Consider the following 455,186-nt stretch of genomic DNA (forward strand, 5'->3'; position numbering starts at 1 on the left):
GTCGGCCAGGGCCGGCAGCCGCCACGCCGCCTTGCGGAACACGTGGCTGTCCATCATCCCGCCGTGCGTCGGCAGCGGGTGCAGGCAGACGAGGGTGCCCACCGGCGCACGATCCAGCGGCCGGGCCAGCTCGCCGACGAGCCGCAGACCGTCCGCGGTGTGCAGCTCGATGTCCTCGCGGTGCCCGGGCAGGATGGAGGACGCGCGGATCGGTGTGCTCACCCCACCAGTCTCGCCGGTGCGGCCGGGAACCGCCGGGCGGGGCGGAAACAGCGTGATCCAGATCGCTCAGCCGTAGCGGGGAGCGCCGCGACCGCGCTGGACGGCGGGACCGCGCCGGTCCCGGGCCCGCCAGCACCCGCTGTGCCAGTGCCGCCGGTCGGTCAGGTCGCCCCGCCCGTCCGCCGGCCACGCCACCAGGTGCGCCACCCCGGGCCGGATCTCCTGGTCACAGCCCGGGCAGCGGTACGTCTTGGTGGAGGCGCCGCCACCGATCCCGCGTACCTGCCAGTCGCCGTCGCGCCACTGCTGCACCGAGGCGACGCCCTGGCGGACCCGGTCGGAGTCGAGGTGCGCGGCGTCATCGCGGCGGGGTCGGTTGCGACGGGGGCTCACGCTTGCCAAGCGTACGTGCCGGCGGCGGGGCCGGCCCGGGGCGGGCGGGCCAGTCCCCGGCTCCGGTCAAGACCAGGTTCGCGGGTCGGTGAGGTCCGGGGCGACCTGCGCCCCGCCCAGCACGACGGCGGCGTCCGCCTCGGTGAAGCCCTGGCTCGGCCAGCCGAAGCGGGCCGTCAGGTGCGCCTTCGGGAAGCCGAGCAGCTCCAGCTCGTCCCCCTTCGGGTAGAGGTAGGCCGCCCGGTCGCCGATCGTCCGGTTCCCGGTGCTGCGGTCCGCCTCGATGGAGCGCGCGTACTGGAACGAGACCGCCATCCGCTGCCCGTCTGCCCCCGCCACCTCGATCGACGCGGTCACCGCCTCGGGAAGTGCGGCGACCTCGACGCTGCAGCCGCTCACCCGCGCCCCGGCGGGCAGGGTGGTCAGCCGCACCGGCGTGGCGCAGCGGCGCGCCTCACGCAGGCGGAGGGCCTCGACGGCGTCGTCGATCCCCCGGGCGGTCGTGGCGGTCACGGCGGCCCGGGCGTACAGGCCGGGGACGGGCTGCCAGAGCCGGATCCAGGTCGTCGTCGTCCGTCCCGCCTCCCGGTGCGGTCGGTCCGTGCCGTCGAAGGCCTCCTCGACGGTCAGTCCGTCGGCCGGGCCACTCGGTCCGTCGACTCCACGCCGCAGCCCGGCGGCAGAGGCCGACAGCTGGACGGCCACCGGCGGGCCCGTGCCGACGTCGACCTGGACGCTCTCGACCCCCGATCCGACCCCCCAACGCAGGTGGCGGACCCGCGCCGGATCGACCCCGAAGTGCAGCACCCAGGGGTCCGTGCCGACCAGGTCCGGCTGGGCCGCGGCCCCGGGGACGCCGTCGGCGGGCGGCGGCGACACGGTGGCGGCGACCGGCGCGGCGGGGTCCGGTGGGCGTACCCGCTCCGGCAGGCCGGTGGCGACGCCGAGGCCGAGCACCGTCGCCAGTCCCAGCGCGGCACCTGCGCCGGCCCGACGGCGACGGCGGCGGGCCCGTCCCCCGGCGACGGCACGGGCGGCGAGCCGGTCGGTGTCGACCGTTCCCTCGGCACGTTCCCGCAGCGTCCGTACGATCCGTTCGTCGAGGTCGGTCACGGTCGGCTCCCGTTCGTCGCCGGGAGGCCGTGGCGCTCCCGGAGGTGGTTGAGCGCCCGCATGGCGTGGGTGCGGACGGTGACCGGCGAGCAGCCGAGGATCTGGGCGATGGTCGCGTCGTCGAGGTCCTCGTAGTAGCGCAGCACGAGCACCGCCCGCTGGCGCTCCGGCAGCCCGAGGATGAGCCGCCACATGGCGTCCCGGTCGGCCGTCTCGCCGCCGAGGTCGCCGTGCTGCGGCCGTTCCGCGAAGTCGGCGGTGGCCAGTTCGCGGTTCGTACGCCGGCGCCACCAGGAGTTGTTGGCGTTGACCAGCATGCGGCGCACGTACACGTCCGGCCGGTCCGCCCGGGCGATCCTCCGCCAGTGCACGTAGGCGCGGGCCAGGACGTCCTGGGTGAGGTCCTCGGCCCGGTGCTCGTCCCCCGTCAGCAGCCGGGCCAGCCGCATCAGGGCGGGGCCTCGGCTGCTGACGTACTCCTCGAAGGTCACACCCTGCAGACGCCGTCACCGGCCCGCGGCGTTGACCCCCGTCAGCGGCGGGTGTGGTCGCGGAAGCCGCGGCCGCTCTTGCGGCCCAGGTAGCCGGCCGTGACGAGGTGCTCCAGCAGCGGCGCGGGCGCGAAGCCCGGCTCGCGCAGCTCCAGGTAGAGCTCGCGCTGGATGGCCAGCGCGACGTCCAGGCCGACCACGTCGAGCAGCTCGAACGGGCCCATCGGGTAGCCGCAGCCCAGCTTCATCGCGTGGTCGATGTCGTCGGCGGTGGAGTAGCTCGCCTCCAGCATCTTCACCGCGTCGTTGAGGTACGGGAAGAGCAGCGCGTTGACGATGAAGCCGGACCGGTCGCCGCAGACCACGCCCGTCTTGCCCAGCGCGGCACAGACCGCGCGGGCGGTGGCGGTGGTCTCCGCCGAGGTGCGGATGGTCTCCACGACCTCGACCAGCGGCATGACCGGCGCCGGGTTGAAGAAGTGCAGCCCGACCACGTCGGCGGGCCGCTGGGTGGCCATCGCGACGTCGATCACCGGCAGCGAGGAGGTGGTGGTGGCGAGCACGACGCCCGGCTTGCAGATCTCGTCGAGGCTGGCGAAGAGGGCCTTCTTGACGCTCAGTTCCTCGACCACGGCCTCGACGACGAGGTCGACGTCGGCGAGGTGGTCCAGGGTGGCCGACCAGTTGATCCGGCCGAGCGCGGCGTCCCGGTCGGCCTCGCCGAGCTTGCCGCGCACCACGCCCTTGTTGAGCGAGGTCTTGACCGCCTCGAAGACCTTGGCGGACTTCTCCGCGCCCCGGGTCACCGAGACGACCTCGTAGCCGGCCTTCGCGAAGACCTCGATGATGCCGGTGGCCATCGTCCCGGACCCGACGACGCCGACCTTCGCGATCGCGGCGGCCCCGCCGAGCGCGGCCTCCGACGCCACCGGCGTCTGCTCGTCGGGTACGACGACCGGGGAGCCCGGCCGCTCGTAGGTGTAGAAGCCCCGGCCGGACTTGCGGCCGAGGAGCCCGGCGGTGACCATCTGCTTGATCAGCGGCACCGGGGCGTGCCGGCGGTCGCGCCCGCCCCGCCGGTACATGGTGTCCAGGATCTCGTACGCGGTGTCCAGGCCGATCAGGTCCATCAGCGCCAGCGGGCCCATCGGCAGGCCGCAGCCGAGCTTCATGGCCGCGTCGATGTCCTCGCGGGTGGCGTAGTGCGACTCGAACATGCCGACGGCGTGGTTGAGGTAGCCGAAGAGCAGCGCGTTGGCGATGAAGCCGGCCCGGTCGCTGATGGTGACGTCGACCTTGCCCAGCCGCTTGCAGAGCGCCTCCACGTCGGCGACCACGTCGGCGGAGGTGACCACCGTCCGGACCACCTCGACCAGCCTCATCACCGGGGCCGGGTTGAAGAAGTGGATGCCGATCACCTGGTTGGGCCGGCTGGTGGCGACGGAGATTTCGGTGACGCTGAGCGACGAGGTGTTGGTGGCCAGGATCGCCTCGGGCTTGCAGACCCGGTCCAGCTCGGCGAAGATCCGCTGCTTGAGGTCCAGGTGCTCGGGCACCGCCTCGATGACCAGGTCCACCGAGTGCAGCGCGTCCAGCCCGACGGCGAACCGTACGCGGCTCAGCAGCGCGTCCCGGTCGGCCTCGGCGAGCTTGCCCTTGGCCACGGCCCGGTCCGTCGACCCGGTGAGGATGGCCCGGCCGCGTTCCAGCGCGTCCTCGGAGATTTCCACCGCGACGACGTCGACCCCGTTGCGCGCGAATACCTCGACGATGCCGGCACCCATGGTGCCCAGACCCACAACGCCCACGCTGGTGAAATCACGCGCCACGACCAGCCTCCTCAATGCTCCGCACGGCCGCGTTAACGACCATTAAGGTTATGCGCGCGAGTCTGCCACGTGACGCTGAGTTGTCGAGGCGCCGTGGGAAATTTCACGAGCCCAGCGGGGCTGCGCGCGCCGTCCGGCGGGCCGGTCGGCTCACCCTCGGTCGGCTCGCCGCACCGGTCGGGCTCGCCCGCCGATCAGCCCGCCGCGTCGGTCGGCCTCAGCAGCCCCGCCGCGTCGGTCGGGCTCAGCAGTTCGCCGCGTCGGTCAGCCTCAGCAGTTCGGCGACGAACTCGGCCGGCCGCTCCAGGTGCGGGCTGTGCCCGCAGCCGGGCAGCAGCACCTCGCGGTACGCCCCGCCGGCCGCCGCGTAACGCTCCAGCACCGCCCGGGTCTGCGCCACCATCGGCTGCGCGGGGCAGGCCGCCTCCCCCGGCCAGCCGGGCACCACGCCCAGCGAGCCCAGGTGGGCCAGGTCCATCATCGCGGTGTCCGAGACGATCACGTCGGCGTCCCCGTGGACCCAGGTGACCGGCGGCTTCCCGGCCACGGCGACCAGTTCGTCGGCGACCCGGAAGTGCGCCGGGGAGAGGGCGTTGAGCACGCCGCGCCGCCCCGGGGCGGTGCCGGGCCAGTTCGCCGAGGCCACCGCCGTACCGGGGTAGTTGTCGTCACCGATCGCGGTGGAGAGGAGGCTGTCCAGCAGCAGCTCCTCGTCGTCGCCGAGCGAGGCCGGGTCCGCCACGTAGGTGGCCCGCAGCACGGCGCGCGGGCTGGTCGGGCTGTCCGCGCCCCGGTCGCCGGCGGCCAGCCGCTCGACGAAGTCCCTGTTGGCGGTGCCGCCGCCGGTACCGGCGAAGTCGGGGGTGGTCGGCGTCCCCGTCAGGTCCCGGGTGCCGCCGTAGCCGTACGGCGAGACCGGCGCGGCGAGCAGCAGCGCACCCACCCGGTCGGGGTGGTCGACGAGCAGTCGCATGGCCACCCCGCCGCCGAGCGAGTGGCCGACCACCACCGGCCGCGCGCCGGGGGCGAAGAGGGACGGCTCGTCGAGCAGCGCGGCGACGTCGTCGGCGAAGTCGCGCAGCCCCCGGGTCGCGTCCACTCCGACGGTGTCGGTCAGCCCGTAGCCGCGCAGGTCGGGCGCGACCACCCGGAGGGTGGCCGGCAGTCGTCGCAGCAGCGGCTCCCAGAAGGCCGCCGACGAGCAGTTGCCGTGGATCAGCAGTACGGGAACGCCGTCCGGCGGCCCGGCCACCCGTACCGCCTGGGTGATCCCGTTCGCCGACACCTGCCGCTGTCCGGTCTCCATCCGCCGGATGCTGCCACGGGGCGCCGGACGCGTCCATGGGCCGGCCCGCCACCTTCCACCACCGGGAGGTGTGCGCCGGCATCCGCCGTCGGCCCCGGTCAGGACGGCGCGGACAACACCGCCGGAACCGCCACCGGAGGCACCGCGTCGACGCCCGGCGCGGACAACACCGCCGGTACCGGCACCGCGCCGACGCCCGGTGCGGCCGGGGCCGCGATCGGCAACGGCAGGGTCGGGCGGCGGTCCCGGCGCGGCCCGTTGAAGCTGAAGCCCACCGGGTCGGTACGGGCCACGCCCGGGTCGTAGACGCGCAGCTCGGTGCGACCGAGCCGGATCACGTCGCCGTCGGCCAGCCGCTCCACGCCGGTGATCCGCCGGTCGTTCAGCCAGGTGCCGTTGGTGGAACCCAGATCCGCCAGGGCAGCGCCCTCGCCCGTCAGCCAGACCTCGGCGTGCCGACGGCTCAGGTGGGCGTCGTGCACCACGATGTCGGCGGTCGGCGCCCGGCCGATGACCTGCCGCCCAGGGCCCACCCGGACACTCAGCCCCCGCATCGCCCCACCGGCCACCGTCAACAACGGTCTCAGTTCCGGATGTTCCTCCATGGAAAGTCAGCCTCCACCCCGCGCGGTCACCCCACGCGTCAGCCTGCCATCACACGGTAGTCGCCCTCCACCGCCGCGTGGTCACCTGCGCGCCCCCGGCCGGACACTTCGCGTTCGGCGGTTCGGCGCGCTCCGGCGGAAGAATCATCACAAGTCCGGCCGACCCTCGTCCACCCCGTCCCACCGTCACCCGGGCGGTCCGGCGGGCGGGACCGGGCCATCGCGGCCCTACCGGCGAGTAATTCTCGGGTCTAGACTTCCGCCATGACGGCTGTGCGTGTCCCGGGTACCCCGGTCATCGAGGACGGTCGGCTGGTGTCGACGAGCCCGGCGACCGGCGCGGAGGCCGGACGCCTGCCGGTCGCCACCGCGGAGGACGTGGGGCGGGCCGTCGACCGGGCCCGAGCGGCCGGACAGTGGTGGGCCGGGCTCGGCTTCGGCGGGCGCAGAGAGCGGCTGCTGCGCTGGCGCAGCCTCCTCGCCCGACGGATCGAGGAGATCGCCGAGCTGGTGCACGTCGAGGGCGGCAAGCCGGTCGCCGACGCCGTCGTCGAACTCGTCACCGCCGTCGAGCACGTCGACTGGGCGGCCCGCAACGCCGGCCGGGTGCTGGGCCCCCGCCGGGTCCGCTCGCGGCTCGTCCTGGCCGAGTTCTCCGCCCACCTCGAATACCAGCCGTACGGCGTCGTCGGCGTGATCGGCCCGTGGAACTACCCCGTCTTCACCCCGATCGGCTCCGCCGCGTACGCGCTGGCGGCGGGGAACGCGGTGGTGCTGAAGCCCAGCGAGTACACCCCCGTGGTCGGGCAGTGGCTGGTCGACACGTTCGCCGAGGTGGTGCCGGAGCAGCCGGTGTTCACCGCGGTGCACGGGCTCGGCGACGTCGGGGCGGCGCTCTGCCGCTCCGGAGTGGACAAGGTGGCCTTCACCGGCTCGTCCGCCACCGCGCGGAAGGTGATGGCGGCCTGCGCCGAGTCGCTGACGCCGGTGCTGCTGGAGGCGGGCGGCAAGGACGCGATGATCGTCGACGCCGACGCCGACCTGGACGCCGCCGCCGAGGCGTGCGTCTGGGGCGCGCTGACCAACGCCGGCCAGACCTGCATCGGCATCGAACGGGTCTACGCGGTCGAGCCGGTCTTCGACGCCTTCGTCGGCAAGGTCGTCGAGCGTGCCGGCCGGTTGACCGTCGGCCCGGACGACGCGGACATCGGGCCGATCACCATGCCGAGCCAGGTCGACGTGATCCGCCGGCACATCGACGACGCGCTGGCCCGGGGCGGCCGGGCGGTGCTCGGCGGGGCCGACGCGGTGCAGCCGCCGTACGTACGGCCGACCGTGCTGGTGGACGTCCCGGAGGACTCCGCCGCCGTACGCGAGGAGACGTTCGGGCCGACCCTGACCATCAACCGGGTCCGCGACGCCGACGAGGCCGTCGCCCGGGCCAACGCCCTGTCGTACGGCCTGGGGGGCTCGGTCTTCGGCCGGCGGCGCGCGGTGGCGATCGCCCGGCGGCTGCGCTCGGGCATGGCGTCGGTGAACTCGGCGCTGACCTTCGCCGGGATGTCCACCCTGCCGTTCGGCGGCGTCGGCGACTCCGGCTTCGGGCGCATCCACGGCGAGGACGGGCTGCGCGAGTTCAGCCGCGCCAAGGCCATCACCCGGCGGCGGGCCCGGTCGCTGCTGCCCTCGACGACCTTCGAGCGGACGCCGGCCGACGTCGCCCGGCTCGTGAAGGCCATCAAGGTCATGTACGGCAGGTGACTGTCGGATAACCGATCATGAACGCCCTCGCGTGTGTCCAACGTGGTGGGAGCGGTACATTGCGTTAAATGCGCCCCCATCGATTGCGCTTCCACCTCGTCGACAGTGACCGGTCCTGGAGTGCCCGGCAGCGCCGTCGCCGCGCCGACTGGCTGGCCCGGACCTTCCCCGACCTGGAGAAGATGCACATCATCGACCTGGGTGGCCGGCTCGGCACCTGGACCCGGGCCGACGTGCGGCCGGCACGCGTACACGTGGTCAACCTGGAGCGACCGCCCACGGACGTGCCGGAGTGGGCGGAGGTCGACCGGGCCGACGCCTGCGACCTGCCGGCCCGGATCACCGGGCGCCGCTACGACCTGGTCTTCTCCAACTCCGTGCTGGAGCACGTGGGCGGGCACGAGCGGCGGCTGCGCTTCGCCGACGCCGTGCGCAGTCTCGGCGACCGGCACTGGGTGCAGACGCCCTACCGCTACTTCCCCATCGAGCCGCACTGGATCGCGCCGGGGATGCAGTTCCTTCCCGTGCGGCTGCGGACCGCGTTCGCCCGCCGCTGGCCGCTCGGGCACAAGCCGACCCGCAGCCACGAGGCCGCCCTGCACCAGGTGCTCTGGACGGAACTGCTGGACCGCTCGCAGATGCGGCACTACTTCCCCGACTCGCGGATCCTCGTCGAGCGGGTGGCCGGCCTGCCCAAGTCGCTGATCGCCGTCCGCGCGGACGGCCAGCCTTAGCCGCCCCGCTGACCTGCGGCGGCCCCGGCCGCCGGCGACGGGCCTTGCTTCCGGCGGCGGGCGGCCGGGCGGCAGGCACTCGGGCCCGCGCGCCCGGCAACGGCCGCAGCATCCCACGGTGCCGGAGCGCCGACCGACCGGCCCGTCAACGCTGGGCGGGAGCCGGTCGCCAGGCGGGCGCCGGAGCGCCGGGCCGGCGGCCCGTCAGAAGAGGGTGAGCTCGTCGCGCTCGATGCCGCGCAGCTTGTCGTAGTTCACGACCACGCAGCGGATGCCCCGGTCCGTGGCGAGCACCCGGGCCTGCGGCTTGATCTCCTGCGCGGCGAAGACCCCGGCGACCGGGGCGAGCAGCGGGTCGCGGTTGAGCAGTTCGAGGTACCGGGTCAGCTGCTCCACGCCGTCGATCTCGCCCCGCCGCTTCACCTCGACGGCGACGGTGCCGGACGCGGCGTCCCGGCAGAGCAGGTCGACCGGACCGATCGCCGTCATGTACTCCCGGCGGATCAGTGTGAACCCCTCACCGAGGGTCTCGGGGTTGGCCGCCAGCAACTCCTGGAGGTGCGCCTCCACACCGTCCTTGCGCAGGCCCGGATCGACGCCCAGCTCGTACGAGGTGTCCTGGAAGATCTCCTCCAGGGTGATCCGCAGTTCCTCGCCCGCCTTGTTGACGACCCGCCAGACGCCGGGGGCCTCCTCCAACCGGCAGGGCGGGCTCATCCAGTTCAACGGCTTGTACGCACGGTCGTCGGCGTGGATCGACACCGACCCGTCCGCCTTCACCATGAGCAACCGGGTGGCCGGCGGCAGGTGGGCCGAGAGCCGTCCGACGTAGTCCACAGAGCACTTCGCAATGACCAACCGCACCCGACGAGGGTAGCCGAGACCCCGGCCCGCGCCACCGAGCGGCACTGGCGCGCCGGTGCGATGCTGAGACGGTGCTCGAAGTTCTCACCGGTACCGGTCTCGCCGCCTCGGCGGGGCTGAACGCGTACGTCCCCCTGCTCACCATGGGCCTGCTGGCCCGCTACACCAGCCTGATCGACCTGCCCGGCGGGTGGCAGTGGCTGGGCAACGGCTGGGTGATCGCGATCCTGGCGGTGCTGCTGGTCGTCGAGGTCGTCGCCGACAAGGTCCCGGTGGTCGACCACGTCAACGACGTCGTGCAGACCGTGGTCCGGCCGACCGCCGGCGGCCTGGCGTTCGGCGCGGGATCGTCGTCGGAGACGGTGACGGTGAGCGACCCGGGCAGCTTCTTCTCGTCCAACCAGTGGGTCCCCGTGGTGACCGGGGTGGTGATCGCCCTCGGCGTGCATCTGCTGAAGTCCGCCGCCCGACCGGTCATCAACGCGACCACGGCCGGCGTCGGCGCACCCGTGGCCAGCACCGCCGAGGACGCCACCAGCGTGGCCATGTCGGTGGTGGCGATCATCCTGCCGGTGCTGGTGCTGGCGTTCCTGCTCGGGTTTGTCGTCTTCGTCTTCTGGTTCATCCGACGCCGCTCCGACCGCCGCCGGGAGCGCCAGGCGGCGCGGGCCGCCGGCTTCCGCGTCTGACGACTCCGGACATGCGGCTGGCCGGCACCCCGGGGTGGGGTGCCGGCCAGCGGCGTTTCGTTCACTGTTGTCAGCTGTTCCAGTGCTCGGCGACGAGGTCGGCGGCCTGCTGCTCCCACTGGGCGTAGTGGTCGGGGTACGCCGACACCTGCACCGTCTGCGCCGCCTTGGTCAGGGGCATGTCCTGCCACCCGTCGACCTGCTTGAGGCCCTTGAGGAACGCCGTGGTCGAGTACTCGGGGTCGGTGATCTGCTCGACCGTGCCCCACCCGCTGGAGGGGCGCTGCTGGAACAGGCCCTGCGAGTCGTGGTCGTTGCGGTCACCCAGGTGTCCCAGGTTCTCCAGCTTCGACTCCTGCAGCGCGGTCGCGATCGAGACCACGGCGGCGCGCTCGTTCATGCCGGCCTTCTTCGTCGCGGCGATGATGGCCTTGACGTTGGCGACCTGCTCGTCGGACAGGTCGATACGCGACTGCGCACCCTGCACACCATGCGGCACCAGCGTGCCCATGTCCGGCTTGTCCGCCGCCACCGCCACGGCGGTGATCGGAGCCGCCGACTGCACCGACGTTGCCGCCTGGGCAGTCGCGGGACCGGCGAACACGCCACCGGCAAACGCCAGACCCGCAACACCAAGAACGCTCTTACGCAGAATCGTGTTCATCGAAGATGCTCCATTCGGGGGTTGGCACCCACACCGAGGGGGATCGGCTACGCGGATGCAAGCACCGTCCGGCGCCCATGAACTCAAAGGGAATCTCCAGCAGGACTGGAGGGGATCTCCGGCGAATCAGGCGAAGGAAAGATCAGATCCCGGCCGGCTGTCCGAGCCGTAGAGGCCGGCACCGGGGCTGTCTCGCGGGGGCGGGGGTTGCCCTCACGTCGGCCGGACCATGTGTAACGACCGCCGGCCCGCCATCATTCCGGGCCCCACCACACCATCCCATCGGGCGGCGCGGCCTTGCCTTGCTCGGTCGTACGCAGGGTGTAACGACCCCACCCCCGCCACGATTCCGCCCCCACGATGCCCCCGATCACCCCCCGAAACCGGACACGCGCCTCATTACACGCGCCCAAGGCGATCAACCACCGACACCCCACCGAACAACAACCCCGAAACGGGACAATCAGCGCCGGGACCGCCCGCCCATCCGAGATCTTGGTAGGAAACGGCCCCTCAAAGGGCCCCTACCTACCAAGATCTCCCGAGCACCCCGAGCACCCCGAGCACCCGGGCGGGCGTCGATCATGCAGTTGTGGCGCCCCACATAAGGCGCAATCCAGGGCACGACGCCCACCACAACTCCATGATCGACCCGGCGACGGCGGGCACGTCGAGCCACGCTCGTCAAGCCGCGCCGCAGGTCCCGCAGCGGGCGGGCACGAGAGTGGGCACCGACGGGGTGTGGCCCGCCGTGCCCGGCGCAGGGATCAAGCCTGACCGCCCGGAGCCGGGCACGGCGGGCCATACCCCCACCACGACGCACCGCACCCGCCCCACGGCGGCGCCACACCCCACCCCACGGCCACCCACACCCCCACCACGACGCACCGCACCCACCCCACGGCGGGCACACAGGAACCCCCGGGCGCTGACATCATCTCCCCGTGCACGTGAAGATCCCCCGCGTTCCGCTCGTCGCGACCCTCGCCGCCGTGGTCGCCGCCGCGGCCCTCCTCGCCGCCCCGGCGCCGGTGCGCAGGCCGGCCAGCGCCGGCATCGTCCGCATCGCGGCAGGGGGCCGAGCCCCGCAGACCTCGCCCGCCCCGCAGCCAACGGCTACGGACCCCACCGCCCCGCAGCCGACGACCACGGACCCCACCACGCCCGCGGCGACGGTCCCCGGCGCGACCCCGGTCGGGATCAGGCCGCCCGTCGTCGACCACGGGCCGCGTACGGGGAACAAGGTGGCGCTCACCTTCGACGCCGACATGACGGACGCGATGCGGTACCAACTGCGCAGCGGCGCGGTGCGGTCGTACGCGAACCTGAAGATCATCGACCTGCTGGAACGGGAGCGGGTGCCGGCCACCTTCTTCCTCACCGGCAAGTGGGTCGAGCAGTACCCGGACGTGACCCGCCGGCTCGCCGCGAACCCGCGCTTCGAGCTGGCCAACCACACGTACGGGCACCTGGCCTTCACCCCGGACTGCTACGGCCTGCCCCGCATCGCGGAGCGGGAGATGACCGCCGACGTCGCCCGGACGTTCGACGTGGTGGCCGCGTACGGGGGGCGGCAGACCCGGTACTTCCGCTTCCCCGGGCTGTGCCACGACCGTAAAGCGCTGGCCGCGCTGGCCCCGCTGGGGGTGACCGTGGTGGACGGCGACGTGGTCAGCGGCGACCCGTTCGCGAAGTCCTGGCGGCCGGTGGTGCGCGCCTCGCTGGACGGGGTGCGTCCCGGCTCGGTGATCGTCCTGCACGTGACGGAGGCGAACGCGCCGATGACGGACGAGGCTCTGCCGCACATCCTGGCCGGGCTGGCGGAGCGCGGTCTTGAGCCGGCCCCGCTCTCGGAGGTTCTCGGAGTGGACTGAACCAGGCTCGGCAAAACCCGCAAAAGCCTAAAATCGGGGCACGACTCTATAGGAGGTCACCATGACCGCAGCAGTGGAGATGCCCCGCGTCCAGGAATGTGTCGTGGCGGCGTGCTCGTACAACCACACCAACGACTGCCACGCCTTCGCCATCACCATCGGCAGCCCCGACCACGCGCACTGCCACACCTTCGTGGAGATGCCGGCGGTCCGTGGCGGGGTGGACGGCGGCATGACCGCGCAGGTCGGTGCCTGTCAGCGCGCGGACTGCCAGCACAACGAGCAGTTGGAGTGCCACGCGCCGTCGATCAGGGTCGGCCCCGACAACGACATGGCCGACTGCATGACCTACGTCAGCCGCTGACCGCGCCCGGGGCGCGCGTACCCCGGGCGAGGCCGCACCGCTCGACGGACAGGGCCCCTGGCGACGCACGTCCTCGCCGGGGGCCTTCCTTCAGCGCAGGCCGTTGGCCTCCCGCACCACGGTGACCAGTTCGTCGATGATCCCGGTCAGGGCGAAGTCCTTCGGCGTGAAGACCCGGGCCACCCCGGCGGCGCGGAGCTGCTCCGCGTCGCCGGCGGGGATGATCCCGCCGACCACCACCGGCAGGTCCGGCCGGCCGGCGGCGCGCAGACCGTCCAGCACCGCCGGCACCGCCGCCAGGTGCGAGCCGGAGAGCACCGAGAGGCCGACCAGGTCCACGTCCTCCTCCACGGCGGCGGCGACGATCTGCCCGGCGGTCAGCCGGATGCCCTGGTAGACCACCTCGAAGCCGGCGTCGCGGGCGCGTACCGCGATCTGCTCCGCGCCGTTGGAGTGCCCGTCGAGGCCGGGCTTGCCGACGAGCAGCCGCAGCCGGCCGCTGCCCAGCTCGCGGGCCGTGGCGGCGACGCGCACCCGGACGGCGGCCAGGGTGGCGTCGCCGCCGGCCCCGGCGGCGCCGGTCAGGCCGGTGGGCGCCCGGTACTCGCCGAAGACCCGGCGCAGCGCGCCGGCCCACTCACCGGTGGTCACCCCGGCCCGCACGCACTCCAGCGTCGCCGGCATCAGGTTCGTCGTGGTCGCGGCGTCCGCGCGCAGCCGGGCCAGCGCCGCGTCCACCGCCGCGTCGTCCCGACCGGCCCGCCACCGGCGTACGGAGGCCGTGGCCGCCGCCTCGACGGCCGGGTCGACCTGCTCGACCGACTCGGCGCCGGCGGCGGTCAGCGGCGACGGCTCGGTCTCGGTGAACCGGTTGACGCCGACCACCACGTCGGCGCCGGACTCCATCCGGCGGCGGCGCTCGGCCAGCGAGGCGACCAGCGCGCTCTTGAGGTAGCCGGTCTCGACGGCCGCGACGACGCCGCCCATCTCCAGCACCTTCTCCAGCTCGACCCGGGCCCCGGTGACGATCTCCTCGACCAGCGCGGTCATCACGTGCGAGCCGGCGAAGAGGTCCGGGTACTCCAGCAGGTCCGACTCGTACGCGAGCACCTGCTGCATCCGCAGCGACCACTGCTGGTCCCACGGCCGGGGCAGCCCGAGCGCCTCGTTCCAGGCGGGCAGTTGGACGGCGCGGGCCCGGGCGTCCCGGGAGAGGGTCACGCCGAGCATCTCCAGCACGATGCGCTGGATGTTGTTCTCCGGCTGCGCCTCGGTCAGGCCCAGCGAGTTGACCTGCACGCCGTAGCGGAACCGCCGCTGCTTCGGGTTCTGCACCCCGTAGCGCTCGCGGGTGATCTCGTCCCAGAGCGCCCCGAAGGCGCGCATCTTGGCGATCTCCTCGACGAAGCGCACCCCGGCGTTGACGAAGAAGGAGATCCGCTGCACGACGTCGCCCATCCGCTCGGCGGGCACCTGCCCCGAGTCGCGGACCGCGTCGAGCACCGCGACGGCGGTGGAGAGCGCGAAGCCGACCTCCTGCACCGGCGTCGCGCCGGCCTCCTGGAGGTGGTACGAGCAGATGTTCACCGGGTTCCAGCGCGGCATCTCGCGCAGCGCGTACGCGACGACGTCGGCGGTCAGCCGCAGCGACGCCGCCGGCGGGAAGATGTGGGTGCCCCGGGAGAGGTACTCCTTGATGATGTCGTTCTGCGTGGTGCCGGCGCAGCGGGACAGCTCCGCGCCCTGCTCCTCGCCGACGGTGCCGTAGAGGGCGAGCAGCCACATCGCCGGCGCGTTGATGGTCATGGACGTGTTCATGTCGGCCAGCGGGATGCCGTCGAAGAGGGCCCGCATGTCGCCGAGGTGCGCCACCGGTACGCCCACCCGGCCCACCTCGCCGGCGGCGAGTTCGTGGTCGGGGTCGTAGCCGGTCTGCGTCGGCAGGTCGAAGGCGACCGACAGCCCGGTCTGCCCCTTCGCCAGGTTGCGGCGGAAGAGCGCGTTGGTCGCCGCGGCCGAGCTGTGCCCGGCGTAGGTGCGCATCACCCAGGGGCGGTCGCGCTCGGGCAGCCGGCCGGGGAGAGCCTTCTCGTCCATGGCGGGAGTCTAAGTTACCGTTCAGTCACCAGAGCTGTGGAAAACCACACAGCTCCATGGAGCGGAAACCCGGGTGCGAAGCGCCCGACATGGGCGCGACCACCACACCCCGGCCGGCCCGCCGCGGTGGCCAGGTCGCACACTTGACACATGCATGACGAGCTGGCGATCTCCGTGCGGGGGCTGCGCAAGGCGTACGGGGACAACGTCGCCGTGGCGGGCGTGGATCTCGACGTCCACCGCGGCGAGGTCTTCGCCCTCCTCGGCCCCAACGGCGCCGGCAAGACGACCACCGTGGAGATCCTGGAGGGCTACCGGCGGCGCGACGCCGGCGATGTCGACGTCCTCGGCAGCGACCCGGCGCGTCCGGCCCCGGACTGGCGGTCGCGGGTGGGCATCGTGCTCCAGGGCACCGGCGAGTTCGACGAGCTGACGGTCGCCGAGGTGGTGCGCCACTTCGCCGGCTTCTACGCCGACGCCGACGACCCTGACAAGGTCGTCGAGCGGGTGGGGCTGGCCGGCAAGGCGAAGGCGCGTACGCACACCCTCTCCGGCGGGCAGAAGCGCCGGCTCGACGTGGCGCTCGGCATCGTCGGCCGCCCCGAGCTGCTCTTCCTCGACGAGCCGACCACCGGTTTCGACCCGGAGGCGCGCCGGGAGTTCTGGGACCTGATCCGTGACCTGGCCGCCGCCGGCACCACCATCGTGCTCACCACCCACTACCTCGACGAGGCCGAGGCCCTCGCCGACCGGGTCGGCGTGATCGCGGGCGGCCGGGTGGTCGAGGTGGCCACCCCCGACCAGCTGGGCAACCGGCGGGAGGCGCTGGCGACGGTCTCCTGGCGTACGCCGGAGGGGGCGCGGGAGACGGCGGAGAGCGCGACGCCGACGGCGCTGGTGGCGGAGCTGGCCGCGCGCTTCGGCGGCGAGGTCCCGGGCCTGACGGTGACCCGGCCGACCCTGGAGGACATCTACCTGCGGATGATCGGACACCGATGACCACCACGACGAAGCCGGCCGCGCCGGCCACCACGGCACCGGCCCGGCGGCCCGGTCCGGTCGCCCTCAGCCTGCGGCAGAGCCGGCTGGAGATCACCCAGTTCCTGCGCAGCCGGGAGTCCGTCGTCTTCACGATGGGCTTCCCGGTCATCATGATCCTGATCTTCGCGGCGATCTTCGACGACGAGATCGCCCCCGGGGTCAGCTACACCCAGTACTTCATCACCGGCATGATCGCCACGGGCCTGATGACGGTGAGCTTCCAGAACCTGGGCATCTGGATCCCGATCGAGCGGGACCGGGGGGTGCTCAAGCGCTACCGGGGCACGCCGATGCCGAAGTGGGTCTGGTTCGCCGGCAAGGTGATCATGGTGGTGGCGATCGGCATCGCCGAGACGGTGCTGCTGCTCGCGGTCTCGGTGGCGCTGTTCGACCTGAAGCTGCCCGGCACCGCCGCGAAGTGGCTGACCTTCGGCTGGGTGTCGGTGCTCGGCGTCACCGCCTGCACGCTCTGCGGCATCGCCATCTCGTCGCTGGCCCGCACCGCCCGCAGCGGCTCGGCGGTGGTCACCCCGGTCGCGCTGGTGCTCCAGTTCATCTCCGGCGTGTTCTTCGTCTTCACCGAGCTGCCGGCCTGGATGCAGCAGGTGGCGGCGCTCTTCCCGCTGAAGTGGATGTGCCAGGGCCTGCGCTCGGTCTTCCTGCCGGAGGCCTTCGGCGCCCGCGAGCCCGGCGGCTCGTTCGAGCTGGACCGGGTCGCCCTGGTCCTCGTCGCGTGGTGCGTGATCGGCCTGGTGCTCTGCCTGACCACGTTCCGCTGGACGACCAAGCGCGACGGCTGACCCGGACGGGCGGCCCGCACCGCCGGCGGCCGGGCGACCCCGCTCACCCGCCGGCGGTGAGCGCGTCGCCGAGCGGCGTACGCCAGTAGAGCACCTCGCGCCCGGACCGCCGCTTGCCGACGGCGCCCGCGTCCAGCAGCACCCGCAGGTGGCCGCCCACCGTGCCGAGGGACAGCCCGGTCACCACCCCGAGCTGCGAGGTGCTCAGCGGCGGGCTGCGGCGGACCGCCCCCGCGCCGGTGGAGGCGGTCCGCTGAGCGGCCGGGGGACGTCGCGCCCCCGGCTGCCCGTCAGTACGTGTAGAAGCCCTTGCCGCTCTTGCGGCCGAGGTCGCCCGCGGTGACCATGCGCTGGAGCAGCTCCGGCGGGAAGAACTTCTCGTCCGCCGTGTCGGTGTAGATGTTCTTCGAGGCGTGCAGCAGCACGTCCACACCGGTCAGGTCCGTGGTGGCCAGCGGGCCCATGGCGTGGCCGAAGCCGAGCCGGCAGGCGGTGTCCAGGTCCTCGGCCGACACCACGCCCGACTCGACGAGCTTGACCGCCTCGACGACCAGGGCCGCGATCAGCCGGGTGGTGACGAAGCCCGCGATGTCCCGGTTGACCACCACGACGGTCTTGCCGATCTCCTCGGCGAACGACTTCGCCGTGGCCAGGGTCTCGTCGCTGGTCTTGTAGCCGCGCACCAGCTCACAGAGCTTCATCATCGGCACCGGCGAGAAGAAGTGGGTGCCGACGACCGCCTCCGGGCGCTCGGTCACCGCGGCGATCTGCGTCACCGGGATGGCCGAGGTGTTGGTCGCGAGCACCGCGTCGGCCTTGCAGATCTTGTCCAGCGCGCGGAACACCTCGTGCTTGATCTCCAGCCGCTCGAAGACCGCCTCGACCACGATGTCCGCGTCGGCCGCCGCCTCCAGGTCGGTGGTCGGGGTGATCCGACCCAGCGCCGCCTCGACCTCGGACGCCTCGATCCTGCCCTTCTCGGCGAACTTGGTCAGCGACTTCCGGATGCCGTCCATGCCCCGCCCGGTGGCCGCGTCGTCCAGGTCCCGCAGCGTCACCTGCCAGCCCGCCTGCGCCGCCACCTGGGCGATGCCCGAGCCCATCAGCCCGGCCCCGACGACCGCGAGTCGACCCGCCATCTGCTTCTCCCTCGCCTGATTGAGTGTCTGCCAGCACCCTAGTCGGCGAGCCTGAACGGATGCTAAGGCGTGTGGCCGAAGGTGACGGCCCGGGCGGGGTCCTGCGTCCTCGGGAGACGAGGTGTCGGTCGGGCGCGGCGCGCTCAGATGGTGAGGTCCGGCTCCTCCGGTGCGGTGCCCCGCTCCACCTCGACCCCGAGCGCGCGCAGGTCGGCCGCGAAATCCGGGTAGCCCCGGTCCACGTGGTGCACGTGGGAGACCTCGGTGACCCCCTCGGCGCAGAGCCCGGCGATGATCAGCCCGGCTCCGGCCCGGATGTCGGTGGCGCGGACGGGTGCGCCGGAGAGCCGGTCCCGGCCCCGGACCACCGCGTGGTGGCCGTCGGTCTTGATGTCCGCGCCCAGCCGCATCATCTCGTTGGCGAACATGAACCGGCCGTCGAAGATGTTCTCGGTGATCAGGGAGGCCCCGTCGCTGACCGCGGCCAGCCCGATCGCCATCGGCAGCAGGTCGGTGGCGAAGCCCGGGTACGGCAGCGTGACGACGTCCACGGCCTTCGGCCGGTCGTCCATCCGGATCCGGAACGCGTCGCCCCGGGTCTCGACCAGGCCCCCGGCGGAGACCAGCTTGTCGAGCGCGACCTCCAGGAACGCCGGCTCGACCCCGGTCACGGTGACGTCCCCCCGGGTCATCGCCGCGCCGAACGCCCAGGTGCCGGCGACGATCCGGTCCCCCACCGTGGCGTGCCGCACCGGCCGCAGCCCCGGCACCCCCTCGATGTGCAGGGTGGAGGTGCCGGCGCCGGAGATCCGCGCACCCATCTGGTTGAGCAGCGTGCAGATGTCGACGATCTCCGGCTCCCGGGCGGCGTTGTCGATGACGCTCGGCCCCCGGGCCAGCACCGCCGCCATGACCAGGTTCTCGGTCGCCCCGACGCTGGGGAAGTCGAGCACGATCTCCGCGCCGTGCAGCCCGTGCGGCGCCGACGCGATCACGAAGCCGTGCTCCCCGGAGATCTCGGCGCCCATCCGGGTCAACCCGGAGACGTGCATGTCCAGGCCCCGCGAGCCGATGGCGTCGCCGCCCGGGTGGGCCACCCGCACGTGCCCCCGGCGGGCCAGCAGCGGGCCCAGCACGCAGATCGAGGCGCGCAGCCGGCGTACGAGGTCGTAGTCCGCCTCGGCGCCGGGCTGCTCGGGCACGTCGATGACGACCGACCGGGACCGGGCCACCCCGCCGTACGCGACCATCGGGTCGACCGGATCGTCGACGTCGAACCGGACGCCGCAGCCGAGCCGGCGGAGCACCTCGCCCATGATCGCGATGTCGGTGATCCGGGGCACGTTGGTGATGACGCTGCGGCCCGGCGCGAGCAGCGCGGCGGCCATCAACTTCAGCGCCGAGTTCTTGGCGCCCACGACGTGCACCGAGCCGGCCAGGCGCGCGTCGCCGCGCACCCGGATGACGTCGAGGTCATGGACCGCCGGGTCACCGGCGTCGCCGGGCCCCACCCCCGCCGTCCGGACGGCGGTGCCGCCCGGACGCTCCGGGATCGTCAGGTCCGGTATCCGTAGGCTGTGCGTCATGGCCGTCCACCTCACGCGCATCTACACCAAGGCCGGCGATGCCGGCATGACCAGGCTGAGCAACAACGAGCAGGTGCCGAAGACCGATCCGCGCATCTCCGCGTACGCGGACGTCGACGAGTGCAACGCCGCGATCGGCGTGGCGCTCGCCCTGGGGCAGCTCGACGACGAGCTGCGGGCCGTCCTGGCGTCGGTCCAGAACGACATGTTCGACGTGGGCGCCGACCTGGCCACCCCGGTCGAACCCGATCCGAAGTACCCGCCGCTGCGGGTCACCGAGGCGTACGTCGAGCGTCTGGAGGGCTGGTGCGACGAGTACAACGCACGCCTGAGCAAGCTCGACTCCTTCATCCTCCCCGGCGGCACCGCGGGTGCGGCGCTGCTGCACGTGGCGCGGACGGTCGCCCGACGCGCCGAGCGGGCGGCGTGGGTCCTGGTCGCGCACGACCCCGAGCGGACCAGCTCGCTCCCGGCAAAGTATCTCAACCGGCTTTCCGATCTGCTCTTTATCCTGTCAAGAACGGCAAATCCGGACGGAGATGTGCTATGGGTGCCGGGCGGTAACCGCTGACCACGCGGCCCGCGTGCCCACCGGCGACCCCGGTGGGCACGCCGCACCACGTCGAGGTCTGGGTGCCCGATCTGAGCGCCGCTACACGCGGCTGGGGCTGACCGCCGGACAGCCGGCGTCACGAGGTCGAACTCGTGGCCGCGGAGGACCGAGAGGGTTCCCTGGAAACACCCGCCGCGAGGCGCGAGTCAGGCGGCGGGCCAGTCCTGGGAGGCCAGACGCGGCGAGACCGCCCCCGGAGGGGCGGCCTCGAGCCAGGAGAGGAATCCGGTGACGGTGGACCGGGCCATGGCGATCTCCACCGGGGCGTGGTCACTCGTACAGCGGAGGATGACCCAGTCGGCGGGCATCGAGAGGCGCTCCTGCCCCTCGGGCAGCCGCCGCCGCTCGACGGCCAGCTCCTTGCGGGAGAGCACCCGGGTGGGTCGGATGGCGAAGCTGAACAGCCGGTACCAGCGGAGTTCGTCGCCGACGAAGCGGCCGAAGCCGGGAGACCAGCCTCGGCCGTCGAGCATCGTGGAGGTCCGGACGCCGAGCCGGATGATGCCACCGCTACGGGTGACGACGGCCCGCCGGGCGAAGAGGATCAGGAGTGCGCCGAGGATGACGGCGACGCCGATTCCGATCCCTTCGACGATCTCCATCGGCGTTTCGGCTCAGCGGCTCTGCGCGGCGGAGACCGGGGTGGCGCTCTCGGCCAGGACGGTGACGCCCTCGCCGGTCACCGACAGGAAGCCACCTGCCACCTCGTAGGAGACCTGCTCGCCGCCGGGAAGCTTGATGCGCACCTGGCCGGGCTCGGCAAGCTGGCCGAGCAGGGGCGCGTGCCCCGCCAGCACACCCAGCTCGCCCTCGGTCGTGCGGGCGACGACCATCTCGGCCTCGCCGGACCAGACCTTCTCCTCGACGGCTACGAGCTCGACGTGAAGCTGCTTTGCCACGCTGTCTCCTTGCTGCGGCGGCGGATTGTCGAAAGTCTAGTCGTGCCGCCGACCCGTCCCCAACGCGGGTGGCGAGACCTGCGCCACGGCTACTTCGCCTTGTTCTGGAAGTCGGGGTGCTCCAGCAGGAACGCGTCGAGCTGCCCCTTCTGCAGGGCGGCGAAGAAGTCGTCCACGGCGGGCTGGAACTTCTCGCCCCGGTAGGCCCCGTTCTCGGTGACCGAGCCGCCCGGCAGCTTGATCATCTGAATCGTCTCCGGACGGATGTTCTTGAGGGCCAGGCCGAAGTCGACCACGCTGTTGCCCCGGCCGCTGAAGATGAGCGACTGCCCGGCCGCCCGCAGCACCCGGTCCAGCTTGACCGGGTTGGTCACCACGTCGGCGCTGAACGCCTGGCCGGCCATGGCCTTGACGAACTGCTGCTGGTGCCGCTGCCGCCCGTAGTCGCCGTCGGGGACGCCGTTCTTCGGGTAGCGCTGGCGGACGTAGTCGAGCGCCTGCCACCCGCTGAGGTGCTGGTTGCCCTTCTTGTAGACCGCCTGCGGGCCGACGTAGCCCTCGCCGTTCGGGTTGCCCTTGCGGTGCTTGCCGTCCGGCTCGCGGTGCTCGGAGCGCACCTCGCGCTCGATGTACATGTCGACGCCGCCCATAGCGTCGACGATCTTCTTGAAGCCGTTGAAGTTGATGATCGCGCCGGCGTCGAAGCGCGTGATGCCGGTGACGTTCTGCACCGTCGTCGCCAGCAGCTCGAAGCCGCGGGCCGCGTCCGGGTTGCCGCCGGGCACCCGGCTGCCGTACGACATCGCCGCGTTGAGCCGGTCGGTGCCGCCCTTGAACTCCGCCCGGCTGAACTCGGGGATCTCCACGATGAGGTCACGCGGCATCGAGAAGAGGTAGGCCCGGTCCATCTCCGCCGGCACGTGCAGCACCATCACCGAGTCGGCCAGCGGCGGCATCTCCGGGTTGCGCGGGTCGATGCCCACCAGCAGGATGTTGAGCGGGCCCTTGATGTCGCTCTTGCGCTCCTTCGCCCCGGCGGCCTGGTCGCCGAAGAGGTCGGCCTTGCCGACGGCCCCCTCGTAACGGGCCATCAGCGCCTCGGCGCCGACCAGCACGGCCCCGCTGAGCAGCATCAGGACGGCACCGAACACGGTGCAGACCCGGGCCCAGCGCGGCACCCCCGACCACCTGGACGGCTTGCCGCCGCCCTTGTCGGCCTTACCCACGATCATCTCCGTTCGTCACGCCCACGATCAGGAGACGGGCGCATGCAGCCGATTCGTTGCGGATCGACGCCCACGTGGTGAGTGGGCGGATCGACGGTACCTCGCGTCCGGCATGATCGCCGACCACGCGGAACCGGGCGGCGGCGATCACCCGGTCCGAAGACGGACGAAAGGCCGCCCCGGCAGTGCCGGGGCGGCCTTTCGTCAGGACCGACAGGTCAGCCCTTCATCAGCTCCGCCGCCTTGCGCTCCAGGTCCTCCAGACCACCGCACATGAAGAAGGCCTGCTCGGGGAAGTGGTCGTACTCGCCCTCGCTGATCTTCTTGAAGGCCTCGATGGTCTCCTCGATCGGGACCGTCGAGCCCGGCACGCCGGTGAACTGCTCCGCCGCGTAGGTGTTCTGCGACAGGAAGCGCTCGATGCGCCGCGCGCGCTGCACGGTGATCTTGTCTTCCTCGGAGAGCTCCTCGATACCGAGGATGGCGATGATGTCCTGCAGGTCCTTGTACTTCTGCAGGATCCGCTTAACCTCGGTCGCCACCGCGAAGTGCTCGGCGCCGACGAACTCCGGGGCGAGGATCCGGGACGAGGACGCCAGCGGGTCCACGGCCGGGTAGATGCCCTTGTCGGAGATCGACCGCTCCAGGTTGGTGGTCGCGTCGAGGTGGGCGAACGTGGTGGCCGGGGCGGGGTCGGTGTAGTCGTCCGCCGGCACGTAGATCGCCTGCATCGAGGTGATGGCCTGGCCCCGGACGGAGGTGATCCGCTCCTGGAGCTCGCCCATCTCGTCGGCCAGGGTCGGCTGGTAGCCCACCGCGCTCGGCATGCGGCCGAGCAGGGTGGAGACCTCCGAACCCGCCTGGGTGAAGCGGAAGATGTTGTCGATGAAGAGCAGCACCTCCTGCTTCTTGACGTCGCGGAAGTACTCCGCCATGGTCAGCGCGGAGAGGGCGACCCGCAGCCGGGTGCCCGGCGGCTCGTCCATCTGGCCGTAGACCAGCGCGGTCTTGTCGATGACGCCGGACTCGGTCATCTCGGCGATGAGGTCGTTGCCCTCGCGGGTGCGCTCACCCACGCCGGCGAAGACCGAGGTACCACCGAAGTTCCGGGCGACACGGGTGATCATCTCCTGGATGAGCACCGTCTTGCCCACGCCGGCACCGCCGAACAGGCCGATCTTGCCGCCCTTGACGTACGGGGCGAGCAGGTCGATGACCTTGATGCCGGTCTCCAGCATCTCGGTCTTCGGCTCCAGGTCCGCGAAGGCCGGGGCCTTGCGGTGGATGCCCCAGTGGTCGTCGGGCTGGAGCGTCTCGCCCTCGGTCAGGTTGAGGCACTCGCCGATCGCGTTGAACACGTGGCCCTTGACCGTGTCGCCCACCGGAACGGTGATCGGCGAGCCGGTGTCGCGCACCTCGGTGCCACGGACCAGGCCGTCGGTCGGCTGCATCGAGATGGCGCGGACCATGTTGTCACCCAGGTGCTGGGCGACCTCCAGGGTCAGCGTCTTCTCGCCGCCGGAGAGCGTCACGTCCACGTGCAGGGCGTTGAACAGGGCCGGCATGACGTCGCGCGGGAACTCGGCGTCGACGACCGGGCCGATGACCCGGACCACGCGACCCGTGGCCGTCTTGGTCTCTACTGGGGCAGTCATCACACTTCACTTCCCGACGCGGCGAGCGCGTTCGCGCCGCCGACGATCTCGCTGATCTCCTGGGTGATCCCGGCCTGGCGGGCCGAGTTCATCTCACGCGTGTACTTCTCGATCATCTCTTCGGCGTTGTCGGTGGCGCTCTTCATCGCCCGCCGACGGGCCGCCGACTCGCTGGCCGCCGACTCCAGCAACGCCGCGTAGATCCGCGTGTTGATGTACTTCGGCAGCAGCGCGTCGAGCAGCGCCTCCGCGTCCGGCTCGAACTCGTAGGACGGCAGCGCGCCCTCGGCGCGCGGCCGGTCCTCCACCTGCATCGGGCCGATGACCTTGGTGACCGGGGTCTGGGTCATCAGGGAGTGGAACTCGGTGTAGACGATGTGCAACTCGTCGATCCCGAGCACCCCGTCCGCCCCGGCGCTGCCGTCGACGTCGTCCGCACCGGCGGTGAACGCCTTGATCAGCGTCTCGCCCACGGTGCGGGCGTCGGCGAAGGTCGGCTGCTCCGAGAACCCGGTCCAGTTGGCCTCGATCGGCCGGTCACGGAACCGGAAGAACCCGACACCCTTGCGTCCGATGACGTAGAGCACCGGCTCCTTGCCGTCGGCCCGCAGCCGGGCGATCAGCGACTCGGCCATCTTGATGGCGTTGGAGCTGTAGCCGCCGGCGAGGCCACGATCGGAGGTGACCAGCAGGACACCCGCCCGCCGCACCTTCGGACGCGGGGTGAGCAGCGGGTGGTCGATCCGCGCGTTGGACGCCAGTGCCGTGAGCACACCGGTGACCGCCCGGGCGTACGGCAGGGACGCCTCCACCCGGGCCTGGGCCTTGGCGATCCGGCTCGTCGCCACGAGCTCCATCGCCTTGGTGATCTTCTTCATCCCCTTCGCCGAGCGGATCCGTTGACGAAGAACGCGTACCTGGGCCGCCATGGATCAGCCCTTACTGGTTCTCGGCCGGGCGGTCGCCCGCGCCGTCCCGGTAGCGGGTCACCGTCTCGCGGTTCTCGTCGCCCTCCAGCGGCGAGGCCGGGGCCTCGTTGATCCGCCGCTCGTCGGCCTTGCCGAGGAAGACCTGCTTGAAGTCGGCGATGGCGGCGTCGAGCGAGCCGATGATGTCGTCGTTCCACTGGTGGTCGGCGATGCTGGCCAGCACACTCTCGTGCTTGTGGCGCAGGTACTGGAGGAACTCCGACTCGAAGCGGCGGATCTCCCCGACCGGGATGTCGTCCAGCTTGCCCTCGGTGCCGGCCCAGACCGAGACGACCTGCTCCTGCACCGGGAACGGCGAGTAGTTCGACTGCTTGAGCAGCTCGACCAGGCGGGCGCCGCGGTCCAGCTGGGCGCGGGAGGTCTTGTCCAGGTCGGAGGCGAAGGCGGCGAACGCCTCCAGCTCGCGGAACTGGGCCAGGTTGAGCCGCAGCGAGCCGGCGACCTTCTTCATCGGCTTCACCTGCGCGGCGCCACCGACCCGGGAGACCGAGGTGCCGACGTTGATGGCCGGCCGGACGCCCTGGTTGAACAGGTCGGTCTCCAGGAAGATCTGGCCGTCGGTGATGGAGATGACGTTGGTCGGGATGAAGGCCGAGATGTCGTTGGCCTTCGTCTCGATGATCGGCAGGCCGGTCATCGAGCCGCCGCCCAGCTCGTCGGAGAGCTTCGCGCAGCGCTCCAGCAGGCGGGAGTGCAGGTAGAAGACGTCACCCGGGTACGCCTCACGGCCCGGCGGGCGACGCAGCAGCAGGGACACGGCGCGGTACGCCTCGGCCTGCTTGCTCAGGTCGTCGAAGACGATCAGGACGTGCTTGCCGCCGTACATCCAGTGCTGCCCGATGGACGAGCCGGTGTAGGGGGCGAGGTACTTGAAGCCGGCCGGGTCGGAGGCCGGGGAGGCGACGATGGTGGTGTACTCCATCGCGCCCGCCTCCTCCAGGACGCCCTTGATCGAGGCGATCGTGGAGGCCTTCTGGCCGATGGCGACGTAGATGCAGCGGACCTGCTTCTTCGGGTCGCCGGAGCGCCAGTTGTCCCGCTGGTTGAGGATGGTGTCCAGCGCGACGGTGGTCTTGCCCGTCTTCCGGTCGCCGATGATCAGCTGACGCTGACCGCGACCGATCGGGGTCATGGCGTCGACCGCCTTGAGACCGGTCTGCAGCGGCTCGTCGACGGACTGCCGGGCCATCACGTTGGGGGCCTGGAGCTCCAGCTCGCGGAAGCCCTCGTTGGCGATGTCGCCGAGCCCGTCGATCGGCTGGCCGAGCGCGTTGACCACGCGGCCGAGGAAGGCGTCGCCGACCGGCACGGAGAGCACCCGGCCGGTGCGCTTGACGCGCTGGCCCTCTTCGAGCTTGGCGGAGTCACCGAGAACGACGACACCGATCTCCCGGACGTCGAGGTTCAGCGCCACACCCAGGGTGCCGTCCTCGAACTCCAGGAGCTCGTTGGTCATGGTCGAGGGAAGACCCTCGACGTGGGCGATGCCGTCGCCGGTGTCGGCGACGGTGCCGACCTCCTCGCGGGAGAGTTCGGACGAGTAGGAGGAGACGTAGCGCTCCAGGGCGCCGCGGATCTCCTCCGTCGAGATGGTCAGCTCGGCCATCCTCTGCTTCCTTAAGTATCAGGGGCCCGGGATACCTAGTACCGACCGGTCCGAATGGCGTCTATGTCACAGGCACTGGGCGGCGCTGCCGCCTCAGCGCTTCGCGAGCGCGTTGCGGCTCTCGTTGAGGCGGCGCAGAACGGTGCCGTCGTACAGGTCGGAGCCGACCCGTACGCTCACGCCACCGAGAACCGAGGGGTCCACCGTCTGCTTGACGGAAACCTCTCGACCGTATATCGCGGAGAGGCTCGCGCCCAGCCGGCGCTCCTCCTCTTCACTCAACGGGGCCGCGGCGGTCACGTACGCCACCTGCCGGTCCCGCCGCTCGGCGGCCAGCTCGACCAGCCGGCTGAGCGCACCGGAGAGGTTGCGTCCACCGAAACCGGCGAGCGCGACCCCGATGAGGTAGCCGGTGATCGGCCGCGCCTTGCCGACGAGCAACTGGTCGACCAGCGTGGCCCGCCGCTCGGCGGGGACTGCCGAGTCGGAGAGCGCGCTGGACAGCTGCGGCGAACCGGCGACGACCTGCCCGAAGCGGAACAGCTCGTCCTCGACCTCGCCCAGCTCGCCGGCGGAGTCGGCACTCGCCAGGAGCGCGTCGATGCCCAACTGCTCGGTGGCGCTGAGCAGTTCCGACGGCACCGACCAGCGGCCGGCGACCAGGGAGGCGACCAAGTCCAGCGCCTCGGCGCCGACCTTGCCGCGCAGCAGCTCGCCGAGCAGCCCGGCACGGTCGGCCCCGGAGCGGGCCGGGTCGGAGAGCGCGCGCCGCAGCCGCGGTTCGCGCCGCAGCAGGTCGGCGACGGAGAGGATGTCGCCGGCGGTGGTGGCCACCGCCGACGGCTCCGCGCCGCGGACGTACGCGTCGAGGTGCTCGACCGCGACCTTGTACGACTCCCGGCTGGCGGCCTGCATCAGCGGGCCCCCGCGCTCTCGAGGTTGCTCAGGAACCGGTCGACGGTGCCCTTGCGACGCGCCTCGTCGGCGAGGGACTCCCCGACGATCTTGCTGGCCAGGTCGACCGCGAGCGTGCCGACCTCCGTGCGCAGCTCGCGCACGATGGTGGCCCGCTCGGCGGCGAGCTGCTCCTTGCCGGCGGCGATGATCCGGTCGGACTCCTCCCGCGCCTTGGCGAGGATGTCCTGGCGGATGCCCTCGGCGTCGGCGCGGGCGTCGTCCCGGATCCGCGCCGCCTCGGTACGCACCTCGGCGAGTTGGGCCCGGTACTGCTCCAGCACCTGGTTCGCCTCGGCCTGGGCGGCCTCGGCCCGCTTGAGGCCACCCTCGATCGCGTCGACCCGCGCCTGGTACATCGCCTCCATGCGGGGCATGACGAACTTCAGCAGGACGAAGCAGAGCAGGGCGAAGGCGATGGTCCCGATGACCATCTCCTGCCAGATGGGCAGGATCGGGTTGTGCTCCACACCTTCTGCGGCGATGAACATGTCAGACCTCCGGGTCGGGAGAGAGCTCTCGTCAGCCCTGGACGGCGAAGGCGAGCACCAGGCCGAAGAGTGCGAGCGCCTCGACCAGGGCGAAGCCCAGGACCAGCCAGGTGCGGTTGTAGCCGGCGGACTCCGGCTGACGCGCGCTCGACTGGATGTAGGCCGCGAAGACCAGGGCGACACCGATACCGGGGCCGATGGCGGCGAGGCCGTAGCCGATGGTGTTGACGCTGCCGCCGATTTCGGCAAGAACAGTCATTGCGGGTATTCCTCCTGTTCGACGCGTGAGTTCTCACGCGTACGCGGGTCGGTACCAGAAGCTTGGTCGGGCCGGGCGGCCCGCCGAGCCCGATCAGTGCTCGTCGGCGAGCGAACTTCCGATGTAGTTCGCGCTCAGCGTGACGAAGACGTAGGCCTGCAGCACGGCGACCAGGACCTCGAAGAAGGCCATCACGATCGCCATCAGGAAGGAGAAGACCGAGGTCACCTGGATGAACAGGCTGCTCGAGTTCAGCATCACGAAGCCGCCGACGGTGAAGACCAGCAGCAGCAGGTGGCCGGCGAACAGGTTGGCGAAGAGCCGCAGGGCCAGCGTGACCGGTCGGACGATGAACGTCTGCAGGAACTCGATCGGGATCAGCAGGATGTGCATGGGCCACGGCACGCCCGGGATGATCAGGCTCATCTTGAGGTACTTGCCGAGGCCGTGCTTGCGGGCGCCGATGTAGAGGTACATCACGTAGGAGATCAGCGCGAGCACGATCGGGAAGGCGATGTGCGAGTTGGGCGAGATCTGCAGGCCGGGCACGATGGCGAAGAAGTTGGTCAGCACGATGAAGCTGAACAGCACCGTGAAGTAGGGCGCGAAACGGATGCCCGCGTTGCCCATCTGCTCGCGGGCGATGTTGTCCCGGACCAGGCCGTAGACCGACTCCGCGTACCACTGGGCCTTACCGGGGACCAGCTTGGGCTTCCGGTAGGCGAGCATGAAGAAGATGATCAGCAACGCGACCGCGAGCCAGATCATGATCCCGAACTTGGTGACCCAGGGGCCAGCCACGTCCGGCGGGTAGAAATCTCCGACGCTGGGGGGCCAGGGAAGCCCCTCGGCGGCGACGAGCTGTCCACTCACCGTGTCATCCTCCGCACTCGACAGACCCGCGCGTGCTGGCACTCAAGCACTGAGCCTCTTCATGATCAGGTAAATCGCTCCGGCCGCGCCGAAGATCATGCCGACGGCGGCCCCGACGCCGGTGGGCAGATCGAGAAGTCGCTCCGCCAACCACCCGAGGAAGCCCCACACCACGATGCCGGCGAGGAGGTAGCCCAGAACGGCCCCTGCCACGCCTTCCGACGAGTGCTCGTCGGACCTGCGGGGGTGTGGGTCTTCGGCCATGACGTGGCGAACAATATCAGCAGGGACGCGCGGGAGTGTGCGGCACCCCCCACACTGCGGACAGCGTGCGGGCCGTGGTGCGGGCGCGAAAGTCGTTGGTCAGGTTACTCCCGTGCGGCCCGCCGCGGCAGCCCGAAATGCCGGACGCAGATCCGACAGAACGCTCACTCACCGCGTCGCTCGAATGTGGGCAGCGGCGTACGCAGGGCCCACGTCAGGTGGGCGCCCGTCCAGACCACCACGGCCGCGATGATCGCCACTCCCATGTCCGGCAGGCCGGGCCAGCCGGTGGCCGCCACGGCGGCCATCACCACCCCGAGCACCACGATCTTCGTGGCGTAGGTGACCAGCCCGACCGACATGATCATCCGGGGGTTGACGGCGTCGGCCCAGGCCACCGAGACGCCGGAGACCAGGTAGCTGGCGATGACCAGCGCGATCCCGGCGGCCACCCCGGCCGCGCCCGTGGCGCCCCGCAGCACCGCCGCGGTCGGGACCGCCACCAGCGCGAGGACCGCGCAGGCCAGCAACGGCAGGCGAAGGTGCGGCAGCCGGGCCCGGATGGCGCCCGGCTCGCCCGCGCGCGGCGCGCTCATCGGGGGTACGCCGGGAAGGCGGCGACCAGCTCGGCGACCTCGCCGGCGATCCCGGCGAGGGTGTCGGCGCCCCCGGGGGCGGCGGGATCGGTGCGCACGGCGCGGGCGATCAGCGAGGCGACCTGGCGCATCTCCGGCTCGCGCATGCCCTGCGTGGTGACGCTCGGGGTGCCCACCCGGATGCCCGAGGCGACCATCGGCTTCTGCGGGTCGTACGGGATCGCGTTCTTGTTCAGGGTGATGGTGGCGGCGTCGCAGCGCGCCTCGGCGTCCGCGCCCGTCACCCCGACCTCGCGCAGGTCGATCAGGGCGAGGTGGGTGTCGGTGCCCCCGGAGACCGGGCGCATCCCCTCGTCGGCCAGCCCGGCGGCGAGCGCCCGCGCGTTGGCCACCACCCGGTCGGCGTAGGCCCGGAACTCGGGCTGGGCGGCCTCCCGCAGCGCGACCGCCTTGGCGGCGACGACGTGCATCAGCGGGCCGCCCTGGGTGAACGGGAAGACCGCCTTGTCGATGCGCTGGGCCAGCGACTCCCGGCACAGGATCATGCCGCCGCGCGGGCCGCGCAGCACCTTGTGCGTGGTGAGGCAGACGACGTCGGCGTGCGGCACCGGCGACGGGACGGCCTTACCGGCGACCAGCCCGATGAAGTGTGCGGCGTCGACCATCAGATAGGCCCCGACCTCGTCGGCGATCTCGCGGAACCGGGCGAAGTCGATCAACCGCGGGTAAGCCGTCGCGCCACAGATGATCATCTTGGGCCGGTGCGCGAGGGCCAGGTCGCGCACCTCGTCGTAGTCGATCAGCTCGGTGTCGCGGCGGACGGTGTAGCCGACCGTGTGGAACCACTTGCCGGAGAAGTTGACCCGGCTGCCGTGCGTGAGGTGGCCGCCGTGCGGCAGGTCCATGGCGAGCACCGTGTCCCCCGGCTGGACCAGCGCGGCGTACGCGGCCAGGTTGGCGCTCGCCCCCGAGTGCGGCTGGAGGTTGGCGTGCTCGGCGCCGAAGAGTTCCTTCGCCCGCGCGATGCCGATCTCCTCGGCCCGGTCGACCTCGGCGCAGCCGCCGTAGTAGCGCCGGCCCGGGTAGCCCTCGGCGTACTTGTTGGTCAGGGTCGAGCCGAGCGCGGCCAGCACCGCCGGCGAGGTGAGGTTCTCGCTGGCGATCAGTTGCAGTCCGCCCCGGAGCCGGTCCAGCTCGCCGAGCACCACCCCGGCGATCTCCGGGTCGGTCGCACGGAGCTGGTCGAAGTCCGGCCCCCAGAAGGTGCTCGTCTCAGTAGCCACAGCGCCAGAGTCTATTGGGCCGCACACTGGAGACCGTGAGATGCCTGGTCACCGGAGCGACGGGTTACATCGGCGGGCGCCTCGCGCCCCGGCTGCTGGCCGAGGGACACACGGTGCGCTGCCTCGCCCGCAAGGCGGGACGGCTGCGGGACGTGCCGTGGGCGGCGCGGACCGAGATCGTCGAGGGCGACCTGCGCCGGCCGGAGACGCTGCCGGCCGCGTTCGCGGGCGTGGACGTCGCCTACTACCTGGTGCACTCGCTCGGCCAGGCCGGCTTCGAGGCCGCCGACCGGGAGGCCGCCACCCGGTTCGCCGAGGCCGCGCGGGCCGCGGGCGTACGCCGGATCGTCTACCTGGGCGGGCCGGAGCCGGCGGCGGACTCGGAGGTCCCGTCGGCGCACCTGCGCTCCCGGGCCGAGGTGGGGCGGATCCTGCTCGACAGCGGGGTGCCGACGGCGGTGCTGCGGGCGGCGGTGATCATCGGTTCCGGGTCGGCCTCGTTCGAGATGCTGCGTTACCTGACCGAGCGGCTGCCGGCCATGGTCACCCCCCGCTGGGTCCGCAACCGGATCCAGCCCATCGCCGTCCGGGACGTGCTGCGCTACCTGGCCGGCTGCGCGAGCCTGCCGCCGGAGGTCAACCGCGCCTTCGACATCGGCGGGCCGGACATCCTCACCTTCCAGGACATGATGCAGCGGTACGCGCGGGTGGCCGGGCTGCGCCGGCGGACCATCGTGCCGGTGCGACCGCTGACGCCGTCGCTCTCCTCGCACTGGGTCGGGCTCGTCACGCCGGTGCCCAACGCGATCGCCCGGCCGCTGGTGGAGAGCCTGGTCCACGAGGCCGTCGCCCACGAGCGCGACATCGCCGCGTACGTGCCCGACCCGCCGGAGGGGCTGACCGGCTTCGACCAGGCGGTCGCGGCGGCCCTGACGAAGGTCCGCGACGGCGAGGTGGAGACCCGCTGGTCGACCGCGAGCGGGCCCGACGCGCCGGCCGAACCGCTGCCCAGCGACCCGGAGTGGTCCGGCGGGACCGCCTACACCGACGTCCGCGAACGGGCCGTGCACGCCCCGCCGGAGGAGCTGTGGCGGGTCGTCGAGGGCGTCGGCGGCGAGCACGGCTGGTACTCGTTCCCGCTGGCCTGGTCCGTGCGGGGCTGGCTGGACCGGCTGATCGGCGGCGTCGGGCTGCGCCGCGGCCGGCGCGACCCGCACCACCTCCAGGTGGGCGAGGCGCTGGACTTCTGGCGGGTGGAGGAGATCGTGCCCGGCGAACTGCTGCGGCTGCGCGCCGAGATGCGCCTGCCGGGCCGGGCCTGGCTGGAGATGCGCGTGGTGCGGGTGGACGGGGAGAGCAGCCGCTACCAGCAGCGGGCGGTGTTCCTGCCGCGCGGGCTGCCCGGGCACGCGTACTGGGGCGCGGTGGCGCCCTTCCACGCGGTGGTCTTCGGCGGGATGGCCCGCAACATCGCCCGCCAGGCGGAGCAGTCGGCCCGCCGGCCCGCCGCCCCGTTCCTGCGCCGCTGAGCCGCCGCGCGCGCCGGTCACGGGCCCAGTCGCCGGCGGCGCGGGCTCAGTTGCCGGCGCGGGAGCCGGTGAGCTGGAAGGCGGTCGCCTCGCTGGGCGGCACGAAGTCGCGCACCGGCTCGTCGCGCAGCGCGAAGGCGAGCACCTCCCCCACCGCCTCGACCAGTTGCCGCTGCACCCGCTGGCCCACCGCGTCGCGCGGGTCGTCGGGGTTCGCGGCGATCGAGGCGACCGCCAACTGCGGGGTGAAGGCGACCACGGTCTCCGTCGCGTACCCGTCCGAGCTGCCCGTCTTGCCCGCCACCGGCCGGCCGAGCTGCCGGCGCAGCCCTTCCGCGGTGCCGCCGTCGCACTCCCGGTACATCGACTGGTCGCCGACCGCACAGCGGGCCGCGTCGGCCGCCGCGCGGGCCACGTCCGCGTCCACCGCCTGCCGGCAGTGCGGCCGCGCGGCGGCCACCGGCCGGCCGGCCGCGTCGGCGATCGAGACGACCGGCAGCGGCGCGCACCACGAGCCCTCGGCCGCCACGGCGGCGTACGCGCCGGCCAGGTCGAGGGGGGTGGTGGCGGAGACGCCGAGGGTGAACGGCCCCCACTCGCGCGCGCCGTGGCGGGCCAGCCGCGCGTCGTCCTCGGAGCGGAAGGCGATGCCGAGCCGCTCGGCCATCTCCACCACCCGGTCCGCGCCGACCCGCTCGGTCAGCCAGGCGAAGTACGTGTTGACCGACTCGCCGAAGGCGGTCCACATGGTGTGCGGGCCGTCCATGGAGGCGCTGGCGTTGCGCGGGCACCAGTACCCGTCGCAGCTCGCCGCCCCGCTCGCCGAGTAGTCGGTCACGATCCGCTCCGGCGCGTCGAACTCCGTGCTCAGCGGCAGCCCGGACTCCAGCGCGGCCAGCATCGTGAAGACCTTGAACGTGGAGCCGGCCTGGTAGCCCTCGATCGCCCCGCCCCCGGCGACCAGCTGGTTGACCGTGTTCGGGTGGTTCTTCTGCCCGGCCGGGTTGGCGGCCACGCCGTAGTTCCGGTTCACCGCCATCGCGAGGACCCGGCCCGTGCCGGGCTGGACCACCGCCGTCGGCGCCGCCCGGCGGTCGTCCACCGAGTAGATCCGGCGGACCTGCTCGGTGGTGGCGCGCTGCACCGCCGGGTCGAGCGAGGAGACGATGGAGAACCCGCCCCGGCGCAGCGTTCGCTGCCGCTCGTCGACCGTCGCGCCGAACGCCGGCTGGGCGTTCCACCAGCGGGTGAACCAGTCGCAGAAGAAGCCCCAGTCGTTGTGCTCCGCCGGCACCGCCGTGCAGTCGTTCGGCGTCTGGCTGGGGCGCAGCTTCAACTGCTCGGCCCTGGCCCGGTCCGCCGCCTCGGCCGGGACCTGCCCGGACTCCACCAGCCGGTCCAGCACGTACGCCCGGCGGGCGAGCGCGGCGTCCGCGTCGCCGTTGATCGGGTCGTCGGTGTGCGGGGAGCGGACCAGGCCGGCCAGCAGCGCCGCCTCGGCCAGGGTGAGCTCCGCCGGCGGCTTCGAGAAGTAGCGGCGGCTCGCGGCGGCCACCCCGTACGCGCCCGCTCCGAAGTAGGCGATGTTGAGGTAGCGGGCGAGGATCTCGTCCTTGGTCAGCTCCCGCTCCAGGGCCAGCGCGTACCGCATCTCCTGGATCTTGCGCGCGGTGGTCATCTCGGTGGCGGCGGCGCGCTGCCGCTCGCTCAGCCGGGGGTCGTTGCTGAGCACGTTGCGGACGTACTGCATGGTCAGCGTGGACGCGCCCTGTCGGGTCTCCCCGGTCCCCTGGTTGACGGTGAAGGCCCGCACCACGCCGCGCAGGTCGACCCCGCTGTGCTCGTGGAACCGGGTGTCCTCGGCGGCGATGACCGCCTGCCGCATCACCGGCGCCACGTCGGCCAGCGGCACGTCCACCCGGTCCTCCTGGTAGAAGGAGGTGATCAGCGTGGTGCCGTCGTTGGCGTAGAGGTTCGAGCGCTGGGGCGTGGGCGGCGTGCGCAGCGTGTTCGGCAGTTCCGAGTACGGCGCGGCGAGCGCCGAGAACCCGATGCCGAACACCAGCGCGGCCGGGAGGGCCGCCACCGCGAGCGCCAGCCCGGCCAGCACGCCGGCGATCAGTACGGTGAACAGTTTGTCGAGGCGTGCCCGGGTCATCAGCTCTCCCCGCAGGAGCCGGTCAGGACCCACCCAGAATGACCCGAAAGTCCCTCTTGACCGCCCCTTTCCCCCAAACCCGCAGGAAACTCACGCGGGCGGGTACCTCGGGAGGGTCACGGCAGGAGCACGGCGGCGAGGGGGTGCACGCTCTCCTCGATCTCGTCGGCGACCCGGCTGAAGCACTGGTCGCCGCGCCCCCACGGATCGTCGAGATCGTCGGTGGGCAGCGAGGTGGTGCCCAGGCGGGCGGCGTGGGCGGCCTCCACCAGGGCCACGCCGCGCGCGTACACCGCGTCGGGGGTCGCCTCGGCCGCCGGCAGCGCGGCGGCGTCCACCCCGGCGAGCAGCCGGCCGAACTCGCCCAGCACGAACGTGCGCGACGCGGCGTCGGGCCGCAGCGCCACCACGTACTCCTGCTGGTCGGCGGTGGCGGTGAGGACGAGGTCGGCGGCGTCGATGTGGTCCGACCGCAGCTTGCGCGCGGCGAAGCCGGCGACGCTGCCGCCCCGGGACGTCACCTGGCGCGACGCCGGCGGGTTCATCTCCTCGCCGGCGTGCCAGCCACCGGTGCCGGCGCTGTGGCTGTGCAGCAGCTCGTCGGCGCGGTCCGGGTCGACCTCGCGGCGGGCCAGCCGTCCCCGGACGGCGAGGGCCAGCAGCCGCTCGGCCATCGGGGACCGGCAGATGTTGCCCATGCAGACGTGCAGCACGGTGAACGGAGGCACTCAGACCCCCTGGCCGGCGAGGATGTCGGGCACCACGTCGCGGAGCTTCTCCAGCCCGACGGCGCCCTGGCGGAGGACCTGCGGCACCTCGCCGGTGAGGTCCACGATCGTGCTCGGCACCGGATCCGGGCAGGGCCCGGCCTCCAGGTAGGCCCGCACCGAGTAGGAGAGCTGGTCGCGGGCCTCCTCGGCGGTGAGGGCGGCCGGCTGGCCGGTCTTGTTGGCCGAGGCGACCGCCATCGGGCCGGTCTCGCGCAGCACCTCCAGCGCCACCGGGTGCAGCGGCATCCGCACCGCCACCGTCCCGGAGGAGTCGCCGAGATCCCAGCGCAGGCTGGGCGAGTGCGCCACGATGATGGTCAGCGCCCCGGGCCAGAACGCCTCGACGAGGTCCCGGGCCGCCTGGGGCAGCGAGTAGACCAGGCCGTCGAGGGTGTGCCGGGAGCCGATCAGCACGGGCGGCGGCACCTGACGGCCGCCCTTGGCGTCGAGCAGGGCCTTGACCGCGTACGGGGTGAACGCGTCCGCGCCGATCCCGTAGACCGTGTCGGTCGGCAGGACGACCAGCTCGCCGTTCTTGACCGCCTCGATGGCAGCGGCGATGCCGCGGTCCCGGTCGGCGGGCGACCGGCAGTCGTAGAGCATCACGAGGAGTCAGTCTGCCACGTCGCGTCGGCGGCGGCGTGCTGGCCGTCCGTCCGCCGGGACGCGGTCGCGAAGCGGGGCCGTCCGGTCAGGTCCGGGTGGTCGGCGACCGCCTCGAACCGGCCGTCCGCGGCGAGCAGGTCGGGCACCGCCGTGCCGTGCGTGTCGTCGTGCTCCACGCCGAGCACCCCGCCCGGGCGCAGCAGCGCCGCCGCCCGGGCGATCACCGGGCGGATCACCGCCAGGCCGTCCGCGCCGCCGAAGACCGCGTTCGCCGGATCGTGCCGCCCCACCTCCGGGGGTACGGCCACGCCCGACGGCACGTACGGCGGGTTGCAGAGCAGCACGTCGACCCGGCCCACCAGGTCGGCGAGCAGGTCGGCGGCGGTGACGTCCGCCGCCACCACCTCGATCGGCCGGTCCCCCGCGGCGGCCCGGGCCGTCGCGTTGCGCCGCAGCCAGGGCAGCGCCGCCGCCGACCGTTCCACCGCCACCACCCGGGCCGCCGGCAGCTCCTGGGCCACCGAGAGGGCGATCGCCCCCGAGCCGCTGCACAGGTCCACCACCAGCGCGGCATCCAGGCGTCGGCCCTGCGCGATCCCCCAGCCGGCGAGCAGCTCGGTCTCCGGCCGGGGCACGAAGACGCCCGGCCCGACGGCCAGCTCCAGGTGCCGGAAGCCGGCGCTGCCCGTGAGATGCTGCAACGGTTCCCGCCCGGCCCGCCGCGCGACCAGCTCGTCGAACCGGTCGAGCTGGTCGGCCGTGAAGTCGTCGGCCAGCGCCAGCCGCCCGCGGGGCACCGCCAGCACGTACGCGGCCAGCTGCTCCGCCTCGGCGCGGGCCGAGGCGACACCGGCGTCGGCGAGGGCCCGGGACGCCCGGGCCAACGCCACGGAAGGGCGCTGCCGTCTCGTCCCTTCGGACGGGTGTTGCGGCACGGTGGTCACGAGATAATCATGGGGCGTCGCGCTGGACATCACGAGCGGATGCGTCCGGACGCACACCGACAGGAGGTCGCGGTGGGTTGGCTCGACCGGGTCACCGACCAGGTTGACGCCCTGTCGCGCGCGCGGGCCCTGCAGGAGTCCAGCCAGTCCGCCGAGGCGTACGCGATCCTCGACCGGGTCGCCGCCACCACCACCGACCCGTACGCGCGGGCCGACGCCCTGGTGCAGCGCCTCTCCGCGGTGATCAACCTCGGGCGGACGGCGGAGTACACCCGGGCCGTCGAGGAGGCTTCCACCGCCGTCCGCGACCTCGCCGAGCCCTACCTGCTCGGGCACCTCAACGCGCTGGCCGCGCTCGCCGCGCACCACCAGGGCGCGCTGGACCGCTGCGTCACCCACCTGGTGAAGGCCGCGCGGGCGCTGGGCGCGGTGGAGGACCCCGACCGGGACACCGCGTGGGGCTGGCACGACCTGGCGATGGCCTACTCGTACCTCAGCTTCCACGGCTACGCCCTCGGCGCGATCGAACGGGCCCGGCAGCTCGGCAGCGCCGCCGAGATTCCGGAGGAGACCTTCGCCGCCCCCGGGATCCGGCTGCGCAACGCCGTGGCGCTGGACCACAACGGCGACAGCGACGGCTGCCTGCGGGTGCTGCGCGACGTCGCCGCCGACCTGGACCGGTTCCGGCGCAGCGGGCGGGCCGGGAAGCTGCGCCCGAGCAGCCTGGCCGCGTACGGCTACGCCGCCGCCCGGCGGGCGGCCCTCGGCGACCGGTGGGACGTCGACACGGAGACCGCCCCGGGCCGGCTGCTCGGCCACGGCGGCGACAGCGCCCGGGCCCGCGACATGCGCCAGCTCGGCCAGGTCTGCCTGGCCGTCGCCGAGGGACGGCCGATCGAGGCCGTCACCCGGCTGGACACCGTCCAGGTCTCCACCGAGACGCTGGGCGCGGCCGAACCGGCCCGGCTGCGCAGCATCGCCCTGGCCCGCGCCGGCGACCACGCGGGCGCGCACCGGGCCGACCGGCTGGCGTTCCGGCTGGCCGCCCAGCGCAACGACCGGCTCCGGGACGTCTACATCGACGGCATCGCCGCGCGCATCGACCACGAGGAGATGCGCCGCGAGGCGGCCCGCTTCGAGGGCGAGGCGTTGACCGACCCGCTGACCGGGCTGCCCAACCGGCGGCGGCTGGAGCGCTACATCGCCACCCTGGTCGCCCACGGCGACCGGGTGGTGATCGGCGTCTGCGACCTGGACGGCTTCAAGGCCGTCAACACCCGGCACGGGCACCACTCCGGCGACCTGGTGCTCCAGCGCATCGCCGGGGTGATCAACCGGGTGATGCGCCGGGGCGACTTCGTGGCCCGCTACGGCGGGGACGAGTTCGTGGTGGTGCTGCCCGGCGCCGGGATGACCGAGGCGGCCGAGGTGGGCCGCCGGATCGACGCCGCGGTGCGCACGGAGGACTGGGAGTCGCTGGTGCCCGGCACACCGGTCGGGGTCAGCGTCGGCTTCGCCGAGGTGGGCGCCACCGGTCCGGGCCTGCGCGACGCCCTCGGCACCGCGTTCGAGGCCGCCGACCGCGCGATGCTGGCGGCGAAGACCCGCCCCCGCGCCTCCTGACCCCGGGCGCCGGGCCGCGACGTCAGCGGCGGGTCAGCTCGGTGTCACCGGCGAGGCGGGCGGCGCGGTCGGCCTCGACGAGGGCGTCGAGGACCCCGTCCAGGTCGCCGGCGAGCGCCAGGTCCAGGTTGTACGCGGTGTAGCCGATCCGGTGGTCGGTGATCCGGTTCTGCGGGAAGTTGTAGGTGCGGATCCGCTCGGAGCGGTCCACGGTGCGCACCTGCGCCTTGCGGGCGTCCGAGGCGGCCGCGTCGGCCTGCTCCTGGGCCGCCGCCAGCAGCCGGGCGCGCAGGATCCGCATCGCCTGCTCCCGGTTCTGCAACTGGGACTTCTCGTTCTGGCAGGAGACCACGATGCCGGTCGGCACGTGCGTGATCCGCACCGCCGAGTCGGTGGTGTTCACCGACTGGCCGCCGGGCCCCGACGAGCGGAACACGTCGATCCGCAGGTCGTTCGGGTCGATGGTGACGTCGACGTCCTCGGCCTCCGGCAGCACCAGCACCCCGGCGGCGCTCGTGTGGATGCGGCCCTGCGACTCGGTGACCGGTACGCGCTGCACCCGGTGCACGCCGCCCTCCCACTTGAGCCGGGACCAGACGCCGTTGCCGCCCTCGGGCACGCCCTTGGTCTTGATCGCCAGCGAGACGTCCTTCACCCCGCCCAGGTCCGAGTCCTGCGCGTCGAGCACCTCGGTGAGCCAGCCGCGCCGCTCGGCGTAGCGGGTGTACATCCGCAGCAGGTCGCCGGCGAAGAGCGCGGACTCCTCGCCGCCCTCGCCCGCCTTGATCTCGACGATCACGTCCTTGGCGTCGTGCGGGTCGCGCGGGATCAGCAACTCCGCCAGCCGCTGCTCCAGCGCCGGCAGGCTCTCCGCGATCGACTCGGCCTCGGCGGCGAAGGACGCGTCCTCGGCGACCAGCTCCCGTGCGGCGGCGAGGTCGGCGCGGGCCTGCTCCAGCTCCCCGGCCGCCTTGTGCAGCGGGACCAGTTCGGCGTACCGACGGCCGACCCGGCGGGCGGTGCCCTGGTCGGCGTGGATGGCCGGGTCCGCCAGCCGCTTCTCCAGCTCGGCGTACTCGTCGAGGAGGGCGGCCAGACGCTCGCTGCTCATGCGGGGGAGGCTCCTTCGACGACGAGGACGGGACCAGGGGGAATACGGACGGCGCCCGCGTCCGGCACGAAACCGGGCGCGGGCGCCGAACGAGGAGCTACTTGGCCTTCTTGGCCTGAACCTTGGCGTACTTCTGCTGGAACTTGGCCACCCGGCCCGCGGTGTCCAGGACGCGCTGCTTGCCGGTGTAGAACGGGTGGCAGGCGCTGCAGGTCTCGACGTGGATCGAGCCGCCCTTGGCGGTGCTGCGGGTGGTGAACGTGTTGCCGCAGGAGCAGCTGACCTCGGTGGTCACGTACTCCGGGTGGATGTTGGACTTCATCTCGCCTCGGTCCTCTCGTGGATGGTCGCCGGGTCGCCGTCGGTGTCCGTCGCGGCGCGCGACGGGCTCGGGCGTGAACCGGAACCGGTGGCCGATTGACCAGTGTGCCATGGGCGTACGCCGACCCGGCAATCGGGCCGCACGGCTGGTCCGGCATCGACAACGCACGCCCCACCTCCCGCATTCCCGACGCCTGGCCGGGCATTCATCCCGGCACGCCGCCGTCGGCGTCGTGCCCCGCCCGGGGCACGCGCCGGGGGCGGCGGGACCGCCCGACGACGTACGACACGGAGGACCTGATGGCCCGCCTGATCGCCACCCGGGGACTGCCCGCCTCCGGCAAGACCACGTTCGCCCGGACGCTCCAGCCGTCCGTGGTCCGGGTCAACCGGGACGACCTGCGCCGGATGCTGCACGGCGAGCGGCTGTTCACCCAGTGGGCGGAGTGGCAGGTCACCGTCGTGCAGCGGGCGCAGGTCGAGGCGCTGCTGCGGGCCCGCGCCGACGTCTGCGTCGACGACACCAACCTGCGGTCGCGGACCCTGCGCGACTGGGCCGACCTGGCCGCCCGGCACGGCGCCGAGTTCGAGGTGCACGACTTCACCGACGTGCCGCTCGCGGAGTGCCTGCGCCGCGACGCCGCCCGCCCCGAGGCCGACCGGGTCGGCGAGGCGTGGATCCGCCGGCTGCACGAGCGCTACCTGGAGGGTCGTACGCTGCCGCTGCCCGTGCCGCAGGCCCGGACGGGGCGGCCCGCCACGGTGCACGCCCCGTCGACCGAGCCGCCGGAGATTGTCCTGGTCGACATCGACGGCACGGTCGCGCTGAACGTCTCGCGCAGCCCGTACGACATGACCCGCGTCGCCGAGGACGAGCCCAACCCGGCCGTGATCGCGGCGGTCCGGGCGATGCACGCCGCCGGGTACGGGGTGGTGTTCTGCTCGGGCCGGGACGCCACCGCCCGCACCGCCACGGAGGCGTGGCTGGCCCGGCACGTCCGGGTCCCCTACCTCGGGCTGCACCTGCGTGCCGTCGGCGACAGCCGGAAGGACTCCGTGGTCAAGCGGGAGATCTACGAGCGCGAGATCGCCGACCGCTACCGGGTGGTCGGCGTCTTCGACGACCGCCAGCAGGTGGTGCGGATGTGGCGCACCCTCGGCCTCACCGTTTTCCAGGTCGCCGAGGGCGACTTCTGAGGCCCGCACCGGTCACCGGCGCGGGCCTCGGAGCACCGGTGCGGTCTCACACAGGCGTCGGAAAGGGCCCCTCCCCCCACGCGCCGAGCGTCGGGGAAGGGGCCCTTTCTCACCTACCGCTAGGCGGCGGGGGCCACGGCGGCGGCCGTCAGGGTGACGGTCGCCTCGGCGCGTGCGCCGTTGACGTCGACGACCAGCTTGACCTGCGCGCCGGGGCGCAGGGCGGTGAGCTTGCCGGTGGCCGGGTCGAGGCGGGCCACGTGCCAGGGCTTCAGCCCGAGGATCGAGCCGACGTGCACGTTCGGCGAGGCGGACCAGTCCGCGCTCACCGGCGCCGCCACCGGCACCGTACGCCCGCCGGGCTGGGTCACCGTGGCGGTGACCGTCGCCGGGGCGCCGACCGCGACGCTGGCCGGGGCGGCCAACGCGAGCGCGTCGGCGTGCGCGTGGAACTCGGCGGCGACCCAGCGCGGGCCCTCGACGAGCGGGTTGCGCCGGGCCCGGTCGGCTTCGGCCGGGCTCACCGGGTCCACCCCGAACTCCGTCCACCCGGTGAAGCCGCCCTGGTCGGCCGGGGTGGAGGGGTTCTTGCCCGAGTTGCCGTTGATCAGGTACGGCACCCCGTCGACCCGGTCGGCGTGGAAGGTGCCGACGTGCCCGCCGACGAAGGCCGCGCCCTTGCCGGTGCGGTGCTGGAAGTCGGCCAGCCACTGCTCCAGCAGCGCCGCCTCCTTCCGGTCGCCGAGCTGGCTGGCCTTGGCCGGGCTCGGGTCGCGCGGCGGGTGGTGGTGCAGCACGACCACCGACCCGACGGCCGGGTCACCGGCCGCCGAGTCGAGCGCCTCGCGCAGCATCCGCACCTGGTCGAAGCCGCCGCCGCGCAGCGAGCCGGTCGACGAGTTCAGGGTGACGAACCGGGTGCCCTTGTGGTCGAAGGTCCGCTCGGTGTCGCCGAAGGCGGCCCGGAAGTTGGCGATCGGGGCGCCCATGATCTCGTGGTTGCCGGGCACGTAGTAGTACGGCAGTTCCCCGCCGAGTTCCTCGTCCAGCAGCCGCTTGGCCAGCGCGAAGTCCGCCGGGTAGGCGGTGTCCACGAAGTCACCGTTGATCACCAGGAAGTCCGGCTTCGCGGCCTTGACCTCGCGGAGCGTACGGCGGGCCTGGGCGACCAGGTCGCTGTCCGGGTTCGCCGCGACGAACTGCGCGTCGGACATGACGGCGAAGCGCCAGGGCGCCCCGTCCACCGTGCCGTCACGCAGCACCACCCGGTCGGTACGCGGCTTCTCGGCCGGCGCGTCGACCGTCGGCGGCACCTTCGCCACCAGGTCGTCGATGACCACCTCGCTGCGGTACTGCGCGGCGGCGTTGGTCTCCGCCACGTAGAACCGGCGGACCCGCACCGGGTACTGCACCCCGGCGGGCACGGCGAACTCGACGTACTTCCAGCCCGTCCAGGTGATCAGCGGGCCGCGCAGCACGTGCTGGGTGTCCTGCGCGTCGTGCAGGTGCAGGCTGGGCCACTCCCCCGTGCCGTTGCCGTGGATCCACATGCCGAACGCCTGCGGCTGGCCGGCGACCTCGATCCAGGCCGGCGGGTCCGCGTACGCGGCCCGGGTGCCGGTGGACTGGCTGAAGTCGTACGTCATCTTCAGGCCCGTGCCGGTGCGGCCCGGCGCGGGCGCGACCGCGCCGCTGGCCCGGGCCTGGCTGAACTTCCAGGCCGCCGCGTCGTCGAAGCCGGCGACCGGCACGTCGGTGAGCCCGACGGTGACCGGTAGGACGGTGCTGCTCCGGCCGACGTGGACGGTGACGAGCGCCGAGCCGGTGTCCCGCAGGGCGGTGACGGCGAGGTTGCCGTCGGCGGTCGGGGCGATCTTCAGCAGTTCCTTGTCGTAGTCGAGCTTCAGGTCGGCCGGCTCGATGGGGGCGGTGTTGCCCTCGGCGTCGTAGCCGACGACGCCGAACAGCGCGCTGCCCTGCGCGCCGGTCAGGCCGACCCGGTCCACCGTGGAGTCGATCCGGGCCAGCGGCCCGAGCACGGTCAGGTCGAGGGTGCCACGGGCCCCGCCCCGCGAGGCGGTGACCGTGGTGCTGCCGGGCAGGAGGGCCCGGAAGCGGCCCTTGCCGTCGACGACGCCGTGCACCGCCGGGTTGGCCCGCCACGTCGGCGCGCCGGCCGCCGGGCCGTACGTCTCGTCGTGGCCGGCGGCGGTGAGTTGCCTGGTCAGGCCGGGGAAGACACGGTCGGGCCGACCGCCGCGCACCGGCGCTACGCCGGGGGCGGTGGTCGGGTCGCTGGCGGTCTCCAGCCAGTACCCGGTGAGCCGGCCGCTGCCCTTGGGCGCGTAGATGGCCAGGCCGTTGGGCACGGCGCGCTCGCTGCCGTCGGACGGGCTGTTCTCCACCTGCACGGCCGCCGCACCCGGTTCCCGGGCGAGCAGCGTCGAGGAGCCGCCGCCGTCGAGGTTGAGCGCGTGGTGCGCGCCGAGTTCGGCCATCATGCGGCCCATCTCGGTCTGGGTGACGCCGCGGCTGTCGACCTGCCGGCCGTCCACGGTCAGCATGATCATGCGGCGACCGTCGGCGGAGAAGCCGACGGACGTGCGCGGGGCCAGCGACGCGTCGGCGATGCTCTGCACCACTCCGTCGCGGACCAGCACGTTGCCGCCGCCGACGGCCGCGTGCAGGGTGCTGCCGTCCGCCGGCTTGGGCTGGTAGGCGACGGTCACCGGGTCGCCGGGGCGCAGCCCGGCGAGGGCGTCCGCACCGGCGTCACGGCCGAGCAGCACGGTGGTGCCGGCCGGGACCGCCCCGCTTCCGGCCGTGCCGCCGACGGTGGCGACGCGGCCGTCGATCACCGTGACCTCCGTGACGCGGGCGGCGCCCTCGACCGCGCGTTGCCGGGTGTACGACCCCCAGAGCGCGGTGAAGACGCCGATCCCGTTCGCCTGGATCATGTTGTTGAACTGGGTCAGCGTCACCGGACCGGTGGGCAGGGTCGCGGTGCCGTCGAAGTTCACCTCGATGACCCGGCCGAGCCCTTCGGTGGTGATCGCGACGGCGTTGCGGTGCCCGTTGACCGCGGACTGGACCAGCTGGCCGTCGCGGACGCCGACGCCCTGGGCGGCACCGGAGTTGTTGATGTCGAAGAAGTCACCGTTGACGGCGGCGACCGCACGGGCCGCGTCGACGGCGCCGCGCAGCGGCTCGGCCCGGCTGACCGCGCCGGAGTTGACGTAGTCCACGGTCAGGCCGCCGGTGAGGTCGGCGGTCAGCGCGTCCGCGCGCAGCCAGCCGTCGGCGTCGTACCGGTCGAAGGAGGTCAGTTTGAGGCCCGGGGCGACCGGGCGGGTGGTCTTCGCGGTCTCCAGCCCGCCGGCCGGCTCCACGCCGGTCGGGGCCGCGGCGGCCGACATGCTCGCGGCCGGGTCGCTGGCGAGCGTCACGGAGCCCGTGGAGTACGAGGAGGCACGCGGTGCGTCCTCGGCCGCGGTGAGGGACGGGTCGGTGGCCGGAGCCGGCGCACCGGCGTTCGCCGGCACGGTGCCGGCCAGGGTGAGCAGCGGCGTCAGCAGCAGGACGCCTGCGAGCCGGGCGGATCGTCTGCGGGTACGCATGGGCGACAGTCAACCGGACGGTGAATAGAAGTTTCAATAGCTGCCGGCCAAAGCGAAGGAAAACTCCACCCTTCCGGCTGCCGTCCTCGCCGCTACGGCACCGCCCCGCAGACGGCGGCACCCGCGCCACGCTTCCTGGGCCGCGCAGGCAGGGCCGCTTCCGGCACGGCGGACCGCACCACCACACCCGCGCGCCGCACCGCCGCGCACGCCGCACCCGCACGCCGCACCCGCACGCCGCACGCCCCGCACACCCGCACGCCGCACGGTAGCGGGCGCTCGCGACCGCGGTCACCCGCCTTCAGCCACGGAGAGTGATTGGCCCTGAGCCCCGCCCACCCTCGCTCCGTCCCCTTTGCTCTGCAGCCATATCCGCACCGGACACCGAGCGTAAGCGTTGCGTATGTGGATGCAGAGCAAAGGGGGCGTGGGGGATGGTGCGGCAGGATCGGGCCTCGGGACAGAGTGCCTGGTCAGGAAGCCGCAGCGGTGGCGGCCGTGCAGGAAAGCTCTCCGTGCGACCGCATTCGGACACGAAGAGTCACGTCGGAGCCCGTTCTAGGCGAATGTCACCGATCGTCACCGACCCGGGCCGGCAAGGTAGATCGCTCCGGGCCGGTCCGTCCGCGGACGCGGCACCGGAGCGGACGCGGCACCGGAGCACTGAACGGAACCGGAGACAGGGACGCGAGAAGGGCACGGCCTCGTGGCCGTGCCCTTCTCGCTGTCTCACCCGGGAAGGGTCACTCCCCCGGCGTCGACTTGGCGATCTGCATCAGGAACTCGATGTTGGTGCGGGTCTGCTTGAGCTTGTCCAGCAGCAGGTCCAGCGCCGCCTGCGAGTCCAGCGAGTGCAGGACCTTCCGGAGCTTGTGGATGATGGCCAGCTCCTCCGGCGCGAGCAGGATCTCCTCCTTGCGCGTACCGGACGGGTGGATGTCGATGGCCGGGAAGATGCGCTTGTCGGCGATCTTCCGGTCCAGCTTCAGCTCCGCGTTGCCGGTGCCCTTGAACTCCTCGAAGATGACCGTGTCCGCCATGGACCCGGTCTCCACCAGCGCGGTGGCGAGGATGGTCAGCGAGCCGCCGTTCTCGATGTTGCGGGCCGCACCCAGGAAGCGCTTCGGCGGGTAGAGCGCGGTGGAGTCGATACCACCCGACATGATCCGGCCGCTGGCCGGCGCCGCCAGGTTGTACGACCGACCGAGGCGGGTCACCGAGTCGAGCAGCACGACCACGTCGTGGCCCAGCTCGACCAGGCGCTTCGCCCGCTCGATCGCCAGCTCGGCCACCGTGGTGTGGTCCTGCGGCGGACGGTCGAACGTCGCCGCGATGACCTCACCCTTCACCGACCGCTGCATGTCGGTGACCTCTTCGGGCCGCTCGTCCACCAGCACCACCATCAGGTGGCACTCCGGGTTGTTGTGCGTGATCGCGTTCGCGATGGCCTGGAGCACCATCGTCTTACCCGCCTTCGGCGGCGACACGATCAGCGCGCGCTGGCCCTTGCCGAGCGGCATGACCAGGTCGATGACCCGGGTGGTGAGGATGTGCGGCTCGGTCTCCAGCCGCAGGCGCTCCTGCGGGTAGAGCGGGGTGAGCTTGTAGAACTCCGGCCGGCGCCTCGCCTCGTCCGGCTCCATCCCGTTGATGGTGTCCAGCCGCACCAGCGGGTTGTACTTGTCCCGCCGCTGCTCGCCGTCGCGCGAGGCGCGCACCGCACCGGTGATGGCGTCGCCGCGCCGCAGGCCGTACTTCTTGATCTGCGACATGGAGACGTAGACGTCGTTCGGGCCGGCCAGGTAGCCGGTGGTCCGCACGAACGCGTAGTTGTCGAGCACGTCGATGATGCCGGCCACCGGAACGAGCACGTCGTCCTCGCCGACCTGCGGCTCGCGCCCGCCCTCGCGTCCACCGTCGCCGCCGCCCTCGGGCCGCTCACCGCGGCCACGGCGGCGGTCCCGGAACCGGCTGCGCCGGCCACGCCGGCCACCGCTCTCGTCGTCGTCGTCGTTGTCACGCTCGACGCGCTGGCCCCGGTCACCGCGCTCGTTGCGGTCGCGGTCGCCCCGCTCGGCACGCTCGCCCCGCTCGTTGCGGTCGCCGCGCTCCGCACGCTCGCCGCGGTCACCCCGCTCGTTGCGCTCACCCCGCTCGGCACGGTCACCGCGCTCCGCACGGTCACCCCGCTCGGCACGGTCACCGCGCTCCGCACGCTCGCCCCGCTCGGCACGGTCACCCCGCTCCGCACGCTCGCCACGCTCGGCACGGTCACCCCGCTCCGCACGCTCGCCACGCTCCGCACGCTCGCCCCGCTCGGCACGGTCACCGCGCTCGGCACGGTCACCGCGCTCGGCACGGTCACCCCGCTCGGCACGCTCGCCGCGCTCACGGCCACGGTCGGCACGCTCGCCGGCCTCGGCCTCCGCCGGACGGGTCTCGGCCGGACGGGCCGCCTCAGCTGGACGGGCCGCCTCCGCCGGACGAACCTCCGCCGGACGGGCCTCCGCGGCCCGTGCCTCGGAGGTGGCGGCCCGGCTGCGCCGGGTCCGGCCACGGGGCTCGGTCTCGGCCGCCGCGGGCTCCGCCGGAGCCTGCGCCGCGGTGCGCCGCCCGGCCGCCGGCCGCTCGGTGGTCTCGCGGACCTCGGCATGGGCCTCTTCACGGGCGGGAGCGGCAGCGGCAGCGGCCTCGGCCCGCGGTCGAGGGGTCCCGGCGGCGGCGCCGCCCTGCCGCTCGGAGATCGCGCTGATCAGCTCGCCCTTGCGCATCCGGGCCGTGCCCGAGATGCCGAGCGACGCGGCCAGGCTCTGCAGCTCCGGCAGCAGCATCGCCGACAGGCCGGTGCCGCTGCGCCGACGACGGGCGGGGGCGGCGGCGGTGGTGGCATCGCCAGCGACGTTGGAAACATCCGACGTCACGTCGGTGGTGTCGCTCAATGGATTCCTTCCCTCGATAGGCCGGGACTGCCCGGAGTCGAAAAGCAAGGTGGCCGGGCGGCCTCGGTGCACCCGCCTCGCAAGGACGCGTCGCGGGAGTCTGTAGCACAGCAGCCGGTCGGTTTCCCGACTCACCGAACGTCGGTGAGCAGGTCTCGCCGTCTGCGGCGACCTGTGAAGACTGCGGTGCGGCGTGGGCCTAGGCAGGGGTGACGGGCTGACCGCCGAAAGCTTCGGGGGTGCGCCGACCCGCAGGGAGATCGCATGCTTCGCGGCTGTGCTAAGTCTAGAGCGTAATCAACTCTTCCGACCTGCGGCAACAGGGTCCCGCTCTGCGTGTCCCAGTCTACCCCGGGCAACCTGTGCTCCGCGCCCGTCTGGATCCAACCGCCAGACCTCCCAACCTGTTCCCGGGTCGAAGCCCTCGGGCGGGGCGGTCAGGGCCAGGACGGTCGGGCCCGCACCACTGATCACGGCGGCCACACCGGCCTCACGCAGCACTTTCACCAGGGCGGCACTGCCCGGCATGCCGTCGGCGCGGTAGTCCTGGTGCAGCCGGTCGACCGTGGCCGGCAGCAGCAGACCCGGGTCGGCGGTCAGCGCGTGCACCAGCAGCGCGGCGCGGCCGGCGTTCAGCGCCGCGTCGCCGTGGGGCACGGTGGCCGGCAGCGCGGCCCGCGCGGTCGCCGTCAGGCCGCGCTCCGCCGGCACGAAGACCGTCGGTCGTACGCCGTCGGCGACCGGCAGCGACACCGCCCGGGCACCGGAGGGCTCCGTCCAGGCCAGGGTGAAGCCGCCGAGCAGGCACGGCGCCACGTTGTCCGGATGGCCCTCGATCTCGGCGGCGAGGCGCAGCGCGGCGTCGTCGTCGAGCCGGGCCTCGCCGTCGGTGACCAGCGCGCGGGCCAGCAGCACGCCGGCGACGATCGCCGCGGACGAGGACCCCAGCCCACGGGCCTGCGGGATGCGGTTCACGCACTCCACGGCCAGCCCGGGCGGCTGCCCGCCGAGCCCGTCGAAGGCCGCCCGCATGGCCCGGACGACCAGGTGCCGGTCGTCGGTCGGCAGCTCCCCGGCGCCCTGCCCGGCCACGGTCACCGTGACGCCTCCCGCCGTCACCTCGGCGGCCACGTCGTCGTGCAGCGCCAGGGCGAGCCCCAGGGCGTCGAACCCCGGCCCCAGGTTGGCGCTGGTGGCGGGGACCCGGACCCGGACCGGGCCGGAGATGAAGTTCGTCGGCACGGGCTCATGGTAGGGCCGCGTACCGACGGGGCGGTTGTCCGCCCGCCGGATGGGACCGGGCCGGACGGCCTCGTCACCGGGCGGTGGTGGCACCGCCGGTCCGTTAGCCTGGCCCGACCGACGGCGGCTGGAGGCAGGGATGCGCGAACTCGGGTACATGGCGACGGCGGTCGTCTTCGAGGCGCCCACGGTGCTGGTGCTGCTGGCCGGCCTCGTACTGGCCGCGACGGCCGGGCAGCGACTGCCCCGCAAGCCCCGGCTGCTGGCGCTGTCCGGGCTCGGTGTGCTGCTGGCCATCGCCCTGCTCAACGTGGCCTGGTCCCTGCTGCTGCCCCGCGCGTTCAGCTTCGACTGGGGGTACTCGAACTTCCGGCTGATGACCCTGGTCTACGGCGGGGTGCAGGCCCTGGCGTACGCGATCGGGACGGGTCTGCTGATCGCGGCGGTGCTGGTCGGGCGACGGGCGGGCGGCGCGGAGGCCGGTCCGTTCGGCGGACGACCGCTCGCCGACGGCGACCCGGTGCCGGCCATCGCGCCGGCGCCCGCCGCCCAACCGGTGCCGCCGACCGGCCCGGGGTGGACCGTGGCGGGCGACGCCGACGTGCCGGCGCAGTGGGGCGGCCGGTCCCGGCCGGACGCGCCGACGGGCGCCGGCACGGACCGACCCTGACCGCCGAACGGGTCAGCGGGGGCCCTTGCGGGCGCGCGGCGCTCGGGGCAGGCTGCGCGGCCGGGTCAGCGCGCGGCGCTCGGGGCCGGCTGCGCGGCCGGGTCCGTGAGCGAGAGCCGGCGGGTGGCGATCCGCCAGCCGATCGCGTAGACCACCGTGACCAGGCCGCAGCTGGCCAGCACCACCCGCTCGTCCACGGTGTCCACCACGGCGGCCACGGCGAGCTGGCTGACCGAGACGGCGAGGGTCGCCAGCATCATGTCGGTGGCGAAGACCCGGCCCCGCAGCCGATCCGGCACCTCGCCCTGGAGGGCGAAGTTCGACATCACCCAGTTGCTGCCGCCCGCGAAGTGGGCGACGAAGACCAGGGCCAGCACCAGCGGGAACCAGTTGGCGACCGAGGTGCCGAGGTAGGCCAGGCCGTAGAGGGACATCGACAGCGCCAGCCCGGGCAGCAGCCAGGCCCGGTTGGTCAGCACCCGGCGCATCAGGATCGGCCCGACCAGCGCCCCCGCCCCGCGGACCGCGAAGAGCAGCCCGGTGCCGACGGGGCCCACGCCATACACCGCCGCGAGCAGCGGAAACACCGTCAGCACGCCGTTGCCGAGGCCGACCGCCGACTTCACGGTGACCAGCGCCAGCACCCTCGGCCGGTGTCCGATGTAGCCCAGCGCCTCCCGGATCGCCGGCCAGGTCCGCTGCGCCGGCAGGGCCGCGTCGCGGGGCGCCTGCAACGGCCGGCGGATCAGCGTGGCCAGGCCCGCGGCGACCACCAGGCCCACCGCCGCCACCCAGAAGCAGGCGTACGGGCCGACGGCGGCGCTGAGCACGCCACCCAGGGAGGCGCCGACGACGGTCATGGTGCCCCAGGCCGATCCCGCGACGGCGTTGCCGGCGGCCAGGTCGTCCGGGTCGAGCACGTTGGGCAGGGCCGCCTGGGCCGCCGGGGAGTAGAACGCCTTGGCGACCGCCACCACACCGATCCCGGCCATCGCCAGCCAGGCGGTCCCGGCGCTGCGCACCCCGAGCAGCAGCAGCACGCCGAGCAGGGCCGCCACGTTCGAGATGATCATGATCTTGCGCCGGTCGAACCGGTCGGCGATCGTGCCCGTGTACGGCAGCAGCAACGCCACGATCCCGGTGTCGACGGCGAGCACCAGCGCGCCCCACACGCCGCTGCCGGTCAGGTCCGGCAGCAGCACGAGCAGCGGCACCATGACGAACCAGTCGGCACCGAAAACCACCAGCTCCGCGAGGAAGAGATTGCGGAAGTTCCGGTTGCGGGTGAGGACCGAGACGGTGGACGGCACGTCCGGATACCCTACCGGGCCCCGGCCGGTGGGCCGGGCGTCCTGCGGGTACCTGACCGAACGCGAACGCCCCCGGCGGGCGGGACCCGTCGGGGGCGTTCGCAGAGTTACCGCTACTCGGTCGGCGGCAGCGGGGACGTGCGGCTCTTCGGCAGCCGCAGCACCTCGAACTGGTCGGTGCCGTCCACCAGCGCGCCCGACGGCTTCGGCCGGGACGCCGGGGCGTCGGCGGCCTCCGCGCCGGCGGTGGACGGGACACCCGTGGCGGGCACCGGGACCGGCTCGGCGGCGGGCGCCCCGCCGTCGTCGCCGGCCGGGTCGCCGTCGCCCGTGCCGGTGGCCGGGGCCATCCCGCCGGAGCGGCGGGCCCGCCGGGAACGGAACGACTCCTTGGTGTTCTCCGCCATGGCGTAGAGCGTCGGCACCAGGATCAGGGTGAGCAGCGTCGAGCTGAGCAACCCGCCGATCACCACGATCGCCAGCGGCTTGGAGATGAAGCCACCCTCCCCCGTGAGGCCGAGCGCCATCGGCAGCAGCGCGAAGATGGTGGCGACCGCGGTCATCAGGATCGGTCGCAGCCGGCGCCGGCCGCCCTCGACCACCGCCTCCTGGACCCCCATGCCCTGCGCCCGGTACTGGTTGACCAGGTCCAGCAGCACGATCGCGTTTGTCACCACGATGCCGACCAGCATGAGCACGCCGATCAGCGCCGGCACGCCCAGCGGGGTACCGGTGGCGAGCAGCAGGCCGATCGCGCCGGTCGCCGCGAACGGGATGGAGATCAGCAGGATCAGCGCCTGGACCAGGCTCCGGAACGTCGCCACCATGATCAGGAAGACGAGCGCGATGGCGGCGAGCACGGCCAGGCCCAGGTCGGCGAAGGCCTCCTCCTGGTCGGCGCTGACGCCGCCGATGGCGAAGGTCGCCCCCGGCACGTCGATCCCGTCCAGCTTCTTCTGCAGCTCCTGCGTGATGGCGCCGAGGTTCGAGCCGGTGGCCGTACCGGTGACGGAGACGCTGCGCTCGCCGTCGATCCGGCTCACCTGCTGCGGGCCCTCGGTCTGGGTGACGTCGGCGATGTCGTCGAGCTTCACCGGCCCGACCGGCATTGCGCGCAGCTCCTCCACCGTGGTCGGCGGCTTGCCCGCGAACCGCAGCACCACGTCCCGCTGCCCGTCGTCGAGCGTGACCTGCCCCAGGGGCGAGCCCCGGAAGGCCTGGGCCACCACCTGGCCGACGGCGGCCTCGGTGAGCCCGACCCGACCGGCGGCGACCCGGTCGACCGTGACGTCGACGCGCGGCACCCGCGTGGCGAGGCTGGTGGAGACGTCCTCGACGCCCGCCAGCCCGGCCATCGCCGACCGGACCTCCTCGGCGGCCCGGGTCAGCGCCTCCGGGTCGGCGCCCTGGACGACCACCTCGATCTGGTTGGCCGCCGCCCCGCCCTGACCGGCGCCGAAGCTGACCTCACCGACGGCCGGGCCCAGCGCGTCGAACTCCCGGCGCAGCTTCTCCCGCATCTGCTGGGCGTCGGTGCCGTCGCCGAGCGCCAGCGACCAGTTGGCGACGTTGTTGCCGCCGCCGCCGAACGGGTTGTCCCCGCCGCCGGCCGTGACCTGGTACGTCTCGACGTCCTCGGTGCGCTCCAGCACCGCCTCGATCTGCTTGGCCGCCGCGTCGGTGCCCACCAGGCCGGTGCCCGCCGGCAGTTCCTGGGTGATGCTCAGGGTGTCCTGGCCGGAGTCGTCGATGAAGTTGGTCTCCAGTTGCCGGGACAGGCCGAAGGTGCCGAACAGCACGAGCACGCCCAGCCCCAGCGTGATCCACCGGGTGGCCCGCTTGCGGGTGGCGAACCCGATCACCGGCAGGTACGCCCGCTGCAACGGGTTACGCAGCTCCTTCTCCTCGGCGGCCCGGCGCACCGCGGCGTCGTCCGCCGTGCCACTCGGAGGCTTCAGGAACCAGTACGCGAGCACCGGGATGACGGTCAGCGAGACCAGCAGCGAGGCGAGCAGGGCCACCGTGACGGTGATCGCGAACGGCGCGAAGAGCTGCCCGACGAAGCCGCCCACCAGCGCGATCGGCGCGAAGACGGCGACCGTGGTGAGGGTGGACGCGGTCACCGCGCCGGACACCTCGCGGACGGCGGCGAGGATCGCCTGCCGCTTCGGTTCGCCGTACTCCAGGTGTCTCTTGATGTTCTCCAGCACGACGATCGAGTCGTCGACCACCCGGCCGACCGCGATGGTGAGCGCGCCGAGGGTGAGCAGGTTGAGCGAGTAGTCGCCGATCCAGAGGGCGATCAGGGCGACCACCACCGAGAGCGGGATGGAGACCGCGGTGACCACGGTGGAGCGGACCGACAGCAGGAAGACCAGGATGACCACGACGGCCATCACCAGGCCCAGCAGGCCCTCGGTGGTCAGGCTCTCGATCGACTTCTCGACGAAGGGCGCCTGGTCGAAGACGACGGTCAGCTCGGCGCCGGACGCCTCCCGCAGCTCGGCGAGCCGGTCCCGGATCTCGTGGGAGATCTCCACCGCGTTGCCGTCCGGGGAGGCGGTGACCGCGATGCCCAGGCTGTCCTTGCCGTTGGTGCGGGTGATCGCGGTGGCCGGGGCGAGCTGCTGCTCGACGGTGGCCACGTCGCCGAGGCGGACCGGGGCCGCCCGGCCCGTCGCCGGCGCGACCACGACGCCCCGCAGGTCGTCCAGCGTGGCGAGCCGGGTACCGACCTGCACCGGGAGCGCGCGGGTGCCGTCGGTCACGGCACCGGCCGGCACCGTCACGCCGTTGGTCTTCAACGCCGCGCCGAGCGCGGTCGGTTGGAGCTTCGCCGCCGCCAGCTTGGCCGGGTCCGGGGTGACCACGACGACGTCGTCGCGGGCGCCGGTCAGGTCGACCGTCCGCACCCCCTCGATCGCCTCCAGCTCGGGCACCACCGTGGCGCGCAGCTTCTCCGCGAGGACGCGCTGGTCGTCGCCGCCGGAGGCGGCGAGCACCACCGCGGGCAGGTCGTCGGTGCTGCCGGCGATGACCTGCGGGTCGACCCCCTCGGGCAGCTGGGCGTCGATCCGGTTGAGCGCGGTCTGCATCTTGTTGACCACGTCGTCCAGGTCGGTGCCGAACTCGTACTGGACCTGGACGGTCGTGGAGCCCTCGCGGGAGGTCGAGGTGACCTGGTCCAGCCCCGGGATGCCCTGGAGGGCGTTCTCGATCGGCTCGGTGACCTGCGACTCGACGACCTCGGGCCCGGCGCCGGGGTAGACCGCCACGATGAAGGCCGCCGGGAACTCCAGCGACGGCAGGAGCTGCTGCTTCAGTGACGGTACGGCGAACGCCCCGAACAGCGTGGTCACCACCGCGATGAGGGCGATCAGCCCTCGGTTGGCGAGGCTGAATCTGGCGAGCAGCGACATCGGCGTGACTCACTCCTGGAAAAGGCGATTGGCGGGGGTACGGATTCTCCCCCACCCGGCCGGACCGGCCCCGGTCGGCCCCGCCCCAGTCCGATGCACAGGACTCGCCTACGCCGCGCCGGTTTCCTCCCGTCGACCTCGGCCAGCGCCGATCCGTTGGCGGCTCAGGCGAGGTCGAGGCAGCGGGCGGCGGCCAGGGGGTCGTTGGCGATGGTGGTGGGCACGGGCGCGGTGGAGATGGCCCACTCCGGGTCCTTCAGGCCGTGGCCGGTGACCGTGCAGACCACCGTCGAGCCGGCCGGGACCCGACCGGCGGCGGCCTGCTGGAGCAGCCCGGCCACGCTGGCCGCGCTGCCCAGCTCGACGAAGACCCCGACCTCGCGGGCCAGCAGCCGGTACGCGGCCAGGATCTCCCGGTCGGTGACGGCGGCGATCAGCCCGCCCGAGGAGTCCCGGGCGTCGAGCGCCCTCGTCCAGCTCGCCGGGTTGCCGATCCGGATGGCGGTGGCGATCGTGGACGGCTCGCGGACCACCTGCCCGGTGACGATCGGGGCGGCGCCGGCCGCCTGGAAGCCGTACATCTTCGGGGCCCGGGTGGCGTTGCCGTCCCGCTGCTCCTCCGAGTAGCCCATCCAGTAGGCGGAGACGTTGCCGGCGTTGCCGACCGGCAGGCAGTGGATGTCGGGGGCGTCGCCCAACGCCTCGACGATCTCGAACGCGGCCGTCTTCTGACCGTGCAGCCGGTCGATGTTGACCGAGTTGACCAGGGCGACCGGGTAGTCCTGGGCGAGCTTGGCGGCCAGCGACAGGCAGTCGTCGAAGTTGCCGGTGACCTGGAGCAGCCTCGCCCCGTGCACGAGCGCCTGGGCCAGCTTGCCCAGCGCGATCTTGCCCTGCGGCACGAGCACCGCGCAGGTCAGGCCGGCGCGGGCCGCGTACGCCGCCGCGGAGGCGCTGGTGTTGCCGGTGGAGGCGCAGATGATCGCCTTGTTGCCGGCCTCGACCGCCTTGGAGACCGCGAGCGTCATGCCCCGGTCCTTGAACGAGCCGGTCGGGTTGGCGCCCTCCACCTTCAGGTACACGTCGCAGCCGAGCCGGGCGGAGAGCACCGGCGCGGGCAGCAGCGGGGTGTTCCCCTCGTGCAGGGTCACGACCGGGGTGGCGTCGGTGACCGGCAGCCGGTCCCGGTACGCGTCGATCAGACCCCGCCACATGTCGTTCTCCCTCGCCTCTACCGCCCCGCCGAGTCGGGTACGCCTCCAGCCTGGACCAGTCTCGCCGCGTGCCCGCCGGCGCACCCGCAGTTAACCATCAGGCGAGACGCGGAGGCGTCCGCCCCGCCGGGGCCGCACCACGGCCCCGGCACCGCCCGGCGCGTGCCGCGCAGCGGCCCCGGCACCGCCCGGCGCCCGACGCCGGCGGTCGAGGGCCGACCCGCTCCCGCGAGCGGACCGCTCAGAGCCCGCCCTCGACCCGCAGCACGCTCGCCACCGAGCGGACGATGTCCAGCCCACGCAGCTCCCGCACGGTGGCGGCGAGCGCCGCGTCCGGCGCCACGTGGGTGACGATGACCAGGTCGGCGTCCTCGCCGCGGCCCGCCGCGCCGCCGCCCGCCGGGCCCTGCCGCACGGTGGCGATCGACACGTCGTGCCGGGCGAACACCCCGGCCACCGCCGCCAGCACACCCGGCCGGTCGGCCACGTCGAGGCTGATGTGGTAGCGGGTCAGCGCCTCCCCCATCGGCCGCACCGGCAGGTCGGCGTACGCGCTCTCGCTGGCCGACCGCACGCCGGCGAGCCGGTTGCGGGAGACCGCCACCACGTCGCCCAGCACCGCGCTGGCGGTGGGCGCGCCGCCCGCGCCCCGACCGTAGAACATCAGCGGCCCGGCCGCCTGGGCCTCGACGAAGACCGCGTTGAACGCGTCGCCGACGCTGGCCAGCGGGTGGCCCAGCGGGATCATCGCCGGGTGCACCCGCACGCTGACCGTCTCCCGGCCGGCGGCGTCGGCGCCCCGGGCGGCGATGCAGAGCAGCTTGATGGTGCACCCCATCGCCTTGGCGCTGGCCACGTCGGCGGCGGTGACCTCGGTGATGCCCTCCCGGTGCACGTCGGCCGCGCCGACCCGGGTGTGGAACGCCAGCGAGGCGAGGATGGCCGCCTTGGCCGCCGCGTCGAAGCCCTCCACGTCGGCGGTGGGGTCGGCCTCGGCGTAGCCCAGCTCGGTGGCCTCCTCCAGCGCCTCCGCGAAGCCGGCGCCGGTGGCGTCCATGGCGGAGAGGATGAAGTTGGTGGTGCCGTTGACGATGCCGGTGACCCGGTTGATCCGGTCGCCGTGCAGCGACTCGCGCAGCGGACGCAGCAGCGGGATCGCCCCCGCCACGGACGCCTCGTAGTAGAGGTCGCCGCCGCCCTCGGCCGCCGCGTCGTGCAGGGCGGCGCCGTCCTCGGCGAGCAGCGCCTTGTTGGCCGTGACCACGCTCTTGCCGGCCCGCAGCGCCTCCACCAGCCAGCCCCGCGCCGGCTCGATGCCGCCGACCACCTCGACGACCACGTCCACGTCGTCGCGCTTGATCAGGCCGAGCGCGTCGGTGGTGAACAGGGTCGGGTCGACGGGCAGGTCGCCCCGGTCGCGGCCGAGACGGCGTACGGCGATGCCGGCGATCTCCAGCGGGGCGCCGATCCGGGCGGCGAGGTCGGCCGCCTGCTCGTGCAGCAGCCGGACCACCTCGCTACCGACCGTGCCGCAGCCGAGCAGTGCCAGGCGCACAGGTGACGTCATCCCACATCCAATGCCAGCAGGTCCTCTTCGGTCTCCCGCCGGACGATCAGGCGCGCCTGGCCGTCCCGCACCGCGACCACCGGGGGGCGGGGCACGTGGTTGTAGTTGCTGGCCATGCTCCGGCAGTAGGCGCCGGTGCCCGGCACCGCGACAAGATCTCCGGGCTGCACGTCGGCGGGCAGGAATTCATCCTTCACCACGATGTCCCCGGACTCACAGTGCTTTCCCACCACGCGGGCGAGCAGCGGCTCGGCGGCCGACGCCCGGGACGCCAGCGTCGCGGAGTAGGAGGCGTCGTAGAGCGCGGTACGGATGTTGTCGCTCATCCCGCCGTCGACGCTCACGTACGTCCGGATCCCGTCGACGTCCTTGACCGTGCCGACCTCGTAGAGGGTGAACACGGCCGGCCCGACGATCGCCCGGCCCGGCTCGATGGACAGGTGCGGCACCGCCAGCCGCTCGGCGGCGCACTCGGCCTCGACGATCCGGCGCAGCCGCTTCGCCAGGTCCTGCGGGGCGGCCGGGTCGTCCTGGGTCGTGTACGCGATGCCGAAGCCGCCGCCGAGGTCAAGCTCGGGCAGCTCCACCCCGCGCGCGTCGCGGATCTGCGCCTGGAGGCCGAGCACCCGGCGGGCGGAGACCTCGAAGCCGCTGGCGTCGAAGATCTGCGAACCGATGTGCGAGTGCAGGCCACGCAGCTCCAGCACGCCCTCGTCGAGCACCCGGAAGGCCGCCTCGGCCGCCGCCCCGCCCGCGAGGGAGAAGCCGAACTTCTGGTCCTCGTGCGCGGTGGCGATGAACTCGTGGGTGTGCGCCTCGACGCCGACCGTGACCCGGATCATCACCCGGGGGCGGACGCCCCGCTCGCGAGCCAGCGCGGTGAGCCGGCCGATCTCGTCGAACGAGTCGAGGATGATCCGGCCGACCCCGGCGTCCAGCGCCCGGCTCAGCTCGGTCACCGACTTGTTGTTGCCGTGGAAGCCGATCCGCTCGGGCGGCATCCCGGCCGACAGCGCGGTGGCCAGCTCGCCCCCGGTGCACACGTCGAGGTGCAGGCCCTCCTCGGCGATCATCCGGACCACGGCGCGGCAGAGGAACGCCTTGCCGGCGTAGTAGACGTCGACGCCGTCGAAGACGGTGCGGAAGTCCCGCGCGCGCGACCGCAGGTCGTCCTCGTCGAGGACGTACACCGGGGTGCCGAACTCGGCCGCGATGTCGCGGACGCCGAGGCCGGCCACGGCGAGCACGCCGTCGCCGCCGCGCGTGACGTTGCGCGGCCACAGCTGCGGCACCAGGGCGTTGACGTCGGCCGGCGGGCGCAGCCACGCCGGCCCCCGGACGCCGATGTCACCGTGCAGCGCACCGGCCTCGTGAGCACGCATCTCAGCTGTCCCCGCTTCGCGGCTGCGGGGCTCGCAAGCTCACTCCTCGCGCTCGCACGGCGCTCACATCCTCTCCGGGGCCGAGACGCCCAGCAGGCGCAGGCCGTTGGCGATCACGGTGCGGGTGGCGTCGTTGAGCCAGAGCCGGGCCCGGTGCAGGTCGGTGGTCTCCTCGTCGCCGCGCGGCAGGATCCGGCACTCGTCGTAGAACCGGTGGTAGGCCCCGGACAGCTCCTCCAGGTAGCGGGCCACCCGGTGCGGGCCGCGCAGCTCCGCCGCCGTGGCGACCACGGCGGGGAACTCGGCGAGCGCCTTGAGCAGCTCGTTCTCCTTCTCGTGCCCGAGCAGCTCCGGCCGGAACGCCTCGGCGTCGCCCCGGGTCAGCCCCACCTCGGCCGCGTTGCGGCCCACGCTGGCGGTCCGGGCCGCCACGTACTGCACGTAGTAGACCGGGTTGTCGCGGGTGGCCCGGGTCCACAGCTCGACGTCGATGTCGATCGGGGAGTCGCTGGAGTAGCGGGCCAGCGCGTACCGGGAGGCGTCCACGCCGATGGCGTCGACCAGGTCCTCCAGGGTCACCACCGTGCCGGCCCGCTTGCTCATCCGGACCGGTGCGCCGTCGCGGACCAGGTTGACCATCTGGCCGATCAGGATCTCCAGGCTGCGCTCCGGGTCGTCGCCGAAGCAGGCGGCCATCGCCTTCATCCGGCCGATGTAGCCGTGGTGGTCGGCGCCCAGCATGATCACGACCCGCTCGAAGCCGCGCTCCCGCTTGTCCAGGTAGTAGGCGCAGTCGGCGGCGAAGTAGGTCCACTCGCCGTTGGACTTGCGCAGCACCCGGTCCTTGTCGTCGCCGAAGTCGGTGGTGCGCAGCCAGGTCGCCCCGTCGGACTCGAACACCCGGCCCTGCTCGCGCAGCCGATCGAGGGCCAGGTCCAGCTCGCCCCGGTCGTGCAGGTCCTTCTCGTTGAAGTAGGTGTCGAACTCGACCCCGAAGCCGCGCAGCGAGGACTTGATCTCGGCGAACATGAGCTGCACGCCCTCGACCCGGAAGACCTCCTGGGCGGCGGCGTCGTCCAGCTCCAGCACGTCGGGGCGGACACCCCGGACGGCCTCGGCGATCTCGGTGATGTAGGCCCCGGCGTACCCGTCCTCGGGGGCGGGCTCGCCCTTCGCGGCGGCGAGCAGCGACCGGGCGAACCGGTCGATCTGGGAGCCCGCGTCGTTGAAGTAGTACTCCGTGCCGACCTCGGCGCCGGTGGCGCGCAGGAGCCGGCTCAGCGCGTCGCCGACGGCCGCCCAGCGGACGCCGCCGATGTGCACCGGGCCGGTCGGGTTCGCCGAGACGAACTCCAGGTTCATCTTCTGCCCGGCGAGCCGGTCGCTGCGCCCGTACGCCTCGCCCGCCTCGACGATCACCCGGGCGAGCTGCCCGGCGGCGGCCGCGTCGAGCCGGATGTTGAGGAAGCCCGGGCCGGCGATCTCCACCGACTTGACCCCCGGGGCCCGGCCGAGTTGCTCGGCGAGGGCCGTGGCCAGCTCGCGCGGCGGGACGCCCACCTTCTTGCTGAGCTGGAGGGCCAGCGTGGAGGCGTAGTCGCCGTGCTCGGGGCTGCGGGGTCGCTCGACCGCCGTCCGCTCCGGCAGGGCGGAGCGGTCGAGGCCACGCTCGGTGAAGACGGCGTGGGCTGCGGAGAGGACGACCTCGGCGAGTTCTGCGGGAGTCACCGATCCATGTTATCGGGGGTAGACTCGGCACCCGCGGCGGCGACCCAGTGTGTGAGACCGGCCCGCCGGATCCCCTGACCGACCGACCTGACGAGGCACGATGAGCATCAGCACACCGGGTGGCGGCCCCGAGCGGCGCCCGAACGTGGTCAGCACCGGCAAGAAGCCGGCAGCGGGCCGGCCGGCCGCCGGCGCCAAGACCGGGTCCGGCGGCGCGAAGACCGGCTCCGGCGCCAAGACCGGGTCCGGCAAGCCGACCGGCACCCGCCCCGGCGCGGGAGGCAAGGGCCGCAAGCCCATCGCCCCGGTGAAGGTGAGCCAGGGCCGCTCCTGGGGCCCGATCGCGCTCTTCGTCGCCGTGGGTGTGCTGGCCGTGGCGATCATCGGCTACGGCGCCTGGGCGACGTTCCAGGGCGCCAAGCCCTGGGAGGACCGGGCGGACGCGATCGACGGCATCGTCAACTACCGCGAGAAGGACAAGGACCTCGTGGCCGGCGGCAACCACAAGACGGGGCCCATCACCTACACGGTGCTGCCGCCCGTGGCCGGCCCGCACAACGCCGCCTGGCAGAACTGCATGGGCGACGTCTACCCGGCCCAGATCGCCAACGAGCACGCGGTGCACAGCCTGGAGCACGGCACGGTGTGGATCACCTACCGCCCCGACCTGCCCGCCGACCAGGTGACGAAGCTCGCCGACAAGGTGCGGGGCAAGGAGAAGCTGATGCTCAGCCCGTTCGAGGGGCTGGACAAGCCGATCTCGCTCCAGGCGTGGGGCTACCAGCTCAAGGTCGACAACGCCGACGACGGCCGGATCGACGAGTTCATCAAGACGCTGAAGGTCAACGCCTCGGTGGAGGGCCCGACCGCGCTGTGCAGCCAGGGCATCACCGCCACCGGCACCACGCCGCGTGACGACGCCCAGCAGATGCCGCAGGGCTGAGGAGAGCGATGAGCATCCCGACCATGACCGAGACCAGCGAGCCGGCCAGCCCGGCTCCGGAGGAGCGGCGGTCGCCGGCCCGCTGGGGCACGGCCGCGCTGGCCCTGGCCGTCGTGGTCGGGCTGCTCCTCGGGTACGCGGGCGGCATGCTGACGCCCCGGCTCACCCGGCCGGGCGACGCCTCGCCCGAGGCGGGCTTCGCCCGGGACATGCTGACCCACCACGCGCAGGCGGTGGAGATGGGTCTGGTCGCCTTCGACAAGGGCAGCGACCCGGAGGTCCGCAGCATCGGCGGCGACATCGCCACCGCCCAGCAGGGCGAGATCGGCACCATGCACACGTGGCTGCGTTCGTGGGGGCTCGACCCGGCGGGCAGCGAGCCGTCGATGTCCTGGATGTCCGACGGCGCGGGCCTGGTCAGGAACGGGTTGATGCCGGGCATGGCCACTCCCGAGGAGATGGCGAAGCTGCACGCGGCGGAGGGCCGGGAGCTGGACGTCCTCTTCCTGCAACTGATGATCAAGCACCACCTGGGCGGCATCCACATGATCGACGGGATCCTCGAGGTCAGCGACGAGACCGACGTGGTCAGGACCGCGCAGACCATGAAGAACACCCAGCGCAACGACCTCACCAATCTCCAGAACGCGCTGAAGCGGCTGGGCGGCTGACCCCGCGCCACCGCACCGCTGTCCGTCGAGAGGTCCGCGTCGCCGCCGGTTCGCCCCGGCCGCCGCGGGCCTCTCGCCGTTCCGCCCCGAGGCCGAAGCGGGCCGGCTCGAACGTCCGGCCCGTGCGGGGCGGCGCCGGAAGCGATCTCGCCCGTGTCCGTTTTAAGGACTAAGCGACCCCTCGTGCGATCCGACCGATTACGACACTAAGAGAGTTTTCTCCACACATATCGTGACCAGTTGCGATTCGGGCTCGTTGCGCAGGACGTGGGGGTTGCACTGAGAGACGCACGGCGTTCGGTCACCAGCTGGTGCCGGCGCCACACCATCGGCGGTGACGGGGCGGTGGCAGCCGTCCGTCGCGGACAGCGGCAGGGCGAGCCGGGAACGCTCAGCCGCGAACAGGAGCTCGAACTCATCGACGTCCTGCGGGGCGTCTACCCCGACGAGCTGGGCCTGGACGAGGAGCTGTGGACGCGGCAGAGCCTGCACGCCCTCATCCAGCACCGCTTCGCGGCGCCCATGGACGCCGGGGCGGTCGGGGCGTACCTGCGGGCCTGGGGGCTGGGCCCGCGCGAGCCCCGGGAGCGGGCCTGCGGTCTCTGCGTCGGCGCGGTGGAGCGCTGGGTACGCAGCGAGTACCCGACCATCACCCGGGCGGCGCAGGAGCACCTCGCCGAGGTCTACTGGATCGGCCGCGTACGCCTGCGCGGCACGATGCCGGCGGCGGACGTCATCTCCGCCGTCTCCTCCCGCGGCCGGGTGCGCTTCATGATCACCACACCGTCGGTCGACCCGCCGCTCCCCCGCGACTTCGTGCTGCGGCTCAGCGGCGAGGAGCAGCGGACCGTGCACCTGATCGTGGACGGCTCCTGGCCCCGCAACGAGTGGCCCCGGCGCCTGCCCCGCCGCATCGTGCTGCACCCGCTGCCCAGCTGCGGCCGCGTCGTCGCCGCCTGACCACCCACAGCGCCGGCGCCCGCACCGTACGCCCGACATCGGGTGCGACGGCCCGCGCCGGGGCCGGCCCGCCCCGGCGCGACGGCCGAAGTGGCCGGGCGGGCAACGACGAGTGGAACGCCATGGCCGCATCGGACGACGGGACACAACCGTGAGGTTTCACTCGTGCCGCCCCGAGGGCGTCCGCCCTCCCCCTGGAGCGGCGTGCGGCGCAGGCGGCACCGGGCAGGGCGACACGAGGGCGGGCACCGGATACCGATTCGGCGTTCCGGGGAGGCGTTTGCTAGTCTTCTCGAGTCGCTGAGCCCCCGTAGCTCAGGGGATAGAGCACCGCCCTCCGGAGGCGGGGGCGCAGGTTCGAATCCTGCCGGGGGCACCACGATGAGCACGATCAAGGCCGCTGACCAGGGCAAGCCCAGGCAGCGGCCTTTGTCGTACGTCCGGCCGCGTTCGGCTCTCAGCGGCCCGTGACGGGCGCCTGCACCCGATGCGTGCCGAAGTTGAACCCGGCCGTCGCCTGGCGTGGCTGAGCCGGATCATCAGGCGGGCGGCCGCGGAGCAGGTGCGGCGCATGCGGAAGCCATCGCAGCCACTGCACATCTGTTGGAGACTCCAGCCTCACCCGACAAGCTGGTCTTCCACGAAACGCATCCGCTTGACGATCTTCCCTTCCTTGCTTTTCTCATAACTGGAGTATTCTTTCTGCGGGTCTGCGTCCGACCAATCTACCGCCGCAATGAGATCGTTCTTGTGGTGCTCCATCCGATCCGTGCTCAGGTAGCCCTCGTCCGGCTGCCAGTCCCTCGGCAGGTCGGCGCTCTCCCGGTAGAAGTACATGTGGAAGAAGCGGGTCTTTCCCGCCGCCGCTTCGATCTTCCCCTCGACTGGGTGCTCCTTGCCGTACTTCTCGACCAGCTCCTTCAGTTCCGTCAGATCCTCGGGTGGGTTCAGGATCATGTAATGCTTCCTGACGGTCACGTGGTCTTCGTCCTTCTTGCCGAAGACCTCCTCCGTGTTCTCGATCTCGAAGATCCTGGTCTCCCCCGAATCCTCATTTCTTGCGCATCCGGCCAGGATCAACGGAACGAGAAGCACGCCGACAATCAAGGCCAGGGTCTTCGCATGGGCTCTGATCACCAGATCCTCCTCAGAGCTGGACTGGCCGCAGCACGGGTGGCGGCGGGGCGGGCCCGCAGCGGCGCGGGCTCGCCATGAACGCGAGGCGAGGGCAGCGCGATCATGAGCGGGAGACTACCTACTGGATCATGGTCGCCAGCAGAGGCCGCCGACCAGGTTGGCTGGTCGACGACCTCTCCCGTGCTCCGGCCGCCGCCCGGTCGGGGCGGGCGGAAGGCGTCCGTCAGGTCCGAGGGGCGGTCGCGCGGGCCCAGCGCAGCAGCGCGGTGAACGCCAGCGCGGCCGTCACCGCCCCGCCCACCAGCCGCACCCGGTGCCCGGCGACGAACTCGGCCGCGACCTGACGCAGGTACTCCGGGGAGTGCGTGCCGACCGGGTCGACGAACATGATCTCGTTGCGCGGCCAGAAGAAGAAGACCGAGAACAGGAACTCGCAGGCGACGAAGACCACGGCCGCGCCGGCGACCCACCAGCGCAGCCGGCGGTCGCGCCAGGTGAGCACCGCCGCCGCGAGGCAGGCGAGCACGACGGTCGCGCCGAGCGGCGGGAAGTAGTCACTCGGGCCGCCCGCCACCAGGAACTCGCGGGCCCGGTCCAGGGACGCCGGGGGGTCGCCGAAGATGTTGGGGTAGAGCATCACGGTCTCGGCGGCGACGCCGCCGAACGACATCATGGCCGTCCACACCAGGGCGATGAGCACCGTCCAGGTCAGCCTGTCGCGGGTCATGGGTCCTCCTGCCGATCCAGTCGACGCCGTGCCGGCGCCGTCCGCTGGGGTCGTCGTCGACGCTAGGTCGGCCGCCGCCGCCCGTCTGCCGCCCGACGGCGCGAACGCGGGGTCGACTCCGGACGTACGGCGGCACGGACCGGTCGCCCGCCCGCGCGGTCGGGCGTCGCTTCCCGACGTAGCCGGGGTGGCCGACGGGCATGGTCGAGGGGCGACCCACGGCAGGCGACGGAGGGCCGACAGGCGACAGGCCGACGGGTGGCCGGCGACAGGCGACGGAGGGGGCCGAGGGCGGTGGGCGTACGTCAGCCGGCGGCGCGGCGGGCGCGGGCCCGGCGCTTGCCCTCGTGCATGGCCTGCACGCGGGCGACCGGGATGGTGTGCCCCTCGGCGACCAGGTCCGCCGGGAGCCGCTGCGGCGCCGGCAGCCGCTCGGCCCAGGGGTCGCGCCCGGCGATCAGCGCCGGAGCGGTGCGGATGGTGAAGTCCGCCGGGGTCACGTCGCCCAGGTCGGCCCAGTCGACCGGGAAGGAGACCGGCACGCCCGGCCGCAGCCGCGGACTGTAGGTGGCCACCACGGTCGCCCCGCCGGCCCGGGTCGAGTCGACGAACACCTTGCCGCCCCGGTCCTCGCGGATGAAGGCCGTGGTGGCCAGCGCCGGGTCCAGCCGTTCGGCGCGGGCCGCCACCGCCCGGGTCGCGGCGGCCATGTCCTCCACCGTGGCGCCCTCCGCGACCGGCACGAAGACGTGCACGCCCTTGGCCCCGCTGGTCTTGACCGCACCGGCGAGCCCCGCGTCGGCGAGCGCCTGCCGGACCAGCCGTGCGGCGGCGACCGCCAGCGCGAAGGAGTCTCCCTCCGGCGGATCGAGGTCCAGCACCAGGTGGGTGGGGCGGTGCAGGTCGTCGACCGTGGCCAGGGTGGGGTGGTACTCCACCGCGCGCTGGTTGGCGAACCAGAGCAGGGTGCGCCGGTCGTCGCAGAGCGCGTACGAGATCTCGCGGTGCGACGCCTCCGCCCAGACCGGCGTGCGGGGCACCCAGTCCGGGGTGTACTTCGGCAGGTTCTTCTGCATGAACGGCGGCTGCCCCGGCCGGACCCGGATCACCGACAGCGGCCGGCCCCGCAGCTGCGGCAGGATCCGCTCGTGCACCGCGTCGAGGTAGTCGACCAGGTCCCGCTTGGTCGCGTCGGCACCGTCGAACAACGGCTGGTCGAGGTTGGTCAGCGACACCCCGTCCCGGGTCTCGTCAGCGCCACTCATCCGACCACCTTCGCGGCCCGGGGGCCGGCGGTCAACCGGACGCGGCGGGGCGAACCGCGGCGAACGGGTCGCCGCCGGCCCGGACGACGTCGAGCAGCCGCTGCGTGTGCCCGTGGGCGGCGGCGTACAGGCCCCCGCCGTAGCTGACCCGGGCCACCCCGAGCGCGGCCAGCTCCGACACCGTCGGGGCGCCGGGGCGGGCGAGCGCGTTCACCGCCCCGGGCACGGCCGCCACCAGCTCGGACAGGACCGCCGGGTCGGCGAGCAGGATCGGGTAGACGCAGTCCGCGCCGGCGGCGAGGTAGCGGGTGGCCCGGCGGACCGCCTCCGGGAGCCGGGCGGCGGGGTCGCCGCCCGCGGCGAGGAAGACGTCGATCCGGGCGTTGAGCACCACCGGCACCCCGGCCGCGTCGGCCGCCGCCCGGACCTCGGCCAGCAGGTCGGCCTGCGCCCCGGCGTCGACCAACCGGCCGGTACGCGGGTCGGAGTCCTCCAGGTTGAGCCCGACCGCCCCGGCGTCGAGCAGGCGTTCCACCAGCTCGGCGGGGCGCAGCCCGTACCCCCGCTCCAGGTCGGCGGTGACGGGAACGGCGACGGCGCGGGCGACGCGGGCCACGGCGGCGAACATCTCGCCGGGCGGGGTGGCCTCGCCGTCGGCGTGGCCGAGCGATTCGGCCACGGCGCTGCTGCTGGTGGCCACGGCCGGGAAGCCGGCGGCGGCGACCAGGCGGGCAGAGCCAGCATCCCAGGCGTTGGGCAGGATGAGCGGGTCACCGGGCCGGTGCAGCGTGCGCAGCGTCGCCGCCCGGTCGGCGATATCGTCGGTCATACGCCGATTCTCGACGGGCCGGGGCCCGGCTCTAAGCTCCAATCCCGCACCGATGGACTGGCCGCTCCCGGCGCCGACCCGCGTCTCGAGCGGGCGCCTCGGCCGACCCCCGGGCGGATCCCTCGGCCGACCGCCGGGCAGGCTGGAACGGGCGCCGGAGGGCTGGGGCGGGCGCCGCGCGACGCGGTCCGGGACGGGCCGCCTCGCCTTTCGCCGAGGGGCGGCGGAGCGTGAGGAGGCACTGCGTGTCCCAGGGGAACAACGATGTCACCGACGGGCGGGAGTCCCCGGCGTGCGGGGCGGTCGACGAGCCCTCCGCCCCCGGTCAGGCCGAGGCGTGCACGGTCCGCGAGGTGCTCGACCGGGTGGGCGGCAAGTGGAGCGTCGGCATCCTCGTGGCCGCCTGCCAGGGCCCGGTGCGCTTCACGGAGCTGGAGCGCCGCGTGGCGGGGATCAGCCGCCGGATGCTCACCCTGACCCTGCGCAACCTGGAACGCGACGGGCTGCTGCACCGGAGGGTCCATCCGACCGTCCCGCCGAAGGTGGAGTACACCGCCACCCCGATCGCGCTGGAGCTCCACGGGTCGCTGGTGGCCCTGACGGACTGGGCGGAGCGGCACCGCAGCGCGATCGCCGAGGCCCGGGCCGCGTACGACCGGGCGCACGGCGCGGCCGACGACGCGCTCCCGCACGCCCCGGAGGGGTAAACCTCGACCGGGTGTGGGGAACGCCACGCCCTCGATCTGACCGATCGGTCAGGGTCTGACCGATCGGTCAGGCATGCTGGTCGGGGAGGTGGACCGGCATGGCGCGGATGGTTCCGGAGACGCACGACGAGATCCTTTCGGCGGCGGCCCGACGCTTCGCGACGACCGGCTACCGGGGCACCTCGTTGCAGGACATCGCGCGCGAGGTCGGCTGCTCCAAGGCGGCGGTGCTCTACCACTTCGCCAACAAGGAGGCCATCCTCACCGAGCTGATGGCCCCGGCGATCGACGTCCTCCAGGCGCTCGACGAGCGGATCTCCGCGCATCGCGGCGCGGACGCCCAGCGGGTCGCCGCCGAGGGCTTCGTCGACCTCGCGGTCCGTTTCCGTCGCGAGATCGCCCTGCTCCGGGGCGAGTTCCCGGAGCTGCTCAAGCAGCCCGCCTTCGCGCACATCCAGCGGATGTCCGAGCGACTGGTCGACGCGCTCGCCGGACACCCGGCACGCCCGTCCGCCCGGATCGCGGCGCTGGTGCTGCTCGCCGGCATCTCCGAGACCTGCGGGGAGTTCGCCGACGTACCCGACGAGGAGCTGCGCACCGCCCTGCTGGCACTCGCCCGGCGGGCACTGGAGCCCGTCGACTGATCCGTACCCAACCATCCACGACCGAGGACAAGGAACTCATGGCCACCCTGCTCTACCGGCTCGGCCGGGGCTCGATGCGCCGGCGGCGACTCGTCGCGGCGATCTGGCTCGTCGTACTCGTCGGTCTCGGCCTCGCCGCCGCGACCCTGCGCGGCCCGATAGCCGACAACTTCACCATGCCCGGCACCGAGTCGCAGCGCGCCCTGGACCTGCTCGCCGAGCAGTTCCCGGCGGCGAGCGGCGCGACCGGCACGATCGCGGTCAAGGCGCCGGCCGACGGCGCGCTCGCCGGCCCGCAGGGGCAGGCCGTGGTGAAGGAACTCACCCAGGAGGCCGCCACGCTGCCCGGCGTCGTCGGCGCCGTCGACCCGTTCCAGGTGGGAGCGGTCTCCCCGGACGGCCGGTACGCGCTGGTCCAGGTCCAGTTCGCCACGGGCGCCGACGAGGTGACCGACGCCCAGCGCGACGCGTACGAGAAGGTCGGCGAGCGGGCCGAGGCCCAGGGCTGGGAGGTCGCGCCCGGCGGCGAGGTGCTCAGCAGCGTGCCGGAGGTCGGCTCGACCGAGGCGATCGGTGTGGCGGTCGCCGCGATCGTCCTGGTGGTCACCTTCGGTTCGCTGGTGGCGGCCGGGATGACGATGCTCAACGCGCTGATCGGCGTGGGCGTCGGCATGGCGGGTCTGTTCGCGATCAGCAGCGTGGTCGACCTGAGCAGCACCGCGCCGATCCTCGCCCTGATGCTCGGCCTCGCGGTCGGCATCGACTACTCGCTCTTCATCACCTCCCGCTACCGGCAGAACCTCATGGAGGGGCTGCCACCGGACGAGGCGGTGGGCCGCGCGGTCGGCACCGCCGGCTCGGCCGTGGTCTTCGCCGGCGCCACCGTGGTCATCGCGCTGGCCGGGCTTGCCGTGGTGAACATCCCGTTCCTGACGGTGATGGGTCTGGCCGCCGCCGGCACGGTCACCATCGCGGTGCTGGTCGCGATCACGCTCCAGCCGGCGCTGCTCGGCTTCGCCGGCCGCCGGGTGCTGCCCCGCAAGCTGCGCACCACCGTGCCGGCCGGGGATCGGGCGGCCGACGCCGTCGACGCGGGCACCCCGCCGGGCGAGGACCGGTCGGGCTTCGGGTTCCGCTGGGCGCATTTCGTCACCCGGTTCCGGATTCCGGTCATCCTGGTCGGGCTGATCGGGCTGGGGCTGCTCGCGCTGCCCGCGCCCGACATGCGGCTCGCGCTGCCCGACGCGGGCACCGCGCCGGTCGGCTCGGCCGCCCGGGAGTCGAACGACGTGATCACCGAGGGCTTCGGTCCGGGCTTCACCGGCCGGCTCGCGGTGGTGGTCGCCGGGGACACCCCGGAGGCGACCTCGGCCGCCATCCCGCAGGTCACCGCGCTGGTCCAGCGCACCGAGAACGTCCTCGCGGTGGCCCCGCCGCAGCTCAGCCCGGACGGCCGCACCGCGCTGCTCGGGGTGGTGCCGAAGACCGGCCCGACCGAGGAGGCCACCGAGACCCTGGTCAACGACGTCCGCGCGGCGGTGGGCGAGTTCCGCGACGTCGACGTGCTGCTGACCGGGGCGACCGCGATCGGCATCGACGTCTCCGAGAAGCTCTCCGACGCCCTGCCGGTCTACCTGCTGCTGGTGGTGGGGCTCTCGGTGCTGCTGCTGATGCTGGTCTTCCGCTCGCTGCTGGTGCCGGTCAAGGCCGCGCTGGGCTTCCTGCTCACCGTCGCCGCCACCTTCGGCATCACCGTGGCGGTGTTCCAGCAGGGGCACCTCGCCGACCTCGTCGGCCTGGACACGCCCGGCCCGCTGGTCAGCTTCCTGCCGATCCTGCTGATCGGCATCCTGTTCGGCCTGGCGATGGACTACGAGGTCTTCCTGGTCTCCCGGATGCGGGAGGACTTCGTGCACGGCGACACCGCGCACCAGGCGACCATCAACGGGATGGGGCACGGCGCCCGGGTGGTGACCGCCGCCGCGCTGATCATGATCTCGGTGTTCGGCGGCTTCGTCTTCCTCGACGACCCGGTCATCAAGTCGATGGGCTTCGCGCTCGCCATCGGCGTCGCCATCGACGCGTTCGTGGTCCGGATGACCATCGTGCCGGCCGTGATGTCGTTGCTCGGCAGGCGGGCCTGGTGGCTCCCCCGTTGGCTGGACAAGATCCTGCCCAACGTCGACATCGAGGGCGAGGGCCTGCGCGCCCACCTGGACGACAGGTCCCCCGCCCACACCTGACCCGCCCGACCGCTCGGTCGATCATGCAGTCGTGGTGCCCCGCACAACCGGCGAAACCGGTCGGAGCGGGCACCACGACTGCATGATCAGCGGGATCGGAGCGGGGGCGCGGGTCAGACGCCGGCCGGGTAGGTCTCCATCTCGCCCGGGGTGGTCAGGGCCGGGAGGGGGTGCAGGGCCGTCGTCTCGTCGCACCAGACGAAGGCGTCGTAGCGCTCCCCCAGCCGGGTCGGCACGTAGTTGCCCCACGACTCGAAGGACGGGTCGTAGACCACCCCGATCGCCCGGTGGTCGGCGGTCCCGGTGACCCAGCCGGGCTGGTCGTCGCCGCCGAAGACCAGCACGGCCCGCTCGGGCATCAGCTCGTGCAGCCGGTGCTCGACCGAGCCGGGGCGGGCCGGCGGCACCACCATCGCCTCGGCCGGCGAGCCCCAGCGGGGCGCGGCGATCACCGTGCCCCGGTAGCCGCCGAAGCCGACCAGGACCACCTCGTCGGCGCCGTGCCGCTCGCGGGCCAGCTGGCCGATGTTGACCATCCCGTCGCCGGCCATGTCGGTGGCCCGGGCGTCGCCGACGTGCGTGTTGTGCGCCCAGACGACGCCCCGCGCGCCGGGGCCGTAGCGTTCCAGCAGCCGGTCCAGGGTGTCCGCCATGTGCGTGTCCCGGATGTTCCACGACTCCGGCCCGCCGCGCACCATCGACCGGTAGTAGCGCTCCGCGCCGGCCACCACCTCCGCGTTCTGCCAGGCCGAGAAGCTGTCCGGGCCGTCCCCGGCGGCCTGTTCGCGGGTACGCGCCAGCAGCCGCACGACCTCCTCCTCGCAGCGGGCGGAGACGAACCGGCTCGCCATCCCGTACTCCTCAACCCGCTTGCCGTACGGCTCGAAGCAGCGGTACGCGTCCTGCGCCGCCTCCAGCGATCCCGGGTCCTCCTCGCCGAGGTAGTCGAAGATCGCCTGCATGGACTCCCACAGGCTGTAGACGTCCAGGCCGTGGAAGCCGGCCCGCGCGTCCTGGGGCCGCTCCACGTTCCACGCCCGCAACCAGGAGCAGAAGCGGGCCACCTCGGCGTTCGCCCACATCCAGGTCGGCCAGCGCTCGAAGCGCTCCAGCGCGACGCGCGGGTCGGCGGCCCCGCCCGGTGCGGCGGTCACCGAGCGGTGCACCCGGTCGCAGTCGGGCCAGTCCCCCTCCACGGCCACGAAGGAGAACCCGCACTCGGCGATCAGCCGGCGGGTGAGCTGTTCGCGCAGCCGGTAGTAGTCGTGGTTGCCGTGCGTCGCCTCACCGATCATCACGATCCGGGCGTCCCGGACGCGCTCCAGCAACGGGTCGAAGTCGCTCGGCGCGCCGAGCCGCTGAACCAGCATGCCGGCGGCTACCCGGCGCGCCGCCGGGGCAAACCGCCGATCGTCGATCGGCGGGCGTGTGCCGGCGGGCTGAGCGGGTAGCCCGCCGGCATGACCGTCACCGGCGTGCAGTTGCAGGAGTACCTGGCCGGGCTCGACTACCCGGTCTCCCGGGAGGACCTCATCCGCTGGGGCCAGGAGAACGGCGTCAGCACGGCGACGCTCCAGACGCTCCGGGCCCTGCCGGCGGAGGAGTTCGACTCCCCCGCCGAGCTGAGCGAGGCCCTGAACACGCTGGCCTGACCGCTCAGCGGGCGTGCAGCAGCCGGAACAGCACCAGCCACTGCTCGGGCCAGACGTGCCCGACCGGGGTGGCCGGGTCGAGCCGGGTCGCCCGCAGCGCCGCCGCCAACCGCGCCCGCGGGTGGTGCCGGGCCAGCGAGGCCGCGAGCGAGCCGCCGACCCCGTCGAAGCCGGTCTCCACCATCCGGCGGTACGCGGGCAGCGCCGACGCGGCCAGCAGCGGCTCCGGCCGCCGCTCGACGCGCAGGATGCCGGCGTCCACCCTCGGCACGGGGCGGAACGCGGTGCGGGGCACCCGCCCGGCGAGCCGCCAGCCGAACTCCGGCCAGGTCAGCACGGTCAGCCTGGTCCACCGGCCGTAGTCGCCGCTACGCCGGCGGGCGTACTCCAACTGGGTGAGCAGGGTGGCGGCGCGCAGACCGGGCGCGGCCAGGCACCACCGCACCACGGCCGAGGTCAGCGACCAGGGGATGTTGCCCACCACGTCGAACTCCTCCGGCGGCGGGGTGACGGTGAGGAAGTCGACCTGCCGGTGCGTCACGTTCGGCAGGGCCGCGCAGACCCTGGCCAGCTCGGCTCCGGCGGCCGGGTCCACCTCGTACGCCGTCAGGTGCCGGCAGCGGGCCGCGAGCGGCCGGGTGAGCTGGCCCCGGCCGGCGCCCACCTCCAGCAGGAGCCGGTCGGGCCCGGGGCGGGCGGCGTGCACCATCCGGGCGATGGCGGCCGGGTCGGCGAGGAAGTTCTGGGAGAGTACGCGACGGGACCGGTCGCGTTCGGTTGCTCGGGTACGGCGAGGCGCCACGGGTCGTCGTCCTGTCTGTCGCCGGGCGGCGACGGAGCGGACAGGCAGCCGCGAGCGGGGCCTGTCCGAATGGTCCGGGGACTCGGACGGCCCTGTGCGGGACGCGGAACGCGGGATCGGCGGCGCACGGCGTGGCGCCACGTCGGGGGCGACCACCGGGGTGGCGCCGACGGGCGGCACTCAGCCCCGGGACGGCAACCGGAGGCGTGGCGGGGGCGGCGTCGCGCCCGGGAATGCCGGGGCGGGGACGCCGGGTGTGCGATGCGGGTCAGTCGCGGGTCGCGCCGGCCAGGGCCGGACGCCGGACTCGCAGGCGGGCCGCCAGTAGCGACCCGAGGACGGCCGGCGTACCGACCCCCTCGATCAGAGCGTGCGCGGACATGCGGCGACCCTAGCCGCGCCCGTCCCGGGAGGCGACCGCTTTTCCGCCTCCGCGGTGCGCCCTCAGCTCGGCAGGTCGACGGTGCGGCCCTCGGCGCGGGCGGTCTCGGCGGCGGCGAGCACGGCGACGACCTCGCGGCCGAAGCGCACGTCGCAGCGGTGATCCCGGGTGCCCGAGCCGATCTCCTCCAGCAACTGGTCGATCGCCACCCCGAACGCGGTCGCCGAGTCGCCCTCGCCGGCCGGTACGGTCTCGACGCCGTTCTCGCCGTAGAAGACGAACTCCCGGCTCACCGCCTCCTGCGGGGCGTCCAGGGTCAGCGACACCGTGCTGGTCGCGCCGCCGTCGTGGCTGAGGAGCAGGTGGACGAGCCCACGCGGCCCGTCCATGGCGGCGACGCGGGTGACCCGGCCGAGCACCGGCAGGATGAGCGACAGCGCGTGCGGGCCGATGTCCCACAGCGCGCCGTGCTCCCGGCGCCAGGGCGAGGCCCCGTAGGGGCTGCCGGGCTGGAAGATGGAGCCGAACCGGATCGCCTTGGCGGTGTGCCACCCGCCGACGGCCGCCGTCGAGGCGAGGAAACCGGCGACGTCCGGCTGGTAGCGCCCGGTGAAGAAGACCACCGAGGCGACGCCCGCCGCCTGCGCGGCGTCGACCACCCGGTCGGCGTCGGCGACGCTCAACGCGAGCGGCTTGTCCAGCAGCAGGTGCCGGCCGGCGGTGGCCGCGCGGACCGCGATGCCGGCCTGGACGTCCGGCGGAAGGGCCACGGCGACCGCGTCGCAGGCGTCGATCAGCGCGTCGGCGTCGTCGAACGTCGGCACCCCGTAGCGCTCGGCCAGGGCGGCGGCCTTGCGCGGGTCCCGGCCCCACACGCCGGCGAACGCGACCCCCGGGTGGGCGTGCAGCGCCGCAGCGTGCGTCTCCGCCGCCCAGTGACCGGTGCCGAACAACCCGAACCGCACCACGAGCACCTCCACCGTCGTCGTCACACCACGGTACCCGCGGCCACGAGCCGCGCCGGGCCCTGTGCCGGATGTCGCCGGTGCCTCCGTCCTTCCGGGATCGGCCATCGGGGTCGCGGCTGGGTCCGACCTCCCGCCTCCCCGCCCCGATGCTGCCCGGCCGGCACGTGCCCGCTCACCTTCGTCCGCTGGTCGTCGCGGACGATCCGGCGGTGACCGGGTGCTCAGGCCCGCAGGGTGGCGGTCAACCGCTCCGCGGCGGCCTGGGCGCCGTCGGTGCTGATGGCGGCGGCGAACGCGCGGGCGCGGCCGGCCGTCTCGGGCCGCAACGCGGCGCTGAGAGCCGCGGTCAGCGACTCGACGGTCGGCACCGCGCCGGGGTGTGCGCCGCCGATGCCGAGCGCGGAGACGCGTCGCGCGAAGTAGTGCTGGTCGTAGACCTGCGGGATGACGACCTGCGGGGTCCCGGCCCGCGCGGCCGTGGTCGTGGTGCCCGAGCCGCCGTGGTGGACCACCGCGGCCACCTCCTTGAACAGTGCCTGCTGGTTCACCTCGCCGACGACCAGGCAGTCGGGTGCCCGGCCGGCCATCGAGAGGGGTGCCCAGCCCCGGGAGACGACCAGGCGGCAGCCGACCGCGCGCACCGCCTGGATGGCCGTCTCCAGCACGCCCGGGGGTGCGGCGACACTGCCGAATCCGACGTAGACGCACGGCTGGTCGCTGGCGTTCAGGAAGGTCGTCAGCTCGGCCGGCAGGGCCCGCTCGTCCGGCAGGAGCCAGGCGCCCGGTTGGTAGACGGCCGGGTCGGCGGTGTCCGGCCAGGGCGCCAGCGTCCGGTCGGCCGCCAGCCACGGCTGGTCGGTGTGGATGTGGTCGCTGACGTCGTCGACCGGGACCAGTCCCATCGTCGCCCGGAGCGCGTTGAGCGGCGCGCCGAAGGTGTCGTTGACGTGCCGCTGGTTGGCGGCCCACAGCTCGCGGTTGTCGGCCGACGCGGGCGCGGGCACCTCCCCGAGGGCCGGCAGCGGGAGCGGCGGGTGGTGCGGTGAGGGAAGGGCCGCCGGGCAGAACGCCGTGAAGACGTACGGTATGCCCCGCTTCTCCGCCACGGTGCGGGCGGCGATCTGGAGGCCGGTCGACGCCACGACGGCGTCACAGTCCCGGGCCGCCTTCGACAGCACCTCGAACTGGATGCCGACCGAGGACTCGGCCAGCTGACGCACCTGCGCCGGCGAGGGGCGGGGCACGGCGGCCCGCGGCCTGGGCGCCGCCGACCTGCGCCAGGGCGGGCCGACGGGCACGAAGGGGATCTTGAAGGTGGCCACCCACCGGGCGAAGTCCGGTGGGGCGCAGAGGCGAACCTGCAGACCGAGAGCCTTCAACCGCGATGCCAGCGCCACCAGTGGTTGGACGTCGCCGCGCGACCCGAGGGTCGACAACAGTACGCGCATGATGCTCGCCTTTCCGTCTGTAGCGGCGGATCCGGGCGCGGTGGAGCGAGCCGGGACCCAGCACGTCGGGTCCGGCCGCACCGTCGATCTGCTAGCCCGTCGGAGGGCGGCCCGGCGCCATTGCCGTGGGTCGCGCCCTGGTGGTCACCTGGCCGGGCACCCGGCGCGCGGCGCCGGTCACGGGCTGGCGGGCCCGTAGCGTCAACACGTCGCCGAGCCCCTCGACCGCGCGCAGCTCGGCCGCGTACTCGGCGGCCTGTGCCTGGCGCAGGTAGTCGAGCGTCTGCGGGTCGGCGGCGCACATCCCCGGCGTCGCGTCGGCGGTGGCGACCAGGTGGACCTCGCCGGCCAGCTGCACCGAGGCGGAGATGAACTGGCAGAGCTCCGGCCACAGCAGGTACCGCCAGAAGTCGACGCTGACCACCGCGTCCAGGCTGCCCGCCGGCATGGGCGGGGCGACGCCGAGCAGGTGGAAGTTGGTCGGGCCGATGGGTGCGGAGTAGTCGAAGGTGAGCGCCGTGGCGGGCAGCCTCGCCTCGGCGCGGCCGGTGCCGATCCAGAGCGCCCTGGGTCCCCGCAACTTGCCCGCGAGGCGCGCGGCGGCGGGCCCGATGGCGCAGGCCGACCGCTCGACGCACTCGTCGACGAGCGACCGGTAGTACAGGATCCGCCGGACCGCCTCGTATCCCATGACCGCGGTGAGGAACTCCCACTCCAGGCAGGGGTACAACCTCGCGGCCTGCTGGAAGTTGGCCTTCATCTCCATCCAGTTGCGGGTGATGTTCTTGTGGTGCGGCAGGTGGACGACCCGGGCCTCGTCGTCGTAGCCGAAGTTGACGCCGTCCGGCAGGCTCTGGTCCACGCGGTAGAACAGCTCGACGTCCTCCACGCCGTAGCTGAGACCGAACGCCTCGCGGTAGCCGCCGACCTTCGCGAAGAGCGAGGTGGAGAGCGAGATGTTGTGCGTGTAGGCGATCACCCAGCCGGCCCTCAGCCAGTCGCCGCCGTCGTCCGGGAGTCCCGTCGCGAACCGCAGGTCGCCACCGTGCGGGAAGCTGCGCGCGATCGTGTCCGACTCCCCGGACAGCACGGCGGGGAGGTCCGCGAGACCGATCTCGTCCCGCCGGCCGATCAGCACCGCCGCGTTGCCGGGCGTGCTGTGCCACGTCAGGTGCCTCTCCAGCAGGTCGGGCACGGCCCACGAGTCGGCGTCGAGGAAGACGAGCAGAGGTGCGGTGGCGTGCCGCGCCCCTTCGTTGCGGGCGACGGAGCGGCCCTTGCGCCGGGGGAGTTCCACCACCCGCAGGCGGAGACCGGCGCCTTCGGCGAGAGCCTCGGCGTACCTGTCGGACGAACCACCGTCCCGGACCACGATCACTTCGAAGCGTTCCGGCGGCAGCGTCTGCCGGGTCAGCGCCCGGAGGGTCAGCGCGAGGCACTGCGGATCCTGGTACGTCGGCATCACCACGCTCAGCGCCGGGGGGATGGTGGGCAAGGACATGGGGATCCTCTCCGTCAGACGAACGTGCCGTCGGAGGTGGCGACGATGACGAGAGAATAACGTTCCGCAACGTTCTGCTTACCGGCGAGTAGGGGTTGATAGGGGTACCCCACTGTCCTCTGACGACATTCGTCGCCGCCTTGGCCGGACTCGCTCCCACGCCCGCCGGTCCGACGCCGTCGGACCCCCGGGAGCCGGGCCGGGCGGGCGGCGGCCCCCTGAGGAGGGGGCGGCGGGTGATGGGGTGTACTACGCGGGTTAGTAGGCTGTGCCGGTGACCGAACCACGCCCCGGACGGCCCCGATGACCAGCGCAGCGTCGGCGGGTTCGCCGGTGGACGGGCTCCTCGCGACCGCCTCGATCGTGCTGTCGCTCCTCGTCGCCGCCTGGGCGCTGGTGGCGACGCTGCGGCACCGCGCGCCGGACCGGGCGCAGTTCGCCGGCCTGGCCGTGCTGGAGGTGGCGCTGCTCGTGCTGACCGCGGTGGCGCTGGTCGCCCTCGGTGACGGCGAGCGGCCGGACGAGCCGGGCGCCTTCTTCGGCTACCTCGCGACGGTGGTCTGCCTGCCGCCGCTGGCCTGGGTGCTGGCCCGGATGGAGCCGACGCGCTGGGGCTCGGCGATCGTCTGCGCGGTCTGCCTGGTCACCCCGGTGGTCGTCGTACGGCTCCAGCAGACCTGGGAGGTGCTGGGTGGCTGACGTACGCGCCCCGGAGGTGAAGCGGACCAACGCCGGCCCGGGGCGGCTGCTGATCGCGGTCTACCTGCTCTTCGCGATCGCCGCGACGAGCCGCGCCGGCCTCCAGATCGCCACGAAGTTCGACGAGGCGCCCGTGGCGTACCTGCTCTCGGCCCTCGCCGCGGCCATCTACATCGTCGCGGCGGTGGGGCTGGCCCGCGCCGGGGCCGCCGGCCGCCGCGTGGCGCTCGCGTGCTGCGCCGTGGAGCTGGCCGGGGTGCTCGGCGTCGGGGCCCTCAGCCTCGCCGACCCGGAGCTCTTCCCCGACGAGACGGTCTGGTCGCAGTTCGGCAGCGGGTACGGCTACATCCCGCTGGTCCTGCCGGTGCTCGGCCTGCTCTGGCTCTGGCGCACCCGCCCCACCAACCCCTGACCCCACCCACCCACCCGCGCTCCCGCCCCGCCCCGGAGCGGGCGCGATCATGGCAGACGGGCTCGCGGGGAGGGGTGGGAAGGGGGAGGGGGTCAGGACTTGGGGCCGCCGGCCACGTAGATGACCTGGCCGGAAACGAACGAGGCGCCCTCGCTGGCCAGGAACGAGATGGTGTGCGCGACGTCCTCGGGGCGGCCGACCCGGCGTACCGCGATCTCCGACTCGGCGTGCTTCTGGAGCGCCTCGAAGTCGACCTTCATCCGGGCGGCGGTGGCGGCGGTCATGTCGGTGACGATGAAGCCGGGCGCGACCGCGTTGACGGTCACCCCGAACGGGCCCAGCTCGATGGCGAGGGTCTTGGTGAAGCCCTGGAGGCCGGCCTTCGCCGCGGCGTAGTTCGCCTGGCCCCGGTTGCCCAGCGCCGAGGTGCTGGACAGGTTGACGATCCGGCCCCACTTCGCCTCGACCATGTGCTTCTGGGCGGCCTGGCTGAACAGGAACGCGCCGCGCAGGTGCACCCCCATGACAGTGTCCCAGTCGGTGTCGGTCATCTTGAACAGCAGGTTGTCGCGGAGCACGCCGGCGTTGTTGACCAGCACCGTCGGGGCGCCCAGCTCGGCGGCGACCCGCTCCACGGCCGCCTCGACCTGGGCCCGGTCGGACACGTCCGCGCCGACGCCGAGCGCCCGGCCGCCGGCCGCCGCGACGGCGTCCACGGTCTCCTTCGTCGCCGACTCCTCGATGTCGACCACGGCGACCGCGAGGCCGTCGGCCGCCAGCCGCCGGGCGGTGGCCGCCCCGATCCCCCGCGCCGCGCCCGTGACGATGGCGACCCGCTGCTCCTCCGACATGCCTACCTCCCGGTAACTTACGCTCGATCGAAGGAGCTTAACCCAGCCGTACGCCGACGCCGGCCCCGCGCGGGACGCCGCTCACGAGCATCGCCCGGCTACTCTCGCCGCCGTGAAGGCAGTGGAGATCGAAGCACCCGTCGTCGGTGTCACCGTCTACCCGGACCGCGCCCGGGTCACCCGCCGGGGCAGCACCCGGTTGACCGCCGGTGAGCACCGCGTACGCGTCGCACCGTTGCCGATGGGCCTGCGGCGGGACTCGCTGCGGGTCGGCGGCCGGGGTGCCGCCACCGTGCTCGGCGTGGACGTCACGACGTGGCGGCAGGCGCGCAGCACCGACGGGCAGGTCCACGAGCTGGAGCAGCGGAGCCTTGAGCTGGCCGACGAGCTGGCCGAGATCGACGACGCGGGCGAGGTCGAGACGCAGCGGGGGCAGTTCCTCACCCGGCTGGCCGACCGGGCCGGCGGCACGTACGCCCGCGCGCTGGCCTCCGGTGACGCCGCCCCGACCGACGTGGCCACCTTCGCCGACTCGGTCGCCGGCCAGCTCGCCGACTCCCAGCGCCGCCGTCGCGCGCTGGCCCGGCGGCGTACCGACCTGACCGAGGAGCTGGCGGCCGTCGAGCGGCAACTGGACGCCACGCGCGGCAAGCGGAGACCGGACCAGCTGGTCGCCGAGGTGACCGTGTCGGTGGACGCCGACGACGACGAGCTGGACCTGGAGCTGAGCTACCTGATCGACGGGGCCCGCTGGCAGCCCTCCTACGACCTGCGGCTGGTCGACGACACCATGACCGTCACCTGGTTCGGGCTGGTCAGCCAGGACACCGGCGAGGACTGGCCGGAGTGCGTGCTCGAACTCTCGACGGCCCGGCCGGCGGCGGCGACCCGCGTACCCGAGCTGACGCCCTGGTATCTCGACCGGCTCCGGCCGGTGCAGCCGCCGATGCCGAGGGCGGCCAGCTTCGGCGCGATGCCGGCCCCCGCGGCGCCCGGCGGTCCGCCCGCCGGGGCCGTGGCCCGATCCGGCGCGCCGCGCCCGGAGGTGCGGGAGAGCGTGGCCACCGTCGAGCAGGGGGTCACGGCGGCCACCTACCGGCCGGCCCGTCCGGTCGCGGTGCCGGCGGACGGCAGCGCCCACCGGGCCACCATCGCCGTGCTGGAGCTGCCGGCCCGGCTGGACCACGTGACCGTGCCGGTCCGCGCGGCCGAGGCGCACCTGCGTGCGACGGTCCGCAACACCTCGTCGCACACGCTGCTCCCCGGCCCGGCGGCGGTCTTCCACGGCGCCGACTTCGTCGCGGCCACCCGGCTGCCGGTGTGGGCGCCCGGCGAGGAGACCGAGCTGGCGCTCGGGGTGGACGACCGGGTACGGGTGGAGCGGAAGCTGGGCCGGCGCGCCGACACCCGGGCCACGCTCGGCTCGACCCGGCGGCGGGACGTGGAGTACCGGATCAGCGTGGCCAACCACACGCCCCGCCCGGCGAGCGTGGAGGTGCGCGACCAGCTGCCGGTGTCCCGGGACGAGGCGGTGGTCGTGCGGGAGTCCACCCTCGTCCCGCCCCCGGCCGAGCGCACCGAGCTGGGCGAGCTGACCTGGCGGCTGCGGCTCGGGCCGGGGGAGAGTGGCGAGATCACCCTGGGCTTCCGGGTGGAGCTGGCCAAGGGGGTCGAACTGGCCGGCTGGCGGGAGTGACCGGTCAGAGGCCGCGACCCCGGCAGAGGCGGATCCACCGGTAGCCGTAGCCGGCGACCTTCAGGCGGTCCAGCTTGCCGACCTCGCCGTAGTTGCGGTCGGCGAGGACGTCGATGGGCAGGTCCGCCTCCGGCTCCACCAGGCTGAGATCCACCTCGGCGTCGGTGGTGCCGAGGTTGTGCACGAAGACCATCGTGCCGGTCCGCCCGTCGGCCCGGTGCGCCAGCACGCCCGGCGGCATCGCCACGTCGATGTGGGTGGTCGAGCCCGAGCCCACCTCGGGGGCCTCGCGGAGCGTACGGATCATCCGCTCGAACCAGGCGAGCAGCGACTTCTGGTCGCTGCGCTGGGCGGTCACGTTGACCTTCTCGTACGAGTAGTCGCCCTTGTCGATCACCGGGCGGACGAGCTTCTCCGGGTCGGCGGTGGAGAATCCGGCGTTCGGCTGGAACGACCACTGCATCGGGGTGCGGATCGCCTCCCGGCCGGGCAGCGACAGGTCCTCCCCCATGCCGATCTCCTCGCCGTAGCGCAGCACCGGCGTGCCGCGCAGCGAGAACTGCAACGCGTACGCCAGCTCGATGCGGCGGCGGTCGTTGCCGAGCATCGGGGCGAGCCGGCGGCGGATGCCCCGGTCGTAGATGCGCATGTTCTCGTCGGGGCCGAACTCCGCGTACACCTGGTTGCGCTGCTCGGCGGTGAGCCGGGAAAGGTCGATCTCGTCGTGGTTGCGCAGGAAGGTGGCCCACTGCCCGCCCTCGGGCAGCGCCGGGGTGTCCCGCAGCGCCTCGATGATCGGCTCCGGGTCCTGCCGGGCCAGGGCCAGCATCAGCCGCCCGTTGAGCATGAAGTCGAAGAGCATGTGCAGGCGGTTGCCCGAGCCGCCGCTGTCGGCGAAGAAGGTCGGCAGCTGGTCGGGCTCGACGTTGGCCTCGGCGAGCAGGACGGCGTCGCCCCGGCGCCACTGCACGTGCTGGCGCAGCTCGGTGAGGAACTCGAAGTCCTTCGGCGAGTTCGGGTTGCCCGGCTCGGTCAGCTCGATGATGAACGGCACCGCGTCCATCCGGAAGCCGGAGACGCCGAGCTGGAGCCAGAACGAGACGATCTTCTTGATCTCCTCGCGGACCGCCGGGTTCGTGAAGTTCAGGTCCGGCTGGAACTTGTAGAAGCGGTGGTAGTACCAGGCCTTGGCGGTGCGGTCGTAGCTCCACGTCTCGTGCTGCTCGCCGGGGAAGACCATGCCCTGGTGCCGGTCGGCCGGCTCGTGGTCGGACCAGACGTACCAGTCCCGGTACGGCGAGTCGGGCGAGGAGCGGGCGGACTGGAACCACGGGTGCTCGTTCGAGGTGTGGTTCACGACCAGGTCGATGATCACCCGGATGCCGCGGTTCTGCGCCTGGTGCAGCAGCTCCGCGAAGTCGCCGAGGGTGCCGAAGCGCGGGTCGATGTTGTAGAAGTCCGTCGCGTCGTAGCCGTCGTCCCGGTTGGGTGACGGGTGGATGGGGTGCAGCCAGAGGCAGGTCACGCCCAGCCGGGCCAGGTAGTCCAGCCGGCCGATGAGCCCCCGGATGTCACCGACCCCGTCGCCGTCGGAGTCCGCGTACGTGTCGATGTCGAGGCAGTAGACGACCGCCTCCGAGTACCACCTGTCAGCCATGCCTGGCTAATGTCTCCGATCCCGGCTTCCCGCAAACCCCGGGCCCGGCGCTCCGAGTTCCTGGGTGGCCCGGCAGGTGGGCCGACAGCGCGACGGCCGGGCGGTACGGGCACGACCTCGCCCGCACCGCCCGGCCGGCGGGCGCGGCCCGTCAGGTGGCGATGTCGACGTCGCCGACCTGCCCGCCGCCGGCCATCGTCAGCCACCCGGCGTGGACGCCCTGTTTGGCGAAGAAGTTCCCGCCGCCGATGAACGCGAACCAGTCGTCGCCGCCCACCGCGACGTCGCTGACCTGCCCGCCCTCGGCCATGGTGAGCCAACCGCCCTGGATGCCGTCCTTGGCGTAGAAGTTGCCGCCCTGCACCCAACCGATCCGGTTACCGGAGAGCACCACCCTCGTCGCCCCACCCGAGTTCACCGCCTGCCACGACGAGTACGCGCCATCCTTCGCGTACAACACCCCCGCCGAATTCACGAACGCGAACCGGTCGGGAGCGGCCCCGGCCGGCGTCAGGTCCGGGAACGGAAGGTTGATCGGCGCGCCCTTGGTCACCGTGGCGCCGCAGGCGTACGCCGGGGCGATGTTGTGGACCGCGCCGTTGCGGCGGATCTCGAAGTGCAGGTGCGGGCCGGTCGAGTTGCCGGTGCTGCCGACGTACCCGAGCACCTGCCCCTGCCCGACCTGCTGCCCGGGCGCGACCGAGGCCGGCTGCACCATGTGCAGGTAGCGGGTCTGGTAGCCGCCGGCGTGCGAGAGCGTCACCGAGTTGCCCCCGCCGGAGGTCCAACCGGCGAACGCGACCGTGCCCGGATAGGCGGCCCCGATCGCCATCCCGGCGTTGCCCGCGACGTCCACCCCGTAGTGGTCGCTGTCGGTGGTCCCGCACCTGTTTGACAACACCCCCGTGACCCGCCCGCCCACCGGCTGGATCATGGCCCCGGTCTGCGCGGCCGCCGGCTGCGCCGGCACGAGCGCAAGTCCGCACAGGACCGCCGCGGCCACCGTCAGCGCCCGCAGCCGCCTACCCGCTGTCTCCTTGCCCACGCCAGGCCTCGCGATCTCATTGGCATCGATACAACTGGGGAGACAAGATAGACGAGGCAGTCGCCGGCGTCCTCCCCGCGCCCGTGCTGTGGCGGCGAAGACGTTCGGGCCGGGGCCGTCAGGTGTTGACCGGACGGCGGTGCGCGCAGGGGTGGTGGCATCGGCCGGCAGCGTATTGCGAGCCCTCGGCGGAGAACGGGGACCGCCCACGGACCGGCCCGCCGCTACATTGGAGACATCAGCAGTCAACGATCTGGGCGCAGCCCGTCCGGAGCCGGCTCCGCGTCGCGTAGCCCGGACTGGGCCGCGGTGGGCGCGATCGCCGGTGTGGTGGCCACCGTGCTCACCCTGCTCACGTACGTGCTGCCACGGGAGCCCTCCGCGCCGCCGCCGGTCCCGGGAGCCGGAGCGGGGCCGTCAGCAGGGCCCGACCCGACCACGCCCGCCCAGGCCAGGCCCGACCGGACCCCGCCGGTGCAGACGATGACGCCCACGGCGGACGCCACGAAGGACCACCCCGTCACCAGAACGCCGCGGCCGCCCGCCCCGGGTCCACTGCCGTCGCTGGTGCCGCTGCAACCGGCCGGCTGTGAGGAGGCGCTCGCCGTCGTCGACCGGTTCTACCGGACCGCGGGTTCGACCAGGCAGAGCCGGCAGGCCGCCGCCACGACCGCGTACCAGGGCATGATGGGCGCGAGCCTCCAGGCCGAGAGCGGCGTCCACCAGGCCACGGTGGCCCTGTCGCAGGACTTCTCCGAGCTGCGCTTCATCCTGTCCGGCATGGTCGCGAGCGACTACGAGGTGGTGCAGGCCAGGACGGACCGCGACGCCCAGCACCTGCGGGACGTGTGTGACGCCGGCTGACGGCACCGCCACGCGACACCGGACGGTCATCCCGGCCGGCAGCCACCCGACGCGACCGGGCCCGTGCCGGCATCCGGGCGGGCCACGGCGGTACGGTCGCCGGCATGGGTGACGCGGAGCGGCCGGTCGACTGGGCCGAGGGTGAGTGGTGCAACGAGCCGGTGCGGGCCGAGACCGGGCCGGCGGGCGAGCTGCTGGTGCAGCCGGCCGAGGGCAGCGACCTGTGGCGGCACACGTCCTACGGCTTCGTCCACGACGACGCCCCGGCGCTGCTCGCGCCGCTGCCCGTCGGCGAGGCGGTGGAGGTGGCCTTCGTCCTCGACTACGGCGAGCAGTTCGACCAGGCCGGCGTGCTGGTGCGGGTGGACGAGCGGAACTGGGTCAAGGCCGGGGTGGAGGTCAGCGACGGCCAGCCGCAGGTCGGTGCTGTGGTGACCCGGGAGGTCTCCGACTGGTCGGTAGCCCCCGTGCCGATGTGGGCCGGGCGGGAGGTGACCGTCCGGGTCAGCCGCGACCGGGACGCGCTCACCGTACGGGCCCGGTCCGACGACGAGCCGTGGCGGCTGGTCCGGCTCGCCCCGCTGGCCCAGGAGGCGGTGGCGGCGGCCGGGCCGTACTGCTGCTCCCCCACCCGGGCGGGCCTGCGGGTCCGGTTCACCGGCTGGCGGCGGGGGCCCGCCGACGCGGCGCTGCACCCGGAGGGCTGAACCGGGTGGCCCGACTCACGGGCAGGTGTGGCGGCCGGGGCAAGGGGTAGAGAAATCTGATCCGGACCCGGCCGAAAGGATCGCGATGGCACTCGCCGAGAACGTCGACCCGACCGAACTCGGCGGCCTGACCGGATGGGTGGCGGGGGTGATCGACGCCGCCGGCGCCGTCGGGGTGGCCCTGCTGGTCGCCCTGGAGAGCATCATCCCGCCCATCCCGAGCGAGATCGTCCTGGCGATGGCCGGCTACCTGGCCAGCGAGGGACGGTTCAACGTCGTGCTGGTGGGGCTCGCCGCCACCGCCGGTTCCCTGGGCGGGGCGCTCGTCCTCTACTGGCTGGGCGCGGCTGCCGGCGAGGACCGGCTCAAGCGCTGGCTCGACCGGCTGCCCCTGGTCGACCTCGACGACCTGGAGAAGGCCGACCGCTGGTTCGAGCGGCACGGCCGGTGGGCGGTGCTCTTCGGCCGGATGATGCCGGTGGTACGCAGCCTGATCTCCATTCCCGCCGGGGCCAACCGGATGCCGCTGCCGGAGTTCATCGCGTTCACCACGCTGGGCAGCGGCATCTGGAACGCGCTCTTCGTCGGCCTGGGATACGCGCTCGGCTCCCGCTGGCAGCAGATCGAGCAGTACAGCAAGTGGTTCGACTACGGCATCATCGCCGTCTTCGTCGTGATGATCGCCTGGTGGGTGATCAAGAAGACCCGTCGCCGCCGCGCCCACGCCGACGCCACCCCCTGACTCCCCCTCCCCACCACCCATCCCGTCGATCATGCAGTTGTGGTGCCGGTTTCGACCGCGTACGCGGCTTCTGCGGACCACCACAACTGCATGATCGACCCTGGTCTCGTGGGTCAGGGGAGGGTGTCGAGGTGGGGGGCAACCGTGCGGGCGAAGGTGTTGCCGTTGCTCACGTCCCAGTTGACCGACCAGGTCATCGCGCCGCGGATGCCCGGGTAGGTGCGCGGCGGGCGGAAGCTGCCGCAGTTGGTGCCGCGGGCCAGGCAGTCCAGCGCCGCGTTCACCACGCTGGGCGCGACGATGCCGCCGCCGGCCGCGCCGGGACCGGCCGGCAGGCCGAGACCGACCTGGTCCGGGCGGAGCCCGGCCTCCAGTTGGATGCAGGCCAGCGCGACGATGAAGTTCACCGTCCCCTGGGCGTACGCGGCGTTGCGGTCGCAGCCGAGCATCGCCCCGGAGTTGTAGAACTGGGTGTTCACGACGGTGAGGATGTCCTTGATGTCGAGCGCCAGCTTGAAGTAGCTGCTCTGCGGGGACTGCATGTCGATCGTCTGCGGGGCCATCGCGATGATCAGCCCGGAGCCCACCTTGGCCCGCAGCGAGCGCAGCGCCTGGGCCATGTAGGTCGGGTTGAGTCCGTTCTCCAGGTCGATGTCGACGCCGTCGAAGCCGTACCGCTGGATCAGCGCGTGGACGCTGTCGCTGAACGCGGCGGCGGAGGCGGCGTCGTTGACCGCGACCCGGCCCGTCTCGCCGCCGACCGAGATGATCACCTTCTTGCCCCGGGACTGGAGGGTGCGCACGTCGGCGGAGAAGTCCGCGTCGGTGTAGCCGCCGAGCGCGGTCGACAGGCCGGGGTCGATGGCGAAGGTGACCTGGCCGGGGGTGGCGGTGGCCTCGGCGAAGGCGACCGCGACGACGTCGTACTCGGCCGGGACGTCGCGCAGCCGCAGCTCGACCGCCGGGTTGTCGAAGTTGTGCCAGTACCCGGTGAGGATGTGCTTCGGCAGGCCGGTGTTCGGCGGCGGGCTCGTCGGCGGCGGCGTGGTCGGGGGCGGCGTGGTGGGGGGTGCGGTCGTCGGGGGTGCGGTGGTGGGCGGCGCGGTGGTGGGGTTGGCGCCGCCGCCGCACGCCGTGCCGTTGAGCTGGCAGTTGGTGGGCGCGCCCGGCCCGGAGCCGAGGAAGCCGAACGAGACCGAGGCGCCCGGGGCGAGGCGGCCGTTCCAGGACCGGTTGGTGAAGGTGTGCCGCTGGCCCGACGAGGTCAGCAGCGCGTCCCAGTAGCTGCCGAGGGTGGTGCCGGCCGGCAGGTCGAAGGCGACGGTCCAGCCGTCGACGGTGGATCCGCCACCGTTCGTGATCGTGTACTTCCCCTCCCAGCCCGAGCCCCAGTCGGACGTCTTGACGAAGCTGGCGGTCACCCCGGCGGCGAACGCGGGCATCGCCACCCACACCGCGCCGAGTGCCGCCACGACAGCTGTGACCAGCGAGAACACCAGAGATCTGGATCGTTTCACGACACCCTCCACACCCGGACGCCATCCATCGGCATCGACATTGACGCCCATTATTAGGAGTGTTAACTGTTTCTGTCCAGGGCGGGCCGGCGGGAGCCCCCGGCGAGGCCGGGGGCTCCACGGGACCCGGAGCCCGAAGAGGGCTCAGGGCTCAGCGGCGGAAGGTGAACCAGTTGACGTTGACGAAGTCCGCGGGCTGCCCGCTGCTGAAGGTCAGGTAGACCGTCCGGCGGCCGGTCGGGCCGGCGACGTTGCCGGGAACCGAGCGCCAGCTCTGCCAGCCGCCGGTGTTCCCGATCGCGAAGCTGCCGATCGGCGGGCCGGTCGGGCTGTCCAGCCGCACCTCCACCAGCCCGCTGGCCCCGCCCGCCGCGCCGGAGGCGACGCGGGCGACGAAGTCGCGTGGCGGGGTGGCCCCGAACTCGACGTTGTCGAACCGCACCCAGTCGCCGTCGCGCAGCGCGCCGATGTTCTGCCCGCCCTCGGCGCACGCCTCGACGAGCACCCCGTTCTGCGCGTTGAACGACTCCGCCTGGATCGTCGCGTACGCGTCCCGCACCCCGCCGGGCGGCGGGGTCGTCGGCGGCGGGGTCGTGGGCGGAGGCGTGCTGCCGCCGCCCCGGCTGTAGACCGCCACGTAGTCGACCAGCATCGGCCGGCCGGGGACGGTGGCGGCGGTCGGCGTGGCGCCACCGGCCACCCCGTTCGGGAAGGCCCCGCCCATCGCCACGTTGAGCAGCAGGAAGTAGCCGGCGTGGCTGGTCATCTGGGACCAGTACGGCTCGCCGACCCGGGACTGGCTGACGGAGTGGTAGAGCTGGCCGTCGACGTACCAGCGCAGCTGCTGCGGGCTGGCCGAGGCGTCCCACTCGAACCGGTAGGTGTGGAAGGCCGACTGGCAGGTGCTGCCGGGGCAGGCCCGGGACGCGCCGATGCCGTTGAACTCGTCGCACGGCCCGCCCGGGGCCACGCCGCAGTGCAGCACGCCCCAGACCGAGTTGAGGCCGTTGACGTTCTCCATCACGTCGAACTCGCCGATGCCCGGCCAGTTCTGGTAGTTGCCCCGGTACGGCGAGCCGAGCGCCCAGAACGCCGGCCAGTAGCCGGACGCCTGGGCCCCGGTGACGTTGGGCATCTGGATGCGACCCTCGATGGCCAGCACGCCGCCGGACGGGGGCTTGAAGTTGCTGCGTACGGTCTCGATCCGGGCCGAGGTCCAGCGGCCCGAGGCGTCGCGCAGCGGGGTGATCCGCAGGTTGCCGCCTCCGTCGTGACTGACGTTGGCGGTGCTGTTGGTGTACGTCTGGATCTCCCCGGTGCCCCAGTTCGGCGGGCCGCCGGGATAGCTGGTGCCGGTGTCGATGATCCAGTTGCCGGCGGACGGCAGCGTGCCGGCCGCGCCGGTGAAGTCGTCGCTCCACACCAGGCTCCAGCCGGGCGCGGGCGCCGGGACGGCGGCGTTCGCGGTCACGGTCGTGCCGACCAGTGCGGTCGCGGCGGCGGTGAGGAGGGTCAACGCCAGGGTCAGCCGGCGTCGCGGGGGCGGGGCGGCGGGCGCCGCCGGGGCAGGTGTCATTGACGTGCCTCTCTACGGGGACGGTCGAGAGAGCGCTCTCTCACGAGTTGTACGTGCCGCTTCCGCAGATGTCAACGCCCATCGATGCGAGCCGGTTCGGGCCGCGGGCGGCGCAGCACCGCCTGCTCCCCCGCCGACCAGGCGGTGGTGGTGACCAGGTAGATCACCGCGGCCAGCGGCAGCACCAGCGCCACCAGCACCGTCGTGTACGGCAGCAGCGGCAGCAGCCGGCCGAGCACCGCCGCGCCGGGCCCCTCGGTCGGCGTACCGGCCACCGTTCCGCTCGCCGCCGCCGCGCGACGCATCCGCCGCGACGTCCACCAGGCGAGCGCGAGCAGGGCCGCCAGCAGGGCGCCGAACAGCGGCAACGCGCCGCCGACCGCCCCGTCGCCGAGATGGTGCCCCAGCGGCACACCGGCCAGGCGCTCGGTCAACAGCCCCGTGCCGCCCTCGGCGGTGGTGAAGAGCCGGTACATCACCAGCAGGAACGGGGCCTGGAGCAGCAGCGGCAGGCAGCCGGACACCGGGCTGGCGCCGTTGGCCCGGTAGAGCGCGAACAGTTCGCCCTGCAACCGGCCGGGATCGTCCGCGTACCGCCGCTGGAGCTCGCGGACCTCGGGGGCGAGCGCCACGCGGCGCCGCTCGCCACGGACCTGCGCGAGGGTCAGCGGCGAGATCAGCAACCGGACGACGACGGTGAGGACGACGATGGCGGCGGCCGTGGCCGCGTCGCCGGCCAGCGGTTCGAGCAGGGTGGTGAACCAGGCGAGCGCGCGGCCGGCGACGCCGACGGCGTCGTGCAGAGGTGCGAAGGCGAGCATGGGTGACCCCTCGGTCCGATTCCGGGTGCCGGTCCGGCGGGAAGGCGGTCGCCGGACGGGCGGATGGCGGCGGAATCGGCCGCGCGGCGGTGCTACGCGGCCGAGGGTCGCGGCCCGGGCGCACGGGGACGGGGACGCCCGGCGGCGTCCGGGTCGACCTGCCGGGGCACCCGGCGGCGGCGGGCCCGCGCGCGCAGGGCGGCGGCGCGGCCGGCCCGGGGCGCGTCGACGACGCCGGCCGCGTGCGCCGCGACCGCGACGGCGAGCAGCGCCACCGCGGCGAGCGCGGCCCCGGCGAGCAGCCCGGCCGGGCGGTCGGCGAGCAGGATCAGGTGTACGAGGGCGTACGCCCACGTCCCCAGCACGATCCCCAGCGGCCCCGGCACGCCGACCAGCCTAGGACCCGTTGTCACGCCATCCGGCCCATTCGCGCGACAAGCCCGCCGCACCCGCCCTGACCTGCGCTTATACGACAGGTCCGGGGTGGACGGAGGCGCGGCGGAGGTGGTACGACTTGGTGCGTCGACAGCCAACGTCGGTGTGTCGTCCTCTTCGGTCGCCGGTGTGCCTCCGCGTCGTCGGGCATGCCGCGCCGACCCGGGCGATGGGAGCGGGCCCCTCCCGGTACACCGTCGGCACCGGGCGCCCGCCCCGGCCGACGGGCCGCCTCGACGAGTGGCGGGCCATCGTAAGGAGCCGCCGTGCCCCACAACCGAATCCGCTCCAGGCACCAGCCCTTCGAGATCGCCATCATGGCGACCGCCCCGGTGTGCGGGGTCCTCCTGATCGTCCTCGACGTCCGGCCGCAGTCGGTGGAGGTGGCGATGCCGGGGCCCATCCAGGCGGGGTGGGAGTCGGGCCTCATCGTGGCCGGCGTCGCCGGGCTGCTGGGCGTGCTCTGGCCGGGCCGGCTCTCCACCGGCCTCGGGATCGAACTCGCGTCGGTGCTCATGCTGGGCACGATCACCGGCATGTACGCCGTCGCCCTGGCGGTGGTCACCGGCCCGCAGGGGGTCGCGGCGACGTCGTTCGTCGTCGCGGTGGCCGCCGGCTCCGGGTGGCGTGCCGTCCAGATCGCGCTCGACCTGCGCCGGCTCACCCGGGCCGGCCAGGCCGCCCAGCTCGCCGGGGTGGCCGTCGGTGGCACCTTCTCCGCCAGGGGTGGGACGTGAACACCTCGGCACCGTCCGCCCCGCATTGGGTGCAGGTCCTGCTCTCCGTCCTCGGCGTGCTCGGGGGCACCGGCGGTCTCGCCGTCATCGCCACCGTCATCGTGCAGCGGGGCAAGTTCAAGGCGGACGCCGCCGACACCCTCACCGACGCCGCCCTCACGCTGGTGCAGCCGCTGCGCACCCGGGTCGCCGAGCTGGAGGAGGCCGCGCTGCTCGCCCGGGCGCAGCTCGACTCGGCCCGCGAGCAGGAACGGCAGCTGCGGGCCACGGTCTGGGACCTGCGCCGGACGCTGGAGCGGTGGCGGGAGGCCATCCTCGCCCCGGACGCCACGCTGCGCCGCATCCGCGCCCTGGTGCGGGACGGCGAGAACCGCGGGCCGCGGTGACCTGCGGGTCCCGCGCGGCGTGATCCCCCCTGCCGGTGCGCGACGGGCGACACGCCGGGGCCGCGTTTCTCCCCCTCCGCACGGTGGGTAACCACTGACCGACCCGGCGCGGACGGACCGCTACCGGGCGTGAACGGACGGTGGTGGCGATGACCGGCCAGGTGGCGGAGGCTCCGAGCGGGTCGGCCGAGGGGACCGACCTGCTCACGGTGGGTGTCGAGGAGGAGTTCCTGCTCGTCGACCCGCACACGGGGGCCGCGGTGCCCGCTGTCGACCTCGTCATGGAGCAGGTGCCGCCCGAGCTGCGCGGTCAGGTGGAGCGGGAGTTCCAGACCAGCCAGATCGAGATCGGCAGCCCGCCCGGCCTGGAACTCTCCTCGATCCGGCACTCCCTCGGCGTGCTGCGGGCCGCGCTCGCCGACGCGGCCGAGCGGGCCGGCGTACGGCTGCTCGCCATCGGCACCGGGCCGGTCGACGGTCCGGTGCCCCCGGTGGTCGACAAGCCCCGCTTCGACCGGATGATCGAACGGTTCCGCCTGCTGGTCCCCGGCCCCGGCAACAACGGCATGCACGTGCACGTCGGGGTGCCCGACCCGGAGACCGGCGTGCAGGTGCTCAACCACGTCCGGCCCTGGCTGCCGGTGCTGCAAGCGGTCACCACCAACTCCCCCTTCGCCAGGGGCGAGGACACCGGGTACGCGAGCTGGCGGTCGGTGGAGTGGGAGCGCTGGCCGTCGGTGGCGCCCACCCCGTACCTGGAGTCGCACGAGCACTACGAGCGGCTGATCCGGCAGCTGATCGCCAGCGGCGTGATGCTCGACGAGGGGATGCTCTACTGGTACGCCCGCCTGTCGGCCAAGTACCCGACGGTGGAGATCCGCATCGGCGACGTCTGCCCGTCGGTGGACGACGCGGTGCTCGTCGCCGCGCTGGTCCGGGCCATGGTGGCGACCGCGATGGACGACATGGCGGCCGGTCGGCCCGCCCTGCGCACCGATCACCACCTGCTGGTCGCCGCGCACTGGCGGGCGGCCCACGACGGGTTGGAGGGCGACGGCGTCGACCTGACCGACGGCGAACTGCGGCCGGTTTGGGAGCTGTTCGACCAGCTGATCGAGCGGCTGCGCCCGGCGCTGGAACGGCACGGCGACCTCGACGAGGTGACCGACCTCGTCGCCGGGCTGCGCCGGCACGGCAGCGGGGCGGCCCGGCAGCGCGCCGTCTTCGCGCGTACCGGCAAGCTCGTGGACGTGGTGGAGGACGTCGCGCGGCAGACCCGTGGCGCGAGCCGGTCGTGACAGGATGGTGACCGTGGCGCAACGGCTGATCGTCATCGGTGGGGACGCCGCGGGGATGGCGGCGGCGTCCCAGGCTCGACGCCGGCGGGACCGCGGCGACCTGGAGATCGTCGCCTTCGAGCGGGGGCACTTCACGTCGTACTCGGCGTGCGGCATCCCGTACTGGATCAGCGGGCTGGTGCCCGAGCGGGACCAGTTGATCGCCCGCGACCCGGAGACGTTCCGGGAGAAGTTCGACATCGACGTCCGGCTCCGGCACGAGGTGACCGCCATCGACCTCGACCGGCGCGAGGTCACCGCGCGGGACCTCGACGGCGGCGGCGAGGTCCGGGAGCGCTTCGACACCCTGATGTACGCCACCGGGGCGGTGCCCAAGAAGCCCGGCTGGGCGGACACCGCCGCCGGCGGGGTCTTCGGGATGCAGACCCTCGACGACGGCGCCGCGCTGCGCGACTGGCTGGACGCCGAGCCCCGGCCGCGCCGGGCGGTGGTGATCGGCGGCGGTTACATCGGCGTGGAGATGGCCGAGGCGCTGATCCAGCGCGGGCTCGCCGTCACCCTGGTCGAGCAGGCCGAGCAGCCGATGGCCACCGTGGACCCGGACATGGCCGAGCTGGTCACGGACGCGATGCGGGGCATCGGCGTCACCATCCGCACCGGCCTCGGGGTGACCGGGCTGGAGGAGACCGATGGCCGGGTGTCCGCGGTGGTCACCGCCGAGGGGCCCATCCCCGCCGACGTGGTCGTCCTCGGCCTTGGCGTACGCCCCAACACCGCGCTCGCGGAGGCCGCCGGCCTGCCGCTGGGCACCACCGGCGGGATCCGGGTGGACCGCCGGATGCGGGTGCAGGGGGTGCCGGACGTCTGGGCCGCCGGCGACTGCGTGGAGACGGTGCACCGGGTCACCGGGCTGCCGGTGCACGTGCCGCTGGGCACCCACGCCAACAAGCAGGGCCGGGTCGCCGGCATCAACATCGGCGGCGGGTACGCGACATTCGCCGGGGTGATCGGCACGGCCGTCACCAAGGTCTGCGAGCTGGAGGTCGGGCGCACCGGGCTGCGCGAGAAGGACGCCGCGGCGGCGGGGTTCGAGTTCGTCTCGGTGATCGCCGAGTCGACCAACCGCGCCGGCTACTACCCGGGCGCCCGGCAGATGACGGTGAAGCTGATCGCGGAGAAGCCCAGCGGGCGGCTGCTCGGTGCGCAGATCGTGGGCTGGTCCGAGGCGGCCAAGCGGATCGACACCCTCGCGGTGGCCCTGTGGAACGGCATGACGGTGGACGACATGACCGCGCTCGACCTGGGCTACGCCCCGCCGTACGCCCCGGTCTGGGACCCGGTGCTGATCGCCGCCCGCAAGGCCGTCGACGCCCTGGCCGCCGTCGGCCGGTAGCCCTTACCGCGGCGCCGACCTGGTCGGGTGACGGCCGCACACCTCCGGTGGGCTTTGTCGGGGGCGGGGGTTAGCGTGTGCCCGCTGCCGCCGCGCCGGCCACGTCAGGCCGGTCGCTGACCCCCTCGGAGGGCCCCCATGTCGCAGGAGACGACCTACCTCGAACTGTCCGAAGCGGACGGTGCGCACAAGTTCTACGAGGTCGTCGTCGACGACTCCGCGCTGACCGTCCGCTACGGCCGGATCGGCGACCAGGGCCAGGTCAAGACCACGGCCTTCGCCGACAACGCCAAGGCCCGCGCGGCGGCGGCGAAGAAGATCGGCGAGAAGGTCCGCAAGGGGTACGCCCCGGCGGTGCGCGGCGTGCGGCAGAAGCGCGCCGTCTCCCGGCGGCAGATCGTCAGCACCCGCTCCACCGCCCGCACCGCCCCGGTGCTCTGGCGCTACGACTCGGGCGCCCCGGCCTTCGGCATCTTCGTCGACGGGCAGAGCTGCATGGTCGGCAACGAGCACGGGGTCATCACCACGCTCGGCCACGACGCCCGGGTGCTCAACCAGGTCCGCCTCCCCGAGGGGGTGAAGTGCATCGTCGCCGACGACGCCTGGATCTACGCGGGCTGCGACGACGGCAACGTCTACGACCTGTCCGGCAAGGTGCCCCGGGTGGCCTACGAGATCGCGCCGGAGATCGACATCTACTGGCTGGACATCCACGACGGGGTGCTGGGCGTCTCCGACGCCGGTGGCGGCATCGTCGCCGTCGACCACGAGGACGAGTTCCTCTGGCGCCGGCAGGGCCGCGGCCGGTCGGCGTGGATGGTGCGCTGCGACGCCGACGCGCTCTACCACGGCCACTCGCAGGGCGTGACCGGCTACGACTGGCGGACCGGCCAGGAGCTGTGGCACACCCGTACCGGCTCGGTGCTCTTCGGCTGGCAGGAGCCCGGCGCGGTGTTCGCGGGCACCGCCACCCGGGAGGTGGTGCGCCTGGCGAAGGACGGCCGCGCCGAGCGCACCTACCGCTGCGACGCCCCGGTCTTCTCCTGCGCCACGGCCGAGGGCGGCCGGTACGTCTTCGCCGGGGACAGCCAGTCCTCGATCTACTGCTTCGACGCGGCCGGCAACCGGCTGTGGAAGCTCGGCACCGGCTGCGGCTCGGCCTACTCGATGCAGTACCACGAGGATCGGCTCTACGTGGTCACCACCGGTGGCCACCTGGCCTGCATCGACGCCAGCGAGCCGGCGATCCGGGCGGCGGAGGCCGGCGACGTGCCGGAGGTGGTCGACGTCAAGGCTCCGCCCCGGATGCCGGAGCCGGCGGCCTGGACGACGGTCGAGGTGACCAGCGACGTCGACGGCGGCGTGGTCGTGCAGTGCGTCGAGGACCGGGGCCGGCTGCGGGTGCACGTGGTCTCCCCCGGCTACCACCGGGACTGGTCCGTGCAGTTCCCCAAGGGCATCCGCGAGCCGGGCGCGCGCTACCTGGTCACCCAGGTCCGCGAGTCCGGCCGGGGCGGCTTCTACCGCGCCCACGGCGACATCCGCCGCCTTCGCTGACCGCGCTCCCCACCCCCACCCCCACCTCCCTCCCCCGTCCCCGGGCGCGGTGATCAAGAGGTTTGCGTCCGGTTCGATCTCCGTGGTGGACTCGAACCTCTTGATCACCGCCACCGGCGGGGGCGGGGGAATCGATGGTGCGGGGTGGGCGGGCGCTGGTCCAGGATGGCCGGATGGATTCCGGACTGCTGATCCCCGAAGGGCTGGGCTGGGTGCGGGACGTGCCGGCCGGGCGGGAGTGGCTGGCCGCCCTGCCGGAGCGCCTGGCCGCCTGCACCGCGCGCTGGTCGCTGCGGCTCGGGCCGCCCTTCCCGTACGCCTTCGCGTCGCTGGCCCTGCCGGCGGAACTGCCCGACGGCACCCCGGCGGTGCTCAAGCTCCAGTACCCGGACCCCGACAGCGTGCACGAGGCGACGGCACTGGAGCACTGGGCCGGGGCGGGGGCGGCCCGGCTGCTCGGGCACGATCCGCAGCGGCGGGCGCTGCTGGTCGAGCGGTGCGCGCCCGGCACGCCGCTGCACGCCCTGCCCGCCGACGCGGCGCTGGACGTGGCGGTCGGACTGCTGCCCCGGCTGTGGCGCCCGGCCGGCCCGCCGTTCACCCCGCTCGCCGACGAGGCTGCCGGCTGGCTGGAGCGGCTGCCGGTGAACTGGGAGCGGGCCGGCCGGCCGTACGAGCGGCGGCTGCTCGACGCCGCGCTGGGGCTGCTGACGGACCTGGCCGGCAGCCAGGGCGAGCAGGTGCTGGTCAACCAGGACCTGCACGCCGGCAACGTGCTGCGGGCGACCCGGGAGCCGTGGCTGCTCATCGACCCGAAGCCGCTGACCGGCGAGCGCGAGTTCGGCGTGGTGCCGCTGGTGCGCGGCCCGGAGCTGGGGCACTCGCCGGAGGCCGTCCGGCACCGGCTGGACCGGCTCAGCGCGGAGCTGGGGCTCGACCGGGAGCGGGTACGCGGCTGGACGATCGGGCAGACGCTGGCCTGGAGCATCGGCGAGGGGAAGGTCTTCCCCCACCAGGTGGAGGTGGTCCGCTGGTTGCTCGCGGCCGGTTGACCCCTGCGGCGGCGGAGCCTGCTCCGCGCGGCGGGCTGAGAACGGCGCGGGATCCGCGCGGCGGCGGGGACGCGCTCAGCGCGGCGGGCGCAGGCCGGCGCGGAATCGGTGCGGCGCGGCCGGGGAGGGGTCAGCTCCGCTGGCAGGTGGGGCACCAGTAGAGGTTGCGGCCGGCCAGCCCGCCCCGGCTCACCGGCGTGGCGCAGACGTGGCAGGGCTCGCCGGGGCGGCGGTAGACGTACACCTCGCCGCCGTGCCGGTCGACGCGGGCGGGGCGGCCCATCGCCCCGGGCAGGTGCGCGTCGCGGACGGTGTCGATGCGGCCGCGTACGACGGCGAGCCGCATCAGCGCCACCAGGTCGGCCCAGAGCGCGTCCCAGCCGGCGCGGGTCAGCCGCCGGCCGGGGAGCGTGGGCGGCAGCCCGGCCCGGAACAGCGCCTCGGTGACGAAGATCAGCCCGGTGCCGGCCACCACCGACTGGTCCAGCAGCAGCGCGGCCAGCGGCGTCGGGCTGCGGGAGATCCGGGCGTACGCCCGGTCGGGGTCGGCGTCGGCGCGCAGCGGATCGGGGCCGAGCCGGGCGCGCAGCGCCGCCACCTCGGGCGGGGTGAGCAGCTCGCAGGCGGTGGGGCCGCGCAGGTCGAGCCAGTGCCGGTCGCTGGTCAGCCGCAGTCGCACCTGGCCGACCGGTTCCGGCGGCTCCCCGGCGCCGTCGGCGAATTTGCCGTAGAGCCCGAGGTGCACGTGCAGGGTCAGCTCGTCGGCGTGGTGGTGCAGCAGGTGCTTGCCGTACGCCTCGGTGGCCTCCAGGACGGTGCCGGAGAGGCGGGCCGCGCCCTCGGCGAAGCGGCCCTGCGGGCTGGCGGCGTGCAGCTTGTCCCCGCCGAACAGCTCGGCGTGCCGCGCCGCCAGGCGGTGGATGGTGTGTCCCTCTGGCACGGGTGCCAAGGATAACCAGCGCGCCGGGGGCGGAGGTCGGCGCGGGACGGGGCGGGTCCCTGCTGCCGCGCACACCCGCCACGCCGGCAGACAGTCGGACGGATTCATTGACTTCTATTACGAAGGAATATTGACTGGGTCTCGCGGAGGTTCGGACAGGTCCGGGCAATCCGTGACATCAACGCGCCCGCTACCGGCCGGTTCGTGCACGTTCGCACATCGCCACCACCGCCGCGCGAGAGGAAAACACCCGATGTCCACCACCCCCGTACCCGCCACGGCCGGTCACCGCCGGCGAGCCCGGCGCCGAGTCGCGTCCGCAGGTCTGCTCGCGCTCTGCACCGCCGTGGCCGCCGCCACGGTCACGCTCCCGGCGCCGGCGTCCGCCGCCAACGAGCCGGTGAACGTCTGGCTGACCACCACCACGGACCCCGGTGGCCGCCAGGTCAGCCGGGGCCTCCAGCAGCAGGCCCCGCTCGCCTTCGCCCCCTCCAGCGGCGGCGCGACGCACACCATCACCGTCAACGAGAACACCCGCTACCAGCAGTTCGAGGGCGGCGGCGCGTCGATCACGGACACCACCGCGTACCTGTTCCGGGGCGGGCCGATCAGCGCGGCCACCCGCGACGCCGTGATGCGCAGGCTCTTCTCCCCGACCGACGGCATCGGGCTCTCCTTCGTCCGCAACCCCATCGGCGCCTCGGATCTCTCCCGCCCGGGCAACGTCTCCCTCGACGACACCTGCTGCGACCTCGACGACTTCTACAGCAACGGCTACGACACCAACGTGCGGCTGCTCACCGCCCAGGCCCGGTCGCTCAACCCGGAGCTGCGGGTGAAGGGGGTGCCGTGGAGCGCCCCCGGCTGGATGAAGGACAACGGCCGGATGGACCAGATGGGCTGGCTCAAGTGGGAGTACTACCCGATGTACGCCCAGTACCTGGTCAGGTACGTGCAGACCTACCAGGCCGCCGGCATCCCGGTGAACTACCTGTCCGTGCAGAACGAGCCGAACTGCTGCAAGCCCGCCGCGCCGACCGAGATGAACTACCCGGGCATGAGCTGGAACGGGTCGGGGCTTGTCGAGTTCACCAAGAACCACCTCTATCCCGCGCTGCGCGCCGCCGGCCTCAGCACCAAGGTCCTCGTGCACGACTGGAACTACGGCGACTACTCCGGCTTCGGGGCGGTGCTGCTGGCCGACCCGGGCATCCGCAACGACCCGCTCTTCGGCGGCATCGCCTGGCACGGCTACTTCGGTGAGCCGTCCGTGGGCACCCAGGTGCGCAACCAGTACCCGTCGGTGCGCCAGTTCAGCACCGAGCACTCGGGCGGCACCTGGATCGGCAACCAGCACAACGAGGACCTGGCCGACATCGTCAACTACGCCCGCAACTACAGCAGCAGCCTGGTCAAGTGGAGCCTCGCCCTCAACCAGAACATGGGCCCGCACAACGGCGGCTGCGACGTCTGCACCGGCCTGGTCACCGTCCAGGAGGGCGGCCCCCGGGCCGGCCAGGTCGACTACACCGTCGAGTACTACACCACCGGGCACCTGACGAAGTTCGTCCGACCCGGCGCGTACCGGATCGACTCGACCGCCAACGGCACGGTGCAGAACGTGGCGTACGTGAACCCGGACGGGTCCAAGGCGCTCATCGCGCACAACGGCGGCGCCGGCAGCCAGTCGGTCAAGGTGGTGTGGGGCGGGCAGTCCTTCACGTACTCGCTGCCGGCCCGGACCACCGCCACGTTCACCTGGTCGGGCAGCCAGTCCGGCGGCGGCGGGCGGACCGGCCCGATCGTCGGCCTGGCCGGCAAGTGCCTCGACGTCGCCGGGGCCGACAGCGCCGACGGCACCGCCGTCCAGCTGTACGACTGCAACGGCAGCGCCGCGCAGCAGTGGACGCTCGGCGGCGACGGCACCGTACGGGCCCTGGGCAAGTGCCTGGACGTGCGGGACAACGCCACCGCCGACGGCACCCGGACCCAGCTGTGGACCTGCACCGGCGCGGCGAACCAGCGGTGGACCGCGACGGCGGCCCGCGATCTGGTCAGCGCCAGCGCGAACAAGTGCCTGGACGTGCTGGACAACAGCTCGGCCAACGCGACACCGACCCAGATCTGGACGTGCACCGGTGGCGCGAACCAGAAGTGGACGGTGCCCGCCTGACGCGCCTCGACCCAGCGTGGGGTGCTGCCCGGCTGCCGGGCAGCACCCCCTCGTTTCGGTCGACCCGCTGCCGGGAAGAGGTCGGGGCAGGCCGACACAGGGAGGCACCACGATGGATCACCGCACCCCCCGGCGCCCCGCCACCAGACTGCGGCGATCCACCGCCCTCGGTGTGTCGTTGCTCGGTGCCATCGGCCTCGGTGGTGGCTGCACCGCCCCGGCCGACGATCAGGGTCAGAGCGCGGCACCCACCCCGTCGGCGACCGTGCCGGCGTCCACCGCGACGGCTCCGCCACCCTCGCCCACCGGAAAGGCGCCGGTGACCATTCCCACCTCGGCCTTCCTCGAACTGCCGCCGGAACATCGGAAGTCGCCCCGGACGACGACTCCCGTCGCGAACGCCCTGCCCAAGCTGTGCGGCGAGGAGTTCGGCACCGGCGGTCGGGCGGTGACCGCGAGCGCCTCGATGATGAACGTCTACAAGCAGATCGAGGACCCGCCCGAGAACGTGCCGTACGGCACGGTCACGCAGACCATCTTCATCTTCCAGGGCGAGGGCGCCTCGGACTACCTGCGACGGGTGCGCGCCTCGCTCGACTCGTGCCAGTCCTTCCGCCGGTCGGGGGCCACCGTCGAGGTCCGGACCCGCCCGCTGCCCGGCGTCGGCGACGAGGCCCTGCTCGTGACCCAGACCTGGCCGCAGACGGATTTGCAGGGCAGCCGCACCGGCGGCGACGCGGTCAGCCAGATCGCCGTGATCCGCGCCGACGACGTCACGACGGTGCTCCACGACCAGGGCTGGGAAGGCACCAGCGGCAGCCCGGACCTCATGGACGACTTCGCCCGCGCCGCCGCCCGCGCCCTCGACACGTGGCAGCGGTAGGACGCCGCGCCCGGTCGGCAGCTGCTCGCCGCAGACCCGGCACCGACGCCCACGCGTAGACCGGCACGCCGGCTGCACGCGTGGACCGGAACGTCTTCCGCACCGAACCGGCCCACCGCCGCGCACACCCCGGTGTCGCGGAACGACCGCCTGGGTATTGCAGAGGCGTACCGCGTGGGCGGCGTCGTTGCATCGGCCACCACGCATTCATGAGGAGGTGTGTGGTGGTGAAGATTCCCTCGCTGTCCCGCCGGTCGGAAGAGGCGCCGACACGGGACGAGAACCTCGACGGCCGCGACGCTGCCGCCGGCCGGGACGACGCGACGCGGGCCGACGCCGACGGCGGCAACGGGCCCAGCCGTCCGGTGGTCACCGACCGGGACGGCGAGCAGACGACCTACCGCAGCGGCGCCGCGCCCGACGGCGCCGGGCGGGACGCCGCCGCCGAGCGGCGGGCGGCCGAGCGGGCGGCCGTCGCCCGGGCGGCCACGGCCCGACCCATCGACGACGACCACCGACGCGCCCCCCGGACCACCGAGCCCGACCCAACGCTCGAACGGACCCTCGACGGTCGGACGACCGATCTGGACCGGAACGCGGCGCTGGGCGCCCGGACGGACCGCGCCGGGGAGCGCCCGCTCGACGGGGACACCGTGGAGCGGCCCGTCGACCGGGACCGCACCGTGGAGCGGCCCGTCGACCGCGACGGCGACGGCGTCCCCGACCGCGAGCCGGAGCGGCCGGTGGTCGCCGGCCCGAAGCCCCGGGCCAGCATCCTCGCCACGCTGGGTCTGATCGTCGGCGTCGCCGGGGCGCTCTTCGTGCTCACCGGCACCCTCGCCGGGTACGGCATCGGACTCGGCGCCCTCGGCGCGGTCCTCGCGGTGCTGGGCCTGATGGCCACCCGCCGCCGGCACATCGCCGGCAAGACCGACGCGCTGCTCGGCGTCGCCCTGGGCCTCGGCGCGGTGGTGCTCGGCGTGCTGGCGATGACCGGCCAGTTCGACTGGCCGACCACCGACGGGGACTGGGTGCAGCGGTTCCGCGAGTGGCTTGACTCACAGTTTGTGGACCGCTTCTAGCGGGCACTGTTCGGCTCGCCGGCGGTGCGCCGGCAGCGCCGGTGGTTCACCGGCGACGCCCGACCAGCCTGGTGGTTCACCAGCCGGGCAACCCTTTTTCGGGGGCGGCGGTTCGCCGCCCCCGAAGTGTTTCCCCAGGTGGCCGGCCCTGCTCACGGTGGCGCTGCCGCCGGTCGGCACGACGGCATCCGGCGCTCAACTGACGCTCGCCCGGTCACCGGGCGCGATCCGGCGGGCCGGGGCCGGCTCAGAGTTCCGGGGCGCCGAGGGTCACGCCCTCCCGCGCGTCGAGCAACTCGTCCCAGTGCCGGCGGGTCCACTCGCACGCCACGTCCATCGGTCCGAGCAGACTGCGCCCGAGCGGGGTCAGCGCGTACTCGACCCGCCGGACCGGCCCGGTGTGGACGGTGCGCCCGACCAGACCGTCCTCCTCCAGGGTCCGCAGCGACCGGGTGAGCACCTTCGCGGTGATGCCGCGCAGCGGCACACGCAGCTCCGAGAAGCGCCGGGGACCGGCCTCCAGGCAACGAATGATCATGCCCGCCCACTTGTCGCGGAACCGGATCGGGGACAGGTCCGACGGGCAGACCGGGTCGAACATCTCCGGGTCGAGCGACGTGGCCATGCCCGCCACAGTAGTTGGTATCCCATCGGTAACCACCGTGCCGACTAGCGTCCGTCGCGGTTCCGGCGACCGGCCGGGACGACGGGCGCGAGGGGTACGACGATGGGCAGGATCATTGTCTTCGGAGCCGGTGGGCGGGCCGGCCGGGCAGCGGTGCGGGAGGCGCGGGCCCGGGGGCACCAGGTCACCGCGGTCGTCCGGGACCCGGGCCGGCATCCCGATCTGGCCTCGACCAACGCCGTGCGGGTGGCGGGCGGCGACGTCACCGACGCCGGCCGCGTCGGCGCACTGGCCGTCGGACACGACGCCGCCATCCACGCCGCCGCCGACCTGGCCGCGCCGCCGGACGTCTTCTTCCCCGCCGCCGCCCGGGCGCTGGCCGCCGGGCTGGCGTCGGCCGGGACCCGCCGGCTGCTGGCCGTCGGGCTGGCCTCGGTGCTGCCGACGGCGGGCGGTGACCTGCTCATGGACACGACGGGCTATCCGCAGGAGTACCGGTCCTTCTACCTGGGACACGCGGCCGGGACGGAGACGCTGCGCCACGCCGGGCCGGAACTCGACTGGCTGGTGCTCAGCCCGGCCGGCGACTTCGACCACGACGGCACCGGCGTCGGCCGCTACCGGTGGGCGACGGCCGACGCGGCGAGCCGGATCCCGTACGCCGACTTCGCCGTCGCGCTGCTGGACGAGATCGAGACGCCCCGGCACCGGCAGGCCCACCTCGGGGTGGAGCAGGGCTGAAGCAGCGCATCGCCGCCGTCCGGGCACCGTGCCGCAACATATCGCCCTCCCTGGGTTCGGATACGCAACGATCAGCCGTTCGACGCAAGCATCGCCGGTGGATTGTGTCGCCCCCGGCCGCATAACGTTGAGCAACGGCGCCAGCCCGTGGGCCGAAGGTGGCCGGGCGCGCCCGACCCCTGGGAGCAGGACAATGACGATGGACGCCACCAGCCAGCGCTTCCTGATGTGCCGGCCGACGTACTTCGCCGTCGACTACGCCATCAACCCGTGGATGGACCCGACCGCGCCGGTCGACGTCGACCTCGCCGTCCGGCAGTGGGAGCAGTTGCGCCAGATTTACCGGGACCTGGGCCACACCGTCGAGGAGATCGCTCCGGTGCCCGGCCTGCCCGACATGGTGTTCGCCGCCAACGGCGGCACGGTGATCGACGGCAAGGCGATGGCCGTGCAGTTCCGCGACCCGCAGCGCGCCGACGAGGCCCCCGCCTACCGCGCCTGGTTCGAGGCCGCCGGCTTCGGGATGTACGACCCGAAGCACGTCAACGAGGGCGAGGGCGACATCCTGCTGGCCGGCGACTTCCTGCTGGCCGGCACCGGCTTCCGCACCGCGCACGCCTCGCACGCGCAGCTCCAGGAGGTCTTCGGCTACCCGGTGGTGACCATGCAGCTGGTCGACCCGCGCTTCTACCACCTGGACACCGCGCTCACCGTGCTCGACGAGCGGACGGTGGCGTACCTGCCGGAGGCGTTCTCGCCGGGCAGCCGGGCGGTGCTGCGCCGGCTCTTCCCCGACGCGGTGCACGCCACCCTCGCCGACGCCGAGGTCTTCGGGCTGAACGCGGTCAGCGACGGCCGGCACGTGGTGCTGCCGGCGCAGGCCACCGGCCTGGCCGCGAAGCTGCGCGACCGGGGCTACGAGACGATCGGTGTCGACCTCTCCGAGCTGCGCAAGGCCGGCGGCGGACCGAAGTGCTGCACGTTGCGACTCCGTCAGGGAAAGGCGAGCCAGTGATCGACGACATGCTGCGGACGCCGGAGGCGATCCGCGACGCGGAGCGGTGGACCGCGCACAACTACCACCCGCTGCCGGTGGTCGTCTCCTCCGCCGAGGGCTCCTGGCTGACCGACGTGGACGGCCGCCGCTACCTCGACTGCCTGGCCGGCTACTCGGCGCTGAACTTCGGCCACCGCCACCCGACGCTGATCGCCGCCGCGCACGCGCAGCTCGACCGGCTGACCCTCACCAGCCGGGCGTTCGTCCACGACCAGTTCGCCGACTTCTGCCGCGAGCTGGCCGAGCTGTGCCGCAAGGACCTCGTGCTGCCGATGAACACCGGCGCCGAGGCCGTGGAGACCGGCATCAAGGTCGCCCGCAAGTGGGGCTACCAGGTCAAGGGCGTCGCGCCGGGGCAGGCCAACATCGTGGTGGCCGAGGGGAACTTCCACGGCCGGACGACCACCATCGTCAGCTTCTCCACCGACGAGGACGCGCGGGCCGACTTCGGGCCGTTCACCCCGGGATTCACGGTCGTCCCCTACGGCGACCTGGCGGCGCTGACCGCCGCCGTCGACGAGAACACCGTCGCGGTGCTGCTCGAACCGATCCAGGGCGAGCAGGGCGTCGTCGTGCCGCCGGAGGGCTACCTGCCGGGCGTACGCCGGGTCTGCACCGAGCGGAACGTGCTCTTCATCGCCGACGAGATCCAGTCCGGCCTCGGCCGGACCGGGGACACCTTCGCCTGCGACCACGAAGGCGTCACGCCCGACATGTACCTGCTGGGCAAGGCGCTCGGCGGCGGCATCGTGCCGGTCTCCGCGGTGGCCGCGAACGCCGACGTGCTCGGTGTGCTCAGGCCGGGCCAGCACGGCTCCACGTTCGGCGGCAACCCGCTGGCCTGCGCCGTCGCGACCGAGGTCGTCCGGCTGCTGGCCACCGGCGAGTTCCAGCGCCGCTCGACCGAGCTGGGCGCCCGGCTGCACGCCGGTCTCCGCTCGCTGGTCGGCAGGGGCCTCGTCGCGGTGCGGGGCCGAGGCCTGTGGGCCGGCCTCGACATCGACCCGAGCCTGATGAGCGGCCGGGAGGCGTGCGAGCGGCTCGCCGAGCGCGGGGTGCTCGCCAAGGACACCCACGGCGCCACCATCCGGCTCGCCCCGCCGCTGGTGATCACCGAGGAGGAGATCGACCACGCGGTCGCCCAGCTCGCCGCCGTGCTGGCCGGCTGAGCCCCGTACGACACGGGCGGGCGTCGCGGGACCACGGTCCCGGCGCCCGCCGTCGTCTCCCGGCGGATCAGCGGGGCAGGCGCATCGCCATCGTGGGGGCCTCGGCCATGACCGACGTCGGCGTGTAGGGGGCGCCGGTGGGAAGCTCGTCGGGCCGGCCGATCTGCACCCCCGGGTAGAGCTCCACCATGTCGCCCTCGGCCAGCACCCGGGACTGCTGCGGCGCCAGCGGGACCCGGTCGGCCTCCGCCATCGACCCGCCCGGGCGGATGCCCGAGCCGTTGGTGCTCACGTCGGTCACGATGACCTCGCCGACCCGCAGCTCGAACCGGACGTGGCTGCGGCTGATCCAGCGGCGCGCCTCGTCGTTGAGCCACTGCCCGAGCGTGATCCCGCCGGCCTGGTCGGGCGCGCGGCCGACCACCGCCGGCTCCTCCTCGGTGAGCACGAAGCGGCGGCGGATCAGCCCGCCCACCCGCACGGCCAGGACGGCGCTGCGCGGTCGCGGACCGGCGTCGCCGAGCCGGGTGCCGTGGCGGGGGCAGGTCGGCGCGCCGCCGCGCAGCGTGGGCGGCGGCTGGCCGGCCGGGCTGCGCTCCACCACCCGGGACAGGTCGGCGAAGGCCCCGCCACCCCCGCCGCCGCCGCCGAAGAGCGCGCAGCCGGGCTCCGCGCAGCGCCACCGCCGGGTGAGCAGCTTCACGCCGGCCGGTGACCGGTCACCGGCGACGGGCGTGTGCCCGCCGCCGACGTGGGCGATGAAGGCCGGCCCGCCGGCGCCGGGCACCGGGGCGAGCACCCGGCCGGCCTGCTCGACCAGCCACGGGTAGCGCCCGCGCAGGCCGTCGGCCCGCACCCGGGTGAGCACGGGCAGCCCGAGCAGGTCCGCCACCTCCAGCATCCGGTCGCCCGGGTTGTCGAGCACCTCGACCAGCCCGTCGTCGGCCCACCGGCGGACCACCATGCGCTCGTTGGAGGTGAGGTCGGCGTCGGAGAGCAGGGCCCGGTGGACCACCGCGTAGACCGGGACGCTGTCCTCCTCCAACTCGCGGGCGAGGGCGTCGATCACCATGCCGAGGCGGAGCAGGCTCGCCGGCCGGCCGCCGTCGAGGTCCTGGTAGCGGATCACCTCGGCCAGGTCGACGACGGCCCGGGCCAGCGACGGGTCGGTGCTGACCCGGCCCTCGATGGCGTCCAGCACCTTGCTGATCTCGAATCTCATCCGACGCTCCCCACGATCTCGTCGATCCGCCGAGCCAGTTCCAGGTCACGCCGCGTGACCCCGCCCGCCGAGTGCGTGACGCACCGGAAGGTCAGGGCCCGCCAGCGGATGTCGATGTCGGGGTGGTGGTCCAGCTCCTCCGCCGTCACGGCGACCCGGTCGACCACCGCGATGGCCTCCGGGAAGCTGGCCAGCTCCACGGTGCGGGTGATCCCTGCGGGGTCTCCCGACCAGCCCGCCAGCCCACCCAGCTCGTCTCGCACCGCCTCGGCGGTGAGCACGTCTGCCATGGGGAGACCCTACCGGGACCGGGCGCGACGACGCCGACCAGCGGCGGGAGGTGTGGCCGACCCGGCGGCACGGCGGCCCCGGCGACCGCCAGGGCATAGATGGGCGGCTGTGGACCGGCGGGGTTAGGCTGACCGGCGGCCCGGCCGGGGCCCGCGAACGCGTCGCCCCGGTCCACCCTGCGTGAGGAGATTTCCACCATGAACACTCGACGGCTGGCGACCACGGGGGTCGCGCTCGTCGCCGCGCTCGCCCTCGGTCTGACCGGGTGCGGCACGGACGCGGACGCTCCGGCCGGCAACGGTGGCGCCACCACCGGCGCGGCACCGGCCAGCAGCGCCCCCGCCGACGCCCGCGCCGAGCTGACCGCCGCCGCGCAGAAGCTGAACCAGCAGAGCGTCAAGATGCAGCTCACGTCGCCGGTCATCAACGGCAGCGGCGTGATGGACCCGGCCACCAAGACCGGCGACATGACGCTGAAGATGGGCGCGGAGGGCACCTTCCGGATCCTGATGCTCGGCAACGACGTCTACCTGAAGGTCACCGGCATGCAGGGGATGCCGAAGAAGTGGATGCACATGGACGCCACCAAGCTCGGCAAGAGCGGCCAGCTCAACCTGATGCCCGACGGCGACCCGGGCGGCGCGAAGCAGATGGTCGACAGCGTGGTGGACGTCGAGAGCACCGCCCCGGGCAGCTACTCCGGCACCCTCGACTACACCCGTACGAAGCCCGACGACAAGGCCATCCAGGCCCTCGGTGACAAGGCCAAGGCCGTCCCGTTCACCGCCAGGGTCGACGACCAGGGCCGGCTCGTCGAGTTCGCCATCGACACCCAGGTGCTGCACGAGTCGCTGGGCACCATGATCACCAACTACTCGAACTTCGGCGCGCCGGTCTCGGTGAAGAAGCCCGCCGCGAGCGACACGCAGGAGGCCCCGCAGGAGCTGATCGAGTCCATGGGCTCCTGAGCCCGACCGCACGCGAAGACGGGGGCGGCGCCGGTCGGCGCCGCCCCCGTTCGCGCGTCTCAGCCGCGCAGCGGCCGGCCCACCTCGTGCAGGTGCGCGAGCGCCTGGCGGTACGACTCGACCAGCCCGGTCTCGGCGTACGGGATGCCCTGCTCGGCGCAGTAGGCGCGGACGATCGGCCGGGCCCGGCGCAGGTTGGCCCGGGGCATGTTCGGGAACAGGTGGTGCTCGATCTGGTAGTTGAGCCCGCCCAGGGCGACGTCGACGAGCCGGCCGCCCCGCACGTTGCGCGCGGTGAGCACCTGCTTACGTAGGAAGTCCAGGTCGTCGTCGGCGGTGGGCATCGGCATGCCCTTGTGATTCGGGGCGAACGAGCAGCCCATGTAGAAGCCCCACAGTCCCTGGTGGACGGCGACGAAGAGCAGCGCCTTCACCGGCGACATCACCAGCAGCAGCGCACCGAGGTAGCCCACGGCGTGCAGGACCAGCAGCAGCGCCTCGACCCGCCGGTGCCGCATCGGGGTGCGGAACCGGCCGTCGGAGTCCCGACCCACGATCGCCTGCACGCTCGCCACGTGCAGGGCGATCCCCTCCAGCAGCAGCAACGGGAAGAACAGCCACGCCTGCCGGCGGGCCAGCCGGCGGCCCAACCCGAGCGTCGCGGCGGCCTGCTCGTACGTCCAGACCAGCGCGCCGGCCCCGACGTCGGGGTCCTCGTCGGTGTGGTTGGGGTTGGCGTGGTGCCGGTTGTGCTTGTCGACCCACCAGCCGTAGCTGAGCCCGACCGCCAGGTTGCCGGTGAGCAGGCCGATGGCCTCGCTCGGCCCGCGCCGCCGGAACATCTGCCGGTGGCCGGCGTCGTGGCCGAGGAACGCGACCTGGGTGGTGGCGACGGCGAGGATGACGGCGACCAGGAGCTGCGCCCACGAGTCGCCGACCAGGCCGACGGCCGCCCAGCCCGCCGCGAAGACGCCCAGCGTGAGCACGATCCGGGTCACGTACCGTCCCGGGCGTCGCTCCAGCAGGCCCGCCCCGCTGATCCGCCGGGACAACTGCGCGTAGTCACTGCCCCGCCGTACCGGCGGGTCCGTCACCGCTCCGAGCACCATTGCGGCTCCCGTTCCTCGATCCCGGGGCACGCCGGTCGGCGCGTCCCCCTCCCAGTCTCCGGCGAACGGTTGCGCTGAGTAACCCTGCCCACCCCCGGGTCGGGGGTAGGGCGAGCCCTACCCCCGACGCCCGTGACCGGGACCGGTCAGCCCATCCGCCCGACGGCGGCCCGCAGGCGGGCCAGGTCCCGGCGGCGTCGCTCGTAGGTCGTGGCGAGCCCGATCAGCGCGAACCCGCCGACGGCCAGGAAGATCCACCGGGGCAGCAGGTCCCAGCCGCGGACCAGCTCATGCAGCGCGAGCAGCGCCAGGGTCACCCCGCCCAGCAGCACGGGCGCCTGCCAACGGCGGGTCGCACCGGCGAGCACCGCGCCGAGCGCGGCGACGCCCAACAGCAGTCGCCGCCACGGCTGGGGGTCCGGAGCCACCAGCACCGACACCAGGCTCGGCAGCAACCCGGCCGCGAGCCCCGGGCCCAGCGCCAGCCAACTGTTCAGCCCGGGCCGGGTACGCAGCGCCACCACGCCCGCCACGAGAGCCAGCGCCGCCGCCGGCACCGTGTACGCCTCCAGCACCGCCACGTCCCCGGCGGCCAGCAGCAGCCAGCCGCCGAGCAGCTCACTGCCGCCGGCGATGCCCGCGAAGACCCACCGCCGGCCCGCCGACTCGCCCCGGCGCAGCACCCGCAGCGCGACGGCGGCGCCCCACAGCACGCAGACCGCCGCGGCGTGGCGGAGCGAGCCCACCGCGAGCAGCAGCGCGACCAGCGCCACCGCCTGGGCCGCCGCGTCCAACGCCGCCGCCGTGACCCGCCCCCGGCGGACCGGACCGGCCGCCGCCCCGGCGGCCAGGGTGAGCACCGCGACGGCGAGCACGCTGAACGCGGCCGTCCGCACCGGCAGCCCGCCGGCCAGCGGCGCGACGACGGCGAGGCCGGTCGCGGCGGCCACCGCGACCAGGGCGCCGCCGAGGCGGGCGTCGTCCCGGCGGGCCGCCACCCCGACCACCGTCGCCGCGACCACGAGCACGCCGAGGCCGACAACCGTGCCCGTCCGGGTGGCCAGCAGCCCGAGCAGCCCGGACGCCACCAGCACCAGGCCCACCGGCAACCCGACCGGGGCGAGCAGCGGGCGTGGTGCGGCCAGCGCGGCGAGCAGCACCAGCGCCACCCCGCCGAGCAGCGTGCCGACCGGCAGCACCGGCCACGGCACGCCTGCGGCCACCAGCAGCACGGGCAGCGCGGTCGCGGCGAACGGCACCGCGACCAGCGTGGCCCGCCACCAGCCGGCGCCCGCCGACGGGACGGCGTCCGCGCCGGTGGTGCCGGTCCGCACGGCACCCCGGTCCTGCCGGCCGGCCAGCACCCCGGCCACCGCCAGCACGGCCAACGCCAGGCCCACCGGAAGCGCCCCCGGATCGGCCCGGACCGTCGGCGCCCCGGACCAGGGCGACACCCCGCCGTACGGGGCGACGAGCGCCGTCAGCGTCACCGGCACGGCGGTGGCGACCGAGACCACGAGCAGCCCGATGCCGGCCACCCGCAGGACGACGTCGGAGCGCGCCGCCCCGCCCAGCGTCGCCAGCAGGACCGCCACGGCGGCGTAGAGCGTCACCGGTTCGTCGGCCCGTACGGCCACCGGCGCCAACCCGACCGCCGTGACCGCCACGGCGACCCCGACGGAGGCGTACGCCCGCAGGTCGGGCCAGTGCCGGCGGACCGCGAGCAGCCCGACGGGCAGCAGCGCGACGGCGGCGAGCGCCGCCCGCGCCTGCCACCAGGCCGGCGCACCGGCGGCGAGGAGGGCGACGACCGCGCCGGCCGGCACCGCGAGCGGCACGACGGCCAGCGCCGCCCCGGCCACCCGGCGCTGCGCGGCCGTGCCGCGCCGGCCGACCAGCGCCACGGCGGTCCCGGCGACCAGCACCACGGCGAGCGCCGCACCCGCACCCGCCGGCGCGGCGAACCCGACGACCAGTCCGTGCCCGAGCAGGACGGTCCCGGCCACCCCCGCGGCCAGGACCGTCCAGGACCGGACGCCCGGGCGCCCCACCGCGACGGCCAGCAGACCCACCGCCGCCACCAGGTCCAGGGCCACCACCGCGGGCCAGGGCGACGGCCAGCCGGCCGGCACCGCCAGCACGACGGCCGCCGCACCGATCGCGGCCAACGCCGGCCGGGCGGCCCTCGGCAGCAACAGCCCGAGGGCGGCCACGGTCAGCGCGATCACCACCGGCGACTGCCACCCCTGGTCGAGGTCGGGCCCGGCGGCGGCCCCCTGCCACGGCGGCAGCGACCGGCCGGCGGTGGCGCCGGCGAACGCGACGGCCAGCAGCACGGCGACCTGCGCCGTCCCGCCGGCCACCAGCAGCGCGCCGGCCCGGGGACCGGTCCGCCATCCGGCGGGCAGCAGCCGCACCCCGCCGGCCAGCGCCACCACGACCAGCGCCGAGAGCAGCGGCGCCAGGCCCAGCTCCGCGATCGGGCGGACCACCGCGCCGGCCAGCACCGGCACCAGCAGCGCGGCGGCCACGGCGCGGAACACCGCCCCGCCGGTGAGCAGCGCGGTGCCGAGCAGCGTCAGCGCCACCAGCAGCAGCGGCGCCCCGGCCAGCAGCGGAACGCCGGCGGCCTGGCCGAGGGCCAGCGGTACGAGCGCGCAGAACGCGGCCACGAAGAGCGCGCCCGCGTGCCCCACCCAGGCGAGGACGCGCCCGGCGAGGACCGCCGGACGCGCGCCGGACGTCCCGGGGGCCGCACCGGCCGGGGCCACGGCACCGGCGACCCCACCGGCGGTCGGACCACCGACGGTCGGACCACCGACGGTCGGGCCGCCGGTCGTCGGAACCCCGACGGCCTCGGCAACGGTCGCCGGGGCGCCCCGGCGGCGCAGCGCGACCAGCACCGCCAGGTCGAGCAGTGCCACCCCCAGGAAGGCCATCGCCCAGCCGGCGGCTTCCGGCCGGGCGTCGGCGACGAGCAGGGGCAGCACCGGCTGCGCGGTCACCAGGGCCGCGAACCACGGCACGGTCAGTCCGCTGAGCCGGCCGTACCCGGCGGCGACCGCCGCGCCGGCCCCCCCGACCAGCGCGGCGTACCGGGTGGCGGGCCAGTCCGCCACCCCGACCAGGTCCACCGACCAGGCGGCGTACCCGTCGAGGAGCACCAGCAGCAGCCCGACGGCGGCGAAGGTCTCCGCGGTGCCGCGCAGCCCGCGCCGCACCGCCACCAGCGGCGCGGCCAGGGCGAGCGCGGTGAACGCGAACAGGATCAGGGCCCGACCGGCGACCCCCACCGCCGCCCAGGCGACCGCCGTGAAGACCACCGCGGCGGTGCCCAGCAGCAGCCCGCCGAGGACGAAGAGCAGGCCCTGCACCGTACGGGTGGAGGTCTCCGCCCCGCCGACGCCCGCACCCGCCGGAGCGGGGACCGGAGCCACCGGCCACCGGCCCGGCCACGCCGGCGTCACGGCCGGCGGCGGGGTCACGCCCGGGCGGGCCGGCGCCGGGGGCACGGCGGCCGCGGGGCGCACCGGCGCCGGGGTCGCGGAAGCCGCCGGGCGCGGCACGGGGAACTCCGCCCGTACCGTGGCGGCCAGCGCCGCCCGACGTCGCCGGGCCGCGCCCAGCCGGTCGGCGAGCCCCTGGTACGCCGCCCGGGCCCGCTCGACCTCGCCGCCGAGCGCGACGATCTCCCGGTCGAGCCGGACCACCTCGGCGGCGGCCGGGTGCGGCGGCCGGCCGCAGCCGGAGCAGCCGGAGCCGAGGTCGGCCGGCGCGCCGCAGGCGGGACAGGGATAGCCGGTGTTCTGCACCCGGCCATCATGGTGGCCGGGAGATCACCTGACCAGAGTGCGGGTACTCAGGGTCGGCTGTGTTCGTGCACCCAGGCGGCGTAGGCGGGGTCGCCGCTGTCCACCAGGGTCACCAGGATCTCCGGCACCTCGTACGGGTGGCTGGCCCGGATCTGCTCCACCAGCGCGGCGGCCCGGTCCGGCGCCGTCTTGAACTGCACCGACCACTCGGTGCTGGTCTCGACCCCGGAACGCCACCAGTAGGTGCTGTCCACCTGGCCGCCCACCTGCGCACAGGCCGCGAGCCGACCGGCGACGGCCGCGGCCGCCAGCACGTCAGCGACCGAGCGAGCGTCCACCACCGTCGTCACCACGCAGATCTGGTCCACCAGCGCACCCTACGCGGCACCGTCCCGATTGGCCGCGATCCACTCGTCGATCCGGGCCCACCAGTCGAAGAGCCAGTCGATCCGCTCCTGCCGACCGGTCGGCACCTCCTCCGGCGGCACCGACCAGAAGCGCATGGTGATCCGCTTGTCCATCGGCAGTTCCCGCCACACGTCGCCGACGCTGAGCAGCCGGTCCAGGCCGGTGTGCGCCACGAAGATCACCCCGGCGTCTGGCGCGGCGTCCAGCGCCGCGAGCAGCCCGCCCGGTTGCGGGGCGAGCACGTGCCGCATCCGCTCCGCGCGCCGCGCCATCCGTTCGAGGCCGAGGCCGCGCAGCTTCTCGATGGCCCGCAGCCGGCGGCCGGGGGTGAAGTTGCCGCCCTCCGGGAAGATCACGAACGCGTCGTCGTCGTCCAGGCCCTGGGCCAGGTGCCCGATCTGCTCGGTCACCGACCCCCGGCCCTCCGGGCCCGGCGCGAGGAAGCGGTTCGGCAGCCGGTTGAGCAGCACGTCGACCGCCGGGTCCCACTGGAGGCTGTCCTTCAGCACGATCCGCGGCTCCCGGTTGAACCAGTTGACCAGGGCGTGGATCAGGATGAACGAGTCGCCCGGCCCGGCGTGCCGGCAGAGCACCAGCTCGGGCCGGCCGGGCAGGGCGGTGTCGGGGTCGGTGCCCACCACGTCGATGCTCAGGTGCAGCGCCCAGCGGGCGTGCCAGAAGAGTGCCCGCAGGAACCAGCCGGCGAGCACGTAGTGCGCCCGCTGGAAGCCGGGCGAGCGAACCCGCCAGCCGAAGCCGGAGGCGACCCAGAGCACGAAGAGCGCGAGCAGCGCCGTCGCGTCCCAGACCAGGTAGACGCAGCCGAGCCAGAGCAGGCGCAGCGGCCGCAGCCGGCCCGGGACCAGCGGCGAGGCGGCCGCCGCGAGCAGCGCCCAGACCGGCAGGGTCGTCACCACCAGGAAGGCGAGCAGCACCACGCCAGGGGCCAGGAGCAGCCGGCGTACCCACCGCGGCGGCAGGGGCATCAGTGCTCCAACTGCGTCGCCAGGTAGCGCCGGGAGGCCGTGTAGGCGCGGCTGATCCGCCGCCCCACCGCCGCCATGTCCCGGTACGCCCACGGCGTGTCGTCGCGCGGCTCCAGCCCGCCGGTGGGCAGCACGTGCACCTCCACCCCGTCGGGCAGGGCCGCCATCTCCCGGGCGAACCGGTGCCGCCGGGCGATCTCGAACGCGACCTGGGCGATCTCCCAGGGCCGCCGGGGCGGGGTCAGGGCCCGCTCGATCCGACCCACCTGGAGTACGAAGATCCGCGTGGCGCCCACGGCGACCGCCTCGCCGATCGGGATGGAGTTCACGATCCCGCCGTCGATGTAGTGCTGGTCGTCGATGCGGGCCGGCGGCAGCAGCCCCGGCACCGAGGCGGAGGCGAGCACGGCCGGCACCAGTGGTCCGCTGTCGAACCAGTACTCGGCGGCCCGCTCGATGTTGGCCGCGCAGCAGCGGAAGGGCACCTGGAGGTCGGCGAAGGTGGTCTCCGCACCCAGCTCGGCCTCCAGCAGCTTGCGCAGCGGGCGGGGCGAGTGCAGGTGGGTACGGGCGGCGAAGCGGCGCAGTTGGCGGGCCACCGAGTCGCCGTACACCTCGCTCGCCTCGGGCGAGGCCCAGAGCCGGACCAGCCGGTCGGTGACCGCCTCGGACGGTTCGGCGGCGACCAGCGCGCCGTTGACCGCCCCGATCGAGGTGCCGAGCACCACGTCGGGCCGGATGCCGGCCCGGAACAGCGCCCGCAGCATGCCCACCTCGACCGCGCCGAGGACTCCCCCGCCTCCGAGCACGAACGCCACCGGTCCCCGCGACATGGGTTCATCCTGGCACGGGCGGGAAAGTGGCCGTCCGGTGCCGGCCCGTGGGCGGCGGGCACGGGTCCGGCCGACGCGGTCCGGTCCCGGAAGGTAGCCGACCGTTGACAGGCCCGTCACATTCGCGCAACCTGATAGCGCTCCCACAGCGAGGCAGGTGCGTTCCGTGAAGCCAGCACTGCACCCCGGCCGGTTGCTGGCCCGCCGGTACCGGCTCGTCGACCAGATCGGCGCCGGCGGCATGTCGGTGATCTGGCGGGCCCGCGACGAGGTGCTCGACCGGGTCGTGGCGCTGAAGGTGCTCGCCCCGTCGCTCGCCGCCGACGCCCGCTTCCGCGACATGGTGCGCGAGGAGGCCCGCGCCGCCGCCCAGCTCGTCCACCCGCACGTCACCTCGGTGCACGACTACGGCGAGACCGTCGCGCCCGACGGGTCGATCACGTCGTTCGTGGTGATGGAGCTGCTGGCCGGCGAGGAGCTGGAGGTCCGGCTCACCGAAGGGCCGCTGCCGTGGGCCGAGGCGGTCGAGGTCGGCGCCCAGGTGGCGGACGCGCTCGCCGCCGCGCACCGGCTCGGCATCGTGCACCGGGACATCACCCCGGCCAACGTGATGATGACCCGGGCCGGGGTCAAGGTGCTCGACTTCGGCATCGCCACCCGGATCGGCGCGCCGGACGACGACGAGGACGGGGGCACCTTCGGCACGCCCGCGTACGTGGCGCCGGAACGGCTCGACGGGGCGCCCGCGCAGCCGGCCACCGACGTGTACTCCCTCGGCGTGCTGCTCTACGAGGCGCTGACCGGTCGGGTGCCGTACCCGGCGGACACCTGGGAGCAGCTCAGCGAGGCGCTCGCCGGGGAGGGCCCGCCCCCGCTGGCCGACATGCCGGGCCTGCCGCCCGAGGTGGCCCGCACCTGCCTGCGCTGCCTGGAGCGGGACCCGCTGGCGCGGCCCACCGCCCGCCAGGTCGCCACCCTCCTGCGCGACCAGCTGCTACCCGCCGACCCGCAGGCCGCCACCATGCTCGCGCCGACGGTCACCCTCCCGACCCTGCCCGCTGAGGCGGGCGGGGCGGCAGGACCGGCCGGGGCGGAGCCGGGCGGCGGGATCGAGCCACGCGGTGCCCGCCACGCCAAGGAGCGCCGTCGGCGCCGCCTGCCGCGCCCGGTGCTGATCGTGCCGGTCGTACTGCTGGTGGGGGTGGCCCTGGCCGTGCCCGCGATCCGTCAGGAGGAGCCGAGCCCGCCCCGGTCGCTGCCCACCACGGGCCCGTCCGACCCGCCGCCCTCCCCCACGCCGACGGTCACCGCACCGCCCCCGGCGGCCTCCCCGACCCCGACGTCCGCCCCGCCGGTCGCGCCCCGGCCGACCCCGACGCCCCCGGAGCGCGGCGACCTCATCGAGGCGGCCAACCGGGTCGACGGGCTGATCAACGCCGGTCTCGACGACGGGGGGATCCGACCCGACGTCGGCCTCGACTTCCGCAACGAGCTGCGCAACCTGACCGACGCGGCCCGCGCCCGGTCGGGCGACCTGGGCGAGCGGATCGCCCGGCTCCGCGAGAAGGTCGCGATCCGCCGCGGCGAGGGCGCCCTCACCGACGCGTACGCCCGCCGGCTGGACAGCGCGATCACCGCGCTCGGGGCGGCGCGGGTCTGACCGGCGGCGGTCAGCGGGCCGGGGCCCGGACCGGCTCCCGGGCCGCCTCGGGCAGGGCCGCCTCCGCGATGAAGCGGCGGTACACCTCCTCGTAGCCGGCGGCCATCCGCTCGGTGGAGAAGTTCTTCGCCACGTGCGCCACGCAGGCCGCCGGGTCGAGGCCCGTCGCCGCCCGCAACGCGCCGGGCAGCTCGTCCACGTGCTCGCAGATCAGGCCGGTCCGCCCCGGCCGGACCAGTTCCGGCACCGCCCCCCGGTCCAGCGCCACCACCGGCGTCCCGGTCGCCATCGCCTCCACCATCACCATGCCGAACGGTTCGTCCCACTGGATCGGCATGATCAGGCACCGGGCCTCGACCAGCAGCCGCAGCGCCTCGGCCCGGTCGGCGTCGAGCACCACCCGGACGTCCTCGCCGAGCAGGGGCCGGACCACCTGGTCGTAGTAGCGGCGCTCGGCCGGCTCGTTGCACTTGCCGGCCAGCACCAGCGGCAGGCCGGCGGCCCGGCAGGCCCGGATGGCGACGTCCGGGCCCTTGTCGGGGCTGAACCGGGCCAGCCAGAGCACCGGTCCCCGCCCGGGGGCGGTCTTGTGCGGCACGCCCCCGACGTCCATCGCGTTGTGCACCGTGCCGACCCAGCGCAGCGGCGGATTGAGTCGGCGCTGGGCATGCGAGATGGCCACCAGCCCGACCCCCCGGTCGGTCTCGCTGAGCACGTCGCCGTACTCGCCCACGGGATTGCCGTGCACGGTGGCCACGGTGGGCACGGCTCGGTGGCCGGCGATCAGCGGGCCGATCGTGGTGTGGTCGTGGACGACGTCGAAGTCCCCCGCGTGGACCCGGTGGTTGACCCGGGCCAGGTGGGCCAGCTCGGGCAGCGCCTCGCCGAGCCGGTCGAACTGGAGTTCGGGCACCGTGGAGACGAACGCCGCCGCCGTCCCGTGCTCCCGGCCGGCCCCGAACACGGTGACCGCGTGGCCCCGGTCGACAAGCGTCTCCACCAGGCCGGTCACCACCTGTTCCAGCCCGCCGTAGCCGGGCGGCGGCACCGACAACCACGGCGGCACCACCATCGCGATCCGCAACGGCCGCGTTTCCGGTCGGTCGGGCGACGGATGGTTCACGGCCACGGAATCCTCCCCCTCGGTCACTGCTGTGGCATCACCGGACCGGGCCGCACCGCGACCGGTCCCCGCTGGGCGGGCGGGATCGACGACGGTTTCCCGGGGGCGGCGCCACTAAACGGGACGATCCGGGCGGTCACCCGCCCACGAGGAGCCGTTCCCGCACCGCCCGCACCCCCTCGGCGGACCAGGCCACCCGCTCCGCCTCGTCCCGTTCCCACCAGGAGCGCACGACCCCGGTGAGCACGACCGTGTCCCCGTCCACCTCGACGGTCACCCGCTCCGTGCCGATGCCGCGCCTCAGCGCCCGCTGGAGGTCGCGCCGGGTCCGCTCGCTGTCGGGACGGATGGCGGGCCGCACCTCGACGAGGTTGGTCACCCCGCGTACGCCCCGCAGCCGGCGCAGCTCCCGCTCGGCGGTGCGCCGCTGCCAGCCGAACTCCACCTCGCCGCGGAGCATCACCCAGCCGTTGGCCACGGTGACGTCCAGCCGCTCCGCGGGCACGAAGCTGTCCCACTCCAGCGCCCGGCCCGCCGCGACGGCGATCTCGGCGTCCGTACGCCCCGGCTCGCCGGGCAGGCGCACCTCGACGTCGTCGGCGACCGCCCGCACCCCCCGTACGCGCTGCGCACAGCGCTGCGCCGCCCACTTCCGCGCGTATCCGTCGACCCAGCCGGTCAGGGTGACCACGCCCTCGCGGACGGTCACCCCGATCTCGTTCGGCTGCACCTGGGCGTCCCACGCCAGTTCGTCGAGCACGTCCCGCTGGATCCGCTCGTCCGTCCGAACGGCCGCTGCCGTGGTCATCGCACCCCTCCGTACGCCTCGCCGGTCCTGACTGCCGACGATCCCGGCGCGACGGGTGACGGCGGTTCACCCGCACCGGGTGAACCGCCGTCGGAGGGAGCGACGGGTGACGGAGCCAACCCCCTTGGCCCCGCCACCCGCCGCCCGGAGGGAGGAGGAATGTCTTCGGTTGCCGACTACGACGTCTCGGCGAGCGTCACGGTCGCCCTGGATTCGGTGCCGTTGCGCTTGTAGGTCACCTCGACCCGGTCGCCGACCTTGCCGGCCTGCACGGCACCGACCAGGTCGTCCGAGTCGTTGACCACCTTGTCGCCGAACCGGGTGACCACGTCGCCGCGCTGCAACCCGGCCTTCTCGGCGGGGCTGCCCGGGGTGACGGCGGCGACCAGTGCCCCGCCGCCCTCGGCGGCCGTCACGCTGACCCCGAGCGACGGGTGGCTGACCTTCTCGCCACGCTGGAGCTTGCCGGCCACGTCCTTGGCCTTGTTGCTGGGGATCGCGAAGCCGACGCCGATGTTGCCGCTGCTGCCCTGCCCGGCGGTGGCGATGGCGGTGTTGATGCCGATCACCTCGCCCCGGGTGTTGACCAGGGCGCCGCCGGAGTTGCCCGGGTTGATCGGCGCGTCGGTCTGGAGCAGCCCCGCGATCGAGCTGGCCCCCTGCGCCGGGTCCTGCCGCTGCTGCCCACTGCCCGCCTGGATGGTGCGGTCCCGGGCGCTGAGGATGCCGGCGGTGACCGAGCCCTGGAGGCCCAGCGGGCTGCCGAGGGCGAGCACCTGGTCGCCGACCTGCATCGCGTCGCTGTCGCCGAAGGTGGCCGCCTTGAGGCCGCTGACGCCGTTGGCCTTGACCACCGCGAGGTCGGTCTTCGGGTCGGTGCCGACGATCTTGGCCTCGGCGGTCTTGCCGTCGGCGAAGGTCACCACGGCCTTGCCGTCGGTGGCGGAGGCGACCACGTGGTTGTTGGTGAGCACGAAGCCGTCGGCGGTGAGGATCACGCCGGAGCCCTCGCCGTTGTCCGTGCCGATCGAGACGACGCTGGGCTGCACGGCCGCGGCGATCCGGGGCAGGTCGGCGCCGTTGATGACCGGCGCGGCGGAGTAGGTGCGGGTGATGCCCGAGTCGCCGTCGACGGCGAGCGCGAGCGCCCCGCCGGCGACGCCCGAGCCGAGCATCAGCGCGAAGACCGCCACCCCGGCGCCGGCGAACTTGGCGATCCGGCTGGGCCGGGGGCCCGCCGTCTGCGGGGCCGCCCAGGGCGGGACGGGCTGGCCGGAGGGGTGCGGCTGGTGACCGTACGGCTGTCCCGGCTGTCCCCCGCCGCTCCAGCCGGACTGCTGGCCGTACCAGGGCGCGCCGGGGTGGCCGGCGGCCTGCGCGTGACCGGGCTGCGGGTAGCCGGACTGACCCGCGGCCTGCGGGTAGCCGGGCTGACCCGCCGCGTGCGGGTGACCGGGCTGGCCGGCGGTGTGCGGATGCTGGGGCTGGCCGGCGACCGGGTACTGCGTTACGGCCGGGGCGGGCGCGAAGGGGCCGGGCGGGATGGGCCGGTCGACCGGACCGGCACCCTCGGGGACGCGGGCCGGCTCGGCGGCACGCGGGCCACCGTCGCCGGCCGGGCCCGACTCAGCGGTACGCGACGCCTCGCCGCCCACCGGGGCGGCGCCACCGGCGGCCGGGGCGGAGTCGCCGCCGGGCACAGGGGCGAAGCCGACGGTCGGGGCGGATTCACCGGAAGCCGGGGCGGGGTCGCCGCCGGGGGCCGTGCTGAACCCGACGGTCGGGGCGGAGTCACCGGCGGGGGCGGAGTCGGACTGCGCGCGCTCGGCGCGCGGCAGCTCGGCGGTGGGGTGCGACGGCTCGGCGTCGGGGTGGGCCGGCCGGCGCTGCGGGTCGGACTCGTGCTCGGTCATGCGTCCACCTTGACGCGCGGCACTGCGATCCGCCTGGAACGCACCTGAATGTTGGCTGAAAGTCACTCGCCATCGCCCTCGTCGTCCGGCACGAGCGGGAGCCGGACCCGGAAGGTCGCTCCCCCGCCGGGGGTCTCGGCCACCTCGACGGTGCCGTGGTGGGCGCGCACCAGCGCCGCGACGATGGCCAGGCCGAGGCCGGTGCCGGTGTTGCCGCCGGCCCGCCGGGTACGCGCCGCGTCCACCCGGTAGAAGCGCTCGAAGACCCGCTCCGCCTGCTCCGGGGTGAGCCCGGGACCGGTGTCCGCCACCTCGACCACGGCCAGGTTCCCGGGCTCGGCGCGCAGCCGCAGGGTCACCGAGGCCTCCGGCGGGGTGTGCGTGAGCGAGTTGGTCATCAGGTTGCCGATGATCTGGCGCAGCCGGGCGTCGTCGCCGTAGACGACCAGCGGACCGGCGCCGGGGGTGACCTCCAGCTCGATCCGGCGCTCCGGCGCCACCGCCCGGGCGGCCTCGACCGCCTCGCTGGCCAGCACGGGCAGCTCCACCGGGGCGAGGGAGAGCGGTCGCTCCCGGTCCAGCCGGGCGAGCAGCAGCAGGTCCTCCACCAGCAGCCCCATCCGGGCCGCCTCCTGCTCGATGCGGCGCAGCAGGTCGGCGGTCTGCTCCGGCGCGCTCGCCGCGCCCTGCCGGTACAGCTCGGCGAAGCCCCGGATAGTGGTCAGCGGCGTCCGCAGCTCGTGCGAGGCGTCCGCGACGAACTGCCGCATCCGCTCCTCGGAGCGGCGGGCCCGCGCCTCGGAGGCCCGCGCCGAGCCGGCCGCCTCCCGGGCGGCGGCCTCGGCGGACCGGGCGGCCAGCTCCGAGGCGGCCCGCGCGGTGAAGGCGACCTCGATCTGGTTCAGCATGGCGTTCAACGCCCGGGATAGCCGCCCCAGCTCGGACGTGGGGACGGGCTGCCCCTGCTCCGGGTCGGGCACCCGCCGGGTGAGGTCGCCACCGGCGATGGCGGCGGCCGTACGTTCTATCTCCACCAGCGGCTTCAGGCTGGTCCGGACGATCGCCGCGCCGATGGAGGCGAGCAGGATCAGCACCGCGCCGCCGACCAGCAGGTCTATCCAGACCAGCTGCTTCACGGCACGATCCACCTGGGTGAGGGGCTGACCCACGGCCAGCACCGAGCCGTCCTTCTGTCCCGCGTAGACCACTCGCCAGCGGGTGCGACCGTCCTGGGACACGACGGTGCGGGGCTCGCCCTCCAGCGCGATGAAGCCGCTCCGGTCGCTGGGAAAACTGGGCAGTTGCTCGGGGTTGAGGCTGATGTCGTCGTAGACCGGCCTGTACACCTGATTCTCGTCGGCGACCGAAACGACGTAGCTGCTGGGCAGCATCGCCTCGACCCTGCCGCTGCGGAGCCCGGGCAGCAGTTGCCCGAGCCCCTGGCTGGCCGACTCGATCTGGCCGTCCACCTGGCCGACCAGGTAGTTGCGGAGAAAGAAGGCGGTCAGTGAGCTGATCACCAGGAGCGCGGCGGCGACCAGTGCCAGCACCGCGGCGACCAGCTTGACCCGCAGCGGGACGCTGCGCAGCCGCGCCTTGCCCTGGTCGAGTGGTTTCACGCCGCCGGCTTGCGGAGGACGTAGCCGACGCCTCGGAGGGTGTGAATCAGCCGGGGCTGGGTGTTGTCCACCTTGCGGCGCAGGTAGGAGATGTAGGACTCGACGATGTTGTCGTCGCCCCGGAAGTCGTAGTTCCACACGTGGTCGAGGATCTGCGCCTTGGACAGCACCCGGTTGGCGTTCAGCATCAGGTAGCGCAGCAGCTTGAACTCGGTGGGCGAGAGCTGCACCCGCTGGCCGGCCCGGTGCACCTCGTGGGTCTCCTCGTCCAGCTCCAGGTCGGCGAAGGTGAGCCGGGAGGGCGCCTGCTCGCCGCTGCTGGTCCGCCGCAGCACCGCCCGGATCCGGGCGGTCAACTCCTCCAGGCTGAACGGCTTGGTGACGTAGTCGTCCCCGCCCAGGGTCAGCCCGCGGATCTTGTCGTCGGTCGCGTCGCGGGCGGTGAGGAAGACCACCGGCGTACGGGTGCCGCCCTCGCGCAGCATCCGGATGACCTCGAAGCCGTCCAGGTCGGGCAGCATCACGTCGAGCACCACCAGGTCGGGCCGGTGGTCCTTGGCGGCGTTGAGGGCGGCGCTGCCGCTCGTCGCGGTGGCCACGTCGAAGCCCGCGAAGCGCAGGCTCGCGGAGAGCAGTTCGAGGATGTTGGGATCGTCCTCGACGACGAGCAGTCGCGCCTCGGTCTGGGTAGCGGCCATGCCGCCCATCATCCGTGCTCTCGCTGCGTCCGCGCTGGGCACTCGCTGGAAAGAACCTGTGAGGCGACCGTCGCGCTCAGCGCAGCAGTCGACGCAGCCCGTCCAGCGCGCCGTCGAGCAGCCGGATGGCCGTACGCAGCTGCGAGTCGCTGAGCCGGCGGGCCCGGACCAGGGCGCCCACCTCCCCGGCGAAGGTCGCCAGCCGCTGGTCGAACTCGGCCAGCGTGGCGGTGGACGCGGACGCCGGCCCAGCTTCCGACGGCGCGTTGGACGCGGAAGTCGGGCCGGCGGGGGGTGCGGGCGACGGGCCGGGGGCGGGAGCGGGGGTCGGGCCGGAGCCGGGGGGCGCCCAGCGGGGACGACGGGTCTGCCGGGCCGCCTCGCGCAGCTCGCGCTTCAGGTCGCGGACGGAGCCGCGTACCTCGTTGTGGATCTCTCCGGCCAGGGCTGACAGGTCCTCCACCGAGGCGGCGATGTCCGACTCCAGGGCGGTCAGCTCGCCGGCCCGCTGCCGCAGCTCGGCCCGGCCCGCCTCGGTGATCTCGTAGACCTTGCGGCCACCGACGGCGGTGTGGGTGACCAGCCCGTCGGCCTCCAGCCGCTGCAACCGGGGATAGATGGTGCCGGCGCTGGGCGCGTAGAGGCCGAGGAAGCGCTCCTCCAGCAGGCGGATCAGCTCGTAGCCGTGCTTCGGGCCGTCGTCGAGGAGCTTGAGCAGGTAGAGCCGGAGCCGCCCGTGACTGAACACGGCGGTCACGGCAGCTCCTCCTCGTCGTGGCCCACCGGCCGGGCGAGCAGCGCGATGCTGCCCGATGTGGCGGACGCGGAGAGCCTACCCTCACCCGCGCCGAGCACGCCCTCGCTGTCCACCACGGACCCCGGGACGGCGCTACCCCGCACCTCGGGGAAGCCGCTGGTGATCCGGCCCGACGTGGTGTGCAGGCGGACGGCCAGGTCGCTGTCCGCGCGGACCCGGACGGTGATGCTGCCGGAGATCGTGCTGAGCCGGATGTCGCTGCGCCGAGGATTGTCCAGGTCGCACGTGATGGCCCCGGAGACGGTCTGCGCGCGAACCCGCCCGGCCGCGCTGTCGGCGAGGATCACCTCTCCCGAGACGGTCTCCAGGTCCAGGTCGCCGGCCACCCCCAACGCCTCGACCGGGCCCGCCATGGTCTTCGCCGACGTCCGGCCGTGAAGGCCCATCAGGGCGATCCGGCCGGAGGTCACCTCCACCCGGGTCTCGCCGCGCAGGCCCGACGCGACCAGCGGGCCCTCCACCAGTTCCAGGTCGGCCAGCACGTCGGGCGGGACCGCGACGGAGACGTCGACCCGGGGCAACCGGGACAGCGGACCCAGCCAGAAGACGTGGTCCGAGAGCCGCCAGCGTCGCTGCTGGCGTACGGAGAGCCGGCCGTCGCGGTGCTTCACCAGGACCGGCCGGCGCCCGACCCGGGTGATGTCGACCCGGGGCGGGCCGTCGGTGGCCACCACGTTGAGCCGGCCGCTGAGCAGGTGGACGTCGAGTCGGGTGACCGTCCCGTCCAGGGTGATCTGCTGCGGGGTGTGCACGGTCCAGTCGGTCATCGGTCCTCCCTCGGCGACGCGCCGCGTCGTCGGCGCGTCGGATGGCAGGACAGTAACGCGATACATCGCGATACGACAAGCGCGGACGTGACAACCTCACGGCACCGGTTCCACGAGCGGCCGGCGGTACGGTCCCCAGGCCACGAAGCGGTCGAACATGGCCCGAGGGCTGGGACCGCCGCGCGGGTCGAGGTGGTAGAGGTCGCGCATCGCCTCGTACATCAGGCCCGCCAGGTAGATCGACAGGCTCTGCTGCGCGCCCTCGTACTCGGCCTTCAGCAAGAGTCGCGCGGTCGCGCAGGGCCACGGCTGGCCGCACGAGCGACAACCCCAGTGCGGTCGCAGCGGCGTGTGCGGCGGCCGGCCCTCGATGCGGTGGCGGGGGCGCCCGGGGCGCGGTCCGGGGCCGGGCTGCGGGAGCCGGGTGGAGAGCAGGGGCCTCACCAGCGCCCCCCGTTCAACCGGCGCGCCCGCCCGGCGGCGGCCAGATCGGCCGCGCCGTACCACAGGATCTCGGTCGCGTCGTTCGCCCTCGGCCCGACCGGAGGCGGCACGAAGGGTCCGATCGGGCCGGGGATGTACGGAGCCGGCCTGCTCGGCGGGGGTGGCGGGTTCGGTGCCGGAGCGGGCTTCGGCCGCGCGCCCCGAACCTCCGGAGCGGGCTTCGGCCGCCGGCTCCGGATCTCCCGCCGCTCCGCGCAGTTCGGGCACGCGCAGTGCCGTCCGCACCGACTCCGGTGCCAGCCTCCACGGTGACCCACTTCTCCCCCACCCCGCTGTCGAGGTGGGGCCGCCCCGCCACGGGGGAGCAGGGCGGCCCCGGCAGGACCCGCCCACGTCCTCGACGACGGCGAACGGGCCCGCGTGGTGACAGTCTGGTGAGGACACCACTACGGTCGACACATGCTCGCCGCATCCGCGCAGGTCAACGCGCCGGCCGAGCGGGCACGGGAGACACGCCGACGGGACCGAGCAGAATCTGGGGAATCGATGGGCACCGCCACCAACTACGTGCTGGGTGAGCTACGCACGTTCCGCGCTCAGCTCGGCCTGAGCCAGGACGACTTCGGCAGGACGATCGGCTACTCCGGGTCGCACGTCAGCTCCGTCGAGACGGGCGGTCGCCCGCCGACGCGGGAGTACATGAAGGCGATCGACGACCAGCACGACACGGGCGAGCGGTTCGGCCGGATGCTCCGCGAGCTGGCCCGGCTGGACGCCACGCCGGCCTGGCTGCGGGAGTGGATCGAGTTCGAGCGGGAGGCGGCGACGCTGCGCTGGTTCGAGCTGGCATACGTGCCGGGCCTGCTCCAGACCGAACGCTACGCCCGTGCCACGCTGGCCGGGGGCCGGTTCACGGCCGACGAGGTCGAGCGGATCGTCGCGTCCAGGCTGGAGCGTCAGGCGATCCTCGGCCGGGATCGGCCGCCCCAGCTCATCGCCGTCGTCGACGAGGCCGTGCTGCGCCGGCCGGTGCTCGACCAGCCGGGGCTCATGGCCGAGCAGCTCGACCACCTGGTGGCCGTCGCGACGCAGGAACACGTGCAGCTCCACGTCGTCCCGGTCGACGCCGGCATGTATCTCGGGCTGGCGGGCCAGTTCATCATCGCCGAGCTGCCGGACGGCACCCGGGTGGCCCATGCGGACAACCAGCTCAGCGCGCAGATCGTCGACGCATCCACCGACATTGCTAGGCTGGCCAGGACGTGGGAGATCGTGCGGAACGAGGCCCTCCCCCGCCGGCAGTCGACCGTGCTGATCAAGGAGGTGGCGAAGTCATGGACGTGACGACCCCGCAGTGGCGGAAGTCGACGAGGTCCGGCGGCAACGGCGGTTCCTGCGTCGAGGTCGCCGACAACGTGCCGGGCGTCGTGCTGGTGCGCGACACCAAGGACCGCGAGGGCGGCACCCTCCACTTCGACTCCCGGGCGTGGCAGTCGTTCGTCGGCCTGGCCAAGCGGATCGGCCCGGTCGGCTGACCCGCTTCTCCCCCCGTCCTCACGCCGCGTATCCGGCCGGCGCCCGCCCGACGGCGGCAGCGGGGACGTGCACGACCGACTCGGCCGCCAGGGCGAGCAGGCGCCGGTCGGCGTCCCGGGCAGGATGCAGGGCGGCGGAGACGCTCACCCGCACCTCCAGGCCCCGGGCGGCGAGCACCCGGCCCGCCGAGCGCAGCAGGTCGTCGTCCCCGACGAATGCGGCGGCCGTGGTCGGCACGCCGGTCGCGGCCCACCGGTAGCCGATCCGCAGCGGCACCACCGGCGCCCCGGCGTCGATCGCCGCCTGGAACAGCGCCGGACGAAAGCCCCGGCCGGGGCGGCAGGCGACCGAATCGGCGGTGCCGCACCAGGTCGTACCCTCCGGAAAGACCGCCACCGGGCTGCCGGCGCGCAGCGCGGCGGTGACCCGGGCGACCGTCGCGGGCAGGGCGCGGGGGCGGGCCCGGTCGACCAGGACCGTGCCGGCCGCCGCCGCGAGCAGCCCGACCAGCGGCCAGGACCGGACCTCCCGCTTGGCCACCATCCGGGCCGGCGCGACGGCCAGCAGCGCGAGCACGTCCAGCCAGGAGGCGTGGTTGGCGACCAGCAGCGCCGCCCGCCGGGGCGGCCGGCCGCGCACCACGAGGCGCACGCCGAACGCGCGCAGCGTCCACCGGGCCCAACCGCGCAGGGCCGCCGCCCGGTCTCCGGCCGGCAGCACCGGCAGCAGCAGCGCCAGCGCCGTGCCCGCCGACAGCATCCCGAGGACGGCGAGGGTCCGGCCCGCCCGCCGCGCGGGCGACACGGCCGGCACCTCGCCGGCCGCCGGGAGGCAGGTCGGCCCGCACCCCGAGGCGGGCAGCCAGAGGCGTCCGGCGGTGCTCACCGCCCGGCCCCGCCGAGGAAGTGCCGCAGGTAACGGGGGTTCATCCGGTCCAGGGAGAAGAGCACGTAGAAGTCGGCCACCCCGAAGTCCGGGTCGTACGCCGGCTCGCCGCACACCCAGGCCCCGAGGCGCAGGTAGCCGCGCAGCAGCGGCGGGACCGTGGCCCGCGCCGTCGGGCCGTCGGCCGCCGCCGGCCCGACGATCCTGTCCGACTCGGCGAACCAGGGGCGCCTCGGCCGTACGCGCAGCCGCGGCGGGGCCAGGTGCCGGGCCGCGACCTCGTCCCACACCCGCGCGACGGTCCCGCCCCCGTCGGCCACCGGCACCGACGCGCAGCCGCCGAGCCAACGCGACCCGCGCAGGTGCAGGTAGCGGACGATGCCGGCCCACATCAGGTTGATCACCGCGCCGGAGCGGTGGTCGGGGTGCACGCAGGACCGGCCGGCCTCGACCAGGTCGTCACGGAGCGGGTCGAGCCCGGTGAGGTCGAACTCGGTCGCGGCGTACCGCCGGTCGGTGCGGCCCGGCGGGAGCAGCCGGTACGTGCCGACCACCTCGCCGGTGCCCTCCTGCCGGACGATCAGGTGGTCGCAGTACGCGTCGAGGTCGTCGACGTCGAGCCCGGCGGCCCCCGGGCGCAGGGTGGCGCCGAGTTCGGTGGCGAACACCTCGTGACGGAGGCGTTGCGCGGCCGCGACCTCGCTCGGGTCGTCGGCGATCAGCAGGGTGTAACCGCTGGTCGTCAGGGGTGCGCCAGCGGCGTGCAGAACGGCCATGGGATCTGTGTAGGCGGCGCGGGTTGCCGGCCGGCGGGGTGAGGGATGTCGATGAGGTGAACGGCCCGTGCCGGGGTCGCGGTGGCGGGGTCGCGGTGGCGGGGCCGGCGCTCGTCTCAGCGGGTGGCGCGCAGGTCCCGGGCGAGGTGCGAGCGCCGGAACCCCACCGTGACCAGACGCCGCAGGTCGGCCCGGTTGTCGTGCATGAGCTGGACGTGGAAGTAGTTGACGTATTCCAGCGCGGCGAAGAGGCCGAAGGCCAGCCCCGGGTACGACCGCACGCCGGGTGCCCCCACGGCGGCCACGGCGCAGGCGCCGATCACGGCGGCCAGGAGGAACGGCAGGGCGGCGCGCGCGGTGACGAAGTGACGCCGGCCGGGCAGGCGCGCCTCCCCGCGGCGCAGTTGTCGCAGCTTGAGCGCCCAGTAGGCCGTACCCACCACGAGCAGGGCCGCGAACGCCCCGAAGCCGGCGAGGTTCGCCGCCGTCGGCGGCAGGCCCACCAGCTGGAACCACACCCACGCCTGCAGGGGAACGTTGAGCAGCTCCCAGCCGGCGAGGGAACGGAGCCGACGCCGGGCCGCCTCGCGGGTCGGGCCGGCCGGCAGGTGGGTCCTGGGCACGGCCCCAACAGTGGCACAGGCCGGACGGCCACCGGCGTGCGCCGGCTCCCCGGAAGGACGCTCGTTCCGGCCGGTCGCGGGCGACCGGATGTCGATCTCAGCCCCCGGTCACGGCGGCGACGCCCGCGCGGAGTCCGAGGGGCCGGACAGCAGCAGGGTGGCCGCTCGTCGTACGGCCTCGACGTCGTCCTCGCCGGGAGTGCCGTTGTCGCGCATGGCGCGGCGGGCGACCGCGTAGGGCAGGTCGACCACGGCCAGCACGACGTCAGCCGGGCGGTGCCCGGTGGCGTGGGCCATCGCGGTGAGGGCATCGCCGAGGGCGCGGTGGTGGGCCTGCGCCTGCTGGGCGAGCGCGGGTGAGGTGTCGCCGCGCAGCAGGTCGCGCAGGGCGTGGCGCAGGAGGAGGGCGGCGTCCTCGGGGTGGGCACGACACCAGGTCAGGACAGCGACCGCGGCGCGGACGCCGGCCTGCGCGTCGGCCGGGCCGAGGGCCTCCAGGTAGACACGGAGGAAGCGGTCCTGCGCGCGCAGCCAGGCGGCGGCGACGAGGTCGTCGCGGCGCGGGAAGCGGTGGTAGACCGAGCCGCTGGAGGCACCGGTGGCCAGGCAGACGGCACGGGCGGAGGCGGCGGCAGGCCCACCCGAGAGCACCAGGGTGCGGACGGCGTCGAGCATCGCATCGGTCGAGTGCTTGACCGGCTGCGGCATGACGTAGAGACTACCCTCTACTTGAACTAGCGAATGCTCTCTAGGGGAGTCATGATCCACAACACCCACGAGCGGCAGCTCGCGGCACCTCCCGCAGCCGTGGGCGCGTTGATCGACTCCCTGGCCACCCCGGACGACCGGCTGTGGCCGCGTGGACAGTGGCCGGCCATGCGGTTCGACCGCCCGCTCGGCGTGGGCGCCTGCGGCGGGCACGGGCCGATCGGCTACACCGTCGTCGCGTACCAGCCCGGGGCACGGATCCGGTTCGAGTTCTCCGCGCCGGCCGGCTTCCGCGGCCATCACGAGTACGAGGTCCTACCGGTCACCGACCAACGCTGCCTGCTGCGTCACTCACTCGTCATGACCACGAGGTGGCCGGCGTGGGTGAGCTGGCCGGCGGTCTACCGCCCGCTGCACGACGCCCTGATCGAGGACAGTCTGGACACGGCGGCTCATTACCTGGGACTGGCGGCGCCTCCGTCGCACCGCTGGACACGGCGGGTCCGCGCCCTCCGGTCGCTGCTCCGCTGACGGCGGCGCCCGTGCCGGGGCCGGGCCGACGGCGTGCGAGGCTGCCGGGGGCACGCGCCGGCGACGGGGCCGGGCGCCCTCGCCGGAGGTGAATGATGATCATCGAGTCGCGCTTCAACGGACCACCCGGCTCGGGCAACGGCGGCTGGAGCGCCGGGGTCTTCGCCGCCGCATCCGGCGCCCCGGGGGCGGTCGAGGTGACGTTGCGTCGCCCACCCCCGCTGGAGACCCCGCTCACTCTCGCCGACGGGGAGGTCCGCGACCCGCAGGGCCTGGCCGTCGCCCAGGTCCGTCCCACGGAGGACCCCCGGGCGGTGGTGCCGCCGGTGGACCTGCCGGCCGCGCGGGCCGCCTCGGCGGCGTACCCCGGGCTGGTCGACCACCCCTTCCCGGGCTGCTACGTCTGCGGCCCGGACCGCGCCGACGGGCTGCGGATCTTTCCGGGGCGGCTGCCGGACGGCCGTACCGCCGCGCCGTTCCGGGTGCCCGGGTCGGTCACGACCGCCACCGTCTGGGCGGCGCTGGACTGCCCCGGCGGCTGGGCGGTGATCGCCCCCGGCCGGCCGTACGTCCTCGGCCGGATCGCGGCGGTGGTCGCGGCGCTGCCGGAGCCGGGCGACGAGTGCGTGGTGACCGGCGTCATGGTCGGCGGCGAGGGCCGCAAGGCGCTCGTGCACACCAGCCTGTACGCCCCCGACGGCGCCCTCCTGGCCTGGGCCCGGGCAACCTGGATCGCCGTGGCCGACGACGCCCGATAATCGTTCCTGGGGATGAGGGCCTCCTGCCTGAGGCGGAGGTGGATCTCGGAAGTGCGCCTGATTGACCTGGTTGCGCCCGCCCGCCACGCTGTGTCACGGCGTACCCCGACGCCACCGCACGAAGGAGAGCAATGACTGACGGGCAGAGAAGCCCCACCGGTGACGGTCAGATCGTGGTGTCCGGTCTGACGAAGCAGTACAAGAACGTCCGGGCCGTCAACGACCTGTCGTTCACCGTTCAACCGGGGCGGGTGACCGGCTTCCTCGGCCCCAACGGCGCCGGCAAGACCACCACGCTGCGGATGCTGCTGAACCTGGTCACGCCGACCAGCGGGACGGCGACCATCGGCGGGCGGCGGTACGCCGACCTGACCGACCCGCTGCGGCACGTCGGCGCCGTGCTGGAGGCCTCCAGCGCGCACAAGGGCCGCACCGGCATCAACCACCTGCGGGTCATCGCCGCGGCGGCCGGGCTGCCGAAGCAGCGGGCCGACGAGGCGCTGGCGCAGGTCGGGCTCACCCCGGCGGCGAAGCGCAAGTTCAAGGGCTACTCGCTCGGCATGAAGCAGCGGCTCGGCATCGCCGCCGGGATGCTCGGCGACCCCCGGGTGCTGATCCTCGACGAGCCCGCCAACGGGCTCGACCCGGAGGGCATCCGGTGGATGCGCGGGTTCCTCAAGAACCTCGCACACGAGGGCCGCACGGTGCTGGTCTCCAGCCACCTGCTGTCGGAGATGCAGCTGCTCGCCGACGACGTGGTGATCATCGCGGCCGGGCAGCTGGTCCGGCAGGGCACGGTCGAGCAGGTGATCGGCTCGATGGCGCAGGGCGTCCGGGTCCGGGTGCGCACCCCGCAGGCCGACGCGCTGACCGCCGCCCTGAAGGAGGGGCCGGCCACCGTCGACGTCGACGAGCACGGCGTGCTGCTGGTGGGCGGCGTGGACGCCCCGACCGTGGGGCGGGTCGCCCTGACGGCGGGCGTCGAACTGCACGAACTGACCACGGAACGGCCCGACCTGGAACGGGTCTTCCTGGAGCTGACGGCCGGAAAGGCGGGCATCCGATGAACCTCGTCCGGTCCGAGCTTCTCAAGATCCGTACCACCAGCACGTGGTGGTGGCTGGCCATCGCCGCGTTCCTGTCGATCGCGCTGGCCTTCGCCTTCAACGCCTGGGTCGCCAACGAGACGTTGAACGGCAACGCCGAGGAGCTGGGCGTCACGGGCGACCAGGCCTCCGCGGCGGCGCAGGCCGCCAACCTCTACACCTCCGGGCAGTACCTGGGCCTGATGTTCGTGATGCTCATCGGCATCCTGATGGTCACCAACGAGTTCTTCCACCAGACGGCGACCACGACGTTCCTGGCCACGCCGCGGCGCACGTCGGTGATCCTCAGCAAGCTGGTCGCGGCCAGCCTGCTGGGCTTCGCGTTCTGGCTGGTGACCACGCTGATCGACCTGGCCGCCGGTGCGGTGTTCCTGTCGGCCAACGGCCACGGCACCCAGCTCGGCGAGTGGGCGGTGCAGCGGGCGCTGCTGCTCAACCTGCTGGCGTACGCGATCTGGACGGTCCTCGGCATCGGCATCGGCACGCTGATCACGAACCAGCTCGGCGCGGTGATCACCGCGGCGGTGCTCTACCTGGTCGGCACGCAGGTCGTCGGGCTGCTCTTCGTGCTGCTGTCGAACCTGCTGAACAGCGAGGCCGTGGTCAAGTGGCAGGTGATCTGGCCGGCCGTCGCCTCGACCGTCATGGTCAGTGAGGGCCAGACCGACTTCACCCCCGCGTGGTGGGTCGGCGCGCTCGTGCTGATCGGCTACGCGGTGGTGAGCGGCGTCGCCGGCGTCCTCATCACCCGGCGGCGCGACATCTCCTGACGCGTCCGGGCGATGGCGGCGGGGGTGGTGCCGGGCACCACCCCCGCCGCCGTGCGACGTGGGGCTCACCGCCACATCGGGCCCTACCAGCAGCCGACCACACCCGCAGCGTTTGGTGAACTTCTGGCATCTTCTGTGAAACGGGCCACGGGTCGGAGGCGGAAATGCCTGTGGCATCCGCACGGCGTAGCCTGGGAGCCGTCTCGTGCGCGCTGTGAAGGCAGGGCGGACACCGGACACCGCGTGACACACAAACCCGCGTGAAAGAGGCGATTACCGGCCGTGTCGACCCAGCAGACTTCGCAGGAGAACCCACTGGCGGGTTTCGGTCCGAACGAGTGGATCGTCGAGGAGATGTACCAGCGCTACCTCGCCGACCCCACCAGCGTCGATTCGGCCTGGCACGACTTCTTCGCGGACTACCGCCCGGCGCCCGGCGCCGGGAAGCCGCGCGGAGCTGAGCAGGCCCCGAAGCCGGCCGCCAAGCCGGAGCCCGCCGGCCAGCAGGAGGCGGCCGCCGCGGTCGCGCAGCCGGCGGAGAAGAAGCCGGCCGAGAAGAAGCCGGAGCCCAAGCCGGAGAAGCCCGCCGCCAAGGCCGCCCCGGCCAAGCCGGCGCCCGAGAAGGCGGCTCCCGCCAAGCCCGCGGCGACCAAGCCCACCGCCACCGGGCCGCAGACCACCCCGCTGCGCGGCGTGGCCGCGAAGATCGTCCAGAACATGGACGCCTCGCTGGCCGTGCCGACCGCCACCAGCGTGCGCGCCGTCCCGGCCAAGCTGCTGGTCGACAACCGCATCGTGATCAACAACCACCTCACCCGTGGGCGCGGTGGCAAGGTCAGCTTCACCCACCTCATCGGGTACGCGATGGTCCGCGCCCTGGTCGCCCACCCGGAGATGAACAACTCCTTCGCCGAGGTCGACGGCAAGCCGGTCATGGTCCGGCCGGAGCACGTCAACCTGGGCATCGCGATCGACCTGACCAAGCCGGACGGCAGCCGCAACCTGGTGGTCCCCTCCATCAAGGCCTGCGAGCAGATGGACTTCCGGCAGTTCTGGCAGGCGTACGAGGACGTGGTCCGGCGCGCCCGCCGCAACGAGCTGACCATGGACGACTACTCCGGCACCACGATCTCGCTGACCAACCCGGGCGGCATCGGCACCGTGCACTCGATGCCGCGCCTCATGCAGGGGCAGAGCGCGATCATCGGCGTCGGCGCGATGGAGTACCCGGCCCCCTACCAGGGCATGTCCGAGGCCACCCTCGCCGAGCTGGCCGTCAGCAAGGTCATCACCCTCACCAGCACGTACGACCACCGGATCATCCAGGGCGCCCAGTCCGGCGAGTTCCTGAAGGTCATGCACGAGCTGCTGCTCGGCGAGCACGGCTTCTACGACCAGATCTTCACCTCGCTGCGCATCCCGTACGAGCCGGTGCGCTGGATGCGCGACGTCGCGGTCAACAACGAGGGCCAGATCAACAAGACCGCCCGGGTGCACGAGCTGATCCACGCGTACCGCGTGCGCGGGCACCTGATGGCCGACACCGACCCGCTCGAGTTCAAGATCCGCAAGCACCCCGACCTGGACGTGCTCCAGCACGGGCTGACCCTCTGGGACCTCGACCGCGAATTCCCGGTCAACGGCTTCGCGGGCAAGCAGCGGATGAAGCTGCGCGACATCCTCGGCGTGCTGCGCGACTCGTACTGCCGGCGCGTCGGCATCGAGTACATGCACATCCAGGACCCGGAGGAGCGGCGCTGGATCCAGGAGCGGATCGAGCGCAAGTACGAGAAGCCGTCGGCCGACGAGCAGAAGCACGTGCTCAACCGGCTCAACGCCGCCGAGGCGTTCGAGACCTTCCTCCAGACCAAGTACGTCGGGCAGAAGCGCTTCTCGCTGGAGGGCGGCGAGTCGCTGATCCCGCTGCTCGGCGAGGTGCTGGAGGCCTCCGCCGAGGGCGGGCTGGACGAGGTCGTCATCGGCATGGCCCACCGTGGCCGGCTCAACGTGCTGGCCAACATCGTCGGCAAGCCGTACGAGAAGATCTTCTCGGAGTTCGAGGGGCACCTGGACCCGCGCTCCACCCAGGGCTCCGGCGACGTGAAGTACCACCTGGGCCAGAACGGCAAGTTCACCACCCCCGACGGCGACCACGCGGTCAAGGTCTCGGTGGTGGCGAACCCGTCGCACCTGGAGGCCGTCGACCCGGTGCTGGAGGGCATCGTCCGGGCCAAGCAGGACCGGATAGACCTCAAGCTGGAGGGCTACACCGTGCTGCCGCTGGCGGTGCACGGTGACGCCGCCTTCGCCGGCCAGGGCGTGGTCGCCGAGACCCTCAACCTCTCCCAGCTGCGCGGCTACCGCACCGGCGGCACCGTCCACGTGGTGGTCAACAACCAGGTCGGCTTCACCACCGCCCCGGAGTACAGCCGCTCCAGCCTCTACAGCACGGACGTCGCCCGGATGATCCAGGCGCCGATCTTCCACGTCAACGGCGACGACCCCGAGGCCGTGGTCCGGGTCGCCCGGCTGGCCTTCGAGTACCGGCAGGCGTTCAACAAGGACGTCGTCATCGACATGGTCTGCTACCGCCGGCGCGGGCACAACGAGGGCGACGACCCGTCGATGTCCAACCCCCAGATGTACAAGATCATCGACTCGAAGCGGTCCGTCCGGAAGCTCTACACCGAGGAGCTGATCGGGCGCGGCGACATCACCGTGGAGGACGCGGAGGAGCTGCTGCGCGACTACCAGTCGCAGCTGGAGCGGGTCTTCAAGGCCACCCGCGACGCGGCCACCACGCCGCGGCAGCTCAGCCGCCCCAAGCGGGAGGACGAGCCGGAGCCGCAGGTGGAGACCGCCACCGACGCGGCCGTCGTCAGGGCCGTCGGCGAGGCGCACGTCAACCTGCCGGAGGGCTTCACCCCGCACAAGCGGATCCAGCAGCTGCTCGACCGGCGGGCCAAGATGTCCGTCGAGGGCAACATCGACTGGGGCTTCGGCGAGATCATCGCGTTCGGCGCGCTGCTGCACGACGGGGTCACCGTCCGGCTCGCCGGGCAGGACTCCCGCCGGGGCACCTTCGTGCAGCGGCACGCCTCCGTGGTCGACTCCCGGACCGGCAACGACTACCTGCCGTTGCAGTCGCTCACCGGCGACGGCGAGCGGTCCCGGTTCTTCGTGCACGACTCCCTGCTCAGCGAGTACGCGGCGATGGGCTTCGAGTACGGCTACTCGGTGGAGAACATCGACGCGCTGGTGTGCTGGGAGGCGCAGTTCGGCGACTTCGTCAACGGTGCCCAGTCGGTGATCGACGAGTTCATCTCCTCCGGCGAGGTGAAGTGGGGCCAGCGCTCCGCGGTCACGCTGCTGCTGCCGCACGGCCACGAGGGCCAGGGCCCGGACCACACCTCCGGCCGCCCGGAGCGGTTCCTGCAGATGTGCGCCGAGGACAACATGCGGGTGTCCATCCCGACCACCCCGGCGAACTACTTCCACCTGCTGCGCCGCCAGGCGCTCTCGCCGAAGCGCAAGCCGCTGGTGGTGTTCACGCCGAAGTCGCTGCTGCGGCACAAGCTCTGCGTCTCCTCGGTGGAGGACTTCACCTCCGGCACCTTCCAGCCGGTGCTGCCCGACTCGGGCGCTCCGGTGCCGGAGCAGGTGAAGCGGGTGCTGCTCTGCTCGGGCAAGGTCTACTACGACCTGTTCCAGGCCCGCGCCGAGCGCGGTGTCACCGACACCGCGATCATCCGGATCGAGCAGCTCTACCCGATGCCGGTCGAGGAGATCCGGGCCGCCCTCGCGGCGTACCCGAACGCCGAGGACTTCGCCTGGGTGCAGGAGGAGCCGGCCAACCAGGGTGCCTGGTCGTTCGTCGCGCTCAACCTGCTGGAGCACCTGACGGACGTCCGGCTGCGCCGGATCTCCCGCCCGGCCGCCGCCGCGCCCGCCGTCGGCTCCGCCAAGATGCACGAGGTCGAGCAGACCGCGCTGATCGAGGCGGCCCTGCCCCGCCCGTGACCTGACGCACCACCCTGCGCACGGGGCAGAGCCGTCGACACGACGGCTCTGCCCCGCTCGCCGTCCCGCCCGGCCCGCCCGGCCCGCATGCGACGGCACCTGTCCGCACCGGCGCGAGAACCCGGCGGCGCCTGGCCACAACGGCACAAGCCCGACGGGGCCCGGCCACACCGGCGCGAGGATCCGGCGGGCCTGGCCCCACCGGCGCGAGGGTCCGGCGGGGTCGGCCCGCGTGGAGCGCCGGGACGCACACCGACCACGAGGAGGCAACGGAAAGCATGTACTTCACCGATCGAGGCATCGAGGAACTGGTCCAGCGCCGGGGCGACGAGCAGGTCAGCATGGAGTGGCTCGGCGAGCGCCTGCGCGACTTCGTCGACCTCAACCCCGAGTTCGAGACCCCGATCGAGCGCTTCGCCACCTGGCTGGCACGCCTCGACGACCCCGACGACGAGTAGCTCTACCCGAGTCGACAGGCGCGGCGTTACAGTGACGTCGGTCTGTCCGCTCGACGGGTCGGGGTACGGCATGGAGACGCCCAGCGGCGCCACGGTCGCGTCGGCCTGCGGCGCCCACCGCCGTCCCGCCCGCGCGCAGGCCCCGGAGCGGGCGGGGCGCCGGGGCGACCGGCAGAGGGCCCCGGAGCGGGCGGAAGCGCCGGAGCGACCGGCAGAGGCGCCGTGACCGACGCCTGGGCGGACGTCGCCGAGGTTCCCGGCGCGCGAAGGACGCTGGAACGACAGGGTCGCGTCCTGCGCGAGGAAATCCTCGGGGTCGCCGCCCACCTCGCCCCCGGGCAGAGGCTCCCCGTCCCGATGTCCCGGGAGCCGGAGGAGGACCTCTGGCACGAACCACTCTGGTACGCCCGCCGGGCGACGCTCCGTCTCACCACCGACTTCGGCTCGGCCGAGGTCGTCCAGCACATCGCGCACCGGCTCGCGGCGCAGGGCTGGCACACGAGTCTCGACGCCTCCTCGACGGCGGTCGCCACCGCGTCGGCCACCCGCGACGGCTTCTTCCTCTGGCTCATGGCGTTCCCCGGCTTGTCCCGGGCCGACCTCGGCGGCAGCACCCCGCCCGTCCTGCTCTACGCGGATCCAGCCGGCACCGCCATCGGCCCCCCTCCCCCTCCCGCGCCGCCGAAGCGGTTCGTACCGCCCGAGCCGGTCGTCACCGAAGCCACCCGCAAGCCCGGTCACGTGCTCTGCCTCGACTGCGACGGGATCGGCTGGTGCCCGGAGTGCCTCACCCGGGGATACCTCCTCGACGACAGCGGCGAAAAGCGGCGGTGCTTCGTCTGTTTCGGCTCGAAGATCTGCCAGATCTGCGGCGGCTTCGGCCAGAAGCGCCTCGCCGACATGCCCTCCTGGATGCGCCGCCAATACCCCCCACCGACCCCACCCAGCGGCACCCAGCGCCGTTGATCATGGCGTTGCCGGCAGCCGGTCCCGGCGTGTCGTGACGGCAACATCATGATCAACGAAAGGGGGGCGAAGGACCCGAGCCGGGAGTCCGAAGATCTCCTAGGGTGGGTGGGTGGCGCGGAGTGTGTACCTGACCAGCGTGGGGTCCGGCGGCGGAAAGTCGACCATCGCCCTCGGCCTGGCCGAGCTGTTGTCCCGGCAGGTCGAGCGGATCGGCGCGTTCCGGCCGCTGGTGCGCGGGGACGGTCCCGACCCGATCCTCGCCCTGCTCAGTGACCGCTACCGGATCGAGCTTCCGCTGGCCGACCTGAGCGGCACCAGCTACGCCGAGGCGACCGCGCTGGTCGCCGACGGGCGGCGGGAACAGCTCGTCGCCGGCATCGTCGAGCGGTACCGGGAAGTCGAACGGCGCTGCCCCGCCGTGGTCGTGGTCGGCAGCGACTTCGCCGACGGCGGCGACGGGGCCGGCCCCCGCGAGCTGGCCTTCAACGCCCGGCTGGCCACCGAATTCGGCAGCGTGGTGGTGCCCGTCGTCGACGGCTTCGGGCAGGAGCCGGCGGCGATCGCGGCCGCCGCACGCGGGGCGTACCACGATCTGGCGGACCTCGGGGCGACGGTGCTGGCGGTGATCGCCAACCGGGTTTCCGGCCCGATGACGCTGCCCGAGCTGCCCGTGCCCACGTACGCCATCCCGGAGGTGCCGACCGTGTCGGCGCCGACGGTGGCCGAGGTGGCGGCGGCGCTCGGCGCCACCCTGCTCGCCGGGGACGACGACGCGCTCAGCCGCGACGTGCTCGACTACGTGGTCGGCGCGGCGCACGTGCCGACGCTGCTGGACCACCTGACCGAGGGCGCTCTGGTGATCACCCCCGGCGACCGGGCCGACCTGCTGGTGGCGGCGAGCGCCGCGCACGTGGCCGGGCAGGTCTCCGTCTCGGGGCTCGTGCTGACCCTCGGCGAGCAGCCCGACCCGCGGGCGATGCGGCTGGTCGAGGGGCTCAACACCGGGCTCGCGGTGCTCTCCGTGCCCAGCGACAGCTACGACACCGTCGCCGCGTCCAGCCGGATCGAGGGGCGACCCAGCGCCGCCAACCCGCGCAAGGTGGAGGCCGCGCTCGGCGCGTTCGAGCGCTGCGTGGACACCGACGACCTGGCCCGCCGGCTGCGGGTCAGCCGCTCCGCGCGGGTCACCCCGCTGATGTTCGAGTACGACCTGATCGACCGCGCCCGGGCCCGCCGCCGGCACCTCGTGCTGCCCGAGGGGGCGGAGGAACGGATCCTGCGCGCGACGGAGATCCTGCTGCGCCGGGGCGTCGCCGACATCACCCTGCTCGGCCGCCCGGACGACATCGCGCGACGCACCCGCGAACTGGGCATCGACATCACCGGCGCGCAGGTGGTCGACCCCGTCACCAGCGAGTGGCGCGACGAGTTCGCCGCCACGTACGCCAAGCTGCGCGCGCACCGGGGCGTGACCCTCGACCTGGCCCACGACGTCGTCGCCCAGGCGAACTACTTCGGCACCCTGATGGTGCAGACGGGGCACGCCGACGGGATGGTCTCCGGCGCGACCCACACCACCGCCGCCACCATCCGGCCCGCCTTCGAGATCATCCGGAACGTGCCGGGCGTCTCGGTCGCCTCCAGCGTCTTCTTCATGCTGCTCGCCGACCGGGTGCTGGTCTACGGCGACTGCGCGGTCAACCCCGACCCGGACGCCGCCCAGCTCGCCGACATCGCCATCTCCTCGGCCGACACCGCCGCCCGGTTCGGCATCGAGCCACGGATCGCGATGCTCTCCTACTCCACCGGCAGCTCCGGGGCGGGCGCCGACGTGGAGAAGGTCGCGGCGGCCACCAAGCTGGTCCGCGAGCGCCGGCCCGACCTGCTCGTCGAGGGGCCCATCCAGTACGACGCGGCCATCGACCCGGCGGTGGCGGCGACGAAGCTGCCCGGCAGCGAGGTCGCCGGCCGGGCCACGGTCTTCATCTTCCCGGACCTGAACACCGGCAACAACACGTACAAGGCGGTGCAGCGTTCCGCCGGGGCGGTGGCCGTCGGTCCGGTGATGCAGGGCCTGCGCCGGCCGGTCAACGACCTGTCCCGGGGCGCCACCGTGCCGGACATCGTGAACACCGTGGCGATCACCGCCATCCAGGCCGCCGCCACCGAGGAGTCGTCATGAACGGTCCCGCCGCCCCGCAGCCCCGCCCGGCGGGTCGCGTCCTCGTCCTCAACTGCGGGTCGTCGTCGGTGAAGTTCCGGCTCTTCGACGGCGACCGGGTGGTCGACAAGGGCACCGTGGAGCGGGTCGGCGAGGCCGGCGGCGGACCGGCCGACCACGAGACGGCCGTCCGGGGCATCCTCGACGGGCTGGACCTGACCGGGTTGGCCGCCGTCGGGCACCGGGTGGTGCACGGCGGGAAGCGGTTCGGCGAGCCGGTGCTGATCGACGACGCGGTGCTGGCCGCGATCCGCGACCTGGTCCCGCTCGCGCCGCTGCACAACCCCGGCAACCTGACCGGCATCGAGGTCGCCCGGGCGGCGCTGCCGGAGGTGCCGCAGGTCGCCGTCTTCGACACCGCGTTCCACCACACCCTGCCCGAGGCCGCCGCGACCTACGCGATCGAGCGGGACACCGCCGAGCGGTACGGCATCCGGCGCTACGGGTTCCACGGCACCTCGCACGCGTACGTGTCGCGGCGCACCGCCGAGCTGCTCGGCCGCCCGTACGCCGAGGTGAACACGATCACCCTGCACCTCGGCAACGGCGCGAGCGCCTGCGCGGTGGCCGGCGGCCGGAGCGTGGCGACCTCGATGGGGATGTCCCCGCTGGAGGGCCTGGTGATGGGCACCCGCAGCGGCGACCTGGACCCGACCGTGATCTTCCACCTGCGCCGCGAGGGCGGGCTCTCCGTCGACGAGATCGACGACCTGCTCAACCACCGCAGCGGCCTGCTCGGGCTGACCGGCGCCAACGACATGCGCGAGGTGCTCGCCCGCCGGGCGGACGGCGACCCGGCGGCGGCGCTCGCCTTCGACGTCTACTGCCGGCGGATCACCGGCTATGTCGGGGCGTACTACGCCCTGCTCGGCCGGGTCGACGCGGTCACCTTCACCGCCGGCGTCGGCGAGCACGCCGCGCCGGTCCGCGCCGCCGCCCTGGCCGGCCTGGAGCGGCTCGGCATCGCGGTGGACCCCGGGCGCAACGCCGCCTCCGGCGACCGGGTCATCTCACCGGAGGGCGCCGAGGTGACCGTCTGCGTCGTGGGCACCGACGAGGAGCGCGAGATCGCCCTCCAGACCCGGGCCGTGGTCGAGGCCGCCGGCTGACGCGTACCCGGGCGTGCCCGCCCCCGGTGGCTCCACGCCGCTCAGCCCAGCGCGAGCCAGGCGAGCAGGGCGACCAGCACGACCGCGACCGCCGCCGCGCCGACGAGCAGCGGCGTCCGGGACGCGCCGGCCGGCGCCTCGGGCTCGGGGGTGTGGGCGTAGGCGCGGAACGCCTCGGTGTTGCCGCTCGGGTCGGCGCGGTTCTCAGGCATGGCGGTGACCCTAGCCAAGCCGGTCCCGTGCCGCCGTCCTCCACGCCCGCGTCGGGGTCAGGTCGAGCCGGCCGGTGGAGGCGATCCGGCCGGGTGGCGGGGGCGTCCGGTCCGGACGGCGGGGCCGCTGCGGGCCGCCGGGCACCTACCGTGAAACGGTGGGGATCAAGCGGCTGGTCGCCGTACTGATGACGACGCTGCTGGCCGGTTGCGCCCCGGCGGGAGCCGCCGCGCCCGGCGCACCGCCGCCGGCCCGTCCGGCGCCCGTGGCCGCCTACGCCGTCGGCGTACGCACGTTCACCGTCGACCCGACCTCGGCGCGCCCCCTGCCGGTGACCGTCTGGTACCCGGCCGACGGCGGCGCGGTGGCCCCCGGGCGCTTCCCCGTGGTGGTCTACAGCCACGGGCTGCACAGCCTGCCCGAGCTGCACGCCGGGTTGACCGCGCGCTGGGCCGCCGCCGGGTTCGTGGTGGCCGCCCCGGCCTACCCGCACACCCGGCGCGGCGCCGCCCGGTTCAGCCGTGCCGACGTACGCCACCAGCCCGCCGACGGCTGGCGGCTGATCCGGCACCTGGTGCGGCTCGACACCCGGGCCGGGGACCCGCTCGCCGGGCACCTCGACGTCGCCCGGGTCGCCGCCGCCGGCCACTCGGCGGGCGGCTTCACCACGGCCGGCATGTTCACCTCCGGGCGCTCGGGGCGGCTGCGCGCCGGCATCGTGATCGCCGGTGGCGGAACGGCCGGCAGCTTCGCCGGGCCGGCGGTCCCGCTGCTCTTCGTGCACGGCACGGCGGACAGGATCGTGCCGGTGACGGTCGGCCGCGCCGCGTACCACCGCACGGCTGGCCCGACCGCCTTCCTGAGCCTGCTCGGGCAGGGCCACGGCGAATACCTCACCCCGGGACTGCCCGGCTTCGACCAGGTCCTGGCCACCACCACGGATTTCCTCCGCTGGACGCTCTACGGCGACCCGGCCGCCGGCCGCCGCCTACCTGGCGACGCCCGCCGCCCCGGCGTGACGGCGTTCGAGACCCACCCCGCCCGCTGACCCCCCGCGCCGGCCCGGAACCGCGGGCCGAGCGTGCGAAGGCGCGTACGCGGGGAGGACCGTCCGGCTAGGGTGCCGCCGTGGACGATCTCGCGGGGCGGCAACTGGACGGCATCGCGGAACTGGCCGGGCTGGCGTCGGCGGCCGGCATCGAGGTGTGGCTGCGGGGCGGCTGGGCGACGGACTTCCACCTGGGTGAGATCACTCGGCCGCATGTCGACGTCGACTGGTACTGCTGGCGCGCCGACGCCGACCGGCTGACCGGCCTGCTGCGCGGGCACGGCTGGCGGCCCGACCCCCGGATGCCCGTCGACGTGCAGCTCGACCTCGTCCGCGAGGACGTCGAGATGAGCGTCGCGTACCTGGCGCGGGACGCGACGGGGCAGGTGGTGGTGGGTGCCGGGCCCTGGGCGGGCACGGCGCTGCCGGACGGGATGCTGGCCGGCCCGCCCGGTCGCATCGGCGCGCTGACCGTCCCGGTGATCTCCGTGGCCGCCCAGATCGAGTTCAAGGAGATGTTCCCCGTCTGGATGCCGGACCGGCCCCGGCGGGACAAGGACGCCGCCGACCTGACCCGCCTCCGCGCCACCACCCGCCACCGACCACCACCCATGATCGGCTGACGCTCCCGTCCCCTCCCCGGCCCCATTCCGGCAACGGGCCCCTGAGGAGGCACCGCCGGACGAACCAGCGGTGATCAGGACGCCATGTACCTCAAACGGGCCGGGATACGTCCATGCCGTCCTGATCACCGGGTGCCACGAGGTGGCTGCGGGCGCTCCGGGGTGTTTCGGGCTGCAAGCGGGCGCTACAGGGTGAAGGCCGAGAAGGTCGGGCGCGACGGGAAAGGTGGGCGCGACGGGGTAAGCGGCGGTGCGGGTGCAGAGCGCCGGGGTGGCGGCGGTGCGGGTGTGTGGGGCGGGGTTGGGTGGCGATCGTTGGGGGGCGGGGGCGAGTCGCGAGGCACAATCGGTCCATGCCGCGTCGTGTCACCCCCGCCCTGCTCGCCTCCGCACTGCTCACCGCCGGTCTGGTCGGCTGCTCCGACGACGCCGGGCCGGCCCCGCAGGCGGCGGCTCCGCAGGTGACGGCCCCGGCGCCGCCCGTGCAGGCGGCCGCCCCCACCCCGCAGGTGCCCGCCGGCACCGCGCCCGACAAGGCCTTCGCCGTCGGCGTACGCCAACTGAAGCTGAACCGCGACGGGAAGCGACCGCTGCCGGTGACCGTCTGGTACCCGGCGGCCGGGAAGCCCGGTGGGCAGCCGGAGCGGTCGGCGGACGCCGCCACGGGCAGGTTCCCCGTCGTCATGTTCAGCCACGGGTTGAACGGGCGGCCGGCCGACTACGAGACGCTGCTCACCCGCTGGACGGCGGCCGGGTTCGTGGTGGCCGCGCCGACCTTCCCGCACACCGCCCGGGGTGGCGACGGCAACGTGCTCGACGTGCTCAACCAGCCGGCCGACGTGTCGTACGTGCTGACCCAGGTGCTCGCCCTCGACGCCCGCGCTGGCGACCCGCTGCGCGGCCGGCTGGCCACGGACCGGGTGGCGGCGGCCGGGCACTCGGGCGGCGGGGTGACCACCATCGGCCTGTTCACCGCCGGCCGGGACGAGCGGCTGGACGCCGGGGTCGTCTTCGCCGGCACGGCGCTCGGCGTCGGTACCGCCTTCGCGGGCGCCGCCGCCCCGCAGCTCTTCGTGCACGGCGAGGCCGACGAGGTGGTCGAGTACGCCGCAGGCAAGGCCGCCTACGACAGGGTGCCCTGGCCGAAGGCGATGCTGAGCCTGCCGAAGGGCGACCACGGCCGGGCGCTGCTCAGCGACGGCGCCGCGCTGCGGGTGGTCTCGGACACCACTGTCGAGTTCCTGCGCTGGTCGCTCTACGGCGACCCGGCCGCCAAGGGCCGCATCCCCACCGACGCCGCCCGCGACGACATCGCCACCCTCGACAACCGCCTCTGACCCCGGCGGAGGGACACCGCGCACGCCGGCCAACCGGGCGTCGATGACGCGGGCACCGACCACCCGCGCACGCCGGCCACCCGGGCACCGACCGTCGAAGCCCCCACGACCGCCCGGGCACCCGCTGTCGGAGCGCGACGACCGCCCGGGCACCGACCGTCGGAGCGCGCGACAACCGCCCCGGGCACGACGACACCCGGCCCGGGCGGCCAGCCGCTGCGCCGGTCAGGCGGTGTGGTCGACGACGACCTTGCCGAAGACGTCGCCGGAGTGCAGGCGGGCGAAGGCGTCGGCGACGTCGCTGAACGGGACCACGGTGTCCACCACCGGGCGCACGCCGCGCTCGGCGCAGAACGCGAGCAGGGCGGCCAGCTCGTCGGGGGTGCCCATCGAGGTGCCCAGGATCTCCAGCTGCATGGCGAAGACCCGGCGCAGGTTGACCTTCGGCTCGTGCCCGGCGGTGGCGCCGGAGACCACGATCCGGGCCATCGGCGCGGCGGACTTCAGCGAGTGGTCGAAGGTGGCCGCGCCGACCGTCTCGACGACCACGTCGACCCGCTCCGGCAGCCGGGCGCCGGGCTCGACGGCGGTCGCGCCCAGCTCGGCGATCCGCTCCCGCTTGACGGCGTCGCGGCTGGTCGCGTACACCCGCTTGCCCATCGCGGCGGCGAGCGCGACGGCCGCGGTGGCCACGCCCCCGCCGGCGCCCTGCACCAGCACGGCGTCCGCGTCGTCGACCCGGCCCACGGTGGTCAGCATCCGCCAGGCGGTCAGCCAGGCGGTCGGCAGGCAGGCCGCGTCCGCAGCCGCCAGGCCCGCCGGCAGGGCCAGCAGGTTCGACCGGGGTACGGCGACCCGCTCGGCCAGCGTGCCGGGGAAGTGCTCCGAGAGGATGGAGACACCGCGCGGGTCGCCGGGGGTGGGGATCACCGGGTAGACGACGACCTCGTTGCCGTCCGGGTCCGCCCCGACGGCGTCGCAGCCGAGGATCATGGGGAGCTGCTCGGCGCGCAGCCCCACCCCCCGCAGGGACCAGAGGTCGTGGTGGTTGAGGGAGCTGGCCCGCACCTGCACGGTCACCCAGTCGTCGGCCGGGTGGGTCGGCTCGGGCTGCTCGCCGACGGCGAGCGCGGCGAGCGGGTTGGCGTCGTCGAAGCGGGAGACGTAGGCGGCACGCATGATCGGCACGGTAACAAGCCGGGCCCCCGACAAGAAGGGCACCGACGCGAGGAAGGGCCCTTTCCCGCCGCCGGGCGACGGGGAAGGGCCCTTCTCACATCGTCAGCGGGTGACGCCGTCGCGGCGGGCGGCCTCGGCCACCGCCTCGGCCACCGCGGGGGCGACCCGGGGGTCGAGCGGGGACGGGACGATCGCCTCGGCGGTGAGCGACTCGGCCACCACGCCGGCGATGGCGTCGGCGGCGGCGACCTTCATCCCCTCGGTGATCCGGGTGGCGCGGGCGTCCAGCGCGCCCCGGAACACGCCCGGGAAGGCCAGCACGTTGTTGATCTGGTTGGGGTAGTCGCTGCGGCCGGTGGCGACGACCGCCACGTGCCGGGCGGCCACCTCCGGGTGCACCTCGGGCGTCGGGTTGGCCAGCGCGAAGACGATGCCGCCGGGGGCCATGCCGGCGACCGCCGCCTCCGGGATCTGCCCGCCCGAGACGCCGATCAGCACGTCCGCGTCGCGCAGCGCCTCGGTGACGTCGCCCTCGCGACCGCCGGCGTTGGTGCCCGCCGCCAGTTCGGCCTTGGTGCCGGTCAGTTCGGAGCGGTGCCGGCCGATGATCCCCTTGGAGTCGCAGACCACCACCTGGTCGGGGTTCACGCCGCCGGCGATCAGCATCTTGGTGACCGCGACCCCCGCCGCGCCGGCGCCGCTGACCGTCACCCGCAGGTCGCCGAGCTTGCGGTCGAGCAGCCTGGCGGCGTTGCGCAGGGCGGCGAGCACGACGATCGCGGTGCCGTGCTGGTCGTCGTGGAAGACCGGGATGTCCAGGGCCTCGTCGAGGCGGCGCTCCACCTCGAAGCAGCGCGGGGCGCTGATGTCCTCCAGGTTGATCCCGCCGAACGACGGGGCCAGCGCGCGCACCACGGCCACGATCTCGTCGACGTCCTGGGTGTCCAGGCAGACCGGCACCGCGTCGACCCCGGCGAACTGCTTGAACAGCACCGCCTTGCCCTCCATCACCGGCAGCGCCGCGCGCGGGCCGATGTTGCCGAGCCCGAGTACGGCCGAGCCGTCGGTGACAACCGCGACGGTGTGCGCCGCCCAGGTGTAGTCGTCGGCGAGCCTCGGGTCGGCGGCGATCGCCTCGCAGACCCGGGCCACGCCCGGGGTGTACGCGAGGGAGAGGTCCTCGCGGCTGGTCAGCGGGACGGTCGAGGCGACGGCCATCTTGCCGCCCCGGTGCAGCCGGAAGACGGGATCAGCGGGGTCCACGGTGGACGATGACATGGTGACTCCAGGATCTGTCGAGCAGACGGGGCGGCCGGCGCGGACGCGAGGTGAGGCGTCGAGCGGCGGCACGCGGTGCGGGGGTCACCCGGGCACGTCTGGAGCATAGTGTCGCCACCGTCACACCGGTGTGAGCGGGGTCATATCCGACGCGGGCGCACCCGCGCGGGCCGGGGCCAGTAGCGAGCCACCACGCGGCCCCGCACGTCGGCCACCCCGTACGCCCGGGAATCGTCGGTGACCAGGTCGTTGTCGCCGCGCAGCCACCAGCCGCCGTCCTGGGCGCGCACCGCGCGCTTGACCACGAGCAGGTCGGGACGGCTACGGAAGACCGCGACCACGACGTCGCCGGGGCGCACCGCCCGGCCGCCGGGGCGGACCAGCACCGCGTCGCCGTGCCGCAGCGTGGGCGACATGGACGGACCGGTCACCAGGACGGCGGTCAGCGGCCACCGCAACCGGGGGCCCACCGCCGGGTAATCGGTCCCCATCGGTTTCCCCTCCACCCGGCCTCCCCGGAGCGCGTCCAGGAGTAATGTCGTCTTGGATCATCGCAAACTTCCCATGGAGGATCCTGATGCGACTTCCGCGCATCCTTACGCCCCGCGTTACCGCCAGCGCCCACTGCGACCTGCCCTGCGGCGTCTACGACCCGGCCCAGGCCCGGATCGAGGCCGAGTCGGTGAAGGCGATCTGCGAGAAGTACCAGGCCAACACCGACCCCGAGTTCCGCACCCGCGCCATCCTGATCAAGGAGCAGCGCGCCGACCTGGTGAAGCACCACCTGTGGGTGCTGTGGACCGACTACTTCAAGCCGGCCCACTTCGAGAAGTACCCGCACCTGCACCAGCTGTTCAACGAGGCCACCAAGCTGGCCGGCGCCGCCGGCGCGAAGGGCGGCACCGACCCGTCCAAGGCCGACGAGCTGCTCCAGAAGATCGACGAGATCTCCAAGATCTTCTGGGAGACCAAGAAGGCGTGACCCTCACCGGTCCGCCGACGATCCGGCCGGCACGTCCCGAGGACGTGCCGGCCGTCGTCGCCATGGTGCACGAGCTGGCGGAGTACGAACGCGCCGCCGACCAGTGCCACCTCACCGAGGAGCAGCTCACCGCCGCCCTGTTCGGGACCGCGCCACGCGGCGCGGCGTCGGACGCGCCGGGCCGGAGCAGTCGCGGCCCGGCCCCGGCGCTGCACGGCCACGTGGCGGTGGACGGCCGGGACCAGCCGATCGGGTTCGCGCTCTGGTTCCTCAACTTCTCCACCTGGGCCGGCGTGCACGGCATCTACCTGGAGGATCTCTACGTCCGCCCGGCCGCGCGCGGCACCGGGGCGGGTCGTTCGCTGCTGGCCGCCCTGGCCGCGATCTGCGTGGAGCGGGGCTACCAGCGGCTGGAGTGGTGGATGATCGACTGGAACCCGGCCGCCAGCTTCTACGCCTCGATCGGCGCGCAGCCGATGAAGGAGTGGGTCCCCTACCGGCTCAGCGGGGACGCCCTGACCGCCCTCGCCGCACAGGGACGTGGCGGTCCCCACACGTCCGGACGACCGAGCGGGTAGAGTCCCCGACCGGGGGGATGAGTGGTGACTCAACTGACCGGGCAGCCGACGACCGACGACGACGTCGTGCACCTCACCGTGCCCGCGGACGGGGGCTACCTCGGGGTGCTACGTACCGCCACCGCGGGGCTCGCGGCGCGACTGCAGTTCGCCCTCGACGAGATCGAGGACCTGCGCATCGCCGTCGACGAGGCGTGCGCGATGCTGCTCGCCATCGCCACCCGCGACGCGGAGCTCGACTGCCGCTTCGCGGTCACGGACGACGCGCTCACCGTGGAGGTGACCGTGCCGACCGTCCGTGGCGCCACGCTTCCCGCCGAGTCGTCCTTCGCCTGGAAGGTGCTCACCGCGCTGACCACCTCGGCGGCCGCGACGGCCGCCGACGGCCGCGCCACCATCTCGCTGCTCACCCGCCGCGCCTCCGGCTACTGACCGCCCGCCCGACGCCGCGCCCACGCGGCCCGGCGGGGTCACTCGAAGCCGAGGGCCCGGGTGGTGGGGGTGCTGACCAGCAGAGCGGTCATGCCGAGGCCGAGCGCCATCAGCGGTACGCCGAGCCACGCCATCCCGCCCTGGACCATGAACCAGCCGATCGGCAGCAGCATCAGCTGGAGCACGATCGCCGGGGCCCGGGCTCCCGCCCTCCGGCGCGTCAGCGCGCCGCCCAGCGCCCAGAGGGCCGCCGCCGCGCCGATGGCGAACGCGGTCACCAGCAACGCCGACGTGAGGTCGGTGGTGGTGGCGGTGAGATCGGCCCAGAGCAGCCACGCGGCGACCAGTCCCACGGCGACCGCCTCGGCCCGCAGCAACCGGACCGCCCAGCGGAGGGTGACGGGGATCGGGTCGGAGTCGATGGTCACGCGCGCCACGATACCCGTGGTGGCGCGCGGTACAGTGCCGCCCATGCGGGCCGTCCTGGTGGTCAATCCGAAGGCCACCACCACCAGCGAGCGCAGCCGGGACGTCCTGGTCCGGGCACTGCGCAGCGAAGTCGACCTCTCCGTGCGCTACACCCGGCGACGGGGGCACGCGACCGACCTGGCGCGCGAGGCGGCCGAGGAGGGCGTCGACGTCGTCGTCACGTTGGGTGGCGACGGCACGGTGAACGAGGTCGTGAACGGGTTGATGACGGCGCAGCCGCCGACCCTGCCCAACGGCGCCACGCCGGCCGAGCGGCTGCCCGCCCTGGCGACCGTGCCGGGAGGCTCGACGAACGTCTTCGCGCGGGCGCTGGGCCTGCCCCGGGACTGGCCGGACGGGACCAGCATGATCCTGGAGGGCCTGCGGCTGGGCCGGTACCGGACGATCGGGCTCGGCCGGGCCGACGACCGCTACTTCACCTTCTGCGCGGGCTTCGGCGTCGACGCGGCGGTCATCCACCGGGTGGAGCAGGCCCGCCGGCGGGGCCGGGTCTCGACCCCCTCCCTCTACTTCCGGTCCACCGTGGCCCAGTACTTCCTCAACTCCGACCGCCGCCATCCGGCGATCAGCCTGGAGCGCCCGGGCGAGCCGGCGGAGGGCGAGCTGGCGACGGTCATCATCCAGAACACCGCGCCTTGGACGTACCTGGGCGACCGCGAGGTCAACCCGAACCCGGAGGCGTCGTTCGATCTGGGCCTGGACGTGCTCGCCCTGCGACAGCTCCGGGTGGCCAGCACGACACGCACAGTGACGCAGTTCTTCTCCCGGACGCCGGATCCGCACGGCCGCCAGGTGCTGCGGCTGCACGATGTCGCGGAGTTCACCCTGGTCTCGGCCCGTCCGCAGGCGTTCCAGCTCGACGGCGACTACCTTGGCGAGCGGGAGAAAGTCAGATTCACATCCATTCCCGCCGCACTGAGAGTAATCTGCTAGGTCTCGGGTACTGCCGTAGGTCGACGCGGTCGCGACACCGGACCGATGCGACGGCCGCCACACCGAGGGGCAGGTGCCGGAAATGTCAGCAATGTCACGCGGACTGTACTATATTGATCCTCGACAGTGGTACGCCGGGTAACCAGGAAGGCGCTGGAATCCGGACAAAGGGGTTGTGGGCTTGCTCACCGCCCGGAGTTTTTCCGAGCGTCACCCTTGACATCCCGGGCGTTCGTGAAAGTATTCACAAGCGAACTTGAGTTGCCGGGACATTGCCTGGATATGCTCGTCAGGTTGAGCTGTTCCAGCAGGTCCGCGGGGCCGACACAGCCTGCTCACGCACTGCCGAATAGGCGTACGCGAACCGTCACCATTCGGCGCTGCGGATGCATATAGGAAAAGCAACAGAAGCAATATCTGCCACCCACCCAGAATGAGGAGTGTTGCCGCCATGGACTGGCGTCACCATGCTGTCTGCCGCGACGAGGACCCGGAGCTGTTCTTCCCGATCGGGACGTCCGGGCCGGCTCTCCTGCAGGTCGAGCAGGCCAAGGCCGTCTGCCGGCGCTGCTCCGTGACCGACCAGTGCCTGCAGTGGGCGCTGGAGTCCGGTCAGGACGCCGGCGTCTGGGGCGGGATGAGCGAGGAGGAACGGCGGGCTGTGAAGCGCCGCGGTGGCCTCCGGGTGCTGCGCGCTCACTCCGCCTGATCCCCACGCACCAGCAGTACGCCCCGGCCGGGTACGCCCGCCGGGGCGTACTGCTGTCCACATGCCGTCTGCATACCCGGCGGAGTCGACCTCCGATCATGGGCCGGCCGTGAGCCCGGCCACCCGGCTCACGGCGTCCACGCGCCGCAGGACCAGATCGGCCAGCTCCGGCGCGTCGGTCAGCGGGGCGGACACCGCCACCGCACCGGCGCCCCGGGCAGCCGTGGCGACGGCGTCGTGGAACAGGCCCGGAGCCAGGAAGTACGCCGACACCGCCACCCGCCCGGCGCCCCGGGCCCGCAGCCGCGCCACCGCCGCCGCGACGGCCGGCGGGGCCGCCGAGGCGTACGACACGCGGGTGGGCACGCCGAGACCGGCGCTCAGCGCGGCGGCCACCCGGCCCACCGACCCGCGCGCCCGGGCGTCCCTGGTGCCCGCCGCGGCCAGCACCAGCCCGTCGAAACGCCCCGGCCCCGCCTCACCCAGCCGCCGGCGCAGACCCGCCAGGAGACCGGCGTCCACCTCCCCGTCGGCTGGGCCGAGCACGTCGGTCACCCGTACCGCGATCGGTGGCCCCGCCTCCCGGGCGGCCGCGACCGCCGCCGGGACGTCCACCCGCCGGTGGTACGCCGCCGTGAGCAGCAGCGGCACCAGCACGGCCCGCGGGTGCCCGGCGGCGGCCAGGTTCCGCAGCACGGTCGCCGGTCCCGGCTCGGTGTGGTCCAGCCAGCTCGCCAGCACCGGCGTGCCCGGCCGGGCGGCCGACACGGCCCGGGCCAGCGCCCGGGTCGCCTCGGCGGCCCTCGGGTCCCGGCTGCCGTGGGCGACCAGGACCACCGGGTCGGCCACCCCCGGCGACCCGGCCACCCCCGGCGACCCGGGCGGTCGCGGCAGCCCGACCGGTCCCCACGGCCCGGGCGCCCCCGGCGCGGGAGAGCCCGGGACCGGCCCGGTCAGACGTGCAGTCCGCACTCGGTCTTCTCGAACATGGCCCAGCGGCCGGCCCGGGGGTCCTCCCCCGCCTTCGTGCGGCGGGTGCAGGGCCAGCAGCCGATCGAGCCGTAGCCCTGCTTGAACAGCTCGTTGACCGGCACGTTCCAGCGGGCGACGTAGGCGTCCACGTCGGCCTGCCGCCAGGCCGCGATCGGGTTGACCTTGACCTTGCCCCGGCGCGCGTCGAAGGTCACCACCGGAGTGTTCGCCCTGGTCGGCGACTCGTCCCGGCGGAGCCCGGCGGCCCAGGCGTCGTAGCCGGCGAGCGCCCGCTCCAGCGGCTCCACCTTGCGCAGCTGGCAGCAGTCGTCCGGGGCCTTGTTGAACAGGCGCGGGCCGTACTGGCCGTCCTGCTGGCCCACGGTCAGGCGCGGCCGGATCGACCGCACGTTCACCGGCAGCGTCCGGGCCACCTCGTCGCGGACCCGGAGCGTCTCCGGGAAGTGCAGGCCGGTGTCGAGGAAGACCACGTCCACGCCCGGGGCGACCCGGGAGACCAGGTGGGCCAGCACGGCGTCGGCCATCGAGCTGGTGACGCAGAACCGGTCGCCGAAGGTCTCGGCCGCCCAGCGCGCGATCTCCAGCGCGGGCGCGCCCTCCAGCTCCCGGCCGGCCCGCTCGGCCAGCGCGCGCAGCTCGTCGGGGTCGCGCCGGGCCGCGTCGGCCGGTGCCGGGGCGCCCAGGCCGACCAGGCCCAGGCCCGCCGCCGAGACGAGGCCGGGCCGCTCGCCCGTGCCCCCGCTCACCGGGCCACCGCCCGGCCGAGCAGGCCGGTGAACTTCACCGTGAACACCCGGGCGCACGCGTGGCACTCCCAGGCGCCGTGGCCGGCCTCGCTCGGCCGCAGGTCCTCCTCGCCGCAGTACGGGCAGTACAGCGGCGCGGAACGGGTTTCGCTCATCGCGTCACCTCGCTTCGCTCGGCGCCGCGACGAGGCCCCACGGCACCGCTGATTCGCTCGCTTCGATCGCTCATCGGAGTTCCTCCTCGTCGACCCTGATCACCCAGTTGGCGAACGTCTCGCCCGCCTCCCGGCCCGCCAGGTAACGCCGGGCCAGCCGCTCCACGTACGCCGGAAGCTCATCGGCGGTGGTCTTCAGACCACGCAGCTTGCGGCCGAACCCGGCCGTCTGTCCCTCGGCCATGCCGAGCCCGCCGCCGAGGTGGACCTGGAAGCCCTCCACCTGGCGGCCGTCCGGGCCGACCACCAGCTGACCCTTGAGGCCGATGTCGGCGACCTGGGTGCGGGCGCAGGCGTTGGGGCAGCCGTTGAGGTGGATGGAGATGTCGGCGTCGAAGTCGCGCAGCCGCTCCTCCAGCCGGGCCACCAGTTCCTCGCCGCGCGCCTTGGTCTCGACGATGGCCAGCTTGCAGTACTCGATGCCGGTGCAGGCCATCGTGCCGCGCCGCCAGGCCGACGGCTGCGCCTCCAGGCCGATCCCGCGCAGCTCGCGCACCAGCGAGTCGGTCCGCTCCGGCGCCACGTCCAGCACCAGCAGCTTCTGGTACGGGGTGAGCCGCACCCGCCCGCTGCCGTGCGCCTCGACCACGTCGGCCAGGCGGGCGAGCTGCCCGCCGGAGACCCGGCCCACCACGGGGGCGGCGCCCACCCAGTGGCGGCCGTCGCGCTGCGGGTGCACCCCGATGTGGTCCACCGGCCGGTCGGGCAGCTGCGGGGCCGGGCCGTCGAGCAGCGCCCGCCCCAGGTACTCCTTCTCCAGCACCTCGCGGAACTTCTCCACGCCCCAGTCGGCGACCAGGAACTTCAGCCGGGCCCGGTTGCGCAGCCGGCGGTAGCCGTAGTCGCGGAAGATGCCGACCACGCCCGCCCAGACGTCCGGCACCTCGTCCAGCGACACCCAGACGCCGAGCCGCTGGGCCAGCATCGGGTTCGTGGACAGGCCGCCGCCGACCCAGACGTCGAAGCCGGGCCCGTGGTCCGGGTGGTCCACGCCGAGGAAGGAGATGTCGTTCGCCTCGTACGGGGTGTCGACCAGCCAGGAGATGGAGGTCTTGAACTTGCGCGGCAGGTTCGAGTACGCCTTGTCGCCCACGTACCGGCGGACGATCTCGTCGACCGCCGGCGTCGGGTCGAGCAGTTCGTCGCGGGCCACCCCGGCGACCGGGCTGCCCAGCACCACCCGGGGGCAGTCGCCGCACGCCTCGGTGGTCTGCAGGCCGACGGACTCCAGGCGACGCCAGATCTCCGGCATGTCCTCGACCCGGATCCAGTGGTACTGGATGTTCTGCCGGTCGGTGATGTCGGCCGTGTCCCGGGCGAACTCGCGGGAGATGTCCGCGACCACCCGCAGCTGCGCCAGGTTCAGCTCGCCCCCGTCCACCCGGACCCGGAGCATGAAGAACTCGTCCTCCAGCTCGTGCGGCTCCAGCACGGCCGTACGGCCGCCGTCGATGCCCGCCTTGCGCTGGGTGTAGAGGCCCCACCAGCGGAACCGACCCCGGAGATCCTGCGGGTCGATCGAGGCGAACCCGTGGTGGGCGTAGATGTTCTCGATCCGGGCCCGTACGTTCAGCGGGTCGTCGTCCTTCTTGATCCGCTCGTTGGGGTTGAGCGGCTCGCGGTGACCGAGCGCCCACTGACCTTCACCTCGGGGCCGGCGGGGGGTCCGGGCCGGTCGGGGGGACGTCGGGTCCCCGGCCCGGGCCGGGATGCTGCTGACCGCCATGGCGGCGTCCTCCGTTGTCTGCGGTGCCTCGGGGACACGCAAGGCGCACGGCCGGCCCGTCGGAACGGGCTGGCGACAACGGTGTCGAAACAGCCGGCGCGAGGCGCGCCCGAGACAGAGTGGTCGGGCGTCGTCAGTGGGCCGGACAGATCGCGCTGCGCACGCGGCCGTAGTCGACGTGGCGACGGGCCACGAAGCGGCGGACGACAGCGGCGGTCATGGAAGTCATGCTGCCACACCCGGTGGGGGCCGGCCAAAGACCACGTGCCGGATCCCACATCACGGGCCACGCCACGGGGACGCGGCGAGACCGGTCGGGGGCCCGGTCCCACCGGCCGGTGCCACCCTTCTCGCGGCCGGGTGGCCGGTCGCCTTGCGGATCAGCGTGAGCCGGCGGGAGGCACGGGTCGCGGTCGAGGGCTGACGCCGGCGCGCGATCGGCGGATCGGCGCACCCGGCGGCCGGACTGTGTGACGCTGCGGTATGTGACCGGTTCCGCTGACCCGCCCGGCGAGCGCGTCCCGCCGGTGCGCGAGGCGGTGGGCGGGCCGGATCGCACGGGCCGGCTGATCTGGATCGCGCCGACACTGGCCACCCTGGCCGTCGTGCTGACCGGGATCGACCACGCGCAGCCGTGGCGCGACGAGTTGGCCACCTGGAGCGCGGCGAGCAGGTCGCCCGGGGAGCTCGTCCGCCTCGCCGGCACCATCGACGCCGCCACCAGCCCCTACTACCTGTTCATGCACGCCTGGGTGGCCGTCCTCGGCGACTCGGTGACCGCGCTGCGGCTGCCCGCCGCACTGGCCATGGCCGCCACGTCCGGGCTGACCGCGCTCCTCGGGCAGCGCCTGCTCGGTGCCCGGGCCGGGCTGCTCGCCGGGCTGCTCCTCGCGGTGCTCCCGGGCACCTCGCGGTACGGCCAGGAGGCCCGCCCGTACGCGCTGGCCACCTTCCTGGCGGTGCTGGCGACCCTGCTGCTGGTCGAGGCGACGGCCCGGCCCCGGTGGGCGCGCTGGGCCGGGTACGCCGCCGCCGTGGCCGCGCTCGGGCTCACCCACCTGGTCGCGCTCACCCTGCTCGCCGCGCACGCGGTGGCGGTGCTCGCCGGCCGCCGTACGGGGCCGCCGAACCGCCCGTTGCGCTGGGCGCTCGCCCTGCTGCCCACCGTGCTGCTGCTGGCACCGCTGGTGCTGCTCGCCAGGGAACAGCGTTCCCGACAGCTCGGCTGGGTGGCGACCGCCCGTCCCGACGACCTGGCCGCCCTCGCGGGCGGGGTGGCGCAGAGCGGCGTGGTGGGCGGGGTGCTGGTGGGCCTCGCGGCGCTCGGCGCGGCACGGCTGGGCCGGCGCGCCCTGCTGCCCGGGCTCGCCGTGCTGCTGCCCGTGCTGCTGCTCTTCGCCGCGGGGCTGGTCGTACCGCTCTGGGTGCCCCGGTACCTCGTCTTCGTGGTGCCCTTCGGCTGCCTGCTCGCCGGGGCGGCGCTGGCGACGGTGCCACTGCCGCCCGCGCTGGCCGTCGTCGCTCTGACCGGGCTCCTCGGGCTGCCCGACCAGGCGGCGCTGCGGCGTACCCACGAGTGGCCGCGCAGCGCGACGGTGGACTACCGGGGCGCGGCCCGGATCGTCGCCGACGGTCAGCGGCCGGGCGACGCGGTCGTCTACTCCCCCCGCCAGAGCTGGCTCTTCCTCGACCTGGGTCTCGCGTACCACCTGGGCGACCGTCGGCCCCGCGACGTGCTGGTGACGGAGGACCAGGCACGCCGGGGCGACCTGTGGGCCGCCGAGTGCGCCCGCCCGGCCGGGTGCCTGGCCGGCGCGGAGCGGGTCTGGCTGGTCGTGGCCGGTCGCCGCGACGACCCGCTGGCCGCCGTCGCCGGCCCCAAGGGCGACGCGCTGCGCGCCGACTACACCGTCGTACGGGTCTGGCCGCGCCCCGGACTGACCGTCGCCCTGCTCACCCGCTGACCCACACCCCGCCGGTGGCGCAGGCTCTGGCTCCCCTTCCCGGCTCGATCGTTGGACGGTGAGCCGGTGTCGCGGGCGCTCCCAGGCCGGTTTCCCAGCAACTGATCATGGCGGCAGCGGCGACGGCGGCGACGGCGCGCACCAGCGGCAGCGGTGCCCCGGGTCAGCCGGCGGGGCGGCCCTCAGGGGCGTTGCGCACCAGCGGGACGACGAGCGTCGCCTCGGTGCCGCCCTTCGCGCCGTCGCGCAGCTCGATGGTGCCGCGCAGCTCGCCGGTGACCAGCGCCCGGACGATCTGCAGCCCGAGGTTGCCGCCCCGCTCGGCGTCGAAGTCCGGCGGCAGCCCGCGCCCGTTGTCGGTGACCGAGACGTGCAGCATCTTGCGGAACCGGTGCGCCGACAACACCACCTCCGGGGCGGGCCGGGCGGGTGGCTCGGCCGCGGCCTGCGTATCCGGGGCGGGGGTTCCGGGCCCGGCCGGGCCGGCGGGAGTCTCGGCGGGCGGCGGGAAGCCGTGCTCGACGGCGTTGAGCAGCAGCTCGTTGAGCACCATCACCAGCGACGTGGCGACCTCGGCGGGAAGTACGCCGAAGCTGCCCTCGCGCCGCATGCCGACCGTGGCCTCCGTCGCGGCCACCTCCGTCGCGGCGCTGGCCACCCGGTCGACGATGCCGTCGAACTCGACCGCCTCGTCGCTGGACATGGAGAGGGTCTCGTGCACCAGCGCGATGGAGGCGACCCGGCGTACCGACTCCTCCAGGGCGACGCGGGCCTCCGGCATGGACACCCGGCGGGCCTGGAGCCGCAGCAGGGCGGCGACGGTCTGGAGGTTGTTCTTCACCCGGTGGTGGATCTCCCGGATGGTGGCGTCCTTGGTGATCAGGGCGCGGTCGCGGCGGCGCACCTCGGTGATGTCGCGGACCAGCACCAGCGCGCCGATCGGCACCCCGGCGGGCATCAGCGGCAGCGCCCGGGTGAGCATCGTCGCGCCGCGCGCGTCGATCTCCCGGCGGGGCGGCGCCTCGCCGCGCAGCGCGGCGAGGATGCCGTTCGCCGCGTCCGTGCCCTCCAGCGGGTCGCCCGCCAGCCGGCGGTGCAGCGCCGCCAGGTCCTCGCCCACCAGGTGGGAGGCGTAGCCCAACCGCCGGTACGCCGACTGCGCGTTCGGGCTCGCGTAGGTGACCTTGCCGCCGGCGTCGAGCCGGACCAGCCCGTCGCCGACGCGCGGGGCCGACGTGGTCTCCCCGGGATGCCGCGGCGGTGGGAAGGTCCCGTCGGCGATCATCTGGGCCAGGTCGTCGGCGGTGGTGAGGTAGTTCAGCTCCAGTTGGCTCGGGGTGCGCGCGGTGGAGAGGTTGGTGTCCCGCCCCACCACGGCGATCACCTCGCCGGCCTCCCCGTCGGTGGTGCGCAGCCGGACCGGGATCGCCTCGTGCCGGGCGGGCACGTCGCCGTACCAGACCGGGTCGCCCTCCCGCCAGATCCGGCCCTGCCGGTGGGCCACCTCCAGGTGCGCCACCTCGGGCCCGCCGACGATCCGTCCCACCTGGTCGTCCAGGTACGCGGTGGGCGCGGTCGTCGGCCGGACCTGGGCGACGCAGAGGAACGCCCCGTCACCGTCCACGGGCACCCAGAGCAGCAGGTCGGCGAAAGACAGATCGGACAGCAACTGCCAGTCGCCGGCGATCCGGTGCAGGTGGTCGATATCGGCCGGACGGAGGCGGGTGTGCTCCTCGGCGAGGTTGCGCAGCGTGGACACGTCGACCAGCGTGCCACGACGGGCGTCACATCGTCGCGGTGACCTTCTTCAGCCCGCGCGGCGCGTCCGGGTCCTCGCCCCGGGCGAGCGCCAGCGCCAGCGCCAGGCGCTGCAACGGCAGGATGTCCAACAGCGGCGCGTACCGCTCGTCGACCTCGGGGACGGCCATCCGGGTGGCGCCCTCGACGTCGGCGGAGCCGACCACCACCACGTCGGCGCGGCGCTCGCCGAGGCGGGGCAGCACCTCGCCCATCGACCGGCCGCCCGGCCCGGAGCCGACCACGGCGAGCACCGGCACGTCCGGGTCGGTCATGGCGAGAGGGCCGTGCAGCAGGTCTGCGCCGGAGAACGCGAGCGCCGGCAGGTAGGAGGTCTCCATCAGCTTCAGCGCGGCCTCGCGGGCGGTCGGGTACGCGTACCCGCGACCGGTGGTGACGAGCTGGCCGGCGAACCGGTAGCGGGGCGCGAGCTGGCTTGGGGTGGGGTCTTCCAGGGTGCGCGCGGCCAGCTCGGGCAGGGCGGCGAGCGCCTCGCGTTCGGCGGCGGGCAGCGCGCCGTCGCCGGCCCGGATGCCCTCGACGAGCATCAGCAGGGCGAGCAGCTCGGCGGTGTAGGTCTTGGTGGCGGCCACCGCGCGCTCGTGCCCGGCGGCGATGTCGACGCTGAGCTCGGCGACGCCGGTCAGCCGGGAGTCGGGCGCGTTGGTGACCGCGAGGGTCAGCGCGCCGGAGGCGCGGGCGGTCCGCAGCACCTCGGCGAGGTCGGGCGAGCCGCCGCTCTGGCTGACGCCGACGACCAGCGCGTCGGAGAGGTCCGGCCGGGCGCCGTAGAGGGTGACGACGCTGGGCGAGGCGAGGCCGGCCGGCAGGCCGAGGCGGATCTCGGTCAGGTACGCCCCGTAGAGGGCCGCGTGGTCGGAGGTGCCCCGGGCGGTGAAGACCACGTGCCGCGGGCGGCGTTCCGCGATGACCGCCGCCACCCGGGCGATCGCCCCGGCGTGCTCGGCGGAGAGCAGCCGCTCGTAGCCCGCCGGCTGCTCGTCGATGTCGGCCGCCATGCCAGCCCCTGCACGCGTCACGGAAACTCCTCCCACTGCGCGATTGCCGCGCGTTTCCTGCTCAGTCTTGCACGTTTGAGTCGTCCCGAGCAATTGAACGAGCAGTAGTGCGCAGATGATCACCATCTCGGCGCAACATCACCTAGGCTTGCCCGACCCCACCGACCGACCAGCGAGAGGACGACGTGCCCGAGGACGACCGGTCGCTGTCCGCGGCGGAGGAACTTGCCCTGGCCCGTCTCGCCATGGACGACGGCGACCTGGCACACGCGGCCGGTCACGTCGCCGCCGCGCTGGCCCAGGCCCCGACCCTGCCCGAGGTGCACGAGACCCTCGCCCGGCTCGCCGCCGCCGACGGGGCGGGCGGCGTCGACCTCTTCCCGCTCCAGGGCCACGCCTTCGTCGGCGCCGTCGTGGCCCGCGCGCACCTGCTCGCCGCCGTCGGCCGGCCCGCCGAAGGGCTGGACCTGCTGGTCGCGGCGACCGGCCACGCGCCGGGGACGGACTGGGCCGGGGTGCCGTGGGTGACCACCCCGGAACTCGCCGAGCGCCTCGAACCGGACCGGGCCGCCCGGATCCTGATGCAGGTCTGCGCCGCCGTGGCCGACCCGGTGCCCCGGACCGGCCGGGCCGCCCTGTCCCCCTACCTGGCGCTGGCCCGCAACGCGGTCACCGTCCACCCCGAGCACGGCCTGCTGCTGGGCGCGGCGTCCGCGCTGGCCCGGCGGCTCGGCGAGGTCGACCTGGCAATCCGCTGGGCCGCCCGGGGCGTACGCGCGGAGCCGTCGAAGATCGGCGAGGTGTGGCTCGGGTACGCGTACCGCAGCGCCGGGCGCACCCGGGAGGCGCTGGCGGCACTCGGGCGCGCCGTCGCGCACGACCCCGACGACCTCACCGTCTACGCCGACATCGCCGGCACGCTCGCCGACAACGGGCGGCTCGACGAGGCGCTCGACTGGATAGACCGGGCGCTGGCCCGGGACCCCTCCTTCGAGTGCGCCGTGCACACCGCGCACCGCCTGCGGCACCAGCGCGACGGCGACGTGGCGCACCTGGTCGCGCTCGCCGACTTCGTCCGGGACCATCCCGACGACACGCACGAGCACGGCGACCTGGCCGAGAGCTGCCGGGGCCGGCCCTGGCTGGGGCAGGTCACCCCGGCGACCGGGCCGGTGGTGGACGCGCTGCGCCAGGCCGTCACCGACGAGCGCGTCGGCCTCGGCGCCGTACGGCTGGACTCGCCCGCGCCGCCCAGCGCGCTGCGTACCGCCGCGACGGCCGCCCCCGGGCTGCGCATCGAGGTGGCCGGCGTGCCCGACCCGGACCCGCGCGAGCCCCGGCGGGCGACCGCCCGGCAGCTCTGGCGCCACGACGGGACGACGGTCGTGCCCGCCGTGCCGGCGCCCTCGGCGGAGGCGGCGGCGCGGCTGCGGCAGCTCGCCCACCCGGCGTGGCCGCACCCGCCGGCGGCGTACGACGCGGCGGTGGGCCTGGCCACCCTGGAACTGGCCGACCTGCTCGGCCTGCTGGCGCACCCGCCGGAGGCGCCGCCGACCGCGCTGGGCCGGGTGCTCGGGCAGGACCCCTCGCTCTGGGTGCGCTGCGTCCAGGTGTGGGCGTGCCTGGGCCTGCTGCACCACCGCACCGACGAGCCGTGGGCGGAGTCGACCCGGCGCCGGGTCCTGCTGGACCTCGTCTGGGGGGTCGAGGACTGGGTCACCGAGGCGGCCCTGTTCGCCCTGGTCACCGCCGCCTGGGTCGACCCGGCGGTACGCCCCGACGTGGCCCGGGTGGTGAGCGAGCGGTTGACCGACGTGGCGGCGGTCGCCCGGACCCGCCCGGTGCCGATCGCGCCGTCGCTGGCGCACCTGTCCCTGGCGAGCCCGGCCCTGGACCCGGAGACGGCGGCCCTGGCCACCGCGCTGACGGCCACCGCCCCGGTCCCCCGGCCGCGCCCCCGCCTGCGCCGCCTCTGGGAGCGCCTCAGGCGCCGGTGAACCGTCGTCGCCGGCGGTTGCGGCGCCTCAGGCGCCGGTCAGTTCCAGCCGGAGGCCGAGCAGTCGCACCCCGTCCAGGGGCTCCCAGTCCAGCTCGGGCGTCCGTACGAAGCCGCGACGTCGGTAGAGCCGCTGGGCGGAGTCGGCGAAGCCGCTGCGGACGCAGATGACCACGGCGGAACAGCCCAGCTCGGTCGCCCGCGACACGCAGGCCTCGACCAGCGCCGCGCCGACGCCCCGCCCCTGCGCGGCCGGGTCCACCGCCAGCATCCGGAACTCCGCCTCACCCGCCCGGGACAGCTCGGCGTAGCGGGTGCCGGGCAGGACGAAGGTCACCGAGCCGAGCAGCTCGTCGGTGGCGTCGTCGACGGCGACGAGCACCTCGCCGTCCCGGGCCCGGGACGCCACGTCGGCGAGCACGGCGGCGTAGCCGTGTTCGTCCTTGAGCTGGCCGTCCGCCTCGTACGCGGCGACCGTCAGCCGGGCCACCGCCGCGAAGTCGGCCGGCCCGGCCCGGCGGACCGAGAGGCCGGTCAATCGATCACCGCGATCAGGTCACCGTCCTGCACGACGTCGCCCTCGTTGACCGCGAGCTGCTTGACGACACCGTCGGACTCGGCCACGACCGGGATCTCCATCTTCATCGACTCCAGGATCACCAGCGTGTCCCCCTCGGACACGGTGTCCCCGGCCGACGCGACGACCTTCCAGACGTTCGCCACCATCTCGGCGCGGATCTCCTCGGCCATCTTCAGGGCCCTCCCTCTCGCGGTTGCCTGCCGACGTATCCAATCATGCGGGCGACCTCCGGCGGGCGTGGAGCGGCCCGGGCCGGGTGATGATCGACTCCGGTCCGGGCCCGCCCCGGCGCCCCGGCCGGTGGCGGATCCGGCGGGGCGGGTGGCGGTCCTCCGGCGTGTCGCGCGGCGTGGCGTACGGCGGCGGCCCCGGCGGACGACGGCGGGTGCCGGCCGCACTAGCATCAGCGGGTCGGACCCCGGCGCCGGGAGGACCGGTGCGTGCACCGGCGCCGAGATCGCGCGCAGGCGGGATCCGACCATCACGAGGAGGTCACCATGGCGAAGAAGGCCCGCAAGAAGAAGGCCCGCAAGAAGAGCGGCGCGAACCACGGCAAGCGCCCCAACTCCTGACCGGCGGCCGGGCCCCACGGCCCGGCCTCGACCAGTCAGCGCGGACGCCGGTGGCCCGGGTCGTCACGACCCGGGCCACCGGCGTTTGATGTCTGCGGGGGCAACCGACCCGGTCGGCTGCCGCATCCGTCCGACCTCAGTCGGCCAGCTCCTTCGATTCGGTGCTCTCGAAGACGACCAGCTCGGTGAGGCGCAGCCGCAGCCGCTCCCGCAGCTGGTCGGGCGCGGTCTCGTTGCCGCAGCAGCGGGCGACCAGCGCCCGCACCTCCTGCTCGATGCCGTACTCGCGCAGGCACGGCCCACACTCGTCGAGGTGGTGCCGGATCAGCGTGCGCCGCTCCTCGGCGCACTCCAGATCCAGGTAGAGGTAGACCTCCGCGATGACCTCGCGGCAATCCGTCTCGTGCGGATCTCCACAGCTCATGTCAGACCTCCCGGCCGGCGGAAGCGGTCGAGCCCTTCTTCGACGCCGCGGCGCTGAAGCCCCGCTCGGCGGCGTACTGCTCGAGCAGCTTGCGCAGATTACGTCGGCCGCGGTGCAGACGCGACATGACCGTGCCGATCGGCGTGCCCATGATGTCGGCGACCTCCTTGTAGGAGAAGCCCTCGACGTCGGTGAGGTAGACGGCCAGGCGGAACTCCTCCGGCAGTTGCTGGAGGGCCTCCTTGACGTCGCTGTCCGGCAGCCGGTCCAGCGCCTCGGTCTCGGCCGAGCGCAGCCCGCTGGAGGTGTGCGACTCGGCCTCGGCGAGCTGCCAGTCGGTGATCTCGTCGGTCGGCGCCTGGATGGGCTGGCGCTGCCGCTTGCGGTAGGAGTTGATGTAGGTGTTGGTCAGGATCCGGTAGAGCCAGGCCTTCAGGTTCGTGCCCTGCTCGAACTGGTGGAAGGCGGCGTACGCCTTCAGGTAGGTCTCCTGGACCAGGTCCTCGGCATCCGCCGGGTTGCGGGTCATCCGCAGCCCGGCAGCGTAGAGCTGATCGACGAATGGCATCGCGTCCCGCTCGAAGCGGGCCCTGCGCTCGTCCGTCTTCTCGGTGGTCAACCGCACATCCCCTCGCGTCGGATGCTGTCCCGCCGAGGATACGCGTACGGACGTGCCCGCAGATTCACTTCCGGCGGGTGTGCTCGTACTCACCGCGGCCGGGCCGACCGGCGGCACCACCGCGGGCCAGTCCGGGCCGCCCAGCAGCCGTCGCAGCTGCCGTGCTCCCCGCTCGTCCCGTTCCCGGACCCGCGTCTCGGTCGGCACCGGTCTCCCCCCTCGCCAGAAATGTCGTCCCGGGGGGTGCAACGCCCCCAACGGGGCGGGACATTCCGCTGACCTCCCCGTTCCTGGTCCCGGCGCCGGCGCGGGCCGACGCTGGGACCAGGAAGGGCCTGGGAGGACCGGCGCCGCCCGCCCGAACCGGGCGTCCGGCGCCATCCGATGCAACGACCCGCCGCGGCAGGCGGACACGGCCCGCCGCGCGCCTCAGCGGCGCGCCCAGCCCCGCCCGCGCAGCCAGTCGCGCACCACGGCTGCCGTACCGGCCGGGTCCCCCCGCAGGTCGTGCCGCTCCCCCGGGCGGGTCACCACGTGCACCCCCGGCCCCGGCTCCGGCACCCCGAACGGGTCGCGGTCGCCGTTGACCACGAGGGTCGGCAGGCCGGTCGCCAGCTCCGCCGCGCGCGAGCGCTCCGGGCGGCCCGGCGGGTGCAGCGGGAACGCGAGTGCGACGACCCCGGCGGCGCCCACCGCCGGCGCGGTGCGGCACGCCACCCGCGCGCCGCTGGACCGGCCACCCACCAGCAGGGGTACGCCGGGATGCCGCTGCCGCAGCACGGCGAGCACGGCGGTCCACGCCTCGTCGAGGTGCCCCGCCGGCGCCGGCGCACGCCGTCCGGCGACGCGGTACGGCTGGGTCACCCGGGCCACCACCAGCCCGGCGCCGACCGCCGCGTCCCGGAGCGCACGCAGGTCGGGGGCGTCGACGTCACCGCCCGCGCCGTGGCCGAGCACCAGCAGGGCGCTCGGCGCACCCGCCGGTAGGTCGGTGTCGACCCGGGCGGGCCCGCGCGGGGTGGAAAGGTCGTCGTCCTGGGGCATCGGCCCATTCTGCGGCGTCCGGAGCACGACGGGCAGCCGGCCCGCCGAGGTGGCGGGCCGGCTGTGACCGGTTCAGTCGACGGTCAGCTCAGCGGCACCAGGGTGAGCAGCCGGTCCCGGACCGGCGGGCCCGCCTCGCGGGCGGCGTCCGGATCCGGTTGCACCTCGTCGCGCCAGGCGACAAGCATCGCCCGCCGCTCGCGCGGTGTGGTGCCGCCCCAGACGCCGTGGCAGTCACCCACGTCCAGCGCCCAGGCCAGGCAGGAGCCCTGCACGTCACAGCTGCGGCAGAGCGCGACGGCCGCGTCGGCTGGTTCGTTCGGCGCCGGAAAGAACGTTTCCGGGTCGACGTTCTGGCAGGTTCCCCTGGTGCGCCACGCCTCGTCCTGTCGCCGCTCCCGCAACGCCCGCAGCAGCCGCGGATCCCGTCGTGCCGTGGCCACCTCGTGCGGCCGGGGCATGCGTGCCCGTGTCATCCACCCACCTCCCCCGTGGGACCGGCAAGATCGGTGTGCGTCGTCCGCCCCGTGCGAGTCGCGCCCACTACCGGCGCTGTGTTGTATCGCACTTCCGGACACCGGGACAAGACTTCACGGCGAATATGGGTGAACGCCGGGGCGACGTTTCGCCCGCAACTCTGGCAAATCACGCCCGACAATGTGTCGGACTGTCAGAAGAGCGTCATTTCCCCCGGCGCGGCGGCCCGGGCAGGCGGCACCCTCTCGGTCAACTGCGGCCCGTCGTTGCGCACGTCGCCAACCGCCGTGCCCACCGGGCGGATCTCCAGCGTCGCGAGCCAGTCGGGCGGGGGTGGCGCGAGCAGGCCCTCCGGCGCGTCGGTCGAGGCCAGCCAGGCGGCCCAGCGTTCGCGGGGCAGCAGCAGCGGCATCCGGTCGTGCACCTCGGCCAGCTCGCCCAGCGCGGCGGTGGTGAGCACACTGAAGGTCAGCAACGGACCGCCGGAGCCGTCCCAGACCGACCAGATGCCGGCGAAGGCGAGCACCGAGCCGTCCGACGGGGTCATGTAGTAGGGCTGCTTGCGCCCGTCCGCCGAGCGGACCCACTCGTACCAGCCGTCGGCGGGGACGAGGCAGCGGCGGCGGGCGAAGGCCCCGGCGTACGCCCGGCTGGTGGCGACCGTCTCGGCGCGGGCGTTGATCATGCGGGCGGCGCCCTTGGGCGACCGGGACCAGGACGGGACCAGCCCCCAGCGGCCGACCGACAGCGCGCGGTGCCCCTCCGGGCTGACCCGCACGAGCGGCACCGGGTCGGTGGGCGCGACGTTGTGGTCGGGGTCGACCCCGCCGCCGGTCTCGTCCTGGGACTCGAACAGCGCGCTCAGGTCGCCCGCGCTCCGGGTCGTCGCGTACCTCCCGCACATGCCGCACACGCTAACCCGCCGCGCGCCGCCCGGCTGTCCCGCTGACCGGGAGGACGCGTGCCGGCCGGCGTCACCCGCCGGCGGACGCGGCAGAATGTAACCGTGGGAAACCTGATCGCGACCCGGCCGCCGCAGCCGTGGACCGCTCCGACCGCCTCCGACCCGGTCGCGGCGACGCTGCGCCTGCCCGGGTCCAAGTCGATGACCGCGCGCGCCCTGGTGCTGAGCGCGCTGGCCGGCGGACCGTCGACCCTGGCCGGGCCGCTGCGCGCGCGGGACACCGAGCTGATGGCCGCCGGGCTGCGCGCGATGGGCGCGCACATGTCGATCAGCGACGACGAACGCTGGCTGGTCCGCCCCCACCCGCTGGTCGGCCCCGCGCACGTCGACGTCGGCCTGGCCGGCACCGTGATGCGTTTCGTCCCGCCGGTGGCAGGCCTGGCCGACGGGCGGATCACGTTCGACGGCGACCCGCAGGCCCGCACCCGGCCCCTCGGCCCGCTGATCGGGGCGCTGCGCTCCCTCGGCGCGCGCGTGGACGCCCCCGCCACCGGCAGCCTGCCGCTGACCGTGCTCGGCGCCGGGCGGGTGGCCGGCGGCGAGGTGGTGATCGACGCCTCCGCCTCCAGCCAACTGGTCTCCGGGCTGCTGCTGGCCGCGCCGCGCTTCGACCGGGGCGTGGTCGTCCGGCACGTGGGCCCGCCCGTGCCCTCCGCGCCGCACCTGCGGATGACGGTGCAGATGCTCCGGGCCGCCGGCGCGGCGGTCGACGACGGCACCCCCGACGTGTGGGTGGTCGAGCCGGGCCCGCTGACGGGGCGCGGCTGGCAGATCGAGCCCGACCTGTCGGGCGCCGTGCCGTTCTTCGCCGCCGCCCTGGTCACCGGCGGCGAGGTGACCCTCCAGGGCTGGCCGCGCAGCAGCGCCCAGCCCGTCGAGCAGCTCCGCACGCTGCTCCAGCGGATGGGCGGCGAGGTGACCCTCTCCACCGCCGGGCTGACGGTCCGGGGCACCGGCGTGGTGCACGGCCTGGACGCCGACCTCTCCGACGTCAGCGAGCTGACCCCGGCGCTCACCGCGCTGGCCATGCTCGCCGACTCGCCGTCGGTGTTCACCGGCGTCGGCCACATCCGTGGCCACGAGACCGACCGGCTGACCGCGCTGGCGCGGGAGTTCGCCTCGCTGGGCGCCGACATCACCGAGTCCTCCGACGGGCTCGAGATCCGGCCCCGGCCGCTGCACGGCGGCGTGTTCGAGACCTACCACGACCACCGGATGGCGCACGCCGCCGCCGTGGCCGGCCTGGCCGTGCCGGGCATCGAGTTGAGCGACGTGGCGTGCACCTCGAAGACCATGCCCGAGTTTCCGGCACTATGGTCGGCGATGGTGACCGGCAAGAGCTGACACGAGAGGGGCGGGTCCTGGCGACCAAGCGGCGGGAGTACGACGAGGACGACGTCCGGATCCGTCCCGGCAAATCGTCGCGCCCGCGTACCCGCACGCGCCCCCTGCACTCCGACGCGGTGGACGGCTTCGTGATCGCCGTCGACCGGGGCCGCTACACGTGCGTGCCGCCCGACGCCGGGCCGGACGCGCCCCTGGTCACCGCGATGCGGGCCCGGGAGCTGGGACGCAAGTCGGTGGTGGTCGGCGACCGCGTCGGCCTGGTCGGGGACACCTCCGGCGCGGCCGGGGCGCTGGCCCGGATCGTCCGGATCGCCGAGCGGACGTCGGTGCTGCGGCGCACCGCCGACGACGACGAGACGACCGCCGAGGGGCGGCTGGAGCGGGTGGTCGTCGCCAACGCCGACCAGCTGGTCATCGTCAGCGCGCTGGCCGACCCGCCGCCGCGCACCGGGTTCATCGACCGGTGCCTGGTGGCCGCGTACGACGCCGGCATCGAGCCGCTGCTCTGCCTCACCAAGGCCGACCTGGCCGGCCCCGAGGCGGTGCTCGACTACTACGCCGAGCTGGAGCTGCCGTACGTGCTGATCCGCCCGGAGTCCGACCTCGACGCCCTGCACAGCCTGCTCGCCGGGCGGATCTCGGTCATGGTGGGGCACTCCGGGGTGGGCAAGTCGACGCTGGTCAACCGCCTCGTGCCGGACGCCGCCCGGGCGGTCGGCACGGTCAGCGCGATCGGTCGGGGCCGGCACACCTCCACGAGCGCGGTGGCGCTGCGACTGCCCCGGCTGCCCGGCGACTCACCGGGCGGCGGAGCCGCCGCCGGCTGGATCGTCGACACCCCGGGGGTGCGCAGTTTCGGGCTCGCGCACGTCTCCGCCGACAGCCTGCTGCACGGCTTCCCCGACCTGGTCGAGGGGACGGTCGACTGCCCCGCCAACTGCCCGCACACGCCGGACGAGACCGCCTGCGGGCTGGACGCCTGGGTCGCCGCCGGCAAGGCCGACGCGCGGCGGTTGGCCTCGTACCGCCGGCTGCTGGCCTCCCGGTCGGGTGAGGGCGACGCGCGGGAGCCCGACCAGCGGAATCCGGGCGACCCGCTCGCCGGGTCCTGAAGCCGGCGCCGCTACCGTCTAGGCATGCCCGGGTACGCCGACGACATCGCCCTCGCCCACCTGCTCGCCGACGCCGCCGACGCCGTCTCGACGGCCCGGTTCCGCGCGCTCGACCTGCGGGTCGAGGCGAAACCCGACCTGACCCCGGTCTCCGACGCGGACACCGCGGTGGAGCGGGAGATCCGGGCGCTGCTGGCCGCGCACCGGCCGGGCGACGGTCTGCTGGGCGAGGAGTACGGCGAGGAGCCCGCCAGCGGCCCGGACGGCCGCCGCTGGGTGGTCGACCCGATCGACGGCACGAAGAACTTCATCCGCGGCGTGCCCGTGTGGGCCACCCTGATCGCGCTGATGGAGTCCGACCGCCCGGTCGTCGGGCTGGTCTCCGCGCCGGCGCTCGGCCGCCGCTGGTGGGGCGCGCTCGGCGAGGGCGCGTACGCCGGGCCGGACGCCGCCGGTGGCGTGCCGATCCGGGTCTCCGCGGTACGGGACCTCGCGGACGCGAGCTTCTGCTACTCGTCGCTGACGGCGTGGGAGTCCGCCGGGCGGCTGGACGCGATGCTCCAGCTCATGCGGGACACCTGGCGCAGCCGGGCGTACGGCGACTTCTACGGCTACATGCTGCTGGCCGAGGGCGCGCTGGACGTGATGGTGGAGCCGGAACTGTCGCTGTGGGACGTCGCCGCGCTGGTGCCGATCGTCACCGAGGCGGGCGGGACGTTCACCGATCTGGCCGGTCGGCCCGCCCCCTCGGGCAACGCCGGGACCGAGAGCAGCGCCGTGGCCAGCAACGGCGCGCTGCACGCCGACATCCTCGCCCGGCTGGGTCGGCCAACCGAGCACTGACCTCCGGCAGCCTCTATCCTCGCCAGGTGGTCTCCTCCGGTTGGTGCTTCCTCGCGGCCATGATCGTCGCGTACGGCGTCGCCAACCTGCTCCAGTCGGTGGCCGCCGCCCGCACCACCGTGCACCACACCTTCGACCCGGGGCTGCTGCTGCGGCTGGCGGGGCACCGCACCTACCTGGTCGGGCTCGGCTGCCAGGTGGCCGGGTTCGTGCTGGCCCTGCTCGCCCGCCGGGACCTGCCGCTCTTCCTGGTCCAGTCCAGCGTCGCCGCCGGGCTCGGGGTCACCGCCCTGCTCGGCGTGCTGGTGCTGAAGTGGCGGTTGCCGGCCGCCGAGGTGGCCCTGCTGGTGCTGCTGTTCGCCGGGATCACCGCGTTGGTGCTCTCCGCCGAGCCCGCGCCGGCCAAGCCGCTCGGCACCGCCGGCATGATCGCCCTGGCGGCGACGCTCGGCGTGATCGCCGTGATCGGCTTCTTCGCCGTACGCCTGCACGGGGCACCCGGCTCGGTGGCGCTCGGCGCGCTGGCCGGGCTGGCGTTCTCCGCCGCCGCGGTGGCCGCCCGGCCCCTCGCCTCCGCCCCGACGCCGGAGGCGTTCGTCCAGGATCCGCTGCTCTATCTGCTGATCGTCCACTCGATCGTCGGTCAGCTGCTGCTCGGCCTGGCCATGCAGCGCGGCTCGACCACGGCCGCCGTGGCGGCGATGGACGCCGCCGGGGCGGTGCCCGCCGCGATCGTCGGCCTGCTGCTGCTCAACGACAAGATCTGGCCCGGGCGGGAGTGGCTCGCCGCGGTCGGGTTCCTGGTCACCCTCGCGGCGGTCATCGGTCTCACCCGGTACGCCGAACCCCAGCACCACCACGCGGTCGCCGGGGAACGGGACCGGGGCATGGTGGGCGCCGGAGCGCCCGGTCGCCCGCTCTGAGCCACGGGCGGGGGTCGGCCGACCCGGGTCAGGCCGCCTCGACCGGCTTGCGGCGGCTCACCACCCGCTCGTAGAGGCGCTCCAGCGCGCCCGCCGTCCGCTCCCAGGTGTAGCTGCACCGCACCCGGTCCACGGCGGCGTGCCCGTACGCGAACCGCCCGGCGTTGTCGGCGAGCAGCCGGCGCAGCGTCACGCCCAGCGCGCGGACGTCGCCCGGCGGCACCAACCGGCCGGTGACCTCGTCGACCACCGCGTCGGCGATCCCGCCCATGGAGTAGCCGACCACCGGCACCCCGCAGGCCATCGCCTCCAGCGACACCCGGCCGGCGGAGGAGTAGTGCGGGGTGCAGGCGACCACGTCCGCCGAGCGGTACCAGGTGGCCATCTGTTCGTGCGGCACCGCGCCCACCAGTTTCACCTGGTCGGCCACCCCGCTCCGTTCGGCCAGCTCGCGCAGCCGCCGGGCCTCGGCATGGTTGCCGAGCTGCCCGACGGGTGGGCCGCCGGCGATCACCAGTTCGGCGTCGCCGACCAGTCGCATGGCCCGGATCAGGTCCTCCTGACCGTGCCCGGGCGAGAGCCCGCCGACGGAGAGGATCCGGGCCCGCTGGTCGCGGGGGGCGGCCTCGCCGTCGGGGTGGAACTGCGCGGTGTCGACGCCGGCCGGCACCATCGCCACGGAGGCGCGTTGCAGCCCCATCCGGGTCAGCTCGTCGACCTCGTCGTTGCACTGGGCGACCGCGATGTCCACCGCCCGGGTCAGCGCCCGCTCCAGCGGGATCCGCTCCCCCGGCCCGTCGTACTGCCGGCCGAGGTGGCGCAGCTGCTCGACGCCGAGGGAGTGGAACGTCTGCACCACCGGGATGTCCGTCTCGCGGACCGCGTGCGCGGCGGCCAGCCCGCCGACCCAGTAGTGCCCGTGCACCACCTCGGGACGCCAGTCGCCCGTCCACCGGTCGGCCAGCCAGGCGCCGAACGCGGACACGTGCGGCACCAGTTCGGCGGTGGGCAGCGGGGCGGCCGGGCCGATCGGCACCCGCTCCACCCGGTAGCCGTCGACCGTCGCCGTCTCCGGCAGACCGGGGTCGTCGCGGCGTTCGTACACCCGGACGTCGTGGCCCCGCGTGGCGAGTTCGGCGGCGACCCGGGCGATGTGCTGGTGGGTGCCGACGGTCAGGCCGTCGGTGCCCCTGGGTGGGCCGGCGTGCGCGCAGACGAGGCCGACGCGCATGGGTCACCTCCATGCGATCTTCTCAAGCGGTGGTCCTCGGTCAGAGGGTCCCATTAACCGAACCCCCGGGAGCCGAAACCTGGCAGATCGGGAAGAGCCCGGCGGGTGCTTGCGCGACGGCAACTTTCGCGGGACGCCGACACCCCGTGCCCCGGGCCAGGACTATCCGACCGCCGTCGGCCGCATGACCCCCGCCGACGGGGGTACGGGCGAGGAATGCCTCTGACCCGCAGCCTCGCCGACGCCACCGTCGTGCTCACCGGTGCCTCCAGCGGCATCGGCACGGCCACCGCGTACGCCCTCGCCCGGCGCGGCACCGCCGTGGTGCTGGCCGCCCGCAGCGAAACGGCGCTGGAGGAGGTCGCCGTACGGTGCCGGGAGCTGGGCGGGCGGGCGCTGGTGGTGCCGACCGACGTGACCGACCCGGCGGCCGTCGAGCGGCTCGCCGCCCGCGCGGTCGCCGAGTTCGGCCGGATCGACGGCTGGATCAACAACGCCGCGGTCGGCGCGGTCGGGCTCTTCGACGAGATCCCGGTGGAGGAGTTCCGCCGGGTGCTGGAGGTGAACCTGCTCGGTGCCGCGTACGGCATCCGGGCCGCCCTGCCCCAGCTGAGCGCGGCGGGTGGCGGGGTGCTGGTCAACAACGCCTCGGTGCTGGCCGAGGTGGCGATGCCCTACCAGTCGGCGTACAACGCCGCGAAGCACGGCATCCGCGGGCTGGCCGACACGGTCCGTCAGGAGATGCGGGTAACCGGGCGGGGCGACATCTCCATCTGCACGGTGCTGCCGGCCACCATCGACACCCCGTTCTTCCGGCACGCCGCCAACCACAGCGGCCAGGAGCTGGTGCCGCCACCCCCGGTCTACCCGCCGGAGGTGGTGGCCGAGACGATCGTCCGGCTGCTGCGCCGCCCGAGACGCGAGGCGTACGCCGGCGGGGCCGCCCGGCTGATCGGCCTCCAGTGGCGGCTCGCCCCGGCGTTCGCCGAGCGGGTCCTCGGCTGGTACGCGCACCGCACCCAGTTCGGGCCCGCCCCACGGCCCGAGAGCACCGGCAACGTCTTCCACGCCGACGCGGCGGCGCGGCGCGAGGGCGGCTGGCACGGCCGGCGACGGCACCTGGTGCGGATGACCGCCGCCTTCGGGCTGGCGGCGGCGGGGACGGCCGTCGGGACGGTGGCCGCGATGACCCGCCGCGCGCGAACGGACCGCTGATGTCGGGGGTCGAGCGGTCGGGTGCGCGGTCCGGGCAGGCGGTGCACAATGAGGCGATCATGGCGACCGACGCGCGCTGCCGGGTGGACGGGGACGAGACATCCGGGGTGCTCCGGCTCACCGGGACACTCGACCGCTCCGGTGTCGACGTGGTGCGCGACGGCCTGCTCGCCCGGTTCTGCGGCCGGCCCGGCCCGGTGGTCGCCGACCTCACCGCCCTGCGGGTGGCGGATCCGGCGGCCCGGGACGTCTTCGCCGAGGTGCGCCGGGAGGTGCGCGACTGGCCCGCCGCCGACCTGCTGCTCTGCGATCCGACCGGCGACGTCGAGGGGGTGCCGGCATGGCCGACCCTGGCCGGGGTGCTGGCCGGGCTGGCCGCCGCGCCGCCGGCCGCGGCGGTCGAGACCTACCTTCCCCCCGTCGTCGGGGCGGCCCGGCAGGCCCGGCGGCTCGTCGCGGAGGGGTGCGGGCGGTAGGGCCTGTCCGAGCTGATCGAGCCGGCCTGCATCGCGGTCACCGAGTTGGTGAACAACGTGGTCGCCCACGCGCACACTCCGATGACGGTCCGCCTGGCCCCGCGCGACGGCGCGCTGCACCTGGCGGTACGCGACCACTCGCCACGGCAGCCGGCGTTCACCGGGCAGGCGCCGCTGGACACCGCGGGCGGGCGCGGCCTGCTGCTGATCGACACCGTCGCCCGCAGCTGGGGCAGCAGCCGGGTGCCGGGCGGCAAGGTCGTCTGGTGCGTGCTGCACGCCGACGACGAGACCCCCGCCCAGCACGGCTGACCGCCGCCCCGATTCCGCCCCGCCGTCCCCCGACGTGCCGCTTCCGCCCGGATGGCCACGGGCGGCACCGGTTATGCCGGGAGGGCAGTGGGTAGTGATCAGCCATGCGCGACGACGAGTACCCGACCCCCGTGTCCGACCCCGAGGCGGAGGGCCTGCCCGACACCGCCGACGACGACTCGACCGCCAACGACGACGTCCTGACCGGGCGCGAGGCGGACGGCCCGGACCCCGCCCAGCTGCCGGGCGACCGGACGCCGGTCGCGGTGGACCGGTACGGGAACACCGCCGAGGAGCAGCTGGACGGCGAGTCGCTGGACTACAAGCTCGACCGGGAGCAGTACGAACGCCCGGCCGACGACCCGCTCGCCGGCCCCGTCGACCCGGACATCGCCGCCGAGGCCGACAGCGAGGAGGCGGCGGCGCAGGCCCAGCTCGACGCGGACGTGATCGACCCCGGCCCCACCTCCGACCCGGACTCGCCGGTGTCCCTCTACGACCACGGCAAGCTCGGCGGCGTCAGCGACGGCCAGGTCGGCCGGCTCGTCGAACCGGACGAGGGGGCGCACACCGACCAGGAGACCGACTCGGTGGCGTACGACGCCGGTTCGGCCGGCGGCGGCGCGAGCGCCGAGGAGCTGGCCATCCACGAGACGCGACCGCCGCACTCGGTCTGAGCCGGCCCCGGGTCAGTCGTCGAGGCCCCGCTCGATCGCGTACCGGGTCAGCTCGACCCGGTTGTGCAGCTGGAGCTTGCCGAGCGTGTTCTGCACGTGGTTCTGCACGGTGCGGTGGGCCAACCCGAGCCGCTCGGCGATCTGCTTGTAGGACATGCCCTTGGCGACCAGGCGCAGCACCTCGGTCTCCCGGTCGGTGAGCCGGGGTGCCGGGCCGGCGCCCCGGGCTTCGGGTCCGGCGGCGTGGTCGGCGCCGCCCGGGTCGGCCGCGAGCCGGCGGTACTCGCCGAGGACGAGCCCGGCCAGGCCGGGCGTGAAGACCGGCTCCCCCGCCGCCGTCCGGCGCACCGCCTCCAGGAACTCCGCCGGGGCGGCCGACTTGACCAGGTAGCCGGTGGCGCCCGCCTTCACCGCGTCGAGCACGCTCTGCTGCTCGCCGCTGGCCGAGAGCATCAGCACCCGCACCTCCGGCAGCACGGCGCGCAGCCCGCGGACCACCTCCACCCCCGAGACGTCCGGCAGTTGCAGGTCGAGGACCACCACGTCCGGCCGGGCGGCGGCGGCGACCCGCAGCGCCTGCCGGCCCTCCCCGCTGGCGGCGACGACGACGTGGCCGGCCTCGGTGAGGTCCCGGGCCACCCCCTCCCGCCACATCGGGTGGTCATCCACCACCATCACCCGTACGCCTGTCACGGCTGTGCCTCCCTCGTTCGCGACTGCGGGGCTCGCAAACCCGGCTCACTCCTCGCGCTCACGTGAGCCCCTTTCTCGAAACGGTCAGTTCCAGCTCGGTGCCGACGCCCGGCGCCGAGGTGATCCGCACCGTACCGCCGAGGTCGGCGAGGCGGCCCCGGATCGACCGGGCGACGCCGAGCCGGCCCTCGGCGGCGGCCTCCTCCAGCCGGCCGTCCGGAAACCCCGGCCCCTCGTCGCGGATCGACACGGTCACCGTCGCCCCCTCGTCCTCGACGAGCACCCAGGCCCGCCCGTCGGTGTGCCGGGCCACGTTGTCGAGGGCGGCGGCGGTCGCGGCGGCCAGCTCGTGGGCGACCCGCCCGGGCAGGGGCACCGGGGTGGCCGGCGCGGACAGCGATACCGTCGCCGAGGCGTACCGGCCGAGCAGCCCACGCAGGTCCACGGACCCGCCGTGCGCGGTGGGCCCGACCGGCGCGGCGCCGCCAATCAGGGCGCGCAGCGCGGCCTCCTGCTCCCCGGCGAGCCGGGCCAGTTCCCCGGCCTCGCCGTCCAGGTGGGCGCCGCGCCGCTGCACCAGCGCGAGCACCTGGAGCACGGAGTCGTGGATGTCCCGGGCCAGCCGCTCCCGCTCCCGGGTGGCGGCCTCCAGCTCCACGGCCCGGTGCAGCCGCTCCTCGGCGGTCACCGCCAGCCGGGCGACGTGCCCGACCACCACGCCGGCGAGCAGCAGCAGGATCGCCCCGGTGAGCGACGACTGGCCGATCCGTTCGCGGGTGGCGAGGTCCGCCGCGCCGAGCACCAGCGCGGCGACCGTGCCCCGGCGCCGGCCGCCGGAGACCGCCCAGGCCAGCACCGGTCCGGCCAGCCAGGCCACCGCGAGGCTGGGCACGCCGGCGGCGAGCGCCGTCCGCCCGATCACCCACGGGGTGGCCAGCATGATGCCGACGACGACCCCCAGGTCCGCCAGGAGCAGCGGCCAGCCCCGGCGGGCCGGATCGGCGTAGCCGACGGCGGTCACGCCGGTCCAGGCCGCCATCAGCAGGACCAGGCCGCCGGCCGCGAGCGGGTGGGCGTACCGGTCGGCGTCCCGGACCGCCAGCACGCAGACGTACGCCAGGGAGGCCACCCGGAACACGGCGATGGCCCGCCAGAGCGGGACCTCGAAACCACCGGGCGGCATCGACACGCCCGTCACGATGCCACAACCGTCAGGACGGCCCCGTGGGCCGCCGGATGCGCTCAGAGAAACCCTGACGTACGGTGGAAAAGCCGCGAAACATCAACGATCCGCTGTCGGGACGGGGCCATGACGAATGCGGAACCCGGAGCACAGCGTACGGTTGTGCCCATCGAACCTTCCCTCCTCATTGCCGAGGCCTTCGACCAGGCCCAGGTGACCGAGCTTCGCCACTCGGTCACCTCCTGCGCGCACGCGGCGGGGCTGAGCGGGCAGCGCCTGGACGACTTCGTGCTGGCGGTCAACGAGTTGATCACCAACGCGGTCCGGCACGGCGGCGGGCGGGGCTGGCTGCGGCTGTGGCGGCAGTCGGGCCGACTGTTCTGCGAGGTCTCCGACCACGGGCAGGGAATCAGCACGCAGCGGCTGGGCGACCGGAGCCGCCCCGCCGCCGACACCGCCGGCGGGTGGGGCCTCTGGCTGGCCCGGGAACTGAGCGACAGCATGGACGTGGAGACCGGCGCGCGCGGCACGACGGTCCGCATCAGCGCCGCCGCCGTGGCCCCCCAGCACACCGGCCGCCACCGCCGCGACTGACCTCCCGCGCGGACTCACGCGGGGGCCTGCCGCCCGGGACCGGTCAGGCGAAGAGGGCGCTGACCGATTCGCCGTTGTGGATCCGGCGCATCGCCTCGGCCAGGGCCGGCGCCACGGACAGGATCTCCAGCTTCGGCACCCGCTTGTCGGCGGGGATCGGCACGGTGTTGGTGCAGACGATCTCCAGCACGCCCTCCTGCTCGCTCAGCCGCCGCAACGCGCCGCTGGAGAAGAGGCCGTGCGTGCAGGCCAGCCGGATCGAGCGGACCTTCAGCTCGCGCAGGTGCTCCATCAGCTCGATCACCGTGCTGCCCTTGGCGATCTCGTCGTCCAGCACGATCACGTCCCGGCCGGTCACGTCGCCGATCACCGCGCTGATCTTGACCCGGTCGTCGCTGAACCGCTGCTTCGCCCCGGCGGCCACCGGGGTGCCGAGCCGCCGGGCGAACGCCGCCGCCTCCTTGGCGTTGCCGAGGTCCGGCGAGACCACCACCGTGTTGCTCAGGTCGTAGCGGGTGAAGTGGTCGGCCAGCTCGCGCAGCGCGTGCAGGTGGTCGACCGGCACGCTGAAGAAGCCGTGCACCTGGGGCGAGTGCAGGGTCATCGCCAGCACCCGGTCCGCGCCCGCCGAGGTGAGCAGGTCGGCGACGAGCCGCCCGCCGATCGAGATGCGCGGCGCGTCCTTCTTGTCGGACCGGGCGTACGCGTAGTGCGGCAGCACCACGGTGATCCGGCCGGCCGACGCGCCCCGGGCCGCGTCGATCATGAGCAGCAGCTCGACCAGGTTCTCCTGCACGGGCGGTACCAACGGCTGGATCAGGAAGACGTCCCGCTCCCGGCAGTTGGCCTGCAACTGCACTTCCAGGCAGTCGTTGGCGAACCGGGAGACCCGCACCGGGTGCAGCGGCACATCGAGGTGGGCACAGATCTCGGCGGCGAGTTCGGGGTGGGCGGTACCACTGAAGACGGCGATGTCACGCACGTCCGCACATCGTACGGACGGGAACGGGACCTGTTCCCCGCCGGGGCCCGCCGCCGGCCGGCGAAGAGCGGCCGGGCCGGGTACGGTGCTGCCGTGACCCCCCAGTACGTCGCCGCCATCGACCAGGGCACCACCTCCTCGCGGTGCATCGTCTTCGACCGGGCCGGGGAGATCGTCTCCGTGGCCCAGCGGGAGCACCGGCAGATCTTCCCCCGGCCGGGCTGGGTGGAGCACGACGCCGAGGAGATCTGGGACAACGTCCAGCGGGTGGTCCGGGAGGCGCTGCACGCCGCCGGCACCGACGCCGCCGGGCTCGCCGCCGTGGGCATCACCAACCAGCGGGAGACCACGCTCGTCTGGGACCGGGCCACCGGCCGGCCGGTGGCCAACGCCGTCGTCTGGCAGGACACCCGCACCGCGCCGCTGCTGCGCGAGCTGGATCAGGCGTACGGCGAGGAGCGGTTCCGCTCCCGCACCGGGCTGCCGCTGGCCACCTACTTCGCCGGGCCGAAGCTGCGGTGGCTGCTGGAGCACGTCGACGGGCTGCGCGGGCGCGCCGAGGCAGGCGAGGTGCTCTTCGGCACGATGGACAGCTGGCTGATCTGGAAGCTGACCGGCCGGCACGTCACCGATGTCACCAACGCCAGCCGCACCCTGCTGATGGACCTGACCACCCTCGACTGGGACCCGGAGCTGCTCGACGCGATGGGTGTGCCGGCCGCGATGCTGCCGGAGATCCGCAGCTCCGCCGAGGTCTACGGGGAGGCTACCGGCGTCCTGGCCGGGGTGCCGGTGGCCAGCGCGCTCGGCGACCAGCAGGCCGCCCTGTTCGGGCAGACCTGCTTCCAGCCGGGCGAGGCCAAGTGCACCTACGGCACCGGCAGCTTCCTGTTGCTCAACACCGGCGCCAGCCCGGTCCCCTCCACCCACGGCCTGCTCACCACGGTCGCCTACCGCATCCACGGCCAGCCCGCCGCGTACGCGCTCGAGGGGGCGATCGCGGTCACCGGCTCGCTGGTGCAGTGGCTGCGCGACAACCTCGGGCTGATCTCCACCGCGCCCGAGGTGGAGGAGCTGGCCCGCACCGTCGACGACAACGGCGGCTGCTACGTCGTGCCGGCCTTCTCCGGGCTGTTCGCCCCGCACTGGCGCAGCGACGCGCGCGGGGTGGTCGCCGGGCTGACCGGTTACATCACCAAGGGGCACCTGGCCCGGGCGGCGCTGGAGGCGTCCGCCTGGCAGACCCGCGAGGTGGTCGACGCGATGAACGCCGACTCCGACGTGGCGCTGCGCCGGCTGCGGGTCGACGGCGGGATGACCGCCAACGGGCTGCTGATGCAGTTCCTCGCCGACGTGCTCGACGTGCCGGTGGTCCGGTCCCGGATCACCGAGACCACCTGCCTCGGCGCGGCGTACGCGGCCGGCCTGGCGGTCGGCTTCTGGCCGGACCTGGCGACGCTGCGCGCCCAGTGGCGCTCCGACGCGCAGTGGGAGTCGACGATGGAACCGGCGCACCGGGAGCGGGAGCTGCGCAACTGGCGCAAGGCCGTCCAGCGCACCCTCGACTGGGTGGACTGACCGCCGCGTCGCCCGGCCGCGAACTCGTCGCAACCCTGGTGACGGCCCGGGGTCAGTCCCAGGGGTTGCCGGTGAGCTTCTCGTAGACGTCGACGTAGCGGGCCCGGGTCGCCTCGACCACCTCGGCCGGCACCTCGGGCGCCGGGGCCTGCTTGTCCCAGCCGCTCTCCACCGCCCAGTCCCGGACGTACTGCTTGTCGTAGGAGAACTGCGCCCGGCCCGGCTGGTACGACTCCGCCGGCCAGAACCGCGACGAGTCGGAGGTGAGCAGCTCGTCGCCGACGGTCAGCGTGCCGTCCGGCGCCCAGCCCAGCTCGATCTTGGTGTCGGCGATCAGGATGCCCCGGTCGGCGGCCAGCTCGGCCCCCCGGCGGTAGACGTCGAGCGTGATCCGGCGCAGCCGCTCGGCGGTCTCGGCGCCGACCTTGTCCACCACCTCGGCGAAGGTGATCGGCTCGTCGTGCTCCCCCACCGGCGCCTTGGTCGACGGGGTGAAGATCGGCTCGGGCAGGATGGACGCCTCGACCAGCCCGCGCGGCAGCTCGACGCCGGAGACCGCGCCGGTGCGCTGGTACTCCTTCAGGCCGCCGCCGGTCAGGTAGCCCCGGGCGACGCACTCCACCGCGACCATCTCCAGCCGCCGGCAGCGGATCGCCCGACCGGCGAACTCCGCCGGCACGTCGGTGGCGGAGATGACGTGGTTCGGCACCAGGTCGGCCAGCTGCTCGAACCACCACAGCGAGAGCGCGGTGAGCAGCTTGCCCTTGTCGGGGATCGGCGTCGGCAGCACCACGTCGTAGATCGAGATGCGGTCGGAGGCGACCAGGATCAGGTCCTCGCCATCGGCGTAGACGTCCCTGACCTTGCCCGAGTGCAGAAGTTCCACGCGCCCTAGTACACCATGCGGGCCGCGTACGGCCTCCGCCGGTGGCTGCGGGCATCGATGCGTACGCCTGGGGTGTGCTGGTGTGGCCGGACGTACGTTGACACCCTTCCGTGCGCCTGCGTGAATGATCCGGCCGCCCACCCCACCGGTCCGCCAGGAGTTCTTCGTGCCCGTCGCCCGATCCCCGCTGTCCCGCGCCGGAGCGGACCCGGGCCGGCGTCGGGTGCTCGCCGCGATGCTGGGTGCGCCGGTGCTCGCGACGGGCGGGCTCACCGGGTGCACCGAGGGCCGGGCGGCCCCGGTGGAGACCGGGCCGGTCGAGCTGTCGGTGTTCTGGTACGGCGGGGCGAAGCGGGCCGAACTCACCGAACGGGTGCTGCGGCTCTACACCGACCGCAATCCGCGCGTCAGTTTCCGGGTCACCTGGCAGGGCGCCGGCGGCTACTACGACCGGCTGGCCACCCAGGCCGCGGGCGGCAACGTGCCCGACCTGATCCAGCTCGACGACAGCATGCTCACCGAGTACGCCCGCCGCGAGATCGTCCTGGACCTCAGCGGGTACGTCGCCGACCATCGCCTCGACCTGCGCACCCTGCCTCCGGGCCTGGTCCGGTACGGGCAGGTCGACGGCCGTACGGTCGGCGTCGCCGCGGCACAGACCGCCGCCGCCGTGGTCTACGACCGCACGCTGCTGCGCCGGCTGCGGCTGCCCGAGCCGAGCACGGGAATGTCCTGGGCGGAGTACGTCGCCTGGGCGCGGCGGGTCACCCGGGTGAGCGAGGGCCGGGTGGCCGGCACGATGGACCCGTCCGGCGACTCCCGGGCGTTCTGGCTCTGGCTACGCGGCCAGGGCGGTGAGTTCTACCGCGGTCGACAGCTCGGCTTCGACGCCGACGCGTTGATCGAGTGGTTCGAGCTGTGGCGGCGGGCCCGGTCCGGCCGGGCGACCCCGAGCGCAGCACTGGTGGAGCAGGCCGACGGCGGCGAGCCGACCCGGCAGCTCGTGGTCACCGGCGCCACGGCCGCCTCGTTCGCCTGGTCGCACCAGTTGCCGGAACTCCAGCGCCTCACCGACGCCGAACTCGGCCTGGCCGCCATGCCGGGTCCCCCGGAGGCGCAGTGGCACCGGGCGTCGATGTACTGGGCGGCCTTCCGGGGCACCCGGCACCCCGCCCTGGTCGCGGACGTGATCAACTTCCTGACCGGCAACGGCGAGGCGGGGAGCGTGCTCGGGCACGAGCGCGGGCTCAGCCCCAGCCTCGCCGTACGCAGCTACGTCGAGGGCAGCATCACCGATCCGGTGCAGCGGCGCGCGGCGGCCCTCGGCACCGCGCTGGCCGCCCGGCTGGGTCCCGCGCCCAGCCCACCGCCGCAGGGCCATACCCGGGTGCGGGCGCTGCTGCTGGAGGCCGCCGAGGGCATTCGCGGCGGCGAAACCGGCCCCCGGGCGGCGACGGCCCGCTTCATGGCCCAGGCGAACGCGGCGCTGGCCGGCTAGGGCCGGTCACCGCGAGGCTGTCCCGACAGGAACGCCGGGTCCGATGCTCCGCCTCGACCGAGGCGGGACACCTTCACGCAGGCGCCCCCCTCAGCGCGGCGGGGCCACCGTCGCGCCGGCGGGCCGCGTCAGCGCGGCGGACCGCCCCGGCGGTTGCGCATCATGCGCATCAGGAGGAAGACGACGCCGGCGACCACGACCAGGCAGCAGAGCAGGCCGATGAAGCCGAAGCCGCCACCGCGGCGGCGCCGTGCGGCCTCCACCACGAGTTCACCCGTGCCGGTGGACGCCCAGGCCGCGACGGGCACGAACACCGACAGCACGACCGCACCGAGGACGGCGGTCAACCGGCCCCACCACTTACCGAAGAAAGACATGCCCACATCTTCGCCGACAACCGCAACCTCGGCACGTCGGTCGACGAGGAATCCGCGCCGCGCCCAGGCGCGCCCGGAGCGTTCCTCCGGCCAGCCCGGGCCTGGAGCCGTTCGCCGGCCGGTCCGCCCCCGGCATCGTTCCGCCGGCCGGTCCGCGCCCGGCGCCGCAAGCACCTGGAGCACGGAGTCCTGGATGTCCCGGGCCAGCCGCTCTTACCGACCGGCCCGCCCCGCCCCAGGCGGGCCCGGTTGGCCTTGCCCGGGACGATCTCCAGCTCGATCAGCCGGCACCGTTGCACCGGCCGGCCCGCGTCCGGTGGCACAGCGACGGGGCGCGTCGACCGGTGCGACACGTCGACGCCGACGCCGGAGGCCGAGATGCGGAGAGGCCCCGGAGACAATCTCCGGGGCCTCTCCGACGTGGTAGCGGGGACAGGATTTGAACCTGCGACCTCTGGGTTATGAGCCCAGCGAGCTACCGAGCTGCTCCACCCCGCGTCGGCTCGTTAACTCTAGCGCACTTGGCGCCAGGATGATCAGCGGACCCCCGATCCCGCGGTGGAACCTGCCCTGACCAGCGCAAACCGGCGCCGGAGGCCGGCGCGAGGCGCCCGACCCCCGACACCCGACGCCCCAGCCCGGCTCCCGCCGCGACCGACCGCGGTGGCTGTGAGGGAACATCTCGGCCCGCTTCCGAGCCACCTCCGTTGGCGCGAGCGCGTCGCCTTCTCTCGCGCGAACGAACGGTGATCAGGACGTCATGGACCTTATCCAGGCGTTTTGAGGTCCATCACGTCCTGATCACCGTTCGCTGGACCGGCGCACTTGGTTGTGGCGGAGATGCGCCACACCTCAGACGTCCACCGCGCCAGTGATCGGGCGCAGTGACCGGCGTCACGTGATCCGTCCGGCCCGCAGCGAGCGGAAGCGGCACCGGCGGCGAGAACCGCGACCGGTCACGCCGGGACGCGAACGGCCACCACGGCGACGAACGCGCGGCCGAGCGGCGGACGCACAACCCAGTGGCGCACGATCCGGGACGCCTGCGGCGGTCCGAGCCCAGCGGTGGACGGCAAGCGGCCAGGAGCTCGGAGCCAGCGCCAGCGCCGGGACCGGGAGCCAGAACCAGAACCAGAACCAGAACCAGAACCAGCCGGAGGATCGTCGGGCAGTGGGTGGCCCGGAAATGCGGAACGGCCCCGGATTGAGGTCCGGGGCCGTTCCGACGTGGTAGCGGGGACAGGATTTGAACCTGCGACCTCTGGGTTATGAGCCCAGCGAGCTACCGAGCTGCTCCACCCCGCGTCGGTTCGTACACCGTATCCCACCGACCCCCGTCGCCGCAAAACGACCCCGGGACCCTCACCCGGGCCCGCGTTTCGCCGGCCGGACGGGTTCGGGGTCCGGCAGGCCCGGGCGGGCGTACGCCTCAGCGCAGCCAGCCCTCGATCGCGTCCACCGCCCGCCGGCTGTCGGCGTCGACCTGCGACCGCGTCGAGGAGGTGCCCTCCCAGCCCTGCTCCCAGAGCACGGTCACCACGTCGCCGACCCGGATCGCCCGGACCAGCCGGACCTCGTCGCCGCCCGTGGGGTTGCCGTCGACGTCCCGGGCCGGCGTGCGGATCTCGAACAGCACCGACCCGTCGCCGAAGCCGTCGTCGGCCAGCAGCCGCAGTCGGGAGGTCGACACGTTGCCGCCGCCCACCCCGGGTTGCGCGGGGCAGTCCCGGACCGCCGCCCGCAGCTCGCGGAGGAAGTCGTCGGCCCGGCCCGGCCGGTAGAGGGTGACGGTATGCGCGTAGCTGCCGTCCGGGACGTACCCCTGCGGGGTCTGCGGCAGCTTGTAGGCCAGGTTGCGGGTGCGGCGCTGCACGATCCTGGCGTCGCTGCGGTAGCGGGCGTCGCAGAGCGCCGGCAGCGCGTCGGTGTCCCGGAAGACCGGTTCCATGCCCGTCCGGTTCGCGGCCGCCTGGACGAAGAACGCCCGGTCCGGGACGTTGCCGGGCGCTCGGGGCGGCGCGGCGCCGGTGCGTCCCGGCGTGGCCGCCGGCGTACGCGTAGCGCTCGGCGCGGGGGTGGCGGTCGGCGGGGCGGACGCGGTCGGTGAGGCCGGTACGGTCGCCGGCGGCGGGGCGGCGGCGGGCGGCGGCAGGGGGTCGCGCTCCTCGGCGAGCACCAGCCCGGTGCCGGTTGCCAGCCCTCCGACCAGCAGGGCCGTCCCGAGCGCGGCGCCGGTGATCCGGAGCCGCGCCCGCCGGTCGGCGCGCCTGCGCAGGTCCTCGGGGACGGCCAGGGTGCGGCCGTCGGCGTCCTCGGCGAGCGACCGGTAGAGATCGGACAGTTCACGCGACATCGTTCGCCTCCAACTCCTCGGCGGGCAGGCCGGGCAGCAGCGTGGCCAGCCGCGCCCGCCCCCGCGACAACCACGACTTGACGGTTCCTGCGGGCACCCGCGTCTCGCGGGCGATGTCCTGCACCGACATGTCGAGGAGGTAGTGCAGGGCGAGCGCCTGCCGCTGGGCGGCCGGCAGCCGACGCAGCGCGCCCGCCAGCAGCACGGCGTCCTCGTTCGGCGGCGGCACCGGCTCGGGCGGCCCGGTGCGGCTCAGCGCCGCGCGCCAACCCTGCAACCGGCGCCACCGGTCGGTGGCCAGCCGGGCCACCACCAGCCGCAGCCACGCCTCCGGCGCCGGGTGGGCGGCCAGTCCGGCCCACTGCCGCCAGGCCCGGGCGTACGCCTCCTGCACCAGGTCCTGTGCCTCGGTGTGGTCACCGGCCACGGCGTAGCCGTAGCGGAGCATCCGTCGGGAGGTGCTCCGGTAGAACTCGTCGAAGCTCGTCGCGTCTCTCATGTCTCCGACCCACGCTTCCCGGTCGAACCCGCATCTTGCAGGAGAGACGGCGCCACGGGGCGGCGGGTTGCGGCCGCCCGGCCGGTGGTCGCGAACGCGACAGCGCCCCCGGCGTCGGGACCGGATCGGTCCGTCGGCCGGGGGCGCCGCGAGGGTGGTGGTGCGGGTCAGCCGCCCGGGGTGGGTGTGGCGCTGCCGCCCGGTGCCGGGGAGACCGGGGCGCTGGCGCCGGGCGTCGGGGAGGCCGGGGTGGCACCGGTGGCGGCCCGCTGGGCCTGCTGGAAGGCGGTGAGCGCCTCGTCGAGCGCCTTCAACGCGCGCCCGTACCGCTCGAAGTCGCCCGAGGTCTGCGCGGCCCGGACCTCCGCGATGGCGGTCTGGACGCGGTTCGCCGCCTCAACCAGCTCACCGGTCAGCGGAGGTGCGGTCCCACCCGGCGGCGTGCCCCCGGCCGGCGGCGGGGTACCACCGGCGGGCGGCGGGGCGCCCGGGGCGGCGGCCTGCTTGCCCTGCTCGACGAGCTGCTTGATGCCGTCGGCCACGCTGTTGGCCAGCACCACGTAGGAGCCGCCGTCGCCGTAGGACATCAGCACCCGCTGCAACAGCGGCGGCGCGTTCTGCGCGGCGGTCTTCACGTAGACCGGCTCGATGTAGAGCATGCCGTCGCCGAACGGCAGGGAGAGCAGGTTGCCGTACTGCACCTGAGCCTGCTGGGACTGGAGCAGGTTGAGCTGCTGCCGGATGTTCGCGTTGTTGGTCATCGACTGGTGCACCTGCACCGGGCCGGAGACCCGGGTCTGGTCGGGCAGGTCGAGCACCTCCAGCCTCGGCTGCCCGTCCACGTACGACCCGGAGATCAGCGCGGCGAGGTTCTCCCGGCCGTTCGGGGTGACCGCCGAGGTGAGCTGGAAGCGTGCCGACTCCTGGCCGGGGAACTGCGTGAAGAGGTAGTAGGGCGGCTGCTTCTGGCCGGTGTCGGGGGCGTCCGGCACGTTCGGCACCTGCCAGAAGTCCGTCTCGGAGTAGAAGGCGCCGGGATCGGTCACGTGGAACCGGGTCAGCAGGTTGCGCTGCACCTTGAACAGGTCGGCCGGGTAGCGGAAGTGCTCGGCCAGCTCGGCCGGGATCTCCGCCTTCGGCACCACCAGGTCGCCGCCGAACGCCTTGTTCCACGCCTTGAGCACCGGGTCGGTCTCGTCGAACTCGTAGAGTCGGACCGTGCCGTCGTACGCGTCGACGGTGGCCTTCACGGAGTTGCGGATGTAATTGACGTTCTCGCGGGCGAGCTGGAAGGTGCCCCGCCCGGTCAGCTCGTCGGCCGTCTGCTCCTGGAGGTTGACGCGCTCGGCGTACGGGTAGGTCGCCGCCGTGGTGTAGCCGTCGATGATCCACTGGATCCGGCCGTCGACCACCGCCGGGTACGGGTCGCCGTCGAGGGTGAGGAACGGGGCGACCTTCTCCACCCGGTCGCGGGGGTTACGCACGTAGAGCAGCTTCGAGTTGTCGTTGACCGCGTCGGAGAGCAGGAAGTTCGACTCCTGCTCTTTGATCGCGTAGAGCAGCCGCCGGGTGAACGAGCCGATCTCGACGCCGCCCTCACCGGTGTAGGTGTAGGACTCGCCGCCCTCGCCGACCGGGCGGTCGAACTCCGCCTTCCGCGCCGGGTCGGTCTGGCCGACGATCGCGTAGTCGCTGGCGTCCATCCGCTCGCCGTAGTAGACGCGGGGCTGCTTCGCGGCGATCTGCTCGGTCTGCGAGGCGCACTGCTCGGTCGTCTGCTGGCCCTGCTCCTTCTGCTGCTCCTGCGGGTCGCCGAGGAAGCCGGAGACGAAGAAGGGCTGGCCGCCGCAGACCACCCGGTTGCCGGGCGCCGCCACCAGCCCGTAGCCGTGGGTGTAGACGGTGTGCCGGTTGATCCAGGTGTTCTGCTGGGTGGTCAGCTGCCGGTAGTTGACCTCGCGGAGGCCCACCACGTAGTCCTGCACCTTGCCGTTGACCCCGTACCGGTCGACGTCCAGCTTCTCGCCGAAGTCGTAGAACTGCCGGACCTGCTGGCGCTGGGTGTACGTCTCGGAGACCAGTTGCGGGTCGAGTAGCCGGATGTTCGGCACCACGGAGGTGTCCGTGGCGAGGGTCGCCGGCGGCGTCAGGTTGCTCGCCGCGTACGGCGTGGTGGTGGCCGCCTCCAGGCCGAACGCCGAGCGGGTGGCCTTGATGCTCCGCTCGATGTACGGCGCCTCCTTCTCCTTCGCGCTGGGCTTGACCTCGAAGGTCTGCACCGCCCAGGGGTAGATGCCGCCGATGGCGACGGCGGAGACGCCCAGCAGGGCGAGCGAGATGCCCGGCCAGACCAGGTTCCGCATCCAGGCGTTGGAGAAGACGATGATCGCGATCGCCACGACGATGGAGATGTAGGCGAGGATCTCCTTGGCCGGCAGCAGCGCGTTGACGTCGGCGTAGCCGGCGCCGTAGACGGGGCCGTTGCCGTACTCCAGCAGCATCGCGCGCCGGTCCAGCACGTACGCGAGCGCCTTCAGCAGGACGAAGACCGCGACGAGCGTGCTCAGGTGGGCCCGGGCGGCGTTGGTCATCCGGTCGCCGACGCCCTGGAGGCGGACTCCGCCGAAGACGTAGTGCACGGCGAGCGCGCCGATCACGGAGAGCACCACCGCGGTGAAGCCCACCCCGAGCAGGTAGCGCAGGAACGGCAGCTGGAAGACGTAGAAGCCGACGTCGATGCCGAACTCCGGGTCCTTCACGCCGAAGTCCCCGCCGTTGCGGAAGAGCAGCCACTGGTTCCACCGGCTCTGTGCCGACAGCCCGGCGAAGAGGCCGACCACGGCGGCGACCAGCGCGATCCACAGGCCGAGCCGGGGGCTCAGCAGCATCCGGTAACGCTCCAGGGTGGCCTGCTCCGGCGAGTGCGGGCGCATCCGGGGGCGCAGCCGCTGGGCCAGCCAGAGGTTGCCGCCGACGAACAACGCCATGCCCAGGCCGACGACGAAGAAGAGCAGCAGCCGGGTCGTCAGCACCCCCGTGAAGACCCCGGTGTAGCGGACCTCGTCGAACCACAGCCAGTCCGTCCACGCCTGGACACCCCAGCCGAGCAGGGTGAAGAGCACGAACACCCCGACCAGGACACCGATCGTGACGCGTCCGCGTCGGCTCATCCTCGGCAGGGGGCTGCTGCTCTTCATGACCACTGTTGGCTCCGCACGCTCGATGTGATCGGCTCCGACCAGGCACCTAGAGTACGGGGTGTTCCTGAACGTGTCGGTCCAAGGTCACACGGCGTCGCGCCGCGCGGCGGAGGCGTCGACGGACGGGCGGCCGGTGCGGGCCCGTCACGTACGCCGGAAACGCCCGCGCCCATGGTCAGCAGCGGGTCGGCTGACCCCCGGCGCGCAGCGTCTCCAGCGTGGTCAGTGCCTCGTCCAGCGAGCCGACCTTCAGCAGCGGCAGCCCGGGCTGCGGGTTGCGTACGGCCTCGGCGCAGTTCGCCGCCGGCACCAGGAACGCCACCGCGCCGGCCTCCTTCGCGCCCACCAGCTTCTGGGCGATGCCGCCGATCGGGCCGACCCGGCCGGCGTCGTCGATCGTGCCGGTGCCGGCGATGACCTTCCCGCCGGTCAGGTCCTCCGGGGTCAGCTTGTCCACGATGCCGAGGGCGAACATCAGGCCGGCGCTCGGCCCGCCGATGTCCTCCAGGTCGATGCTCAGGGTGAACGGGTGCGGCTGCTGCTGCTCGATCTCGACGCCGATGCGGGGCCGCCCGTCCTGCTCCCGGCTGGTGACCCTCGCCGTCGCGGCGGCGCCGTCGCGGGTGTAGCCGAGCTCCAGCGCGGTCCCGGCCGGCTTCGCCCTGATCAGCTCCGTGAGGCGCGCGGCCAACGGGACCGGCTCCCCGTCGACCGAGGTCAGCACGTCGCCGGGCTTGAGTACGCCGGCCGCCGGGCCGTCGGCGGCGACGGTCTTGACCACCACCTGCACCGGGTACCCCAGCTCGCGCAGCGCCGCGGTCTCCGCGCTGGTCTGCGAGACCTTGAAGTCCTCCGCGTTGCGTTCCTCGACCTCCTTGCGGGTCTCCCCGGGCGGGTACACCAGCTCGCGCGGCACCACCGCCTCGTCGTCGGAGAACCAGCCCTGGATCGCCGAGCGCAGCTTGACCGAGGGCTGCACCCCGACCGTGGTCAGCCGGAGCTGGCCGGCGGAGGTGGACGTCTCACGGCCGGTGACCTGGATGACCTCCTTGCCGTTCTCCTTGCCGAGCGTGTTGACGGTCGGCCCCGGGCCGAGCACCACGTACGGGATGGGCGCGCCGAGCACGCCGATGCTGAGCAGAGCGGTGAGCAGAGCACCGAGCAGGACGGTCACGCCGCGACGTCTCATGCGGCAGAGCGTACCGACCGGGATCGGGGCCTCCGGCGGGTGAATCGCGACTTCGCCCTCAGCGCAACGCCAGCGGCAGCTACCTGGGGCGCGGCGCGCGTACCGTAGACGTCGTGCCTGATATTCCGTTCGGTTTCGCGCTCCCGGGTGGGCAACCACCAGACCCCAACGATCCCGCGCAGATGCAGCAGTTCATGTCGCAGTTGCAGCACCTGCTCTCCGCGTCGGGCAGCGGGCCGGTCAACTGGGACCTGGCCCGGCAGGTGGCCGCCAGCCAACTCGCCGCCGCGGGCGACCCGGCGGTGTCGCCCTTCGAGCGCAACGCGGTGGAGGAGGCGTTGCGGCTCGCCGACCTGTGGCTGGAGCCGGCGTCCGCCCTGCCCTCGGGCATCCAGACCTCGCTGGCCTGGAACCGCAACGAGTGGATCTACAAGACGCTCGACGTCTGGCGCAAGCTCTGCGACCCGGTCGCCAGCCGGATGGTCGGCGCGATGGGCGACCTGGTGCCGCCGGAGGCGCGCGCCCAGCTCGGCCCGATGCAGTCGATGGTCGCCACCCTCGGTGGCGCGCTCTTCGGCGGCCAGCTCGGCCAGGCGCTCGGCTCGCTCGCCGCGGAGGTGCTCTCCGCCGGCGACATCGGGCTGCCGCTCGGCCCGGCCGGCACGGCCGCGCTGATCCCGGCCAACATCCGGGCGTACGGCGAGGGCCTGGAGCTGCCCGAGGACGAGGTGCGCCTCTACGTCGCCCTGCGTGAGGCCGCCCACCAGCGGCTCTTCCAGCACGTGCCGTGGCTGCGCGGGCACGTGCTCAACGCCGTGGAGATGTACGCCGCCGGCATCCGGGTCAACCGGGAGGCGATCGAGGAGGCGATGGGGCGGGTCGACCCGACCGACCCGGAGTCGATGCAGGCGATCGCGCTGGAGGGCATCTTCACGCCGGAGGACAGCCCGGCGCAGAAGGCGTCGCTGGCCCGGCTCGAGACCGCCCTGGCCCTGGTCGAGGGCTGGGTGTGCCACGTGGTCGACAGCGCGGCGAGCGGCCGGTTGCCCAACGTGGTGAGCCTCGGCGAGGCGTTCCGCCGCCGCCGGGCCGCCGGTGGCCCGGCCGAGCAGACCTTCGCGGCGCTGGTCGGCCTGGAGCTGCGTCCGCGCCGGCTGCGCGAGGCGGCGGCGCTCTGGGCGGCGCTGACCGAGCACCGGGGCATCTCCGGCCGGGACGCCCTGTGGGGCCACCCCGACCTGCTCCCCTCCGACGACGACTTCGCCGACCCGGTCGCCTTCGCGATGTCCGAGTGGGACCTCGGCGAGTTGGAGAGCTTCGACTTCAGCGCGCCGGGCGGCCCGGAGGAGAAGGCCCCGGGCGAGCCGGAGCAGCGGCGCCCGGACGACGAGCCCGAGGACGGCGACACCCGCCCCTGACCTGCCCGAGGACGGCGACGCCCGCCCTGACCTGTCCGCCGGCAGGGGCCGCCCGACCCGCCCGGGTCAGGCGGCCCCTGCCGGCGATCGACGGGGGTCGTGACCGGGGTGCCCGGCCAGGTCCCGGGGGGCGCGGGCTGCTTCCGGTGCGCGGTCGGCCGCCACGACCGTGTCGCCGTCGGCCACGACCGGGTCGCCGTCGACGTCGCGCCGGGACCGCCGGGTTGGCCGTCCGCAGCAGCTCAGCGGGGCTGTGCGGTGCCGGAGAGCAGGGCGCGGGTGGTCTCCCAGCCCTCCACCGCCGGGTCGAGGAAGGCCAGGTCGTCCGGCCCACGCAGGCGTCGCCAGGCCGGGGTCACCGCCAGGTCGCCGGGTCGCGGCGCCGCCGCGCGCACGGCCGCGGGCCGCGCGGTGTCCAGGTCCAGCGCAGGCAGCCACGCCGGTACGGGCAGCCGCGTGGCCACGCCGAGCAGCCCCGGTCCACCGCCCTCGACCGGGGCGACCGCGACCGGCCGGGTGGTGAGCGGGCGCAGCAGCTTGCCGATGGTCAGGCCCGGCACGTCCGGCGCGTCGCCGGCGATCACGGCCGCCTGGTCGTAGCCGGTGTCGGCGAGGGCGGCGAAGACGGCATTCGGGGTCGCCTCGGGGACCTCGTACACGGCCGTGTCCGGCCAGACCACGGCGTCGGCCAGCCCCCGATCCGCCGGGGTGACGGCGACGGCCGTCTCCACCTCGTTGAGCGTGGCGAGCAGGTCGACCACGTCCTCGGCGAGCGCGGCCCGCCAGTCCACCGGGTCGGTACCGGGCGGCGCCCAGGTCACCGGTCCGAGCAACGCCACCACCACACGTCGGCCCACCCCACGACCCTAACCGGACGCGCCACGAGCCACGAGCGACGGGCGCGGGAGGCGGCGTCGAGATCTTGGCAGGAACGAGCCCCTGGAGGGGCCGCTTCGTACCAAGGTCTTGCCGGCAGCGCCGGCAGGAGGCGCTGGGGTCAGTCCGTCAGCGGGGTGCCGGAGGCCGCCGCGACGCCCTCCAGGTAGCCGCGCGCCCGCTCGGACTTCGGGTAGCGCGCGACGAGGGCCCAGAACCGGGCGTTGTGGCTGGGCACGATGAGGTGCGCGAGCTCGTGCATGAGCACGTAGTCGATGACCCAGTCGGGCATGTCCCGGATGCGGTGCGAGATGCGGATCGTGCCGTCGTCGGGGGTGCAGGACCCCCATCGGCCGTTCTGGTTGGTGACCCAGCGGACGCTCGTCGGTACGGCCTGCGTGCCGTGGTCGGCGAGGTAGAGCTTGATCAGGCGGGTGGCCCGGGCGAGCAGCTCGGCGTCGGACCGGGCGAGGCGCCCCTCCCGGGCGGCGAGCCGGGCGAGCATCCGGTCGACCCACTCGCTCTCCTCGGCCCGGGAGAACTGGTCCGGGATGAGGACGACGACCCGTTCACCGTCGCGGTACGCGGACACCGTGCGTCGCCGACGCTGGCTGCGCCGCACCTCGACGACCGGCTTCCGCACCCCTGCCATCAGCGGGCCGCGCAGCCTCGGATTCCTGTCACGAAGGAAAGCTAATGCGTACTGACCAGGGGTCCGCAAGGGTCAACACCCCGACACTCGCCCGGAAAATGGTGATTGGTCGGCAGGAGTCCCAAAAAATCTTTGCCGAGCCACGGTGATTCGTCGCCGTCACCCTTCGTGGCGGCCGTCCGCGGGTGCGGAGGGCGTGGCACCGGTGGCCTCCGTCGGATGCGGCGGGGCGCCCCCTCCACGTTAGGTGATCTCCGTTGCGGGTGCAGCTTGGGGTGCCCCGCACGGGGCATCTGACCGGGTTCGGTCGGCGTGTCCGCGCCAAACTGACTTATCCGACGTAATTCGCCATGCACACTCTCGACGTCGACTTGCTCACAGTGACGAAGCACAGCTGACATGGAACCGCCCGCACCTGGGTAGGGTCCGCGGACCAGCGGTCACGAGCGTGGCCGTGGGAGAACGACCCCAGCGCCGGTGCCCGAGTGGCCCGCCGCCGGGAACCCCCGCCGGGACGGCATCGGCCGGCGGACGAGACGAGGAGGGCACCGTGGCCGACCAGGCCCAGACCTACAACGGTTACTGCGTCAAGTGCAAGGAGAAGCGGGATTTCGAGGGCCGCGTCGAGGTCTCGAAGACCGGGATGAACATGGCCAAGGGCAAGTGTCCGGTCTGCGGCACAACAGTGAACCGCATCCTGGGCAAGGCGAAGGTCTGACCCGTACGGATGCACCGGAGGGGGCGGCCGTCGGCCGCCCCCTCCGGCATCACCACATCCGATCCGCCCGCGTACCCGGTCGCGCACTGTCGGCTCGCCGACATGGTTACCGGCGAGTTGTGGATATCCCAGAATTTCCTGTGGACAACCCTGGACAGGGCACGGCGCACCTGTGGACAACGACCGACGGTGAGCACGGACACGGTCACGATCGGTGTCATGCGCCGTGCCACCCTGCCCCGTCCCACCCTGCTGCCGGGTCTCACCAGACTCTGGCGGGACCGCCACACCCTCCAACTCGGCGTCGAACCGGGCCGCGCCGTACTGCTGGAGATCGCCGATCCCCGGGCCGCCCGCCTGCTCGACCTGCTCGACGGCACCCGTAGCGAACGGCTGGTCCTGGCGCACGCCGTCGCCGCCGAGGTGGCCCCCGACGAGGCCCGCGCCCTGCTCGACGCCCTGCGGGCCGCGGGCCTGGTCGTGCCTGCGCACACCCTGCTGCCGAAGGACCTGGCCGGCCCGCCCCGGGCCCGGCTCACCGCCGAGGCGGGGGCGCTCGCCCTGGCCGCGGCGCGGCTGCCCGGCACGCCCGCCCAGGTGCTGCGCCGGCGGCTGGCCGCCCGGGTGGTGGTCAACGGCACCGGCCGCCTCGGCGCCCCGGTCGCCCTGGCGCTGGCCCAGGCCGGGGTGGGGCACGTGCACCCGGACCTGGCCGGCCCGGTGCGGCCGGCGGACCTGGTCGGCACGGGCATCCCGGCCGCCGCACTCGGCCGTCCGCTCGCCCGGGCGGTACGCGACGCCGTCGAGCGGGCCGCCCCCGGCACGGGCACGGGCCCTCTCCGGCGGGGCCGGGTCGACCTGGTCGTCCAGCTCGGCACGGACCGGCCGGCCGCCCTGCTCGCCGCCGGTCACGCCCAGCGCCGCCAGCCGCACCTGCTGCTCGGCCTCCGGGAGGGCGTGCCCGTGGTCGGCCCGCTCGTCCGCCCGCCCGTCGGCCCCTGCCTGAACTGCCTCGACCTGCACCGGGCGGACCGGGACCCGGACTGGCCGGCGCTGGCCGCCCAGCTCGCCACGGGCGCCGGCGAGCAGGCGTGTGCCACCGCGACCCTGCTGGCGGCCGGGGCGTACGCGGCGGCCGAGGCGCTGGCCCAGCTCGACGGGGGCACCCCGGAGACCCTGGGCTGTGCGGTGGAGATCACCGGGGCGGGGCGGCTCCGCCGCCGGATGTGGCCGCCGCACCCCTCCTGCGGATGTTCGCGACGACGCCGGTGACGCCCCCGAAGGCGGGGACGGGCACCCAGCCCGGCGGCAGAGCAGCCGCGGGCCCCCGGAGTCGGTAACAATGGCCGGGTGACCGACATCCCGCGCCGGGCCGTGTCCCGGACCGCCAAGCTCGCCGCTCTGCCGCTCGGCTTCGCCGGTCGGACCGTCCTCGGCATGGGTAAGCGCGTCACGGGGCTCGCCTCCGACGTGATCTCCGCGGAGATCCAGCAACGCACCGCCGAGCAGCTCTTCAGCGTGTTGGGGCAGCTCAAGGGCGGTGCGATGAAGTTCGGCCAGGCGCTGTCGGTCTTCGAGGCCGCCCTGCCCGAGGAGATCGCCGCCCCCTACCGGCAGGCCCTCACCAAGCTCCAGGAGGCGGCGCCGCCGCTGCCGGCGGCCAGCGTGCACAAGGTGCTCGCCGAGCAGCTCGGCCCGGACTGGCGGGACCGGTTCGTGGAGTTCGACGACACCCCCGCCGCCGCGGCCAGCATCGGCCAGGTGCACCGGGCGGTGTGGCGGGAGCCGGGCTACGGGCCTTCCGGCGCGCCGCAGTCCCGCGACGTGGCTGTCAAGATCCAGTACCCGGGCGCCGGTGACGCCCTGCTCGCCGACCTCAAGCAGCTCTCCCGCCTCGGTGGGATGTTCCGGGCGATCCAGCCCGGGCTGGACGTCAAGCCGCTCCTGGCGGAGCTGCGGGAACGGATCACCGAGGAACTCGACTACGAGTTGGAGGCCGAGTCGCAGCGCGCCTTCGCCGCCGCGTACGCGGACGATCCGGAGATCCACATCCCGGCGGTGGTCTCGGCGTCGCCCCGGGTCCTGGTCACCGAGTGGGTGGAGGGCACCCCGCTGGCGGAGATCATCCGCGAGGGCACGGAGGAGCAGCGCGACGAGGCCGGCCGGCTCATGGCGATCCTGCACCTGTCCGCGCCGCAGCGGGCCGGGCTGCTGCACGCCGACCCGCACCCGGGCAACTTCCGGCTGCTGGCGGACGGCCGGCTCGGCGTGATCGACTTCGGCGCGGTGGCCCGGATGCCGGAGGGCACGCCCGAGCCGATCGGCCGCATCGCCGCGCTGGCGTTGCGGGGCGACGCCGACGAGGTGGTGGCGGGCCTGCGCTCGGAGGGCTTCATCGGCCCCACCGAGGAGATCGACGCCGAGGCGGTGCTCGACTTCCTGCGTCCGATGCTGGAGCCCATCGCCGCCGAGGAGTTCCGGTTCACCCGGGCCTGGCTGCGCACGGAGGCGACCCGGTTGGCCAGCCCCCGCTCCCCCGCGTACCAGTTGAGCCGGCAGCTCAACCTGCCGCCGTCGTACCTGCTCATCCACCGGGTGACGCTCGGCTCGATCGGCGTGCTCTGCCAGCTGGAGGCGAAGGCGCCCTACCGGGGCATCCTGGAGCGCTGGCTGCCCGGTTTCGCCCCGTCGGCCGGGCGGCCCCCCGCGGGCGGCTGAGCGGCCGGGCCGACTGAGCGGCCGGCCGGCCGGCGCGGTGGCGCGGTGGCGCGGTGGCGCGGTGGCGCGGTGGCGCGGTGGCGCGGAACGCGTCGAGGGGCGGTGGCCGGAATCCGGCCACCGCCCCTCGACAATCGGTGGGGTACTAGAGAACGCCCAGGTCGCGCGCCGCTCGGTTGCGGCTGTTCATGGCGACGGTACGGGCGGAAAGGGTTGCCTCAGTGCTCGTGGTGGTACGACCGGCCTGAGGCCGGCGCATTCGAGCCCGGGACAACGCTTCGTGAAGTAGTTGCATCTCGGCGACTCCGTCAAGAACGTTCAGCATGGTGGTCAGCTCTCTCGTCGCCGGCGTGACACCGGCGTGGGTGGGTTGGATCGGGTGCATGTCAGGCCGCCAGCCGGACCGTGGTGCGCGACTCGGACAGCCCACTGGCCGCCAGTCGTGCCTCGGCCTCGACCCGGAGCGCCGCGTCGCGGGCGAGGTCCTCCTTGCGCGGACGGCCACGGGGCCGCTTGCGCGGGACGACCGCGCCACGCTCGAAGATCTCGCCGCCCCAGACGCCCCAGGGCTCGGCCCGCTCCACCGCCCCGGCCAGGCACTCGACGCGCAGCGGGCAGTCCCCGCAGAGCGACTTGGCCAGCTCGAGCTCGGCGGGCGAGTCGGAGAACCACAGGTCGGGGTCGAACTTCCGGCAGGGCAGGTTCGCCTCCACCTCGACGCTCACGTCGAGCGGGGCCAACGCCAGACTCATCGCCCGGTCACCTCTCTCTCACTTCGATCTCGTGGATCGCATTTCCGACGTACTTGGCGGGCAAAAAACTGAGGCCGCGGATCCCGGTAGCGGGTTCCGCGGCCTCGAGGTGAGCCGTTGGTCTGAGGATCAGACCGGTCTACCTCGAGGTGGAACTCCGCGGACGTCCATGTGACGCTTGACAGCATCGACGCCCTTGCCCGTGAAGCCACTGGTCCCCTGGATTCCGTTCGGCGCGGTGGCGAGAATCAGCTCGGCCTGAGTCTCGACCCGGTGCACCTGGGAAACCGACGGTCGCGCAGCGGCGAGGGCCACCCGGACAGCCGACAGCGGAGCGACGGCAGCGGGCAGCGCCGCCGGACGCTCGCAGATGTAGATGCTCTCCATTGGGGCCACCTCCTCTGACGTTCACTCGTGCCGATACGGTCTCTACCCCTCGTGAGCAGCCCGAATGGCGCCGCTCGCGAGGTGTGTCATGAGGCTATTCCTCGCCACGGGGCGAGGGCAAACGAATTTACGGCGAGATTTCGAAAGTTTCCTCCGGGCAGACGTCGTCGACCGCCGCGCCCGCCACCAGCGCCAGCACCGCCTCCCCGTAGAGGCCGAGTTTCCGGGGCCCGATGCCGGCGATCGCGATCAGCTCCTCCGCCCGGCCGGGGCGCCGCTCCGCGAGCGCGACCAGGGTGGCGTCGGTGAAGACCACATAGGCCGGTACCCGCTGCCCGCCGGCCACCCGCTGGCGCCACTCGCGCAGGCGTTCGTGCAGCTCCTCGTCGATGTCCGAGGGGCAGGTGGGGCAGCGACCGAGCTTGCGGTCCGGCCCGGCGAGCAGGGTGGCGCCGCAGATCCGGCAGGAGACGATCTGGGTCCGGCGGCGCTCCGGCCGGCGCGCCGCCGGCGTGGCCCCGGCCCGCTCCGCACCGCCGGAGCGGTCGAGCTGCGGCAGGAACCGCGAGGGCCGCCGGGCCCGCCCGCCCGGGGATCGCGCCGAGGCGTACGACAGCCAGAGCCACTCCCTGGCCCGGGTGACGCCGACGTAGAGCAGCCGGCGCTCCTCCTCAACCTGTTCGACGGTCTTGGCGTACGTGGTGGGCAGGGTGCCCTCGGAGAGGCCGACCAGGAAGACCGCGTCCCACTCCAGGCCCTTTGCGGAGTGCAGCGAGGCCAGGGTCACCCCGTCGACCGTCGGCACGTGCTGTGCGGCGGCCCGGCGGGCCAGTTCGTCGTTGAAGTCGGCCAGGGTGACCGGGCGCTCGACCGAGGCGGCGGGCCCGATCGGCAGCACCTGCGGCGTGGCGGCGTACTCCTCGGCGAGTTGCACCAGCGCGGCGAGCGCCTCCCACCGCTCGCGGGCGGCGCCGCCGGCCGGGGCGGCGTCGGGGGCCCAGCCGACCGCGGTGAGCGCCTCCACCACGGCGGCGGGCAGTGGGGTCTCCCCGGGGATCGACCGCGTGGCGGCCCGCAGGGCGACCATCGCCTGCCGGACCTCGGCCCGCTCGAAGAACCGCTCCGCCCCCTGCACCACGTACGGCACCTGCGCCTCGGTCAGCGCCTTCTCGTACGCCTCGGACTGCGCGTTGGTCCGGAACAGCACGGCGATCTCCTTCGCCGGGGTGCCGGCGTCGACCAGGGCGCGGCAGCGCGCGGCCACCGCGTTGGCCTCGGCCGGCTCGTCGGTGAAGATCCGCAGCTCCGGTTCGGGGCCGGGCGGGCGCTGGCCGACCAGTTCCAGGCGCAGCCGGGCCTCGGCGCCCCGCGCCTGGGAGATCACCGCGTTGGCCAGCCCGACGACCTGCGGGGTGGAACGGTAGTCGCGGACCAGCCGGACCACCGTCGCGCCCCGGTACCGGCGCGGGAAGTCGACCAGGTACGACGAGGTGGCGCCGGTGAACGAGTAGATCGTCTGGCTGGCGTCGCCGACCACGGTCAGGTCGTCCCGCCCGCCCAGCCACGCCTGGAGCAGCCGCTGCTGGAGGGGGTTGACGTCCTGGTACTCGTCGACGACGAAGTGCCGGTACTGGGCGCGGACCTGCTCGGCGACGTCCCGGTGCTCCTCGATGCCCCAGACCGCGGCGCGCAGCATGTCCTCGAAGTCGATCACCCCGTTGGACCGCTTGAGCCGCTCGTACGCCGCGAAGACCTCGGCGACGCGGCCCGGCTCGTGCGGGGTGTCCCGCATCGCCTTCGCCGCCGCGACGACGTACTCCCCCGGTTCCACCAGCGACGACTTCGCCCACTCGATCTCGCCGGCGAGGTCCCGGGCGGCCGCCCGGTCGGTACGCAGGCCGGCCTTGGCCGCGGCGAGGGTGACCAGCCGGACCTTGCTGTCCAGCAGCTCGGGCATGGCCCGCCCCTGGAGCAGCCGGGGTGCGAAGTAGCGCACCTGGCGCAGGGCCGCCGCGTGGAAGGTGCGCGCCTGGACGCCGCCCACCCCGAGCGCGGTGAGCCGGGCGCGCATCTCGGCGGCGGCGCGGGCCGTGAAGGTCACCGCGAGCACGTGCCGGGCGGAGATCTCCCCGGAGAGCGCCCGGTGGGCGATCCGGGAGGTGACCGCGCGGGTCTTGCCGGTGCCGGCGCCGGCCAGGATGCAGACCGGTCCGGCGGGGGCGGTCACCGCCGACCGCTGCTCCGGGTCGAGCCCGGCGAGCACGCGTTCGGATGCTGAGTGAACCACCACAGCGAGGAATTGTCTCAGCTCCGCCGGACGTTGCAGCGGTTAGCCTGGGCTTGATCGGCAAGCCGCCACGCGGACCGTTGGAGGATCTGACCATGCTGACGATGTATTCGACCCCCTGGTGCGGCTACTGCCACCGGCTGAAGTCGCAGCTCGACCGGGAGGGCATCGGCTACGAGGTGGTCGACATCGAGCAGGACACGAAGGCCGCGGAGTTCGTGATGAGCGTCAACGGCGGCAACCAGACCGTCCCGACGCTGCGTTTCGCCGACGGCAGCGCCCTGACCAACCCCTCGATCACCCAGGTCAAGCAGCACCTGGCCACGATCGACGCCTGACCCGACACACCATTGCCGACGAGCGGCCACCCACCCATCCGGGCCGGCCGCTCGTCGCGTTCTTCGCGACGGCGTTGCGGCAGGGCCACCCGACGCGCCGACCGGCGCGGGCACGCCAGAGAGTGCTGCCGGCGGCTCGGCCCTCAGCGCGCCGGGCCGGGTGGGATCGTGCCGACCACCTCCTGGTTCGCCGCGTCGACCGGGTCGACGGCGGCGGGCACCCCGGCGGGCCGGCGTTGGGCGGGGATCCGGACGGGCGGCGGTGGGCTGAGCGTGCGGCCGTGCCAGAGGAAGCCGCCGGCGAGCAGGGTGGCCACCCCGATCAGGGCGAACAGGACGCGGTAGTCCAGCACCCCGACGAGCAGCGCCCCCGCGCCGATCGAGAGCGCCTGCGGGCCGCTGACCACGGCCTCCGAGGCCGCGGCGACCCGGCCGAGCAGCCCCTGCGGGGTGCGCCGCTGGATCAGCGTGTGCAGCCCGACCATGGTCAGCGGCAGCGACACCCCGGCCAGCAGCACCGCGACGAAGCCCAGCCAGAGGTTCGGGTACACCAGCGCCAGCGAGGCCGGCCCGAAGAACGCGACCCCGGCGGCGAGGGTGCCCACCTCGCCGGCGCGGCGCACCACGGCCGGGGAGAGCAGGCCGCCGACCAGTCCGCCGATGCCCTGCACGGTGACCAGCACGCCGACGAACGCGGCGTCCCGGCGCAGCCCCTGGTCGACGTACGCGAAGATCAACGACTCGCTGAAGCCCATCGCCAGCGACCCCAGCCCGTAGCCGAGCAGCGCCCGGCGCAGCGCCGGCTCCCCGGCCAGGTGCCGCAGCCCGGCGCTCACCTCGGCCCGCCAGCGCAGCCCGGGCCCGGTGGGCGGCGTCTCCGTCGTGCGGATCAGGCCCACCACGACGGCCGCCGACAGGAAGCCGACCATCCCGATCACGGCCAGCATCCAGCCGCCGACGGCGGCGTAGAGCCCGGCGCCGGCCAGCGGGCCGATCAGCCGCAGCCCCTGGCGCACGGTCTGGAGCACGCCGTTCGCCTCGGCCAGCAGCTCCACCGGCACGAGCTGGCGGATCAGGCCGCTGAGCACCGCGCTGAGGGTGATGTACGACAGCCCGTACAGGGCCGCCACCACGTAGATGATCCACACGTCGGCCCGGTCCTGCACCACGAGGAGCGGGGTGAGCAGCACGGCCGTCACCAGGTTCGCCGCCACGAAGAACGGGCGCCGGGGGTAGCGGTCGACGATCCACCCCACCAGCGGGGCCAGGGTCATCGGGGCGATGACCGCGAAGATGGTGGCGCCGGCCAGCCCGTCCGACCCGGTCAGGTCCTTCACCCAGATGGCGAGGGCCAGCAGCAGGATCGACTCGGCGGCCATGCTGGCGAGCAGGCCGCCGAAGAGCAGGCGGAAATCCGGGCGGCGCAGGACGGTGCGCATGGGGTCCCTCCGGCGGGGGTGGTGCGCGGCGTGGCGCGGTCTGGGGTGGCGCGGTCTGGGGTGGCGCGGTCGGGCCGACGGCGTCGTACCGCACGCCGCGCCCTTCCACGGTCCTCTTTTCTTCGAGACACGCCCCCGCCGGGACCTCCGGCGGGAGGCGCGCCGTCCATACTGACCGTGGGGGGCGAATTTCATACAGTTACCGTCGCGTCTGCGGCGGTCCACGGGAAAAGAGGACGTCGTGCCTCCTGCCTCACCCAGCCCGATCCTGCGCCGCCGCAGGTTGGGCACCGAGCTGCGCCGGCTGCGCGAGGCCGCGGGTCTCACGGGAGACCAGGTCATCGAGCGGATCGGCTGGGCGTCCGCGTCCAAGTTGTCCCGGCTGGAGAACGGCCGCAGCCGCCCGGACCCGGAGGACGTCCACGTACTGCTGGACCTCTACGGCGTCGACGGGGCGCTACGCGGGGAGCTCCTCGGCATCACCCAGGAGGCCGGCGACATCCGCGGCTGGCTGCGGAACTACCCGGTGATGACCCAGCAGCAGCGCAGCTTCGCCGAGCTGGAGGCGGGCTGCGCGGAGATCTCGGAATACAACCCGGTCCTGGTGCCGGGCCTGCTCCAGACGCCGGACTACGCGTCGGTACGGATCGCCTCGGCCCGGCGGGTCGACGAGGAGGCCGGCGACCCCGAGGCCGGTGAGGACATCGACACCGAGGTGCGGGCCCGGCTGGCCCGCCAGTCGCTGCTCACCCGCTCGACCGACGCGCCCCGCTACACGGCGGTGCTGGAGGAGGCGGCGCTCGGCGGCCGGACGGCGCCGCCGGAGGTGCTGCGCGCGCAGCTCGTGCAGCTCTGCGAACTGGCGATGCTGCCGAACGTCACGCTGCACGTGCTGCCGCGCGACACCCAGATCGGCGACTGGTACCTCCCGCCGACCGCGTTCTCGGTCTACCGGTTCGCCGATCCGCTCGATCCGGAGACGCTGGCGATCGAAGGGGGGTTCACCGACGTCATGTCCACCGAGGTAAACGCCCTAAATCGCTATAAAGTGGTGTTCGAGTGGCTATGCACAGCGGCGCTCTCCAAACCGGACACCCTCTCCTGGCTGATCGAGGCGACGGGGCGGCTGCCCGGCACGGCGACCGCGTCCACGGTGGCGTACGGGCCGGCAACGGCGCCGACCCAACGCCGCCGGTACTCCGGGCGCCTGACGGAGCGGTGATCACGGGGGCCCACCGTCGGGTCGTGCGGCGCCACTCGTTCCATCGGAGCAGTTCACCTCAGGAGTGGCACGATGAACGAGATCCGCAACACGCCGTCCGTACCCGCCCAGCTCGAGCACGCCCCGTGGCGTAAGAGCACGCGCAGCCAGACCTCGAACTGCGTCGAGGTCGCACCACTGAGGACCGGGCCGGCCGCCGTGGCCCTGCGGGACAGCAAGGACCAGGGCGGTCCGGTGCTGCTGTTCAACCGGGCGGGCTGGCTGGGCTTCATCACCGGCGCGAAGAACGGACAGTTCGATCTGAACTGATCCGTCGATCGTCGCGGGGCCGCCGGCAGCCTGCCGGCGGCCCCGTCGCGTCTGCGCCGTTCCACCCCGCCGACCAGGCATCCGCTGATCGGACGAGCCTCCGGACCAATCGTCGCGTTTCACTTGATGAGACGACCGCGCGGCGTAACATGGCGGCAGAGTGACGTGGAACTTCCACCCGTTCCCCACCCTCGCGATTCATCCGGAGACCCGCATGCGGTTCCTGATCGTTCGCACCGACATCCGCGCTGCCGCCGACATCGACATCGCCGCCGCACTGGCGTGCGGTGGCCGACTGCGGGACGAGACCACCACGCCCGAGCCGCGCCGCCAGATCGTGCACGCCGAGGAACGCGACGCCGCGCTGCTGCTGGCCCGGGCCCTCGCCACGGTCGGCGCGGTCCGCTCCGGGAAGCAACGGGTCAAGGTGCTCCCGCTCGACGAGCCGGGCCGCGGACTGCGGGCCGCACCCGACGACCGCGGCAGCTGACCCGCACCCAGACGTCCGTCGTGGTCGGACCGGCTCCCCCGCCGTGCTCCTTGCCCCAGCCGACCACGACGGGCCGTGATCCCGGCCCGTGACCGTCGCGGCAACGGCGGCCACGGGCCGGGAGCGCACGGCCTCCCGCCCACCGGCACCCCCGCGCGCGGCGGGACCGGCTCAGCAGTGCCCGTCGAGCCAGCGGTGGATCAGGAAGAGCGCGATCGACGACGGCGGCGGCAGCACCAGCCGGGCCCCACCGACCTCCACCGGCCGTCCCGCCAGCGCCGCGCCGATCTCCCGGCGGGAGAACCACCGGGCGTACGCGATCTCCGTCGGATCCACCTGCACCGGGTGCTCCGGATCCGCGGTGGCGAGGAAGCCGAGCATCAGCGAGCCGGGAAACGGCCACGCCTGGCTGCCCGCGTACGCGATGTCGTCGACCGGGACGCCGACCTCCTCGCGGACCTCGCGCAGCACCGCGGCCTCGGCCGACTCCCCCGGCTCGACGTAGCCCGCGAGGCAGGAGAACCGGCGCTCGCCGGCGGTGTGCGGCCAGGTGGCGTTGTTGCCGAGCAGGCACCGCCCGTCCTGGCCCGGGACGCCGTCGTGCACCAGCACGATCATCGCGGGATCGGTACGCGGCCAGATCCGCTCCCCGGCCGGGTCCACCCGGGACCAGCCGGCCTCGTCCACCTCGGTCGGGTGCCCGGTGGCCGACGAGTAGCGGTGCCGCAGGTGCCAGTTGACCAGCGCCAGCGCGGTGGTGAACAGCCCGGCGTCGCGGTCGCCGAGCAGGTGCCCGACCTCACGCAGGTGCGCCGCCCGGGCCCCCGACACCGCCGGCAGAGGGGCGTCCACGGCGAAGACCGGCACCCCGTCCGGCTCGACACCGAGGAACATCGGCGACGTCGGCCGGGGCAGCCCGGCCGGATCGACCAGCACCAGCGCCGGCGGCGACGTGTCCGTACGCACCAGCGCCCGGCCGCCGTCGGCGGAGTCGAGCACCAGCACCCGGGCCTGACCCCACGCCTGTGCCAGCCACCCGGGGTCGGTGCGCCGGTGGGCCGCCCGGTCCAGGGTGGAACGGGCCAGCGGCGGCGCGGGCTCCCCGCTCACGGCCGTGCCGGCTCGGTGGTGACCGGGGCCAGCGCCGCCAACTGCGGCCCGATCCGTTCGGCGTCGCCCAGCACCACGGTGACCGCCCGCGCTGGGGCGAGGTAGCGGGCCGCCGCCTCGGCCACGTCGGTCACGGTCGCCTGCGCCAGCCGGGCGGCGTGCTCGGCCAGGAACTCCAGGCGCAGCCCGCTGCCGGCGTACGCGCTGGTCAGCGAGGCGAGCCCGGCCTGGGTGGACATGCCGAGCTGGAGGGTGCCGAGGGCGTACTGGCGGGCCTGCTCCAGCTCCTCCTCGCGGGGCGGCAGGGTGGCCAGCCGGCCGAGTTCGTACGTCGTCTCCAGCAGCGCCGGCCCGGTGACCTCGGTGGCCACCTCGGCGGCGGCGACCAGCACCGATCCGGCCACCGAGTGCTCGACGAGCGAGTGCGGCCCGTACGTGTAGCCCTTGTCCTCGCGGATGTTCTCCACCCAGCGGGAGGAGAAGTAGCCGCCGAAGATCAGGTTGGCAAGTTGCAGCGCGGCGTGGTCGGGATGGGTGCGGGGCACCGCCGGCAGCGCCATCCGCAGCGAGGACTGCACCGATCCCGGCCGGTCGACCAGCAGCAGCGGCCCGGGCTCCAGCGGCGGGGCGGGCGGCAGTTCGGCCGTGTGCCCGGCGCCGTTCCACCCCGACAGCGCCTTCTCGGCGGCGTCCAGCGCCCGGTCCGGCTGCACGTCGCCGACCAGCACCAGCACGGCGTCGGCGGGGTGCACGCGCTGGGCGTGCAGGGTCCGCAGCACGCCCGGCCGGACCGCCCGGACCGCCTCCGGTTCGGGGGTCTGCACCGCGTACGGGTGGGTGCCGTAGACCCGCCGGAGCAGGGCGGTGCGGGCCAGGTGCGCCGGCTGGCTGCGCGCCACGTGGATCCGGTCCACCAGCCGGTCCCGCTCCGTGGCGACGTCGTCGTTCGGGTAGCTCGCGTCGGTCAGCACCTCGGCGAGGATCTCCAGCATCCGGTCCAGCCCGGTGACCAGCCCGGCGCCGGAGAGCATCAGGCGGTCCGGGTCGATCCCGGCGGAGAGCCCGCCGCCGACCTTCTGCAACTCGGCCGCGATCTGGACGCTGGACATGGTCCGCGTGCCGGAGAGCAGGGTCTGCGCGAGCATGGCGCCACGGGCGAGGTGGGCGCGGCCGAACGGCATCCACAGCCGCACCTCCACCAGCGGCACCGCCGGCCGGCGTACGGCGATCACGGTCAGCCCGTTGCCCAGCGTGCGCTCGGCCTGCTTCGGCAGCTTGAGCCTGCGGTTGGGGCCGAGCGGCGGCAGCGCCCGGGGCGCGGCCGGTGCGGTTGCCGTCACTGGCTCTCCTTCGTTCGCGACTGCGGGGCTCGCAAGCCCGGCTCACTCCTCGCGCTCACCGGTCTTCCTTCGTTCGCGACTGCGGGGCTCGCAAACCCGGCTCACTCCTCGCGCTCACCTGCCACCTCCGGGGATGACCTCGATGGACGCGCGGCGCTCTGGCCGCAGGGTGGCCGCGGCGGCGCGGACCTGCTCGTCGGTGACCTCGCCGACGAGCCGGGGCAGGTCGTTGAGCAGCCCCGGCTCGCCGCGCTGCTGCTCCAGCACGGCCATCTGCAACGCCCGGCCGAGCACCGCGTCGGTGTCGCGCAGCAGGTGGGTCGCCATCCGGGCCTGGGTGCGGGCCAGTTCCCCCTCGGCCACGCCGTCGGTGGCCAGCCGGTCCAGTTCCTCGTCGATGGTGCGCAGCACCTTGTCCACGTCCCCGCCGGGCGGCAGGTGCGCCTGGAGCAGCAGCGCCGTCGGGTCCCGCACGTCGAACGGGTCGCCCATGAAGCCGACGTAGCCGCCGAGGCTGGTCACCGCCCGGTCCCGCTGGACCAGCCGCTCGACCAGCCGGGACGCGTCGCCGTCGGTGAGCACCTCGGCCAGCACGACGTACGGCAGGTAGGCGGCGAAGTCGGTGATCGGGTCGGGCACCCGCCAGGCGCCGGCCACCGCCGGCAGCGGGGCCAGCTCGTCGGTGTACGAGGTGCGCCGCTCCCCGGTCAGGTCGGGCTCGGTGAAGTCGGGCCGTTCCGGGGCGGGACGCGCCGGCACGTCGCCGAAGTGCCGCTCGATCAGCGTGGTCGCCTCGGCGACGTCGATGTCGCCGCTGACCGCCAGCACCGCGTTGCCGCTCGCGTAGTAGCGGCGGAAGAAGTCGGCGGCGTCGGAGACGGTCGCCGACTCCAGGTCGACGAAGGAGCCGTAGCCGTCGTGCGCGTTCGGGAAGGTGTCGAACATGACAGGCGGCAGGGTCAGCCAGGGGAAGCCGCCGTACGGGCGGTTGAGCACGTTGACCCGGATCTCCTCCTTGACCACGTCGACCTGGTTGCGCAGGTTCTCCTCGGTCAGCCGGGGGCCGCGCATCCGGTCGGCCTCCAGGAACAGCGCCCGCTCCAGGGCGTTGCTCGGCAGGGTCTCGAAGTAGTCGGTGTAGTCCAGGTGGGTGGAGCCGTTGAAGGTGCCGCCCGCCCCCTGCACGTGCCGGAAGTGCGCCAGCTTCTCCAGGTTCTCGGAGCCCTGGAACATGAGGTGCTCGAAGAGGTGGGCGAAGCCGGTGCGCCCCTCGGGTTCGGAGCGGATGCCGACGTCGTAGACGACCGCCACCCCGATCACCGGGGCGCTGCGGTCGGGGGTCAGGACCACCCGCAGGCCGTTGTCGAGGGTGAACCGCTCGACCGGGTACTTCGTCGCTGGAATTCTCGATCTCCGCGCCGCCACGGGGTCGACCCTAGCGTGTCGGCACCCCCGCCACCTGCGACCTCTCGCCAGCGGCCCCGACCGGCGCCCGGGGCGTCGCGCGCAGCCGCCCCGGCAGCCGGGGTCGAAGCCGGGAACACCTGCCGCAAAGCCCATCCAACCAGTAGAGATTGCCGCTTTTCCTGGGACGCCGATCCCGGCATGTGGTCGGCCCTTGACGCCAGTTCACCGCCTGCCCCAGTCTTCCTACCAACTAAGTAGGAATACTGCGGATTGGATGGACGATGAGACGGCTCCCCATGCGTCGGTGGGTCTCCCTGGCCACCCTCGCCGTCGTCGGCGTGGCGACCCTGGGCACCACCGCCGCCTGCGGCGACGACAGCGAGGGCGCGGGCGGCGGCTCCGGCCCGACGACGCTGCGGCTCGGCTACTTCCCCAACATCACCCACGCGCCGGCCGTGGTTGGCGTGGAGAAGGGCATCTTCGCCGAGAAGCTCGGCGGCGACGTCAAGCTGGAGACGAAGACCTTCAACGCCGGCCCCGCCGCCATCGAGGCGATCTTCTCCGGCGCGCTCGACGCCACGTACATCGGCCCGAACCCGACCGTGAACGCCTTCTCGAAGTCGAAGGGCGAGGCCGTCCGGGTCATCTCCGGCGCGGCCTCCGGCGGCGTCGCGCTCGTCGTCAAGCCCGAGATCACCTCGGTGGAGCAGCTCCGGGGCCGCAAGATCGCCACCCCGCAGCTGGGCAACACCCAGGACGTGGCCATCCGCCACTGGCTCAAGGAGAAGGGCCTCACGACGACCAAGGAGGGCGGTGGGGACGTAAAGATCATCCCGCAGGAGAACGCCCAGACGGTGGAGACGTTCAACAGCGGGGCCATCGACGGCGCCTGGGTGCCCGAGCCGTTCGTCTCCCGGCTGGTCAACGCCGGCGGCAAGGTGCTCGTCGACGAGCGCGACCTCTGGCCGGACCGCAAGTTCGTCATCACCAACCTGATCGTCAGCACCAAGTTCCTCAAGGCCCACCCCGACGTGGTGAAGAAGCTGGTCGAGGGCCAGGTGGCCGCGAACGAGTTCGTCAACGACAAGCCGGACGAGGCGCACCAGGCCATCTCCGACCACATCGGGAAGATCAGCGGCAAGCCGCTCGACCTCAAGCTGATCAAGCAGGCCTGGCCGACGCTGGAGTTCACCAACGACCCGATCGCCTCGTCGCTGAAGACCGGGCTCGACCACGCCGTCGCGGTCGGGCTGACCCAGCCGGTCAGCCTCGACGGGCTCTACGACCTCACCCACCTCAACGAGGTGCTCAAGGGCCAGGGCAAGCCCGAGGTCGGCCAACCATGACGTCGACCACGACGACGCCACGCAGCGCGACCGGCTCGGTCGCGCTGCACGGCGTCACCAAGGTGTACGGGCGCGGGCCCAACGCCGTCGTCGCCCTGGACGGGGTCTCCCTCGACGTCGCGCCCGGCGAGTTCGTCTGCCTGGTCGGGGCCTCCGGCTGCGGCAAGAGCACCCTGCTCAACCTGGTCGCCGGCCTCGACCGGGCCAGCGGCGGGCGGATCGACCTCGACGAGGGCGTCGAGCCGGGACTGATGTTCCAGGAGCCCGCCCTCTTTCCCTGGCTGACCGTCGAGGGCAACGTCGAGGTGCCGCTGAAGCTGCGCGGGCTGCCCCGGGCCGCGCGGCGGGAGCGGGTCGCCGAACTGCTCGGCACGGTGCACCTGGCCGACTTCGGCCGCAAGCGCTCGCACGAGCTGTCCGGCGGCATGCGCCAGCGGGTGGCGCTGGCCCGCACCCTCGCCCTGGACACGCCGGTGCTGCTGATGGACGAGCCGTTCGGCGCGCTGGACGCGATGACCCGGGACATCCTGCACGACGAGCTGGAACGGATCTGGACCGAGCGGCGGCTCACCGTGCTCTTCGTGACGCACAACGTCCGCGAGGCGGCCCGGCTCGCCGACCGGATCATCCTGCTCTCCAGCCGGCCCGGCCGGATCATCTGGTCCACCCCGGTCGACGTGCCCCGGCCGCGCCGCATCGACTCCCCCGAGGTCGCCGCGATCGCCGCCGAGGTCACCGGCCGCCTGCGTACGGAGGTGGGCCGCCATGGCCGGTGACACCCTCGCCGCCGTCCCGCGTACCGACGCGGAGATCTCCGGGCTGGACGCCCTGGAGCTGGCCGGCCGGGAGAACAGCCGCACCCGGGCCAGCCGGCTCTGGGCGGCGACCTGGCCGAAACTGGCCGCCCTCGCCCTCGCCGTCGGCGCCTGGCAGGTCGTGGTCTGGACCGGCTGGAAGCCCGAGTACTCGTTGCCGGGCCCGGTGGCCGTGGGGCAGGAGCTGCTCCGGCAGGTCAGCGGCGTCCAGCTCTGGGAGGGGCTGGTCACCACCCTGCGCCGGGCCGCCCTCGGCTACCTCTTCTCGGTCGCCGTCGGCCTGCTGCTCGGCCTCGCGGTGGCCCGGTCGCGGATCCTGCGGGCCGCGATCGGCTCGATGATCACCGCGTTGCAGACGATGCCGTCGATCGCCTGGTTCCCGCTGGCGATCCTGCTGTTCGAGCTGAGCGAGAAGGCCATCTTCTTCGTGGTGGTGCTCGGCGCCGCGCCGTCCATCGCCAACGGCGTGATCGCCGGCGTGGACTACGTGCCGCCGCTGCTGCTGCGCGCCGGCCGCAACCTCGGCGCCCGGGGACTGAACCTGTACCGGTACGTCATCGCGCCCGCCGCGCTGCCGGCCATCGTGGCCGGTCTCAAGCAGGGCTGGGCGTTCTCCTGGCGCAGCCTGATGGCCGGCGAGCTGATCGTGGTCGGCATCTCGCAGACCTCGCTGGGCGCGCAGTTGACCTACTCGCGGGAACTCTCCGACTCGCCATGGCTGATCTCCACGATGATCGTGATCCTGGTGCTGGGCCTGGTGGTCGACGCCGCGTTCGGGGCGGCGGACAAGGCGATCCGGCGTCGGTGGGGCGTGCTGGACCAGGCGGGTCAGTGACGTGTACGTCTCCGCGCGCAGTGACTACGCGCTCCGGGCCATCGTCGCCGTCGCCGCCGCGGCTCCGGTCGGTGGCGGCGGGCTGGTCAAGGCGGGGACGCTGGCCGACAGCCAGGGAATCCCGCTGAGCTTTCTCCAGGGCATCCTGGTCGACCTGCGCCGGGCCGGTCTGCTGGTGAGTCACCGGGGCACCGAGGGCGGATACGCCCTGGCCCGCCCCGCGGTGGAGATCAGCGTCGGCGACGTGCTCCGCGCGATCGGCGGGTCCCTGACGACCGTCCGCGGGCTGCCGGCCGAGCGGGCCGGCTACGCGGGTGTGGCGACCGGCCTGCGGGACGTCTGGCTGGCCGTGCACGGCGCGATCGCCCTGGTGGTCGACCGGACCACCCTCGCCGACCTGCTGGGGGCGGAGCACTCTCCGGCCGGTGCCGGGGAGACCCGCGCCCGCTGACCACGCACCGGCTCCTCCGGCCGACGGGCAGCCGGGCCCGGTGACGGTCAGCCGACGGCGGTCACCGGCCGCTCCGTCGGGCTGCGAAGCTCGACCGGAGCTGCCGGTGCGGCCCCGTCCGGGGTGGCGTGCCACGGCGTGAACACCGCGACCACGGCGAGCAGCAGCCCGGCCAGCGCCACCGCGAGCACCAGCAACAGTTCCCGCGCCGCGCCCGAGCCGGCGTCGCCCACCATGGTCACCCCTCCCACGCCGGGCGGTCCCGCCCGGATCTTCCCCCGTCCTCAGCTTCCACCACCCCCGGCGGCGGAAACAGTCGCCGATCGGACGTAACGTCCGCTGATTCCAGACTCAGCCACACCGGCTCCGGGCACGGGTGCCCGGAGCCGGTGGGAGGAGCGGAACGTGAAGGGTCGGTCAGGAGGCGTGCGGGGCGCGGGGGCGGCGCGAGCGGCGGGGCCGCCCCGAGGCGCGGTGCGGAGCCCGGCCGCCCTCGCCGGCGCGTCCACCCGACCGGCCGCCGGCGGAACCCGGGGAGGCGGCCTGCGGCGGGGGCGGTGCGATCGTCACCGGCACGCCGGACGGCTCCCGGGCACCGGTCACCCGGGCCAGGGCCTCGTCGCCGGGGCGCACCTGGACGGACTCGGGACGGATGCCGGCGGTCGACATCAGCCGGGACACGTCCCGGCGCTGCTCCGGCAGGACCAGGGTGACCACCGTGCCGGACTCCCCCGCCCGGGCGGTACGCCCACCACGGTGCAGGTAGTCCTTCGCCTCGGTGGGCGGATCCACGTTGACCACCATGTCGAGCCCGTCGACGTGGATGCCCCGGGCCGCCACGTCGGTGGCGACCAGCGCCGTCACCTGCCCGGTGCGGAACTGCTCCAGGATCCGGGTGCGCTGCGGCTGCGACTTCCCGCCGTGCAGCGCGGCCGCGCGTACCCCCTTGGACAGCAACTGCCGGGCGAGCCGGTCGGCGCGGTGCTTGGTGCCCATGAACAGGATGGTGCGGCCCTCGCGGGCGGCGATCCAGGTCAGCGCGGTGGGCTTGTCCACCGCGTCGACGTGCAGCACGTGGTGGGTCATCGCGGTCACCGTGGCGGTGCCCGGGTCCACGGAGTGCGAGACCGGGTTGCTGAGGAAGCGGCGCACCAGCTTGTCCACGCCGCCGTCGAGGGTGGCCGAGAAGAGCATCCGCTGCCCGTTCGGGGCGACCTGCTCCAGCAGCTTGGTGACCTGCGGCAGGAAGCCCATGTCGGCCATCTGGTCGGCCTCGTCGAGCACGGTGATGCCGACCTGGTCCAGTCGGGCGTCGCCGCGGTTGATCAGGTCGTGCAGCCGCCCGGGGGTGGCCACGACCAGCTCGGCGCCGGCGCGCAGGGCGTCCGCCTGGCGTTGCAGCGAGAGCCCGCCGACGACGGTGGCGCAGCGCAGGCCGACGGCGCGGGCGTACGGGACGAGCGCGGTGGTGACCTGCTGGGCCAGCTCGCGGGTCGGCACCAGCACCAGGGCCAGCGGTCGGCCCGGGCGGGCCCGGCGGCCGGCGGTGCGGGACAGCAGGGGAAGCCCGAAGGCGAGCGTCTTGCCGGAGCCGGTGCGGCCCCGGCCGAGCACGTCCCGGCCGGCAAGCGAGTCCGGCAGCGTCGCCGACTGGATCGGGAACGGCTCGGTGATGCCCTGGGCGGTCAACTCGGCGAGGAGCGCCGGGGCCAGCCCGGTGAGGGCGAACGAGGGTACGACGGTGGTCATGCGGAAGCCTTCCTCGACGCGGCACGTGTCGAGGGAGGGCGCCGGAGGCGGCGCTGTCACCGGCGGACCAGGCCGCGGGTGACTCACAAGCACGAACCGAAAGGGGTACGGAGCCCGGCCCGCCGCCGTTCGCCGCCTGCTCACGCAGGTCGACGGTGCGGCGGGCCGGTCCCGTCACCGCGCCCGGAGGGCGCGGTGGGTGTTACTGGAAGATCCGAAGATCAGAGCGGGCGGATGTTCTCCGCCTGCGGGCCCTTCTGGCCCTGGGTCACCTCGAACTCGACCCGCTGGTTCTCGTCCAGGCTCCGGTAGCCGGAGGACTGGATCGCCGAGAAGTGGGCGAAGACGTCGGCGCCGCCGCCGTCCGGGGTGATGAAGCCGAAGCCCTTGTCAGCGTTGAACCACTTGACGGTGCCAATAGCCATTTTTGTTTCGTCTCCTTGACGGAACGTCGAACCCGCACTTGTTGCGGGCTCGAAGAGGAGCGCGCCACGCGGAACTGCCTGGCTCGCTTGTCGCTTCTGGTCGCCCCGCCCGGAGAACTCCGGACACAACAAAGAGCGCCTGGGCCACAATCCTCCAGGCGCACACAGAGTCTCTGGGAACCATAACTGCAACGCGACCAACCTATCACGGATTCGGCCCGGCACCACCGTCTGCCGGAATTTCCGGTACGGAAACGATCAGCGCGGTCAGCCCGTCCGCGTCGAGCAGGTCCGCCGGGCGGACCGTGACCCCGTCCCGCACGTAGTGGAACGCCGCGCCGACCCGCTCCACCGGCACGCCGGCCAGCTCCGCCCAGGCCAGCCGGTAGACCGCGAGCTGCACGGCGGCCACCTCGGCGGCGGCGCCCGCGGGCTGCCGCCCGGTCTTCCAGTCGACCACGTCGAACCGCCCGCCCGGCCGGGCGAAGACGGCGTCCATCCGCCCCCGGACCACCACTCCGGCGATCACTGTGGCGAACGGCACCTCCACCTCGACCGGCACCCGCTCGGCCCACTCGCTGGCCAGGAAGCGCTCCTGGAGCTCGGCCAACGCCTCGTCCGGCGCCGCGTCCGCGTCGGCCGCACCCGGCAGCTCGTCCAGGTCGAGCAGCCGGTCGGCGCCGAACCGCTGCTCCAGCCAGGTGTGGAAGGCGGTGCCCCGGCGGGCGTACGGATTGGGTTCGGTGGGCACCGGGCGGCGCAGCGCGCGGGCCAGCGCCGCCGGATCCCGGCGCAGCGCCACCAACTGGGTCACCGACAGTTGGCCGGGCAGCGCCACCTCCACCGCGCCGGACTGCCTTGTCAGCTCGGCCCGCTCGGCGAGCAGCAGGTCGGCCTCCCGCCGCCACCGCGCCACGTCCGCGTCGTCGGCCGGCCCGTCCGGACCCTCGCCGTCGGTGTCGTCGGTGTCGCCCGGCGGCCGGCCGCCCGCAGCGCCCGGCGGTCGGCCGCCCGCAGCGCCGTCGGCCGGTGGGCGCCCGGCGCGGCCGGCCGTGTCGCCGTCGGCGAGGAAGCGGCGGACCAGGGCTGCCGCCTCGGCCAGCGCCGGCCGGCGGGCGCCCAGCGGGTCGGCCGGCCACTCGGCGCGCAGCACCACCTCGGTGGTCGGGTTGACCGCGTCGCCCGGCGGCTCCGGCGCCCACTCGTCGACCAGGTGCCCGGCGCGGGCGTCCAGGCAGGCGTCGTGCACCTCCCGCAGCAGCACCGACGGGCCGCGCGGCCGTTTGGTGCCCTCCCCCCACCAGTAGCCGGAGCAGAGCAGCAGCCGCCGGGGCCGGGTCACCGCCACGTACGCCAGCCGGCGCTCCTCCCGTTCGTCGTGCGCCCGCCAGGCGTCGGTGAAGTCCTCCAGCGCCCGGGCCACCCCCCGCTGGTCCTCGGCCTCGGGCAGGCCCAGCTCGGGCAGCCCGTCGGCGTCGCCGCGCAGCGGGAACGGCAGCACGCCCAGCCCGCCGAGCCAGTGGTCGGAGTTGCGCACCGGCCCCGGCCAGACGCCCCGGCTCAGCCCGGCCACCGCGACCACGTCCCACTCCAGGCCCTTCGCGGCGTGCGCGGTGAGGATCTGCACCGCGCCCTCGACCACCTCCACCTCGCCCGGCGTGAGGCCGCGCTCCTCGTCCTCGGCGGCGGTCAGGTAGGCCAGGAACCCCGACAGGGTGGCGCCCGGCGTCTCCCCGCTGAAGCGGGCGGCGACGTCGCCGAGCGCGTCCAGGTGGCCCCGCGCCAGACCGGCGTCCCCGGCCCCGTCCCGGCCGGCCCGCACCGCCACCTCCACGTCCAGGCCGATCGTCCGCTCGATGTCGGCGATCAGCTCCGGCAGCGACTGGTCCAGCCGGTAGCGCAGCAGGCCCAACTCCCGGGCGTACGCCCGCAGCCGCGCGTAGCCCTCCGCCGAGTACGCCTGGGCCGGGCCCAGGTCGGCCAGCGCCTCGACCAGGGTCGCCTCGTCCAGCAGGTCCGGGCTGATCTCCGGGGTGCCGTCGTCGGCGAGCCTGCGCCGGGCCGCCGCGATGGACTTCGCCCGGCGGTGCAGGGCCACCAGGTCACGGGGCCCGATCCGCCAGCGGGCGCCGGTCAGCAGCCGCAGCAGCGCGGCCCCGTCCGTCGGGTCGGCCAGCACCCGCAGCGTGCACACCACGTCGCGCACCTCGGGGGTGTCCAGCAGGCCGCCCAGGCCCACCACCTCGACCGGCAGGCCGCGCTCGCGCAGCGCCGACTCGATCGCCGGAATCTGGCTGCGCAGCCGCACGAGCACGGCGGTCGTGGGCCGCAACGGCACCGGGATGTGCTCGGGCAGCACGCCGGGCATCCCCGCCGCGCCGCGCCAGGCGTGCAGCACGCTGTCGGCGATCCAGTCGGCCTCGTCGGCGTACGTCCGCAGCAGGGCGCAGTGGACGGTGCCGCCGGCGGCACCGCGGGCGCTGCGGTGCGGGACCGGCTCCTTGACGCTCATCGCCGCCCGCAGCTCCGGCACCCGGGCGCCGGCGGCCCGCAGCGGGGTGGCCAGGGCGTTGGCGACGCCGAGGATCTCGGGCCGGTTGCGCCAGCTCGTGGTGAGGCCGAGCACCTCGGCCGGCGCGCCGCCGACGCGGGCGAACTCCGTGGGGAAGCGGTCCAGGGTGCCGGCGCTCGCCCCGCGCCAGCCGTAGATCGACTGGCACGGGTCGCCGACGGCCGTCACCGGGTGCCCGCCGCCGAAGAGCGCGTTGAGCAGCACCACCTGGGCGTGGCTGGTGTCCTGGTACTCGTCCAGCAGCACCACCCGGTAGCGGTCCCGCTCGATCTCGCCGACCCCCGGGTGGTCCCGGGCCACCCGGGCCGCCCGGGCGAGCTGGTCGGCGAAGTCCATCGCCTCGAAGTCCTCCTTGCGCCGGGCGTACGCGCGCACCAGCGGAAGCAGCTTCAGCCGGGTCTGCTGGAGTTGCAGCGCCTTTCGCACGTCGGCGTAGACCCGGCCGGGGCGCGCCTGCACCTCGGCGAAGAAGCGGCCCGTCCACGCGGCCAGCGCGTCCGGGTCGACCAGGTGCTCGTCCAGCTCCCCGGCGAGCGCCAGCACCGCGTCGGTGACCGTGCTCGGCATCCGGTCCACCTCGGACATGTCGCCGTCGTAGTTGCGCACCAGCAGGTCGACCAGCTGCCAGCGGGACGCCTCGGTGAGCAGGCGGGTGGACGGCTCGTAGCCGGCCCGCAGCCCGTGCTCGGTCACGATCCGGCCGGCGTACGAGTGGTAGGTGGAGACGGTCGGCTCCCCGGCCAGCGGATCGTCGAGCGGGTCGCGCCCCCGCCGCCCGAGCCGCCGCACCAGCTGGTCGAGCCGGGTACGCACCCGGTGCGCCAGCTCGCCGGCGGCCTTGCGGGTGAAGGTGAGCCCGAGCACCTGCTCCGGCCGGACGTACGAGTTGGCGACCAGCCAGACCACCCGGGCGGCCATCGTCTCGGTCTTGCCCGACCCGGCGCCCGCGACCACCAGCAGCGGCTCGACGGGGGCGGCGATGATCGCCGACTGTTCCCGGGTCGGCGCGGGCAGCCGCAGCAGCTTCGCCAGCTCCACCGGGGTGTACCGGGGGCCGGCGTCGGCGACCCGGGGCGCCGGGGTCGCGCTGCTGAACAGGGCGGGCTGCGTCACTGCGCTGCCTCAGTTCGCGACTGCGGGGCTCGCAAGCTCACTCCTCGCGCTCACGGGTGTCATCTCAGTTCGCGACTGCGGGGCTCGCAAGCTCACTCCTCGCGCTCACGGGTGCTCCGGGCGGCGGGCGGTCGGCGGCTCGACCACCTGGCGGCCCTGCCCCGACACCGGGCAGCTCGTACGCACCGGGCAGACCCGGCACTTGGAGTTGGCGACCGCGGCGAAGGTGGCGGCGGCCATCGTATCCGCGGTGCGCCGCACCAGCGCGGTCGCCCAGCCGGCCTCCGGGCCCTCCCCCGCCGGCGGTTGGCTCTGCTCCTTCGCGTCCTTCGCGCCGGTGCCGAGCTGCACCAGGGCCGCGCCGCCGGACTCCTCGCCGAAGTCGGCGAAGGCGCCCGCCTCCACCGCCGCCTGGTAGGCGCCGAGCTGCGGGTGCTCGGCGAGGTCGTTGGCCGTGACGGCGGTGGACTTGCCGGTCTTCAGGTCGATGACGACCAGCCGGCCGTCCTCGTCGACCTCCAGCCGGTCCACCCGGCCGACCAGTTCGACGGGCCGGTTCGGGTCGTCGAGGCGCACCGCGAACTCGTGCTCGATGGCGAGCAGCCGGCGCGGGTTCGCGGCCAGCCAGCGGAGCAGCTTGTCCACCATCGCCTCGGCGCGGTTGCGCTCCGGACCGACCATCCAGCGGGCGGCCAGCTCGATGACGTCGAACCGGGCGGCGACGTAGTCCAGCAGGGCGCCCCGGTCGGCGCTGGCGTCCTCGGCGAGCATCGCGGCGGCGTGCACCAGGTTGCCGACGCCCTGGGCGGCGCTGGCCGGCGGGCTGCCGCCGTGCCGCTCCAGCAGCCAGCGCAGGCTGCACCGCAGCGCGCTCTCCATCGCCGACGGAGTGACCCGGACCGGCTCCCCCTCGTCGACCAGCGGACGGTCGTCGGAGAGCTGCCGCAGCCCCCACCAGTCGTCCGGGTGCGCGCCGGCCACCCCGGCGGCGGCGAGCCGGGCCAGCTCGGCGGCCGCCGCCTGCCGCCGGGCGTAGGGCACGGCCGGGTCACTGACGGCGGTACGCAGCTCCGCCACCAGCGCCGGCAGGGTCAGCGCCCGGGGCGGCCGGCTCACCGGCAACGCACCCGGCCGGTCCGTCTCCTCGTCGGCTCCGGCGGGACCGTCGTCCCCCGGCCGCTGCGGCGCGTCCCGATCCGGCCTCGCCGCATCCGGACCGGCCGGAGCCGCTCCACCCGTGACCGGCCCGCCGGCATCCGACCCGCCGTCGGGGGACGCAGGGCCGCCGCCCGGGGGCGGAGGGCCTCCGTCGGGGGACGCAGGGCCGTCGCCCGGGGCGGGCGGGTCGGTCGGGCCCAGCTCGTAGAGGAAGCGGCTCGGCTGCTCCTCGTGGTCGTCGCCACCCACCGCGGCGGAGGCGACCGCGCTGACCAGCAGCAGCCGCCGGGCCCGGGTGACCGCGACGTGGAACAGCCGGCGCTCCTCGTCGAGCAGCGCCGAGGTCTGCCCGACCAGGGCGGCCACGGCCCCGGCCCCGGCCGTCCTACCGGCCAGCACGTCGACCAGGCGCTCCGAGCCGAGCAGGCTGCCGCGCAGCCGCAGGTCGGGCCAGACGCCCTCCTGCACCCCGGCGACCGCCACGAGATCCCACTCCAGCCCCTTCGCCGCGTGGGCGGTGAGCAGCCGCACCGCCTCCCCCCGGTCGGCGGTCGGGGCGAGGGTGTCGGCCGGCAGGTCCTGGCCGAGGACGTGTTCGAGGAAGACCTCCGTACGCGCGCCGGGCAGCCGGTCGGTGAAGCGGGCCGCCGCGTCGAAGAGGACCATCACGGCGTCGAGGTCGCGGTCGGCCGCCTCGGCGCGGCGGCGCCGCGCGACATCGCCCTCGCCGGTCACCGTCTGGCCGCGGCCGGTCGCCGCGGACCACAGCTCGGCGAGCCCGCTGGCCCGCCAGACCGCCCAGAGCACATCCTCCGCCGTGGCGCCGGGTCGCGCGGCGGCCTCCCGGGCGACGGCCAGCAGACCGGCCACCGTCTGCGCCGGCTCCGCCCAGTGCCGCTCGATCCCGGCCAGCTCGGCCGGGTCGCGCAGCGCCTCCACGATCAGCTCGCCCGAGGGGCGGCGGTCGCCGCCGGCCAGCGCGAGGGCGCGCAGCCCCTGCCGCAGCCGCCGCTCGGCCAGCGGATCGGCGCCGCCGAGCGGCGAGTGCAGCAGCGCTACGGCGGACTCCTCATCGAGCCGCTCGGGCTCCAGGGCGCAGCGCAGCAGGAGCAGCAGCGGCGCGACCGCCGGTTGCAGGTGCAGTGGCAGGTCCTCGCCGTGCACGACGGTGGGCACCCCGGCGGCGTGCAGGGCGCGTTGCAGCGAGGGCAGTTGCCGCCCGGTGGAGCGCACCAGCACGGCCATCTCCGACCAGGGCACGCCGCCGAGCAGGTGCGCCTCGCGCAGCGCGTGCGCCAGCCAGGCCGCCTCGCTGGTGGCCGAGCGGAAGGTGCGTACCTCGACCGAGCCGGGCGGCGCGTCGGGCAGCGGGTGCAGCCGGCGGTGCGCCGCCGGGCCGCGCAGCCGGCGCGCCAGCCGGCCGGACGCGGCGAGCAGCCGGGGACCGGCCCGGTAGGAGGTGGTGAGCACCACCTGTGCCGCGGGTGCCCCCGAGACGGTGCGGAAGCGGTGCGGGAACGTGGTCACCCCCGCCGGGTCCGCGCCCCGGAACGCGTACGTGGAGGAATCCGGGTCGGCGAACGCGACCACGGGTTTGCCACCCCCGGCCACCGTCGCGAGCAGGTCCTGCTGGGCGGGGTCGGTGTCGGCCAGCTCGTCGACGTAGACGTACGCCAGCCGCCGGCGCTCGGCCGCGAGCAGCTCGGGGTCGTCGAGCAGCATCCCGGTGGCGGCCCGGACCAGCTCGGCCGGGTCGTACGCGACGGAGCCGCGGTTGCTGACGTCGCGCAGGGCGAGCACGGCCACGTACTCCCGCAGGAAGCGTGCGGCGGCGGGCCAGTCGGCGCGGCCGAGCTTCTCGCCGAGCCGGGCCAGCTCGACGGGGCCGACGCCCCGCTCGGCGGCGCGCATCAGCAGGTCGCGCAGCTGCGCCGCGAAGGCCCGGGTGCGCAGCGCGGGGCGCAGGTCCTCCGGCCAGCCGACCGGGTCGTCGTCGGGCGCCTCGCCGACCACGTCGAGCAGCTCACGGATGATCAGATCCTGCTCCGGCCCGGTGAGCAGCCGGGGGGACGGCTCGCCCCGCTCGGCCGCGGCCCGGCGCAGCAACCCGAAGGCGTACGCCGGGAGGGTGCGCACCAGCGGCTCGCGCAGCACGCGGTGCCCGTCCTCGGCGACGCGGGCCTCGATCCGCTGGCGCAGCGCGGTGGCGCCCCGGCGGCCGAAGGTGAGCACCAGGATCCGCTCCGGGTCGACGCCCTCGGCCACCCGCGCGGCGACGGCCTCGACCAGCGTGGCGGTCTTGCCTGTGCCGGGGCCGCCGAGCACCAGCATCGGCCCGTCGGTGTGCGCCACGATCTCGACCTGGCGCGGATCGGTCAGCCGCGCCACCCCACGGTGCGCGCCCCCCTCGGCCGTCCCCCCGGACCGCTGCTCACCCCCGACCGGCCCCCCGGACCGCCGATCACTCCCGGTCGGCCCCCCGGACCGCCGCTCACCCTCGACCGGCCCTCCGGACCGACCGTCCCCCCGGGCCGACCCGCCGGGCCGTTGGTCCCCCCGGACCGCCTCGGCAGGCCGGCGCACCAGCCGGTACGCCTGCATCCGTCCATCCCACCACGCCGGTACGACACCCCCACCCCGCCACCCCGCCGGCCCCCACCCGGGCCCCCGAAATCGGCGTCGACCATGAGGTTGGCGGGGACGAAAGGGGCGATCCGCGCGGCCAACCTCATGATCGCCGCAGAGAGAGGGGTGGGACGGGGGTGGGGGTCAGAGGAGGTGGAGTTCCAGGGTGTCCAGGGCGGCGGGGACCGTGTCGGTGACCTTGAGCAGGCCCAGGCCGGCGGGCTTGAGGAAGGTCTGGTCGGCCAGCGCGCCCAGCCAGTCGAGCACCGGGCGGTAGAAGCCGTCGGTGTCGACCAGCACCATCGGCTTGGCGTGCAGGGCCAGGGTGGCGGTCGTCCAGACCTCGAACAGCTCGTCGAGGGTGCCGAGCCCGCCCGGCAGGGTGAGGAACGCGTCCGACTTGTCGATCATGAGGGTCTTGCGGGCGGCCATCGAGTCGGTGACGAGCAACTCGTCCGACGCCAGGTCGGCGACCTCCAGGTCGACCAGCGACTGCGGGATCACCCCGACCGTCCGGCCGCCGGCGGCCCGCGCCCCGTCCGCCAGCGCGCCCATCATGCCGACGCACCCGCCGCCGCTGACGAGGGTGTGCCCGCGCCGGGCGATCTCCGCGCCCGTCTCGGCCGCGAGGTCCAGCCAGCGCTGGTCGAGCGTACGGGAGGAGGCGCAGAACACGCAGATCGCCGCCACGTCAACGCTTCCGGTTCTCGTCGCCCGCCTCGGCGGCGGCCTGCTGGTCGGCGGCGGTGACGGCGACGGCCTCCTCGCGGACCGCCTCCTGCTCGACGTTGAGGGCGGCCTCGGCCTCCACGATGTGCCGGACGGCCGCGTCGACGTCGTCGGTCACGCAGATCAGCTCCAGGTCGACCGGGCCGATCTTGCCGTCGGCGGCCATCGTGTCGCGCAGCCAGTCGAGCAGGCCGCTCCAGTAGTCGGCGCCCATCAGCACCACGGGGAACCGGGTGACCTTGCCGGTCTGCACCAGGGTCAGCGCCTCGAAGAGCTCGTCCATGGTGCCGAACCCGCCCGGCAGCACGACGAACGCCTGGGCGTACTTCACGAACATGGTCTTGCGGGCGAAGAAGTAGCGGAAGTCGATGGCCAGGTCGACCCAGTCGTTGAGCCCCTGCTCGAAGGGGAGCTCGATGCCGAGGCCGACCGACAGCCCACCGGCCTCGCTGGCGCCCCGGTTGGCCGCCTCCATCACGCCCGGCCCGCCGCCGGTGATCACCGCGTAGCCGGCCCGGGCCAGGGCCGCGCCCAGCGCCTCGGCCATCCGGCACTCCGGGCTCTCCGGGTGGCTGCGGGCGGAACCGAACACGCTGACCGCCGAGGGCAGGTCGGCGAGGGTGTCGAAGCCCTCGACGAACTCGGAGAGGATGCGCAGCGCCCGCCAGGCGTCCTTGGTCTTCCAGTCCTCACGCCCGCGCGAATCGAGCAGGCGCTGGTCGGCGGTGCTGCCCGTCATCGCCTGTCGACGCAGCGTCACGGCCCCCCGGTGCCGTTCCTGTCCCGGCTCGCGGCCGGCCTCCCGCCCGTTGCTCTGACCCATGGGAGCAACCGTAGTGGAGCCGCACGCGCCAGGTGCGCGCACCGTGAGCCGGGCCGTCCGTCGGTCGGCGGGCGAGCCCGTGGACGGCGTGAACCTCGGGCGACGGACGGCGCGACCTCGGGGGCGACGGGCGCAGACGGGCCGGGCCACGATCGAAAATATTATTCCGGATCTTGGGCAACTAATTCGGTCGCACGGACGTCTTACTATTCACATACCGGGTATGCCCCGGCGCGCGCCTTCGGGGGAGGAGTCAGCGTGATCAGCAACAGCGAGATGATCCGGATCCGGCGGCAGATGCAGCGCCGCATCCGCGACGTGGTGGCCGAGCGCCGCCGCGCCCGCCTGATGGAACCGTCCACCGACCAGGGCGGCCAGACCGACGCCCGGCCCACCGCCGACGCGTCGACCACCGTCTGACCCGCACCGACGACACCGTGCACGGAGGGTCCGCGTCGGCCGATGCGGACCCTCCGTCCATGCGGGGACGCCCTGCCCCGGGGACCGTCAGGCGGAGGCGAGCCAGCGGCGCAGGGTGACGGCGCCCTCCCGGATCTTGCTGATCTCCACGTGCTCGTCGGGGTGGTGGGCCAGGTTGGGGTCGCCGGGGCCGAAGTTCAGCGCCGGGACGCCCATCGCGGCGAACCGGGCCACGTCCGTCCAGCCCAGCTTGCCGATCGGCGCGGCACCGACCGCGGCGAGGAACTCCTGGGCGGGCGCCGCCTCCAGCCCGGGCGGGGCGCCTGCCGCCGAATCCGTGACCCGCACCTCGAAGCCGGCGAAGACCTCGCGCAGGTGGGCCTCGGCCTCGGTCGGGCTCCGGTCCGGCGCGAACCGGTAGTTGACCTCGACCTCGCACCGGTCGGGCACCACGTTGCCGGCCACGCCGCCGTGGATGCGGACCGCGTTCATCCCCTCCCGGTAGTCGCAGCCGTCGATGGTCACCCGCCGCGCCTCGTAGTTGGCCAGCCGGTCGAGCACCTCGCCGGCCGCGTGGATCGCGTTCACCCCGTGCCAGGAACGGGCCGAGTGGGCGCGTACGCCGGTGGTGGTGACGACCGCGCGCATGGTGCCCTGGCACCCCGCCTCGACGATGCCGTGCGTCGGCTCCAGCAGCAGCGCGAAGTCCGCCTCCAGCCACTCCGGGTACGCGTCGGCGACCAGGAAGAGACCGTTGTACTTCGACTCGATCTCCTCCGCCTCGTAGAAGAAGTACGTCACGTCGTAGCGCGGGTCGGGCAGGCTCACCGCCAGGTTCAGCGCGAACGCCACTCCGGACTTCATGTCCGAGGTGCCGCAGCCGTACATCAGGTCGCCGCGGGTGGTCGACGGGAAGTTGTTGTTCAGCGGCACCGTGTCCAGGTGACCGGCGAGCACCACCCGCTGGTCACGGCCCAGGTCCGTCCGCGCCATCACCGTGTTGCCGTGCCGGTACGTGGTCAGGTGCGGTACGCCCCTCAGCACCTCCTCCACGCAGTCGGCGATCGCCTTCTCGTTGAGCGACACGGACTCCATGTCGACCAGCGCGCGGGTCAGCGCCACCGGATCGGCCAGGACCTCGGGGGTCAGCGGGTTCTCCATGGTTCGCACGGTACCGTCAGATCCGGCGAGCGCGAGGAGCGAGCGTTCCGGGGCGGCCCGCGCGGGACGCGGGGCGCGGAGGGCTCGCCGGCCCGCAGCACGAACGAGAGGTGAATCAGTGACGTCCGAATCCGCCTGGGGCATCGGCCTGGCCACCGTTACCGCTGACGACCAGGTGCTCGACACCTGGTATCCGACGGGCAAGCTCGGCCTGGGCGAGCTGCCGCTGGTCGCCGGCGAGGACGAGGCGGACGTGCTGGACCTGCCGCCGGGGGCGGTCGGCGACCGGGCGCTGCCCGGGCTGCGTACCGTCCAGGTGGTCACCGTGATCGGCTCGCTGGACGACCCGATCAAGGATGCCGCCGACGCGTACCTGCGGCTGCACCTGCTCTCCCACCGCCTGGTGCGACCCAACGAGCTCAACCTCGACGGCATCTTCGGCAAGCTGGCGAACGTGGCCTGGACCTCCGCCGGGCCCTGCCCCCCGGAACGGGTCGACGAGCTGCGGGTCATCGAGCGGGCCGCCGGCCGCCACCTGGCCGTGTACGGGGTGGACAAGTTCCCCCGGATGACCGACTACGTGGTGCCGTCGGGCGTGCGGATCGCCGACGCCGACCGGGTGCGGCTCGGCGCGCACCTGGCGGCCGGCACCACGGTCATGCACGAGGGCTTCTGCAACTTCAACGCCGGCACGCTCGGCACCTCGATGGTCGAGGGGCGGATCGTGCAGGGCGTGGTGGTCGACGACGGCTCCGACATCGGCGGCGGCGCCTCGATCATGGGCACCCTCTCCGGCGGTGGCACCGACAAGGTCCGCATCGGCGAGCGCAGCCTGATCGGCGCGAACGCCGGCGTGGGCATCTCGCTCGGCGACGACTGCCAGGTGGAGGCCGGCTGCTACGTCACCGCCGCCTCCAAGATCACGCTGCCGGACGGCCGGGTGGTCAAGGCCCGCGAGCTGTCCGGCGTGGACGGCCTGCTGTTCTGGCGCAACTCCGTCACCGGCGCGCTGGAGGCGAAGCCGCGCAGCGGCCGGGGCATCGAGCTGAACGCCGCGCTGCACGCCAACGACTGACGGTCGCCCCGCCGGGCCCGCGATCGGCCGCGGACCCGGCGGGGTACGCCTCAGCGCAGGCGGTACGCCTGGATGACGCGCTGGGTGACCGTGTTGCCGGCGGTGTCCCGGGCGGTGGCCCGCAGCGAGACGTGTCCGGTGCCGGCGGGGTGCCGCACGGTGGCCGTCCAGCCGTCTCCGCCGCCACGGACCCGGGCCCGCTGCCAGGTCTTACCGCCGTCGTAGGAGACGTCGACGGTCAGCGCGGCGACCCGTGCCGAGGGCGCGCCCGGCTGCCGCTGCACCTGGACCGGGATCGCGAAGCTCCGGCCCGTCGGGGCGGCGTTGTCCCGGTCGAGCCGGGGCGCGAACCGGATCGCCGACGCCGGCAGCGCGACCGGGTCGTCCCCGGCGACGTGCCGGGACCGGAACGTCCACGTGGCCGCCACCTCGGTGGAGAGGTCGGTGAAGCGTCGCTTCGACGACACCTCCAGCCGGTAGTCGGCCGCGCCCGGCGGCACGTCGAACCCGCCGTACGCCGGCTCCTCGCTCTCCCCGACCAGCACCCCGTTGCGGTAGAGGGCGGTGCGGGCGGTGTCGGCGACCGAGCCGCCGGGGTGCCCCTCGGCGTCGCTGTGCAGCGGCAGGCTCACCTCGATGCGGTCGCCCCGGCGGGTGATCCCCGCCGCCGGGAACGACGGCCCGTACGGCGCGCTGTTCCAGCTCTCCCGGTAGTGCCGCCCGGCGCGCAGGCTGCGTGCCTCGGAGAAGAGGATCGCCTTGAGGTCTGCCCAGCCCTCGTCGGTCGGCACCCCGAAGTCCAGCTCGGAGTACCAGCGCACGCCCCGCGTGTTGTAGTGCTCGACCCGCTGCCCCGGCGTCGCGGTACGCAGGCCGACCGCCCAGCCGCCGACGTCGGGATCGCGCTGCGCGAAGACCAGGCGGTCGGTGACCAGCCCCGGGCTGCCGCCGTTGAACCGGTGGGTGACCGTGGCCAGGTCCTTCGTGCGGTAGTGCCGGACGAAGCCGGTCGGCATCCGGCCCGGCACGGCCTCGCTGAGGGCGTAGAGGTAGGGGCTGCTCGCCGCTTCCAGGTCGGCCCACTGGCTGCTGACCGTGGCGATGAACCGCTCACCGGACGCGGGTTGCCCGAGCCCGAGGGTGTGCAGGCCCTCGAAGTCGGAGCCCAGCATGCCGAAGGTGTAGCTGCCCGTCTCGGCGAGGAAGATCGCCTCGGTGACGACGAGCGCCGGGGTGGCCGAGCGCTGCGGGACGCTCATCCGGACCGGCTCGCCCCGGCGGGCGTCGAGGGTGATCCGCGTGTCCCCGGCGACCACCAGCTCCGGCTGGACGATCTGGGTGAGCGCGGTGACCTCCTCGCCGGCCACGTCGTACACGAAGCTGATCAGCCCGTACCGGCCCTTGGGGACCCGCAGCTCGGCGGTGCCGTCCGGGTCGTACAGGTCGTACGGGTCGAGCCCGTCCAGCGCGACCAGCGTGGTGCCGTGCTCGCCGGCGAGCGCGCCGGCGCGGTTCAGGTGCCGGGCGGTCACCGTGTAGCTCTCCACCTCCCGGTGCACCGCCAGCGGGGTGACGGCCACCACCGCGCCGCCGGAGCGGGCGACGATCCGGCCGGTGTAGTGGCCGTCGGGGCCGTCGACCCGGGTGTCGGCGGTGACGGTGGCACTCGCCGTGCCTCCGCCCGGCACGGCGATCCGGCTCGCGCCGAGGGTGAACATGCCGGCCGGGGCCGGCCTGCCGTCCGGGCCGGTCGCCTCCACGGCGAGGTCCAGGTCGGTCGGGGTCGCGCCGTCGTTGCGCCAGGTCACCGTGCGGGTGATCGGGGTGTCGTCGCCGTGCGGCCAGAGCGCCCGCCCGAGCGACACGCTCGGCGGGTCGCTGGTCACGGTCTGCCGGATCGCGTGGGCCACGTCGACCCGCCCGGCCCCCTGCTCGTACGCGGTCAGCTCGGCGTGCGGCTTCGCCGAGGACATCAGCAGGGCCTTGAGCCGGTCGGCCTTCCCGCCGTGCTTCTGGGCGAGCAGCGCCGCCGCGCCGGTGACGTGCGGGGCCGCCATCGAGGTGCCGGAGAGCGAGACGTACCCGTTGCCGGCCGGGTCGCCGATCACCGCGTCCCGGCTGCGCGCCGCCACGATCCCCACCCCCGGGGCGGTGATGTCGGGCTTGAGCGCGTCGTCACCGGTGCGGGGACCACGGCTGGAGAAGTCCGCGAGGCTGTCGTCCCGGTCGACGGCGCCCACCGAGAGGGCGGCGTCGGCGGTGCTGGGGGAACTGACCGGCGCGAACCGGCCGGAGTTGCCGGCGCTGATCACGAAGAGGGCGCCGGTCTGCGCGGTGAGCGTGTTGACGGCCTCCTCCAGCGGGTCGACCTCCGGGGTGTCGAAGCCGCCGAGGCTGAGGTTGATCACGTTGGCCCGCTGCTCGGCCGCCGCCCACTGCATGCCGGCGAGGATCGCCGACTCGGGGCAGCCGTTGGTCTCGCAGACCTTGCCGTCGAGAAGTGTCGCGTCCGGGGCCACGCCCCGCATCCGGCCGCCGGAGGCGGCGCCGCTGCCGGCGACGATCGAGGCGACGTGGGTGCCGTGCCCGACGACGTCGCCCGGCGCGGTCTCCTCGGTGAAGTTGCGCACCTGCGCCACCCGGCCGGCCAGGTCCGGATGCGTCGCGTCGATCCCCGTGTCCAGCACTGCGACCCGCACGCCCCGGCCGGTGTAGCCGGCCCGGTACGCCTCCGGCGCGCCGATCTGCGGCACGCTGCGGTCGAGCGTGAGCTGCCGCCGGCCGTCGAGCCAGATCCGGTCGGCACCCCCTGCCGCGCCGACCCTCGCGCCGGCGGCGGTGACCGCCGCCCAGACCTCGGCGGCCCGCCGCTTGCTCGCCGTGGCGGCTAGCCCGCCGACGGCGGGCAGCTCACGGGTGACCGTCACCCCGGCGGGCACGGCGGAGCGCCGGGCCGCGCCGGTGCCGCCGGTGATCAGCAGGGGCAGATCGTCGCGCCGGGCGTCGTCATAGCCGGCGGCGACCAGTTCGGTGACGTCGAACAGCCGCCGGTCGATCCGCCCGTCCCGGATGGGCGCCACGGCGTCCTCGGGTACGACGGAGACGTGACCCCGCTCCCGTCGGGTCAGGAAGCGGACGTCCTCGCGCCCGGGTGCGGGTCGCACGCTGGCCCGGGAGCCGCTGACGGTGACCCGGTCGCCGGTGAGCAGGGTGACGGTGACCGGGCGGCTGCCGGCGCCCCCCGACCGGGACGACGGGGTCGCGTCAGGACGGGTGGTCGGTTCGGCGGGCTGCTGGGCGACGGCCATGCCGGGGGTGCCGAGCACCATCCCGAGCACCAGACCGAGACCGACCAGTTTTCTTCTTCGCTGCAACGGATCCTCCTCGTAGGGCGTTACTACCTGTAGGGAGAGACGCATTGACAGTCATCAGACTTGCATACCGAGTATGCAAAGTGAAGTCACAAAGATGACGGAGCAGCCAACGAACAGGACCGATCCTCGGAGATGATCGACCGGTGACATCCATGAAGGAACGCATGCTGGCCGGCGAGCCCTACATCGCCGACGATCCGGAGATCGCCGCCGACCTGGACCGGGCTGCGCGGCTGATGGAACGCTTCAACACCGGCCCGGCCGCCGACCCCGGGGCCCGGCTCGCGGCCCTGCGCGACCTGCTCGGCGAGGTGGGCGAGGGAGCCTGGGTCCGACCGCCGCTCCACGTCGACTACGGCTGGCAGGTCCGGATCGGGCCGCGCAGCTTCGTCAACTTCAACGCGGTCTTCCTCGACGTCGCCCCCATCACCATCGGCGCCGACGTCCAGATCGGACCGAACGTGCAGCTGCTCACCGCCACCCACCCCGTCGAGCCCGGGCCCCGCCGCGACAAGTGGGAGGCGGCCAAGCCGATCACCATCGGCGACAACGTCTGGCTCGGCGGCGGGGCCATCGTGCTCGCCGGCGTCACCGTCGGGGAGAACACGGTCGTCGGCGCAGGCGCCGTGGTGACGAAGGACCTGCCGGCGAACGTCGTCGCCGTGGGTAACCCCGCCCGCGTCGTACGCCAGCTCGACTGAGCCACCATCACGCCCGCCACCTGCACAAACACCCTCCCGCCACTGGCGCGCCCGCCCCAGCGCGCGGCACTGTGGGTGGTGACGTCGTCACAGGGAGGCGGGGATGGTCGGTCGGGTGCTCGAACTGCGCGTGCACGGGGTCTCCAACACGCCCCCCGGTCAGGTCCTCGGCCTGCGCCCGGCACCGGGCGTCGACGCGCCGGCCCCGCCGTGGCTCGTCGCGGGCGGCCCGGTCACCGGCTTCTACCGCTCCCCGACCGCCGAGCCGGCCGACCCGGTCGTCGTCGAGGCGTACAGCTGGGGGCAGTTGACCTCCGGCGCGCGGACCGCGCGGGACGTCGAGCGCGCGCTGTGGACGCTGCTGCTTCCGTTCACGCTGGCCAACGTCGCGCTGCACGCCCGGCCGTCCGTCCCGGCCGATCCCGCGACCGAACGCTGGCACAGCACCTCGGGGATCACGGCGTGGCTGATCCGGCTGTTCTGCCTGAGCCTCACCGGCAGTTTCGCCCTCACCCTCACCGCCGTCGGGGTCGACCTCGTGGGCTGGCAGTGCGTCGACGACGACTGCCTGCGCCGGATCCCCGGCCCCTGGGAGTTCCTGGGACGGGGCTGGTGGAGCGAGGGCGCGCGGTCGTTGGCCGTCGGCCTGCTCGTGCCGCTCGGCGTGCTGGCCCTGCTCGGACTGGTGAGCTGGCGGACCTACCAGTACGAGGCGCAGATGCCCGCCGAACCGATCCCCCCGCCCGACGCCCCGCAGCCGGTCGGGGCCCCGGCGCACGCCCCGCAGCCGCTCGGGGCACCGGCGGAGGGGCGCGAACGACCCGGGGCGGAGCCGGCCGCGCCCGACCCGCCGCCCGGCAATCCGTTCCAGGACCGCACCTTCTGGGCCGGCGAGGGCCAGTTGCGCAGGGGCGCCGTGCTGCACCTGTGCACCGGGGTGGTCGTCGCCGCCGCCGTACCGCTGGGTGCGGTCCTCGCCCTGGACCCGCCCCGGGGCGGCCGGGCGGCCGTCGCCTGGCCCACCGTGGCGGCGCTCGCCGCCGTCGTGCTGGTCGCGGTCGTGGCGCTCGCGCGGCCCGGGCTGACCCGGCGCGCCGGAGCCACCCCGCTCGGCGGATGGAGCCTCACGGTCGCCGCGCTCACCGCCGTCGGGCTGGCCGGGACGGTGCTGGTCCTGCTGCTGCCCGACGGTCCTGCGGGCACGCCCCTGGCCAACCTGCGCCCGACGCCCGGGTGCGCCCGGCAGGCCGCGCCGACCTGTCCGGCGGACCGGTCGCTGCCCGGCCTCGACTGGATCGTCGCCTGGCTGGGCACGGGGCAGTTGCTGCTGCTCATCGCGATCGGGTCGGTCGCCCGGTCCGGGCGGCGGGCGCTGGCCGCGCCGGCGGCGGCCGCCCTGCTGCTCGTCCTCGGGTTCGCCTGGTTCACCGGCTGGCTGCCCGGGCCGCCGCCGCCCACGGCGCTGGAATTCTGGACGGTCGTCGTCCCGGCCGTCGCCCTGGCCGCCACCGGCCTGCTGCTGCGGCGCGTCCCGTCGCCGGCCGGGCGACCGCCACCGGAGCCCCGCAGCGACCTGGCCTGGGGCGGCCGGGCGCCGGCGGTCGTCGCCGGCTTCGGCTGGATGCTCTGCGTCTCCTACAGCGCCGGTCTGCTCTACTGGGTCACCGGCCGGCTCAACGGCGGCCCGGCACCGGGCGGGCGCTCCCCCGTCGTGCCCCCGGTCCCGGTGCTGTGGGCCGGGCTCGTCTTCGCCGTCGCCCTGCTCGCGCTCGCCGCCACGGTCGCCCGGGCCGGCCTGCTCCACCTCCGCCTGCGCCGGCACGAGTACGCGCGGGCGACGGCACGGACCGACGACCCGCTCTCCGCCCACGACCTGCGGCGCTGCCGTGACGTCAGCACGTGGCGGGCGCTGCACCGGCTGGTCGGCGAGCACGCCGTACGGCTGGTCGGCTGCTACGCCGCCGCGGCGGCCGTGCTGGCGGCCCTCGGCTGCGCCGCCCTGCTCTCCGGCAGCCCGCCGCACCCCACGGCCGCGACCGGCGGCGCCGCGGTGGTCGAGTGGGTCTCCGAGGTGGGCGGGCGGCTGCTCGGCTGGCTGCCGGTGCTGATCGCCACGGTGGGCCTGCTGGTCTACCGCAACGACCTCGTCCGCCGCACGGTCGGGGTGGTCTGGGACGTGGGCACCTTCTGGCCCCGCACCGCGCACCCGCTCGCCCCGCCCAGCTACGCCGAGCGGGCCGTACCCGAGTTGCAGACCCGCGCCGCCGGGCTGCTGGCGCTAGCCGAGGACGATCCCCGGAGCGTGGACGGGATCATCCTCTCGGGACACAGCCAGGGCACGGTGATCTGCGCGGCGGTGCTCCTCCAGCTGCCCGCCCGCTCGCGCCGGCGGATCTGGTTCTTCTCGTACGGCTGCCAGCTCACCCGGCTCTACGGGCGGGTCTTCCCCGGCTACTTCGGCCCGGAGCGGCTGCCGGTGCTGGCCGAGGCGCTGACCCCGCCCGGTGGCCGGATCCGCTGGACCAACTTCTGGCGGGACACCGACCCGCTCGGCTGGCCCGTCGCCGCCGGGGAACGGAACCTGGCCGTACGCGACCCGGAGGCGCTGCACCCCGACGACGGGGAGGTGGCCGACCCGCCGATCCGCAACCACAGCGGCTACCCGGAGGCGCCCGAGTTCCACCGGGAACGCTCTCGGGTGGCGTGGCTGCTGCGCCGCGGCGTGCCGGCGCCGAGGCGCGACCCCGGCTGACCCGCACGGCGGCCACCGGCACGCGGCGGGCTGCCGCACTCAGGGGGACGGCGGCGGCTCGGCGAGCCGGACGACCAGGTCGGCGCGGTGCGCGGTGCCGGCCACCAGGGCGGCGTTGGCCTCGTCGCTGCCCGTCGCCCACGCCCGGGCCTGTTCCGCCGACCGCCCGTACGCCTCGTGCCGGGCGGTCAGCCGGCGCAGCCGCAGCTCGGCGTCCAGGTCGAGGAACCACGCCTCGTGCAGCAGCGACCGCACCTCGTCCCAGGGCGTCGCGGTCAGCAGCAGGTAGTTGCCCTCGGTGACCACCAGCCGCACCGACGGCGGCACCTCGATCGAGCCGGCCACCGGTTCCTCCAGGTCCCGCCGGAAGGCCGGCGCGTAGACCGCCGTCGGCTCCAGCCGGCGCAGGCGGCGCAGCAGCGAGACGTAGCCGTTGGCGTCGAAGGTGTCCACGGCGCCCTTGCGCTCCGCCCGGCCCAACCGGTGCAGCTCTGCCTGGGCGAGGTGGAAGCCGTCCATCGGCACCAGCCGGGCGGTCGGGCCGACCGCCTCGACGATCCGTTCCGCCAGCGTCGACTTGCCCGCGCCGGGCGGCCCGGCGATGCCGAGCAGCTGCCGCGGGCCGGCCTCGGCGAGGGCCCGCGCCCGCGCCACCAGCTCGTCGGTGCCGACGACCCGGGCGCCGGCCATCAGCCGAGGACCGGCTCGCTGATCGCGAACCGCGCCTGCACCGCGGCGTGCACGGTCTGCGGCTGCGGGTCGAGTTCCAGCTCCGGCGGGCCGCTCTCGGCGCCGTCACCCATCGCGTACGCCATCCGGCTCATCATCGGCTGCTCCGCCGCGCCCGCGTCGGCCAGCTCGATCAGGGCGGTCACCCGGGCGCCGAGGGCCTCCGCGTACTCGCGGGCGCGCAGCAGGGCGTCGGCGAGCGCGGCGTGCCGGGCCTCCCGGTGGGCCGGGCTGTCCGGCCGCAGCGACCACCACGGCCCGGCCACCTCGATCTGGTCCTGGTCGGCGAGGCGCAGCATCAGCTCGCCGAGCGCGGTGAAGTCGCTGACCGTCACGGTGGTGGTCACGCTGCCGCTGTACGCCACCACCCGCTCACCGGAACGCCGGGTCTCCGGCCTGACCTGCAACTCGCCGGTCTCCCGCCGGTCGATGCCGGGGCCCTCGCCGTCGAGCAGCACCCGGACGGCGGCGGCCCGCTCGGCCAGCCGCGTCAGGGTGGCCTCCCGGTCCCGGTCGCGCGCCCTGGCCGTCACCGCGAACCGGGCGATCTCCGGAGCCACCTCCCGGTACGCCTCGCCGCGCACCGCCACCACCGGCCCGTCCACCATGCCCTCACCCTAACCGCGCGTCCGCCGGCCCGCCCGCCGTCCGACCGCACGCCGACGGGGCCCGACGCCCCGTCCCCGGGCCTGTCCGGCTCAGGCGGCGTGGACCGTCGCCGGGAGGTGGCCCGTGTAGCCGACCCGGTCGCCGTCGACCCGGCACTCCGTGAGGTAGCCGCCGGCGGCCCCCAGCTCCATCAGGAACTCCACCTCGGCGCGGTGGTCGCCGTCGGCGGGGAACTCCCGCCGCTGGGCGAGCAGGTCCCGGTCGAAGAGGACGGTACGCAGGTCCCGCGCCTGCTCGAAGTGACCGACCAGGGCGTCGATGTCCTCGGCGCGCAGCGCGGCGGCCAGCCCGTCGAGGAACGCGCTGACCTGACCGAGCTGTCGCACCACCTGCTCGCGGTTGTCGAAGAGCATGTCGGCGGTACGCCGGGCCGGGGTGCCGGCGACCCGGGTGCCGTCCCGGAAGCTGCCCGCGGCGAGGCCCAGCACGGCGTCCCGGAGGTCCGACTTCGCCACCGCGCCGGCGAGGCTGCCGGCGAGCAGGTGCGGGATGTGCGAGGAGAGCGCCACCACCGAGTCGTGCACCGCCGGCGACATCGGCACCACCCGGGCGGCGAAGACGTCCACGATGAGGCCGGACAGCATCCGGAACGGCCCGATGCCCTCGGCCGTCGGGCAGAGCACCCACGCGGCCCCCTCGAACAGCGCCGGCACGGCGGCGGCGAGCCCGGAGCGTTCGGTGCCTGCCATCGGATGGCCCGGTACGAACCGGTCGGTCAACCCGTTGGCGGCGGCGAAGGCGGCCACGGCGCCCTTCGTGCTGCCCACGTCGGTGAGGACGCAGCCGTCCCCGGCGTGCTCGGCGACGGTGAGCAGGGTCTCCGGCAGCCTCGGCAGGGGGCCGCAGAGGAACACGACGTCGCGGTCGCGGACGGCCCCGCCCAGGTCGTCGGGGAAGGTCACCCCGCGTTCGCGCCCGTCCGCCCGGGTGGCCCGATCCGGGTCCCAGCCGGCGACGTCCAGCCCCGCCTCGTGCAGCCGGAGCAGGACCGAGCCGCCGATGAGGCCGGTGCCCACCACGGCGACCCGGGGCCGCCCACGCGAACTGTCCACCATCACGAGCCTCGGCGGTCGCTCAGGCGCGCAGCCGGCCGGCGACCGCCGCCACGTGCTCGTCGGACTCGGTCAGCGCCACCCGGACGTGCTGCCGGCCGCCCGGGCCGTAGAAGACGCCCGCCGCCGCGAGGATGCCCCGCCGGGCCAGCCAGTCGACCGTCTCCCAGCAGTCCTCGCCCCTGGTCAGCCAGAGGTAGAGCCCGGCCTCGGAGTGCTCGACGGTGAAGCCGGCCTCGGTGAACGCGGCGTGCAGGGTGTCCCGCCGGGCCCGGTAGCGCTCCCGCTGCTCGTCGGCGTGCCGCTCGTCGCGCAGCGCGGCCACCATCGCCGCCTGCACCGGCGCCGGCACGATCATCCCAGCGTGCTTGCGGACCTTGAGCAGCTCCGCCACCAGCGCCGGGTCGCCCGCCACGAAGCCCGCCCGGTAGCCGGCCAGGTTGGACCGCTTGGAGAGCGAGTGCACGGCCAGCACCCCGTCGTACGACCCGCCGCAGACCTCGGGCGAGAGCACCGAGACGGGCTCGGCGGCCCAGCCCAACGGCAGGTAGCACTCGTCGCTGGCGACCACCGCGCCACGTTCCCGGGCCCAGTCGACCACCTTGCGCAGGTGGGCTGCCGGCAGCACCCGGCCGGTCGGGTTGCCCGGCGAGTTGACCCAGACCAGGCGCACCCGGGAGGTGGGCCCGACGGCGGTCAGCGAGTCGGCGCGCACGACGGTGGCGCCGGCGAGCCGGACCCCGTCCTCGTAGGTCGGGTAGGCGATCGAGGGCACCACGACGACGTCGCCGGGACCGATCCCGAGCAGGGTCGGCAGCCAGGCGACGAGTTCCTTGGAGCCGATCGTCGGCAGCACGCCGAGGCCGTCGACGCCGGCTCCGCAGGCCCGTGCCACCCAGGCCGCGATCGTCTCACGCAGCACCGGCATGCCGGCGGTCAGCGGATAGCCCGGGGCGTTGGACGCGTCGGCCAGCGCCCGCCGGATCACCTCGGGCACCGGGTCGACCGGCGTACCCATGGAGAGGTTGATCAGGCCCTCAGGATGCGCCGCGGCCAGTGCGGCCGCGGCGTCCAGGGTGTCCCAGGTGAACTCCGGCAGCCGTGACGAGACCGGCGCGGGCCGGTTCAGTGGCCCTCGCCGCGCGGCGGCTGCGCGGCGACGAAGGTCGCGTCCTTCTCCACCTTGCCGATCTTCGAGGCGCCGCCGGGAGAGCCCAGTTCCTCGAAGAACTCGTAGTTGGCGCCGGTGTAGTCCTTCCACTGCTCCGGGACGTCGTCCTCGTAGAAGATCGCCTCGACCGGGCAGACCGGCTCACAGGCACCGCAGTCGACGCACTCGTCGGGGTGGATGTAGAGCATCCGGTTGCCCTCGTAAATGCAGTCGACCGGGCATTCCTCGATGCAAGCCTTGTCGAGCACATCCACGCACGGCTCGGCGATGATGTAGGTCACCGGTCTTCTCCTCCGCAAGACACGCCGCGATCACCCGCGACGGTTAGAGCCTAGTATCTCGCCGGGGAGGGGGTCGATCGTGCTCCGACAGCAGGATGTGGGACACCGGATCGTAGTGCGCCGGATCGTGGGGATTCGCGAAGGTCGACCGCTCTTCTCCGATGCCCTCGGCGAGCTGGTCGAGCTGAGCGAAACCCATCTCACACTCGCCACCGCGCAGGGCCGGCTCCGGGTCCCCGTGGCCGAGGTGCACCGGGCCAAGCGGGTGCCCCCGGCCCGCCGGCCCACCGCCGCCGCCGTGGTCGAGCTGGAACTGGCCGCCGACGAGGCGTGGCCCGCCGCCGTGCGGGGGCGGCTCGGCGACTGGCGGCTGCGCGCCGCCGACGGCTGGACCGGCCGGGCCAACTCGGCGCTGCCCGTGGGCGACCCGGACCGGCCCCTGCCCGCCGCGCTCGACGCGGTGGAGCGCTGGTACGCCGACCTCGGTCAACCGCCGATGGTCAACACGCCGCTGCCGCTCGCCGCCCCGGTCGGCGCGGAGCTGGACGCCCGTGGCTGGGTCGGCAGGCCGCCCGTGCTGGTGCAGACCGTGCCGCTGGCGGGGCTGCCGCCGGCCGCGCCGGAGCGCGTCGGAGCGCCGCCGGTCGAGCTGGCCGCCGATCCGTCGGACGACTGGCTCGCCGTCGCCGCCGGCCGCAAGGGCGGCCTGCCGGACGCCGCCCGGCACGTGCTCACCGCCGTGGACCAGGTCCGCTTCGCCCACGTGTACGCCGACGGCACGCTGCTCGCCATCGGTCGGGGCACGGTCACCGGGCAGGGGCGCTGGCTCGGGCTCAGCCTCGTCGAGGTGCTGCCCGAGGCGAGGCGGCAGGGCCTGGCGGGCCGGATCATCCGGGCGCTCGCCGACTGGGGCGTGGCGACCGGCGCCTCGCGCGCCTTCCTCCAGGTCGAGCAGTGCAACACCCCGGCCGTGGCCCTCTACCGCACCCTCGGCTTCACCACCCACCACACCTACCTCACCCGCACCCCACCCCCCTGACCCACCCGGGCCCTGCCCCCTCCCGCCCCGCCCGCCCCGCCCGCTCCCGCCGCCTCGCCTCGCGCCCTCCCGCCCTCCTGGCGTCGTCGATCATGTAGTTAGCGCACTCAGAAAGCGCGTTCCAGGGCGCTAACCTCATGATCGACCTCGCGGCGGTGGGCCGGGCGCGGGGTGGGTGGGGTGGGTGGGTGACGCGGGGTGGGTGGGTGGGTGGTCAGCGGCGGACTACGCGGCGGGGCTTGGTGGCCCTGAGTTCGGCGTACCGCTTGAGCGACTGCGAGCGGTGGTCCAGGCCGAGCGCCGTGAGGAGCAGGTAGCCGAGCAGCACGCCCACGCCGGCCGCCGCGAGGTAGAGCCAGATCTGGGCGAAGAAGGTGCCCGCGCCCCCGCCGAACGGGTTGTCACCGACCAGCAGCGGCCCGACCAGCACCGTCAGCAGCAGCGCGATCCCGACCGCGGCGGCCAGGTCGGCGCCCCAGGCCGAGACGGGCCGACGCCTGCCCCACACGAAGGCGACCGCCGCCAGGACCAGCCCGATCACCGCGAACATCACCAGCGACACCCGGTCGGCGGCGGTCGTGTCGTCGCCGTCGAAGCCGAACCGGGTGACCAGCCGGGCGACCACGTTGACCGCGAACAGCGCGACCGCGAGAACCCCGGTCGCGCGCCACCGCTCACTCATCGCACGCCTCCCGCCGTACCGCCCGCCCCAGCGGCGGGCTTCCTGGCAGGAATGTCTACCACCGGAACCTGTGCGCCGTCAGTCCCCCGACCGGACCGGTGGCGGTGCCAGGATCTGCCGGAAACCCATCACCGCGAAGGTCATCGCGCCGGCCACGATCATCGCCAGGCCGACCCAGTTGTCGCCGGTGACGAGCAGGTCCCCCTCGGCGGTGCGGACCGCCGCCACCGCCATCAGGACGAACCAGGGCGTCGCGGGCAGCGCCACGGCCCACCGGCGACCGACGGCCTCGTGCGCGAACCAGCTCAGGGCGATGTTCGCGCCGATGGCGATGAGCACCGAGACGCCGATCAGCTGCCCGCCGACCCGGAGCGTGGCCAGCAGCAGCTCCAGCACCGCGGTGAGGATCCCACCGAGGACGGCGACCAGCCCGCCGGCCACCCGCAGGGCGAGGTCGAGCAGCCGCCGGGACCGCCCGGACGGTGGCGGCGGGGCGGTCTCCTGCGGGGCGGCCGACATCGACGCGACGGGCAGGGTCACCGGATACCGGCCGTGACCGGGGACCGGTCCGGGCCGTCGGCGACGTCGAGCCCGGCGAAGAGGTCGTCCTCCCAGCCGTACGGGCCGCTGCCCGGTCCCCGCTCGCCCACCGCGAGGGTGTAGTACTCCACGCCCATGAACTCGCTGCCGAAGTTGCCGGCGATCGAGTAGAGCCAGGAGGCGTCGGGGATCTGGGTGGCGTGCGCGCGCATCGCCGCCTCCTTGGCGGCGTGCTGGTCGGTGGCGTCGATCCGGGCGGCGATCTGCGCGTCCGGGGTGCCGAAGGGCAGCTCCGAGGTGTCCTGGATGCCGGCGAAGGGGTTGTCCGCCGACTCGGCGAAGTGGGTCAGGCCGGCCTCCAGCACGCTGAGCGGCATCGCCGTCCAGTAGACCTTCGCCGGGGCGAAGCCCTCCGCGCCGGCCAGCTCGTACGCGCGCATCGCCACCCGGTGCGCCTGGATGTGGTCCGGGTGCCCGTAGAAGCCGTTGTCGTCGTACGTGACCATGACCTGCGGGCGTACCTCCCGCATGATCTCCACCAGGTGCCCGGCGGCCTCGTCGAGGTCGGCCTGCCAGAAGGCGCGGGGGTGCTCGTTGGTGGCGAGGCCCATCATGCCGGAGTCGCGGTAACGGCCGGCGCCGCCGAGGAAGCGGTGGTCGGTGACGCCGAGCGCGGCGCAGGCGGCGTTCAGCTCGGCGATCCGCCAGCCGCCGAGCTGGTCGGCCTCGGCCGCGGCGAGCTGGGCCAGCGCCGGCACGTGGATCTCGCCCTCCTCGCCGAGGGTGCAGGTCACCAGGGTGACGTGGGCGCCGGCGGCGGCGTAGTGCGCCATCGTCGAGCCGGTGCCGATGGACTCGTCGTCGGGGTGCGCGTGGACCAGCAGGAGGCGGCGGTCGGGCAGCGTCGTCACGCCGGTCACTCTATCCGGCGGTTCTCCTCCGCCGGCCCTGACGCGTCCGCGCAGGTCGGCCACATCACCCCCGGTCACCGCTCTACGATCTGGTCTGTGGACTTTCCGGAGCTGGCCGCCCGCACCCGCCGGTTCAGCCGCGGAGCGCCGCGGGCGGTCACCGTGGCCGACGACGGCTCCCGGGTGGTCTTCCTGCGGTCGGCCGGCCCCGAGGACCCGGCCGACGCGCTCTGGCTGCTCGACGTGGCGACCGGCGAGGAGCGGCTCGTCGCCGACCCGGCCGCGCTGCTCGGGGCCGACGCCGACCCCGACGCGCTGAGCCCCGGCGAGCGCGCGCTGCGCGAGCGGCTGCGCCTGAGCGCCTCCGGCATCGGCTCCTACACGCTGGACGGCGCCGGCCGGGTGGCGGTCTTCGCGCTGGCCGGGCGGCTGTTCCGGGCCGACCTGGTGCACGGCGACGTGGTCGAGGTGGCCACCGTCGGCCCGGTGCTCGACCCCCGGCCCGATCCCACGGGTCAGCGTCTGGCGTACGTCACCGACGCCGCCGAGGGGGTCCGTCGGGGGCAGCTGCGGGTGGTCGAACACGACGGCACGGACACCCTGCTGGCCGGCGAGGACTCCGGGGTGACCTGGGGGCTGGCCGAGCACATCGCGGCCGAGGAGTTCCACCGGTTCCGCGGCTACTGGTGGGCGCCGGACGGTCGTTCGGTGCTGGCCGCCCGGGTGGACGAGTCCCGCGTGGAACGCTGGCACCTGCACGACCCGGCCGACCCGGCGAGCCCGCCGACCACCGTCGCGTACCCCCGGGCGGGCACCGCGAACGCCGAGGTCAGCCTGCACCTGCTCGACCTCGACGACGGCTGGGTCGACGTGCACTGGGACCGGGAGACCTACCCGTACCTGACGGCCGTGCACTGGGCCGAGGGGGGCCCGCTGATCACCGTGCTGCGCCGTTCCCAGCAGCACGGCCTGGTGCTGGCGATCGACCCGCGCACCGGCGAGACCCAGGTGCACGCCGAGCTGGCCGACCCGCGCTGGGTGGAGCCGATCCCCGGCACCCCGGCGCACCTGCCGGACGGCCGGGTGCTCGTCGGCGGCGAGCTCGCCCACGACGGGTACGACGCCCGCTGCCTCTTCGCCGACGGCACCCTGCTCACCCCGCCGTCGCTCTACGTCCGGCGGGTGGTGGGGCGGCTGCCCGGCGGCAGCGGCCCGGCCGACCTGCTGGTGGAGGCGAGCGACGGGGAGCCGAGCGAGCGGCACCTGTTCCGGGTACGCACGACCATCGGCGGCGGCGTGGACGCGCGCCGGATCACCACCGACCCGGGCTGGCACACCGCCGCCGTGGGCGGGGACGTGCTGGTGGTGGGGAGCGCCTCGCTCGACCACGCGGGCACCCGGTGGACGGTGTGGCGGGGCGAGCAGGAGGTGGCGGTGCTGCGCTCGCTCGCCGCCACCCCGCCGTACGCGCCGCTGCCGCTGCTGGAGCGGGTCACCGACCGGCGGCTGCCGACGGCCGTGCTCTACCCGGACAACTACGTCACCGGCCGGCGGCTGCCGGTGCTGCTGGACGTCTACGGCGGACCGGGGCACCAGGAGGTGCTCGCGGCTCGCGGGGCGTGGCTGGAGCGGCAGTGGTGGGCCGACGCCGGCTTCGCGGTCGTCACCATCGACAACCGGGGCACGCCGGGCGTGGCCCCCTCCTTCGAGAAGGCGATCCACCGGCGGGTGGCCGACGTCGTCCTGCTCGACCAGGTGGACGCGCTCACCGCGTTGGCCGGCAAGCATCCCGACCTGGACCTGGAGCGGGTGGCGGTGCGCGGCTGGTCGTTCGGCGGCTGGCTGGCCGGGCTGGCGGTGCTGCGGCACCCGGAGCTGTTCCGGTGCGGCATCGTGGGGGCGCCGGTCACCGACTGGGCGCTGTACGACACGGCCTACACGGAGCGCTACCTGGGCCTGCCGGACGACGGCACGGACATCTACGCGCACCACTCGCTGGTGGAGCTGGCCGGCGAGCCGGTGCAGCGGCCGGAGGAGGCCCGGCCGCTGCTGCTGGTGCACGGCCTGGTCGACGACAACGTGGTGGCCGCGCACACGCTGCGGCTGTCGGCGGCGCTGCTGGCGACCGGCCGGCCGCACTCGGTGCTCCCGCTGACCGGGGCCACCCACATGGCCGCCGGCGGCACCGCCGAACGCCTGCTCAGGCTCGAACTCGACTTCGTCCGCCGCCACCTCTAGGCGCGCCCGGCCTGGCCGTCCCCGCCGCGGGCCGGCCGGCTCCCGCCGGGCAGCCGATCTCCACCCCGGGCGCCGGCACCCGGTCGGGGTGGCCGCCGAGCAGGTCGCGGGTGGGCAGGTCGCGGGTGGGCGGCCCGCAGACACGGCGACCCCCGGCCGACGACGTTGTCGACCGGGGGTCGGTCCGTGCGTGTCACCGCTGGGGTGTCATCGCGTCACGGGTGGTGTCACTGCTTGACGTAGGCGTCCACGAAGCTCGGCCAGCCGAAGATGCTGCCGATGAAGATGCCGCCGGCCTTCTCGCCGTGCGCGATGGAGACCACCTCGACGTAGAGCGGCACCGCCGGCGCCGTCTCCTTCATGAGCCGCTCGTCGATCTTGCTCCACTCGTCGGCCTGCTTGGCCGGGTCGAGCGCGAGGATCCGGTCGAACTCCGCGTTGAGCGCCTCGTTGTTGAGCTGCGAGGTGTTGCTGTTGCCCTCGGCCTTGATGCCGCGGCCGTCGAAGAGCACCGGCAGGATCGACGCGCCGCTGGGCCAGTCGGCCGCCCACGAGTCGACCCAGAGGTCGTACGGGTTGTCCTTCTTCTTCACCGTGTCGAGGTAGCCGTCCTCGGGGATCGTCTTGATCGTGACGGTGAGGCCGGCCTTCTCCAGCGCGTTCTTGATCTGGGTGGCCCGCTCCTGGGAGCTGGTCACGTCGGAGGTGAGCAGCACCAGGTTCTGCGTCTTGCCGGCGAGCAGCTCCTTGGCCTTCTCCGGGTTGCCGCTGTCGCCGGCCGGGTACGCGTCGAACTGCTTGTAGCCGAGCGTGGTCGGCGGCAGCAGCGTGGTCATCGGCACGGCGCCGTAGGGACCGCCGAGGTTCTTGGTGATGCTGGTGCGGTCGATGGCGTGGTTGATCGCCTGCCGTACCGACAGGTCGGTGACCCGGGCGGTGTTGATGGTCAGGCGGTACGCGTTCGGCGTGGCCGCGACGATCATCCGCTCCTTGAGCTTGGGGTCCCCGGTGACCTTGGCGATCAGCTCCGACGGGACACCGCCGGTGGCGACCGCCGCGGCGTCGTTGCCGGTGCCGGCGAGCACCCGGTTGGTCTGGGCGGCCTGGTCCGCGCCCAGCGACCAGACGAACTTGTCCGGGTACTGGTGGCGCACGGCGTCGGTGGCCGGGTCCCAGTGCTCGTTGCGCTCGAGCACGATCTCGACGCCCGGGGTGTGCTTGGTGAACTTGTACGGGCCCGACGAGAACGGCTGGTTGTCCAGGTTGACGCCGGTGTCCTTGTCGGCCGGCAGCGGCGCGGTGGCCGGCAGCGAGACGGCGAACGGCAGGTCACAGCGGGGCTTGTTGAACTCGAAGCGCAGGGTCTTCTCGTCGGGCGTGGTCAGCCCCGGCGGCAGCGAGGTCTTGTTGGCCTTGAAGTCCCACTTGGTGTCGTACTGCGGGCTGTCGACCAGCCACTCCTGCAGGTAGGTCGGGCCGCCGGTCAGGTCCGGGTCGAAGGACCGGGCGATGCCGTACGCGATCTCCTTGCTGGTGATCGGCCGGCCGTCCTCGAACTTCACCCCCTGCTTGACCTTGAACTCCCAGACCTTGCAGTCGTTGTTGACGTTGGTGCCGGGGGTCTCGGCCAGGTCGCCGACCAGGGTGACGTTGCCCTTGCCGTCGTCCTTGAACGTGGTGAGGAAGCGGGCGTAGAGCTGGCTTCCCATCAGGCCGGCGAACGAGTAGATCCGCTGCGGGTCCATGTGGGAGATCTTGTTCTCCCGCAGGATGTAGAACGTGCCGCCCTTGGCCGCGCCGGGCACCTCCGGCGCCGGGCCGAGGGAGTCCTTGGGGTCGGTCGCGATGGCGCCGGTGCGCGGCTTGGCGGTGTCCACCCCGCCGGTGTCGTCACCGGTGTTCTCGCTGCACGCACCGAGGGAAACCATCAGTGCGATCGCACCGCCCAGGGCGGTGACGCGTCTTGCTCGCATACTTCACTCCTCCGGATCGCCGATGAAGGAAAGCTTCGCCTAGCCTTCAATGACGGTAAATTTCGAGCAGGTAACGGGGCTACAACGATCGGCCCCGGGGCCCCGCGGGTCAGCCGAGGCGCACCCGGGGGTCGACGAACGCGTAGAGCAGGTCGACGACCATGTTGGCGACGACCACGAACAGCGCGGCGATCAGCACGGTCGCCATGATGGTCGGCAGGTCGCCCTGGCGGACCGCCTCCACCGCCGTACGCCCCAGCCCCTGGATGCCGAAGGTGGTCTCGGTGATCACCGTGCCGCCGAGCGCCGCGCCCACGTCGAGACCGGCGATGGTGACGATCGGCGTGATCGCCGCGCGCAGCGCGTGCTTGCCGTACACCTGCCGCTTCGGCATGCCCTTGGCCCGGGCGGTGCGCACGAAGTCCTCCGAGAGCGTCTCCAGCATCTGGGCCCGGGACAGCCGCGCGTAGATGGCGGAGAAGAGCAGCGCCAGAGTGACCCAGGCCAGCACCAGCCCCCGCGCCCACTCCACGGGATCGTCGAATATGGACGTGTAGCGCGGCGTGGGCAGGATCTTCAGGGTGTAGACGAAGACCAGCAACAGGACCGCGCCGACGAAGTAGAGCTGCAGCGAGGCGAAGGTCAGGGTGAGGCCGATCGAGATCCGGTCCAGCAGCGAGCCGCGCCGCAGGGCCGAGACCATGCCGAGCCCGACCCCGATGGCGAGCCACAGCACCGCCGCGGGCAGGACGATGCTCAACGTCACCGGCAGCACCCGGGCGAAGGTGTCGGTGACCGCCTCGCTGTTGACGTACGAGTAGCCGAGGCAGGGCGCCGCGCACTCGCCGCCCTGCGCGCTGCCCAGGTCGCGGCCGACGAAGATGCCCTTCATGTAGTCGGCGTACTGCTGCACCTTCGGCTCGTTGAGCCCCAGCTCCGTCCGCACCCGCTCCAGACGCTCGGCGTTGCAGTTCTTCGGGCACATGCCGGTCACCGGGTCGGCGGGCAGCGCGAAGAACAGCAGGAAGCTGACCACACTCACCGCGAACAGCACCGAGATCGCCAGCAGCACCCGCTTCACCAGGAAGCGCACCATGCGCAGTACCCCTTACCGTGACGACTTCGGATCGAGCGCGTCACGCAACGCGTCGCCGAAGAGGTTGAACGCCAGCACGAGCGCGAAGATCGTGATGCCGGGGAAGAAGACGTAGGCCGGGTCGGTCTGCAGGTAGTCGATGCTCCGGTAGATCATCCGGCCGAAGCTGGGCACCGACTCGGGCAGCCCGACGCCGAGGAAGGACAGCGCCGCCTCGCTGGTCACGTACGACGGCACCAGCAGCGAGAACGACACCAGGACCGGGGCCCAGATGTTCGGCAGCAGCTGCCGGAAGAGCATGTGCCCCAGCCCCGCGCCGCTGGCCTTGGCCGCCTCCACGAACTCGCGTTCGCGCAGCGACACCACCTGACCGCGAACCAGCCGCGCGGTGCTGGTCCAGCCGAACGCGGTGAAGACCACGATCAGCGTGGTGACCGCGAACCAGGTCGGCACCTCGTCGCGCGGGCCGTAGAAGCGCAGCGAGAACGTCGGTACCACGGCCAGCGCGAAGATCAGGAACGGCATCGCCAGCGCCACGTCGGTGATCCAGCTGATCACCGCGTCCACCACCCCGCCGAGGTAGCCGGCGAGGATCCCGAGGACCACGCCGATCGTGGTGGTGATCAGGGCGGCGCCGAGCGCGATCAGCAGCGAGGTGCGGATGCCGTAGACCATCCGCATGAAGATGTCCCGGCCCAGGCCGGGCTCCAGACCGAACCAGTGGTCGCCGCTGATCCCGCCGACGTATCCCAGCGGCATCCCGGTGCTGTCCAGCAGCTCGCCGAACTGCTCGTTCGGCGTCACCCCGTAGAGCCGCTGGACCAGGGGCGCGCCCACCGCCAGCAGCACGAAGAAGACCAGCACCACGCCGCTCACCAGGGCGGTGCGGTCGCCGCGCAGCCGGCTGCGGACGAGCTGGCCCGGCGAGCGGCCGACCAGCGTCTTCCCCTCGCCGGCGTCGCCGCCGGACTCGATCTCGGCCAGCGCCGTGCCCTCGACCGGGGACAAGCTCACTTCGACACCTCCTCGGCGGTCGTGCCGACCCCGGCCGTCCCGGGGTCCGCCGGCCGCGCGTCGTCACCGGCCGGTCCCGTGGTGGCGCCGACCGGCCCCGTCTCGGGGAAGTGGCAGGCGGTGGCCTGGTCGCCGCCGCGCGGCACCAGCGCCGGCTCCTCGGTGGCGCACCGCTCCTGCGCCTTCCAGCACCGGGTGCGGAAACGGCAACCCGACGGCGGGTCCAGCGGCGTCGGGACGTCCCCCGAGAGCCGGATCCGGCCCGCCGCGCCGAGCTGGGTGACGTCGGGGATGGCCGAGAGCAGGGCCCGGGTGTACGGATGCTGCGGGCGTTCGTAGATGTCGTCCCGGTCGCCGATCTCGACGACCTTGCCCAGGTACATGACGGCGACCCGCTGGCAGAAGTGCCGCACCACGGCCAGGTCGTGCGCGATGAAGACGAACGCCAGACCGAGGTCGCGTTGCAGGTCGCGCAGCAGGTTGACCACCTGCGCCTGGATCGACACGTCCAGGGCGGAGACCGGCTCGTCGGCGACGATCAGCTTGGGTTGCAGGGCGAGCGCGCGGGCGATGCCGATGCGCTGCCGCTGGCCGCCGGAGAACTCGTGCGGGTAGCGGTTGTAGTGCTCCGGGTTCAGCCCGACCAGTTCCAGCAGCTCCTGGACCCGCTTCTTCACCCCGCCCGGCGGGTCGATCCCGTTGACCTGCAACGGCATCGCCACGATCCGGCCCACGGTGTGCCGGGGGTTCAGCGACGCGTACGGGTCCTGGAAGATGATCTGGAGGTCCTGCCGCAGCGCCCGCAGCTCGCGGCGGCCCGCGTGGGTGATGTCCCGCCCGGCGAACTCGATGCTGCCCGCCGTGGGCTCCAGCAGGCGTACCAGCATCCGTCCGGTGGTCGTCTTGCCGCAGCCGGACTCGCCCACCAGGCCGAGCGTCTCGCCCGGCCGCACGTCGAAGTCCAGCCCGTCCACGGCCCGGACCAGGCCGGTGCGCCGCAGGCCGTTGCGCACCGGGAAGTGCTTGGCCAGCCCGCGCACCCGCAGCAGCGGCTCAGCGGTCTCGGCCGGTCGCACCGGCGCGGTGTCGGCCTGGGCACTCATCGGGCCACCCCCACGTGTGCGATGTCCTCCGCGTACAGCAGCGTCCGGTCGTCGGCGGAGAGGTGACAGGCCACCAGGTGGCCGGGCGCGCCCGCCGGGCGCAGCTCCGGGACCTCCGTGCGGGACCGGTCGCCGTTGCGGTCGGCGTAGCGGCAGCGCGGGTGGAAGGCGCAGCCGGACGGCAGGTTGATCAGGCTCGGCGGGTTGCCCCTGATCGGCATCAGGTCCGCGTCGGCGTCGCCGTGCAGCGAGGGCACGCTGGAGAGCAGACCCCAGGTGTACGGGTGCTGCGGCCGGCGCAGCACCTGCTCGACGCTGCCGTGCTCGACGGCCCGCCCGCCGTACATGACCAGCACCTCGTCCGCGACCTGGCTGACCACGCCCAGGTCGTGGGTGATCAGGATGATCGCGGAGTGGAACTCGGCCTGGAGGTCGGCCAGCAGGTCGAGGATCTGCGCCTGCACCGTCACGTCCAGGGCGGTCGTCGGCTCGTCGGCGATCAGCAGGTCGGGGTCGTTGACCAGCGCCATGGCGATCATCGCCCGCTGCCGCATGCCCCCGGAGAACTCGTGCGGGTACTGGTCGAAGCGGCGGGCTGGCTGCGGGATGCCGACCCGGCCCAGCATGTCCACCGCGCGCTTGCGCGCCTCGCGCTTGCCGGCCTTCGGGTGGTGCACCCGGTACGCCTCGGCGATCTGCCGGCCGACCGTGTAGTACGGGTGCAGCGCGGACAGCGGATCCTGGAAGATCATCGCCATGTCCCGGCCGCGCAGCCGGCGTAGCTCCTCGTCCGGCAGGCCGACCAGCTGGCGGCCGCCGACGGAGATCTCGCCGGTGATGGTGGTCCGCTTGGCGCCGTGCAGCCCGAGGATGGCCAGCGAGGTGACGCTCTTGCCCGAGCCGGACTCACCGACGATGCCGAGGGTGCGTCCCCGCGCCACCTCGAACGACACCCCGTCGACCGCGCGCACCACGCCGTCCTCGGTGTCGAACCGGACCCGCAGGTCGCTCACCCGCAGGTAGGGGTCCTGGCCGGAGCGCTGCTCCGGCACGCTGGGGCGGTCCGGTTTCCCGGACGGCGCCGACTCCGGCCTGTCCACGACCCCTCCCTCAGTGACGAAGAGAACTTACAGGAAAGCACTGAGGGTGAAAATAAGCTACATAACCGGAGCTGTCAGCGGGCCACAGCGTAACGACTCTGCAACGGGCGTGAACAGCCCTCACCTCGGCATTCACCGGTGTTGACCTCCCGCACCCGGACAGCGGGTGCGACGATGGGCGCGGCAGTCCCGCAAGGATGTCCCCCGGCACGAGGTGGAGGTGACGATGACCGCGGCGGTGTTCGGCCACGACGGCCCGTGGAGCGAAGAGGAGTACCTCGCCCTCGGCGAGACGCAGCAGCGCGTCGAACTCTTCGACGGGAGCCTTCACGTGACCCCAGCCCCTACGCCCCGCCACCAGAACATCTCCGGTGAGCTGCGGGCCGCCCTGCGAGGACCGACGCGGGAAGCCGGCCTCCGCGTCCTGGAAGCAGTGAACGTCCGGCTCCGGCCGGGTCGCATCCCCATTCCCGACCTCGTCGTCACGGCACCGATCGACCTCGACGACCCCTGGATCGAGGCGGCCGACGTGAAGCTGGTCTGCGAGATCATCTCGCCGGGCAACGCGGCCACCGACAAGGTGCTCAAGATGCACTACTACGCGGCGGCCGGCATCGAGTGGTATCTGCTGGTGGAGCAGGAGACGCTGACCGTGCACGTCTACCGGCGGCAGGGCGCCCACTACGTCGAGCGGTCGGTGACCAAGGCCGGCGAGACGCTGGAGCTGACCGAGCCGGTCCGGGCCACGATCCGGCCGGCGGACCTGCTGGCCTGACGGGCCACCGCCGCGGGACGCTTTTCGGGCGAGCCGCTCCGGCACGCCGGACAGGCGTCGGGTGAGGTTCTTAACATCCGGACATCGATCATCGTGCAGGGCTTTCCACCGGCCAGGACACACGGGACACTGCCTTGCGCGGACGGCTCGCGAAGATCGGCGTAACGTGTGTCACTTAGCTGCGCCGTATCGCTGGCGCGGTCGTTGGTGTGCGCATGACGTGGCAAGCGGGTGCGGGTTCGCCGGTCCGCGCGCCGACCGGAACTTGATCCGCCCGTGAGGGTCCTGTCAGGGAGACGACTCGAATGACATCAACGGCAACGAGGCCGCGGGGAGCGCGGGCGCGCGCCGCCATCGCGGCGAAGACGTTGCGAACCGACCGCTGGTGGCTCGCCCCGCTGATCACCGTGATCGGGCTCAGCGCGTGGGTGGCGTACGCGACGGTCCGGGTCTTCATGCACGACTTCTACTGGGTCGAGGACTACCACTACCTGACCCCGTTCTACTCCCCCTGCGTGACCGACCGGTGCCTGCCGGAGGCCGCGCACTTCGGACGGTTCCTGCCCGGCTGGTGGATCATCCCGGACGCGGCGCTGACGCTGCCGTTCCTGCTGCTGTTCCGCCTCACCTGCTACTACTACCGCAAGGCGTACTACCGGTCGTTCTGGCTGTCGCCGCCCGCCTGCGCGGTCCCGGACGGGCACAAGTCCTACAGCGGGGAGACCCGGTTCCCGCTGCTCGGGCAGAACCTGCACCGCTACTTCTTCTACGCCGCCGCGGTCATCTCGCTGATCAACACCTGGGACGCGGTTCTCGCCTTCCACTCCCCCAAGGGCTTCGGCTTCGGGCTGGGCAACATCATCCTGCTCGGCAACGTGGTGATGCTGTGGGCGTACACGATCTCCTGCCACTCGTGCCGGCACATCATCGGCGGGCGGCTCAAGCACTTCTCCAAGCACCCGGTGCGCTACCGGACCTGGACCTTCGTCTCGGCCCTGAACGTCCGGCACATGCAGCTCGCCTGGATCACCCTCGGCACGCTGGCCCTGACGGACTTCTACGTCATGGCGCTGGCGGCCGGCTGGTTCAACGACCTGCGGTTCATCAACTAGAGGGCCCCTGACATGACCAACACCACGCGAATCGAACGACACCACTACGACGTCGTCGTGATCGGGGCCGGCGGCGCCGGCCTGCGCGCGGCGATCGAGGCCCGCCTCGCCGGCAAGAAGACCGCGATCATCTCCAAGTCGCTCTTCGGCAAGGCGCACACGGTGATGGCCGAGGGCGGCGCCGCCGCCGCGATGGGGAACGTGAACAGCCGGGACAACTGGCAGGTGCACTTCCGCGACACGATGCGCGGCGGCAAGTTCCTCAACAACTTCCGGATGGCCGAGCTGCACGCGAAGGAGTCGCCGCAGCGGATCTGGGAGCTGGAGACGTACGGCGCGCTCTTCGACCGCACCAAGGACGGGAAGATCTCGCAGCGCAACTTCGGTGGCCACGAGTACCCCCGCCTGGCGCACGTCGGCGACCGGACCGGCCTGGAGCTGATCCGCACCCTCCAGCAGAAGATCGTGTCGCTCCAGCAGGAGGACAAGCGCGACCACGGCTCGTACGACGCCCGGATCAAGGTCTTCTCCGAGACCACGATCACCGAGCTGCTGCTCGACGGCGACCGGGTCGCCGGCGCGTTCGGCTACTACCGGGAGTCCGGCGAGTTCGTCCTGTTCGAGGCGCCGGCGGTGGTGCTGGCGACCGGCGGTGTCGGCCGCTCCTACAAGGTCACCTCGAACTCCTGGGAGTACACGGGCGACGGGCACGCGCTGGCGCTGCGGGCCGGCGCGACGCTGATCAACATGGAGTTCCTCCAGTTCCACCCGACCGGCATGGTCTGGCCGCCGTCGGTGAAGGGCATCCTGGTCACCGAGTCGGTGCGCGGCGACGGCGGCGTGCTGAAGAACTCCGACGGCAAGCGGTTCATGTTCGACTACGTCCCCGACGTCTTCCGCAAGCAGTACGCGGAGACCGAGGAGGAGGCGGACCGCTGGTACACCGACCCGGACAACAACCGCCGCCCGCCGGAGCTGCTGCCCCGCGACGAGGTGGCCCGGGCGATCAACAGCGAGGTCAAGGCCGGGCGGGGCACGCCGGCGGGCGGCGTCTACCTGGACATCGCCTCCCGCAAGCCGGCGGAGGAGATCCGCCGTCGACTGCCGTCGATGTACCACCAGTTCAAGGAGCTGGCCGACGTCGACATCACCAGGGAGCCGATGGAGGTCGGGCCCACCTGTCACTACGTGATGGGCGGCGTCGAGGTCGACCCCGACAGCGGGGCCGCCTTCGGCCACGTGCGGGGGCTCTTCGCCGCGGGCGAGGTGTCCGGCGGCATGCACGGCTCCAACCGGCTCGGCGGCAACTCCCTGTCCGACCTGCTGGTCTTCGGCAAGCGCGCGGGCGGCCACGCCGCCACGTACGCCGACGGCCTCCCCGCACGCCCGAAGGTGGGCGTCGCCGCCGTGGAGGCCGCGGTGGAGACGGCCCTGGCCCCGTTGCAGCGGGACACCGGCGAGAGCCCGTACACCCTCCAGCAGGACCTCCAGGCGGTGATGGGCGACCTGGTCGGCATCATCCGCCGCGAGGGCGAGCTGGTCGACGCGCTGGGCAGGCTGGCGGAGCTGCGGGAGCGGGTGGCGAAGGTCAGCGCGAGCGGCGGCCGGCGCTACAACCCGGGCTGGCACCTGGCGCTCGACCTGCGCAACATGCTGGTGGTCTCGGAGTGCACCGCGAAGGCGGCGCTGGAGCGGCGGGAGTCGCGCGGCGGGCACACCCGGGAGGACCACCCCGCGATGGATCCGGCGTGGCGTCGGGTCAACCTGGTCTGCTCCCTCGACGGCGACACGGTGCGCCTGGAGCGCAAGCCGCTGCCGAGGATGCGCCCGGAGCTGATCGGCCTCTTCGACCGCGCGGAGCTGGCCAAGTACCTCACGGACGAGGAACTCGCCGAGTTCGACGCCCAGGTCGCCGACGTCGAGACCGAGAAGGAGCGCTGACGCAATGGGTAACCAGAACCCCCAGGGGCCCGGGAAGCCGGGCGCGAAGCGCCAGTTCCGCATCTGGCGCGGCGACGAGAACGGCGGCGACCTCCAGGACTACATGGTGGAGGTGAACGAGGGCGAGGTGGTCCTCGACGTCATCCACCGGCTCCAGGCGACCGACGCCCCCGACCTGGCCTGCCGCTGGAACTGCAAGGCCGGCAAGTGCGGCTCCTGCTCGATGGAGATCAACGGCAAGCCGCGGCTGAGCTGCATGACCCGGATGTCCACCTTCACGGAGGACGAGACGGTCACGGTCACCCCGCTGCGCACCTTCCCGGTGATCCGGGACCTGGTCACCGACGTCTCGTTCAACTACGAGAAGGCGCGGGAGACGCCGGCGTTCGCGCCGCCGGCCGACCTGGCGCCCGGCGAGTACCGGATGCAGCAGGTCGACGTGGAGCGCTCGCAGGAGTTCCGCAAGTGCATCGAGTGCTTCCTGTGCCAGAACGTCTGCCACGTCATCCGCGACCACGAGGAGAACAAGCAGGCGTTCTCCGGGCCGCGGTACTTCATCCGGGCGGCCGAGCTGGACATGCACCCGCTGGACGCGAAGAGCGACCGCAAGGAGTACGCGCAGGCCGAGCAGGGCCTCGGGTTCTGCAACATCACCAAGTGCTGCACCGAGGTCTGCCCCGAGCACATCAAGATCACGGACAACGGGATCATCCCCATGAAGGAGCGGGTCGTCGACCGCAGGTACGATCCCCTCGTGTGGCTTGGTAGCAAGATCTTCCGGAGGGGTCAGGTGCCTCAGACCAGCGTGACCAGCGAACACGTCAGCGGTGCGGTGCGCGGCAGCGCGGCGCACGGGGGCGTGCACTCGCACGCGGGCGGCTCCCACGACCCGCGGGCCGAGGTACAGGCGCAGCGCGGCGTCAACTGGGACCGCGAGGTGCCGAGGCCGACCGCGCCGGCCGTCGACGACCACGGCAAGCTGCCGCTGACGGAGCTCACGTTCGACCGGGCGGCGGCGCCGTCGCCGTTCGGCGACGACGTGACCTTCCCGCTGCCGCCGGAGCACCTGAACTTCGCCCACCCGGAGCAGGACAAGCACTGAGTGCGCTGACGATGACGGGGGCCGCGGCTGATGCCGCCGGCCCCCGTCCTCTTTCGGCTCGGATGTCCGCTTCCGCTCAGGCGGTCAGGATGGGCCGGAGGGCCGCGACGATGGGTGCGTCGGCCGGGAGCCAGGTGACGGTGTCCAACTCGTCGGCGGAGAGCCAGCGCAACGCGGAGTGTTCGAGGGCCCGCGGCTGGTCACCGTGCAGCAGGCGGGCCGCGTACACCTTGAGCACCGAGCGGCCGTGGGCCATCCGAACGTTGCGGCCCACCCGGTCGCCGATCTCCACGCGTACGGCCAACTCCTCGGCGCACTCGCGGGCGAGCGCGGCGGTCTCGCTCTCGCCCGGCTCCACCTTGCCGCCGGGGAACTCCCACATGCCCGCCACCTCGGGCGGGGCGGAACGGGCGCAGGCGAGCACCCGGCCGTCCCTGATGATCGCCGCCCCGACGATCACCCTGAGGTCCCGTCGCTCGGCCTGCCCGCCGCCATTCGCCCGTTCGGTCCGCACGGGCGTCCAGCGTGCCAGATCAATCGGCGGTTTGGGTAGCGTGGCCGACCGTCAGGGCAGGAGAACCCGGAAGTGTGGGCGTGGACACACCCACCATGCGAGGACAGACTAGAAGGCACCGACAAGACACGGGACGGCGACGATTTGGCCACAAGCCGGCAACGGCGCCTGGGAGGTGCGGTGATGCGCGCGCTGTTCAGCAGTCGATCCAAGCACGACTACCTCAGCGACGCGCTGACGCTCCTCACCGGTTGGATCCGCGAGGGTGAGCAGATCCGACGCACCCTCGTCATCGACGACTCGCAGCACGCCGCCCTCACCGAGCGGGTGAAGGTGGTCGCCGACGCGCTGCACCTGCGTCCGGAGATCAGCCGCCGAGCCGACCAGACCCAGATCCGGGTGGGGCACGGCAACGCGCCGCTGACCGAGGGGGAGGTCCTGCTGGCCGCCCGCATCGAGGACGCCTACCGTGCGGTCAGCCAGCCCTGACCCGCCGCACACGGCACCCGGCGCTCCGTTCCGAGCCGGTCGGCGCGGCAGCCGTGGTCGGCTGGGAAGGCTGATGTTTCCCTGAAAGGTGCGTGGGTATCAATCCGGCGCGGGAGCAGACAACAGGCCCCGTAACCGACTGAACACCTGATAACGCATTTTTTGGAGCTGACATGGCTACCCCCACCGCGAACCGCGTGACCGACCGGCTGACAGACCACGACGGCCACCACGTGGACCACGACGTCCGGCACGCCCACCGGCACGGCGACGAGACCAAGCCGTCGTGGAAGACCACGGAGCTGGCCGTCTACCTGCTCTCCGTGATCGGCGTCCTGATCGCCTCGAACGCCGTCGGTGACGGCGCCGCCGACAACGGCGGGGACTACTTCGCGGCCGACAAGGCCTGGTGGTACATCACGCTGCTGACCATCGGTTACCTGGTCAGCCGTGGCCTGGCCAAGTCCGGCAGCCGCAGCCGCGACGCCGACCCGCGCACCAACCGGTAATCCACACCGCGCCCGAAGCCCCGCCGACCGAGTCGGCGGGGCTTCACGCGTTGCGGGCCGCCACCGGGCCGCCCGGCCGGTACGCGCTCCGGCGGCGTCGGCCTGAACGCGGCGGCAGGGGTCGGCATGCGGTCCCGCAGCGGCCTCCGCTCAGGCGGCGTCCTGGGGGTACCAGCGCAGTTCCACGGAGTTGCCGTCCGGGTCCCGCACGTAGAGCGAGGTGGCGCTGCCCCGCGCGCCGAACCGGCCCACCGGCCCCTCGATCACCGTGAAGGCGCCCGACGCGACGACCTCCGCCCAGTCCAGCGGCTCCACCACCAGACAGAAGTGGTCGACGTTGGATTCGCCCCGGTCCCGGCGGACGAGGTCGATGATGGTCCCCGCGTCGACCCGTACCGAGGGGAACGGGACGGCGCCGGCCCGCCACTGGTCGACCCGCACCGGGGCCAGGCCGAGCAGTCCGCAGTAGAAGTCCAGCGCGCGCTCCACATCGGTCACGTTGAGCACCAGGTGGTCGAAGCCCGTGACCCGCACCGCGCTCACCTCGCCTCCAGGGCTTGGGCCTGGCGCAGCCAGTCGGTGAACAGGGCGGGGTCGACGTCGGCGAGGGTCCGCAGCTTCACGGAGGCCATCTGCCGGGCGCCGGCGACCAGCCGCCCCGAGGGGTCGGTGACCTCGCCGCCGCGCCACAGCCCGAAGGTGACGTACGCGCCGTACGCCTTCACGAGGCAGACGGGACGCCGGCCCGGCCGGTCGCCGAGCCCCCAGACCGGGTGTCCGTGCCACATCGCCCCGGTCGCCCCCGGCAGGGCCGCCTCGATGACGGGGCGCAGCTTCTCGCCGATCTCCCGCAGCGGGGCGTCGAGATCGGCCAGGTAGTCGGTAACTGTCGTCGTTTCCATGCCCCTCACGATCCGCCGGCCGGCGACGCCGACCAAGACGCGATCGCACTACCATCGTTGAGCCGGAGTCAACGATGGGGCGGGACGTGCTGGAACGACACGAGCTGGAGACCTTCCTGACCCTCGCCGAGGAGTTGCACTTCGGCCGGACGGCGGAGCGCCTGCGGGTGACCACCGGGCGGATCAGCCAGGTGGTCAAGCAGCTGGAACGCCGCGTCGGCGCCCCGCTCTTCGCCCGTACCAGCCGGGTCGTCCAGCTCACCCCGATCGGGCGGCAGCTCGCCGCCGACCTGGCGCCGCTGGCCGCCGGCATCGACGACGCCGTACGCCGGGCCGTCGAGGCGGGGCGGGGCGTGACCGGGCGGCTGCGGGTCGCCTTCCTCGGCGAGTGGACCGCGCCGACGCTGCTCAAGGCCGTCGCCCTGTTCTCGCGACGCCACCCCGACTGCCAGGTCGAGGTGCGGGAGGTGCAGCTCTTCAACTCCCGGCAGAGCCTGCTCGACGGCTCCGTCGACGTCCTGATGGCCGCGTACCCCTTCGACGGGATGGCCTGCGGACCGGCGCTGCTGGAGGAACGGCGGTTGCTCGCGGTGGCCGCCGGGCACCCGCTGACCCGGCAGGAGTCCGTCTCCCTGGAGGCGCTCGGCGACCACCCGGTGGTGCAGTACCCGGCCGTGACCTCGGCGGAGTTCAAGCGCGACCGCACGCCCGAGCAGACGCCGTCGGGGCGGCCGGTGCCGAAGGGGCCGGCGGGCAACACGTTCTCGGAGATGCTGACGCTGGTCGCGATGGGGCGAGGGGTGCTGCCGGTGGGCGAGCACACCCGCCGCTACTACCCGCGCCCCGACGTGGCGTACGTGCCGATCCGCGACGCGCCACCGATCCGGCGGGGCATGGTCTGGCGGGAGAGCAACGGCACGGCCCGGGTCCACGAGTTCGTCCGGGCCGCGACCGACGCGAACACGGCCTGACGGGTGCCCGACCGCACTGGCATGATCGACGTCGATGAGGCACGGTGAGTTCCGCCATCCACGGCTGGTCGCGGTCTACGACGCCGAGTGCCCCTGGTCGCGTGACGACGACTGGTTTCTCGCCGTCGTCGGCGGGACGCCCGCCGCGCGGGTCCTCGACCTGGGCTGCGGCACGGGGCGGCTCGCCCTCGCCCTGGCCGAGGCCGGCCACGCCGTCACCGGCGTCGACCCGGCCGGCGCGTCGCTGGACGCCGCCCGCGCCAAGCCGGGCGCCGAGCGGGTGACGTGGGTCGAGGGCACCTCGGCCGTACTGGCGGACCGGTCGTTCGACGTGGCGGTGCTGACCAGCCACGTCGCGCAGTTCCTCGTGGACGACGACGATTGGGCCCGTACGCTCGCCGACCTGGCCCGGGCGCTGGTGCCCGGCGGCCGGCTGGCGTTCGACTCGCGCGACCCGGCGGACCGGCGGTGGGAACGCTGGAACCCGGTCGACTCGCGGCGACGGATCACGCTCCCCGACGGCGAGGTGGTCCGGGCGTGGACGGAGGTCCACACGGTGTCCGGCGGGCGGGTCGACTTCACCCACCACTACCTCTTCACCGACGGCGAGGAGCTGCTCAGCTCGGCCACCCTGCGCTTCCGCACCGAGGAGGAGTTGCGCGGCCCGCTGGGGTCGGCCGGGTTCGTCGTGGACCGGATCCACGGCGGCTGGGGCGGGGAGCCGGTGGGCCGGGGCGACGGCGAGTTCCTCGTCCTCGCCCACCGGCAGTGATCTCCGGTTGGCGCGCCCTGCCTACCGTGGAGACATGGCGAACGCGACGTACGACCGCAAGGAGCAGTTCCAGCAGATCCAGAGCGGCCTGCTCCACGGAGAACAGATCATCGCCGTCTACGACGCCGTCGGCACCGGCACCGGCTTCATCGGCCTGACCGACCGGCGCGTCATCATCCAGGACCGCTCGTTCGTCGGCAAGCGGTACGCCATCACCAGCATCCCGTACTCGAAGATCACCAGCGTCAGCGTGGTCAGCAACAAGTCGTGGGGCGGCTCGTTCTTCTCCACCGGGGCCATCGCGATCCACGTCGGCACGCACACCTACGAGGTGGAGTTCCGGGGCTCCGACAAGAGCCACCACGTGCACAACGTGATCCTGCACCACATCAGCTGAGCTGGTCGGCGCGCTCCAGCAGGGCGCGGCGCTCCGCGCCACCGTGGGCGTCGGCGGCCCGTCGGAACAGCGCGGCGGCCCGCTCGCGGTCGCCCCGCCGGGCGGTCAGCTCGGCCTCGGCGGCGACGGCGAGCGGGTAGCCGTCCAGCGCCCCGCCGGCCCGGGCCGCGGCCAGCAGCGCCAGCCCCGCCGCCGGCCCGTGCGCGTAACCGTGCGCGACGGCGCGGTTCAGCTCGACCACCGGCGACGGCTGCCACCGGACGAGCCGGTCGTACGCCTCGGCGATCGCGGCCCAGTCGGTGGCCCCGGCGGACGCGGCGGTGGCGTGGCACGCGGCGATCCGGGCCTGGAGGGCGTACGGGCCGTCCGCCGGGACCCGCGCGAGGATGCCGACGCCCTCGGCGATCGCGGCGTGGTCCCAGCGGGCGCGGTCCTGCCGGTCGAGGGTGAGCAGGTTGCCGTCGCGGTCGCGCCGGGCGTCGCGCCGGGAGTGCTGGAGCAGGAAGAGGGCCAGCAGGGCGGCCACCTCGGGCTGGCCCGGCATCAGCCGGTCGAGCAACCGGGCCAGGCGGATCGCCTCGTCGGCGAAGGCGGGCTCGCCGTCGGCGTCGTAGCCCCGGGTGAAGAGCAGGTACAGCACGGCGAGGACGCCGGGGAGCCGCTCCGCGAGCATCGGACCGGTCGGCACGCGGTACGGGATGCCGGCGGCGGCGATCTTCGCCTTGGCCCGGGTGAGCCGCCGGGCCATGGTCGACTCGGTGACCAGGAGGGCCCGCGCGATGTCGGCGGTCGGCACCCCGCAGACCGTACGCAGCGTCAGGGCGACCCGCGCCTCCAACGCCAGGGCCGGGTGGCAGCAGGTGAAGACGAGCCGCAGCCGGTCGTCCACGATCTCCCCCTCCCCCGCCGTCCCCGGCTGCGGTTCCGGCTCCGGCCCGGTCAGCGCGAGGACGGCCAGCTCACGCAGCTTGCGCCGCTCGACCGAGGAGCGCCGGAGCACGTCGATCGCGCGGTTGCGGGCCACCGTCATCAGCCAGCCGCCCGGGTTGGCGGGCACGCCCTCCACCGGCCACCGGGTCAGCGCGAGCGCCGACGCCTCCTGGGCGCAGTCCTCGGCCAGGGTCCAGTCGCCGGTCACCCGGATCAGCGTCGCGACGATCCGGGCGTACGAGCCGGTGCTCGCGGCGGCGACGGCGTCGGCCACCGCGAGCCGCCCGGTGGGGCCGTCAGCCATCCAGGCTCACGATCGGGCGCAGTTCGAGCCGTCCCTCACGGGCCATCGGGTGGGCGCGCGCCACCTCGATCGCCTCGTCCAGGTCGGCGCACTCCAGCAGATCGAAGCCCACGATCACCTCCTTGGTCTCGGCGAACGGGCCGTCGGAGAGCAGCAACTCCCCGTTGCGGACGCGGACCGTGGTGGCCGCCGTCGTCTCTGCCAGGGCGTCACCCGTCAGCCGCCGGCCCCGGGCGTCGTTCTCCGCGACCCACGCCTCGACGTCCGGCCAGTCGGTCCGGTCGGTGTCCGGCTCGCTGTCGGTGCAGACGAACATCAGGTACTTCATGCCGCTCCTCGATGTCGGGTTCTCACCAGGGTGACGAACGGGCGACCCGGTTCCGGACAACGCGCGACCGCCGATCTCAGAATCTCGCGCTGTCACAGACGGGCGTTGACACCCATGGTGTTCCACCCGTCGGCCACGACGCCTGGCGGGGCGGCGGAGGGCGGGTTGGCGACGGCCTTCGCGCCCTCACTGCTGGTCGAGCAGGAACGGCACGTCCGGGCAGCTCAGGCACACGAAGACGCGCAGCGCGCCGTGCCGGCCCACGACCACTCCGGTCGGCTCGTACGGGTCGTCGTCCGGATCGCCGTCCGTCCGCGTCGGCTGCCAGCGCCCGGTGCCCCGCTCGGAGGAGGCGATGACGAGTGCCAACGTGGTGGGGCCGGCGCAGCGGGGGCACGGCGTCGGGCGCAGGTCGGTGAGGCTCCAGTCGGCGTAGCCGCCGACCTTCCAGCCGGGCGCCATGAAGGTGTCGACGTAGTCGTCGTCGTACTCACCCTCCTCGTCCTTCTCGTCGACAAGCGTCCGCAGGCCCGCCGGCAGCTCCTGCGGGTACGGGTACTCGACGACCCGTTCCGGGTGCAGCCGGCACGGCCGGGGCACGTACTCGTCGTTGCCGACCTCGCGCGCGGCGGCTCCGCGAGGAGGTCGGTCAGGTCGGCCTCCCGCCGCCAGCGCAGCTCCACCGTCGGCCCCCACGGGCCCTCGGAGTGCTCGAACGGGCACCACAACACCTGCAACAGGTCCGCCCCGCCGGGGCGGGGCAGGTCGGGGACGTCCTGCGCGCGCAACTGCGCCAGCGCGACCATCGGGTTCGGTACGGGGTGCGGTCGCGGCACGTACCGGTGGCCGACGACCGGGCCGCCCCCGCGCGAGCCCCAGCCGGTAAAACCCGGGCCGACCAGGGTGGCGACCTCCCGGTGCAGCTCGACCTCGCCCTCGGCCAGGACGTGCGACTGCCTGCGCCCGCGCTCCGCCGCCCGCATCCGGTTCACCAGCTCGGCCGGGATCGGCACCTCCTCGTGCACCATGTGCGGCGCCTCGCAGGTGGGCCAGGGCTCGTTGGCCGGCCAGCGCAGCGGCCCGCCGACGTGGCTCCCGGCGGCCGTGACCGCCCCCCGGCGCGGGTGCAGCCGGGTCGCCGTACGGCCGAGCTTCTCCAGCCCGGCGTAGCGGGCGAGCACGTCGGGCGGGAGGGGCGGGGTGATCATGGCGAGATCGTAGGCCGCCGACGGTCGCACGGTCAGCCGGTGCCGACGACGTCGCAGGGGTGTCAACACCGGCCCTCTACACGCGCAACCCGCACGGCAGCGTCAGCGGTGCCGCCTGCCCAGCCGCCATCCCGCCGCCGTCCAGCACGTCCCCCAGAGCAGGAAGAACGGCGACCACAGCAACAGGTCCCACCACGCCAGGTCGCGGGCCAGGGCGGCGTGCCCGACCGGAGGCGGCCGGACGCCGGTCAGCAGCAGCGCGTCACCGACCAGGCCGTGCCCCAGCGCCCCGACCGAACGGGCGATCATGAGGATGCCGAGCGTCCAGGTGACCGCCAGCAGCAGCCGGCGCGGCAGGGCGGCCCGCCACGGGCGCAGGGTGGCCAGCGCGACCACGACGCCGACGACCGCGGCGGCGGCCAGCACCCAGTGGCTCGCCACGAACAGCGGATCACGGGCGAGGAGCCGTTCGCGCAGCTCCGGCGGGAGCGGGTCCTTGTCGGCCAGCGCGTTGGCCCCCAGCGCCTGCGCGAGCTTCATCGTCCCGTAGGCCGACGCGCACGCCGCCGCGCCGTACGCGCCCACCCGCGCCCGGTCAGTGCGCGGCACGTCTCGTCGCCACCACGTAGGACCGGATCATCGCCACGAGCAGCCCGATCATGACGAGCCCGAGGACCCCGTGGTACCACTGCCAGCCCACGCCGAGGCCCACGAACCCGTCCACCACCATGATCGTCGCGCCGGCCCCGACGGCCAGCAGCATGCCCGCCAGCGCCAGCAGCATCAGGGGCCTCGGCACCCGGCGCCCCGGCGCCGTGACCGTGGCGAGGGCCAGGCAGGCGCCCGCCACCCCCGACGCGGTCGCCGACCACTGCGCGGTCGCCACGCCCATCATGTCGCGGGCGTAGCGTTCGTGCTCGGCAGCCGGGACGACCGGGCCGCCCGGGAAACCGAGCCGGGAGTCGAGAGCGAAGGCAGCCTTGCCCACGGCGTACGCGAGGAAGAGCACCGCCACCGCGTAGGCCGGCCATCGCCGCGCACCAGGAGAAGCGTCCATGGCCTCGACGCTAGGTCCGACGGGCCGCGCGCCGACTCCCGAGCGCGAGGGGACCGCCTCCCCCCTGGGAGGGAGCGCGGTGCGTCAGGCCGGGCACGGCCGGGGCTGGCGCCAGTTCACGGCCCGCATCTCGTACCGGTCGAGAGGGCTGAAGGGCGCGCCTCCACCGGTGATCATCGCGGCGTGGAGGCGCGCCCTGCCGACGGTGTCGGCCGTGGAGGGATCCCGTGCGACCCGCTCCAGTTGCCAATATTCCGTAGTTGCCATCACTTTGCAATAAGGCATACTGACCGGGAGAGCCTCCACTCGCGAAAGGGTCCCCATGGCCGTCTACCAGCTCCCCGACATGCCCTACGACTACGGGGCGCTCGAACCCGCCATGAGCGGTCAGATCCTGGAGCTGCACCACAGCAAGCACCACGCCGCGTACGTCAAGGGCAGCAACGACGCCCTCGACCAGCTCGCCGAGGCCCGCGACAAGGGCGACTACTCGGCGCTGGTCGGCCTGGAGAAGACGCTCGCCTTCAACCTCTCCGGGCACGTCCTGCACTCGATCTTCTGGAACAACCTCTCTCCGGAGGGCGGCGACCGCCCCGACGGCGAGCTGGCCGCCGCCATTCAGGAGCACTTCGGCTCGTTCGACGGCTTCGCCGGGCAGCTCTCCGCCGCCACGAAGAGCGTGCAGGGCTCCGGATGGGGCGTCCTGGCGTGGGAGCCGCTGGCGCAGCGCCTCATCGTCGAACAGGTCTACGACCACCACGGCAACGTCGGCCACGGCTCGACGCCGATCCTGGTCTTCGACGCCTGGGAGCACGCCTACTACCTTCAGTACAAGAACGTGCGTCCGGACTACGTCGACCGCCTCTGGGACCTGGTCGACTGGGCCGACGTCGCCAGGCGCTTCCACGCCGCGCGCGCCGCCGGCAACCCGCTCACCGTGGCGCCCTGATGGGCGGCCGACCCGGGACCCGGACTGGCCAGAGCATGGAGGACGTCGCGCGGGAACTGGCCCTGCACATCGCGGCCGTCAGCGGCGGGCCGCCCGCCCGATGACCAGGTGAGGCTCCGGCTACCTTCGACCCCATGACGGTGGCCCGCTCCATCCTGCTGTTCCTGCTCGCCGCGCTCGCCGAGATCGGCGGGGCCTGGCTCGTGTGGCAGGGCTGGCGCGAGAACCGGGGGCTGCTGTGGGTGGCGGCCGGGGTCATCGCCCTCGGGTTCTACGGCTTCGTCGCCACCTTCCAGCCCGACCCGAACTTCGGCCGCATCCTGGCCGCGTACGGCGGCGTCTTCGTCGCCGGCTCCCTCGCGTGGGGCATGGTCGTCGACAAGTTCCGCCCCGACCGCTACGACCTCGTCGGCGCGGCCCTCTGCCTGGTCGGGGTCGCCGTCATCATGTACGCCCCACGCAGCGGCTGAACCACGGGCGGTGTCGGACTCCGCCACTAGGCTGCGCGCCATGATCACAAGACCCACCGAGAAGTGGGGCCGCAGTGTGCGGGAGCAGCGGGCCGCGATCGCGGCGGGCACCCTCACCGAGGACGCCGCGTACGCCCTCCGCCTCTGGCCCGAACCCTTCATCACCGCCGTCGACACCGTTCTCGACGCCTACGAGACGGACGTACGCTCGCTCTCCTCGCCCTCCGACGAGGAGGTCTTCGCCGCGGTGGAGCGGGTGGTCATCGCCCTCAACGCCGTCAACGACGAGCACGGCAGGATCGAGACGGGGGAACGCGAGGACCTGTGCGAGCACATCGACGTCGTGCTGACGAGCGCGGGCCAGGACGTCGAGGCGCTCACCTCCCGGCGCGGCGTCGGACGGCACGAACTCACCGACGGGTGGCGCGACTGGTAGGGGCCGCCGAGCGCGGGAACGTCGCGCTCACCGGCACCTTCAGTGCGGTGACCGGGTCTCCGGAACCCGAGGCGGGCAGTCGACGGACACCGGGGCGATCTCGCGGGGTCCACTGGTCTCCGACCCACGTCGAACCGGACGCAGACGCTGTAGTGCGTCGTCCTCTCGCCGAGCCAGGTATTGGAGGCGGCGCCCACCATCGCCACCTCCACCCTGGCCAGCAGCCCCACACCGTGATCGTCGGAATTGTGGACCGAGGAGGCGAGTTGCTCGCCCTCGGTCAGGGCGACGAGCCGGTTGAGCACCGACTCGTTGCTCGCCCAGCCGCTCAGGCTGTGCGAGTCGGTCGCCCACGCCTCGGTCTCGCGGGCGACCTGCTCGGCCCTCTCCAGGACCCGGTCCCGGGCTGTGTCGTGGCTCGAACGGGCGCATCCGGCGGAGGACAGCACGACGAGGCAGGCCAGCAGAGCACCGAGCCCGACGTTGCCCGTCGCCCTCCGGAGGCACCCGATACCGGGTTGCCCGCCTCCCGCCCCTGCGGCAGCCTGCACGGCATGATCGAGACGCGGGTGCTCAGCGGGGGCGACTGGAAGATGTGGCGGGAACTGCGGCTCGCCGCGCTGGCGGAGGCGGCGTACGCGTTCGGCTCCCAGCTCGCGGACTGGCAGGGCGACGGCGACCGCGAGGAACGCTGGCGCGGTCGGCTGGCCATCCCCGGCTCTCACAACATCCTGGCGATGCTGAACGGGCAGCCCGTCGGGATGGCCAGTGGGGTGCCGACCGGGCAGGACGGCGTCGTCGAGCTGATCTCGATGTACGTCGCCCCGGCGGGACGTGGCCGGGGCGTGGGCGACCACCTCGTGCGGGCGATCGAGCAGTGGGCACGGCAACTGGGCTCGGCGACGTTGCGGCTGGCCGTCGTGGAGGGCAACAGCAACGCCTGGGCGCTCTACCAGCGGCACGGCTTCCGGGACACGGGTGAGCCGGGTGACCTCATGCCCGACGGCGTGCGCCGGGAGCACATCCTGACCAAGAGCCTCGCCAGCTAGGGGTCGGCCGTCGGTCGCGCCCGCCGTCAGGCCGGCCGCAGCGCGGGGCGGGACGGGCCGCCGAGAGCACCCGCCGACCGCACGTGAGGAGGTAGCGTCCCGCCATGCGCGTGAAGCTCGGCCGCCCCGACCTGGACGCGTACGCCGACCGGTTCGACGTCCCGCCCGCGGCCGAGGGCTTCAGCGTCACGTTCCTCGGCACCGCCAGCCTGCTCTTCGACGACGGCGACACCGCGATCATGACCGACGGGTTCTTCTCCCGGCCGTCCCTGCCCAGGGTCGCCCTGGGCAAGCTCGCACCCGACGACGCGCGCATCGGCTCCGCGCTCACCCGGCTGGGACTGCACCACGACGCTGGTGGTCACCGGCTTGCGGCCGTGATCCCGGTACACACCCACTTCGACCACGTCCTGGACTCCGCGACCGTCGCCCTACGCACCGGTGCGGTGCTCACCGGTGGCCCGTCCGCGGCCTGGGTCGGCCGAGGGGCCGGTCTCACCGACGACCGCATCCAGGTCGTCACGCCCCGCGAACCGGTGACCCGGGGCCCCTTCACCCTGACGTTCGTTGAGTCCACGCACTGCCCACCGGATCGCTTCCCCGGCACCATCACCGCACCCGTGGTGCCCCCGGCCAGAGCCGCCGCCTACCGGTGCGGTGAGGCGTGGTCGGTGTTCGTCGCACACACGAGCGGCCGGACGGCCCTGGTCCAGGGCAGCGCCGGCTACCTGCCGGGAGCGCTGGACGGATGCCGGGCCGATGTGGTCTACCTGGGCGTCGGCCAGCTCGGCGGGCAGCACGAGGACCACATCCGCACCTACTGGTCCCAGACCGTACGCGCCGTCGGGGCCCGGCGCGTGGTCCTCGTCCACTGGGACGACTTCTTCCGCCCGCTCGACCGGCCGCTCCGCGCCCTGCCGTACGCGGGCGACGACCTCGACCTCACCATGCGCGTCCTCACCCGGCTGGCCGACCAAGACCGGGTCGCGCTGCACCTGCCGACCGTGTGGCGCCGGGAGGATCCCTGGGCGGGACTCCGGTGACGCGGGGACACCGCCGGCACGCCGCCGACCGGTGACACGGCCGGGCGTATCCCACGTCGGCGTAGCTCAACGTGGGGTTGCGGAACCGCTCGGTTGTGTCCAGGGCGATTCACCCAGCAGGTCACGGCAGGCCGTCGGGCGGACCGACCGGGTTCAGACGTTGAAGCGGAACTCCACGACGTCGCCGTCCTGCATGACGTACTCCTTGCCCTCGATCCGGACCTTGCCGGCGGCCTTGGCCGCCGCCATCGAACCGGCCGCGACCAGGTCGCCGAAGGAGACCACCTCGGCCTTGATGAAGCCGCGCTGGAAGTCGGAGTGGATGACCCCCGCGGCCTCCGGCGCGGTCGCGCCGACCGGGATGGTCCAGGCGCGCGCCTCCTTGGGGCCGGCGGTGAGGTACGTCTGGAGTCCGAGCGTGCGGAATCCGACGCGGACGAGCTGGTCCAGGCCCGGCTCGTTCTGCCCGATCGACTCCAGCAGCTCGCGGGCCTCCTCGTCGGGCAGATCCACCAGCTCGGACTCGATCTTGGCGTCCATGAAGACCGCCTCGGCCGGCGCCACCAGGGCGCGCAGCTCGTCGAGGAACTCGGCGTTGCCCAGCTCGGCCTCGTCGACGTTGAAGACGTACAGGAAGGGCTTGGTGGTGAGCAGGTGCAGCTCGCGCAGGTGCTCCAGCTCGATGCCCGCGTCCTTGGCGCCCGCGTAGAGGGTGACACCGGTGTCGAGCAGCTCGACGGCCTGCTTGGCGGCGGTGACGGCGGCGGCCCGGTCCTTGCGGAGCTTGGCCTCCTTCTCCAGCCGGGGCAGCGCCTTCTCCAGGGTCTGGAGGTCGGCGAGGATCAGCTCGGTGTTGATCGTCTCGATGTCGTCGGCCGGGGAGACCTTGCCGTCGACGTGCACCACGTTCGGGTCGGAGAAGGCCCGGACGACCTGGCAGATCGCCGAGGCGTCGCGGATGTTCGCCAGGAACGCGTTGCCCCGGCCCTGCCCCTTGGAGGCGCCGCGCACCAGGCCGGCGATGTCGACGAACGACACCGGGGCGGGCAGCACCTTCTGGGAGCTGAAGATCTCGGCGAGCGTGTGCAGCCGCTCGTCCGGCAGCCCGACGACCCCGACGTTGGGCTCGATGGTGGCGAACGGGTAGTTCGCCGCGAGCACGTCGTTCTTGGTCAGCGCGTTGAACAGGGTGCTCTTGCCGACGTTGGGCAGGCCGACGATGCCGATGGTGAGACTCACGACGAGCCAGCTTACGCCGATGCCCCGCACCCCGGTTCAGGCAGGCCGGTGCACCGGCCCCACGCCCGACCGATCTTGGTACGAGACTGCCCCTTCAGGGGCGCTCCCGTACCAAGATCGGCCCGGAGGACCGGGCCGGCCCGGAGGACCGGGCCGGGGTCGGGTGAGCCGGCTCAGCCGAGCAGGCGCGGCGGGATCGGGGTCTCCCGCACCGTGCCGTCCTCGGCGCGGCTGACCTCGTACGCCGAGGGGCCCTCGCGGTCGGCGACCGCCTCGACCAGTCGGGTGCCCCGGTAGAGCAGGCCGGTGCCGTCGTCGGTGCAGTGGGCGGTCGGCAGCGTGCCGTCGCCGACCAGCCGGTGCATCAGCGGGCGGCGCTGCACCTCGCTGTCGTAGTGCACGCCGTTGCCGTAGGGCAGCCAGCCCAGCCCGTCGGTGAAGCCGCGCAGGGTGGTGCCGAAGCTGTCGGTGGCCCCGCCGGCGTGCCAGCAGATCGAGCCGGCGGAGACGCCGCCGAGCACCACCCCGGCCTCCCAGCACTCGCGCAGGATCTCGCCGAGGCCGTGCACGCGCCAGACCGCGCAGAGGTTGGCGACGCTGCCGCCGCCGACCCAGATCACGTCCTGGGCGAGCAGGTGGGCGCGAACGTCGTCGACGTTCGGCATCGGGAACAGCGCCAGGTGCGTCATGCGGAACCGGCTGCCGGCGAACGCCTCGTAGACCCGGGCGAGCGTGGTCGGCTGGTCGCCCTCGGCCTGGTTGAGGAAGCAGATCCTCGGCTCCGGCCCGGCCTCGGCCAGCTCGGCGGCGAGGTCGAAGACGGGATTGACCCGTCGGGGCCCGCCCTCGTGGCGCGGCGCGTAGATGCCCATGCTGGTGGCGAGGATGGTCGGTTCGCTGGCGGGCACGGTCGTCCTTCCGTCGGGGTCGGCGACGCCCATCCTGCCCGAGGCCCGCCGCCGGGCGCCGGCCACCCGCCTGCCGGGCTCAGCGCCCGCCGTCGGTGACCGCGCCCAGCAGCGTACGCAGCAGGTCGGCGAGGCGCCGCTGGTCGTCGGCGGGCAGGGCGTCGAGCAGCCGACGCTGGACGGCCAGCCCCGCCTCGGCGGCCTCCTCCACCAGTTCGAGGCCGGCCGGGGTGAGCGTGACCTGGAGCCCGCGCCGGTCCGCCGGGTCGGGTGAGCGGCGCAGCAGCCCGGCGCGTTCCAGCCGGTCGAGCCGGCCGGTCATTCCCCCGGAGGTGAGCATCAGCGAGGCGGTGAGCGCCTTCGGCGCCAACGTGTAGGGGGCGCCGGCGCGGCGCAGGGCGGCGAGCACGTCGAACTCGCCCCGGCTGATCGACCAGCGGGCGTAGGTGCGTTCCTGCTCGTCGCCGACGAGCCGGGCCAGCCGGTAGATCCGGCCGAAGACCGCCATCGGCTCGGGGCGCATCCCGGGCCGCTCCCGCTGCCACTGCTCGACGATGCCGTCGACGTCGTCCCGCTCGGTCACCCCCGGATTGTGCCGCACCTCGCACTCCCGCTTTACCTCGCCGCAAAGTAGCTTAGTAGCAAGATACTTAGCATCAAGGATTAGTGAGGGACCGTGGACCGACGCCGGCTCGACATCCTGCTCACCGCCGCCGCGCCGACCGCGTGGGGCACGACGTACCTGGTCACCAGCGAACTGCTGCCGCCCGACCGGCCGCTCTGGTCCGGCGTGATCCGGGCCCTCCCCGCCGGTCTGCTGCTGCTCGCGCTGACCCGGCACCGCCCGCACGGCGCCTGGTGGTGGCGCGCGGCCGTGCTCGGCGCGCTGAACATCGGAGCGTTCTTCCCGCTGCTCTTCTTCGCCGCGTACCACCTGCCCGGCGGGGCCGCCGCGGTGCTCGGCGCCACCCAGCCGCTGCTGGTGGCGGGGCTGACGGTGCTCGTGCTCCACGAGCGGCCCCACCCCCGGGCGCTGGCCGCCGCGCTCGCGGCGCTCGCCGGGGTCACCCTGGTCGTGCTGCGCCCCGACGCGGGCCTCGACCCGACCGGCGTCGCCGCCGGGCTGACCGCCACCGCCGCGATGGGCGCGGGCCTGGTGCTGACCCGTCGCTGGGGTCGCCCACCGGGCGTCGGCACGCTCACCGCCACCGGCTGGCAGCTCACCGCCGGCGGGCTGATGGTGGTGCCGGCGGCCCTGCTGGTCGAGGGGACGCCGCCCGTGCCCGACGCGCCGGCGCTGGCCGGGTACGCGTGGCTGGCGCTGGTCGGGACGGCGCTGGCGTACGCGCTGTGGTTCCGGGGCGCGGCCCGGCTGCCGGTCACCCAGGTCTCGCTGCTCGGCGCGCTCAGCCCGCTGACGGCCGCCGCGCTCGGCTGGGCCGTGCTCGGGCAGGCGATGACCGGCTGGCAGCTCGCCGGCTTCGCCGTGGCGGTCGGCGCCACCGTGGCCGGGCAGCTGCCGGTGCGCCGGCCCGGTGCGGCGGGTCAGTCGCCTGGCCCGGCGGGTCAGTCCCGCGGCCCGGTCGGTCAGTCGCGCGGCCCGGTCGGTCAGTCGCGCGGCCCGGCCTGCCGGGGAACCACGGCCTCGATCGGCAGGGCACCGGGAGCCAGCTCCCCGGCGGCGGCCAGCGGCAGGGTGAAGCGGGCCTCGGCGGCGGGACCGGCCGCGTACGACTCGCGGAGCATCCAGCGCGCCTCGTCGGCCGTCCAGCCCAGCCCGGCGCGACCGGCGATCTCCCGGACCAGGCGCAGCGCCACCCGGGTGTCGTCGTCGTAGAACCGCATGCACCAGTGGTGCACCCACATGCCCAGCGCGCGCAGGCCGTCGGCGTCGAGCGACCGCACCAGCCGGCCGCAGGCGGTGTCACCGAACGCCCGCCCCGGGTCGCCGGCCCGGTCCCGTTCGATCGCGCCGACGGCGGCCGGGGCGACCGCGCGCATCCGGTCGTAGAAGCGCTGCACCACCACGCCGTCCAGCGGAGGGTGCCCGTCCCGTGTCGACGCCGCCCGCCGACCCGCCACGCTCGCCATCGCCGCACCCCTTCTTGAGTTGGTGGCCGGACGGTACCGACCACAACCGACACTTTCGGCTCCGGACGTCCCGTTCACGCCCGCACGGCCAGGTCCGATTCCCGCGAGCCAGGGGCGCCGAGCAGGGGCATCATCGGTGACGTGGAGTTGGACTTCGAGCGGTGCTACCGGGCGGTCGACAGCCGCGACCAGCGGTTCGACGGCTGGTTCTACACCGGCGTCACGTCGACCGGGATCTACTGCCGGCCGTCCTGTCCGGCGATGACGCCGAAGCGGCAGAACGTCCGGTTCTTCCCCTCAGCCGCCGCCGCCCAGACGGCGGGGCTGCGCGCCTGCCGACGCTGCCGGCCGGACGCCGCCCCGGGCTCCCCGCAGTGGGACGTACGGGCCGACGTCGTCGGTCGGGCCATGCGGCTGATCGCCGACGGGGTGGTGGACCGCGACGGCATCCCGGGGCTGGCCGCCCGGCTGGGCTACACCGAACGGCACCTGCACCGGATGCTGCGGGCCGAGATGGGCGCCGGCCCCCTGGCCCTGGCCCGGGCACAGCGCGCACAGACCGCCCGCACCCTGATCGAGACAACCGGGCTGGGCATGGCGGAGGTCGCGTTCGCCGCCGGGTTCGGCAGCGTGCGGCAGTTCAACGACACGGTCCGGGAGGTGTTCGGGGCGGCCCCGTCCGAGCTGCGCACCGCCCGACGCCGGTGCCCCGTTCCGGGCGGGGCGGGCACCATCACGCTGCGGCTCGCGTACCGCCCGCCGCTGCACGCCGAGGCGCTGCTGGACTTCCTCGCGCTGCGCGCGCTGCCCGGCGTCGAGGAGGTGCGCGACGGGACGTACCGGCGGGGCCTGCGGTTGCCGCACGGCCCGGGCGAGGCGGCCCTGACCCCGGCGGACGGGCACGTGACGGCGACGCTGCGGCTGACGGACATGCGCGACCTCGCCCCCGCCGTGGCCCGCTGCCGGCGCCTGCTCGACCTCGACGCCGATCCGACCGCCGTCGACGGCACGCTCGCCGCCGACCCGGCGCTGACCGGGGTGGTCGCCGCCGAGCCGGGTATCCGGCTCCCCCGCTCGGTCGACGGCTTCGAGATGGCCGTGCGCGCGATCGTCGGCCAACAGGTCTCCGTGCGCTCGGCCCGCACCACCCTCACCCGCCTCCTGACCCACCTGCGCCCACCCGCCCCCACCCCCGACCCCGCCGGCGTCGATCAAGAGGTCTGGGCGCCCGGGGAGCGCTCTCGGGAGCCCGAACCTCTTGATCGACCAGCCGAGGGGGCGGGGAGCGGGGAGGGGGCCGGTTGGCTGCGGGGGTTTCCGAGTGCCGAGGAGGTGCTCGGGGTGCCGGACGAGGTGTTCGGGATGCCGGCGGGGCGGCGGGAGACGATTCGCGGGCTGGCCCGTGCGATCGCCGACGGGTCGCTGGACCTGGCGCCCGGCGGGGACCGCGAGGAGAGCGTCCGGCGGCTGCTGGCGCTGCCCGGGATCGGGCCCTGGACCGCGGGCTACGTCGCCATGCGCGCCCTCGGCGACCCGGACGTCCTGCTCCCCACCGACCTCGCCGTACGCCGGGGCGCCGCCGCCCTCGGCCTCCCCGACGCCCCCACGACCCTCGACACGTACGCCGACCGCTGGCGCCCCTGGCGCTCGTACGCGGTGATCCGACTCTGGAGAGCAGCATGAGCATGAACGACAGCACCGTCATCGACACCCCCGCCGGCCCGCTCAGCATCGTGGCCGGCCCGGACGGCGCGGTCCGGGCGGCGGGCTTCACCGGCGACCCGGAGAGCCTGCTCCCCCTGATGCACCCGGCCCTGCGGGCGCCGTTGCGACGCCGGGCCGACCTCGGCCCCGTCTCCGTCGCCGTGGCGTCCTACCTGGACGGCGAGCTGGCCGCGATCGACGCCGTGCCGGTGGAGCAGCACACGGGGGGCGCGTTCATGGCGCACGCCTGGCAGGTGCTGCGCGAGGTGAAACCGGGAGACCCGGTGACCTACACCGGTTTCGCCGGGCTGGCCGGCCGCCCCGCCGCCGTACGGGCCGCCGCGGCGGCCTGCGCCCGTAACGCCGCCGCCCTCTTCGTCCCCTGCCACCGGGTGCTGCGTACCGACGGGACGCTCGGCGGCTACCGCTGGGGGCTGGACGTGAAGAAGTGGCTTCTCGGGCACGAGCGGCCATGACGGGAAGCCGACACCTGCGCCGGCCCCGTTTGAGGCTACCGTCGGGTAGTGCCTGCGGAAGGTGACGGCGACCCGGCCTGCCCGGTCGATGCCGGCCGGCACCCGCTGCACAACCTCTGGCGACTGCGCCACTACCTGCGCCCGCACGCGGCCGAGTTCGGCTGGCTGCTGCTCGCCGGCCTCGCCGCCACCGGGGCGGGCATCGCCGTACCGCTGGTCGCGCAGCGGGTGGTGGACGGCCCGGTGGCCCGGCAGGACCCGGCCGGGCTGTTCCGGCTGGCCGGGCTGGCGCTGCTGCTCGGCCTGGTCGAGGCGCTGCTGATCTTCATCCGACGCTGGGTGCAGTCGTCGTCCTCGATGCGGATCGAGGCGGCCATCCGCGAGGACGTCTACGCCCACCTGCAACGGCTGCCGACCAGCTTCCACGACCGCTGGCAGTCCGGCCAACTGCTCTCCCGGGTCACCAGCGACCTGTCGGTGCTGCGCCGGTTCCTCTCCTTCGGCCTCTTCTTCCTGATCCTCAACCTCGTCACCTACCTGGCCGTGGTGACGCTGCTGATCCGCCTGCACCCCGCGCTGGGGCTGCTGGTGGCGGCCAGCGCGGTGCCGCTGTTCCTGATCAGCCGGCGCTTCGCGCGGCACTACCACGCGGCCTCGCGGCGGATGCAGGACCAGCAGGGCGACGTGGCCACGCTGGTCGAGGAGACCGCGCAGGGGCTGCGCACGATGAAGGCGTACGGGCGGGGGCCGGAACTCGCCGCCCGCTTCGCCGCCGGCGCGCGGGCGCTGCACGACACCGGGGTCGGCAAGGGCCGGCTGCTGGCCCGCACCTCCGCCCTGCTCGACCTGGTGCCCAACCTGACCCTCGGCGTGGTGCTGGTCGCCGGCGCGGCGGCCGCCGCGGGCGGGGTGCTGACCATCGGCGAACTGGTCGCCTTCGTCAGCCTCCAGCTGATGCTGATCTGGCCGGTGCAGTCGCTGGGCTGGATCATCGCCAACGGGCAGGAGGCCGCCACCGCCGCCGACCGGGTACGCGAGGTGCTGGACACCCCGCCGGCCATCGTGGACGCCCCGCACGCGCTCGCCCTGCGCCGCGCCGACGTACGCGGGCGGCTCCGCTTCGAGCGGGTCTCGTTCCGCTACCCGGGCACGGCCGCGCCGGTGCTGCGGGAGATCGACCTGACCGTCGAGCCGGGCGAGACGGTGGCGCTGGTCGGGGCGACCGGCTGCGGCAAGAGCACCCTGCTCTCCCTGGTGCCCCGGCTGCACGAGGTGACCGGCGGGCGGATCACGCTGGACGGGCACGACCTGCGCGACCTGCGGCTGTCCGCCCTGCGCCGGCTGGTCGGGGTCGCCTTCGAGGAGCCGACGCTGTTCTCCATGTCGGTGTGGGAGAACCTCACGCTCGGGCGGCCGGAGGCCGGCGAGGACGAGGTGCGCGCCGCGCTCGCCCTCGCCCAGGCCGACTTCGCGTACGAGCTGCCGTGGGGGTTGGCCACCCGGGTGGGCGAGCAGGGGCTGTCGCTCTCCGGCGGGCAGCGGCAACGGCTGGCGCTGGCCCGCGCGGTGCTCGGCCGCCCCGCGCTGCTCGTGCTGGACGACCCGCTGTCGGCCCTGGACGTGCACACCGAGGCGCTGGTCGAGACCGCGCTGAAGCGGGTGCTGCGCACCACCACCGCCCTGCTGGTCGTGCACCGGCCCTCCACGATCGCCCTCGCCGACCGGGTGGCGCTGCTGGAGGAAGGCCGGATCACGGCCGTCGGGCAGCACTCGGAGCTGCTCGCCGGCGTGCCGGCGTACCGCGCGGTGCTCTCCGCCGAGCCCACCCCCGCGCCACCCGGCGACCGCGGCCTGGTGCGTTCGTGACCGGCGACGCCGGCCGGCGCACGAACGGGGCGGACCTCGCCCGGTGGCGCGGCGTCGCCACCGACCCGGACGCGGACCGCAGCCGCGCCGAGGACACCGACCCCGAGGCGGTGGCCCGGCTCCGCGCCCGCAGCCGGGTGCTGCTGCGCGACCTGCTGCGCCCGCACCGGCGCCGCCTCGGGCTGGCCGTCGCGCTGCTGCTCGGCCAGAACGCCGCCGCGATGGCCGGGCCGTACCTGGTGATGCTCGGCATCGACCGGGCGATCGCGCCGCTGCGGGCCGACGATCCCGGCCCGCTGGTGGTCGTCGCCGCCGGGTTCGCCGCCGCCACCGCCGTCGAGTACACCGCCCGCCGGGGCTTCCTCACCCTCTCCGCGCGGATCGGCCAGGCCGTCCTGCTCGACCTCCGCCAGCGGGTGTACGCGCACTTCCTGCGCCTGTCGGTGGCGTTCCACGAGCGGTACACCTCGGGCCGAATGGTCTCCCGGCTCACCAGCGACCTGGACTCGATCGGCGAACTGGTCGGCGGCGGCATCGACGGCCTGGTGCTGGCCGTGCTGTCGATCCTGTCGGTGGCCGGCATCCTGCTCTGGCTGGACGTGCCGCTGGCCGCGGTGACGCTGCTCGCGTTCCCGTTCCTGTTCTGGCTGAGCCGCTGGTTCGCGCGGGCCTCGGCGGACGCGTGGCGGCGCACCCGGGAGACGGTGGCGCTGGTCATCGTCCACTTCGTCGAGTCCATGCGCGGCATCCGGGCGGTGCAGGCGTTCCGCCGGGAGCCGCGCAACCAGCAGATCTTCGGGGCGGTCAGCGACGACTACCGGCGGGCCAGCCGGGACGCGTTCCGGCTGATCGCGACGTACTCGCCCGGGATCAAGGTGATCGGCAACGTGACCGTGGCGGTGGTGCTCTGCTACGGCGGCTGGCGGGTGCTGGGCGGGGCGACCGGGATCGGGGTGCTGGCGGCGTTCCTGCTCTACCTGCGGCGGTTCTTCGAGCCGATGCAGGAACTGAGCCAGTTCTACAACTCGCTCCAGTCGGCCACGGCCGCGCTGGAGAAGCTCGCCGGGGTGCTCGACGAACGACCGTCGGTGGCCGAACCGGCGCGGCCCGTGCCGCTGCCCGCCGGGCCGGGGCGCGGGGCGGTCGTCTTCCGGGCGGTCACCTTCGGCTACCGGCCGGACGCGCCGATCGTCGCCGGGCTGGACCTCGCCGTCCCGGCCGGCCAGACCGTGGCGCTGGTCGGCGCGACCGGCGCCGGCAAGTCGACCGTCGCCAAGCTGCTCGCCCGGTTCCACGACCCGTTCTCGGGCGCGGTCACCCTCGACGGGGTCGACCTGCGCGAGGTCGCCGACGCGGAGCTGCGGCGCGCCGTGGTGCTGGTGACCCAGGAGACCCACCTGTTCGGCGGCACGGTCGCGGAGAACATCCGGTTCGGCCGTCCCGGCGCGGACGACGCCGCCGTGGAGGCCGCCGCGCGGGAGATCGGCGCGCACGACTTCATCGCCGCCCTCCCCGACGGGTACGCCACCGAGGTGCAGCGGCGCGGCGGCCGGCTCTCCGCCGGGCAGCGGCAACTGGTCGCCTTCGCCCGGGCGTTCCTGGCCGACCCGACGGTGCTGATCCTGGACGAGGCCACCTCGTCGCTGGACGTGCCCACCGAGCGGCTGGTGCAGCACGCCCTCGGCACCATCCTGGCCGACCGCACCGCGCTGGTGATCGCGCACCGGCTCTCCACCGTGGAGACGGCCGACCGGGTGCTGGTGCTCGACGCCGGCCGGATCGTCGAGGACGGCCCGCCCGCCCGGCTCGCCGTCGCCGGTGGCCGGTACGCCGCCCTGCACCGGCAGTGGCGCGACTCCCTGGTGTGAGCCCCGGTCGGTCGCGCCCGCCGGTCGAGGCCCCCCCCGATGATCGTCGATGCCACTAGACTCACCGGGCCGAGCGGAGCGGTCCACCGGGTGGTCGTCCCGACGGCGGCGACGAGGGGGGGTTGCGACGTGCGGTTCGGACGACGGGTGATGGTGGCCGGGGTGGTCACCGCCTGCGCGCTGGGTGCGGCGGCGGTCGGCGGAATGCCGTTCGGCGACGCCGGCCGGACACCGGCCACGCTCACCGCCGGGGAGACCCCGGTGTCGCCGGGTGACGACGCCACCCCGACGGGCGCGCCGGTCCGCGCCGACAGCGGGCTCGGCAGCCGCCCCCGAGGCGGCGCCACGCCCGGCGCGGCGGTGACCCTCCGGGCCCGGCCGGCCGCCGAGGTCGCCGCCGACAGCCCCGCCTCGGTCTCCTACCTGCGCGACCGCTACCGGGTCGACGCCGACGAGGCGGCCCGGCGGCTCGCCCTCCAGGAGCTGTCCGCGCCACTGGCCGCACGGCTCGCCACGGAGTTCCCCGCCGCGTACGGCGGGATGTGGCTGGACCAGGCCGCCGGCGGCGTGCTGACCGTCGCCGCCACCGGCGTCGAGCCGGTCCGGGCGGCGCTGGCCGGCATGCCGGACGCGGCGCACGTCCGGGTGGTGCCGGTGCGCCGCCCGCTGCGGCAGCTCACCGAGGCGGCGACCCGGCTGGCCACCACGCTCGACGCCACGGCCGGCGCCGACGTCCTGGTCGACGAGCGGGCCAACGAGGTCGTCGTGCTGACCGGCGACCGGATCGCCGCCGACGACCCCCGGTTGGCCGGGGCGCTGCGCGCCGCCGGGGTGCCGGCCCGCGCGCAGGCCCGGATCGCCGAGACCGTGGTGCAGAAGGCCTGCGACCCGCGCTACTGCGCGCAGGCGCCGATGCGCGGCGGCATCCGGCTGGACGTGCCGCGTGACGACGACACCGTGGGCGGCTGCACGACGGGCTTCAACGTGGTCGCCGGGCTGCGCGACGCGTACGTGCTGACGGCGGGGCACTGTGTCGTCGGGGGGCGGCACCAGCTGGTGGACCGCACCTGGCACCAGTTCCTCGGCCCGAAGGTGCCGGTGACCGTCGAGTCGTCGAGGCCGGGGCTGGCCGAGAACGCCTACCCGTACGACTACGCGATCATGCCGTACCAGGCCGGCGCGACCGGGCTGTGGGCGTACCCGGCGGGGGCCACGCAGGTGCCCAGCCTGGTCAACTACTGGTGTGTGCCGGACAGCACCGGTTGCGCCACCCGGGGCAGCCGCGACGTGGCGATCACCGGGCACGTGCCGTGGAGCGCCATCCAGCCCGGCTGGGTGGTCTGCGCCACCGGAGCGGCGTACACCCCGAAGGCCGGCGAGCAGTACGTCGACTCGGGCGCCGGCGCCGGCTACGTGCCCGGCACCCGCTGCGGGGAGATCATCGGCAAGAGCAGCGGCGGCATCGACGTGCGCATCTGTGCCCGCCCGGGCGACAGCGGCGGCCCGCTCTTCACCGAGGCCGACGGCAAGGCGCTGGGCATCCTGTCGCACGGCGACCCGGGACAGGGCCCCTGCACCAACCCGAACGAGCGCAACTCCTACGCCCCGGTCTCCACGATCCTCGAGCGGGCGAACGCCCGCACCCACGGGGGCTTGCGGCTCCGGCTGGCCACCCAGGGCCCGGTCCCCCCGCTGACCCGGCCGGCCATCCGCTGACCCGTCGACCGGGCGCGTCGGAGGGCATCCGTCGCGGCACGCGGGTTATCCCGTGGTCCGGCCTCCGGCCGCTGCCTACCATCGACGGATGACCGACACGGAGAGGGCGGCGCGCGCCGGCGTCCCCGAACGTCCGAGCCTGGACGGCATCGAGGAGACCTGGGCGCGCCGCTGGCAGGAGGACGGCACGTACGCGTTCGACCGCGCGAAGACGACCGTTCGGGGGCGCAGCGCGGCGTCAGACGCGCCGAGCCCGAACGGTCGCAGCGCCGACGTGTACGCGATCGACACCCCGCCGCCGACCGTATCGGGCGAGCTGCACATGGGGCACGTCTTCTCGTACACGCACACCGACGTGGTGGCCCGGTTCCAGCGGATGCGCGGGCGAACGGTCTTCTACCCGATGGGCTGGGACGACAACGGCCTGCCCACCGAGCGCCGGGTGCAGAACGTGTACGGCGTGCGCTGCGATCCGGCGCTGCCGTACGACCCGGACTGGCAGGCCCCCGAGGCGCCGGTGGGCGAGGCCGCCCGCAAGGACCCGACCCCGGTCTCCCGGCGGAACTTCATCGAGCTGTGCGAGCGGCTGACCGTCGCCGACGAGCAGGTCTTCGAGGCGCTCTGGCGGCGGCTCGGGCTGTCCGTGGACTGGTCGTTGACGTACACGACGATCGGCGCGGCGGCCCGGGCGGCCTCGCAGCGGGCGTTCCTGCGGAACCTGGCCCGGGGCGAGGCGTACCAGGCGGAGGCGCCGACGCTCTGGGACGTCGGCTTCGCCACCGCCGTCGCCCAGGCGGAGCTGGAGGACCGGGAGCGGCCCGGGGCGTACCACCGGCTGCGGTTCGCCGGGCCGGGCGGGCGGGAGGTGCTGATCGACACCACCCGCCCGGAGCTGCTGCCGGCCTGCGTGGCGCTGGTCTGCCACCCCGACGACGAGCGGTACGCCGACCTGGTGGGCGGCACCGCGCGTACGCCGGTCTTCGGGGTGGACGTGCCGGTGCGGGCGCACCCGCTGGCGGACCCGGCCAAGGGCACGGGCATCGCGATGGTCTGCACCTTCGGCGACCTGACCGACGTGACCTGGTGGCGGGAGCTGCGGCTGGACACGCGCGTGGTGATCGGCCGGGACGGCCGGCTGCTGCCCGAGCCGCCGCCCGGCGTGCCGGGGCAGCCGTACGCGGCGCTGGCCGGGCAGACCGTCAACGGCGCCCGGCGGACGCTGGTGGAGCTGCTGGCCGACGCCGGCGACCTGGTCGGCGAGCCGCGACCCGTCACCCACCCGGTGAAGTTCTACGAGCGCGGCGACCGGCCGCTGGAGATCGTCTCGACCCGGCAGTGGTACCTGCGCAACGGCGGACGCGACGCGGGCCTGCGCGAGGAACTGCTGGCCCGGGGCGGTGAGCTGCGCTGGGTGCCGGAGCACATGCGGCACCGCTACGCGCACTGGGTGGGCGGCCTGACCGGCGACTGGCTGGTCAGCCGGCAACGCTTCTTCGGCGTGCCGGTGCCGGTGTGGTACCGGCTCGACGACGCTGGCGAGCCGGACTGGTCCCAGCCTCTCACGCCGGCGGAGTCCGCGCTGCCGATCGATCCGTCCACCGACGCCCCGCCGGGGTTCGAGGAGTCGCAGCGGGGCCGCCCGGGGGGCTTCGTCGGCGATCCCGACGTGCTCGACACCTGGGCCACCTCGTCGCTGACCCCGCAGATCGTCGGCGGGTGGGAGACCGACCCGGACCTGTTCGCCCGGGTCTTCCCGATGGACCTGCGCCCGCAGGGGCAGGAGATCATCCGCACCTGGCTGTTCTCCACCGTGGTCCGCTCGCACCTGGAGCACGGGGTGCTGCCCTGGCGGGACACGGTGCTCTCCGGTTGGATCCTCGACCCCGACCGGAAGAAGATGTCCAAGTCCAAGGGGAACGTGGTCACCCCGATGGCGCTGCTGGAGCAGCACGGCTCCGACGCGGTGCGGTACTGGGCTGCCAACGGCAAGCCGGGCATGGATCTCGCCTTCGACCCGGCCCAGATCAAGGTCGGCCGGCGGCTGGCGACCAAGCTGCTGAACGCGTCGAAGTTCGCCCTCGGGCTGGGCGCCGCCGACGCGCTGCGGGCACCGGCCACCGAGCCGCTGGACCGCGCCATGCTCGCCGAACTCTCCGGCGTGGTCGCCGCCGCGACGTCGGCGCTCGAGGCGTACGACCACACGGCGGCGTTGCAGGTCGCCGAGGCCTTCTTCTGGCGGTTCTGCGACGACTACATCGAGCTGGTGAAGGAGCGCGCCTACGGCTCCGGGCCGGGGGCGGACTCCGCCCGGGCGGCGCTGGCCACCGCGCTCTCGGTGCAGCTGCGGCTGTTCGCCCCGGTGCTGCCGTACGCGACCGAGGAGGTGTGGTCGTGGTGGCGGTACGGCTCGGTGCACCGCGCGACCTGGCCCACCACGTACGAGGTGGACCGGGCGATCCAGGGCGCCGGCGAACCGGAGCTGCTGCGGCTGGCCGCCGACGCGCTCAGCCAGGTGCGCCGGGCCAAGTCGGAGCGGAAACTGTCGATGAAGGCGGAGGTGCCGCTGGCCGAGGCGCTCGGCCCGGCGGCCCTGCTGGAACAGCTGACCGTGGTCGCCGACGACGTCCGGGCCGCCGGCCGGATCACGAAGCTGGACCTGCTGCCCGACCGCACCCCGGAACTCGTGATCGCCTGCGCGTTCTGACCATGGCGCCCCGCCGCGCCCCTACGGCGCGGCGGGGCTCACCAGCCGCGCAGCAGCCGCAGGCCGAGCAGGAAGGCCACGACGGCGGGACCGACCAGCAGGGTGATCGCCTGGAGGCGGTACGGCATCCGGTGCCGGGTCAGCTCCACGGCGTTGCCCAACACGATCACCCCGGCCAGCATCAGGAACGCGCCCCACATGGGGGCCGCCCCGACGTCGACCAGGTCGACGCGGGTCAGTTGCAGCGTCCCGCCGAGCAGCAGGGCGCCGGCCAGCGCCAGCAGGGAGACCGTCCGGTGCAGCCCCCGGGCCAGTGGGTGGACCAGCCACCAGCGGTAGGTACCGGCGACCGCCAGGCAGGGCAGGACGACCATCAGGGGCCAGCCCCGCCCGAACACGCCGAACATCAGCAGCGCCCCGACGGCGAACACCAGCGCGCCGAGGCAGGCGACCACGTAGCCGACGAAGGCCCGCCCGCCGCCCCTGGCCAGCAGCGGCCCTCCGGTGGCGGCGATCAGCGCGCCGGGGATCAGCACGAACCCCGCCCACCAGTGGAAGTGGCCGGTGGACTGCGCGGCCGTGGTGGTCGCCGCCGCCGCCAGCCCGGCCACCGCCAAGCTGACCATCCAGTGCCGGCCGGCACCCGGATAGGACTCCCGCGACATCATCAGCCCCGTCTCCGCGCTCACGCCGACAGCCTCGCCCAGCCGCCCGGCCCGGTCCATCCGGGCAGCCCTACCATCGCGAGGTCGGGCTGCCCGGAGGGGCCGTCAGGTCAGGGCTCAGCTCGTCTCGCCGGCCACGCTGAAGGAGCGGAGCCGGTCGATGGCCAGCAGCGTGAAGCCCGCGCTGATCAACGCGGCCATCACCGCCGCCACCGGCACCGAGACGCCGGCCTCCAGCAGCCCGGTGGGGGCCATCCGGTCGGCGAGGGCGATCACGTACTGCTGGATGGAGAGCACCTTGGTGCCGCTGACGACGTTGCCGAGCAGCCCCTCCCAGATCAGCACGTAGACCAGCCCGAGCAGCACCGGCCGCCGGGTGAGCAGGCTGAGCGCCACGAACAGCGCCGAGTACGCCAGCGCACCGACCGCCGACGCGGCGGCGAGCGCCAGTCCGAGTCGTACGGAGTCGGCCAGCACGCCCGCCACGTAGATCGGCACGGCGACGGTGACCGCGGTGACGCCGGCGGCCACCGCCAGCTTGGGCAGCACGATCTGCCAGCGCGGCAACGGCTTGGTCAGGATGTGCACGACGGTGCCGTCGTCGATCTCGGCGCCCAGCACGCCGGTGCCGACGATCAGGGCGACCACCGGGAGCACCACGGCCAGGCCGAGGCCGACCAGCACCGGCGGGCCCCACTCGCCCGGGTCCACCCCGAGCGCGCGGGAGAGCACGGCGAGCAGCACCAGCACCACGGGCAGCGGCAGCAGCAGGAGGAACCGGCGACGCCCGAACAGCCCCCGCACGGTGATCCAGGAAACGGTAGACATGGGTTCAGGCCTCCACGAGGTAGGAGAAGACGCTCTCCAGGGATTCGTCCTCGGGCACCAACTGCCGCACCCGGATGCCCTCCGCCAGGGCGATCTTCGGCAGGACGCGGGTGAACGCGCCGTAGTCGCCGGCCCGCACGGTCAACCCGGCGCGGCCCAGCTCGACCCCCGTCACCGACGCCTCGGCCATCAGCGCGACGGCGAGCGCCCGGTCGTCGGTGGAGTGCACGGCGAAGACGTGCGGCCGGTTGGTCATCAGCCGGCGGATCGTGCGGAAGTCGCCGGATGCGGCCAGCCGGCCGGCGACCATCACCTGGACGGTGCCGGAGACCTGCTCGACCTCCTCCAGGATGTGCGAGCTGAACAGGATGGTGCGGCCGGCGTCGCCGAGGCGGTGCAGCAGCTCCATCATGTGCAGCCGCTGCCGCGGGTCCATCCCGTTGAACGGCTCGTCGAGCAGCAGCACCTGCGGCTCGTGCACCAGCGCCGCGGCCACCCGGGCGCGCTGCCGCATGCCCTTGGAGTACGTGCCGATCCGGCGGTCCTGCGCGCCCTCCATCTCCACCAGGGCGATCGCCCGGCGGGCCGCCTCCGCCGGGTCCGGCAGCCGGTGCAGCTTCGCGCTGGCCAGCACGAACTCGTACGCGGTGAGGAAGGTGTGCACCGCCTCGCGCTCGCTCACCAGGCCGAGCCGGCGGTAGACCTCGGGGTTGCGCCAGGTGGGCCGGCCGTCCAGGCTGACCGCCCCGCGCGACGGGGCCAGGAAGCCCGCCATCATGTGCAGCAGAGTGGTCTTGCCCGCGCCGTTCGGGCCGAGCAGCCCGGTGACGCCGGGGCCGAGGCTCATGCTGACGTCGTTGACGGCCACCACGTTGCCGTACCAGCGGGAGACGCCCGCGAGGTCGAGGGTGCTGGCGGCGGCGGTCGGCGTCCCCGCCGCCTGGTCGACGCTGATCGTGGTCATCGGGCGGCCACCTTCCGGTATCGCAGCATCAGCAGGGCGACGCAGCCGGCCACGAGCAGCACGGCGGCGACCCCGTAGACCGGGCCGAAGTCGCCGATCGGCACTCCGCCCTCCCCCTCGAACAGCAGCAGGTCGCCGAGCGCCCAGGTGCCCACTCCGCCCACCAGCGTCGAGGGCGAGGCGAGGAAGGCCAGTTCGTTGACAGTCTGGGAGGGCATGATCGACAGGGTGCCGACGATCGGGGTGGTCATCAGGAACACGGCCACGATCCCGCCGGCCGCGAACGCCCGCTTGCCGGTGGACGAGGCGACCAGCAGCCCGACCGAGGCGAAGACCGCCGCCCAGAGCCCGGCGTAGAGCAGGCTGGGCAGCAGGTCGAGCAGCTCGTTCCAGACCCCGCGCATGCCGTCGCCGGTGGTGAACGCGGCGCCCAGGAACATCACCAGCTGCGGCCCGCCGAGCAGCAGCCAGAGCGCGGTGGCCAGCGCCAGCAGCTTGGCCAGCGGGTAGTCCGACCTCGGCAGCGGCCGGGAGAAGTAGAGCGGCAGCACCCCGCTGCGCAGGTCCCGCGAGACCAGCTCGGGGGCGACCGCCGCGACGAAGAAGATGACCAGCCAGCTCATGTTGTCGGCGAACTGGGCGTACGTCATCACCACCTCGCCGACCTGGCTGCGCACCGCAGCGAGCCCGGCCGCCACCACGGTGACGATCGCGACCACCAGCCAGGGGAAGATCTTGGCCTTCGCGCTGCGGCCCAGCCCGAACGCCGTCCGCAGACCGTGCAGGTAGAGCGCGCCGAAGACGGCCCGGCGGCCCAGCCGGGGGCCGGTGTAGCGCTGGTAGCCGATGTCGTGGATGACGCCGGTCGGCTCAGGCATGGCTGGGCTCCCTCGTGGCGAAGAGTTCGGCCACCCGGTGCCGGCGCTGGTCCAGCCGGTGCAGCGGCAGGTCCAGCTCGGCGACCGCGCCGAGGATCAGGTCGTAGGTGGCGTCGTCGGCGAGCTCGACGAGCAGCAGCCGGCCGTCCCGGCGTACCGGCAGGTCGAGCGCGGCCAGCCGGGCGGCCAGTTCGTCGGTGCCCTCGCTGACCTCGACGGCGAGCACGTCGGTGGCCGAGGTCATTGCGGAGATGTGGTCGGCGCGCAGCAGCCGCCCGCCGTCGATGGCGACCAGGGTGTCGCAGATCCGCTCGACCTCTCCCAGCAGGTGCGAGCAGACCAGCACGGAGATGCCGAACTCGGTGCCGATGCGGTGCACCAGCGCCAGCATGGCGTCGCGGCCGGCCGGGTCGAGTCCGTTGGTCGGCTCGTCGAGCAGCAGCAGGTCGGGGTCGTGCACCAGCGCCTGGGCGAGCTTGACCCGCTGCTTCATGCCGGTGGAGTAGCCGCCGACCGGGCGGTAGCGCTCCTCGTAGAGCCCGACGTGCCGCAGCGCCTCGGAGGCCCGTTCCCGGGCGACCGTACGCGGCAGGCCACTGACCCGGCCGAGGTGGGTGACCAGCTCGGCGGCGGAGAGGTCCGGGGGCAGGGCGTCGTGCTCGGGCATGTAGCCGACCCGGGCGCGGACCTGGGCGGAGTCGGTGGTCGGGTCGAGGCCGAGCACCCGGACCCGGCCGCTGGTCGGGGCGAGGAGGCCGAGCAGGATCTTGATCAGGGTGGACTTGCCGGCGCCGTTCGCACCGACCAACCCGATGATCCCCGGCTCGACCGCGACGGTCAGGTCGGCCAGCGCGGTGACCCCACCCCCGTACGTCTTGGTCAGCGACTCGGTCGCGATGAGTGTCACGTCGTACAGCGTAGGAGGCGACGACCGCCCTGGGCAGCGGCTCGCCCCGGGCGCTTCCCTGATCCTGGCGGTCCGCGTCCCCTAGGGTCCCGGCGACGGCAGGCTGCCTCGGGGCCCGTCGCGGCGCTCGCGGACGAATTCGGCGCCGGCGCGTCCGCCACGCCGGGGCAGACAGGACGGCGACCGGCCCGGCACACTGTGCCCATGCGTAGCCGACTGTTCCGCGCGCCGCTGACGTGGGTGGTGGTCGCCGTCCTCGCCGCCGGGTCGGCGTTCGGCCTCTACTGGTTCCAGCCCTGGAAACTGGTGACCGACGCCGAGGTCGACGAGGCGCTTTCCAGCGTGGCGGCCACGCCGGCGCCGACGGGTTCCGCCACGGGCGCGGCGCCCGCCCCCGCCGGGCCGGTCCTCGTCGGGCAGGGCGACTTCGTGACCCACGAGCACGACACGTCGGGCAGTGCGCGGATCGTCCGCGCCCCCGACGGGCGGCACCGGCTCGAACTGGTCGGTCTGGCCACCTCCAACGGCCCGGACCTGCGGGTCTGGCTCACCGACCAGCCGGTGCGCAACGGCACCGCCGGCTGGCGGGTCTTCGACGACGGCCGGTGGGTCGAGCTGGGCCGGCTCAAGGGCAACCGGGGTGACCAGGGCTACGACATCCCGGCCGACGTCGACCTGACCGGCCTGACCAGCGTCTCCATCTGGTGCAAGCGGTTCGCCGTCTCCTTCGGGGCCGCACCCCTGGCCGCGCCCCGCTGACCCACCGGCCCCCCTACCGGCGCGCGTGGGGTGGAGTGGCGCTCTCGACCGATCGCCGGCCGGCTGAGAAACTGTGTGCCGGTCAGTGTCGTTTGGGGGATGGATGAGCAACAGCTGGGTGCTGCCCGACGAGGTGCTCCGGGACGCGCCGGCGTACACGCCGCGCCCCGGCGAGCTGGCTGACCTGGAGCTGCTGCTGATCGGGGCGTACGCCCCGCTGGCCGGCTTCATGACCCGCGCCGACCTGGTCTCGGTGAGTCGGCGGGGCCGGCTAGCCGACGGCTCACCGTGGCCGGTGCCGGTGACCCTCCAGGTGCCGACGGCGCTCGCCCAGGGTCTCGACCCGCGCGACGAGGCGCGCCGCACCCTGGTGCTCACCGACGGGGAGGGCGCGCCGGTCGCGGCGCTGGAGGTCGCCGACGCGTGGCAGGTCCGCGACGGGGTGGCGGGCGTCGGGGGCACGGTCCGCCGGCTCGGCGACGGCGGCCACGGCCCGTTCCAGCGGCTGCGCCGCACCCCGGAGGAGGTACGCCCGCTGCTGCCGTCCGGTCGGGTGCTCGGGGTGATCGCCGACCGCCCGCTGCACCGGCCGCAGCTCGCCCAGATCGCCCACGCGGTCCGCACGCTCGGCGCCCACCTGCTGGTGATGATCCCGGTCGGCGAGGACGGCCTCGGCGGGTTGCCGCCGGAGGCGCTCGTGCGCAGCGTCTTCGCCGCCCGCGACCGGATGCCGCCGGCCACGCTGGTCGCCGTGCCGCTGTCCCGCCGGCGCGACGAGATCAGCGACGCGCTGCTGCGGGCCCGGGTGTCGGCGGCGTACGGCGTCACGCACCTGCTCTCCACCGGCGAGATGCTCTCCGGCGCCGGCCTGCGGGTGCTGGTGCCGCGCGAGCTGGCCTACGACAACCGCGACGGGCAGTGGCGCTGGCGGGAGGACATCCCGCCGCGCAACCGGCGCCTGGCGCTGACCCAGCCGGAGATCGACGACCTGCTGGACCGGGGCTTCCCGCTGCCCGAGTGGCACACCCCGCCGGCGGTGGCGAAGGAGCTGGCCCGGGCCCGGCCGCCGCGGCGGCACCGGGGCCTGGTGGTCTTCCTGACCGGGCTCTCGGGCTCCGGCAAGTCGACGATCGCCCGGGGCCTGGCCGACGTGCTGCGCGAGCAGGGCGACCGGAGCATCACGCTGCTCGACGGCGACGTGGTGCGCCGCGAGCTCTCCGCCGGGCTGGGCTTCAGCAAGGCCGACCGGGACCTCAACGTGCGGCGGATCGGCTGGGTGGCGGCGGAGATCGCCCGGCACCACGGCGTGGGCATCTGCTGCCCGATCGCCCCGTACGCCCAGGCCCGGGCGACCGCCCGGGAGATGGCGCTGGCCGCCGGTGCGGGCTTCGTGCTGGTGCACGTGGCGACCCCGCTGGAGGTCTGCGAGCAGCGCGACCGCAAGGGCCTCTACGCCCGGGCGCGGGCCGGGCTGCTCACCGGGATGACCGGCATCGACGATCCCTACGAGGTGCCGACCGACGCGGACCTGGTGGTCGACACCAGCGAACTGACGATCGACGAGGCGGTCGAGGCCGTCCTGCACCACCTGAACGAGACGGGCTGGGTGGAACCCCGGCTCCAGTCGATCTGATCGGCCCTCCGCCTACCGGTGGTCCCCTCCTTCGCGCTAGTGTTCATCTTTGTTCGAACACGTTCGACCGCGTGATGGTACGCGGCTGGCACGGAGGTACCGCGGATGCTCGCTCAGCAACGGCAGGCGGCCATCCTCGACCGGGTCCGCGCCACCGGGGGCGTGCGGGTCACCGAGCTGGCCGCCGAGTACGGCGTCTCGGACATGACCATCCGCCGCGACCTGGAGGCGCTGCACGAACGCGGCCTGCTGGCCAAGGTGCACGGCGGCGCCACGGCGGCCGGCCCCGGCTCGACCGACGAACCGGGCTTCCGGGCCAAGTCGGTGCGGCAACTGGCGGAGAAGGCGGCCATCGCCGGCCGCGCCGCCGAGCTGGTCCGGCCCGGGGCGGCGGTCGCCCTCTCCGCCGGCACCACCACCGCCGAGCTGGCCCGTCGACTGGTCGACGTGCCGGGCCTGACCGTGGTCACCAACTCGCTGCCGGTGGCCGAGATCCTGCACGCCGGCGGCCGGTCCGACCAGACCGTGGTGCTCACCGGCGGAGTGCGTACGCCGTCGGACGCGCTGGTCGGGCCGCTGGCGGTCGCCGCCATCCGGTCGCTGCACCTGGACCTGCTCTTCCTCGGCGTGCACGGGATCACCGAGCGGGCGGGGTTCACCACCCCGAACCTGATGGAGGCGGAGACCGACCGTGCCCTGGTGGCCGCCGCCGACCGGCTGGTCGTGCTCGCCGACCACACCAAGTGGGGCACCGTCGGCATCTCCTCGATCGTTGAGCTTTCCGCCGCCCACGTGCTGGTCACCGACGACCGGCTGTCCCCCGACGCGCGGCGGACGCTCGACGACCGGGTGGGCGAACTGGTGGTCGTGCCCCCCGCCACGGGCGCGGGACGGACGGCCACGACGACAGATGAGGGGATGGCGAGGTGAAGCGCACCGCGATCGCGCTGGCCGACGGCCGGGAGCTGATCTACTTCGACGAACGGGACGACGCCGTCCGGGACCAGCCGGACCGGCGCGAGCTGCCCCCGCCACCGCCCGCGTCGCAGCTGCGCCTGGACCCGCTGACCGACGAGTGGGTGGCCGTCGCCGTGCACCGGCAGACGCGCACCTTCCTTCCGCCGGCCGACCAGTGCCCGCTCTGCCCCAGCACCGACGGCCGGCAGAGCGAGATCCCGGCGCCCGACTACGACGTCGCCGTCTTCGAGAACCGGTTCCCCTCGCTCAGCGGCCGGGTGGCCGAGGAGCCCGCCGAGATCACCCCGTTCACCCCGGTCCGCCCCGGCGTGGGCCGCTGCGAGGTGGTCTGCTTCACCGACGACCACAACGCGTCCTTCGGGTCCCTCCCGCCGCGCCGGGTGCGCACCGTCCTCGACGCGCTCGCCGACCGCACGTCGGCGCTCGCGGAGCTGCCCGGGGTGGAGCAGGTGTTCTGCTTCGAGAACCGGGGCGTGGAGATCGGTGTGACCCTGCACCACCCGCACGGCCAGATCTACGCGTACCCCTTCGTGACTCCGCGGACCCGGGCGCTGCTGGCCGCCGCCCGCCGGCACTCGGAGGGCACAGGCGGGCGCAACCTCTACGCCGACGTGCTCGCCGCCGAGCGGGCCACCGGCGACCGGGTGGTCGCCGCCAACGAACACTGGACGGCGTACGTCCCGGCGGCGGCCCGCTGGCCGTTCGAGGTGCACGTGGCCCCGCACCGGCCGGTGCCGGACATCCCCGCGCTCGACGACGCCGAGCGGGACGCCTTCGGGCCGCTCTACCTGGACCTGCTGCGCCGCTTCGACGGGCTGTTCGACGTGCCGATGCCCTACATCGCCGCCTGGCACCAGGCGCCGGTACGCGTCGACCGCGAGCTGGGCCACCTGCACCTGCAGCTGTTCAGCATCCGGCGCGCGAAGGACAAGCTGAAGTACCTGGCGGGCTCGGAGTCCGCGATGGGCGTCTTCATCAACGACATCGCCCCCGAGCGCGCCGCCGAGCTCCTCCGCGCCGCCTGAGCCCCTGCACAGGTCGATCATGCAGTTCCGGTGGGAGTCGTGTCCTGAATCGAGTTTGGTGCGGGGCGCCACAACTGCATGATCGGCGCCGGCTGCGGGCGCGGCCGGTCGGGCGATGGTGATCGGGCGATGGTGCAGGGTGGAGACAGGGCGCGGGGGGCCCGGGACAGGGCCCCCCGCAGGGAAGGGACGGCTGGCTGTGCGCGACAGCCGGGAAGGCTGGCTGATCGGCACGCTTGCCGCGAGGCGACCGCGGTCAACCTTCCTGGACGCGACTGGCATCTCGTCCACCCAGGTCAACGAGGCGCGCCGAGGCAGGTGACGCGACCCGCGTGTCCCCCGCCGACACGCCGCCAAGCACGTGCGCCACGGGCGTCGCCGACTCCGGGCGAGGCGAGCAGATCCTGGTAGGAGACGGCCCCTGGAGGGGCCGTTTCTCACCAAGATCCCAGGCGCTCGGCGAGCGGCCGCCAGAGCCCACGCTCCCGCCACTCGACGGGACGGCAGGATGGCACGAGCGAGTGGAACGGCAGGAGCCCGCCGGCGGGTGCCGGCGGGCTCCTGAGCGACGCGGCGGCGCTGCGTGCCGCCCCGGATGGACGAGGATCAGGCGGAGAGCTTGCGCGCCAGGTTCTCGTCGAGCGCGTTCATGAACTCGTCGGTGGTCAGCCACGGGGCGTCCCGCGAGATGAGCAGCGAGAGGTCCTTGGTCATCTGGCCGCCCTCGACGGTGTCGACGATGACCTGCTCCAGGGTGTTGGCGAACTCGGTGACCGCCGGGGTGCCGTCCAGCTTGCCCCGGTGGGCCAGGCCCCGGGTCCAGGCGTAGATCGACGCGATCGGGTTGGTCGACGTCTTCTCGCCCTTCTGCCACTGCCGGTAGTGCCGGGTGACCGTGCCGTGCGCGGCCTCGGCCTCGACCGTACGGCCGTCCGGGGAGAGCAGCACCGAGGTCATCAGGCCCAGCGAGCCGAAGCCCTGCGCGACGGTGTCGGACTGCACGTCACCGTCGTAGTTCTTGCAGGCCCAGACGTAGCCGCCCTCCCACTTGAGCGCGGCGGCGACCATGTCGTCGATGAGCCGGTGCTCGTAGGTGATGCCGGCGGCGTCGAACTCGGCCTTGAACTCGTTCTCGAACACCTCGGCGAAGATGTCCTTGAACCGGCCGTCGTACGCCTTGAGGATGGTGTTCTTGGTGGACAGGTAGACCGGGTAGTTGCGGTCCAGGCCGTAGCGGAACGAGGCGCGGGCGAAGTCCCGGATCGACTCGTCGTAGTTGTACATGCCCATGGCGATGCCGCCGCCGGAGAAGTTGGCGACCTCCATCTCCATCGGGGCGCCGCCGTCGGCCGGGGTGTAGGTGACGGTCACCTTGCCCGGGCCGGGGACGACGAAGTCGGTGGCCTTGTACTGGTCACCGTGGGCGTGCCGGCCGATGATGATCGGCTTGGTCCAGCCGGGGACCAGCCGCGGCACGTTGGACATGATGATCGGCTCGCGGAAGACGACGCCGCCGAGGATGTTGCGGATCGTGCCGTTCGGCGACCGCCACATCTTCTTCAGGCCGAACTCCTCCACCCGGGCCTCGTCCGGGGTGATGGTCGCGCACTTGACGCCGACGCCGTGCTCCTTGATGGCGTTGGCGGCATCGACGGTGACCTGGTCGTCGGTCTCGTCGCGGTGCTGGATCGAAAGGTCGTAGTAGTGCAGGTCGACGTCGAGGTAGGGCAGGATCAGCTGCTCCCGGATCTGCTTCCAGATGATCCGGGTCATCTCGTCGCCGTCGAGCTCAACGACCGGGTTGTTTACCTTGATCTTCGCCATCGGCCGGCGCTCCTCTCGGGGGACTCGTGCTCAAGCAGTACGAGCGTACTGGAAACTGGTCGGCAGTCCCCAGCCGGCCTCGGTCGGGCCGGAACAAACGACGTGCACGGCGTACGGGGCCGCTGGCATGATCGCCGGATGCCGTCGAGCCGCATCCTCGGGTCTATCACGGTCACCGCGCTCACCGACGGCGAGGGGCCGTTCTTCCAGCCCCGCGCGGAGGCGTTCCCGGACGCCGGGCCGGAGCACTGGCGCGCGGCCGACCGGCGGGACCCGGGCACGGTGACCGCCGACGGGCGGTGGTGGCTGCCGTTCCGCAGCTTCGCCATCCGCGCCGGGGACGGGCCGGTGACCCTGGTCGACGCCGGGATCGGCCCGGCCGGCTCCCCCGCCGCGAGCTGGGCGCCGGTGCCCGGCCGGCTGCCGGCCGAGCTCGCCGCCGCCGGCATCGAGCCGGCCGACGTACGCACGGTGGTGCTCACCCACCTGCACACCGACCACGTCGGCTGGGCGGTCACCGGCTCGCCGGGCACGCCGTACTTCCCCAACGCCGACTACGTGCTCCAGCGGGCCGAGCTGGCCGCCGTGGGGCACCTCAACCCGGGGCTGTCGGCCGGCCTGGTCGCGCCGTTGCGCGCCGCCGGCCAGCTCCGGGTGGCCGACGGCGCGCAGAGGCTCGATCCGACCGTACGGCTGCTGCCGACGCCGGGACACACGCCCGGGCACCAGTCGGTGCTGCTGGAGGTCGACGACGAGCGGCTGCTGCTCACCGGCGACCTGCTGGTGCACGCCGTGCAACTGGTCGACCCCGAGCTGGCGTACGCCCACGAGGAGGACGCCGCCGCGGCGCGTGCCTCGCGGGTGGGGCTGCTGCGCGACCTGGCCGCGCGCGGTTCCACGGTGCTCGCCACCCCGCACCTGGGCGAGGCGTTCGTCGCGCTGTAGCCGGACACGACGCGAGGGGGCCCGCCGGCGACCGGCGTGCCCCCTCGACGGGTGGATCACATGCTGGCGACGTCGCCCTGCTTGGCGCGGACGGCCTCGGCGGCCTCCTTCAGGCTGGCCAGCTCGTCGGCGTCCAGGTCGGTCTCGACGACCCGCTTGACGCCCTCGGCGCCGATCGCGGCCTCGACGCCCAGGTAGACGCCGGAGATGCCGTACTCGCCGTCGACCCAGGCGCAGACCGGCATGACCTCGCCGGAGTCCTCCGCGACGGCCTTGGCCATCCGGGCGGCGGCGGCCGACGGCGCGTAGTACGCCGAACCGGTCTTGAGCAGCGCGACCACCTCGGCGCCGCCGTTGCGGGTCTTGACGACCAGCTCCTCGATCTGCTCCGCCGGCATGGCCTCACGCAGCGGCTTGCCGTCGACGGTGCTCTGCGACGGCACCGGCACCATCGTGTCGCCGTGCGAGCCGAGGGTCAGCGTCTTGACCGACTTCACCGGTACGCCCAGCGCCTCGGCCACGAAGTTGGTGAACCGGGCGGTGTCCAGCATGCCGGCCTGGCCGAGCACCCGGTTCTTCGGGAACTGGGTGGCGAGCTGGGCCAGCGCGGTCATCTCGTCGAGCGGGTTGGACACGACGATGACGACGGCGTTCGGGGCGTACTTGGCGACGTTCTCGGAGACCTGGCGGACGATCTTGGCGTTCGTCTCCAGCAGGTCCATCCGGCTCATGCCCGGCTTGCGCGGCAGGCCGGCGGTGATCACCACGACGTCCGAGCCCTCGATCGCCTCGTAGCCCTCGCCGTTCGGGCCGGTGGTCGCGCCGACCACCTTGGTCTCGAAGCCCTCGATGGCGCGCGACTGGTTGAGGTCCAGGGCGAGACCCGCGGGCTTGCCCTCCACGATGTCGGTGATCACGACGGTGTCGAAGACGTCGTACTCGGCCAGGCGCTGTGCGGTGGTGGAGCCGTAGAAGCCGGCCCCGACGACAGTGACCTTCTTACCCATGGTCGTCCCACTCCCTGCTACCAGTCGGTTTTCCGGACCGTATCAGTCATCCTGGCACCGAACAGGCCAGGGGCGGCGGCCATCGCCGGGATGGGGCGAACGTCACCGCCGTCCGGCTCCGGGCGGGGCCCGGCGGGCGCTCAGTCGCGCTCGGCCCGCTCCACGACGTTGGTCAGCAGCATCGCGCGGGTCATCGGGCCGACGCCGCCCGGCATGGGCACCAGCTTGCCGGCCACCTCCGCCGCGTCACCGGCGACGTCGCCGGTGTAGCGGCCCTTGCCGTCCGGGCCGATGACGCGGGTGATGCCGACGTCGACCACGACCGCGCCCGGCGTGAGCATGTCGGCGGTGAGCAGGCCCGGCACGCCGGCGGCCACGATGACGATGTCGGCGGCCCGGGTGTGCGAGGCCAGGTCGAGGGTGCCGGTGTGGCAGAGGGTCACGGTGGCGTTCTCGCTGCGCCGGGTGAGCAGCAGACCGAGCGGACGGCCGACGGTGTTGCCGCGACCGACCACGGCGACCTTGGCGCCGCGCAGCGGCACGTCGTGCCGGCGGAGCAGCTCGACGATGCCGCGCGGGGTGCAGGGCAGCGGGGCGTCGTAGCCCAGGACGAGCCGGCCGAGGTTTACCGGGTGCAGGCCGTCGGCGTCCTTGTCGGGGTCGATCAGCTCCAGCACCCGCTGAGTGTCGAGGTGGCCCGGCAGCGGCAACTGGACGATGTAGCCGTGGCACGCCGGGTCGGCGTTCAGCTCGGCGAGCACGCCGTCGACCTGCTCCTGGGTCGCGTCGGCCGGCAGTTCCCGGCGGATCGAGGCGATCCCCACCTCGGCGCAGTCGCGGTGCTTGCCGTTGACGTACGCCTGGGAGCCGGGGTCTGCACCCACCAGGACGGTGCCGAGCCCGGGGGTGATGCCGCGTTCCGCCAGTGCCTTGACCCGTGTCCGCAGCTCGTCCTTGATCTCGGCCGCGGTCGCCTTGCCGTCCAGAAGCGTCGCCGTCACGCCCAGATCGTCTCACGGTCGACGGCCGGCGATCCGACGACCTGCGCCAAGCCCGCAATGTGACCACTAAGAGTGACGTGCCCTTAATCACTCTGAGTGACGCAGGGGCCGCCGGATCTCCGCCCGGATCCGGACGTCGGGGCGATCCGCGGGGCGGGGCGGCACGGCCGGGCCGGGACGGCGCAGCGGGGCGGAGCGGTCGCGACGGGCGCCGGTCGCGTCGAGAGTTACCGCAGCTCCACGCCACATTAGCGGGCTGTACGGCATTAGCAGACCAGGCCCGGCACGACAAGGCCCCGACGGTGGCTCCGTTATCGGTTCGCAACCCGCCCGTTGTCGATCGCCAGCCGGCGACCTACCGTTGCCCAACGTTGCGCAGCGTAAACCCAGCGCCGGGTCTGACTGCGCAGCGTGAGGAGATGAGGAGGCTACATGCGTGTTCGTAGGCTCGCTGCCTGGACCGCCCTCCCGCTCGCGGTGACCCTGGGCCTGGTGGCCTGCGGCTCGGGCGGCGACGGTGGATCCGGCGAGAGCAACCCCGACGCGGCCGTGCGGATCGAGATCGCCGAGCCGCAGCACCTGGTGCCGACCAACACCAACGAGACGAGCGGCTCGCAGGTGCTCGCCGCCCTGTTCAGCCCGCTGGTCGACTACGACGAGGCCAACAAGCCCTACGAGATGGCGGCCGAGTCGGTGACGTCCGAGGACAACACGACCTGGACGGTCAAGCTGAAGGACGGCTACACCTTCCACAACGGCGAGAAGGTCACCGCCGACAACTACGTCGACGCCTGGAACTACGGCGCCTACGCCCCGAACGGCCAGAACTCCAGCTACTTCTTCGAGAAGATCGCCGGCTACGAGGACGTGCAGGGCGAGACCCCGAAGGCCAAGACGCTCAGCGGGCTGAAGAAGGTCGACGACCTGACCTTCACCGTCACGCTGTCCCAGCCGTACAGCGAGTTCAAGACCATGCTCGGCTACACCGCCTTCTACCCGATGCCGAAGGCCGCGTTCTCCGCGCCCGGCGTGCTGGCCGAGGGGTACGAGCAGGCGCCGGTGGGTCAGGGCCCGTTCAAGATGAAGGGCACCTGGCAGCACGACGCCAAGGTCGAGGTCGAGAAGTACGACGCCTTCCCCGGCGAGAAGCCGAAGGTGGCCGGCGTCGAGTTCCGGATCTACCAGCAGCCGACCGCCGCGTACGCGGACGTGCTCTCGGACAACCTGGACGTCATCAAGACCGTCCCGACCGAGAACCTCTCGACGGCCGGCACCGACCTCGGTGACCGGTTCAAGCAGAGCTCCGCCTCGTCGCTCCAGGTGCTGGCCTTCCCGACGTTCCAGAAGGAGTTCAGCAACCCGGACGTGCGCAAGGCCATCTCGATGGCGATCGACCGGGACGAGATCACCAAGTCGATCTTCAAGGACTCGCAGCAGCCGGCCCGCTCGTTCGTCTCGCCGGTCGTCGCGGGCTACCGCGACAACACCATCGGCGAGGCCGGCGAGTTCGATCCGGCCAAGGCCAAGAGCCTGTACCAGGCCGCGGGCGGCCCGGCGAGGATCGAGCTGTCCTACAACGGCGACGGCGGCCACAAGGACTGGATCGACGCGACCTGCAACCAGCTCAAGACCAACCTGGGCGTGGACTGCGTGGGCACCGCCGAGCCGAAGTTCGCGGACCTGCTGACCAAGGTGAAGGCCAAGCAGCCGGTCGGCCTGTTCCGGATGGGCTGGGTCATGGACTACCCGTCCATGGAGAACTACCTGGGCCCGCTGTACAGCAGCAACGGCTCGTCGAACTACTACGGCTACAGCAACCCGGAGTTCGACAAGCTGGTCGCCGAGGGCACCAGCGCCGCGAGCGAGGAAGAGGCGGTCAAGAAGTACCAGGCGGCCGAGGACCTGCTCGCGGAGGACCTGCCGGTGATCCCGCTGCGGTACGGCCAGAACAACTTCGGCCACTCCACCAAGGTGACGAACGTGGAGATGGATCTCTTCGACCGGATCGACCTGTTGAAGATCGAGGCCGTCAAGTAACACACGCGGCATGACGGGTCGGGCCATCGGCGGACGGTGGCCCGACCCGGCATCCTCTTCGCCCTTTTTCAGAGAGACTGCCAAGTATGTTCCGCTTCGTTCTGCGGCGTCTGCTCCAGATGGTCCTCGCGTTCTTCGGGACCACGCTGATCGTCTACGCGCTGATGTTCGCCGGCCAGGGCGATCCCATCCAGGCGCTGGCCGGCGAACGACCGGTCACGGCCGCGCAGCGGGCATACCTGACGGAGAAGTTCCACCTCGACCGGACCGGGGTCGGCGGCTTCTTCTACCGGTACTTCGACTACCTCAAGAACCTGCTCCAGGGTGACCTCGGGCAGTCCCTCACCGGACGCTCGATCGGCGACATCCTGGCCGCCGCCTGGCCGGTCACGGTCAAGCTGGCGCTGATCGCCATGGCGGTCACCATTCTCTTCGGCGTCACCGCGGGCGTGCTCGCCGGCATCCGGCGGGCCAGCATCTTCGACAACTCGACCCTGCTGCTGACCCTGCTGGTGCTCGGCATCCCGACGATCGTGCTCGCGCCGCTGGCGCAGTACCTCCTCGGCGTCAAGTGGCAGCTCTTCCCGGCCACCGCCGGCGCCGACCCGGACCTGTACGCGCTCCTGCTGCCGGGCATCGTGCTCGGCTCGCTCTCGCTGGCCACCGCCCTGCGGCTGACCCGGACGTCCGTGGCCGAGAACCTGCGCGCCGACTACGTCCGCACCGCCCGGTCGAAGGGACTGGTGAAGCGGCGGATCGTCAGCGTCCACGTGCTGCGCAACTCGCTCATCCCGGTGGTCACCTTCCTGGGCGTCGAGCTGGGCAACCTGATGAGCGGCGCGATCATCACCGAGGGCGTGTTCAACATCCCCGGCGTCGGCTTCAACCTCTTCCGCGGCATCCGCACCGAGGACGGCCCTCTGGTGGTGGGCATCGTCAGCGTGCTCGTCGTGGTCTACCTCGTCTCCAACCTGGTGGTGGACGTCCTGTACGCCGTACTCGACCCGAGGATCCGCTATGAGTGAGCGCAGCGAACGAATCGGCAGCGCAGTGTTTCGCGGCTCGGCGCGCCCCGGAGCGCAGCGAGGGGAAGCGCCGACAGCGCGCAGCGAGGTGCGGGCATGAGTGACTTCGAGACCGTCGCCGCGAGCGAGAACCAGGCCGCGCGGCGGGGGCCGTCGGGTGAGCCCGGTGCCCCGAACCAGGTCGGCGTACCGCAGAAGCCCCGCAGCCTGGCCGGCGACGCCTGGCGCGACCTGCGCCGCAAGCCGATCTTCTGGGTCAGCCTCGCCCTGGTGGTGCTGGTCGCCGCCATGGCCGCCGTGCCCGGGCTGTTCACCGCGAACGACCCGCGCGACTGCGTGCTGGCCCGCCAGCACGCCGGCCCGTCCGGCGGGGCGATCTTCGGGTACGACTTCCAGGGCTGCGACACGTACGCCCGGGCGGTGTACGGAGCCCGCGCGTCGCTGCTGGTCGGCGCGCTCTCCGCGCTGCTCACCGGCCTGATCGCGCTCGCCGTGGGGATGCTGGCCGGCTACTTCGGCCGCTGGGTCGACGCGGTGCTCTCCCGGGTGATCGACATCGTCCTCGGCATCCCGCTCCTGCTCGCCGCGATCGTGCTGCTCAAGCGGGTCAACAGCGACAGCTCGGCGGTCCGGATCGGCGCGGTCATCTTCGTGCTGGCGATCCTCGGCTGGACCACCGCCGCCCGCGTCGTCCGCTCCTCGGTGATCACCGCCAAGGAGCAGGACTACGTCGCGGCGGCCCGGATGCTGGGCGCGGGCGACGGCCGGATCATGCTGCGGCACATCCTGCCCAACGCGCTCGCCCCGGCGATCGTGGTGCTGACCATCGCCCTCGGCTCGTTCATCGCCGCCGAGGCGACGCTGAGCTTCCTCGGCATCGGGCTCAAGGCGCCGACCATCTCCTGGGGCATCGACATCGACGCCGGCCGGGTGCACATGCGGGAGTCGGCAACCCCCCTGCTGGTCCCCTCGGTCTTCCTCGCGCTGACCGTGCTGGCGTTCATCATGCTCGGCGACGCGATCCGCGACGCCTTCGATCCGAAGCTGCGCTGACCCCACCCACCCGTCACGAGCGAAAGGCAGGACCGTGAGCCAGTCCGCCGTCCGACCCACGCCGGCCTCCCCGACGCCCGAGGGCGGGCACCTGCTGGACGTACGGGACCTGCACGTCGAGTTCCGCACCGGCGAGGGCGTGGCCAGGGTGATCAACGGGGTCTCGTACCACCTGGATCCCGGCGAGACGCTCGCCGTGCTCGGCGAGTCGGGCTCCGGCAAGTCGGTCACCGCCCAGGCGATCATGGGCATCCTCGACACACCCCCGGCCGTGATCCGCTCCGGCGAGGTCCGCTACCAGGGGCGGGACCTGCTGAAGCTGCCGGAGGAGCAGCGCCGGCAGGTGCGCGGCAAGGAGATCGCGATGATCTTCCAGGACGCCCTCTCCGCGCTGAACCCGGTCTTCCCGGTGGGCTGGCAGATCGGCGAGACGCTGCGCCAGCGCGAGGGCATGTCGAAGGCGGACGCCCGCGCCCGGGTCGTCGAGCTGATGGACCTGGTGCGGATTCCCGGCGCCGCCGGCCGCATCGGCGACTACCCGCACCAGTTCTCCGGCGGCATGCGGCAGCGCGTCATGATCGCGATGGCGCTGGCCATGAACCCGAAGGTGCTGATCGCCGACGAGCCGACCACGGCCCTGGACGTCACCGTGCAGGCCCAGATCATGGACCTGCTGGCCGACCTGCGCCGCGACCTCGACATGGCGATGATCCTGATCACGCACGACCTCGGCGTGGTCGCCGACGTCGCGGACCGGATCGCCGTCATGTACGCCGGCCGGATCTTCGAACACGCCGACGTCCGCTCGCTGTACCGGGCGCCGGCCCACCCGTACACGAAGGGGTTGCTGGAGTCGATCCCGCGGCTGGACGTACGGGGTCAGGAGCTCTCCACGATCAAGGGGCTGCCGCCCAACCTGATGCGGATCCCGTCCGGCTGCCCCTTCCACCCCCGGTGCCCGTACGTGCAGCAGGTCTGCGTCGACGTGGTGCCGCACGACCTGGTCCTGGGCGACGGCCGGACCAGCGCGTGCCACTTCGCCCAGGAGGTCCGTGATGACAGCGCCCGCTAGCCCAACGAAGGTGCGCGGCGAGACGATCCTCGCCGTCGACAACGTGGTCAAGCACTTCCCGATCCGCCGGGGCGTGCTCTTCCAGAAGCAGGTCGGCGCCGTCAAGGCCGTCGACGGGGTCAGCTTCGAGCTGCGCCGCGGCGAGACCCTCGGGGTGGTCGGCGAGTCGGGCTGCGGCAAGTCGACGCTGGCCCGGCTGCTGATGCGGCTGGAGACGCCGACCGCGGGCCGGGCCACCCTGGAGGGCAGGGACCTGTTCTCCGCCTCCGGTGCGGAGCTGCGCCGGCTGCGGCGCAACATGCAGATGGTGATGCAGGACCCGTACACCTCGCTGAACCCGCGGATGACGGTGGGCGACATCATCGGCGAGCCGTTCGAGATCCACCCGGACGCCGCGCCGAAGGGCAGCCGGCAGACCCGGGTACGGGAACTGCTCGACGTGGTCGGCCTGAACCCGGAGCACATCAACCGGTACCCGCACCAGTTCTCCGGCGGCCAGCGGCAGCGCATCGGCATCGCCCGCGCGCTCGCCCTGCGGCCCGAGATCATCGTCTGCGACGAGCCGGTCAGCGCCCTGGACGTGTCGATCCAGGCCCAGGTGATCAACCTGCTGGAGAAGCTCCAGGACGAGTTCGGCCTGTCGTACATCTTCATCGCGCACGACCTGTCGGTGGTCCGGCACATCTCCGACCGGGTCGCGGTCATGTACCTCGGCAAGATCGTGGAGATCGGTACCGAGGACGAGATCTACGAGCGCGCCACCCATCCGTACACCCAGGCGCTGCTCTCGGCCGTGCCGGTGCCGGACCCGGAGGCCCGCGACCGGCGCACCATGATCCGGCTCACCGGCGACGTGCCGAGCCCTGCCGACCCGCCGAGCGGCTGCCACTTCCGCACCCGCTGCTGGAAGGCCCAGGAGGTCTGCGCCATCGAGGAACCCCACACGGTCCTCCGCGCGGCGGACCCGCACCCCTCGGCCTGCCACTTCGCCGAACTCCGCCCCACCCCCTGACCCCCACCCTTTCCGCCCTCGCCGCCCAGGGCCGTCGATCATGCAGTTGTGGTGGACGGAACGCCCGCCTTCGCCCCTTTCACGGGGCACCACGACTGCATGATCGACGCGAGCGGGGGCGGGGCGGGGGCAGCAGGAGAGGGCTGGGTCAGTGGAAGAAGTGGCGGGTGGCCGTCAGGTACATGGTGATGCCGGCCTCCTTGCAGGCCGCGATCACTTCCTCGTCCCGGATCGAGCCGCCCGGCTGCACGATGGCCCGGACGCCGGCGTCGATGAGGATCTTCGGGCCGTCGGCGAACGGGAAGAACGCGTCCGAGGCGCAGACCGAACCACGTGCCCGGTCCGCCCCGGCGCGGGCGACCGCGAGCTGTGCCGAGTCGACCCGGTTGACCTGGCCCATCCCGACGCCGACGGTCGCGCCGTCCCTGGCCAGCAGGATCGCGTTGCTCTTCACCGCGCGCACCGCCCGCCAGGCGAAGGCCAGGTCACGCAGGGTCGCCTCGTCGGCGGCCGCACCGGTGGCGAGCCGCCAGTTGGCCGGGTCGTCGCCCTCGGCGTCGATCCGGTCGGCCTTCTGGACCAGTACGCCGCCGGTGACCTGCCGCCACTCCGCCGGCAGCGGGTCGGCGGCCGGCGCGTGCAGCAGCCGGATGTTCTTCTTGCCCTGGAGGATCTCCACCGCGCCCTCGTCGAACCCGGGTGCCACCAGCACCTCGGTGAAGATCTCCGAGACCTGCCGGGCCAGCTCGACCGAGACCGGCCGGTTGACCGCGATCACCCCGCCGTACGCGGACACCGGGTCGCAGGCGTGCGCCTTGCGGTGCGCCTCGGCCACGTCGGCGCCGACCGCGATGCCGCACGGGTTGGCGTGCTTGATGATCGCCACCGCCGGCTGCCCGGCGAAGTCGTTGGCCGCCCGCCACGCCGCGTCGGCGTCGACGTAGTTGTTGTAGGACATCTCCTTGCCGTGCAGCTGCTCGGCCTGGGCGAGCCCGGCCGGGCTGGACGGGTCGACGTAGAGCGCCGCCGGCTGGTGCGGGTTCTCGCCGTAGCGCAGCACCGCCGAGCGACGCAGCGACAGCCCGGCGAAGCCCGGCCAGCCGTCCTCCTCGGGCGCGAGCGTGGCGGCGCACCACTCGGCCACCGCCACGTCGTACTCGGCGATGACGGCGAAGGCGCGGGCGGCCAGCACACGCCGCTGGGCCAGCGTGAAGCCGCCCTCGCCGAGCGCGGCGAGCAGCGCCGGGTACGCGGCCGGGTCGGTCACCACGGCGACCGAGGCGTGGTTCTTGGCAGCCGCCCGGACCATCGCCGGACCGCCGATGTCGATCTGCTCCACGCACTCCTCGACGCCGGCGCCGGAGGCGACCGTGGCCTGGAACGGGTAGAGATTGGACACCAGCAGGTCGATCCCCGCGATGCCGTGCTCGTCGAGCTGGGCGACGTGGGAGTCCTTGCGCAGGTCGGCGAGGAGCCCGCCGTGCACCTTCGGGTGCAGCGTCTTGACCCGCCCGTCGAGGATCTCCGGGAAGCCGGTCACCGTCTCCACCGGGGTCACCGGCACCCCCGCGCCGGCGATGGCCGAGGCCGTGCTGCCGGTCGAGACGATCTCCACCCCGGCCGTGTGCAGCGCCCGGGCCAGCTCGACCAGGCCGGTCTTGTCGTAGACGCTGACCAGCGCCCGCCTGATCGGGCGGCGTTCGTCCTGAGTGGAACTCACGGGACCGTGACCTTTCTTCCGGTGATCGTCCAACCTTCACGGACCAGGCGGCCCACCTGCTCGACGAGCTGGCGCCGCTCGGCTTCCTTGATGCGCTCGGTGAGCGTCTCGACGTCGTCGTCGTCGTGCACCGGCACGGCGACCTGCGCGACGATCGGGCCGGTGTCCATACCGGCGTCGACGAAGAAGAGCGTGGCCCCGGTGACCTTCACGCCGTAGGCGAGGGCGTCGCGCGGGCCGTGGATGCCGGGGAACGCCGGCAGCAGCGTGTTGTGCGTGTTCAGGTAGCGGTCGCCGAAGGCGGCCAGGAAGTGCGGGCCGACCAGCTTGAGGAAACCGGCGGAGACGACCAGGTCGGGCCGGTGCTCGGCGACGCGGGCGGTCAGCGCGGCGTCCCAGTCCTCGCGGGTGGGGTGGTCGGCGACCCGCTCGACGAAGGTCGGCACGCCGGCCGCGGCGGCCCGGTCCAGACCCGCGATGCCGTCCCGGTCGGCGCCGACGGCCACCACCCGGGCCCCGTACGCCGGATCGGCGCTCGCATCGAGCAGTGCCTGGAGGTTGCTCCCGGAGCCGGAGACGAGGACGACGATGCGGGCGACGGACGCGGGCTCGGTCACCGGGCCACCCTATCGGGCGTGCCGGCGGGTCCATCCGCTGGGCATTGCGACATTCACCGACGACGTGAATGGTCCGGACCAGGTACGCTGCCGGTCGCTCGGGCCCGGCGCGCGTCCGGCCCGCACCCGTCAGTGATCCGACGCCCCGCGGGGGTGTCGAGTGGAATGAGGAGTACGCCGAGATGCAGCCCGGATACCAGCCGCAGCAGCCGCAGGTCAACAACAACATGACGATGTCGATCGTCGCCATCTTCCTCTTCTGGCCGCTGGCCATCCCGGCGATCATCAACGCCTCCAAGGTGAACCCGCTGCTCCAGCAGGGTGACTACGCCGGGGCCCAGGCCGCCGCCGCCGAGTCGAAGAAGTGGTCCAAGTGGGCGCTCATCGTCGGCATCAGCTGGTACGTGATCGTGCTGGTGTGCTGCCTGCTCGGTGGGCTCGCCGGCGTGATGGGCGAGAACGCCTCCACCAGCAGCTACTGACAGATCGGACGAGGAGTCGCATGCAGCCCGGTTACCCCGGACAGGATCCGTACGGCCAGCAGCCGCACCAGGATCCGACCGCGCCGCACCACGACCCGTACGCCCCGCCGCCGGCGGCGCCGTACGGTCAGCAGCCCGTCTCCGGGCAGCCGCAGGATCCGTACGCCGCGCCGCAGGACCCGTACGGCCAGCAGAACCCGTACGGCCAGCAGGACCCCTACGGCCAGCCGCCGACCTCGGGCCAGCCCTACGGGCAGCCGCCCACCTCCGGCCAGCCCTACGGGCAGCCGGCGCCGGGGCAGCCGTACGGGCAGCAGCCGTACCAGGACCCGTACGGGCAGCAGGCGTACCCGCAGCCGCCCATGTACCCCAACGCGGGGTTCGCCGGGAAGGGGCCGGGGCAGCAGCAGAACACCCTCGGTCTGGTGTCCATGATCCTCGGCATCGCCTCGATCCCGCTGGTCTGCTGCTACCTCGGCATCCCGCTGGGCATCGGTGCGCTGGTGACCGGGTGGATGGGCAAGCAGAAGGCCGCCCAGGGGCTGGCCGACAACAACGGTCAGGCCCTCGCCGGTCTGATCTGCGGCGCCATCGGCGTCGTGCTCGGCCTGCTCCAGGTCATCCTGCTGGGCTTCAGCTTCACGCTGCCCAACCAGCCCTGACCGCCATGCGACAGGGGCGTCCCGGCTCGTCCGGGGCGCCCCTTCGGCGTCTGACGGCCCTCAGCGGGGCGTGCGGGACAGCACCCGGGTCGCGGCGGCGCCGATCAGCGCCCCGACCGTGACGACCGCGGTCGCCACCGCCGCCACCTGCCAGGCGACGGGCCCCACCTGGGCCAGCCGGCCGCCGCCCAGCGATCCCGCGGAGGCGGCCGCGGCGGCGCCCAGCAGCAGACCGGCCACCGGACCGGCGAGCGCCGCCGCCCCGAGCAGCGGCCCCCAGCGCAGCGGCGCCCGGTCGTCGGCGGCGAGCCGGAGCAGCCGGCGGGCCAGCAGCCAACCCGCGGCCATCCCGGCGAGGACCGGCACCGCGAGCAGCCCGGCGCCGAGCCCGTCGACCGGCCCGCGCGGCAGCCCGGCCAGCAGCGGTACGGCCGGCAGCGCCCCCACGGAGACCTCGCTGGTGCGTACCGCCGTGTCGGTGCCGACGGCGAAACCCGGGCCGAGCAGGTAGCTGACCGACCAGATCGTGGCGTTGGGCGCGTAGGCGAGACTGACCAGCGTGATCCCGGCCTGGCCGGCGACCCCGGTGCGGTAGGCCCCGATCAGGTCGGCGGCGTCCCCGCCCCCGGTGGCCACGGCGAGCCCCGCCGCACCGGCCCCCGCGCCGAACAGCAGCAGCCCGGCGACGAGCCCGGTGCGGATTCCGTCGCGCAGCGACTCCGGGGACCGCGCGGCGAGCAGCGCGGCCACGCGCGTGGTCCGGACCGAGCCCACCAGGGCCGCGAGCGTGCCGAGCACCACGAGGGTGAGGCCGGCGCGGACCGGTGACGCGCCGACCAGCACCGCGCCGAGCACCCCGAGCAGCGCGTACGCGACGCCGACCGCGCCGGCGGCGAGGAGTGCCTGCCGGGGTGAGCGGCCGCCCCGCGCGCCGATGGCCCGGCTGGCGTGCACGCCCGCCCGGGTCAGCCGCCAGACCACCAGCGCGGTCAGCGCCAGCGGGGCCAGCCCGAGCGGGCCAACGGCGGTGTCCAGCGGCACGCCGTGCCCGAGCAGCCAGCCGGCCAGCCCGGCGCGCAGCGCGCCCGGCACGGAGGCGGCACCCTCGCTGAGCTGGAACAGCCAGAGCACGACCACGACCGGCAGCCAGGAGGTGAGCGCCGCCCACCCGGCGGCGACCCCGGCGGCGACGACGAGCGGGGCGCGGCTGCGGCGCGGCTCGCCGGCGCGCGGCGCGGGCACCCGCCGGCTCCGCCCGACGGGCGCGGCCGGCCGGGCGCCGGGGCCGACGTCGGCGCCGGGACGGCTGGGCTGATCAGGGGTGACGGAGGACATCGCGTCTACTCTGGCATGCCGGGCCGGCGGTGGCAGTCCGATACCGCCCCGCAGCGGCGACGAGTTCCGTGATCCACCATCTCCGGCCCCCGATTCGGTCTAGCCTCGGGCGCAGGGACGCGACCGTAGGGTCGCGGCACCGACGTCCGGAGGAGAGCCGTGAACACTCCGTATCCGCCGCCCCCGCCAGCACCGTCCGCGGCCGGTAGCGACCGCACGGTCCTCTGGGGCGTGCTCGGCATCATCCTCGGCCTGCTCTGCTGCGGCATCCTGGGGATCGTCTTCGGTTACCTGTCGATCCGGGACGCCAAGCGCTTCGGCCAGTCGCCCGTGCTCGGCTACCTGGCGATCGCGTTCGGCGTGCTCAACATCATCGGCAGCGGCATCCTCTGGGCCGGCGGCAACTATCCGCTCTACAACGACTGAGGCCGCCCGCGCCACGACGACGGAGGGCCGACCGCGAACGGTCGGCCCTCCGGTCGTACGTCGGTCGGGCTCAGCCCGCGGACATGATCTCCCGCATGAGCTTGGCGGTCTCGGTCGGGGTCTTGCCGACCTTGACGCCGACCGCCTCAAGCGCGTTCTTCTTGGCGTCGGCGGTGCCCGCCGAGCCGGAGATGATCGCACCGGCGTGACCCATGGTCTTACCGGGCGGCGCGGTGAAGCCGGCGATGTAGCCGACCACCGGCTTGGTCACGTTCGCCTTGATGAACTCGGCGGCCCGCTCCTCGGCGTCGCCGCCGATCTCACCGATCATGACGATCGCGTCGGTGTCCGGGTCCGCCTCGAACGCGGCGAGCGCGTCGATGTGGGTGGTGCCGATGATCGGGTCACCGCCGATGCCGACGCAGGTCGAGAAGCCGATGTCGCGCAGCTCGTACATCATCTGGTAGGTCAGCGTGCCGCTCTTGCTGACCAGGCCGATGCGGCCGGTGCCGGTGATGTCGGCCGGGATGATGCCGGCGTTGGAGGCGCCCGGCGAGGCGATGCCCGGGCAGTTCGGACCGATGATCCGGGTCCGCTCCCCCTTGGCGACGTTGTACGCCCAGAACGCGGCGGTGTCGTGCACCGGCACGCCCTCGGTGATCACCACGGCCAGGTCGATGCCGGCGTCGATCGCCTCGACGACCGCGCCCTTGGTGAACTGCGGCGGCACGAAGATCACGGTCACGTCCGCACCGGTCTGCGCCATCGCGTCCGCGACGCTGGCGAAGACCGGCAGCTCGGTGCCGTCGAAGTCGACCGTCTGGCCCGCCTTGCGCGGGTTGACGCCGCCGACGACGTTGGTGCCCGCGGCGAGCATCCGCCGGGTGTGCTTGGAACCCTCGGAACCGGTCATCCCCTGGACGATGACCTTCGAGTCCTTGGTCAGCCAGATAGCCATTGTCAGACCCCCGCAGCCGCCAGCTCGGCGGCCCGCTCGGCCGCGCCATCCATCGTGTCGACCCGCTGGACCAGCGGGTTGTTCGCGCCGTCGAGGATCGCCCGGCCGGCCTCGGCGTTGTTGCCGTCGAGGCGGACGACCAGCGGCTTGGTGACCTGCTCGCCGCGCTGCTCGAGCAGGGCCAGCGCCTGCACGATGCCGTTGGCGACCTCGTCGCAGGCGGTGATGCCGCCGAAGACGTTGACGAAGACGCTCTTCACCGACGGGTCGGAGAGGACGATCTCCAGTCCGTTCGCCATCACGGCGGCGCTCGCGCCACCGCCGATGTCGAGGAAGTTGGCCGGCTTGACGCCGCCGTGCCGCTCCCCGGCGTACGCGACCACGTCGAGGGTCGACATGACCAGGCCGGCGCCGTTGCCGATGATCCCGACCTCGCCGTCGAGCTTGACGTAGTTGAGGTCCTTCTCCTTGGCGGCCTGCTCCAGCGGGTCCACCGCGGCCTGGTCGACCAGCGCCTCGTGGTCCGGGTGCCGGAACGCGGCGTTCTCGTCGAGGGTGACCTTGGCGTCGAGCAGCAGCAGCTTGCCCTCGCCGGTCTTGGCCAGCGGGTTCACCTCGACCAGCGTGGCGTCCTCGGCGACGAAGGCCTTCCACAGCCCCACGGCGGCCTCGACGACCTGGTCGGCGACCTCGGCCGGGAAGTTGGCGGCGGCGACGATCTCGCGCGCCTTCGCCTCGTCGACGCCGGTGTTGGCGTCGATCGGGGCCTTGACGACCTTCTCCGGGGTCTCGGCGGCGACCTGCTCGATGTCCATGCCGCCGGCGACGCTGGCGATGCAGAGGAAGGTGCGGTTCGCCCGGTCGAGCAGGTAGGAGAAGTAGTACTCCTCGGCCACGTCCGCGGTCACCGTGATCATGACTTTGTGGACGGTGTGGCCCTTGATGTCCATGCCGAGGATGTCGGTGGCGCGGGCCACCGTCTCCTCGGCGCCCTCGGCCAGCTTCACGCCGCCGGCCTTGCCTCGGCCACCGACCTTCACCTGCGCCTTGACGACCACCCGACCGCCGAGGCGTTCGGCGATCGCGCGGGCCTCCTCCGGGGTCGTGGCGACGCCGCCGGCGAGCACGGGCAAGCCGTGCCGCTCGAACAGGTCCCGCCCCTGGTACTCGTACAGGTCCACGTTTGCGCGTCCCGTCCCGTCTCCGCGGCGCGCCGTCGCGCCGCCACCAGCGTTATGGAAAACAGTTTGACGCCTGTCATCACTCGAAACAGGCCATTGGGCGCAGCCTAGCGAGGTGGACACCGCCGGCAACCGAGCGGGTGCACGTTGTGTGGTAATGCACAATCGGCGGCTTCGCGCGGCCTTTCCGCGACTTCGGGCCGATGTCAGCCGTCCGGGCGATGTTGCCGGGGGCGCGTAACCCCTCCGTGGGGGCGTCGTTGAGTCAGGTGTCGGAGCGCTGATACAGCGCGGCGACGGGAGCGGCCGATGCCCTGTCGGTCGAGGGGTGGCGGCGGGGCATCGTGCATAGAGGGGCCGGACGTGTGAGGGGTGCGTCCGGCCCCTCCCCCTGCCTGGATCCGGCCACCGACCGGCCCCGATGCCGCGACCGCCGTCAGGCGGCTAACCCGGATCCGCGACCGCCGTCAGGCGATCGGCTGGGCGACGTTCTGCCGGACCCACTCGACGATCGACTGGGTCGTCGCGCCCGGCGTGAAGATCTTGGCGACCCCGATCCGCTGAAGCTCCGGAATGTCGGCGTCGGGAATGATGCCGCCGCCGAACACGACGATGTCGCGGGCGTCGCGCTCACCGAGCAGCTCCACCACCCGCCGGAACAGCGTCATGTGCGCCCCGGAGAGGACGGAGAGCCCGACCGCGTCGGCGTCCTCCTGGATCGCGGTCTCCACGATCTGTTCCGGGGTCTGGTGCAGGCCGGTGTAGATGACCTCCATGCCGGCATCCCGCAGGGCACGCGCGACGACCTTTGCGCCACGGTCGTGGCCGTCCAGGCCCGGCTTGGCGACGACGACCCGAACACGAGAGCTCATCAGCGCATCCCTTCCACCGGCTCCGCGGCTTCACTGAACGAACGGTAACCCGCCCGGCCCTGCCCGGGAAATCCGGGCGGCGAACCTCACGGCACGCGAGCCGGACCGGGTTCCCGTCGGCACCCGTACGGCGGACCGCGGCGGCCCCCGGCGTCAAGCCGGACGACTCCGCCGTTCGGTCACCCTGCGCGACGAACGGGCAGTTAGGGGGGCACCGTTCGAGGGGTACGAGCCATGACAATCATGGACGCAAAGGGACAGAACGCGGCAGCAATTCGGCGCTTCGGCTTGTGACGGGACTGGTGGTTGGCTAACGTGTCCACGGTTGTCATCAGGTCCACGGACGGGTGACGACGCGGCCAGCCGACGTTCACCCGAGCTTCACGGGCGTCGAGGAAGCCGCTTCGGATCCCCGACAACGGAGGGTGTGCGTGCGCCAGCGCCTGTCGTCTGAGCCCGATCGATATCGCGGTCGCCGCCGCGTACCCACTCCCCCGCGTAGCCGCTACGCAGCGGTCGTCACCACCGCGTTCGTCGGCGCCGGCATCGTCGCGATCGGCGCGGGCGCCCTGCCGGACGCCAAGAGCGTCAGCCCGTCGGTCCTCGACGAGCTCAAGGCCGCCTCGACCGTCAACCAGGACGTCGCGGCCCGTGGCGACAACGCCGACCGCGCCAGCCGCGACAGCGACCGCGCCGGAGGCGACCAGTCCGCCGAGCCCGAGGTCTGGCTGCTCCCCCTTCAGGGCTACGAGTTCAACTCGCCCTACGGCATGCGCTGGGGCAAGCTGCACACCGGCGTCGACCTGGTCGCCCCCGAGGGCACGCCCTACGTCGCCATCCACGGCGGCACCGTCACCAAGGCCGGCTGGTTCGGCGGCTACGGCCACACCGTGATCGTCCAGCACCCCGACGGCAGCGAGGCGATCTACGGCCACTCCTCGGCGCTGAGTGTCAAGGAGGGGCAGCAGGTGAAGGCGGGCGACCAGCTCGGCCTCGTGGGCAACACCGGCCACTCCTACGGCTCCCACCTGCACCTCGAGGTGCATGTCAAGGGCGAGCCGCTCGACCCGGTGCCGTGGCTCAAGGAGCGCGGAGTGGACATCCAGCTACAAGTCGAGGCGTACTACAGCGAGGTAGCCGACTCCTGACGCTGCGCATCGCCCGTCGACCGCCCGGATCTGTCGATCCGGGCGGTTTTTCGTGTGCCGCAGCCGGCCAAAGTGAGCCGGGTCACAGGAGCGACTGTGACCGGCACCATCGCCCTGCATGATCACTTTTGCGATCGAAAACCCCGAACGGGGACGCACCGGGCGGCGTCGACCGTCGCCGGTCCGTCGAGGCTCCGTCCCACTACCCGTCACGCCGCGTGTCGACACCAGTATTTCGAGGTCAAGTGCCCCCTCGATCAGTGAAGGTCCGCCGTGCAGGAAGACATTCGGAACGAGAACACCCCCGACGCCCCCGTCCGGCACCGGAGGCGCATCGGCGGCCGCACCCGCGTGATCATCGCCGCGGCGGCCCTGGCCGGCCTCGGCCTCGGCGGAGCGGCGTTCGCGGCCAGCGGGAACGACGAACCCGCCGTACCGGCCGCCGCCGTCGACACGCCGGCCCGCGCGGAGGCCGCCGACCGCGCCGACCGCTCCACCCGGTCCACGACCGCCCCGGCCACCCCCTCGGCGACCCCGACGCCCAGCCCGACGAAGGCCAGCCCGTCGGCGAAGCCCAGCCCGAAGGCGACCACCGCCAAGCCGAAGCCGAAGAAGACCAGCAAGCCGAAGCCCAGTTGGGTCATCCCGATGAAGGGAGCGGCGATCACCTCCTGCTACGGCCCGCGCTGGGGCACCCAGCACGCCGGCATCGACTTCGCGCTGCCCGCCGGCACCCCGGTCCGCGCGGCCTTCGGCGGCACCGTCACCAAGGCCGGCGACGTCGGCGACGGGTACGGCATCTCCGTCTTCGTCGACCACGGCAACGGCTACCTGACCCACTACGCCCACCTGAGCACCACCAAGGTGGGCGTGGGCGAGAAGGTCGCCGCCGGGCAGACCATCGGCCTGGAGGGGTCCACCGGCGACTCCACCGGCCCGCACCTGCACTTCGAGGTGCACCAGGGTCAGATGTGGAACCAGATCGACCCCGCGCCGTTCCTGCGCGCCCGGGGCATCGACGTGGCCTGCTGACCCGCAGCCACCGGAAACGGCCCGGTCCGGCGCGCCGCCGGGCCGGGCCGAGCCGGTCTCAGAGCTTGTCGATCGGGGCGTGCCGGAGCACCAGCCACATCGTCTGGTCGCCGAAGTCGATCTGCGCCCGCGCTCCCGGGCCGTGCCCCTCGACGGCGAGCACCCGGCCCAGGCCGTAGCGCTGGTGGTTGACCCGGTCGCCGGCGGACACCTTCGGCCCCTGCGGCAGCTCGCTCGCCGTGGTCAGCCGGCTGGCGTCGACCCCCAGCCGCTTCGCCAGCTGCGCCGCCTTGGGTGTGCCGCCGTTGAAGGTCCCACGCCCGCCGGACACCCGGTCCGCGCGGCCACCCACGCCGCCGCCCCCGCCGGCCCACGAGGTGTACGACCCCTCGGTGCGCTCCCAGCGGACCAGCTCCGGCGGCAGCTCCTCCAGGAACCGCGACGGCGGGTTGTAGGCCGGCTGCCCCCACGCCGAGCGGGTGACCGCCCGGGAGAGGTAGAGACGCTGGCGGGCCCGGGTGATGCCGACGTACGCCAGCCGGCGCTCCTCCTCCAGCTCCCGGCTGTCGCCCAGCGAGCGCAGGTGCGGGAAGACGCCGTCCTCCAGGCCGGTCAGGAAGACCACCGGGAACTCCAGGCCCTTCGCGGTGTGCAGCGTCATCAGGGTGACCACGCCCTGGTGGTCCGGGTCGTCCGTGGGGACCTGGTCGGCGTCGGCGACCAGCGCGACCTGCTCCAGGAAGCCGGCGAGGGTCGCCCGCTCCCCCTCCTCGCCGATCGCCTCGATCCGCTCGGTGTACTCCCGGGCGACGCTGACCAGCTCCTGGAGGTTGTCGACGCGCCCCGCGTCCTGCGGGTCGAGGCTCTCCTCCAGCTCGGTGAGGTAGCCCGAGCGGGTCAGCAGCGCCTCCAGCACCTCCTCCGGGGTGCCCGTCTCGGCCAGCTCGCGGGCGCCGTCGAGCAGGGCGACGAAGTCGGCGATGCCATTGGCCGCCCGGCTGGAGATGCCCGGGGCGTCCTTCGCCCGGCGCAGCGCCGCCCCGAAGGAGACCCGGTCCCGGCTGGACAGCGCCTCCACGCACGCCTCGGCCCGGTCGCCGATGCCCCGGCGCGGGGTGTTGAGGATCCGGCGCAGGCTGACCGTGTCGTCGTCGTTGACCACCGCGCGCAGGTAGGCCAGCGCGTCACGGACCTCCTTGCGCTCGTAGAAGCGCACCCCGCCGACCACCTTGTAGGGCAGGCCGACCCGGATGAACACCTCCTCGAAGACCCGGGACTGGGCGTTGGTGCGGTAGAAGACGGCCACGTCGCCCGGGCGGGTCTCGTCGGCGTCGACCAGCCGGTCGATCTCGCGGGCCACCCAGTCGGCCTCGGCGTGCTCGGTGTCGGCCACGTAGCCGACGATCGGCTCACCGGCGCCCGCCTCGCTCCACAACCGCTTCGGCTTGCGCGAGGTGTTCCGGTCGATCACCGCGTTGGCGGCGTTGAGGATGGTCTGGGTGGAGCGGTAGTTCTGCTCCAGCAGGATCGTCCGGGCGTCGCTGAAGTCGCGCTCGAACTCCAGGATGTTGCGGATCGTGGCGCCCCGGAACGCGTAGATCGACTGATCGGCGTCACCGACCACGCAGAGCTCCGCCGGCTCGATCCCCTCCGTGCCGGAGACCAGCTCCTTGATCAGCGTGTACTGGGCGTGGTTGGTGTCCTGGTATTCGTCGACCAGCACGTGCCGGAACCGCCGACGGTAGCTCTCCGCGACGTGCGGGTGGGACTGGAGCAGGTGCACCGTCGTCATGATCAGGTCGTCGAAGTCCAGCGCGTGCGCCTCGCGCAGCCGCCGCTGGTAGAGCGTGTAGGCCTCCGCCAGCGCCCGCTCGTTGGGGCCCTTGGCGCGGCCCGCGAACTCCTCGGGGTCGACCAGCTCGTTCTTCAGGTTGGAGACCTGGGCGGCCAGCCCGCGCGCCGGGTAGCGCTTCGGGTCGAGGTCCAGCTCCCTGGCGACCATCTGCATCAGCCGGCGGGAGTCGTCCGCGTCGTAGATCGAGAAGGTCGACTTCAGCCCGGCGTGCTCGTGCTCGGCGCGCAGGATGCGCACGCAGGCGGAGTGGAACGTCGACACCCACATCAGGCGGGCGCGGGGACCCACCAGGTGGGCGACCCGCTCCTTCATCTCGCCGGCGGCCTTGTTGGTGAAGGTGATCGCGATGATCTCGCCGGGGTGCACGTCCCGGGCGGCCAGCAGGTAGGCGATCCGGTGGGTGAGCACCCGGGTCTTGCCCGAGCCGGCACCGGCCACGATCAGCAGCGGCGAGCCGGCATGGGTGACGGCGTCGCGCTGCGGCCCGTTGAGGCCCTCGACCAGGGCCTGCGGATCGAGGTGGACGGCCGCCGACCTGGGCCGGTGCGGCGAGGTCGGGGCGGGCGCCGGCGCGGGCGGGGACGCGGGGATGTCGAAGAGAGGATGCATCGCACGGCGAGTCTATGCCGCCGGGCGGACACTTCCCCCGCCGCGCACCGCCGGCTCGCCCCAGCCGGCCCCGCGTCCCCCCGGGATGCGCGGAAAGGTCCCTCCGCACCTCCGTCGAGACGAAGATGTCACCCTGTCGCGTCTGGTGCCGCCGTCCCCCATGCAGAACGATGACGGTGAAAATCCGGCTCCTCCCCCGTACACGACTGGGAGAACGACCATGACTCAGCCGCGTTCGCGCGGTCGGGCGGTGCTGCGCCACCTCGCCGCGCCCACCCTCGCGTTGGCCGTCGTCGCCACGCTGTCCCCCGCTTCCCGGCCCGCGCCGGACCCCGCCGCCGACCGTGGGGCCGGCCTCACCCCCGTCGCGGTCTCCTACGCCGCCCCGACCGGCGGCGAGGTCAAGGGCAACTTCCTGAGCTACAACGACTTCCACGGCGCCATCGACCCGCCCGGCGGCAGCGGCGCGGCGGTGAACGGCACCCCCGCCGGCGGCGTGGAGTACCTCGCCACCTGGCTGAAGAAGCTGCGCGCCGAGGCCAGGGCCGAGGGGCGGACCACGACCACCGTCGGGGCCGGCGACCTGATCGGCGCCACCCCGCTCGTCAGCGCCGCCTTCCACGACGAGCCGACCATCGAGCTGATGGACGAGATCGGCCTGGACGTCAGCTCCGTCGGCAACCACGAGTTCGACGAGGGCGTCGACGAGCTCATCCGGATCAACAAGGGCGGCTGTCACCCGGTCGACGGCTGCCAGGACGGGGACGGCTTCGCCGGCGCGAAGTTCACGTACCTGGCCGCCAACACCGTCAGCAGGAAGACCGGCCTGCCGATCCTGCCCCCGGTCGACGTGCGGTTCGTCGGCGGCGTGCCGGTCGGCTTCGTCGGCGTGACCCTGGAGGGCACCCCGGGCATCGTCAACCCGGCCGGCATCGCCTCCGTGCGGTTCACCGACGAGGTGGCCACCGCCAACAAGTGGGCCGGCGTGCTCAAGCTCTTCGGCGTCAAGGCGATGGTGCTGCTGGTGCACGAGGGCGGCGCCCAGTCGGCGCCGCCGGCCACGCCCGGCGTCTCCGACTGCGCCAACTTCTCCGGCCCGATCGTGGACATCGTCCGCGGCCTGCGGCCGGAGTTCGGGCTGGTCGTCTCCGGCCACACCCACCGCTTCTACTCCTGCTCCCTGCCGAACTCCTCGGGCGCACGCAGCGTGGTCACCAGCGCCGGCAACAACGGCCAGCTGATCACGGACGTGGACTACTCGCTGGACCGGCGCACCGGCCGGTTCACCGGGATCACCGCCCGCAACGTCGTCGTCGAGAACGGCGTCCGCAACCCGGACGGCACCTGGCAGCAGAGCGCGCCGGGCACGTACGTGCGCAACCCCGACCTGGTCGACCCGGGCGCCAAGGCCCTCGCCGACAAGTACCGCGCGGCCGTCGCGCCCATCGCCAACCGGGTGGTGGGCCGGATCTCGGCCGACATCGTGCGCGACGCCCTCCCCAGCGGGGAGAGCCCGCTGGGTGACGTCATCGCCGACGCGCAGCTCGCGTACACCCGGTCGAACGGGGCGCAGATCGCGCTGATGAACCCGGGCGGCATCCGGGCGTCCCTGCCGTACGCGGCCTCGGCCGGGGGCGAGGCGCCGGGCGAGGTCACCTACGGCGAGGCGTTCACCGTCCAGCCGTTCAACAACCTGGTGGTCACCCAGACCCTCACCGGGGCGCAGCTGCGCAACGTGCTGGAGCAGCAGTTCGTGGGCTTCAACGGCCAGACCACCCAGCGCATCCTCCAGGTCTCGGCCGGGCTGACCTACTCCTACGACAGCACCGCCCCGGTGGGCTCGCGGGTGAGCGCCCTGGCGTTCGACGGCGCGCCGGTCGACCCGGCCGCGAGCTACCGGGTCACCACGAACGACTTCCTGGCCAACGGCGGGGACGGCTTCACCGAGTTGCGGGCCGGCACGGACCGGGCCACCGCCCCCGGCTTCGACGTCGACGCGCTCATCGCCCACCTGGGCGCCGGCGCTCCGGTCGCCCCCGGACCCGCCGACCGGATCACCCGCCTCGGCTGAGGCGCGGGCGGTCCCGGCGTCACGACGGCACCGGGACCGCCCGTCCGGGCACGGGTTGCGCCGAATCCTTGCGCGGGCCGGTCGGAGGTCGGCATACTCGACGACATGTTCGGTCAGCGCTTCTACTTTTACTACGGCACCGGGAGTCCGGCAGCCGTAGGTCGCGCCTGATCAATCAGACCTACGAGAAAGCCCCGGGCTCCTGGAGTCCGGGGCTTTCTCCGTCCCGGGATCCGGGCACCGGGCACCTGACGGCGAGGGGTACCCGATGATGACAGACGTGGTGGAGTCCAACGGCAGCCTGACGCGACCCGAGGCGGGCCGGCCCGGCCCCGGTGCCTCCGGGTCCCCGGTCGACGCGCCGGGAGGCGCCGGCGACGCCAAGCCGGAGGCGCGCACCGGCACCCCGGAGCCGACCGCGGCCGCCCGGATCGTCGAGATCCGGGAGCGGATCGACGAGATCGACCGGGCGCTGATCGAGTTGTGGCAGGAACGGGCCCGGCTCTCCCAGGAGGTCGGGGTGACCCGGATGGCCTCCGGCGGCACCCGGCTGGTGCTGTCCCGGGAGCGGGAGATCCTGGAGCGCTTCCGGGTCGCCCTCGGCGCCGACGGCACGCAGCTCGCGCTGCTGCTGCTCCGCGCCGGCCGCGGCCCCCTGTGAGGCGTACGCCTTCGACGGTCCCCTGCGCGCTGGACGCCGGCAACGGGCGGCCCTGCGCGACGTACGCCGGCGAACGACGCCCTGCGCGGACGGGGGGGACCGGCCAACGGCGCCCTGCGCGGACGGGGGCCGGGACGGGCCGTCCCGGCCCCCGGAAACGACGGAACCGCCTGCCGTCGTCGCGATGACGTCGGCAGGCGGTTCCGTGGGTGTCACGCCTCGTGCGTCTGCACGATCTCGCGCTTCTCCGCGAAGTGGCAGGCGCTCGGGTGGTCCGAGCCCTTGCGGATCTCCAGCAGCGGGACCTGCTCGGCGCAGACGTCCTGCGCCTTCCAGCAGCGGGTGCGGAACCGGCAGCCCGACGGCGGGCTGACCGGCGACGGCACGTCACCGGTGAGGCGGATGATCGCCTTGTTGTCCCGCACGGTCGGGTCCGGCACCGGCACGGCCGAGAGCAGCGCCTGGGTGTACGGGTGGGTCGGCCGCTCGTAGATCTCGTCCTCGCTGCCGATCTCGGCGATCTTGCCGAGGTACATCACCGCGACCCGGTCCGACAGGTGCCGGACCACCGACAGGTCGTGCGCGATGAAGATGTACGACAGGCTGAGCTCGTTCTGGAGCTTCTCCAGCAGGTTCATCACCTGCGCCTGGATCGACACGTCCAGGGCGCTGACCGGCTCGTCGCAGACGATGATCTCGGGCCGCAGGGCGAGCGCGCGGGCGATGCCGATGCGCTGCCGCTGGCCACCGGAGAACTGGTGCGGGTAACGGTGGATGTGCTCCGGGTTGAGGCCGACCAGGTCGAGCAGTTCCTTGACCTTGTCCCGGCGGCTGCCCTTCGGCGCCACCTCCGGGTGGATCTCGAACGGCTCGCCGATCAGGTCGCCGACCGTCATCCGCGGGTTCAGCGAGGTGTACGGGTCCTGCATGACCAGCTGGATCTGCCGACGCAGCCGACGCAGCGCCGGGCCGGACAGCTTGGAGATGTCCTGGCCCTTGTAGTGGACGCTGCCGCCGGTCGGCTTCTCCAGGTTCATCAGGACCCGGGCCAGCGTCGACTTGCCGCAACCCGACTCGCCGACCACACCCAGGGTCTCGCCGGCCTTGAGGTCGAAGGAGACCCCGTCGACCGCCTTGACGTGACCGATGGTCTTCTTGAACACCACGCCCCGGGTCACGGGATAGTGCTTGACCAGGTCACGGACCTCGAGGATGTTCTCAGTCACGGTTCACCAGCTCCTCGGCGAAGTGGCAGGCGCTGGCCCGGCCGGCGCCGACCTGCAGCAGCGGCGGGACCTTCTCCCGGCAGACCGGCTGCGCCATGGGGCAGCGCGGGTTGAACGGGCAGCCCGGCGGGATGTTCATGAGGTTCGGCGGGAGGCCCTTGATCGTCCGGAGCTGCTGCCCCTTCTCGTCGAGCCGCGGGATCGAGTTGATCAGCCCGATCGTGTACGGGTGCGCCGGCTTGGCGTACAGGTCGTAGACGTTGGCTTCCTCGACGATCCGGCCCGCGTACATCACCGCGATCCGGTCCGCGACGTCGGCGACCACGCCGAGGTCGTGGGTGATCAGGATCAAGCCCATCTGCCGCTCGCGCTGGAGTTCGGCGAGCAGGTCCATGATCTGCGCCTGCACCGTCACGTCGAGCGCGGTGGTCGGCTCGTCCGCGATCAGCACCTCCGGGTCCAGGGCGAGCGACATCGCGATCATCGCGCGCTGCCGCATGCCGCCCGAGAACTGGTGCGGGTAGCTGCTGAACCGGCCCTTGGCGTTCGGGATCTTGACCTGGTCGAGCATCTCGATCGCGCGCTTCTTGGCGTCGGAGCGGCTCATCCCGCGCCGCACCCGGAACTGCTCGGCGATCTGGAACCCGACGGTGAAGACCGGGTTCAGCGCCGAGAGCGCGTCCTGGAAGATCATCGCGATGCCCTCGCCGCGGATGCGGCGCCGCTCCTCGAAGGACATGCTCAGCATGTCCTTGCCCTGGAAGCGGACCTGACCGCCGGTGACGAAGCCGGGCGGCGTGTCGAGGATGCCCATGATGGTCTGCGCGGTGACGCTCTTACCGGAGCCGGACTCGCCGAGCACGGCGAGGGTCTCCCCCGCGTCGACGTGGTACGTGACCCCGTTGATGACCTTGGCGACGCCGTCCCGGGTGCGGAACTCCACCCGGAGGTCGTCCACCTCGAGCAACCTGCCCGAGGGGCGGCCGGACGCGCCGGCCGCGGACTGCTCGGACACCAGAATGTCGGACAACTGAATCTCCCCTAGCGGAGTTTCGGATCGAGGGCCTCGCGGACCGCCTCACCGAGCATCACGAAGCTCAGTACGGCGGCGACGAGGAACGCGGCGGGGAAGAAGAGCAGGTAGGGCGCGACGCGGAGGAGGTTCTGCGCCTCGTTGATCATGATGCCCCAGGAGACCACCGGGCTCTTCAGGCCGACGCCCAGGAAGGACAGCGTCGCCTCTGCGCCGATGTACGAGCCGACCAGGATCGTCCCGTAGACCAGCAGCGGCGCGAGGCAGTTCGGCAGCAGGTGCTTGAGGATGATCCGGCCGGTGCCGGCGCCCAGCGCGCGGGCGGCGACGATGTAGTCCGCCTCCTTGGTGGCCAGCACCGAGGAGCGCATCAGCCGCATCACGACCGGCCAGCCCAGCACGATCAGCGAGATGCTCACCAGGGCCATGATCTCGGCCTTGCTGTTGCTCGTGCCCGACCCGTTGAAGGTCGTCAGGATGACGATGGCACCCAGCACGAACGGCAGCCCGAAGAAGACGTCGGCGATGCGGGAGAGCAGTGCGTCCACCCAGCCGCCCCGGTAGCCCGCCACGATCCCCATCGCGCCACCGAAGAGCAGCACGCCGAGTACGGAGAGGAGGGAGACCACGATCGACGCGCGGGCACCGTAGATCACCCGGGCGAAGACGTCGCGGCCCTGGAAGTCGTAGCCGAACCAGGCCTCCGACGACGGGCCGACGAGGCTGTTCTGCAGGTTGCCGTTCTCCGGGTCGCCGGAGGTGAACAGCGAGGGGAACGCGGTCATCAGCATGAACAGGACGATGAACCCCGCGGAGATCCAGAACAGCGGCTTGCGGCGCAGGTCGCGCCAGGCGTCGCCGAGCAGACCGCGCGGCTTCTCCTTGCGGGCGTTCTCCGGCAGGCCCGCGTTGGTCGGCGCGCCGATCTCGTCGGGGGCCTGCGCGGGCGGCGTGCTGACGATCGAGGCGGCACTCGGGTCACTCATAGCGGATCCTCGGGTCCAGGGCGGCGTAGAGCAGGTCGACCAGCAGGTTCATCAGCAGGTAGACGAGCACCAGGACCACCACGATGGAGACAACGGTAGCGCTCTCCTTGGTGATGATCGCGCGGTAGACCTGTCGGCCGATTCCGTTGACCTGGAAGATGCCCTCGGTGACGATCGCGCCGCCCATCAGGGCGCCGAGGTCGGTCCCGAGCAGCGTCACCACCGGGATGAGCGAGTTACGCAGCAGGTGGATCCCGACCACCCGGCGCATCGGCAGACCCTTGGCGATCGCGGTGCGCACGTAGTCGGCCCGCCGGTTCTCCGCGATGCTCGTGCGGGCCAGCCGGGCGATGTACGCCATCGACGCGCTGCCCAGGACGAAGCCGGGCACGATCAGCTCGGAGAGCCGCATCTCGCTGGAGACCGTCGGCTTGACGATGCCCCACTGCACGCCGAGCAGCCACTGGGCCACGAAGCCGATGACGAAGATCGGCAGGGCGATCAGGAAGAGGCTGGAGACCAGGACCAGGTTGTCCAGGAAGCCGTTGCGGCGCAGGCCCGTCAGCACGCCCGCGGTGAGTCCGATGACCGCCTCGATGGCCAGCGCCACCAGGGCCAGCTTCAGGGTGTTCGGGTACGCCGTGGCGATGATGTCACCGATCTCCCGGCCGCCGAACGTCTGCCCGAAGTCGCCCTGGAAGAGGTTCTTCATGTAGTTGCCGTACTGCACCACGAGCGGCTCGTCGAGCTTGAACTTGTCGGTCATCATGTTGACGAAGCTGTCGGGGCAGGGACGCTCGCCACACTTGCCCGCGAACGGGTCACCGGGCACCGACCACACGAGCCAGTAGATCAGGAACGTCGTCCCGATGAAGACCGGGATGAGTTGGAGCAGCCGTCTCAACAGATAACGGCCCATGGGGTGGTCCTCCAGACAGGGGGCGCGCGTCGGACGGCCGACACGGGGATGACAGACGTGGCGAGGCGGTGTGGTGACACCACCTCACGGAACGGCCCGGGTCGGGCCCACCGGTAGGTGAGCCCGACCCGGGGTCAGACCGTTCGGATCAGAGCTCGACCGAGGTGAGGTCGAGTTCGCCGACGTTGGACAGCTCGATCTTCTTGATCTTCTCCGAGTGGCCGGACTGCTGACCACCGAAGTAGACCGGGATCGAGGGGACGTCCTGGTCGATGAGGGCGACCGCCTCGGCGTACTTGGCGTGCGACGCCTCCAGGCTCGGCGCGGAGGCGGCTTCCTTGGCCAGCGCGTCGACCTGCGGGTTGCTGTACTTGCCGTCGTTCGAGGAACCGCCGGTCACGTAGAGCGGGCCGACCCAGTTCTCCACGTCCGGGTAGTCCTGCTGCCAGCCGGCGCGGTACATGCCGGTCATCTTGCCGGCGTTGATGTTCTGGCGGAACACCGCGAAGGTCGGCACACCCTCGGCGCGGGCGTTGATGCCGAGGTTCGTCTTCACCTGCTGCGCGACGGCCTCCATCCACTCCTTGTGGCTGGCGTCGGCGTTGTAGAACATGACCAGCTCGCCGGTGAAGCCACCGGCCTCGGCGAGGAGCTTCTTGGCCTCGTCGACGTTGAACTGGCAGGCGGTGCAGTTACCGGCCTTGGCGCCCGGGGTCAGCGGGTTGGCCCAGCTGTCGGCCGGCTTGCGCGAACCGAAGAAGATCTTGTCGCTGATCTCCTGGCGGTTGATCGACAACGAGATCGCGCGACGCAGCTTCGGGTTCTGGAAGCGCTTGTCGTAGATCGGGAAGGCGATGATGCCGGTCGACGGGGTGGTCGAGGAGATGGCCCGCTCGCCCAGGTCGTTCTTCCACTTGTCGCCCGCGATGGCGGAGACCGGAACCTGCTGCTGGAAGTCCAGGTTGCCGGCGAGCAGGTCGTTGTACGCCGCCGTGTCGTCCTGGTAGAGCTTGATGTTTACGTCCTTGATCTTCATCTTGTCGTTCAAGGAGTAGTCATCGAAGCGCGTCAGCTTGATCTGGACGTCGTCTTCCCACGACACGAACTTGATCGGGCCGTTGCCGATCGGCTTCTTGCCGAACGCCTCGGCGCCCTGGGTGAAGAACGCGTCCGGCAGCGGCATGAAGGTGCTGTAGCCGAGCTTGGTCGGGAACACCGCGGTCGGCGCGGCCAGGGTGACCTCGAAGGTCCAGTCGTCGACGACCTTCAGGCCGGACATCTCCTTGGCGGCGGGCTCGGGGGCCTTCTTCGGGCCCTCGGCGCCGTCCGGGTCCTCGGTGTGGACCTGGTCGAAGCCCTGGATGTCGGCGAAGAAGCTGCCGTTCTGCGCGCCGTTGGGCGAGTAGGCGCCCCAGTTCCAGGCGTCCACGAAGTTCTTGGCCTTGACGACGGTGCCGTCGTGGAACTTCGTGTCCTTCTTGATCTTGATCGTGTAGACCTTGGAGTCGGTCGTCTCGATCGACTCGGCGACCGCGTTGCGCGGGGCGCTGCCGTCGTTCGGGTACTCGACCAGACCGGTCCAGATCCAGTCGATGATCGCCCCACCACCGGTCTCGGTGGTGTTCGACGGGACCAGGCCGACCTCCGGCTGAGTGCCGTCGATGGTGATCGCGCCGTCGCTGCTGGCGCCGGCGTCGCCACCGTCGCTGTCGCTGCTCGAGCAGCCGGACGCGACGAGCGCGAACGCCGCGCCCAGCGCGACCGCGCTGCTTGCCCGCTTCGAGACTCTCATTCCGAGGGGCCTCCTCTTTCTGAACCTGGATCCGTCGTGGGTTTCACGCACGTATGGGGGGTGACACGTCCGGCAACCGCAGTGCGGGAGCCGGTTTCACCGCAGTGAATTCGGGACAAGAATGATGTACCGATCCGCCGGGCCACCTCGCCCGCCGCGCTCGGCACCGCGCACACGAGACCACCACGGAGCACCGTCAACAGGCGGGGCCCGTGGTCGTCAGGCCGTACGGAGTGCCTCACATGAGGGGTGAGGTGCTGCCACTGTGACACCCACCGGCCCGTTCCGTGAAGGTGCCGTTATCAAGCCGTTAGTTGGTCGCCACGTTGCCGATACCCGAAAAAAGATCATGATCTACGCCGGTCGTACCGCTCTGAGCAGGAAAGATACGGTTCAAAGGAGGTCCGACCCCGGCGTAGACTGAGCGGCTGTGAGCTTCCCCGCGTCCGCTCCGGCGCTGTCCGACGTCGTCCGCGCGTTGGCCGTTTTTGCCCATCCGGACGATGTCGACTTCGGCTGTGCGGGCACCATCGCCACCTGGGTGGACGAGGGTGTCGACGTCTCGTACCTGCTCGTCACCCGGGGCGACTCCGGAGAGTGCGACGACACCCCGCGCGCCGAGGTGGGCCGGCCGCGGGAGGAGGAGCAACGGGCGGCGGCCGCCGCGGTCGGCGTACGGCAGGTCGAGTTCCTCGACGGGTACCCCGACGGCGCCCTCACCCCGACGCTCGACCTGCGCCGGGACGTCACCGCGGCGATCCGCCGGTTCCGGCCCGACCGGGTGCTGACCAGCTCGCCGCTGCGCCGGTGGGAGCAGCTCGTCGGGCCGGGCCACCCGGACCACCTCGCCGTGGGCGAGGCCACCACCTGCGCGGTCTACCCGGACGCGCGCAACCGGTTCACCCATCCCGGCCTGCTGGCCGCGGGGCTGGAGCCGTGGGTGGTCCGGGAGGTCTGGTACGCCGGCGGCCCCGCGCCGGACCACGTCGTCGACGTCACCGACCGGTACGCGCGCAAGGTCGCCGCCATGGCGGCGCACCGCTCGCAGACCGGGCGGATGGACGTGGCGGCCTGGGTGCGGGACCAGCTCACCGCGACGGCCGACGCGGCCGGGCTGCCGGCCGGCCGGATGGCCGAGGCGTTCACCGTGCTGCGCACGGGCTGAGCCCGGGGGCGAACGGCTCCGGCCCCGGCACCGCGCGGGGCGGTACCGGGGCCGGAGCCGTGGAGCGGGCGTCGATCAGGCCGTGAAGCGCAGCTTGCGACGGCGGAACAGCAGCACGGCGACCGCGCCGGCGGCCAGCAGCGCCACGCCGGCGGCGATCGAGGCGGCGATCGGGGAGCCGGTCAGCGGAAGGTCACCGCCGCTGCTCGCGGGCGAGGTCGACGGGGCCGGGCTCTCGACCGGGGCGCTCGGCGACGGCGACTCCGCCGGGGCGCTCGGCGAGGGCGACTCCGCCGGAGCGCTCGGCGACGGGGACTCCGCCGGGGCGGCGGCGAACGCGGCCTCGGCCTTGGCGGTCACGGTCGAGCCGGTGCTGCCACCGAGGATCAGCTTCTGGGCGGCACGCTGGCCGGTGAAGAGGAACACCCGGCCGAAGGAGACCGAATCCTGGGCGGAAACGGTCACCTTCACCTCGCCGGCGCCGTCCGCGGTCAGCCAGAACTGGCCGCCGTTGGTGGTCGTGGTCACCGGCTTGCCCTCGGCGTCGACCGCCGAGCCGCCGTCGACCGCGACGGTGATCTCGCCCGCCGGGCCCTTGACGGTGAAGGGGCCGGCCTTCTCGCCGACGGTGGCCTTGGCGCTCGCCGGGTCCACGCTCAGCTCGGCCTTCGGCTCGGGCTGGTCGGTGGCGTTGGCGACCAGGTAGTCGTGGACCTTCTTGACCACGTCGTACTGCTTCTTGCCGAGCAGCTTCTGGTTGTCGACCCAGTCACCCAGCTTGACGCCGTCGCTGAAGTTCCAGATGGCGGTCTGGGTGCCGAAGTAGAGCAGGTTGTCGACCTCGGCCTTCGCCGGGGCGGTGGCGCCGGCGGCGGCCAGCAGCTTGGCGGAGTCGGCGTTCGGGTAGCCGTGGGTCAGCACCCACTGCACCTTGCCGAGGTTCTTCACCTGGGACTCGTCCCAGGTGCCCTCCTTGTACTTGCCGTCGATCGCCACGTTGGTGTGGTAGTCGATGCAGAAGGCGGGGACGAGCTTTCCGTCGATCTTGAGTGCCAGCGCACCGGTGCTCTTCGGCTGCCCGTTGAGCATGAGCGTGACGTTGCTGCCCTTGACCGACTTGGCGACGCCGGTCTTGTCGGCGGCGGCGGCCGGCGCGACCGCGCCGACTGCCAGCGCGCCACCGGCGACGGTCGCCAGCGCGATCCGCGCCCAGCGCCGTCCTCGTTGTCCGAACATCAGATTCGTGCACCTCTCCCCAGGGGTGACCCGCGCACGGCGGGTTGCATGAAGCCGCCGTTCCCGCGGGATGTGCACCACCCGCACGCGAGAACGCGACGGGGCATTATGTGACGGGAGTTGATCGTTTGTCAGCCCCTGTGGGCCCCATTCGTCGGTTCCGTCCTATATGACGGGGAAAAGAAATGGATCACACGAGCCGACGGTCGGCCGCCCAGCGGGACAACTCGTACCTGTTGGACATCTGGAGCTTGCGAAGCACGTTGGACACGTGCGTCTCCACCGTCTTGATGGAGATGTAGAGCTCCTTGGCGATCTCCTTGTAGGCGTACCCCCGGGCGAGCAGCCGCAGCACCTCGCGCTCGCGGTTGGTGAGCTGGTCCAGCTCCGGGTCGGCCACCGGGGCGTCGGGACGGGCCGCGAACGCGTCCAGCACGAACCCCGCCAACCGGGGGCTGAACACGGCGTCGCCGTCGGCCACCCGGCGGACCGCGGCGGCGAGCTCCTCCGGGGAGATGGTCTTCGTGACGTAGCCCCGCGCGCCGGCCCGGATCAGCCCGATCACGTCCTCCGCCGCGTCCGAGACGCTCAGCGCCAGGAACTTGACCTGCGGATGCGTACGCCGCATCGCCTCCAGCACCGCCCGGCCGCCGCCGTCGGGCATGTGCACGTCGAGCAGCACCACGTCGGGCAGCGTGGCGGCGATCCGGGTGACCGCCTCGCCGACGCTGCTCGCCTCGCCCACCACCTCGACGTGCGCGCCCAACTCGGCGCGGACCCCCGCGCGGAACATGGCGTGGTCGTCGACGAGGAAGACCCGCAGCCGCTCGGCGCGGGCTGCCGCCCCCTCGACCGGTTCCATCGACTGCTCGGTCATCACTTGTCCCTTTCCGCCGTTGCCGGGTCCCGGGTGATCGGCAGGATCAACCGGACCTCGGTCCCTTCCCCCGGCCCGGAGCGGATCTCCGCCCGGCCGCCGTGCCGCTTCATCCGCCCGATGATCGAGCCCCGGACCCCGTGCCGGTGATCCTCCACCGTATCCGGGTCGAAGCCCTTCCCCCGGTCCCGGACGAAGACGCTGACCTGATCCGGCTCGACCTCGGCGTAGAGCGAGACGGTCTGCACCCCGGCGTGCCGGGCCGCGTTCACCAGCGCCTCGCGGGCGGCCGCCACCAGCGCGCCGACCCGCTCGTCGGTCTCCCGGTCGCCGACCACCACCGCCTCCACCGTGATCGCGAACGTGTCCTCGACCTCGGCGGCGGCCTGCTCCAGGGCGGCGGCGAACCGCTCGGTGGGCGAACCGGTGGGCTTGTAGAGCCAGTTGCGCAGCGAGCGTTCCTGCCCCCGGGCGAGCCGCTGGACGGTCTTCACGTCGCTCGCGTTGCGCTGGATCAGGGCCAGGGTGTGCAGCACCTGATCGTGCACCATGGCGGCCAGTTCGGCCCGTTCCTGCTCCCGGATGCGCCCCTCGCGCTCCGACCGGAGCTGGTTGTACGTCCGCCACAGCACCGGCGCGGCGACCACGCCGACCCCGGCGAGCCCGACCAGGGCGAAGATCACGCCGTTGAGCACTGCGTCGAAGTTCTGCGCCGGGGAGTACACCGCCGCGACGCCGATAATGCCGACCGCGACCAGCACCCCGCCGCCGATGAACCGGAGCACGAACGCCCGCCGGTCGCTCTCCTCCACCACCGCGCCCAGCCAGGGCACCGGCATGGAGTCGCCCCACTGCTGCCGCCGCTCCGGCGCCGACTGGTGCCAGATCACCCCGGCGCCGACCGCGATGATCGCGACCAGCCAGCCGGCGGTGCCGGCCGCGCCGACCGAGTCGAAGACCATCACCTGCACCAGCAGCACGCCGAGACCGATCGCCACGAACGGCAGCAGCTGGGCGACGTCCCTGCGGGCCGGCACGGCGGTGTCGCCCGGGCGCAGCGGCACGACCGCCCAGAAGGCCGCGTAGAGCAGCAGGCCGAGCCCGCTCAGCCCCAGCAGCACCATGAAGGCGACCCGTACCCGCAGCACCGAGATGCCGAGGTGGTCGGCGATACCGGCGGCCACCCCCGCGGCCATCCGGTGCTCGGGGGCGCGGTGGAGGCGGGGTGGCTGGGTCACGGCGCTGATCGGATACTCCCTGGTCACGGCGGGTACGAAAGCGGGCGACGGCCCGTTGCCGGCGTCGGGTCGATCGTCACACGGCACACCGCCGCCCGACCACGGGGACGCCCCCGACATTCGGGCCGCCGGGATCTCAGGGTGGGGTCAGGGTCGGGTCCTGAGGCCGTCCGGCGGGTCGGGGCAGCAGGATCGAGGCATGACCGAGGAAGCTGCCCAGTCCGCCAACCCCGGGGCGGCACAGCCGGGTGGGCCACCCCCCACCGCGACACCGCCCGGTGGGCCCACGCCAGCCGGCACCGGAACGCCGCCGCCCGTGGCAGCGCCGGCCGCCGCCGGAGACGCGGGTGGGACGCCGCCGCCCGGCGCCGGACCGGGCCCCGGAGCGCAGCCGTCGTTCGGCGGCGCCGGCTTCACCTCGCGGTACGGGCTGGTGCGCCCCCGCGACGGCCGCTACCTGGCCGGCGTCTGCGCGGCGATCGGCCGGGCCACCAACACCGACCCGGTGCTCTGGCGGGTGCTGCTGGCGGTGCTCGGCTTCTTCGGCGGCATCGGCATCCTGGTCTACGTCACCGCCTGGCTGATCATCCCGGGTGAGGGGGACAGCGCCTCCCCCGTCGAGTCCATGCTGGGCCGGGGCCGGTCCAGCATGTCCCCGGTCACCGTGATCGTGCTGAGCATCCTGGTCGCGATCAGTTTCGGCTACATCGTCACGGACGCGTTCCGGGCGGTGCTGCTCGGCGCCACGATCCTGATCGGCGGCGCGCTGCTGCTGAACCGCGACAACAGGGCGGCCCAGGGCGCGCCGGTAGGCCCCGTCCCGCCCGTGCCGCCCACCGCCCCGCCCGGGCCGGTGCCACCGGTCGGCCATCCCGCCCCGGTCGCGTACGCGGCCCCGCCGACCGTGGCCGTGCCCCCCGGCGCGGGTCCGGTCCCGGCCCCGACCGTCGCCCAGGCCACCTGGAGCGCCCCGGTCCCCCAACCGACCGCCGGGCCGACCGCCGGGCTGCCCGCCTGGCCGCCGGCCGCCCCGGCCCCGCCTGCCCGTCCACCGGCGGGTACGCCCACCGTCGGCTGGCCGTCGGCAGCGCCCACCTCCGGTTGGCCCGCCGCGACCTCGGGCGCGCCGGGACCGGTCCATCCGCCGTCCCCGCCCCCGGGCTACCGGCCCCCGTTCGCCCCGCACGGCCCGTACGCCGGGCAGACCGTAGTGCCGCCCGCACCGCGCAAGCCACCGAAGCCGCCAAAGCGACCGCGTGAGCGCTCCCCGCTCGGCGCGGTGACGTTCTCGCTGATCTTCCTCGCCCTGGGCGTGGTCGCCGTCGTCGACCTGCTGGACGTGTTCGACGTCGGGGCGTCGGCGTACTTCGCGGCCACGCTGGCCACCATCGGGCTCGGTCTGCTGGTCGGCACGTGGTTCGGGCGGGCCCGGTGGCTGATCGCGCTCGGCGTGGTGGCCGCCGCCGCCCTCGGGGTGGCCACCGTGGCGGAGTCCTACGACCGGATCCGGGGCGTCGACGGCAACGTCACCTGGGCGCCCACCGACCACCGCGACCTCGCCCTGCGGTACGAGAACAGCTTCGGCGACACGGTCCTGGACCTGCGCGCGGTCGACTTCGACAAGAAGAACACCGAGATCACCGTCTCCGTCAACTTCGGCGAGTGCACGGTGGTGGTGCCGCCGAACGTCGACGTCACCACGGTGGCCGACGTCAACGCTGGCGACGCGGTCGTCTTCGGCAAGCGCTCCGGCGGGCTCGCCGGCGAGCTGCGGGAGGCGACCGACCTGGGTCCGGACGGCCCGGGCGGCGGCACGCTGCGCCTCTACATCCACGTCAACGCCGGCAACCTGGAGGTGACCCGGTGAAGGCCCACCGCACCGACATCGTGTCCTTCGCCTTCGGGCTGATCTTCCTCGGCCTCGCCGCGTGGTGGCTGCTCGCCCAGTTGCTCGGGCTCGCCCTCCCGCCGGTCGGCTGGTTCCTGGCCGGTGCGCTGATCCTGATCGGCCTGCTGGGCCTGGTGGGCGCGCTGCGCTCCGGGCGGTCCGCCGGCGCGGCCACGGCCGGCGGGGCCGCTCCCTCCGACGCCGCCGCCTCCGACGCCGCTGCCTCCGACGCCCAGGACGCGCTCGCCCCGGACGCGGTCGAGCCCGTCTCCACCCCGCCGGGCGCGCAACCGGCGGACCGGGCGACGGACCGGCAGGCCACGGAGGTGGACCCGACCCGCTGGGACCTCGACCGGCCCGCGCCGTCCGACGAGCCGGCGGCCTGGGGCGGCCGACGGTCCGACTGGGGCGAACGCTCCGACTGGGGCGGGCGGTCCGAGTGGGACGTGGCCGCGCCGACGACCGGCGGACCGACGCCGAGCGAACCGACGCTGAGCGGACCGACGTTGGGCGGACCGACGCCGAGCGAACCGACGCCGAGCGAACCGACGTTGGACGGACCGGCGACGACCGGATCCCGGGCCGGGGGCGAGGCCGACGAGTGGCCGACGGAGGCCGTCACCGACGTCCGGACCGAGGCGGTCGAGGACCGCGCCGCCGACGAGGACGCCCTGCCCCGGCGGACCGACGGGCCGGCGGCCGGTGAGGAGCGCGGGCGCGGCTGACCACAGCGGTGCGGTCGTCGTCGGCGGCGGCCTATGCTGGCCGTGGAGAACTCGCCTCCGCCGGCCGGCCCGCACCGACCTGGCCGCCGCGCCGGCCGGACCGCGCCGCCGTGGCGGTCCCGCCGCGATTCCCGTCTCTACCCGTCAGGAGTCCGTCCGACATGACGCAGTCCCCCGCCGTGCGCACCTTCGGCCGGTCCGGTCCGGTCCGCATCGGCGAGCGAGCCGCCCGTACCCTCGTCTCCGAGCTCGCCCGGATCAACGACCCGAAGGCCGCGCTGCTGGTCGGCGCGACGCCGGAGTCCGCGGTGCTGGCCGCGGCGATCGACGCCCTGCTGCCCGGCGACACCCTCACCCTGGTGCCCGCCGGGTCGACCTCCCCGGCGGCCCTCCGGGAGCACGTCACCGCCCAGGGCCGCTGGGTGGCCGACCGGGTCCGCGTGGTCGACACCCTCGCCGAGGCCGAGCCGGCCGCGGTGGTCGTCGCCGGGGAGCCGCTGACCGGCACGGTCGACGAGACCCGCGCCGCCGTCGAGGGCCTGACGAAGTACCTCGCCGACGGCGCGGTGCTGAGTGTGGCCACGACCGCCACGCCGGGGCGTACCGCGGGCGCCGCCGCCGAACTGGACCGGCAGGGCGCGCTGTACGGCGTCGGGGTCGACCTGGTGCTGCGCAACACGCCGCCGCTGCGGGTGTACCGGCTCCGCTACACCCCGGCCGACGCCGCGTCGGCGGCCCGGCTGGCCCCGGCGTACCGCCCATCCAGCGTCCCGCTGACCCGGGGGATGCACATCGACTCCAACGGCGTGGCCGCGGCCGGCATCGCGCTGGGCCTCGCCGCGGTGGCCCGGGCGACCCGGCCGAAGTCGAAGCTCTGGCTGCTGCCGGCCCTGGCCGCCGCCCCGGTGGCCGCCTTCTTCCGGGACCCGGAGCGCGACGTGCCGGAGGACCCGTCGGCGGTGGTCGCCTCGGCCGACGGTCGGGTGCTGTCCGTGCAGCGGCTGCACGACGAGCGCTTCGGCGAGGGCGAGTGGCTGCGGATCGCCGTCTTCCTGTCGGTGCTGGATGTGCACGTCAACCGTGCCCCGGTGGCCGGCAAGGTGGTCGACTACTTCGTCGCCGACGGTGGCTTCGCGAACGCGATGAAGCCGGCGGCGGAGCACAACGTGGCCGCGTACACGGTGCTGGACACCGCGCGCGGCACGGTGGTCGTGGCGCAGCGCACGGGCCTGATCGCCCGGCGGATCGTGCAGCGGGCGCCGATCGGCGCGCTGCTGGCCCGGGGCGAGCGCTTCGGCCTGATCCGGTTCGGCTCGCGCACCGACGTCTACCTGCCGGCGGACGCGGCGGAGCCGCTGGTCGGCCCCGGGGACAAGGTCGTCGGGGGCGCGACCGTCATCGCCCGCTGGCGCTGAGGGCCCGGCCGGACGACACGAAGAAGGGGCGCCGCGGGATCGCGGCGCCCCTTCTCGCGTACGTGCCTCAGGCGGTGCGGCGCTGACGCAGCCAGAGCACCGGGCCGCTGACCAGGTAACCGACCACGATCAGTGCGAAGGTGAGCCGGATGTCGATCAGCGCGCCGATCACCGGGGCCAGCCACAGCCACGGCGGCAGCTTCACCAGCCGCGCGAGCTTCGCGTAGGGGAAGCTGGAGACCATGGCGAAGGCGAGCAGCGCCACGCCGGCGACCTGGACGATGCCCGGCACGGGCAGCCCGATGGCGACGGTGAGGGCGAGCACGGCGGCGGCCATGGTGGTGGGCACGCCGCAGAAGAACCTGCCGTCCTTCGGCGAGACGTTGAACCGGGCGAGCCGGATCGCCGCGCACGCCGCGACGAGGGCGCAGGCCACCGCTGCGGCCGGTGTGGAGACCGAACCGGCCAGCGAGGCGTAGACCACCACGGGGGCGGCCAGGCCGAACGAGCACATGTCGGCCAGCGAGTCCATCTGCGCGCCGAACGGGCTGGCCACGCCGAACTTGCGGGCGAGCGCGCCGTCGAGGCCGTCGAAGACGACGCAGGCGATCAGGCAGAGCGCGGCGACGCGCACCTCGCCCTGCATGGCCAGGAAGATGGCCAGCATGCCGAGCATCAGGCTGCTCAGTGTGCAGGCGTTGACCACCGCGAACTTCATCCGGCGGGCGACCGTCCGCTCGCCCGGAAGCAACGGGATCGACATCGCCGGATCGTCGTCCACCGGGGTCGTGGGGCCGAGCGCGGGGCTGACCGGGACGATCGAGGCGACGTCGGCGCGCTCGACCCTGGTGAGTCCGTAGCGGCGGCGCGGCCGGTCGGCGTAGCGGTGCTCGGGCATCGAGAGGTCGTTGGTCGCGTGCAGGTCACCGTCGCGGCGCCCCACCCGGACCAGCAGCACCTGCCGGGCGAGCGTGCTGCTGCGGCGCAACGGGCCCGCCCAGCGACGCCCTGCGGGACGCGGACTGTCAGTCGTACGACGCCGGCGCCATGGGGCTCTCGGCACGTTTCCTCCATCACCGGATCGGTTTACCGCCGCGAGGGCGGGTGTCCGGCTGTCTCGTGCCGGACCTCTCTGGCCCGGCAGCCGTTTTGCGGAGTACACCATCGCATAGGGGAACGGGGGTTGGCGATAGCTGCCGGCGGTACTTATATCTGGTCTAACCGCGCGAACCGCTCTCTTATTCCCATCTCGGGCTCCATCGCCCGTTTCCTCCACCAACCCCACCTCGAATGTACCGGACCCCGTCTCCACCGGCTCGGCGAGCGAGTGCCGGCGACACCGATGTCCGGTTACGGACGGTCGTCGGCGGGGGCCTTGGCCAGCGCCAGTGCGGCGATCCCGCTCAGCGGCAGCCCGGCGAGCTGCTCCGGCGTGAACCAGCCCGCGCGGGCCGTGGAGCCGCCGGCGAGCTCGGTCACCCGCGGCTCGGTGGGCGTGTCCACCGCCACCCGGTAGACCACCCGGATGCCGTGCCAGTCGAGCGGGCGCCCCTCCGGGCCCAGCGCGGCCGGGTTGTGCAGGTTGTCGACGCCGATCAGCTCGACCACCCGACCGAGCTGGCCGGACTCCTCGACCAGTTCACGCAGCAGCGCGGCGACCGGCTGCTCGCCGTGGTCGGTCCCGCCGCCCGGCAGGTGCCACCGGCCGGCGCCCGGGTAACCGTCGGCGATCATGGTGAGCAGCACCCGGCCGGCGGGGTCGGTGACCAGGCCGTACGCCCCGAAGCGCTGCCTCCGGTCGGGCGGGAGCGGGGCGACCGGCCCCTCCGTCGGAGAGCGGGGCAGATCCGGCGGCAGGGGCGACACGGGCAGGCCGAGCAGCTCGGCGGTGAACGGCATCAGCGGCACCGCCGCCGCCTCGGCGGTCGTGAACCACCCCAGCTCGTCGCTGCCGCCGGCCGGCTCCGGCCGGGGTTCGCCGCCCCGCACGACGACGTCGAAGACCACGCGGTCGGTGTGCACCGCGACGCTGGCGTCACGGAAGGTCGTCACGTCGGCGAACACCGCCCGCAGCCCGGTCACCTCGACCGTGAGGCCGGTCTCCTCGGCGAACTCGCGGACCACCGCGTGCGCCGGATGCTCGGCGTGCTCGACGCCGCCCCCGGGAATCTGCCAGACGCCCGGGACCGGACACGAACCCGAGCCGCGGACCAGCAACACCCGCCCGTCCGGGCCCCGAGACCCCGTACGCGCCGACCCGCCGCCGTTGTTCCACCCGCCCGCACTCCCCCGCCCGCGCCGACCCGTTCCGTCGATCATGAGGTTAGTCGCAGCGGGTCCGGCGTGTCGCCCGGTCGACCTCATGATCGACGAACAGGGAGGGAGTTCCTCGGGGACGGGGCGGTCAGGCCAGGCGGGCGGCCTGGACGGCTTCCGCCGTCACCTCCGTCAGGCGGTCGGTGGGAAGGGCACCCAGCTCTTCGCGGCCGAACCAGCGGGCCTCGCAGGTGGAACCGCCGACGTCGGCGACGGTGGGCGGGGCCGGCTTGTCGACCACGACCCGGTAGAAGGCGCGGACGCCGTGCCAGTCGATCGGATAGCCCTCCGGGCCGAGGGAGGCCGCGTCCCGGTGGCTGGCCACGCCGAGCAGCTCGACGAGCCGGCCGGTCTGCCCGGTCTCCTCGACCAGCTCCCGGATCAGGGCGGCGCCGGGCTGCTCACCGTAGTCGGTGCCGCCGCCGGGCAGGTGCCAGCAGCCCGCGCCCGGGTAGCCGTCGGAGACCCGGGTGAGCAGCACCCGGTCGTCCGGGTCGGTCACCACGGCGTACGCGGCGAAGCGCTGGGCCCGGTGCAGCCCGTCGGGGCCGGGGACGGCATAGAACGAGGGGAACTCCGGCGCCTCGTCGGGAACGATGTCGGCGGACGAGGCGGGCAGGCCCAGGGCCCGCGCGGTGAACGACCGCAGCGGCAGCTCGCTGGCCTCCTCCGGGGTGAACCAGCGGGCCAGGTCGGTCGGCCGGTCGACCCGGTCGGCGAGCGTCCCGCCGCGCACCGACACCTGGTAGATCAGGCGGTCGGTGTGGATGGTGATGCCCCGCTCCGGCAGCGCCCGCATGTCGGCGAGCACGTCGTGCAGGCCCGCGACGGTGACGGAGAGGCCGGTCTCGGCGGCGGTCTCCCGGACGACGGTGTGGTGCGGGTCCTCACCGTGGTCGACCGCCCCACCGGGCAGCGACCACGTGCCGGGGGTGCCGGAGCGCTCCGATGCGCGGACCAGCAACACCCGGCCGACTGAGTCAGCACAAACTGCGTATGCCGCGATCCTGCGGAGCGGCTCCAGCATGGTGGTCACGGGGCCAAATTCTCCCCGGCCCGGGTTACCTCCATCGAAAAGAGTCAGATTCCTGACTGAATGCTCGCGCCTCAGGGACGGGTCAGGGTAGGGATCCGGGCGGTCACCGAGGCCGGTCCGACGACCGGCGCGGACCGTGGAGACATGACCTACACCGCCCCTCCCCAGCCCCCGTACAAGCAGCTCCGTCGGCCCGTCACGGACCGGATGATCGCCGGTGTCGCCAGCGGCCTCGGCCGGTACTTCGCCGTCGACCCCACCCTGGTCCGGGTGGTCTTCGCCGTCGCCGGCCTGCTCACCGGCGGGCTCGCGCTGCTCGCGTACCCGATCATGTGGTTCCTGATGCCCGAGGAGCCGGCCGACGCCCCCGCCTGGCCGCACCCGGCGCAGGCCGCGCCGCCCACGGTGGCGCAGCCGACCGTGGCGCAGCCCACGCCGCCGACCTACCCGCCGGCGGCGTGAGGCGGGATCACTCCCACTCGATCGTGCCCGGCGGCTTGCTCGTCACGTCCAGCACCACGCGGTTGACCTCGGCGACCTCGTTGGTGATCCGGGTGGAGATCCGGGCGACCACCTCGTAGGGCAGCCGGGACCAGTCCGCGGTCATCGCGTCCTCGCTGGAGACCGGCCGCAGCACCACGGGGTGCCCGTAGCTGCGGCCGTCGCCCTGCACCCCGACGCTGCGCACGTCGGCCAGGAGCACCACCGGGAACTGCCAGACGCCCCGGTCCAGGCCGGCGGCGGTGAGCTCCTCGCGGGCGATCAGGTCGGCCCGCCGGAGCAGGTCGAGCCGCTCCCGGTCGACCGCGCCGATGATCCGGATGGCCAGTCCGGGGCCCGGGAACGGGTGCCGCCAGACCATCGCCTCGGGCAGGCCGAGCTGGAGGCCGAGCGCCCGGACCTCGTCCTTGAACAGCGTGCGCAGCGGCTCCACCAGCGCGAACTTCAGGTCCTCCGGCAGGCCGCCGACGTTGTGGTGGCTCTTGATGTTGGCGGTGCCGGTGCCGCCGCCGGACTCCACCACGTCCGGGTAGAGGGTGCCCTGGACGAGGAACTCGACGTCGCCGTGGGCGGCGACCTCCCGCGCCGCGGCCTCGAAGACCCGGATGAACTCCCGACCGATGATCTTGCGCTTCTGCTCCGGGTCGGTCACCCCGGCCAGGGCGTCGAGGAACCGCTCCTGCGCGTCGACCACCTTGAGCTTGATGCCGGTGGCGGCGACGTAGTCCTTCTCCACCTGCTCGGCCTCGCCGGCCCGCAGCAGGCCGTGGTCGACGAAGACGCAGGTGAGCTGGTCACCGACGGCCTCGTGCACCAGCGCGGCGGCGACGGCCGAGTCGACCCCGCCGCTCAGGCCGCAGATGACCTCCTTGTCGCCGACCTGCTCGCGGATCCGGGCGACCTGCTCGTCGATGATGTTCTCGGGCGTCCAGGTCGGCTCGATGCCGGCGATGTCGTGCAGGAAGCGGCGCAGCATCTCCTGGCCGTGCGCGGTGTGCCCGACCTCCGGGTGGAACTGCACGCCGGCCCGGCGGCCGGCCACGTCCTCGAACGCGGCGACCGGCGCCCCCGCCGACTCGGCGGTCACCGTGAAGCCCTCCGGGGCCTCGGTCACGCAGTCGCCGTGGCTCATCCAGACCGGCAGGTCGTCCGGCAGTTCCCGCAGCAGCACCCCGGCCTCCGGGCGGGCGCGCAGCGGGGTGCCGCCGTACTCACGGTTGCCGGTGCGGGCCACGGTGCCACCGAGCGCCTGGGCCATCGCCTGGAAGCCGTAGCAGATGCCGAAGACCGGCACCCCGGACGAGAACATGCCGGCGTCGATCTGCGGGGCGCCCGGCGCGTAGACGCTCGACGGGCCGCCGGAGAGGATGATCGCGGCCGGGTCCTTCGCCAGCATCTCGGCGACCGGCATCGAGTGCGGCACGATCTCGGAATAGACGTTGGCCTCACGCACCCGACGCGCGATGAGCTGGGCGTACTGGGCTCCGAAGTCCACCACGAGGACGGGGCGAGGCGTGCTCATGGGAGCAAATCCTACCGACGGCGCCGCCGGGCCCCCCGCCGGTCCGCCCCCACGCCGCCGTCGCGGCGGAGGTGACGTCGGCCACCGTACGGACGGTCCGGCGCGCCACCGCCCTCCCGATGGGAGCCATTAGTCCTGTATGCGCTTTTTGACCTGTATACGGTGTCCGTACCGCCCGCCACCGGCTCACGCACGGGACTCCGACGGGTTCGGACGGTGCCCGGCCGTACGCCCGGGTCGTCAACAGCGGCAGCCGGCGGGCGCGGGGCGTCGGGAGTCGGCCGGGGGGTGGGCATGACCGAGTGGTGGCTGTGGATGTACGTCGCCGCCATGGCGGGCGGGGTCGTGCTGTTCAGCCGGTGGAGCGCGGATCCGCGGGGCGTTCCCCGCAGCGAGTACCGGGTGGCGATCGCCATCCCGCTCTGGTCCGGCTTCTGGTACCTGATCCTGGCACTGGGCGCCGGCACTGCGGAGGTGGCCGGCCACACGCTCTACTGGGCGCGGTACGTCGACTGGGCGGTCTCCTCGCCCCTGTTGCTGGTGGCGCTGATGCTGACCGCGACGCACTCGCTGCCCGGACGCTGTTGGGGACTGACGGGCGCCCTCGTCGGGGCGAACCTGGTGGTCTTTCTCTGCGGGCTGGCCGCCGAACTCGCGGCGAACGACACGATCCGCTACACCCTCTTCACGATCGGGGTCCTGGCCCTCCTCGGGCTCTACGGCCTGATCTGGGGACCGCTACGCGCCCACGCGCACCGTCAGCCGGAAGGGATCGCGGCGGTGTACACGGAGGCGGCCCTGCTGCTCAGCGTGCTCTGGGTGGGCTACCCCGTGTTCTGGATGATCGGCCCAGCCGGTGTCGGCCTCGTCAGTTCCGCCACCACCAGCCTGCTCTTCGTCCTGCTGTCCATCCTGACGAAGGTGGGCTGGAGCATCCTCGATCTCGGCCGGCTGCGCGCCCTGTCCGCCCGTGATCAGCTCACCGTCGTCTGACCCGGTGTCCGGGTCCGGCCCCCGGGTGCCGGTGTCGGACGACCGGGCGTCCGCCCGGACCCGACGACCGCCGGCGGGCGCGGCGGAGGGCCCGGGGCGGCGGGACCGGCTGCTGCGGCGCGTCGGCACGGCGACGCAGCTCGCCCTCGGCGGGCTGCTGGCGTGGTCCCCGCTGATCGACGCCGCCGGGCCGGGCGGCTCGCCGGCCTTCCTGGTCGCGGGACTGCTCCTCGGGCTCCCGCACGGCGCGGTCGACCATCTCGTGCCCGCCCGGCTGTCGGCGCGCGCCCGGCCGCTGTCGGCGCGGGTGGCGCTGCTGGCGGCCTACGCCGCCGTGGCCGGCGCCGGGCTGACGGTCTTCCGGGCCGCGCCGGACCTGGCGCTGGTCGGGTTCCTCATCGTGTCGGTCGTGCACTTCGGCACCGCCGACGTGGCGTTCCACGCCGAGCGGGACCGCCGGCCGGCCCGGCCGGGGGTGACGGCCGTGCTCGCGTACGGGGGACCGCCGGTGGTCGTCCCGTTGGCGCTGTGGCGGGAGCAGGTCGACCCGTTGCTGGCGGCGGTGGCCCCGCAGGCACCGGCGCTGCTCACCGACGAGGTGCGGGCGCTGGCACTGGCCACGGTCCTGTGCGCGGTCGCGGCCACCGCGATCCGGGACGTGCGAGCGGGACGCGCCCGCGACGCCGTCCCACCGGTCCTGCTCGTCGGACTGTTCGGCACCGTGCCGCCGGCCCTGGCCGTCGGGGCGTACTTCGCGGTCTGGCACTCCTGCCGCCACGTCGCCCGGCTGCTGCGGCACGACCCGCGGAACACGGCCGACCTGGCGGCCGGACGGGTCGGACCGCCGCTGCGTCGCTTCGCCCGGCAGGCGGCGGCTCCCACGGCGGTCGCGCTCGCCGCCCTGCTCGCCCTGGTCACCTGGCCCGGCCACCGGGCGGACCCGCTGCCCGCGACGTTCGCCGTGCTGGCCGCGCTGACCCTCCCGCACGCGGTGCTGGTCGCCTGGGCGGACCGACGCGGGCCCGGGCCCTCACGCCGGGCGGGTGACGGGCTGCTCCCCCGCCGGGGTGCCCGGCGCCGCGGTTGACCGGGCACCGGGCCCTGGTCACCTCCGCCGGGCGCCCGGCCTGGTCACCACCGCAGGGCACCGGGGGCGTCGGCCGGGACCGCCGGGAGGCGGGGTGCCACCGGCGCCAACCGGCGGTACGGCGCACCGAGCGGCGGCCTCGGGTCCACGTCGCCCTTGTTGGGCCAGAAGGACATCGCGCGTTCCGCCTGGGCGGTGATGGTCAACGACGGGTTCACCCCGAGGTTCGCCGAGACCGCCGCGCCGTCCACCACGTGCAGCCCCGGGTGGCCGAACACCCGGTGCCACGGGTCGATCACACCGTCGGTCGGGGTGGCGCCGATCACCGCTCCGCCGAGGATGTGTGCGGTCATCGGAATGTCGAACGGCTCGGTCAGGGCGCCGCCGGGCGTACCGCCGATCTCCTCGGCCAGCAGGCGGGCCGCCTGGTTGCCGGCCGGGATCCAGGTCGGGTTGGGCGCGCCGTGACCCGGCCCGGAGACCAGGTGGCGGCCGAACGGGCCGCGTCGCAGCCGGGTGGTCAGCGAGTTGTCCACCGACTGCATGACCAGGGCGATCACCGTCCGCTCCGACCAGCCGCGCACCGACAGCAGCCGGGCCGCCGTGCCGGGCTGGCGCAGCAGGACCCCCACCCAGCGGCGGAGCCGGCGCGGCCCGCCGTCGACCAGCAGCGACTGGAGCAGGCCCATCGCGTTCGAGCCCCGGCCGTAGCGGACCGGCTCGATGTGGGTCTGCGGGTCGGGGTGGAACGAACTGGTGATCGCCACCCCCTCGGTGAAGTCGAGCCCCTCGGAGCGGGCCCGCCGGCGGGGCACTGAGGCGCCGAGGATCGCCTCCGAGTTGGTCCGGGTCAGCTCGCCGAGGCGGGGCGAGAGCGCGGGCAGGGCACCCTCCGCCTTCATCGTGTGCAGCAGCCGCTGGGTGCCGAGCGCCCCGGCCGCGAAGACCACCTGGTCGGCGTGGATCACCTGCCGCCGCGCGCGCAGCCAGGCTCCCGTGCGCACGGTGTGCACCGCGTACCCGCCGCCGTCGGCCGGCCGCACGGCGGTGACCGTGGTCAGCGGGTGCACCCGCGCGCCCAGCCGCTCCGCCAGCCACAGGTAGTTCTTCACCAGCGTGTTCTTCGCGCCCCGCCGGCAGCCGGTCATGCACGCGCCGCAGTGCGTGCAGCCGGTGCGCTCCGGCCCGGCGCCGCCGAAGTAGGGGTCGGTGGCCCGCTGGCCGGGCCGGCCGATGAACACGCCGACCGGGGTGGCGTGGTGGGTGTGCCCGACCCCCATCCGGTCGGCCACCGCCCGCATCGCCCGGTCCGCGCGGGTGACGAGGGGGTACGTGGTGGCGCCGAGCATCCGCTTCGCCTGGTCGTAGTGGCCGGCGAGCTCGTCGCGCCAGTCGGTGACGTCCCGCCACTGCGGGTCGGTGTAGAAGGCGTCCAACGGCTCGTAGAGGGTGTTGGCGTAGACGAGCGAGCCACCGCCGACCCCGGCGCCGGAGAGCACCAGCACGCCGCCGCCCGCCTTCCGGTCGGCCGGGCGCAGCAGGGTGAGTCGCTGGAGGCCGTAGCAGCCGAGGCGGGGTGCCCACAGGAACCGCCGCAGCCGCCAGGAGGTCTGCGGGAACTCGTCGTCGGCGAAGCGGCGCCCGGCCTCCAGCACCCCGACCGAGTAGCCCTTCTCGGCCAGCCGGAGCGCGGTGACGCTGCCGCCGAAGCCGGACCCGATGACGAGCACGTCGTACCGCATGACCGCATCATTACCGCTCGGTAGCCATCGCGCCAGCGCCCGATTTCGCGGGATCATGCTCCCGTCCGCGATCCGGAGGCGCCCGCCCGCAACTCGGTGCCCCCGTCGGGGCGTTGTCATTACCGGGGGTGTCGCATGACTCAGCGGACAGGGGCGCCACGCCCTCGATGGGTGCTGGGGCTCGCCGCCCTCGCGGCCGTGGTCCTGGTGGCCGTGGCCACCCTGGTGGTCACCCGGCTCGTCCGCGACGACGGGCCGCGGCGCGCGATCGGGCCGACGGGCGGCACCGGGACGCCGCAGGCCAGCCCCACCCCCAGCCCGACCGCGCCCCCCGGTGCCGGCATCACCGGCCCGCTCAACCTCCTGCTCGTCGGGGTGGACACCCGGGTCAGCGTGCCGGGCTGGGAGCCGCACGGCGACGCCGTGCTGGTGCTGCACGTGCCGAAGGGCCTCGACCGGGCGTACCTCTTCTCCCTCCCCCGCGACCTGCTGGTCGACATCCCGGCCTTCCCGAAGGCCGGCTACCGCGGCGGGAGGACCAAGCTCACCCACGCGATGAGCTACGGCAGCCGGGTGCCCGGCAAGCCCAAGCAGCCGAGCACCGCCCAGGGGTACGAGCTGCTGCGCAGCACGGTCAGCGGCTACACGGGGCTGCGCTTCGACGCCGGCGCGGTGCTCACCTTCAACGGCTTCGACCGGCTGGTGGACACCCTCGGCGGGGTGGACCTCTACGTCGACCAGCGGGTGGTCTCGCTGCACCGCCGCCCCGACGGCCGGCACCGGGAGCCCGCGCCGGGCGGCGGGGGCTACGTCGGGCCGCAGATGGTCTACGAGAAGGGCGAGCGGCACCTCACCGGCTGGCAGGCGCTGGACTACGCCCGGCAGCGCTACGTCACCGGCGGCGGCTACGCCCGGCAGCGCCACCAGCAGCAGCTGATCAAGGCACTGGCCACGAAGATCCTCGGCGAGGACCTGGCCCGGCAGCCGGAGCGCGTCCAGCAGGTGGTCGACGCGCTCGGCGACACCCTGGTCTACGCGGGCGGGCCGCGCGTCGTGGACGTCGCGTACGCCCTCGGCGGGCTCACGCCGGAGAGGTTCGTGCTGGTCGACCTGCCCGGCGCGGGCGTCGGCAAGGGCAGCGGCTACCGGGGCGAGGAGCTCACGTCGACCGGGCGGAAGTTCCTCACCGAGCTGCGCGCCGGCCGGGCCGACGCCCACCTCGCCGCCAACCCGAAGCTGCGCATCACGCGCTGAGCACCGTCACCGGCGCTCGTGCGGGCGGAGGTGGGCCGTCACCGGCGCTCGGGGCGGGCGGGGCGCTGCGTGCCGTACAGCCACGCCTCGAAGAGGTCGTCGAGCTGCTCGCCCGAGACCCGCTCGGCCAGCGCGACGAACTCGGCCGTGGTCGCGTTGGCGTCGCGCTTCTGCGCCGCCCAGGTCTTCAGAATCTCGAAGAACGCCTTGTCGCCGACGGCCACCCGCAGCGCGTGCACGGTCATCCCGCCGCGCTGGTAGACCGACTCGCTGAACAGGTTCTCCGCCCCCGGCTCGCCCGGCGGCGTCCGCCACACCTGGCCGGACGAGCCGGCGTAGCGAGCGTCGAACGCCTGCTGGGCGGTGCGCCCGCCGTCGTGCTCGGCCCACAGCCACTCGGCGTACGTCGCCAGGCCCTCGTTGAGCCAGATGTCCTGCCACTTCGCCAGCGACACGCTGTTGCCGAACCACTGGTGCGCCAGCTCGTGGGCGACCACGCCGGTGTTCTCGCCGCCGGAGAAGAAGCTCGCGGAGTAGACCGGGCGGCTCTGCGTCTCCAGGGCGTACCGGATCCGGGCGTCGGAGACCACCACGCCGCCGTACGCCCCGAACGGGTACGGTCCGAACACGCTCTCCAGGTGGTCGGCCACCTCGACCGTGTCGGCGATCGACCGGTCCGCCGCGCCCTCCGGCAGGTCGGTGGTGACCGCGTGGAACACCGGCCGCCCCTTGTGCTCGCCCTCGGTGATCCGGAACCTCCCGATGACGACGGTGCTCAGGTAGCTCGCCATCGGGCTGCGCTCGGCCCACTTCCAGGTGGTCCAGCCGCCGGTGGTGCTCCTCCCCGCCGGCACACCGTTGCTGACCGCCGTCAGCCCCTTCGGCACGGTGATCTCGAAGTCGTAGGTGGCCTTGTCCGAGGGGTGGTCGTTGACCGGGAACCACGTGCTCGCCGACTCGGGCTGGCCGAGGGCGATCGCCCCCTCGTCGGTGTGCAGGAAGCCCCCGACGCCGAGGGCCTCGTTGCGCAGCGGCTCCGGCTCCCCCTCGTACGCGATCTCGGCGACGAAGCCGTTGCCCGCGATCAGGCCCCGGGCCGGCGTGACGACCAGCTCGTCGCCCTTGCGGGCGTGCTTCGCCGGGGCCCCGTCCACGGTCACCGACCGCACGGTCAGCCCGGCCAGGTCCAGGTTGAACGCGGACAGGTCGCCGGTCGCCGCCGCCTGCACGATGGTGGTCCCGGTGAGCCGGTCCTCCGCCGGGTCGTAGCGCACCTTGACGGTGTAGCGGCTGACGTCGTACCCGCCGTTGCCGTAGGTCGGGAAGTACTCGTCGCCCGCGCCGGCCGCCCCGGGCGTGAACTGGCGCGACGCCCCGGGCGTGGAGGTGCCCGGGGTCGGGGCCGGGGCCGGCTCGTCGGCCGACCCGCATCCGGCCAGCCCGAGCGTCCCGGCCAGCAGCAGGCCGGTGCCCGCGCACAGCGTCCGCCGCGACAGCGTCATCGCCTCGTCCCTCCCTGCGCCGCCGGCTGCCCCACCGGCGGCCCCCTGGCGGACCCGCGCCCGGCGGGTGCCGCTCGCCCGGGCCGGCGGCGCGGAAGCGGCCGGTGCGGCGCCGGGGTCCGGCGGGCAGCCTACCGAGCGCCGCCGGAAGCCCGGGCCCTGCCCGCCCGGCTCACGGCAGCGCGGGGGCGCTCCCGCCGACGAGCCAGGCGTCGAGGAGCGGACGCAGGGGCTTCCCGGCGACCCGCTCGGCCAGCGCGACCAGGTCGTCCGTGGTGGCGTTGCCGTCGCGCCGCTCGGCGGTCCAGGTCCGCAGGATGCGGAAGAACGTGTCGTCGCCGACCGTGCGGCGCAGCGCGTGCACGGCCAGCGCGCCGCGCTTGTAGACGGCCGAACCGAACAACCGGGACCGCCCGGGGTCGACGGACGGCCGGGACCAGTCGGTCGCGGCGTACTCCAGCTCGAAGGTGCGCTGCGCGGTGCGACCGCCGTCGTGCTCCTCCCACAGCCACTCCGCGTAGGTGGCGAAGCCCTCGTTGAGCCAGATGTCGCTCCACCGGCTCAGCGCCACGCTGTTGCCGAACCACTGGTGGGCCAGCTCGTGCGCGACCACTCCCGGGTTGGGCCGCCCGCCACGGAAGAAGCCCGGCCCGTAGACCGGTCGGGACTGGGTCTCCAGCGCGTAGCCGATCCGGCCGTCGGTGACCACGACCCCGCCGTAGGAGTCGAACGGGTACGGCCCGAACCGGCTGGCCAGAAAGTCGGCGATCTCGCCGGTGCGGGCCAGCGAGGCGGCCTCCGGCCCGGTCGCCGGCAGGCTCGCCGGGACCGCCGTGACCATCGGCTTGCCGGCGTGCGTGCCGCTGCGCACCCGGTAGTCACCGATCACCAGGGTCGTCAGGTAGCTGGCCATCGGCGACCGCTCGGCCCAACGCCAGGTGGTCCAGCCGGCGGCGCTGGTCCGCTCCCCCGGCACCCCGTTGCTCAGCGCGGCCAGCCCGTCCGGCACGGTCACCTCGATGTCGTACGTGGCCTTGTCAGACGGGTGGTCGTTGACCGGGAACCAGGTGGCCGCCGACCAGGGCTGGCCGAGGGCGATCGCGCCGTCGGCGGTGTGCAGGAAGCCGCCGCTGCCGAGTTGCCCGTCGGCCTTCGCCGCCGGCACGCCGGAGTAGTCCACCTCGACGGTGAACCGGGCGCCCTCGGGAAGGCCGTCGCGCGGGGTGACGACCAGCTCGTCGCCGTCGCGGGCGGATCCGGCCGGCCGGCCGTCGACGGCCACCCGCGACACGTCCAGCCCGGCGAGGTCCAGATTGAACCGGGACAGCGTGCCGGTCGCGGTGGCCGTGAGCGCGGCCCGCCCGGCGAGCCGGTCGGTCGCCGGGTCGTAGCGCACGGCGAGGCGGTAGCCCGCGACGTCGTAGCCGCCGTTGCCGGCCCCCGGCACGTACGGGTCGGCGAGGTCGGCCGCTCCCGGCCGGAAGCCGCCCGGCTCATCGCCGTCGGTGCAGGCCGCGAACACCAGGGCCGCGACGACGGCGACGGCGAGCGCGGGGCGGATCCGACGGCGGGTACGACGCACCGGCCGAGCCTATCGGCGCGGCCGGTGCGGGTGGTGCTGCTTGCGCAGGTCAGCGGTCGAGGACCAGGCCGACCTTCTGGAACTCCTTGAGGTCGCGGTAGCCGCACTTGGCCATCGCGCGGCGCAGGCCGCCGAAGAGGTTGAGCTGGCCGTCCGGCTCGTCGGCAGGGCCGAAGAGCAGCTGCTCCATCGAGCCGAGCGGCTCGCCGGCGGTCTCGAACGCGCCCCGGGGCAGCGACGGGTGGCTGGCGGCGGAGTGCCACCAGGCGCCGCCGGCCGGCGCCTCGGCGCAGAGCGACAGCGGCTCGCCGAGCATCACCGCGTCGGCGCCGCAGCCGAGGGCCTTGGCGATGTCGCCCGAGGTCTGGATGTCACCGTCGGCGATCAGGTGCACGTACCGGCCGCCGGTCTCGTCGAGGTAGTCCCGGCGGGCCGCCGCCGCGTCGGCGATCGCGGTCGCCATCGGCACCCGGATGCCCAGCACCGACTCGGTGGTCGACCACTCGTCGCCGCCGATGCCGACGATGACGCCGGCCGCGCCCGTACGCATCAGGTGCAGCGCCGTCTTGTAGTCGGTGCAGCCGCCCACGACGACCGGGAGGTCCAGGTCGGCGATGAACTCCTTGAGGTTGAGCGGCTCGTCGGTGGTCGAGACGTGCTCGGCGGAGACGATGGTGCCCTGGATGACCAGGATGTCCACGCCGGCGTCGAGGATCACCGGGGCCAGCGCCAGGGTGTGCTGCGGGGAGACCCGCACCGCCACCGTGCCGCCGCCGGCGCGCAGCTCGCGGACCCGCTCGGCGATCAGGTCGGGGCGGATCGGCTCCGCGTAGACCTCCTGGAGCCGCTTGGTGGTGCGGGCCTCCTCGTCGAGCCCGGACAGCTCCTCCAGGACCTTGGTCGGGTTCTCGTAGCGGGTCCACAGGCCCTCGACGTTGAGCACGCCGAGGCCGCCCAGCTGGCCGAGCCGGACGGCGGAGGCCGGGCTCATCGTCGCGTCCGAGGGGTGCCCGACGCAGGGGATGCCGAACTGGTACGCGTCGAGCTGCCAGGCGGTGGAGACGTCGTCGACGTCCCGGGTCCGGCGGCTCGGCACGATGGCGATGTCGTCCAGGTGGTAGCCGCGCTGCGCGGTCTTGCCCAGCCCGATCTCGACCACGTCACGCATGGGGGACTCCAGTTGTCGCAGGGGGGATGGTCAGCGGGAGTGGTAGTTGGGCGCCTCGACCGTCATCTGGATGTCGTGCGGGTGGCTCTCCTTGAGCCCCGCCGCCGTGATCCGGATGAGCTGACCGCGGCGGTGCAGCTCGGGGATGCTCTCCGCGCCTACGTACCCCATCGCCGCGCGCAGCCCACCGGTGAGCTGGTGGGCGACCGCGGACAGCGGGCCCCGGTAGGGCACCTGGCCCTCCACGCCCTCGGGGACCAGCTTGTCCTCGGCGAGCACGTCCTGCTGGAAGTAGCGGTCCTTGGAGTAGGACTTGCCCTGGCCCCGGGACTGCATCGCGCCGAGCGAGCCCATGCCCCGGTAGGCCTTGTACTGCTTGCCGTTGATGAAGATCAGCTCACCGGGGCTCTCCTCGCAGCCGGCCAGCAGGCTGCCCAGCATCACCGTGTCGGCGCCCGCGACGAGCGCCTTGGCGATGTCGCCCGAGTACTGGATGCCGCCGTCGCCGATGACCGGGACGCCGGCCGGCCGCGCGGCGCGCGCGGCCTCCATGATCGCGGTGATCTGCGGTACGCCCACCCCCGCGACGATCCGGGTGGTGCAGATCGCGCCCGGCCCGACGCCGACCTTCACGCCGTCGGCGCCCGCCTCGACCAGCGCCCTGGCGCCGGCGTAGGTGGCGACGTTGCCGCCGACGATGTCGATCGTCACGTCCTTCTTGAGCTGGCGGACCATGTCCAGCACGGCCCGCTGGTGGCCGTGCGCGGTGTCCACGATCAGCACGTCGACGCCCGCGTCGACAAGCGCCCGGGCCCGCTTGTACGCGTCGTCGCCCACCCCGACGGCGGCGGCGACCCGCAGCCGGCCGGCGTCGTCCTTGGTGGCGTTCGGGTACTGCTCGCTCTTGGTGAAGTCCTTGACCGTGATCAGCCCGCGCAGCCGGCCCGAGTCGTCGACGATCGGCAGCTTCTCGACCTTGTGCCGGCGCAGCAGGTCGAGGGCGTCGTCCTTGCTGACCCCGACCTGGGCGGTGACCAGCGGGGTACGGGTCATGATCTGGTGGACCGGGGTGGCCGGGTCGGAGACGAACCGCATGTCGCGGTTGGTGACGATGCCGACCAGCTGGCCCTCGCCGTCCACGACGGGCACGCCGGAGATGCGGTAGCGCCCGCAGAGGGAGTCGACGTCGCGCAGCGTGTCGTCGGGGCTGGCGGTCACCGGGTTGGTGATCATGCCGGACTCGGAGCGCTTCACCAGGTCGACCTGGAGCGCCTGGTCCTCCAGGGAGAGGTTGCGGTGCAGCACGCCGATGCCGCCCTGGCGGGCCATGGCGATCGCCATCCGGGCCTCGGTCACCGTGTCCATCGCGCTGGAGAGCAGCGGGATCGACAGGTCGATGTTGCGGGTCAGCTTCGTCACGGTGTTGACCCGGCTGGGCACCACGTCCGACTCGCCCGGCTGGAGCAGCACGTCGTCGAAGGTCAACCCGAGCGGAACCACCCGGGCGGAACCGGCGGGCAACTCCGGCAGGTGGCCGCCCAGCTCGCCGTTGTCGGCGCCGGCCGGAAGATCGGTGCTGGGCGAAAATTCCACGATTGCTCCCCTGAGCTGCTCGGACGGGCTTCAGCGAGGTGGCGCGGGCGGGCACCGGCACACGCCGGGTGACGGCGCGTCGTCCCATCGTACCCACCGACCTGGGCCGACTCCGGCCGGTGGCGGCGCAGGTCACCGACGGCCGGGGGCGGACGCGGCCCTGGCGTTGGGTCTACGGTGAGGGGGTGCACGACGAGCCCATCGACCCCTTCAACGGCGACCCGGCTGATCCGGCCGCCGGCCTGCACGATCCGGGCGACGACGCCCCGCTCGACCCGCTGACGGACGTCGAGCGACAGGACGTGCTGGAGGATCTCGCCGACCTGGAGATCTACCAGGCGCTGCTGGCGCCGATCGGGGTGCGCGGGCTGGTCATCGAGTGCGAGGACTGCCGGGAGCCGCACTACTTCGACTGGGACCTGCTGCGGGGCAACCTGCGCCACCTGCTCAGCTCGGGGCGTCCCCGGGTGCACGAGCCGGCCTACGACCCCGACCCGGACCACTACGTCACCTGGGACTACGCCCGCGGCTACGCCGACGGGGTGCACGACACCCTGACCGAGGGCGCCGACGAGGAGCCCGACACCGAACGCTGAGGCGGGCCGGGGCCGCACCGGGTGGGCTCAGGCCGCCCGCCCGGCTCCGCGCGCCGGGGCCCTCTGGCCGGCCGGACGGCTCAGGCCACCAGCCCGCGCGCCGAGGCCCTCCGGCCGTACGGCTCAGGCCACCAGGCCGGCGCGGAAGCCGGCCGCCACGGCGTGCGCGCGGTCCCGCGCGCCGAGCTTGCGGAACAGCCGCCGGGCGTGGGTCTTCACGGTGTCCTCCGAGACGAACAGCTCCCGGCCGATCTCGGCGTTGCTCTTGCCCTCCGCCATGCCCAGCAGCACCTGGAGTTCGCGTTCGGTGAGCCCGACCTGGGACCGGCCGCCGCGCGGGCCGGGCCCGCCCCGCCGCCCCGGGGGCGTGGTCTCCGCCGGCTCGTCGGCGGGCTCGGCCGGGTCGTCGCCGCGCTGCGCCGGCACCACCGTCGGCGTGCCGCCCGGGCCGTCGGGGGCCGTCGCCGACCAGGTGGGACCCGGTTCGGCAGGCGGCCGGCCGGCCTGGCCGGTACGGGCGGAACCGCCGACCGCCGCGGTGTCCCGGGCCGGGTCGGTGACCGGGCGCCGCGTCGCCCGGCCGGGCGACGAGAGCAGCAGCAGGGCCTTGGCCACCGCGCTGGTCAGGTCCTGGTCGACGCCCTGGATGAGGCCCCGGGCGCCCGCGCTGATGGTGGCCGCGGCGGCCTCCGACTCCTCGGTGCCGAGCAGCAGCACGGAGGCCTGCGGCGCGCGGGCGAGCACCCGCCGGACGAAGCCCGCGCTGTCCGGCCGGGTGAGGGCCGTGTCCGCGAGCACCACGTCGGCGGGGCGCTCGGCCAGCCGCAGCATCACCTCGGGATCGGAGACCGCCGTCCGCACCACGGCGGACAGCCCGAGCCGTGCCGCCGCGGACGCGAGATGTTGCGCCGCGAGCGGTGTCCGAACGCACACGAGAACCGTACGCACAGTGGTCTCCTCTCCGTCGAGAAGCAGACCATGACCGGGTCGGGTCGCGAGGGGGTTCGGGCAATCCAACGAACTTTTCCGACAAGTGGGGCATATGCCGCCAGTTGCCGGAAGTTTTCGATCACAGGTGTGTGAGCCGGCGACGCCCCGGGTACGGAGGTCCCAGGCCGGAAACGGCGCGCCTGCGCGGACCGTCGCCCGGACGCCGATTCACCAGGATCTGCGCGGTGCCGCGCGGGAGGAGGGGTGCTGATGTCGAACGTACGCAGACTGCCCGGACCCATCGTCGACCTCTGGGACTGGCAGCGGCTCGGTGCCTGCCGGGGCCGGGACAGCGCGCAGTTCTTCCACCCGGACGGGGAACGTGGCTCGTCCCGCCTGCGCCGGGAGTCCGGCGCGAAGGCCGTCTGCCGCGCCTGCCCGGTCCGGGCCGAGTGCGCCGCCCACGCCCTCGCCGTGCGCGAGCCGTACGGCGTGTGGGGCGGCTTCAGCGAGTCGGAGCGGCTGCGGCTGCTCGCCGTCGGCTGGGAGGACCTGGCCGACCGCCGCCAGAGCCGGGTGGACGTGGCCCGACTGGAGGCCCGCCTGGGCCAGCCGCACCGGTCGACCGTCCCCGCCCAGCGCAAGATCGCCTGAGCCGGCGGCCTCCGAGACCACACCGACGCCGCGTCCCCGCCCGGGGACGCGGCGTCGCGGCGTTCCGGCCGCGCACGAACCCCGTCGCGGGAGGGCGCTCAGCGCACCGTGACGGTGACGGTGTGCCAGCCGGTGGCGCCGTCCGGGGCGACCGCCTGCCGCCGCCCGGTCTGCGTCTCGCCGGTGACGTCGGTCGCCCGGACGGAGAGGGTGTGCTCCCCCGGCGTGGCGTCCCACCGCCACGACCACTGGACCCAGGTGTCCACCGAGACCACGGGAGCCAGCTCCGCCTCGCGCCACGGCCCGTCGTCGACGCGTACCTCGACGCGGCGGATACCGCGGTGCTGCGCCCAGGCCACCCCGGCCACCGTGACGGCGCCGGCGGTGAGCCGGTTGCGTGGGCGGGGCGTGTCGATCCGGGACTGGGTCTTCACCGGCCCCTGCGCCGACCAGCCGCGCGGCACCCAGTACGCGTCGAAGTCCGCGAAGCTGGTCAGCTCCAGCTCGGTCACCCACTTGCAGGCCGACACGTAGCCGTAGAGGCCGGGCACCACCATCCGCGCGGGGAAGCCGTGCCGCACCGGCAGCGGCTCGCCGTTCATCCCCACCGCCAGCAGCGCGTCGCGCCCGTCCCGGAGCACGGCGGTCGGCGTGCCGCAGGTCCACCCGTCCACCGAGCGGCCGACGACCTGGTCGGCGCCCTCCTCCGGCTCGGCCTCGTCGAGCAGCTCCCGGATCGGCACGCCCAGCCAGCGCGCGTTGCCGACGAGGTCCCCGCCCACCTCGTTGGAGACGCAGGCGAGGGTGACGTACCGCTCGACCATCGGGCGGGCGAGCAGGTCGGCGAAGCTCAGCTCGATCTCGTTGCGTACCCGGCCGTGGATGCGCAGCCGCCAGGTCTCCGGGTCCACCTGGGGCAGCACCAGCGCGGTGTCGATCCGGTAAAAGCCGAAGTTCGGCGTGACGTACGGGGCGAGCTGGGTCAGCGACAGGTCCGCCCCCGCCGGCACCGCCGGGGCGGGCGCCACCGGCGCGGGCAGCGCGACGGCCTCCCGGGCCGCCGACACCCCCCGCCGGCCGGCGAGCCACCGACCGCCGAGCCCGGCCACCCCGGCCGCGCCGACCAGCAGGCCGGCCCCGGTCAGGAACCGTCGCCGCGACGCCGGGTCGCTGGGCTCCAACGGCTGCACAGGCGCCGCGGCGGGCGGCGGCGTGGGCGGTGCGGTGGGCGGGGACCAGGGCCACGGGTCGAGTTCGAGCGGACCGGCGACGAAGGCCCAGAGCACCGCCGCCCCGAGCCCGGCGCCGACCAGCGAGGGCAGCGCGTCGAGGGGCCCGGCGCCGGCCCGCGTGACGGCGGCGGCCACGCCGAGGGCGGCGAAGGCGGCGATGCCGGCGAGACCGATCGCCAGCCGGCGCAGGGAGAGCACGCCGAGCAGCGCGGCGAAGGCGGCGAGCAGCAGGCCCGTCCCGACCAGCAGCGCGATCTTGTCGTACGTGCCGAAGAGCGCGATGCCGAGCTGCTTGAGCGGCTCGGGCACCGTGTCGACCACGAGCCCCCCGACGGCGACCAGCGGCGCCGAACGGGGACCGGTCAGCACCGCCACCAGCTCGGCGGAGCCGATCGCCACCGCGGCGGCGGTGACCCCGGCCAGGGCGGCGTAGCCGCGCGTCGTGCTGCTCATCGGGCCAGTGTTTCCGATGCACCGGCCGGCCGGTAGTCGCGCCGGCGCCCGCAAAGGCGTCGGGGCGCACCGTCACGCGGACGGTGCGCCCCGACGAGGCGTACGGCGAGGGTCAGAAGCCCGGGCCGTGCTGGTGGCCGTGGCCGTGGCTGTGGCCGTGCCCACCGGCGGCGGCCGGCTCGGCCTTCTCCGGCTTCTCCACCACGAGGCTCTCCGTGGTGAGCAGCAGGCCGGCGATCGACGCGGCGTTGGTGACCGCGTTGCGGGTCACCTTCACCGGGTCGACGATGCCGGACTTCGCCAGGTCGACGTACTCGCCGGTGGCGGCGTCGAGGCCGTGGCCCCACTCCTTGCCGGCGACCTTGTTCACGACGACGTAGCCGTCGTGGCCGGCGTTCTGGGCGATCCAGCGCAGCGGCTCGACCAGCGCCTTGCGCACGATCGAGACGCCGACCTTCTCGTCACCGGTGAAGCCGAGGTCGTCGTCGAGCACCGACAGGATCTGCACCAGGGCGGCGCCGCCGCCGGGGACGGTGCCCTCCTCGACCGCGGCCTTGGTCGCGGCGATCGCGTCCTCGATGCGGTGCTTGCGCTCCTTCATCTCGACCTCGGTCGCGGCGCCGACCTTGATGACCGCGATGCCGCCGGACAGCTTGGCCAGCCGCTCGGCGAGCTTCTCCCGGTCCCAGTCGGAGTCCGAGGCCTCGATCTCCTTGCGGATCTGCGCGACCCGGTCGGCGACCTCGCTCGACTTGCCACCACCGTCGACGACCGTGGTGTTCTCCTTGTCGACCACGACGCGCCGGGCGGTGCCGAGCACCTCCAGGCCCACCTGGTCGAGCTTGTAGCCCAGCTCGGGCGCGACCAGCTCGGCGCCGGTGAGGATCGCCATGTCCTGGAGCATCGCCTTGCGCCGGTCACCGAAGCCGGGGGCCTTGACCGCGCAGACCTTGAGGGTCTTGCGGATCGAGTTGACCACCAGCGTCGACAGCGCCTGGCCGTCGACGTCCTCGGCGATGATCAGCAGCGGCTTGCTGTTCTGGAGGACCTTCTCCAGCAGCGGCAGCAGCTCCTCGATCGCCGAGATCTTCTGCGTGGTGATGAGGATGTACGGGTCCTCCAGGACCGACTCCTGCGACTCCACGTCGGTGACGAAGTTCGGCGAGATGAAGCCCTTGTCGAACTGGAGACCCTCGGTCACGTCCAGCTCGGTGTGCAGGGCGGAGCCCTCCTCGACGGTGATGACACCGTCGCGGCCGACCCTCTCCATCGCCTCGGCGATCAGCTCGCCGATCGTGGCGTCCTGCGCGGAGATCGTCGCGACGTGCGCGATCGACTTCTTGTCGGCGACCTCGACCGCGCGGCCGAGCAGCGCCTCGGAGACCTTGGCGGCCGCCGCGTCGATGCCCCGCTTGAGGCCGGCCGGGTTGGTGCCGGCCGTGACGTTGCGCAGGCCCTCGCGGACCATCGCCTGGGCCAGCACGGTGGCGGTGGTGGTCCCGTCGCCGGCGACGTCGTTGGTCTTGGTCGCCACCTCCTTGACCAGCTGCGCACCGAGGTTCTCGTAGGGGTTGGTGAGCTCGATCTCCTTGGCGATGGTCACGCCGTCGTTGGTGATCGTGGGCACACCGAACTTCTTGTCCAGGACGACGTTGCGCCCGCGCGGGCCGAGGGTGACCTTGACCGCGTCCGCGAGGGCGTTGACACCGTGCTCGAGCAGGTGCCGGGCGTCGTCCGAGAAGCTCAGGATCTTCGCCATGAATGTCCCTTCGAAGCGACGTCGCCCCGGCCCGGCGAGCCGGACCGGGGCGACGACACTGATCGGTTGCTTACTTCTCGATGACCGCGAGGACGTCGCGGGCGGAGAGCACCAGGTACTCCTCGCCGGCGTACTTGACCTCGGTGCCGCCGTACTTCGAGTAGATGACGGTGTCGCCGACGGAGACGTCAACCGGGATCCGGTTGCCCTTGTCGTCGATCCGGCCCGGGCCGACAGCGAGGACGGTGCCCTCCTGCGGCTTCTCCTTGGCGGTGTCGGGGATCACGATGCCCGACGCCGTGGTGGTCTCAGCCTCGTTCGCCTGGACCAGGATCCGGTCCTCGAGCGGCTTGATCGCAACCTTGGTCGCGGTAGTCACGGGCATACCCTCCTGGGGTACTGGTTTCGTTACCGGTCGGCGAGCCGACCGGCGTCAATCTGCCACATGCCACCGGGCGGGGCCGTCGTCGCGGGTGCCGGTCCGCCTGGCGTTCAGCGCCCGGGCCACGAGGCCCGGAAGCTGGCACCCTCGGGGTGAGAGTGCTAATCGCAGGTTATTCCTCGGCTAGCACTCCGTCAAGGAGAGTGCCAACCCGCCGGCCGGCGCGTCGGGTCCGCCGACCACAATGGCCGGGTGGATCTCGACCAACTCGCCGCCCTGCGTACGCCCGAGGGGTCGGCCGCGCTCGCCGCGGCCGCGCGGGTGGCCGGCGGCGACCCGCTGACCGCGGCGGCCGCGCTCCGCTCGACCGGGCTGCCGGCCGGCCTGGCGTCGGCCGCCCTCACCCAGGCCGAGTTACGGCGCCGGGCGGTCGGCAAGTTCGGGCCGGCGGCGGCGGGGATGTTCCTCACCCGGGCCGGGTTGGAGCAGGCCACGCGGGGCGTCGTCGCGGCACGGCGGGCCGAGCGGCTGCGGGCCGCCGGGGTGCGCACGCTCGCCGACCTCGGCTGCGGCCTCGGCGCGGACGCGCTCGCCGCGGCCCGCGCCGGCATCCGGGTGTACGGCGTGGAGGCCGACCCGCTGACCGCCGCGATGGCCGCCGCGAACGCCGCGGCGGCCGGGCTGGCCGAGCTGTTCACGGTGGAGTGCGGCGACGCCACGGCGTTCGACGTGGACCGGGTCGACGGGGTGTTCTGCGACCCGGCGCGGCGCAGGGCGGGCACCGGGCGGCGCATCTTCGACCCGAACGCCTACTCCCCGCCCTGGGACTTCGTGGTCGGGCTGGCCGAGCGGGTGCCGCACACCGTCGTGAAGGTGGCGCCCGGCATCGACCACGCGCTGGTCCCGGCGGGCGCCGAGGCCGAGTGGGTGAGCGTCAACGGCGACCTGGTCGAGGCGGCCCTGTGGTGCGGCGAGCTGGCGCAGGTCCCCCGCCGCGCCACCCTGCTGCGCAACAGGCAACGGCCCCCCGTCGACGCCTCCGGCGCGGGAGGGGGGCCCGCCGATCGGCCGGCCGGTTCCTGCCAGCTGACCGGCTCCGGGGCCGCCGAGGCCACCGTCGGCCCGGCGCGCCGGTTCCTGTACGACCCCGACCCGGCGGTGGTCCGCGCGCACCTGGTCGCCGAGCTGGCGGAGACGCTGGGCGCGACGCTGGCCGACCCGAGCATCGCCTACCTCTACGCGGACGCGCCGACGCCGACGCCGTTCGCCCGCTGCCTGGAGGTCACCGACGTGCTGCCGTTCTCGCTCAAGCGGCTGCGGGCGCTGCTGCGGGAGCGTCGGGTCGGGCGGGTGGAGATCCTCAAGCGCGGGTCCGCCCTGGAGCCGGAGAAGCTCCGCCGGGACCTGCGGCTGGCCGGGGACGAGGCGGCCAGCCTGGTGCTGACCCGGGTCGCCGGGGCGCCGACGGTGCTGCTCTGCCGGCCGGTCGGGTAGCGCGCGAGACCGTGGGCGCCGGCGTCGACCGTCCGGCCCTTTCGGCTCGCGGGTCGCGCGGGGCCGGGTTAGCTTGACCGTCATGGCGGGACAGGGCACTCCGGCGACCGCGCTGCTGACGAAGCGGAAGATCGCCCACAGCACCCATCCGTACGACGTCTCCCCGGACGCCCCGAACTACGGCGCGCTGGTCGCGGCGGCGCTGGGGGTGCCGCCGGAGCGGGTCTTCAAGTCGCTGGTCGCGGAGGTCGACGGCGCGCTGACGGTGGCGGTCGTGCCGGTCACCGGCGAGCTGGACCTCAAGGCGCTCGCGGCGGCGGCCGGCGGCAAGCGGGCCGCCATGGCCGACCGGGCGGTGGCCGAACGGGCCACCGGCTACGTGCGCGGCGGCATCAGCCCGCTCGGCCAGCGCCGGCGGCTGCCCACGGTGCTCGACTCGTCGGCGCTCGACCATCCCACCGTCTACGTCTCGGCGGGTCGCCGCGGTCTCCAGCTCCAGCTCGCCCCGCAGGATCTGGTGACGCTCACCGGGGCGGCCACGGCCCCGCTGTCGACCCGCTGAGCTGCGCCGCTCCCGGCGGCGACGAGAGAGCGCTCCCCCGCTCGGCGACGGGCAGGTGTCAGGGACGTTGCTGAATTGTTACTGCCGACAACAAACTCGCGACCTCGGTGCTCTTGTGCCCACGCCGCCGCGCGGAATACGTTGCCGGACACAACAAACCAACATCATCCCCCACCCCCGAAAGGACCCTGCTGATGCGCAAGGGCTTCCTCACCTTCGCCGCCGTGGGCCTGCTGGCCGCCGGCGGCCTGACCGCCTGCGGCGACGACTCCGGTTCCGAGGCCGGCGGCTCCACCGAGAAGAAGCCGAAGATCGGCGTGATCCTGCCGGACAGCAAGTCCTCCGCCCGCTGGGAGGGCGCGGACCGCAAGTTCCTGACGGAGGCGTTCGAGGCGGCCGGCGTCGACTACGACATCCAGAACGCCCAGGGCGACAAGACGGCGTTCCAGACCATCGCCGACCAGATGATCACCAAGGGCGTCACCGCCCTGATGATCGTCAACCTGGACTCCGGCACCGGCAAGGCCGTGCTCGACAAGGCCAAGTCCCAGGGTGTGGCGACCATCGACTACGACCGGCTCACGCTGGGCGGCTCGGCCACCTACTACGTCAGCTTCGACAACGAGGTCGTCGGCAAGCTCCAGGGCGAGGGCCTGAGCAAGTGCCTGACCGACAAGGGCGCCAAGAACCCGGTCGTGGCCTACCTGAACGGCTCCCCGACCGACAACAACGCCACGCTGTTCAAGAACGGGTACGACTCGGTGCTCAAGCCGAAGTTCGACTCGAAGGAATACACCAAGGGCCCGGACCAGAACGTGCCGGAGTGGGACAACACCCAGGCCGCCACGATCTTCGAGCAGATGCTGACCCAGACCGGCGGCAAGATCGACGGCGTGCTCGCCGCCAACGACGGCCTCGGCAACGCGGCCATCTCGGTGCTGAAGAAGAACAAGCTCAACGGCAAGGTCCCGGTGACCGGCCAGGACGCCACCACGCAGGGCCTGCAGAACATCCTCGCCGGCGACCAGTGCATGACCGTCTACAAGGCGATCAAGGAGGAGGCGAAGGCCGCCTCGGACCTGGCCATCGCGGTGGCCAAGGGTGAGAAGAAGGAGACCAGCCAGACGGTCAAGGACCCGGAGGGCGGCCGGGACGTCCCGGCCGTGCTGCTCACCCCGAAGCTGATCTTCAAGGAGAACGTCAAGGACGTCATCGCCGACGGCTTCGTCACCAAGGACGAGGTCTGCGCCGGGGCGTACGCCAAGCTCTGCGCCGACGCCGGCATCAGCTGACCCGTACCCGCTTCCACGCGCACGCCGCCCGGCACGGACCCTGTGCCGGGCGGCGGTTCGCGCCGGACGGGATCCGAGACCTCCCCTCCACCTGAAGGAGACCCCCCGTGTCCGCAACCCCCCTGCTGGAACTACGCGGGATCGACAAGAGCTTCGGTCCCGTCCAGGTCCTGCGCGACGTCGCCTTCGCCGCCCACCCGGGCGAGGTGACCGCGCTGGTCGGCGACAATGGCGCCGGCAAGTCGACCCTCGTCAAGTGCATCAGCGGCATCTACCCCACCGACGCGGGCGAGTTCCGCTTCGACGGGCGGCCGGTGACCATCAACAGCCCCCGCGACGCCGCCGCGCTCGGCATCGAGGTCGTCTACCAGGACCTCGCGCTCTGCGACAACCTCGACATCGTGCAGAACATGTTCCTCGGCCGGGAGAAGCGCAGCGGCATCGTGCTCGACGAGCCGACCATGGAGCAGATGGCCGCCGACACCCTCGCCGGGCTGAGCGTGCGGACCGTGAAGTCGCTGCGGCAGCACGTCTCCAGCCTCTCCGGCGGCCAGCGGCAGACCGTCGCGATCGCCAAGGCCGTGCTCTGGAACAGCCGGCTCGTCATCCTCGACGAGCCCACCGCCGCGCTCGGCGTCGCGCAGACCGCCCAGGTGCTCGAACTGGTCCGTCGGCTCGCCGACAACGGCCTGGCCGTGGTGCTCATCTCGCACAACATGAACGACGTCTTCGCCGTCTCCGACCGGATCGCCGCGCTCTACCTCGGCCAGATGGTCGCCCAGGTGAAGACCACCGACATCACCCACTCGCAGGTGGTCGAGCTGATCACCGCCGGCCGCTCCGGCGGGCTCGGGCTCGCCGCCGCCGAGCCGGCCAACGGCGGCAACGGGCACGGCGCGGAGCCGGCCGGCAGCAACCCAGGAGGCGTCCGATGATCACCACCGTCGTGCACAAGGACGGCCCCGCGTCCGTCACACCGCCGCCCACCCTCGGCAGTCACGTCCGCAACTACGTCAGCCGGGTCCGGGGCGGCGACATCGGCGCGCTGCCCGCCGTGCTCGGCCTGGTCGTGCTCTGCACGGTCTTCTCGATCATGCAGCCGACGTTCCTCAGCGCCGGCAATTTCGCCAACCTGTTCACCCAGGGTGCCGCGGTCACGCTGATCGCGATGGGGCTGGTATTCGTCCTGCTGCTCGGCGAGATCGACCTCTCCGCCGGCTTCGCCAGCGGCGTCTGCGCCGCCATCCTCGCCAACGTCGTCACCGTGCTCGGCTACCCCTGGTACGTGGCCGTGCTCGCCGCGATCGTCACCGGCGTGGTGATCGGCACCACCCTCGGCTTCCTGGTCGCGAAGATCGGCATCCCGTCCTTCGTGGTGACCCTCGCCGGGTTCCTCGCCTTCCAGGGCATCGTGCTGATGCTGATGGAGGAGGGCGCCAACATCTCCGTCCGCGACGAGGTGCTGGTGGCCATCTCCAACCGCAACCTCCCGCCCGTCCTGGGCTGGCTGCTGGCCGCGGTGGCGGTCGCCGGCTACGCGGCCGTGCAGCTGCTGCGGCACCGTACGCGGGCCGCCCGGGGCCTGGTGACCGACCCGGTCGCGGTGGTGTTCGCCCGCATCGGCGGGTTGGCGCTCGTCCTCGGCGTCGCGGTCTTCATCCTCAACCTGGAGCGCAGCCGCAACGTCGTGATCAGCTCGCTCAAGGGCGTGCCGATCGTGGTGCCGATCATCGCGGTGCTGCTGGTCTTCTGGACCTTCGTGCTCCAGCGCACCAGCTACGGCCGGCACGTCTACGCTGTGGGCGGCAACAAGGAGGCGGCGCGCCGGGCCGGCATCAACGTGGACCGCATCCGCATCTCGGTCTTCGTCATCTGCTCCTCGATGGCGGCCGTCGGCGGTATCGTCGCCGCCAGCCGGGCCAACTCGGTGGACCCCAACACGGGTGGCAGTGACGTACTGCTCTACGCGGTCGGCGCGGCGGTCATCGGGGGCACCAGCCTCTTCGGCGGCAAGGGCCGGGTGCTCGACGCCGTCCTCGGTGGCGCGGTCGTCGCGGTCATCGACAACGGAATGGGCCTGATGGGATACAGCTCGGGGGTGAAGTACGTGGTCACCGGCGTGGTGCTGCTGCTCGCCGCGAGCGTGGACGCGTTCTCCCGCCGGCGTTCCACCGCCACCGGCAACCGTTGACCGCGCGGCACCGGAAGTGACGACGGCGATGCGCGCAGGACCGAGCCAGGACGAGATCCGTCGGCAGAACCTGGGCGCGTTGCTGCGGTACGTGCACGTGCACGGGGCCACCACCCGCGCCGAGCTCACCACCACGCTGGGGCTCAACCGCAGCACCATCGGCGCGCTGACCGCCGACCTGGCCGGCGCCGGGCTGGTCAGCGAGGGGACGCCGAAGGAGACCGGCCGGGCCGGACGACCGTCGCTGGTCGTCCGGCCCGAGTCGGACCGGGTGCACGCGTACGCGTACAGCATCGAGGTGGACCGGCTGCGGGCCGCACGGATCGGTCTCGGCGGCGCGGTGCTCGACCGCCGGGAACTGGACCGCCCCCGGGGCCTGACCGCCGCGGAGGCCGCCCCGCTGCTGGCCGGGGCGGTCAAGGAGATGCAGCAGAGCGCGCCGGCGGACGCCGTCTGCGTCGGCGCGGGCGTCGCGGTCTGCGGCATGGTCCGGCGCGACGACGGGCTGGTCCGGCTGGGTCCGACCACCGGATGGGTGGACGAGCCGATCGGCGCGGCGCTCGGCGCCGAACTGGGCTGCGACGTGCCGGTCACGGTCGGCAACGTGGCCGACGTGGCGGCCTTCGCCGAGCACGCCCGGGGCGCGGCGGCCGGCTGCGACAACGTCATCTACCTGTACGGGGACGTGGGCGTCGGCGCCGGCATCATCGCCGGCGGGCGCCGGCTGACGGGGCACGGCGGCTACGGCGGCGAGGTCGGCCACATGGTGGTCGTCCGGGACGGCGCGCCCTGCGATTGCGGCTCCCGGGGCTGCTGGGAGACCGAGATCGGCGAGTACGCCCTGCTGCGCGCCGCCGGTCGCTCCGACGCGCGGGGCCGCGACGCGCTGCTGGCCGTCTTCGACGCCGCCGACCGGGGCGACCTGCGGGCGCAGACGGCGGTACGCCAGGCCGGCGACTGGCTCGGCTTCGGGGTGGCCAACCTGGTGAACATCTTCAACCCGGAGATGGTCATCTTCGGCGGCGGCATGCGGGACCTCTACCTCGCGGCGGCGGCCCAGGTACGCAGCCGGCTCAACTCGATCGCCCTGCCGGCCTGCCTGGAGCACGTCCGGCTGCGCACCCCGAAACTCGGCGACGACGCGACGCTCATCGGCGCCGCCGAACTGGCCTTCGAACGCCTGCTCGCCGACCCCCTCGACGTCGGCTGACCGGTCCCGCCCCCGCCCCGGGCGGACCGTGGACAGGGTCCGGTAGCCGGCGGGCCGGTCCGGTGAACCGATCGGTCGGCCCGTCCGTACCAGTGCGCGGACGGGCGGAGGCGGAGGCGTCGCCCGGCCCGGACTCGTTTCGGACCGGACCGAGGAGACACCACGGACATGGCACCGCTCAGATCCGCCCGTCGCCGGCAGGGACACCGCAGCAGTCGCCTGGCGGCGCTGCTCGTCACGATCGCCGCCGGGCTCGGGGTGCTGCCCGGCGCGGCCGTCGCCGCGCCGGGCGGTCAACAGCTCAACGCGGCCGACGCCGCCCTGCTCAACGGGGTACGCCTGGCCGGGCTCTGGGAGATGCCGGCCGGGCAGATGGCCGCCGACAAGGGGCAGAGCGCGAGGGTACGCGAGATCGGTGCCGGCATCGCCACCGAGCACGAGGAGCTGGACCGGCTCACGGTCGAGGCGGCCAACAAGCTCGGGGCGAGCATCCCGAGCGACCCGACGGCCGAGCAGAGGGGCTGGCTTACGGAGATGCAGAACGCCTCCGGCGCCCGGTTCGACCAGATCTTCGTCACCCGGCTCCGGGTCGCCCACGGCAAGATCTTCCCGGTGATCGGGGCGGTCCGCGCCAGCACGCGAGACCCGGTGATCCGCAAGCTCGCCGACGACGCCAACCGGTTCGTCCTGCACCACATGCAGATGCTGGAGAGCACCGGGCTGGTCCGCTGGCCGGAACTGCCACCGGCCGCCCTGCCCGCCCCCGGCGACGACGGCCTGCTCGCCGCCGCCTCCGCCAACTCCGGCCCGCCGGTCGGGATCAGCAGCACGGTGGTCTGGCTGGTCTTCCTCGCCGCCCTCGGTACGGGAGGCATCGCCACGTACCGCATCCTGCGCCGCACCTGACCGACCGCCGTGCCGGGGAGGGCGCGGCCGGGCTCCTACCGGCCGCTGCTCCTACCGGCTGCTGCTCCGGGCCCGGTGCCCGGTGCTTTGGCCGTCCCCTGACCGGTTGCCCGCAGCTCCAGGCTCATGGCCCGGCTGCCGACGGCCTGCCTGCCCATGGACTGGCTGCGCACGATTGCCTGCCTGCCCATGGCCTGCCTGCCCGGGGCTGGCTGCACACGGTGGCCGCACCCGCTCCGACCCCCCGAGGGCCGGGCCGGTGGTTGACTCTCAGTGACTCCCGCAGGCATTCTTCCCGCCGCCAGCGGTCACCTGTTTCGCCGCTTTGCTCTGCAGCCATCCACGCACCAGTTACCCACCGTGGCTGGTGCGTCGGCGGCTGCAGAGCAAAGGGGACGCGGGGTGAGGTGGCAGACCCAACGACCGCGAGGAGAATCCTCTGGTCAAGGGATTGCGCTCCGAAATCGGCCACGCTCGCGCCCGAGAACCGGGCGGGAATGACTACCCTGCGTGCCGGCGGCCTCCTTCCGTTCGTCTCGTCACGCTGAGTACCTGCGGTGGCTTCGCCGCCAGCGGCGGTGGGTCTCCACGCCCACCCCCGTCGGGACGTCCGGACGTCCCGGACCTGCGGGGAGAGCCGGGCGACTGCTGGGGCGGCTGGACCGCGGGAACCGGGAGGAGCGGGGACCGGGGAGCCGGGAGACCGGGGCTGGGAGACCGGCGACCGCTACTCGTTGAGTTCCGGTCCCAGCAGCCGGATCTCCTCGATGTCGAGGACCGCCTGCAACTCCCGCAGGACGATGTCGTCGATCTCGTTCGTGTCCCGCAGCCTGGTGACCTCGCGCCGCTTGTGTTCGAGCACGGCGAGCCGCAGCCGCCGGTCGAGTTCCCGGGCCTGCTCCGCCGACTGGCTCTCGTCCGTGGAGCGGACGTCGTCGAGGTGTTGCTCGTAGTCCGCCCGGATCCGGTCGACCGCGTCCGGCGTCGCGCCGAGCCGGTCCGCGACCTCGGGCAGCACCGCCAGCGCGGCCTCGGTGGCACGCATCCGGGCCAGCCGCAGCTCGCCGACCCGCCGGGTGTCGCCGACCAGGCCCGCCCACCCGACGACGGCGGGCAGCGTGGTGCCCTGGATCAACATCGTCAGCAGGATGACCACGGCGGTGGCGAAGATGATCAGATCGCGATCGTGCACACGTGTGCCGGTGGACGTGGTCACCGGCACGGCGAGGGCTGCCGCGAGGGAGACCGCGCCCCGGAACCCCGCCCACCCGGCCGCCGTCCGCACCCGCCAGTTGACCCGCTCGTCCTGCTCCGCCGCCCGGCGGTCGACGACCAGGAAGGCGAACGCCGCCAGGTGGATCCACAGCATCCGGGTCAGCACGACCACGCCGGTCACCACCACCGCGATGACCAGCGCCCGCATCACCGACAGGCTGGTCACCCCGTGCAGGGCGCGCGGGATCTGCATCCCCAGGAGCACGAAGAGCCCGCCGTTGATCAGGAACGTGGCGAGGTCCCAGAAGCCGTACGCCAGCACCCGGGAGCGGGCCCGGATGACCCGGGGGGCGGCGTACGCCAGCATGAGGCCCGCGACCACCACCGCCAGGACGCCGCTGGCGTGCACGAACTCGGCGAGGAGGAAGGCGACGAACGGCGTGAGGACGCTCAGCGCTCCCTCGCGCAGCGGGTCGTCGAGCCGTCGCCGGACCAGGATCACCGCCCAGCCGACCAGCAGCCCGGCGGCGACGCCACCGGCCGACGCGAGGACGAACCGCTCGGTCAGCCCGAGCAACCCCGGCTCGGTGCCGCCCACGATCAGGCCCACTCCGACGGAGAAGAGCACCAGCGCGGTGCCGTCGTTGATCAGGCTCTCCGCGTGCAGGGTGGTCAGGATCCGGCGCGGCATCCGCTTGGCGAGGCCGGCGACCGCCGCCGCGTCGGTCGGCGCGAGCACCGCGCCGAGCACCCAGGCGGCGGCCGGGTCGACGCCGAACCGCTGCACGACGAGCGACACCGTGACCATCGTCGCCACCACCAGCCCCACCGCGAGCAACCCGATCGCGAGCAGGTTCGTGCGGATCTCACGCAGGCTGGTGGTGATGCTCTCCTTGTAGAGGATCGCCGGCAGGAACAGCAGCAGCACCACGTCGGGTTCCAGCACCACGTGGGACAGCGGCGGCAGGAGCGCGAGCAGCGCGCCCATCGTGATGAGCAGGACCGGGGGCGCCACGCTGTACCGCCCGCCGAGGGTCGTGCCGACCAGCACCGTGACGCCCAGCACCACGATCAGTTCGAGACCGCCCACGTCGCACCCCCGTCACCGGCCGACGCCACGGTGCCGGGTACGCGCCGGTCGCCTGCCGCTCCACCATCGTGGTACGGCGGTCCGGCGCGGCACCCTCGAACCCGGAAACAGGGCACCCCTGCCCGCCGGCGCCGACGGCGCCGTATTCGGACACGGACGCCGCACGCCGCGCGGCGCGTCAGGAGCCGGTGCCGTGCCAGGAGCGCCAGAGGGCCGCGTAGGAGCCGTCGGCCGCGACCAGCTCGTCGTGCGAGCCGATCTCGGCGATCCGGCCGTCCTCCACCACCGCCACGCGGTCGGCGTCGTGCGCCGAGAAGAGGCGGTGCGCGATGGCCACGACCGTGCGGCCCTGGAGGACGGCCGCGAGGGACCGTTCCAGGTGCCGGGCGGCGCGGGGGTCGATCAGCGAGGTGGCCTCGTCCAGCACCAGGGTGTGCGGGTCGGCCAGCACCAGCCGGGCCAGCGCCAGCTGCTGCGCCTGCGCGGGCGACAGCGGGTGCCCGCCGGCACCGACCACCGTGTCCAGCCCGTCCGGCAGCCCGTCGGCCCAGTCGAGCGCGTCGACGGCGGCCAGCGCCGACCGGACCGCCGACTCGTCGGCGCCCGGACGCACCATCGCCACGTTCTCCCGCAGCGTGCCGATGAAGACGTGGTGCTCCTGGGTGACCAGGGCGACGTGCGTCCGCAACTCCGCCAGGGGCAGCTCGTCTAGCCGCCGACCGGCCACCGTGACCGAGCCGGTACGGGGCGCGTGCACCCCGGCGAGCAGCCGGCCGAGCGTCGACTTGCCGGCGCCCGAGGGGCCCACCATGGCCAGCTTCTCCCCCGGCTTTGGCACCAGGGTCACCCCGTGCAGCACGTCCCGACCCTCCCGGTACGCGTACCGGACGTCCCGGGCGGCGAGCCGCCGGTCCCCCGGTGGCGGAGGATCGGTCGGGCCCGGGGAGCCCGTGGCGGGCCGGGTCGGGACGCCGGCCGGCGGGTCGGCGTCGGCCACCCCGAGCAGGCGGGCCATGGAGGCGCCGCCGACCTGCAACTCGTCCAGCCAGGAGAGCAGCCGGTCGACCGGGTCGATCAGCTGCTGCACGTAGAGCGTGGCGGCGGTGACCTCGCCGAGGCTCACCCAGCCCTTCAGGTAGAACCAGCCGCCGATGATCAGCGTCGCCACCACCGGCAGCACGTAGCCGATCTCGGCGATCGGGAAGAACACCGTGCGCAGCCGCAGGGTGTAGCGCTCGGCCGCGTACGACCGGTGGATGTCGGCGTCGGTGCGGGCCCGGCGGCGCGCCTGCTGCCGCAGCGCCTCCGTGGTCCGCGAACCCTCGACGGTCTCGCTGATCCCGTCGGTGATGTCGGAGTAGGCGGCGTTCTCCCGCAGGTAGCCGTCCGGGGCGCGGCGCAGGTACCAGCGGGTGCCGGCCCACAGCAGCGGCACCGCGAGCAGGCAGGGCAGCGCGAACAGCGGGTCGACCAGGAGCAGCGCGCCGACGATGAAGCAGCCGGTGACGACCGCGATCAGCGTCTCCGGCACCGCGAACCGGACCGTCCGCGACAGCGCCGAGACGTCCCGGGACGTCCTGGTGAGCAGGTCGCCCGTGCCGGCCCGCTCCACGGTGGCCAGCGGCAACGCCAGGATCCGGTCGACGAACTCCTCGCGCAGCTCGGCCAGCACCCGCTCGCCGAGCCGGGCCGACGCCAGGTGGGCGAAGCGGACCAGCACCGACTGCACCAGCACGAACCCGGCGATCAGCAGGGCGATGCGGTCCACGGTGACGCCGGACGTGCCCCGGGAGATCCCCTCGACCAGGTCGCCGAGCAGCCACGGCGCGACCAGGCCGGCCGCGGCGGCCAGCGCGTGCAGCCCGAGCGCGACCCCGAGCGCCCTCGGATGCCGGCGGGCCAGCGTGCGGGCGTAGCGGCGCACCTGGCGCCCGTCGGCGACCGGCAGGGCGGTGGCCATCAGTCCTCCCCCCGGCTGACCGTCGCCCGGTAGCGCGGCTCGCCGTCGAGCAGTGCGGTGTGCGACCCCTCGGCCACCACCTTGCCGTCCTCCACGAAGATCACGTGGTCGGCGCGGTGCAGCACGAGCGGGCTGGTGGTACAGATCAGGGTGGTGTGGCCCGTCCGGGCGGCGCCGAGCCGGTCCGCGATCCGGGCCTCGGTGTGCGCGTCCACGGCGCTGGTCGGCTCGACCAGCAGCAGGGTCTCCGGGTCGGCGACCAGCGCGCGGGCCAGCCGCAGCCGCTGCTGCTGGCCGCCGGAGAACTCCCGGCCGCGCTCGGCGACCGCGCTGTCCAGCCCCGCCGGCAGGGCCTCGACGATGTCGGTCGCGCTCGCCGCCGCCAGCGCCGCCGCGATCGTCGCGTCGTCGGCCCGGTCGTGCGGGTCCAGCTCCGCGCGCAGCGGGCCGGTGAACAGGTGCGCGTCGTTGTCGGCCACCAGGATCCGCTCCCGCACCGTCGCCAGCGCCACCTCCCGCAGCGGTACGCCGTGCAGCGTCGCGTCCGAGTCGACGTACCGGCCGAGGCGGTCCACGACCGCCGCCGCGTCCTCGGGGGCGGTGGCGGCGAGCGCGGTGAACCGGCCCGGCCGTACCGTCACGCCGGAGGTCACGTCGACCAGCTCGCCGGGGCCGTCCGGCAGGGCGGTCGAACGGGTCGGGTCGAGCAGTTCCGGGGTGAGCCGCAGCAGCCGCACCACCCGCCGGGCCGCGACGTGCCCCCGGGTCAGCTTGTCCACCGCCTCGGTGAGCTGCCGCAGCGGGCTGACCAGGAACGCGGTGTAGCCGTAGAACGCCACCAGCTCACCCGCGCTGATCTCGCCGCGCAGCGCGAACCGGGCGCCGAGCCAGGTGACCAGCACCAGGAACGCCCCCGGTAGCAGCACCTGGGCCGCCTCCAGCAGCGACTCGATCCGGGCCACCCGCAGGCCGTCGGCGCGCAGCGCCTGCGAGCGCGACCGGTAGCGGGCGGAGAGCACCGGCTCACCGCCGACGCCGCGCAGCACCCGCAGCCCGGAGACGATGTCGCCGGCCCGGGCGGTCAGCGCCCCCTCCGAGTCCCGGTACGCCTGCTGCTGCCGGTGCAGCGGCCGGATGAGCAGCCCGACGACCGCCATCAGCAGCGGCACGCCGAGCACCACGACCAGCCCGAGCGGCACCGAGGCGCCGAGGAGGATCACCCCGACGGTCACGATCGCCACGACCGCGCCGGCGCCCCGGGCGGTGATGTCGATGGCCGCGCCGATCTGGCTGATGTCGGCCGTGCCGATGCTCACCACCTCGCCGGCGGAGACCCGGCGGGGCAGCGCGGCACCGAGCCGGTTCGCCGCGCCCACGGTCAGCTGCACCGTCCGGTACGCCCCGGCGAGGAAGTTGTGCACCGCGCACCGGTGCCGCAGGATCCCCGCACCGGCCTGGAGCACGCCCAGCCCGAGCAGCGCCAACCCCCAGGTCAGCAGGGCGTCCTCGTCGCGGCGGGTGAGCCCGTCGACGGCCCGGCCGACGGCCGCCGGCACCAGCGCCTGGGCGACCATCCAGACGACGCCCAGCAGGATGCCGACGGTGAGCAGCACCTTGTGCCGCCCGGCCAGCCACACGAGGTAGCGGGTCGCCGAGCGGATGTCGGGTACGCCGGGGTCGCCGGCCGGTGTGAAACGCATGGCCCACCGACGCTAGGTGGCGGACCGGTCACCCCGCCAACCAATTACCGCCTCGGCGTGCCGTGGCTCACGCGTCCTGCACCGTCGCGCGGCCGGCCCCGCCTCAGCGGTCGACCTGGGTGAAGTCCCAGGAGTGCGGCGGGCGGGCCAGCAGCGTCGCCGGGGGCTCCGGCAGCGGACGCGGGTTGCTGCGCCACTTGGAGATGACCACCACCCGGTGGTCGGTGGAGGAGAACACCTCGCTGGACAGGTGCATCGGGTCGTGCTCGAACTCCGGCAGCGCGGTGTCGCACACCCAGGTGATCAGGTCCGCGGCACCGTACGGCTCCGCCCGCGCCTCCCACATCCGCACGATCACGTCAGCCATCCTCGGGGTTCACACGCTGACCGTGGTCAGCGGCATGGCGGAGTCGGCGGGCAGGTCCAGCCGGCTCGGCGCGACACCCGAGGCGACCAGGTGCGAGCCGAGGGCGGCGACCATCGCGCCGTTGTCCGTGCAGAGCCCGGGTCGGGGCACCCGGACCCGGATGCCGTGCGCGGCGGCGCGATCCTCGGCCATCGCCCGCAGCCGGGAGTTGGCCGCCACGCCCCCGCCGATCACCAGCGTCTCCACGCCGTTGCTCCGGCAGGCGTCCAGCGCCTTGCGTACCAGCACGTCGCAGACCGCCTCCTGGAAGGACGCGGCGACGTCGGCGACCGGCACCGGCTCGCCGGCCCGCTGCCGCGCCTCGACCCACCGGGCCACGGCCGTCTTCAGCCCGGAGAAGGAGAAGTCGTAGCGGTGCGTGGCGAGGTCCTTGGGGGCGGTCAGGCCGCGCGGGAAACCGATGGCGGCCGGATCGCCGGCCCGGGCCTCCCGGTCGATGTACGGGCCGCCGGGGAACGGCAGCCCGAGCAGCCGGGCCACCTTGTCGAACGCCTCCCCGGCCGCGTCGTCGATGGTGGCGCCGAGCGGGGTGACGCCCCGGGCCAGGTCGTCGACGAGCAGCAGGGAGGAGTGCCCGCCGGAGACCAGCAGGGCGATCGCCGGCTCGGGCAGCGGGCCGTGCTCCAGGGTGTCCACGGCGACGTGCGCGGCCAGGTGGTTGACGCCGTAGACCGGCTTCTCGGCGGCGAGCGCGTAGCCCTTCGCGGCGGCCACCCCCACCAGCAGCGCGCCGGCCAGCCCCGGGCCGGAGGTGACCGCGATCGCGTCGATGTCGGCGAGGGTCACCCCGGCCTCCTTCAACGCCCGGTCCATCGTCGGCACGATGGCCTCCAGGTGGGCCCGGCTGGCCACCTCGGGCACCACGCCGCCGAAGCGGGCGTGCTGCTCGACGCTGGAGGCGAGCGCGTCGGCCAGCAGGGTGTGCCCGCGTACGATGCCGACCCCGGTCTCGTCGCAGGAGGTCTCGATGCCGAGGATCAGGGGTTCGTCAGTCATCGCTCACTTCCCGCGTTGCGCTGCATGACCAGCGCGTCGGTGTTGCTCGGTTGGTAGTAGCCGCGCCGCACGCCGATCGGCTCGAAGCCGTACGTCGCGTAGAGCTTCTGGGCGGGCGCGTTGTCCGCCGCGACCTCCAGCAGCGTGCTGCGGGCGCCGAGCCGGGCCGCCTCGGCGAGCAGCGCCTCCAGCAGGAGCCGGCCGACGCCGCGCCGCTGGGCGTCCCGGCGCACCGCGACGTTCTGCACCCACGCCTCGTCGGGCGGGGCCACGGCGAGCCCGGCGTAGCCGAGCAGGTTCCCGTCGTCGTCGGTGGCGACGAGGTAGAAGTGCCCGTTGGCCAACTCGTTCCAGAACATCGCCGCCGACCACTGCTCGGCACCGAACAGGTCCGCCTCGATCGGCAGCACCTCGTCGACGTGCCACCACCGGAACCGCTCCAGCCGGACACTCATGGGAGGACCGGCTTGCGGGCGGTCGCCGCCACGGCGTCCGGGCGGCGCAGGTAGAGCGGGGTGAGCGCCTCCGAGGGGGCGCCGGCCCGGATGCGTTCGGCGGCCAGGGTCGCCAGCACGCCCGCGTCCGGGTAGCGGGGCTCGTCCCGCACGGGCAGGCCGAGCGCGTCGGCGTACCGGTGCGCGCCGTCGCCGACCGCCGCCGTGACCGCCAGGCCGCGGGCGCGCTCGGCGGCGACCGCCGGCACGGACACCTCCGGACCGACGATCCGCTGGCCCGCGCCGTCGTAGACCGCCCAGTAGATCTCCCGGCGGCGCGCGTCGCTCGCCGCCAGCACCGGCTCCCCGGCGGCCGCCGGGTGGCCGATGGCGTCCAGCGAGCAGACACCGTACGTCGGGACGCCCAGCACCTGGCCGATGGTGGCGGCGGTGACCAGCCCCACCCGCAGCCCGGTGAACGGGCCAGGGCCGAGCCCGGCGACGATCGCGCCCAGGTCGGCCGGGCGGGCGCCGGCCTCGGTGAGCACGGCGTCGACCTGCGGCGCGAGCAGTTCACCGTGGGCGCGGGCGTCGACCGTGCAGCGGTGCGCGCGGGTCGCCACGCCGTCCGCTGCGACCTCCACCAGCGCCGCGGTCACCGCGGGGGTCGAGCTGTCCACCACCAGTACGAGCACGGTTAGCCAGCCTAGTCGCCCCCGTGGTCACCCCCGGTCACGCCCCGTCCGGCGGCGCGGGCGGGCGGGGTCAGCTCGGGGTGCGGAACTTGCGCAGGAAGGCCGGCAGCAGCCAGGGGCGCCGCCCGCTGACGCGCACCCTTCCGGTGAGCACCGCCCGGGCCCGGCTGACCCGGCCGAACATCATCAGGTTGAGCGTGCCGGGATCGTGGTCGATCCGGGCGTCGGGCCGGGCGTCGGGGTCGGCGAACGTCATCCGCCCCCGGTGCAGCAGCAGCCGGACCGGGGCCGCGTACGCCGAGCGGAACTCGACCACGACCGGGCGTTCGCTCGGCGGCGCGCCGCCGTCGATCAGCCGCCCGTAGCCGTGCCGGACCACCCCGGCCAGGAACAGCTCCATGAACAGCGCCGCGTCCCGGCCGGGGAGCGACCACGGCCGCCCGGCGGCGCGGGCGACGTCGTGACCGTGGATGAGCAGCTCGTTGACCAGGTGCGCGCAGAGGCCGGCGAGGGGCACCCGGGCCCCGCCGAGCCAGGGCACCGTCTCGTCGGGGCGCCGACCCTCGCAGGCGAGGAGGAGCCGCCCCACGTCGGCCCGCAACCGGTCGGCCAGGGCCTGCGGCTCGCGCTCGGTGAGGTGCCGCAGCAGCACGTCGTTGAAGTCCGCCACCGTGTCGACGGTGACGTCGGGGAGCTGCCGGAGCAGACCCGGCACCGGCAGGGGTGGATGCTCCGGGTCCACCAGGCACACGTAGTACCACGCGAGGGAGCCCACGTGGGCCAGCGTGTCGGCCACCGACCAGTGGGCGGTGGCCATGGCCTCCGGTGGGGTGGCGCGGACCAGGTCGAGGAAGCGGTCCGTCTGGTCCGCCAGCGCCGTCCGCGCCACCCGCCACCGCTCGTCGCTGACCGTCGCCGCCATCGCCGCCTCCCGGCTCGCCGAGCGCTCGAGGCACAGGCTACAACGGACGGTCACCGCGCGGTGACCGCGAAAGTGCGCAGCCGTCAGCCGGCGGAGCGCTCCCAGTCGACAGTCGGCAGGCCGGCGTCGGCGAGCGCCTTGTTGGCCGCGCTGAACGGGCGGCTGCCCAGGAAGCCGCGCGGGTTCATCGGGCTGGGGTGCCCGGCCTCCAGCACCACGTGCTGCGGGTTGGTCACCAGGGCGGCCTTCTTGCGCGCGTAGCCGCCCCAGAGCAGGAAGACCACCCGCGAGTCCATCGCGTCGAGCGCCCGGATGGTGGCGTCGGTGAACTCCTCCCAGCCCCGGTTGGCGTGCGAGCCGGGCGTCGCCTCGCGGACGGTGAGGACGGAGTTGAGCAGCAGCACGCCCTGCGCCGCCCAGCCGCTGAGGTTGCCGCCGCGCGGCTTCGGCACGCCGAGGTCCTCCCCCAGCTCCTTGAAGACGTTGCGCAGCGACGGCGGCACGCTCACGCCCTCCCGCACGCTGAAGCTGAGCCCGTGCGCCTGCCCCGCCTTGTGGTAGGGATCCTGCCCGAGGATCAGCACCCGGCAGTCGGCCGGCGCGCAGAGCCGGTAGGCCGAGAAGAGGTCCTCGACCGGCGGGAAGACGGTGCGGGTCGCGTACTCGCCCGCGACGAACTCGGCCAGCGCGGCGGTGCGGGCCGGGTCGAGGTGCGGGGTGAGCACGGCACGCCAGTCCTCCGGCAGCAGCGCCAGCAGGTCCAGGGTGGGGGCGTCGTCGGGCATCGGCAACCTTTCGCCTGTCGGGTCCGTCCCGCGCACTCTAGGCAGCCGGTACGACAGCGCTCAGCCGAGGGCCGCCAGGCGCTGCGCCCAGTCGCCGCCGACCGGCTCCAGCTCGACCACCCGGGTGTCGTCGTCGCGCCGGTCGACGCGCACCCGCAGGTGGGCGTCGACGAGCTGCTCGACCAGGCCCTCGCCCCACTCCACCACGGTCACCGACTCGTCCACCGAGGCGTCCAGGTCGAGGTCGTCGATCTCGGCGCGCGGGTCGGCGGCGTCCCCCAGCCGGTACGCGTCGGCGTGCACCAGCGCCACCGTGCCGCCCCGGGCCGGGTCGGGCCGGTGCACCCGGGCGATCACGAAGGTGGGCGAGGTGACGTCCCCGAGCACGCCGAGCCCGGCCCCGACGCCCCGGGTCAGCGCGGTCTTGCCGGCACCGAGCGGCCCGGTCAGCAGCAGCAGGTCGCCGGCGCGCAGCAGCCCGGCCAGCCGCCGCCCGAACTCGTGGGTGTCGTCGACGGTCGGCAGCTTCACGACGTGGCTCACAGCGCCTCCAGGAACCGCAGCAGCGCCGCGTTGACCTCGTCGGCGTGCTCCAGCATCACCACGTGCCCACTGTCGGTGATCTTGACGAACTCGGCGTGCGGCAGCCGCCGGACGATCTCCTCGGAGTGCGTCACGGGAGTGATCATGTCCTTGTCGCCGACGACCACCAGCACGGGGGTGTCCGCCAGCGCGGCGAGCGCCGGGAACCGGGAGTGCGTGGCCAGCGTCCGCAGGTAGCGCGTCACCGTGTCGGCGGAGGTGCGGGAGTTCATCGTCTCGACGTACGACACCAGGGCCGGGCTGGGGTGACGGGTGCCGAAGCCGTACTTGCGGGTGAGCAGCCACGCCACGTTGGTGGTGGACCTGCGCGCCCGGTCGATCACCGGGCCGCCGTAACGGGTGACGTTGCCGACCATGTGCAGCACCGGTGCGCCGACCCGGCCGAGCAGGGCGGGCGCGACCAGCTTGGTCTCGGCGATCAGGCCGCCCGAGGTGGCCATCAGCACGGTGCCCACGACCCGGTCGCCGAACAGCTCCGGGAACAACTCGGCGAACGCCATGATGGTCATTCCGCCCATCGAGTGGCCGACCAGCACCAGCGGCCCCTCCGGAGCGGTCCGGTCGATCACCTCGCGCAGCGTCCGGCCGAGCGCCGTGAGGTCGTACTCGCCCGTCTCCAGCCGCCCCGACCGGCCGTGCCCGGGCTGGTCGTACGCGACGATCCGGTGCTCGCCCCGCTCGGCGAGCAGCTTGCGCTGGAAGTGGAAGGTGCCCATGTCCAGGCAGAAGCCGTGCACCAGCACCACGGTCGGGTTGCCGGGCACGGGCCGGGTCGGCTCCACCACCTCGACGTGGATGTCGGTGCCGTCGGGCATCTCCAGCCGGAAGGCATCGTCGTACCGCTGGTCGCCGAAGACCTCCCCGGCGTACCGGTCGGTGGGGTCGGCCTTGAGCTTGCGCACCAGGGCGCGTTCGGTGGCGACGCCGGCCGCGAGCCCGGCGGCGGCGACCCCGACGGCGGCCAGCGCGCCGATGGCCGCCCGGGCGTGTCCGGTACGCGGCAGCGGGATGCGGGAACGGGTCGTCACGGGCGCTCGCCGTCGTAGACGCGGGGCACCCGGGTGCTGCCGAACCGGGTGACGATCTCGTAGTTGATGGTGCCGACCGCCTCGGCCCAGTCGTCGGCGGTGGGCCCGCCGTCGGCGCCGCTGCCGAAGAGGATGACCTCGTCGCCGGCGGCCACCGGATCGTCGCCGCAGTCGAGCACGAACTGGTCCATGCAGACCCGGCCCGAGATCGTCCGGCGCCTGCCGCCGAGCTGCACCGGGCCGCTGTTCGACGCCTGCCGGGGCACCCCGTCGGCGTAGCCGAGCGGCACCACCGCGAGGTTCGCCGCCCGCTCGGTGGTGTAGGTGTGCCCGTACGAGACGCCGGAGCCGGCCGGGACGCGCTTGGTGAGCATCACCCGGGCCCGGGCGGTCATCGCCGGACGCAGCCCGTAGCTCTCGCCGGACACCGGGGAGAGGCCGTAGACGGCCAGGCCGGGCCGGACCAGGTCGAAGTGGGTGTCCGGCCGGGTCAGGGTCGCCGCCGAGTTGGCCAGGTGCCGGTAGCGCGGCCGCAGGCCGGCCTGCTCGGCCATGCCGATCCCCTCGTGGAAGACGGCGATCTGGCGGTCGATGGTCGGGTGGCCGGGCGAGTCCGCGTACACGAAGTGGCTCCACACCCCGACCACCTCGACCAGGCCGTCGGCCTGCGCCTTGGCGGCGGCGTCGAGCAGGGCCGGCCAGTCGGCCACGGTCGCGCCGCCCCGGGCCAGCCCGGTGTCGATCTTGAGGTGCAGCCGGGCCGGCCGGCCGGCGGCGCGGCCCGCCGCGACCATCTCGTCGAGCTGGGGCAGGCTGGCGACGCCGAGGTCGACCCCGGCGGCGACGCCCTCGTGCAGCGGCAGCCCGGGCGCGAGGAGCCAGGCCAGCACCGGCGCGGTGATCCCGGCCCGGCGCAGCGTCAGCGCCTCGTCCAGCGTGCAGACCCCAAGCCAGTCGGCCCCGGCCTCGAGGGCGGCGCGGGCGGCCGGGACCATGCCGTGGCCGTAGCCGTCGCCCTTCACCACCGCCATCAGCTCGGCGGTGGTGCCGGACCTGAGCCGGCTCACGTTCTCGCGGATCGCGTCCAGGTCCACGCGCACCTCGGCCTGCCACATGCCCCCAGCCTACTTTCCGCGCCGATCTCCCTGGCCGAGGCCGGCGCAGCCGGTGCCGCCGGCACAGGAGCCCACCGCCGGTGCGGCCGGTGCCGCCGGGTCAGCCGAGGCGGGCGAGGACCGGGCGGAGGGCGTCGGCCACGTCGGGCGCCGTCACCGGCCCGCCCCGGGCCGCCTCCCGGCCGGCCAGCCCGTGCAGGTACGCGGCCGCGGCCGCCGCCCGCTCCGGGGGCAGCCCGGCCGCGAGCAGCGAACCGAGCAGCCCGGCCAGCACGTCGCCGGTGCCCCCGGTGGCCAGCGCCGGGGTGCCGGTCGGGTTGACGTACGCCCGACCGTCCGGCGTGCCGATCACCGTGCGGTCGCCCTTGAGCAGCACCACCGCGTTCATCCAGGCGGCCAGCCGCAGGGTGGCGCCCACCCGGTCGGCGCCCGGCTCCTCCCCGCAGAGCCGGGTGAACTCCCGGTCGTGGGGGGTGACCACGATCGGGGCGTCCCGCGTGCGCAGCCGGCCGGCCAGGGAGCCGTCGACCAGCAGGGTCAGCGCGTCGGCGTCGAGCACCACCGGCACCGGGGCGGCGAGCACCGCCCGCAGCTCGGCGGCCGCCTCCTCGCCGGTGCCCAGGCCGGAGCCGCAGACCCACGCCTGCACCCGCCCGGCGTCGGCGACCCGACCGGTCGCGATCACGGACGGGTACCGGCGCAGCACGTCGTCCCGGGCCGAGCCGGCGTAGCGGACCAGACCGGTCGGGCCGGCCAGCGCCCCCGCGACGGAGAGCACGGCCGCGCCCGGGTAGGTCGCCGAGCCGGTCGCGACGCCCACCACGCCCCGGGTGTACTTCTCCGAGGCCGGGCCGAGCCGGGGCCACCAGTCGGCGACGTCCGACCACTCGGTCACGCCCAGCGCCGGGCTGCCCCGCAGCCACGGATCCAGCCCGATGTCGACCAGCTCCACCTCACCGGCGAGCGCGGCGGCCGGGCCCACCACCAGGGCGGGCTTCAGCCCGCCGAACGTCACCGTCACGTCGGCCCGCACCGCGCTCGGGCGGCCCGAGGCGGTGAGCGGCACCCCTCCGGTGTCGACCGCGACCCCGCTGGGCACGTCCACGGCGACCACGGCGGCCGGGGCGCCGTCGCGCCCGCGGTGCCGCACGAGGCTGGCGGCGAGCTGGTCGGCGGTGTCCCGGAGCCCGCCGCGCCCACCGATCCCCACGATGCCGTCGAGCACCAGGTCGACGGTTCCCGGCGGCCGGTCGACGACCCGCCCGCCCGCGGCGCGCAGCGCGGCCAGCCCCTCCGCGTGCGCCCGGCCGGGGGACAGCAGCAGCGCCGACACGGCCGCGCCCCGCCGGGCCAGGTGCGCGCCGGCGAGGAGCGTGTCGCCGCCGTTGTCGCCGCTGCCGACCAGCAGCAGCACCCGCGCGGCGTAGACGCCGCCCCGGTCCGCCAGCAGCAGCGCGCAGCGGCGGGCCAGCCCGGCCGCCGCGCGCTTCATCAGCGTCCCGGGCGGCAGCGTGGCCATCAGGCCCGCCTCCGCCGCGCGTACGTCCGCGACCCGCCACACCGCTCTCATGCCACCCCGTCCCGTCCGATTCCCGGCGCGCCGCGACCCGGCACACCCCCGATCACCGTTCCGCGACCACCATGGCCGAGGCGATCCCGCCGTCGTGGGACAACGAGAGATGCCAGCGGTTGACCCCGCGCTCGGTGGCCGCCGCCGCGACCGTGCCGGAGACGGTCAGCCAGGGCCGGCCGTCCGGGTCCGCCACGATCTCGCAGTCGTGCCAGCTCAGCCCGGCCGGGGCGCCGAGCGCCTTGGCGACCGCCTCCTTGGCCGCGAAGCGGGCGGCCAGCGACTCGGGCGAGCGCGGGTTGCCGGAGCGGGTGCAGCGCTCGGCCTCCGTGAAGAGCCGGTCGGCGAGCAGCGGTGTCCGTGCCAGGGCCTTGGCGAACCGCTCGACGAGGACGACGTCGATGCCGACAGCGACGATCACCCGCTCACCCTACCGGCGCGGGCGGCCGCACATTAGCCGCCGCTTCCGCGCGGGGCAACGCCTGTGGACGACCGGCCGTACGCCGGGCGGGCCGTCGTCCACAGGCCACGCGCGGGGGTGTGGACGGCGCCTAGCGTCGCGCCCGTCGATGTTCTCGCGAGGCGGGGGGCCGGGATGACCGAGGAGCCGTTGACCGTACGACCGGACGCGCTGCGCCGGGCCGCGCGCGGGCTCGACGACGACGCGTACCGGCTGGCGCACGGGCTGGCCGGGGCGTCCGGGCTGGTGGTGCCGGCCCCGGAGTGGTCGGCCGGGGCGGCATTGGCCGGGCTGGAGTCGGCCGTGCACGCCTGGTTCGGCGGGCTCGGCGCCCGGGTGGCCCACACGGCCGGGGCGGTCCGTCGCGCCGCCGAGGCGTACGAGGCGGTGGACGACCGGGCGGCCGGCCGGCTCACCGCGCTGTCCCGGTGACCGCGCCGGCACCCCCGGCGGCGGGTCGGTCGGCCCCGGCCGGGCACGCGGCACGTCCGGTCACCGGCCCGGCGGGCCGGACACCTCCGACACGCCCGGCGCACCCCGCCGACCGTGCGGCGGATGTCGGCTACCGGCAGCTGTGGGCGGCCGATCCCGAGGCGTGGCGGGCCGCCGGGGTGGCCTGGCGAGGGCTGACCGGACCGGTGGCGCGGCGGGCCGACGGGCTGGTCGCCGGCGCGGCGGCGCTGCGTTCCGGCTGGTCGGGCGGGGCGGCCGTCGCCGCCGACGCCCGGCTCGCGGCCCTGCGCACCGAGCTGACCTCCGCCGCCCCCGCCCTGATCGAGGCCGACCAGGTGCTGGCCGAGTTCGCCGGCCGGTTGGCCGCCGCCAGGGCCCGGCTCGCCGCCGCGGTTGCCCGCGCGGACGCGGTCGGGCTGCTGGTCGACCGGCAGGGCCGGGTCACCGCCGGCCCCGCCCGCGCGCCGGCGACCGTCCGCTCCGGGGCGGGCACGTCCGGGACGGGCACGTCCGGAGCTGGCGCACCCGTGGTCCACGCACCCGGAGCCGCCCCGTCCGGGGCCGGGGCACCCGGCGCATCCAGGTCCGGCACGGCCGGGTCCGGCGCGGGCGAGGCGGACGCGGCCGAGGTGGGCGCGGCGATCCGGGCGGCGCTGGAGCTGGCCGGTGCGGCCGACCGGGAGGCCGCGGGCCGGCTGGACGCGCTGGCCACCGCCGCCCGCGCGACGTGGGCGGACGCGCCACCGCCCGGTCGCCCGGCGCCCGGCGCCGAACCGGCCGCGGTGCGGGCCTGGTGGGCCGGGCTCACCCCCGCGCAGCGCCGGTGGCTCGTCGCGCACGAGCCGGGGCTCCTCGGCCGCCTCGACGGGGTGCCGGTGGCCGCCCGCGACCAGGCCAACCGGCTGCTGCTCGGGGCACGGCGGGAGGAACTGCTGGCCGCGCGGCGACGGCTGCTGGAGCGGGTGCCGCGCGGGCCGGTCGAGCTGGCCGGGCTGTTGCGGATCGGGAAGTCCCTGGCCGGGCTGGACGCGCTGGCCGCCCGCCTGGCCGGCGACGAGCAGCCCCGGGCGTACCTGCTGGGGCTGGGCACGGCCGGCGAGGGGCGGGCGGTGGTGGCGCTGGGCAACCCCGACCGGTCGGCCCGGGTGCTGACCTACGTGCCGGGGATGACCGCCGGCCTGCACGACGTGCCCGGCGAGCTGGGTCGGGCGGCCCGGGTGCTGTCCCGCTGCGCCGCCCTCGCCCCCGAGGAGGAGGCCGCCGCGGTGCTCTGGCTGGACTACGACGCCCCCGACTTCCTGCACGAGGCGGCGTGGCCGGGGCAGGCCCGCGACGCCGGTCCGGCGCTGCACCGGTTCCAGGACGGGCTGCGGGAGACCCACGACGGGCCCCCGGGCCGGCAGACCGTGCTCGGGCACAGCTACGGCTCGCTGGTGGTCGGCACGGCCGCCCGCGATCACGGGCTGGCCGCCGACGCGCTGGTCTTCGTCGGCTCGCCCGGGGTGGGGGTCGCGCACGCGGGCGAGCTGGGCGTGCCGGCCGGGCAGGTCTGGGCGAGCACCGCGCCGGACGACGTGATCCGGTGGGCCCGGCCGCCGGACGAGCTGGCCCGCCGGTCCCTGCTGGGCGCGTCGCCGGTCGGCCCGGCGATCGGGGCGCTGCTCGGCGCGCCGGAGCGGGAGCTGTGGTTCGGGCAGGACCCGTCCCACCCGGGCTTCGGCGGGCGTACGTTCCCCAGCGGCCGGCACGGTCACACGGGCTACTGGGCGCCCGACAACCCGGCCCTCGACGGGATGGCCCGGGTGGTGCTCGGCCGCTGACCCCGCGACGCGACGGGCCCCGTCCACCGACGCGGGTGGACGGGGCCCGTCGTGGGGCCGTACGACTACTCGACCGTGACCGACTTCGCCAGGTTGCGGGGCTGGTCCACGTCGTGCCCCCGGGCGGCGGCGATCTCGGCCGCCATGACCTGCAACGGCACGGTGGTGACCAGCGGCGCGAGCAGCGTCGGCGTGCGCGGCACGTAGATCAGGTGGTCGGCGTAGCGGACGACCGCCTCGTCGCCCTCCTCCGCGATCACGATGGTCCGGGCGCCGCGCGCCCGCACCTCCTGGATGTTGGAGACCACCTTGTCGTGCAGCATGCCCCGGCCGACCGGGGACGGCACGATGCAGATCACCGGCGTGCCCTTGTCGATCAGCGCGATCGGGCCGTGCTTCAGCTCGCCGGCGGCGAAGCCCTCGGCGTGCATGTACGCCAGCTCCTTGAGCTTGAGCGCGCCCTCCAGGGCCACCGGGTAGCCCACGTGCCGGCCGATGAAGAGCACCGTCGGCTCGGCCTTCAGGTCGCGGGCCAGCTCGCGGACGGGCTCGATGCGCTCCAGCAGCTCGCGCAGCTTGCCCGGCATCTCCTGGAGCTGGGCGACCACGGCGGCCACCTCGTCGGCGAACTTGATGCCGCGCACCTGGGCCAGGTGCAGGCCGATCAGGTAGCAGGCGACGAGCTGGGTGAGGAACGCCTTGGTGGAGGCGACGGCGATCTCCGGCCCGCCGTGGGTGTAGAGGACCGCGTCGGACTCCCGGGGGATGGTGGAGCCGTTGGTGTTGCAGATGGCCAGGACGCGGGCCTTCTGCTCCTTGGCGTGCCGCAGCGCCATCAGGGTGTCCATCGTCTCGCCGGACTGCGAGATCACCACGATCAGCGTGGACCGGTCGAGGACCGGGTCGCGGTAGCGGAACTCGCTGGCCAGCTCCACCTCGCACGGGATCCGGGTCCAGTGCTCGATGGCGTACTTGGCGACCAGACCCGAGTGGTACGCGGTGCCGCAGGCCACGATGAAGATCTTGTCGACGTCGCGCAGGTCCTGGTCGCTGAGGCGCACCTCGTCGAGCATGATCTCGCCGGAGTCGGTGAGCCGGCCGAGCAGCGTGTCGGCGATGGCCTGCGGCTGCTCCTCGATCTCCTTGAGCATGAACCAGTCGTAGCCGCCCTTCTCGGCGGCGGAGGAGTCCCAGTCGATGTGGAAGTCCTTGCCGCTGGCGGGCTGGCCGGCGAAGTCGGTGATCTCGATGGTGTCGCCGGTGATCAGGACGATCTGGTCCTGGCCCAGCTCCACCGCCTCGCGGGTGTGCTCGATGAACGCGGCCACGTCGCTGGCGAGGTAATTCTCCCCGTCGCCCCGCCCGACGACCAACGGCGAGTTGCGCCGGGCGCCGACCACCGCGCCGGGCACCGCGGCGTCGACGGCGAGCAGTGTGAACGCGCCCTCCAGCCGCTGGCAGACCACCCGCATGCCGGCGGCGAGAAGCTGCGGCCCGTCGGGGTGCCCGGCGGCGCGCAGGTCGGCCAGCGCGGCGGAGAGCAGGTGCGCCGCGCACTCGGTGTCGGTGTCGCTGGTGAACTGGACGCCGTCGGCCTCCAGCTCGGCGCGCAGCTTCGCGAAGTTCTCGATGATGCCGTTGTGGATCACGGCGACGCGGCCGTCGGGGGCCAGGTGCGGGTGGGCGTTGCGGTCGGTCGGACCGCCGTGGGTGGCCCAGCGGGTGTGCCCGATGCCGGTGGTGCCGTCCCCGATGCCGATGGGGCTGGCCGCGCAGGACGTGGGGTCCTCGGCGGCCCGCTCGGAGAGCACCTTCTCCAGGTTGGCCAGCTTGCCGGCCTTCTTCTCGGTCAGCAGCGCGCCGTCGCAGACGATGGCGACGCCGGCCGAGTCGTAGCCGCGGTATTCCAGCCGCCGCAGTCCGTCGAGCACGATGCCGAGCGCCGGGCGCGCGCCGGCGTAACCAACGATTCCACACATGTCCCGCAGCCTAACCTAGTTCCACTCATCGCGCGTGCGCGAAAGCCGGGTAAACGATCACCCAACTTGAGCGATCGGAGGGGAAGCGGCACTCTCCGTGACATAGCTCCGCCGGGCGACGGCGCCGCCGACGACGGTTCCGCGAGGTCGGGGCCGCCCTCGGCAGGGGTTGAAGCCGCGCCGGGAGTCCGTAGGCTGGCGGGCGTGACGACCGCCGACGTGGATCCGCTGGTGGCCCGGATGCGTCCGTTCGGGACGACCGTCTTCGCCGAGATGTCCGCTCTCGCCGTGCGCACCGGCGCGGTCAACCTCGGTCAGGGCTTCCCCGACACCGACGGGCCGCCGGAGATGCTCGCCGCCGCCGCGGAGGCGCTGCGCACCGGGCAGAACCAGTACCCACCGGGTCCGGGCGTCCCGGCGCTGCGCGCGGCGGTGGCCGCGCACCAGCGCCGGTTCTGGGGGCTGGAGTACGACCCCGACGGCGAGATCGTGGTGACGGCGGGCGCCACCGAGGCGATCGCGGCGGCGATCCTCGGGCTCTGCGAGCCGGGCGACGAGGTGGTCTGCTTCGAGCCGTACTACGACTCGTACGCCGCCTCGATCGCGCTGGCCGGCGCGGTCCGGCGCCCGGTCACGCTGCGCCCCGCCGACGACGGCCGGTACGCCTTCGACCCCGCCGCCCTGCGCGCCGCGTTCGGCCCGCGTACCCGACTGGTGCTGCTGAACTCGCCGCACAACCCGACCGGCAAGGTGTTCACCTCCGACGAGTTGGCTCTGGTCGCCGAGCTGTGCCGGGAGCACGACGCGTACGCGGTGACCGACGAGGTGTACGAACACCTGGTCTTCACCGACGCGTCCACCCCGCACGTCCCGCTGGCCACGCTGCCCGGCATGCGCGAGCGGACGTTGCGCATCTCGTCGGCCGGCAAGACATTCTCCTGCACGGGCTGGAAGGTCGGCTGGGTGAGCGGGCCGGCGACGCTGGTCTCGGCGGTGCTGCGGGTGAAGCAGTTCCTCACCTTCGTCAACGCCGCGCCGCTCCAGCCGGCGGTCGCGGTGGCGCTGGCCCTGCCGGACGACTACTTCACCGACTTCCGCGACGGTATGCGGGCCCGCCGGGACCAGCTCGTCGGCGGGCTCACCGACGCCGGGTTCGAGGTGCTCCCGCCGGAGGGCACGTACTTCGTCACCGCCGACGTCAGCGCGCTGGGCGGGCGGGACGGGGTGGAGTTCTGCCGCTCCCTGCCCGAGCGGTGCGGGGTGGTCGCCGTGCCGACGCAGGTCTTCTACGACGACCCCGAGGCCGGTCGACACCTGATCCGCTTCGCCTTCTGCAAGCGCCCCGAGGTGCTGACCGAGGCGGTCACCCGGCTGCGCCGGCTGTCCGCGCCCTGACCGACGCGTACGCCTGACCGTCAGCCGGCCGCCCGGGTCGGGCCGGGCGGGAAGGACGTCGGCCCGGCCCCGCCGGTGGCGGACCCGGGCCGACGGGGAGGTCAGGCGGTCGGGCTGGCGGTGCGGACCTGCTCGGCGATGCGCTCGGCCGTCTCGCGGGCGGTGTGCTCGGTGGCGGCCTCGACCATGACCCGGACCAGGGGCTCGGTGCCGGACGGGCGCAGCAGCACCCGGCCCGTCTCGCCCAGCTCCGCCTCGGCCCGCTCGACCTCGGCCCGGACGGCGGGCGCGGCCGCGCCGACCGTACGGTCGCCGACGGGAACGTTGATCAGCACCTGCGGCAACTTGGTCACCACGGTGGCCAGCTCCGCGAGGGACTTCCCGGTGGCGGCCAGCCGGGACATCAGGTGCAGCCCCGTCAGCACGCCGTCGCCGGTGGTGGCGTACGCGGGCATGACGATGTGCCCGCTCTGCTCGCCGCCCAGTGCGAGGCCGGACGCGCGCAGCTCCTCCAGCACGTACCGGTCGCCGACCTTGGTCTCGAGGAGGCGGATGCCCTGCGCGGACATGGCCAGCCGCAGGCCGAGGTTGCTCATCACGGTGGCGACCAGGGTGTCGTCGGTGAGCGTGCCGGCCTCCCGCATGGCGAGCGCGAGGATCGCCATCACCTGGTCGCCGTCGACCTCGTCGCCGTCGGCGGTCACCGCGACGCAGCGGTCGGCGTCGCCGTCGTGCGCGATACCCAGGTGCGCGCCGTGCTCGACCACCGCGGCCCGCAGGGCCTCGAGGTGGTTGGAGCCGCACTCGTCGTTGATGTTGAGGCCGTCGGGCTCGGCGTAGATGGCGACGACCTCGGCCCCCGCCTCCCGGTACACCACCGGCGCCACCTCGGCCGCCGCGCCGTTGGCGCAGTCGACCACGACCTTGAGGCCGTCGAGGCGGTGCGGCAGGGTGCCGATCAGGTGCTGCACGTAGTGGTCGGCGCCGTCGAGCAGGTCGTGCACCCGGCCGACGCCGGCGCCAACCGGCCGCTTCCAGGCGGTGGTGGCGTTCGCCTCGACGGCCGCCTCGATCCGCATCTCGATCTCGTCCGGCAGCTTGTGCCCGCCGGCGGCGAAGAGCTTGATCCCGTTGTCGGGCATCGGGTTGTGCGAGGCGGAGAGCATCACGCCGAGGTCGGCCTTGGCCTCGGCGGTGAGGAACGCCACGGCCGGGGTGGGCAGCACGCCCACCCGGACCACGTTGGCGCCGGCGCTGGTGAGCCCGGCGACCACGGCGGCCTCCAGCATCTCGCCGCTGGCCCGGGTGTCGCGCCCGACCACGGCCAACGGGGGATGGCTCCGGTCCGACTCGGCGAGCGTGTGCGCGGCGGCGACCGCCACCGCCAGCGCCAACTCAGGCGTGAGATCCGCGTTCGCCCGCCCGCGTACGCCGTCCGTGCCGAACAACCGGCCCATACCCGCCAACCTCCGATGAAACGGTCCAGGAAAGGCGAACGGCCGGGCCACCTCCCGTCGAGGGGAGGTGAACCCGGCCGTCCGTCAGAAGTACAACGTGCAGCTGTTGATCAGCGCTTCGAGTACTGGGGAGCCTTGCGGGCCTTCTTGAGGCCGTACTTCTTGCTTTCCTTGACCCGGGCGTCCCGGGTGAGGAAGCCGGCCTTCTTCAGCGCCGGACGGTCGTCCGGCTCGCTGACGATCAGGGCCCGGGCGATGGCCAGCCGGAGCGCGCCGGCCTGACCGGTGGTGCCGCCGCCACGCAGGTTGGCGATGACGTCGAAGGCCTCCGGCTTCTCGGCGGTGACCAGCGGGTCCTTGATCAGCTGCTGGTGCACCTTGCTCGGGAAGTAGGCCTCGAGGTCACGGCCGTTGCACGTGATCTTGCCGCTGCCGGGGACGATGCGCACCCGGACGATGGCCTCCTTGCGCCGACCCACGGTCTGGATCGGGCGGTCACCACGCGGCGCGCGGGCGACGGGCGCCGGCGCCTCGGTGGCCTCCTCGGGGGCAACCTCGGTCTCGGTGATGTCGGTCATGCTGTTTCCTTCGCCCGCGCTCACTGCGCGATCTGCTTGATCTCGAACGGCACCGGCTGCTGCGCGCCGTGCGGGTGCTCGGCACCGGCGTAGACCTTCAGCTTCTTGATGAGCTGACGGCCGAGCTTGTTGTGCGGGAGCATGCCCTTGACGGCCAGCTCGATGGCCCGCTCGGGACGCTTGGTCAGCAGCTCGTCGTAGCCGACCTGCTTCAGACCACCCGGGTAGCCGGAGTGGCGGTAGGCGACCTTGGTCTGGCGCTTGTTGCCGGTCAGCGCGACCTTGCCCGCGTTCACGATGACGACGAAGTCGCCCGTGTCGACGTGCGGCGCGAAAGTCGGCTTGTGCTTGCCGCGCAGCAGCGTGGCGGCGTGGGTGGCCAGGCGGCCCAGCACGACATCAGAGGCGTCGATGACGTGCCACTGACGCTCGATCTCACCCGGCTTCGGGCTGTACGTACGCACAGGTATACCTTGTCTCGTCGTCGGTCTGGGGTCGCGCGCCGAGGTTACCGGGCGCGCACGAACGACCAAGCGTACCTCAGGCGGCACGCCTCTGGATGTCGTACAACAGCAGGCAACGATACCCGCCGCCCCGTCGGCAGGTCAAAACGGGGTACCGCCCCCGCCTGGCTCCCGAGGATACATGGCGGTGGTCACACCCCGGTCAGCCGGCGCGGGCCCTGGCGCAGGTAGACCAGCCAGGTCACCCCGAAACAGACCGCGTACGCGACGATGAAGGCGACGTACGCCGCGTCCGCGCTGCCCCCGGTCAGGAACGACTGCCGGAACGCGATGTTCACCAGCACCCCGCCGGAGGCCCCGACCGCCCCGGCGATGCCGATCAGCGAGCCGGTCATCCGCCCGGCCCAGCGCTGCGCCGCGGCCGCCTCCCGCCGACCGGCGTCCACCTCGGCCGCCGCCCGGGCCCGGAAGATCGCCGGGATCATCTTGTACGTCGAGCCGTTGCCGAGCCCGGAGAAGACGAAGAGCGACAGGAAGCCGAGCAGGTAGAGCCCGAACGACCGCTCGCGGGCGGCGTACAGCACCAACGAGGCGCCGGCCGCCATGGCGACGAAGTTCCAGAAGGTCACCCGGGCCCCGCCGAGGCGGTCGGCGAGGTGCCCGCCGACCGGCCGGATCAGCGAGCCGACCAGCGGGCCGAGGAAGGTGAGCCAGGCGGCGTCGACCGGGGTCGGGAAGCGCTCGGCGAACTGGAGCTGGAGCACTTGGCCGAAGGCGAAGCCGAAGCCGATGAACGAGCCGAAGGTGCCGATGTAGAGCAGCGACATGATCCAGGTGTGCGGGTCGCGGGCCGCCTCGCGCAGCGCGCCGGGCTCGTTGCGCGCCCCGGGGATGTTGTCCAGCCCGCGCGCCGCGGCGAACGCGGCCAGCACGATCAGCGGCAGGTAGACCGCCGGCACCAGCCGGGGGTACGCGGCGCCCGCGGTCGCCAGCACCGCCAGGCCGACCAGTTGCACCGCCGGCACGCCGAGGTTGCCGCCGCCGGCGTTGAGCCCGAGCGCCCGGCCCTTGAGCCGAGACGGGTAGAAGAGGTTGATGTTCGCCATCGAGGAGGCGAAGTTGCCCCCGCCGACGCCGGTCAGGCAGGCCAGCACCATCAGGGTCGGGTAGGAGACGCCGGGCTCCAGCAGCACCGTCATCGGCACGGCCGGAACGAGCAGCAGCAGCGCGCTGACGATCGTCCAGGTCCGCCCGCCGAAGCGGGCCACGGCCAGCGTGTAGGGCAGCCGCAGCGCCGCCCCGAGGGCGGCCGGCACGGCGGTGAGCAGGAACTTCCCCGCCGGGTCGATGCCGTACTCGGGGCCGAGGAAGAGCACCATCACCGACCAGAGGCTCCACACGGAGAAGCCCACGTGCTCGGCGAAGATCGAGACCCAGAGGTTGCGGCGGGCGACCGGCGCCCCCGTCGTACGCCAGAACTCGGGGTCCTCGGGCCGCCAGTCGTCGATGCGGTGCCGCCGGCCGGCGGCGGCCGGCGGGGCGGCCTCGGCCATAGGTGTGGTGGGGGCCAGTGTGCTCACGGCGACTCCTCCTCGTCGGGTGCGACCTGGAGGAACGCTAGGAACCGGGGGTTACCCGACGGTGCCCGTCGCGGGTCGGGCCGGAAACGGAGACCGCACCGCGGGCGGATGCCGCCGGTGAGATGTCAGAGTTCCTGGAGGATGCGCAGCGCCCGGCCGACCCGGAGCATGGTTGCGGTGTCGGCGACGTCCACGCACTCGGTGAACCACTTCTTCATCGGCGAGGAGATCCGGTCGGGCATCACCACGTACGCGCCCATCGGCACCGCCAGGGGCGAGTCGCGCAGCAGCGCCTCCTCGACCACCTCGGCCACGATCACGATCGGCACGTCGGTGGAGTTGTAGACGTCGGAGCTGATCACCAGTCCGAGCCGTTCCCGGGCGCCGTCGATGCGCCAGACCTCGCCCCTACGCAGCACGCGGGCGCCCGCCGAAGAGCACGTCGTCGACCATGCCCACCTCGCGGGCGTCGGCGAGGGCGGCGGCTTCGAGGTCGAGCTTGGCCCGGCCGACGGCGGCGGCGTGCGCGGTGAACACCTCGCGCAGCGCCTTCTCCCGGGCCGCCTGGTCCATCCACGCCGACAGGGAGAGCCCCTCGCGCTTGGCGAACCGCCGGGCCTCCTCGATCGTCTCGTCCGAGAACGACAGGGTCACCTTGGCAGTCATGCCGTGGAGACTACCCAGCGGTATGACCGCCAGTCATCCCGTCGGCCCCGACTATTCGCGTCGGCCGCCGAACACGGCAAACCGCCACTGCTTGAAGAAGCAGTCGACGTCGACCAGCCCGGCCTCGGCCAGCCAGCGGCACTGCTCGGCGACCGGTGCCGGCCGGTCGTACGCCATCCGGCCCTCGGCGGCGGCGATCTCGTCGGCGTCGGAACCCAGCGCGGCGATCCGTGCCAGCCACACCTGGTGGTACCGCCGGTCGAGCGCGGGGGTGGGGCCGGCGACCTGCTCGGCGTTGACGAAGACGCCCCCGGGCGCCAGCGCCGCCGGCACCCGCCGGTAGAGCTCGCGCTTGCCGGCGTCGTCGAGGTGGTGCACGGCCAGCGCGCTGACGACCGCGTCGTAGCGGCCGGAGGGCAGCGGGCCGGCGAGGTCGGCCAGGACCGTCCGGTGGGCGACCCCGCGGGTGCGCAGGTGGTCGGCGGCGACGGCGAGCATGGCCGGCGCGGCGTCGACCAGGGTCAGCCGGACCCCCGGCACCGCCGCGGCGAGCAGCAGCGACAGCAGCCCGGTGCCCGCGCCCAGGTCCAGCACCTCGGGGGTACGCCCCGCGGCGAGCGCGGCCCGCAGCGGCGGCGCGGCCACCTCGACGGCGGTGCCGTAGAAGGCGTCGAAGCAGGGCACCAGGCGCCGGCGGGCCTCGTCGTAGCTGCCGGCCACCGCGTCGAAGACCTCGGCGACGTCCATCGCGCCTCCCGAAATGTAGGATTTCTTTCCCGAATTGTAGACGCTGCGAGCCGGCCCGCCGCCGCCGTGCGGTGTGAGCGGCTCTTGACAGGACCGAAACAAACGGGACCCGGACCGGAAATCGCCCCCCGGCACGCTTTGCCGACATGACAGACGGTGCACACGCGGCGACCGGACCGGGGCGGACGCCCCGGGAGGTGGCGACGCACTGCCCGTACTGCGCCCTCCAGTGCGGGATGACGCTGCGCGAGGAGTCCGGCCGCGCGACGGTGCTTGCCCGGCAGTTCCCCACCAACCGGGGCGGCCTCTGCCAGAAGGGCTGGACCGCCGCCGAACTGCTCGACCACCCCGAACGGCTGACCACCCCGCTGCTGCGCGACCCGGTCAACGGCGAACTGCGCCCGGCGAGCTGGGCCGCCGCCCTCGACCGGATCGTCACCGGCGTCCGCGCCGTCCAGTCCGGACACGGCCCCGACGCGGTGGCCGTCTTCGGCGGCGGCGGGCTCACCAACGAGAAGGCGTACGCGCTGGGGAAGTTCGCCCGGGTGGCGCTGCGCACGAGGCACATCGACTACAACGGACGGTTCTGCATGTCCTCGGCGGCGGCCGCCGGGATGCGCGCCTTCGGCATCGACCGGGGCCTGCCGTTCCCGCTGGCCGACCTGGGCCGGGCCGACACGCTGCTGCTGGTCGGCGCCAACCCGGCGGAGACCATGCCCCCGCTGGTGCGCTGGCTGACCGAGCAGCGCGAACGCGGCGGCCGGCTGATCGTGGTCGATCCCCGGGTCACCGCCACCGCCCGCCAGGCCGACCTGCACCTGCAACCCCTGCCCGGCACCGACCTGGCGGTGGCGAACGCGCTGCTGCACGTCGCGCTCACCGAGGGCTGGGTCGACCGGGACTACGTGGCCGCCCGCACCACCGGCTTCGAGGCGGTCCGCCGGAGCGTGGCCGGCTGGTGGCCGGCCCGGGCCGAGGCGCTCTCCGGGGTGCCGGTGGCCGACCTGGAGGCGACCGCCCGGGCCCTCGGCACCGCCGAACGCGTGATCATCCTGACCGCGCGCGGCGCCGAGCAGCACGCCAAGGGCGTCGACACGGTCACCGGCTTCGTCAACCTGGCGCTCGCCCTCGGGCTGCCCGGCCGCCCCGGCTCCGGCTACGGCTGCCTGACCGGGCAGGGCAACGGGCAGGGCGGGCGGGAGCACGGGCAGAAGGCCGACCAGCTGCCCGGCTACCGGAGGATCGACGACCCGGCCGCCCGGGAACACGTCGCCGGGGTCTGGGGAGTGCCGGCCGAGGAGCTGCCCGGGCCGGGCGTGCCGGCGTACGAGCTGCTGGACTCGCTGGGCACCCCCGCCGGGCCGAAGGCGCTGCTGGTCTTCGGCTCCAACCCGGTGGTCTCCGCACCCCGGGCCGCCCGCATCGAGGGCCGGCTACGGGACCTCGACCTGCTCGTGGTCGCCGACTTCCTGCTCTCCGAGACGGCCGCGCTCGCCGACGTGGTGCTGCCCACCGCCCAGTGGGCCGAGGAGGACGGCACGATGACCAACCTGGAGGGCCGGGTGCTGCGCCGCCGCGCGCTGCGCCCGCCGCCGCCCGGTGTCCGTACCGACCTGGAGATCCTCGCCGACCTCACCGCCCGCCTCCGGGGTGGTGCCGGCGGCGCGGACGCCACCGACCCGCGGGTCGTGTTCGCGGAGCTGCGGCGGGCCTCGGCCGGCGGGATCGCCGACTACGCCGGGGTGAGCTGGGAGCGGATCGACGAGCGCGACGGCGTGTTCTGGCCCTGCCCCGACGAGGACGGCCCGGACACGCCCCGGCTCTTCGCCGACCGCTTCCCCACCCCCGACGGGCGGGCCCGGTTCCACGCCGTGGAGCACCGGCCGGCGGCCGAGGAGGTGTGCGCCGAGTACCCGCTGCACTTCACCACCGGCCGGGTGCTCGCCCAGTACCAGTCGGGCACCCAGACCCGCCGGGTCGCCGCGCTGCGCCGGGCCGCCCCGGACGCGTTCGTCGAGCTGCACCCCGACCTGGCCGGACGGCTCGGCATCGGCGACGGCGAGCCGGTGCGGGTGGTCTCCCGGCGGGGTGAGCTGCGCGCGCCGGCCCGGCTCAGCACCGCCATCCGGCCGGACACCGTCTTCGCGCCGTTCCACTGGGGCGGCGCCGCGCGGGCCAACTCGGTCACCAACGACGCCGTCGACCCGGTCTCCGGGATGCCGGAGTTCAAGATCTGCGCCGTCCGGCTGGAGAGGGTGGACGAACCATGAGCGAGCGAATCGTCCGGCAGAGCCCGGTGGCGCGGCCATGACCGAGCGCGTGGTGATCATCGGCAACGGGATGGCCGGCTCCCGGCTGGCCGGCGAGCTGCACGCCCGGGGCGGGGACCGGAAGGTCACCGTGCTCGGCGCGGAGCCGCACCGGGCGTACAACCGGATCATGCTCTCCACCCTGCTGGCGGGCAAGGTCGGCGAGCCGGACGTGGAGCTGGCCGAGGCCGCCGGGCAGGGCGTCGACCTGCGCACCGGGGTGACGGTCACCGCCATCGACCGCGCCGCCGGGACGGTGCACACCGACGACGGCGACCGCGTCGCGTACGACCATCTGGTGCTCGCCACCGGCAGCCGGGCCGTGGTGCCCCCGCTGCCCGGCCTGGACGGGCCCGAGCTGCCGGAGCGCGTGGTGCCGTTCCGCACCCTGGACGACTGCCGGCGGATCCTCGCCGCGGCCGACGGCGCCCGGCGCGCCCTGGTGCTCGGCGGCGGCCTGCTCGGGCTGGAGGCGGCGCGCGGGCTCGCCGCCCGGGGCCTCGACGTCGGGGTGGTGCACCCGGTGCCGTACCTGATGGAACGGCAGCTCGACCCGGCCGGCGCGGCCGTGCTGGCCGGCACGCTCGCGGGCCTCGGGGTGGCCACCCACCTGGCCGTCGCGGCCACCGGGGTGGTCGCGGACGCCGACGGGGTCCGCCTCGACCTGGCCGACGGCCGGTCGCTCACCGCCGACCTGCTGGTCCTCTCCTGCGGGGTACGCCCCGACACCGCCCTCGCCCGCGCGGCCGGGCTGGCCGTGGAGCGGGGCGTGCTGGTCGACGACCGGCTGCGCACCAGCGACCCGCGGATCTCGGCGGTCGGCGACTGCGCCCAGCACGACGGCAACCTCACCGGGCTGGTCGCCCCGGCCTGGGCGCAGGCCCGGGTGGTGGCGCAGGTGCTCACCGGGGAGGACCCGCAGGCCCGCTACCGGCCCCGGCCGGCGGTGACCCGGCTCAAGGCGGCCGGCATCGACCTCGCCGCCATGGGCGATCCGGGCGACGGCGGCACCGGCGAGGAGCTGACCTTCGCCGACCCGGCCCGGGGCACGTACGCCCGGCTGCGCATCCACGACGAGCGGCTGACCGCCGCGATCCTGCTCGGCGACAACCCCGCGGTCGGCACGGTCATCCAGCTCTTCGACCGGGGCCAGCCGGTGCCGGCCGACCGGCGCTCCCTGCTGCTGGGCCGGGCGTTCGGCGCGACGGCGGGCGCGCAGGCGGCGACCCCGGCGCTGATGCCGGACGCGGCGACCGTCTGCCAGTGCAACGACGTCAGCAAGGGGGAGCTGGTGGGCTGCTGGCGTTCCGGGGCCCGGACGGTCGACGCCGTGGTCGCCGCGACCCGGGCCGGCACGGGGTGCGGCGGCTGCCGGGACGCGGTCGCCGGCATCGTCGGCTGGCTGTCCGAAGTCGATTCGGTGGAGGTGACGTGATGAACGAGCGAGGCGAGCGGGTCAGCAGGTTGGTGGTCGTCGGCAACGGCATGGTGGGGCAGCGCTTCGTCGACGCGCTGCGCGCCCGGGACCCCGAGGGGCGGTGGCGGGTCACCGTGCTCGCCGAGGAGGCCCGCCCGGCGTACGACCGGGTGCGGCTCTCGGCCTTCTTCGACGGGGTGGGCGCCGAGGAGCTGAACCTGCACACCCCCGACGACGGGGTGGAGCTGCGCCTCGGCGAGCCGGCCACGGAGATCGACCGGGAGCGGCGGCTGGTGCGCACCGCGACCGGCGAGCACCCGTACGACGCGCTGGTGCTGGCCACCGGCTCGTACGCGTTCGTGCCGCCGGTGGACGGCGCGACCCTGCCCGGGGTCTTCGTCTACCGGACGCTCGACGACCTGGAGGCGATCCGGGAGCACGCGCGGGGACGGCGCACCGGGGCGGTGGTCGGCGGCGGGCTGCTCGGGCTGGAGGCGGCGAACGCGCTGCGGCTGCTCGGGCTGGACACCAGCGTGGTGGAGTTCGCGCCCCGGCTGATGCCGGTGCAGGTGGACACGGCCGGGGGCGCGATGCTCCGCCGGTACGTCGACGAGCTGGGCGTCGCCACCCACCTGGGCGTCGCCACCACCGCGGTCCGGCCCGGCCCCGACGGCACGGTCGCCGGGCTGGAGCTGGCCGACGGGACGGTGCTCGACGCCGACCTGGTGGTGGTCGCGGCCGGCATCCGCCCCCGCGACGAGCTGGCCCGCAGCGCCGGTCTCGCCCTGGGCCCGCGCGGCGGCGTGCTGGTCGACGACGCCTGCCGGACCGCCGACAAGCGGATCTGGGCGGTCGGCGAGTGCGCGGCGGTCGACGGCACCTGCCACGGCCTGGTCGCCCCCGGGTACGCGATGGCCGAGGTGGTCGCCGACCGGCTGGTCGGCGGGGCGGCCACCTTCCCCGGCGCGGACACCGCCACCAAGCTGAAGCTGCTCGGCGTGGACGTGGCCTCGTTCGGCGACGCGCACGGCACGACGCCGGGCTGCCTCGACGTGACGTTCACCGACCCGGCCGCCCGGGTCTACGCCAAGCTGGTTCTCTCCGACGACGCGCAGACCCTGCTCGGCGGCGTGCTGGTCGGCGACGCGAGCGCGTACCCGACGCTGCGGGCCAGCGTCGGCGGCCCGCTGCCCGCTCCCCCGCTGGCGCTGCTCGCCCCCGCCGGAGCGACGGGCGCGGGCGCCGGCGCGCTGCCCGCCGCCGCGCAGGTCTGCTCCTGCAACGCGGTGACCCGCGCCGACATCGACGACGCGATCGCCGGGGGCTGCGCGGACGTGCCGGCGCTGAAGGCGTGCACCCGGGCGGGCACCAGCTGCGGCTCCTGCGTACCGATGCTCAAGCAGCTCCTCGACGCGGCCGGGGTACGGCAGTCCACGGCGCTCTGCGAGCACTTCGACGCCGGCCGGCAGGAGCTGTTCGACATCGTCCGGGTGCGCGGCATCCGCACCTTCTCGCAGCTCATCGCCGAGCACGGCCGGGGCCGGGGCTGCGACATCTGCAAGCCGGTGGTCGCCTCGATCCTCGCCTCTCTCGGCTCCGGCCACGTGCTGGACGGGGAGCAGGCGTCGTTGCAGGACACCAACGACCACTTCCTGGCCAACCTGCAACGCGACGGCAGCTACTCGGTGGTGCCCCGGATCCCCGGCGGCGAGATCACCCCGGAGAAGCTCATCGTGATCGGCGAGGTGGCCCGGGACTTCCAGCTCTACACGAAGATCACCGGCGGGCAGCGGATCGACCTGTTCGGCGCGCGGGTCGAGCAGCTGCCGCAGATCTGGCGCCGGCTGGTCGACGCCGGCTTCGAGTCCGGTCACGCGTACGGCAAGGCGCTGCGCACGGTGAAGTCCTGCGTCGGCGAGACCTGGTGCCGGTACGGGGTGCAGGACTCGGTGGGGCTGGCCATCGCCCTGGAGCTGCGCTACCGAGGGTTGCGCGGCCCACACAAGATCAAGTCGGCGGTGTCGGGCTGCGCCCGCGAGTGCGCCGAGGCGCGCAGCAAGGACTTCGGCATCATCGCCACCGACACCGGCTGGAACCTCTACGTCGGCGGCAACGGCGGCTTCCGGCCCCGGCACGCCGACCTCTTCGCCACCGACCTGTCCACCGAGGCGCTGGTCCGGTTGATCGACAGGTTCCTGATGTACTACATCCGCACCGCCGACCGGCTGCAACGCACCGCCGCCTGGATCGAGGCGATGGAGGGCGGGCTGGACCACCTCCGCGCGGTGATCGTGGACGACTCGCTCGGCCTGTGCGCCGAACTCGACGCCGCGATGGCCCGGCACGTCGCCTCCTACTCGGACGAGTGGCGCGACGTGCTGGAGGACCCGGTACGGCTGCGCCGGTTCGCCTCCTTCGTCAACGCCCCCGAGGTGCCCGACCCGTCCATCACGTTCGCCCTCGAACGGGGCCAACCGGTCCCCGTGGGCCGGCCGCCGGCCGACGAGGGCCGGCAGCCGGTCGCGCTGGGCATGCCGGAGGTGCGGCGATGACCACCACGACGCCCCGACCGCTGGAGGTACGGCGATGACCATCACGATGACGACGACGGTGCCCGCCGCGACGCGCACCTGGACGCCGGTCTGCCCGCTCGACCGGCTGGAGCCCGAGCGGGGCGTCGCCGCGCTCGTCGACGGCGTGCAGGTGGCCCTCTTCCTCACCGCCGACGGGCTGTTCGCCATCGACAACCTCGACCCGGTCGCCGGGGCGTACGTGCTGTCGCGCGGGATCGTCGGCAGCCGGGGCGGGGTGCCGACGGTCGCCTCGCCGCTGCACAAGCAGGCGTACGACCTGCGCACCGGAGTCTGCCTGGACCTGCCCGGCGTCGCCGTGCCCCGGCACGACGTGCGCTGCCGGGACGGCCTGGTCGAGGTGCGGCTGCGACAGGAGGGGTGAATGCGCGACGAACTGGCGGGCTTCACCATCGGGGTGACCGCCGACCGCCGGCGGGACGAACTCGCCGCACTGCTCCAGCGGCGGGGCGCCCGGGTGGTGATCGCCCCGGCCCTGCGGATCGTGCCGCTGGCCGACGACACCGACCTGCGGGAGGCCACCCGGGCTTGCCTCGAACGGCCGCCGGACGTCCTCATGGCCAACACCGGCATCGGCATGCGCGGCTGGTTGGAGGCGGCCGAGGGCTGGGGGCTGGCCGAGCCGCTGCGCGGCGTGCTGGCCGGCGCGTACGTGGTGGCCCGGGGGCCCAAGGCGCGCGGGGCCATCCGGGCCGCCGGACTGCACGACCAGTGGTCGCCGGACTCGGAGAGCTGCGAGGAGGTGATCGAGCACCTGTGCCGGCGCGGGGTGGCCGGGCAGGTGATCGCCATGCAGCTGCACGGCGAGCGGCAGCCGGAGTGCACGCTGGCGCTGGAGGCGGCCGGGGCGACCGTGATCGAGGTGCCCGTCTACCGCTGGGCGCCGCCGACCGACCCGGCCCCGCTGCACCGGCTGATCGACCTGGTCGCCGGCCGGCTGGTCGACGCGGTCACCTTCACCTCGGCCCCGGCGGCCGAGGCGCTGCTGCGCGCCGCCGGGGATCGCTCCGACGCGGTGCTGGACGCGTTCCGGGGCGACGTGCTCGCCAGTTGCGTGGGCGCGGTCACCGCAGAGCCCCTGCTGCGGCGCGGGGTGCCGGTCAGCGCGCCGGCCAGGGCCCGCCTGGGCGCCCTGGTCCGGACCATCGTCGACGAACTGCCGCGCCGGACGGTCACCCTGAAGGTGGCCGGTCACCTGCTCACGTTGCGCGGGCACGCCGCCGTGGTCGACGGCGAACTGCGTCCGCTCGCACCGGCGCCGATGGCGGTCCTGCGGGCGCTGTGCGGCTCGCCGGGACGGGTGCTGTCCCGGACCGCCCTGCTGCGGACGCTGCCGCGCGGCGCCGACGAGCACGCCGTGGAGATGGCGGTGGCCCGGCTGCGCGCCGGGTTGCGCGCGCCCCGGGTGGTGCAGACGGTCGTCAAGCGCGGCTACCGTCTCCGGGTCGACTGACGCGACCCGGAGACGGTAGCCGTCCCGTTCAGCCGACCGGCGCCGGGTAGCCCCGGCCCTGCTCGGCCTCGAGGCGGAGCATGGCGTGCTCCACGACGGTCACCAGCACCTGCTTGACCGCGTCCCGGTGCCGGGCGTCGGTCAGCACCAGCGGCACGTCCGGCGAGATGGCCAGCGCCTCGCGGACCTCCTCCAGCTCGTACTGCGGCGCGCCGTCGAAGCGGTTCAACGCCACGACGTACGGCAGCCTGCGGTTCTCGAAGTAGTCAAGCGGCGCGAAGGCGTCGGTGATCCGGCGGGTGTCCACCAGCACGGCCGCCCCCACCGCGCCCTTGATGATCTCGTCCCACATGAACCAGAAGCGGGTCTGGCCCGGCGTGCCGAAGAGGTACAGGATCAGGTCCTCGGCCATGGTGATCCGGCCGAAGTCCATGGCGACCGTGGTGGTCTGCTTCCCCGGCACCTTGGACGGGTCGTCGATGCCGACACCGGCCGCGGTCATCACCGCCTCGGTTCTCAGCGGAGTGATCTCCGAGATCGCGCCGACCAGGGTCGTCTTGCCCACGCCGAAGCCACCCGCGACCACGATCTTCGCGGAGATGATTCCCCGGTTTCGGCGGGCCCCGGCGGGGTCATAGCCTGCGAAGTCCACTTAGCACCCTTCCAAGGATTTCCATCCGCTCCTCGAACCCCTCGGCGGGAGCGGCAGTGTGTAGCGTCAGCAGGCTCTCGGCCACCATGTCGGCGACCAGCACCCGGGTGACGCCCAGCGGCATCCGGGTGTACGCGGAGATCTCGGCCAGCGACTGCGCCCGGCCCTCACAAACGGTGGCGATGCGGTGCTTGTCGTGCCCCGCGAAGCGGGCCTCCGCAGCCTGGGTCGGGCTGGCCGTCAGGACCGCCTCCAGGGCGATGTCCATTCGGGCCTCGGTCCGGCCGCGGGTGACCGCGTACGGCCGTACCAGCGCACCACGTGGGTCCACGCGCCGTTGGTCCATCGACGATCACCTCCTCTCCCGGCCGGGCCCCTGGTCGGGCACCGGATCCTCTCGTTCCTGGCGACGCACGGCCGCGCGTCGCGCCCGCTAGGACCGCACCGCGTCCCGGGGCAGCGGCACCAGCGCCGCACCGACGCGCTCGACCAGCAGCGCCATCTCGTAACCCACCTGACCGACGTCGCAGCTGCGGGCCGCCAGCACGGCCATCGACGAGCCGTCGCTGATCGACATCAGGAACAGGTAGCCGCTGTCCATCTCGATGACCGTCTGGAGCACACCGCCGGCGCTGAACATCCGGGCGGCGCCCTCGGTCAGGCTGACCACGCCGGAGGTGATCGCCGCGAGCTGGTCCGCCCGGTCCGCGGGCAGGTCCCGCGAGGAGGCGAGCAGCAGCCCGTCGGCGGACACCGCCACCACGTGGGCGATCCCCGCCACGCTGTCGGCGAAGTTGGTGAGCAACCAACTCATGTCCTGCATGGCCGCTGGCCTGTTCATCGACTCGTCTCCTTGGTCGAGGTGCTGTTCTGGTCCGTTCCGGCCGCCCGGCCGCGCTGCACGCCGCGGTGGTAGGCCGACAACAGGCCCCGAACTTCGTCCGGGGTACGCCGGCTGCGGTCGCGGCCGCCCCGGGGCTCGATCCCGCCGGGCACGAGCTGTGCCTGCGGCTGCCGCTTGGGCAGCCCCGAGCGGGTGGTGCCGGCGGTGGCGGGGGCCGCCGCCTGGCTGGCCCGGGTCCAGCCCTCGTCTGCCGCGGTACGCCAGGCGTCCGCGTCGGTCGTGGGCGCCGCCGGGGCCGGTTCCGCGACCGGCGCCGCGGGTGGCGCGGCGGGGGGTGTGTCCGGCGTGGTGGGCCGCGCCGCAGCCGGCGGCGGGGTGTACGACGGCGGTGCCGGCTGCGCGGGCGGCGGGGCGGTGTCGGTGCTGCCCGGCGTACGCGTGGGCAGTCGGGGCGCGCGGGGCTGCGCCGGTGCCGACTGGGCGGCGGCCGGCGTCCCGACGGCGGGTGCTCCGGCGCTGGGTGCTCCGGCGGCCTGCTGGGCCGCGGCCGACTGGCTGAAGTCGGGGCGGGTGAAGATGGCCGTGGCGTCGTTACCGTGCGACCGGAACCACACCGCCTCCATCTCCCGGAAGATCGGCGCCTCGGCCGGCAGCTCGGCGCGCGGGGTGATCGGCGCGGCGGGGGCGGGCGGGGCCGTGGCGGCCAGGCCGGCTCCGAGGCCGCGACCGGCGCCCGGGTCGGTGCCGAAGCCGGTCTCCCGGGCGGAGCCGGCGAACCCCGCCGACAGCCCGGTGGCCGGCGAGCCGGCGATCGGGCCGACCGGCAGGACCGGCGCGCCCGGCGCCTGGGCCTCCCCGCCGGGAACGCGCTTGGGCAGCGGGTCGACCGTGGGGTACGCGACGGTCGGCGTACCGACCGAGGCGCCTCCGCCGGCGAAGGCCGGCCGGGCCGGGGGTGCCGGCGGAGCGGCCGGCTGCGTCGGCGTCAGGCCGCCGGCCTGCACCGGGGCCGCGGTGTCCCGCGCCTGCTCGGGGGCCTGCCACGGCGCCGGGGCGGCGGACCGCCACTGGTCGGTGAGGGTGGCCGAGGCGGTACGCCCCGCGCCGGCGGCCGGCTCGCCGAGACCGGCCGGGGTGAGCGGGTTCTGCTCGACCGCGAGCGGCTGCCGGGGCCGGGTGATCTGCTGGTCCCGGCTGTGCACGGGCGGCAGCACCACCGTCGCGGCGGGGAGCGTCACCTGGGCGACGGTGCCGCCCTCCACGTTGCGGCGCAGCTCCACCCGGATGCCGTAGCGGGAGGCCAGCCGGCTGACCACGGCCAGACCCATCAGCCGGAACGCCGCGACGTCGACGCTCGGCGGGGCGGCCAGTCGCCGGTTGAGCGAGTCGAGCTGGTCGTCGGTCAGGCCGAGGCCCCGGTCCTCGACCTGGATCAGGACGTAGTCCCGGATCCGCCGGCCGTCGGCGACCACGGTCGTGGTCGGCGGCGAGAAGCGGGTGGCGTTGTCGAGCAGCTCGGCGACGAGCCGGACCACGTCGTTGACCGCGTGCGCCGCGACCGAGATGTCGGTGTCGACGGTGCCGAACTCGATCCGGTTGTAGAGCTCCACCTCGGACTGCGCGGCCCGCAGCACGTCCACCAGGAGGGCGTCGTCGCGGCGCGGCACGGCCGAGTCGGCGCCGGCCAGGACGAGCAGGTTCTCGTCGTTGCGGCGCATCCGGGTGGCGAGGTGGTCCAGCTCGAAGAGCTGCGCGAGCCGCTTCGGGTCCTCCTCGCCGCGCTCGATCGCGTCGAGCTCGCCGATCATCCGGTCAACCAGGGTCTGACTGCGCCGGGCCAGGTTGAGGAACATCGCCGAGACGCTGGTACGCAGCGCGGCCTGCTCGGCCGCCACCCGGACCGCCTCGCGGTGCACGACGTTGAAGGCGAGCGCGACCTGGCCCACCTCGTCGCGGTTGTTGAGCTTGATCGGGTCGCGTACCTGCCGGACGATCTCCTCGACGCCGCCGTCGCCGACGTTGCCGACGTTCTGCAGCCGCTTGACCGCGTCCGGCAGGTCGTGGTTGGCCACCGAGAGGGCGCCCTCCCGCAGCCGGCGCAGCGAGTGGTTGAGCGAGCGGGCCAGCACCACGGCGAGGGTCACCGCGACGATGAGGGTCAGCAGCACCAGCGCCGTCTCGATGAAGGCCTGCCGGATGACGTCCGACCGGGCCTGGTCGGCCTGGCTGAGCAGCCGGTCCTGGAGCCGGATCTCGGCCCACCGCATGAGGTCGTTGACCGCGCCGATGGCGGCGGTGGCGTCCTGGGCGGTGACCGGCGAGGCCTGCCCGACCGAGCGGGTGATGTCGGCGGCCACCCGGTCGGCGAGGGTGACCGCGTCGCCGGAGACGGTGCTGTCGACCAGGGCGCGCTGGGTCGGGTCGGCGGCCAGGGAGAAGGCGACCAGTGCCTCCTGCTGGCTGGTCAGCGTGGCCACGAAGGAGGAGAACTGCTCCTCGTCGAGCTTGCCGGCGACGAGAGCGGTGTAGACGACCGACTGCTCCTCGGCGACGGCCGCCTTGGCGCGGGCGAACGCGGCGACCGCGCGCCGGGCGTCCGAGAGCCGCTCGTCGCCGGGCAGCTGGGCCAGCCCGTCGCCGTACGCGACCAGGTCGGTGATGATGACCCCGTAGCGGAGCGCCGCCTCGGCGACCGCCATCTGCTGGCGGTCCAGCACCTCCTGCCGGGTGCTGGCGAGCGTCTCCAGGTGCTCGTCGATGGTCGCCAGCCGCTCGCGTACGGCGGCCGGCACCTGGTCGACCCGTCCGCGCTCCGCCCGGTACGCCTCGACCCGCTCGTCGGTGCTGCGCACCCGCAGGTTGTAGGCGTCGGCCTTCTGCTGCGGCGTCGACAGGAAGGCGGCGGCGGCCATCCGCTCGGCGTGCAGGTCCTGCGTCAGCGCGGAGACGTCGACGGAGAGCGCCGTCAGCGCGCGGGCCTGGTTGGCGTCGAAGGTGTTCTCACCGACGGCGACGAGGCGGACCGTGGCCAACGCGAGCACCGCGGCGACCGGCACGAACAGGATCAGGGCGAGCTTGGAGCGGATCCGCACGTCGCGGAGCCGGGGCAGCCGACGCCGCTTGGGCTGTTCGGTGTCGCCACTCGCGGGCAGGGTCGTCGGTCCGGTGCTCACGACATCGCCTCCGTCGTTTCTTCCACGCCTGCCCCGCCGACTCGCGCCCGGTGCAGCGGACTGCGCCACACGCGGCACGGCCGCGATTTCATCAGAACTGATCCTGTTTGGGAAGTCGCGGCGGGGTAGGAAACGGTCGGACGGCTCGCATCCCGTGATCCGGTCAACTAATACCTTCAATTCTCCATGCCCGTGAACAGGGCATGTAACTCCAGAGTGGTCATCCGTGTCGTATTAGTAAGCGCTTGCAAACTTCCCGTTGCCCCACCATGTGGGATACGCGTCCCGAAACGCTTCGGACGCTCCGCTTGACCGCGGGGCCTGGCGTTGGCAAGGTTTTGCAGGCTTCGCGCACACCGTACGGCAGACCGATCCCGTTCCTCTACTGAGGACGGACAACCCGGCGGTGACCGGGCACCGCCCGGGCCGCATCTGGAGGACTGAGTTGACCCCCATCCGCTCCGCGACCGCCGCGGCGCTCGCATCGGCCGTGCTGGCCACCACGCTCACCGGCTGCCAGTTCGGGGCGGACGAGCAGGACACCAGCCCCATCGTCATCGCCGCGGACCTCGAACTCTCCGGCGCGGCGGCGCCCGTCGGCAAGGCGTACCAGCGGGCGCTGGAACTGAAGGTCGAGCAGCTGAACGCCTCCGGCGCGCTGAACGGCCGGAAGGTCGAGCTGAGGGTGAAGGACAACCGGTCGGACGCGAGCGAGTCGCTGCGCAACATCGGTGACTTCAGCAGCGATTCCGAAGTCAGCGCCATCATCATGGGCGGCTGCAACGAATGTGCCGTCGGCGCCGTCCGCACCATCAACGAGAAGCGAATTCCCACCATTGCGCTCGCCGCGTCCAGCGCCGTGTCCACCCCGGTCGCCGAACGGCGGTACGTGTTCAAGCTCTCCCCGAACGCGGCCGACAGCGCCGCCGCCCTCGCCGGCGAGATGCGCCGCAAGGGCATCCGCAAGGCGGGCGTGCTGCACAGCGACGACGCCTACGGCCGCGAGGGGTTGACCGCGCTGCGCGCCGAGTTCGCGAAGGCCGGCGTCAAGGTGCTGCGCGAGGAGGCCGTACGCACCACCGACACCGAGGTCGGCCAGCAGGTCAAGGACCTGCTCGCGAAGAAGCCGGACGCGCTGGTCGTGTGGACCCCGGCGGAGCAGGCGACGCTGGCCGCCACCGCCGCCCAGCAGGCCAAGTTCGAGGGCGAGCTCTTCTTCGACGCGGCGGCGGCCGGCGACCTCTTCCTCGGCGCCGCGTCCCGGGCGACCGAACGCGCCACGCTGGTCTTCACCCAGACCATGGTGATCGACGACGTGATCGCCACCACCCCGGCCAAGGCGGCCCGCCGCCAGTGGTTCCAGGACTACACCGCCCGCTTCGGCGGCTACAACGGTTCCTCCTCGTTCGCGGCCGACGCGGTGCAGCTCATCGCCGACGCCGAGCTGCGCTCGGGCGGCGAGCCCGGCGAGGTCGACCGCGACGGCGTCCGGGACGTGCTGGAGACGACCCAGCTGGACGGTCTCTCCGGGCCGATCCGGATGACCCCGGACAACCACTCCGGCCTGATGCCGCAGGCCCTCACCACCCTGGTGGCGCGCAACGGGCGCTGGCGCCTCGCGGGCTGACCGGCCGGTCGGTAATGGAGGGTGCCGGCGCGCGGCGGCGCGCCGGACCAGCGTGTCGGTGTGGCCCGCCGGATCCAGGCGGGCCACACCATCGACCGTCAGAACGGGTCAGCGCGCCGACGTGGTGGCGCGGACCCACGGCAGGGCGAGCCGCTCGACCAGGGACAGTGCGCTGTAGAGCAGGATGCTCATCAGCGCGATCAGCACGATCGCCGCCCAGGCGGTAGCGGTGTCCCCCACGCCGTTGTACTGCAGGATCTGGTAGCCCAGCCCCGGCTTGTCCGAGTAGAACTCGCCGATCACCGCGCCGATCGCGGCCAGCGGCATCGCCACCTTGAGCCCGACGAACATCTGCGGCAGTGCGGCGGGGAAGCGCACCTTGCGGAACGCCTGCCACCACGAGGCGTTCAGCGAGCGGGCCAGCTCGGCCAGGTCGTTCGGGGTGGTGGTGAGCCCGGTCGCCGTGGAGAGCACGATCGGGAAGAAGCAGAGCAGGAACACCATGGTGAGGATCGGCTTCGTACCCCAGCCGACCGAGACCACCAGCAGCGGGCCGAGGGCGATCTTCGGCACCGCGTTGACCGCCACCAGCAGCGGCGCGAACATCCGCTCGACGCGCCGGGAACCGGCCAGGGCCATCCCGATCAGCACCCCGGCGACCGCCGACAGCAGGAAGCCCACCACGGTCATCGTGGTGGTCACGCCCAGCGCCGGCATCAGCACGTCACTCCCCGCGACCATCGCCTGCCACACCGCCTGCGGCGGGGGCAGCGACACCGGGTGCACGAGTTGCAGGCCCGACGTGACCAGCCACCACGCGGCCAGCGTGATCACGGCGCCGAGCAGCGGCAGCCCGACGGCCGCCGGGTGTACGCCGGGTCGGCGCGGGGGCGCGCCGGCGCCTGCGGGCTGCGTCCCGGTGTGACCGGACCGGGTACCGGTCGTCTCCGTCACGGGTTCTCCTCTCCTGCCGGCCGGGCCGGCACGCGACGGGGGTGCGGCCCCCGGGTCGCCCCCGGTGGACCGCACCCCCGTGCCGTGGTCGGCGTCCGTCAGGCCTTCGGCGCGAGGCTGAAGTCGATGATCTGGTCGGGGGTGATGTTCTGCTTGAGCGCGCCGGCGCCCTGGAGGATCGCGATGCTCTTGGCGACCCGGCCGCTGTCCAGCGTGCCGAGCTGGGTGCCGGAGTTGCTGGAGCGCACGTAGCCGGCCATGAGCTGGAGCTCGGCGGCGGCCGCGGCGGGGTTGGCGGCGTCGACGTTCTTCTTCAGCAGCTCGCCCGCCTCCTGCGGGTTGGTCAGCGCGTACTCCAGGCCCTTCATCAGGGCCCCGGTGAACCGCTTGACCATCTCCGGCTTCTCTTTGGCAATCTTGGTGGAGGTGATCAGCACGTTGCCGTAAAGGTCCTGCATCACGTTGCTGTACGGCAGCATGACGGCCTTCTGCTTGGTCACCGTCTCGATGGTGGGCTGGCCGACGACGAACTGGCCGATGCCGTCCACCGTGCCGTTGCCGAGCATGCCCATCAGTGCCTGCGCCTCGCCGGGCACCCACTGCACCTTGCTGGCGTCCACGCCGGCCATCCGGGCGTACGTCGGGAAGAGGTTGCGGACGACGGATCCGTTGGTGTCGGCGAGCTTCTTGCCCTCCAGGTCCTTCGGCGACGCGATGCCCTTGCCCTCGACCGTGGCGATGGCGGCCATGGTGCGCTGCTGGATCGCCGCGACCGCGACGAAGTCCTTGACCTGGCCGCCGCCGAGCTGAAGCAGACCGCCGGTGAGGTCGATCGGGCCGAACTGGGCCTGGCCGCCGACGATTGTCGCGATCACGGCGTTGGTGCCCTGCCCCGGCTTGATGTCGACGTCGAACCCGGCCTCCTTGAAGAAGCCCTTCTCCTTCGCGACCCAGGCGTAGGAGTCACGGCCGAAGTTGCCGAACGAGGTGAGGTAGGTCACCTTCTCCAGCGCCCCGCCGCTGCCGCCCTTGGCGTCGGCGCCGGAGTCCGAGTCGCCGCTGCACCCGGAGACCAGGGCGAGGGCGGTGGCCAGCGCAGCGGCAGCGACCGTACGGGTCAGCCTTCTCATCAGTGCACCATGTCCTTTCCGACCGGAGCGGCGCGCCGCCGCCGGAGGGGGTTGTCTGGCGGGCCGGCCGAGGGGTTGAGCCGGCACCAACCGTCTTGAGGGGACTCTTAGCTGGCACAGCGTACGAGAAACCGCCCCCGACAATGCCAGGCGTATGGGTTTCGTTACGGAAAAATCCTCGCGTCCACCCCGGACGACATGCTGTCCACACGAGGCGGTTACCCTGGGCCGCGATCGCTGATCCCCGACTCAGGGAGGCCGCCGGAGATGATCCAGCTTTCCGGGGTGTCCCGCACCTTCGACGGCCGCAGCGGCCGCGTCGAGGCGCTGCGCGGCATCGACCTCGACGTGGCGGCGGGTGAGTTCGTCGCCGTACTCGGCCGCTCCGGTTGCGGCAAGTCCACGCTGCTGCGCCTGATCGCCGGCCTGCTCCCCGTGAGCGAGGGCAGGATCACCGTGGCCGGTACGCCGATCACCAAGCCGCGCCGGGACATCGCGATGCTGTTCCAGCGGCCCGCCCTGCTCCCCTGGCGTACGGTCCTGGACAACGTCCTGCTCCCGGTGGAGATGTTCGGCTGGAAGCGGGCCAAGCACCGCGACCGGGCCCGGCAACTGCTGGACCTCGCCGGACTGGGCGGCTTCGAGAAGCGGCTGCCGCACGAACTCTCCGGCGGCATGCAGCAGCGGGTCTCGCTGTGCCGGTCGCTGATCGGTGAGCCCCGGGTGATGCTGATGGACGAGCCGTTCTCCGCGCTCGACGCGCTCACCCGCGAGGAGCTCTCCGGCGAGCTGCAACGCGTGCACATGACGTCCGGGGCCACCGTCGTCTTCGTCACCCACTCGATCGACGAGGCGGTGCTGCTGGCCGACCGGGTGGTCGTCCTCAGCCCCCGCCCCGGCCGGATCCGCAAGGTGGTCGACGTCAACATCCCGCGACCGCGCACCCTCGGCCGCAACGCGCACCTGGCGGACGTCGCCCGGGTCAGCGCCGACCTGCACGAACTCCTCATGGAGCGGGACCTGCCGGCGACAGCCGGCGCGGAGGGACGATGAGCATGCGGGTCACCGTCTTCACGGAGCCGCACCGGGGCGCCAGCTACGACGACCAGCTCCGCTTCGCCCGGCTGGCCGAGGACGGCGGCTTCGAGGGCTTCCTCCGCGCCGACCACTACCAGGCGATGGGGGACGAGGCCGCGCTGCCCGGCCCGACCGACGCCTGGCTGACGCTGGCCGCGCTGGCCCGGGAGACCAGCAGGATCCGGCTCGGCACCCTGGTCACCTCCGCCACCTTCCGGCTGCCCGGCCCGCTGGCCGTCATGGTGGCCCAGGTGGACCAGATGAGCGGCGGCCGGGTCGAGCTCGGCATCGGCGCCGGCTGGTACGAGCGCGAGCACGTCTCCTACGGCATCCCGTTCCCCGGCGTCGGCGAGCGCTTCGACCGGCTGGCCGAGCAGCTGGAGATCATCACCGGGCTGTGGCGGACGCCGCCGGGCGAGACGTACAGCTTCACCGGCGACCACTACCGGCTGCTGGACGCCCCCGCGCTGCCGAAGCCGGTGCAGGTGCCCGGCCCCCCGGTCATCGTCGGCGGCCGCGGCCCGAAGCGCACCCCCGAACTCGCCGCCCGGTACGCCGACGAGTTCAACATGCCGTTCAAGACCGTCGCGGAGACCGCCGCCGCGTACGAGCGGGTGCGGGAGGCCTGTGACCGGGCCGGCCGGGCCGAGTCGGGACGCGCCCCGCTCACCCTCTCCGCCGGGATCGTGGTGGCGATCGGTCGCACCGACGCCGAGGCGCACCGCCGCGCCGCACCGCTGCACGTCAAGAGCGCACTGCCGCCGGAGGACCCGGTGGTCGGCTCGCCCGCGCAGCTCGTCGACCGGATCGGCGAGTTCGCCGCGATCGGCGCCACCCGGGTGCACCTGCGACTGATCGACTTCGCCGACCTCGACCATCTGGAGCTCATCGCCGCCGAGGTGCTCCCCCGACTGGACGGAACCCGATGACCGACGCGCACCTCGAACTCGGCCCGGTGGGCCAGGAGATCGTGTACGAGAACGACCGGGTCCGGGTCTGGCACATCCGCCTGGAGCCGGGCGAGCGGCAGCCGCTGCACCGGCACGACCACCCGTACCTCGTGGTGGCGATCCAGGGGGCGAAGAACGTCGTACAGACGATCGACGGCACCCTCATCGACGCCGACGAGCCGACCGGCGGGGTGGTCTACCGGGACCCGGGGGCCGTGCACATGCTGACCAACGTGGGCGACACGACGTACCTGGCCCGGCTGGTCGAACTGAAGTAACCGCCGGCGGGCGGGTCGCCCCCCGCTCGCGGCGCGCCGGTGGCGGCCTGGTCAACAGGTGCGTAACGTGCCGGACATGGCCTTTCGGACCTGGGGCAGACTGCTGCTCACCGCGCTCGGGGTGAGCCTGCTGGCCGGGGCCGGTCAGCTCGGCATCGCCTTCGGCTTCGGCATCGTCCGGCTCTCCGGCACCTTCACCGGCGCCACCGTCAACCAGTGGCCGGCCCAGCTCGTCTGGGCGGGCTGGTTCGCGGCGAACGCCGCCGTGGTGGGCGCGGTGCTCACCGAGCGCCTGGCCCGCCGCGACGGAGGGCTGGCCGGCACCGGGCGCCTGCTCGCCGTCGCCGGCGCCGCCGCGCTGGGCGCCACCGTCGTCGCGCCGCTCTGCATGCAGCCGGCCAGAGCGGCCGAACTCGTCTCGATGGACCCGGTCTGGGCCGTCGGCATCTGCGCGGTCCTCGGTGCGCTGGTCGGCGCGGGCGCCGCCCTCGCTGTGCTGCTCAAGCCGCCGGTGGGATGGAACGTGGCGGCGATCGTGGGCGCGATCTGGCTGCTGGCGCTGGTCTCGGTGGCGCCGTCGCTGGTCTCGACCGGGCCGCTGGACACCGTACGACTGGGGGTGCTGGAGCCGGCGTCCCTCGACGCCGGCGCGGTGCAGGGGCTGGCCCTGGTGGTCCTGCCGCTGGTGGCGCTGCTGGCCGGCGCGGCAACCGGCGGGCTGGCCCGGTGGCGGGGACATCCGCCGCTGGTCAGCGGCGCGACGGGGGTGGCGGGACCGGTGCTGGTCGCGTTCGCCTACCTGACCGCCGGCCCGGGCGACACCGCCGACCGCTACCAACTCACGCCGTACTACGCGGCGCTGCTCGCGGTGGCCGCCGGCGCGCTCGGGTCGGCCGCAGCCGCGCTGCTGCGCTGGCCTCTCGTCACGCGCACCGCCCCCACCGGGGCCATCGAGCCGACCGACATCCTCCGGCCGCTGCCCACCGGCCCGGCCCTGCCGCGGACCCCGGCGTCCACCGGCGACGACGAGCCGGAGACGGTCGACCTGGCCAACGCCGCCCCGGTCGTCGCCAACCAGGCCGGCGGTACGGGCTCCGGCGCGGTCATCGCCGCCAGCGGCGACGGCCCGGCGCCCCGGGTTGTTCCGCCGCACTGGGACTGGCCCGCCGACGGAGGGACCGTCCCGGCTCCCGCCGCCGACGCCCGGACGGGCGCGGATCCCGAATGGACGGCCGAGTCGCCGGCCTCGGCTCCCGGGTGGACAGCCGAGTCACCGGCCTCAACTCCCGGCGACCTGCCCACAGTCGACCGTCCGCTCGAACCGGAGCCCACCCCCACGCAGGACAGCACCGACGAGCACGCCCCGATCACCTCGGTCGCACCGGCTGCACCGACCGTCCCGGCCACCCCGGTCGCCGACGAGGCGCCGCCAGCCGGGAAGACGACGCCCGACGCGCAGCCCGCCGGGAAGGTGGTGCCCGCTGGAGTGCCGACCGAGGGACCGGCGCCCGCCGGAAAGCCGACCGAGGAAGCGAGGCCCGCCGGAGAGCCGACCGAGAGGGCGAGGCCCGGCGCGCAGCCCGCCGCGGCGGCGACGCCCGCGGGACAGCCGGCAGAAGCGGTCGCCGAACAGCAGGCCGTCCCGAGCGCGCCCAAGCCCCGCCGCACCCGTAAGCCACGGTCGACGCGTCAGCCGGCCGCCACGGTGGCACCGGAGGCTGCGGGTCCGACGCCCGACGCGACGGGCAACCCGGTGACCGGGCCCACCGCGCCGGTCACGGCGGTGTCGTCGCCATCCCCGGCCGCCCCGGACGCCCCCGCCGCGCTCGGCACCACGACCAGCACGACCGCACCCGGCACGACGGCCAACACCCGGCCCGGTCCCCCGGCCGAAGCCGCGCCCGACACCACGACCGGCCCTCAATCCGACGCCACGACCGGAACCGGGCCCCACACGACCGGCCTCCAACCCGGTCCCACGGCCGAAGCCGCGCCCGGCATCACGGCCGGAGCGGACCACGGTGCGTCGGGGTCGGACGGCAGCGGACCGCGCGCGGTGCCGCTCTTCGCGGCGGGCGGCGAGGCGGCTCCCCGCCGGGCCGTCGAGCCGGACGCCGGCACCACGCCCCCGTCCGCCCCGGCGTGGCCGGCACCACCCCGGCCCCAGGCCGACGGCACCGCCGAGGCGGCACAGCCGGCCACAGAACCCGCGCCCGACGCGACGCCCCGACCCCGCCACCGGGCCCCGATGCCCGACCTGGCCCGGGCCGCGAACTGGGAGGCGCTCGCCACCGCACGACGGGGCGGCCCCGTCCCGGCGCCCGCCGAGCCCGCGCCGGAGAACGGCATCCCCGCCGCCCGGGCGGAGGCACCGTCGCCCGGTTCCCCGTCGCCCGGTTCCCCGTCGCCCGCCGAGGCCGAGCAGCCCACCGGGCGGAATCGGGGCCGGCTGGGCCTGTTCCGCCGTAACCGGCCCCGGTCCGAGGACGCCTCGGCCGACCGGGAGTCCGAGCCGCTGCCGGCGCAGGACGAGGAGTACGTGGACTGGGTCACCGGCCTGAGCAAGCCCGTCCCGGACAACGAGCCCGAGCAGGAGAGCGGCCGGCGGTCGTTGCGCTCCACCGGCCGCCACCACCGCGACTGACCCGACCGGCCCACGCCCGCCCCGCCCCGGACGACCGGAGCCGGAGCAGGCGTCCGCCGTTGCGAACCTCCGCCCTCCCGAACCTCCGCCCTCCAGAACGTCCGCCCTCCCGGGCGCCGACCCGGACGGGCATCGGCTCGGACGGGCATCGGCTCGGACGCGCGGTCGCGCTGCTCAGGCGAGCGGCAGGTAGACCCGGCCGCCGGAGGAGAGGAACTCCTCCGACTTGTCCTTCATGCCGCGCGCCGCGTACTCCTTCAGCTCCTGGGTGATCTTCATGGAGCAGAACTTCGGGCCGCACATCGAGCAGAAGTGGGCGGTCTTCGCCGGCTCCGCCGGCAGCGTCGCGTCGTGGTACGACCGTGCGGTCTCCGGGTCCAGCGACAGGTTGAACTGATCCTCCCAGCGGAACTCGAACCGCGCCTTGGACAGCGCGTCGTCCCACGCCTGCGCGCCCGGGTGCCCCTTGGCCAGGTCGGCCGCGTGCGCCGCGATCTTGTACGCGATCACGCCGGCCTTCACGTCGTCGCGGTCCGGCAGCCCCAGGTGCTCCTTCGGGGTCACATAGCAGAGCATCGCGGTGCCGAACATGCCGATCATCGCCGCGCCGATCGCCGACGTTATGTGGTCGTACGCGGGGGCGATGTCGGTGGTCAGCGGGCCGAGAGTGTAGAACGGCGCCTCGTGGCACCACTCCTGCTGGAGGTCCACGTTCTCCTTGATCTTGTGCATCGGCACGTGCCCGGGGCCCTCGATCATCACCTGCACGTCGTGCTCCCAGGCGACCTTCGTCAGCTCGCCGAGGGTGCGCAGCTCGGCAAACTGCGCGGCGTCGTTGGCGTCCGCGATCGAGCCCGGACGCAGCCCGTCGCCGAGCGAGAACGTCACGTCGTAGCGGGCCAGGATCTCGCACAGCTCGGCGAAGTTCGTGTAGAGGAAGTTCTCCTCGTGGTGCGCCAGGCACCACGCCGCCATGATCGAGCCGCCCCGCGACACGATCCCGGTCACCCGGTCCACCGCCAATGGCACGTACGGCAGCAGCACCCCCGCGTGCACCGTCATGTAGTCGACGCCCTGCTCGGCCTGCTCGACGACGGTCTCCCGGAACACCTCCCAGCTCAGCTTCACCGGGTCGCCGCCGACCTTCTCCAGCGCCTGGTAGATCGGCACGGTGCCGATCGGCACCGGCGAGTTCCGCACGATCGCCTCGCGCGTCTCGTGGATCCGCTTCCCCGTCGACAGGTCCATCACCGTGTCCGCGCCCCACCGGGTCGCCCAGGTCAGCTTCTCCACCTCCTCGGCCACCGACGAGGTGACCGCCGAGGTGCCGATGTTCGCGTTCACCTTCACCAGGAACGCCTTGCCGATGATCGCCGGCTCGCACTCGGGGTGGTTGACGTTGAGCGGCAGCACGGCCCGCCCGGCGGCGATCTCGTCCCGGACGAACTCCGGCGCCATCCCCTCCCGGACCGCCACGAACTCCATCTCCGGCGTCACCACGCCCGCCCGGGCGTACGCGAGCTGGGTGGGGCGGCGGCCGCCGGTCCCGGCGAGCGGGGTGCCCGCGCCCCGCACCGGTGCGACGTCGCCGCGCTCGGCGATCCACCCTCCGCGCAGCGGCGGCAGCCCGACCTCAGGATCGGAGCCGGGGCCGGAGGTGTCGTAGAGCCGCAGCGGCGGGTTGTCGCCGGTCAGTTCCACCTCGGCGAACGGCACCCGCACATCCGGCCGGGACCCCTCCACGTACACCTTGCGACGTGCCTGCATGACAGCCTCCCTGGTGATCAAGCGGACCAGCCGAAGTGGTCCAACGGGCCGCGTCCCGCGCCCAGTTCCCAGTCCCGCGCGCCGGTCAGCGCGCGGAGGACGTACTCCTTGGCGGCGGCGACCGCCGTCGGCACCGGGTCGCCGAGCGCCAGCCGGACGGCGATCGCCGCCGAGAACGAGCACCCGGTGCCGTGGTTGTGCCGGGTGTCGACCCGCGGCGCGCGGAGCAGGGTCGTGACGCCGCCGCCGTGCAGCACGTCGACCGCCTCGCCGTCGGCGTCCACGTCACCGCCGGTCACCACCACGTGCGCCGGGCCGCCGGCCGCCAGCGCCTCGGCGGCGGCCACCATCTCCTCGACCGTGGTCACCGGGCGTCCGGTGATGGCCGCGGCCTCCGCGCAGTTCGGCGTCGCCACCTGCGCGTACGGCAGCAGCCGCTCCACGGCGGCGACCACGCCCAGCCGGTGCCCGCTGGTGGCGACGAGCACCGGGTCGACGACGAGGTGGGGCAGCCGGCCGTCCTTCGCGGCGCCCGCCACCGCGTCGGCGACCGCCGGGGTGCCGAGCACACCCGTCTTGACGGCGCGGACGGTGAAGTCGGCGAGCACGCTGTCGAGCTGCTCGGTGACCGTGCGCGGCGGCAGCGGCAGCACGGCGTCGACGCCCCTCGTGTTCTGCGCGGTGACCGCGGTGAGCACGCTGGTGCCGTACGCGCCGAGGGCCGCGAAGACCTTCAGGTCGGCCTGGATGCCGGCGCCCGCGCCGGAGTCGGAGCCGGCGATGGTGAGGACGGTCGTCGGGGTCATCGTTCCTCTTCCGTGGTGGCGGACGCGAGCTCGGGCCGGGCCTGCGCGGTGGCGGCTGTCGTGAGGGTGGCTGCCGTGCGGGCGGCTGCCGTGCGGGCGGCTGTCGTGAGGGCGGCTGCTGCCGCCTCGGGGTCGTCGGCGCGCATGACGGCACCCAGCACCGCCACCCCCACGGCTCCCGCCTCGACGCAGGCAACCACCTGCTCCGGGCTCTGCACCCCGCCGAGCGCCAGGATCGGCACGGGGCTGGCCGCGATCAGCGCGCCGAGCCCGTCCGGGCGCAGGGGTGGGCCGTAGCCGGGCTTGGTGCTGGTCGGGTAGACGGGCGAGAGGGTGGCGTAGTCCTCCGTGGTCAGTCGCGCCAGCTCCGCCCGGTCGTGGCAGGAGCGGCCGACCAGGCCGAGGCGCGGCGGCGGGTACGGCCCCGCCGACGGCAGGTGCACGGCGTCGCCGCCGAGCGGGTCGGGGCCGGCGACGACCAGGGTGCCGCCCACCTCGGCGAGGATCGCGCGCAGCTCGGCGGCGAGGGCGGCGCGCTCGGCCCGGGGCAGGTCCTTCTCCCGCAGCACCACCCACCGCACTCCCCCGGCGACGGCGCCCGCCACGACGTCGACCAACGACCGCCGCGCCTGCCACCGGTCCGTCAACAGCACGACGCCGGCCGGCCCGCGCGAGATCTTGGCGGGAAACGGCCCCTCCAGGGGTCCTTCCGCACCAAGATCCGCAGCCGACACCAAAGCCGCAGCCGAAGCCGCGAGAGCGAGACCGGGGCTGGCGGTCACAGGTCCGGCCGTCCCTCGTCGGGGGTGGAGGCGAGCGCGTGGAAGCGTCGGGCGATCCGGCCCGCCCCGTACGCGAGCCGGCCCGCCTCGACCGCGTACCGCATGGCGGTGGCCATCGCCACCGGGTCGGCGGCACGGGTGACCGCGCTGGCGAGCAGCACCGCGTCGCAGCCCAGCTCCATGGCCAGCGCGGCGTCCGAGGCGGTGCCGATGCCAGCGTCCAGGATCACCGGCACGTCGACGCCCTGCCGGATCAGCCGGATGTGGTGCGGGTTCGACACGCCCAGCCCGGAGCCGATCGGCGCGCCCGCCGGCATCACCGCGGCGCAGCCGACGTCGGCCAGCCGGCGTGCCAGGATCGGGTCGTCCGACGTGTACGGCAACACCACGAACCCGTCGTCGACGAGTTCCTCGGCGGCGCGCAGCAGCTCCACCCCGTCGGGCAGCAGCGTGCGCTCGTCGCCGATCACCTCCAGCTTCACCCAGTCGGTGCCGAACGCCTCCCGGGCCAGGTGCGCCACCTTCACCGCCTCGCCCGCGGTGTAGCAGCCGGCGGTGTTCGGCAGCAGCCGCACGCCGCAGCGGTCGAGCAGGTCCAACAGCCCGCCGGCGGTGCCGGGGGCGGTGTCGACCCGCCGCAGGGCCAGGGTGACCAGTTCGGTGCCGGAGGCGCGGATGGCGTCCTCCAGCATGCGCAGGTTGGCCGCGCCGCCGGTGCCGAGGATCAGCCGGGACGTGAAGCTCACGCCACCCAGGTCGAAGCTCACCGCGTCACCCGCCCTGGGCGGCGCTGAGCACCTCGACGCGGTCGCCGTCGCGCAGCACGGTCGCCGGCCAGCCAGTACGCGGCACCACCTCCCCGTTGACCGCGACGGCGAGGCCGCGCTGCTGGTCGGTGACCGCGCGGACCAGGTCCGCCACGGTCGAGCCGCCGGGCAGGCTGCGCCCGGTGCCGTTCACCGTCAGTTCCACGTGTGCTCCTTCTCGGGTGCGGACGGGTCGTGCCCGAACCGGGCCGGGGTGAAGGGGGCGAGCAGGGGGTCCGCCGCACCCGTGACGACCAGCTCGGCGATCAGGTCGGCGGTGACCGGGGTGAGCACGATGCCGTGCCGGTGGTGCCCGGTGGCGGCGAGCACGCCGGGCCGGCCGGGCAGGGGGCCGAGGATCGGGGCGTTGTCGGGGGTGCCGGGGCGCAGGCCGGCAAGGATCTCGACCAGGTCGTACTCGGTCAGCTCGGGCAGCAGGTCGACGGCGGCGCGCAGCAGGCGCAGCACCGCCCCGGCGGACACGTCGGTGTCGGAGCGCTCCTCGACGGTCGCGCCCACCACCACCTCCCCGTCGTCGCGGGGGACTAGGTAGACGTGCTCGCCGTCGACGTACCCCCGGATGACGTGCCGGAAGCCCGGCGCGGCGCCGCCGGGCGCGCGGAGCCGGACCACCTGCCCCTTCACCGGCCGCACCGGCAGCCCGGTCAGGGCCGCCGCGCCGCAGCCGGCCGCGACCACCGTGACGTCGGCGTCCACGTCGGACAGGAAGCACACGGCGGCGGGTACCAGCGTGGCGCCGGCCCGCTCGGCGGCCGTGCGCAGCGCGGGCACCAACCGGCGCGGGTCGACCTGGTGGTCCGTGGCGGCGAGCGCGCCGCCGCGCACCCGGGGCGCCAGCGCCGGCTCGCGGTCCCGCAGCGCCGACGGGCGCAGCGGCGTCACCGGCAGCCCGATCCCCTGCTGGTACGCCCACAGCCGGCGCACCTCGGCCAGGTCGTCGGCGGTGAGCCCGACCATCAGCGTGCCCTCGCTCCGGTAGCCGACGTCCACACCGGTGGCGGCGGTCAGTTCGGCGGCGAAGGCCGGCCAGCGGGCGGCGGAGGCGGTCAGCAGCCCGGTCAGCTCATGCTCGCCGAAGTACGCCTCGGCGACCGGGGCGAGCATGCCGGCGGCGACGTGGGACGCGCCGGATCCCGGGGCGGGGTCGTGCACGACGACGCGCAGTCCGCGCTGCGCGCAGCGCCAGGCGATCGCCAGCCCGACCGGTCCCGCCCCCACCACGGCGACATCCGGTCGGTTCAGCACCCCAGTGCTCCCAGCAGCTCCGCCGTCGCCCGGGCCGGATCCGCCGCCCCGGAGAGGGCCCCCACCACCGCCACCCCGTACGCCCCGGCGGCCAGCAGCGCGGGCACCCTCGCGGCGGTCACCCCGCCGATCGCGACGACCGGCACGTCCACGGCGTCGGCGACGGCGCGTACCCCCGCCGGGCCGATCGGCGCCGGCAGCCCCGTCTTGGTGCCGGTGGCGTGGCAGGGGCCCACGCCCAGGTAGCTGGCCCCGGCGGCGACCGCCTCGGCGGCCGTCCCCGGCTCCCGGGCGGTCGCGCCGAGCACGGCAGTCGCGCCGAGCACCCGGCGGGCCGCCCCGACCGGCAGGTCGTCCGCGCCGACGTGCCCACCGGCTGCGCCCACGGCCAGCGCCACGTGCAGCAGGTCGTTCACCAGGCAGGTGGCGTCGTACCGGGCGCAGAGCGCGACCACCCGGCGGGCCAGGTCGTACGCCTCCCGGTCCGTGGCGTCGTCGGTCACCCGGACCTGCACGACCAGTTCCGCGCGGGCCACCGGGAGGGCGGCCCGCAGCACGGCGAGCGGATCCCGCCCGGGTCGGGTGTCGGTGATGAGATGCAGTCGCCCGAGGGACGGCACGGCAACACTCCTCCCTGCGCCGGCATTACCCGGATCAGGTTCGACGGTCGGGGGCTCACAGCCCCCCTCTCAGCCCGGTGTACCGGGCTCCCGTGGGTCACTTGCGGGTGTCACCGTACGACGGATCGCCGGATCCGCCAAGGTCGAGCCGCGGATTTCACACCGACAGCTCGAACCCGAGGGACGGGACGGCGCGTGACCGTCCCGTCACGCGATGCTGTCCGGATGCCCTCCGCCGCCCGGGTACCGCCCCGCCTCGCCTTCCTGCCGTTCCGGGCCAGCACCGCCATCGCCGAAGGACTCCTGAGCCGCGCCATGCTGCGCGGGCCGACCTGGCAACGCCTCCTCCCGGACGTGTACGTGCACCGGGACGCGCTGCGCGCACCGGACCATCGGCTCTGGTGTGATGCGGTCGCCCTGCTCCTGCCCGCAGGCGCCGCGATCGCCGGGATGAGCGCCGCGTACCTGTGGGGCGTCGACCTTCTGGCCCGCGACGCTCCGGTCAGCGTCCTCCTTCCTCGCTCGGCGCGGCTGCGTCCGCATCCCCGGCTGTCCGCCACCCGTTCGAACCTGCCGGAAAGCGATCTGACCAGCTTCGGAGGCCTACCGGTCACCACGCCGCTACGAACGGCGTTCGACCTCGGGCGACAGGCGCCGCGCCCCGAGGCCCTCGTCGCCGTCGACGCACTGCTGCACCGCCGGGTGGTCAAGCTGCCGGCCCTGCGGGCATTCGCCGACGCTCGTCCCCGCTGGCCCGGGCTGCCGCTGCTGCGGGAGGTGCTGGCGCTGGCCGAGCCCCTGAGTGAGTCCCCGATGGAGACCCGGTTACGGCTCCTCCTCCTCCTCGACGCCGGGCTTCCCCCGTTCACGGCGCAGCACGACGTGCTCGACGCCCGAGGACGGTTCGTCGGTCGGGTGGACCTGGCCTCGCCCGCCCTGCGCGTCGCGGTCGAGTACGACGGCGACCACCACCGCGAGCGTGCCCACTTCCGCCAGGACGTCGCCCGGCTTAACGCGCTGCGCGCGGCCGGCTGGATCGTCCTGCGCTTCACCGCCGACGACGTGCTCCGGCACCGGGCCCGGACGGTACGCCTCGTCGCCACCGCCCTGCACGAACGCGCCGACGAGCGGAACGTCAGGGCTGTCATCCGCCCCCGGTGACAGCCCTGACGTTCCACCCGGCGGTGCAAGCCGGCTCCGGCGGGTGACAGGCGGGAGGTCCACCCGGCACACGCCGCGACCGGCCACCCCGCGCAGGTGCGCCGGCCACGGGACACCTGGGAAGGCAGCCCGCGGGCGGGCGGCGGGAACGGGTGGAACACCAGGGCTGCTTCCCCGGGCCGGAGACATGCGTGGTGTTCCACCCGTGGAGGCCCGGCCCCGGCCCGGACAAGGCAGGGCGGGCACGTCCCGTCAGAGGGCGGCGCGCAGGGCTTCGAGGTCCTCGTCGTTGGGCTGCCAGGTGCCCGCCGCCGCGTTGGCGCGTACCTGCTCGGGCGTGGTGGCGCCGGCGATCACAGAGGTCACCGCGAGCTGGGCGGCCAGCCCGCCGATCGCCACCTGGAGCATCGACAGCCCCCGCTCGGCGGCGTACGACTCGATCGCCTCGATGGTGTCCCAGTCGGCGGCGGCGAGTCGCTGGGCGTACCGGCCGCCACCGGCGAGGCGGCTGCCGGCCGGCGGGGCCTCGTTGCGCTTGTACTTGCCGGTGAGCAGCCCGTTGGCCAGCGGGAAGAACGGCAGCAGCCCGAGGCCGAAGCGCCCGCACGCCGGCACCACCTCGGCCTCGACGCCGCGCTCCAGCAGGCTGTAGTGGTTCTGTGCGCTGATGAACCGGGACCGGCCGTTCGACGAGGCCACCCAGTCCGCGTCGGCGATCTGCCAGCCGGCGAAGTTGGAGTTGCCCAGGTAGCGGACCTTGCCGGCCCGGACGAGGTCGTCGAGCGCGGCGAGCGTCTCGTCGATCGGGGTGCCCGGGTCGGGCTCGTGCATCTGGTACAGGTCGATGTGGTCGGTGCCGAGCCGGCGCAGCGACGCCTCCACCGCCCGGGCGATGTAGCGACGGGCGCCCCGGGCGCCGAAGTCGGGGCCGTTCATGCCGTTCATGTCCATGCCGAACTTGGTGGCCACCACGACGTCGTCGCGCCGGCCCTTGAGCGCCTGGCCCAGCAGTTCCTCGGAGCCGCCCTGCGGCTCCCCGTAGATGTCGGCGGTGTCGAAGAAGTTGATCCCGGCGTCGAGCGCGGCGTCGACCACCGCCCGGGTGCCGTCGAGGTCGAGCTTGCGGCCGAAGTTGTTGCAGCCGATGCCGACCACGGACACCACGAGCCCGGAGTCGCCCAACCGGCGGTAGGTCATCTCAGTCACGAGATCCACCCTATGCCGGCCGCCGGGCGCACGCTGCGGACCGCGCAGCCCACCACACGCACGGACCGCGAAGCCGAACCAGGCCCCGCGGACGGCAGGACCCAAGCACGACCCCACGCACCCGCGGACCACGCAGGAACCACGCGCACCGACGGCGGAGCCGCCCGGCGTACGTCGCGGACCGTCAGTCGAGCACGTCGGCGACGAGCCGGCGGGCGGCGGCGAGCGTGCCGGCCAGCTCGTCCGGCGTGTGCCCGACCGCGCCGAGCAGCGCCTGCGCCCGCCGGGCGAAGTCGGGCGGCGCGCCGGGCAGCCGCCCCGCGGCGGCGATCATGCCCTTCTCGTTGACCAGCCACCGCCCCGCCCGGGCGTGCAGCACCTGGGTGAGTACCCCGATCGCCCGGAACAGGCAGCCGGCCACGTACCCGCCGTCGCCGGCCACGGCGGCCTTGGCCGCGCCGTCGACCAGGAACCGGGCCTCCCACCCGCCGGCGGTGAGGGCCTCGGCCAGGGCCGGCGGGTACGCGCGGGTCTCCTCCCGCAGCGCGGTCAGCTCACCGGTCGGGTCGCCGAGCACGCGGCAGAGCGCCACCTCGCCGGCGTAGGCGGACGAGTAGAAACCGAGCGGGTGCCCGGCCTGCACGCCGATCTCGTACCGGCCGGCCCGGCAGTCGGCCCAGATCCGGTGCACCCGGTCGAGGTCACGGTAGATCCAGTCGACCGCCGCCCCGCCGACGCGCAGCCATCCGCCGCCGTCGACCCACGGCCCCCAGCCGCCGGGCGGGGTCAGCTCGACCGCCTCGTCGGCGACGGTCGCGGCGACGGCGCGCAGGCCCGGCACGTCAAGCTCGCCCCGGTAGTAGAGGCCGAGGTCCCAGTCGGAGTCGGGCCGGTGCTCGCCCCGGGCCCGGCTGCCGCCGAGGGCGACGGCGACGACCCCGCCGACCGCGCAGAGGCGGTCGGCCAGGTCGGCGGGGATCACGCCACGTCCCAGACCGGTTCCGGGGTCTCCACCACCTCGTTGTCGCCCCGGAAGAGCACGAACCGGTCGAAGGAGCGGGTGAACCAGCGGTCGTGGGTCACCGCCACCACGGTCCCCTCGAACGCCGTCAGCCCGGCCTCCAGCGCCTCCGCCGAGGCCAGGTCGAGGTTGTCGGTGGGCTCGTCGAGCAGCAGCAGCGTCGCGCCGGACAGCTCCAGCAGCAGCACCAGGAAGCGCGCCTGCTGACCGCCGGAGAGGGTGCCGAAGCGCTGGTCGCCCTGCCCCGCCAGCTCGTACCGGCTCAGCGCCGCCATCGCGGCGTGCCGGTCCATGCCGGTCCGGTGCTCGTCGCCCCGCCAGAGGATCTCGACGAGGGTCTTCGCCATCAGCTCCGGCCGGTCGTGGGTCTGCGAGAAGTGTCCGGGGCGTACGCGGGCGCCGAGCCGGGCCACCCCGTCGTGCACCACCGGCGCGAGCGCGGCGGCGCCGTCGACCGGCCCGTTGGCCGGGTCGGGGTCGGTGCCGCCCCGGGCGAGCAGCCGCAGGAAGTGCGACTTGCCCGTGCCGTTGGCGCCGAGCACGGCGACCCGGTCGCCGTACCAGATCTCCAGGTCGAACGGGAAGGTCAGGCCGTCGAGCTCCAGCTGCTCGCAGATCACCGCGCGCTTGCCGGTCCGCCCGCCGGTGAGCTGCATCCGGATGTCCTGGTCCTTCGGCGGTACGGGCGGCGGCCCGGCCTCCTCGAACTTGCGCAACCGGGTCTGCGCGGCCTGGTAGCGCGACGCCAGCCCGTCGTTGTACGCGGCCTTCTGCTTGTACATCAGCATCAGCTCGCGCAGCTTCTGGTGCTCCTCGTCCCACCGCCTGCGCAGTTCGTCGAGGCGGGCGTGCCGGGCCAGCCGGGCCTCGTGCCAACTCGCGAAGCCCCCCGGGTGCACCCAGGCGCTGCCGCCCTCCACGGCGACCACCCGGTCGGCGGTGTGGGCGAGCAGCTCCCGGTCGTGCGAGACGTAGAGCACCGACTTGGTCGACTCGCGCAGCCGCCCTTCCAGCCAGCGCTTGCCGGGCACGTCGAGGAAGTTGTCCGGCTCGTCGAGGAGCAGCACCTCGTCGGGGCCGCGCAGCAGCAGTTCGAGGGCGAAGCGCTTCTGCTGACCGCCGGAGAGGGTCCGGACGGGCCGTTCCCGGGCGCTCTCCCAGGGCAGGCCGAGCACGATGGTGGCGACCGTGTCGAAGAGCACCTCGGCGTCGTACCCGCCGATTTCGCCCCAGGCCGCGAGCGCGTCCGCGTACGCCAGCTGGGCCTTGCCGGCGGCGGTGCTGTACTTGCCGCGGACCTCGGCGGCGCGCATGGCCCCCTCGGTCTCGACCAGCCGGCGGCCGGCGTCGCGCAGCGCGGGCGGGGCCAGCGACAGGGCCATGTCGGCCAGCGTGGACTCGTCGCCGATCATCCCGATGAACTGGCGCATCACGCCCAGCCCGCCGGAGCGCGCGATCGCGCCGGTCTTCACCGGCAGGTCGCCGGCGACCATCCGCAGCAACGTCGTCTTGCCCGCGCCGTTCGGCCCGACCAGGGCCACCTTGGCGCCCTCCCCGACCCGGAACGACACGTCGGAGAAGAGTTCCCGACCGTCGGGAAGAATGTGCCCGACCGCTGCCACGTCCACGTATCCCACGTCGGCATCCTGCCCGAGCACGGGCCGGGCGGCCCAATCATTTACCGGGTGACCCGCAGCACCCGGTAGCCCTTCTGGCTGGCGTGGCGCCCCACCTGCCAGCCCTGCTCGACCAGCCAGCGCTGCAACGAATCCCCGCCGAGATAGCGGGCCACCACCAGCCAGGCGACGCCGTTCGGGGCGAGCCGGGGCAGCCAGCGCAGCAGGATCCCGTGCAGCTCGTCCTTGCCGACGTGGATCGGGGGGTTGGACCAGATCTCCGCCAAGGTCAGATCGGCGGGTACGTCGTCCGGCGCGGCGACGCGCACCCGGTCGGCCGCGCCGACCCGCGCCGCGTTGGCCGCGGTGAGTTCGCGGGCCCGTTCGTTGACGTCGACGGCCCACACGGTCGCCGACGGCGCGGAGCTGGCGAGCACGCAGGTGATCGGGCCGAAGCCGCAGCCGAGGTCGAGCAGGGCGCCGGTGGTTCCGGCGGACGGCAGCTCGGCCTTGCGCAGCAGCACCGCCGTGCCGGGGTCGAGGCGGGCGGCGGAGAAGACGCCGGCGGAGGACGCCAGGGCGTAGTCGCGGCCGGCGACGGAGAACTCGACCTCGCGCGGGCTGGCGGCGGTCGTGGGTTCAGCGGTGAAGTAGTGTTCGCCGGTCACGCCGGCAATTCTCGCACCGCCACCGGCCACCCCGGCGCGGGCCCGGCGGCACGACCGGGCCGACCAGGCCGACCAGGCCCGGCACGGCGGCGCGGGCCACGGCCGGCAGGGGCGGCGGCGCGGGCCCGGCACGGCGGCGTAGGCCCGGCACGGCGACGCGGGACCGGCGCGGGTGCCCAGCACGGGACGAAATGACTCTGCCCGCAATTTCCCATTATTCGCACCTAAAGGGACAATGCCTCCTACTCTGGGCGGCATGGTGTATCGGTACGAGTCCGATGAGGACGCATTCATGGAGTACCCGGAGCCCGGGTCCGACGGGTCGGTGCTCGGTGCCGGTCCGCCTCCCCCAGCCGGCCCCTCCCCGTCCCGCTTCCCGACGCCGTCGCTGCCCCGCGCCAACCGGGTCGCGCTGCCCTCCGCCGCGCCGGAGCCGGTCCGCGCCGTGGCGCAGGTGTCGCCTCCGGCGCCCGCCCATGTGCGGGCACCCGTCGAGGCGCAGGCGCCGGCACAGCCGCCCGCGCCGGTCGAGCCGCCGCCGGTCGAGCCGCCCGCGCCGGTCGAACCGCCGCGCGTCGAGCCGCCGCTGTCGGCCGGGCGGTCGCAGCGGGGTGGCGGCGGCCGGTGGTGGCAGGTCGTGGTCGGCGGCGCGGCCGTCCTGGCGCTGCTCGCGCTCTGCGGCCTCGGTGCCGCCGCCCTGCTGGCCGAGCGCGACGGGACGCCGCAGACGGCGCGCACGTCCCAACCGGAGGCGGCCGAGTCCGCCGACGTCGGGGCGCAGGCCCTCGACTCGCGGGACACCGACCAGGCGCCGCTGACCGCCAAGGAGCTCTTCCCCGGCAAGCAGCTCGTCGTCGCCGACGGAGAGCCCGCCTACAAGGTGTTGAAGAGCCAGTCCAGCGCCAGCTGCGCGGTGGCGGCCACCGGTGAGGTCGCCGACCTGCTGGTCCGCCTCGGCTGCACCCAGGTGGTCCGGGCCACGCTGCGGACGCCCGACGGCGGCCACCTCGTCACCACCGGGTTGTTCAACCTGACCGACCGGGCCAACGCCGAACGCGCCCGGGACCGGATCCGGTTGCTGCTCGACGAGCGGGAGGGCCGGTTCCGGGGCATGGCGGCCGACGAGGACAGCGCGGCGATCGCCACCGCGCCGGCCCGCGTCGGCTGGCAGGTGCGCGGCCACTACCTCGCGTACGCGGTGGTCGCCCGCAGCGACGGCGAGACGATCAGGTCCGGCGACACGAGGGCCCGGGAGATCCTCTTCGACATGATCGAGCTGCATCTCAACCGGGGCGTGCTGGAGCGCCGGGCGGACGGCGGCACGGCCGGCCAGCCGACCGACGATGGTGCGGGCGACACCGGCACGCAGGACGGGGGCGACTGACCGGGTCGCGAGGGCGGGCGGCGAGCCCGCCGACGGTGAGTGAGGCAACGGGTACGTGGGCCACGGCCGCGTACCCGTTCCGCGCGTCGCCGCCGGCCACTCAGGTCCGCAGCGCGACCCGGTGGGCCCGTAGCAGGTCGAGCATCCGGTCGTGCGGGACCGCGTACTTGACGCGTCCGTTGACGCCGACGGTGGTGCGCGCCATGAACAGCGAGTTCAGCAGTGCCTCCTCCACGGCCTCCAGCACCGCCGCGAAGACCGGCTCCAGGTCGGACTCCGGCGCCGTCGGTGCCTGCGTGTCGGCGGTGGAGAACGCCAGGGCGTAGTCGCCGCTGCCCCCGGCGAAGTCCGAGCCGACGCGCGCCATCGCGAAGATGGCCCGGCGGGCGACGCGACCCAGCTGCCGCGCGTCGAGGCGGCCGTCCGTGGCGACCACGATGACGCAGGAGTTGCCCGGGTGCTCGAGCCGGCCGGGGCGCGACAGGGTCGGCACCCCCACCTGCTCGGGCCGGATCGGCACCCCGGACACCTGAAGCACGCCGGAGAAGTTGGACTGCACCAGCACACCGACGGTGACGGGGCCACGGGACGTCGTGGCGAGCCGCGAGGACGTCCCGATGCCGGCCTTGAAGCCGAGGGCCGCCGTGCCCGTACCAGCGCCGACGGCGCCCTCCGCCGGCAGCCCGCCGCGGGCCTCCGCCAGCGCGGCGAGGACGTGCTCCGCCCGCACCGGCCGCGCCCGGATGTCGGACAGGAACCCGTCGTTGGTCTCCGCCACCACCGGGTTCAGCGACTCGACCGTCTCCCGGCCCGGCTGCCGGAGCATGTACGTGACCAGCGCGTCCGCGGCCCGGAACGTCGACAGCGTCGCGGTCAGCACCACGGGGGTCTCGATCTCGCCCAGCTCGGCAACCTGGGTCGAACCGACCATCTTGCCGTGCCCGTTGCCCACGAACAGCCCCGCCGGCAGCGACCGGCGGTCGGTCAGCTGGTCCGGGACGATCGCCGTCACCCCGCTGCGGATGCTGTCCCCGTCGACCAGCGTCGTGTGGCCCACCCGTACGCCGGGCACGTCGGTGACGGCGTTCAGCGGTCCCGTCGGCAGCGTCCCGACGACGATGCCGAGGTCCCGTCCACGGCGAGGTTCCTGCACGGCTTCCACTCCTTGACGGTCGACGGTGCTCTGCCGGGGCCGGGCGCGGGCCCGGCGGGCGACCGCCCCCGTCCCGGCGCAGCCGCTCGCCCCGGCCCGAGGATCCGGCAGCCGCCGGTCGGGACGCAAGCCCCGGGCGGTCAGCCCTCCACGGGTACGCGCAGCCGGCGGGTCGCCTCGGCGCGGTGGGCGTACTCGGCCGGGTCCTCGGGGTAGCCGACGGCGACCAGGGTGAGCCCGTGCGCCGGTGCCACGGTCACCTCGCTGGAGCGTTCCCGGCGGGCCAGCAGGCTGCCCGGCCACTCGACCGGCCGGCGCCCGTCCCCGGCGACCAGCATGGCCCCGACCAGGCTGCGGACCATCGCCTGGCAGAACGCGTCGGCCTGCACGGTGGCCACGAGGATCCCGTCCGGGTCCCGCCGCCAGTCCAGCCGGGTCACCTCGCGCAGCGTCGTGGCGTGCTCCTTGCGCCGGCAGTACGCGGCGAAGTCGTGCTCCCCCACCAGTCCCGCCGCGGCGGCGTTCAACGCGGCCAGGTCCAGCGGCTTCGGCCAGGCCAGAATCTCGTGCCGGCGCAGCGGCTCGACGCCCCACGGCGCGTCGGTCACCCGGTACTCGTAGCGGCGGAAGGTGGCCGAGAACCGGGCGTCGAAGTCGGCGGGCACCTCGGCCATCGCGCGTACCCGGACGTCGGTGGGGAGCAGCCGGGCCAGTCGGCGCAGCAGCCGTCCCCCGTGCTCCCGCCACACGGCGGTCGGCAGGTCGACGTGGCAGACCTGCCCGCTGGCGTGCACCCCGGCGTCGGTGCGGCCCGCCACGGTCAGGCCGGTCGCCGTACCCGCGCCGAGGACCAGGTCGAGGGTCTCCACGAGCACCCCGGCGACCGTGCGCCGGGTGGGCTGGGCGGCCCAGCCGGAGAAGCCCGACCCGTCGTACGCGACGTCCAGCCGCAGCCGGGTGCGCTCGTCCACTCGTACCTCCGCCTCACGGGGTCGGGCCCGGCACCCCGCGAGGGGGTGCCGGGCCCGACGGTGGCCTGGATCAGGCCTTGTCGTTCTCGCCGGCCTCGTCGCTGTCCTCGCGGGCGGCGGCGGTGTCGCCGGACGCCGACACGGGCGGCTCGGCGTCCTGGTCGCCCGAGTTCGACTTCGGGGCCTCCTCGGCCGGGGCGAGCGCCTCGACCTTGTCCTGCTGCGCGGCCTTGCGGGCGGCGGTCTTCTTGTTCGCCTTCGGCTCGGCGACCTGAAGCTCCTCGACAAGCTCGATGATCGCCATCGGCGCGTTGTCACCCTTGCGCGGACCGGTCTTCACGATCCGGGTGTAGCCACCGTTGCGGGTGGCGAACCGCGGCGCGATCTGGTCGAACAGGGAGTAGACCACGTCCTTGTCCTTGACGACGCCCAGCACCCGCCGGCGGGACGCCAGGTCGCCACGCTTGGCCTTGGTGATGAGCTGCTCGGCCAGCGGACGCAGCCGCCGGGCCTTCGTCTCGGTGGTCTTGATCTTGCCGTGCTGGAACAGCGCAGTGGCCAGGTTGGCCAGCATCAGCCGCTCGTGCGCGGGGCTGCCGCCGAGGCGGGGGCCCTTGGTGGGCGTGGGCATGCTTGGTGCTCCTCAGGTGTGGCGGCAGCGCGGACTAGAGCTGCTCGGTCTCGCGATAGTCGTCGGTGTCGTAGTCGGCCTCGCCGAAGGCGTCCACGACGTGCGCCGGGTCGAAGTTCGGGGCCGAGTCCTTCAGCCCCAGACCCATCCCGGCGAGCTTCATCTTGACCTCGTCGATCGACTTCTGACCGAAGTTGCGGATGTCGAGGAGGTCGGCCTCGGTACGCCCGATGAGCTCACCAACGGAGTTGATGCCCTCGCGCTTGAGGCAGTTGTAGGAGCGGACGGTCAGGTCCAGCTCCTCGATCGGCAGCGCCAGGTCGGCCGCGAGCTGGGCGTCCTGCGGGGACGGCCCGATGTCGATGCCCTCGGCGGTCTCGTCCAGCTCCCGGGCCAGACCGAACAGCTCCACCAGCGTCGAGCCGGCGGAGGCCAGCGCGGTACGCGGGCCCATCGACGGCTTGGTCTCGACGTCGATGATCAGCCGGTCGAAGTCGGTCCGCTGCTCGACACGGGTCGCCTCGACGCGGTACGTCACCTTCAGCACCGGCGAGTAGATCGAGTCGACCGGGATCCGGCCGATCTCGGCGCCGGCCTGCTTGTTCTGCGCCGCCGTGACGTAGCCGCGACCCCGCTCGACGGTCAGCTCCATGTCGAGCCGGCCCTTGCCGTTGAGGGTGGCGAGCTTCAGGTCCGGGTTGTGCACCGAGACACCGGCCGGCGGCTGGATGTCGCCCGCCGTCACGTCGCCCGGGCCCTGCTTGCGCAGGTACATGCTGACCGGCTCGTCGTGCTCGGAGCTGACGCACAGCTCCTTGATGTTCATGACGAGCTCGACCACGTCCTCCTTGACACCGGGGATCGTGGTGAACTCGTGCAGCACGCCGTCGATCTTGATCGAGGTGACCGCCGCACCCGGGATCGACGACAGCAGCGTGCGCCGCAGCGAGTTGCCCAGGGTGTAGCCGAAGCCCGGCTCCAGCGGCTCGATGGTGAACCGGGACCGGGTCTCGTTGATCGACTCCTCGGAGAGAGTCGGTCGCTGGCTGATGAGCATGTCTTCTCTTCTCTTCCGGGGCGCCCGCCATATGACGCCCACGACAAACTGTTCCGGTGGCCCGCCCCGGAAGGACGGGCCACCGCAACGAGCTCCGACTACTTGGAGTAGAGCTCGACGATCAGCTGCTCCTGGACCTGCGTGTCGATGACCTGACGGGCCGGGAGCGAGTGCACGAGCACCTTCATCTGGCTGGGGATAGCCTCCAGCCACGCCGGAACCGACTTCGAGCCGGCCTCGGCCTGCGCCACGATGAACGGGGTGAGCTCCTTGCTCTTGCCCCGGACCTCGATGATGTCGTGCTCCTTGACGCGGTACGACGGGATGTCGACCTTCTTGCCGTTCACGTTGAAGTGACCGTGCTTGACGAGCTGGCGGGCCATGTCCCGGGACTTGGCGTAGCCGGCCCGGTAGACCACGTTGTCCAGCCGCGACTCGAGGATCTGCAGGAGGACCTCGCCGGTCTTGGCCTTCTTGCCCACGGCCTCCTCGTAGTAGCCGCGGAACTGCTTCTCCAGCACGCCGTACACGCGGCGGGCCTTCTGCTTCTCACGGAGCTGGAGCAGGTACTCCGTCTCCTTCGTGCGGCCGCGGCCGTGCTGCCCGGGCGGGAACGGCCGGGACTCGAACGGGCACTTCGGGCCATCGCACTTGCTGCCCTTGAGGAACAGCTTCATCTTCTCCCGCCGGCAACGGCGGCAGTCAGCACCGGTGTAACGAGCCATCTCTCTCTACCTCTCAGACCCGACGACGCTTGGGCGGACGGCACCCGTTGTGCGGCTGCGGGGTGACGTCGGAGATCTGTCCGACCTCGAGCCCGGCTGCCTGCAGCGAACGGATGGCGGTCTCCCGGCCGGAGCCGGGGCCCTTGACGAACACGTCGACCTTGCGCATGCCGTGCTCCATGGCCCGACGCGCGGCGGCCTCGGCGGCCAGCTGCGCGGCGAACGGGGTCGACTTGCGGGAGCCCTTGAAGCCCACCTGGCCCGAGGAGGCCCAGGAGATGACCGCACCGGTCGGGTCGGTGATCGACACGATGGTGTTGTTGAAGGTGCTCTTGATGTGCGCCTGCCCGTGGGCGACGTTCTTGCGTTCCTTGCGCCGGACCTTCTTGACGGCGGCTCCGGCACGAGCCTTCGGTGGCATAAGTCTGTGCGCTCCTATTACTTCTTGCCGGGCTTCTTCTTGCCGGCGACGGTCCGCTTCGGGCCCTTGCGGGTCCGCGCGTTGGTCTTGGTCCGCTGGCCACGCACGGGCAGGCCCCGGCGGTGCCGGATGCCGGCGTAGCAGCCGATTTCGACCTTGCGGCGGATGTCAGCGGCGACCTCGCGGCGCAGGTCGCCTTCAACCTTGTAGTTGCCCTCGATGTGGTTGCGGAGCTGGACCAGCTCCTCGTCCGTGAGGTCCCGGACGCGCTTGTCCGGCGAGATGCCGGTGGCAGAGAGCGTCTCCAGGGCCCGGGTGCGACCCACGCCGAAGATGTAGGTGAGCGCGATCTCCATCCGCTTCTCGCGGGGGAGGTCGACGCCGACTAGACGTGCCATGTGCGGGCGTACTCCTCGTGATGTTCTGGCGGAGGTGTGGACCCGTCCCACCCCGCTACCGACCGTTCCGCCACCGGCGTCGTGCGCCGGCGACCGGGTCGGTCGCTGCCCGAGCGGGCCCCGGCCTCCGACCGGGGGTCAACCACGATGAGGTACGCGACGCGCACCGCCCGCGGCTGGGACGAGCATGTGATTCGTTGTCTGGATCCGCGGCCCGGACCGATTTCGACCGACCGTTGTCACACGGTCGGCCGGAACTGGTTCAGCCCTGGCGCTGCTTGTGGCGCGGGTCGGTGCAGATGACCATGACCCGGCCGTGCCGACGGATGACCCGGCACTTGTTGCAGATCCTCTTGACGCTCGGCTTGACCTTCACGGTTGCCTTACTTCCCATCTGGCCCGACGACGCGCCGAGGCGCGACACCGGACGTCGAAGACGGACACGGGGACGTCCCGGCCGCCGTCAGGCTTACTTGTAGCGGTAGACGATGCGCCCGCGGGTCAGGTCGTACGGCGAGAGTTCGACGACGACCCGGTCCTCCGGCAGGATGCGGATGTAGTGCTGCCGCATCTTGCCGCTGATGTGAGCCAGCACCTTGTGGCCGTTCGCGAGCTCCACCCGGAACATGGCGTTCGGCAGGGGCTCGATGACCCGACCCTCGATCTCGATGGCTCCGTCTTTTTTCGGCATGTACTCCGCTGTCCTGACGTCGGTTACTCCGGACGGCCCACAACGTCTTACACGGGCCACCGATCAAGATCAGATTGCCCGCGCCAGCCGCGGCTCCGGCTCCCACCGAAGCGCAGGGTGGGCATGCCGGAGTGGACGCTGTGCGCCGATCAGAAAGTGTACGCCCGCCTGCGGGCCGTCGCCAAACCGGCCGGGAATCGGTGCGTCGAACCGGACGGAAAGGGCCATTCAGACCTCGGCGTCGGCCCCGCCGCGCCGGCCTTCCGGCGGAGCCGCCGGCAGCTCCCGCTCCGCCCCGCGGCGGTCCTCCCCGGGGGCAGCCAGCTCGCGCTCCTGGTCCTGACGCTCCCCCTCGGCGGCCGGCAGTTCCCGCACCGGGTCCTGGCGCCCCTCCTCCGGGGCAGCCAGCTCGCGCTTCCGCGCCCGCTTCGCCCGGCGGCGCTCGCGCCGTCGCTCCCGCTGCTCGGCCTGCTGCCGCGGCTCCCCGCTGACGAGGCCGGCGACCGTGCGCACCACGAGCACCCCTCCCCACGGCCCGGCCACCCAGACGGGCCAGAAGTAGAGCAGATCCGTGGAGAGCGCGGACGTCACCGCCCAGACGGTCACCACGATCGCGACCACCCGCAGGTACGGCAGCCAGACCTCGGCCAGCCACCGGGCCGTCACGGACGACGTCGCCGACGACCGGACAGCCTCCGGCGGCGACGGGACGGTCTCCGGGCGCGTGGCGAGCTCCGACGCCGCCGGAACGGCCGGCACCGGCAGGTCGACCACCAGCGCGTCCAGCTCGCCGTACGTGCGCGAGGCGTACGCCCGCTGCAACCGCTCGTCGTACTCGTGCAGGTCCAGCCGGCCCTCGTCGACGGCCACCCGCAGCCGCTCCGCCACCGCCTGGCGGTCGGCGTCGGCGGCCCGCATCCCGTCGCGTCCCTGCATGCCCGCAAGCATGCCACCGCCCCACCAGCCGCTGCCCCTCCCGCCGCTCGGCGCCCGAGGCACGGGCGGAGCCTGGCCGGCGGCCGAGGCGGCGCGGCGTGCCGGGCCCGGACGCGACACCGGTCCGCGGCTCAGGCGGCCTCAGGCGAAGGCCGGGCCGACGGTCGAGGTCGCGCCGACGGTCGAGGTCGCGCCGACGGTCGAGGTCGTGTCGACGGTCGAGGTCGTGTCGCGTCGGAGCCGGACGTGTCGGGCCCGGCATCGTGCGCCGGGCACTCTGCCTCGGCCTCGGTGCCCGTCCGCCGCCCGGGCACCAGGGGGCGGCTGGTGCGCGCCTCAGCGGGTGGGAGGACGGCATGCGGGCGCCCGGCGGGACGCTGCCGCCGGGTTCAGCGGGCCGGCGAGTCGGCGGGCTGCCGGGAGGTGACCAGCTCGCCCAGGCGGGCGCGCCCGCCGTCCGGCGCGGTCAGCACCCAGACGCCGTCCGGGAGCAGCGCCATCGTGTGCTCGACGTGCACCGCCATCGACCGGTCCCGGGTGATCACGGTCCAGCCGTCGGAGAGCTCCACCGTCCGCGGCGAGCCCATCGTGATCATCGGCTCGATCGCCAGCGCCATGCCCGGCACCAGGCGCGGGCCCTTGCCCGGCCGCCCGTGGTTGAGCACGTGCGGGTCCTGGTGCATCTCGGTGCCGATGCCGTGCCCGCCGTAGCCGTCGACGATGCCGTACCGCCCGCCCTTGCGGACCGCGTCCTCCACGGCGTGCGAGATGTCGGTCAGCCGGCCCTTGCCGCTGGCCGCGCCGCGGGCGGCTGCGGCGATGCCCGCCCACATGGCGTCCTCGGCCACGGCGGCCATCTTCAGCAGCGCCGGTTCGACCTCGCCCACGCCGACGGTGATGGCGGCGTCGCCGTGCCAGCCGTCGAGCACCGCACCGCAGTCGATGGAGATCAGGTCGCCGTCGCGGAGCACCTGCTGCGCCGACGGGATGGCGTGCACGACCTGCTCGTTGACGGACGAGCAGATCGACGCGGGAAAGCCGTGGTAGCCCTTGAAGGAGGGGACGGCACCGGCCTCGCGGATGGTCGACTCGGCGATCGCGTCCAGGTCGGCGGTGCTGACCCCGGGGGCGACCGCCTCCCGCATCCGACGCAGCGCCTCGGCGACCACCAGCCCGGCGGCCCGCATCTTCTCGATCTGGTCAGGGGTCTTCAGCTGGATGTCCAGCTGGGGACGACGCATGGAGCCGTTACCTTTCGTTGCCGATGCCGAAGAGCGGGGCACGTCAGACGTACCCCGCTCTTCGCACTCTATCCGCCGGAAACCGGCGGGACGTCAGCCGCCGTACGACCGCAGGGCGTCGATGGCGCGGACGGTGACGTCCTCCACCGGGCCGGTGGCGTCGATGCCCACCAGCTTGCCCTGGGCGCCGTAGTAGTCGACCAGCGGCGCGGTCTTGTCCGCGTACTCGCGCAGGCGGGTGGCGATGGTCTCCGGCTTGTCGTCGTCGCGCTGGAACAGCTCGGCGCCGCACCGGTCGCAGATGCCCTCACGCGAGGTGGCGTCGAACTCGACGTGCCAGATCTTGCCGCAGCCCCGGCAGGTACGCCGACCGGAGAGCCGCCGGATCACCTCGTCGTCGTCGACGACCAGCTCCAGCACCAGGTCCAGCGCGGTGCCCAGGTCGGCGAGGAGCTTGTCCAGCGCGGCGGCCTGCGGCGTCGTGCGCGGGAAGCCGTCGAGCAGGAAGCCCTCGGAGGCGTCCGGCTCGGCGAGCCGGTCCCGCACCATGTTGATGGTGACCTCGTCGGGCACCAGCTCGCCGGCGTCCATGTAGCGCTTCGCCTCGACGCCGAGCGGGGTGCCCTGCGAGACGTTCGACCGGAAGATGTCGCCGGTCGAGATCTTCGGAACCGAGAGGTGCGCGGCGATGAACTCGGCCTGCGTGCCCTTGCCCGCCCCCGGCGGGCCAACCAGAACGAGTCTCATCTACCGCAGGAACCCTTCGTAGTTCCGCTGCATGAGTTGGCTCTCGATCTGCTTCGTGGTCTCCAGACCGACGCCGACCATGATCAGCACAGCGGTGCCGCCGAACGGGAAGTTCAGGTACTGCTGCTTGTCCAGCCAGATGAAGAAGAAGTTCGGCAGGATCGAGATGATGCCCAGGTAGAGGGCGCCCGGCAGCGTGATCCGGCTGAGGATGAAGTCGAGGTAGTCGGCGGTCGGCTTGCCGGGGCGGATACCCGGCACGAAGCCGCCGTACTTCTTCATGTTGTCCGCGACCTCGGTCGGGTTGAACGTGATCGAGACGTAGAAGTACGTGAAGAAGATGATCAGCAGGAAGTAGACCGCGATGTAGATCGGGCTGGTCGGGTCCACCAGGTTGTTCTGGATCCACGCCTGCGTCTTGCCCGGGTTGTTCTGGTCGAAGAACTGCAGCGCCAGCTGGGGCAGGTAGAGCAGCGAGGAACCGAAGATGACGGGGATGACACCCGCCTGGTTGACCTTCAGCGGGATGTAGGTCGAGGTGCCGCCGTACATCCGCCGGCCGATCATGCGCTTGGCGTACTGCACCGGGATCCGGCGCTGCGCCTGCTCGATGAAGGTGACGGCGGTGATGACCACCAGGACCAGCGCGATGACGAGCAGGAACTTGCCCCAGCCACCGGTCTGCTTGATCTGCCAGCCCTCGCTGGGGAGCCGGGCGGCGATCGAGGTGAAGATCAGGACGGACATGCCGTTGCCGACGCCCCGGTCGGTGATCAGCTCACCGAGCCACATCACCACGCCGGTGCCGGCGGTCATCGTCATGACCAGGAGGCTCAGCGTCAGCCAGTCCGGGATGCCGGTCCCCTCGGGGATGATCGGGAACTGGTCGCACTGGTTGTTGAAGAGCTGCCCGGAGCGGGCCAGCGCCACGAACGCCGACGCCTGGAGGACACCCAGGCCCAGGGTCAGGTAGCGGGTGTACTGGGTGATCTTCGCCTGGCCGGCCTGGCCCTCCTTGCGGAGCTGCTCCAGCCGGGGGATCACCACGGTCAGCAGCTGCAGGATGATCGACGCTGTGATGTAGGGCATGATGCCCAGCGCGAAGACCGAGAGCTGCAGCAGCGCGCCGCCGGAGAAGAGGTTGAGCAGGTTCATCACGCCCGTGGAGCCGTTCTCCATGGCGTCGATGCACTTCTGGACGTTGCCGTACGAGACGCCCGGGCTGGGCAGCGTCGCCCCGAGCCGGTAGACCGCGATGATGCCTACTGTGAACAGCAGCTTCTTGCGCAGGTCAGGCGTACGGAACGCACTGAGAAAGGCGGACAGCAACTTCTTCCTCCTGCGCGAGGCGGGCCGCCGGTGATCCCTGGCGGGGCGGGTTGGGTGCCGGGCGAGTGCCCGATATCCATGGCTGGGAAGGGACTCTAACAGCCCGATCCCCGTCCGGGCAGATGTGCCCGGCTACATAAACCGAATCCGATGTTACCCGGCGCACACATGCCAGGCAGACCATGGCGCCCGCCCAGTTGCGACAACTGAGCGGGCGCCACGGGTCGTGCAGCCCTTACAGCTCGGTGACGGAGCCACCGGCGGCGGTGATCTTCTCCTTGGCCGACGCGCTGAACGCGTGCGCCGACACCTGGAGAGCGACCCCGCCCAGGTCCCCGGTGCCGAGGACCTTGACCGGGTGGCCCTTACGGACCGCGCCGGCCTCGACCAGCTCGAGCGGGCCGACCTGGCCGCCGTTCGGGAACAGCTCGGCGAGCCGGTCCAGGTTGACCACCTGGAAGACCACCTTGAACTTGTTCTTGAAGCCCTTCATCTTCGGCAGGCGCATGTGGATGGGCATCTGCCCACCCTCGAACGCCGCCGAGATGTTCTTACGGGCCTTGGAGCCCTTGGTACCGCGACCGGCGGTCTTGCCCTTGGAGCCCTCACCGCGACCCACGCGGGTCTTCGCGGTCTTGGCACCGGGCGCCGGGCGCAGGTGGTGGACCTTGATCGTCATTACTCGACCTCCTCGACCTTCACGAGGTGGTTGACCGTGAAGATCATGCCGCGGATCTCCGGACGGTCCTCCTTGACCACCACGTCGTTGATCCGCTTGAGACCGAGCGAACGCAGCGAGTCACGCTGGTTCTGCTTGGTCCCGATCCCGGACCGGACCTGGGTGACCTTCAGGCGAGCCATCAGGAAGCCACCCCCGCCCGCGACGCCAGCATGGCGGCCGGCGCGACGTCCTCGACCGGCAGGCCACGACGGGCGGCGACGGCCTCGGGCGACTCGAGCCCCTTCAGCGCCGCCACGGTGGCGTGCACGATGTTGATCGGGTTCGACGAACCGAGGCTCTTGGAGAGCACGTCGTGGATACCCGCGCACTCCAGCACGGCACGCACCGGACCACCGGCGATGACACCCGTACCGGCGGAAGCCGGCTTGAGCAGCACCACACCGGCCGCGGCCTCACCCGTCACCGGGTGCGGGATCGACTGGGCGATCCGCGGCACCTTGAAGAAGTGCTTCTTGGCCTCCTCGACGCCCTTGGCGATCGCTGCGGGCACCTCCTTGGCCTTTCCGTAGCCCACACCGACGGTGCCGTCGCCGTCGCCCACGATCACCAGGGCGGTGAAGCTGAAGCGACGACCACCCTTCACGACCTTGGCGACGCGGTTGATCGCGACGACCCGCTCGAGGTGCGGGGTCTTCTCGACGGGCGCGTTTCCGCGGCCGCCCTCACGGCGGTTGTCGCGGCGACCACCCTCGTTGCCACCGGACCCGCCGCCACGGCGCTGTTGACCTGGCATCAGCAGCCTTCCTTCTCTCTCGTGACGGGGTTTCTAGAACTCGAGCCCGGCTTCGCGGGCGGCGTCGGCAAGCGCGGCGACCCGCCCCGCGTACCGGTTGCCACCGCGGTCGAAGACGACCTTGGAGACGCCGGCGGCCTTGGCCCGCTCGGCGAGCAGGGCGCCGACCTTGCCGGCCAGGGCGCTCTTGTCGCCCTCCGCGCCCCGCAGCGAGGCGTCCAGGGTCGAGGCCGACGCCAGGGTGTGACCCTTGGTGTCGTCCACGATCTGGGCGACGATGTGCCGCAGGGAGCGGGTGACCACGAGGCGGGGACGCTCGGCGGTGCCGCTGACGTTCTTGCGGACCCGGAAGTGCCGGCGCGCACGCCCGACGGCACGCTTGGCGGCGACGCCGCGGCGGCGCTTGAGCAGCGTGGCGCTCACTTCTTACCTGCCTTTCCAGCCTTGCGGCGGATGACCTCGCCCTGGTACTTCACGCCCTTGCCCTTGTAGGGCTCCGGCGGGCGGATCTTCCGGATGTTGGCGGCAACCTCACCGACGAGCTGCTTGTCGATGCCGGCCACGTGGAACAGCGTCGGCTTCTCCACCGTGAAGGTGATGCCGGCGGGCGCCGCCACGTGCACCGGGTGCGAGAACCCGAGCGCGAACTCCAGGTCCTGACCCTTGGCGGTCACGCGGTAACCGGTGCCGGCGATCTCCAGGCTCTTGCGGTAGCCCTCGGTGACGCCGACGATCATGTTGGCGACCAGGGTACGGCTGAGGCCGTGCAGTTCCTTGGCCTTGCGCTCGTCGTTCGGGCGGTTGACGTTCAGCTGCCCGTCCTCGGCCCGGTCGATCGTGATCGGCTCGGCCAGGGTGTGCGAGAGCTCGCCCTTCGGGCCCTTGACCTTGACGGTCTGCCCGTCGATCGTGATGTCGACGCCGGCTGGCACCGGGATCGACTTACGTCCAATACGCGACATTTCTACCTGTCTCCCGTTACCAGACGAAGGCGAGGACTTCCCCGCCAACGCTCCGCTTGCGGGCCTGCCGGTCGGTGAGCAGCCCCTGGGACGTCGAAATGATCGCCACGCCCAGCCCGCCGAGCACCCGCGGGAGCCCGTCCGACTTGGCGTAAACCCGCAGACCGGGCTTGGACACTCGCTTGATGCCGGCCAGGCTCCGCTCCCGGTTCTGGCCGTACTTCAGCTCGACGACCAGTCGCTTGCCGACGGCGCCCTCCTCGGGCTCCTCGACCGACCAGGTGGCGATGTAGCCCTCGGCCTTGAGGACCTCGGCGATGTTCGCCTTGATCTTCGAGTAGGGCATCGTCACCCGGTCGTGGTACGCCTGGTTGGCGTTACGCAGACGCGTGAGCATGTCTGCGATCGGGTCGGTCATCGTCATGGATTTCGTCAGCCTTTCTCGCCGGGGTTCCCGAGGCGATGCGCCCGGGCCTACGGCGAAGAGCAATACGTGATCGGTGCAAGGGGTCCCGGCCCGAAGGCCGGGACGCGGTCGCCCTTACCAGGAAGCCTTGGACACGCCCGGCAGCTCACCGCGGTGGGCCATCTCCCGGATGCAGACCCGGCAGAGACCGAACTTGCGGTAGACCGCCTTGGGACGCCCGCACCGCTGGCAGCGGGTGTACGCGCGAACCGAGAACTTCGGCTTCGCGGCCGCCTTGATGATCAGCGCCTTCTTGGCCATCTCAGTTCTCCTTGAACGGGAAGCCCAGGAGCTTGAGCAGCGCCCGGCCCTCGTCGTCGGTCGTGGCGGTCGTGACCACCGTGATGTCCATGCCCCGCTGCCGATCGATCTTGTCCTGGTCGATCTCGTGGAACACCGACTGCTCGGTCAGACCGAACGTGTAGTTGCCGTGCCCGTCGAGCTTGCGCCCGTCCAGGCCCCGGAAGTCGCGGATACGCGGCAGCGCGATCGACAGCAGCCGGTCCAGGAACTCCCACATCCGGTCGCCGCGGAGGGTCACCTTCGCGCCGATCGGCATGCCCTCGCGGAGCTTGAACTGCGCGATGGACTTGGTCGCCCGCCGCACCTGCGGCTTCTGGCCGGTGATGGTGGCCAGGTCCCGGACGGCGCCGTCGATCAGCTTGGCGTCCCGGGCGGCCTCGCCGACACCCATGTTGACGACGATCTTGACCAGCCGCGGCACCTGCATGGGGTTGCCGTACTTGTGCTGCTCCTGCAGCTGCGCCACGATCTCGTTGCGGTACCGCTCCTTGAGGCGCGGCGTGGTCTTGGTTTCGGTAGCCGTGGTCATCACAGGTCCTTACCGGTGCTACGCGCGATGCGGACCTTCTGGCCGTTTTCGTCGATCCGGTAACCGACGCGGGTCGGCTTGCCGTCGGAGTCCAGGACCTGCACGTTCGAGACGTGGATCGGGGCCTCCTGGGTGACGATGCCACCGGTCTTGGCGCCACGCTGAGTGGTGCTGATGCGGGTGTGCTTCTTGACCCGGTTCACGCCCTCGACCAGGACCTTGTCCTGCCGCGGGTAGGCCGCGATGACCTTGCCCTTGGCACCCTTGTCCTTGCCGGCGATGACGACGACCGTGTCGCCCTTCTTGACCTTCACGGTCACAACACCTCCGGCGCGAGGGAAATGATCTTCATGAACCGCTTGTCCCGCAGCTCCCGGCCCACCGGGCCGAAGATACGGGTACCGCGCGGGTCCCCGCCGTCCTTGATGATGACGGCGGCGTTCTCGTCGAAGCGGATGTACGAACCGTCCGGCCGCCGCCTCTCCTTGGCGGTGCGAACGACGACGGCCTTGACGACGTCGCCCTTCTTCACACCGGCACCTGGGATCGCGTCCTTGACGGTGGCCACGATGACGTCGCCGATGCTCGCGTAGCGCCGACCGGAGCCACCGAGAACCCGGATGCACAGGATCTCCCGGGCACCCGTGTTGTCGGCGACGCGCAGTCGCGACTCCTGCTGAATCACGTCTATCTCCTATGTCTGCCGGTTCTCCGGCCGCGCACGGCGGCCGGAGCCTGGCGGAACCCGCGCCCGACTGACGCCGGGCGAGCTCGAGCCTTCGCTACTTGGCCTTTTCCAGGATCTCCACGAGCCGCCACCGCTTCGTGGCGGACAGCGGCCGGGTCTCCATGATCATGACCCGGTCGCCGATGCCGGCGGTGTTCTGCTCGTCGTGCACCTTCAACTTGCGCGTACGGCGCATGATCTTGCCGTACAGCGCGTGCTTGACCCGGTCCTCGACCTCGACGACGACGGTCTTTTCCATCTTGTCGCTGACCACGAGGCCCTCACGCACCTTGCGGCGGGCCCGCGCGGCGGCGGTGGTGTTCTCGCTCATGATGCAGTCACCTCAGTCGGCGCGGCCGAGAGACCCAGCTCGCGCTCACGCATGATCGTGTAGATCCGGGCGATCTCCCGACGGATGACCTGCAGCCGCCGGTTGTTGTCCAGCTGGCCGGTCGCGGCCTGCACGCGGAGGTTGAACAGCTCCGCCTTGGCCTCGCGCAGCTTCGTGACCAGCTCCTCCTCGGAGAGCTCACGCAGCTCGGAGGCCTTAACGCCCGCTGCCATCAGGATTCACCCACTTCGCGCGTAACAATGCGGCACTTCATCGGGAGCTTGTGGATCGCGCGACGCATCGCCTCTCGCGCGATCTGCTCGTTGGGGAAGGACATCTCGAAGAGAACCCGCCCCGGCTTGACGTTGGCGACCCACCACTCGGGCGAACCCTTACCGGAACCCATGCGGGTTTCCGCCGGCTTCTTGGTGAGAGCCTGGTCCGGGAAGATCGTGATCCAGACCTTGCCACCACGCTTGATGTGGCGGGTCATCGCGATACGCGCCGACTCGATCTGGCGGTTCGTCACGTACGCCGGCTCGAGAGCCTGGATCCCGAACTCGCCGAACACCACCCGGTTACCACCCTTGGACGCGCCACTGCGGTCCGGGTGGTGCGGCTTGCGGAAGCCCTTCGGGGGCTTGCGCGGCATCAGCATCTGTCAGCCCTCCTGCTGCGTTTCTGCCGCGGCGGCGACGGCGGCGGGATCCACCGCGTCCCCACTCGGCGTCTCGGCCTGCTGCGCGATGGTCGTCGCGGCGGCGGCCCGGCCGGCCTCGGTACCGCCGGCGGTCGTGCCGGACGAGCCGGACCGGCCACGGCGCGGCCGCTCGGGGCGGTCGCCACGGTCACGGCGCGGACGCGACGGCGCCTCGGCCGGAGTCTCCCGACCCGGCACCGCGTCGCCCTTGTAGATCCAGACCTTCACGCCGATCCGGCCGAAGCTCGTACGGGCCTCGAAGAAGCCGTACTCGATGTTGGCCCGCAGCGTGTGCAGCGGGACCCGGCCCTCGCGGTAGAACTCGGTCCGGCTCATCTCGGCGCCGCCGAGACGACCCGAGACCTGGACCCGGATGCCCTTGCAGACCGGGTTCTTCATCGCGGACTGCATGGCCTTGCGCATCGCCCGACGGAAGCTGACCCGGCTGGAGAGCTGCTCGGCCACACCCTGTGCGACGAGCTGCGCGTCCGACTCGGGGTTCTTCACCTCGATGATGTTCAGCTGGACCTGCTTGCCGGTCAGCTTCTCGAGCTCGCCGCGGATCCGGTCGGCCTCCGCACCCTTACGGCCGATGACGATGCCCGGCCGGGCGGTGTGGATGTCGACGCGGACCCGGTCCCGGGTGCGCTCGATGTCGACCTTGGAGATGCCGGCGCGCTCGAGGCCCTTGGACATCATGCGGCGGATCTTGACGTCCTCGCCGATGTAGTCCTTGTAGAGCTTGTCCGCGAACCAGCGGGACTTCCAGTCGGTCGAGATGCCGAGCCGGAACCCGTGCGGGTGAACCTTCTGACCCATTACTCGGCGCCCTCCGTCTTGCTCTGCGTCTCGGCCGTCTCGGCCGGCTCCGCCTGCTTCGCCGGGGCCGCCTTCTTCGCGGCCGCCTTCTTCGGCGCGGCCGGCGCCACCGCCTCGACCGCGACGGTGATGTGGCAGGTGCGCTTGCGGATCCGGTACGCCCGGCCCTGCGCCCGCGGCTGGAACCGCTTCATGGTCGGGCCCTCGTCCACGAACGCCTCGCTGACGAGCAGCGCGTCGGGGTCCAGCCGCTCGTTGTTCTCCGCGTTGGCGATCGCGCTAGCGAGCACCTTGTACACCTGCTCGCTCGCAGCCTGCGGCGCGAACTGCAGCACCGTGAGCGCCTCCTTCGCGGGCAGGCCGCGGACGAGGTTGACCACCCGGCGCGCCTTCATCGGCGAGATGCGCACGTGCCGCGCAACCGCCCGCGCGCCCGGAAGCACCGGAGCGTCGCCCTTTCCTGGCATCGCTGTAACCCCTTGTTCCTCTATCCGTATGCCCGCGGCGTCAGCGCCGACGGCTCTTCCGGTCGTCCTTCTCGTGACCCTTGAACGTGCGGGTCAGCGCGAACTCGCCGAGCTTGTGCCCGACCATCGCCTCAGTCACGAACACGGGGACGTGCTTGCGTCCGTCGTGCACGGCGATCGTGTGGCCCAGCATCTCGGGGATGATCGTCGAGCGCCGCGACCAGGTCTTGATGACGTTCTTCGAGCCCTTGTCGTTCTGCGTCTCCACCTTCTTGAGCAGGTGGTCGTCGATGAACGGGCCCTTCTTCAGGCTGCGAGGCATGTCTTATCTCCCTCAGCCGCGCTTACGCGTGGCGTAGCGGCGGCGGACGATCAGCCGGTCACTCGGCTGGCCCTTACGACGGGTGCGGCCCTCGGGCTTACCCTGCGGGTTGACCGGGTGGCGACCACCGGAGGTCTTACCCTCACCACCACCGTGCGGGTGGTCGACCGGGTTCATGGCGACACCACGGACGGTCGGGCGCTTGCCCTTCCAGCGCATGCGGCCGGCCTTGCCCCAGTTGATGTTCGACTGGTCGGCGTTGCCGATCTCGCCGATGCTGGCGCGGCAGCGGACGTCGACCCGCCGGATCTCGCCGGACGGCATGCGCAGGGTCGCGTACACGCCCTCACGGCCGAGCAGCTGGATGCCGACGCCGGCCGAGCGGGCCAGCTTGGCGCCGCCGCCCGGACGCAGCTCCACGTTGTGGATCGTGGTACCGACCGGGATGTTGCGCAGCGGCAGGTTGTTGCCCGGCTTGATGTCGGCGCCCGGACCCGACTCGACGCGGTCGCCCTGCTTCAGGTCCTTCGGCGCGATGATGTAGCGCTTCTCGCCGTCGGCGTAGTGCAGCAGCGCGATGCGCGCGGTGCGGTTCGGGTCGTACTCGATGTGGGCGACCTTCGCCGGCACGCCGTCCTTGTCGACCCGCTTGAAGTCGATCAGACGGTACTGGCGCTTGTGACCGCCACCGTGGTGCCGCGTGGTGATCCGGCCGTGGGCGTTACGCCCGCCCTTCTTCGGCAGCGGAGCCAGCAGCGACTTCTCGGGCGTCGACCGGGTGATCTCAGCGAAGTCGGCGACGCTGGAGCCACGCCGGCCCGGCGTCGTCGGCTTGTACTTACGGATAGCCATTGTCTACACCCCTCAGCTGACCGGGCCGCCGAAGGCCTCGATACGGTCACCGTCAGCCAGCTTCACGATCGCCCGCTTGGTGGCCTTACGCTGCCCGAAACCGGTCTTGGTCCGCTTGCGCTTGCCCTGGCGGTTGAGCGTGTTGACCGTCAGGACGCGGACGTCGAAGATCTGCTGGATCGCGATCTTGATCTCGGTCTTGTTCGCGTCCGGGTGCACCAGGAAGGTGTACCAGTTGCGGTTCAGCTCGCTGTAGCTCTTCTCCGAGACGACCGGCGCCACGATGATGTCGCGCGGGTCGGCGATCGTGCTCACTTGCCACCCTCCTCGGTGGTCTCGGCGGGAACACCCAGGAACTCGTCCAGGGCGTCCTTGGTGAAGACCACGTCGTCGGCCACCAGCACGTCGTACGTGTTGAGCTGGCCGGCCTCGATCAGGTGCACCCGCGGCTCGTTGCGCAGCGACACCCAGTTCAGCTCGTCGGTGCTGCTCAGCACGACCAAGACCCGGCGGGCCTCGGTCAGCTTCGCCAGCGTGGCCAGGGCGGCCTTGGTCGACGGCTTCTCGCCCGAGACGAACGCCTCGACGACGTGCACCTGCCCGGCGCGGGCCCGGTCAGAGAGGGCGCCACGCAGGGCGGCGGCCTTCATCTTCTTCGGGGTCCGCTGGCTGTAGTCGCGCGGCACGGGGCCGTGCACGACGCCACCGCCGGCGAACTGCGGCGCGCGGATCGAGCCCTGCCGGGCGCGACCGGTGCCCTTCTGCTTGTACGGCTTCTTGCCGCCACCGGCGACCTCGCCGCGGGTCTTGACCTTGTGCGTGCCCTGCCGGGCCGCCGCGAGCTGAGCCACCACGACCTGGTGCATCAGCGCGACGTTGGCCTGGACGTCGAAGATGTCGGCGGGCAGCTCGACGGAGCCGCTCTTGGAGCCTTCGACGGTGAGGACGTCAACGGTGGTCACTTGGCCGCACCGCCCTTCTTCGCCTTGGTCTTGGCCGCGGTACGGACCAGGACCAGCGCGCCCTTGGGGCCGGGAATGGCGCCACGGACGAGCAGGAGGTTGTTCTCGGTGTCGACCGCCTGGACGGTCAGGTTCTGCACGGTGTAGCGCACGCCACCCATCCGGCCGGCCATCCGAGTGCCCTTGAAGACACGACCCGGGGTGGCGCAGGCGCCGATGGAGCCCGGCGAGCGGTGCTTGCGCTCGACACCGTGGCTGGCGCGCAGACCGTGGAAGCCGTGCCGCTTCATCGGGCCGGCGTAGCCCTTGCCCTTGGTCTTGCCGGTCACGTCGATGGAGACGCCGGCCGGGAACTCCTCGACCGTGATCTCCTGGCCGAGCGAGTAGTCCGCCGCGTCGGCGGTGCGCAGCTCGACGATGTGCCGGCGCGGCGCGACGTCGGCCTTCGCGTAGTGCCCGCTGATCGGCTTCTTGACCTTGCGCGGGTCGATCGTGCCGTACGCGAGCTGGACCGCGGAGTAACCGTCCTTCTCGGCGCTACGAACCTGGCTGATGACGCACGGGCCGGCCTCGACCACGGTCACCGGGACAACACGGTTGTTGTCCCAGACCTGGGTCATGCCGAGCTTGGCGCCCAGGATCCCCTTGACTTGCCTGTCCATTTGTCCGGTCCCTACAGCTTGATCTCGATGTCGACGCCAGCCGGCAGGTCGAGGCGCATGAGCGAGTCGACCGTCTTCGGGGTCGGGTCGATGATGTCGATCAGCCGCTTGTGCGTGCGCATCTCGAAGTGCTCGCGCGAGTCCTTGTACTTGTGCGGCGAGCGGATAACGCAGAAACGGTTGATCTCCGTGGGCAGCGGCACCGGGCCCGCGACCTGCGCCCCGGTACGCGTCACCGTCTCGACGATCTTCCGAGCCGAGGAGTCGACGACCTCGTGGTCATAGGCCTTGAGCCGGATGCGGATCTTCTGTCCCGCCATGGTGGCTTCTGTTCCTTCTCTCGATGCCGCTGTGTTGCGGGCGCCTGTACCGGCTGGCACAGGCCCACTTCGCCGACCCCCGCGGTCGGGCGTGTCGCGCCCTCGGGCCAGGCTCCGCCCCGGGACTCCGGAGCGACTCTGACCGCGCGGTGGGTCAAGGCGTCGATCGCACTACCGCGACCTGAACGCCGCGCGAGGGTGGTTGGCGGACGGGCCGCCAACCACCCTACGCTCGACTGCTCTGCCACCCGGAGGTTCAGCGAAAGCCGAACACAGGCAGCGAACTGTCGTTACGCAACCTGACTAGTATGCCGCACGACCGGCGGCGGGTCTAATCGGGGTTACCTAGCTCACTTGATGATCTTGGTGACGAACCCGGCGCCGACGGTGCGGCCACCCTCGCGGATCGCGAACTTGAGGTTCTCCTCCATGGCGATGGGCTGGATCAGCTTCACCGTCATGGTGGTGTTGTCACCCGGCATGACCATCTCGGTGCCCTCGGGGAGGGTGACGACACCGGTGACGTCCGTGGTCCGGAAGTAGAACTGCGGACGGTAGTTCTGGAAGAACGGGGTGTGGCGGCCACCCTCCTCCTTGGAGAGGATGTAGACCGTCGCCTCGAACTCCGTGTGCGGGGTCGTGGTGCCCGGCTTGATGACGACCATGCCGCGCTCGACGTCCTCGCGCTTGATGCCACGCAGCAGCAGACCGACGTTCTCGCCCGCGCGGGCCTCGTCGAGCAGCTTGCGGAACATCTCGATGCCGGTGCAGGTGGTCTTCATCGACTTCTCGCGAATGCCGACGATCTCCACCTCCTCGTTCGGCTTGAGCACGCCACGCTCGGCGCGGCCCGTGACGACCGTGCCACGACCGGTGATCGTGAAGACGTCCTCGATGGGCATGAGGAACGGCTTCTCGGTCTCGCGCTCCGGCTGCGGGATCGCGGTGTCGACCGCGGTCATCAGGTCCAGCAGCTTGCCGGTCCACTCGGGGTCACCCTCGAGGGCCTTCAGCGCGGAGACCCGCACGACCGGCAGGTCGTCGCCCGGGTAGTCCTGGTTCGACAGCAGCTCACGAACCTCGAGCTCGACGAGCTCCAGGAGCTCCTCGTCGTCGACCATGTCGCTCTTGTTGAGCGCCACGACGATGTACGGCACGCCGACCTGGCGGGCCAGCAGCACGTGCTCGCGGGTCTGCGGCATCGGACCGTCGGTCGCCGCGACCACCAGGATCGCGCCGTCCATCTGGGCGGCACCGGTGATCATGTTCTTGATGTAGTCGGCGTGACCGGGGCAGTCGACGTGCGCGTAGTGCCGCGCCTCGGTCTGGTACTCGACGTGCGCGATGGAGATCGTGATGCCGCGGGCCTTCTCCTCCGGCGCCTTGTCGATCTCGTCGAACGGCGTGTACGGGTTCAGGTCCGGGTACTGGTCGTGCAGGACCTTGGTGATGGCCGCCGTCAGCGTCGTCTTACCGTGGTCGATGTGACCAATGGTGCCGATGTTGACGTGCGGCTTAGTCCGCTCGAACTTCGCCTTCGCCACTGGGTCCTCCTGTGGACTTCTTGGTTCGTACGCCCGGCGCGCCGGTCGGCGCTTAGGACTCTGTCGACAGCCTTTCCGGCCTGACGGCCGGAGAGCTTTGGTGGGTTCTGCGGCGATGAAGCCTACAGGCCCGGTCTCACGCGTTCCGACCGAGGTGGCCGCGGGCGGGAGCACCCTCCCGCGACCGCCTCGGATCATCGATCACGTCAGGTGAGGTCACTCACCCGTCGCCTTGGCGATGATCTCCTTCGCGACCGAGGACGGAACCTCGGCGTAGGAGTCGAACTGCATGCTGTAGCTAGCCCGGCCCTGGGTCTTCGACCGCAGGTCGCCGACGTAGCCGAACATCTCCGACAACGGCACCAGAGCCTTGACGACGCGGGCGCCGCTGCGCTCCTCCATCGCCTGGATGATGCCGCGGCGGGAGTTGAGGTCGCCGATGACGTCACCCATGTTCTCCTCAGGAGTGGTGACCTCAACGGCCATCATCGGCTCGAGGAGCGCGGGGTCGGCCTTGCGGGCCGCCTCCTTCATCGCCATCGAGCCGGCGATCTTGAATGCCATTTCCGACGAGTCGACCTCGTGGTACTGGCCGTCCACCAGCGTCAGCTTGACACCCACCAGCGGGAAGCCGGCGAGGATGCCGTACTGCATGGCGTCCTGCGCGCCCGCGTCCACCGACGGGATGAACTCCCGGGGGATGCGGCCACCGGTCACCGCGTTGGCGAACTCGTAGGTCGGGGCGTCGTTGCCCAGCGGCAGCGGCTCCAGGCTGATGATCACCCGGGCGTACTGGCCGGAACCACCGGTCTGCTTCTTGTGGGTGTACTCGACCTTCTCCACCTTGCGGCGGATGGTCTCGCGGTACGCCACCTGCGGCTTGCCGATGTTGGCCTCGACGTTGAACTCGCGGCGCATCCGGTCGACCAGGATGTCCAGGTGCAGCTCGCCCATGCCGGAGATGACCGTCTGGCCGGTCTGGTCGTCCAGCTTGACGCGGAAGGTCGGGTCCTCCTCGGCCAGCCGCTGGATGGCGGTGCTGAGCTTCTCCTGGTCGGCCTTGGTCTTCGGCTCGATGGCGACCTCGATGACCGGCTCCGGGAAGGTCATCGACTCCAGGATGACCGGGTTCGCCGGGTCGCACAGCGTGTCACCGGTGGTGGTCTGCTTCAGACCCTGCACCGCGATGATGTCGCCAGCCTGGGCCGAGCCGCGCTCTTCCCGCTTGTTGGCGTGCATCTGGTAGATCTTGCCGATCCGCTCCTTGCGGTCCTTGGTGGAGTTGACCACCTGGGAACCGGACTCGAGCGTGCCGGAGTAGATCCGGACGTAGGTGAGCTTGCCGAGGTGCTTGTCCGTCTGGATCTTGAAGGCGAGGCCCGAGAACGGCTCCGACTTGGACGGCTTGCGCTGCAGCGGCGTCTCGCCGTCGGTGGCCGTGCCCTCGATCGCCGGGATGTCCAGCGGCGACGGCAGGTACGCGACGACCGCGTCGAGCATCGGCTGGATGCCCTTGTTCTTGAAGGCGGTGCCGGTGAGAACCGGGTTGGCCTTGCCGTCGATGGTGGCCCGGCGGATGGCGGCCTTGATCTCCTCGACGGAGATCTCCTCGCCCTCCAGGTACTTCTCCATCACCGCGTCGTCGACGTCGGCCAGGGTCTCCATCAGCTTCTCGCGCCACTCGGCGGCGGAGTCGGCGAGGTCGGCCGGGATCTCCTCGATCGCGTAGTCCTCACCCTTCTGCGTCTCGCCGCGCCAGGTGAGGGCCCGCATCTCGACCAGGTCGACCACGCCGATGAAGTCGGACTCGGCGCCGATCGGGATCTGGAGAACCAGCGGGGTGGCGTTGAGCCGGTCGATCATCATCTGCACGCAGCGGAAGAAGTCGGCACCGGTCCGGTCGAGCTTGTTGACGAAGCACATCCGGGGGACGTTGTACTTGTCCGCCTGCCGCCAGACGTTCTCCGTCTGCGGCTCCACGCCGGCGACACCGTCGTAGACCGCTACCGCGCCGTCCAGCACCCGCAGCGACCGCTCGACCTCGACCGTGAAGTCGACGTGGCCGGGCGTGTCGATGATCTGGATCGTGTGGCCCTTCCACTCACACTTGGTAGCAGCGGAGGTGATGGTGATACCACGCTCCTGCTCCTGCTCCATCCAGTCCATGACGGCACCGCCCTCGTGGACCTCACCGATCTTGTACGTGATGCCGGTGTAGAACAGGATCCGCTCGGTGGTGGTGGTCTTACCGGCATCGATGTGGGCCATGATGCCGATGTTGCGTACGTTGGCGAGCGCGTCTGCGGCGGCCACTTCAATCCCTACTTATCGTCGTCTCGACACAACTGGTGGCGGTTCCGGCGCCCCGAGGGCGCCGGAACCAGGGTGTTACCAGCGGTAGTGCGCGAAGGCCTTGTTGGACTCGGCCATCTTGTGCGTGTCCTCGCGCCGCTTGACGGCGGCACCGAGGCCGTTGCTCGCGTCCAGCAGCTCGTTCATCAGCCGCTCGATCATGGTCTTCTCGCGACGGGCGCGGGAGTAGGTGACCAGCCAGCGCAGGCCCAGGGTGGTCGCCCGGGCGGGGCGGACCTCGACCGGGACCTGGTAGGTGGCGCCACCGACGCGGCGGCTGCGCACCTCGAGGGTCGGCTTGACGTTGTCCATCGCCCGCTTGAGGGTGACGACCGGGTCGGTGCCGGACTTCTCGCGGCAGCCCTCGAGGGCGGCGTAGACGATGCGCTCGGCGAGCTGACGCTTACCGCGCAGGAGGATCTTGTTCACCAACTGGGTGACCAGCGGCGAGTTGTACACCGGGTCAGCGACCAGCGGCTTCCGCGGAGCGGGTCCCTTACGCGGCATGTCAGCTCTTCTCCTTCTTCGCGCCGTAACGGCTGCGCGCCTGCTTGCGGTTGCGGACACCCTGGGTGTCCAGCGAACCGCGGACGATCTTGTAACGCACGCCGGGGAGGTCCTTCACCCGGCCGCCGCGGACGAGCACGATCGAGTGCTCCTGCAGGTTGTGGCCGACGCCCGGGATGTAGGCGGTCACCTCGATCTGGCTGCTGAGCTTGACACGAGCGACCTTGCGCAGCGCCGAGTTCGGCTTCTTCGGGGTGGTGGTGTACACGCGGGTGCACACGCCGCGCCGCTGAGGGGAACCCTTCAGCGCCGGGGTCTTGGTCTTACTCGTCTTAGCCTGGCGGCCCTTTCGGACCAGCTGCTGGATCGTGGGCACCGGGTTTCTCCGCTCCCTTCGGCCGCCTGGTGGCGGCCGCACCGTCTGCCGTAGCCGACCTGATGGCCGACTCTCCTACATTCCGACCAGGGCCACCTCGCGATGGTCCCGGCACCCGCGGTCGGGCGTGTCGCCCAGCTCACGGCCCCGGCGCCGACGCTCGCGCGTGTCGACGGGGTCTTGCACCGGCGCACGGCAGGCCGCGCGCCGGATCTTTGGCTTTGTCGTGCTCCCACGCGATCTCCGGCTCACCGGATCCAGCGCACGCACGAGTTGCCCGGGCTTGCCCGGGCACAAGGGGAAAGAGTACCTACCACAACCGCACAGGTCAAAACGGAGCGGCCGGCGGAGCGTCCACCGCCTGCCGATCGAACCCGTCGCGCCTACCCGCCCGTGGTGGGCACCTACGGATCCAAGTGTACCGGCTTCCCCGCGGACCGGCCCGTCGACCCCGTCACGGCCGCCGTCACGCCCCACGGCCGCGCGCGGGCGTCACCCGAGCGTCAGCAGCAACGCCAACCCCAGGCCGAGCAGGCTGAGCAGCAGCCCCGCCCCGCCACAGCTGACCCCGGCCACCGCCAGGCCCCGCCCGGTGAACCGGACCGCCGGCGGGGCGGTCGGGCGGCGGATCTGCCGCATCCCCAGCAGGCCGGCCACGACGGCGCCCGCGCCGGCCAGCACGCCCAGCACGGTGAAGGCGCCGGCCGCCCAGGCGCCGCCCACGCCGCCGACCGCGCCGATACAGATCACCAGCATCGCGACCAGCGTCGAGACGATCCCGGCCACCAGCGAACCCACGGCCAGGCCGGAGGTGACCGGCGGCACGTCGAGGTGCACCACGCCGAAGGGCGTGCCCGCGACCGGGTCGACCCGCTTCGGCGGCCGGGCGGCCTCGCGCGGTGGCGGGGGCGGGGCGAGCGGGCCCGGACCCCAGCCCGGAGCCGGCGACGGGCCCGCTCCCGCGGGCGAGGTCCCCCACGGGGACACCGACGACGGACCCGGGTCCCCACCGGCGGACGAGGCACCCCAGGGCAACGCCGACGACGGGCCCGGGTCCCCTCCCCCGGACGGGGCGTGCCAGGGCGACGCCGGCGGCGGGTACCCCGGCGCGACGGACCCACTGCCCGCGTCGGGTCGCCCCCACTGCGTCCCGCCGGGCGGGGCGTCGGGATTCGCGGCGGGGGGCGCCACGGGATCGCCGCCCGGGTAGCGCGCCGGTTCCGTCACGGGTCCTCCTGTCGACGTCTCGGCGTCCACCGCCGCGCGACGGACACCGGGCCAGGCTACCGCCGCCGGTCCACGGCCCGCGCCCGGCGCGGGACCCGTTCCCCTCGGACGGCAGTCAGTCCATGTTCGGTGCGAAGTCCTGCCCGTAGGGCGTGTCGGCGAGCCGGACCACCCCGAGCACCACCGCGGCCACCACGCTGACGGCGACGAGCACCAGGCCCGTCCAGGCCAGCCGCTCCCCCCGCCGCAGCCAGGCCGCGCCGGTCAGGAAACCCCCCGAGGCGTACGCCTCCCGGCGCGCCTGGCGGGCGAGCTGGAGCGCCACCGTGGCCGGCACCACGCCGCCGATGAACAGGCCGGTCAGCGCGCCGATCAGGCCGAGCGCGAAGACCGCCCGCGCCTTGGTGGCCCGGGCCGGGTCCGGGTCGAGCGGATGGCGGGGCAGCCCCGGCTGGGCGACGGGCGCCTGCCCGGGTGCGGTCGTCATGCCCTCCATCATGCCCCGGCCCGCCGCGCCGCGGCGCCCGCACGGGCCACCCGGTGCCGGGACACGGCGAGGCCCCCGGCGCGTGCCGGGGGCCTCGTCGATCGTGCTGCTTAGCGGTACGACCCGAAGTCGAAGTCGTCCAGCGGAACCGCCTGGCCGCTGGCCGGCCCGAAGCCGTAGTCGGTCTCCGGGTAGCCGGTCATCGAGTAGACCTTGGCCTTCGCCTCCTCGGTCGGCTCGACCCGGACGTTGCGGTACTTGCTGATGCCCGTACCGGCCGGGATGAGCTTACCGATGATCACGTTCTCCTTGAGGCCGACGAGCGAGTCGCTGCGCGAGTTGATCGCCGCGTCGGTCAGCACCCGGGTGGTCTCCTGGAAGGAGGCCGCCGAGAGCCAGGAGTCGGTGGCCAGCGAGGCCTTGGTGATACCCATCAGCACCGGACGGCCGGCGGCGGGCTCGCCGCCCTCGGAGACGAGTCGGCGGTTCTCCGACTCGAACAGCGCCCGGTCGACCAGCACGCCCGGCAGGAACTCGGTCGAGCCGGAGTCGATGACCGTCACCCGCTTGAGCATCTGGCGGATGATGATCTCGATGTGCTTGTCGTGGATGAGCACACCCTGCGAGCGGTAGACCTCCTGGACCTCACTGGTCAGGTGGACCTGGACCGCCCGCGGACCCATGATCCGCAGCAGCTCGTGCGGGTCGATGGTGCCCTCGGTCAGCTTCTCGCCGACCGCGACGTGACCGCCGTCGTGGGTCCGCAGCCGGACCCGCTTGGAGATCTTGTCGTAGACGATCTCGTCGCTGCCGTCGTCCGGCACCACGATGATCTTCCGCGAGCGCTCGCCGTCCTCGATCCGGATCCGACCCGGGGTGTCGGCGATGGGCGCCTTGCCCTTCGGGACCCGGGCCTCGAAGATCTCCTGGACACGGGGCAGACCCTGGGTGATGTCCTCACCCGCGACACCACCGGTGTGGAAGGTACGCATCGTCAGCTGCGTACCCGGCTCACCGATCGACTGGGCGGCGATGATGCCGACCGCCTCGCCGACGTCCACGGTCTTGCCGGTCGGCAGCGAGCGGCCGTAGCACGCGCCGCAGACGCCCAGCTTCGACTCGCAGGTGAGCACGCTGCGCACCCGGACCGTCTCCACCCCGGCGGCGACGATCTTGTCGACCAGGATCGAGTTGATGTCCTGACCCCGCTCGGCGACGGCGACGCCGTCCGGCCCCTTGATGTCGTCGGCCAGCGTCCGCGCGTGCACGCTGGTCTCGGCGTGCTCGTGCACGACCAGCTTGCCGTCGAGCCGCTCGCCGATCTGCATCGGGATGGCGCGGTCGGTGCCGCAGTCCTCCTCGCGGATGATGACGTCCTGCGAGACGTCCACCAGACGACGGGTCAGGTAACCCGAGTCGGCGGTACGCAGGGCGGTGTCCGCGAGACCCTTACGGGCACCGTGCGTGGAGATGAAGTACTCCAGCACGGACAGACCCTCCCGGTAGCTGGCCTTGATCGGCCGCGGGATGATCTCGCCCTTCGGGTTGGCCACCAGACCACGGATCGCCGCGATCTGCCGGAGCTGGAGGAGGTTACCGCGGGCACCCGAGTTGATCATCTTCCACAGCGGGTTCTCCTGCGGCAGGGCGGTGTCCATCTCCTTGGCGACCTCGTTGGTCGCCTTGGTCCAGATCTGGATGAGCTCGCCGCGACGCTCCTCCGGGGTCATCAGACCGCGCTGGTACTGCTTGTCGATCTGGTCGGCTTCCTTCTCGTACCGCTCCAGGATCTCCCGCTTGCGCGGCGGGGCGATGACGTCCTCCATGCCGATCGTCACGCCGGACCAGGTGGCCCAGTGGAAGCCGGCCTCCTTGAGCCCGTCCAGGGTGGCCGCCAGCGCCACCTTGGGGAAGCGCTCGGCGAGGTCGTTGACGATCGCGGAGAGCTGACCCTTGCGGATCTCGTAGTTCACGAAGCGGTAGCCCTGGGGCAGCGTCTCGTTGAACAGCACCCGGCCGAGGGTCGTCTCCACGGTCAGCGGCTCGCCCTCGACCCAGCCCTCCGGGGCGGTCCACGCCTCGGCACCGGCACCGTTGTCGACCCCGACCACGCCACGCAGGCGGATCTTCACCGGGGCCTGGAGGTGCAGCTCGCCGTTGTCGTACGCCATCCGCGCCTCGGCGTCCGAGCTGAACGCCCGGCCCTCGCCCTTCTCGCCCGCCGTGAGGTGGGTGAGGTGGTAGAGGCCGATCACCATGTCCTGGGTGGGCATGGTGACGGGCTTGCCGTCGGCCGGCTTGAGGATGTTGTTCGACGACAGCATCAGGATCCGCGCCTCGGCCTGGGCCTCGGCCGACAGCGGCACGTGCACCGCCATCTGGTCACCGTCGAAGTCGGCGTTGAACGCGGTGCAGACCAGCGGGTGGATCTGGATGGCCTTGCCCTCGACGAGCTGCGGCTCGAAGGCCTGGATGCCCAGGCGGTGCAGGGTCGGCGCCCGGTTCAGCAGGACCGGGTGCTCGCCGATGACCTCTTCCAGCACGTCCCACACGACCGGCCGCTGCCGCTCGACCATCCGCTTGGCGGACTTGATGTTCTGCGCGTGGTTGAGGTCGACCAGCCGCTTCATCACGAACGGCTTGAACAGCTCAAGCGCCATCTGCTTGGGCAGGCCGCACTGGTGCAGCTTGAGCTTCGGGCCGACAACGATGACCGAACGGCCGGAGTAGTCGACGCGCTTGCCCAGCAGGTTCTGCCGGAACCGGCCCTGCTTGCCCTTGAGCATGTCGGAGAGCGACTTCAGCGGGCGGTTGCCCGGCCCGGTGACCGGCCGGCCGCGGCGGCCGTTGTCGAACAGCGCGTCGACGGCCTCCTGGAGCATCCGCTTCTCGTTGTTGACGATGATCTCGGGCGCGCCGAGGTCGATCAGTCGCTTGAGGCGGTTGTTCCGGTTGATCACGCGGCGGTACAGGTCGTTCAGGTCGGAGGTCGCGAAGCGGCCACCGTCGAGCTGCACCATCGGGCGCAGGTCCGGCGGGATGACCGGCACGCAGTCGAGCACCATGCCGAGCGGCGAGTTGCGGGTGTTCAGGAACGCCGCGACGACCTTGAGCCGCTTGAGCGCCCGGATCTTCCGCTGCCCCTTGCCGGAGCGGATCGTCTCGCGCAGGTTCTCGGCCTCGGCGTCGAGGTCCATGTTCTGGACCAGCGCCTTGATGGCCTCGGCGCCCATGCCGCCGGTGAAGTACTCGCCGAACCGGTCCCGCAGCTCGCGGTAGAGCAGTTCGTCGGTGACGAGCTGCTTCGGCTCCAGCTTGCGGAAGGTGTCCAGCACCTCGTCCAGGCGGTCGATCTCGCGCTGGGCCCGGTCGCGGATCTGGCGCATCTCGCGCTCTCCGCCCTCCTTGACCTTGCGCCGGACGTCCGCCTTGGCACCCTCGGCCTCCAGCTCGGCCAGGTCGGCCTCGAGCTTGGTGGCCCGCTTCTCGATCTCCGAGTCGCGGCTGTTCTCGGCCTGCCGCTTCTCGGCCAGGATCTCGTTCTCGATCGTCGAGAGGTCACGGTGACGCGACTCGGCGTCCACGCTCGTCACGACGTACGAGGCGAAGTAGATGATCTTTTCGAGGTCCTTGGGGGCGAGGTCCAGCAGGTAGCCCAGCCGGCTCGGCACGCCCTTGAAGTACCAGATGTGGGTCACCGGCGCGGCGAGCTCGATGTGCCCCATCCGCTCACGGCGGACCTTCGACCGGGTCACCTCGACGCCGCAGCGCTCGCAGATGATGCCCTTGAACCGGACCCGCTTGTACTTACCGCAGTAGCACTCCCAGTCCCGCTGCGGACCGAAGATCTTCTCGCAGAAGAGCCCGTCCTTTTCCGGCTTCAGGGTGCGGTAGTTGATCGTCTCAGGCTTCTTGACCTCACCGTGCGACCACTGACGGATGTCGTCGGCGGTGGCGAGGCCGATGCGCAGCTCGTCGAAGAAGTTGACGTCGAGCACTATGTCCCCTATGTCGTCGTCTGTACTGCTAGCTAGTGGGTGGGGTCGGGAGCCGGCGGCGAGCCGGCTCCCGACCGCTCACCTCAGACCTCTTCGACCGAGCTCGGCTCGCGCCGGGACAGGTCGATGCCCAGCTCCTCCGCGGCGCGGAACACCTCGTCGTCGGTCTCGCGCATCTCCAGGGCCACACCGTCGCTGGACAACACCTCGACGTTGAGGCACAGCGACTGCAGCTCCTTGAGCAGCACCTTGAACGACTCCGGGATGCCCGGCTCCGGGATGTTCTCGCCCTTGACGATGGCCTCGTAGACCTTGACCCGGCCGAGGACGTCGTCGGACTTGATGGTCAACAGCTCCTGCAGGGCGTACGCGGCGCCGTACGCCTGCATCGCCCAGCACTCCATCTCGCCGAAGCGCTGGCCACCGAACTGCGCCTTACCACCCAGCGGCTGCTGCGTGATCATCGAGTACGGACCGGTCGACCGGGCGTGGATCTTGTCGTCGACCAGGTGGTTGAGCTTCAGGATGTAGATGTAGCCGACCGCGATCGGGTCCGGCAGCGGCTCGCCGGAGCGGCCGTCGAACAGCTGCGCCTTGCCGCTGGAACCGATCAGCTGCTTGCCGTCCCGGTTGGGCAGGGTCGACGACAGCAGGCCGGAGATCTCCTCCTCGCGGGCACCGTCGAAGACCGGCGTGGCCACGTTGGTGTCCGGCTCCGACTCGTGTGCCTCGATGGAGCGCAGCTGGCGCTTCCACTCGGCGTCGTCGCCGTCGACGCTCCACCCCGTCTTCGCCACCCAGCCGAGGTGCGTCTCCAGCACCTGGCCGATGTTCATCCGGGACGGCACACCCAGCGGGTTGAGCACGATGTCGACCGGCGTGCCGTCCTCCAGGAAGGGCATGTCCTCGATCGGCAGGATCTTGGAGATGACGCCCTTGTTGCCGTGCCGGCCGGCGAGCTTGTCACCGTCCTGGATCTTCCGCTTCTGGGCGACGTAGACCCGGACCAGCTCGTTGACGCCCGGCGGCAGCTCGTCGCCGTCCTCGCGGGAGAAGGTACGCACACCGATGACCGTGCCGGTCTCGCCGTGCGGCACCTTCAGCGAGGTGTCGCGGACCTCGCGCGCCTTCTCACCGAAGATCGCGCGGAGCAGCCGCTCCTCCGGGGTCAGCTCGGTCTCACCCTTGGGCGTGACCTTGCCGACCAGGATGTCGCCGGGGACGACCTCGGCGCCGATCCGGATGATGCCGCGCTCGTCGAGGTCGGCGAGCATCTCCTCGCTGACGTTCGGGATGTCGCGGGTGATCTCCTCCGGGCCGAGCTTGGTGTCCCGGGCGTCGACCTCGTGCTCCTCGATGTGGATCGAGGTGAGCACGTCCTGCTGCACGAGGCGCTGCGACAGGATGATCGCGTCCTCGTAGTTGTGGCCCTCCCAGCACATGAACGCCACCAGCAGGTTGCGCCCGAGCGCCATCTCGCCCTCGTCGGTGCACGGACCGTCGGCGATGACCTGGCCGGCCTCGACGCGGTCGCCCTCGAAGACGACCGGCTTCTGGTTGACGCAGGAGCCGGCGTTGGAGCGGCGGAACTTGTGCAGCAGGTACGTGCGGCGGTGGCCGTCGTCCTGGTGGATGGTGATGTAGTCGGCGCAGAGGTCCTCGATGACGCCGCCGACCTCGGCGACGACCACGTCACCGGCGTCGACCGCGGCGCGGTACTCCATGCCGGTGCCGACGAGCGGGGACTCGGCCTTGACCAGCGGCACCGCCTGGCGCTGCATGTTCGCGCCCATCAGTGCCCGGTTGGCGTCGTCGTGCTCGAGGAACGGGATCATCGCGGTCGCGACCGAGGTCATCTGCCGCGGCGACACGTCCATGTAGTCGACGGCGCTCGGCACCACGTCCTCGGTCTCGCCGCCCTTACGACGGCACAGGACCCGGTCCTCGGCGAACGTGCCGTCGGCCTTCAGCGGCGCGTTGGCCTGCGCCTTGACGAACCGGTCCTCCTCGTCCGCGGTCAGGTAGTCGATCTGGTCGGTGACCCGACCGTCGACGACCTTCCGGTACGGCGTCTCGATGAAGCCGAACGGGTTGACCCGGGCGAAGGTGGACAGCGCGCCGATCAGACCGATGTTCGGGCCTTCCGGCGTCTCGATCGGGCACATCCGGCCGTAGTGGGACGGGTGCACGTCGCGGACCTCGAAGCCGGCCCGCTCCCGGGACAGACCACCCGGGCCGAGCGCGCTCAGCCGGCGCCGGTGGGTCAGGCCCGCCAGCGGGTTGGTCTGGTCCATGAACTGGGACAGCTGCGAGGTGCCGAAGAACTCCTTGATCGCCGCCACCACCGGGCGGATGTTGATCAGGGTCTGCGGCGTGATCGCCTCGACGTCCTGGGTGGTCATCCGCTCGCGGACGACGCGCTCCATCCGGGACAGACCGACCCGGACCTGGTTCTGGATCAGCTCACCCACGGTACGCAGGCGCCGGTTGCCGAAGTGGTCGATGTCGTCGGCCTCGTAGCCGTCCTCACCGGCGTGCAGCCGGCAGAGGTACTCCACGGTGGCGACGATGTCGTCCTCGGTCAGGGTGCCGGTCGTGATCGGCACCTCCAGCTCGAGCTTCTTGTTGAACTTGTAACGACCGACCTTGGCGACGTCGTACCGCTTCGGGTTGAAGAAGAGGTTGTCGAGCAGGGTCTGGGCGTTCTCGCGGGTCGGCGGCTCGCCAGGGCGGAGCTTCCGGTAGATGTCGAGCAACGCCTCGTCCGCGCCGGCGATGTGGTCCTTCTCGAGCGTGGTCATCATCAGCTCGGACCAGCCGAACCGCTCGCGGATGCGCTCGGCGGACCAACCGACGGCCTTGAGCAGGACGGTGACGGCCTGCCGGCGCTTGCGGTCGATGCGGACGCCGACCGTGTCGCGCTTGTCGATGTCGAACTCCAGCCAGGCGCCCCGGCTGGGAATGACCTTGACGCTGGTGAGGTCGCGGTCAGAGGTCTTGTCCGGCTGCTTGTCGAAGTAGACGCCCGGGGACCGGACGAGCTGGCTGACGACGACGCGCTCGGTGCCGTTGATGATGAAGGTGCCCTTCGGCGTCATCATCGGGAAGTCACCCATGAACACCGTCTGGCTCTTGATCTCGCCGGTGGTGTTGTTGGTGAACTCCGCGGTCACGAACAGCGGGGCGCAGTAGGTCAGGTCCTTCTCCTTGCACTCCTCGATCGAGGCCTTGACCTCGTCGAAGCGCGGAGCCGAGAAGGAGAGCGACATGGTGCCGGAGAAGTCCTCAATGGGACTGATCTCGTCGAGGATCTCCGCGAGACCCGAGCGTGCGTGCGGGTCGTCCGCCGACCGGCCCTGCCAAGCCTCGTTGCCGACGAGCCAGTCGAAGGACTCGTTCTGGATGGCGAGGAGGTTGGGGACCTCGAGGTGTTCGGTGATCCTGCCGAATGAAACTCGGCGGGGAGCGAATGCGCTCGACGTACGACTGGTCTTCGCAGGGCGGGAAGCTGCCAAGATGCGTCCTTCCGAGGACCGGTGCTGCAGAACGGCTGGTACGCGTGCACTCCAATGACCCCACCAGAAATATCCGTAAACGGACATTTCCGAGCAGGGGTCAAGTCGGAAGGCAGCGCAAACTAGCAGTGTAGCCGAGAGGCTAACCGCTGTCCAGCCCAACCCGCAGGTCGTCGCGGAACGTGCCTCGGGACCCCTGGACCAGGGTCTCACCGGGCCGCTCGGAACGCGACGTTCCTGCCGGGCCGCTCAGGTGCCGCGGCCGATGGTGTCGCCGCTGCCATTACCCAAGTGGTGGCCGTTGCAAGCGCGGAAGGTCTTGCTGTGTCAGCGTGCCTGTCAGCCCGGGGCCGCGTCAAGGCCCGGCATCCGGGTCGCCGCTTCTTTCCCACCGACGGGCTACCCACGGGCCCCGGTCGCCGACCGTTGCGGGGCGCGGACGCCCTGCTCACCGCGCTGTCGCCGGATCCACAAGACGGCGGGCGGCGATCCAGTGTCGGATCACCGCCCGCCGTGACGCGGTGTGCCCCGGCTCACGGAGCCGGACGCGCGCCTGGTCGTACGTCAGGTCACTTGAGGGTGACCTTGGCGCCCTCGCCCTCGAGCTTGGCCTTGGCCTTGTCGGCGGTCTCCTTGTTGGCCTTCTCCAGGACGGCCTTCGGAGCGGCCTCGACCAGGTCCTTGGCCTCCTTGAGGCCCAGGCCGGTCAGCTCACGCACGACCTTGATGACCTGGATCTTCTTGCCGCCGTCAGCCTCGAGGATGACGTCGAACTCGTCCTTCTCCGGCTCGGCCTCGGCCGCAGCGGCACCGGCACCCGGGCCGGCAACCATCATCGCGGCCGGAGCGGCGGCGGTGACCTCGAAGGTCTCCTCGAACTGCTTCACGAACTCGGAGAGCTCGATCAGCGTCATCTCCTTGAACGCGTCGAGCAGCTCGTCGGTGCTGAGCTTCGCCATGTCTGGCGTCCTTTCCTGAATCTGTTAGGTAAGAACTGGGTGCGCCGCGGGGCCTCAGGCCGCCTCGGCGCCCTCCTTCTCGCGCTTCTCCTGCAGGGCGGCCGCCAGACGGGCGGTCTTCGACAGCGGGGCCTGGAACAGGGCCGCGGCCTTGCTCAGGTTGCCCTTCATCGCGCCGGCCAGCTTGGCCAGCAGCACCTCACGGGACTCCAGGTCGGCGAGCTTCGTGACCTCGGCCGCGGTAATGGCCCTGCCCTCGAAGACACCGCCCTTGATGACGAGCTTCGGGTTGGCCTTCGCGAAGTCGCGAAGCCCCTTCGCCGCCTCGACGACGTCGCCCGAAACGAAAGTCAGCGCGGTAGGACCGGAGAACATCTCGTCGAGGCCGGAGATGCCAGCGTCGGTCGCGGCACGCTTCGCGAGCGTGTTCTTCGCAACCGTGTAGCTGGTCTCCTTGCCGAGCGAGCGCCGCAGCTGGGTGAGCTGGGAAACCGTCAGACCGCGGTACTCGGTCAGCACCGTGGCGCCCGCGTTGCGGAAGCTCTCGGTCAGCTCAGCGACGGCCGTGGCCTTGTCGGCCCGGATCGGCTTGTCCGCCATGTCCCTCCTCTCTCGTTACTCGAGGCCGGTCACCGTCGTCGGCCGGAGCTTTCGACGGGGGCGCAGGTGCCACGACAACGAGAAAGGCCCCGGCGCAGGGCGCACGGGGCGAGGGCCGGCACACGGACACGGTCGGCGGACCATGCTCAGCACCGATTTTCGCTTACCGCCCTGCGCGGGTCGCCCGTAGTCGCGGGACCTTCGACCGTGCCGGGGCACGGTGACCAGCGGTCTCTGGGTGGAACTTCGCGGCCAAGGTTACGCGAGGATCCCCGCGACCACCAAATCGCCCCCGGTGGGCCGGGTCACTCCCCCGCACCCGGGGGAGCCGGAGGCCCTGGCCGCACCGGCGGTCGCGGCACGCCGCCGGTCTCGCCGCACCGGGCGCCGAGCACCCCGGGCCGTCGGTGCACCCCGGCCGTCTGTGCGCCCCCGGCCGTCGCGGCAGTGCCCGGCGATCGCGGCGGTGCCCGGCGGCCGACACCGGAGGCGGACGGTCGACGCCGGAGGCCGGCGCGGGTTCAGGGCCGCTGGCGCCGTCGCCACAGGTACGCCCCAGCCGCCACCGCGCTCCAGGCAACGGCCCAGGCGGTGAGCAGGCCCACCGTCGACGCGGCCAGGCCGTCGGCGGCGGCCCGTGCGGTCGCCATCACCGGCGGCGCCAGCCACGGCGCCACCGAGCCGCTCAGGCCGAG

The 455,186-nt window shown here is 73.5% G+C and carries 425 protein-coding genes, 3 tRNA genes, 4 pseudogenes and 1 riboswitch (2 of these 433 running past the window's edge); of the genes and pseudogenes, 161 read left to right on the plus strand and 271 right to left on the minus strand.

Going from position 1 to position 455,186, the window contains the following annotated elements:
* The 7 genes from DER29_RS21895 to DER29_RS21925 form a co-directional block, all read right to left on the minus strand.
* Positions 1-222: the beginning of an alpha/beta hydrolase gene (locus tag DER29_RS21895; protein ID WP_121399566.1), read on the minus strand. 588 nt of this gene lie to the left of the window's left edge; only the first 222 of its 810 coding nucleotides appear in the window; it begins with the start codon at positions 220-222; its stop codon lies off the left edge, out of view.
* A gap of 66 nt (positions 223-288) precedes the next feature.
* Positions 289-615: a hypothetical protein gene (locus DER29_RS21900; RefSeq protein ID WP_199729498.1), complete on the minus strand. Its 327-nt coding sequence runs from the start codon at positions 613-615 to the stop codon at positions 289-291.
* Positions 616-681: 66 nt separating this feature from the next.
* Positions 682-1,728 (minus strand): hypothetical protein, encoded by a 1,047-nt coding sequence (locus tag DER29_RS21905; protein WP_121399568.1) that lies wholly within the window; start codon positions 1,726-1,728, stop codon positions 682-684.
* The gene (locus DER29_RS21910; protein WP_121399569.1) at positions 1,725-2,219 is read right to left on the minus strand and encodes a SigE family RNA polymerase sigma factor; all 495 of its coding nucleotides are present in this window, start codon (positions 2,217-2,219) and stop codon (positions 1,725-1,727) included. Before DER29_RS21910 ends, DER29_RS21905 begins: the two co-directional genes overlap by 4 nt.
* 41 nt (positions 2,220-2,260) lie before the next feature.
* The gene (locus DER29_RS21915; protein ID WP_121399570.1) at positions 2,261-4,048 is read right to left on the minus strand and encodes a 3-hydroxyacyl-CoA dehydrogenase family protein; all 1,788 of its coding nucleotides are present in this window, start codon (positions 4,046-4,048) and stop codon (positions 2,261-2,263) included.
* 244 nt (positions 4,049-4,292) lie between these two features.
* Positions 4,293-5,354, minus strand: a complete 1,062-nt coding sequence (locus DER29_RS21920) for an alpha/beta fold hydrolase (RefSeq protein WP_121399571.1) — start codon at positions 5,352-5,354, stop codon at positions 4,293-4,295.
* 98 nt (positions 5,355-5,452) lie between these two features.
* A complete protein-coding gene (locus DER29_RS21925; protein ID WP_233600100.1) occupies positions 5,453-5,908 on the minus strand; it encodes an FHA domain-containing protein in 456 nt (151 codons plus the stop codon).
* Positions 5,909-6,223: 315 nt separating this feature from the next.
* On the opposite strand from DER29_RS21925, the gene DER29_RS21930 reads away from it, so the two are divergent.
* Positions 6,224-7,720: an aldehyde dehydrogenase family protein gene (locus tag DER29_RS21930; RefSeq protein WP_121399573.1), complete on the plus strand. Its 1,497-nt coding sequence runs from the start codon at positions 6,224-6,226 to the stop codon at positions 7,718-7,720.
* A gap of 68 nt (positions 7,721-7,788) precedes the next feature.
* Positions 7,789-8,454 carry a methyltransferase domain-containing protein gene (locus DER29_RS21935; RefSeq protein ID WP_121399574.1) on the plus strand — a complete coding sequence of 222 codons (666 nt, stop codon included), beginning with the start codon at positions 7,789-7,791 and terminating at the stop codon, positions 8,452-8,454.
* Between the two features lie 204 nt (positions 8,455-8,658).
* On the opposite strand, the gene nucS is transcribed toward DER29_RS21935, so the two are convergent.
* The gene (gene nucS, locus DER29_RS21940) at positions 8,659-9,318 is read right to left on the minus strand and encodes an endonuclease NucS (protein ID WP_121399575.1); all 660 of its coding nucleotides are present in this window, start codon (positions 9,316-9,318) and stop codon (positions 8,659-8,661) included.
* Between the two features lie 71 nt (positions 9,319-9,389).
* On the opposite strand from nucS, the gene DER29_RS21945 reads away from it, so the two are divergent.
* Positions 9,390-10,007, plus strand: a complete 618-nt coding sequence (locus tag DER29_RS21945; RefSeq protein ID WP_121399576.1) for a DUF4126 domain-containing protein — start codon at positions 9,390-9,392, stop codon at positions 10,005-10,007.
* Between the two features lie 70 nt (positions 10,008-10,077).
* Here the strand turns inward: DER29_RS21945 and DER29_RS21950 are convergent, their stop codons facing one another.
* On the minus strand, positions 10,078-10,671 hold the full coding sequence (locus tag DER29_RS21950; RefSeq protein WP_121399577.1) for a hypothetical protein: 594 nt from the start codon (positions 10,669-10,671) through the stop codon (positions 10,078-10,080).
* A 944-nt stretch (positions 10,672-11,615) separates the two neighbouring features.
* Here DER29_RS21950 and DER29_RS21960 point away from each other — a divergent pair.
* The gene (locus DER29_RS21960) at positions 11,616-12,545 is read left to right on the plus strand and encodes a polysaccharide deacetylase family protein (protein WP_233600101.1); all 930 of its coding nucleotides are present in this window, start codon (positions 11,616-11,618) and stop codon (positions 12,543-12,545) included.
* Positions 12,546-12,606: 61 nt separating this feature from the next.
* Positions 12,607-12,909, plus strand: coding sequence for a DUF1540 domain-containing protein (locus DER29_RS21965; RefSeq protein ID WP_121399579.1), 303 nt, complete (start codon positions 12,607-12,609; stop codon positions 12,907-12,909).
* 90 nt (positions 12,910-12,999) lie between these two features.
* Here DER29_RS21965 and DER29_RS21970 read toward each other — a convergent pair whose 3' ends face one another.
* Positions 13,000-15,006, minus strand: coding sequence for a protein meaA (locus DER29_RS21970; RefSeq protein WP_121399580.1), 2,007 nt, complete (start codon positions 15,004-15,006; stop codon positions 13,000-13,002).
* Positions 15,007-15,156: 150 nt separating this feature from the next.
* Here DER29_RS21970 and DER29_RS21975 point away from each other — a divergent pair, with 150 nt between their 5' ends.
* Positions 15,157-16,005, plus strand: coding sequence for an ABC transporter ATP-binding protein (locus DER29_RS21975; protein ID WP_121399581.1), 849 nt, complete (start codon positions 15,157-15,159; stop codon positions 16,003-16,005).
* Positions 16,002-16,847 (plus strand): ABC transporter permease, encoded by an 846-nt coding sequence (locus DER29_RS21980; protein WP_121399582.1) that lies wholly within the window; start codon positions 16,002-16,004, stop codon positions 16,845-16,847. Before DER29_RS21975 ends, DER29_RS21980 begins: the two co-directional genes overlap by 4 nt.
* Before the next feature lie 43 nt (positions 16,848-16,890).
* On the opposite strand, the gene DER29_RS21985 is transcribed toward DER29_RS21980, so the two are convergent.
* From DER29_RS21985 to murA, 3 genes are all read right to left on the minus strand, one after another.
* Positions 16,891-17,031 carry a hypothetical protein gene (locus DER29_RS21985; protein WP_199729499.1) on the minus strand — a complete coding sequence of 47 codons (141 nt, stop codon included), beginning with the start codon at positions 17,029-17,031 and terminating at the stop codon, positions 16,891-16,893.
* Positions 17,032-17,137: 106 nt separating this feature from the next.
* Positions 17,138-17,986, minus strand: a complete 849-nt coding sequence (locus DER29_RS21990) for a 3-hydroxyacyl-CoA dehydrogenase family protein (protein WP_121399583.1) — start codon at positions 17,984-17,986, stop codon at positions 17,138-17,140.
* A 143-nt stretch (positions 17,987-18,129) separates the two neighbouring features.
* Entirely contained in the window at positions 18,130-19,572 is a 1,443-nt protein-coding gene (gene murA, locus DER29_RS21995; protein ID WP_121399584.1) for a UDP-N-acetylglucosamine 1-carboxyvinyltransferase, read from the minus strand.
* Between murA and DER29_RS22000 the strand changes: the two genes are divergently transcribed.
* Entirely contained in the window at positions 19,571-20,143 is a 573-nt protein-coding gene (locus tag DER29_RS22000) for a cob(I)yrinic acid a,c-diamide adenosyltransferase (RefSeq protein ID WP_121399585.1), read from the plus strand. The genes murA and DER29_RS22000 overlap by 2 nt on opposite strands.
* Positions 20,144-20,331: 188 nt before the next feature.
* On the opposite strand, the gene DER29_RS22005 is transcribed toward DER29_RS22000, so the two are convergent.
* From DER29_RS22005 to glyA, 13 genes are all read right to left on the minus strand, one after another.
* Positions 20,332-20,787 (minus strand): DUF2550 domain-containing protein, encoded by a 456-nt coding sequence (locus tag DER29_RS22005; protein ID WP_121399586.1) that lies wholly within the window; start codon positions 20,785-20,787, stop codon positions 20,332-20,334.
* Between the two features lie 12 nt (positions 20,788-20,799).
* Entirely contained in the window at positions 20,800-21,084 is a 285-nt protein-coding gene (locus tag DER29_RS22010; RefSeq protein ID WP_121399587.1) for a F0F1 ATP synthase subunit epsilon, read from the minus strand.
* A gap of 89 nt (positions 21,085-21,173) precedes the next feature.
* Entirely contained in the window at positions 21,174-22,316 is a 1,143-nt protein-coding gene (locus DER29_RS22015; RefSeq protein WP_121399588.1) for an LCP family protein, read from the minus strand.
* A gap of 212 nt (positions 22,317-22,528) precedes the next feature.
* Positions 22,529-23,965 (minus strand): F0F1 ATP synthase subunit beta, encoded by a 1,437-nt coding sequence (gene atpD, locus DER29_RS22020; RefSeq protein WP_121399589.1) that lies wholly within the window; start codon positions 23,963-23,965, stop codon positions 22,529-22,531.
* On the minus strand, positions 23,965-24,894 hold the full coding sequence (locus tag DER29_RS22025) for a F0F1 ATP synthase subunit gamma (RefSeq protein ID WP_121399590.1): 930 nt from the start codon (positions 24,892-24,894) through the stop codon (positions 23,965-23,967). Before DER29_RS22025 ends, atpD begins: the two co-directional genes overlap by 1 nt.
* A gap of 10 nt (positions 24,895-24,904) precedes the next feature.
* Positions 24,905-26,560 carry a F0F1 ATP synthase subunit alpha gene (atpA, locus tag DER29_RS22030; protein WP_121399591.1) on the minus strand — a complete coding sequence of 552 codons (1,656 nt, stop codon included), beginning with the start codon at positions 26,558-26,560 and terminating at the stop codon, positions 24,905-24,907.
* A 93-nt stretch (positions 26,561-26,653) separates the two neighbouring features.
* Complete coding sequence (locus DER29_RS22035; RefSeq protein ID WP_121399592.1) at positions 26,654-27,475, minus strand: F0F1 ATP synthase subunit delta; 822 nt, start codon at positions 27,473-27,475, stop codon at positions 26,654-26,656.
* Positions 27,475-28,005, minus strand: coding sequence for a F0F1 ATP synthase subunit B (locus tag DER29_RS22040; protein WP_121399593.1), 531 nt, complete (start codon positions 28,003-28,005; stop codon positions 27,475-27,477). The genes DER29_RS22035 and DER29_RS22040 overlap by 1 nt, the downstream gene beginning before the upstream one ends.
* Positions 28,006-28,036: 31 nt before the next feature.
* Positions 28,037-28,264, minus strand: a complete 228-nt coding sequence (atpE, locus tag DER29_RS22045) for an ATP synthase F0 subunit C (protein ID WP_121399594.1) — start codon at positions 28,262-28,264, stop codon at positions 28,037-28,039.
* 93 nt (positions 28,265-28,357) lie between these two features.
* A complete protein-coding gene (gene atpB / locus DER29_RS22050) occupies positions 28,358-29,179 on the minus strand; it encodes a F0F1 ATP synthase subunit A (RefSeq protein WP_121399595.1) in 822 nt (273 codons plus the stop codon).
* Positions 29,180-29,401 (minus strand): hypothetical protein, encoded by a 222-nt coding sequence (locus DER29_RS22055; protein ID WP_121399596.1) that lies wholly within the window; start codon positions 29,399-29,401, stop codon positions 29,180-29,182.
* Between the two features lie 164 nt (positions 29,402-29,565).
* Entirely contained in the window at positions 29,566-29,997 is a 432-nt protein-coding gene (locus DER29_RS22060) for a hypothetical protein (RefSeq protein WP_121399597.1), read from the minus strand.
* Entirely contained in the window at positions 29,994-31,280 is a 1,287-nt protein-coding gene (gene glyA / locus DER29_RS22065; RefSeq protein ID WP_199729500.1) for a serine hydroxymethyltransferase, read from the minus strand. Before glyA ends, DER29_RS22060 begins: the two co-directional genes overlap by 4 nt.
* 35 nt (positions 31,281-31,315) lie before the next feature.
* On the opposite strand from glyA, the gene DER29_RS22070 reads away from it, so the two are divergent.
* On the plus strand, positions 31,316-32,809 hold the full coding sequence (locus DER29_RS22070) for an SDR family oxidoreductase (protein ID WP_121399599.1): 1,494 nt from the start codon (positions 31,316-31,318) through the stop codon (positions 32,807-32,809).
* A 46-nt stretch (positions 32,810-32,855) separates the two neighbouring features.
* Here the strand turns inward: DER29_RS22070 and DER29_RS22075 are convergent, their stop codons facing one another.
* From DER29_RS22075 to prmC, 4 genes are all read right to left on the minus strand, one after another.
* Complete coding sequence (locus DER29_RS22075) at positions 32,856-34,967, minus strand: transglycosylase domain-containing protein (protein WP_121399600.1); 2,112 nt, start codon at positions 34,965-34,967, stop codon at positions 32,856-32,858.
* Between the two features lie 116 nt (positions 34,968-35,083).
* On the minus strand, positions 35,084-35,695 hold the full coding sequence (locus tag DER29_RS22080) for a phosphotyrosine protein phosphatase (RefSeq protein WP_121399601.1): 612 nt from the start codon (positions 35,693-35,695) through the stop codon (positions 35,084-35,086).
* Positions 35,696-36,340 (minus strand): L-threonylcarbamoyladenylate synthase, encoded by a 645-nt coding sequence (locus DER29_RS22085; RefSeq protein ID WP_121400111.1) that lies wholly within the window; start codon positions 36,338-36,340, stop codon positions 35,696-35,698.
* Positions 36,340-37,278, minus strand: a complete 939-nt coding sequence (prmC, locus tag DER29_RS22090; RefSeq protein ID WP_121400110.1) for a peptide chain release factor N(5)-glutamine methyltransferase — start codon at positions 37,276-37,278, stop codon at positions 36,340-36,342. Before prmC ends, DER29_RS22085 begins: the two co-directional genes overlap by 1 nt.
* A gap of 81 nt (positions 37,279-37,359) precedes the next feature.
* Here prmC and DER29_RS22095 point away from each other — a divergent pair, with 81 nt between their 5' ends.
* Positions 37,360-38,910, plus strand: coding sequence for a GGDEF domain-containing protein (locus tag DER29_RS22095; protein WP_121400112.1), 1,551 nt, complete (start codon positions 37,360-37,362; stop codon positions 38,908-38,910).
* Positions 38,911-38,932: 22 nt separating this feature from the next.
* On the opposite strand, the gene prfA is transcribed toward DER29_RS22095, so the two are convergent.
* Entirely contained in the window at positions 38,933-40,021 is a 1,089-nt protein-coding gene (prfA, locus tag DER29_RS22100; RefSeq protein WP_121399602.1) for a peptide chain release factor 1, read from the minus strand.
* 97 nt (positions 40,022-40,118) lie between these two features.
* Positions 40,119-40,343, minus strand: a complete 225-nt coding sequence (rpmE, locus tag DER29_RS22105) for a 50S ribosomal protein L31 (RefSeq protein WP_088998650.1) — start codon at positions 40,341-40,343, stop codon at positions 40,119-40,121.
* A 104-nt stretch (positions 40,344-40,447) separates the two neighbouring features.
* Here rpmE and DER29_RS22110 point away from each other — a divergent pair, with 104 nt between their 5' ends.
* A complete protein-coding gene (locus DER29_RS22110) occupies positions 40,448-41,539 on the plus strand; it encodes an AAA family ATPase (RefSeq protein ID WP_233600138.1) in 1,092 nt (363 codons plus the stop codon).
* A 119-nt stretch (positions 41,540-41,658) separates the two neighbouring features.
* On the opposite strand, the gene DER29_RS22115 is transcribed toward DER29_RS22110, so the two are convergent.
* The 3 genes from DER29_RS22115 to thrB form a co-directional block, all read right to left on the minus strand.
* Positions 41,659-45,156 (minus strand): phosphodiester glycosidase family protein, encoded by a 3,498-nt coding sequence (locus tag DER29_RS22115; RefSeq protein ID WP_121399604.1) that lies wholly within the window; start codon positions 45,154-45,156, stop codon positions 41,659-41,661.
* Positions 45,157-45,899: 743 nt separating this feature from the next.
* Positions 45,900-48,095, minus strand: coding sequence for a transcription termination factor Rho (rho, locus tag DER29_RS22120; protein ID WP_121399605.1), 2,196 nt, complete (start codon positions 48,093-48,095; stop codon positions 45,900-45,902).
* A 297-nt stretch (positions 48,096-48,392) separates the two neighbouring features.
* The gene (gene thrB, locus DER29_RS22125; RefSeq protein WP_121399606.1) at positions 48,393-49,337 is read right to left on the minus strand and encodes a homoserine kinase; all 945 of its coding nucleotides are present in this window, start codon (positions 49,335-49,337) and stop codon (positions 48,393-48,395) included.
* Positions 49,338-49,476: 139 nt separating this feature from the next.
* Between thrB and DER29_RS22130 the strand changes: the two genes are divergently transcribed.
* A complete protein-coding gene (locus DER29_RS22130) occupies positions 49,477-50,007 on the plus strand; it encodes a hypothetical protein (protein ID WP_121399607.1) in 531 nt (176 codons plus the stop codon).
* Positions 50,008-50,072: 65 nt separating this feature from the next.
* On the opposite strand, the gene DER29_RS22135 is transcribed toward DER29_RS22130, so the two are convergent.
* The 6 genes from DER29_RS22135 to argS form a co-directional block, all read right to left on the minus strand.
* Entirely contained in the window at positions 50,073-51,317 is a 1,245-nt protein-coding gene (locus DER29_RS22135; protein ID WP_121399608.1) for an MFS transporter, read from the minus strand.
* Positions 51,318-51,430: 113 nt separating this feature from the next.
* Complete coding sequence (locus DER29_RS22140) at positions 51,431-54,736, minus strand: efflux RND transporter permease subunit (RefSeq protein WP_121399609.1); 3,306 nt, start codon at positions 54,734-54,736, stop codon at positions 51,431-51,433.
* A gap of 164 nt (positions 54,737-54,900) precedes the next feature.
* Positions 54,901-55,950, minus strand: a complete 1,050-nt coding sequence (gene thrC / locus DER29_RS22145) for a threonine synthase (RefSeq protein WP_121399610.1) — start codon at positions 55,948-55,950, stop codon at positions 54,901-54,903.
* Between the two features lie 241 nt (positions 55,951-56,191).
* A complete protein-coding gene (locus DER29_RS22150; RefSeq protein WP_199729532.1) occupies positions 56,192-57,505 on the minus strand; it encodes a homoserine dehydrogenase in 1,314 nt (437 codons plus the stop codon).
* 8 nt (positions 57,506-57,513) lie between these two features.
* Complete coding sequence (lysA, locus tag DER29_RS22155) at positions 57,514-58,899, minus strand: diaminopimelate decarboxylase (RefSeq protein WP_121399612.1); 1,386 nt, start codon at positions 58,897-58,899, stop codon at positions 57,514-57,516.
* Between the two features lie 63 nt (positions 58,900-58,962).
* Positions 58,963-60,627, minus strand: coding sequence for an arginine--tRNA ligase (argS, locus tag DER29_RS22160; protein WP_121399613.1), 1,665 nt, complete (start codon positions 60,625-60,627; stop codon positions 58,963-58,965).
* Positions 60,628-60,727: 100 nt separating this feature from the next.
* Here argS and DER29_RS22165 point away from each other — a divergent pair, with 100 nt between their 5' ends.
* The 4 genes from DER29_RS22165 to DER29_RS22180 all read left to right on the plus strand — a co-directional run bounded on the left by DER29_RS22165 (position 60,728) and on the right by DER29_RS22180 (position 63,580).
* Entirely contained in the window at positions 60,728-61,570 is an 843-nt protein-coding gene (locus tag DER29_RS22165; protein WP_121399614.1) for a DUF3105 domain-containing protein, read from the plus strand.
* An 8-nt stretch (positions 61,571-61,578) separates the two neighbouring features.
* Positions 61,579-62,241 carry a DUF305 domain-containing protein gene (locus DER29_RS22170; RefSeq protein ID WP_121399615.1) on the plus strand — a complete coding sequence of 221 codons (663 nt, stop codon included), beginning with the start codon at positions 61,579-61,581 and terminating at the stop codon, positions 62,239-62,241.
* A gap of 267 nt (positions 62,242-62,508) precedes the next feature.
* Complete coding sequence (locus DER29_RS22175; RefSeq protein ID WP_121399616.1) at positions 62,509-63,201, plus strand: winged helix-turn-helix domain-containing protein; 693 nt, start codon at positions 62,509-62,511, stop codon at positions 63,199-63,201.
* A 304-nt stretch (positions 63,202-63,505) separates the two neighbouring features.
* Positions 63,506-63,580: transfer RNA gene (locus DER29_RS22180), tRNA-Arg, on the plus strand.
* Positions 63,581-63,819: 239 nt separating this feature from the next.
* On the opposite strand, the gene DER29_RS22185 is transcribed toward DER29_RS22180, so the two are convergent.
* The 4 genes from DER29_RS22185 to DER29_RS22200 all read right to left on the minus strand — a co-directional run bounded on the left by DER29_RS22185 (position 63,820) and on the right by DER29_RS22200 (position 67,159).
* Complete coding sequence (locus tag DER29_RS22185; protein WP_121399617.1) at positions 63,820-64,338, minus strand: hypothetical protein; 519 nt, start codon at positions 64,336-64,338, stop codon at positions 63,820-63,822.
* Positions 64,339-64,561: 223 nt separating this feature from the next.
* Complete coding sequence (locus tag DER29_RS22190) at positions 64,562-65,065, minus strand: anthrone oxygenase family protein (protein WP_121399618.1); 504 nt, start codon at positions 65,063-65,065, stop codon at positions 64,562-64,564.
* Positions 65,066-65,370: 305 nt separating this feature from the next.
* Positions 65,371-66,330, minus strand: coding sequence for a non-homologous end-joining DNA ligase (ligD, locus tag DER29_RS22195; RefSeq protein ID WP_121399619.1), 960 nt, complete (start codon positions 66,328-66,330; stop codon positions 65,371-65,373).
* Between the two features lie 31 nt (positions 66,331-66,361).
* Positions 66,362-67,159, minus strand: coding sequence for an isocitrate lyase/phosphoenolpyruvate mutase family protein (locus tag DER29_RS22200; protein WP_121399620.1), 798 nt, complete (start codon positions 67,157-67,159; stop codon positions 66,362-66,364).
* 245 nt (positions 67,160-67,404) lie between these two features.
* Here DER29_RS22200 and DER29_RS22205 point away from each other — a divergent pair, with 245 nt between their 5' ends.
* The 3 genes from DER29_RS22205 (at position 67,405) to DER29_RS22215 (ending at position 70,753) form a co-directional block, all read left to right on the plus strand.
* Positions 67,405-67,866, plus strand: a complete 462-nt coding sequence (locus DER29_RS22205) for a helix-turn-helix domain-containing protein (RefSeq protein WP_121399621.1) — start codon at positions 67,405-67,407, stop codon at positions 67,864-67,866.
* 98 nt (positions 67,867-67,964) lie between these two features.
* Entirely contained in the window at positions 67,965-68,510 is a 546-nt protein-coding gene (locus DER29_RS22210) for a TetR/AcrR family transcriptional regulator (RefSeq protein WP_121399622.1), read from the plus strand.
* A gap of 38 nt (positions 68,511-68,548) precedes the next feature.
* Positions 68,549-70,753, plus strand: coding sequence for an MMPL family transporter (locus DER29_RS22215; protein WP_121399623.1), 2,205 nt, complete (start codon positions 68,549-68,551; stop codon positions 70,751-70,753).
* 113 nt (positions 70,754-70,866) lie between these two features.
* On the opposite strand, the gene DER29_RS22220 is transcribed toward DER29_RS22215, so the two are convergent.
* A complete protein-coding gene (locus DER29_RS22220) occupies positions 70,867-72,123 on the minus strand; it encodes an erythromycin esterase family protein (RefSeq protein ID WP_121399624.1) in 1,257 nt (418 codons plus the stop codon).
* 90 nt (positions 72,124-72,213) lie between these two features.
* On the opposite strand from DER29_RS22220, the gene DER29_RS22225 reads away from it, so the two are divergent.
* Entirely contained in the window at positions 72,214-72,405 is a 192-nt protein-coding gene (locus tag DER29_RS22225; protein WP_121399625.1) for a DUF2795 domain-containing protein, read from the plus strand.
* Positions 72,406-72,409: 4 nt separating this feature from the next.
* Here the strand turns inward: DER29_RS22225 and erm are convergent, their stop codons facing one another.
* From erm to DER29_RS22245, 4 genes are all read right to left on the minus strand, one after another.
* Positions 72,410-73,207 (minus strand): ErmE/ErmH/ErmO/ErmR family 23S rRNA (adenine(2058)-N(6))-methyltransferase, encoded by a 798-nt coding sequence (gene erm, locus DER29_RS22230; protein WP_121399626.1) that lies wholly within the window; start codon positions 73,205-73,207, stop codon positions 72,410-72,412.
* Between the two features lie 444 nt (positions 73,208-73,651).
* Positions 73,652-74,557 (minus strand): Gfo/Idh/MocA family protein, encoded by a 906-nt coding sequence (locus tag DER29_RS22235; RefSeq protein ID WP_121400113.1) that lies wholly within the window; start codon positions 74,555-74,557, stop codon positions 73,652-73,654.
* A 221-nt stretch (positions 74,558-74,778) separates the two neighbouring features.
* Entirely contained in the window at positions 74,779-76,005 is a 1,227-nt protein-coding gene (locus tag DER29_RS22240; protein ID WP_121399627.1) for a glycosyltransferase, read from the minus strand.
* 91 nt (positions 76,006-76,096) lie between these two features.
* The gene (locus DER29_RS22245) at positions 76,097-77,506 is read right to left on the minus strand and encodes a glycosyltransferase family 2 protein (protein ID WP_121399628.1); all 1,410 of its coding nucleotides are present in this window, start codon (positions 77,504-77,506) and stop codon (positions 76,097-76,099) included.
* 303 nt (positions 77,507-77,809) lie between these two features.
* Here DER29_RS22245 and DER29_RS22250 point away from each other — a divergent pair, with 303 nt between their 5' ends.
* Entirely contained in the window at positions 77,810-78,205 is a 396-nt protein-coding gene (locus DER29_RS22250; RefSeq protein WP_121399629.1) for a hypothetical protein, read from the plus strand.
* On the plus strand, positions 78,198-78,617 hold the full coding sequence (locus DER29_RS22255; RefSeq protein WP_121399630.1) for a hypothetical protein: 420 nt from the start codon (positions 78,198-78,200) through the stop codon (positions 78,615-78,617). Before DER29_RS22250 ends, DER29_RS22255 begins: the two co-directional genes overlap by 8 nt.
* A 92-nt stretch (positions 78,618-78,709) precedes the next feature.
* Here the strand turns inward: DER29_RS22255 and fabG are convergent, their stop codons facing one another.
* Positions 78,710-79,468, minus strand: coding sequence for a 3-oxoacyl-ACP reductase FabG (gene fabG / locus DER29_RS22260; protein WP_121399631.1), 759 nt, complete (start codon positions 79,466-79,468; stop codon positions 78,710-78,712).
* A gap of 112 nt (positions 79,469-79,580) precedes the next feature.
* Here fabG and DER29_RS22265 point away from each other — a divergent pair, with 112 nt between their 5' ends.
* On the plus strand, positions 79,581-81,164 hold the full coding sequence (locus DER29_RS22265; protein ID WP_121399632.1) for a DUF4139 domain-containing protein: 1,584 nt from the start codon (positions 79,581-79,583) through the stop codon (positions 81,162-81,164).
* Positions 81,165-81,168: 4 nt separating this feature from the next.
* On the opposite strand, the gene DER29_RS22270 is transcribed toward DER29_RS22265, so the two are convergent.
* Positions 81,169-82,821: an alpha-amylase family protein gene (locus DER29_RS22270; RefSeq protein ID WP_121399633.1), complete on the minus strand. Its 1,653-nt coding sequence runs from the start codon at positions 82,819-82,821 to the stop codon at positions 81,169-81,171.
* Positions 82,822-82,972: 151 nt separating this feature from the next.
* Positions 82,973-83,866, minus strand: coding sequence for a M23 family metallopeptidase (locus DER29_RS22275; protein ID WP_148710101.1), 894 nt, complete (start codon positions 83,864-83,866; stop codon positions 82,973-82,975).
* Positions 83,867-84,175: 309 nt separating this feature from the next.
* Here DER29_RS22275 and DER29_RS22280 point away from each other — a divergent pair, with 309 nt between their 5' ends.
* The 3 genes from DER29_RS22280 (at position 84,176) to DER29_RS22290 (ending at position 86,179) form a co-directional block, all read left to right on the plus strand.
* Positions 84,176-84,730, plus strand: coding sequence for a hypothetical protein (locus DER29_RS22280; protein WP_121399635.1), 555 nt, complete (start codon positions 84,176-84,178; stop codon positions 84,728-84,730).
* Positions 84,731-84,834: 104 nt separating this feature from the next.
* Positions 84,835-85,437: a DUF1349 domain-containing protein gene (locus DER29_RS22285; protein WP_121399636.1), complete on the plus strand. Its 603-nt coding sequence runs from the start codon at positions 84,835-84,837 to the stop codon at positions 85,435-85,437.
* Positions 85,438-85,522: 85 nt separating this feature from the next.
* Positions 85,523-86,179 carry a DedA family protein gene (locus tag DER29_RS22290; protein ID WP_121399637.1) on the plus strand — a complete coding sequence of 219 codons (657 nt, stop codon included), beginning with the start codon at positions 85,523-85,525 and terminating at the stop codon, positions 86,177-86,179.
* A 113-nt stretch (positions 86,180-86,292) separates the two neighbouring features.
* On the opposite strand, the gene DER29_RS22295 is transcribed toward DER29_RS22290, so the two are convergent.
* The 4 genes from DER29_RS22295 to DER29_RS22310 all read right to left on the minus strand — a co-directional run bounded on the left by DER29_RS22295 (position 86,293) and on the right by DER29_RS22310 (position 90,479).
* Positions 86,293-87,696: a chitinase gene (locus DER29_RS22295; protein ID WP_121400114.1), complete on the minus strand. Its 1,404-nt coding sequence runs from the start codon at positions 87,694-87,696 to the stop codon at positions 86,293-86,295.
* A 151-nt stretch (positions 87,697-87,847) separates the two neighbouring features.
* Positions 87,848-89,272: a carbohydrate-binding protein gene (locus DER29_RS22300; protein WP_121399638.1), complete on the minus strand. Its 1,425-nt coding sequence runs from the start codon at positions 89,270-89,272 to the stop codon at positions 87,848-87,850.
* 71 nt (positions 89,273-89,343) lie between these two features.
* The gene (locus tag DER29_RS22305) at positions 89,344-90,093 is read right to left on the minus strand and encodes a membrane protein insertase YidC (protein ID WP_121399639.1); all 750 of its coding nucleotides are present in this window, start codon (positions 90,091-90,093) and stop codon (positions 89,344-89,346) included.
* A gap of 92 nt (positions 90,094-90,185) precedes the next feature.
* On the minus strand, positions 90,186-90,479 hold the full coding sequence (locus DER29_RS22310) for a DUF6412 domain-containing protein (protein WP_121399640.1): 294 nt from the start codon (positions 90,477-90,479) through the stop codon (positions 90,186-90,188).
* Positions 90,480-90,794: 315 nt separating this feature from the next.
* Between DER29_RS22310 and DER29_RS22315 the strand changes: the two genes are divergently transcribed.
* The 6 genes from DER29_RS22315 to DER29_RS22340 all read left to right on the plus strand — a co-directional run bounded on the left by DER29_RS22315 (position 90,795) and on the right by DER29_RS22340 (position 96,951).
* Entirely contained in the window at positions 90,795-91,265 is a 471-nt protein-coding gene (locus tag DER29_RS22315) for a hypothetical protein (protein ID WP_233600102.1), read from the plus strand.
* A 38-nt stretch (positions 91,266-91,303) separates the two neighbouring features.
* Complete coding sequence (locus DER29_RS22320) at positions 91,304-91,651, plus strand: hypothetical protein (protein ID WP_199729534.1); 348 nt, start codon at positions 91,304-91,306, stop codon at positions 91,649-91,651.
* A gap of 149 nt (positions 91,652-91,800) precedes the next feature.
* A complete protein-coding gene (locus DER29_RS22325) occupies positions 91,801-92,949 on the plus strand; it encodes a glutamate--cysteine ligase (RefSeq protein WP_199729502.1) in 1,149 nt (382 codons plus the stop codon).
* Between the two features lie 13 nt (positions 92,950-92,962).
* Positions 92,963-94,342: an FAD-dependent oxidoreductase gene (locus tag DER29_RS22330; RefSeq protein ID WP_121400115.1), complete on the plus strand. Its 1,380-nt coding sequence runs from the start codon at positions 92,963-92,965 to the stop codon at positions 94,340-94,342.
* A 138-nt stretch (positions 94,343-94,480) separates the two neighbouring features.
* The gene (locus DER29_RS22335) at positions 94,481-95,899 is read left to right on the plus strand and encodes a WGR domain-containing protein (RefSeq protein ID WP_121399643.1); all 1,419 of its coding nucleotides are present in this window, start codon (positions 94,481-94,483) and stop codon (positions 95,897-95,899) included.
* 173 nt (positions 95,900-96,072) lie between these two features.
* Positions 96,073-96,951 carry an aminoglycoside phosphotransferase family protein gene (locus DER29_RS22340; RefSeq protein WP_121399644.1) on the plus strand — a complete coding sequence of 293 codons (879 nt, stop codon included), beginning with the start codon at positions 96,073-96,075 and terminating at the stop codon, positions 96,949-96,951.
* Between the two features lie 130 nt (positions 96,952-97,081).
* Here DER29_RS22340 and DER29_RS22345 read toward each other — a convergent pair whose 3' ends face one another.
* The gene (locus DER29_RS22345; protein WP_121399645.1) at positions 97,082-97,891 is read right to left on the minus strand and encodes an Fpg/Nei family DNA glycosylase; all 810 of its coding nucleotides are present in this window, start codon (positions 97,889-97,891) and stop codon (positions 97,082-97,084) included.
* A 253-nt stretch (positions 97,892-98,144) separates the two neighbouring features.
* On the opposite strand from DER29_RS22345, the gene DER29_RS22350 reads away from it, so the two are divergent.
* From DER29_RS22350 to DER29_RS22360, 3 genes are all read left to right on the plus strand, one after another.
* Entirely contained in the window at positions 98,145-100,064 is a 1,920-nt protein-coding gene (locus DER29_RS22350; RefSeq protein WP_121399646.1) for a ricin-type beta-trefoil lectin domain protein, read from the plus strand.
* Between the two features lie 319 nt (positions 100,065-100,383).
* Positions 100,384-100,947 (plus strand): hypothetical protein, encoded by a 564-nt coding sequence (locus DER29_RS22355; RefSeq protein ID WP_121399647.1) that lies wholly within the window; start codon positions 100,384-100,386, stop codon positions 100,945-100,947.
* Between the two features lie 224 nt (positions 100,948-101,171).
* A complete protein-coding gene (locus tag DER29_RS22360; RefSeq protein WP_233600103.1) occupies positions 101,172-102,029 on the plus strand; it encodes a UbiA family prenyltransferase in 858 nt (285 codons plus the stop codon).
* Positions 102,030-102,276: 247 nt separating this feature from the next.
* Here DER29_RS22360 and DER29_RS22365 read toward each other — a convergent pair whose 3' ends face one another.
* Positions 102,277-102,654 carry a helix-turn-helix domain-containing protein gene (locus tag DER29_RS22365; protein ID WP_121399648.1) on the minus strand — a complete coding sequence of 126 codons (378 nt, stop codon included), beginning with the start codon at positions 102,652-102,654 and terminating at the stop codon, positions 102,277-102,279.
* Between the two features lie 102 nt (positions 102,655-102,756).
* Here DER29_RS22365 and DER29_RS22370 point away from each other — a divergent pair, with 102 nt between their 5' ends.
* From DER29_RS22370 to rocD, 3 genes are all read left to right on the plus strand, one after another.
* Complete coding sequence (locus DER29_RS22370; RefSeq protein WP_121399649.1) at positions 102,757-103,395, plus strand: NAD(P)-dependent oxidoreductase; 639 nt, start codon at positions 102,757-102,759, stop codon at positions 103,393-103,395.
* 199 nt (positions 103,396-103,594) lie between these two features.
* Positions 103,595-104,410, plus strand: coding sequence for a dimethylargininase (gene ddaH, locus DER29_RS22375; RefSeq protein WP_199729536.1), 816 nt, complete (start codon positions 103,595-103,597; stop codon positions 104,408-104,410).
* Complete coding sequence (rocD, locus tag DER29_RS22380) at positions 104,407-105,621, plus strand: ornithine--oxo-acid transaminase (protein WP_199729503.1); 1,215 nt, start codon at positions 104,407-104,409, stop codon at positions 105,619-105,621. The genes ddaH and rocD overlap by 4 nt, the downstream gene beginning before the upstream one ends.
* Positions 105,622-105,688: 67 nt before the next feature.
* On the opposite strand, the gene DER29_RS22385 is transcribed toward rocD, so the two are convergent.
* Entirely contained in the window at positions 105,689-106,843 is a 1,155-nt protein-coding gene (locus DER29_RS22385) for an FHA domain-containing protein (RefSeq protein ID WP_121399651.1), read from the minus strand.
* Positions 106,840-107,133: a 4a-hydroxytetrahydrobiopterin dehydratase gene (locus tag DER29_RS22390; RefSeq protein WP_121399652.1), complete on the minus strand. Its 294-nt coding sequence runs from the start codon at positions 107,131-107,133 to the stop codon at positions 106,840-106,842. The genes DER29_RS22385 and DER29_RS22390 overlap by 4 nt, the downstream gene beginning before the upstream one ends.
* 198 nt (positions 107,134-107,331) lie before the next feature.
* On the opposite strand from DER29_RS22390, the gene DER29_RS22395 reads away from it, so the two are divergent.
* The gene (locus DER29_RS22395) at positions 107,332-108,102 is read left to right on the plus strand and encodes a hypothetical protein (protein WP_121399653.1); all 771 of its coding nucleotides are present in this window, start codon (positions 107,332-107,334) and stop codon (positions 108,100-108,102) included.
* A gap of 59 nt (positions 108,103-108,161) precedes the next feature.
* Here DER29_RS22395 and DER29_RS22400 read toward each other — a convergent pair whose 3' ends face one another.
* From DER29_RS22400 to DER29_RS22420, 5 genes are all read right to left on the minus strand, one after another.
* Positions 108,162-109,211 (minus strand): acyl-CoA desaturase, encoded by a 1,050-nt coding sequence (locus DER29_RS22400; RefSeq protein ID WP_121399654.1) that lies wholly within the window; start codon positions 109,209-109,211, stop codon positions 108,162-108,164.
* 146 nt (positions 109,212-109,357) lie between these two features.
* The gene (locus tag DER29_RS22405; RefSeq protein WP_121399655.1) at positions 109,358-113,023 is read right to left on the minus strand and encodes an SCO7613 C-terminal domain-containing membrane protein; all 3,666 of its coding nucleotides are present in this window, start codon (positions 113,021-113,023) and stop codon (positions 109,358-109,360) included.
* Positions 113,024-113,070: 47 nt separating this feature from the next.
* Entirely contained in the window at positions 113,071-113,391 is a 321-nt protein-coding gene (gene cutA, locus DER29_RS22410) for a divalent-cation tolerance protein CutA (RefSeq protein ID WP_121399656.1), read from the minus strand.
* Positions 113,392-113,400: 9 nt separating this feature from the next.
* Positions 113,401-114,417, minus strand: a complete 1,017-nt coding sequence (locus tag DER29_RS22415) for a 1-acyl-sn-glycerol-3-phosphate acyltransferase (RefSeq protein WP_121399657.1) — start codon at positions 114,415-114,417, stop codon at positions 113,401-113,403.
* Positions 114,417-115,250 carry a patatin-like phospholipase family protein gene (locus DER29_RS22420; protein ID WP_121399658.1) on the minus strand — a complete coding sequence of 278 codons (834 nt, stop codon included), beginning with the start codon at positions 115,248-115,250 and terminating at the stop codon, positions 114,417-114,419. Before DER29_RS22420 ends, DER29_RS22415 begins: the two co-directional genes overlap by 1 nt.
* Positions 115,251-115,416: 166 nt before the next feature.
* Here DER29_RS22420 and DER29_RS22425 point away from each other — a divergent pair, with 166 nt between their 5' ends.
* A complete protein-coding gene (locus tag DER29_RS22425; RefSeq protein ID WP_121399659.1) occupies positions 115,417-116,910 on the plus strand; it encodes a serine/threonine-protein kinase in 1,494 nt (497 codons plus the stop codon).
* A gap of 10 nt (positions 116,911-116,920) precedes the next feature.
* Here the strand turns inward: DER29_RS22425 and DER29_RS22430 are convergent, their stop codons facing one another.
* The 8 genes from DER29_RS22430 to DER29_RS22465 all read right to left on the minus strand — a co-directional run bounded on the left by DER29_RS22430 (position 116,921) and on the right by DER29_RS22465 (position 125,090).
* A complete protein-coding gene (locus DER29_RS22430) occupies positions 116,921-117,982 on the minus strand; it encodes a glycosyltransferase family 4 protein (protein ID WP_121400118.1) in 1,062 nt (353 codons plus the stop codon).
* 187 nt (positions 117,983-118,169) lie between these two features.
* Positions 118,170-118,841: a BON domain-containing protein gene (locus DER29_RS22435; RefSeq protein ID WP_121399660.1), complete on the minus strand. Its 672-nt coding sequence runs from the start codon at positions 118,839-118,841 to the stop codon at positions 118,170-118,172.
* 176 nt (positions 118,842-119,017) lie between these two features.
* A complete protein-coding gene (locus DER29_RS22440; protein WP_121399661.1) occupies positions 119,018-120,754 on the minus strand; it encodes a trypsin-like peptidase domain-containing protein in 1,737 nt (578 codons plus the stop codon).
* Positions 120,755-120,816: 62 nt separating this feature from the next.
* Positions 120,817-122,373, minus strand: coding sequence for a HAMP domain-containing sensor histidine kinase (locus DER29_RS22445; RefSeq protein ID WP_121399662.1), 1,557 nt, complete (start codon positions 122,371-122,373; stop codon positions 120,817-120,819).
* Entirely contained in the window at positions 122,370-123,071 is a 702-nt protein-coding gene (locus tag DER29_RS22450) for a response regulator transcription factor (protein WP_089003225.1), read from the minus strand. Before DER29_RS22450 ends, DER29_RS22445 begins: the two co-directional genes overlap by 4 nt.
* 76 nt (positions 123,072-123,147) lie before the next feature.
* Complete coding sequence (locus DER29_RS22455) at positions 123,148-123,828, minus strand: PadR family transcriptional regulator (protein WP_121399663.1); 681 nt, start codon at positions 123,826-123,828, stop codon at positions 123,148-123,150.
* The gene (locus DER29_RS22460; protein ID WP_121399664.1) at positions 123,825-124,655 is read right to left on the minus strand and encodes a DUF4097 family beta strand repeat-containing protein; all 831 of its coding nucleotides are present in this window, start codon (positions 124,653-124,655) and stop codon (positions 123,825-123,827) included. Before DER29_RS22460 ends, DER29_RS22455 begins: the two co-directional genes overlap by 4 nt.
* 96 nt (positions 124,656-124,751) lie before the next feature.
* Positions 124,752-125,090 (minus strand): hypothetical protein, encoded by a 339-nt coding sequence (locus DER29_RS22465; protein WP_121400119.1) that lies wholly within the window; start codon positions 125,088-125,090, stop codon positions 124,752-124,754.
* A 555-nt stretch (positions 125,091-125,645) separates the two neighbouring features.
* Between DER29_RS22465 and DER29_RS22470 the strand changes: the two genes are divergently transcribed.
* Both DER29_RS22470 and DER29_RS22475 read left to right on the plus strand, forming a co-directional pair.
* Positions 125,646-126,443: a helix-turn-helix transcriptional regulator gene (locus DER29_RS22470; protein ID WP_121399665.1), complete on the plus strand. Its 798-nt coding sequence runs from the start codon at positions 125,646-125,648 to the stop codon at positions 126,441-126,443.
* Complete coding sequence (locus DER29_RS22475) at positions 126,434-126,634, plus strand: DUF397 domain-containing protein (RefSeq protein WP_121399666.1); 201 nt, start codon at positions 126,434-126,436, stop codon at positions 126,632-126,634. The genes DER29_RS22470 and DER29_RS22475 overlap by 10 nt, the downstream gene beginning before the upstream one ends.
* A gap of 19 nt (positions 126,635-126,653) precedes the next feature.
* On the opposite strand, the gene DER29_RS22480 is transcribed toward DER29_RS22475, so the two are convergent.
* The 4 genes from DER29_RS22480 to DER29_RS22495 form a co-directional block, all read right to left on the minus strand.
* Positions 126,654-127,439, minus strand: a complete 786-nt coding sequence (locus DER29_RS22480; RefSeq protein WP_233600104.1) for a 1-acyl-sn-glycerol-3-phosphate acyltransferase — start codon at positions 127,437-127,439, stop codon at positions 126,654-126,656.
* Between the two features lie 77 nt (positions 127,440-127,516).
* On the minus strand, positions 127,517-128,296 hold the full coding sequence (locus DER29_RS22485; RefSeq protein ID WP_121399668.1) for a GNAT family N-acetyltransferase: 780 nt from the start codon (positions 128,294-128,296) through the stop codon (positions 127,517-127,519).
* Between the two features lie 116 nt (positions 128,297-128,412).
* A complete protein-coding gene (locus DER29_RS22490) occupies positions 128,413-128,919 on the minus strand; it encodes a hypothetical protein (RefSeq protein WP_233600105.1) in 507 nt (168 codons plus the stop codon).
* A 108-nt stretch (positions 128,920-129,027) separates the two neighbouring features.
* Positions 129,028-129,627 (minus strand): TetR/AcrR family transcriptional regulator, encoded by a 600-nt coding sequence (locus DER29_RS22495; protein WP_121399669.1) that lies wholly within the window; start codon positions 129,625-129,627, stop codon positions 129,028-129,030.
* A gap of 51 nt (positions 129,628-129,678) precedes the next feature.
* Between DER29_RS22495 and DER29_RS22500 the strand changes: the two genes are divergently transcribed.
* The 9 genes from DER29_RS22500 to DER29_RS22540 all read left to right on the plus strand — a co-directional run bounded on the left by DER29_RS22500 (position 129,679) and on the right by DER29_RS22540 (position 141,569).
* A complete protein-coding gene (locus DER29_RS22500) occupies positions 129,679-130,158 on the plus strand; it encodes a hypothetical protein (protein ID WP_199729504.1) in 480 nt (159 codons plus the stop codon).
* A 95-nt stretch (positions 130,159-130,253) separates the two neighbouring features.
* The gene (locus DER29_RS22505) at positions 130,254-130,916 is read left to right on the plus strand and encodes a hypothetical protein (RefSeq protein ID WP_121400121.1); all 663 of its coding nucleotides are present in this window, start codon (positions 130,254-130,256) and stop codon (positions 130,914-130,916) included.
* 131 nt (positions 130,917-131,047) lie between these two features.
* Positions 131,048-131,983, plus strand: a complete 936-nt coding sequence (locus tag DER29_RS22510; protein ID WP_121399671.1) for an ABC transporter ATP-binding protein — start codon at positions 131,048-131,050, stop codon at positions 131,981-131,983.
* Positions 131,980-132,792 (plus strand): ABC transporter permease, encoded by an 813-nt coding sequence (locus DER29_RS22515; protein WP_121399672.1) that lies wholly within the window; start codon positions 131,980-131,982, stop codon positions 132,790-132,792. The genes DER29_RS22510 and DER29_RS22515 overlap by 4 nt, the downstream gene beginning before the upstream one ends.
* 282 nt (positions 132,793-133,074) lie before the next feature.
* The gene (locus DER29_RS22520; RefSeq protein ID WP_121399673.1) at positions 133,075-136,812 is read left to right on the plus strand and encodes a multifunctional oxoglutarate decarboxylase/oxoglutarate dehydrogenase thiamine pyrophosphate-binding subunit/dihydrolipoyllysine-residue succinyltransferase subunit; all 3,738 of its coding nucleotides are present in this window, start codon (positions 133,075-133,077) and stop codon (positions 136,810-136,812) included.
* 278 nt (positions 136,813-137,090) lie between these two features.
* Positions 137,091-137,270, plus strand: coding sequence for a DUF6104 family protein (locus DER29_RS22525; protein WP_121399674.1), 180 nt, complete (start codon positions 137,091-137,093; stop codon positions 137,268-137,270).
* A 222-nt stretch (positions 137,271-137,492) separates the two neighbouring features.
* Positions 137,493-138,236 carry a hypothetical protein gene (locus DER29_RS22530; protein ID WP_121399675.1) on the plus strand — a complete coding sequence of 248 codons (744 nt, stop codon included), beginning with the start codon at positions 137,493-137,495 and terminating at the stop codon, positions 138,234-138,236.
* Positions 138,237-138,348: 112 nt separating this feature from the next.
* On the plus strand, positions 138,349-140,421 hold the full coding sequence (gene pta / locus DER29_RS22535) for a phosphate acetyltransferase (RefSeq protein WP_121399676.1): 2,073 nt from the start codon (positions 138,349-138,351) through the stop codon (positions 140,419-140,421).
* Positions 140,418-141,569 (plus strand): acetate/propionate family kinase, encoded by a 1,152-nt coding sequence (locus tag DER29_RS22540; protein WP_121399677.1) that lies wholly within the window; start codon positions 140,418-140,420, stop codon positions 141,567-141,569. Before pta ends, DER29_RS22540 begins: the two co-directional genes overlap by 4 nt.
* 41 nt (positions 141,570-141,610) lie before the next feature.
* Here the strand turns inward: DER29_RS22540 and DER29_RS34690 are convergent, their stop codons facing one another.
* Positions 141,611-141,781 carry a hypothetical protein gene (locus DER29_RS34690; protein ID WP_199729505.1) on the minus strand — a complete coding sequence of 57 codons (171 nt, stop codon included), beginning with the start codon at positions 141,779-141,781 and terminating at the stop codon, positions 141,611-141,613.
* Between the two features lie 188 nt (positions 141,782-141,969).
* On the opposite strand from DER29_RS34690, the gene DER29_RS22545 reads away from it, so the two are divergent.
* From DER29_RS22545 to DER29_RS22555, 3 genes are all read left to right on the plus strand, one after another.
* On the plus strand, positions 141,970-142,830 hold the full coding sequence (locus DER29_RS22545) for an alpha/beta hydrolase family protein (RefSeq protein WP_370040555.1): 861 nt from the start codon (positions 141,970-141,972) through the stop codon (positions 142,828-142,830).
* A gap of 80 nt (positions 142,831-142,910) precedes the next feature.
* Complete coding sequence (locus DER29_RS22550) at positions 142,911-143,453, plus strand: nucleotidyltransferase domain-containing protein (protein ID WP_121399678.1); 543 nt, start codon at positions 142,911-142,913, stop codon at positions 143,451-143,453.
* A 353-nt stretch (positions 143,454-143,806) separates the two neighbouring features.
* Complete coding sequence (locus DER29_RS22555) at positions 143,807-144,790, plus strand: chlorophyllase (RefSeq protein WP_121399679.1); 984 nt, start codon at positions 143,807-143,809, stop codon at positions 144,788-144,790.
* A gap of 225 nt (positions 144,791-145,015) precedes the next feature.
* Here the strand turns inward: DER29_RS22555 and DER29_RS22560 are convergent, their stop codons facing one another.
* From DER29_RS22560 to DER29_RS22570, 3 genes are all read right to left on the minus strand, one after another.
* Positions 145,016-145,978 carry a zinc-binding dehydrogenase gene (locus tag DER29_RS22560; protein ID WP_199729537.1) on the minus strand — a complete coding sequence of 321 codons (963 nt, stop codon included), beginning with the start codon at positions 145,976-145,978 and terminating at the stop codon, positions 145,016-145,018.
* Positions 145,979-146,071: 93 nt separating this feature from the next.
* Positions 146,072-147,247: an NADP-dependent malic enzyme gene (locus DER29_RS22565; RefSeq protein WP_121399680.1), complete on the minus strand. Its 1,176-nt coding sequence runs from the start codon at positions 147,245-147,247 to the stop codon at positions 146,072-146,074.
* 140 nt (positions 147,248-147,387) lie between these two features.
* Positions 147,388-147,738 (minus strand): S24 family peptidase, encoded by a 351-nt coding sequence (locus DER29_RS22570; RefSeq protein ID WP_121399681.1) that lies wholly within the window; start codon positions 147,736-147,738, stop codon positions 147,388-147,390.
* Positions 147,739-147,824: 86 nt separating this feature from the next.
* Between DER29_RS22570 and sodN the strand changes: the two genes are divergently transcribed.
* The 3 genes from sodN to DER29_RS22585 are packed head-to-tail and all read left to right on the plus strand — an operon-like array spanning position 147,825 to position 149,239.
* Positions 147,825-148,229 carry a superoxide dismutase, Ni gene (gene sodN, locus DER29_RS22575; protein ID WP_091103276.1) on the plus strand — a complete coding sequence of 135 codons (405 nt, stop codon included), beginning with the start codon at positions 147,825-147,827 and terminating at the stop codon, positions 148,227-148,229.
* Positions 148,226-148,807: an N-acetyltransferase family protein gene (locus DER29_RS22580; protein ID WP_370040415.1), complete on the plus strand. Its 582-nt coding sequence runs from the start codon at positions 148,226-148,228 to the stop codon at positions 148,805-148,807. Before sodN ends, DER29_RS22580 begins: the two co-directional genes overlap by 4 nt.
* Before the next feature lie 24 nt (positions 148,808-148,831).
* Entirely contained in the window at positions 148,832-149,239 is a 408-nt protein-coding gene (locus DER29_RS22585; protein ID WP_121400125.1) for an ATP-binding protein, read from the plus strand.
* Between the two features lie 38 nt (positions 149,240-149,277).
* Here DER29_RS22585 and DER29_RS22590 read toward each other — a convergent pair whose 3' ends face one another.
* Positions 149,278-149,667 carry a hypothetical protein gene (locus tag DER29_RS22590; RefSeq protein WP_121400127.1) on the minus strand — a complete coding sequence of 130 codons (390 nt, stop codon included), beginning with the start codon at positions 149,665-149,667 and terminating at the stop codon, positions 149,278-149,280.
* Between the two features lie 43 nt (positions 149,668-149,710).
* On the opposite strand from DER29_RS22590, the gene DER29_RS22595 reads away from it, so the two are divergent.
* Positions 149,711-150,661, plus strand: coding sequence for a diacylglycerol kinase family protein (locus DER29_RS22595; RefSeq protein WP_121400126.1), 951 nt, complete (start codon positions 149,711-149,713; stop codon positions 150,659-150,661).
* 451 nt (positions 150,662-151,112) lie between these two features.
* On the plus strand, positions 151,113-151,370 hold the full coding sequence (locus DER29_RS22600) for a WhiB family transcriptional regulator (RefSeq protein WP_007072794.1): 258 nt from the start codon (positions 151,113-151,115) through the stop codon (positions 151,368-151,370).
* A 96-nt stretch (positions 151,371-151,466) separates the two neighbouring features.
* On the opposite strand, the gene DER29_RS22605 is transcribed toward DER29_RS22600, so the two are convergent.
* The 4 genes from DER29_RS22605 to DER29_RS22620 all read right to left on the minus strand — a co-directional run bounded on the left by DER29_RS22605 (position 151,467) and on the right by DER29_RS22620 (position 155,050).
* Positions 151,467-152,237, minus strand: a complete 771-nt coding sequence (locus DER29_RS22605) for a sirohydrochlorin chelatase (protein WP_121399682.1) — start codon at positions 152,235-152,237, stop codon at positions 151,467-151,469.
* 86 nt (positions 152,238-152,323) lie between these two features.
* Positions 152,324-153,109 carry a phosphoadenylyl-sulfate reductase gene (locus DER29_RS22610; protein ID WP_121399683.1) on the minus strand — a complete coding sequence of 262 codons (786 nt, stop codon included), beginning with the start codon at positions 153,107-153,109 and terminating at the stop codon, positions 152,324-152,326.
* Positions 153,106-153,264, minus strand: a complete 159-nt coding sequence (locus DER29_RS34695; RefSeq protein WP_121399684.1) for an IS1 family transposase — start codon at positions 153,262-153,264, stop codon at positions 153,106-153,108. The genes DER29_RS22610 and DER29_RS34695 overlap by 4 nt, the downstream gene beginning before the upstream one ends.
* A 70-nt stretch (positions 153,265-153,334) precedes the next feature.
* A complete protein-coding gene (locus DER29_RS22620; RefSeq protein ID WP_121399685.1) occupies positions 153,335-155,050 on the minus strand; it encodes a nitrite/sulfite reductase in 1,716 nt (571 codons plus the stop codon).
* Positions 155,051-155,589: 539 nt separating this feature from the next.
* On the opposite strand from DER29_RS22620, the gene DER29_RS22625 reads away from it, so the two are divergent.
* The gene (locus DER29_RS22625; protein ID WP_121400128.1) at positions 155,590-157,014 is read left to right on the plus strand and encodes a glycosyltransferase family 39 protein; all 1,425 of its coding nucleotides are present in this window, start codon (positions 155,590-155,592) and stop codon (positions 157,012-157,014) included.
* A 163-nt stretch (positions 157,015-157,177) separates the two neighbouring features.
* Here the strand turns inward: DER29_RS22625 and DER29_RS22630 are convergent, their stop codons facing one another.
* Together DER29_RS22630 and DER29_RS22635 are read right to left on the minus strand one after the other, a co-directional pair.
* On the minus strand, positions 157,178-158,773 hold the full coding sequence (locus DER29_RS22630; protein WP_121399686.1) for a PAS domain-containing sensor histidine kinase: 1,596 nt from the start codon (positions 158,771-158,773) through the stop codon (positions 157,178-157,180).
* A 25-nt stretch (positions 158,774-158,798) separates the two neighbouring features.
* Entirely contained in the window at positions 158,799-159,830 is a 1,032-nt protein-coding gene (locus DER29_RS22635; protein ID WP_121399687.1) for an SIS domain-containing protein, read from the minus strand.
* Between the two features lie 245 nt (positions 159,831-160,075).
* Between DER29_RS22635 and DER29_RS22640 the strand changes: the two genes are divergently transcribed.
* Positions 160,076-161,827: a tetratricopeptide repeat protein gene (locus DER29_RS22640; protein ID WP_370040558.1), complete on the plus strand. Its 1,752-nt coding sequence runs from the start codon at positions 160,076-160,078 to the stop codon at positions 161,825-161,827.
* A 27-nt stretch (positions 161,828-161,854) separates the two neighbouring features.
* Here the strand turns inward: DER29_RS22640 and DER29_RS22645 are convergent, their stop codons facing one another.
* Both DER29_RS22645 and DER29_RS22650 read right to left on the minus strand, forming a co-directional pair.
* Positions 161,855-162,364 carry a GNAT family N-acetyltransferase gene (locus DER29_RS22645; RefSeq protein ID WP_121399689.1) on the minus strand — a complete coding sequence of 170 codons (510 nt, stop codon included), beginning with the start codon at positions 162,362-162,364 and terminating at the stop codon, positions 161,855-161,857.
* The gene (locus DER29_RS22650) at positions 162,361-162,582 is read right to left on the minus strand and encodes a biotin/lipoyl-binding carrier protein (protein ID WP_199729539.1); all 222 of its coding nucleotides are present in this window, start codon (positions 162,580-162,582) and stop codon (positions 162,361-162,363) included. The genes DER29_RS22645 and DER29_RS22650 overlap by 4 nt, the downstream gene beginning before the upstream one ends.
* Positions 162,583-162,903: 321 nt before the next feature.
* On the opposite strand from DER29_RS22650, the gene DER29_RS36340 reads away from it, so the two are divergent.
* On the plus strand, positions 162,904-162,978 hold the full coding sequence (locus DER29_RS36340; protein ID WP_369700219.1) for a 50S ribosomal protein bL37: 75 nt from the start codon (positions 162,904-162,906) through the stop codon (positions 162,976-162,978).
* A 136-nt stretch (positions 162,979-163,114) separates the two neighbouring features.
* On the opposite strand, the gene rsrA is transcribed toward DER29_RS36340, so the two are convergent.
* The 5 genes from rsrA to DER29_RS22675 all read right to left on the minus strand — a co-directional run bounded on the left by rsrA (position 163,115) and on the right by DER29_RS22675 (position 166,446).
* Complete coding sequence (gene rsrA, locus DER29_RS22655; protein WP_121399690.1) at positions 163,115-163,402, minus strand: mycothiol system anti-sigma-R factor; 288 nt, start codon at positions 163,400-163,402, stop codon at positions 163,115-163,117.
* Position 163,403: 1 nt separating this feature from the next.
* Positions 163,404-164,228 carry a sigma-70 family RNA polymerase sigma factor gene (locus DER29_RS22660; protein WP_121399691.1) on the minus strand — a complete coding sequence of 275 codons (825 nt, stop codon included), beginning with the start codon at positions 164,226-164,228 and terminating at the stop codon, positions 163,404-163,406.
* Between the two features lie 222 nt (positions 164,229-164,450).
* Entirely contained in the window at positions 164,451-165,065 is a 615-nt protein-coding gene (locus DER29_RS22665; protein WP_121399692.1) for an alpha/beta family hydrolase, read from the minus strand.
* Between the two features lie 83 nt (positions 165,066-165,148).
* Positions 165,149-165,541: a WhiB family transcriptional regulator gene (locus DER29_RS22670; RefSeq protein ID WP_121399693.1), complete on the minus strand. Its 393-nt coding sequence runs from the start codon at positions 165,539-165,541 to the stop codon at positions 165,149-165,151.
* A 194-nt stretch (positions 165,542-165,735) separates the two neighbouring features.
* Entirely contained in the window at positions 165,736-166,446 is a 711-nt protein-coding gene (locus DER29_RS22675; protein WP_121399694.1) for an SOS response-associated peptidase, read from the minus strand.
* Between the two features lie 102 nt (positions 166,447-166,548).
* On the opposite strand from DER29_RS22675, the gene aroA reads away from it, so the two are divergent.
* From aroA to DER29_RS22695, 4 genes and pseudogenes are all read left to right on the plus strand, one after another.
* On the plus strand, positions 166,549-167,850 hold the full coding sequence (gene aroA, locus DER29_RS22680) for a 3-phosphoshikimate 1-carboxyvinyltransferase (RefSeq protein ID WP_121400129.1): 1,302 nt from the start codon (positions 166,549-166,551) through the stop codon (positions 167,848-167,850).
* The gene (gene rsgA, locus DER29_RS22685) at positions 167,820-168,965 is read left to right on the plus strand and encodes a ribosome small subunit-dependent GTPase A (protein ID WP_199729506.1); all 1,146 of its coding nucleotides are present in this window, start codon (positions 167,820-167,822) and stop codon (positions 168,963-168,965) included. The genes aroA and rsgA overlap by 31 nt, the downstream gene beginning before the upstream one ends.
* A gap of 24 nt (positions 168,966-168,989) precedes the next feature.
* A complete protein-coding gene (gene hisN, locus DER29_RS22690; protein WP_121399695.1) occupies positions 168,990-169,808 on the plus strand; it encodes a histidinol-phosphatase in 819 nt (272 codons plus the stop codon).
* 59 nt (positions 169,809-169,867) lie between these two features.
* Positions 169,868-170,805, plus strand: a pseudogene (locus DER29_RS22695) (hypothetical protein).
* Here DER29_RS22695 and DER29_RS22700 read toward each other — a convergent pair.
* Complete coding sequence (locus DER29_RS22700) at positions 170,760-171,962, minus strand: glycosyltransferase (RefSeq protein WP_121399696.1); 1,203 nt, start codon at positions 171,960-171,962, stop codon at positions 170,760-170,762. The pseudogene DER29_RS22695 and the gene DER29_RS22700 overlap by 46 nt on opposite strands.
* 216 nt (positions 171,963-172,178) lie before the next feature.
* On the opposite strand from DER29_RS22700, the gene DER29_RS22705 reads away from it, so the two are divergent.
* From DER29_RS22705 to DER29_RS22715, 4 genes are all read left to right on the plus strand, one after another.
* On the plus strand, positions 172,179-173,177 hold the full coding sequence (locus DER29_RS22705) for an SDR family oxidoreductase (RefSeq protein ID WP_121399697.1): 999 nt from the start codon (positions 172,179-172,181) through the stop codon (positions 173,175-173,177).
* A 59-nt stretch (positions 173,178-173,236) separates the two neighbouring features.
* Positions 173,237-173,653, plus strand: coding sequence for a hypothetical protein (locus DER29_RS35525; protein ID WP_233600106.1), 417 nt, complete (start codon positions 173,237-173,239; stop codon positions 173,651-173,653).
* 15 nt (positions 173,654-173,668) lie between these two features.
* A complete protein-coding gene (locus DER29_RS35530; RefSeq protein WP_255421075.1) occupies positions 173,669-173,965 on the plus strand; it encodes an ATP-binding protein in 297 nt (98 codons plus the stop codon).
* Positions 173,966-174,069: 104 nt separating this feature from the next.
* Complete coding sequence (locus tag DER29_RS22715; protein ID WP_121399698.1) at positions 174,070-174,642, plus strand: DUF5709 domain-containing protein; 573 nt, start codon at positions 174,070-174,072, stop codon at positions 174,640-174,642.
* Between the two features lie 12 nt (positions 174,643-174,654).
* Here DER29_RS22715 and DER29_RS22720 read toward each other — a convergent pair whose 3' ends face one another.
* Together DER29_RS22720 and macS are read right to left on the minus strand one after the other, a co-directional pair.
* Positions 174,655-175,317: a response regulator transcription factor gene (locus DER29_RS22720; RefSeq protein WP_121399699.1), complete on the minus strand. Its 663-nt coding sequence runs from the start codon at positions 175,315-175,317 to the stop codon at positions 174,655-174,657.
* Positions 175,318-175,393: 76 nt separating this feature from the next.
* Positions 175,394-176,518 carry a MacS family sensor histidine kinase gene (gene macS / locus DER29_RS22725; RefSeq protein ID WP_121400131.1) on the minus strand — a complete coding sequence of 375 codons (1,125 nt, stop codon included), beginning with the start codon at positions 176,516-176,518 and terminating at the stop codon, positions 175,394-175,396.
* Between the two features lie 126 nt (positions 176,519-176,644).
* Here macS and DER29_RS22730 point away from each other — a divergent pair, with 126 nt between their 5' ends.
* A complete protein-coding gene (locus tag DER29_RS22730) occupies positions 176,645-177,112 on the plus strand; it encodes an ATP-binding protein (protein WP_121399700.1) in 468 nt (155 codons plus the stop codon).
* A 43-nt stretch (positions 177,113-177,155) separates the two neighbouring features.
* Here DER29_RS22730 and DER29_RS22735 read toward each other — a convergent pair whose 3' ends face one another.
* Positions 177,156-178,094: a ribose-phosphate pyrophosphokinase gene (locus DER29_RS22735; RefSeq protein ID WP_121399701.1), complete on the minus strand. Its 939-nt coding sequence runs from the start codon at positions 178,092-178,094 to the stop codon at positions 177,156-177,158.
* A gap of 93 nt (positions 178,095-178,187) precedes the next feature.
* On the opposite strand from DER29_RS22735, the gene glpK reads away from it, so the two are divergent.
* A complete protein-coding gene (glpK, locus tag DER29_RS22740) occupies positions 178,188-179,672 on the plus strand; it encodes a glycerol kinase GlpK (RefSeq protein ID WP_121399702.1) in 1,485 nt (494 codons plus the stop codon).
* A gap of 52 nt (positions 179,673-179,724) precedes the next feature.
* Here glpK and DER29_RS22745 read toward each other — a convergent pair whose 3' ends face one another.
* Positions 179,725-180,558 (minus strand): phosphoribosylaminoimidazolesuccinocarboxamide synthase, encoded by an 834-nt coding sequence (locus DER29_RS22745; protein WP_121399703.1) that lies wholly within the window; start codon positions 180,556-180,558, stop codon positions 179,725-179,727.
* 166 nt (positions 180,559-180,724) lie between these two features.
* Between DER29_RS22745 and DER29_RS22750 the strand changes: the two genes are divergently transcribed.
* On the plus strand, positions 180,725-182,056 hold the full coding sequence (locus DER29_RS22750) for an ABC transporter substrate-binding protein (protein ID WP_233600108.1): 1,332 nt from the start codon (positions 180,725-180,727) through the stop codon (positions 182,054-182,056).
* A 128-nt stretch (positions 182,057-182,184) separates the two neighbouring features.
* Here the strand turns inward: DER29_RS22750 and DER29_RS22755 are convergent, their stop codons facing one another.
* The 7 genes from DER29_RS22755 to DER29_RS22785 all read right to left on the minus strand — a co-directional run bounded on the left by DER29_RS22755 (position 182,185) and on the right by DER29_RS22785 (position 189,674).
* On the minus strand, positions 182,185-182,433 hold the full coding sequence (locus DER29_RS22755; protein WP_121399705.1) for a hypothetical protein: 249 nt from the start codon (positions 182,431-182,433) through the stop codon (positions 182,185-182,187).
* Between the two features lie 421 nt (positions 182,434-182,854).
* Positions 182,855-182,931 (minus strand) — tRNA-Met (locus DER29_RS22760).
* Between the two features lie 730 nt (positions 182,932-183,661).
* Positions 183,662-183,738, minus strand: a tRNA-Met gene (locus DER29_RS22765).
* A gap of 124 nt (positions 183,739-183,862) precedes the next feature.
* Positions 183,863-184,786, minus strand: coding sequence for a hypothetical protein (locus DER29_RS22770; protein ID WP_121399706.1), 924 nt, complete (start codon positions 184,784-184,786; stop codon positions 183,863-183,865).
* Entirely contained in the window at positions 184,776-185,285 is a 510-nt protein-coding gene (locus tag DER29_RS22775) for a SigE family RNA polymerase sigma factor (RefSeq protein WP_121399707.1), read from the minus strand. Before DER29_RS22775 ends, DER29_RS22770 begins: the two co-directional genes overlap by 11 nt.
* 167 nt (positions 185,286-185,452) lie before the next feature.
* On the minus strand, positions 185,453-188,482 hold the full coding sequence (locus DER29_RS22780; RefSeq protein WP_121400132.1) for a UPF0182 family protein: 3,030 nt from the start codon (positions 188,480-188,482) through the stop codon (positions 185,453-185,455).
* A gap of 178 nt (positions 188,483-188,660) precedes the next feature.
* Positions 188,661-189,674 (minus strand): PDZ domain-containing protein, encoded by a 1,014-nt coding sequence (locus DER29_RS22785; protein WP_121399708.1) that lies wholly within the window; start codon positions 189,672-189,674, stop codon positions 188,661-188,663.
* 182 nt (positions 189,675-189,856) lie between these two features.
* On the opposite strand from DER29_RS22785, the gene DER29_RS22790 reads away from it, so the two are divergent.
* Positions 189,857-191,092, plus strand: a complete 1,236-nt coding sequence (locus DER29_RS22790) for a zinc-dependent metalloprotease (RefSeq protein ID WP_121399709.1) — start codon at positions 189,857-189,859, stop codon at positions 191,090-191,092.
* 242 nt (positions 191,093-191,334) lie between these two features.
* Here DER29_RS22790 and DER29_RS22795 read toward each other — a convergent pair whose 3' ends face one another.
* Both DER29_RS22795 and DER29_RS22800 read right to left on the minus strand, forming a co-directional pair.
* Positions 191,335-191,949, minus strand: coding sequence for a hypothetical protein (locus tag DER29_RS22795; RefSeq protein ID WP_121399710.1), 615 nt, complete (start codon positions 191,947-191,949; stop codon positions 191,335-191,337).
* Between the two features lie 140 nt (positions 191,950-192,089).
* Entirely contained in the window at positions 192,090-192,620 is a 531-nt protein-coding gene (locus DER29_RS22800) for a M48 family metallopeptidase (protein ID WP_121399711.1), read from the minus strand.
* A gap of 550 nt (positions 192,621-193,170) precedes the next feature.
* Here DER29_RS22800 and DER29_RS34700 point away from each other — a divergent pair.
* The 3 genes from DER29_RS34700 (at position 193,171) to DER29_RS22810 (ending at position 196,056) form a co-directional block, all read left to right on the plus strand.
* A complete protein-coding gene (locus DER29_RS34700) occupies positions 193,171-193,338 on the plus strand; it encodes a DUF5679 domain-containing protein (RefSeq protein ID WP_012014940.1) in 168 nt (55 codons plus the stop codon).
* 219 nt (positions 193,339-193,557) lie between these two features.
* Complete coding sequence (locus tag DER29_RS22805; protein ID WP_121400133.1) at positions 193,558-194,610, plus strand: hypothetical protein; 1,053 nt, start codon at positions 193,558-193,560, stop codon at positions 194,608-194,610.
* 78 nt (positions 194,611-194,688) lie between these two features.
* Entirely contained in the window at positions 194,689-196,056 is a 1,368-nt protein-coding gene (locus tag DER29_RS22810) for an AarF/ABC1/UbiB kinase family protein (RefSeq protein ID WP_121399712.1), read from the plus strand.
* A 386-nt stretch (positions 196,057-196,442) separates the two neighbouring features.
* Here the strand turns inward: DER29_RS22810 and DER29_RS22820 are convergent, their stop codons facing one another.
* The 3 genes from DER29_RS22820 to DER29_RS22830 all read right to left on the minus strand — a co-directional run bounded on the left by DER29_RS22820 (position 196,443) and on the right by DER29_RS22830 (position 199,485).
* Positions 196,443-196,808 carry a WhiB family transcriptional regulator gene (locus tag DER29_RS22820; protein WP_088998544.1) on the minus strand — a complete coding sequence of 122 codons (366 nt, stop codon included), beginning with the start codon at positions 196,806-196,808 and terminating at the stop codon, positions 196,443-196,445.
* A 129-nt stretch (positions 196,809-196,937) separates the two neighbouring features.
* Positions 196,938-197,195, minus strand: coding sequence for a hypothetical protein (locus DER29_RS22825; protein ID WP_121399714.1), 258 nt, complete (start codon positions 197,193-197,195; stop codon positions 196,938-196,940).
* Positions 197,196-197,322: 127 nt separating this feature from the next.
* A complete protein-coding gene (locus DER29_RS22830; protein ID WP_121399715.1) occupies positions 197,323-199,485 on the minus strand; it encodes an ATP-dependent DNA helicase UvrD2 in 2,163 nt (720 codons plus the stop codon).
* Between the two features lie 92 nt (positions 199,486-199,577).
* Between DER29_RS22830 and DER29_RS22835 the strand changes: the two genes are divergently transcribed.
* Positions 199,578-199,820 (plus strand): mycoredoxin, encoded by a 243-nt coding sequence (locus DER29_RS22835; RefSeq protein ID WP_121399716.1) that lies wholly within the window; start codon positions 199,578-199,580, stop codon positions 199,818-199,820.
* 143 nt (positions 199,821-199,963) lie between these two features.
* Here the strand turns inward: DER29_RS22835 and DER29_RS22840 are convergent, their stop codons facing one another.
* The gene (locus DER29_RS22840; RefSeq protein ID WP_121399717.1) at positions 199,964-201,259 is read right to left on the minus strand and encodes an MFS transporter; all 1,296 of its coding nucleotides are present in this window, start codon (positions 201,257-201,259) and stop codon (positions 199,964-199,966) included.
* 241 nt (positions 201,260-201,500) lie between these two features.
* Here DER29_RS22840 and DER29_RS22845 point away from each other — a divergent pair, with 241 nt between their 5' ends.
* The 3 genes from DER29_RS22845 (at position 201,501) to DER29_RS22855 (ending at position 203,280) form a co-directional block, all read left to right on the plus strand.
* Complete coding sequence (locus DER29_RS22845) at positions 201,501-202,481, plus strand: helix-turn-helix transcriptional regulator (RefSeq protein ID WP_121399718.1); 981 nt, start codon at positions 201,501-201,503, stop codon at positions 202,479-202,481.
* Positions 202,482-202,553: 72 nt separating this feature from the next.
* Positions 202,554-202,790, plus strand: coding sequence for a DUF397 domain-containing protein (locus DER29_RS22850; protein ID WP_121399719.1), 237 nt, complete (start codon positions 202,554-202,556; stop codon positions 202,788-202,790).
* A 214-nt stretch (positions 202,791-203,004) separates the two neighbouring features.
* Positions 203,005-203,280, plus strand: a complete 276-nt coding sequence (locus DER29_RS22855) for a hypothetical protein (protein ID WP_121400134.1) — start codon at positions 203,005-203,007, stop codon at positions 203,278-203,280.
* Between the two features lie 171 nt (positions 203,281-203,451).
* On the opposite strand, the gene nudC is transcribed toward DER29_RS22855, so the two are convergent.
* The 3 genes from nudC to DER29_RS22870 form a co-directional block, all read right to left on the minus strand.
* Positions 203,452-204,390 (minus strand): NAD(+) diphosphatase, encoded by a 939-nt coding sequence (gene nudC, locus DER29_RS22860; RefSeq protein ID WP_121399720.1) that lies wholly within the window; start codon positions 204,388-204,390, stop codon positions 203,452-203,454.
* Positions 204,387-205,730: a pitrilysin family protein gene (locus DER29_RS22865; RefSeq protein ID WP_121399721.1), complete on the minus strand. Its 1,344-nt coding sequence runs from the start codon at positions 205,728-205,730 to the stop codon at positions 204,387-204,389. The genes nudC and DER29_RS22865 overlap by 4 nt, the downstream gene beginning before the upstream one ends.
* A gap of 114 nt (positions 205,731-205,844) precedes the next feature.
* A complete protein-coding gene (locus tag DER29_RS22870; RefSeq protein WP_121399722.1) occupies positions 205,845-207,155 on the minus strand; it encodes a pitrilysin family protein in 1,311 nt (436 codons plus the stop codon).
* A 263-nt stretch (positions 207,156-207,418) separates the two neighbouring features.
* Between DER29_RS22870 and DER29_RS22875 the strand changes: the two genes are divergently transcribed.
* From DER29_RS22875 to DER29_RS22890, 4 genes are read left to right on the plus strand one after another with little or no spacing between them, the layout of a single operon-like run.
* Complete coding sequence (locus tag DER29_RS22875) at positions 207,419-208,483, plus strand: ABC transporter substrate-binding protein (RefSeq protein ID WP_121399723.1); 1,065 nt, start codon at positions 207,419-207,421, stop codon at positions 208,481-208,483.
* Positions 208,480-209,259, plus strand: a complete 780-nt coding sequence (locus DER29_RS22880) for an ABC transporter ATP-binding protein (RefSeq protein ID WP_121399724.1) — start codon at positions 208,480-208,482, stop codon at positions 209,257-209,259. The genes DER29_RS22875 and DER29_RS22880 overlap by 4 nt, the downstream gene beginning before the upstream one ends.
* Positions 209,249-210,133, plus strand: coding sequence for an ABC transporter permease (locus DER29_RS22885; RefSeq protein WP_121399725.1), 885 nt, complete (start codon positions 209,249-209,251; stop codon positions 210,131-210,133). Before DER29_RS22880 ends, DER29_RS22885 begins: the two co-directional genes overlap by 11 nt.
* A 1-nt stretch (position 210,134) precedes the next feature.
* Positions 210,135-210,584: an Rrf2 family transcriptional regulator gene (locus tag DER29_RS22890; protein ID WP_121399726.1), complete on the plus strand. Its 450-nt coding sequence runs from the start codon at positions 210,135-210,137 to the stop codon at positions 210,582-210,584.
* Between the two features lie 47 nt (positions 210,585-210,631).
* On the opposite strand, the gene DER29_RS22895 is transcribed toward DER29_RS22890, so the two are convergent.
* From DER29_RS22895 to DER29_RS22925, 7 genes are all read right to left on the minus strand, one after another.
* On the minus strand, positions 210,632-210,820 hold the full coding sequence (locus tag DER29_RS22895; protein WP_121400135.1) for a hypothetical protein: 189 nt from the start codon (positions 210,818-210,820) through the stop codon (positions 210,632-210,634).
* 181 nt (positions 210,821-211,001) lie between these two features.
* Positions 211,002-212,333, minus strand: coding sequence for a DEAD/DEAH box helicase (locus DER29_RS22900; RefSeq protein WP_121399727.1), 1,332 nt, complete (start codon positions 212,331-212,333; stop codon positions 211,002-211,004).
* Positions 212,334-212,554: 221 nt separating this feature from the next.
* Positions 212,555-212,758: a cold-shock protein gene (locus DER29_RS22905; RefSeq protein ID WP_007464836.1), complete on the minus strand. Its 204-nt coding sequence runs from the start codon at positions 212,756-212,758 to the stop codon at positions 212,555-212,557.
* A gap of 205 nt (positions 212,759-212,963) precedes the next feature.
* Entirely contained in the window at positions 212,964-216,443 is a 3,480-nt protein-coding gene (locus DER29_RS22910; protein ID WP_121399728.1) for an ATP-dependent DNA helicase, read from the minus strand.
* Between the two features lie 105 nt (positions 216,444-216,548).
* Positions 216,549-220,202, minus strand: coding sequence for an ATP-dependent DNA helicase (locus tag DER29_RS22915; protein WP_199729508.1), 3,654 nt, complete (start codon positions 220,200-220,202; stop codon positions 216,549-216,551).
* A gap of 168 nt (positions 220,203-220,370) precedes the next feature.
* A complete protein-coding gene (locus tag DER29_RS22920; protein ID WP_121399730.1) occupies positions 220,371-220,916 on the minus strand; it encodes a TIGR00730 family Rossman fold protein in 546 nt (181 codons plus the stop codon).
* A 1-nt stretch (position 220,917) separates the two neighbouring features.
* Positions 220,918-221,778, minus strand: a complete 861-nt coding sequence (locus tag DER29_RS22925) for a TIGR00730 family Rossman fold protein (RefSeq protein ID WP_121399731.1) — start codon at positions 221,776-221,778, stop codon at positions 220,918-220,920.
* A gap of 258 nt (positions 221,779-222,036) precedes the next feature.
* On the opposite strand from DER29_RS22925, the gene DER29_RS34705 reads away from it, so the two are divergent.
* Positions 222,037-222,198, plus strand: a complete 162-nt coding sequence (locus tag DER29_RS34705) for a hypothetical protein (protein WP_199729509.1) — start codon at positions 222,037-222,039, stop codon at positions 222,196-222,198.
* 87 nt (positions 222,199-222,285) lie between these two features.
* Here DER29_RS34705 and dapE read toward each other — a convergent pair whose 3' ends face one another.
* Positions 222,286-223,359, minus strand: a complete 1,074-nt coding sequence (dapE, locus tag DER29_RS22930) for a succinyl-diaminopimelate desuccinylase (RefSeq protein ID WP_121399732.1) — start codon at positions 223,357-223,359, stop codon at positions 222,286-222,288.
* A gap of 118 nt (positions 223,360-223,477) precedes the next feature.
* Between dapE and dapD the strand changes: the two genes are divergently transcribed.
* Positions 223,478-224,434: a 2,3,4,5-tetrahydropyridine-2,6-dicarboxylate N-succinyltransferase gene (dapD, locus tag DER29_RS22935; RefSeq protein ID WP_121399733.1), complete on the plus strand. Its 957-nt coding sequence runs from the start codon at positions 223,478-223,480 to the stop codon at positions 224,432-224,434.
* 50 nt (positions 224,435-224,484) lie between these two features.
* Here the strand turns inward: dapD and DER29_RS22940 are convergent, their stop codons facing one another.
* The gene (locus DER29_RS22940; protein ID WP_233600109.1) at positions 224,485-227,853 is read right to left on the minus strand and encodes a S8 family serine peptidase; all 3,369 of its coding nucleotides are present in this window, start codon (positions 227,851-227,853) and stop codon (positions 224,485-224,487) included.
* A 98-nt stretch (positions 227,854-227,951) separates the two neighbouring features.
* Here DER29_RS22940 and DER29_RS22945 point away from each other — a divergent pair, with 98 nt between their 5' ends.
* Both DER29_RS22945 and DER29_RS22950 read left to right on the plus strand, forming a co-directional pair.
* Positions 227,952-228,509 carry a sugar O-acetyltransferase gene (locus DER29_RS22945; protein WP_121399735.1) on the plus strand — a complete coding sequence of 186 codons (558 nt, stop codon included), beginning with the start codon at positions 227,952-227,954 and terminating at the stop codon, positions 228,507-228,509.
* Positions 228,510-228,612: 103 nt separating this feature from the next.
* Positions 228,613-231,261, plus strand: a complete 2,649-nt coding sequence (locus tag DER29_RS22950) for a hypothetical protein (protein WP_121399736.1) — start codon at positions 228,613-228,615, stop codon at positions 231,259-231,261.
* 39 nt (positions 231,262-231,300) lie between these two features.
* Here the strand turns inward: DER29_RS22950 and DER29_RS22955 are convergent, their stop codons facing one another.
* The 5 genes from DER29_RS22955 to fdxA all read right to left on the minus strand — a co-directional run bounded on the left by DER29_RS22955 (position 231,301) and on the right by fdxA (position 235,163).
* On the minus strand, positions 231,301-231,951 hold the full coding sequence (locus DER29_RS22955; protein ID WP_121399737.1) for a nucleoside/nucleotide kinase family protein: 651 nt from the start codon (positions 231,949-231,951) through the stop codon (positions 231,301-231,303).
* Positions 231,951-232,598: an SIMPL domain-containing protein gene (locus DER29_RS22960; RefSeq protein WP_121399738.1), complete on the minus strand. Its 648-nt coding sequence runs from the start codon at positions 232,596-232,598 to the stop codon at positions 231,951-231,953. Before DER29_RS22960 ends, DER29_RS22955 begins: the two co-directional genes overlap by 1 nt.
* 90 nt (positions 232,599-232,688) lie before the next feature.
* The gene (locus DER29_RS22965) at positions 232,689-233,714 is read right to left on the minus strand and encodes a prephenate dehydrogenase/arogenate dehydrogenase family protein (RefSeq protein WP_121399739.1); all 1,026 of its coding nucleotides are present in this window, start codon (positions 233,712-233,714) and stop codon (positions 232,689-232,691) included.
* A 19-nt stretch (positions 233,715-233,733) separates the two neighbouring features.
* Positions 233,734-234,840: a succinyldiaminopimelate transaminase gene (gene dapC / locus DER29_RS22970; RefSeq protein ID WP_305036134.1), complete on the minus strand. Its 1,107-nt coding sequence runs from the start codon at positions 234,838-234,840 to the stop codon at positions 233,734-233,736.
* Positions 234,837-235,163 (minus strand): ferredoxin, encoded by a 327-nt coding sequence (gene fdxA, locus DER29_RS35535; RefSeq protein ID WP_091422126.1) that lies wholly within the window; start codon positions 235,161-235,163, stop codon positions 234,837-234,839. Before fdxA ends, dapC begins: the two co-directional genes overlap by 4 nt.
* Before the next feature lie 79 nt (positions 235,164-235,242).
* Between fdxA and DER29_RS22980 the strand changes: the two genes are divergently transcribed.
* Positions 235,243-236,202, plus strand: a complete 960-nt coding sequence (locus tag DER29_RS22980; RefSeq protein WP_121399741.1) for a GNAT family N-acetyltransferase — start codon at positions 235,243-235,245, stop codon at positions 236,200-236,202.
* A 214-nt stretch (positions 236,203-236,416) separates the two neighbouring features.
* On the opposite strand, the gene DER29_RS22985 is transcribed toward DER29_RS22980, so the two are convergent.
* The 3 genes from DER29_RS22985 to mshB form a co-directional block, all read right to left on the minus strand.
* On the minus strand, positions 236,417-236,884 hold the full coding sequence (locus DER29_RS22985) for a hypothetical protein (RefSeq protein WP_121399742.1): 468 nt from the start codon (positions 236,882-236,884) through the stop codon (positions 236,417-236,419).
* Between the two features lie 78 nt (positions 236,885-236,962).
* Positions 236,963-237,403, minus strand: a complete 441-nt coding sequence (locus DER29_RS22990) for a hypothetical protein (RefSeq protein ID WP_121400136.1) — start codon at positions 237,401-237,403, stop codon at positions 236,963-236,965.
* Positions 237,404-237,420: 17 nt separating this feature from the next.
* Positions 237,421-238,344 (minus strand): N-acetyl-1-D-myo-inositol-2-amino-2-deoxy-alpha-D-glucopyranoside deacetylase, encoded by a 924-nt coding sequence (mshB, locus tag DER29_RS22995; RefSeq protein ID WP_121399743.1) that lies wholly within the window; start codon positions 238,342-238,344, stop codon positions 237,421-237,423.
* An 87-nt stretch (positions 238,345-238,431) separates the two neighbouring features.
* Here mshB and DER29_RS23000 point away from each other — a divergent pair, with 87 nt between their 5' ends.
* Positions 238,432-240,573 carry a prolyl oligopeptidase family serine peptidase gene (locus DER29_RS23000; RefSeq protein WP_121399744.1) on the plus strand — a complete coding sequence of 714 codons (2,142 nt, stop codon included), beginning with the start codon at positions 238,432-238,434 and terminating at the stop codon, positions 240,571-240,573.
* A 227-nt stretch (positions 240,574-240,800) separates the two neighbouring features.
* Here DER29_RS23000 and DER29_RS23005 read toward each other — a convergent pair whose 3' ends face one another.
* From DER29_RS23005 to DER29_RS23025, 5 genes are all read right to left on the minus strand, one after another.
* Positions 240,801-242,546, minus strand: coding sequence for an ABC transporter substrate-binding protein (locus tag DER29_RS23005; protein WP_121399745.1), 1,746 nt, complete (start codon positions 242,544-242,546; stop codon positions 240,801-240,803).
* A gap of 109 nt (positions 242,547-242,655) precedes the next feature.
* On the minus strand, positions 242,656-243,642 hold the full coding sequence (locus DER29_RS23010; protein WP_121399746.1) for an ABC transporter permease: 987 nt from the start codon (positions 243,640-243,642) through the stop codon (positions 242,656-242,658).
* 12 nt (positions 243,643-243,654) lie between these two features.
* Entirely contained in the window at positions 243,655-244,656 is a 1,002-nt protein-coding gene (locus DER29_RS23015) for an ABC transporter permease (RefSeq protein ID WP_121399747.1), read from the minus strand.
* Positions 244,653-245,759, minus strand: coding sequence for an ABC transporter ATP-binding protein (locus DER29_RS23020; RefSeq protein ID WP_233600110.1), 1,107 nt, complete (start codon positions 245,757-245,759; stop codon positions 244,653-244,655). Before DER29_RS23020 ends, DER29_RS23015 begins: the two co-directional genes overlap by 4 nt.
* The gene (locus tag DER29_RS23025; protein WP_370040562.1) at positions 245,756-246,811 is read right to left on the minus strand and encodes an ABC transporter ATP-binding protein; all 1,056 of its coding nucleotides are present in this window, start codon (positions 246,809-246,811) and stop codon (positions 245,756-245,758) included. Before DER29_RS23025 ends, DER29_RS23020 begins: the two co-directional genes overlap by 4 nt.
* 274 nt (positions 246,812-247,085) lie before the next feature.
* On the opposite strand from DER29_RS23025, the gene DER29_RS23030 reads away from it, so the two are divergent.
* From DER29_RS23030 to DER29_RS23045, 4 genes are all read left to right on the plus strand, one after another.
* Positions 247,086-247,634: a Uma2 family endonuclease gene (locus DER29_RS23030; protein WP_121400137.1), complete on the plus strand. Its 549-nt coding sequence runs from the start codon at positions 247,086-247,088 to the stop codon at positions 247,632-247,634.
* Between the two features lie 305 nt (positions 247,635-247,939).
* On the plus strand, positions 247,940-248,746 hold the full coding sequence (locus tag DER29_RS23035; RefSeq protein WP_121399749.1) for a hypothetical protein: 807 nt from the start codon (positions 247,940-247,942) through the stop codon (positions 248,744-248,746).
* Between the two features lie 12 nt (positions 248,747-248,758).
* Positions 248,759-250,687 (plus strand): fumarate reductase/succinate dehydrogenase flavoprotein subunit, encoded by a 1,929-nt coding sequence (locus DER29_RS23040; RefSeq protein ID WP_121399750.1) that lies wholly within the window; start codon positions 248,759-248,761, stop codon positions 250,685-250,687.
* Between the two features lie 4 nt (positions 250,688-250,691).
* A complete protein-coding gene (locus DER29_RS23045; protein WP_121399751.1) occupies positions 250,692-251,789 on the plus strand; it encodes a succinate dehydrogenase/fumarate reductase iron-sulfur subunit in 1,098 nt (365 codons plus the stop codon).
* A gap of 76 nt (positions 251,790-251,865) precedes the next feature.
* Here the strand turns inward: DER29_RS23045 and DER29_RS23050 are convergent, their stop codons facing one another.
* Positions 251,866-252,303: a (deoxy)nucleoside triphosphate pyrophosphohydrolase gene (locus DER29_RS23050; protein WP_121399752.1), complete on the minus strand. Its 438-nt coding sequence runs from the start codon at positions 252,301-252,303 to the stop codon at positions 251,866-251,868.
* A 183-nt stretch (positions 252,304-252,486) separates the two neighbouring features.
* On the opposite strand from DER29_RS23050, the gene DER29_RS23055 reads away from it, so the two are divergent.
* The gene (locus DER29_RS23055; protein ID WP_121399753.1) at positions 252,487-252,792 is read left to right on the plus strand and encodes a 4a-hydroxytetrahydrobiopterin dehydratase; all 306 of its coding nucleotides are present in this window, start codon (positions 252,487-252,489) and stop codon (positions 252,790-252,792) included.
* 173 nt (positions 252,793-252,965) lie between these two features.
* Positions 252,966-253,301, plus strand: a complete 336-nt coding sequence (locus tag DER29_RS23060) for a hypothetical protein (protein ID WP_233600111.1) — start codon at positions 252,966-252,968, stop codon at positions 253,299-253,301.
* A 150-nt stretch (positions 253,302-253,451) separates the two neighbouring features.
* Here DER29_RS23060 and DER29_RS23065 read toward each other — a convergent pair whose 3' ends face one another.
* Positions 253,452-253,844, minus strand: a complete 393-nt coding sequence (locus DER29_RS23065; protein ID WP_151455030.1) for a VOC family protein — start codon at positions 253,842-253,844, stop codon at positions 253,452-253,454.
* Positions 253,841-254,203, minus strand: a complete 363-nt coding sequence (locus DER29_RS23070; protein ID WP_121400139.1) for a DUF1801 domain-containing protein — start codon at positions 254,201-254,203, stop codon at positions 253,841-253,843. Before DER29_RS23070 ends, DER29_RS23065 begins: the two co-directional genes overlap by 4 nt.
* 86 nt (positions 254,204-254,289) lie before the next feature.
* Between DER29_RS23070 and DER29_RS23075 the strand changes: the two genes are divergently transcribed.
* From DER29_RS23075 to DER29_RS23085, 3 genes are read left to right on the plus strand one after another with little or no spacing between them, the layout of a single operon-like run.
* Positions 254,290-255,174 (plus strand): LysR family transcriptional regulator, encoded by an 885-nt coding sequence (locus DER29_RS23075; protein WP_121400141.1) that lies wholly within the window; start codon positions 254,290-254,292, stop codon positions 255,172-255,174.
* Positions 255,175-255,208: 34 nt separating this feature from the next.
* The gene (locus DER29_RS23080; RefSeq protein ID WP_121399754.1) at positions 255,209-255,946 is read left to right on the plus strand and encodes a class I SAM-dependent methyltransferase; all 738 of its coding nucleotides are present in this window, start codon (positions 255,209-255,211) and stop codon (positions 255,944-255,946) included.
* A gap of 34 nt (positions 255,947-255,980) precedes the next feature.
* Positions 255,981-256,343: a PH domain-containing protein gene (locus tag DER29_RS23085; RefSeq protein WP_121399755.1), complete on the plus strand. Its 363-nt coding sequence runs from the start codon at positions 255,981-255,983 to the stop codon at positions 256,341-256,343.
* Here the strand turns inward: DER29_RS23085 and DER29_RS23090 are convergent.
* From DER29_RS23090 to DER29_RS23115, 5 genes are all read right to left on the minus strand, one after another.
* The gene (locus DER29_RS23090) at positions 256,336-257,577 is read right to left on the minus strand and encodes an RNA polymerase sigma factor (protein ID WP_121399756.1); all 1,242 of its coding nucleotides are present in this window, start codon (positions 257,575-257,577) and stop codon (positions 256,336-256,338) included. The genes DER29_RS23085 and DER29_RS23090 overlap by 8 nt on opposite strands.
* Positions 257,570-257,905, minus strand: coding sequence for a YciI family protein (locus DER29_RS23095; RefSeq protein ID WP_121399757.1), 336 nt, complete (start codon positions 257,903-257,905; stop codon positions 257,570-257,572). Before DER29_RS23095 ends, DER29_RS23090 begins: the two co-directional genes overlap by 8 nt.
* Positions 257,906-258,091: 186 nt before the next feature.
* A complete protein-coding gene (locus DER29_RS23100; protein ID WP_121399758.1) occupies positions 258,092-258,505 on the minus strand; it encodes a hypothetical protein in 414 nt (137 codons plus the stop codon).
* A 710-nt stretch (positions 258,506-259,215) separates the two neighbouring features.
* On the minus strand, positions 259,216-259,722 hold the full coding sequence (locus DER29_RS23110) for a DUF3995 domain-containing protein (protein ID WP_199729510.1): 507 nt from the start codon (positions 259,720-259,722) through the stop codon (positions 259,216-259,218).
* Positions 259,709-260,170 (minus strand): hypothetical protein, encoded by a 462-nt coding sequence (locus DER29_RS23115; protein ID WP_121399760.1) that lies wholly within the window; start codon positions 260,168-260,170, stop codon positions 259,709-259,711. Before DER29_RS23115 ends, DER29_RS23110 begins: the two co-directional genes overlap by 14 nt.
* Before the next feature lie 322 nt (positions 260,171-260,492).
* Between DER29_RS23115 and DER29_RS23125 the strand changes: the two genes are divergently transcribed.
* The 5 genes from DER29_RS23125 to DER29_RS23150 all read left to right on the plus strand — a co-directional run bounded on the left by DER29_RS23125 (position 260,493) and on the right by DER29_RS23150 (position 264,117).
* Complete coding sequence (locus DER29_RS23125; protein WP_121399762.1) at positions 260,493-261,119, plus strand: superoxide dismutase; 627 nt, start codon at positions 260,493-260,495, stop codon at positions 261,117-261,119.
* Between the two features lie 134 nt (positions 261,120-261,253).
* Positions 261,254-261,589, plus strand: a complete 336-nt coding sequence (locus DER29_RS23130; RefSeq protein ID WP_121399763.1) for a YnfA family protein — start codon at positions 261,254-261,256, stop codon at positions 261,587-261,589.
* A 40-nt stretch (positions 261,590-261,629) separates the two neighbouring features.
* The gene (locus DER29_RS23135; RefSeq protein WP_121399764.1) at positions 261,630-262,025 is read left to right on the plus strand and encodes a hypothetical protein; all 396 of its coding nucleotides are present in this window, start codon (positions 261,630-261,632) and stop codon (positions 262,023-262,025) included.
* Positions 262,026-262,579: 554 nt separating this feature from the next.
* Complete coding sequence (locus DER29_RS23145; protein ID WP_121399765.1) at positions 262,580-263,074, plus strand: GNAT family N-acetyltransferase; 495 nt, start codon at positions 262,580-262,582, stop codon at positions 263,072-263,074.
* Positions 263,075-263,178: 104 nt separating this feature from the next.
* Positions 263,179-264,117: an MBL fold metallo-hydrolase gene (locus DER29_RS23150; RefSeq protein WP_121399766.1), complete on the plus strand. Its 939-nt coding sequence runs from the start codon at positions 263,179-263,181 to the stop codon at positions 264,115-264,117.
* A 153-nt stretch (positions 264,118-264,270) separates the two neighbouring features.
* Here the strand turns inward: DER29_RS23150 and ychF are convergent, their stop codons facing one another.
* From ychF to DER29_RS23165, 3 genes are all read right to left on the minus strand, one after another.
* Positions 264,271-265,356, minus strand: coding sequence for a redox-regulated ATPase YchF (ychF, locus tag DER29_RS23155; protein WP_121400143.1), 1,086 nt, complete (start codon positions 265,354-265,356; stop codon positions 264,271-264,273).
* Between the two features lie 173 nt (positions 265,357-265,529).
* Entirely contained in the window at positions 265,530-266,264 is a 735-nt protein-coding gene (locus DER29_RS23160; protein WP_121400144.1) for a peptidase E, read from the minus strand.
* A gap of 79 nt (positions 266,265-266,343) precedes the next feature.
* A complete protein-coding gene (locus DER29_RS23165) occupies positions 266,344-266,847 on the minus strand; it encodes a MarR family winged helix-turn-helix transcriptional regulator (protein ID WP_233600112.1) in 504 nt (167 codons plus the stop codon).
* A gap of 93 nt (positions 266,848-266,940) precedes the next feature.
* On the opposite strand from DER29_RS23165, the pseudogene DER29_RS23170 reads away from it, so the two are divergent.
* Positions 266,941-267,708: pseudogene (locus DER29_RS23170) on the plus strand (EamA family transporter); the annotation flags it as partial.
* Between the two features lie 164 nt (positions 267,709-267,872).
* Here DER29_RS23170 and DER29_RS35540 read toward each other — a convergent pair.
* A complete protein-coding gene (locus DER29_RS35540; protein ID WP_233600113.1) occupies positions 267,873-268,355 on the minus strand; it encodes a hypothetical protein in 483 nt (160 codons plus the stop codon).
* A 141-nt stretch (positions 268,356-268,496) separates the two neighbouring features.
* On the opposite strand from DER29_RS35540, the gene DER29_RS23175 reads away from it, so the two are divergent.
* From DER29_RS23175 to valS, 6 genes are all read left to right on the plus strand, one after another.
* Positions 268,497-270,038, plus strand: a complete 1,542-nt coding sequence (locus DER29_RS23175; protein WP_121399768.1) for a DNA-3-methyladenine glycosylase 2 family protein — start codon at positions 268,497-268,499, stop codon at positions 270,036-270,038.
* Positions 270,035-270,535: a methylated-DNA--[protein]-cysteine S-methyltransferase gene (locus DER29_RS23180; protein ID WP_121399769.1), complete on the plus strand. Its 501-nt coding sequence runs from the start codon at positions 270,035-270,037 to the stop codon at positions 270,533-270,535. Before DER29_RS23175 ends, DER29_RS23180 begins: the two co-directional genes overlap by 4 nt.
* A gap of 48 nt (positions 270,536-270,583) precedes the next feature.
* Positions 270,584-272,401 (plus strand): ABC transporter ATP-binding protein, encoded by a 1,818-nt coding sequence (locus DER29_RS23185; protein ID WP_121399770.1) that lies wholly within the window; start codon positions 270,584-270,586, stop codon positions 272,399-272,401.
* A complete protein-coding gene (locus DER29_RS23190) occupies positions 272,398-274,269 on the plus strand; it encodes an ABC transporter ATP-binding protein (protein ID WP_121399771.1) in 1,872 nt (623 codons plus the stop codon). The genes DER29_RS23185 and DER29_RS23190 overlap by 4 nt, the downstream gene beginning before the upstream one ends.
* Before the next feature lie 129 nt (positions 274,270-274,398).
* The gene (locus tag DER29_RS23195) at positions 274,399-275,985 is read left to right on the plus strand and encodes a trypsin-like serine protease (protein ID WP_121399772.1); all 1,587 of its coding nucleotides are present in this window, start codon (positions 274,399-274,401) and stop codon (positions 275,983-275,985) included.
* An 88-nt stretch (positions 275,986-276,073) separates the two neighbouring features.
* A complete protein-coding gene (valS, locus tag DER29_RS23200) occupies positions 276,074-278,689 on the plus strand; it encodes a valine--tRNA ligase (RefSeq protein ID WP_121399773.1) in 2,616 nt (871 codons plus the stop codon).
* Between the two features lie 38 nt (positions 278,690-278,727).
* On the opposite strand, the gene DER29_RS23205 is transcribed toward valS, so the two are convergent.
* The 5 genes from DER29_RS23205 to DER29_RS23225 form a co-directional block, all read right to left on the minus strand.
* Complete coding sequence (locus DER29_RS23205) at positions 278,728-279,378, minus strand: hypothetical protein (RefSeq protein ID WP_233600114.1); 651 nt, start codon at positions 279,376-279,378, stop codon at positions 278,728-278,730.
* Between the two features lie 93 nt (positions 279,379-279,471).
* Positions 279,472-280,182 carry an ABC transporter permease subunit gene (locus DER29_RS23210; RefSeq protein WP_121399774.1) on the minus strand — a complete coding sequence of 237 codons (711 nt, stop codon included), beginning with the start codon at positions 280,180-280,182 and terminating at the stop codon, positions 279,472-279,474.
* A 4-nt stretch (positions 280,183-280,186) separates the two neighbouring features.
* A complete protein-coding gene (locus DER29_RS23215) occupies positions 280,187-281,146 on the minus strand; it encodes an ABC transporter ATP-binding protein (protein ID WP_121399775.1) in 960 nt (319 codons plus the stop codon).
* Complete coding sequence (locus DER29_RS23220; RefSeq protein WP_121399776.1) at positions 281,143-282,024, minus strand: ABC transporter permease; 882 nt, start codon at positions 282,022-282,024, stop codon at positions 281,143-281,145. Before DER29_RS23220 ends, DER29_RS23215 begins: the two co-directional genes overlap by 4 nt.
* A complete protein-coding gene (locus DER29_RS23225) occupies positions 282,017-282,931 on the minus strand; it encodes an ABC transporter ATP-binding protein (RefSeq protein ID WP_121399777.1) in 915 nt (304 codons plus the stop codon). Before DER29_RS23225 ends, DER29_RS23220 begins: the two co-directional genes overlap by 8 nt.
* A 204-nt stretch (positions 282,932-283,135) precedes the next feature.
* Here DER29_RS23225 and DER29_RS23230 point away from each other — a divergent pair, with 204 nt between their 5' ends.
* The 4 genes from DER29_RS23230 (at position 283,136) to galT (ending at position 287,326) form a co-directional block, all read left to right on the plus strand.
* A complete protein-coding gene (locus DER29_RS23230) occupies positions 283,136-283,690 on the plus strand; it encodes a DM13 domain-containing protein (RefSeq protein WP_121399778.1) in 555 nt (184 codons plus the stop codon).
* A gap of 103 nt (positions 283,691-283,793) precedes the next feature.
* A complete protein-coding gene (gene cysC / locus DER29_RS23235; RefSeq protein WP_121399779.1) occupies positions 283,794-285,323 on the plus strand; it encodes an adenylyl-sulfate kinase in 1,530 nt (509 codons plus the stop codon).
* Positions 285,324-285,428: 105 nt separating this feature from the next.
* Positions 285,429-286,253, plus strand: a complete 825-nt coding sequence (locus tag DER29_RS23240; protein ID WP_121399780.1) for a DeoR/GlpR family DNA-binding transcription regulator — start codon at positions 285,429-285,431, stop codon at positions 286,251-286,253.
* Positions 286,250-287,326: a galactose-1-phosphate uridylyltransferase gene (gene galT / locus DER29_RS23245; protein ID WP_121399781.1), complete on the plus strand. Its 1,077-nt coding sequence runs from the start codon at positions 286,250-286,252 to the stop codon at positions 287,324-287,326. Before DER29_RS23240 ends, galT begins: the two co-directional genes overlap by 4 nt.
* Before the next feature lie 606 nt (positions 287,327-287,932).
* On the opposite strand, the gene DER29_RS23250 is transcribed toward galT, so the two are convergent.
* Entirely contained in the window at positions 287,933-289,150 is a 1,218-nt protein-coding gene (locus DER29_RS23250; protein ID WP_121399782.1) for an NADP-dependent isocitrate dehydrogenase, read from the minus strand.
* Positions 289,151-289,288: 138 nt separating this feature from the next.
* Between DER29_RS23250 and DER29_RS23255 the strand changes: the two genes are divergently transcribed.
* On the plus strand, positions 289,289-290,095 hold the full coding sequence (locus tag DER29_RS23255) for an MBL fold metallo-hydrolase (protein ID WP_121399783.1): 807 nt from the start codon (positions 289,289-289,291) through the stop codon (positions 290,093-290,095).
* A gap of 56 nt (positions 290,096-290,151) precedes the next feature.
* Here DER29_RS23255 and mdh read toward each other — a convergent pair whose 3' ends face one another.
* Together mdh and DER29_RS23265 are read right to left on the minus strand one after the other, a co-directional pair.
* A complete protein-coding gene (mdh, locus tag DER29_RS23260; RefSeq protein WP_088998471.1) occupies positions 290,152-291,102 on the minus strand; it encodes a malate dehydrogenase in 951 nt (316 codons plus the stop codon).
* A gap of 140 nt (positions 291,103-291,242) precedes the next feature.
* Entirely contained in the window at positions 291,243-292,103 is an 861-nt protein-coding gene (locus DER29_RS23265; protein WP_121399784.1) for a bifunctional methylenetetrahydrofolate dehydrogenase/methenyltetrahydrofolate cyclohydrolase, read from the minus strand.
* A gap of 432 nt (positions 292,104-292,535) precedes the next feature.
* On the opposite strand from DER29_RS23265, the gene DER29_RS23270 reads away from it, so the two are divergent.
* The 5 genes from DER29_RS23270 (at position 292,536) to DER29_RS23290 (ending at position 298,302) form a co-directional block, all read left to right on the plus strand.
* A complete protein-coding gene (locus DER29_RS23270) occupies positions 292,536-294,140 on the plus strand; it encodes an ABC transporter substrate-binding protein (RefSeq protein WP_121399785.1) in 1,605 nt (534 codons plus the stop codon).
* Positions 294,141-294,226: 86 nt separating this feature from the next.
* Positions 294,227-295,165: an ABC transporter permease gene (locus DER29_RS23275; RefSeq protein ID WP_121399786.1), complete on the plus strand. Its 939-nt coding sequence runs from the start codon at positions 294,227-294,229 to the stop codon at positions 295,163-295,165.
* 96 nt (positions 295,166-295,261) lie between these two features.
* Entirely contained in the window at positions 295,262-296,218 is a 957-nt protein-coding gene (locus tag DER29_RS23280) for an ABC transporter permease (RefSeq protein WP_121399787.1), read from the plus strand.
* A gap of 34 nt (positions 296,219-296,252) precedes the next feature.
* Positions 296,253-297,290 (plus strand): ABC transporter ATP-binding protein, encoded by a 1,038-nt coding sequence (locus tag DER29_RS23285; RefSeq protein WP_121399788.1) that lies wholly within the window; start codon positions 296,253-296,255, stop codon positions 297,288-297,290.
* Positions 297,274-298,302 (plus strand): ABC transporter ATP-binding protein, encoded by a 1,029-nt coding sequence (locus tag DER29_RS23290; protein ID WP_121399789.1) that lies wholly within the window; start codon positions 297,274-297,276, stop codon positions 298,300-298,302. The genes DER29_RS23285 and DER29_RS23290 overlap by 17 nt, the downstream gene beginning before the upstream one ends.
* A gap of 148 nt (positions 298,303-298,450) precedes the next feature.
* On the opposite strand, the gene purH is transcribed toward DER29_RS23290, so the two are convergent.
* Together purH and purN are read right to left on the minus strand one after the other, a co-directional pair.
* Positions 298,451-300,022 (minus strand): bifunctional phosphoribosylaminoimidazolecarboxamide formyltransferase/IMP cyclohydrolase, encoded by a 1,572-nt coding sequence (gene purH, locus DER29_RS23295; RefSeq protein ID WP_121399790.1) that lies wholly within the window; start codon positions 300,020-300,022, stop codon positions 298,451-298,453.
* Positions 300,019-300,639, minus strand: a complete 621-nt coding sequence (purN, locus tag DER29_RS23300) for a phosphoribosylglycinamide formyltransferase (protein ID WP_121399791.1) — start codon at positions 300,637-300,639, stop codon at positions 300,019-300,021. Before purN ends, purH begins: the two co-directional genes overlap by 4 nt.
* Before the next feature lie 182 nt (positions 300,640-300,821).
* Here purN and DER29_RS23305 point away from each other — a divergent pair, with 182 nt between their 5' ends.
* Both DER29_RS23305 and DER29_RS23310 read left to right on the plus strand, forming a co-directional pair.
* Positions 300,822-301,121: a CD225/dispanin family protein gene (locus tag DER29_RS23305; protein ID WP_121399792.1), complete on the plus strand. Its 300-nt coding sequence runs from the start codon at positions 300,822-300,824 to the stop codon at positions 301,119-301,121.
* 20 nt (positions 301,122-301,141) lie between these two features.
* Complete coding sequence (locus tag DER29_RS23310; RefSeq protein ID WP_121399793.1) at positions 301,142-301,783, plus strand: DUF4190 domain-containing protein; 642 nt, start codon at positions 301,142-301,144, stop codon at positions 301,781-301,783.
* A 60-nt stretch (positions 301,784-301,843) separates the two neighbouring features.
* On the opposite strand, the gene DER29_RS23315 is transcribed toward DER29_RS23310, so the two are convergent.
* Positions 301,844-303,118: a DUF6350 family protein gene (locus tag DER29_RS23315; RefSeq protein WP_121399794.1), complete on the minus strand. Its 1,275-nt coding sequence runs from the start codon at positions 303,116-303,118 to the stop codon at positions 301,844-301,846.
* Positions 303,119-303,277: 159 nt separating this feature from the next.
* Here DER29_RS23315 and DER29_RS23320 point away from each other — a divergent pair, with 159 nt between their 5' ends.
* A complete protein-coding gene (locus tag DER29_RS23320) occupies positions 303,278-303,544 on the plus strand; it encodes a hypothetical protein (protein ID WP_121399795.1) in 267 nt (88 codons plus the stop codon).
* A 70-nt stretch (positions 303,545-303,614) separates the two neighbouring features.
* Here the strand turns inward: DER29_RS23320 and sucD are convergent, their stop codons facing one another.
* From sucD to DER29_RS23335, 3 genes are all read right to left on the minus strand, one after another.
* Positions 303,615-304,502, minus strand: a complete 888-nt coding sequence (gene sucD / locus DER29_RS23325) for a succinate--CoA ligase subunit alpha (protein ID WP_101412719.1) — start codon at positions 304,500-304,502, stop codon at positions 303,615-303,617.
* 2 nt (positions 304,503-304,504) lie between these two features.
* A complete protein-coding gene (gene sucC / locus DER29_RS23330; protein WP_121399796.1) occupies positions 304,505-305,683 on the minus strand; it encodes an ADP-forming succinate--CoA ligase subunit beta in 1,179 nt (392 codons plus the stop codon).
* A gap of 467 nt (positions 305,684-306,150) precedes the next feature.
* Positions 306,151-306,555: a cobalamin B12-binding domain-containing protein gene (locus DER29_RS23335; protein WP_121399797.1), complete on the minus strand. Its 405-nt coding sequence runs from the start codon at positions 306,553-306,555 to the stop codon at positions 306,151-306,153.
* 431 nt (positions 306,556-306,986) lie between these two features.
* Between DER29_RS23335 and DER29_RS23340 the strand changes: the two genes are divergently transcribed.
* Positions 306,987-307,703, plus strand: coding sequence for a M23 family metallopeptidase (locus tag DER29_RS23340; protein WP_121399798.1), 717 nt, complete (start codon positions 306,987-306,989; stop codon positions 307,701-307,703).
* A gap of 273 nt (positions 307,704-307,976) precedes the next feature.
* Complete coding sequence (locus DER29_RS23345) at positions 307,977-308,735, plus strand: M23 family metallopeptidase (RefSeq protein ID WP_121399799.1); 759 nt, start codon at positions 307,977-307,979, stop codon at positions 308,733-308,735.
* Between the two features lie 58 nt (positions 308,736-308,793).
* Here the strand turns inward: DER29_RS23345 and pcrA are convergent, their stop codons facing one another.
* Entirely contained in the window at positions 308,794-311,199 is a 2,406-nt protein-coding gene (pcrA, locus tag DER29_RS23350) for a DNA helicase PcrA (RefSeq protein WP_121399800.1), read from the minus strand.
* A 220-nt stretch (positions 311,200-311,419) separates the two neighbouring features.
* Between pcrA and DER29_RS23355 the strand changes: the two genes are divergently transcribed.
* Both DER29_RS23355 and DER29_RS23360 read left to right on the plus strand, forming a co-directional pair.
* Positions 311,420-313,270: a bifunctional UDP-sugar hydrolase/5'-nucleotidase gene (locus DER29_RS23355; protein ID WP_121399801.1), complete on the plus strand. Its 1,851-nt coding sequence runs from the start codon at positions 311,420-311,422 to the stop codon at positions 313,268-313,270.
* Between the two features lie 268 nt (positions 313,271-313,538).
* Positions 313,539-313,931: a chorismate mutase gene (locus tag DER29_RS23360; protein WP_121399802.1), complete on the plus strand. Its 393-nt coding sequence runs from the start codon at positions 313,539-313,541 to the stop codon at positions 313,929-313,931.
* 212 nt (positions 313,932-314,143) lie between these two features.
* Here the strand turns inward: DER29_RS23360 and DER29_RS23365 are convergent, their stop codons facing one another.
* From DER29_RS23365 to DER29_RS23385, 5 genes are all read right to left on the minus strand, one after another.
* Positions 314,144-315,157: an ABC transporter ATP-binding protein gene (locus DER29_RS23365; protein WP_121399803.1), complete on the minus strand. Its 1,014-nt coding sequence runs from the start codon at positions 315,155-315,157 to the stop codon at positions 314,144-314,146.
* Entirely contained in the window at positions 315,150-316,172 is a 1,023-nt protein-coding gene (locus DER29_RS23370; protein ID WP_121400147.1) for an ABC transporter ATP-binding protein, read from the minus strand. Before DER29_RS23370 ends, DER29_RS23365 begins: the two co-directional genes overlap by 8 nt.
* A gap of 26 nt (positions 316,173-316,198) precedes the next feature.
* Positions 316,199-317,176: an ABC transporter permease gene (locus DER29_RS23375; protein WP_121399804.1), complete on the minus strand. Its 978-nt coding sequence runs from the start codon at positions 317,174-317,176 to the stop codon at positions 316,199-316,201.
* Positions 317,169-318,095, minus strand: a complete 927-nt coding sequence (locus DER29_RS23380) for an ABC transporter permease (protein WP_121399805.1) — start codon at positions 318,093-318,095, stop codon at positions 317,169-317,171. Before DER29_RS23380 ends, DER29_RS23375 begins: the two co-directional genes overlap by 8 nt.
* 148 nt (positions 318,096-318,243) lie before the next feature.
* Positions 318,244-319,887 carry an ABC transporter substrate-binding protein gene (locus tag DER29_RS23385; protein WP_121399806.1) on the minus strand — a complete coding sequence of 548 codons (1,644 nt, stop codon included), beginning with the start codon at positions 319,885-319,887 and terminating at the stop codon, positions 318,244-318,246.
* Positions 319,888-320,317: 430 nt separating this feature from the next.
* Here DER29_RS23385 and DER29_RS23390 point away from each other — a divergent pair, with 430 nt between their 5' ends.
* Complete coding sequence (locus DER29_RS23390) at positions 320,318-321,052, plus strand: PIG-L deacetylase family protein (RefSeq protein ID WP_233600115.1); 735 nt, start codon at positions 320,318-320,320, stop codon at positions 321,050-321,052.
* 75 nt (positions 321,053-321,127) lie between these two features.
* On the opposite strand, the gene DER29_RS23395 is transcribed toward DER29_RS23390, so the two are convergent.
* From DER29_RS23395 to DER29_RS23405, 3 genes are all read right to left on the minus strand, one after another.
* Entirely contained in the window at positions 321,128-322,288 is a 1,161-nt protein-coding gene (locus tag DER29_RS23395; protein ID WP_199729512.1) for a thioester domain-containing protein, read from the minus strand.
* Between the two features lie 190 nt (positions 322,289-322,478).
* A complete protein-coding gene (locus DER29_RS23400) occupies positions 322,479-323,165 on the minus strand; it encodes a response regulator transcription factor (protein WP_121399807.1) in 687 nt (228 codons plus the stop codon).
* Positions 323,165-324,430, minus strand: a complete 1,266-nt coding sequence (locus DER29_RS23405; RefSeq protein ID WP_121400150.1) for an ATP-binding protein — start codon at positions 324,428-324,430, stop codon at positions 323,165-323,167. The genes DER29_RS23400 and DER29_RS23405 overlap by 1 nt, the downstream gene beginning before the upstream one ends.
* 172 nt (positions 324,431-324,602) lie before the next feature.
* On the opposite strand from DER29_RS23405, the gene DER29_RS23410 reads away from it, so the two are divergent.
* The 3 genes and pseudogenes from DER29_RS23410 (at position 324,603) to DER29_RS23420 (ending at position 328,431) form a co-directional block, all read left to right on the plus strand.
* Complete coding sequence (locus DER29_RS23410; RefSeq protein WP_121399808.1) at positions 324,603-326,270, plus strand: PspC domain-containing protein; 1,668 nt, start codon at positions 324,603-324,605, stop codon at positions 326,268-326,270.
* Positions 326,267-326,450, plus strand: a pseudogene (locus tag DER29_RS23415) (hypothetical protein); the annotation flags it as partial. The gene DER29_RS23410 and the pseudogene DER29_RS23415, both read left to right, overlap by 4 nt.
* Before the next feature lie 727 nt (positions 326,451-327,177).
* On the plus strand, positions 327,178-328,431 hold the full coding sequence (locus tag DER29_RS23420; RefSeq protein ID WP_121399809.1) for a phosphatidylserine decarboxylase: 1,254 nt from the start codon (positions 327,178-327,180) through the stop codon (positions 328,429-328,431).
* Between the two features lie 67 nt (positions 328,432-328,498).
* Here the strand turns inward: DER29_RS23420 and DER29_RS23425 are convergent, their stop codons facing one another.
* The 3 genes and pseudogenes from DER29_RS23425 to DER29_RS23435 form a co-directional block, all read right to left on the minus strand.
* Positions 328,499-329,419, minus strand: coding sequence for a phosphatidylcholine/phosphatidylserine synthase (locus DER29_RS23425; RefSeq protein ID WP_121399810.1), 921 nt, complete (start codon positions 329,417-329,419; stop codon positions 328,499-328,501).
* A gap of 362 nt (positions 329,420-329,781) precedes the next feature.
* Positions 329,782-330,706: pseudogene (locus DER29_RS23430) on the minus strand (NUDIX hydrolase).
* Positions 330,707-330,835: 129 nt separating this feature from the next.
* Complete coding sequence (locus DER29_RS23435; protein ID WP_121399811.1) at positions 330,836-331,783, minus strand: NUDIX hydrolase; 948 nt, start codon at positions 331,781-331,783, stop codon at positions 330,836-330,838.
* Between the two features lie 144 nt (positions 331,784-331,927).
* Here DER29_RS23435 and DER29_RS23440 point away from each other — a divergent pair, with 144 nt between their 5' ends.
* Positions 331,928-332,245, plus strand: coding sequence for a PspC domain-containing protein (locus DER29_RS23440; protein ID WP_121399812.1), 318 nt, complete (start codon positions 331,928-331,930; stop codon positions 332,243-332,245).
* Between the two features lie 7 nt (positions 332,246-332,252).
* Here DER29_RS23440 and guaA read toward each other — a convergent pair whose 3' ends face one another.
* Positions 332,253-333,806, minus strand: a complete 1,554-nt coding sequence (guaA, locus tag DER29_RS23445) for a glutamine-hydrolyzing GMP synthase (RefSeq protein ID WP_121399813.1) — start codon at positions 333,804-333,806, stop codon at positions 332,253-332,255.
* A gap of 294 nt (positions 333,807-334,100) precedes the next feature.
* Between guaA and DER29_RS23450 the strand changes: the two genes are divergently transcribed.
* Both DER29_RS23450 and DER29_RS23455 read left to right on the plus strand, forming a co-directional pair.
* Complete coding sequence (locus DER29_RS23450; RefSeq protein WP_148710102.1) at positions 334,101-334,799, plus strand: bacteriorhodopsin; 699 nt, start codon at positions 334,101-334,103, stop codon at positions 334,797-334,799.
* A 4-nt stretch (positions 334,800-334,803) separates the two neighbouring features.
* A complete protein-coding gene (locus tag DER29_RS23455; protein ID WP_158619076.1) occupies positions 334,804-335,886 on the plus strand; it encodes a Brp/Blh family beta-carotene 15,15'-dioxygenase in 1,083 nt (360 codons plus the stop codon).
* Between the two features lie 44 nt (positions 335,887-335,930).
* On the opposite strand, the gene DER29_RS23460 is transcribed toward DER29_RS23455, so the two are convergent.
* Positions 335,931-337,628, minus strand: a complete 1,698-nt coding sequence (locus tag DER29_RS23460) for an FAD-dependent oxidoreductase (protein ID WP_121399816.1) — start codon at positions 337,626-337,628, stop codon at positions 335,931-335,933.
* 135 nt (positions 337,629-337,763) lie between these two features.
* Here DER29_RS23460 and DER29_RS23465 point away from each other — a divergent pair, with 135 nt between their 5' ends.
* A complete protein-coding gene (locus DER29_RS23465) occupies positions 337,764-338,882 on the plus strand; it encodes an LCP family protein (RefSeq protein WP_121399817.1) in 1,119 nt (372 codons plus the stop codon).
* Between the two features lie 38 nt (positions 338,883-338,920).
* Here the strand turns inward: DER29_RS23465 and DER29_RS23470 are convergent, their stop codons facing one another.
* From DER29_RS23470 to guaB, 4 genes are all read right to left on the minus strand, one after another.
* On the minus strand, positions 338,921-340,384 hold the full coding sequence (locus DER29_RS23470; protein WP_121399818.1) for a M1 family metallopeptidase: 1,464 nt from the start codon (positions 340,382-340,384) through the stop codon (positions 338,921-338,923).
* A 172-nt stretch (positions 340,385-340,556) separates the two neighbouring features.
* Positions 340,557-341,966: a M1 family metallopeptidase gene (locus DER29_RS23475; protein ID WP_121399819.1), complete on the minus strand. Its 1,410-nt coding sequence runs from the start codon at positions 341,964-341,966 to the stop codon at positions 340,557-340,559.
* Positions 341,967-342,015: 49 nt separating this feature from the next.
* On the minus strand, positions 342,016-343,134 hold the full coding sequence (locus tag DER29_RS23480; RefSeq protein WP_121399820.1) for a GuaB3 family IMP dehydrogenase-related protein: 1,119 nt from the start codon (positions 343,132-343,134) through the stop codon (positions 342,016-342,018).
* 30 nt (positions 343,135-343,164) lie between these two features.
* A complete protein-coding gene (gene guaB / locus DER29_RS23485) occupies positions 343,165-344,727 on the minus strand; it encodes an IMP dehydrogenase (RefSeq protein ID WP_121399821.1) in 1,563 nt (520 codons plus the stop codon).
* 185 nt (positions 344,728-344,912) lie between these two features.
* Here guaB and DER29_RS23490 point away from each other — a divergent pair, with 185 nt between their 5' ends.
* Entirely contained in the window at positions 344,913-345,323 is a 411-nt protein-coding gene (locus tag DER29_RS23490; RefSeq protein WP_121400151.1) for a DUF5319 domain-containing protein, read from the plus strand.
* A 123-nt stretch (positions 345,324-345,446) separates the two neighbouring features.
* Here DER29_RS23490 and DER29_RS23495 read toward each other — a convergent pair whose 3' ends face one another.
* On the minus strand, positions 345,447-346,271 hold the full coding sequence (locus tag DER29_RS23495) for a helix-turn-helix transcriptional regulator (protein ID WP_121399822.1): 825 nt from the start codon (positions 346,269-346,271) through the stop codon (positions 345,447-345,449).
* Between the two features lie 252 nt (positions 346,272-346,523).
* Here DER29_RS23495 and DER29_RS23500 point away from each other — a divergent pair, with 252 nt between their 5' ends.
* The gene (locus DER29_RS23500; RefSeq protein WP_089003203.1) at positions 346,524-346,907 is read left to right on the plus strand and encodes a WhiB family transcriptional regulator; all 384 of its coding nucleotides are present in this window, start codon (positions 346,524-346,526) and stop codon (positions 346,905-346,907) included.
* Positions 346,908-347,005: 98 nt separating this feature from the next.
* Here DER29_RS23500 and DER29_RS23505 read toward each other — a convergent pair whose 3' ends face one another.
* The 3 genes from DER29_RS23505 to groES form a co-directional block, all read right to left on the minus strand.
* A complete protein-coding gene (locus DER29_RS23505) occupies positions 347,006-348,592 on the minus strand; it encodes a molybdopterin-dependent oxidoreductase (protein ID WP_121399823.1) in 1,587 nt (528 codons plus the stop codon).
* Between the two features lie 112 nt (positions 348,593-348,704).
* Positions 348,705-350,351 (minus strand): chaperonin GroEL, encoded by a 1,647-nt coding sequence (gene groL, locus DER29_RS23510; protein ID WP_121399824.1) that lies wholly within the window; start codon positions 350,349-350,351, stop codon positions 348,705-348,707.
* A gap of 70 nt (positions 350,352-350,421) precedes the next feature.
* Positions 350,422-350,736 (minus strand): co-chaperone GroES, encoded by a 315-nt coding sequence (gene groES, locus DER29_RS23515; protein ID WP_121399825.1) that lies wholly within the window; start codon positions 350,734-350,736, stop codon positions 350,422-350,424.
* Positions 350,737-350,985: 249 nt separating this feature from the next.
* Between groES and DER29_RS23520 the strand changes: the two genes are divergently transcribed.
* From DER29_RS23520 to DER29_RS23555, 7 genes are all read left to right on the plus strand, one after another.
* Positions 350,986-352,227, plus strand: coding sequence for a methyltransferase domain-containing protein (locus DER29_RS23520; RefSeq protein WP_121399826.1), 1,242 nt, complete (start codon positions 350,986-350,988; stop codon positions 352,225-352,227).
* Between the two features lie 82 nt (positions 352,228-352,309).
* On the plus strand, positions 352,310-352,789 hold the full coding sequence (gene ybaK / locus DER29_RS23525) for a Cys-tRNA(Pro) deacylase (RefSeq protein WP_121399827.1): 480 nt from the start codon (positions 352,310-352,312) through the stop codon (positions 352,787-352,789).
* Positions 352,790-352,983: 194 nt separating this feature from the next.
* Positions 352,984-354,081, plus strand: coding sequence for a sugar ABC transporter substrate-binding protein (locus DER29_RS23535; RefSeq protein WP_121399829.1), 1,098 nt, complete (start codon positions 352,984-352,986; stop codon positions 354,079-354,081).
* Positions 354,082-354,188: 107 nt separating this feature from the next.
* Positions 354,189-355,016 (plus strand): ATP-binding cassette domain-containing protein, encoded by an 828-nt coding sequence (locus DER29_RS23540; RefSeq protein WP_121399830.1) that lies wholly within the window; start codon positions 354,189-354,191, stop codon positions 355,014-355,016.
* Positions 355,013-356,272 (plus strand): sugar ABC transporter permease, encoded by a 1,260-nt coding sequence (locus tag DER29_RS23545; protein WP_121399831.1) that lies wholly within the window; start codon positions 355,013-355,015, stop codon positions 356,270-356,272. The genes DER29_RS23540 and DER29_RS23545 overlap by 4 nt, the downstream gene beginning before the upstream one ends.
* 28 nt (positions 356,273-356,300) lie before the next feature.
* Positions 356,301-357,482 carry an ROK family protein gene (locus DER29_RS23550; RefSeq protein WP_121399832.1) on the plus strand — a complete coding sequence of 394 codons (1,182 nt, stop codon included), beginning with the start codon at positions 356,301-356,303 and terminating at the stop codon, positions 357,480-357,482.
* A 168-nt stretch (positions 357,483-357,650) separates the two neighbouring features.
* On the plus strand, positions 357,651-358,388 hold the full coding sequence (locus DER29_RS23555) for a DUF4142 domain-containing protein (protein WP_121399833.1): 738 nt from the start codon (positions 357,651-357,653) through the stop codon (positions 358,386-358,388).
* A gap of 727 nt (positions 358,389-359,115) precedes the next feature.
* Here DER29_RS23555 and DER29_RS23560 read toward each other — a convergent pair.
* The 14 genes from DER29_RS23560 to DER29_RS23625 form a co-directional block, all read right to left on the minus strand.
* The gene (locus DER29_RS23560) at positions 359,116-360,693 is read right to left on the minus strand and encodes a Na+/H+ antiporter (RefSeq protein WP_121399834.1); all 1,578 of its coding nucleotides are present in this window, start codon (positions 360,691-360,693) and stop codon (positions 359,116-359,118) included.
* Positions 360,694-360,871: 178 nt separating this feature from the next.
* Positions 360,872-362,653, minus strand: a complete 1,782-nt coding sequence (locus tag DER29_RS23565; protein WP_121399835.1) for an ABC transporter ATP-binding protein — start codon at positions 362,651-362,653, stop codon at positions 360,872-360,874.
* A complete protein-coding gene (locus DER29_RS23570) occupies positions 362,653-364,353 on the minus strand; it encodes an ABC transporter ATP-binding protein (RefSeq protein WP_121399836.1) in 1,701 nt (566 codons plus the stop codon). Before DER29_RS23570 ends, DER29_RS23565 begins: the two co-directional genes overlap by 1 nt.
* Before the next feature lie 103 nt (positions 364,354-364,456).
* Entirely contained in the window at positions 364,457-364,711 is a 255-nt protein-coding gene (locus tag DER29_RS23575; protein WP_091627865.1) for a hypothetical protein, read from the minus strand.
* 18 nt (positions 364,712-364,729) lie between these two features.
* Complete coding sequence (tsaD, locus tag DER29_RS23580) at positions 364,730-365,776, minus strand: tRNA (adenosine(37)-N6)-threonylcarbamoyltransferase complex transferase subunit TsaD (RefSeq protein ID WP_121399837.1); 1,047 nt, start codon at positions 365,774-365,776, stop codon at positions 364,730-364,732.
* On the minus strand, positions 365,773-366,231 hold the full coding sequence (gene rimI / locus DER29_RS23585; protein ID WP_121399838.1) for a ribosomal protein S18-alanine N-acetyltransferase: 459 nt from the start codon (positions 366,229-366,231) through the stop codon (positions 365,773-365,775). The genes tsaD and rimI overlap by 4 nt, the downstream gene beginning before the upstream one ends.
* Positions 366,228-366,905 carry a tRNA (adenosine(37)-N6)-threonylcarbamoyltransferase complex dimerization subunit type 1 TsaB gene (gene tsaB / locus DER29_RS23590; RefSeq protein ID WP_121399839.1) on the minus strand — a complete coding sequence of 226 codons (678 nt, stop codon included), beginning with the start codon at positions 366,903-366,905 and terminating at the stop codon, positions 366,228-366,230. The genes rimI and tsaB overlap by 4 nt, the downstream gene beginning before the upstream one ends.
* A 70-nt stretch (positions 366,906-366,975) precedes the next feature.
* Positions 366,976-367,827, minus strand: a complete 852-nt coding sequence (locus DER29_RS23595) for a maleylpyruvate isomerase family mycothiol-dependent enzyme (protein WP_121399840.1) — start codon at positions 367,825-367,827, stop codon at positions 366,976-366,978.
* 83 nt (positions 367,828-367,910) lie between these two features.
* The gene (gene ung / locus DER29_RS23600; protein ID WP_121399841.1) at positions 367,911-368,612 is read right to left on the minus strand and encodes a uracil-DNA glycosylase; all 702 of its coding nucleotides are present in this window, start codon (positions 368,610-368,612) and stop codon (positions 367,911-367,913) included.
* Between the two features lie 60 nt (positions 368,613-368,672).
* Positions 368,673-369,155 (minus strand): tRNA (adenosine(37)-N6)-threonylcarbamoyltransferase complex ATPase subunit type 1 TsaE, encoded by a 483-nt coding sequence (gene tsaE, locus DER29_RS23605; protein WP_121399842.1) that lies wholly within the window; start codon positions 369,153-369,155, stop codon positions 368,673-368,675.
* A complete protein-coding gene (locus DER29_RS23610; protein WP_199729513.1) occupies positions 369,152-370,243 on the minus strand; it encodes an alpha/beta fold hydrolase in 1,092 nt (363 codons plus the stop codon). Before DER29_RS23610 ends, tsaE begins: the two co-directional genes overlap by 4 nt.
* Complete coding sequence (gene alr / locus DER29_RS23615) at positions 370,240-371,358, minus strand: alanine racemase (RefSeq protein ID WP_121399843.1); 1,119 nt, start codon at positions 371,356-371,358, stop codon at positions 370,240-370,242. Before alr ends, DER29_RS23610 begins: the two co-directional genes overlap by 4 nt.
* Before the next feature lie 100 nt (positions 371,359-371,458).
* Entirely contained in the window at positions 371,459-372,928 is a 1,470-nt protein-coding gene (locus tag DER29_RS23620; protein WP_121399844.1) for an NAD(P)H-hydrate dehydratase, read from the minus strand.
* 52 nt (positions 372,929-372,980) lie between these two features.
* Complete coding sequence (locus tag DER29_RS23625) at positions 372,981-373,349, minus strand: holo-ACP synthase (RefSeq protein ID WP_121399845.1); 369 nt, start codon at positions 373,347-373,349, stop codon at positions 372,981-372,983.
* 174 nt (positions 373,350-373,523) lie between these two features.
* Between DER29_RS23625 and DER29_RS23630 the strand changes: the two genes are divergently transcribed.
* Both DER29_RS23630 and DER29_RS23635 read left to right on the plus strand, forming a co-directional pair.
* The gene (locus tag DER29_RS23630; protein ID WP_121399846.1) at positions 373,524-373,820 is read left to right on the plus strand and encodes a type VII secretion target; all 297 of its coding nucleotides are present in this window, start codon (positions 373,524-373,526) and stop codon (positions 373,818-373,820) included.
* Complete coding sequence (locus DER29_RS23635) at positions 373,817-375,661, plus strand: alpha/beta hydrolase (RefSeq protein WP_121399847.1); 1,845 nt, start codon at positions 373,817-373,819, stop codon at positions 375,659-375,661. The genes DER29_RS23630 and DER29_RS23635 overlap by 4 nt, the downstream gene beginning before the upstream one ends.
* 65 nt (positions 375,662-375,726) lie before the next feature.
* On the opposite strand, the gene glmS is transcribed toward DER29_RS23635, so the two are convergent.
* The gene (gene glmS / locus DER29_RS23640) at positions 375,727-377,640 is read right to left on the minus strand and encodes a glutamine--fructose-6-phosphate transaminase (isomerizing) (protein ID WP_088998405.1); all 1,914 of its coding nucleotides are present in this window, start codon (positions 377,638-377,640) and stop codon (positions 375,727-375,729) included.
* Between the two features lie 204 nt (positions 377,641-377,844).
* On the opposite strand from glmS, the gene DER29_RS23645 reads away from it, so the two are divergent.
* On the plus strand, positions 377,845-379,035 hold the full coding sequence (locus DER29_RS23645) for a pyridoxal phosphate-dependent aminotransferase (protein ID WP_121399848.1): 1,191 nt from the start codon (positions 377,845-377,847) through the stop codon (positions 379,033-379,035).
* A gap of 101 nt (positions 379,036-379,136) precedes the next feature.
* Here DER29_RS23645 and glmM read toward each other — a convergent pair whose 3' ends face one another.
* From glmM to DER29_RS23680, 7 genes are all read right to left on the minus strand, one after another.
* Positions 379,137-380,492: a phosphoglucosamine mutase gene (gene glmM / locus DER29_RS23650; RefSeq protein ID WP_121399849.1), complete on the minus strand. Its 1,356-nt coding sequence runs from the start codon at positions 380,490-380,492 to the stop codon at positions 379,137-379,139.
* A gap of 110 nt (positions 380,493-380,602) precedes the next feature.
* Positions 380,603-381,070, minus strand: coding sequence for a 30S ribosomal protein S9 (rpsI, locus tag DER29_RS23655; RefSeq protein WP_121399850.1), 468 nt, complete (start codon positions 381,068-381,070; stop codon positions 380,603-380,605).
* Between the two features lie 20 nt (positions 381,071-381,090).
* On the minus strand, positions 381,091-381,534 hold the full coding sequence (gene rplM / locus DER29_RS23660) for a 50S ribosomal protein L13 (protein WP_121399851.1): 444 nt from the start codon (positions 381,532-381,534) through the stop codon (positions 381,091-381,093).
* Positions 381,535-381,725: 191 nt separating this feature from the next.
* Positions 381,726-383,114, minus strand: coding sequence for an MFS transporter (locus DER29_RS23665; protein ID WP_370040464.1), 1,389 nt, complete (start codon positions 383,112-383,114; stop codon positions 381,726-381,728).
* 125 nt (positions 383,115-383,239) lie between these two features.
* Positions 383,240-383,533: a type II toxin-antitoxin system PemK/MazF family toxin gene (locus DER29_RS23670; RefSeq protein WP_121399853.1), complete on the minus strand. Its 294-nt coding sequence runs from the start codon at positions 383,531-383,533 to the stop codon at positions 383,240-383,242.
* Complete coding sequence (locus tag DER29_RS23675) at positions 383,523-383,780, minus strand: DUF6364 family protein (RefSeq protein WP_121399854.1); 258 nt, start codon at positions 383,778-383,780, stop codon at positions 383,523-383,525. Before DER29_RS23675 ends, DER29_RS23670 begins: the two co-directional genes overlap by 11 nt.
* A 51-nt stretch (positions 383,781-383,831) precedes the next feature.
* Positions 383,832-384,527 (minus strand): class I SAM-dependent methyltransferase, encoded by a 696-nt coding sequence (locus tag DER29_RS23680; protein ID WP_121399855.1) that lies wholly within the window; start codon positions 384,525-384,527, stop codon positions 383,832-383,834.
* A gap of 146 nt (positions 384,528-384,673) precedes the next feature.
* Between DER29_RS23680 and DER29_RS23685 the strand changes: the two genes are divergently transcribed.
* Genes DER29_RS23685 through DER29_RS23705 form a run of 5 tightly spaced genes read left to right on the plus strand, consistent with a single transcriptional unit; the run spans position 384,674 to position 392,297 of the window.
* Positions 384,674-386,797: a molybdopterin oxidoreductase family protein gene (locus DER29_RS23685; RefSeq protein ID WP_121399856.1), complete on the plus strand. Its 2,124-nt coding sequence runs from the start codon at positions 384,674-384,676 to the stop codon at positions 386,795-386,797.
* A gap of 37 nt (positions 386,798-386,834) precedes the next feature.
* Complete coding sequence (locus DER29_RS23690) at positions 386,835-388,271, plus strand: FAD-dependent oxidoreductase (RefSeq protein ID WP_121399857.1); 1,437 nt, start codon at positions 386,835-386,837, stop codon at positions 388,269-388,271.
* Positions 388,271-390,805: a nitrite reductase large subunit NirB gene (nirB, locus tag DER29_RS23695; protein ID WP_121399858.1), complete on the plus strand. Its 2,535-nt coding sequence runs from the start codon at positions 388,271-388,273 to the stop codon at positions 390,803-390,805. Before DER29_RS23690 ends, nirB begins: the two co-directional genes overlap by 1 nt.
* 34 nt (positions 390,806-390,839) lie before the next feature.
* Complete coding sequence (gene nirD / locus DER29_RS23700; protein ID WP_370040467.1) at positions 390,840-391,208, plus strand: nitrite reductase small subunit NirD; 369 nt, start codon at positions 390,840-390,842, stop codon at positions 391,206-391,208.
* Complete coding sequence (locus DER29_RS23705) at positions 391,209-392,297, plus strand: uroporphyrinogen-III synthase (protein ID WP_121399859.1); 1,089 nt, start codon at positions 391,209-391,211, stop codon at positions 392,295-392,297. It begins immediately after the preceding gene.
* A gap of 28 nt (positions 392,298-392,325) precedes the next feature.
* On the opposite strand, the gene DER29_RS23710 is transcribed toward DER29_RS23705, so the two are convergent.
* From DER29_RS23710 to DER29_RS23725, 4 genes are all read right to left on the minus strand, one after another.
* Positions 392,326-392,949 carry an ATP/GTP-binding protein gene (locus DER29_RS23710; RefSeq protein ID WP_121399860.1) on the minus strand — a complete coding sequence of 208 codons (624 nt, stop codon included), beginning with the start codon at positions 392,947-392,949 and terminating at the stop codon, positions 392,326-392,328.
* Positions 392,930-393,295 (minus strand): DUF742 domain-containing protein, encoded by a 366-nt coding sequence (locus DER29_RS23715; protein WP_091627805.1) that lies wholly within the window; start codon positions 393,293-393,295, stop codon positions 392,930-392,932. Before DER29_RS23715 ends, DER29_RS23710 begins: the two co-directional genes overlap by 20 nt.
* An 87-nt stretch (positions 393,296-393,382) precedes the next feature.
* Positions 393,383-393,790 (minus strand): roadblock/LC7 domain-containing protein, encoded by a 408-nt coding sequence (locus tag DER29_RS23720; RefSeq protein WP_067359650.1) that lies wholly within the window; start codon positions 393,788-393,790, stop codon positions 393,383-393,385.
* Complete coding sequence (locus DER29_RS23725) at positions 393,787-396,966, minus strand: sensor histidine kinase (protein WP_121399861.1); 3,180 nt, start codon at positions 396,964-396,966, stop codon at positions 393,787-393,789. The genes DER29_RS23720 and DER29_RS23725 overlap by 4 nt, the downstream gene beginning before the upstream one ends.
* Positions 396,967-397,411: 445 nt before the next feature.
* Between DER29_RS23725 and DER29_RS23730 the strand changes: the two genes are divergently transcribed.
* Positions 397,412-398,593, plus strand: coding sequence for an ABC transporter substrate-binding protein (locus tag DER29_RS23730; RefSeq protein WP_121399862.1), 1,182 nt, complete (start codon positions 397,412-397,414; stop codon positions 398,591-398,593).
* A gap of 108 nt (positions 398,594-398,701) precedes the next feature.
* On the opposite strand, the gene DER29_RS23735 is transcribed toward DER29_RS23730, so the two are convergent.
* Both DER29_RS23735 and DER29_RS23740 read right to left on the minus strand, forming a co-directional pair.
* A complete protein-coding gene (locus tag DER29_RS23735; RefSeq protein WP_121399863.1) occupies positions 398,702-399,547 on the minus strand; it encodes an ABC transporter permease in 846 nt (281 codons plus the stop codon).
* Between the two features lie 98 nt (positions 399,548-399,645).
* Positions 399,646-400,677 (minus strand): ABC transporter substrate-binding protein, encoded by a 1,032-nt coding sequence (locus DER29_RS23740; protein ID WP_121399864.1) that lies wholly within the window; start codon positions 400,675-400,677, stop codon positions 399,646-399,648.
* Between the two features lie 267 nt (positions 400,678-400,944).
* On the opposite strand from DER29_RS23740, the gene DER29_RS23745 reads away from it, so the two are divergent.
* The 4 genes from DER29_RS23745 to DER29_RS23760 all read left to right on the plus strand — a co-directional run bounded on the left by DER29_RS23745 (position 400,945) and on the right by DER29_RS23760 (position 405,626).
* A complete protein-coding gene (locus DER29_RS23745) occupies positions 400,945-401,730 on the plus strand; it encodes an ABC transporter ATP-binding protein (RefSeq protein WP_121399865.1) in 786 nt (261 codons plus the stop codon).
* A 2-nt stretch (positions 401,731-401,732) separates the two neighbouring features.
* Positions 401,733-402,683, plus strand: coding sequence for an LLM class F420-dependent oxidoreductase (locus DER29_RS23750; RefSeq protein WP_121399866.1), 951 nt, complete (start codon positions 401,733-401,735; stop codon positions 402,681-402,683).
* Positions 402,680-402,982 carry a cupin gene (locus tag DER29_RS23755; protein WP_088998381.1) on the plus strand — a complete coding sequence of 101 codons (303 nt, stop codon included), beginning with the start codon at positions 402,680-402,682 and terminating at the stop codon, positions 402,980-402,982. The genes DER29_RS23750 and DER29_RS23755 overlap by 4 nt, the downstream gene beginning before the upstream one ends.
* Positions 402,983-403,058: 76 nt before the next feature.
* The gene (locus DER29_RS23760; protein WP_121399867.1) at positions 403,059-405,626 is read left to right on the plus strand and encodes a hypothetical protein; all 2,568 of its coding nucleotides are present in this window, start codon (positions 403,059-403,061) and stop codon (positions 405,624-405,626) included.
* Between the two features lie 174 nt (positions 405,627-405,800).
* On the opposite strand, the gene thiC is transcribed toward DER29_RS23760, so the two are convergent.
* From thiC to thiE, 7 genes are all read right to left on the minus strand, one after another.
* The gene (gene thiC / locus DER29_RS23765) at positions 405,801-407,393 is read right to left on the minus strand and encodes a phosphomethylpyrimidine synthase ThiC (protein WP_121399868.1); all 1,593 of its coding nucleotides are present in this window, start codon (positions 407,391-407,393) and stop codon (positions 405,801-405,803) included.
* Between the two features lie 17 nt (positions 407,394-407,410).
* Positions 407,411-408,199 (minus strand): bifunctional hydroxymethylpyrimidine kinase/phosphomethylpyrimidine kinase, encoded by a 789-nt coding sequence (thiD, locus tag DER29_RS23770; RefSeq protein WP_121399869.1) that lies wholly within the window; start codon positions 408,197-408,199, stop codon positions 407,411-407,413.
* Positions 408,196-408,876 carry a thiamine phosphate synthase gene (locus DER29_RS23775; RefSeq protein WP_121400154.1) on the minus strand — a complete coding sequence of 227 codons (681 nt, stop codon included), beginning with the start codon at positions 408,874-408,876 and terminating at the stop codon, positions 408,196-408,198. The genes thiD and DER29_RS23775 overlap by 4 nt, the downstream gene beginning before the upstream one ends.
* A gap of 101 nt (positions 408,877-408,977) precedes the next feature.
* The gene (locus tag DER29_RS23780) at positions 408,978-409,748 is read right to left on the minus strand and encodes a thiazole synthase (RefSeq protein ID WP_121399870.1); all 771 of its coding nucleotides are present in this window, start codon (positions 409,746-409,748) and stop codon (positions 408,978-408,980) included.
* Positions 409,749-409,752: 4 nt separating this feature from the next.
* Positions 409,753-409,953 carry a sulfur carrier protein ThiS gene (gene thiS / locus DER29_RS23785; protein ID WP_121399871.1) on the minus strand — a complete coding sequence of 67 codons (201 nt, stop codon included), beginning with the start codon at positions 409,951-409,953 and terminating at the stop codon, positions 409,753-409,755.
* Complete coding sequence (gene thiO / locus DER29_RS23790) at positions 409,944-411,053, minus strand: glycine oxidase ThiO (RefSeq protein ID WP_121399872.1); 1,110 nt, start codon at positions 411,051-411,053, stop codon at positions 409,944-409,946. Before thiO ends, thiS begins: the two co-directional genes overlap by 10 nt.
* Positions 411,047-411,673 (minus strand): thiamine phosphate synthase, encoded by a 627-nt coding sequence (gene thiE, locus DER29_RS23795; RefSeq protein ID WP_121399873.1) that lies wholly within the window; start codon positions 411,671-411,673, stop codon positions 411,047-411,049. The genes thiO and thiE overlap by 7 nt, the downstream gene beginning before the upstream one ends.
* Positions 411,668-411,776: riboswitch (TPP riboswitch) on the minus strand. (Overlaps the previous gene by 6 nt.)
* Before the next feature lie 122 nt (positions 411,777-411,898).
* On the opposite strand from thiE, the gene DER29_RS23800 reads away from it, so the two are divergent.
* Positions 411,899-412,834 carry a DUF559 domain-containing protein gene (locus DER29_RS23800; RefSeq protein WP_121399874.1) on the plus strand — a complete coding sequence of 312 codons (936 nt, stop codon included), beginning with the start codon at positions 411,899-411,901 and terminating at the stop codon, positions 412,832-412,834.
* 252 nt (positions 412,835-413,086) lie between these two features.
* On the opposite strand, the gene DER29_RS23805 is transcribed toward DER29_RS23800, so the two are convergent.
* The 4 genes from DER29_RS23805 to DER29_RS23820 form a co-directional block, all read right to left on the minus strand.
* Positions 413,087-414,049: an aldo/keto reductase gene (locus tag DER29_RS23805; protein WP_199729514.1), complete on the minus strand. Its 963-nt coding sequence runs from the start codon at positions 414,047-414,049 to the stop codon at positions 413,087-413,089.
* A gap of 175 nt (positions 414,050-414,224) precedes the next feature.
* A complete protein-coding gene (locus DER29_RS23810) occupies positions 414,225-415,022 on the minus strand; it encodes a nucleotidyltransferase domain-containing protein (RefSeq protein WP_121399876.1) in 798 nt (265 codons plus the stop codon).
* Positions 415,019-416,698 carry an ABC-F family ATP-binding cassette domain-containing protein gene (locus tag DER29_RS23815; RefSeq protein WP_121400155.1) on the minus strand — a complete coding sequence of 560 codons (1,680 nt, stop codon included), beginning with the start codon at positions 416,696-416,698 and terminating at the stop codon, positions 415,019-415,021. Before DER29_RS23815 ends, DER29_RS23810 begins: the two co-directional genes overlap by 4 nt.
* 41 nt (positions 416,699-416,739) lie before the next feature.
* Positions 416,740-417,345 carry a class I SAM-dependent methyltransferase gene (locus DER29_RS23820; RefSeq protein WP_121399877.1) on the minus strand — a complete coding sequence of 202 codons (606 nt, stop codon included), beginning with the start codon at positions 417,343-417,345 and terminating at the stop codon, positions 416,740-416,742.
* 256 nt (positions 417,346-417,601) lie between these two features.
* Between DER29_RS23820 and DER29_RS23825 the strand changes: the two genes are divergently transcribed.
* On the plus strand, positions 417,602-418,729 hold the full coding sequence (locus DER29_RS23825; protein ID WP_199729515.1) for a hypothetical protein: 1,128 nt from the start codon (positions 417,602-417,604) through the stop codon (positions 418,727-418,729).
* A 100-nt stretch (positions 418,730-418,829) separates the two neighbouring features.
* On the opposite strand, the gene DER29_RS23830 is transcribed toward DER29_RS23825, so the two are convergent.
* The 45 genes from DER29_RS23830 to DER29_RS24050 form a co-directional block, all read right to left on the minus strand.
* Positions 418,830-419,882 (minus strand): P1 family peptidase, encoded by a 1,053-nt coding sequence (locus DER29_RS23830; protein ID WP_199729516.1) that lies wholly within the window; start codon positions 419,880-419,882, stop codon positions 418,830-418,832.
* A 140-nt stretch (positions 419,883-420,022) separates the two neighbouring features.
* Positions 420,023-420,853, minus strand: coding sequence for a tRNA pseudouridine(38-40) synthase TruA (truA, locus tag DER29_RS23835; RefSeq protein WP_121399879.1), 831 nt, complete (start codon positions 420,851-420,853; stop codon positions 420,023-420,025).
* Positions 420,854-420,923: 70 nt separating this feature from the next.
* Positions 420,924-421,484 (minus strand): 50S ribosomal protein L17, encoded by a 561-nt coding sequence (rplQ, locus tag DER29_RS23840; protein WP_121399880.1) that lies wholly within the window; start codon positions 421,482-421,484, stop codon positions 420,924-420,926.
* A 34-nt stretch (positions 421,485-421,518) separates the two neighbouring features.
* Entirely contained in the window at positions 421,519-422,541 is a 1,023-nt protein-coding gene (locus DER29_RS23845) for a DNA-directed RNA polymerase subunit alpha (RefSeq protein WP_013735931.1), read from the minus strand.
* Positions 422,542-422,639: 98 nt separating this feature from the next.
* Positions 422,640-423,266, minus strand: a complete 627-nt coding sequence (gene rpsD / locus DER29_RS23850; protein ID WP_121399881.1) for a 30S ribosomal protein S4 — start codon at positions 423,264-423,266, stop codon at positions 422,640-422,642.
* 13 nt (positions 423,267-423,279) lie between these two features.
* On the minus strand, positions 423,280-423,687 hold the full coding sequence (rpsK, locus tag DER29_RS23855; RefSeq protein WP_014440747.1) for a 30S ribosomal protein S11: 408 nt from the start codon (positions 423,685-423,687) through the stop codon (positions 423,280-423,282).
* 17 nt (positions 423,688-423,704) lie between these two features.
* Complete coding sequence (rpsM, locus tag DER29_RS23860) at positions 423,705-424,085, minus strand: 30S ribosomal protein S13 (RefSeq protein ID WP_088998365.1); 381 nt, start codon at positions 424,083-424,085, stop codon at positions 423,705-423,707.
* Between the two features lie 262 nt (positions 424,086-424,347).
* The gene (rpmJ, locus tag DER29_RS23865; RefSeq protein WP_012184307.1) at positions 424,348-424,461 is read right to left on the minus strand and encodes a 50S ribosomal protein L36; all 114 of its coding nucleotides are present in this window, start codon (positions 424,459-424,461) and stop codon (positions 424,348-424,350) included.
* Positions 424,462-424,554: 93 nt separating this feature from the next.
* The gene (infA, locus tag DER29_RS23870) at positions 424,555-424,776 is read right to left on the minus strand and encodes a translation initiation factor IF-1 (protein ID WP_007073013.1); all 222 of its coding nucleotides are present in this window, start codon (positions 424,774-424,776) and stop codon (positions 424,555-424,557) included.
* A gap of 228 nt (positions 424,777-425,004) precedes the next feature.
* Positions 425,005-425,712: a DUF1707 domain-containing protein gene (locus tag DER29_RS23875; RefSeq protein ID WP_233600116.1), complete on the minus strand. Its 708-nt coding sequence runs from the start codon at positions 425,710-425,712 to the stop codon at positions 425,005-425,007.
* 389 nt (positions 425,713-426,101) lie between these two features.
* Entirely contained in the window at positions 426,102-426,953 is an 852-nt protein-coding gene (map, locus tag DER29_RS23880; protein WP_121399883.1) for a type I methionyl aminopeptidase, read from the minus strand.
* Between the two features lie 93 nt (positions 426,954-427,046).
* Positions 427,047-427,700, minus strand: a complete 654-nt coding sequence (locus tag DER29_RS23885) for an adenylate kinase (protein WP_091627746.1) — start codon at positions 427,698-427,700, stop codon at positions 427,047-427,049.
* On the minus strand, positions 427,701-429,029 hold the full coding sequence (gene secY, locus DER29_RS23890) for a preprotein translocase subunit SecY (protein WP_121399884.1): 1,329 nt from the start codon (positions 429,027-429,029) through the stop codon (positions 427,701-427,703). It abuts the gene before it with no gap.
* Between the two features lie 235 nt (positions 429,030-429,264).
* Positions 429,265-429,708 carry a 50S ribosomal protein L15 gene (gene rplO / locus DER29_RS23895; RefSeq protein WP_121399885.1) on the minus strand — a complete coding sequence of 148 codons (444 nt, stop codon included), beginning with the start codon at positions 429,706-429,708 and terminating at the stop codon, positions 429,265-429,267.
* On the minus strand, positions 429,708-429,890 hold the full coding sequence (gene rpmD / locus DER29_RS23900; RefSeq protein WP_074314584.1) for a 50S ribosomal protein L30: 183 nt from the start codon (positions 429,888-429,890) through the stop codon (positions 429,708-429,710). The genes rplO and rpmD overlap by 1 nt, the downstream gene beginning before the upstream one ends.
* Positions 429,890-430,504 carry a 30S ribosomal protein S5 gene (rpsE, locus tag DER29_RS23905; protein WP_121399886.1) on the minus strand — a complete coding sequence of 205 codons (615 nt, stop codon included), beginning with the start codon at positions 430,502-430,504 and terminating at the stop codon, positions 429,890-429,892. The genes rpmD and rpsE overlap by 1 nt, the downstream gene beginning before the upstream one ends.
* Before the next feature lie 33 nt (positions 430,505-430,537).
* Positions 430,538-430,915, minus strand: a complete 378-nt coding sequence (gene rplR, locus DER29_RS23910) for a 50S ribosomal protein L18 (protein WP_172894548.1) — start codon at positions 430,913-430,915, stop codon at positions 430,538-430,540.
* Positions 430,916-430,923: 8 nt separating this feature from the next.
* A complete protein-coding gene (rplF, locus tag DER29_RS23915) occupies positions 430,924-431,466 on the minus strand; it encodes a 50S ribosomal protein L6 (RefSeq protein WP_121399887.1) in 543 nt (180 codons plus the stop codon).
* Positions 431,467-431,482: 16 nt separating this feature from the next.
* The gene (rpsH, locus tag DER29_RS23920; protein ID WP_013288624.1) at positions 431,483-431,890 is read right to left on the minus strand and encodes a 30S ribosomal protein S8; all 408 of its coding nucleotides are present in this window, start codon (positions 431,888-431,890) and stop codon (positions 431,483-431,485) included.
* 117 nt (positions 431,891-432,007) lie between these two features.
* A complete protein-coding gene (locus DER29_RS23925) occupies positions 432,008-432,193 on the minus strand; it encodes a type Z 30S ribosomal protein S14 (RefSeq protein ID WP_007465272.1) in 186 nt (61 codons plus the stop codon).
* 1 nt (position 432,194) lies between these two features.
* Positions 432,195-432,764, minus strand: coding sequence for a 50S ribosomal protein L5 (gene rplE / locus DER29_RS23930; protein WP_121399888.1), 570 nt, complete (start codon positions 432,762-432,764; stop codon positions 432,195-432,197).
* Positions 432,764-433,084, minus strand: a complete 321-nt coding sequence (rplX, locus tag DER29_RS23935; protein ID WP_172896341.1) for a 50S ribosomal protein L24 — start codon at positions 433,082-433,084, stop codon at positions 432,764-432,766. Before rplX ends, rplE begins: the two co-directional genes overlap by 1 nt.
* A complete protein-coding gene (gene rplN, locus DER29_RS23940; protein ID WP_007465279.1) occupies positions 433,081-433,449 on the minus strand; it encodes a 50S ribosomal protein L14 in 369 nt (122 codons plus the stop codon). The genes rplX and rplN overlap by 4 nt, the downstream gene beginning before the upstream one ends.
* Before the next feature lie 97 nt (positions 433,450-433,546).
* Complete coding sequence (rpsQ, locus tag DER29_RS23945) at positions 433,547-433,822, minus strand: 30S ribosomal protein S17 (RefSeq protein ID WP_121399889.1); 276 nt, start codon at positions 433,820-433,822, stop codon at positions 433,547-433,549.
* Complete coding sequence (gene rpmC / locus DER29_RS23950; RefSeq protein WP_007073028.1) at positions 433,819-434,055, minus strand: 50S ribosomal protein L29; 237 nt, start codon at positions 434,053-434,055, stop codon at positions 433,819-433,821. Before rpmC ends, rpsQ begins: the two co-directional genes overlap by 4 nt.
* Positions 434,055-434,480: a 50S ribosomal protein L16 gene (gene rplP / locus DER29_RS23955; RefSeq protein WP_007465292.1), complete on the minus strand. Its 426-nt coding sequence runs from the start codon at positions 434,478-434,480 to the stop codon at positions 434,055-434,057. Before rplP ends, rpmC begins: the two co-directional genes overlap by 1 nt.
* Before the next feature lie 3 nt (positions 434,481-434,483).
* Positions 434,484-435,341, minus strand: coding sequence for a 30S ribosomal protein S3 (gene rpsC / locus DER29_RS23960; RefSeq protein WP_088998355.1), 858 nt, complete (start codon positions 435,339-435,341; stop codon positions 434,484-434,486).
* Positions 435,341-435,808 (minus strand): 50S ribosomal protein L22, encoded by a 468-nt coding sequence (gene rplV, locus DER29_RS23965; protein WP_091627711.1) that lies wholly within the window; start codon positions 435,806-435,808, stop codon positions 435,341-435,343. The genes rpsC and rplV overlap by 1 nt, the downstream gene beginning before the upstream one ends.
* A gap of 40 nt (positions 435,809-435,848) precedes the next feature.
* Positions 435,849-436,130 (minus strand): 30S ribosomal protein S19, encoded by a 282-nt coding sequence (gene rpsS / locus DER29_RS23970; RefSeq protein WP_088647003.1) that lies wholly within the window; start codon positions 436,128-436,130, stop codon positions 435,849-435,851.
* Between the two features lie 12 nt (positions 436,131-436,142).
* Positions 436,143-436,982 carry a 50S ribosomal protein L2 gene (gene rplB, locus DER29_RS23975; RefSeq protein ID WP_088998353.1) on the minus strand — a complete coding sequence of 280 codons (840 nt, stop codon included), beginning with the start codon at positions 436,980-436,982 and terminating at the stop codon, positions 436,143-436,145.
* A 12-nt stretch (positions 436,983-436,994) separates the two neighbouring features.
* Entirely contained in the window at positions 436,995-437,297 is a 303-nt protein-coding gene (gene rplW, locus DER29_RS23980) for a 50S ribosomal protein L23 (RefSeq protein ID WP_088998352.1), read from the minus strand.
* On the minus strand, positions 437,294-437,944 hold the full coding sequence (gene rplD / locus DER29_RS23985) for a 50S ribosomal protein L4 (RefSeq protein WP_101412800.1): 651 nt from the start codon (positions 437,942-437,944) through the stop codon (positions 437,294-437,296). The genes rplW and rplD overlap by 4 nt, the downstream gene beginning before the upstream one ends.
* A complete protein-coding gene (gene rplC, locus DER29_RS23990; RefSeq protein WP_121399890.1) occupies positions 437,941-438,606 on the minus strand; it encodes a 50S ribosomal protein L3 in 666 nt (221 codons plus the stop codon). Before rplC ends, rplD begins: the two co-directional genes overlap by 4 nt.
* 11 nt (positions 438,607-438,617) lie before the next feature.
* Entirely contained in the window at positions 438,618-438,926 is a 309-nt protein-coding gene (rpsJ, locus tag DER29_RS23995; RefSeq protein ID WP_007073037.1) for a 30S ribosomal protein S10, read from the minus strand.
* A gap of 350 nt (positions 438,927-439,276) precedes the next feature.
* Positions 439,277-440,470: an elongation factor Tu gene (gene tuf, locus DER29_RS24000; RefSeq protein WP_088998349.1), complete on the minus strand. Its 1,194-nt coding sequence runs from the start codon at positions 440,468-440,470 to the stop codon at positions 439,277-439,279.
* 216 nt (positions 440,471-440,686) lie between these two features.
* Entirely contained in the window at positions 440,687-442,783 is a 2,097-nt protein-coding gene (gene fusA / locus DER29_RS24005; protein WP_121399891.1) for an elongation factor G, read from the minus strand.
* A gap of 75 nt (positions 442,784-442,858) precedes the next feature.
* Complete coding sequence (gene rpsG, locus DER29_RS24010; RefSeq protein WP_077938296.1) at positions 442,859-443,329, minus strand: 30S ribosomal protein S7; 471 nt, start codon at positions 443,327-443,329, stop codon at positions 442,859-442,861.
* 1 nt (position 443,330) lies between these two features.
* The gene (gene rpsL, locus DER29_RS24015) at positions 443,331-443,705 is read right to left on the minus strand and encodes a 30S ribosomal protein S12 (RefSeq protein WP_014440718.1); all 375 of its coding nucleotides are present in this window, start codon (positions 443,703-443,705) and stop codon (positions 443,331-443,333) included.
* Between the two features lie 492 nt (positions 443,706-444,197).
* Entirely contained in the window at positions 444,198-444,545 is a 348-nt protein-coding gene (locus DER29_RS24020) for a hypothetical protein (RefSeq protein ID WP_121400157.1), read from the minus strand.
* A gap of 502 nt (positions 444,546-445,047) precedes the next feature.
* On the minus strand, positions 445,048-445,419 hold the full coding sequence (locus DER29_RS24025) for a hypothetical protein (protein WP_121399892.1): 372 nt from the start codon (positions 445,417-445,419) through the stop codon (positions 445,048-445,050).
* Positions 445,420-445,529: 110 nt separating this feature from the next.
* A complete protein-coding gene (locus DER29_RS24030) occupies positions 445,530-449,417 on the minus strand; it encodes a DNA-directed RNA polymerase subunit beta' (protein ID WP_121399893.1) in 3,888 nt (1,295 codons plus the stop codon).
* 83 nt (positions 449,418-449,500) lie between these two features.
* Positions 449,501-452,932, minus strand: coding sequence for a DNA-directed RNA polymerase subunit beta (locus tag DER29_RS24035; RefSeq protein WP_121399894.1), 3,432 nt, complete (start codon positions 452,930-452,932; stop codon positions 449,501-449,503).
* A gap of 569 nt (positions 452,933-453,501) precedes the next feature.
* Entirely contained in the window at positions 453,502-453,891 is a 390-nt protein-coding gene (gene rplL / locus DER29_RS24040) for a 50S ribosomal protein L7/L12 (RefSeq protein ID WP_101412803.1), read from the minus strand.
* A gap of 54 nt (positions 453,892-453,945) precedes the next feature.
* On the minus strand, positions 453,946-454,491 hold the full coding sequence (gene rplJ / locus DER29_RS24045) for a 50S ribosomal protein L10 (RefSeq protein WP_121399895.1): 546 nt from the start codon (positions 454,489-454,491) through the stop codon (positions 453,946-453,948).
* A 521-nt stretch (positions 454,492-455,012) separates the two neighbouring features.
* Positions 455,013-455,186 carry the end of a hypothetical protein gene (locus tag DER29_RS24050; RefSeq protein WP_121399896.1) on the minus strand. The gene runs 516 nt beyond the window's last position, so the window shows 174 of its 690 coding nt (coding positions 517-690); its start codon lies beyond the right edge, outside the window; its stop codon occupies positions 455,013-455,015.

It is taken from the genome of Micromonospora sp. M71_S20 (assembly GCF_003664255.1).
Classification (GTDB): Bacteria; Actinomycetota; Actinomycetes; order Mycobacteriales; family Micromonosporaceae; genus Micromonospora.

Excerpts from the sequence above, each read along its gene's own strand:
- DER29_RS21920 (WP_121399571.1), bottom strand. The coding sequence starts at position 5,354 with ATGGAGACCGGACAGCGGCAGGTGTCGGCGAACGGGATCACCCAGGCG.
- DER29_RS21925 (WP_233600100.1), bottom strand. The coding sequence starts at position 5,908 with ATGCGGGGGCTGAGTGTCCGGGTGGGCCCTGGGCGGCAGGTCATCGGC.
- DER29_RS21930 (WP_121399573.1), top strand. The coding sequence starts at position 6,224 with ATGACGGCTGTGCGTGTCCCGGGTACCCCGGTCATCGAGGACGGTCGG.
- DER29_RS21935 (WP_121399574.1), top strand. The coding sequence starts at position 7,789 with ATGCGCCCCCATCGATTGCGCTTCCACCTCGTCGACAGTGACCGGTCC.
- DER29_RS21950 (WP_121399577.1), bottom strand. The coding sequence starts at position 10,671 with ATGAACACGATTCTGCGTAAGAGCGTTCTTGGTGTTGCGGGTCTGGCG.
- DER29_RS21965 (WP_121399579.1), top strand. The coding sequence starts at position 12,607 with ATGACCGCAGCAGTGGAGATGCCCCGCGTCCAGGAATGTGTCGTGGCG.
- DER29_RS21970 (WP_121399580.1), bottom strand. The coding sequence starts at position 15,006 with ATGGACGAGAAGGCTCTCCCCGGCCGGCTGCCCGAGCGCGACCGCCCC.
- DER29_RS21975 (WP_121399581.1), top strand. The coding sequence starts at position 15,157 with ATGCATGACGAGCTGGCGATCTCCGTGCGGGGGCTGCGCAAGGCGTAC.
- DER29_RS21980 (WP_121399582.1), top strand. The coding sequence starts at position 16,002 with ATGACCACCACGACGAAGCCGGCCGCGCCGGCCACCACGGCACCGGCC.
- DER29_RS21990 (WP_121399583.1), bottom strand. The coding sequence starts at position 17,986 with ATGGCGGGTCGACTCGCGGTCGTCGGGGCCGGGCTGATGGGCTCGGGC.
- DER29_RS22000 (WP_121399585.1), top strand. The coding sequence starts at position 19,571 with ATGGCCGTCCACCTCACGCGCATCTACACCAAGGCCGGCGATGCCGGC.
- murA (WP_121399584.1), bottom strand. The coding sequence starts at position 19,572 with ATGACGCACAGCCTACGGATACCGGACCTGACGATCCCGGAGCGTCCG.
- DER29_RS22005 (WP_121399586.1), bottom strand. The coding sequence starts at position 20,787 with ATGGAGATCGTCGAAGGGATCGGAATCGGCGTCGCCGTCATCCTCGGC.
- DER29_RS22015 (WP_121399588.1), bottom strand. The coding sequence starts at position 22,316 with ATGATCGTGGGTAAGGCCGACAAGGGCGGCGGCAAGCCGTCCAGGTGG.
- atpD (WP_121399589.1), bottom strand. The coding sequence starts at position 23,965 with ATGACTGCCCCAGTAGAGACCAAGACGGCCACGGGTCGCGTGGTCCGG.
- DER29_RS22025 (WP_121399590.1), bottom strand. The coding sequence starts at position 24,894 with ATGGCGGCCCAGGTACGCGTTCTTCGTCAACGGATCCGCTCGGCGAAG.
- atpA (WP_121399591.1), bottom strand. The coding sequence starts at position 26,560 with ATGGCCGAGCTGACCATCTCGACGGAGGAGATCCGCGGCGCCCTGGAG.
- DER29_RS22035 (WP_121399592.1), bottom strand. The coding sequence starts at position 27,475 with ATGCAGGCCGCCAGCCGGGAGTCGTACAAGGTCGCGGTCGAGCACCTC.
- DER29_RS22040 (WP_121399593.1), bottom strand. The coding sequence starts at position 28,005 with ATGTTCATCGCCGCAGAAGGTGTGGAGCACAACCCGATCCTGCCCATC.
- atpE (WP_121399594.1), bottom strand. The coding sequence starts at position 28,264 with ATGACTGTTCTTGCCGAAATCGGCGGCAGCGTCAACACCATCGGCTAC.
- DER29_RS22055 (WP_121399596.1), bottom strand. The coding sequence starts at position 29,401 with ATGGCCGAAGACCCACACCCCCGCAGGTCCGACGAGCACTCGTCGGAA.
- DER29_RS22060 (WP_121399597.1), bottom strand. The coding sequence starts at position 29,997 with ATGAGCGCGCCGCGCGCGGGCGAGCCGGGCGCCATCCGGGCCCGGCTG.
- DER29_RS22075 (WP_121399600.1), bottom strand. The coding sequence starts at position 34,967 with ATGACCCGGGCACGCCTCGACAAACTGTTCACCGTACTGATCGCCGGC.
- DER29_RS22085 (WP_121400111.1), bottom strand. The coding sequence starts at position 36,340 with ATGCTCTACGACTGCCGGTCGCCCGCCGACCGGGACCGCGGCATCGCC.
- prfA (WP_121399602.1), bottom strand. The coding sequence starts at position 40,021 with ATGAGCAGCGAGCGTCTGGCCGCCCTCCTCGACGAGTACGCCGAGCTG.
- rpmE (WP_088998650.1), bottom strand. The coding sequence starts at position 40,343 with ATGAAGTCCAACATCCACCCGGAGTACGTGACCACCGAGGTCAGCTGC.
- DER29_RS22115 (WP_121399604.1), bottom strand. The coding sequence starts at position 45,156 with ATGCGTACCCGCAGACGATCCGCCCGGCTCGCAGGCGTCCTGCTGCTG.
- DER29_RS22130 (WP_121399607.1), top strand. The coding sequence starts at position 49,477 with ATGCGCGAACTCGGGTACATGGCGACGGCGGTCGTCTTCGAGGCGCCC.
- DER29_RS22140 (WP_121399609.1), bottom strand. The coding sequence starts at position 54,736 with ATGTCGCTGCTCGCCAGATTCAGCCTCGCCAACCGAGGGCTGATCGCC.
- thrC (WP_121399610.1), bottom strand. The coding sequence starts at position 55,950 with ATGTGGCGGGGTCTGATCGACGCGTACCGGGACCGGCTGCCGGTCACC.
- lysA (WP_121399612.1), bottom strand. The coding sequence starts at position 58,899 with ATGCGTGCTCACGAGGCCGGTGCGCTGCACGGTGACATCGGCGTCCGG.
- DER29_RS22165 (WP_121399614.1), top strand. The coding sequence starts at position 60,728 with ATGAGCATCAGCACACCGGGTGGCGGCCCCGAGCGGCGCCCGAACGTG.
- DER29_RS22170 (WP_121399615.1), top strand. The coding sequence starts at position 61,579 with ATGAGCATCCCGACCATGACCGAGACCAGCGAGCCGGCCAGCCCGGCT.
- DER29_RS22190 (WP_121399618.1), bottom strand. The coding sequence starts at position 65,065 with ATGACCCGCGACAGGCTGACCTGGACGGTGCTCATCGCCCTGGTGTGG.
- ligD (WP_121399619.1), bottom strand. The coding sequence starts at position 66,330 with ATGAGTGGCGCTGACGAGACCCGGGACGGGGTGTCGCTGACCAACCTC.
- DER29_RS22200 (WP_121399620.1), bottom strand. The coding sequence starts at position 67,159 with ATGACCGACGATATCGCCGACCGGGCGGCGACGCTGCGCACGCTGCAC.
- DER29_RS22210 (WP_121399622.1), top strand. The coding sequence starts at position 67,965 with ATGGCGCGGATGGTTCCGGAGACGCACGACGAGATCCTTTCGGCGGCG.
- DER29_RS22215 (WP_121399623.1), top strand. The coding sequence starts at position 68,549 with ATGGCCACCCTGCTCTACCGGCTCGGCCGGGGCTCGATGCGCCGGCGG.
- DER29_RS22220 (WP_121399624.1), bottom strand. The coding sequence starts at position 72,123 with ATGCTGGTTCAGCGGCTCGGCGCGCCGAGCGACTTCGACCCGTTGCTG.
- DER29_RS22225 (WP_121399625.1), top strand. The coding sequence starts at position 72,214 with ATGACCGTCACCGGCGTGCAGTTGCAGGAGTACCTGGCCGGGCTCGAC.
- DER29_RS22240 (WP_121399627.1), bottom strand. The coding sequence starts at position 76,005 with ATGCGCGTACTGTTGTCGACCCTCGGGTCGCGCGGCGACGTCCAACCA.
- DER29_RS22245 (WP_121399628.1), bottom strand. The coding sequence starts at position 77,506 with ATGTCCTTGCCCACCATCCCCCCGGCGCTGAGCGTGGTGATGCCGACG.
- DER29_RS22250 (WP_121399629.1), top strand. The coding sequence starts at position 77,810 with ATGACCAGCGCAGCGTCGGCGGGTTCGCCGGTGGACGGGCTCCTCGCG.
- fabG (WP_121399631.1), bottom strand. The coding sequence starts at position 79,468 with ATGTCGGAGGAGCAGCGGGTCGCCATCGTCACGGGCGCGGCGCGGGGG.
- DER29_RS22270 (WP_121399633.1), bottom strand. The coding sequence starts at position 82,821 with ATGGCTGACAGGTGGTACTCGGAGGCGGTCGTCTACTGCCTCGACATC.
- DER29_RS22285 (WP_121399636.1), top strand. The coding sequence starts at position 84,835 with ATGGGTGACGCGGAGCGGCCGGTCGACTGGGCCGAGGGTGAGTGGTGC.
- DER29_RS22290 (WP_121399637.1), top strand. The coding sequence starts at position 85,523 with ATGGCACTCGCCGAGAACGTCGACCCGACCGAACTCGGCGGCCTGACC.
- DER29_RS22300 (WP_121399638.1), bottom strand. The coding sequence starts at position 89,272 with ATGACACCTGCCCCGGCGGCGCCCGCCGCCCCGCCCCCGCGACGCCGG.
- DER29_RS22305 (WP_121399639.1), bottom strand. The coding sequence starts at position 90,093 with ATGCTCGCCTTCGCACCTCTGCACGACGCCGTCGGCGTCGCCGGCCGC.
- DER29_RS22325 (WP_199729502.1), top strand. The coding sequence starts at position 91,801 with ATGACCGGCCAGGTGGCGGAGGCTCCGAGCGGGTCGGCCGAGGGGACC.
- DER29_RS22335 (WP_121399643.1), top strand. The coding sequence starts at position 94,481 with ATGTCGCAGGAGACGACCTACCTCGAACTGTCCGAAGCGGACGGTGCG.
- DER29_RS22340 (WP_121399644.1), top strand. The coding sequence starts at position 96,073 with ATGGATTCCGGACTGCTGATCCCCGAAGGGCTGGGCTGGGTGCGGGAC.
- DER29_RS22350 (WP_121399646.1), top strand. The coding sequence starts at position 98,145 with ATGTCCACCACCCCCGTACCCGCCACGGCCGGTCACCGCCGGCGAGCC.
- DER29_RS22365 (WP_121399648.1), bottom strand. The coding sequence starts at position 102,654 with ATGGCCACGTCGCTCGACCCGGAGATGTTCGACCCGGTCTGCCCGTCG.
- DER29_RS22370 (WP_121399649.1), top strand. The coding sequence starts at position 102,757 with ATGGGCAGGATCATTGTCTTCGGAGCCGGTGGGCGGGCCGGCCGGGCA.
- ddaH (WP_199729536.1), top strand. The coding sequence starts at position 103,595 with ATGGACGCCACCAGCCAGCGCTTCCTGATGTGCCGGCCGACGTACTTC.
- DER29_RS22385 (WP_121399651.1), bottom strand. The coding sequence starts at position 106,843 with ATGAGATTCGAGATCAGCAAGGTGCTGGACGCCATCGAGGGCCGGGTC.
- DER29_RS22390 (WP_121399652.1), bottom strand. The coding sequence starts at position 107,133 with ATGGCAGACGTGCTCACCGCCGAGGCGGTGCGAGACGAGCTGGGTGGG.
- DER29_RS22395 (WP_121399653.1), top strand. The coding sequence starts at position 107,332 with ATGAACACTCGACGGCTGGCGACCACGGGGGTCGCGCTCGTCGCCGCG.
- DER29_RS22400 (WP_121399654.1), bottom strand. The coding sequence starts at position 109,211 with ATGGTGCTCGGAGCGGTGACGGACCCGCCGGTACGGCGGGGCAGTGAC.
- DER29_RS22415 (WP_121399657.1), bottom strand. The coding sequence starts at position 114,417 with ATGCCCCTGCCGCCGCGGTGGGTACGCCGGCTGCTCCTGGCCCCTGGC.
- DER29_RS22420 (WP_121399658.1), bottom strand. The coding sequence starts at position 115,250 with ATGTCGCGGGGACCGGTGGCGTTCGTGCTCGGAGGCGGGGGAGTCCTC.
- DER29_RS22430 (WP_121400118.1), bottom strand. The coding sequence starts at position 117,982 with ATGGTGGTGCCGCCGTGGTTGTCGGTGCCGCCGCCCGGCTACGGCGGG.
- DER29_RS22435 (WP_121399660.1), bottom strand. The coding sequence starts at position 118,841 with ATGACCACGGCAGCGGCCGTTCGGACGGACGAGCGGATCCAGCGGGAC.
- DER29_RS22440 (WP_121399661.1), bottom strand. The coding sequence starts at position 120,754 with ATGACCGAGCACGAGTCCGACCCGCAGCGCCGGCCGGCCCACCCCGAC.
- DER29_RS22450 (WP_089003225.1), bottom strand. The coding sequence starts at position 123,071 with ATGGCCGCTACCCAGACCGAGGCGCGACTGCTCGTCGTCGAGGACGAT.
- DER29_RS22460 (WP_121399664.1), bottom strand. The coding sequence starts at position 124,655 with ATGACCGACTGGACCGTGCACACCCCGCAGCAGATCACCCTGGACGGG.
- DER29_RS22470 (WP_121399665.1), top strand. The coding sequence starts at position 125,646 with ATGGGCACCGCCACCAACTACGTGCTGGGTGAGCTACGCACGTTCCGC.
- DER29_RS22475 (WP_121399666.1), top strand. The coding sequence starts at position 126,434 with ATGGACGTGACGACCCCGCAGTGGCGGAAGTCGACGAGGTCCGGCGGC.
- DER29_RS22485 (WP_121399668.1), bottom strand. The coding sequence starts at position 128,296 with ATGGCCGTTCTGCACGCCGCTGGCGCACCCCTGACGACCAGCGGTTAC.
- DER29_RS22495 (WP_121399669.1), bottom strand. The coding sequence starts at position 129,627 with ATGCCGCAGCCGGTCAAGCACTCGACCGATGCGATGCTCGACGCCGTC.
- DER29_RS22500 (WP_199729504.1), top strand. The coding sequence starts at position 129,679 with ATGATCCACAACACCCACGAGCGGCAGCTCGCGGCACCTCCCGCAGCC.
- DER29_RS22505 (WP_121400121.1), top strand. The coding sequence starts at position 130,254 with ATGATCATCGAGTCGCGCTTCAACGGACCACCCGGCTCGGGCAACGGC.
- DER29_RS22510 (WP_121399671.1), top strand. The coding sequence starts at position 131,048 with ATGACTGACGGGCAGAGAAGCCCCACCGGTGACGGTCAGATCGTGGTG.
- DER29_RS22515 (WP_121399672.1), top strand. The coding sequence starts at position 131,980 with ATGAACCTCGTCCGGTCCGAGCTTCTCAAGATCCGTACCACCAGCACG.
- DER29_RS22525 (WP_121399674.1), top strand. The coding sequence starts at position 137,091 with ATGTACTTCACCGATCGAGGCATCGAGGAACTGGTCCAGCGCCGGGGC.
- DER29_RS22540 (WP_121399677.1), top strand. The coding sequence starts at position 140,418 with ATGAACGGTCCCGCCGCCCCGCAGCCCCGCCCGGCGGGTCGCGTCCTC.
- DER29_RS34690 (WP_199729505.1), bottom strand. The coding sequence starts at position 141,781 with ATGCCTGAGAACCGCGCCGACCCGAGCGGCAACACCGAGGCGTTCCGC.
- DER29_RS22545 (WP_370040555.1), top strand. The coding sequence starts at position 141,970 with ATGACGACGCTGCTGGCCGGTTGCGCCCCGGCGGGAGCCGCCGCGCCC.
- DER29_RS22555 (WP_121399679.1), top strand. The coding sequence starts at position 143,807 with ATGCCGCGTCGTGTCACCCCCGCCCTGCTCGCCTCCGCACTGCTCACC.
- DER29_RS22565 (WP_121399680.1), bottom strand. The coding sequence starts at position 147,247 with ATGTCATCGTCCACCGTGGACCCCGCTGATCCCGTCTTCCGGCTGCAC.
- DER29_RS22570 (WP_121399681.1), bottom strand. The coding sequence starts at position 147,738 with ATGGGGACCGATTACCCGGCGGTGGGCCCCCGGTTGCGGTGGCCGCTG.
- sodN (WP_091103276.1), top strand. The coding sequence starts at position 147,825 with ATGCGACTTCCGCGCATCCTTACGCCCCGCGTTACCGCCAGCGCCCAC.
- DER29_RS22595 (WP_121400126.1), top strand. The coding sequence starts at position 149,711 with ATGCGGGCCGTCCTGGTGGTCAATCCGAAGGCCACCACCACCAGCGAG.
- DER29_RS22600 (WP_007072794.1), top strand. The coding sequence starts at position 151,113 with ATGGACTGGCGTCACCATGCTGTCTGCCGCGACGAGGACCCGGAGCTG.
- DER29_RS34695 (WP_121399684.1), bottom strand. The coding sequence starts at position 153,264 with ATGAGCGAAACCCGTTCCGCGCCGCTGTACTGCCCGTACTGCGGCGAG.
- DER29_RS22620 (WP_121399685.1), bottom strand. The coding sequence starts at position 155,050 with ATGGCGGTCAGCAGCATCCCGGCCCGGGCCGGGGACCCGACGTCCCCC.
- DER29_RS22635 (WP_121399687.1), bottom strand. The coding sequence starts at position 159,830 with ATGGCGGCCGACATCGACGAGCAGCCGGCGGGCTACGAGCGGCTGCTC.
- DER29_RS22640 (WP_370040558.1), top strand. The coding sequence starts at position 160,076 with ATGGACGACGGCGACCTGGCACACGCGGCCGGTCACGTCGCCGCCGCG.
- rsrA (WP_121399690.1), bottom strand. The coding sequence starts at position 163,402 with ATGAGCTGTGGAGATCCGCACGAGACGGATTGCCGCGAGGTCATCGCG.
- DER29_RS22665 (WP_121399692.1), bottom strand. The coding sequence starts at position 165,065 with ATGCCCCAGGACGACGACCTTTCCACCCCGCGCGGGCCCGCCCGGGTC.
- DER29_RS22670 (WP_121399693.1), bottom strand. The coding sequence starts at position 165,541 with ATGACACGGGCACGCATGCCCCGGCCGCACGAGGTGGCCACGGCACGA.
- DER29_RS22675 (WP_121399694.1), bottom strand. The coding sequence starts at position 166,446 with ATGTGCGGGAGGTACGCGACGACCCGGAGCGCGGGCGACCTGAGCGCG.
- rsgA (WP_199729506.1), top strand. The coding sequence starts at position 167,820 with ATGGTCGGCGATGGTGACCGGCAAGAGCTGACACGAGAGGGGCGGGTC.
- hisN (WP_121399695.1), top strand. The coding sequence starts at position 168,990 with ATGCCCGGGTACGCCGACGACATCGCCCTCGCCCACCTGCTCGCCGAC.
- DER29_RS22700 (WP_121399696.1), bottom strand. The coding sequence starts at position 171,962 with ATGCGCGTCGGCCTCGTCTGCGCGCACGCCGGCCCACCCAGGGGCACC.
- DER29_RS22705 (WP_121399697.1), top strand. The coding sequence starts at position 172,179 with ATGCCTCTGACCCGCAGCCTCGCCGACGCCACCGTCGTGCTCACCGGT.
- DER29_RS35525 (WP_233600106.1), top strand. The coding sequence starts at position 173,237 with ATGGCGACCGACGCGCGCTGCCGGGTGGACGGGGACGAGACATCCGGG.
- DER29_RS22715 (WP_121399698.1), top strand. The coding sequence starts at position 174,070 with ATGCGCGACGACGAGTACCCGACCCCCGTGTCCGACCCCGAGGCGGAG.
- DER29_RS22720 (WP_121399699.1), bottom strand. The coding sequence starts at position 175,317 with ATGGTGGTGGATGACCACCCGATGTGGCGGGAGGGGGTGGCCCGGGAC.
- macS (WP_121400131.1), bottom strand. The coding sequence starts at position 176,518 with ATGCCGCCCGGTGGTTTCGAGGTCCCGCTCTGGCGGGCCATCGCCGTG.
- DER29_RS22730 (WP_121399700.1), top strand. The coding sequence starts at position 176,645 with ATGACGAATGCGGAACCCGGAGCACAGCGTACGGTTGTGCCCATCGAA.
- DER29_RS22755 (WP_121399705.1), bottom strand. The coding sequence starts at position 182,433 with ATGTCTTTCTTCGGTAAGTGGTGGGGCCGGTTGACCGCCGTCCTCGGT.
- DER29_RS22770 (WP_121399706.1), bottom strand. The coding sequence starts at position 184,786 with ATGTCGCGTGAACTGTCCGATCTCTACCGGTCGCTCGCCGAGGACGCC.
- DER29_RS22775 (WP_121399707.1), bottom strand. The coding sequence starts at position 185,285 with ATGAGAGACGCGACGAGCTTCGACGAGTTCTACCGGAGCACCTCCCGA.
- DER29_RS22780 (WP_121400132.1), bottom strand. The coding sequence starts at position 188,482 with ATGAAGAGCAGCAGCCCCCTGCCGAGGATGAGCCGACGCGGACGCGTC.
- DER29_RS22785 (WP_121399708.1), bottom strand. The coding sequence starts at position 189,674 with ATGAGACGTCGCGGCGTGACCGTCCTGCTCGGTGCTCTGCTCACCGCT.
- DER29_RS22790 (WP_121399709.1), top strand. The coding sequence starts at position 189,857 with ATGCAGCAGTTCATGTCGCAGTTGCAGCACCTGCTCTCCGCGTCGGGC.
- DER29_RS22800 (WP_121399711.1), bottom strand. The coding sequence starts at position 192,620 with ATGGCAGGGGTGCGGAAGCCGGTCGTCGAGGTGCGGCGCAGCCAGCGT.
- DER29_RS22805 (WP_121400133.1), top strand. The coding sequence starts at position 193,558 with ATGCGCCGTGCCACCCTGCCCCGTCCCACCCTGCTGCCGGGTCTCACC.
- DER29_RS22820 (WP_088998544.1), bottom strand. The coding sequence starts at position 196,808 with ATGAGTCTGGCGTTGGCCCCGCTCGACGTGAGCGTCGAGGTGGAGGCG.
- DER29_RS22825 (WP_121399714.1), bottom strand. The coding sequence starts at position 197,195 with ATGGAGAGCATCTACATCTGCGAGCGTCCGGCGGCGCTGCCCGCTGCC.
- DER29_RS22835 (WP_121399716.1), top strand. The coding sequence starts at position 199,578 with ATGCTGACGATGTATTCGACCCCCTGGTGCGGCTACTGCCACCGGCTG.
- DER29_RS22840 (WP_121399717.1), bottom strand. The coding sequence starts at position 201,259 with ATGCGCACCGTCCTGCGCCGCCCGGATTTCCGCCTGCTCTTCGGCGGC.
- DER29_RS22850 (WP_121399719.1), top strand. The coding sequence starts at position 202,554 with ATGAACGAGATCCGCAACACGCCGTCCGTACCCGCCCAGCTCGAGCAC.
- DER29_RS22855 (WP_121400134.1), top strand. The coding sequence starts at position 203,005 with ATGCGGTTCCTGATCGTTCGCACCGACATCCGCGCTGCCGCCGACATC.
- DER29_RS22875 (WP_121399723.1), top strand. The coding sequence starts at position 207,419 with ATGAGACGGCTCCCCATGCGTCGGTGGGTCTCCCTGGCCACCCTCGCC.
- DER29_RS22880 (WP_121399724.1), top strand. The coding sequence starts at position 208,480 with ATGACGTCGACCACGACGACGCCACGCAGCGCGACCGGCTCGGTCGCG.
- DER29_RS22885 (WP_121399725.1), top strand. The coding sequence starts at position 209,249 with ATGGCCGGTGACACCCTCGCCGCCGTCCCGCGTACCGACGCGGAGATC.
- DER29_RS22895 (WP_121400135.1), bottom strand. The coding sequence starts at position 210,820 with ATGGTGGGCGACGCCGGCTCGGGCGCGGCGCGGGAACTGTTGCTGGTG.
- DER29_RS22900 (WP_121399727.1), bottom strand. The coding sequence starts at position 212,333 with ATGACCACCGTCGTACCCTCGTTCGCCCTCACCGGGCTGGCCCCGGCG.
- DER29_RS22905 (WP_007464836.1), bottom strand. The coding sequence starts at position 212,758 with ATGGCTATTGGCACCGTCAAGTGGTTCAACGCTGACAAGGGCTTCGGC.
- DER29_RS22915 (WP_199729508.1), bottom strand. The coding sequence starts at position 220,202 with ATGCAGGCGTACCGGCTGGTGCGCCGGCCTGCCGAGGCGGTCCGGGGG.
- DER29_RS22925 (WP_121399731.1), bottom strand. The coding sequence starts at position 221,778 with ATGGGTCAGAGCAACGGGCGGGAGGCCGGCCGCGAGCCGGGACAGGAA.
- dapE (WP_121399732.1), bottom strand. The coding sequence starts at position 223,359 with ATGGAGAACCCGCTGACCCCCGAGGTCCTGGCCGATCCGGTGGCGCTG.
- DER29_RS22940 (WP_233600109.1), bottom strand. The coding sequence starts at position 227,853 with ATGCGTCTCTCCCTACAGGTAGTAACGCCCTACGAGGAGGATCCGTTG.
- DER29_RS22950 (WP_121399736.1), top strand. The coding sequence starts at position 228,613 with ATGGTCGGTCGGGTGCTCGAACTGCGCGTGCACGGGGTCTCCAACACG.
- DER29_RS22955 (WP_121399737.1), bottom strand. The coding sequence starts at position 231,951 with ATGGCCGGCGCCCGGGTCGTCGGCACCGACGAGCTGGTGGCGCGGGCG.
- DER29_RS22960 (WP_121399738.1), bottom strand. The coding sequence starts at position 232,598 with ATGGTGGACGGGCCGGTGGTGGCGGTGCGCGGCGAGGCGTACCGGGAG.
- DER29_RS22965 (WP_121399739.1), bottom strand. The coding sequence starts at position 233,714 with ATGGTGGACAGTTCGCGTGGGCGGCCCCGGGTCGCCGTGGTGGGCACC.
- DER29_RS22985 (WP_121399742.1), bottom strand. The coding sequence starts at position 236,884 with ATGAGTGAGCGGTGGCGCGCGACCGGGGTTCTCGCGGTCGCGCTGTTC.
- DER29_RS22990 (WP_121400136.1), bottom strand. The coding sequence starts at position 237,403 with ATGTCGGCCGCCCCGCAGGAGACCGCCCCGCCGCCACCGTCCGGGCGG.
- DER29_RS23005 (WP_121399745.1), bottom strand. The coding sequence starts at position 242,546 with ATGCGAGCAAGACGCGTCACCGCCCTGGGCGGTGCGATCGCACTGATG.
- DER29_RS23010 (WP_121399746.1), bottom strand. The coding sequence starts at position 243,642 with ATGGTGCGCTTCCTGGTGAAGCGGGTGCTGCTGGCGATCTCGGTGCTG.
- DER29_RS23020 (WP_233600110.1), bottom strand. The coding sequence starts at position 245,759 with ATGAGTGCCCAGGCCGACACCGCGCCGGTGCGACCGGCCGAGACCGCT.
- DER29_RS23030 (WP_121400137.1), top strand. The coding sequence starts at position 247,086 with ATGACCGCGGCGGTGTTCGGCCACGACGGCCCGTGGAGCGAAGAGGAG.
- DER29_RS23035 (WP_121399749.1), top strand. The coding sequence starts at position 247,940 with ATGACATCAACGGCAACGAGGCCGCGGGGAGCGCGGGCGCGCGCCGCC.
- DER29_RS23040 (WP_121399750.1), top strand. The coding sequence starts at position 248,759 with ATGACCAACACCACGCGAATCGAACGACACCACTACGACGTCGTCGTG.
- DER29_RS23045 (WP_121399751.1), top strand. The coding sequence starts at position 250,692 with ATGGGTAACCAGAACCCCCAGGGGCCCGGGAAGCCGGGCGCGAAGCGC.
- DER29_RS23055 (WP_121399753.1), top strand. The coding sequence starts at position 252,487 with ATGCGCGCGCTGTTCAGCAGTCGATCCAAGCACGACTACCTCAGCGAC.
- DER29_RS23060 (WP_233600111.1), top strand. The coding sequence starts at position 252,966 with ATGGCTACCCCCACCGCGAACCGCGTGACCGACCGGCTGACAGACCAC.
- DER29_RS23070 (WP_121400139.1), bottom strand. The coding sequence starts at position 254,203 with ATGGAAACGACGACAGTTACCGACTACCTGGCCGATCTCGACGCCCCG.
- DER29_RS23080 (WP_121399754.1), top strand. The coding sequence starts at position 255,209 with ATGAGGCACGGTGAGTTCCGCCATCCACGGCTGGTCGCGGTCTACGAC.
- DER29_RS23085 (WP_121399755.1), top strand. The coding sequence starts at position 255,981 with ATGGCGAACGCGACGTACGACCGCAAGGAGCAGTTCCAGCAGATCCAG.
- DER29_RS23090 (WP_121399756.1), bottom strand. The coding sequence starts at position 257,577 with ATGGCTGACGGCCCCACCGGGCGGCTCGCGGTGGCCGACGCCGTCGCC.
- DER29_RS23095 (WP_121399757.1), bottom strand. The coding sequence starts at position 257,905 with ATGAAGTACCTGATGTTCGTCTGCACCGACAGCGAGCCGGACACCGAC.
- DER29_RS23115 (WP_121399760.1), bottom strand. The coding sequence starts at position 260,170 with ATGGACGCTTCTCCTGGTGCGCGGCGATGGCCGGCCTACGCGGTGGCG.
- DER29_RS23125 (WP_121399762.1), top strand. The coding sequence starts at position 260,493 with ATGGCCGTCTACCAGCTCCCCGACATGCCCTACGACTACGGGGCGCTC.
- DER29_RS23130 (WP_121399763.1), top strand. The coding sequence starts at position 261,254 with ATGACGGTGGCCCGCTCCATCCTGCTGTTCCTGCTCGCCGCGCTCGCC.
- DER29_RS23135 (WP_121399764.1), top strand. The coding sequence starts at position 261,630 with ATGATCACAAGACCCACCGAGAAGTGGGGCCGCAGTGTGCGGGAGCAG.
- DER29_RS23145 (WP_121399765.1), top strand. The coding sequence starts at position 262,580 with ATGATCGAGACGCGGGTGCTCAGCGGGGGCGACTGGAAGATGTGGCGG.
- DER29_RS23150 (WP_121399766.1), top strand. The coding sequence starts at position 263,179 with ATGCGCGTGAAGCTCGGCCGCCCCGACCTGGACGCGTACGCCGACCGG.
- DER29_RS35540 (WP_233600113.1), bottom strand. The coding sequence starts at position 268,355 with ATGGCGAGCGTGGCGGGTCGGCGGGCGGCGTCGACACGGGACGGGCAC.
- DER29_RS23180 (WP_121399769.1), top strand. The coding sequence starts at position 270,035 with ATGAGCATGAACGACAGCACCGTCATCGACACCCCCGCCGGCCCGCTC.
- valS (WP_121399773.1), top strand. The coding sequence starts at position 276,074 with ATGACCGACACGGAGAGGGCGGCGCGCGCCGGCGTCCCCGAACGTCCG.
- DER29_RS23210 (WP_121399774.1), bottom strand. The coding sequence starts at position 280,182 with ATGTCTACCGTTTCCTGGATCACCGTGCGGGGGCTGTTCGGGCGTCGC.
- DER29_RS23215 (WP_121399775.1), bottom strand. The coding sequence starts at position 281,146 with ATGACCACGATCAGCGTCGACCAGGCGGCGGGGACGCCGACCGCCGCC.
- DER29_RS23220 (WP_121399776.1), bottom strand. The coding sequence starts at position 282,024 with ATGCCTGAGCCGACCGGCGTCATCCACGACATCGGCTACCAGCGCTAC.
- DER29_RS23230 (WP_121399778.1), top strand. The coding sequence starts at position 283,136 with ATGCGTAGCCGACTGTTCCGCGCGCCGCTGACGTGGGTGGTGGTCGCC.
- cysC (WP_121399779.1), top strand. The coding sequence starts at position 283,794 with ATGAGCAACAGCTGGGTGCTGCCCGACGAGGTGCTCCGGGACGCGCCG.
- DER29_RS23240 (WP_121399780.1), top strand. The coding sequence starts at position 285,429 with ATGCTCGCTCAGCAACGGCAGGCGGCCATCCTCGACCGGGTCCGCGCC.
- DER29_RS23250 (WP_121399782.1), bottom strand. The coding sequence starts at position 289,150 with ATGGCGAAGATCAAGGTAAACAACCCGGTCGTTGAGCTCGACGGCGAC.
- DER29_RS23255 (WP_121399783.1), top strand. The coding sequence starts at position 289,289 with ATGCCGTCGAGCCGCATCCTCGGGTCTATCACGGTCACCGCGCTCACC.
- mdh (WP_088998471.1), bottom strand. The coding sequence starts at position 291,102 with ATGGGTAAGAAGGTCACTGTCGTCGGGGCCGGCTTCTACGGCTCCACC.
- DER29_RS23270 (WP_121399785.1), top strand. The coding sequence starts at position 292,536 with ATGCGTGTTCGTAGGCTCGCTGCCTGGACCGCCCTCCCGCTCGCGGTG.
- DER29_RS23275 (WP_121399786.1), top strand. The coding sequence starts at position 294,227 with ATGTTCCGCTTCGTTCTGCGGCGTCTGCTCCAGATGGTCCTCGCGTTC.
- DER29_RS23280 (WP_121399787.1), top strand. The coding sequence starts at position 295,262 with ATGAGTGACTTCGAGACCGTCGCCGCGAGCGAGAACCAGGCCGCGCGG.
- DER29_RS23290 (WP_121399789.1), top strand. The coding sequence starts at position 297,274 with ATGACAGCGCCCGCTAGCCCAACGAAGGTGCGCGGCGAGACGATCCTC.
- DER29_RS23305 (WP_121399792.1), top strand. The coding sequence starts at position 300,822 with ATGCAGCCCGGATACCAGCCGCAGCAGCCGCAGGTCAACAACAACATG.
- DER29_RS23310 (WP_121399793.1), top strand. The coding sequence starts at position 301,142 with ATGCAGCCCGGTTACCCCGGACAGGATCCGTACGGCCAGCAGCCGCAC.
- DER29_RS23315 (WP_121399794.1), bottom strand. The coding sequence starts at position 303,118 with ATGTCCTCCGTCACCCCTGATCAGCCCAGCCGTCCCGGCGCCGACGTC.
- sucD (WP_101412719.1), bottom strand. The coding sequence starts at position 304,502 with ATGGCTATCTGGCTGACCAAGGACTCGAAGGTCATCGTCCAGGGGATG.
- DER29_RS23335 (WP_121399797.1), bottom strand. The coding sequence starts at position 306,555 with ATGAGCTCTCGTGTTCGGGTCGTCGTCGCCAAGCCGGGCCTGGACGGC.
- pcrA (WP_121399800.1), bottom strand. The coding sequence starts at position 311,199 with ATGCATCCTCTCTTCGACATCCCCGCGTCCCCGCCCGCGCCGGCGCCC.
- DER29_RS23355 (WP_121399801.1), top strand. The coding sequence starts at position 311,420 with ATGACTCAGCCGCGTTCGCGCGGTCGGGCGGTGCTGCGCCACCTCGCC.
- DER29_RS23360 (WP_121399802.1), top strand. The coding sequence starts at position 313,539 with ATGATGACAGACGTGGTGGAGTCCAACGGCAGCCTGACGCGACCCGAG.
- DER29_RS23375 (WP_121399804.1), bottom strand. The coding sequence starts at position 317,176 with ATGAGTGACCCGAGTGCCGCCTCGATCGTCAGCACGCCGCCCGCGCAG.
- DER29_RS23380 (WP_121399805.1), bottom strand. The coding sequence starts at position 318,095 with ATGGGCCGTTATCTGTTGAGACGGCTGCTCCAACTCATCCCGGTCTTC.
- DER29_RS23385 (WP_121399806.1), bottom strand. The coding sequence starts at position 319,887 with ATGAGAGTCTCGAAGCGGGCAAGCAGCGCGGTCGCGCTGGGCGCGGCG.
- DER29_RS23395 (WP_199729512.1), bottom strand. The coding sequence starts at position 322,288 with ATGTTCGGACAACGAGGACGGCGCTGGGCGCGGATCGCGCTGGCGACC.
- DER29_RS23400 (WP_121399807.1), bottom strand. The coding sequence starts at position 323,165 with ATGACCGAGCAGTCGATGGAACCGGTCGAGGGGGCGGCAGCCCGCGCC.
- DER29_RS23410 (WP_121399808.1), top strand. The coding sequence starts at position 324,603 with ATGACCGAGGAAGCTGCCCAGTCCGCCAACCCCGGGGCGGCACAGCCG.
- DER29_RS23420 (WP_121399809.1), top strand. The coding sequence starts at position 327,178 with ATGACGCAGTCCCCCGCCGTGCGCACCTTCGGCCGGTCCGGTCCGGTC.
- DER29_RS23440 (WP_121399812.1), top strand. The coding sequence starts at position 331,928 with ATGACCTACACCGCCCCTCCCCAGCCCCCGTACAAGCAGCTCCGTCGG.
- guaA (WP_121399813.1), bottom strand. The coding sequence starts at position 333,806 with ATGAGCACGCCTCGCCCCGTCCTCGTGGTGGACTTCGGAGCCCAGTAC.
- DER29_RS23450 (WP_148710102.1), top strand. The coding sequence starts at position 334,101 with ATGACCGAGTGGTGGCTGTGGATGTACGTCGCCGCCATGGCGGGCGGG.
- DER29_RS23460 (WP_121399816.1), bottom strand. The coding sequence starts at position 337,628 with ATGCGGTACGACGTGCTCGTCATCGGGTCCGGCTTCGGCGGCAGCGTC.
- DER29_RS23465 (WP_121399817.1), top strand. The coding sequence starts at position 337,764 with ATGACTCAGCGGACAGGGGCGCCACGCCCTCGATGGGTGCTGGGGCTC.
- DER29_RS23470 (WP_121399818.1), bottom strand. The coding sequence starts at position 340,384 with ATGACGCTGTCGCGGCGGACGCTGTGCGCGGGCACCGGCCTGCTGCTG.
- DER29_RS23480 (WP_121399820.1), bottom strand. The coding sequence starts at position 343,134 with ATGCGTGACGTGGTCGAGATCGGGCTGGGCAAGACCGCGCAGCGCGGC.
- DER29_RS23500 (WP_089003203.1), top strand. The coding sequence starts at position 346,524 with ATGTCGAACGTACGCAGACTGCCCGGACCCATCGTCGACCTCTGGGAC.
- DER29_RS23505 (WP_121399823.1), bottom strand. The coding sequence starts at position 348,592 with ATGAGCAGCACGACGCGCGGCTACGCCGCCCTGGCCGGGGTCACCGCC.
- groL (WP_121399824.1), bottom strand. The coding sequence starts at position 350,351 with ATGGCGAAGATCCTGAGCTTCTCGGACGACGCCCGGCACCTGCTCGAG.
- groES (WP_121399825.1), bottom strand. The coding sequence starts at position 350,736 with ATGCCCGTGACTACCGCGACCAAGGTTGCGATCAAGCCGCTCGAGGAC.
- ybaK (WP_121399827.1), top strand. The coding sequence starts at position 352,310 with ATGGCGGGACAGGGCACTCCGGCGACCGCGCTGCTGACGAAGCGGAAG.
- DER29_RS23535 (WP_121399829.1), top strand. The coding sequence starts at position 352,984 with ATGCGCAAGGGCTTCCTCACCTTCGCCGCCGTGGGCCTGCTGGCCGCC.
- DER29_RS23545 (WP_121399831.1), top strand. The coding sequence starts at position 355,013 with ATGATCACCACCGTCGTGCACAAGGACGGCCCCGCGTCCGTCACACCG.
- DER29_RS23550 (WP_121399832.1), top strand. The coding sequence starts at position 356,301 with ATGCGCGCAGGACCGAGCCAGGACGAGATCCGTCGGCAGAACCTGGGC.
- DER29_RS23555 (WP_121399833.1), top strand. The coding sequence starts at position 357,651 with ATGGCACCGCTCAGATCCGCCCGTCGCCGGCAGGGACACCGCAGCAGT.
- DER29_RS23565 (WP_121399835.1), bottom strand. The coding sequence starts at position 362,653 with ATGGCCACCGCCCTGCCGGTCGCCGACGGGCGCCAGGTGCGCCGCTAC.
- DER29_RS23570 (WP_121399836.1), bottom strand. The coding sequence starts at position 364,353 with ATGCGTTTCACACCGGCCGGCGACCCCGGCGTACCCGACATCCGCTCG.
- tsaD (WP_121399837.1), bottom strand. The coding sequence starts at position 365,776 with ATGACTGACGAACCCCTGATCCTCGGCATCGAGACCTCCTGCGACGAG.
- rimI (WP_121399838.1), bottom strand. The coding sequence starts at position 366,231 with ATGAGTGTCCGGCTGGAGCGGTTCCGGTGGTGGCACGTCGACGAGGTG.
- DER29_RS23595 (WP_121399840.1), bottom strand. The coding sequence starts at position 367,827 with ATGGCGGCGACGGTCAGCGACGAGCGGTGGCGGGTGGCGCGGACGGCG.
- ung (WP_121399841.1), bottom strand. The coding sequence starts at position 368,612 with ATGCCCGACGACGCCCCCACCCTGGACCTGCTGGCGCTGCTGCCGGAG.
- alr (WP_121399843.1), bottom strand. The coding sequence starts at position 371,358 with ATGTGGCAGGCCGAGGTGCGCGTGGACCTGGACGCGATCCGCGAGAAC.
- DER29_RS23620 (WP_121399844.1), bottom strand. The coding sequence starts at position 372,928 with ATGAGAGCGGTGTGGCGGGTCGCGGACGTACGCGCGGCGGAGGCGGGC.
- DER29_RS23630 (WP_121399846.1), top strand. The coding sequence starts at position 373,524 with ATGACCGAGGAGCCGTTGACCGTACGACCGGACGCGCTGCGCCGGGCC.
- glmS (WP_088998405.1), bottom strand. The coding sequence starts at position 377,640 with ATGTGTGGAATCGTTGGTTACGCCGGCGCGCGCCCGGCGCTCGGCATC.
- glmM (WP_121399849.1), bottom strand. The coding sequence starts at position 380,492 with ATGGGCCGGTTGTTCGGCACGGACGGCGTACGCGGGCGGGCGAACGCG.
- rpsI (WP_121399850.1), bottom strand. The coding sequence starts at position 381,070 with ATGACCGACATCACCGAGACCGAGGTTGCCCCCGAGGAGGCCACCGAG.
- DER29_RS23675 (WP_121399854.1), bottom strand. The coding sequence starts at position 383,780 with ATGACTGCCAAGGTGACCCTGTCGTTCTCGGACGAGACGATCGAGGAG.
- DER29_RS23680 (WP_121399855.1), bottom strand. The coding sequence starts at position 384,527 with ATGGACGTCGCCGAGGTCTTCGACGCGGTGGCCGGCAGCTACGACGAG.
- DER29_RS23685 (WP_121399856.1), top strand. The coding sequence starts at position 384,674 with ATGACAGACGGTGCACACGCGGCGACCGGACCGGGGCGGACGCCCCGG.
- DER29_RS23690 (WP_121399857.1), top strand. The coding sequence starts at position 386,835 with ATGACCGAGCGCGTGGTGATCATCGGCAACGGGATGGCCGGCTCCCGG.
- nirB (WP_121399858.1), top strand. The coding sequence starts at position 388,271 with ATGAACGAGCGAGGCGAGCGGGTCAGCAGGTTGGTGGTCGTCGGCAAC.
- nirD (WP_370040467.1), top strand. The coding sequence starts at position 390,840 with ATGACCATCACGATGACGACGACGGTGCCCGCCGCGACGCGCACCTGG.
- DER29_RS23705 (WP_121399859.1), top strand. The coding sequence starts at position 391,209 with ATGCGCGACGAACTGGCGGGCTTCACCATCGGGGTGACCGCCGACCGC.
- DER29_RS23715 (WP_091627805.1), bottom strand. The coding sequence starts at position 393,295 with ATGGACCAACGGCGCGTGGACCCACGTGGTGCGCTGGTACGGCCGTAC.
- DER29_RS23720 (WP_067359650.1), bottom strand. The coding sequence starts at position 393,790 with ATGAACAGGCCAGCGGCCATGCAGGACATGAGTTGGTTGCTCACCAAC.
- DER29_RS23740 (WP_121399864.1), bottom strand. The coding sequence starts at position 400,677 with ATGAGAAGGCTGACCCGTACGGTCGCTGCCGCTGCGCTGGCCACCGCC.
- DER29_RS23745 (WP_121399865.1), top strand. The coding sequence starts at position 400,945 with ATGATCCAGCTTTCCGGGGTGTCCCGCACCTTCGACGGCCGCAGCGGC.
- DER29_RS23750 (WP_121399866.1), top strand. The coding sequence starts at position 401,733 with ATGCGGGTCACCGTCTTCACGGAGCCGCACCGGGGCGCCAGCTACGAC.
- DER29_RS23755 (WP_088998381.1), top strand. The coding sequence starts at position 402,680 with ATGACCGACGCGCACCTCGAACTCGGCCCGGTGGGCCAGGAGATCGTG.
- DER29_RS23760 (WP_121399867.1), top strand. The coding sequence starts at position 403,059 with ATGGCCTTTCGGACCTGGGGCAGACTGCTGCTCACCGCGCTCGGGGTG.
- thiC (WP_121399868.1), bottom strand. The coding sequence starts at position 407,393 with ATGCAGGCACGTCGCAAGGTGTACGTGGAGGGGTCCCGGCCGGATGTG.
- thiD (WP_121399869.1), bottom strand. The coding sequence starts at position 408,199 with ATGACCCCGACGACCGTCCTCACCATCGCCGGCTCCGACTCCGGCGCG.
- DER29_RS23800 (WP_121399874.1), top strand. The coding sequence starts at position 411,899 with ATGCCCTCCGCCGCCCGGGTACCGCCCCGCCTCGCCTTCCTGCCGTTC.
- DER29_RS23825 (WP_199729515.1), top strand. The coding sequence starts at position 417,602 with ATGGTGTATCGGTACGAGTCCGATGAGGACGCATTCATGGAGTACCCG.
- rplQ (WP_121399880.1), bottom strand. The coding sequence starts at position 421,484 with ATGCCCACGCCCACCAAGGGCCCCCGCCTCGGCGGCAGCCCCGCGCAC.
- DER29_RS23845 (WP_013735931.1), bottom strand. The coding sequence starts at position 422,541 with ATGCTCATCAGCCAGCGACCGACTCTCTCCGAGGAGTCGATCAACGAG.
- rpsD (WP_121399881.1), bottom strand. The coding sequence starts at position 423,266 with ATGGCTCGTTACACCGGTGCTGACTGCCGCCGTTGCCGGCGGGAGAAG.
- rpsK (WP_014440747.1), bottom strand. The coding sequence starts at position 423,687 with ATGCCACCGAAGGCTCGTGCCGGAGCCGCCGTCAAGAAGGTCCGGCGC.
- rpsM (WP_088998365.1), bottom strand. The coding sequence starts at position 424,085 with ATGGCACGTCTAGTCGGCGTCGACCTCCCCCGCGAGAAGCGGATGGAG.
- infA (WP_007073013.1), bottom strand. The coding sequence starts at position 424,776 with ATGCCGAAAAAAGACGGAGCCATCGAGATCGAGGGTCGGGTCATCGAG.
- DER29_RS23875 (WP_233600116.1), bottom strand. The coding sequence starts at position 425,712 with ATGCAGGGACGCGACGGGATGCGGGCCGCCGACGCCGACCGCCAGGCG.
- map (WP_121399883.1), bottom strand. The coding sequence starts at position 426,953 with ATGCGTCGTCCCCAGCTGGACATCCAGCTGAAGACCCCTGACCAGATC.
- DER29_RS23885 (WP_091627746.1), bottom strand. The coding sequence starts at position 427,700 with ATGAGACTCGTTCTGGTTGGCCCGCCGGGGGCGGGCAAGGGCACGCAG.
- rplO (WP_121399885.1), bottom strand. The coding sequence starts at position 429,708 with ATGACGATCAAGGTCCACCACCTGCGCCCGGCGCCCGGTGCCAAGACC.
- rpmD (WP_074314584.1), bottom strand. The coding sequence starts at position 429,890 with ATGGCTCGCCTGAAGGTCACCCAGGTCCGGTCCGGGATCGGGACCAAG.
- rpsE (WP_121399886.1), bottom strand. The coding sequence starts at position 430,504 with ATGCCAGGTCAACAGCGCCGTGGCGGCGGGTCCGGTGGCAACGAGGGT.
- rplF (WP_121399887.1), bottom strand. The coding sequence starts at position 431,466 with ATGTCGCGTATTGGACGTAAGTCGATCCCGGTGCCAGCCGGCGTCGAC.
- rpsH (WP_013288624.1), bottom strand. The coding sequence starts at position 431,890 with ATGACGATGACCGACCCGATCGCAGACATGCTCACGCGTCTGCGTAAC.
- DER29_RS23925 (WP_007465272.1), bottom strand. The coding sequence starts at position 432,193 with ATGGCCAAGAAGGCGCTGATCATCAAGGCGGCCGCGAAGCCGAAGTTC.
- rplE (WP_121399888.1), bottom strand. The coding sequence starts at position 432,764 with ATGACCACGGCTACCGAAACCAAGACCACGCCGCGCCTCAAGGAGCGG.
- rpsQ (WP_121399889.1), bottom strand. The coding sequence starts at position 433,822 with ATGAGCGAGAACACCACCGCCGCCGCGCGGGCCCGCCGCAAGGTGCGT.
- rpmC (WP_007073028.1), bottom strand. The coding sequence starts at position 434,055 with ATGGCAGCGGGCGTTAAGGCCTCCGAGCTGCGTGAGCTCTCCGAGGAG.
- rplP (WP_007465292.1), bottom strand. The coding sequence starts at position 434,480 with ATGCTGATGCCGCGCAAGCCCCCGAAGGGCTTCCGCAAGCCGCACCAC.
- rpsC (WP_088998355.1), bottom strand. The coding sequence starts at position 435,341 with ATGGGTCAGAAGGTTCACCCGCACGGGTTCCGGCTCGGCATCTCGACC.
- rplV (WP_091627711.1), bottom strand. The coding sequence starts at position 435,808 with ATGCCAGGAAAGGGCGACGCTCCGGTGCTTCCGGGCGCGCGGGCGGTT.
- rpsS (WP_088647003.1), bottom strand. The coding sequence starts at position 436,130 with ATGCCTCGCAGCCTGAAGAAGGGCCCGTTCATCGACGACCACCTGCTC.
- rplB (WP_088998353.1), bottom strand. The coding sequence starts at position 436,982 with ATGGCTATCCGTAAGTACAAGCCGACGACGCCGGGCCGGCGTGGCTCC.
- rplC (WP_121399890.1), bottom strand. The coding sequence starts at position 438,606 with ATGGACAGGCAAGTCAAGGGGATCCTGGGCGCCAAGCTCGGCATGACC.
- rpsJ (WP_007073037.1), bottom strand. The coding sequence starts at position 438,926 with ATGGCGGGACAGAAGATCCGCATCCGGCTCAAGGCCTATGACCACGAG.
- rpsG (WP_077938296.1), bottom strand. The coding sequence starts at position 443,329 with ATGCCGCGTAAGGGACCCGCTCCGCGGAAGCCGCTGGTCGCTGACCCG.
- DER29_RS24025 (WP_121399892.1), bottom strand. The coding sequence starts at position 445,419 with ATGACGACCGCACCCGGGCAGGCGCCCGTCGCCCAGCCGGGGCTGCCC.
- rplL (WP_101412803.1), bottom strand. The coding sequence starts at position 453,891 with ATGGCGAAGCTCAGCACCGACGAGCTGCTCGACGCGTTCAAGGAGATG.
- rplJ (WP_121399895.1), bottom strand. The coding sequence starts at position 454,491 with ATGGCGGACAAGCCGATCCGGGCCGACAAGGCCACGGCCGTCGCTGAG.